This window comes from Salmonella sp. SAL00670 (assembly GCF_046552235.1).
Taxonomy (GTDB): domain Bacteria; phylum Pseudomonadota; class Gammaproteobacteria; order Enterobacterales; family Enterobacteriaceae; genus Salmonella; species Salmonella enterica.
In genome coordinates this window covers 382,826-720,657 of record NZ_JBGDUO010000002.1, presented here as the reverse complement: position 1 = coordinate 720,657, position 337,832 = coordinate 382,826, and the positions used below count along the sequence as shown (strand labels likewise).

Genomic DNA, 337,832 nt, shown 5'->3' with positions numbered 1-337,832 from the left:
CTGCTGAACCTGTGCAGTAAGAACAAAATCAACCCGCTGATTGGCTCCGCCGGCGTGTCGGCAGTGCCGATGGCGGCACGCGTATCGAACAAGGTGGGGCTGGAATCGGACCCGCAGAACTTCCTGCTGATGCACGCGATGGGCCCGAACGTGGCGGGGGTGATTGGCTCGGCCATTGCGGCGGGCGTGATGCTGAAGTACGTGCTGGCGATGTAATCCAATCTAATCGGGAGCAGTGATTCTGCTCCCGCAAAATGAGGACACAGTAATGAGTGAAATGGTTGCGTTTCGGCAAGGTACATCCATGCCATCCAGAGAAACCATCTTGCGTTATGTTGTTGAGACGGTGAATCAGATAACTGAGCTTGAGCCAGCGCTGCATTTACTGCCGTGGTCTGGCGTCAACTCAGCAATATATGAGCAACGTTTTGCACAGTGTTACGACGAGGGGCTTTGTGCCGCACAGACGTCGGCACCGAATGTTCCGCAGGGGATTCTGCCATCAACCGATTGGGCTCAGGGTATCGGGTTACTCTGTTTTGCCGCAGGGTATATGAGCGCAGGCGAGCGGCCATTAACACACAATCAGTTATGCGATTTCGTCAAACAGGCGGCTGTTGGTTTATCGCCGATTGAGGGGGAGGCGGCGAGCGGTTTCTCGACGGTACGTAGTATTGCATTACCCGTATTCAGGCGATTACAACGCGATGGTCACGCGTCTCGGATCCTGCTGTTACAAACGTTGCTGCATCTGGTTGCCTGGAAAAGCGCATCGCAGTATGCGCGTCAACAGGCGCAACGACTGCTCTGGATGGGCGGCATTCTGGGGGAAGGGGGCGAGTCTGGCTTATTGGCACTCGATAAGGCGCTGCGTGAAGAAGCCGTCGGGGAGAAAAGTCTCCCCGCTCTGCTGATCTTCACGAGTTTCCTGGCGCATTTTCCGGCAGGGCCAGTCTTTATTGACTAGCCGTCGAACGACGCAGGCAAAAGCCGCGTCGTTTTAGTTCGACGCCGGGTATTCCTGCACCGTCACCTGGAACGTGAGCTGCTTATCATCCCGCATTACCACGACCGGAATGACGGAGCCCGGGCGGATTTCCGCCACCTGATCCATCGTCTCCAGCGCGGACACAGCGGGTTTATTATTGACCGAAATAATCAAATCATTAACCTGAATACCGGCAAGCGCGGCGGGGCCGTTTGGCGTCACTTCATTAACGACAATGCCCTGAATCGGGTCCATGCCGCTACCCTGCTGCGCGTGCAGCGGCGCGATTTCTCGTCCGCCAATACCGATATAGCCGCGAATCACGCGACCGTCGCGGATAAGCTTATCCATAATTTTCGTGGCTAGCTGGAAGGGAATCGCAAAACCAAGGCCTTCCGGCGTTTCGCCATCGTTACTCTTATCAAAAGAGAGGGTGTTGATCCCCATCAGTTCGCCTAACGAGTTGACCAGCGCGCCGCCGGAATTACCGTGGTTAATCGAGGCGTCGGTCTGGAGAAAATTCTGTCGCCCCGTCGGGTTCAGGCCGATACGACCCGTTGCGCTGATGATTCCCTGGGTGATGGTCTGTCCCAGATTATATGGGTTGCCGATAGCCAGTACGACGTCGCCAATATGCGGTGTACGCTTTGTATTAATCGGGATGGTAGGCAGCCCGCCAGTGGCGTTGATCTTCAGCACCGCCAGGTCGGTAAGCGAATCGGAGCCAACCAGTAGCGCTTCAAAGACGCGGCCATCCTGTAGCGCGACGATAATCTGATCGGCATCGTTAATCACGTGCTTGTTGGTAATAATATAACCGCGTTGATCCATGATCACGCCGGAACCCAGCGTGCGGATCTCCAGTTGATTATGCGCGGTACTGTTCATACTGCGGTTATAGACGTTGACGACGGCAGGCGCGGCGCGGCGAACCGCAAAATTATAACTGGCTGGCGTCTCATCGGTACTGTCGAATTGCGGGACGGCGATAGGATTAATTTTGCGCAAAGAAGGCATCACGGCCAACAGAATAGCGCCGACAATTAAACCTATTGTGACCGAACGTAAGAGCTTCACAAACATGATGGAGGCGTCGTTAAAAAAGGGAACGGCAGCAGCATACCATGAGTTAACCGGACATCACATCGCAGGCTGATGCCCGGTTTAAGACAGGATTAGCGCAGCAATAGATAAATGTTCTCGTTGCCGCGTACTACCTGAAGAGCAATGATGGACGGTTTTGCCGCCATCACTTTGCGCATTTCGGCGATAGAACTGATGCGATCGCGATTAACGCCGATGATAACATCATCTTTTTGCAAACCGGCCTGCGCGGCAGGACTGCTTTTTTCGACGCTATCAACCTTAACGCCTTTCGTCCCGTCTTTCAGCTGGCCGTCGCTCAACGTCGCGCCTTGCAACGCCGGGGCGATCATTTCGGCGCTGGCGGAAGAAGAGGTATTGGAATCCAGCGTGACTTCCACCTCCAGCGGCTTACCATCGCGCAGCAGGCCCAGCTTCACTTTCGTACCCGGTTCGGTGGTGGCGATACGTGAACGCAGTTCGGCAAAGCTATTCAGCGGCTTACCGTTAAGACTGATAATCACGTCTCCGGATTTCACCCCGGCCTTCGCCGAACCTGAATTGGGTAAAACCTCGCTGACAAAAGCGCCACGCTGAACGTTCAGTTTGAATGCCTTAGCGATATCAGCGGTCATTTCAGTGCCTTTAATTCCCAGCAATCCGCGTTTGATTTCGCCGAACTGAATCAACTGCTGCGCCAGCGTCTGCGCCATATTGGAAGGAATAGCAAAGCCAATGCCGATGCTCCCGCCCCCTGGCGCGAGGATCGCGGTATTAATCCCGATCAGCTCGCCGTTCAGGTTAAGCAGCGCGCCGCCGGAGTTGCCGCGGTTAATAGAGGCATCGGTTTGAATAAAGTTCTCAAGCCCTTCCAGATTAAGCCCGCTGCGTCCCAGCGCTGAAATAATCCCGGAGGTGGCGGTTTGCCCAAGGCCAAACGGATTACCGACTGCCACGGCGAAATCGCCGACGCGGAGTTTGTCGGAATCGGCGATGGCAATTTGCGTTAACTTGCTGGGATTCTGAATTTGTAACAGAGCGATATCGCTCTGGTCGTCGCCGCCGATCAGCTTCGCGTCGAATTCGCGTCCGTCATTCAGTTGAATACTGATCTTCTGTGCCTGATTAATCACATGATTATTGGTTAATACATAGCCTTTCGCGGCATCAATAATCACCCCCGAACCGAGTCCTTCAAACGGCTGGGACGGCTGGTCTGGCAGATCCTCGCCAAAGAATTTTTTAAACTCCTCCGGCACTTTTTGGCTCTGGGCGGCGGTTCCCTCGACTTTTACGCTGACGACAGCAGGCAGCACTTTCTCCAGCATAGGGGCAAGGCTTGGCAGCGTCGCCTGGCCTGGCACCTGGCCTGGTATCGATGCAAGGGCTGGAAACGGCGCCGAAAGAGTTAACCCGACACTTAACGCTAATGCACTTAACAGCTGGGTGTGTTTTTTCATGGATGCTGCTCTCGTACCTTGAATGAACGGATAGACAATTCAAAACAGATTGATGTTATTGAATTTTCAGCCTGGTAACAATGATAATAGCTGGGACAGGAAAGATAGAGAGAGGGCGCAAGCGATGCGCCCGATAAATTTCTTAACGGCGTGCGATTAATCGCGCTTTGCGCCGCTACGTAACAGGCCAGACGCGCCTTCAGAATAATCACGTGGCATTTGTACTGGCGCCTGATCGTTGCTCGCCTCAGACTCCGCCAGACGGTTACGGAACGGATTCGACTCCGCAGACATTTCCGGCAGCAGGCTGCTGGAGCTTTTCGCCATATGCTGATACAGCTGGCGGTAATCATGCGCCATGGTATCCAGCAGTTCCGCGCTGCGGGCAAAGTGGCTAACCAGCTCTTCACGGTACTCTTCCAGCTCAGCTTTGTTTTTTTCCAGTTCGTACTGCAATGCCTGCTGTTGACGTAACTTACGATTACCAAAACGCATGGCCACGGCACCAATGATGATACCGACGACTAATCCAATTAGCGCATATTCCCAGGTCATGAACATCTCCCGTTGTCTTATGTTTCCGTAGGGTGTTGGCTCCAGGCTCCATGCCCGCGCCTGATTATGCCACTATAACCGCTAATTCCGTAGAAGTGGAATCCCGACAGCATATCGCGTAGTGTAGAACGGCCTTTTTTTCGTCAGCCGTGAACGACGGCACATCGATTTTCAAGGAATAACAATAACATTATGCAAAGCCTTTCCCCTACATCGCGTTATCTCCAGGCACTCAACGAAGGCACCCATCAGCCTGACGACGTACAGAAAGAGGCGGTCGACCGTCTGGAAACCCTTTATCAGGCGCTCACCGCGAAAAAATCGTCGGCTACGCCACCCGGCGGACTGATAGCGCGACTGGGGAAATTATTAGGCAAAAACGAACCGGACGCGCAAATACCGGTTCGCGGGCTGTATATGTGGGGGGGCGTGGGTCGCGGCAAAACCTGGCTCATGGATCTCTTCTACCACAGCCTGCCGGGTGAGCGAAAATTACGCCTGCATTTTCATCGGTTTATGCTGCGCGTGCATGAAGAACTTACCGCGCTACAGGGACAGATCGATCCGTTAGACATTATTGCCGATCGGTTTAAAACCGAGACGGACGTACTGTGTTTCGATGAGTTTTTCGTCACCGATATTACCGACGCCATGCTGCTGGGCGGTTTAATGAAAGCGCTGTTTGCACGCGGCATTACGCTGGTCGCGACCTCCAATATTCCGCCGGATGAACTCTACCGCAACGGTTTGCAACGCGCCCGCTTCCTGCCGGCTATCGATGCCATTAAACAGCACTGCGACATTATGAATGTGGACGCCGGCGTCGATTACCGGCTGCGGACGCTGACGCAGGCCCATTTATGGCTAACGCCGCTTAATGATGAAACCCGGCGGCAAATGGATAAACTGTGGCTGGCGTTAGCGGGGGCCGCGCGCGAGCACGCTCCGACGCTGGAAATCAATCATCGCTCTTTATCCACCCTGGGCGTTGAAAACCAAACGCTAGCGGTCTCTTTCGCTACGCTGTGCGTCGAGGCCCGCAGCCAGCATGATTACATTGCGCTCTCAAGGTTATTTCACACGGTTCTGCTGTTTGACGTGCCGGTCATGACGCCGCTGATGGAGAACGAAGCGCGCCGCTTTATTGCGCTGGTGGATGAGTTTTACGAGCGCCACGTTAAGCTGGTGGTCAGCGCCGCCGCACCGTTATATGAAATTTATCAGGGGGAACGGCTCAAGTTTGAATTTCAGCGCTGTCTGTCACGCCTGCAAGAGATGCAGAGTGCGGAGTACCTCAAGCGGGAGCATATGCCGTAAGCCGGACAAGCGCAGCGCCCCGGCATTATGCGGTATTATATCTGTGCAACCTCCCCGACCGAGGGTGAACCAGGCCTGAACAAAACCCGCGGCAAATCGCAAAAAGGGGTCGATCTTTGACCTGGACTTCTCTATAATCCTGCGACCCCACGTTACAAGAGAGTTTTTTCCCAAACTTTCTCTGTGCCGGCCAAACATATCCGAGGGGGTAGGTTTACCGGACTTTGTCGTGTGAACCTCAACTATTTAAAACGTTTGGGTGTTCACCAACGTGTAACTTATTTATTTGGGTAAGCTTTTAATGAAAACTTTTACAGCTAAACCAGAAACCGTAAAACGCGACTGGTATGTTGTTGACGCGACCGGTAAAACTCTGGGCCGTCTGGCTACTGAACTGGCTCGTCGCCTGCGCGGTAAGCACAAAGCGGAATACACTCCGCACGTAGATACTGGTGATTACATCATCGTTCTGAACGCTGACAAAGTTGCTGTAACCGGCAACAAGCGTACTGACAAAGTGTACTATCACCACACCGGCCACATCGGTGGTATCAAACAAGCGACCTTTGAAGAGATGATTGCCCGCCGTCCTGAGCGTGTGATTGAAATCGCGGTTAAAGGCATGCTGCCAAAAGGCCCGCTGGGTCGTGCTATGTTCCGTAAACTGAAAGTTTACGCGGGCAACGAGCACAACCACGCGGCACAGCAACCGCAAGTTCTTGACATCTAATCGGGATTATAGGCAATGGCTGAAAATCAATACTACGGCACTGGTCGCCGCAAAAGTTCCGCAGCTCGCGTTTTCATCAAACCGGGCAACGGTAAAATCGTTATCAACCAACGTTCTCTGGAACAGTACTTCGGTCGTGAAACTGCCCGCATGGTAGTTCGTCAGCCGCTGGAACTGGTCGACATGGTTGAGAAACTGGATCTGTACATCACTGTTAAAGGTGGTGGTATCTCTGGTCAGGCTGGTGCGATCCGTCACGGTATCACCCGCGCTCTGATGGAGTACGACGAGTCCCTGCGTGGCGAACTGCGTAAAGCTGGCTTCGTTACTCGTGACGCTCGTCAGGTTGAACGTAAGAAAGTCGGCCTGCGTAAAGCACGTCGTCGTCCGCAGTTCTCCAAACGTTAATGGGGTTCTGCTTCGGCAGACAACTGTTAGCGAAAAAACCCGCTTCGGCGGGTTTTTTTATGGCTAAAGTCCGAATCCAGTCTCTTTTCCTCCCTATCTTTAGCATTATTCTCATCTTATTCATCTTTCATGCACGCTCAGAGAAAAGGAAGTCGCAGTGGGATTTTTTAACGCATTGTTTACTAAGAAAGAGTCGTTAATGCTGTCGAATAAATGGGAATTCTTTATAACAACGGTGGATGACCATGTTACGGGGATACGTGTGGATATCGGCGCCATTCAGGATGAAAAATTTGATCGCCTTATCCATACCGGGTTCTTACGTGTTCATTACACCAACTGTTATGAAAATGGTTTACCGCAGCCCGATGAAACACAGCGTTTAAATCGTATAGAGGACTGGCTTGATGAAAAGGGGAAGACGTTTCCGATCTGGCTGGTGGGTGTGGTTACCCAACAAGGCTGGCGCGATTTTGTGTTCATGTCGGAAGAGGATCTTAACTGGGAAAAGACGCTGGATAAATTGCTCGCTGGTGGCCCGGAAATCTCTTTTAGTTATAGAGAGAGTCACAATGATAAAGGAAACTTTTACCGCCAGTTCTTGTATCCAACCCGATACGACTGGAACTGGATACACGATTCCCGTGTGTGCCGGGGATTACAGGAACAAGGTGATGATCTGACGCTTCCGCGCGCTATTGATTATTATGCGACATTGCCTACAGAGGTCGCAGCGCGCGACCTGGCGCAAGATATTGCTGCATTACCGTATGGCATAACGCTGGTCAGTATTCGAATGAATGACCCGCAACAGGGGTTTATGGCGTCTTTTATCAGCACCGATGCTCCGCAACAATGGCATATGACAGAAATCACTTGCCAGCTTACCGATCTGGCTGAAAAACATGGCGGCAGTTTTGATGGCTGGGGCGCACCGGTAGTACAGGCATAACAGGCGAAAGACAATATCTCAGGTGGGGCGAGCATTTCAGACCAGGAATATCTCTTTTTCCTCATTTCCAGAATCGACTCACCACAAAGGTCACAAAATCTGGTAAACTATCATCCAATTTTCTGCCCAAATAGCGGGGAATGTTCATTTTTTGTCTCGTTTCTGAGCAATGATGGCTTTTTTCGCCCTGGGTGACATAACATCTGGCTGGTCACATTGTGGCTGGTAGCAGTAAAAATTCTGAATATACCTGGAGGTTTTCATGGCTGTCGCTGCCAACAAACGTTCGGTAATGACGCTGTTTTCTGGTCCTACTGACATCTATAGCCATCAGGTCCGCATTGTGTTGGCTGAAAAGGGTGTTAGTTTTGAGATCGAACATGTGGAAAAGGACAATCCACCTCAGGATCTGATTGACCTCAACCCGAATCAAAGCGTTCCGACACTGGTGGATCGTGAGCTGACCCTGTGGGAATCTCGCATCATTATGGAATATCTGGATGAGCGTTTCCCTCATCCGCCGCTGATGCCGGTTTATCCGGTCGCGCGCGGTGAAAGCCGTCTGTACATGCACCGTATTGAAAAAGACTGGTATACGCTGATGAACGTCATCGTAAACGGGTCTGCTTCCGAGGCCGACTCTGCGCGTAAACAACTGCGTGAAGAGCTGCTGGCGATTGCGCCGGTATTTGGTCAGAAACCGTATTTCCTGAGCGACGAATTCAGCCTGGTTGATTGCTACCTGGCGCCTCTCTTGTGGCGTTTACCGCAGTTGGGTATTGAATTCAGCGGCGCAGGGGCGAAAGAGCTGAAAGGCTATATGACCCGCGTCTTTGAACGTGATTCTTTCCTGGCTTCTTTAACCGAAGCTGAACGTGAAATGCGCCTCGGTCGGGGTTAACCTGTATGGATTTGTCACAGTTGACGCCGCGTCGTCCTTATCTGTTGCGTGCTTTCTACGAGTGGTTGCTGGATAACCAGTTGACCCCGCATCTGGTGGTGGATGTGATGCTGCCTGGCGTGCATGTCCCTATGGAATATGCGCGCGATGGGCAAATCGTCCTCAATATTGCGCCGCGAGCGGTAGGTAATCTGGAGCTGTCTAATGATGAAGTGCGTTTTAATGCGCGCTTCGGCGGCGTTCCCCGTCAGGTTTCTGTGCCTTTGGCTGCGGTGCTGGCGATTTACGCCCGTGAAAATGGCGCAGGCACCATGTTTGAGCCTGAAGCCGCCTATGATGAAGACGTTGTCAGCTTAAATGATGATGACAATACCGCAGGCGCGGAAAGCGAGACCGTGATGTCCGTCATTGATGGTGATAAGCCCGACCACGATGACGACAGTAGTCCTGATGACGAGCCGCCTCCGCCGCGTGGCGGACGTCCGGCGCTGCGTGTAGTAAAATAATCAACAGGCCCTGAAGGGCCTGTTTTGTTTGGTCTCCTCTCGGGTTCACCCTGCTTTTAAAGCTGTGTTACGATAAGCTTGCTATTATTTGCCACCGACCACTCATGAATGGACGTTATGAACGCTTTTGATTCGCAAGCAGAAGATTCTCCGACATCCCTCGGGCGTAGTTTGCGCCGCCGCCCGCTGGCGCGTAAAAAACTGTCTGAAATGGTTGAGGAAGAGCTGGAGCAGATGATCCGCCGTCATGAGTTTGGCGAGGGAGAACAGCTACCGTCTGAACGTGAATTAATGGCCTTCTTCAATGTGGGACGTCCCTCCGTGCGTGAAGCGTTAGCTGCGCTGAAGCGTAAAGGTCTGGTGCAAATCAATAACGGCGAACGCGCCCGCGTCTCGCGCCCCTCTGCTGATACCATCATCAGTGAACTGTCGGGTATGGCGAAAGATTTTCTTACTCATCCTGGCGGCATCGCTCACTTTGAACAGCTACGGCTTTTCTTTGAATCCAGCCTGGTACGCTATGCGGCGGAACATGCCACCGACGAGCAGATCGCGTTGTTAGCGAAAGCGCTGGAAATTAATAGCCAGTCGCTGGATGACAACGCGCTGTTTATTCGTTCGGATGTCGAGTTTCACCGGGTGCTGGCTGAAATTCCCGGCAATCCGATCTTTATGGCTATTCATGTTGCTCTGCTGGACTGGCTAATCGCCGCTCGCCCAAGCGTTCCCGATCGTGAGCTGCATGAACATAATAACGTGAGTTATCAACAGCATATTGTGATTGTTGATGCCATTCGCCAGCGAGATCCCGATAAAGCGGATCGCGCTCTGCAAACCCACCTCAATAGCGTTTCCGCTACCTGGCACGCACTCGGTAAAAAAAGTCAAAAAATGCGGTAGCGATCGCACCTCCGATCCCGGTTTAGTGAAGCAGATCGCACTATAAGCGTTCTGTATTATTTGCTGCTTATTTGATCTGGTATAACAGGTATAAAGGTAGGTAGTTAATATATTCATCATCCGTAGAGGTAGGTATGGCAAAAGCATTGCAAGGCGTAATGGCGGCGTTGTTGACCCCATTTGATCATCAGCAGCAACTGGATAGCGAAAGCCTGCGCCGTCTGGTGCGTTTTAACATCGGGCAGGGTATCGACGGGCTGTACGTTGGCGGTTCCACCGGGGAAGCATTTGTACAGAGCCTTGCTGAAAGAGAGCAGGTACTGGAGATTGTCGCCGAAGAGGCGAAGGGAAAAATCACGTTGATCGCCCATGTCGGGACAGTAAGCACCGCAGAAAGCCAGCAGCTTGCCAGCGCCGCAAAGCGTTACGGTTTTGATGCGGTCTCTGCGGTGACGCCTTTTTATTACCCTTTCAGTTTTGAAGAGCACTGTGACCATTATCGGGCAATCATTGATTCCGCAGATGGATTGCCGATGGTGGTATACAACATTCCGGCGTTAAGCGGCGTAAAACTTACCCTCGATCAGATCAATACGCTGGTGACATTACCGGGCGTGAGCGCGCTGAAGCAAACCTCCGGCGATCTCTTCCAGATGGAGCAGATCCGCCGCGCGCATCCGGATCTGGTGCTGTACAACGGTTATGACGAAATCTTCGCTTCCGGTCTGCTGGCGGGCGCGGACGGCGGTATCGGCAGCACATACAACATTATGGGCTGGCGTTATCAGGGGATTGTTCAGGCATTGCGTGAGGGCGATGTGGCGAAAGCGCAGCGTCTGCAAACCGAGTGCAATAAGGTTATTGATTTACTGATTAAAACCGGCGTATTCCGCGGCCTGAAAACGGTCCTGCATTATATGGACGTGCTATCGGTGCCGCTGTGTCGTAAACCGTTTGCGCCTGTTGATGAAAAATACCTGCCGGCGCTCAAGGCGCTGGCTCAACAACTGATGGAAGAAAAGGCGTAACAGCATAATGCCGGGGGCGCTACGCTTGCCCGGCCTACAACAGTGTGAACAGTAGGCCGGATAAGGCGGAGCCGCCATTCGGCATAACGACAACAAAAATCGTCGGGAGAGTAAAATGAGTACTTCTACCCAAAACATCCCGTGGTATCGCCATCTCAACCGGGCGCAGTGGCGGGCATTTTCCGCTGCCTGGCTGGGATATCTGCTTGATGGTTTTGATTTTGTGTTGATTGCTCTTGTACTGACTGAGGTACAAAGCGAATTTGGGCTGACGACGGTACAGGCGGCAAGCCTGATTTCTGCGGCTTTTATCTCTCGCTGGTTCGGCGGGTTATTACTGGGCGCGATGGGCGATCGCTATGGGCGTCGTCTGGCGATGGTCAGCAGCATCATTCTGTTTTCGGTGGGAACCCTGGCATGCGGGTTTGCGCCCGGTTACACCACCATGTTCATCGCCCGACTGGTGATTGGTATGGGCATGGCGGGCGAATATGGTTCCAGCGCGACCTATGTGATTGAAAGCTGGCCAAAACATTTACGCAATAAAGCCAGCGGTTTTCTGATTTCCGGCTTCTCCGTCGGCGCGGTCGTTGCCGCGCAGGTGTACAGCCTGGTGGTGCCTGTCTGGGGCTGGCGCGCGCTGTTTTTCATTGGCATTTTGCCAATTATCTTCGCTCTCTGGCTGCGGAAAAACATTCCGGAAGCGGAAGACTGGAAAGAGAAACACGCGGGTAAAGCGCCGGTACGCACGATGGTCGACATTCTTTATCGGGGCGAGCATCGCATCATCAACATTTTAATGACTTTCGCCGCCGCCGCTGCGCTGTGGTTCTGTTTTGCCGGTAACCTACAAAATGCTGCGATTGTGGCGGGGCTGGGACTACTGTGCGCGGTTATCTTTATCAGCTTTATGGTGCAGAGCAGCGGTAAACGCTGGCCCACTGGCGTCATGCTGATGCTGGTGGTACTGTTTGCTTTCCTCTATTCCTGGCCGATTCAGGCGCTGTTACCCACTTATCTGAAAACCGAGCTGGCCTACGATCCGCATACGGTGGCGAATGTCCTGTTCTTTAGCGGATTTGGCGCGGCGGTTGGTTGCTGCGTAGGCGGTTTTCTTGGCGACTGGCTGGGAACGCGTAAAGCATATGTCTGTAGCCTGCTGGCCTCGCAAATCCTCATTATTCCGGTCTTTGCGATTGGCGGCACAAACGTCTGGGTTCTGGGTCTGCTACTGTTTTTCCAACAGATGTTGGGGCAGGGGATTGCCGGGATTCTACCGAAACTGATCGGCGGTTACTTCGATACCGATCAGCGCGCGGCGGGGCTGGGCTTTACTTATAACGTCGGCGCGCTCGGCGGCGCGCTGGCACCGATCCTGGGAGCGCTGATCGCTCAACGTCTGGATCTGGGCACTGCGCTGGCATCGCTCTCTTTCAGCCTGACGTTTGTCGTGATCCTGCTTATTGGGCTTGATATGCCGTCTCGCGTACAGCGTTGGCTACGTCCGGAAGCGTTACGTACCCACGATGCTATCGACGACAAACCGTTCAGCGGAGCCGTACCGCTTGGCAGTGGTAAAGGTGCCTTTGTAAAAACGAAAAGTTAATCCGCTTGCCCGGTTTTAAACCGGGCAATATTTGTAAGGGAGTAGTATGTCGTTACTTGAACAACTGGATAAAAATATTGCCGCTTCTGGCGGCCTGATTGTCTCCTGCCAGCCCGTTCCGGGCAGTCCGCTGGATAAGCCGGAGATTGTAGCGGCAATGGCGTTGGCGGCGGAACAGGCGGGCGCGGTTGCGGTGCGTATTGAAGGCATAGACAACCTGCGTATGACCCGCTCGCTCGTTTCGGTACCCATTATCGGCATTATCAAACGCGATCTGGATGAGTCTCCAGTGCGCATTACCCCTTTTCTCGACGATGTAGATGCGCTGGCACAGGCCGGAGCAGCTATTATCGCCGTTGATGGAACCGCTCGGCAACGGCCGGTAGCCGTTGAGGCGTTGTTGGCGCGCATTCATCACCACCATCTACTGGCGATGGCCGACTGCTCATCCGTGGACGATGGTCTCGCCTGTCAACGGTTGGGCGCGGACATTATCGGCACGACAATGTCCGGCTACACCACCCCCGATACGCCGGAGGAACCCGATCTGCCCTTAGTCAAAGCGTTGCATGACGCCGGATGCCGGGTAATAGCCGAAGGGCGCTATAACTCGCCAGCACTGGCAGCGGAGGCGATCCGCTATGGCGCATGGGCGGTGACGGTGGGGTCCGCCATTACCCGTCTGGAACATATCTGTGGATGGTATAACGACGCATTAAAAAAGGCGGCGTCATGACTACGTTAGCAATTGATATTGGCGGGACTAAACTTGCCGCCGCGCTCATCGACAAAAACTTGCGCATTAGCCAGCGTCGCGAGCTACCGACCCCCGCGAGCAAAACGCCGGATGCGTTACGTGAAGCATTAAAGGCGCTGGTTGAACCACTACGGGCAGAGGCGCGTCAGGTAGCGATAGCTTCTACCGGGATCATTCAGGAAGGGATGCTGCTGGCGCTAAACCCCCATAATCTGGGCGGCTTGCTACACTTTCCGTTAGTACAAACACTGGAAACGATCGCTGGCCTGCCGACGCTGGCGGTGAACGACGCGCAGGCGGCGGCCTGGGCGGAGTATCACGCGCTCCCTGATGATATCCGCGATATGGTATTTATCACCGTTTCAACCGGCGTTGGCGGCGGCGTTGTCTGCGACGGCAAGCTCCTTACCGGAAAAGGCGGTCTGGCCGGGCACCTGGGACACACCCTGGCGGACCCACACGGGCCCGTATGCGGCTGTGGACGCGTTGGCTGCGTAGAGGCCATCGCCTCTGGACGAGGGATGGCCGCGGCGGCGCGGGACGATCTGGCGGGATGCGACGCCAAAACCCTATTTATTCGCGCTGGCGAAGGTCATCAGCAGGCGCGACATCTGGTAAGCCAATCCGCGCAGGTAATAGCGCGAATGATCGCCGATGTGAAAGCGACTACCGACTGCCAGTGTGTGGTCATTGGCGGCAGCGTAGGGTTAGCTGAGGGATACCTGGAGCAGGTTCGCGCGTTTTTGATGCAAGAGCCTGCGCCTTATCACGTGGCGCTGAGCGCCGCTCGCTATCGGCATGACGCAGGATTATTAGGCGCTGCGTTGTTAGCTCAAGGAGACACATTATGATGATGGGGGAAGTACAGTCGTTGCCTTCTTGCGGGTTGCATCCGCGATTGTTGGATGCCTTGACTCTCGCGCTGGCGGCAAGGCCGCAGGAGAAAGCGCCGGGGCGCTATGAATTGCAGGGCGACAATGTCTTTATGAATGTAATGCAGTTAACGACGCAAATGCCGGCCGAGAAGAAAGCGGAATTGCATGAACAATACATTGATATTCAGCTACTACTAACCGGCGTCGAGCGTATTGCGTTTGGGATGTCCGGTGCCGCTCGCCAGTGCGAGGAGATGCACGTTGAAGAGGATTACCAGCTTTGTAGTCAAATTGTCGACGAGCAGACTATTACGCTGCAAGCGGGGATGTTTGCTGTGTTTATGCCGGGAGAACCGCATAAACCGGGATGTGCAGTGGGTGAGCCAGATGACATCAAAAAAGTGGTAGTGAAAGTACGCGCCAGTCTGCTGGCGGCCTGAATCTCTTGCCGGAGCAGTCTTCCGAACGCAGCCCCTTACGGGGCTGCGTGGTGAATGTGCCGGAGAGCGCGGGTATGACGGGTTAACGCTTAAACGTCACGGCTTCCGGCTGGGTCAGGTGCAGCGTCGTCTGGCTCGGCACCGTCTCGGCAATAACCCGCCCGTGGCGAATCGAGTAACGGGCAGGCGTCTGGCGACGTACCGCATCGAATCCATTCTCAGCGGGTAAGATAACCAGATTCGCGGCATTGCCGACGCTCAGACCGTAGTCCTGTAAATGCAGGGTTTTTGCGCTGTGGGTAGTGATCAGATTTAACCCGTCGTTGATTTGCCCATACCCCATCAACTGGCAAACGTGTAACCCCATATACAACACCTGCAGCATATTTGCTGTGCCTAATGGATACCACGGGTCGAAGACGTCATCATGGCCAAAGCAGACGTTGATCCCCGCTTCCAGCATCTCTTTCACTCGCGTGACGCCACGACGTTTCGGGTAAGTGTCAAACCGCCCTTGCAGATGAATATTCACCAGCGGGTTGGCGACGAAGTTAATCCCCGACATTTTCAACAGGCGGAACAGGCGTGACGCATACGCGCCGTTGTACGAGTGCATAGCCGTGGTGTGGCTGGCGGTCACGCGCGCCCCCATGCCATCACGATGCGCCAGCGCCGCGACCGTTTCGACAAAGCGAGACTGCTCGTCATCAATTTCGTCGCAGTGCACATCGATCAAGCGATCGTATTTCTGCGCCAGTGCAAAGATTTTGTGCAGCGATTCAACGCCATATTCCCGCGTGAACTCAAAGTGCGGAATGGCGCCAATAACGTCAGCGCCCAAACGCACGGCTTCCTCTAACAGCGCTTCACCGTTGGGATAAGACAGAATACCTTCTTGCGGAAAGGCGACGATTTGTAGGTCTACCCACGGCGCAACCTCTTGCTTCACTTCCAGCATGGCTTTCAGCGCGGTGAGCGTAGGATCTGAAACGTCAACGTGAGTACGAACGTACTGGATGCCGTTAGCCATCTGCCATTTCAGGGTCTGCATCGCGCGCGCTTTCACATCTTCATGCGTGAGCATTGCTTTACGTTCTGCCCAGCGCTCAATCCCTTCAAACAGTGTGCCGGACTGGTTCCAGCTCGGTTCACCCGCCGTTTGCGTGGTATCCAGGTGGATATGTGGCTCAACAAACGGTGGAATAGCCAGACCGCCTTCGGCATCAAGCACTTCGCCCTGCGGTAACGATGCGGCTTCCTGAGGCTCAATCCGGCTAAAGCGCCCGTTTTCAATCGTAATCTGCCATAATCCTTCGTGTCCCTGCAGACGCGTCTGACGAATAGTGATGTTATTGTTCTGCATGGCTGACCTCTGGTGATTTAGCAAGGCTGCGGTTGAAAAGTGGATTCAGCAGGATATAGCTGAAGACGCCGCCGAGTACGGCGTTGACGGGCACAATACCAGGAACATAATGTCCGGCGGCGATGCCCAGCGCGACGGAAAGAATAGCAATCCAGTTAACGGGAATAAAGCGCACGGTGTTGAAGTCGGCATAGCGGCGACGGTTCAACAGATAGTCGGCAATAATCACTCCGCCAATCGGTGGGATGGCAGATGACAGGAACGTCAGCCAGCCGACAAAATTATTGTAAAGCCACAGCGCGCACACGGTACCGATAATCCCGTTCACCACCGACAGCGTACGGCTGGAAAGACCGGTAATATTGGCGAAGCCCAGACCCGATGCGTACAGCGCGTTATCGTTGGTGGTCCAGATATTCAGGCCAAGCACCACAATCGCGGGCAGCAGCAGCCCCTGCGCTATCATCACGTCAGAGATATCCGCCTGACCGACGGCGGCAGCGCCTGCCGCGCCAAAGATAAACATCAGCGAGTTGCCGAGGAAAAAAGCGACCATCGCAATCAGTACGGCGCTTTTGGCATGACGCCCGAAGCGGACGAAGTCGGCGGTCAATGTACCGGCGCTGACAAACGAGCCCACCACCAGCGCCAGCGCGCTGGAAAAATCCAGCGGCGTCTGCGGCACTATCGTTTTTAAATGCTCCAGCCCACCCACGCCGCTGACCGCCAGCCAGACGGAGTAGCTGCCCAGAATAACGATCGCGGGTACGGCAACGATAGACAAAATGGTCAGCGCCGAGATGCCGAAAAAAATGGTCAGGGTCATCAGTAGACCCGAAACGGCAATCAGGATATTGGCATCAATGCCCGTCGCTTTACTGACCGGAATAGCGAACATCGCTACGCCAACGCCAAACCAGCCCACTTGAGTACCGCCTAGCAGTAGCGAGGGAAGCCATGAGCCTTTAACGCCAAAGGAGTAACGTGCAAGGAGGTGAGTGGAGAGTCCGGTTTTTGCGCCGATGTAACCAAGAAATGCAGTGTAGATACCGAGGAGGAGATTACCGAAGAGAACTGCGAGGAAGAAATCATTATAAGAAAGACCGGTGCCGAGTGTCCCTCCGGTCCACATACTGGCGGAAAAAAACGTTAAACCCAACATGACAAACGTCAGTGGAATCACGCCCTTCCGCGCCGCCAGAGGGACGGGGCCCTGGCTATAATTGTTGTCCTGCGACACAACGCCTCCATGAATTTTGCCCAAAAAATCCGCCGCATAATATACAGTTCTCAGAATAAAGCAAACGTTTTCGTGTGATATTTTTTTGATAATTATTCATGGAATTAATGATTCGTTAGTTTTTCTCCGTTGTCAGTGAACCACCGCGTGTGAGTTGAGTTTCCAGCATGGTTTGCGAACGAATAAGTTCGTCTGTGAGTAATTTTTCGTCGGGCAACTGCACTTTGTACTCGCTCGCCATGATGGTGTTTGGCAGGCCAGTCAGCGCGTAATGCGCTTCCCCCGCGCCTTTCCCTGCGCACAAAACCAGGCCGACTGGCGGGTTTTCTCCGGGCATTGTCCAGTGCTCTTTGGCATAGTTCAGGTACATATTCATCTGCCCGGCATCCGCATAACCGAATTTGCCTACCTTCAGGTCAACGAGCAACAGGCAGCGCAAGCGACGATGGAAGAACAGCAGATCGACGCGGAACCAGCTATCGTCTATGCGTAGTCGGCGTTGGCGGCCAACAAAAGCAAAATCGTCACCGAGCTCCAGCATAAAGTCCATCAGGTGGCTGAGCAGCGCGTCTTCGAGATCTGATTCGGAATACTCGTCCTTCAGGTTAAGAAATTCCAGAATGAACGGGTCGCGTATGGCTTGCTCCGGCAAAACGTTTGGCTCGGCGGGTGCAGGCTGCTGCAACATGGCGGATTTGTCGTGGGACAGTAGCGTTCGTTCGTAAAATTGAGTGGCGATTTGCCTGTCGAGCTGCCTAACTGACTAGCCGTTACGTAGCGTCTCTTTCTCGTAAAAAGTGCGGGCATCGGGATTTTTTACCGACAAGAGGCGGACATACGCCGACCAGGGGAGTGGGAATGTTTTGGCGAGCGGTATGAGATTTGAAGATTCCGCAGACAGTGTCTGCGGAATTTCAATATGTTGAAAACAAAGATAAAATGTACGAATTTGCCATAGGTTTCTGGTGGAAAAACCGCGCTTATAGCGCTGACTTAAATCTACCGATAATCGTTCGATAAGCTGGGTGCCATAGGCCGCTCGCGCTTCTCCTCCCTGTTCAAATTCGACAATGCGTCGGCCAATTTCCCAGTAGGTGGCAGTCATAATGGCATTGATGCTGCGCACGGTCTCGGTACGTGCCGTATCGACCAGACGAATAATACCGTCATGAATTTGCTGATATTCATCAGACTGTGGCGCTAAAGTTGGATTCGTCATGTCATCCCTTACGTGATAGTTTCATTGTGAAATTAGAACGCTATCAATACGCTTCAGGCGTAAACGAATCAATCCATGAACGGATTTTACATGGCATTACATCTCGATTTACGAGCGGGTTTCCAGAATCGGCAGGAGAGATATTGAGGAGAGGAATATCGGCTCCCCAGCCATCAGCCAAGGCAGTAAGCGGGGAGCCGGAAGGGTTACACTTCGAGGTAGTTCATAATCCCGTCAGCCGCCTTACGGCCTTCGGCAATCGCCGTCACCACCAGATCGGAACCGCGCACGATGTCGCCACCGGCGAAGATTTTCGGGTTGCTGGTCTGGAAAGCATTATCGCAGCGTTCCGGCGCGATAATTCGTCCCTGCGAGTCCAGTTCCACGCTGTGTTTCGCCAGCCATTCCATGCTGTGTGGACGAAAACCAAACGCCATCACCACCGCATCAGCCGGAACCACATGCTCGGAACCGGCGACGATCTCCGCCCGCCGACGGCCTTTGGCATCCGGTTCGCCCATTTCAGTGCGCACCATTTTTACGCCGCTCACTTTGCCGTTGGCATTGACTTCAATGCCCAGCGGTTGAACGTTAAACTGAAATTCGACACCTTCCTCGCGCGCGTTCTTCACTTCGCGTCTGGAACCCGGCATGTTCTCTTCATCACGACGATAAGCACAGGTTACGTGCGTTGCGCCCTGGCGTATGGAAGTGCGTACGCAGTCCATTGCGGTATCGCCGCCGCCCAGCACCACCACGCGTTTGCCTTCCATGCTGACATATGGTTCGTCGCTGGTTTCGCCAAACCCCATGATCTGCTTCGTATTGGCGATCAGGAACGGCAGAGCGTCGAAAACCCCGTCCGCATCTTCATTTTCCAGCCCGCCGCGCATCGAATGATAGGTGCCGACGCCAAGGAATACCGCATCGTAATCTTTCAGCAGATCTTCAAGCTGTACATCACGACCCACTTCGGTATTAAGTTTGAACTCAATACCCATGCCGGTGAAGATCTCACGGCGGCGGGTCATGACTTCTTTCTCCAGCTTGAAGGCCGGGATACCGAAGGTCAGCAGACCACCGATTTCCGGATGGCGATCAAAGACCACCGCCTTCACGCCGTTGCGGGTCAGCACGTCGGCGCACGCCAGCCCTGCCGGACCTGCGCCGATTATCGCTACCCGTTTGTCCGTCTGGCGTACGCCGGTCATATCCGGGCGCCAGCCCATCTCAAACGCTTTATCGTTGATATAGCGCTCAATGTTACCGATGGTCACTGCGCCGAACTCATCGTGCAGCGTACAGGAGCCTTCGCACAGGCGGTCCTGCGGGCAGACGCGGCCACACACTTCCGGCAGGGTGTTGGTCTGGTGCGATAGCTCAGCCGCCTCAAAAATACGCCCTTCGTTAGCCAGTTTCAGCCAGTTCGGGATGTAGTTATGTACCGGACATTTCCACTCGCAGTAGGGGTTACCGCAGGACAAACAGCGATCCGCCTGGGCTTTCGCCTGACCTTCAGAAAACGGTTCGTAGATTTCAACAAACTCGATCTTACGGATCTTCAGCGGTTTCTTCGGCGGATCAACGCGCTGCAGGTCGATAAATTGATAAACATTCTGGCTCATTTCAATTCCTTACTGCGCCTGCACGCGCAATTCTGCCGCACTACGACTACGGTGGCCCAACAGGGCTTTGACATCGCTGGACTTGGGCTTAACTAACGCGAATTGGGTTGAGAAGCTTGACCACCTGGACAGGATCTCTTCGCCGCGTTGCGAACCAGTATGCTGCACGTGCTCGGTGATCAGACCGCGCAGATGCTCTTCGTGGATAGCCAGCGAATCAACGTCCAGTACTTCTACCAGTTCCGGGTTCACGCGTTTACGGAATTCGCCATCTTCGTCCAGCACATAGGCGAAGCCGCCGGTCATCCCCGCGCCGAAGTTAACGCCGGTTTTACCCAGCACGCAGACGATGCCGCCGGTCATGTATTCACAGCCGTTGTCGCCGATGCCCTCTACTACGGTAATCGCCCCGGAGTTACGCACGCCGAAACGTTCGCCCGCGCGCCCCGCCGCGTACAGACGGCCACCGGTCGCTCCATACAGGCAGGTGTTGCCGATGATGCTGGCTTTATGACTGAGGAAGGCGGAACCTACCGGCGGTCTGATGGCGATCAAACCGCCTGCCATACCTTTACCGACATAGTCGTTGGCATCGCCAGTCAGATATAACTCTACGCCGCCCGCGTTCCACACGCCAAAGCTCTGGCCTGCGGTACCGCTGAAGTGTGCTTTAATCGGATCGGAAGCCAGCCCCTGATCGCCGTGGGTCTGTGCGATGTAGCCGGAAAGCGACGCGCCGACGGAACGATCGGTGTTGCGGATGTCGAACCAGAAGGTTTTGCTCTGGCGCGCATCGACAAACGGTTTCGCCTGCTGCAACAGTTGCGCATTCAGCACGCCGTTATCAAACGGCGGGTTATTTTCGGTGCAGTACAGCGCTTTACCCGGATGAGGTTCAGCGGTTTCCAGTAGACGAGACAGCGCCAGCTTCTGCTGTTTAGCGGTGAAGCCCTCCAGCTCTTTCAGCAGGTCGGTGCGGCCAATCAAATCCACCAGGCGGGTCACGCCAAGCGAAGCCATCAGCTCGCGCACTTCGCGGGCGATAAATTCAAAGTAGTTGGTTACTTTGAACGGCAGGCCGTGATAGTGGTTCTTACGCAGTTTTTCATCCTGCGTCGCCACGCCGGTTGCGCAGTTGTTCAGATGGCAAATGCGCAGGTATTTACAGCCCAGCGCCACCATCGGGCCGGTGCCGAAGCCGAAACTTTCCGCACCGAGAATTGCCGCTTTAATGATATCGACGCCGGTTTTCAGACCGCCGTCCACCTGCAGACGAATCTTGTGACGCAGACCGTTGGCGACCAGCGCCTGCTGGGTTTCAACAAGTCCGAGTTCCCACGGACAGCCCGCATATTTCACCGAAGAGAGCGGGCTGGCGCCGGTACCGCCGTCGTAGCCAGCGATGGTGATCAGATCCGCATAGGCTTTCGCCACGCCGGTCGCGATGGTGCCGACGCCCGGTTCGGACACCAGCTTCACGGAGATCATCGCCTTCGGGTTGACCTGTTTGAGGTCGAAAATGAGCTGCGCTAAGTCCTCGATAGAGTAGATATCGTGGTGCGGCGGCGGGGAGATCAGCGTCACGCCCGGCACTGAATAGCGCAGTTTAGCGATATACGGAGTGACTTTATCCCCCGGCAACTGACCGCCTTCGCCCGGTTTCGCGCCCTGAGCGACTTTAATCTGAATCACATCGGCATTCACGAGGTAGGCCGGCGTCACGCCAAAGCGACCAGAGGCCACCTGTTTGATTCGCGACACTTTATTGGTTCCGTAGCGCGCCGGGTCTTCGCCGCCTTCGCCGGAGTTGGAGTTGCCGCCGAGGCTGTTCATCGCTTCCGCCAGCGCTTCGTGCGCTTCCGGACTTAATGCGCCGATAGACATGGCTGCGGTATCAAAGCGTTTAAACAGCTCACTGGCGGGCTCAACCTCGTCGATAGTCACCGCCTCGCCGTCTGGATGTATCGCCAGCAGATCGCGCAGCGTTGCCGCCGGACGCTCATTGACCAGTTTGGCGTATTCCTGATAATCGCTGTACTCGCCGCTCTGTACCGCCTGTTGCAGGGTACGCACGACATCCGGGTTATAGGCGTGATATTCGCCGCCGTGGACGTACTTCAGCAGGCCGCCCGGGCTAATGGGTTTGCGCGCCAGCCAGGCGCGTTTGGAGAGATTCAGCAGATCCTGCTGGAAGTCATCAAAGCTCGCGCCGCCGATACGGCTGACCACGCCCTGGAAGCACAGGTTTACCACATCATCGTGCAGCCCGACCGCTTCAAACAGTTTGGAGCAGCGGTAAGAGGCAATGGTCGAAATGCCCATTTTGGACATAATCTTGTACAGCCCCTTGTTGATGCCGTTACGGTAGTTCTGCATCACGGTACGGTAGTTTTTAGCGATGGCCTGGGTATCAATCAGACGCCCCAGCGTTTCGTAGGCCAGGTACGGATAGATGGCCGTTGCGCCAAAGCCGAGCAGTACCGCAAAGTGATGCGGATCGCGGGCGCTTCCGGTTTCTACGATGATGTTGGCGTCGCAGCGCAGGCTTTGATCGACCAGACGAGTCTGCACCGCGCCCACCGCCATCGGCGCGGGGACCGGCAGGCGATTCTTACCGATATTGCGATCCGAGAGGACCAGCAGCACGGTGCCGTTGCGCACCATCTGTTCCGCTTTATCGCACAGCGCCTTAACCGTCGCGTTCAGTGTGGTTTCGGTCACGTCGAAGGTGATATCCAGACGGTCAGCGCGATAATGCTCCTCTTTCATGGTGGTGAGCTGTTTGAAATCGGAGTACAGCAGAATTGGCGATTTAAAACTCAGGCGATGGGCCTGACCTTCCGCTTCGCAGAAGACGTTCATTTCGCGACCGATGCTGGTGGCGAGCGACATGACGTGCGCTTCACGCAGCGGGTCGATAGGCGGGTTAGTGACCTGCGCGAACTGCTGGCGGAAGTAGTCGTAAATAATACGCGGCTGGCTGGAGAGCACGGCAAAGGGGGTATCGTCGCCCATTGAACCGACGGCTTCCTGGCCGTTTTCGCCCAAAACGCGGATAACCGAGTCCAGCTCTTCGGCGCTGTAGTTAAACTGTTTTTGATAGCTGGCGAGCAGGTCATCGTCCAGTTCGCGGCTACCGACTTCTTCATCAGGCAGCTCTTCAAACGGCACCAGGCGGCGGACGTTTTTCTCCATCCACTCTTTATATGGATGGCGGCTTTTCAGGTCGTCATCGGTTTCCGCGGAATGCAGAATACGTCCGCCGCGGGTGTCGATCACCATCAGCTCGCCTGGGCCGACGCGGCCTTTCTCGACCACTTCATCCGGCTGATAGTCCCAGATACCGACTTCGGAGGCGCAGGTGATCAGCTTATCTTTGGTAATGACATAGCGTGCCGGGCGCAGGCCGTTACGGTCAAGGTTACAGGCGGCGAAGCGCCCGTCGGACATCACGATGCCTGCCGGACCGTCCCACGGCTCCATATGCATGGAGTTAAAGTCAAAGAAGGCGCGCAGATCCTGGTCCATATCGGGGTTGTTCTGCCAGGCGGGCGGCACCAACAGGCGCATGGCGCGGATGATGTCCATCCCGCCTGCCAGCAGCAGTTCCAGCATGTTGTCCAGCGAGCTGGAATCCGAACCGGTTTCGTTAACAAACGGCGCAGCGGACTGTAAATCCGGGATCAGCGGCGTCTGGAATTTATAGGTACGGGCGCGCGCCCACTGGCGGTTGCCGGTGATGGTGTTAATCTCGCCGTTATGCGCCAGGTAGCGGAACGGCTGCGCCAGCGGCCAACGCGGCACGGTGTTAGTGGAAAAGCGCTGGTGGAACAGGCAGATGGCCGATTCCAGACGCAGATCCGCAAGATCCAGGTAGAAGCGCGGCAGATCCGCCGGCATACATAGACCTTTATAAATGTTGACCAGGTTCGACAGGCTGCATACGTAGAAATCTTTGTCGTCCTGCAGACGTTTTTCAATGCGTCGGCGGGCGATAAACAGACGGCGCTCCATATCACGCGGACGCCAGCCTGCCGGAGCGTTGACAAAAATCTGCTCAATACGCGGCAGAGAGGAGAGGGCGATTTCACCGAGCACGCCTTCATTGGTTGGCACATCGCGCCAGCCGACAATCGACAGGGTTTCCTGCTGTAATTCTTCTTCGACAATATGGCGTGACGCGGCGGCCAGTTCAGGATCTTTATTCAAAAAGATCATCCCGACGGCGTAGTTTTTGGCTAAGCGCCAGCCGCGCTCTTCGGCCACGATGCGAAAGAAACGGTCAGGTTTTTGTAACAGCAAGCCGCAACCGTCGCCGGTTTTACCGTCGGCAAGGATCGCGCCACGGTGCTGCATCCGGGCCAGCGCGTGTATGGCGGTACGCACTACCTTGTGGCTAGGTTCGCCTTCTATGTGGGCGATCAGGCCGAAACCACAGTTATCCTTCTCAAGGGATTTATCGTACAACATATCAGTGAACCTCCCCAGGCTCTACGGGACGCTCTCCCAACCGACGGCGCGCGGGCACAGCAAGAGCATGGCGACGGGGCTGGCGCATCATACGCTTACCTCGCATTCGCCCTCTTTGTGTCCTTTGCGCATTGGTAAATACGGTTAAGAGGGAATCTCAATTACTGCATAAATATGATGAGCAGACGGCTCATCCAGAAAGCTTCCAGCGGATCCCCAACTTATCGGGAATCCACACCCAGGTCAAATGGCAAACTGATTTATGCAAAAGTGTGCTGTAGCACAGATAACTTTTTGAATATATTGAAATTAAAAGGTTTTTTATAGAGGGGCTGCTAATACGGAGCGGCAGAAAGCCTGTGATCTGTCTCACTATAAGAGCCGCTCGCCAGACGTTATCTGACCTTTCTTTTTCAAAAATCTTGGCATTTTATGCTGTTTTAAGCGTGAGCAGTATTGAATGCTACTGTTTTTATCGATGACCCAGCAGACGCTGAAAAAAGAGGGGAATATCAGGAAAAATCATCAACGGGATTATGAATGAAATGTCGTTTATTTTGCTTGATTATGCAACGGATAAAAGCCTTCCGGGACGATTGATCCAAGTCATCGCCAAAGGAGACTAAAAATGGCAGGCTTTGGCCTCTTTTTAAGAGGCGGTCTATCAGATTATGCAGTTACAGAAATTAGTCAATATGTTTGGTGGGGATCTTTTACGTCGGTATGGGCAAAAGGTTCATAAGCTGACGCTTCATGGCGGTTTTAGCTGCCCTAATCGCGACGGCACCATCGGGCGTGGCGGTTGCACCTTCTGTAATGTCGCCTCTTTTGCCGATGAGGCGCAGCAGCATCATTCGATTGCCGAGCAGCTTGCGCATCAGGCGCATCTGGTGAACCGCGCTAAACGCTATCTGGCCTATTTCCAGGCCTACACCAGCACCTTTGCGGAAGTGCAGGTGCTGCGTTCCATGTATCAACAGGCGGTCAGCCAGGCCAGTATCGTCGGGTTATGCGTCGGTACGCGTCCGGATTGCGTCCCGCAGGCAGTAGTAGATTTACTGTGTGAATATAAAGATCAAGGCTACGAGGTGTGGCTGGAACTGGGATTGCAAACCGCGCACGATAAAACCCTGCACCGAATTAACCGCGGGCATGACTTCGCCTGCTATCAGCGTACCACCCGGATTGCCCGGGAGCGCGGGCTGAAAGTGTGTGCGCATCTGATTGTGGGGCTGCCGGGAGAAGGGCAGGCAGAATGCCTGCAAACCATGGAGCGTGTGGTGGAGACGGGCGTTGACGGTATTAAACTGCATCCGCTGCATATTGTGAAAGGCAGTACGATGGCCAAAGCCTGGGAAGCGGGGCGGCTGAACGGCATCGAACTGGACGACTACACGCTAACGGCAGGTGAGATGATTCGTCATACGCCGCCGGAGGTGATTTATCACCGAATTTCAGCCAGCGCTCGCCGTCCGACGCTGCTTGCCCCGCTGTGGTGCGAGAATCGCTGGACGGGGATGGTTGAGCTGGACAAATACCTGAATGAGCATGGCGTACAGGGCTCTGCGCTGGCCCGTCCCTGGATACCACCTGTAGCGTAGCGTGATGAGGGGCGCTACGCATATTTCGCACAATATTCAACGCGGTTCCCATAATTGGGTATTATGTGCGAAGTTGTGGTGAAGGAATCCTCTATGAAGCAAATTCGTATGCTGGCGCAATACTATGTCGACCTGATGATGAAATTGGGTCTGGTGCGCTTTTCCATGCTCCTGGCGTTGGCATTGGTGGTGCTGGCGATTGTCGTGCAGATGGCGGTGACCATGGTGCTGCATGGTCAGGTTGAAAGTATCGACGTTATTCGTTCCATCTTTTTTGGCCTGTTAATTACGCCCTGGGCGGTCTATTTCTTATCCGTTGTTGTTGAACAACTGGAAGAGTCAAGGCAGCGACTGTCGCGTCTGGTGCAAAAGCTGGAGGAGATGCGCGAGCGCGATCTCAAGCTTAACGTACAGTTGAAGGACAATATTGCCCAGCTTAATCAGGAAATTGCCGATCGCGAAAAAGCGGAAGCGGAGCTGCAAGAGACATTTGAACAGCTAAAAGTAGAAATTAAAGAGCGTGAAGAAGCGCAAATCCAGCTAGAACAGCAATCCTCTTTTCTGCGCTCCTTTCTGGACGCCTCGCCGGATTTGGTTTTTTATCGTAATGAGGATAAAGAATTTTCCGGCTGTAACCGCGCAATGGAATTGCTAACCGGCAAGAGCGAAAAACAGCTGGTGCATTTGAAGCCGGAAGATGTGTACTCTCCCGAAGCGGCGGAGAAAGTCATTGAAACCGATGAAAAAGTATTCCGCCATAACGTCTCCCTGACCTACGAACAGTGGCTGGATTACCCGGACGGACGAAAGGCCTGCTTTGAAATTCGTAAAGTGCCTTATTACGACCGTGTCGGTAAACGTCATGGCCTGATGGGATTTGGTCGTGATATTACCGAACGTAAGCGTTATCAGGACGCGCTGGAACGCGCCAGCCGCGACAAGACCACATTTATCTCTACCATCAGTCATGAGCTGCGCACCCCGCTTAACGGCATCGTCGGTTTAAGCCGCATCCTGCTGGATACCGATCTTACCGCCGAACAGGAAAAATACCTTAAGACAATCCATGTCTCCGCCGTGACGTTAGGCAATATTTTCAATGATATCATTGATATGGATAAGATGGAGCGGCGTAAGGTTCAGCTTGATAACCAACCGGTTGATTTCACCAGCTTTATGGCCGATCTGGAAAACCTTTCCGGTTTGCAGGCGCAGCAAAAAGGGCTACGTTTTGTGCTTGAGCCGACGCTGCCGCTGCCGCACAAAGTCATTACCGACGGAACGCGTCTGCGCCAGATTTTATGGAATTTGATCAGCAATGCGGTGAAGTTTACTCAGCAGGGCCAGGTGACGGTGCGGGCGCGCTATGATGAAGGCGACATGCTGCACTTTGAAGTGGAAGATTCCGGGATCGGCATTCCGCAGGATGAGCAGGATAAAATTTTCGCCATGTATTATCAGGTGAAAGACAGTAACGGCGGCAAACCGGCAACGGGTACCGGTATCGGGCTGGCGGTCTCCCGTCGGCTGGCGAAAAATATGGGCGGCGATATTACCGTTTCCAGTCTGCCGGGCAAAGGATCGACCTTTACGCTAACGGTTCATGCGCCAGCGGTGGCGGAAGAGGTGGAGGACGCCTTTGATGAAGATGACATGCCCCTGCCCGCGCTGCATGTTCTGCTGGTCGAAGATATTGAACTGAACGTGATCGTGGCGCGTTCGGTACTGGAAAAACTGGGTAACAGCGTGGATGTCGCGATGACCGGCAAGGCGGCGCTGGAGATGTTCGCGCCGGGCGAATATGACCTGGTCTTACTGGATATTCAGCTACCGGATATGACGGGGCTGGATATTGCCAGAGAACTGACCCGTCGCCACACGCGGGAAGATTTACCGCCGCTGGTAGCGCTTACGGCTAACGTTCTGAAAGATAAAAAAGAGTATCTGGACGCTGGTATGGACGATGTGCTGAGTAAGCCGCTGTCGGTGCCGGCCTTAACCGCGATGATTAAAAAATTCTGGGATGCCACCGATAAAGAGGAGAGTACCGTGACGCCTGAAGAGAGCGATAAAGCGCAAGCGCTGCTGGATATCCCGATGCTGGAACAATACATCGAGTTGGTTGGGCCTAAATTGATCACCGACGGTCTCGCGGTGTTTGAAAAAATGATGCCTGGCTATTTAAGCGTGCTGGAGTCCAATCTGACGGCGCGTGACAAAAAAGGCGTCGTTGAGGAAGGGCATAAGATTAAAGGCGCCGCCGGTTCGGTAGGGCTGCGTCATCTGCAACAGCTTGGCCAGCAAATCCAGTCGCCGGATCTTCCCGCCTGGGAAGATAACGTCGCGGAATGGATTGAAGAGATGAAGCAGGAGTGGCAGCACGATGTCGCGGTGCTGAAAGCTTGGGTGGCAAACGCGGAAAAAAAATGACCCCGGTTTGACCGGGGTGCGCGAATACTGCGCCAACACCAGGGAAATCGTGGCTGCGCCGTGCTTATTATGATGATGTCAAAGGCGCAGTCCTGTTTTCAGGCCGCACGCAGTTAAGATAGCAAATCCTAAATGATTTGTTACATGAATCATTTAAATGTGTGAAGCGTAGCATTTTAATCAAAATTATTAATGGGCTTGAGTCGGTTGCAGGAGGATGTTCACCATGAAAAAAATTGGCGTAGTGCTCAGCGGATGCGGCGTCTATGACGGCGCCGAAATTCATGAGGCCGTTCTGACGCTGTTGGCCATTGCCCGCAGCGGCGCGCAGGCTGTCTGCTTCGCGCCGGATAAACCACAAGCGGATGTTATTAATCACCTGACCGGCGAAGCGATGGCGGAAACGCGTAACGTCCTGATTGAGGCGGCGCGTATTACGCGGGGCGATATTCGTCCCCTGTCCCAGGCTCAGCCAGAGGAGCTGGATGCGCTCATTGTGCCTGGTGGTTTCGGCGCGGCGAAGAACCTGAGTAATTTCGCCAGCCAGGGGAGCGAATGCCGGGTGGATAGCGATGTCGTCGCGCTGGCGAAGGCCATGCACCAGTCCGGCAAGCCGCTGGGATTCATCTGTATCGCGCCCGCAATGTTGCCGAAAATCTTTGACTTCCCGCTACGTCTGACAATAGGGACGGATATTGATACCGCTGAAGTACTTGAAGAGATGGGCGCCGAACACGTACCTTGCCCGGTTGATGATATCGTTGTGGACGAGGATAACAAGGTCGTGACCAGCCCTGCCTATATGCTGGCGCAGGATATCGCCCAGGCGGCAAGCGGCATTGATAAATTAGTGTCGCGCGTGCTGGTTCTGGCGGAATGAGCAAACGACGCATCGCGCCGTTAACGTTTTTGCGCCGTCTACTTTTACGTATCCTTGCTGCGCTCGCCGTCTTTTGGGGCGGCGGCATTGCGCTGTTTAGCGTGGTTCCGGTGCCTTTTTCGGCGGTGATGGCGGAACGGCAGATTAGCGCCTGGCTCGGCGGAGAGTTCGGTTATGTGGCGCATTCTGACTGGGTCAGTATGGCGGATATCTCGCCGTGGATGGGGCTGGCGGTAATTGCGGCGGAAGACCAGAAGTTCCCTGAGCACTGGGGCTTTGATGTTCCGGCGATTGAAAAAGCGCTGGCGCATAATGAGCGGAATGAGAGCCGTATTCGCGGCGCCTCTACGCTTTCGCAGCAAACGGCGAAAAATCTCTTTTTATGGGATGGACGCAGTTGGGTGCGCAAAGGTCTGGAGGCCGGGCTAACGCTGGGCATTGAAACTGTCTGGAGCAAAAAGCGCATCCTCACGGTTTATCTGAATATCGCGGAGTTTGGCGATGGTATTTTCGGCGTGGAGGCTGCGGCACAACGGTATTTTCATAAACCTGCCAGTCGCTTGAGTCTGTCTGAAGCCGCGTTACTGGCGGCTGTGCTGCCTAACCCGATTCGCTATAAGGCGAATGCGCCTTCCGGCTATGTGCGTAGCCGGCAGGCGTGGATTATGCGCCAGATGCGCCAACTGGGTGGGGAATCTTTTATGACGCGCAACCAGCTTAATTAATTTTGTCGAATGGCGGCGCGAACGCCTTATCCGGCCTGCGATCTGTGTCGTCCGGGCCTGATAAGCACAGGCCATTAAGCTTCGTGAGAAGTAAGCGCCAGCCGTTTCTTGTCTTTTGGCTGCGCGTCCCTCTCCAGGGCAACGGCCAGCGCAGGCTGGGCGATAAACCGCTGCCACACTCTCTCCAGTTTGCGTTCACAGCACCATGTTGACCAGGTTGCCAGCGGGATAAAGGTACTTTCCCCCAGATTGTCGCAAACCACCGGAACCACTTCTGACTCGCTGATACGCTGGCACAGGATGTTTTGCGGCTTCAGCGACATCGTCACAATATGGTTATCCAGCAGGTAGCGTTTCAGTTTTTTCAGTAGCCGCCGCAGGACAGCGACATCCTCTTCATAACGACATTGCGCGGCGAACTCGGTCAGGGTAATAGAGGGCGCGCCGTTGAAATCGGTAATCATGTCGTAGACATAGCCAGTGCCGCAATCGGTTTCTACCGTGCCGTAATAACGGGGGATAGCGCTCCAGTCTGTCAGGTAGCGGGACAGATGCGCATAGTAGCTCAGTTCACGCCGAATCTCTTTATCACCGCCGTGGTCACGGTTGTAAATGACTTTTATGCAACGCCGGGCATTATCCGGATGCGTATAGCATTTACGATGTCGACCGGCGCCCAGCGGAGTCTGTTTCGATAAGAGGATCATGGCAAGTCCTGGAAAAATTTATTCACATAAATTTAGTATGGACAAAGAACTTAAACAAAACCTAAACGAAATTTTTTAAGGTTTTCTTAATGTTTTTATGCATAGGTAAAGCGCACGAAATGTACAAATCTTACGAAAGGGTGGGGCTGCGGGACAAGAGGCAGGCAGGCGTAACACGCCCGGTTTTGGGGTGACTGTCATCAAATACCGGGACGGCGTTGGGGGAAATAGGGTATAGAGGGGGAGGTTTAGTCTTCGTCAAAGCCGGAATTGAACAGCGCGATAACCGCCGCCAGCGCTTCAACTTCTTGCGGGCCGGTGGCTTCAATTTCAATCTGACGCCCTTTGGCGGAGTCGAGCATTAACAGCGCGATGACGCTGTTTGCTTCCGCTTCGGTGCCTTCGTCATTGCGTAATAGCACCTCGGCGTCAAAACCCTGCATCAGTTCGAAAAGCTTCATGGCAGGCCGGGCATGCATGCCCAGCTTATTGGTGACTTCAACAGTTTGCTTTACGGTCATGTTTTGCGTTTTTCCAGCGTGCGATGGCGAGACTGGACATTTTTACCGCGCGAGCGGAAGTAGTCTGCCAGCTGTTCTGCAATATACACCGAACGGTGTTTCCCGCCGGTACAACCGATAGCGACGGTAAGGTAGCTGCGGTTGTTGGTCTCCAGCATCGGTAACCATAGCTCAAGATAGCTGCGAGTCTGATAGATAAAATTGTGAACTTCTGTGTGTCGGTCAAGAAACGCGGCTACCGGCTTATCAAGCCCGGTCATGGGGCGCAGTTTTGGATCCCAGTGCGGGTTGGGCAGAAAGCGGACATCAAACACATAGTCCGCATCAATCGGGATACCATGTTTAAAGCCGAAGGACTCAAATACCATCGTCAGTTCGCGCTCGCGTTTGCCCAACAGCCGGGTACGCAGCATCTCCGCCAGCTCATGGACGGACATTTCTGAAGTGTCGACGATCAGATCCGCACGTGAGCGTAACGGCTCCAGCAAGTCACTCTCTTTATCGATCGCACTCTCTAAAGAAAGATTTTTGCTGGAAAGCGGATGCAAACGGCGCGTGTCGCTGTAGCGGCGAATCAAGGTATTGCGGTCGGCATCAAGAAACAGCAATTGCGGCGAGAAAGCGCCAGGCAGATTATTCATCGCCTGTTCAAAAATCTCAGGTGATTCAGGCATATTGCGCACATCAATGCTGACGGCGGCGGAAATCTGGCGATCGGCCAGCGTTCGCGCCAGATCGGGCAACAGCACGACGGGGAGGTTATCCACGCAGTAAAATCCCATATCTTCCAGCGCGCGCAGAGCGACAGATTTACCTGATCCGGAACGCCCGCTGACGATCATCAGTACCATGTACCGTTTCTCCTCACAACGACAGAAATAAATGCCATTGAGTTGTTATGCCTCATTCTGCTCACCTTCGGTGTCAGTAATGATTTGATACAGCTCTTCATCATTCAGCGCCGCGCGCAGGCGGCGGCAGATCGTTTTATCCGCCAGACGTTTCGCCACCAGCGACAGCGTGTGCAGATGCGTTTTAGTTTGATCGGCGGGCACCAGCAGGGCGAAGAGGAGATCGACCGGCTGGTTATCGATGGCGTCGAACGCGATCGGGGTTTCGAGCTGAACGAACACGCCGACGGCGCGTAAGGTATCTTCTTCCAGTTTCCCGTGCGGGATGGCGATACCATTACCAATACCGGTACTGCCCATTTTTTCGCGTGTCAGAATGGCTTCAAACACGACCTGAGGAGGTAAACTGAGCTGTTTTGCCGCCAGTTCGCTGATGATTTCCAGCGCGCGTTTCTTACTCTGACAATGAACGCCGCTACGCGTACACTCCTGGTTAAGTACACTGCTCAGTTGTAGAGTCGTATCGTTATTTATCATAATTTCACCTAAGAACCTGTCCTGTCAGGTTGATGGCCAGGTTCGGAGCGCTAACTGTACAAATGGCCCGTTGTGTCACACAACAGGCCGTCCTGCACTGGCTAACTGCCCGGACAATTAGTGTTGTTTCAGTTTATCTTTATGCCTGGTTAACTGCCTTGCCAGTTTATCAATCAAGCCGTCAATGGCGGCATACATATCCTGGCCTTCCGCGCTGGCGTGAATTTCGCCGCCGTTAACGTGTAGCGTCGCATCCGAGATATGCGTGACCTTCTCCACTTTCAACACCACGTATACCTGATTAATCCGCTCAAAATACTGTTCAAGTTTGGCGAATTTTGTCGTCACAAATTCACGCAGGGCTTCAGTAATTTCGACATTATGTCCGGTGATATTGAGCTGCATAGTGTCTTCCTTATCGGTTGGGTCAAACCAGCTGTTTGCGTTGGTTTGACGGCGGAATGGATAAAGACTCTCGGTACTTCGCAACAGTGCGGCGTGCCACCATGATACCTTGTTCTGACAGCAGAGAGGTTAACTTGCTGTCGCTCAGTGGTTTCGCGGGGTTTTCCGCCGCAATTAACTTCTTCACCAGCGCGCGAATCGCGGTGGAAGAGGCTTCGCCTCCGCCTTCGGTATTGACGTGGCTGGAAAAGAAATATTTGAGCTCAAAAATACCGCGCGGGCTGTGCAGATACTTCTGCGTGGTCACGCGGGATATGGTGGATTCGTGCATCTCGACGGCCTGGGCGATATCCGCCAGTACCATCGGTTTCATATATTCTTCGCCCTGTTCAAAAAAGGCTTGCTGTTGCTCGACGATGCAGCGACTGACGCGCAGCAGCGTGTCGTTACGGCTTTCAAGGCTTTTTATCAGCCATTTCGCATCCTGTAAATTACTGCGGATGAACTGGCTGTCGGCATCGTTGCGCGCGCTATTGCACATGGCGGCATAGTGCTGGTTAATCTGTAAACGGGGAATACTGTCGCTATTAAGCTCCACCGTCCAGCGACCGTTATGCTTGCGTACCAGCACATCCGGGATAACGTACTCCGGCTCGCCGGTCTGGATCGATTGACCGGGTCTGGGATCGAGCGACTGAATCAGGTTTACCGCCTCTTTCAGCACCTCTTCTTTTAGTCGGGTAACGCGCATCAACGTGCGGAAATCGTGGTTGGCCAGCAGATCAAGATGATCGCAGATAATGAGCCGCGCCTCTTCCAGCCACGGCGTGGATTTGTCGAATTGTGAAAGCTGGATCAGCAGACAGTCGCGAAGATCTTTTGCCGCGACGCCTACCGGATCAAAACGCTGAATGCGCTTCAGAACGGCTTCAACCTCATCGAGATCCACCTCTACATCGCCCATGCTTTCGCGAATTTCGTCCAGGGATACGGTGAGATAGCCGGTATCATCTACCGCGTCGACAATGGATGTCGCAATAGCGCGATCGGTGTCCGAGAAGGGCGTTAGCTCAACCTGCCACATCAGATAATCCTGCAACGACTGCGTCGTTTCGCCCTGATAGACGGGCAGCTCATCGTCGATATAATCGCCGCTGGGGCCGGACGGCGTCCCGGCGGTGTAAATTTCATCCCAACTGGCGTCAAGCGGCAGCTCTTCCGGCATCTCTTTTTGTTCGAGCGCGTCGGCGGTATCGAGAGGATCGTTATCCTGAGGTTGCTGGGTGTCGATTTCGTCATGAAGATCGGTTTGCTCAAGCAGCGGGTTATTTTCCAGCGCTTGCTGGAGTTCCTGCTGAAGTTCCAGCGTAGACAACTGCAACAGACGGATGGCCTGTTGTAGCTGAGGCGTCATTGCCAGTTGTTGGCTAAGCCTGAGTTGCAAACCTTGCTTCATATTCAGAGTCGTTTTCTCCCGCTAGAGCAGCATAGCCCTCTACCCTATCAGAGTCTGAAGTCTTCCCCAAGATATACACGCTTAACGTGTTCGTCTTGCAGGATTTCTGTCGGCGTACCGTGGGCAATAAGGTGGCCCTGGCTCACGATATAGGCGCGTTCACAGACTGCCAGCGTCTCACGGACGTTATGATCGGTGATCAGCACGCCGAGCCCGCTATCGCGCAGATGCTCGATAATGCGTTTGATGTCGATAACGGAAATCGGGTCAACGCCGGCAAAGGGTTCATCCAGCAGGATAAATTTGGGATTAGCGGCCAACGCGCGGGCTATTTCTACACGACGGCGTTCACCACCGGACAGCGCCTGTCCCATGCTGTCGCGCAGATGCTCGATATGAAACTCTTCCATCAGCTCGTTGGCGCGGTCTTCTCGCTGTTCTGCGGTCAAATCGTCACGAATTTGCAGTACCGCCATCAGGTTATCAAATACGCTGAGACGGCGGAAAATAGAGGCTTCCTGCGGCAAATAGCCGATACCGCGGCGCGCGCGCGCGTGCAGCGGCAGCAGACTGATATCTTCATCATCGATGATGATATTGCCTGCGTCACGCGGCACGATACCGACGACCATATAAAAGGTGGTGGTTTTACCCGCGCCGTTTGGACCGAGCAGCCCGACAATCTCCCCGGAGTTAACGGTCAGACTGACATCTTCCACTACGCGACGGCCTTTATAGGCCTTCGCCAGATTCTTTGCAGTTAATGTTGCCATAACGAATTAGTTACTCTTCTTTTGCGCCGGAGTCTGGCCTTTGTTTTTGTCTTGCAACTGCGACGGCACCAGAACGGTGGTGACGCGTTTGCCTTTCTCGCTGAAGGCCTGCATTTTCTGCTCTTTCACCAGGTAGGTGATTTTGTCGCCGGTAATGTTGCTGTCAAGCTGCTCCAGATAAGCGTTGCCGGTCAGCACCACAAAATCTTTCGCCAGCTCGTAGTGCATATGGGAAGCGTGGCCTTTCACCGGCTTACCGTTGTCCTGCATCTGGTAGAAGGTGGCCGGATTGCCGTAACCGTCGATCACCTCTTTCCCCTGTTCGCCGCCAGGGCGGGTAACCACGACTTTATCGGCGTTGATCTTAATCGTGCCCTGGGTCATCACCACGTTGCCCGTAAAGGTCACGACGTTGCCTTGCATATCCAGCGACTGTTGATCCGAGTCAATATGAATAGGCTGTTCGGTATCGCCCGTGACGGCGAAAGCCGGAATGCTGGCGGCCAGCAGCGAGCCGGCAAGCATAAGATTAAGGCTGAGTTTGTTTGTTTTGAATTTCATAAGAGGTTCTAACCTTTTCAATCAGCTCGGCGTTCTTGCTGCGTAAGTTACCGCGCATTTTCAGTCCGCTGGAGTTAAATGTTGTGCCGTATAACGTCACCAGATCGTTCGAGGTAACATCCTGCGTCACCAGATTAATCTGCGCGTTATCGGTGGTAATTCTGCGTAATTGAGCGTCAGGCACCAGGGCGTTGACTTCAACATGGCCATACAGATAGAGCATCCGATCGTTAGTCAATTTGGCTTTATCGGCCTTGATCGACCATGTCGGCACTTTATCCTTATCAAAGGTGGTTAATACCGGTTGCGTAAACCATGAGACCGCCTGATCGGAAAAATATTCAACGTGCTGCGCGATCAGACGATAGCTCAACGCGCCTTCCGGACTGTACACGACGGTATCCGTATGCTCGCTTTTATACGTGGGATCGTTGCTGTTGACCATCACGGCAGCAGGATCGTCTTTATCCGCCAGATTGATACCAATCAGTACCAGAATGGCCAGCGACAGTAGAATGATAACCCAACGTCTGGTTTTACTCATATCGATTGCCCTTTGGCCTCATCCAGCTTGCCCTGCGCCAGCAGCAGCAAATCGCACACCTCACGTACCGCGCCGCGCCCGCCGGCAATGTGCGTCACATAGTCAGCGCGGGGGATCAGCAGTGGATGCGCATCCGCAACGGCAACGCTTAACCCCACTTTTTCCATCACTGGCCAGTCAATCAGATCATCGCCGACATAGGCAACATTTTCCGGCGCAATGGCCAGTTTTTCCAGCAGATCGCTAAAGGCGATCAACTTATTCGACTGTCCCTGATAAAGATGGACAATCCCCAGCGTGGCGCAGCGATCTTCTACAAGTTTAGCCTTTCGTCCGGTAATAATGGCAACCTCGATATTGGAGGTCAAAGCACAGCGAATACCATAGCCGTCACGAACGTTGAAAGCCTTCAGCTCTTCGCCGTTATTGCCCATATAAATCAGGCCGTCAGACAATACGCCATCCACGTCCAGGATGAGCAGGCGGATATTCTCCGCTTTGGTCATGACATGGGGGCTGACGGGGCCATAACAGGTCGCAAGCGACGCACCTGCTTTACTCATCGTTAATTATCCTTGAGTTTCTACACGACGCCTGCACGCAGGAGATCATGCATATGTAACACACCGAGTAACTGGTCGCCATCAGCAACCAGTACGGAGGTGATATGGCGGGACTGCATTAAATTCAGCGCATCGACAGCGAGAATACCGGGACGCACGCGAATGCCCCCTGGCGTCATCACCTCGGCGATCCCCAACTGGCGCATATCGCCGCCCATATCGAATACGCGACGTAAATCGCCGTCGGTGAAGATACCGTCGATCTTCATGGATTCATCGCAAATGACGGTCATACCGAGATTTTTACGCGTAATTTCTAACAGCGCATCACGCAGGGTGGCATGTTTATTAACATGCGGGATCTCATCGCCAGTATGCATAATATCGCTTACGCGCAGCAGTAGCTTACGTCCCAGCGCGCCGCCAGGATGCGACAGAGCGAAATCCTCGGCGGTAAAGCCGCGCGCTTTTAACAACGCCACAGCGAGCGCGTCGCCCATCACCAGCGTTGCGGTGGTACTACTGGTAGGCGCCAGTCCTAACGGACACGCTTCTTTGGGCACTTTAACACACAGATGCACATCTGCCGCACGCGCCATGCTGCTTTCCGGTCGCCCGGTAATGCAAATTAACGGCACGTGCAGACGTTTAAGTACCGGTATTAGCGCCGCGATCTCGCTGGATTCGCCGGAGTTGGAGATAGCGATAACCACATCCTGCGGCGTAACCATCCCCAAATCGCCGTGCGCGGCTTCGCCCGGATGTACAAAAAAGGAAGAGGTGCCGGTACTGGCGAACGTGGCGGCCATTTTCCGTCCGATATGACCGGATTTTCCCATCCCCATGACCACCACTTTTCCGGTGCAGTTGAACATTTTTTCACAGGCCAGCGTGAAATGCTGGTTGATATATTGATCAAGCTCCGCCAGGCCTTCACGTTCAATTTCCAGGACCTCTTTGCCTGCCTGCTGAAAGTCAAACCCCGGTTGCAACGCTAAATGCGACATAATCCGTTTCCAGTTATCCAACAAGAAGTGGCGATAGCCAATAGAGCATCGCCAGCCATACGATAAACCCGCCGGTCAGCAGTATACCTGCGCCCCGACCAATCTGACGCGGATGCCGCCAGCAAAGTAAAGCGAAAACCACGCTAACCAGCAACATCACGCTATAATCACGCCCAAACGCCAGCGGATTGATCTCCCCCGGCGCGATCAGCGCAGGCAGTCCCAGCACGATAGCGAGATTAAAAATATTGGCGCCAATGAGATTACCAACGGCAATATCATTTTCGCCTTTTCGCACGCCGGCAATCGCCGTCGCCAGCTCTGGCAGACTGGTGCCGACGGCGATGACTGTCAGACCGAGCGTTAATTCACTCATGGCGAAATAGTTCGCCAGCACCGTAGCGTTATCGATTACCATGCGCGTCGCCATCGGCATGATGACCAGCGCAATGCCCAGCCATAAGAACGCGACGGGGAGCCCGCCTTCGCGCGGCAGCTCCGCCAGTTGTTCGCGGGTGAGGCTGTCATTCCCCTGGCGTTCGGCCAGACGCGCGATTTTAACAATGAATAACAGCCATAGCACAGCCAGAAGCAGGAGAAAGATACCATCACTGCGGCTTAACTGTCCGTCATGCAGTACGGAACCGGCTACCACGCTAACAAATAACATTAACGGCAATTCGCGACGTAGAACATCGGAATGCACGGTAAATGGACGAACCAGCGCCGCCAGCCCTAAGATCAGCAAAATATTGGTGATGTTAGAACCGAGCGCCGCGCCGACGGCCAAATCGAGCTGACCGTGTAGCGATGCGGCGGCCGACACAATAATTTCCGGCAGCGAGGTGCCGATACTCACAACCGTCATCCCGATGATCAGCGGGGGAATACCGAATGTACGGCATAAAATAGAGGCCGCAAACACCAGACGATCGGCGCCGTAGGCCACCAGAAGCAAACCAATTATGAGTAGCGCCATCGCTAAAAGCATCTAAAGTCCTTTCTTCAGGTATACTCGCCGGTCCCCTGGAAGGGATATCTGGAAGCCGTAACGAAGTCCTAATTTTGACTTTATGCGGCTAAAAAGTAAAACGAATGCCAGCTTTCGCTAACCCTGTCAGTTAATATTCTGTAATTATGTCGAACCCATGGTTAAATTCAGCGCCATGGTTACCTCAACAAGGCAATACGAAGGATGAATCAATGGGTCAGTCTGCGGCCAATTTAGTCGATATGCGCGACGTCAGCTTTTCCCGTGGCGAACGCTGCATTTTCGATAATATTTCCCTGACGGTGCCGCGCGGGAAGATCACGGCGATCATGGGGCCGTCGGGCATCGGTAAAACCACGCTGTTGCGCCTGATTGGCGGACAGATCCCGCCGGATAAGGGCGAGATCTTATTTGATGGCGAGAATGTGCCGGCCATGTCCCGTTCGCGGCTCTACACCGTCCGCAAACGTATGAGTATGCTGTTTCAGTCGGGAGCGCTGTTTACCGACATGAACGTGTTTGACAATGTGGCCTATCCGCTACGGGAGCACACCAATTTACCCGCGCCGCTGCTAAAAAGCGTCGTGATGATGAAACTGGAAGCTGTCGGGCTGCGCGGCGCGGCAAAACTGATGCCTTCCGAGCTCTCCGGTGGGATGGCGCGCCGCGCCGCGTTGGCGCGCGCCATCGCTCTGGAACCGGATCTCATCATGTTCGATGAGCCGTTTGTCGGCCAGGACCCGATTACCATGGGCGTTCTGGTGAAGCTGATTTCAGAATTGAACAGCGCGCTGGGCGTGACCTGCGTGGTGGTCTCGCATGATGTGCCAGAGGTGCTCAGTATTGCTGATCACGCCTGGATCATGGCGGACAAAAAAATCGTCGCTCACGGTAGCGCTCAGGCGTTGCAGGAGAATACGGACCCGCGCGTGCGTCAGTTCCTTGACGGCATTGCCGACGGGCCGGTTCCGTTCCGCTATCCGGCGGGCGACTATCACCTTGATTTACTCGAAACAGGGAGTTAAGCCACTCATGCTGTTAAATGCGCTGGCAGCACTCGGACACAGCGGGATCAAAACCGTCAGGACGTTCGGGCGCGCCGGGTTAATGTTATTCAATGCGATTATCGGTAAGCCGGAGTTTCGCAAACATGCGCCGCTGCTGGTGCGCCAGCTTTATAATGTGGGCGTCTTGTCAATGCTTATCATTATTGTCTCCGGCGTATTCATCGGTATGGTGCTGGGGCTGCAAGGCTATCTGGTTCTGACCACTTACAGCGCGGAGACCAGTCTTGGCATGTTAGTGGCGCTTTCGCTGCTGCGCGAGCTGGGGCCGGTGGTCGCGGCGTTGCTGTTTGCCGGGCGGGCCGGGTCGGCGTTGACGGCGGAAATCGGCCTGATGCGGGCGACGGAGCAGCTCTCCAGTATGGAGATGATGGCGGTCGATCCATTGCGCCGGGTGATTTCGCCGCGCTTTTGGGCGGGCGTGATTTCATTGCCGCTACTGACCATTATCTTTGTGGCGGTCGGTATCTGGGGCGGCTCGCTGGTCGGCGTAAGCTGGAAGGGAATCGACGCCGGGTTCTTCTGGTCCGCGATGCAGAATGCCGTCGACTGGCGTATGGACCTGGTGAACTGTCTGATAAAGAGCGTGGTGTTCGCCATTACGGTAACATGGATTGCGTTATTCAACGGTTATGACGCAATACCGACTTCTGCCGGGATTAGCCGGGCAACGACGCGTACCGTGGTTCACGCATCGTTGGCCGTTCTGGGGCTGGATTTTGTGCTGACCGCACTGATGTTTGGGAATTGAGTTCATGCAAACGAAAAAAAATGAAATTTGGGTAGGCGTTTTTTTGCTGGTAGCGTTGCTGGCGGCGCTGTTTGTTTGCCTGAAGGCGGCAAATGTGACCTCTATGCGCACGGAGCCGACCTATAAGGTTTATGCGACCTTCGATAACATCGGCGGTCTGAAAGTGCGTTCCCCGGTACGCATCGGCGGGGTGGTTGTCGGGCGGGTTGAAGATATCTCGCTTGATCCGAAAACATACCTGCCGCGCGTAACGCTCGACATCGAAGAGCGTTATAACCATATTCCCGATACCAGCTCGTTGAGTATTCGAACTTCCGGACTGCTGGGGGAGCAATATCTGGCATTAAACGTCGGTTTTGAAGATCCTGAGCTGGGAACGTCTATCCTCAAAGATGGGAGTACGATTCAGGACACCAAGTCTGCAATGGTGCTGGAAGATATGATTGGCCAGTTCCTTTATAACAGCAAAGGCGACGACAATAAGAATTCTGGCGATGCGCCAGCCGCAACGGAAGGTCATACTGAAGCCACAACGCCCGCGGGCGAAACGAAATAATCTCAGGAGAATTGAGGCATGTTTAAACGACTGATGATGGTGGCCCTGCTGGTCATTGCGCCATTAAGCGCAGCAACGGCAGCGGATCAGAGCAATCCTTATAAACTGATGAACGAGGCGGCGCAGAAAACTTTTGATCGCCTGAAAAACGAACAGCCGAAAATTCGTGCCAATCCGGATTACCTGCGAGACGTTGTTGATCAGGAACTTCTGCCGTACGTGCAGGTAAAATATGCCGGCGCGCTGGTGTTGGGCCGCTACTACAAAGAGGCGACCCCGGCGCAGCGTGAAGCCTATTTTGCAGCGTTTCGCGAATACCTGAAACAGGCATACGGTCAGGCGCTGGCGATGTACCACGGTCAGACTTACCAGATAGCGCCTGAGCAACCGCTGGGCGATGCGACCATTGTGCCTATCCGTGTAACGATTATCGATCCCAACGGTCGTCCGCCGGTACGCCTGGATTTCCAGTGGCGAAAAAACACCCAGACCGGCAACTGGCAGGCGTATGACATGATTGCGGAAGGCGTCAGCATGATCACCACCAAGCAAAATGAGTGGAGCGACCTGCTGCGTACTAAAGGCATCGACGGCCTGACCGCACAACTGAAATCTATCTCTCAACAGAAAATTACTTTGGACGAGAAACAGTAATGACGCCGCAACTCACCTGGACGCGTGAGGCGGACACTCTGGTGCTGGCGGGAGAGCTGGATCAGGACGTGTTGGCGCCGCTATGGGACGCGCGCGTAGAAGCGATGAATGGCGTTACCCGTATCGACCTGAGCCAGATCTCCAGGGTAGATACGGGGGGACTGGCGCTGCTGGCGCACCTTGTGAACCAGGCAAAAAAGCAGGGCAATGCCGTGTCGCTGTCTGGCGTTAACGACAAGGTTTACGCGCTGGCGCAATTATATAACTTGCCCGAAGACGTACTTCCCCGTATGTAATGAATGCCGGATGGTTTATCCGGCCTACACTTCGCATGATCCCCGTAGGCCGGATAAGTTGCGTTAGCAGCACCATCCGGCACTTTTACCGCGCTGATTTATCAGCGTAATCTTTTGCTTATTTAAGACGGCGCGACTTTGCTCTAAGATGTTGGGCTGTTTTCACTATTTGACGAATAAAGAACCCATGGAAAATCATGAAATTCAGAGTGTGCTGATGAATGCCCTCTCCCTCCAGGAAGTCCACGTCTCCGGCGATGGCAGTCACTTTCAGGTTATTGCCGTGGGCGAGATGTTTGACGGCATGAGCCGGGTCAAGAAACAGCAAACGGTCTATGGGCCGCTAATGGAGTACATTGCGGACAACCGTATCCATGCCGTATCGATCAAAGCATATACCCCGGCGGAATGGGCGCGCGATCGTAAACTTAACGGATTTTAAGCTACGGGTAACCTGCCGGTAGCGGAGATGAATGCTTAACTGAGAATACAATAATGGATAAATTTCGTGTACAGGGGCCAACGACGCTCCAGGGCGAAGTCACAATTTCCGGCGCCAAAAACGCCGCGCTGCCGATCCTGTTCGCCGCTCTGCTGGCAGAAGAACCGGTAGAGATCCAAAACGTTCCAAAACTGAAAGACGTGGATACGTCGATGAAGCTCCTGAGCCAATTAGGCGCGAAAGTGGAACGCAATGGATCGGTACACATTGACGCCAGCCAGGTGAACGTGTTCTGCGCGCCTTATGATCTGGTTAAGACCATGCGCGCCTCGATATGGGCGCTGGGGCCGCTGGTTGCCCGTTTTGGTCAGGGACAAGTCTCTCTGCCGGGGGGCTGTACTATCGGCGCGCGTCCGGTTGATCTGCATATTACCGGTCTGGAACAACTGGGTGCGACCATCAAGCTGGAAGAGGGCTACGTAAAGGCCTCCGTAGAAGGGCGTCTTAAAGGGGCGCATATCGTGATGGATAAGGTCAGCGTCGGCGCGACCGTCACCATTATGTGCGCCGCTACGCTGGCGGAAGGGACGACCATCATTGAAAACGCCGCGCGCGAGCCGGAAATTGTCGACACCGCTAACTTCCTGGTTACGCTGGGGGCGAAGATCGCCGGGCAGGGCACCGATCGTATTACGATCGAGGGTGTAGAGCGTCTGGGCGGCGGCGTTTATCGTGTGCTGCCGGATCGTATCGAAACGGGGACTTTCCTGGTGGCGGCAGCGATCTCTCGCGGCAAAATCCTCTGCCGTAACGCGCAACCGGACACTCTGGACGCGGTACTGGCGAAACTGCGCGATGCTGGCGCGGATATCGAAGTGGGCGAGGACTGGATTAGTCTGGACATGCACGGCAAACGACCGAAGGCGGTCAATGTCCGTACCGCGCCGCACCCGGCATTCCCGACCGATATGCAGGCGCAGTTCACGTTGCTGAACCTGGTGGCGGAAGGGACGGGCTTTATCACTGAAACCGTCTTTGAAAACCGCTTTATGCACGTGCCTGAACTCAGCCGCATGGGCGCGCGTGCGGAAATTGAAAGCAATACCGTCATATGCCATGGCGTAGAAACGCTCTCTGGCGCCCAGGTCATGGCGACAGATCTGCGGGCATCTGCGAGCCTGGTGCTGGCGGGCTGTATTGCGGAAGGCACGACGATTGTGGATCGCATTTATCACATCGATCGCGGTTATGAGCGCATCGAAGACAAACTGCGCGCGCTAGGCGCGAATATTGAACGCGTGAAAGGCGAATAACCTTCTGTACGCTGAACAACCCCCGCGAACGCGATGCGGGGGTTGTTTTACAGGCACTTACTCTACATTCTGTTTGTTTTTATTACGCGCTCTCATAAGCCGCGTTCTGTCGATAAACTCATGCGTGCGCGGATCGTGATAACGCGATGGCCAAATAACCCAGGGTTCCGTTCCCAATGCTTTCGCGATAATCAACTCTCCTTTCGGCCATGGGCGCGTTAATGCATTGGCCAGCGTGGATGAACTCAATCCATTCCGACGTGACTCAGCGGCCATTGAAGTCCCTTTTTTACGTAGTCCGGCAATGATATCGGCCGGATGCCAGTCAATAAGCTTGCTTTCCATACATCCATCACTCCTTAGATTAATCACTTACGGTTTTAACAACCCGACGACGTTCGATACTATAACGCTTCGTGAAGGAATGTTCTAAAAAGTTCATGTAAGTGGCGGCAATATTCAGAATATGCCAGGGGAAATCCTGGATGAGTATGTGAAAAACAGGCGATAGGGTATCTGGAGTTTATTAGAACTTAATGGGATATCCCGCGCAGTACGCGGGATAAGAGAACGGCATTAACGATCGCGCTGCACCGCGATGTGTGCGAGACCGATTAGCGCCTCACGCCATGGGGTATCCGGCAATATCTGCAACGCGGATATCGCTTTGTCGGCTTCTTCTTCCGCTCGCTGACGCGTCCATTCCAGCGAGCCGCAGGTGGTCATCGCTTCCAGAACCGGTTCCAGAAGATGACGGCCATTACCTTGTTCAATAGCGGTACGGATCATCGCTGACTGTTCTGGCGTACCGTGGCGCATGGCGTGAAGCAACGGTAAGGTAGGTTTGCCCTCATTGAGGTCATCACCCACATTTTTACCGAGATGCTCGCCGTCGGCACTGTAATCCAGCAGATCGTCAATGAGCTGGAAAGCCGTACCAAGGTAGCGACCATAGTCCTGCAACCCTTTCTCTTGCTCAGGCGTACAACCAGCGAGAATACCGGAGCACTGGGCGGCAGCTTCGAACAGACGGGCCGTTTTACTGTAAATCACCCGCATGTAATTTTCTTCGGTAATGTCCGGGTCATTCACGTTCATCAATTGCAGCACTTCGCCTTCTGCAATCACGTTGACCGCTTCCGACATCACTTCCAGCACTTTTAACGAGCCGAGGCTGGTCATCATCTGGAAGGCGCGGGTATAGATAAAGTCGCCGACCAACACGCTGGCGGCATTACCGAAAGCGGCATTTGCCGTCGCTTTGCCGCGACGCATATCGGATTCATCCACCACATCATCATGTAGCAGCGTCGCCGTGTGGATAAACTCGATCAGAGCGGCGATAGTCACGTGCGCGTTACCCTGATAACCCACCGCGCGCGCGGCAAGAACGGCAATCATCGGACGAATGCGTTTTCCGCCGCCGCTAATAATGTAATATCCTAGCTGATTAATCAGTTGAACGTCGGAATTAAGCTGTTCAAGGATTGTCGCATTGACACCCGCCATATCTTGCGCGGTTAACTCGTTGATTTTTTCTAAATTCATCGCAAAAGCCGGGCTTATCGCCCCGATTATCCCATGTCTGAATGAGGTAACGTAGGGTTTATGGTTAGAAATATACCCTGATTGTACTGAAAAAACGCCGCAGATAAACGTTACCGTATGCGTTGTGTTTTTTTTCTTCATGTATTGATGGTAGCACTTGTCAAAGCCGTGCAATTTGCGTAATATTCGCGCCCTATTGTGAATATTTATAGCGCGCTCTGAATCATTGAAAGGTGTGCGCGGAAGCGGAGTTTTTTATGTACGCGGTTTTCCAAAGTGGTGGTAAACAACACCGAGTAAGCGAAGGTCAGACCGTTCGCCTGGAAAAGCTGGACATCGCAACTGGCGAAACTATCGAGTTCGCTGAAGTTCTGATGATCGCAAACGGTGAAGAAGTCAAAATCGGCGTTCCTTTCGTTGATGGCGGCGTAATCAAAGCTGAAGTTGTTGCCCACGGTCGTGGCGAGAAAGTTAAAATCGTTAAGTTTCGTCGCCGTAAACACTACCGTAAGCAGCAGGGCCATCGTCAGTGGTTCACTGATGTGAAAATTACCGGCATCAGCGCTTAAGATTAGGGGAGCAGATTAAATGGCACATAAAAAGGCTGGCGGCTCGACTCGTAACGGTCGCGATTCTGAAGCTAAACGTCTGGGCGTAAAACGCTTTGGCGGTGAAGCAGTTCTGGCAGGCAGCATCATCGTTCGTCAACGTGGTACTAAATTCCACGCTGGCACCAACGTTGGTTGCGGTCGTGACCACACTCTGTTTGCTAAAGCAGACGGTAAAGTGAAATTCGAAGTTAAAGGCCCGAAAAACCGTAAATACATCAGCATCGTTGCTGAGTAAGTTTTTTGTGGTCCGGTAACGGATGAAAGCCCCGCACCTGTTGCGGGGCTTTTTACATTCGATGGCCGACTAAAATATACCCGTGTGGCTGTGCGAATGCCGTTAACGGGTCTTTGCAGGGAACACGGCATGAAGCAGCAGGCAGGCATTGGCATTCTTTTAGCGCTCACTACCGCGATGTGCTGGGGAGCGTTGCCAATAGCAATGAAGCAAGTGCTGGAGGTGATGGAGCCTTCAACCATTGTCTTCTACCGCTTCTTAATGGCCAGTATTGGCCTCGGGGCGATACTGGCAGTAAAAAGAAAGCTGCCGCCGCTGCGTATTTTTCGTAAGCCGCGTTGGTTGGTGTTATTGGCGATAGCGACCTGCGGACTGTTCGGTAATTTCATTTTGTTCAGTTCTTCCCTGCAATATTTAAGCCCAACCGCGTCGCAGGTTATCGGCCAGCTCTCGCCGGTTGGCATGATGGTCGCCAGCGTCTTTATTCTGAAAGAAAAGATGCGCGGTACGCAGGTGATTGGCGCGCTGATGTTATTGAGCGGGCTGGTGATGTTTTTTAACACCAGTCTGATCGAGATTTTTACCCGACTGACCGACTACACCTGGGGCGTTATTTTTGGCGTAGGCGCGGCGATGGTGTGGGTGAGCTATGGCGTGGCGCAAAAAGTATTATTGCGACGTCTGGCCTCGCAGCAGATCCTGTTTTTACTGTACACTTTATGTACGATAGCGCTCTTGCCGCTGGCAAAACCGATGGTGATAGCGCAACTGAGCGACTGGCAGCTCGCCTGTTTGATTTTCTGCGGGCTAAATACGCTGGTAGGATATGGCGCCCTGGCGGAAGCGATGGCGCGTTGGCAGGCGGCGCAGGTGAGCGCGATAATCACGCTTACACCGCTATTTACCCTGCTGTTTTCAGATCTTTTATCTATGGCCTGGCCCGATTTCTTCGCCAGACCGATGTTAAACCTTTTAGGTTATCTCGGTGCGTTTGTCGTGGTTGCGGGCGCGATGTATTCCGCCATTGGTCATCGTATTTGGGGCGGTTTACGCAAGCATGAAACGGTGGTTTCGCAACCCCGCTCAGGCGAATGATTTACGGAGAATAAAATGAAGTTTGTTGATGAAGCATCGATTCTGGTCGTTGCAGGCGATGGCGGTAATGGCTGTGTGAGCTTCCGCCGCGAAAAATATATCCCGAAAGGCGGCCCGGACGGCGGTGATGGCGGCGACGGCGGCGACGTCTGGATGGAAGCCGATGAAAACCTGAATACGCTGATCGATTACCGCTTTGAAAAATCGTTCCGCGCTGAACGTGGTCAGAATGGCGCGAGCCGCGACTGTACCGGTAAACGCGGTAAAGACGTGACCATCAAAGTGCCGGTCGGTACGCGCGTTATCGACCAGGGAACCGGTGAAACGATGGGCGACATGACCAAACACGGTCAGCGTCTGTTGGTCGCGAAGGGCGGCTGGCATGGGTTAGGCAATACCCGTTTTAAATCCTCGGTTAACCGTACGCCGCGCCAGAAAACCAATGGTACGCCGGGCGATAAGCGCGACCTGCTGCTGGAACTGATGCTGCTGGCGGATGTCGGGATGCTGGGGATGCCAAACGCCGGTAAATCAACGTTCATTCGCGCGGTATCGGCAGCAAAACCGAAAGTCGCGGACTATCCGTTTACCACGCTGGTGCCGAGCCTGGGCGTGGTACGTATGGACAGCGAAAAGAGTTTTGTGGTGGCCGACATTCCGGGGTTGATCGAAGGCGCGGCGGAAGGCGCGGGCCTGGGGATTCGCTTCCTGAAGCACCTCGAACGTTGCCGCGTACTGCTGCACCTCATTGATATCGATCCGATCGACGGTTCCGATCCGGTGGAAAACGCCCGTATCATTATTGGCGAACTGGAAAAATACAGCCAGGATCTGGCGGCTAAACCGCGCTGGTTAGTGTTCAACAAGATCGATCTGATGGATAAAACCGAAGCGGAAGAGAAAGCGAAAGCGATCGCCGAAGCGTTGGGCTGGGAAGGGAAATACTATCTGATTTCCGCCGCCAGCCAGCTAGGGGTGAAAGATCTCTGCTGGGATGTGATGACCTTTATCATCGAGAATCCGATCGCGCAGGCTGAAGAAGCAAAACAGCCGGAAAAAGTCGAGTTCATGTGGGACGATTATCATCGTCAGCAGTTGGCTGAAGTGGAAGAAGACGCAGACGATGACTGGGATGACGACTGGGATGAAGACGACGAAGAAGGCGTCGAGTTCATCTACAAACGTTAATCTCGTAGCCGGATGGCGCTTACGCTTATCCGGCCTATAAAAGCCAACGGGCCGCATTTGCGGCCCGTTTTATTATGTTCGTTGTAGGCCGGATAAGACGCGTTAGCGCCGCCATCCGGCAATAATGCACTCAGTTATTCTGATAAATATCCTTGTACAATCGACTCTCGAAGCGTACCAGCGGAATACGTCGATTACGCTGATCGGCAGGTGGAACCGCGTAGCCGGACAAATACTGTACAAATGCCATCCGTTGCCCGCTTGCGGTGGTAATAAAGCCCGCCAGATTATACACGCCCTGCAGTGACCCGGTTTTCGCTGAAACCTTACCGTCTACGCCCGCCTGATGCAGCCCGGCGCGGTATTGTAATGAACCATCATAGCCCGCCAGCGGCAGCATAGAGATAAAGTTCAGCTCGTTATCATGTTGGGCGATATATTGCAGCACCTGCATCATCGTGGCGGGAGCGATCAGATTATGGCGAGAAAGACCGGAACCGTCGGCAATAATGGTATTGCCGATATCAATTCCCGCCTGTTGGCGCAGAATCTGGCGAACGGCATCCGATCCCGCCCGCCAGGTGCCAGGCACGTTAAACCTGACATGACCAATCATCCGAAAAACAGTATCGGCGATCATGTTGTCTGACTTTTTCAGCATAATCTTAAGCAGATCGTGCAGTGGCGCCGACTGTTTACTGGCGACGATCGTTCCGGGCTCGTTAACCTGCGTCTGGCGCAGCAGCGTGCCGCGGTAAGTTATCCCGGCCTCTTTCAGTTCCTGCTTGAGGATCGCGCCCGCGTAGCTGGCGCCGTCCTGAATAGCAAAGGCCAGCGGCAGCGGGTCGGCGCGCTGTGGTAAACAGCCGGTAAGCGTATAACGGTTCAAATCGCCAGGCACAACATCCAGCTCGCAATACTGCGCGTCTGCCGAACCGCGCGGTAGAGTCCGTACCTGGCTGAACATCGTTACCGGATAATAAGAGGCCACGCGAATAAAGGCTAAATCGTTTGGTTTTTGCGCGCTATAAAGCGACACAGAAAAACAGTTGCGGTCAACAATGGCGGCGGCGGGAGGCGCGCTGAAACACTGCGTCAGGTCGTTCCACGGCCAGCCTGGCGCTTTATCGTGGCTGGCGAAAATCGACGTGTCGATAAGCACATTGCCGTCGATTTGCGTGACGCCTGACTTTTTCAGCGTCGCGACCATATTGCGAATATCCTGACGTCTTAGCGTTGGATCGCCACCGAAGCGCGCAATTACGTCACCTTTCAGGATGCCGTTATCGACGTTGCCTTTAGTCTCCAGCGTGGTCGTAAAACGGAAATCCGGGCCGAGTTGAATCAGCGCCGCCAGCGCGGTAATCACCTTTTGGGTACTGGCGGGAAGCGCCATCTGCTGACTATGATAATCAATAGCCGGCGCGGGCGCGCCAATCTTTTGCACCATCAGCGCGAGGTTGGCGCCGGCCGGAAGCTGTTTGATGTATTCGTCAATATTCGCGGCCTGAACGCTGAACGCTATACTGGTGGTCAATCCGATGATAAATCTGGAAAATCGCATAATCTCGCGCTAACACCCTGGAAACAAGCCGTCATACTACGGCGCAACGCCCTAAAAAGTAAACGATGACCCATAGGGAACTCCAGGGTAAAATGGTTATCAAAGAGGAAATTGTAGCTGACCTGGGACTGCGCGCCCGGGTTGGTGTTTTTTTGCTTCTGACCCTGGTATGGCATATGCCGGGGCTGGCTTAGCAGCCGGGGTAGAGTTCATTGCCCCCTACAGGAATGTTCAAGAGGTATAACAAATGCAAGCTATTCCGATGACCTTACGCGGAGCCGAAAAACTGCGCGAAGAGCTGGATTTTCTGAAATCTGTGCGCCGTCCTGAAATCATCGCCGCTATCGCCGAAGCGCGCGAACATGGCGATTTAAAAGAAAACGCGGAGTATCATGCTGCACGCGAACAGCAGGGTTTCTGCGAAGGGCGCATTAAAGATATCGAAGCAAAACTGTCGAATGCGCAGGTGATTGATGTCACTAAAATGCCGAACAATGGTCGCGTGATTTTCGGCGCTACCGTCACGGTGCTGAACCTGGACACCGACGAAGAGCAGACCTACCGCATTGTTGGCGATGATGAGGCGGATTTTAAGCAAAATCTCATTTCGGTAAACTCGCCAATCGCTCGCGGTCTGATCGGCAAAGAGCAGGATGACGTCGTGGTGATCAAAACGCCTGGCGGCGATGTGGAATACGAAGTGCTTAAAGTGGAATACCTTTAAGCAGTACTCAATACGCAAATTGTTGGTGTATTGTAAAGAAAGGAAAAAGGCCGCATAGCGGCCTTTTATCAACGGAGAGAGCGTGGCATTTTGCTCTCCTGCTCGTGGAAAACCCCTCGTTTTACACAGATTTTGTGTTCGACTTTAGGATATCCTTAACGCGGCAGCGAGATTTTACGCTCTTTAGTTGGGCGATACAGCACCAGCGTTTTACCGATGACCTGTACGTTACAGGCGCCGGTTTCGCGCACGATAGCGTCCACGATCAAGGTTTTTGTTTCGCGATCTTCCGAGGCGATTTTCACCTTGATAAGTTCATGGTGCTCTAACGCTTGTTCAATCTCGGCCAGTACCCCTTCGGTCAAACCATTATTGCCAAGCATAACAACAGGCTTGAGCGGATGTGCCAGACCTTTTAGGTGCTGTTTTTGTTTAGTACTCAGATTCATCGTATATTTTTGCTTACGTTGGGATTGAAAACGGGTCATTCTACCGCCATCTCCCTTATATCGCCAAATAGGCGTGTAGAAATTTACGCCATTGGCTACGATGAACTGCCCCGACGGGAAAGTTAAATGACAGGTAAAAAGCGTTCTGCCAGCTCAAGCCGCTGGCTTCAGGAACACTTTAGCGATAAATATGTTCAACAGGCGCAGAAAAAGGGGCTACGCTCCCGTGCCTGGTTTAAACTTGATGAAATACAGCAAAGTGACAAACTTTTTAAGCCGGGAATGACGGTAGTCGATCTCGGCGCTGCGCCAGGAGGCTGGTCACAGTATGTGGTCACGCAGATTGGCGGCAAAGGCCGCATCATCGCTTGTGATCTTTTACCTATGGATCCTATCGTTGGTGTGGACTTTCTTCAGGGCGATTTTCGTGATGAACTTGTCATGAAAGCGTTACTGGAACGCGTGGGTGACAGTAAAGTACAAGTTGTCATGTCGGATATGGCACCAAACATGAGCGGAACACCGGCGGTGGATATCCCCCGCGCCATGTATCTGGTGGAGCTGGCGTTAGAGATGTGCCGCGATGTGCTGGCGCCAGGCGGAAGTTTTGTAGTGAAGGTGTTCCAGGGCGAAGGTTTCGATGAGTATCTAAGGGAAATTCGCTCCCTGTTTACGAAGGTTAAAGTTCGTAAGCCGGACTCTTCGCGTGCGCGTTCGCGTGAAGTGTACATTGTAGCGACCGGGCGAAAGTGATAACCGGCAGATTTCAGACGTAAGGTTTGAAAGAAACTGGATATAGAGTATCCTGACGCTGTTTTTAACACAGTTGTAATAAGAGGTTAATCCCTTGAGTGACATGGCGAAAAACCTAATACTCTGGCTGGTCATTGCCGTTGTGCTGATGTCAGTATTCCAGAGCTTTGGGCCCAGCGAGTCTAATGGCCGTAAGGTGGATTACTCTACCTTCCTGCAAGAGGTCAATCAGGACCAGGTTCGCGAAGCGCGTATCAACGGACGTGAGATCAACGTTACCAAGAAAGATAGTAACCGTTACACGACTTACATTCCGATTAATGATCCGAAGCTGCTTGATAACCTGCTGACTAAAAACGTCAAGGTTGTTGGCGAACCACCTGAAGAGCCAAGCCTGCTGGCTTCTATCTTCATTTCCTGGTTCCCGATGCTGTTGCTGATCGGCGTCTGGATCTTCTTCATGCGTCAGATGCAGGGCGGCGGTGGCAAAGGCGCCATGTCGTTCGGTAAGAGCAAGGCGCGTATGCTGACGGAAGATCAGATCAAAACCACGTTTGCTGACGTCGCAGGTTGTGACGAAGCGAAAGAAGAAGTGGCGGAACTGGTCGAATACCTGCGTGAACCGAGCCGTTTCCAGAAGCTGGGCGGTAAAATTCCGAAAGGCGTCCTGATGGTCGGCCCGCCGGGTACCGGTAAAACCCTGCTGGCAAAAGCCATTGCGGGTGAAGCGAAGGTGCCATTCTTTACGATTTCCGGTTCTGACTTTGTGGAAATGTTCGTCGGTGTCGGCGCGTCTCGTGTGCGTGACATGTTCGAACAGGCCAAGAAAGCGGCGCCGTGCATTATCTTCATCGATGAAATCGACGCCGTAGGTCGCCAGCGTGGCGCAGGTCTGGGCGGTGGTCACGATGAACGTGAGCAGACGTTGAACCAGATGCTGGTTGAGATGGACGGCTTCGAAGGTAACGAAGGTATCATCGTTATCGCCGCAACTAACCGTCCGGACGTCCTTGACCCGGCGCTGCTGCGTCCAGGCCGTTTTGACCGTCAGGTGGTGGTAGGCCTGCCAGATGTTCGCGGTCGTGAGCAGATTCTGAAGGTGCATATGCGTCGCGTACCGTTAGCGACGGATATTGATGCGGCGATCATTGCACGCGGCACGCCGGGCTTCTCCGGTGCGGACCTGGCGAACCTGGTCAACGAAGCGGCGCTGTTTGCCGCACGCGGCAACAAACGCGTAGTGTCGATGGTTGAGTTCGAGAAAGCGAAAGACAAAATCATGATGGGCGCCGAACGTCGCTCCATGGTGATGACGGAAGCGCAGAAAGAGTCGACCGCGTACCACGAAGCGGGCCACGCGATTATCGGTCGCCTGGTGCCGGAACACGATCCGGTGCACAAAGTGACGATTATCCCGCGTGGTCGTGCGCTGGGCGTGACCTTCTTCCTGCCTGAAGGCGACGCGATCAGCGCCAGCCGTCAGAAGCTGGAAAGCCAAATCAGCACGCTGTACGGCGGCCGTCTGGCGGAAGAGATTATCTACGGCGTTGAGCATGTTTCCACCGGCGCGTCGAACGACATTAAAGTCGCGACTAACCTGGCGCGTAACATGGTCACCCAGTGGGGCTTCTCGGAGAAACTCGGTCCGTTGCTGTATGCGGAAGAAGAGGGCGAAGTGTTCCTCGGCCGTAGCGTCGCAAAAGCGAAACATATGTCTGATGAAACTGCGCGTATCATCGACCAGGAAGTGAAAGCGCTGATTGAACGTAACTACAATCGCGCTCGTCAGATCCTGACTGACAATATGGATATTCTGCACGCGATGAAAGATGCGCTGATGAAATATGAAACCATCGATGCGCCGCAGATTGATGACCTGATGGCGCGTCGTGAAGTGCGTCCGCCTGCGGGCTGGGAAGATCCAAACGGCACCAATAACTCTGACAGCAATGGTACGCCTCAGGCGCCGCGTCCGGTTGATGAACCACGCACGCCGAACCCGGGCAACACGATGTCAGAGCAGCTGGGCGACAAATAAGCGTTTGTTGTACAACATTATGTTTAGCGCTCACCGAAACCCTGGGGCTTGCCCCGGGGTTTTTCTTTTTTAACTCACCATAAATAAAACAGGGATTTTGACCATGAAACTCTTCGCTCAGGGCGCCACGCTCGATCTCACTCATCCGCATGTTATGGGTATCCTGAACGTAACGCCGGATTCGTTCTCCGACGGCGGTGCGCATAACACGCTGATTGAGGCGGTGAAACATGCGAATTTAATGGTGAATGCCGGGGCGACAATTATTGATGTGGGGGGGGAATCAACGCGACCAGGCGCGGCAGAAGTGAGCGTGGAAGAAGAGCTGGATCGCGTTATTCCGGTACTGGAAGCAATCGCGCAACGTTTTGAAGTGTGGATTTCTGTGGATACCTCTAAACCCGAGGTGATCCGTGAAGCGGCAAGGGCGGGCGCGCATATTATCAATGATGTCCGTTCGCTCTCCGAGCCCGGCGCGTTGGAAGCGGCAGCGGAAACCGGCTTGCCGGTCAGTCTTATGCACATGCAGGGCAACCCCAAAACCATGCAGGAGGCGCCGAAATATGACGATGTCTTTGCCGAGGTGAATCGCTACTTTATTGAGCAAATAGCACGTTGTGAGAAGGCCGGCATCGCAAAAGAGAAATTGTTGCTCGACCCAGGATTCGGTTTCGGTAAAAATCTCTCTCACAATTATACCTTACTGGCGCGACTGGGTGAGTTTCATCATTTTAACCTGCCGCTGCTGGTGGGCATGTCACGTAAAACGATGGTTGGTCAGTTACTTAACGTGGGACCATCAGACCGTCTGAACGGCAGCCTTGCGTGCGCGGTAATTGCCGCGATGCAGGGCGCGCAGATCATTCGCGTCCATGACGTCAAAGAAACCGTAGAGGCGATGCGGGTGGTGGAAGCCACTCTGTCTGCAAAGGGAAACAAACGCTATGAGTAATCGTAAATATTTCGGTACCGATGGGATTCGCGGACGTGTAGGCAATGCCCCCATTACACCTGATTTCGTGCTTAAACTGGGTTGGGCTGCCGGAAAAGTGCTGGCGCGTCATGGCTCGCGTAAAATCATTATCGGTAAAGATACGCGTATTTCCGGCTATATGCTGGAGTCCGCGCTGGAGGCGGGCCTTGCCGCTGCGGGACTGTCGGCCTCGTTTACCGGACCTATGCCAACGCCAGCCGTCGCCTATCTGACGCGGACTTTCCGCGCGGAGGCGGGTATCGTTATCTCGGCTTCGCATAACCCGTTCTATGATAACGGCATTAAATTCTTCTCTATCGACGGTACGAAACTGCCTGACGATGTGGAAGAAGCCATCGAAGCCGAAATGGAAAAAGAGATCACCTGCGTAGACTCCGCCGAGCTGGGGAAAGCGAGCCGCATCGTCGATGCCGCCGGACGCTATATTGAGTTCTGTAAAGGCACCTTCCCGAACGAACTGAGCCTCAATGGCCTGAAAGTGGTTGTGGATTGCGCCAACGGCGCTACCTACCATATCGCGCCGAATGTGCTGCGCGAGCTGGGCGCGACCGTTATCGCTATTGGCTGTGAGCCAAACGGCGTCAACATTAACGAAGAAGTGGGCGCGACCGACGTGCGCGCGTTGCAGGCGCGCGTGTTGGCGGAGAAGGCGGACCTCGGCATCGCGCTTGACGGCGACGGCGACCGGGTCATCATGGTTGACCATGAAGGCAATAAAGTCGATGGCGATCAGATTATGTATATCATCGCGCGCGAAGGGCTGCGCCAGGGGCAACTGCGCGGCGGCGCGGTGGGAACGCTGATGAGCAATATGGGGCTGGAGCTGGCGCTCAAGCAGCTTGGCATTCCGTTTGCCCGGGCGAAAGTGGGCGACCGCTACGTGCTGGAAAAATTGCAGGAAAAAGGCTGGCGCATCGGCGCGGAAAACTCTGGTCACGTTATTCTGTTGGATAAAACGACCACTGGCGACGGTATTGTAGCGGGGCTACAAGTTCTGGCGGCAATGGTGCGTAATCATATGAGTCTGCACGATCTGTGCAGCGGTATGAAAATGTTCCCGCAGATTCTGGTTAACGTGCGTTACACCGCCGGTAGCGGCGATCCGCTGGAAAATGAAGCGGTGAAAGCGGTAACGGCGGACGTAGAAGCCACACTCGGCAATCGTGGGCGGGTACTGCTACGTAAATCCGGTACCGAACCGCTGATTCGCGTGATGGTGGAAGGCGAGGATGAAGCGCAGGTTACGGCATTCGCCCATCGTATCGCGGATGCGGTAAAAGCCGTTTAAGCGTTTAAGTGACTAAAAAGGCGGCGGTTGCCGCCTTACGGCCCGCAAAAAACAACGCTTTTGCTGTTTTTTTCCGCAGTTGATACAATGCGCTTAAATTGCCCTTGCGAAGGTCATTCGCTTTGGTTAGTATTCACACCCGCTTCAGTGGGAAACAGTAAAAATCCCGCTTTATTGGTAGAAGCATTGGTACGCGGCAACTCCGCAAGGAACAGGTTGATTATGTACGAAGCTCTTTTAGTTGTTTTCCTTATTGTGGCAATTGGCCTTGTAGGTCTGATCATGCTGCAGCAAGGTAAAGGCGCTGATATGGGAGCCTCCTTCGGAGCAGGCGCTTCCGCTACGCTATTTGGTTCAAGTGGTTCTGGTAACTTCATGACCCGAATGACGGCGGTATTGGCGACGCTGTTCTTCATCATCAGTCTGGTGTTGGGTAATATCAATAGCAACAAAACCAATAAAGGAAGCGAGTGGGAGAATCTGAGCGCGCCGGCGAAGACCGAGCAGACTCAACCTGCTGCACCGGCCCAGCCGACCAGCGATATCCCGCGCTAATAGCAGTATCCGTGCCGAGGTGGTGGAATTGGTAGACACGCTACCTTGAGGTGGTAGTGCCCAATAGGGCTTACGGGTTCAAGTCCCGTCCTCGGTACCAATATTCCGAAAGAAAGACGCTGAAAAGCGTCTTTTTTTTCGTCTGTTGAAACTGCTCTCAGAGAGGAGGTTGAAGCACGCTTACACGCGTCCCTGGCATGGCCCCGTCAATACGTTGAGATAGCCCTACATACATACTCATGTATGTCCTCTCTGGTGATCTCCCTGCGTCAGGTTCACTCCACCGATTACGAGATCATCTTCGTTCATTGAAGCCAGTAGTTGCTCAGCTATAATCTGAAATGCTTGTATCTGTTATCCCCCTCCATATCTTTTGCTCAAGTAGTTTTATCTAATCTTCCTTTGCACTGAGCCGAATATCTAAGGAAGAGATTAATGAGTTTATTTTTCGATCGTGCTGGATTGATTGCTGAATTGCGCAAATCCAATTTGAGCTCTGCTATTCAGGAGAAAGTCGTGCAACAGGCACGTGCTGCTATTGCATTTAAACGTTGTCTGCGGGATATGGAAACAGTAAAGGTGGGGGCATCGCGGTTGGGCGGTCTACCCGACTGGCCATTAGGACAAAGCTGGCCTATACGAAAAAAATCGGTTAATGCCACATCTCGCGTACTAAAGCTGAAAGCTGAAAAAACGCGAAATGCCAGGTTTGTTCATGAAATGAAAATGAGTTATGAGCTGCTCAATGAAGGGCGTAAGCTGCTTGGGCAGCCAGCGGAAGATTTTGACGAGGAAAAGTATCGGTTAGTGCAGCAGCGGTTATTAACCGAAATTGACATCCGCATAGAGAATCAGTTGGTTGATTTTCCGCTTGCTTTCGTTGCCCAACTAAACTTGAGTGACCTGGCGTTACTCCCGGGGTTTGATCCACTGCTTCCCAGGCGGGGGTTATTGAGCTTCTTTGTCGATGTTACCTGGGAAGATCGGCAGCCCTTTGTTTTCTGGCACGATGTTGAGGTAGATACATTAAGCACGCTAGCTGTGCCAGATGACTTGCTGGCTTTTTACAATAAGATTGAATTTCGTGAACCATGGCAATTGTGTACACAGGTTGAGTGCCTGGAACCTCTTTCCGTTATCAGTGTTTCGTCAGTCTGCGAGGGGTTAAGCGTTACGCAGCAGAAAGCGTATGAATCATGGTATGACGCGTTAAGTGATTACGAACAGGACAACCCGTATCGAGTTGATGCCTGCTATTCCGGCGATCTTCTGGGAGGGTGGACAATTCCTCTCCAACGTAGTGTGGAAGATGAACTGAATCAAAATGATACAAGGTGGCGACAGCTTTTTAGCTGGGATGAAGAAATTCATTCTACAACAGCATTATTGGCTGTCGCTGGGCCGGATTTTGGCGGGGGCATTGACTATATAATGATGACTGAAAAAGACATGGCTGCACAATGCTTTGACAGGGTGCGAAATGTTGTCCAGTTAGATTAACCGGCAAATCAGCCATTTGCATCAACCTGGGGTGATATTCACAAAAAAGGCCGCTTTCGCGGCCTGTTGCATCAACGACGCGGGCTTATTTGCCTTTGTTTTCCAGATTCTCAACCTGCGGCAGACCGGTCGCGGAAGAGGCGGTTAACAGACCGGCTTTCGCGTAGCCGAACAGTTTCTCGCGGGTATCGGTAATGTCCAGATTACGCATCGTCAGCTGACCGATACGATCGTCCGGTGAGAACACGGACTCGCCTTTCTCCATGGTCAAACGTTCTGGCTTATAGGTCAGATTGTCGGACACGGTGTTCAGGATGGAGTAATCGTTGCCGCGACGCAACTCGAGTGTGACCTCACCGGTAATCTGGCTGGCGACCCAACGTTGCAGGCCGTCACGCAGCATCAGCGCCTGCGAGTCGAACCAGCGGCCCTGATACAGCAGTTTGCCCAACTGACGACCATGAGAGTGATATTGCTCAATGGTGTCTTCGTTGTGAATACCGGTCAACAGACGCTCGTAAGCGATGTGCAGCAGTGCCATTCCGGGGGCTTCATAAATACCGCGGCTTTTTGCTTCAATGATGCGGTTTTCAATTTGGTCGCTCATACCCAGGCCGTGACGGCCGCCGATGCGGTTCGCTTCCAGCATCATCTCAACATCATCGCTGAAGGTTTTACCGTTCAGGGCAACAGGGTGGCCCTGCTCGAAGCGGACGGTCACCTCTTCTGCCGGGATCTTCACGCTCTCGTCCCAGAACTTCACGCCCATAATCGGGTTGACGATCTTGACGCTGGAGTTAAGAAACTCCAGATCTTTCGCTTCATGCGTGGCGCCGAGCATGTTGGAGTCGGTGGAGTAGGCTTTTTCGACTGACATCTTATAGTCGAAACCGCAGGCAATCATAAATTCAGACATCTCATGGCGACCACCCAGCTCATCGATAAAGTCGGTATCCAGCCACGGTTTGTAAATCTGTAATTCAGCATTCGTCAGCAGGCCGTAACGATAGAAACGTTCAATATCGTTGCCTTTATAGGTACTGCCGTCGCCCCAGATATTCACGCCGTCTTCTTTCATCGCGGCGACCAGCATCGTGCCGGTCACGGCACGGCCCAGCGGCGTGGTATTGAAATAGGTCAGTCCGCCAGTCGTATTATGGAAAGCGCCGCACTGAATCGCTGCGATCCCTTCTGCAACCAACTGCTTGCGGCAATCAATCAGGCGAGCATTCTCTGCGCCATACTCCATTGCGCGACGAGGAATGGCGTCATAGTCATCCTCATCCGGTTGTCCCAGATTCGCAGTATAGGCATATGGGACAGCTCCTTTTTGTCGCATCCACAGCAGCGCGGCGCTGGTGTCCAGACCGCCGGAAAAAGCGATACCAATACGTTGACCTGCTGGAAGATGCTTAAGAATCGTCGTCATAGAATAGAACCCTGCTTGATTGACTGATAATGAGATCGGTTTCTGCTTTAGTGCATTTTTATGCAAAATAAATGAGTTTTCATTTAATCATCTTTTAGCAGAGACAGGAAGCGTTTAGTGAAGGTTTGCTGAAATAACGTTGTGAAATGCGTGTATAAGCCGGAGAGATGGGATGAGTATAACGAAGAGTGATATTCATTCATCTGCATATTGGGAATAGGGTTGACATAACTCATGCCAGGTCACTATACTGTGCGCAGATTTTACGTCCCGTCCTCGGTACCAAATCCCAGCAGTATTTGCAAATTTTGCCCAAAACGAGTAGAATTTGCCACGTTTCAGGCGCGGGGTGGAGCAGCCTGGTAGCTCGTCGGGCTCATAACCCGAAGGTCGTCGGTTCAAATCCGGCCCCCGCAACCACTTTCCCTTAGAGTTCTTTTTCAAATATACTGTGAAGATTATGTCCTTCGTAGCTGGATTTGAAAAAAATTCTTTCGGAAGGTACACCAGACCGCCGTTGCGGTTATAGGGTTCAGTTATCTAAAGCCCCGATTTATCGGGGTTTTTTGTTATCTGACTACAGAATAACTGGGCTTTAGGCCCTTTTTTTATGTCTTGGGGGTGGGCTTGTCCACATTAGAGCAAAAATTAACAGAGATGATTACAGCGCCAGTTGAAGCCTTAGGCTACGAGCTGGTCGGCATCGAATTTATTCGCGGTCGCACATCCACACTGCGCATCTATATTGATAGTGAAGATGGCATCAATGTTGATGATTGTGCTGATGTGAGCCACCAGGTAAGCGCGGTGCTGGACGTTGAAGATCCTATCTCCGTGGCTTACAACCTTGAAGTCTCGTCACCGGGTCTCGACCGTCCTATGTTCACTGCCGATCATTATGCGCGTTTCCAGGGTGAAGAAGTCGCGCTGGTTCTTCGCATGGCGGTACAGAACCGTCGCAAGTGGCAGGGCATTATCAAAGCGGTGGACGGTGAAATGATTACCGTCACAGTCGAAGGCAAAGATGAAGTGTTCGCGCTGAGTAATATCCAGAAGGCGAACCTGGTTCCCCACTTTTAACAGTCTGGATGAGGTGAAAAGCCCGCGATGAACAAAGAAATTTTGGCTGTTGTTGAAGCCGTCTCCAACGAAAAAGCGCTGCCACGCGAAAAAATTTTTGAAGCGCTGGAAAGTGCGCTGGCGACAGCAACAAAGAAAAAATATGAGCAGGAGATCGATGTTCGTGTAGAAATCGATCGTAAAAGCGGTGATTTTGATACTTTCCGCCGTTGGTTGATCGTTGAAGAAGTGACCATGCCGACGAAGGAAATTACGCTGGAAGCGGCGCGTTTTGAAGACGAAAGCCTGAATGTCGGCGACTATGTTGAAGATCAGATTGAATCTGTCACCTTTGACCGTATCACCACGCAGACTGCGAAACAGGTTATCGTACAGAAGGTCCGTGAAGCTGAACGCGCGATGGTTGTCGATCAGTTCCGCGACCAGGAAGGCGAAATCGTCACTGGCGTGGTGAAGAAAGTGAACCGCGACAATATCTCTCTGGAAATTAAATCCGAAGGGATGGCCGGTAACGCTGAAGCGGTGATTCTGCGTGAAGATATGCTGCCGCGCGAAAACTTCCGTCCTGGCGACCGCATCCGCGGTGTTCTGTACGCTGTACGTCCAGAAGCGCGTGGCGCGCAGCTGTTCGTCACCCGTTCCAAGCCGGAAATGCTGATCGAACTGTTCCGCATCGAAGTGCCGGAAATCGGCGAAGAAGTGATTGAAATTAAAGCGGCGGCTCGCGATCCGGGTTCTCGTGCGAAAATCGCAGTGAAAACCAACGATAAACGTATCGATCCGGTCGGCGCTTGCGTGGGGATGCGCGGCGCGCGCGTTCAGGCGGTCTCTACCGAACTGGGCGGTGAGCGTATCGATATCGTGCTGTGGGATGATAACCCGGCGCAGTTCGTCATTAATGCGATGGCGCCGGCAGATGTCGCGTCTATCGTGGTGGACGAAGATAAACATACCATGGATATCGCCGTTGAAGCCGGTAATCTGGCGCAGGCGATCGGACGTAATGGTCAGAACGTCCGCCTGGCTTCGCAATTGAGCGGCTGGGAACTCAACGTAATGACCGTTGATGACTTGCAGGCTAAACATCAGGCTGAAGCACATGCCGCTATCGAGATCTTTACTAAATATCTTGATATTGATGAAGAGTTCGCGACCGTTCTGGTAGAAGAAGGTTTCTCCACGCTCGAGGAACTGGCCTATGTGCCAATGAAAGAACTGCTGGAAATTGACGGCCTTGATGAGCCGACCGTTGAAGCACTGCGCGAGCGTGCTAAAAACGCACTGGCCACTCTGGCGCAGGACCAGGAAGCAAGCCTCGGTGATAACAAACCGGCTGACGATCTGCTGAATCTGGAAGGATTAGATCGCGATATGGCTTTCAAACTGGCGGCTCGTGGTGTTTGTACGCTGGAAGATCTCGCCGACCAGGGCATTGATGATCTGGCTGATATCGAAGGGTTGACCGACGAAAAAGCCGGTGAGCTGATTATGGCTGCCCGTAATATTTGCTGGTTCGGCGACGAAGCGTAATAAACTGTAGCAGGAAGGAACAGCATGACAGATGTAACCCTAAAAGCGCTGGCCGCAGAGAGACAGGTTTCCGTGGATCGCCTGGTACAGCAGTTTGCTGATGCAGGTATCCGGAAATCTGCTGACGACTCTGTGTCCGCACAAGAAAAACAGACTTTACTGGCGCACCTGAACCGCGAAGCGGTTTCTGGTCCCGATAAACTGACGCTGCAGCGTAAAACGCGCAGCACCCTGAATATTCCAGGTACCGGTGGAAAAAGTAAATCGGTACAAATCGAAGTCCGCAAGAAGCGCACCTTTGTGAAACGCGATCCGCAAGAGGCTGAACGCCTGGCCGCGGAAGAGCAGGCGCAGCGTGAAGCGGAAGAGCAAGCCCGTCGTGAGGCAGAAGAACAGGCCAAACGCGAGGCGCAACAAAAAGCTGAACGCGAGGCCGCAGAACAAGCTAAGCGTGAAGCCGCTGAAAAAGCGAAACGTGAAGCTGCGGAAAAAGACAAAGTGAGCAATCAACAGACTGACGATATGACCAAAACCGCCCAGGCCGAAAAAGCCCGCCGTGAGAATGAAGCTGCAGAGCTGAAGCGTAAAGCGGAAGAAGAAGCACGTCGCAAACTCGAAGAAGAAGCGCGTCGTGTAGCAGAAGAAGCTCGCCGCATGGCGGAAGAAAACAAATGGACCGCAACGCCTGAGCCAGTAGAAGACACCAGTGACTATCATGTCACCACTTCTCAGCACGCGCGCCAGGCCGAAGACGAAAACGATCGTGAAGTAGAAGGCGGTCGTGGTCGTGGCCGTAATGCAAAAGCGGCGCGTCCGGCGAAAAAAGGCAAACATGCCGAATCCAAAGCCGATCGCGAAGAAGCGCGTGCTGCGGTTCGCGGCGGTAAAGGTGGCAAGCGTAAAGGGTCTTCTTTACAGCAAGGCTTCCAGAAGCCCGCTCAGGCCGTTAACCGTGACGTGGTGATCGGTGAAACCATCACCGTTGGCGAACTGGCGAACAAGATGGCGGTTAAAGGCTCTCAGGTCATCAAAGCGATGATGAAGCTGGGCGCCATGGCCACCATCAACCAGGTCATCGACCAGGAAACCGCACAGCTGGTTGCCGAAGAGATGGGCCACAAAGTTATCCTGCGTCGTGAAAACGAACTGGAAGAAGCGGTAATGAGCGACCGTGATACCGGCGCTGCGGCTGAACCGCGCGCACCGGTTGTGACCATCATGGGTCACGTTGACCACGGTAAAACCTCTCTGCTGGACTACATTCGTTCCACGAAAGTGGCCTCTGGCGAAGCGGGCGGCATTACCCAGCACATCGGTGCTTACCACGTTGAAACTGACAACGGGATGATCACCTTCCTGGACACCCCGGGTCACGCCGCGTTTACTTCCATGCGTGCTCGCGGCGCCCAGGCAACGGATATCGTGGTTCTGGTGGTAGCGGCAGACGACGGCGTGATGCCGCAGACTATCGAAGCTATCCAGCACGCGAAAGCGGCAGGTGTGCCGGTCGTGGTTGCGGTGAACAAAATCGATAAGCCGGAAGCCGATCCGGATCGCGTTAAGAACGAACTGTCCCAGTACGGCATTCTGCCGGAAGAGTGGGGCGGCGAGAGCCAGTTCGTTCACGTGTCTGCGAAAGCGGGCACCGGTATCGACGAACTGCTGGACGCTATCCTGCTGCAGGCCGAAGTTCTGGAACTGAAAGCGGTACGCAAAGGTATGGCGAGCGGTGCGGTGATCGAATCCTTCCTGGATAAAGGTCGTGGTCCGGTGGCTACCGTGCTGGTTCGTGAAGGTACGCTGCATAAGGGCGATATCGTGCTGTGTGGCTTCGAATACGGCCGCGTGCGTGCGATGCGTAACGAACTGGGTCAGGAAGTGCTGGAAGCGGGTCCGTCCATTCCGGTGGAAATCCTCGGCCTGTCCGGCGTTCCGGCTGCCGGTGACGAAGTGACCGTCGTTCGTGACGAGAAGAAAGCGCGTGAAGTTGCTCTGTATCGTCAGGGTAAATTCCGTGAAGTTAAACTGGCTCGTCAGCAGAAATCTAAACTCGAGAACATGTTCGCCAACATGACCGAAGGCGAAGTTCACGAAGTGAACATCGTCCTGAAGGCCGACGTACAGGGTTCTGTGGAAGCGATCTCCGACTCTTTGCTGAAACTGTCTACCGACGAAGTGAAAGTGAAGATCATCGGTTCTGGCGTAGGTGGTATCACCGAAACCGACGCGACCCTGGCTGCGGCGTCCAACGCGATTCTGGTGGGCTTCAACGTTCGTGCTGATGCTTCTGCGCGTAAAGTGATCGAATCTGAAAGCCTGGATCTGCGTTACTACTCCGTCATCTATAACCTGATCGACGAAGTGAAAGCGGCTATGAGCGGTATGCTGTCTCCGGAACTGAAACAGCAGATCATCGGTCTGGCTGAAGTGCGCGATGTGTTCAAATCGCCGAAATTCGGCGCGATCGCGGGCTGTATGGTTACCGAAGGTACAATTAAACGCCATAACCCAATCCGCGTTCTGCGCGACAACGTGGTTATCTATGAAGGCGAGCTGGAATCCCTGCGCCGCTTCAAAGATGACGTTAACGAAGTCCGTAACGGCATGGAATGTGGTATCGGCGTGAAGAACTACAACGACGTTCGCGTTGGCGATATGATTGAAGTATTCGAAATTATCGAGATCCAACGTACCATCGCTTAATCTTCGTCGTCTTTTGGGCCGCAACGGCGTTGGCTGCGCTCGCTCACCCCGGTCACATAGTTATCTATGCTCCCGGGGATTTACGAGCTTGCCGCCTTGTTGCAATCCAAAATCCTTAGAAGATGATTAGGCGTAGGCCGGGTAAGCGAAGCGCCACCCGGCAAGAAATTTAAAAAGGGGCTTATGGCCCCTTTTTTGTCTTTATTCTGGAGAATTTATTATGGCGAAAGAATTTGGTCGCCCTCAGCGCGTAGCGCAAGAGATGCAAAAAGAGATCGCAATCATCCTGCAGCGCGAAATTAAAGACCCGCGCCTGGGCATGATGACTACCGTCTCCGGTGTCGAAATGTCCCGCGATCTGGCATACGCCAAAGTATTCGTGACGTTCCTCAACGATCAGGACGAAGCGGCTGTGAAAAACGGCATTAAGGCCCTGCAGGAAGCGTCTGGTTTCATCCGCAGCTTGCTGGGTAAAGCGATGCGTCTGCGCATCGTACCGGAACTGACCTTCTTCTACGACAACTCGCTGGTGGAAGGGATGCGTATGTCCAACCTGGTGACTAACGTGGTGAAACATGACGAAGAACGTCGTGTGAACCCGGACGACAGCAAGGAGGACTGATGAGTCGTCCTCGTCGTCGTGGCCGCGACATTCACGGCGTTCTGCTGCTGGATAAGCCGCAGGGTATGTCCAGCAATGACGTGCTGCAGAAAGTTAAGCGCATCTACAATGCCAACCGCGCCGGGCATACCGGCGCGCTGGACCCGCTGGCGACCGGCATGTTGCCGATTTGCCTCGGCGAAGCGACAAAATTTTCGCAGTACCTGCTGGATTCTGACAAACGCTATCGTGTTATTGCCCGTCTGGGGCAGCGCACGGATACCTCTGACGCCGATGGTCAAATCGTGCAGGAGCGTCCGGTGACTTTCAGCGCTGAGCAGCTTGCGAGCGCGCTGGAGACCTTTCGTGGGGATATCGAACAGATTCCCTCAATGTATTCGGCGCTGAAGTATCAGGGCAAGAAGCTGTACGAATATGCCCGCCAGGGTATCGAAGTGCCGCGCGAAGCCCGCCCGATTACCGTCTATGAGCTGCTGTTTATTCGCCATGAAGGTAACGAGCTGGAGCTGGAAGTTCACTGCTCCAAAGGCACCTATATTCGTACCATTATTGATGATTTAGGTGAGAAACTGGGCTGTGGCGCGCACGTAACCTACCTGCGTCGTCTGACGGTCAGCAAGTATCCGGTGGATCGTATGGTGACGCTGGAGCACTTGCGCGAGCTGGTAGCACAGGCGGAACAGCAGGGCGTTCCGGCGGCGCAGTTGCTCGATCCATTATTGATGCCAATGGACAGTCCAGCTTCGGACTATCCTGTTGTTAATCTGCCGTTAACATCTTCGGTATACTTCAAAAATGGCAACCCGGTTCGTACCACGGGCGCGCCGTTGAAGGGACTGGTTCGTGTGACGGAAGGTGAAGACGATAAATTTATCGGTATGGGCGAAATTGACGACGAAGGCCGTGTCGCGCCTCGTCGGCTGGTAGTAGAGTACCCAGCGTAATGTCGCTTCGTCTTGCGATAAGAGAGCGCTGCGAGTAGAATACCGCCGCTTAACGTCGCGTAAATTATTTAACAGTTTACGCGGCGTACACTGGGATCGCTGAATTAGAGATCGGCGTCCTCTCATTCTTAAATACTTTGGAGTTTTAAAATGTCTCTAAGTACTGAAGCTACAGCTAAAATCGTTTCTGAGTTCGGTCGTGACGCAAACGACACCGGTTCTACCGATGTTCAGGTTGCTCTGTTGACTGCACAGATTAACCACCTGCAGGGTCACTTTGCAGAGCATAAAAAAGATCACCACAGCCGTCGTGGTCTGCTGCGTATGGTTTCTCAGCGTCGTAAACTGCTCGACTACCTGAAACGTAAAGATGTTGCACGCTACACCGCGCTGATTGAGCGTCTGGGTCTGCGTCGCTAATTCTTTCGAGTTTCAGAAAGAGGGGGCCTTCATGGCCCCTTTTTTCCAGCAGATGGCAGCAATTCGCTGGAAACTAATGTATTGTTGCTATGAATGATCTTCCGTTGCAGAGGTTCGCGCGGCTAATGAGAGGCTTTACCCATATCAGGGTTAGGGTTGTCATTAGTCGCGAGGATGCGCAGAAGATCGGGTATTAACGACGGCGCGTATTATGCCGTCAAAAATTGGAAAGGATATTATTTTGCTTAATCCGATCGTTCGTAAATTCCAGTACGGTCAGCATACCGTTACGCTGGAAACTGGCATGATGGCGCGTCAGGCCACTGCCGCTGTTATGGTAAGCATGGATGACACCGCCGTATTCGTTACCGTTGTCGGCCAGAAAAAAGCCAAGCCAGGCCAGGACTTCTTCCCACTGACCGTTAACTATCAGGAGCGAACCTACGCTGCTGGTCGTATCCCGGGCAGCTTCTTCCGTCGTGAAGGCCGTCCAAGCGAAGGCGAAACCCTGATCGCGCGTCTGATTGACCGCCCGGTTCGTCCGCTGTTCCCGGAAGGATTCGTTAACGAAGTGCAGGTTATCGCGACCGTCGTTTCCGTTAACCCGCAGGTTAACCCGGATATCGTGGCGATGATCGGCGCATCCGCTGCGCTGTCGCTGTCCGGCATTCCGTTCAACGGCCCAATCGGCGCGGCGCGCGTAGGTTACATCAATGACCAGTACGTGCTGAACCCGACCCAGGACGAGCTGAAAGAAAGCAAGCTGGACCTGGTGGTTGCCGGTACCGAAGCGGCTGTGCTGATGGTGGAATCCGAAGCTGAACTGCTGAGCGAAGACACTATGCTGGGCGCGGTGGTATTCGGTCACGAGCAGCAGCAGGTTGTTATCCAGGCGATCAACGATCTGGTGAAAGAAGCCGGTAAACCGCGTTGGGACTGGCAGCCGGAAGCCGTCAACGACGCGTTGAACGCGCGTGTTGCTGCGCTGGCTGAATCTCGTCTGAGCGACGCGTACCGCATCACCGATAAACAAGAGCGCTATGCTCAGGTTGACGTAATCAAATCCGAAACCATCGAGCAGCTTATTGCAGAAGATGAAACTCTGGATGCTAACGAGCTGGGCGAAATCCTGCACGCTATCGAGAAAAACGTGGTGCGTAGCCGCGTACTGGCAGGCGAGCCGCGTATTGATGGCCGTGAAAAAGACATGATCCGTGGTCTGGACGTGCGCACTGGCGTACTGCCGCGTACTCACGGTTCCGCTCTGTTTACCCGTGGTGAAACGCAGGCGCTGGTTACCGCAACTCTGGGTACTGCCCGTGACGCGCAGGTGCTTGATGAACTGATGGGCGAGCGTACTGACAGCTTCCTGTTCCACTACAACTTCCCTCCGTACTCCGTAGGCGAAACCGGCATGGTCGGTTCTCCGAAGCGTCGTGAAATTGGTCACGGTCGTCTGGCGAAGCGCGGCGTGCTGGCAGTGATGCCGGACATGGATAAATTCCCGTACACCGTTCGCGTGGTGTCTGAAATCACCGAATCCAACGGTTCTTCCTCTATGGCTTCCGTGTGCGGCGCTTCTCTGGCGCTGATGGACGCTGGCGTGCCAATTAAAGCCGCCGTAGCAGGTATCGCTATGGGTCTGGTGAAAGAAGGCGACAACTACGTTGTACTGTCTGACATTCTGGGCGACGAAGATCACCTGGGCGATATGGACTTCAAAGTGGCGGGTTCCCGCGACGGTATCTCTGCGCTGCAGATGGATATCAAAATTGAAGGTATCACCAAAGAGATCATGCAGGTTGCGTTGAACCAGGCTAAAGGTGCGCGTCTGCACATCCTGGGCGTGATGGAACAGGCGATCAACGCGCCGCGCGGCGATATCTCTGAATTTGCGCCGCGTATCCATACCATCAAGATCAGCACGGACAAGATCAAAGACGTGATCGGTAAAGGCGGTTCTGTGATCCGCGCGCTGACTGAAGAGACCGGCACCACCATCGAAATCGAAGATGACGGTACTGTGAAGATCGCGGCGACCGACGGCGAGAAAGCGAAATATGCTATCCGTCGTATCGAAGAGATCACCGCAGAGATCGAAGTCGGCCGTATCTACAATGGTAAAGTGACCCGTATCGTTGACTTTGGCGCGTTTGTTGCCATCGGCGGCGGTAAAGAAGGTCTGGTTCACATCTCTCAAATCGCGGATAAGCGTGTAGAGAAAGTGACCGACTATCTGCAGATGGGTCAGGAAGTCCCGGTTAAGGTTCTGGAAGTTGACCGCCAGGGCCGTGTACGTCTGAGCATTAAAGAAGCAACCGAGCAGTCTCAACCTGCGGCTGCGCCGGAAGCTCCGGCGAGCGAACAGGCCGAGTAAGGTAGCCTTTTGCCCTCCGCAGTGCGGAGGGCTTTAGACCTGGCTGGACGCCTTGTTGAGCCACCGGGGAACAGGACGTTCATTCAATCGTTGTCTTCGGGAGTGGGAAATGAAGCCTTTTTTGCGCTGGTGTTTCGTTGCGACAGCACTTACGCTTGCAGGATGCAGTAATTCCGCCTGGCGTAAAAGTGAAGTCCTCGCAGTACCATTGCAACCGACTTTACAGCAGGAAGTGATTCTGGCGCGTATGGAACAGATTCTTGCCAGTCGGGCTTTAACCGATGACGAACGCGCACAGCTTTTATATGAGCGCGGAGTGTTGTATGATAGTCTTGGTTTGAGGGCATTAGCGCGAAATGATTTTTCACAAGCGCTGGCAATCAGACCGGATATGCCTGAAGTATTCAATTACTTAGGCATTTATTTAACGCAGGCAGGCAATTTTGATGCTGCCTATGAAGCGTTTGATTCTGTACTAGAGCTTGATCCAACTTACAACTACGCGCACTTAAACCGCGGTATCGCATTGTATTACGGCGGCCGTGATAAGTTAGCGCAAGATGATCTGCTGGCGTTTTATCAAGACGATCCCAATGATCCTTACCGCAGCCTGTGGCTGTATCTTGTTGAGCAGAAGCTTAATGAGAAGCAGGCGAAAGAAGCGTTAAAAGCACGCTTCGAAAAATCGGATAAAGAGCAATGGGGATGGAACATTGTCGAGTTCTACCTGGGCGACATTAGCGAAGCAACGCTGATGGAAAGGCTCAAGGCGGACGCAACGGATAACACCTCGCTCGCTGAGCATCTCAGTGAAACCAACTTCTATTTAGGTAAGTATTACCTAAGTCTGGGGGATTTGGACAGCGCCACGGCTCTGTTCAAACTGGCGGTGGCCAACAACGTTCATAACTTTGTTGAGCACCGATACGCATTGTTGGAATTATCGCTCCTGGGCCAGGACCAAGATGACCTGGCAGAATCGGACCAGCAATAGCTGACGAACATATCAGCCCGTAATCTTTTTGATTGCCATCACCTTCGCGGGTGAGGGCGTTGTTGTTCGTTAATACACCTACTTTGAGCCGGTTCACACTTTTCAATGAAAATTGCAGATCAATTTCATGATGAGTTATGTAGACTGGCCGCCATTAATTTTGAGGCACACGTACTACATGGCTGAATTCGAAACCACTTTTGCAGATCTGGGGCTGAAGGCTCCTATCCTTGAAGCCCTTACCGATCTGGGTTACGAAAAACCATCTCCAATCCAGGCAGAGTGCATTCCGCATCTGCTGGGCGGTCGCGACGTGCTGGGCATGGCCCAGACCGGTAGCGGCAAAACCGCAGCGTTCTCTTTACCGCTGCTCAACAATCTTGATCCTGAGCTGAAGGCACCTCAGATTCTGGTGCTGGCGCCAACCCGCGAACTGGCGGTACAGGTTGCCGAAGCCATGACGGATTTCTCTAAACACATGCGCGGCGTAAACGTGGTTGCCCTGTACGGCGGTCAGCGTTATGACGTGCAGTTACGCGCCCTGCGTCAGGGGCCGCAGATCGTTGTCGGTACGCCGGGACGTCTGCTTGATCACTTAAAACGCGGCACCCTCGACCTCTCTAAACTGAGTGGTCTGGTGCTGGATGAAGCCGACGAAATGCTGCGTATGGGCTTCATCGAAGACGTTGAAACTATTATGGCGCAGATCCCGGAAGGTCATCAGACCGCTCTGTTCTCCGCCACCATGCCGGAAGCGATTCGTCGCATTACCCGCCGCTTTATGAAAGAGCCGCAGGAAGTGCGCATTCAGTCCAGCGTGACTACCCGTCCTGACATCAGCCAGAGCTACTGGACTGTCTGGGGTATGCGTAAAAACGAAGCGCTGGTGCGTTTCCTGGAAGCGGAAGACTTTGATGCGGCGATTATCTTCGTACGTACCAAAAACGCGACCCTGGAAGTAGCAGAAGCGCTGGAACGTAGCGGCTACAACAGCGCCGCGTTGAATGGCGATATGAACCAGGCGCTGCGTGAGCAGACTCTGGAACGCCTGAAAGATGGTCGTCTGGACATCCTGATCGCCACCGATGTTGCGGCACGTGGTCTGGACGTTGAACGTATCAGCCTGGTGGTGAACTACGATATCCCGATGGACTCCGAGTCCTACGTTCACCGTATCGGTCGTACCGGTCGTGCGGGTCGCGCCGGTCGCGCGCTGCTGTTCGTTGAGAACCGCGAGCGTCGTCTGCTGCGCAACATCGAACGCACCATGAAGCTGACCATTCCGGAAGTGGAACTGCCGAACGCAGAACTGCTGGGTAAACGCCGTCTGGAAAAATTCGCCGCGAAAGTTCAGCAGCAACTGGAAAGCAGCGATCTGGATCAGTACCGTGCGCTGCTGGCGAAAATCCAGCCGTCTGCTGAAGGCGAAGAGCTGGATCTCGAAACGCTGGCCGCCGCACTGCTGAAAATGGCGCAGGGCGAGCGTCCGCTGATTCTGCCGCCGGATGCGCCGATGCGTCCCAAGCGTGAATTCCGTGACCGTGACGACCGTGGTCCGCGCGATCGTAACGACCGTGGCCCGCGTGGCGATCGTGAAGATCGTCCGCGTCGTGAACGTCGTGACGTTGGCGATATGCAGTTATACCGCATTGAAGTGGGCCGTGATGACGGCGTTGAAGTTCGTCATATCGTGGGCGCTATCGCTAACGAAGGCGACATCAGCAGCCGTTACATTGGTAACATTAAGCTGTTCGCGTCTCACTCCACCATCGAGCTGCCGAAAGGTATGCCGGGCGAAGTGTTGCAGCACTTCACGCGTACCCGCATTCTGAACAAGCCGATGAATATGCAGCTGTTGGGTGATGCTGTTCCGCACGCGGGCGGCGAACGTCGCGGCGGTGGTCGTAGCTTCAGTGGCGAGCGTCGTGAAGGCGGTCGTAATTTCAGCGGCGAACGTCGTGAAGGCGGTCGTGGTGATGGTCGTCGCTTCAGCGGCGAACGTCGTGAAAGCCGTGGTCCGCGTCGTGATGACTCTACCGGTCGCCGTCGTTTCGGCGGTGATGCGTAACTCTCGCTGACCTGCGCATTCACAGCGTAAAGTAAAATATACAGCCCCGATCGTCACAATCGGGGCTTTTTTTATTTCTTTTGTACTCGTGTACTGGTACAGTGCAGCGTATTGAGAGATAGTCACACTATAAATGACTGGAGAGAGAGCTGAATGGCAACACTTACCACCACCCAAACGTCACCTTCGCTGCTTGGCGGCGTGGTGATTATCGGCGGCACCATCATTGGCGCGGGGATGTTCTCCCTGCCGGTGGTCATGTCCGGGGCGTGGTTCTTCTGGTCGATGGCGGCGCTGGTCTTTACCTGGTTTTGTATGCTGCACTCCGGGCTGATGATTCTCGAAGCCAACCTTAACTACCGCATTGGTTCGAGTTTCGACACCATCACCAAAGACCTGTTGGGCAAAGGCTGGAACGTGGTAAACGGCATCTCTATTGCCTTTGTGCTCTATATCCTGACCTACGCCTACATTTCGGCGAGCGGCTCGATTCTGCACCATACCTTTGCTGAGATGTCGCTGAACGTGCCGGCACGAGCAGCAGGCTTTGTCTTCGCGCTGCTGGTGGCGTTTGTTGTCTGGTTGAGTACTAAAGCGGTGAGCCGCATGACGGCCATCGTACTGGGCGCGAAGGTGATTACCTTCTTCCTGACCTTCGGCAGCCTGTTGGGGCACGTTCAGCCTGCCACGTTGTTTAACGTGGCTGAAAGCCACGCGTCATATACGCCGTACCTGCTGATGACGCTGCCATTTTGTCTGGCCTCTTTTGGTTATCACGGTAACGTACCGAGCTTGATGAAATATTACGGCAAAGATCCGCGTACCATCGTCAAATGCCTGATTTATGGGACGTTACTGGCGCTGGCGCTCTATTCCGTCTGGCTGCTGGGGACGATGGGCAACATCCCGCGTCCGGAATTTATCGGCATTGCGCAGAAAGGCGGCAATATTGATGTGCTGGTACAGGCGTTGAGCGGCGTGCTGAACAGCCGCAGCCTGGATCTGCTGCTGGTGGTGTTCTCTAACTTTGCGGTCGCCAGTTCCTTCCTTGGCGTGACGCTGGGGCTGTTTGACTATCTGGCGGATCTGTTTGGTTTTGATGACTCGGCAATGGGGCGTTTTAAAACGGCGCTGCTGACTTTCCTGCCGCCGATGATTGGTGGCCTGCTGTACCCGAACGGTTTTCTGTACGCCATTGGCTATGCAGGTTTAGCTGCAACTATCTGGGCGGCCATTGTGCCTGCGCTGTTGGCGCGTAAATCTCGCGAACGTTTCGGCAGCCCAAAATTTCGCGTCTGGGGCGGTAAACCGATGATTGCCCTGATTCTGGTCTTCGGTGTCGGCAACGCGGTTATCCATATTCTGTCGAGCTTTAATTTGCTGCCGGTGTACCAGTAACGTTATTGTGCCGGATGGCGGTTGCACCTTATCCGGCCTACTTGATGCTGTAGGCCCGGTAAGCGAAGCGCCACCGGGCAAAACAATGCGCTACCCCAACAATTCCTGCTTCACATCCATCGCCAAATCAAACGAATGCAGGCGTGCCTGGTGGTCGAAAATCTGCCCGTTGACCATAATTTCATCCGCCTGGGTCTCCCGCAGGATGGATTCCAGCCCGTGGCGGACTTTCGCTTTATCACCGACCAGCGACATACTCAGCGCCTGCTGCACGCCATACTGCTCGGATGGCGACCAGAAGGTCTCCATATTCTCAATCGGCGGCGGCAGTTGGCCGGTTTCCCCACGGCGTAGCTTCACGAAAGCCTGCTGCATGGAGGTAAACAGGAATTCGGCGTCGCGGTTGCTGTCGGCGGCGATAATATTGATACACACCATCGCGTACGGTTTTTCCAGCCGCGCTGAAGGTTTGAACTGGGTACGGTACAGATGCAGCGCCTGGAACAACATATCCGGCGCGAAATGCGAAGCAAAGGCGAACGGCAGGCCAAGCTGGGCCGCCAACTGTGCGCTATACAAGCTGGAGCCCAGCAGCCAGACCGGGACCTGCTCGCCGTAGCCGGGCACCGGGCGCACATGCGGATTAGGGTCGCGAGCGTCGAACCAGTCCACCAGCTCTGCGACATCGCGTGGAAAGTTATCGATATCGCCGCTCATATGGCGACGTAGCGCGCGCATCGTCGGCTGATCGCTACCCGGCGCGCGTCCCAACCCTAAGTCGATACGCCCCGGGTAGAGCGTATTCAGCGTGCCGAACTGCTCGGCAATCACCAGCGGTGAATGGTTAGGCAGCATCACGCCGCCGGAGCCAAGATGTAATGTTGTGGTATTGGCCGCCAGATAACCAATCAATACCGAGGTCGCCGCGCTGGCGATACCGGTCATGTTGTGATGTTCCGCCAGCCAGTAGCGGTGATAACCGCGCTTTTCAGCCAGCCGTGCGAGATCCAGCGAGTGCGTGAAGGCTTCTTTTGCCGAAGCTCCTTCAGGGATCGGCGCCAGATCCAGCGCCGAGAACGGAATAGTTTTGTCAGTCATAACGGCTCACTTTGTTACCGGTTAATCTTTTAATACTGCATTAAAGATTAGCGAATGTTGTTAACAAAGTGAGCTTTATGAGACTGACGGCAAAAACAATGCCCGATAGCGCTGCGCTTATCGGGCCTACGGGATCGCTATTTGTAGGCCAGATAAGGTCTTTATGCCGCCATCCGGCTAGGCCTGTAGCTCCAGACCTGCCAGCCGCTTCCAGTAGCCGTTACAGTCGCTATGCGCGGCAAGCGGTAATGGCGCGCCGCCGTTTTCGTTAGCGCGAAAGGCATCAAGCATGGCAAATGTCTCCGTCCCCAACGGCGACAGCCGCACGATATCGACCAATCCCTGCATCGACGTCAGTTCGTTGCCAAGGTTATAGACATAGCCGCTCATGGTCTGAATACCGTTAAGCACAAACACCTGCTGATTCTCTTGCGAGAGCACGTCACGACCGTTTGGATACTTGATACAGCAGGTTTCGCACTCATCTTTCGGGCGGTCTTCCGAACGGGCGGTAAAGCAGCGAGCGGAGTAGGCCAGCGGCAGATGCCCGTAGCTCAACACTTCCACTTCAAACTGATTGCGGATGCCCAGTTCATCGCACTGATTAAGCAAATTCACCAGCCAGTCGCGGGAGAGCTCCACCGGCATACACCAGCGTACCATGCCTTCTTTCAGCAACCGGCGCAGCGTGACCGCGTTGTAGCAATTCAGCGCATGGCCGGCGACAAACGGCAGTTTGCGCTCGGCGCACAGATTCACCACGCCAAGATCGCTGGCTTCCAGCAGAAAATCGCCGTTGTCCACATAGCGTTTCAGCTCGCTTAATTCAGATGACGCCTGTACCAGCGCCAGGGTGGAGAGCACCACCTGCTTACCGCTGGCGGCGAGGGATTTCGCCATTTCCAGCCAGTCGCCGACTTTGGTCGCGCGACGCTTGCTGCACACCGCTTCGCCCAGATAAATGACATCAGCGCTGCTTTTTGCGGCCTGCTGATAAAAATCTTCCAGCGTCTCTTTCGGCCAGTAATAAAGCACCGGTCCTAAGGAATATTTCATAGCTCCTCTCACTGCCATTTACGGTGATATGCGCCAAGCGTGGTTTGGGTGCCTTCGGACATCGCGCCGAGCGTCTCCATCCAGTCGCGCTGTGGAACGAAGTTTTGCGGGGCGGCTTTGCAGCGATCGATCGCCTGGCGCCACACTTTCGCCACCTGGCTGACATAGGCCGGGCTGCGCTGGCGGCCTTCGATCTTCACCGAAGCGATGTTCGCCGCCATGAGCTCCGGCAGCAGTTCCAGCGTGTTCAGGCTGGTTGGCTCCTCCAGCGCGTGATAGCGCTCGCCGTCCACTAAATAGCGGCCTTTACACAGCGTTGGGTAGCCTGCGTTTTCGCCATCCTGGTAACGGTCAATCAGGACATCATTCAGGCGCGATTCCAGCCCCTGCGGCGTTTGCTGCCAACGGACAAAGCGGGCGGGAGAGCAGGCGCCGACGGTATTGGGCGACTCCCCCGTCAGGTAGGAAGAAAGATAGCAGCGACCTTCCGCCATAATGCACAGGCTGCCAAACGCGAATACCTCCAGCGGCACCGGCGTGACGCGGGCCAGTTGTTTTACCTGGTGAATCGACAGTACACGCGGCAGTACTACACGGTGGACATCAAAGTTGCGGTGATAAAAGCGAATCGCCTCTTCGTTGGTTGCCGAGGCCTGAACGGAAACATGGCGCTCAATATGCGGGTAACGCTCTGCGGCATATTCCAGCATAGCGAGGTCGGCAAGAATCAGCGCGTCGGCGCCAAGCTGCGCCGCCATATCCACGGCGCGCTGCCAGCGGGCATAGCCGTCCGGATGCGCAAAAGTATTAATGGCGATGTGTAATTTGCGGCGATGCTGGTGAACAAAACTCACCGCTTCCTGCAATTTTTTTTCGGTAAAGTTAAGGCCGGCAAAATGACGGGCATTGGTATCGTCTTTTAACCCGATATAAACGGCGTCAGCGCCGTTTTCGATGGCCGCCTTCAGCGCCGGGAGATTTCCGGCAGGGCAGAGCAGCTCCATAATTTATCCTGAGGGTTACGTCTGAGACGCAAAATTGTTAACGAACAGGGATTTTAGTTAACCTTGCTGCGACAATTTTTGATTTAAGGCAGTTAAAGGCGTATTGGTAACACCAATAATGGGGTAGAAAATCAGACCCAATTGTTGATTTACGCCGCCATGTGATTTATTGGATATGGCAAAATAACAGGACTATTGAAACAGGGAGTAAAGCTCGTGTTAGATAAACTGCGTTCACGCTTAGTCCATGCTGGCCCGTCTCTGATGAGTGTACCGGTTAAACTGACGCCCTTTGCGCTAAAGCGCCAGGTTCTGGAACAGGTTCTGAGCTGGCAGTTTCGTCAGGCGCTGGCCGATGGAGAGCTGGAATTCCTCGAAGGTCGTTGGTTAAGCATTCATGTTCGTGACATCGACTTAAAATGGTATACCACGGTTGAAAATGAAAAGCTGATCGTTAGCCAGCAGGCGGATGCTGACGTCAGTTTTAGCGCCGACGCCAGCGATCTGCTAATGATCGCCGCCCGTAAACAGGATCCGGATACGCTCTTTTTCCAGCGTCGACTGGTCATTGAAGGCGATACTGAGTTAGGGTTGTATGTGAAGAATCTGATGGACGCCATCGAACTGGAGCAGATGCCGAAAGCGTTACGCGTTATGCTGCTGCAACTGGCGGATTTTGTTGAGGCGGGAATGAAAAACTCGCCGGAAACCAAACAGACCTCGGTAGGTGAACCATGCTAATTCGAGTAGAAATTCCCATTGATGCGCCTGGTATTGATGCGCTGTTACGCCGTTCATTCGAAAGCGATGCGGAAGCGAAGCTGGTTCACGATTTGCGTGAAGATGGTTTTCTGACGCTCGGACTGGTGGCCACGGATGATGAAGGCCAGGTGGTGGGCTATGTCGCCTTTAGTCCGGTTGATGTGCAGGGCGAAGATTTACAGTGGGTCGGCATGGCGCCGCTGGCGGTCGATGAAAAGTATCGCGGGCAAGGGCTGGCGCGCCAGTTAGTGTATGAAGGGCTGGATTCGCTCAACGAGTTCGGCTACGCGGCCGTCGTGACGCTGGGCGATCCGGCGTTATATAGCCGCTTCGGTTTTGAACTGGCCGCGCATTACGATCTTCACTGCCGTTGGCCCGGTACGGAAAGCGCTTTCCAGGTACACCGTTTGGCTGAGGATGCGCTGGAGGGCGTGACGGGGCTGGTGGAGTATCACGACCACTTCAATCGTTTTTAAGCACCGGCGTTTGCAGGCTGGACAGCAGCGCCTCAAACGCTTCGCGTTCCGTCACAAGGCGCTCTTTCTGGCGCTTTGTGAGCTGTTTGATGCGATACTCTATGCGCAGGGCCAGCGAGCGATCGCCGACCTGCGCCGCAAACGCCAGCGTTAACTCGCCTTTTCCCCGTAATGCTTTTGCGCCTTTTCCCGTTTGATGCTGCCTGTAACGACGCGCCACATCGGTGGTTATTCCGGTGTAAAGCGCATTGTCTGCAGTACGAATCAGATACAGATACCAGGGTGTCATTGTCGCCATCAGCATGATAATTTTCAGGTTCCCAGTATAAGCGAGAATAAAGATGGACACACTTACCGCTATTGGCCGTTGGCTGGCGAAACAACACGTGGTGACCTGGTGTGTACACCATGAGGGAGAGCTGTGGTGCGCCAATGCGTTTTATTTGTTCGATGCGCAAAACGTCGCACTGTATCTGTTAACGGATGATAAAACCCGCCATGCGCAAATGTCCGGCGCGTGCGCGCCAGTTGCGGGAACGGTCAATGGGCAGCCGAAAACGGTGGCGCGCATTCGCGGCGTGCAGTTTAAAGGGGAAATTCGCCGTCTGGAGGGGCAGGAGAGCGACGCCGCGCGTAAAGCTTACCTTCGTCGCTTCCCGGTCGCCAGGGTGCTGCCAGCGCCGGTATGGGAAATCCGGCTGGATGAAATTAAATTCACCGACAACACGCTGGGGTTTGGTAAAAAACTGCACTGGTTACGCGACTCACGCGCCCAGCAGGCGTAGCGCCTCGCGGTTAAATGCCGGCAGGTCGTCAGGCGTGCGGCTGGTCACCAGCTGATCTTTATCGACGACGACTTCCTGATCGTAAAATTCCGCGCCCGCGTTCTTCACATCGATAATAATCGGTTTCACCGCCGTGAGTTTGCGGCCACGAATGACATCGGCGCTGATCAACAACTGTGGGCCGTGGCAAATGGCAAAAACCGGTTTACCGCTGTTAACGAAATCGCGGGTAAAATCCACGAAACGGCTGTCGCCGCGCAGGTAGTCCGGCGAATGACCTCCCGGCAATAGCAAGGCGTCGAACTCGTCGGGACGAACGTCATCAATAGCCTTATCAATGGTGACGCTGGCCTCGCCTTTTTTTCCTTTCACCGTTTTACCCGCCTCTTTTTCGATGGTGATGACCTCATGGCCGGCCTGACGGAATTCTGCTGCCGGCGAGGTAAATTCTGAATCTTCAAATTCATCGGTAATCAAAACGGCAATTTTCTTACTCATGCGTTTCCTCCGCAGTGGTGGCGTCGGGTAAGGCAAATTTTCCACAATGATGGATACTTACCTCGTAGACTATTAAGCCTGGTCGATAGGGCCGAGAGTGCAAGGTGGACAAATCTGTAAAGGAGCGAGGATGAGTCAGGTACTGATTACCGGCGCGACCGGACTGGTCGGCGGACATCTGCTGAGAATGTTAATCAACACGCCGCAGGTGAGCGCTATCGCCGCGCCGACGCGTCGCCCGCTGACGGATATTGTCGGCGTTTATAACCCTCACGATCCGCAGCTTACCGACGCGTTAGCTCAGGTGACCGACCCGGTGGATATTGTTTTTTGCTGCCTGGGCACGACCCGGCGTGAAGCGGGAAGTAAAGCGGCGTTTATTCATGCGGATTATACGCTGGTGGTTGATACCGCGCTGACCGGGCGTCGACTGGGCGCGCAGCACATGTTGGTGGTCAGCGCAATGGGAGCAAACGCGCACTCTCCGTTTTTCTACAATCGGGTGAAAGGAGAAATGGAGGAGGCGTTAATCGCGCAAAATTGGCCTCGTTTGACGATTGCCCGGCCTTCTATGCTGCTCGGCGACAGAACAACGCGGCGGGTGAATGAAACGCTTTTCGCTCCGCTATTTCGGCTGTTGCCAGGAAACTGGAAATCGATTGATGCGCGGGATGTGGCGCGGGCCATGCTGGCGGAAGCGCTGGCGCCAGCACAAGAAGGCGTGACGATTCTGACCTCATCGCAACTGCGGGAAAAAGCGGGGTAGCGAAGCCGGATGATTTACCGGATGGCGACGCGGTTTACACATTTTTATCGCCACCCGGCACACCGGTTACTTAATATACGTAAAGGCGGTAGTCACGCGTTTCACGCCGCTCACCCGGCTGGCGATGTCCGCTGCCGCTTTACCTTCACGTTCAGTCACCAGGCCCAGCAGGAACACTTCGCCATTTTCGGTGGTGACTTTCACGTTTGACGATTTTACCTGATCGCTGGTCAGTAGCTGTGAGCGAACTTTCGTGGTGATCCAGGTATCGTTAGAGGCGGTCCCCAGGCCGATAGGCTGACCCTGGCGAATCTCGTTATAGACCTCGGTGGTGCCTTCAACGCCCATCGCTATCTGTTTAGCGCGTGCGGAGAGTTCGCTGTTTGGCGACTGGCCCACTAACAAAACTTTGCCCTGATAAGCCGTGACATTGATGCGCGTCTCTTTTTTTATTTGCTCATCTTTCGACAGCGCGCTGCTGACACGCAGTTCCAGCGTTCCGTCATCCACCTGGGTGCCCACGCTACGCGGGTCGGTTGCGGCTTTGGTGCCGACGGCTGCCGTACCCACTACCGCGGCGGCGACGCAACCTTGCAATAGCAACGCAGAAATAAGGACTGCGAGCGGCGAAAATGCCTTCATGTGTACTCCTTAATAATCCTGGTGAGGAAAAAGCGTGTTATCGATCAAATCGCACAGGCAGTTTACCGTCAGCATATGCATTTCCTGAATGCGCGCGCTGTGGTGTGAAGGGATACGAATTTCGACATCCTGCGGCCCTAATAGTCCGGCCAGCTCACCCCCGTCATACCCGGTTAGCGCCACAATGGTCATGTCACGTGTGACGGCTGCTTCAACGGCTTTTACGATATCGCGACTATTACCACGCGTAGAGATCGCCAATAAAACATCGCCTGCATGTCCCAGCGCCCGGACTTGTTTTGCATAAACTTCATCGTGCAGGCGATCGTTAGCGATCGCAGTTAAGACCACATTATCGGTATTTAGTGCAATGGCGGGTAAACTGGGTCGCTCCGTTTCAAAGCGGTTAATCATGCTGGCAGCAAAATGCTGTGCGTTGGCCGCGGACGTCCCGTTTCCACAACAGAGGATTTTGTTGCCGTTAAGCAGGGAATGAACCAGCGTCATGGCGGCGCGGGAAATGGCATCCGGAAGCGCTTCCGCCGCAGCAATTTGAGTTTGAATGCTTTCTGTAAAGCAAACTTTGATTCTTTCGAGCACGCTAATCCTTAAAATCTTCAATTATGAGTGGTCGTTAAACGCATCCCGAAACCACTCAATCTCATTTCCGGTGAAGGCTAACACATCGAACCGACAATCCACAGTATCAAAACTCCCATTCTGGCGGGCGAGCCACAAGCGGGCAGTATGTAATAATTTGTGTTGCTTGCTGCGGGTCACACTAGCCGCCGCGCCGCCATAAAGCCCGGAGCGCCGATAGCGGACCTCAACAAAAACCGTCGTTTTTCCGTCGCGCATGATCAGATCGATTTCGCCGCCGCGCTCGCGCACGTTGGCGGCGATAAACCGCAGTCCTTTGCTTTCCAGCCAGCGACGCGCGGCAGCTTCCCACGCGTCGCCAGCCTGTTTACGCGTTAGCTGGCGGGAACAATCTCCCCTTGCTGGTATTTGAGCCATGATAACTTCCTGTTAATCACACAATCCGGGCTGGCGGTTAATGCGCCGGTATTACCATTGATCTCAAATCCCTGCACCTGACGCATCTGCGAAAAGTGGTTCGCCAGCGTCCAGGCATCCACGCCCATGGCGTACATCCGCGCCAGAGAATAGTCGTTATGTACAGCGCTCAGCGCCTGCTGCATCAACGGCATATTACCGCCTGCCAGCATAGGAATTTCACTGTATTGCAAACCCTCCATTTCCAGACGGAAGTCGGGGCCGGAGGTGCCTTGCGCGCTGCGAGAGCTGGCATACAGCGTCGCGCCGCTCTGGGTGCCGTTACGCATGGCGATCATCGGTTTGATAAAGCCAATCTCTTCCGGCGTAGCCAGAATATAGACCGCGTCTACGCGTCCGCCGCTGGTGATTTGCGCGTCGGTCGGCGGCGCAGGGATGGTCAGACCGCCAATGGTGACGCCAGGCTGCGCAGGCACGCTGGCGGCGACCGGGCTGCCCGTCAACGCGATACCCGCGCCGCCGTTCACGCCCATTTTCAGCTCGGCTACGGAGCCGAATTTTTGCTGTAACACGATGCCGCCGCCCAGTTTTTGCCACTCCTGGGTGAAGGCGTTCGCCACGCGATCGCCAAGCGCGCTGCGTGGGATCAACAGCAGCGGCGACTGCTTGCCCTGGTCATAAATATGATGCGCCGCGTCACGGGCTTCATCTTCCGGAGAGAGCGCGAAATAGCAGATATTAGGGAAGCTACGTACCGTTTCCGGCTGGTTGAGCGCCAGCACGTTGAGCGGCGTGTTGCTTTTCATCAGCGCTTCCACATTGTTTTTCAACAGCGGCCCGACCACGATACTGGCGCCGTCTTGCTGAACCTGAGCGAGCACCTGATCCAACGGCTGGGAAGAGGTATCATAGATTTTTAATTCAGCGGAGGGATCCGCCGGCGCGCTTGCTGTAGCAGGGGGAGTCTGTGGCGCGCTGACTGGCGTAGCGGACTGGGCTGGAGCGTCATCAGTCAGATCGCTCACCGAGGCCTGCGACGGACTGGCGACGCCGTTGGTCATTTGTGGTTGCGTCTCCTCCACGCCAGGTTCGACCGGCGCGTCAGGCGCGGCGGCAGGCTGCATCTCTACCGCCTGGGTGCCGAGGTTTTTCGCGGCTTCGAAACCTTGCTGGATGGTACGGCCAAACACGGCAGCCTGACCGTTCAGCGGCAGCAGCAGAGCGATTTTGCTGGTGGAAGCTGGTTTAAAACGTTGTACATTGACGAGCTGCGTCGGCAGCATTTTCGCCCCCGGATTTTGCGGGTAGCGTTTTTGCCAGTCGGCGATCCCGGCTTTCAGCATGTCTGGATCGTTGCGGTTGTCAAACCAGACGCGTTGCAGATCCAGCCAGCCCTGAAGCACATTTTCATCAGCGTTGATAACTAACGTCCTGGCCTGATCCGGCGTCATGGCGGAGAGCGCCTGCCAGGTGGCGTCGATATTTTTTTGTTTATCTTTCGCCGCCAGTAGCGGTTCCTGGGCGATTAACACCCGCAACAAGGTAAGCGACGGGCGTCCCTGGCTGGCAACGATCTGCGCCTGCCAGTAACGCGCTTGCTGATGTGGCGCAAAGTCGGCGGGTTTTAGTTTATCCAGCAAGGCCTGCGCGCCTGCGACATCTTTTTGCGCCAGTTTGATTTCTACCGCTAATAAAGATTGTTCGCGACGCTGGGCATCGTTCAGATTTTGCGGGAGTTGATTGAACAACTCGACGGCCTGCTGGCTTTTTCCTTCTTTCAGCAGTGCATGAATGGCGAGTAATTGCCAGTTGGTCTTGCTATCATCTGCGCTTTGCTGCATCTGATGCAGGTAAAAGGCGGAGTCAGCTTGCGCTGAACCCTGCATATAGGCTGCGCTTTGATCTGGCGCCTGGGTGCCGCACCCGGCGAAAAGTAGCGCAGCCAGGACGACAGGCAGCGCGCGCGCGGCGTTCAAACGAGAAAATGTTGAGGGTACCATACTGTATCCAGTGATATTTTTTTACGCAATGCTCAATATTAAATCGGCAATACGGACGACACAATGAAACAAAACGAATCGGCGGATAATTCTCAGGGCCAACTCTTTATTGTACCTACTCCTATCGGTAATCTGGCGGATATCACCCAGCGTGCGTTGGAGGTGTTACAGGCTGTAGATCTGATTGCCGCCGAGGATACTCGTCACACCGGTTTATTGCTGCAACATTTTGGGATTAATGCCCGATTGTTCGCGCTGCACGACCATAACGAACAACAAAAAGCGGAAACGCTGGTCGCGAAGCTAAAAGAAGGGCAGAACATTGCGCTGGTTTCCGACGCCGGTACGCCGCTGATTAACGATCCGGGCTACCACCTGGTGCGTACCTGCCGTGAAGCGGGGATTCGCGTGGTGCCGCTACCGGGGCCATGTGCGGCGATTACCGCCCTGAGCGCCGCTGGCCTGCCATCTGACCGTTTCTGCTATGAAGGCTTTTTACCGGCGAAATCCAAAGGCCGCCGTGATGCGCTAAGAGCCATTGAAACGGAACCGCGAACGCTGATTTTTTATGAGTCAACCCACCGCCTGTTAGATAGCCTGGAAGATATCGTCGCGGTATTGGGAGAATCCCGTTATGTGGTGCTGGCGCGTGAGCTGACCAAAACCTGGGAAACCATTCACGGCGCGCCGGTCGGCGAGCTGCTGGCGTGGGTTAAAGAAGATGAAAACCGTCGCAAAGGCGAAATGGTGCTGATTGTCGAAGGCCATAAAGCGCAAGAAGACGACCTGCCCGCCGACGCGCTGCGTACGCTGGCGCTGCTACAGGCAGAACTGCCGCTGAAAAAAGCGGCGGCGCTGGCAGCAGAAATTCACGGCGTGAAGAAAAATGCGCTGTATAAGTATGCGCTGGAGCAGCAGGAAGAATAAAAGCGAGCGCCCGGGAACCGCCTTTTATCGCCATCGCGTTAATACTCAATCAGGTGATTGATGTGGGTAAATTGATGGGGGCATTGGGCGGTGATAGCGGGCCGGACCTTTCCTTCGGGCTTACTCTCGCGATCAGCAACGCATAACCGACTCCTTTTTAGACGATCATTAATTCCACGCCTGTTTTCGCTAATGCCGCTTTATCCTGTTTGCTGATGGTGTCATCGGTTATCACACAGTCGATCTTGTCCATCGGCAATACCTGGTTAAAGCCGCGACGGTTAAATTTGGTCGCGTCCAGTACCGCGATAACTTTGTGTGCCGCCGCCGCCATGACGCCGCTAATGGAATAACCTTCGTTAAACGTGGTAATACCGTTTGTCGCATCAATACCATCCGCCCCGACAAACATGACATCGGCGCTGATGCCGTGTAGCGATCGTTCCGCAATCGTGCCGTGCATTGAGTGGGTTTTATGCCGTACCGTACCGCCGCAGACCACCAGCGTGAGATCTTTATTTTCTGATAGCGTAAAAGCGGCAGGCAAGCTGTTAGTGATCACCGTAATATTGCTTTTTCGCGCGAGCGCTTCCGCAATCAGTAATGTTGTGCTCCCGCTATCCAGAATGATGGTCATTCCTTCTTCAACCATTGCCGCAGCCGCCTGGGCAATCCGCTTTTTCGGATCGCTGGCGAGTTGATACCGATCTTCCAGAATGACTTCCTGATTGTCGCCTTCCGCCAGATGACTTCCCGGTTTTGCCGCGCCGCCATGAAAACGGGTGACAAGGCCTTTCTCTTCCAGCAGACGCAGGTCAGCACGGATAGTCACTTCAGAAATACCAAAGGTATTTGAAAGGTCCATCACCAGCACGCTGCCTTGCGTATTAATCAGGTCGACAATTTTATTTCTTCGCTCAAATGAGTTCATATTGATTTGCCTGATAATTAACTGTAACTAGTTTAAACGAAGGATTGCGAAAGGTGAACGCTAAATTTCGAAAGGAAATGTGAGCCAGCGCAGGTTGCTGGCTCGTACCATCAGGAAAGTTGAAGTAAAATTTTGCCCTGCATGGGCGCGCCATTAAGCGCTTTGACTGCTTCTGCAAAGCTTTCCGCATCGCCGCGATGGGCAATGAGAGGGGCCAGTTGAAGACGTTTTTCAGCCAACAGGCGCGCTGCGGTTTCCCATTCCTCTCCTGGCCATGGCGCGGAGTAGTTCATCCAACTGCCGAGGAGCGTGAGCTCTTTACGCAAAATTAACCCGAATGTACGCGTTGTCAGGGTGAGATCGTGATGTAACGTCCCCACCAGCGCCAGTTGCGCGCGCGGCCCGGCGATATCGATAGCCAGCGAGACGGTCTGGGGAGTTCCTGCCGTTTCGAGAACCAGTTGATCAAACTGAATGTCGGACAACGCGGTCTGGATGTCGTCGGCGGTCATTTCCCGGCTATTACAGGTATGCGTTGCGCCGAGCGCTTTCGCAAGTTCCAGTTTCTGCGGATTGATATCAATCGCCGTTACGCTTCGCGCGCCCAGTTCCCGCGCGCACTGTAAGGCCAACAGGCCAATTGTCCCGGCCCCGACGATAATTACGTTTTTCCCCTCGCAGCCCTGCGCCAGATGAAAGGCGTGTAAGCCCACGGTAATCGGTTCGATAAACGCGCCATCTTCAATTGGCATATCAGACGGCAAGCGGAAAAGATTGGCCCGTTTGACCACCACATATTCCGCATTACCGCCTTCGCTGCGCGATCCTACAAACTGATACTGTTTGCATAAAGAAAAGTAACCGCGTTCGCATTGCGGACAGTGAAAGCAGGGAAGAAGCGGGACACAAGCGACGGCATCGCCGGGCTGCATATCCGTTACGCCTGTGCCGTAGGATTCAACGTAGCCGCTGAATTCATGACCTAACGTAATAGGATAATAATGGGCGCCCTGCGCGAAAATACGCGGGATATCCGACCCGCAAAGCCCTGAGCTAACGACCTTGACCAACACATCGTCCTCGGCTTGCAGTTGTGGTAAGGGGCGTTCTTCAACGCGCACGTCTCCCTCAGCGTGAATAACCACTGATTTCATAACATTCTCCAGGAAGGTGAGGGGAGCGATTGCTCCCCTAAAATTAAGAGGCGATTTGACTTTGCTGTAGCGCCGTGGCTTTCTCAGCCGCGACAAACTGTCGGGCGCGACGCCAGGTCAGCAGTACACCGGCCAGATAGATAATGGCAATGACGGCGAAGCCGACGATATTCTGCCAGGTAAAAAGTTGAATCAGCAGCCAGGTGATGGGGGAACCGCCCTGATCCAGCGAGGCGACTTGTCCGCCAGCTTTTAGCGCTCCGGCATTGGCAGCCAGTTGGGTATGCAGGCCAATCGTCTGGGTGGCTATCCACAGGGTGATACCCATAATAATGACACCTGAAATCAGCGTGCGGAACAGGTTGCCCTGGTGTACCGCGACCGCCATCGCAATAAAGAAACCGATGGTGGCGAGGTCGCCGAACGGCAGCACCTGGTTCCCCGGTACTAAGACGGCAATCAGGATGGTCAGCGGAATGAATATCAGGCTCGCGGAGACAACAGAGGTATGACCGAGCAGTAGCGCTGGATCAAGGCCTATCAGGAACTCCTGCCCGCCAAATTTAGCCTGTAGACGTTTACGCGCATGTTTCGCGATAGGCGTTAGGCCATCCATAATAGGTTTAATGACGCGTGGCATAAGCAGCATCACCGCTGCGGTTTTGACCGCCAGTTGCAGAACGGCTTTGGCGTCGTAGCCTGCCAGTACACCAATCACCAGCCCCATCACGAAGCCGACAGTCACCGGCTCGCCAAACGGTCCGAAGCGTTTCTGGACATCATCTGCGCTAAAGTGAATACGATTGAGACCCGGAATTTTCTCGATAATGGTATCAACGAGCACCGCCACGGGGCCCAGGTACGCGGATGAGCCGTGTGGGATAGCAATCCCCTCGAGGCCAAAATAGTCGCGGGTATCTTTGGCAAACCAGTCCCCCAGTTTGTAGACAAAGGCGGCATGAACCACAACGCCCAGAATCCCCAGCCAGTATGAACCGGTCGCCAGATGCAGCATGGCGCCCGTGAAGGTCATGTGCCAGATATTCCAGATATCAACATTCACCACGCGGGTCATGCGGGTCACCAGCATCAGGACGTTAACCCCGATGGCGACAGGGATCGCGACCAGCGCGATTTGTGACGCCCAGGTCATGGGCGATGAACCCGGCCAGCCGACGTCAATAACGTGGAGATTGATTTGGAAATGTTCCGCCATGGCTTTCGCCGCGGGGCCGATAGAATCCAGCATCAGGCCGATGACCAGACCAATACCCACGAAGCCGATACCAATATGCAAACCCGATTTAAAACAATCCCCAAGCTTCATTCCCAGCAGTTTAGAGAACACGATGATCACCAGAGGCAACATCACCGTTGGGCCTAAGTCGAGGATATAACGCATTATTTCGCTAAACATACGTTACCCCATGAGAATGGACAGAATTTTTTGCTGTAATGCTTCAATACCCACGCCGGAAACAAAAGGCATACCGTGAACGACGGGAATATCGCCGAAGGCGCGATCGACCCTGGCAGTAGTACAGATAAGATCGGCGCCGTCCATATAGGTTTCGATTTCGGTGACCCGGCATTGCACTAAGTCGAGCTCAATATGGTTGGCATCACATAGCTCTTTAATTTCTTCCGCAGCCATCGTTGAGGTTGCAACCGCACCGCCACAGGCCACAATTACTTTACGTTTCATAGGGTATTCCTCATTATTATCAATTTATTATCAAACCTGGGCGCACTGCTCAGGCTCAAGGATGGTTTCCTGAAAGCGTATCGCCAGTTCGGCATCCGGCGCGCTTAACAGGGCATCGAGGGTGCTTGGGTTCTGTAGCTCACTAAACAGGCGGCGCAGAAGTTTTAGCTGTGCCGCCGGGTTTTCAACGATTAAGGCGATGATTAACGAAACGGCAATCTCTTCGTCATCATCCGCCTGTTGAAACATGACCGGCTTATCTGGACGAATCAGATAGATAGCGGGTGATTTCGCATGAACCGCCTCGCAATGAGGGATAGCGACGGCGTGACGCTCCAGCGCAATGCCGGTAGGAAAAGACGCTTCACGTTCCACCAGCGCCTGCGGATAACTATCATGTACCACGCCTTTCGCCAGCATCTCTTTGCCAATGTGCGCCAGCGCCTGTTGGCTCGAGTCGAATGTGATTCCGGTTCGGACAAATAGTTGGCTCATAAATTCTCCATTATTCAGGCGACATCCGGCGTGCAACCGAAGCGATAAGCGCGCAGAACATCCTGAATTTTGTCAATAATCAGGTTATGCGGCGTAGGGGTGAGCACGCCCTCAGACAGGCGTTCAAACTGTACGGGCATAAACTGGCTAATTAATCCCAGCGGCAATGTGACGTTGTTCAGATTGGCGATTAACTTCTCTACGCTTTGACGAATACGCGGGTGCGGCCAGTAATAGCGAATACGGTCAGACAAACTAAAGTGGATGTCGACCATCGCCTGGCTCCAGGTTGGACGGTAGTATTTTTTCCAGTAGCTCGGTTCGTTTAGCATAACTTCATCAATGACCTCCAGTACCCGACTACGTTGTTCCGGGGAGATCAGCTCGTTTTCCATTTGCGCAAGTGCGAAAATGGCTTCGCGCAGCGCGAAAGTGAGCGCCGGGCCGACCTTCAGAATGGCGTAATGATCGCGTACCAGCGCACGGTAGGCCTGTCGCGTCTGATAATCAGTCGAATGCGCTTCATAGACCATCGGCGTTTCTTTTATCCAGTCGGAAAGCGCCTGTGCCGCCTGCGGCTGATAATGAATAATCTGGGTATGATCAAATTCAACGCCCGGCTGCACCACAATGGCGATCACGCGTGACAGTGCTTCTTCCAGACCTGATTCACGAAACGCGATTTGGTGAGTTTCCAGCGTACGGGCAGCATCGACTTCGCGGGTGACATGAACGCTGCCGATGGTACTGGCTTCACCGCCAGGAACGGGCACTTCCGTGCCGATGACATAAGTCAGATGGCATTTTTGTTCTTCGTTTGCGGTCTCTTCTGCTGCTTTACAAAGCACGGCGGCACGGCGTGCAACGACCATCGGATCCAACGGTGTCGGGTCGTCAGCGCAGGACATCGACGCGTCCAGGTGAATTTTGCTAAAACCAGCGGCGACATACGCTTTTATTAACTCAACTGACTTTTCCATTGCCGCCGCTGCCGGTTCGTTCTGCCAGCAGTTAGGCCCTAAATGATCGCCGCCAAGAATCAACCGCTCACGTGGAAATCCCACTTCCTGAGCAATGCCATAAACAAAATCACGAAAATCAGCCGGTTTCATTCCGGTATAACCGCCAAACTGATTCACCTGGTTAGAGGTCGCTTCGATCAGAACTTTGTTCCCGCTATTCAGATCAAAACGTAATGCGGATTCAATCACCAGCGGGTGTGCTGAACATACGGAACAGATCCCTATCTGTTCCCCTGCTTTGTGACGAGAAATTATTTCTTTCACTTCTGGCTCCGATATCTTTTGTTTATCTTCATAATATTTTTGGTTTGAAGGCAAAGGATAATAATGGCTTTCGTGATCCAGCTATGAAAACGCCCTTTGCCGTGCTAAATCCGGGGGCTTTAGAGCTTCCCTTCACAACCGCAGTCGGCAATCACTTTACGTACAACCTCTTTCATGGCCGCTTTCGCCGGGATCATGTAATGGCGGGGATCGCTGGCCTCTGCGTGTTGCGTTAAATAGTTTTTAAGCGCGCCGGAAAAGGCGATTTTAAGCTCGGTCGCGACGTTAACTTTGCAGATGCCCAGCGAAATAGCGCGGGTAATATCGCGGGTCGGCAGGCCAGAGGCGCCGTGAAGGACTAAGGGGACATCAACCCGCTGACGAATTTCCGTCAGTCGTTCAAAATCAAGTTTTGGTTCAGCGGTGTAGAGGCCGTGAGCGGTGCCGATAGCAATGGCTAACGAGTCGATACCCGTTTTTTCTACAAATTCCCGGGCCTGTTCCGGATGGGTATAAAGCGCATCTTTACCGTCAACGATAAGATCGTCTTCCTGCCCGCCGAGACGCCCAAGTTCAGCTTCAACGCTGACATCGTAGCGATGACAGTAATCAACCACGCTTTTCACCAGCGCAATATTGTCGGCAAAGGGGAAATGCGACCCGTCGATCATGACCGAGCGTACCCCGGCGGCGACTTTCATTTTGATGTCGGCCAGTTTTTCATGATGATCGAGATGTACCGCGAGAGGATGGTTCCAGCTTTTCGCCAGTTCTGCGGCGATGGCCACGATATTACCGACGCCTGCGTAGCTAAAGGTGCCTGGCGTACCGGCGACAATCAGCGGAGAGCGCAATTCTGCGGCGGTTTCCACCACCACTTGCAATGTCTCCAGGTTGTGGATGTTAAACGCCGGCACAGCATAGCCTTCCTGCTGCGCCTTCTTTAGCATTGTTCTGCCTGAAATGATAAACATCCTTCCTCCGAAATCTTTCGTTTGTTTTCTTTGAAAGAATTTATAGGCTTTCGGAATGTTTTTTTGTGATTTTGATCTGATAAATGAAAGTTTCGAAATAAAATGGAAGTTATCGAAAGTCAGGAGTAAAAAAAGCATGTCGGGCAGACATACTTCAGGCTACAGACTAAGGGCGAAAAAATACCGGGTAGCGCTGGCGCTTACCCGGTCTACAGATTATGCGGTTATACCCTGGTCAGAGAATGGCATCGCCTGGATCAGGTCACTGGCGCCGGGTTAAATATCGCCAGTTGGTTATGTAGGCCCCACTGGTCCGAGAAAGTCTTTTTCCGGCCGCTGGCGACATCGAGAATAAAGTGAAATAGCTTCCAGCCCACATCTTCGATTGTCTCTTCACCCGTGGCGATGGTGCCTGCATTGATATCCATTAAGTCATACCAGCGGTTCGCCAGCTCGGTACGCGTCGCCATTTTAATGACCGGCACCGCCATCAGCCCGTACGGCGTGCCGCGTCCGGTGGTAAAGACCTGTACGGTAATGCCGGAAGCGACCTGCTGCGTGCCGCAGACGAAATCGCTGGCGGGCGTCGCGGCGTAAATCAGGCCGCGTTTGGTGGGGCGCTGGCCCGGCGACAATACTTCGACAATGGCGCTCTTACCCGATTTAGCGATAGAGCCCAGCGCTTTTTCCACGACGTTCGCCAGGCCGCCTTTTTTGTTGCCGGGGGACGGGTTAGCGCTGCGATCGGTTTTCCCCATATCAAGGTAGTTATCGTACCAGGCCATTTCATCCAGCAGGCGTTTACCCACGGCTTCGTTGATGGCGCGCGGCGTCAGAAGATGAATGGCATCGCGCACTTCGGTGACCTCCGAGAACATGACGGTCGCGCCGCAGCGTACCAGCAGATCGGAAGCATAACCCACCGCCGGGTTTGCCGTGACGCCAGAAAACGCATCGCTGCCGCCGCATTGCATCCCGACGACCAGCTCGGAGGCCGGGCAGGTTTCGCGCTGGCGCTGGTTCAGTTTCGTCAGATGGCGTTCGGCGACCCGCAAAATATCGTCGACCATTGATTTAAAGCCGACATGCTGCTCGTCCTGTAAACGCACAATACTGGCGCTTTCAACGGCGATGGCGGGAACATCCTCGGTGCCTTCCAGCAGCCGTTCCGGCTGCAGTTTTTCGCAACCGAGGCCAATCACCATCACTTCGCCGCCAAAATTGGGGTTGAGCGCGATATTATGAATCGTGCGAATCGGCACGACCGCCGCCGGCGCGTTGATTGCCACGCCGCAGCCGTACAGATGGTTTAGCCCTACAACGCCATCGACATTCGGGTATTTGGGCAGGAGATCGCGCTCAATCACTTTCACCACATAATCGACCACGCCCGCCACACAGTGCACGCTGGTGGTAATGCCAAGCAGATTTTTGGTGCCGACGCTGCCATCGGCGTTACGATAGCCCTCAAACGTGTAGCCTTCCAGCGGCGGCAGCGGTTCCGGTACTTTGGTCGCCAGCGGTAGCGTATTCAGCGGCGGCGCTTTTGGCAGTTCAACCAGCGACTCGTCGATCCAGCTTCCGCGCGGGATGTCGCGTACCGCATAACCGATGACTTCGCCATAACGGATGATTTCGCCGTGAGCGGGGATATCCGTCAGAGCAACTTTATGGCCTTGCGGAATATGTTCAGTCAGTTCCAGGCCATCCGGAAAACGTGTTCCGGCTTTAAGACCGTGGTCATTAACAATAATTGCGACATTATCGGTTTCATGTACTTTTATATAAAACGCCGATGGCGATTCCTGGCGAATTTCGATATTGGCCATTGTTCAACATTCTCCAGCCTGGATGATAGAAATAGGATTATCTATTTTGGTTATGGTTAAATCGTTAAATCTCAATATAAGAAATAAAGTTCATGCATAATGAAATAAGAATGACAGGAGTATAAATATAAGAATGTGATCCAGATCACCGCAAATTATGAAATTTTTTATGTAGGCCGGGTAAAGCGTAAATGTGTGCATTAGCGCCCAGTATCATGGGCGTATGCTCAAAAATAAGCGTTAAATAATCCCTTTTTAATGAGCGTTTGCACAATGATTATCCGCCATAGGCTGTTTATACTGAATGGCGAATTCAGTGTATCTGACGAGTTATTTGAAAATACCATGATAATAATAAAAGACGATAAAGGTATCAGAACGGTATATTGTGCTACAGGATGTGTACCACATTAGAAATAGAATGCGGAGACCCATTCTGATTTCAGATAAGCATTTTATTGTCGTTGCTATAAGTTATGGTGGCGGCATCACATGTAGAGAATTAAAGAAATAAGCGAAGGTATAAGCGATGAATAACGCTATTTTCCCGAATAAGTTTAAAGCGGCGCTGGCGGCGCAACAGGTGCAGATTGGCTGCTGGTCTGCACTGGCAAGCCCAATCACCACCGAAGTTCTTGGTCTGGCGGGATTTGACTGGCTGGTGCTGGATGGCGAACATGCGCCGAACGATGTGACCACCTTAATTCCTCAGTTAATGGCATTGAAAGGCAGCGCCAGCGCGCCTGTAGTACGTGTGCCAACCAATGAACCGGTCATTATCAAACGGATGCTGGATATTGGGTTTTATAACTTCCTGATCCCCTTTGTTGAAACGCAAGAGGAAGCGGCTCGCGCCGTCGCCTCGACGCGTTACCCGCCGGAAGGCATTCGCGGCGTCTCCGTTTCTCACCGCGCGAATATGTTCGGTACGGTGCCTGATTACTTTGCGCAGTCGAACAAAAACATCACCATTATTGTTCAAATCGAAAGCCAGTTGGGTGTCGACAATGTTGATGCCATCGCCGCAACGGAAGGCGTTGATGGCATTTTTGTCGGCCCAAGCGATTTGGCCGCCGCGCTGGGTCATCTCGGCAATGCTTCTCACCCTGACGTGCAGCAGACGATTCAACATATTTTCGCCCGCGCTAAAGCGCACGGTAAACCGTGCGGCATTCTGGCGCCGGTAGAGGCGGATGCCCGCCGTTATCTGGAATGGGGCGCGACCTTTGTCGCCGTTGGCAGCGATTTAGGCGCATTCCGCGCCAGCACGCAGAAGCTTGCCGACACCTTTAAAAAATAATCCTGGTATGGAAAGAGAGAACGCTATGACGATGAAAGTTGGCTTTATTGGCTTAGGCATCATGGGTAAGCCCATGAGCAAAAACTTACTGAAAGCAGGGTATTCGCTGGTGGTGTCCGATCGTAATCCTGAAGCGATTGCCGACGTCATTGCCGCAGGCGCGGAAACGGCCTCTACGGCGAAGGCGATCGCTGAACAGTGTGACGTCATCATCACGATGCTGCCTAACTCTCCGCATGTGAAAGAGGTTGCGCTGGGCGAGAACGGTATCATCGAAGGCGCGAAGCCGGGAACCGTATTGATTGATATGAGTTCTATCGCGCCGCTGGCAAGCCGTGAAATCAGCGATGCGCTGAAGGCGAAGGGCGTTGAGATGTTGGATGCGCCGGTCAGCGGCGGCGAGCCGAAGGCGATTGATGGCACGCTGTCGGTGATGGTGGGGGGCGATAAAGCCATTTTCGACAAGTACTACGACCTGATGAAAGCGATGGCGGGTTCCGTGGTGCATACCGGCGATATCGGCGCAGGCAACGTCACAAAACTGGCTAACCAGGTGATCGTGGCGTTGAATATCGCCGCCATGTCTGAAGCGCTGACGCTGGCGACTAAAGCGGGCGTCAACCCGGATCTGGTCTATCAGGCGATTCGCGGCGGTCTGGCTGGCAGCACGGTACTGGATGCGAAAGCGCCGATGGTCATGGACCGAAACTTTAAGCCAGGTTTCCGTATCGATCTGCACATTAAAGATCTGGCGAATGCGCTGGATACCTCCCACGGCGTTGGCGCGCAGCTCCCGCTGACCGCCGCCGTTATGGAAATGATGCAGGCGTTACGCGCGGATGGACACGGTAATGACGACCATAGCGCGCTGGCGTGCTACTACGAAAAACTGGCGAAAGTGGAAGTCACTCGCTAACGACGTTGTGCCCGGATGGCGTGTAGCGATCCGGGCCTGAATTTCAGGCTGGATAAGTGAAACGCCATCCGGCGTTGTGCAGTAACAGGCTACCACTATGAAAATCGTAATTGCCCCCGACTCCTATAAAGAAAGCCTTTCTGCCGCCGAGGTAGCGCAGGCGATAGAAAAAGGATTTCGGGAAATTTTCCCCGATGCGCAATATGTCTCTGTTCCGGTTGCCGATGGCGGCGAAGGAACGGTCGAAGCCATGATTGCCGCGACGCAGGGCGTTGAACGCGCCGCATGGGTGACCGGGCCGTTGGGTGAAAAAGTGAAAGCCTGCTGGGGAATGTCCGGGGATGGTAAAACCGCGTTTATTGAAATGGCGGCGGCCAGCGGACTGGCGCTGGTTCCACCAGAAAAACGCAACCCTTTGATTACTACCTCGCGGGGAACGGGGGAGCTGATATTGCAGGCGCTGGAAAGCGGCGCAAGCAATATCATTATCGGCATTGGCGGCAGCGCGACAAATGACGGCGGTGCGGGGATGATGCAGGCGTTAGGCGCAAAACTGCGCGATGCAAACGGCGCGGATATCGGTTACGGTGGCGGAAGCCTTCATTGTCTAAGCGGCATTGATATTTCAGAGCTCGATCCCCGTTTAAAACTCTGCGCGATTCGTGTCGCTTGCGATGTCTCTAATCCTCTGATCGGCGACAACGGCGCATCACGAATTTTTGGGCCGCAGAAAGGCGCGACCGAAGAGAACATTGTTGAGCTGGACAGAAATCTTGCTCACTATGCCGACATCATAAAAAAATCGCTGAATGTCGACGTAAAGGCGGCGCCCGGCGCAGGCGCGGCAGGCGGTATGGGGGCGGCGTTAATGGCTTTTCTCGGTGCGGAATTACGCAGCGGGATCGAAATTGTCACGGCGGCACTGAACCTGGAGGAGCATATCCACGACTGTACGCTGGTGGTGACGGGAGAAGGGCGGATTGATAGCCAAAGTATTCGCGGTAAAGTGCCGATTGGCGTCGCGAATGTGGCGAAAAAATATCATAAGCCAGTGATTGGCATTGCCGGCAGCCTGACGCACGATGTAGGGATAGTGCATCATTATGGCATCGACGCTGTCTTTAGCGTACTCACGCGCATCGTGACGCTGGAGGAGGCTTTTCGGGGCGCTTTTGACAATATTTATCGGGCATCCAGAAATGTTGCTGCCGCTCTGGCGATAGGAATGCGCAGCGCAGGGTGACAAAGTCGCGCGAACCCTCTATACTGCGCGCCGAAGCTGACCAGACAGTCGCCGCTTCGTCGTCGTCCTTTCGGGGAGACGGGCGGAGGGGAGGAAAGTCCGGGCTCCATAGGGCAGGGTGCCAGGTAACGCCTGGGGGGGAAACCCACGACCAGTGCAACAGAGAGCAAACCGCCGATGGCCCACGCAAGTGGGATCAGGTAAGGGTGAAAGGGTGCGGTAAGAGCGCACCGCGCGGCTGGTAACAGTCCGTGGCACGGTAAACTCCACCCGGAGCAAGGCCAAATAGGGGTTCATAAGGTACGGCCCGTACTGAACCCGGGTAGGCTGCTTGAGCCAGTGAGCGATTGCTGGCCTAGATGAATGACTGTCCACGACAGAACCCGGCTTATCGGTCAGTTTCACCTCTTCATAAAACCCGCTTCGGCGGGTTTTTGCTTTTACAGGGCGGCAGGATGAATGACTGTCCACGACGCTATATCCAAAAGAAAGCGGCTTATCGGTCAGTTTCACCTCTTCATAAAACCCGTCAGTGTAAGCTGGCGGGTTTTTGCTTATCAGGCCGGTGAGGGGTATAGAGGTTCCAGAAGACGCCAGCGTCACCATTCGGCAATTAATTGACAGCCGTGGTGACATAATATTATTCGTTTTTGTGATGAGAAACACAAAACGCTATGGATTGCGCTCTTTTTAGTTGAAGTGAAAAGCAATCGATTTCTTTCACAAAATTACATCCTGAAAAACAGCAAGAAAGCGGTGTAAATTATTTGTTGTAAATGAAAATTAAATGTATGAAATATTTTGGTTAAAATTTTATTAAATGTTTCTTTACAAACAAATAAGGTAAAAAAATGTGACGCGTAACGGTTTTTAAGCGCATTTACCTTCGGTTTATACTTAAATTTGAGAAATTACGTTTTAAATTTAATGCTGGAATTGTCGATAAAATGTCCCGTAATTGATTGAAATATCGTCTTCATAGGATGTCGAAAATAGGAGGTAAAATAGACTGGTTATCGCCATAATATATCGTTATCCCGACCCTGTTTTTTGATTGAAATCAGACTAAGTTGCTGTTTTATTTTTGTAACTCATTGAAGTAATAGGCTTTCTTTATTTAATAAAGACCATGTAAAAATTGCGGTAAGTTAATTTGTGAGTGGTCGCACATAACCTTTAAGATTTAATTTGCTACACTTCCTGCCGTTCACAATGTTATTTCAGAGCGGTAGATATGAATACTCTTGTTCTCCCTAAAACACAGCATTTGGTGGTCTTTCAGGAAGTCATTAGAAGTGGTTCTATCGGTTCTGCCGCAAAATCGTTAGGGTTAACCCAACCCGCCGTCAGTAAAATCATTAGCGATGTTGAGGCCTATTTTGGCGTTGAGCTAATTGTACGTAAAAATACCGGCGTTACGTTGACCGAAGCGGGACAGGTACTGCTTTCCTGGTCTGAATCTATCACCCGCGAAATGAAAAACATGATCAACGAGATGAACAGTATGACGTGCAATACCGTTGTCGACGTCTCGTTTGGCTTTCCTTCGCTGATTGGCTTTACCTTCATGTCCGATATGATTCATAAGTTCAAAGAGGTCTTTCCAAAAGCGCAGGTATCCATGTACGAAGCCCAGCTATCTTCATTCCTGCCGGCCCTGCGCGACGGGCGGCTGGACTTTGCTATCGGTACGCTCAGTAATGAAATGCAGCTACAGGATCTGCATGTCGAGCCGCTGTTTGAATCAGAGTTTGTCCTGGTAGCCAGCAAGTCCCGAACATGCACCGGCACCATCACACTGGAATCGTTAAAGGACGAACAGTGGGTGTTGCCGCAAACGAATATGGGCTACTACAGCGAATTACTCACCACTCTACAACGAAATGGCATCAGCATCGAAAACATTGTTAAAACAGATTCCGTTGTCACAATATATAATCTTGTTCTCAATGCTGATTTCTTAACTGTTATTCCCTGCGATATGACCACGCCTTTTGGCTCTAATCAATTTATCACGATACCCATAAAAGACACGTTACCCGTCGCACGTTATGCGGCGGTATGGTCTAAAAATTATCGTATCAAAAAAGCCGCTTCAGTATTAGTAGAATTGGCTAAACAATATTCATCATATAATGGATGCAGACGCAGGCAGTTAATAGAAATTGAATGATATGGAATAAACATATTTAGCGAAATTGACGTCACCTGTTTCTTTTGAACAGTGGGCAACGGTAACTTATTTTTAATACCCAGGTTAAGAGGTTATAATGCACATTACATACGATCTCCCGGTTGCAATTGAAGATATCCTCGAAGCGAAAAAAAGACTGGCGGGGAAGATATATAAAACGGGAATGCCTCGCTCTAACTATTTTAGTGAACGTTGCAAAGGCGAAATATTTCTCAAGTTTGAAAATATGCAGCGTACGGGTTCATTTAAAATTCGTGGCGCTTTTAACAAACTTAGCTCGTTAACGGAGGCGGAAAAACGTAAAGGCGTCGTGGCCTGTTCCGCAGGTAATCATGCACAGGGCGTTTCTCTTTCTTGCGCAATGCTGGGTATTGACGGCAAAGTCGTGATGCCGAAGGGCGCGCCAAAGTCAAAAGTGGCGGCCACCTGTGATTATTCGGCGGAAGTGGTGCTCCACGGTGACAACTTCAATGACACCATTGCTAAGGTGAGTGAAATTGTCGAAACCGAAGGCCGCATTTTTATTCCGCCTTACGACGATCCAAAAGTCATTGCCGGACAGGGCACTATTGGTCTGGAAATTATGGAAGATCTGTACGATGTCGATAATGTCATCGTGCCTATTGGCGGCGGCGGTTTAATTGCAGGTATTGCCATTGCGATTAAATCGATTAACCCGACCATTAAAGTTATCGGCGTACAGGCCGAAAATGTTCACGGTATGGCGGCGTCTTATTACACTGGCGAAATAACCACGCACCGAACGACCGGCACCCTGGCGGATGGTTGTGATGTCTCCCGCCCGGGTAATTTAACCTATGAAATCGTTCGTGAATTAGTCGATGACATTGTCCTGGTTAGCGAAGATGAAATTCGTAACAGCATGATCGCTTTAATTCAGCGCAATAAGGTTATTACTGAAGGCGCTGGCGCTCTGGCTTGCGCCGCACTATTAAGTGGGAAATTAGATAGCCATATTCAGAACAGAAAAACGGTCAGTATTATTTCTGGCGGCAATATCGATCTTTCTCGTGTATCACAAATTACGGGTTTAGTTGACGCTTAATCTTTTCGTGAGGATAGGATATGAGTACTACTGATAGCATTGTATCCAGCCAGGCAAAACAGTCGTCATGGCGTAAATCGGACACGACGTGGACGCTGGGTTTATTTGGTACCGCCATTGGCGCCGGGGTGCTGTTTTTCCCTATCCGCGCCGGGTTTGGCGGGCTTATCCCCATTCTGCTGATGCTGGTTTTAGCTTACCCCATTGCGTTCTATTGTCACCGGGCGCTGGCGCGTCTGTGTTTATCCGGATCTAATCCGTCCGGCAATATTACGGAAACGGTCGAAGAGCACTTTGGTAAAACGGGCGGGGTAGTTATCACGTTCCTTTACTTCTTTGCGATTTGCCCGCTGCTGTGGATTTATGGGGTCACCATTACTAACACGTTCATGACGTTTTGGGAAAATCAGCTGCAGATGCCAGCGTTGAATCGCGGTTTCGTGGCGCTGTTCTTGCTGCTGCTGATGGCCTTTGTGATCTGGTTTGGTAAAGATCTGATGGTTAAGGTGATGAGTTACCTGGTATGGCCGTTTATCGCCAGTCTGGTGCTAATCTCATTATCGCTGATTCCTTACTGGAACTCGGCGGTTATCGATCAGGTTGATCTCAGTAATATCGAGCTGACCGGGCACGATGGCATACTGGTTACGGTGTGGCTGGGCATCTCTATCATGGTGTTCTCCTTTAACTTTTCGCCCATCGTCTCTTCCTTCGTGGTGTCTAAGCGTGAAGAGTATGAGAAAGAGTTTGGCCGCGAATTTACCGAGCGTAAATGTTCACAGATCATCTCGCGCGCCAGTATGCTGATGGTCGCCGTGGTGATGTTCTTCGCCTTTAGCTGCCTGTTTACGCTCTCTCCGCAGAACATGGCGGATGCGAAAGCGCAGAACATTCCGGTACTTTCCTACCTGGCCAACCATTTCGCCTCTTTGTCGGGGACAAAATCCACTTTTGCAACGGTGCTGGAGTATGGCGCGTCTATCATCGCGCTGGTTGCTATTTTCAAATCTTTCTTCGGTCACTACCTGGGGACGCTGGAAGGGCTGAACGGCCTGGTGCTGAAATTCGGTTATAAAGGCGATAAAACCAAAGTCTCTATGGGTAAGCTTAACACCATCAGCATGATCTTCATTATGGGGTCTACCTGGGTCGTAGCTTACGCAAACCCGAACATTCTGGACCTGATTGAAGCGATGGGCGCGCCGATTATCGCCTCGCTGTTATGTCTGCTGCCGATGTACGCCATTCGTAAAGCGCCGTCGCTGGCGAAGTACCGTGGTCGTCTGGATAACGTGTTCGTCACCCTGATTGGTCTGCTGACCATCCTGAATATTGTCTACAAATTGTTCTAATCCTCACGTTTAGCCTGCGTTCCGCCCCAGGGCGCGGACGCAGGCTGACATCGACGGAGGCACTACATGAATGAATTTCCGGTCGTTCTGGTCATTAATTGCGGATCATCTTCTATCAAATTCTCTGTACTGGATGTCGCTACCTGTGATGTTTTAATGGCGGGAATAGCAGATGGAATGAATACTGAAAACGCCTTTTTATCTATTAATGGCGATAAGCCGATAAACCTCTCGCACTCTAATTATGAGGACGCGTTAAAAGCCATTGCCTTTGAGCTGGAAAAACGTGATTTAACGGATAGCGTGGCATTAATTGGTCACCGTATCGCGCACGGTGGAGAGCTATTTACGCAGTCCGTCATTATTACCGATGAGATTATCGATAATATTCGTCGGGTATCACCTTTAGCGCCGCTGCATAATTACGCTAATTTAAGCGGCATTGACGCGGCGCGGCACCTTTTCCCGGCCGTGCGTCAGGTGGCGGTATTTGATACCAGTTTCCACCAGACGCTGGCGCCGGAAGCCTATTTGTACGGATTGCCGTGGGAGTATTTTTCCAGCCTGGGTGTGCGTCGCTACGGCTTTCACGGTACGTCGCATCGCTATGTTTCGCGGCGCGCGTATGAACTGCTTGACCTCGATGAAAAAAACTCGGGTCTGATTATCGCGCATCTGGGCAATGGGGCGTCTATCTGCGCGGTACGCAATGGTCAGAGCGTGGATACCTCAATGGGGATGACGCCGCTTGAGGGGCTGATGATGGGGACTCGCAGCGGCGACGTTGATTTCGGCGCGATGGCGTGGATAGCCAAAGAAACCGGGCAGACGTTGAGCGATCTGGAGCGAGTGGTGAATAAAGAGTCCGGTTTGCTCGGCATCTCCGGTTTGTCATCCGACCTTAGAGTCCTGGAAAAAGCCTGGCACGAAGGACATGAGCGCGCCCGGTTAGCGATAAAAACGTTTGTCCACCGTATCGCCCGTCATATTGCCGGACACGCGGCATCGTTACATCGGTTGGATGGCATTATTTTTACCGGTGGTATTGGTGAAAATTCAGTATTAATTCGCCAGTTGGTCATTGACCATCTGGGCGTACTGGGGCTTACGTTAGACGTTGAAATGAATAAGCAGCCGAATTCTCACGGCGAGCGCATTATTTCCGCTAACCCTTCTCAGGTTATTTGCGCTGTTATTCCCACGAATGAAGAGAAAATGATTGCCCTTGATGCCATTCATTTAGGCAACGTGAAAGCACCAGTAGAATTTGCATAACTTAACGGCTGTTCTGTAGAGAGATTATTTTTCATGAAGGTAAATATCGATACCAGCGATATGCTGTATGCCGAAGCATGGCGTGATTTTAAAGGTACGGACTGGAAAGAAGAAATTAATGTCCGTGATTTTATTCAGCATAACTATACGCCCTATGAGGGGGATGAATCTTTTCTCGCCGACGCGACGCCAGCGACCACGGCGTTGTGGGAAAAGGTGATGGCGGGAATACGTATCGAGAATGCGACCCATGCGCCGGTGGATTTCGATACCAACATCGCGACGACGATTACCGCGCACGATGCGGGATATATTGAAAAAGAGCTGGAAAAAATCGTCGGTTTACAAACAGATAAGCCGCTTAAACGCGCTTTGCATCCGTTTGGCGGCGTTAACATGATCAAAAGTTCATTCCACGCCTATGGCCGCGAAATGGACGCCGATTTTGAATATACCTTTACCGACCTGCGGAAAACCCATAATCAGGGCGTATTCGATGTTTACTCGCCGGATATGCTGCGCTGCCGTAAATCCGGCGTATTAACCGGTTTGCCGGATGGTTATGGTCGCGGGCGCATTATTGGCGATTATCGTCGCGTCGCGCTGTATGGCATCCGTTATCTGGTGCGCGAACGCGAGCTGCAATTCGCCGATCTGCAGTCGAATCTGGAGCAGGGACAGAATCTTGAGGCGACGATTCGCCTGCGTGAGGAGTTGGCGGAGCATCGTCGCGCGCTGCTGCAAATGCAGGAGATGGCGGCGAAATACGGCTACGATATCTCCCGCCCGGCGCGGAACGCGCAGGAAGCGGTACAGTGGCTCTACTTCGCTTATCTGGCGGCGGTAAAATCGCAAAATGGCGGTGCAATGTCGCTGGGAAGAACCGCCTCGTTCCTTGATATCTACATTGAGCGCGATTTCAACGCGGGCCTTCTGACAGAGCAGCAGGCGCAGGAACTGATCGACCATTTCATCATGAAGATCCGCATGGTGCGTTTCCTGCGCACGCCGGAATTTGATTCGCTCTTTTCCGGCGATCCGATCTGGGCCACCGAAGTTATTGGCGGGATGGGACTCGATGGCCGCACGCTGGTGACGAAGAACTCCTTCCGTTATCTGCATACCCTGCACACGATGGGGCCAGCGCCGGAGCCGAACCTGACCATACTGTGGTCTGAAGCGTTGCCGGTGGCATTCAAAAAATATGCTGCGCAGGTCTCCATCGTGACCTCATCTTTGCAGTATGAAAACGACGATTTAATGCGTACCGACTTTAACAGCGACGATTACGCCATCGCTTGTTGCGTCAGCCCGATGGTCATCGGTAAGCAGATGCAGTTCTTCGGCGCGCGCGCCAACCTTGCCAAAACGTTGCTGTACGCTATCAATGGCGGCGTTGATGAGAAACTGAAAATCCAGGTCGGGCCGAAAACCGCGCCGTTAACGGATGAGGTGCTGGATTATGACGCGGTAATGGAGAGTCTCGACCATTTTATGGACTGGCTGGCGGTGCAGTACATTAGCGCGCTGAACATCATTCACTACATGCACGATAAGTACAGCTATGAAGCTTCGCTGATGGCGCTGCACGACCGTGATGTGTATCGGACGATGGCGTGCGGCATCGCCGGACTGTCGGTGGCGGCGGATTCCCTGTCCGCCATCAGGTACGCTCAGGTGAAGCCGATCCGCGACGAAAACGGCCTTGCCATCGACTTCGCTATTGAAGGCGAGTATCCGCAGTACGGCAACAACGATGAGCGCGTGGACAGCATCGCCTGCGACCTGGTGAAACGCTTTATGCAAAAAATTAGCGTGTTGCCGACGTATCGCAATGCGGTGCCGACGCAGTCCATTTTGACCATCACCTCGAACGTCGTGTACGGGCAGAAGACCGGCAATACGCCGGATGGACGCCGCGCCGGAACGCCGTTCGCGCCGGGGGCGAACCCGATGCACGGTCGTGACCGCAAAGGGGCGGTGGCCTCGCTGACGTCGGTGGCGAAACTGCCGTTTACCTACGCCAAAGACGGTATTTCGTACACCTTCTCGATTGTGCCTGCGGCGCTCGGGAAAGAAGATGCGGTGCGGAAAACCAATCTTGTCGGCCTGCTGGACGGCTATTTCCATCATGAAGCACAGGTAGAAGGCGGGCAGCATCTGAACGTCAATGTCATGAACCGTGAAATGTTGCTGGATGCGATTGAACATCCGGAAAACTACCCGAACCTGACGATCCGCGTTTCCGGCTATGCCGTGCGCTTCAATGCGCTGACTCGTGAGCAGCAACAGGACGTTATTTCGCGCACCTTTACTCAGGCGATGTAACGTGAACGGGGCGATCGTGTGGATCGCCCCGCGACGGATCTTCACTGAACGGTAATCTTAGGGGGAGATATGATTAGCGCATTTGATATTTTTAAGATTGGCATTGGACCTTCAAGCTCCCATACCGTAGGGCCAATGAATGCAGGAAAATGTTTTATCGATCGGCTGATCGACAGCGGCGACCTGCCGCGAACGACGCGCATCACGGTTGATCTTTACGGATCGCTATCGCTGACGGGCAAAGGCCACGCGACCGATACTGCCATCATTATGGGCCTGGCAGGCAATACGCCGCAGGATGTCAATATTGATAGCATTCCGGCGTTTATCCAGGAGGTTGCCCGCAGCAGCCGTTTATCGGTTGCGGGTGGCGCGCATGTGGTGGATTTTCCCGTCGCCGACAGTATTCTCTTTCACGCTGAAACCCTGGCGCGCCATGAAAACGGTATGCGTATTACCGCCTGGCACGGACAAACGCCGCTTTTACACAAAACGTATTACTCTATTGGCGGCGGCTTTATTGTCGAAGAGGAACGCTTTGGTCAGTCGCACGACGTAGAAAAATCGGTGCCGTATGATTTTCATTCCGCCAGCGAGCTGTTGACGCTGTGTGAAAGGCAGGGGCTCTCGGTTTCCGGCCTGATGATGCAAAATGAACTGGCGTTGCGGAGCAAAGAGCAGATTGACGCTGGCTTTGCCCGCATCTGGCAGGTGATGGCGACCGGAATTGAACGTGGCATGAATACTGAGGGCGTGCTGCCGGGGCCGCTGAACGTTCCACGCCGCGCGGTAGCGTTACGGCGTCTGCTGGTCTCCAGCGATAATCTCTCCCGCGATCCGATGAACGTCATCGACTGGATTAACATGTTCGCCCTGGCCGTGAGTGAAGAGAACGCGGCGGGTGGGCGAGTGGTCACCGCGCCGACCAACGGCGCGTGCGGCATTATTCCCGCGGTGCTGGCCTATTACGACAAATTCCGTCGTCCGGTCAATGCCAACTCTATCGCCCGTTATCTGTTGTCGGCGGGGGCAATTGGCATGCTGTACAAGATGAACGCCTCGATATCCGGCGCGGAAGTGGGGTGTCAGGGCGAGGTTGGCGTCGCGTGTTCGATGGCGGCGGCAGGGCTGACAGAACTGCTGGGCGGTAGCCCGGCGCAGGTCTGTATTGCGGCGGAAATTGCGATGGAGCATAACCTTGGCCTCACCTGTGACCCGGTGGCGGGTCAGGTACAAATCCCTTGTATTGAACGTAATGCGATTAACGCCGTTAAAGCGGTAAATGCGGCGCGAATGGCGCTACGCCGTACCTCTGAACCGCGGGTTTCGCTCGATAAAGTAATCGAAACCATGTACGAAACGGGTAAAGACATGAACGACAAATATCGCGAGACGTCGCGCGGCGGTCTGGCGATTAAAGTCGTTTGTGGATAGGCCCGACAGGCGCAGAGTGAGCTGGCTATGGGATAACGCAGAAGACAGAAGCTGAGAAAAGGGCGCACCAACATGCGCCCTTTTTTGTTGTGATATGCGTCAAATAGAGAAAATAACAACATTAAACCAATAGTAAATAGAAAAGAATTCTTAACCCACAAGAAATGCAGGTGTTTTATTGGTAAGTTTTTCTCTTATCGTGCGCGTATGATTTTCTTATTACAAGAAAGTACCTGCACCTCACGTTCTGCATATCGCCTTGCTGCGGCACGAAAAATAAAAAAAACCTCTACCTACACATTGAGCGAGAATTTTATGGAATCGGCAAGTAATACCAGCGTAATCCTCGACGCATCAGCCCCGGCGCGTCGGGCAGGGATGACAGAAAGCGAATGGCGTGAAGCCATCAAATTTGATAGTACCGACACCGGTTGGGTCATTATGAGTATCGGGATGGCGATCGGCGCAGGGATCGTTTTTCTTCCTGTCCAGGTTGGCCTGATGGGACTTTGGGTCTTTTTACTCTCTTCTATTATTGGCTATCCGGCCATGTACCTGTTCCAGCGGCTGTTTATTAATACGCTGGCGGAATCCCCGGAATGTAAAGACTACCCCAGCGTGATCAGCGGCTATCTGGGCAAAAACTGGGGTATTTTATTAGGCGCGCTGTACTTTGTAATGCTCGTCATCTGGATGTTCGTCTATTCTACGGCAATTACTAACGACAGCGCCTCTTATCTGCATACTTTCGGCGTAACGGAAGGATTACTTTCCGATAGTCCGTTTTATGGTCTGGTGCTGATCTGCATCCTGGTGGCGATTTCCTCACGCGGTGAAAAATTACTGTTCAAAATCTCCACCGGCATGGTGCTGACCAAGCTACTGGTAGTGGCGGCGCTGGGCGTCTCTATGGTGGGTATGTGGCATCTGTATAACATTGGCGCGCTGCCGCCGATGGCCCTGCTGATTAAAAACGCCATTATTACCCTGCCATTTACGCTGACCTCGATTTTATTTATCCAGACGTTAAGCCCAATGGTGATCTCTTACCGTTCACGCGAAAAATCTATTGAGGTCGCACGCCATAAAGCGCTGCGTGCCATGAATATTGCGTTTGGCATCCTGTTCGTTACCGTATTTTTCTATGCGGTTTCCTTCACCCTGGCGATGGGGCATGACGAAGCGGTGAAAGCCTACGAGCAGAATATTTCCGCCCTGGCGATCGCCGCGCAATTTATTAGCGGCGATGGCGCAGGCTGGGTCAAAGTGGTTAGCGTAATTCTGAACATCTTTGCCGTCATGACCGCCTTCTTTGGCGTTTATTTAGGATTCCGCGAAGCGACGCAAGGCATTGTGATGAATATCCTGCGCCGTAAAATGCCCGCCGAGAAGATTAAGGAAAATCTGGTACAGCGCGGCATTATGATTTTCGCTATTTTGCTGGCCTGGAGCGCCATTGTGCTCAACGCGCCGGTACTGAGCTTCACCTCTATTTGTAGCCCTATCTTCGGTATGGTGGGCTGTTTAATTCCGGCATGGTTGGTCTACAAGGTTCCCGCATTGCACAAATATAAAGGCGCTTCGTTGTACCTGATTATTATTACCGGTCTGCTGCTATGCGTTTCTCCGTTCCTGGCATTCTCTTGATATACCTGAGATTAAGGTTGTTGTTATGTTTGAATCTAAAATAAATCCATTGTGGCAAAGTTTTATCCTGGCCGTACAGGAAGAAGTAAAACCGGCGCTGGGGTGTACTGAGCCAATTTCACTGGCGCTGGCGGCAGCGGCGGCGGCGGCTGAACTTGACGGCACAGTTGAACGCATTGACGCGTGGGTTTCGCCTAATCTGATGAAAAATGGTATGGGCGTTACCGTTCCAGGAACGGGAATGGTAGGGCTACCGATCGCCGCGGCGCTTGGCGCGTTGGGCGGTGATGCGAAAGCCGGGTTGGAGGTGCTAAAAGACGCTTCCGCTAAAGCCGTTGCCGATGCAAAAGCGATGCTGGCCGCCGGACATGTTGCAGTGATGTTGCAGGAGCCATGTAACGATATCCTGTTTTCACGGGCGAAAGTGTATAGCGGCGATAGCTGGGCATGTGTCACGATCGTCGGCGATCATACAAACATTGTGCGGATAGAAACCGACAAGGGCGTGGTATTTACCCAGGCCGATAATGCGCAGGAAGAAGAAAAAACCTCGCCACTGGGAGTGCTGTCTCATACCTCGCTGGAAGAGATCCTGGCGTTTGTGAATGCGGTGCCCTTTGACGCTATCCGCTTTATTCTCGATGCGGCCAGGCTAAACGGCGCGTTGTCGCAGGAGGGACTGCGTGGTTCCTGGGGGCTGCATATTGGTTCGACGCTGGCCAAACAGTGCGATCGCGGTCTGCTGGCGAAAGATCTCTCCACGGCGATTTTGATCCGTACCAGCGCGGCGTCAGACGCCAGAATGGGCGGCGCCACGTTGCCCGCGATGAGCAACTCCGGCTCCGGCAACCAGGGGATTACCGCCACGGTGCCAGTCATGGTGGTTGCTGAACATGTCGGCGCCGATGACGAACGCCTGGCGCGCGCGCTAATGTTATCGCATTTGAGCGCTATCTATATTCACCATCAGCTTCCGCGTTTGTCGGCGCTGTGCGCGGCAACTACGGCGGCGATGGGCGCGGCAGCGGGTATGGCGTGGCTGATAGATGGTCGTTACGACACTATCGCAATGGCTATCAGCAGTATGATTGGTGATGTCAGCGGGATGATTTGCGATGGCGCGTCGAATAGCTGCGCGATGAAAGTCTCTACCAGCGCGTCGGCGGCGTGGAAAGCCGTACTGATGGCGTTGGATGATACGGCGGTGACCGGAAACGAAGGGATTGTGGCGCACAATGTCGAACAATCTATTGCGAATTTGTGTTCGCTGGCGTGTCGCTCAATGCAGCAGACCGACAAGCAGATCATCGAGATTATGGCCAGTAAAGCGCATTAATAATCACGCCCCGGCATGACGTCGGGGCAGCGTGTTGCCCGATGGCGCTGCGCTTATCGGGTCTACCTGTTATCAGCCGGAGCGGGCGCTTGCGCCGCCATCCGGCATGATTTCAGGCTGCGGCCTCTTCTTCTGCCAGCCGGGCTTCGGCGTCCGCCACGATGGCTTCCAGTTCGGTTAGCATCTCTTCATAGCCCAGCGGCACAGTGGCGCTCATCGCCTCCTGTACGGCAGGTTTTACCACGGGCTGACGTTTCTTCGCCGATTTTTTACTCATCTTGCGACTCCTTTTCTGGCTGGCTACACCGGTAAATCTACCAGTAATGCGCGCAGCGGCGTATCGGCAACCAGCGTAATGTTAGGTTCATCACGAATAAATGCGCCATCTCCGCAGGTTAACGCCTCGCGTTCTTCGTTGTGCGTCATCGCGTGGAACGTACCGTGAATCGACTGCAAATAGGCGCGCGGCCCGTGAAGCTGGAAATTAAGCGATTCGCCTTTCTCCAGCGTAATATGATGTACCCAGACCTGTTGGCGCAGTTGTAAGCTGTTTTGCTCACCGTCGGGAGAGGCAAGAAGCTGTTGTTGCGCCGCCAGGAGTGGGATTTTTTGTACCAGCGCGTTTTCCCGTTCAGGACAGGCGTCAAGCCACAGTTGCATTCGGGTTAACGACTTAACTTTGCTGAGATTATGTTCGCTGTAGCTAATGCCCGGCTGCGCGGCGAGCAGTAACGCTTCGCCCGCTTTAGCCTGTACATGGTTGCCGTCGCTGTCGCGGTATTCCGCTTCGCCGTCCAGAATCAGGTTTAAAATATCCACCTTTGGGTAAGTTCGAGGCTGAAAAGAGGCGCCCGGCGCCAGCACTTCCTGGTTCAGTACGCGCAACGACGCGTAGCCCAGCAGTGTAGGGTCGAAATAGTGTCCAAAGGAGAAGGTATAGCGGGCCTGTAGCCATCCGTAGTCTGCCTGTCCACATTGTTTGGCGGTTCGGGTCGTAATCATCGTTATTAACCTCTCTTTACTTCCTTTTATGTTAAGGGGCTGGACGCTGCATTGTTAGCCAGATATTCTGCCCGGTATGTTCAAATTTCCTGAATGAGAACGTTATGGCTAAAGAGAGAGCGCTGACGCTTGAAGCATTGCGTGTGATGGACGCCATTGACCGCCGGGGCAGTTTTGCCGCAGCGGCTGATGAGTTGGGGCGGGTGCCCTCCGCGCTGAGTTACACCATGCAGAAGCTGGAAGAAGAGTTGGACGTTGTACTGTTCGATCGCTCCGGCCATCGTACAAAATTCACCAATGTCGGACGTATGCTGCTGGAACGCGGGCGGGTATTGCTGGAAGCGGCAGACAAGTTAACGACGGATGCTGAAGCGTTGGCCCGCGGTTGGGAAACGCATCTGACGCTGGTCACTGAAGCTCTGGTACCGACGCCTGCTTTTTTTCCGCTGATCGACCGGCTGGCCGCTAAAGCCAATACGCAGCTTTCATTGATTACCGAAGTACTGGCTGGCGCATGGGAGCGGCTTGAGCAGGGGCGGGCGGATATCGTTATCGCCCCGGATATGCATTTTCGATCGTCGTCGGAAATTAACTCCCGTAAGTTGTATACGTTAATGAATGTGTATGTCGCCGCGCCTGACCACCCTATTCATCAGGAGCCGGAGCCGCTTTCGGAAGTGACGCGGGTTAAATACCGCGGCGTAGCGGTAGCGGATACCGCGCGCGAGCGGCCAGTATTAACGGTGCAACTGCTGGATAAGCAGCCACGTCTGACGGTAAGCACGATTGAAGATAAACGTCAGGCGCTGCTGGCCGGGCTTGGCGTCGCGACCATGCCATATTCGATGGTGGAACAGGATATTGCCGAAGGGCGGCTACGCGTGGTCAGCCCGGAATCGACCAGCGAAATCGATATTATTATGGCCTGGCGGCGCGACAGTATGGGGGAGGCAAAAGCCTGGTGCCTGCGGGAAATACCTAAGCTATTCGCCGGAAAATAAATAGCGCGCGGCGCTTTAAAAGCGGCGCCGCGCCGCCATCAGGAAAAACGTTTCGGATCGGGGCCGAAGCGGTTGTCGCCCGGCGTACCATTCTGGCAGTTGAACGCGATGATGATAAGCCAGCCGATAATGGGGATAAGTAGCAACAGTAGCCACCATGCGGAGCGGTCAGTGTCATGCAGACGACGGAACTGCACGGCCCACCACGGTAAAAAGATCAGAACGCCGTAAATGGTGGTCAGAACGCCTTCACCCCCGGCGCGTTGCCAGCCAAGCATGGCGTCCAGCAGGCCCAACACAAAGGTAAAGATGATATTGACCAGAATAAACATCCAGTACTCTTTGCGTCGCGCGCGGCCGCCAAATCCCAGATAATTTTTTAAAACCTTTAAATACCAATCCATTTTCGCCTCAATAATGGTTCAATCACTTGTTTTTAAAGTAATCAAACTAAGAATAGCCGCGAATGAAATGTTGGTAAATATTTGTGGTATTTATTAATAAGGCGTCCCGAAGGACGCCTGAAATTAGCCAAAGCGTACGTCGCGCCCGTGAGGTTCGAGCAGATCCTGCCACGGTCCGATGGAAATGATGCCTGTGGGGTTAATCGTTTTATGGCTACGGAAATAGTGGTGACGAATATGGTCAAGATTAACGGTTTCAGCAATGCCCGGTATTTGATAGATATCGCGCAGGAAACCGTACAGATTCAGGTAGTCGCTGATTCGGTATTTGTCGCATTTGAAATGAGTCACGTAAACCGGATCAAAGCGTACCAGGGTCGTCCATAAGCGGATATCCGCCTCGGTCAACTGGTCGCCCGTCAGATAGCGGTGCTGTCCGAGAATCTGTTCCAGGCGCGCCAGCGCAGTAAATACCTTGTCTACCGCTTCATCATACGCTTGCTGGCTGGTGGCGAAGCCTGCTTTATAAACGCCGTTATTAACGTTGTCATAAATCCAGCCGTTTAACTCGTCAATTTTGCTTTGCAGCGCGGGGGGATAGTAATCCCCGGCTTTAGCGCCCAGCCCATCGAAGGCGGAGTTAAACATACGAATGATTTCGGCGGACTCGTTGCTGACGATAGTATGATTTTTTTTATCCCATAAGACCGGTACGGTGACGCGGCCGCTGTAGTGTGGATCGGCGTGCAGATACAACTGGTAGAGAAATTCATGCTGATAGAGGGTATCGCCGGTGGCCGCCGGAAAAGTATCATCAAACGTCCAGCCGTTTTCCAGCATCAATGGATTCACGACGGAAACCGGAATAAACGGCTCCAGACCTTTCAGTTTACGGAAAATGAGCGTTCGATGCGCCCAGGGGCAGGCAAGGGAAACGTACAGATGGTAACGATCTTTTTCTGCGGCGAATCCGCCTTCGCCGGAAGGTCCGGGCGCGCCGTCAGCGGTAAGCCAGTTGCGGAAAGCCGACGCTGAACGCTGAAATTTCCCCCCGGAAGATTTGGTGTCATACCAGGTATCGTGCCAGACGCCATCGATCAGTTGTCCCATGTCTCTCTCCTTCAGATGACAAAAGCGAGGCGCTATTCCCTCGCTTTTTTAATTGAGTATAGATTGCTTACCACTTTTTATTCAGCAGACGGTCAAGGCTGAACGCGCCAGGCCCGGTTAACGCCAGTAATAAGAATCCGCCGGCAATGGTCAGGTTTTTCATAAACATCAGCGAGTTTACACCTTCTGCAAAATTGCTATGGAAGATCAATGCCGTCAGCAACGTAAAACCAGCGGTGAAAAGCGCAGTGGTGCGGGTGAGGAACCCCAGCAGAATCGCCAGACCGCCGCCGAACTCAAGCAGTATGGTGAGCGGCAGCAGGAATCCTGGTACGCCCATCGCTTCCATATACTGCTGTGTGCCCGCATAGCCGCTAATTTTTCCCCATCCTGCGGTAATAAACAGAACTGGCATTAAAATACGCGCTATCAGTACACCAACATCTTCTAATTTTTTCATTTTATTCTCCAGAGGGCCGATTCGGCGGCTGCTGCTATTTTCATGAGCAATGACGCGGTTTGGCGCATCATTGTTATCGCTGGAGAGAATCATAAACGTGGCGTGCAGGAATTGTTAGCAAGGAAAATTGCCAAATTTTTTCAAAAAATTTGAGTGATTGATAAAGAGACGATATGCATAAAAGTATCGCGCCACCAGGGGTAATCGGGCGATAACCTGATGGCGCGATGCTATAAAAGAAAAGATATTAACCGCGGAGCTGTTGTTGACGGAGGGTAGTTTTTACCAGGCGCCAGGCGCTCCAGATACCCAGGCCGCGTTTCGCCCAGCGTACCAACATATTAGGATGACGGATGGTCCAGATGGCCATTACGCTGCTACCGACCAGCGCCCAGGAGCGCAGGCTTAACACCGTATTCCAGCCGCGATCGTACGCGCCGGTGGTCTCCAGCCAGTCGCGACGGCTGGCGGACAGATCCAGCCGTTGCTGCTGGATCTGACTGAGAAGCAGCGCTTTACGTTTTTCGCGTTCGCCTTTGCTGCTCACGACTGATCGTCCTCCAGAATTTGCCGATCGTTAGCCAGTTCGTGCCGCGTATGGCGCAATAGCGTGGACTGACGCGCTTTGCGCAAAGTCCAGATGCCGCCGATTAGCGCAAGCACTAACAGCACAACTGTGGTAGCGATCATCGCGTTCAAACGGTACTGAGGATCGATAGCCCAGATGACCAGAACCATCAGGCTCATTAAGCCAAACGCCGCGAAGAGCATGGTAAGACCTACCATCAGCAAAAGCTGAAAGAGGTTCGCTTTCTCTTCTTCCAGTTCTACTACCGCCAGTCGCAGCCGGGTTTCCACCATCTCAACGATAATGGTGACAATCCGCTGCCCGATACCCAGTACGCTTTTGCCTGGTCCTTGTGCCTGTCGAGAGTCCGCCATAATTAACGACGCGTCAGCAGTACGCCCAACACCAGACCGACAGCGGCGCCAATGCCTACGCTTGTCCAGGGATTTTCGCGCACATAATCATCGGCGCGGGCGGCGGCGACGCGAGTCTGTTTGGCAATCACATCACCCGTTTCGCCCAGGCGGTAACGGCTCTCTTTCAGCGCGCGCTCGGCTTTGCTACGAATCTTACTCAACTCTTCTTTCGACTTTTCGCCCGAAGAGCTCAGCACTTCTTCAAGCGTATCGGTCAGGGATTTCAACTCAGCGCGCAGATGTTCCGTAGTGTTATCTTTCGACATAGTTTTCTCCAGGTGAGTGAGTATTTACATTCGGCGTTAATTTAGTAGTCTCTGGCCTCAAGTTTTTTTAGCTCATCCTGAGCCTCGGCCAGCTTACGTTCACGTTTGTCTATTTTATCCGCATCGCCTTTTGCTTTTGCCTCGGCTAAATCACGTTGGCGTTCGGCTACCTCTTCTTTTTGCTCAGCGACCTTTTTCTGATGCTCGGCGCGCAGCTTGCTGTCAGTACAATTGGCGCGTACTTCGCTGAGCGCCTTGTTCAGACCCTCAATACGGCGCTGATTGTTGTGCTTTTCAGCGTAGCTAATTTCCTTTTGTATATCCTGCTCTTTTTCCTGACAAAGCGAATTAGCGTAGCTACCGGCGCTAAGTGTAAAAAGCGTGATAGCCAAAGCGATGCGGTATTTCATTCCTGAACTTTCCCTTATGTTCGGACCCGTTGTCCGGGGCGGTGATCCCGATAATAACGCGGTGGGTTAAACACCGCTTTATTAATCATAGTCATTAAACAATGAAATCACCAAAGTGAGTGATATGATTCGGATTCCTGGAGATTAGCCAAAGCGGTGTGAGCTTTCCCGTAAGCGGGACAGCCACTGTACCGTTTCGTTGTCATCGTCCTGCTGAGCGACGACATAACCGTGTGGTAACGTTTGATCAAGCACTGTTTTTGCTGCGGCGCTTTGCGCAGGGGAATCGAAGGTAATGAGCAACATGTCATTTTTAGGCGTAATGCTTTTAAAATGAATGCCGTTCGCATCCAGATGATGCAGAACTGAGAAGCCGTCTGGCATACTGGCGCCCTGGTTAACCGCGCGAATGGCCAGCGTCGACTCTTGCTGACGCAGCGTTGACCACGTCATCATGAGTATGGTCAGCATCAGTAGAAAAGCGCTGATCCAAATGAGTTGTCGGGCAGTTATGCGTGGTTTAAGCATAAGTTATCCCCGGCTCCCATACTTCTTTTTCCACAGCATGACCAGTGAACCCGCCAGGCCAAAAAAGAGCAGCACCACGGGCAGCAGCATCAGGCATGACATTAACTGATCTTCATACTTCATAAAGACGGGCGTTTTGCCCAGCAGATAGCCCAGCGACGTCAGGATAAGCACCCACAACAAGCCGCTCATCCAGTTGAAGAACTGAAAGCGCGCGTTATTCAGGCCGGATATGCCGGCAATGGTGGGCAGCAGCGTTCTGACAAACGCGATAAAACGGCCTATCAATAATGCCGACAGGCCGTGCTTATGGAAAAGGTGATGGGCGCGTTGATGATAATGTGCGGGGAGATGAGAGAGCCAGTTTTGCACGGTGCGGGTATTCCCCAGCCAGCGGCCCTGAATATAGCTCACCCAGCAACCCAGGCTGGCCGCGACGGTAAGCAGCAAAATGGTTTGTGGAAAACCCATCGCGCCTTTGGCGATCAGCACGCCGACCAGGATCAACAGGCTGTCGCCAGGCAAAAAGGCGGCAGGGAGCAGCCCATTTTCCAGAAACAAAATCATAAATAACACAAAATATAACATGCCAATCATGGAAGGATTGGCCAGTGTTTCAAAGTCCTGAGCCCACAGGGCATTCAGCAATTGAGTCAGTAGTTCCATTCAGTATTCCTGGAGAATCGGTTAACGTCACGCCGGTGATCTGAGGTTTGCACTGCCGCAACAGAGTTGGAGTTTTTATCAGCGTTGCGGAAACGGCAAATTCGCGGCCTGAACTATTCCTTGTTAAGTTGTGAAGTAAGCAAGCACTAACACACAAAAATTCAAAATGCATCTAATTGTAACAAAGGTCAACGAAGTCCGTTATAGAAATTACGCGTCGTTGAGCTTTGATTTTGCTTATCGCAAGGGAGGGTGGCGAGAGGATTTACACAGGCTGACACTTTATACTTTACGCTGACCGAGCGCCGCGGCAGACGCCATCTACATATAACGTTACGCGAGGATGTTGCGTGTGGATATAAATTCGCTTTACGTCACAGCCTACGGATTGGGAGATTCAGATCTATCGTTACGCCGGATGGCATACGCCATCCGGCATCGATAATCACTTAGCTACGCAAGGCGTTATTCGCCAGACGTTCGTCCTCTGCCTGGCAGGCTGCCGCAGTGAACAGAACATCGGTAGATGAGTTCAGCGCCGTTTCACACGAATCCTGCAATACGCCGATAATAAAGCCGACCGCTACTACCTGCATCGCGATATCGTTCGGGATGCCAAACATGTTGCACGCCAGCGGGATCAGCAGCAATGAACCGCCTGCCACGCCGGAGGCGCCGCAAGCACACAGCGAGGCCACCACGCTCAGCAGCAGCGCTGTAGGCAGATCCACCGGGACGCCTAACGTATGGACTGCCGCCAACGTCAGAACCGTAATGGTAATTGCCGCGCCGGCCATATTGATAGTGGCGCCCAGCGGAATGGAAACGGAGTAAGTATCCCTGTCCAGATTCAGCTTTTCGCACAGCGCCATATTCACTGGAATATTGGCGGCAGAGCTGCGGGTAAAGAAGGCATAAACGCCGCTTTCACGCAGGCAGGCGAACACCAGCGGATAAGGGTTGCGACGAATTTTCCAGAATACCAACAGCGGGTTGACCACCAGCGCGACCAGCAGCATACAGCCAATCAAGACGACCAGCAGGTGCGCATAGCCCCACAGGGTGGAGAAGCCGGTGGTTGCAAGCGTTGATGAAACCAGACCAAAAATACCGACTGGCGCGAAACGGATCACCAGTTTCACCATAAAGGTCACGGCGTTAGACATATCGTTCACGAGGTTTTTGGTGGTTTCATTGCCATGACGCAGGGCAAATCCCAGACCGACGGCCCACACCAGAATCCCGATATAGTTAGCGTTCAGCAGCGCGTCGATGGGGTTCGACACCATGCTCATCAGCAGACCGCGCAAGACTTCTACAATGCCGGACGGCGGCACGATATCCTGGGCGCTACTGGACAGATGCAGCGTTGAAGGGAAGGCGAAGCTGAACACAACGGCCGCCAGCGCGGCTGAAAAGGTGCCTAGCAGGTAAAGAAAGAGAATAGGGCGAATATTGGTTTTTTGGCCGTGCTGATGGTTGGCGATCGAGGCCATTACCAGCATCAGCACCAGAACGGGGGCGACCGCTTTTAAGGCGCCGACGAACAGGGTGCCAAGCAAGCCAACCGCTTCTGCCGCAGGCTTAGAAATCCATGCCAGTAAAATCCCCAGTACCAGACCCACTAAAATTTGTTTAACCAGACTGCCTTGCGCTAAACGCTGCAGTAGCCCTGATGCTCGTTGCGTAGCCATTTCATGTTCCTTGTATTGTGTTGCTGGTCATCCCCTGCACGCTCTTACGGCGCATCTTTCAGGATGTAACAAAGTGTTTGCCTGGTTGAGTATAAGGAAAGTTGAAGGTTCGGGAAGCGAAATATCCTGGATTTTTTGCTGTGATCATGTTTTATAACTTTATATTAACAGTATTGTGACATGTTAAACAAAAACGCCCGACAGGTGTGCGCTGCCGGGCGTTTTTGACGGGGCAGGTTTACCCCGATAAAAGATTATTGCGCTCGTAGTTTCTTATCGCGCTGATGGTTAACCCAGGCGTTAATCACCAGCGTAATGGTCAGAATGCCAAACACTACGCCCAGCGAAATCGCGATAGGAATATGGTAGAAGTCGACGATCAGCATCTTAATGCCGATAAAGACCAGAATGACCGCCAGACCATATTTCAGCATCGAGAAGCGTTCCGCCACGCCGGACAGCAGGAAGTACATCGCGCGCAGTCCTAAGATGGCAAACAGGTTAGAGGTCAGTACGATGAACGGGTCGGTGGTGACCGCAAAGATCGCCGGAATACTGTCAACGGCGAAGATTACATCGCTGAGCTCAACCATAATCAGCACCAGCAGCAGCGGCGTGGCATACAACAGGCCGTTTTTACGTACGAAAAAGCGCTCGTTCTCGATCGTATCGGTCATACGCAGATGCCCGCGCAGCCAACGCACCATCGGTTTTTCGCCAATGCCGGATTCGTCTTCCTTCGCCAGCGCCATTTTTACGCCGGTAAACAGCAGGAAGGCGCCGAACACATACAGCAGCCATTCGAACTGAGTGATAAGCCAGGTACCGGCGAAAATCATGATAGTACGCAACACGATCGCGCCAAGAACCCCATACACCAGCACCCGGCGTTGCAGAGCCGGAGGGACGGAGAAATAGCTAAACAGCATCAGCCAGACAAAGACGTTATCTACGGCCAGCGACTTCTCAATCAGATAGCCGGTAAGGAACGCCAATGCCTGCGGGTCAGCAACTTCGCGCCCTTGCGTTTCAGCCAGATACCACCAGAAAGCGGTGTTAAACAGTAGCGAGAGCGTTACCCACAGGATTGACCATCCTGCCGCTTGTTTCATCGACATCGCATGTGCGCCACGGCGTCCCTGCAACAACAGGTCGATGGATAGCATTATCACCACAACAACCGCGAATCCACCCCATAATAATGGCGTACCAACAGTATTCATTATTTCTCCCTATGCAAAAAAAAAACGGCTAACGCCGAATGGCATTAGCCGTTGCTTTTATGCATAGACCTTGCCATTCGGCAAGGTCTCACTTACAACAATAAAGGAATACGCTGACGCATTCCTTTATGGCTGCCCGGTGACCGGATGTGGTTTTGCACACATCGTAATGACGATCGACCGGCAATGAAGTTACTCCCCTTTGCGCGTAACAAAGTATGACAGGCCACGCGTAGAGTCAATGGCCTGTAACATATGATTTACATAATTTTACGCAGTAAGGGGATGAGTCAGATCGTCCGCCGGGAAGATGACCCCGGTTTGACGGCGTATTTCTGTCAGCCATTTTGCCGTGGCGCGACTTAGCGACAACCCCGGATGTTCCACGGCATGGTTTTCAATAAGCTGGGCAAACGCCCCGGCTTCATACAGCATGGTATTAATATGCTGAGGCTGGGTCAGATCCTGCATCAGCGCGCCGCGCGGCGTAAAACACACTTTCTGGCATTCCGACAGCTTTTCAATGACCAGCGATCCCCTCTCGCCCTGAATTTCACTGGCCAGTACCGAGTCGCTGACTTTGGAATGCTGTAGCGTGACGCTAAAATCGCCGTAATCCATAACCACGACGCCGTGCGCATCTACTCCGCTTTCCAATAAATTCGCCGACGCCTGAACGCTGCGCGGCTCGCCCCATAGCGCGATCGCCGACGCCAGACAGTAATACCCGATATCCATAATCGAACCATTGGAGAAGGCCGGATTAAACGTATTCGGGTTTTCACCGTTCAGATAGCGCTGATAACGTGAAGAGTACTGGCAGTAATTTAGTAATGCTTTATGCATTCTGCCGATTTTCGGCAACGATTCCCGCAGCAGCAGGAAATTGGGCAGGCAGGCGGTTTTAAAGGCTTCAAACAGTACCCGCTGATTATCGCGCGCGCAGGCGATAGCGGCATCAACCTCCGCCAGGTTAGAAGCCAGCGGCTTTTCGCACATGACATGTTTTTTATGCTGCAAAAAGCGCTGCGTCTGGGAGAAATGCAGGGAATTCGGGCTGGCGATATAAACCGCCTCGATCGCGTCGCTTTGCGCCATCGCTTCCAGCGAGGTAAACAGATGCTCGACGGGATAATCATTTGCGAAAGACTGCGCCTGTTCAAGACTACGGGAGTAAACGGCGGCGAGCCTGAATTTGCCGGTTTCATGGGCGGCGTCGACAAACTGGCGCGTGATCCAGTTAGTCCCAATTACAGCGAAACGTATCATAAACGTCAGCGGACTCCAGAAAGGGATTTTTCGTCAATGTAGCACGCCTTTCCGCCCTTGCCAGTGCGCTGCGACGCACTCTGGCATTTTACTGGCGAGAAGGGCACCCGTGTGCGCTATCAGCCCCAATAGTGACGCCAGCGCCCAGATATTTAGGCTGACGGTGCAAAATTTTGGCATCCAGCACCGCGCTAACCCGCGCCAGCTTTTCCCGAAGTCGTGTGTAGGTTCCGTGCCTTTTATTCAGATCCGGCGCGTTAACGCCGATAGCGTCTATGCCATATTGTTGCGCCAGCCAGATCGCCCGTTGATTATGGAATGCTTGCGAGATAATCGTAATGCGGCTTTCGCCAAACACTTTCCGGGCGCGAACTACGGAGTCCAGCGTGGAGAATCCGGCATAATCACAAAAAATGGCCGTTTCCGGCACACCTTTCGCTATCAGCGCCTGCTGCATCGCCGAAGGTTCATCGTACTCTTTTTTGCCATTGTCGCCGCTGACTAACAGCCACTTCACTTTACCGGCGTGATACAACGCGGCGGCAGTATTAATCCGCCGGGTAAAATACCGATTGCCGGGTTTAGCGCCTAACACCAGCCCGACGTTGCGGGCGGGAACGGTCTGAATGTCATTCCATGTCAGATGCTGTGAGGCGTTGACGATAAGCCAGTTGGAATAGAAAAGCGCGACGCCTGCTGCGACAAGCAGAAAACACGCCACTGTTAACGCCCGGCGTGTAAAACAGAGGCGGCGGATAAAACGGGCACATTGTGAGAGCATGGTTGTTGCGCGGTTCCGTTGGCGGTGGATAAAAAATACCCTCTACAGATCGTCATCCTTGACGTGGCGGCAGGCAATGAGCGAAATGTGAACGCGCCGATTTTATGCCCACGCCGTTAAAAAGATACGGGGGAAGGGGCATTTTCAGAATTTATTGTGCCGACAGCGCCTGATGCGTCAGCCACAGTCGCGTATCAAACTCCATTTGATGGTACTGCGGTTCCATATGGCAGCAGAGCTGATAAAACGCTTTGTTATGATCTTTCTCTCTCAGGTGTGCCAGTTCGTGAACCACAATCATCCGTAAGAATGGCTCCGGGGCGTTGCGAAACACGGTGGCGACGCGGATCTCCGCCTTTGCCTTGAGCTTGCCGCCCTGAACGCGCGAGACAGCGGTATGCAGTCCCAGCGCATTTTTCAGCACATGGATCTTGCTGTCATACATCACTTTATTGATGGGCGGCGCATTGCGCAGAAACTGACTTTTCAGTTCCTGAGTATAGTGATATAGCGCTTTGTCAGTAGCGTAATCATGCGCGCCGGGATAACGTTTTTCCAGCACTGCTCCCAGGCGCTGCTCGGCGATTAAGGCGCGCACCTGGGCAAGGAGATGTTCCGGATACCCCTGAAGGTAAGTTAGTGAGGTCATCAAAGCTCCATGTTGCTGATAAAAAGTGTATACTCACGCACCCTTTTCAGGGATAACGCCGCAATTTTACCATTCAGGAGGCCTAATGAGCCACGTAGACGACGGTTTCCGTTCACTGACGCTGAAACGTTTTCCGCAAACGGATGATGTTAACCCGCTTCTGGCGTGGGAGGCGGCCGATGAGTATCTGCTGCAACAGTTGGATGAGACGGAAATTCGCGGCCCGGTGCTGATCCTGAATGATACGTTTGGCGCGCTAAGCTGTGCGCTGGCGGAGCATTCGCCATACAGTATTGGCGATTCGTATTTAAGCGAACTGGGTACGCGAGAGAATTTACGCCATAACGGCATCGCGGAGTCCAGCGTAACGTTTCTCGACAGTACCGCTGACTACCCGCAGGCGCCGGGCGTGGTATTGATTAAGGTACCGAAAACACTGGCATTGCTGGAACAGCAGTTACGCGCTTTGCGTAAGGTCGTTACGGCGCAAACGCGTATTATCGCCGGCGCGAAAGCGCGTGATATTCATACCTCTACGCTGGAACTGTTTGAAAAAGTGCTGGGCCCAACCACGACGACGCTGGCGTGGAAGAAAGCGCGCCTGATTAACTGTACCTTCAGTCATCCGCAACTGGCCGACGCGCCGCAAACGCTAAGCTGGAAACTGGAAGATACAGGCTGGACGATTCACAACCACGCGAATGTGTTTTCTCGTACCGGATTGGATATCGGCGCGCGCTTCTTTATGCAGCATTTGCCGGAAAACCTCGACGGGGAGATTGTCGATCTCGGCTGCGGCAATGGGGTGATTGGCCTGAGCTTACTGGCGAAAAATCCGCAGGCGAACGTAGTATTTGTCGATGAATCGCCGATGGCGGTAGATTCCAGCCGTTTGAATGTAGAAACGAACCTGCCGGAAGCATTCGAACGCTGCGAATTTATGATCAACAACGCGCTCTCCGGCGTGGAGCCGTTCCGTTTTAACGCGGTGTTCTGCAATCCGCCGTTCCACCAGAAACATGCGCTGACGGACAATATCGCCTGGGAGATGTTCCATCACGCCCGCCGCTGCCTGAAAATCAACGGCGAACTGTATATTGTGGCGAACCGCCATCTGGACTATTTCCACAAGCTGAAGAAGATTTTCGGTAATTGCGCGACGATAGCAACCAACAATAAATTTGTCATTTTGAAAGCGGTGAAGCAGGGACGCCGTCGATAAGGCGCTCAAGCGTCATACCGGCCTATAAAACCGGTATGACGGCGTAAGCCCGATAAGCGCAGCGCCATCAGGTAAAGTCGTTAAATCTCCAGCGCCAGTCGGGTGCCCTGGGCAATCGCCCGTCGGGCATCCAGCTCCATCGCGACATCGCATCCGCCGATAAGATGTACCGTTTTACCTGCGGCGCGTAACGGGTCCGCCAGCTCGCGGCGGGGTTCTTGTCCGGCGCAGATCACCACATGATCCACTTCCAGCAACTGCGGTTCGCCGCCGATCAAGAGATGTAATCCGTCGTCGTCGATCTTCTGGTAACTGACTGCCGGGATCATCTTCACGCCGCGCGCCAGTAACGTCGCGCGATGGATCCAGCCGGTGGTTTTACCTAACCCTTCGCCCGGCTTGCTGGCTTTGCGTTGCAGCATGACGATTTGCCGTGGACTACGTGCCAGGCGTGGGCCTTCCGGGCGCAGACCGCCTGCCTGTTGCAGGCTGGTATCAATTCCCCATTCCGTACAAAATTCAGCAATATTTTGGCTGGTGGATTCGCCGTGCTGGCTCAGATACATGGCCGTGTCAAAACCGATCCCGCCGCAGCCGATGATCGCCACTCGTTTACCAACCGGCGCTTTATCGCGCAATACCTCCAGGTAGGTCAATGCCTTTGGATGATCGATACCGTCTATCGGCGGGCGGCGCGGTACTATTCCACAGGCGAGGATCGCTTCGTCAAACGGCTGAAGATCCTCTGCGTTCACCCGTTGGCTCAGTTTCAGCGTAACGCCAGTAACATCGATCATTCGACGGTAGTAGCGCAGCGTTTCGTAAAACTCCTCTTTACCCGGGATCTGCCTGGCGATAGTAAACTGGCCGCCAATTTCACTCTGGGCGTCAAACAGCGTGACATGATGGCCGCGCGACGCGGCGTTAATCGCGAAAGCCAGCCCCGCAGGGCCTGCGCCGACAACGGCCAGATTCTTTTTGCGTATGGCCGGCGTTATCGGCATGTGGGTTTCGTGACAGGCGCGCGGGTTCACCAGACAGGAGGTCACTTTGCCAATGAAGATCCGATCCAGACAGGCCTGATTACAGCCGATACAGGTGTTGATCTCATCTGCGCGTCCGGATTGCGCTTTAGTCAGGAATTCGGCATCGGCAAGGAAGGGACGCGCCATCGACACCATATCGGCATCGCCGCGCGTCAGGATCGTCTCGGCGATCTGCGGATCGTTAATGCGATTGGTCGCGATCAGCGGAACCGACACATGACCTTTGAGTTTCCGCGTCACCCAGCTAAAGGCGCCACGCGGTACTGGCGTGGCGATGGTCGGGATTCGCGCCTCATGCCAGCCAATGCCGGTATTAATTAGGCTTGCGCCTGCGGCTTCAATGGCTTGCGCCAGTTGTACCGTTTCGTCGAACGTGCCGCCATTTTCCACCAGATCGAGCATCGACAGGCGATAGATAATAATAAAGTCGTTCCCTACCCGCTGGCGTACCGCGCGTACTACCTCAACCGCGAAGCGCATACGGCTGACATAGTCGCCGCCCCATTCGTCATCGCGATGGTTAGTTCGCCGGGTGAGAAATTCATTAATCAGATAGCCCTCTGATCCCATCACCTCTACGCCATCGTAGCCTGCTTCCCGCGCCAGTTGCGCGCAATGCGCGAAGTCGTCGATTAACTGCAAGATTTCATCATGCGTCAGTTCATGCGGCATAAAGCGGTTGATTGGCGCCTGAATTGCCGACGGCGCGACCAGGTGCGGCTGATAGCTGTAACGTCCGGTGTGCAGAATTTGCAGCGCGATTTTACCGCCTTCCGCATGTACGGCATCGGTCACCACGCGGTGAGGCGTTAACTGGCTGGCATCGTTCAGCATCGCGCCGCCGGTCATCACGACCCCGGAGGGAACGGGCGCAATACCGCCGGTGACGATTAACGCTACGCCGTGTCGCGCGCGCTCGGCATAAAATGCCGCCAGGCGCTCGGCGCCATCAGGATGTTCTTCCAGACCCGTGTGCATCGATCCCATCAGCACACGGTTTCTGAGAGTAGTAAAGCCCAGATCGAGCGGGGCGAACAGCGACGGGTAGCTCATAAGCGTATCCAGTATGTAAAATTATTGTTATGTGGTCGGATGAGTTACTACTGTAGCCGTCGCGAGGTAAAAGGGAAAAGGGGAATGTGGTGATTGTGATGGGATTCAAAAAAGAGGCCGCGACCCGGGGAAAACAGGCCGGATAAGCATAGCGCCATCCGGCATGTTTTTAAACCTCTTCAACGCTCACCTGCATCGCCGCCAGCGCATTACGCGCTGATTTCAATACCTGTTCGCACAGTTCAATGGTTAGCGTGAGCGGTGGCTCGATACGAATTGTTTTCGCATTATTCAGCGTACCAGCGACCAGCACGCGTTGACGGAACATCTCACTGGCAAAACGGTAGCCCGTTTCGTTATCGACAAATTCAATGGCCATCAACATACCTTTGCCGCGCGCCTCGTGTACCAGATTGGGATATTCACGCGCAAGTTGTCGAAAACCATCCAGGAGCGTATCGCCTTTTTGTTCCGCCTGGGCCGGGAGATTTTGCTCCAGCAGGACGTTAATGGTCGCCAGCGCGGCAGCACAAGCCAGCGGATTACCGCCAAAAGTGGTGGTATGCAGGAAGGGGTTGTCGAACAGAACCGAAAACACCTCTTCAGTCGCGATGGTGGCGCCAATCGGCATCACGCCGCCGCCCAGGGCTTTCGCCAGACACAGAATATCAGGCTGCACATTTTCGTGCTCACAGGCAAACATCTTGCCGGTACGCCCCATGCCGGTTTGTACTTCATCCAGAATCATCAGCGCGCCGAATTCGTCACAGAGCTTACGTACCTCTGTCAGGTATCCCTGCGGCGGCAGGATCACGCCGCCTTCACCCTGAATAGGCTCCAGAATCACGGCTGCTATCTCGTCGCCCGTTTTTTTGCCTTCGCTAAATGCCATGCTCATCGCGTCAATATTGCCAAACGGCACATGGCGGAAGCCCGGCAGTAAAGGCATAAAGGGTCTGCGGAAGGTGGATTTGGCCGTGGCGGAGAGCGCGCCCAATGATTTGCCGTGAAATGCGCCGCTGGTGGCGATAAAGGTAAACTTGCCGCGCGGCGACTGATACGCTTTTGCCAGTTTTAGCGCCGCTTCGACGGATTCGGTGCCGCTGTTACAGAAAAAGCTGTACTTGAGTTTCCCCGGTGTCAGCGCCGCCAGCGTTTTTGCCAGCATCGCCCGCAAGGGATCAAGTAACTCCTGGCTGTGGAGAGGTTGTTTTGCGAGTTGATTCTGGACGGCGGATACCACAACAGGATTACGGTGCCCCACGTTAAAGATGCCAAACCCCCCAAGACAGTCGATAAACTCCTGCCCCTGGGTGTCGACAAGCGTATTCAAACTGCCCGCTTGCCACTCTACGGCTCCGTAATCCCCGCCGGCGGTAACAGATTTCCGGTATTCCAGAAATCCTGGATTTACATGCTCTTTAAAGTAGTCAATGACCTCTCGGTTTAGTGCTTTCATTTCCTCATGGTTTAGCGTTCGCTTCTCGATGAGATTCAGTGCGTGCGCGCTACAGGCCAAAGCCGATGCGCTGGAAGGTAACCTGTTCAAAATGAGCTCCAGAGGGCCGTGTATCACATGATACTGAATTAAGTATTGCAGGGATTAGCGGGGGTCTAAGCCCATAGTGAAAATCGGGATAAACACCAGGAATAATCACATTTACACAACATTTAATGTCATGTGTTAACAATTGGATGCATTTTGAGCAGATCTTGTTTTACGGTTTACGGTGTGTTGCGTTAGCGGCAGCGTGAGAAAAAGGTGAGCCAGGGCAGATTTTAAAGAAAAAGGTTGTCCACGCTAAACAATTTCATAATGAAAATAAGGCGCAGGATGAGGTGAAAATCGTACAAATATTAAGGATTAATCGCAAATTGCGATCCAGAGCAATTTTAACAACTAAAGATAAATAGATTAGCGCCGAAATAACATCTGAGCGAAAAATTAACATCCAGATAACCTGCACAGGACGCTATCATGTCTTCTCATCCCTACGTCAGCCAGCTAAATACCCCGCTGGATGATGATACCACTCTGATGTCTACGACCGACCTGGAAAGCTATATCACTCACGCCAATGACACTTTTGTCCAGGTGAGCGGCTATCAGTTAAACGAGTTACTGGCGCAGCCACATAATCTGGTGCGTCATCCGGATATGCCGAAAGCTGCCTTCGCAGATATGTGGTACACCCTAAAACAGGGCGAACCGTGGAGCGGCATTGTGAAAAACCGGCGTAAAAACGGCGACCATTATTGGGTGCGGGCCAACGCGGTACCGATGATACGTGAAGGGCGTGTGACTGGATATATGTCGATCCGTACCCGCGCCACGGATGATGAGGTTGCCGCCGTCGAGCCTTTATATCAGGCGCTAAATGAAGGGCGGTGTAGTAAACGAATTCATAAAGGCCTGGTGGTTCGTCAGGGTTTGCTGGGCAAACTGCCCGCTATGCCTGTTCGCTGGCGAGTGCGTAGCATTATGGGGCTAATGGCCGTAATGCTGGCGTTGGCGTTGTTCGGTACGGATGCCTCATGGCAGGCGTTGCTGTTGGGCGCGTTGGCGATGCTGGCAGGTACGGCGCTATTGGAATGGCAAATTGTGCGTCCCATTGAAAATGTGGCGACGCAGGCGCTGAAAGTGGCGACCGGCGAACGCAACAGCGTACAACACCTTAATCGTAGCGATGAGTTGGGGCTGACGCTGAGGGCCGTGGGGCAGCTTGGCTTGATGTGCCGCTGGCTGATCAATGACGTATCAAGTCAGGTTTCCAGCGTCAGAAACGGCAGTGAAAGGCTGGCGAAGGGTAACAATGATCTGAACGAACACACCCGTCAGACCGTGGAGAATGTTCAGGAAACGGTAACGACCATGAACCAGATGGCGGAGTCCGTGAAGCTCAATTCCGAGACGGCTTCCGCTGCGGATAAGCTTTCCATGGCGGCCAGTAGCGCGGCGACTCAGGGAGGTGAGGCGATGGATACGGTGATTAAAACGATGGATGATATCGCTCACAGTACGCAACGTATCGGGACGATCACCACGCTAATTAACGATATCGCTTTTCAGACGAATATCCTGGCGCTGAATGCGGCGGTAGAAGCGGCGAGAGCGGGCGAGCAGGGGAAAGGGTTTGCCGTGGTTGCTGGCGAGGTACGCCATCTTGCCAGCCGCAGCGCTAATGCGGCGAACGATATTCGTAAATTAATTGACGCCAGCGCAACAAAGGTGCAGTCAGGCTCCGAGCAGGTTCACGCCGCAGGCCGTACCATGGATGACATTGTAGCTCAGGTGCAAAATGTCACCCTGCTTATCGCACGTATCAGTCAGTCGACGCAGGAACAGACAGATGGGCTTTCCAGCCTGACCCGCGCCGTGGACGAGTTGAACCGCATAACCCAGAAAAATGCGGCGCTGGTGGAAGAGAGCGCACAAGTCTCCGCAATGGTAAAACACCGTGCCAGCCGGCTGGAGGATGCGGTCACGGTACTGCATTAAGTTTATTTGTAGGTAGCAATGGTAATGACATCCGCCCGGTAGCAACAGGCTTACCGGGCGGATGCGCTCTGATAGAAGGCGGTGCCTGCCATCATAGAGAGTATCAGTGGCCTGTGATGTTAAAAATAATGTGATATTTATTCCTTCTCCCTTGTCTACCTATTAATAGGTATAAACTCAGTTAATAAATAAGAAATGGTTAACCTTTTAGCGTATTTCTTTCATTATTAGTGCCAATTTATGTCACTTTTGGTTCATCTTTCTGTGAACAATAAATATTACTTACTAATAATGTTCCGAAATAAAAAGCGATCAATATCATAAAGTTAGTAACATTATTGCCGATAAATCTTCCTGTATGAGGATATGCAATCCCAGGGAGAAAATATGTTTTTGCATAACATTAAAATACGTTCAAAATTATTTATGGCCTTTGGCTTATTCATTGTTCTCATGGTGGTGAGTTCCGCTCTGTCTTTGTTTAGCCTTGATCGGGCTAATACGGGTATGCAGAACATTATTACCAATGATTATCCCACCACGGTGAAAGCCAATCTGTTAATCGATAATTTTAATGATTTCATCATCGCGCAGCAGCTCATGTTACTGGATGAAGAGGGGCGCTGGAGCCAGAGTTCGCAGAAAGAGCTGGATGAAATAAGCCAGCGTATTACGGCGTTACTGGATGAGCTTTCCAGCAATCGTCACGATGCGGCTTCGCAGAAAATCATTACCGAGATCCGTGAAGCGCGCCAGCAATACCTGGAGTCCAGATTCCGTATTTTGCAAGATATTCAAAGCCATAATCGTCAGGCAGCCATTCAGGAGATGATGACCAGAACGGTGCAAGTGCAAAAGGTCTATAAGGACAAAGTTCAGGAACTTATCGCCGTTCAGGATGCGCAGATGCACAACGCGGGCGTGCAGGTCGAAGGAGATTTTAAAACTAACCGGACGCTGTTAATTACCCTGGCGCTGATAAGCATCGCTGCCGGATGCGTAATGGGATGGTATATCGTACGTTCCATTACCCGACCGCTTGATGACGCAGTACGCTTTGCCGAGGCGATTGCCGATGGCGATCTGACTCGCCATATCACCACCGACTATAAAGATGAAACAGGCGTACTACTGCAAGCATTAATGGCGATGAAAACGCGTCTGCTGGATATCGTACAGGAAGTGCAAAACGGTTCGGAGAGTATCTCCACGGCGGCGGCGCAAATTGTCGCCGGTAACCAGGATTTGGCGGCGCGTACGGAAGAACAGGCCAGCTCGGTTGAAGAAACGGCGGCGTCGATGGAACAGATTACCGCCACGGTTAAAAACACAGCCGATCATACCAGTGAAGCGACCAAACTCTCTGCCGGCGCCGCCAGCGTAGTGAAAAACAATGGGGAGATGATGAATCAAGTGACGCAGAAAATGCGCGTCATTAACGATACGGCAAATCGTATGTCGGATATCATTAATATCATTGATTCCATTGCCTTTCAGACCAATATTCTGGCGCTGAACGCGGCGGTTGAAGCGGCGCGTGCGGGCGAACATGGACGTGGTTTTGCCGTTGTCGCCGGAGAGGTTCGCCAGTTGGCGCAGAAGAGCGCCTCGTCAGCCAGTGAAATCCGTAATTTGATTGAAGATTCAACCAGTCAGACTCAGGAAGGGATGCACCTGGTGGAGAAAGCCAGCGCCCTGATTAATGGCATGGTGGATAACGTCGAAGAGATGGATGTGATATTACGCGAGATTGGGCAGGCCAGCCGTGAGCAAACTGACGGTATTTCGCAGATTAACAGCGCGATTGGCCTGATTGACGCCGCCACGCAACAAAACTCCTGCCTTGTGGAAGAGTCTGTTGCCGCCGCGGCGTCGCTGAACGAACAGGCGTTACATTTAAAAGAGCTGGTTAACGTGTTCCGCGTCCGCGAAGAGGACACGCAGCCCGCTTAATCCAGTTCGGCGATTTCCAGCGCCGCGCGATCAATCACGCCGATAATGCGTTTGATTTGCGCGTCGTTGATATCGCTGTGGTTTATCCGCAGATCCAGCACGGCCTTGAAGTTATCCAGCGCCCGCTTCATCTGCGGATTTTTACGTAACTCCATGCCCACACAACGGGCTTTTAGCCGCGCCTGAATATGCGTCAGGTGTTCGCGATTTTCATCAAGCCATTGCGCGCCGTTCGCGGTAATCGCGATTTTTTTCCGCCCGCCTTCTTCGTCGCTAATCGTGATAAATTGCTGATCCTGTAAAAAATCCAGCGTAGGGTAGATCACACCAGCGCTTGGCGTATAGCCGCCCCCCGTCAGGTTTTCTATCGCTTTAATCAGTTCATAGCCGTGGCTGGCGTCCCGGGTCAGGATATCAAGAATGACCAGCCGAAGTTCCCCGTGGCCAAAAAATCGCTGACGTCGACCACCGCCCTGTCCATGACGACCACAGCCGTGTCCGTGACGGTGTTCGCCGCCGCAACTGGCGTTCTCATGCTGATGCGCGCTATGGCAGCCTTCATGCTGATGTTCTCGATCTTTACAGCAGCCGTCGTGCTTATGATCCCGGTTTTTGCAACACCCTTCATGTTGATTTTGCATCATTGCCTCCTGCTTATTTAGATATATCTAATTTATATCTAAATGATGGGTTTTAGCAAGGGCAAAAACGTTTGTTGCTATAATCTATTAATTTATAACGTTTTATTCTAATGTTATAGTTAGCGACTCGTTGCCAGAACACTATCAAAAAACAGTTGCATTTTTACTGATTAACAATCATTATCATTTAAAATTTTAATTTAGATATATCGTATTACTTCACGAAGGCAAAAAATGACGACATCATCTGCACGCTATCCACAGCGTGTTCGTAATGAACTGCGTTTTCGCGAGCTGACCGTTCTGCGGGTAGAACGTATTAGCGCAGGATTTCAGCGGATCGTACTTGGCGGCGAGGCGCTGGACGGTTTCACCTCCCTGGGCTTTGACGATCACACGAAAGTTTTTTTCCCTGAGCCAGGCTGTCGCTTTACGCCTCCGACAGTCACTGAGGAAGGCATTATCTGGGGGGAGGGCGTTCGTCCGGTCTCCAGGGATTACACGCCGCTGTATGACGAGGCGCGTCGCGAGCTGGCGCTGGATTTCTTTATCCACGATGGCGGCGTAGCCAGCCGTTGGGTAATGGAAGCCCGTGAAGGCGATACACTGACGATCGGCGGGCCGCGCGGTTCGCTGGTGGTGCCGGAAGATTATGCCTGTCAGGTTTATGTCTGCGATGAGTCCGGTATGCCTGCGCTACGTCGTCGTCTGGAATCGCTTAGCCGTCTGCCTGCGCGCCCTGCGGTAACCGCGCTGGTGAGCATTCAGGATGCGGCATATCGCGATTATCTCGCCCATTTGACGGATATTACTGTGGAATATGTTGTTGGCGGCGATGAACAGGCAATGCAAACGCGCCTGTCGCAGCTGACAATACCAGAATCAGACTATTTCATCTGGATTACTGGCGAAGGCAAAACGGTAAAACGTTTAAGTCAGTGCTTTGAAAAGGGGTTTGATCCACACCTGGTACGTGCGGCAGCCTATTGGCATCGTAAATAGCGGTATGGGGTGAGCCCTGTCAGAAACAAAAAGGCCACTCTTTAGAGTGGCTTAATTATATGATTTTAAAGCTAAAATTTGGTGGCCCCTGCTGGACTTGAACCAGCGACCAAGCGATTATGAGTTCCTACCTGAACAACCGGAAATCAGTACTTTGCGTTATTTATCATTGACATAGGTTGACACTATTTGCCAATGATTACCCATTATTCGCCATTTCTACCGCCATTTCATCGCCATTCAAAAAGTCAGTGAATTTATAGGTGATATTTTGGGCAGTGGACTCATCGTTAAAGCAGTGTTTTTAGCGTTACATCCGTAATACTGATTTCAAATCCTCGACTACACCGCTATATCCAGGAAAGATAGTTGACTCACTGATCCTTATTTCACGTAAATACTTGTTTAATTTAATTGCTTCACTTTGAGGTAAAGTTATCTTAATCAAACAGTCCTCTAATTCCTTTTGCTCTGATTTTTTTGAATTATATATGTTGATTGCATTTTCCAACGCTACATCAAATGTTCTATAGTCAGTATAAAGGCTATCAAATTTAGAATCTGTACTTATAATCTTTGTGCTTTGATAGGATTCCAAAAAATCAGTTAATAAATCACTTGTATTTTTGTCATGTTTTGACTCGATATAAGTAAAAAGTCCTCGTTGCGAACGTGCATTTTCATTCCATTGATAATGAGGACTGAAAATTCTAACATCCGTTAAAGGAGATGTGAATACATTGTTTAATTGTTTATAGTTTAGCATCCAAAGAGATATTTTTTTCTCTTTGTTTGGTTTGTTGATGAGATTTGAAGCAAAGAATGATGCTATATATTGATTGTAGGACCAGTCAATCAACCTCGTCGGAAGACCATAGTGTTGTGCTAAAGCTGCAATCTCAATTGAATCTTTATTTAACCAAGTAGTATGGCCACATAGTTTTAATATTACACCAAGAGAAATATATTTTCCTGTTTCCATCCTCAAACTCATTAATTCTGAATTCGGTACAAATAAACCATTTTCATTAGCAGTTTTATAAAATTTCCTTAGGATTGTTAGTTCTATAGATGAATGATAAAACTGTAGATTAGTTAAACCAATCTTACTCAACACCTCTGAGTGTCTACCTTTAGCTAAATAGACTTTTGCAATCTTCAAAAGCTCTTGATTGTTTTTTTTTCGAAGGATATTTGGGTGTAAATTGAACGTCGATTCTGCATGACCGCGGAAAACATAATTTGATAGTTGATATGGACTACTCCAGGGAGTAATTTTATCTAAAAAATCTTTTGCTGTTGTACAATTTATTTCAGTAACTATGGACATAAATAATCCTTTATATGTTAATTTAATATCATGTTTTATGATGGGTTATTTAGAGGGTTATATCATACAGCATCTTCCAGATGGTCAGGTGCAAAATGTGCATATCGCATTGTCATTTTGATGTCGGTATGGCCTAGTACGCGCTGTAAAACCAAAATATTGCCACCATTCATCATAAAGTGACTTGCGAAGGTATGGCGCAAAACGTGGGTAAGTTGTCCTGCCGGTAGTTCGATGCCTGTTCTTTCCAGGGCAGATCGGAATGCGCCATAACAATCACTAAACAACTGGCCTTTTTTATCATTAGGCAGAGACTCATAGAGCTCTTTGCTGATTGGGACGGTGCGGTTTTTTCTGCCTTTCGTGTTGGTGTATGTGATTTTGTATTTCGCGAGCTGGCTTTTTCTCAGACTCTCGGCCTCAGACCACCGTGCGCCAGTGGCGAGACAGATTCTTACCACGGTTTCTAAATCAGGGTGGTCATGCCGTTTGCACTCTCCGAGAAGTAACGAAATCTGGTCGTGAGTTAGCCAGGCCATTTCCATTTCTTCTGTGCGGAATGGGCGCATATTTTTCAGTGGGTTTTCACCCTTCCATTCTCCGAGGCGGTTTAGCTCATTGAACACTGCCCGGTAGTAGGCCAGCTCAAGATTAAGCGTGCGAGGTGATACCTCTTTCACTCTGTTTGAACGGGCATACTCACCCTTTAACCGCTTTTCTCGGTAGCGGGAAAACATCTGCGCATCGAAATCGCGTGCAAGTGGTTCTCCCATACACTCAAAAGCATGGTGCATGGCTAACTGGCGTTTCAAGCCGTCTTTCAGCGTAATACCATGAGAGCTATACCATGAATCAACCAGCTCTTTCAACGTGCGCCTGTCTTCCCTTTCTTCCTGCCACGGGTTTTGAACGGTGTACTGTTCAAACGCCAGTGCCTCGCCTTTAGTAGCGAATTTCTTTCTGATACGTTTGCCTTTTGCACCGTTTGGGTAGATCTCACAAATCCAGCCGCCAGCCGGATTTTTACGGATAGTCATCAATTAACCTCGCTGTATACACCCACTACACGGCCAATCGTTTTTATCTCATCTATCCCGCACTCAAACGGTACTTTGCCGCCTGCAACGTGTAACTTTTTGCCGGGTAGGAGCGTCAATTCTCTGATGCTGGTAGCCCCCTCAATATCAACCAACCAAAGGCCATCAGAAAGTGAGGCATCTTGTTCTATGAAGTGCAGCTTTCCATCGGCGCGAACAGCAATACCTTTTGACATTTGCTTGCTAAAAAAACCGGCATCAATACTCAATGGTGAATTTTCTTCGAGTTTCCCATCACTCAGAGTGAAGGAGTCTATCGTTTTCGGATCCGTTGGAGACGGTTTGCCATCATATTGAGAGCCTTGCCCCGTAAGAAGCCATAGCAGGCTTGCTCCGGTTTCTAGTGCGCACTGTACGGCGAAATCATAAGAAACAGTGCCTCGCGTGTAGCGGTTTTGTAGGGAACTGGCGGCAATATTGAAGTGCCGGGCTAGCTGGATTTTTTGAGTAAAACCATATACTTGACAAATTCTATCCAGTAATTCGTCGTTATTCACATGAGTATCAAGTATCAAAATTTATTCCTTTGGGTATTTACTAATATTCAATCGAGTATTAGTATCGTTGCTAATTCGGGCAATCTGTGGCAGAAGTTGGCAAACAAAGGCCATTGATTGCAAACATTGTCAAAATGGGAATCATGCAACATGGCTTCTGAAATCGCAATCATCAAAATCCCGTCTCCCGTGGTCACGCTTCAGCAGTTCGCAGAACTTGAGGGTGTTTCTGAGCGGACCGCCTATCGCTGGACTACAGGAGATGCCCCGCGTGTACCAATTGAAAAACGTGTGATCCGCAAGGGCTGTAAGAAAGCCGGTGGCCCTATCCGAATTTATTACGCGCGTTGGAAAGAAGAGCAGTTGCGTAAAGCTCTGGGGCACGCTCGTTTTCAGCTCATCATTGAGAATCCATATTCACTTTAAGTGAATTTTAAGGATGCAGCATGTTTGATTTCCAAGTTTCCAAACATTCCCACTATGACGAAGCATGCAGGGCTTTCGCGCAGCGTCACAACATGGTGAAGCTGGCCGAGCGTGCAGGTATGAACGTTCAAACGTTACGTAACAAGCTCAACCCGGAACAGCCTCACCAGTTCACGCCGCCTGAATTGTGGCTGCTGACTGACCTGACCGAAGACTCAACTCTCGTTGATGGTTTTCTGGCGCAGATTCATTGCCTGCCATGCGTGCCGGTTAATGAGTTGGCTAAAGATAAATTGCAGTCTTACGTCATGCGCGCAATGCGTGAACTCGGTGAACTGGCGAGCGGTGCTGTATCTGATGAGCGTCTGACCACTGCCCGTAAGCACAACATGATTGAAAGCGTTAACTCCGGCATTCGCATGTTGTCATTGTCGGCTCTGGCGCTGCATGCACGTCTGCAGAGTAATCCAGCTATGTCGAGCGTGGTCGATACCATGAGCGGTATTGGCGCATCGTTTGGTCTGATTTGAGGTGCGTATGCTGAAAAGTGAACCGGCATTCGCGTCTCTGCTCGTTAAGCAAAGCCCCAGCATGCATTACGGCCACGGCTGGATCGCAGGTAAGGACGGCAAGCGTTGGCACCCGAGCCTCTCACAGGCTGATTTACTTGCAGGCCTCTCTACTCAAAAGCAGGGGGAATCATGGCTATTGAAGCTTTGCCGACAACTGCGCCGCTAAAGGCTGGCGAACGTTTGGCCGGTTTGAATCATGTGGCCGAACTTCGCGCCAGATTCTGGGGCGATAGCTGGAAAGAGGTGGTGCGTTTTGTCGACGATATGCGGGATAAACGGGATCCACAATCTGAAGAAAATAACCGCGCTTTGGCCGCTATTTTCTTTCTGGCAAAAATACCGGCAGCTCGTCACGAGCTCGAATTAAGTGAGCTGACTACTGATGAGAAAAAAGCGCTTATTACAGCGATGAATCATTTTCGCGCAGTAGTGAGCTTATTTCCCAAACGGCTAACCATGCCGAATTAACCCAAACAGAAATTTAATGGCGTAAACCCGCCGGGCTTCTTATTGCCCGAAATCAGGAGAGTCAATTATGCGTAGTACCGAAACCCGTAGTTTTAACACTGATAGCGATGCGCTGGCCGTATTGCTGACAGATGCAAAAAAAGAAGAACGTAAAGACCGCGCGCTCGCTGTTTCCATCCGCCTTGAGGCGCTGGCTATCCATATCACCAAAGAGGGTATGAGTGGCACCGAAGCTGCCGAACTGCTGCGCCGTGAAGCCACTCGCTTTGAAAACGAATCACAGGAACTGCACTAATGGCCGACGCAATGGATTTAGCACAACAGCGTGAGCAGGAAGACCGCGAGCGCTACATCAACAATGCGCGTAGCCGTATTGCTGCGCCTTCCTGTTTTCTCTGTGAGGAATGTGACGCACCAATCCCGGAAGCTCGCCGTATTGCGATTCCGGGCGTGGCCTCTTGCGTGACCTGCCAGCAAATCGCCGAACTTAAATTAAAACACTATCGGGGTGCGATATGACTACCAGACCACTAAGCCAGCTTAAGAAAGCGGCGTGTATTTGGGATAAAGCCCATCGAGGCATCGCGGCGTTTTGGCTGCGTCAGCATGCCACATCCAAACAGGGTGAATATCACCCGAAAGAATCGAAGCTACAAATTTTGAAAAAACTTCGGGAACAGCAAAAAGCTCAGTCGACATCGGTAAATGCTGGGGATTTCCAGAGCGATAAAACTCAACAGTCCGCCGAGTACAGCGAGCCGACACATGAATATCTGTCGATAGTTCTTCCCAGGTCTGCCAGTCATCCAGTTGAGATACTGGGGTATCCAAATAACGTCGATTTAAAATTTGTAAGGCGTGCCGAACATGTGTTGACCATTCTTCGCGTGGTTTCCAGCTATGTGGACAATTCCACTCAATTTTCCGACCTAGCTCATGCCGACCAGCTATTGAAAGAGGTAGCCGGTCTGCTATGTGGCATTGAGTCTCAGAAAGAAAAGCATCGCAAATGCCCAGCATGTCGGATGCGGAAATGATCTTCATTGGTTCTTTCGTAGCTTCGAAAGCTGTCACCTCTGTAATCAAATCAACATAGCGGCGTTGGGTGGGATCTTCTTCAGTGAATAAAGTCATAGACACTCCTGTCTCAGCAAAGGCTACGGGTGAGATTGATTATGCCTTTGTATGGAATTTTCCAAAACAGGCAATAGCCAGCCCATATCTTACCTATGACCAACAACATCGCCGCGACCGTATGCTCGCGGCTTTGCTGCATGCGAGAAAGGTGCTTTCTCTCCAGCCTGAATGCGTGCGTTTTGATGTTTATCGCACCGCTGCTGTGCTGGAGAAAAATCAGGGCAGTCAACGAGCCAATGCCTTTTTAATAAGTTTCTGCAAAAGGGCATTGCCACGTCTTGAATTGGTCGCAAAAAAATATGAGTGCGCGGGTATCAACAGCAATGTATCAGCCGCTGTTTTTGGCAGTCATTTTGATACTGAACTTATGCAATATCTGGCGTCACGCATGGTCAATATGGTTGCCAGATATAACCGACTCCCGGACATGTCACGCGCCGATATCGACCTTTTGGCCGCTGATATCGCGAATTTCATTCGCGCTGAACTGGCTGACATTGATGACGCCGGATTTAGCGAGCTTAAAACGCTGTACACCTGGTACATGCGCGCCGGTTTTATTTCTATGCAATTCAATGTTACCCCTCCGCATTGGGAGCGGGTGACAAAGAAATATGTCGGAGAAGATGAAATCGCCCCGGCCATCGCTCGCATGTTTAACGATGTGTGGTGGCGGGGTCGTCTGCGTCGCATTGCGGCTGCATGGCGCGAACATCTGCAAATCGCAGTCGGCAATGTCAGCAAAAAACGACACGCCTACGCGAGTAAAAACTGTGTGACCGACTGGCGCGAGCAGAAACGCCGCACGCGCGAGTTTCTTAAGGGGCTGGATCTCGAAGATGAAGACGGCAACCGTATCAGCCTGATTGAAAAATTTGACGGCTCGGTCGCTAACCCTGCGATACGCCGCTGCGAGCTGATGACCCGCATCCGTGGGTTTGAAAATATCTGCAATGAACTCGGATACGTCGGGGAGTTTTACACCCTGACCGCACCGTCTAAATATCATGCCACGACTAAAGCGGGATACCGTAACAGCAAATGGAACGGAGCCAGCCCGTCGGACACGCAGAGCTACCTAACCGGCCTTTGGGCGCGCATTCGTGCCAAGCTACATCGGGAAGAAATTCGCATTTTCGGCATACGTGTTGCCGAGCCTCATCACGACGGAACGCCGCATTGGCACATGCTTATGTTCATGTTGCCAGAAGACGTCGAGCGCGTGCGCCTCATCATCCGCGATTATGCATGGGAGGAAGACCACCACGAACTTAAAAGTGATAAGGCTAAAAAAGCCCGCTTTCATGCTGAGGCTATCGACCCGGAGAAAGGCAGTGCTACCGGCTATGTCGCGAAATACATTTCTAAAAACATCGACGGTTATGCTCTCGATGGTGAAACCGATGACGAAAGCGGTGAACTGCTGAAAGAGACAGCCCCCGCCGTATCAGCATGGGCGGCGCGCTGGCACATCCGTCAGTTTCAGTTTATCGGCGGTGCGCCTGTGACGGTCTATCGTGAATTGCGTCGTCTCGCTGATACCGAGACCGCGCACGGTCTGAGCGTTGAGTTTGCCGCCGTCCATGATGCCGCTGACGCCGGTGACTGGGCTGGTTACGTTAATGCGCAGGGTGGCCCGTTTGTCCGTCGCGATGATTTGCAGGTGCGCACGCTGTATGAACCGCGCCCCGAGTTTAACCAGTATGGTGAGGAAACCATCTGCATCCGTGGCGTGTACGATTCTGCTGTCGGTGCCGGCACCCCTATTTTAACCCGGCTCACGCAGTGGAAAATTGTGCCGAAGCGTGCCGTTGATTTGGCCGTTGACGTTAAGGGCGCTCCTGCGCCCTCTCGGAGTTCTGTCAATAACTGTACGGGAAGCGAAAGCGATCCACCGGAACTCGATTTATCTAAACCCCTAAGTCGACGTGAAAAACGAGAGCTGACAAACCGACTCAGGAAGCAAAAGCCAGCAATACGGCGAAAATTTATCCACGGAACGGATGAGCAAAACGCAGCTATAGCGAAAACTATCGACGAGATACATCTGACTACCGGCATCACAATCAGCCGGGGCGAAGCCCTGCACCTGATGGCCGGTGGTAAAAGTTGCTTTAACGGTAAATGGTTGAGAGGAACGGCCAAGGGAGAAATATTTACCTCAGCACCATCGTATCAGGCTAAGGCTAGGATAATCCTCAATCGTGTTGCGGCTTTAGCTGAACTCGCAACGAAAATATAACCGTTAATATTCATCCATATCATGTACATACAGTGTGTTTAACTGTGATTTTTTCTTCACACCTTTTGTTATTACGTGTTACTGTATGTATATACAGTATCTCGTAATGGAGGTTGTGTGGATAGAGAGCTAAACGAGCACGTTATGATTGAGCGGGTCGAAATGATTGCGCGTCTGACTGCTGAAGGTACTTGTAAGGAAAGAGATCGTGAAATTGCATTGAATCTAATCGCGGAGATAGCAAGAGGCAACCTAATGAAAAATAATAATTTTTCTGTTGTTTTTTCCGCGCCACCTGTTGATGCAACCTTTGCAAAGGAGGGCAAGGTGAAAGTAAATATCACGTTGGATAAAGACCAAAAAATCGGCCAGCCGGTAATTGATGCTTTTCAATGCGAATTGACCAGGCGAATACAGTCTGTTTTCCCCTCAACGCGCGTTACTGTTAAAAAGGGAGCCATGACCGGTGTCGAGCTGATGGGATTCGATAAAGATTCAGACCGCGAAGCGCTGGATAGCATCCTTCAGGAAGTGTGGGAAGATGAGAGCTGGCGTTAATCCCTGAAAAATGTGCAACCCTCGACCCCATGTTTGATAGCATGGGGTTGTTTTGTATGGGGATTACACACTAAGGAAAATCATGGATACCGTAATAGCATTTTTATCTCTGGCTCTCTTTATTGCTTTTATCGTGGGGTTAATCAAGCCGTCGATGGTTCGAATGCCGAACCGTAAGCGCTCCAGTGCGGTTTATCTCGGTGGCTGTCTGGCGCTGGGTGTTATTGGCTCAATCTTATGGCCGACTGAAAAAAGTCAGCCTGTGGCAAAAACTGACGTGCCGGAGGTTAAAGTGGAACCGACTACGCCAACGTTTGAGTACGCAGATAAGACTCTCAAAGAATATCGCAATGAGCCAAAAGAAACCCGGCACGATATCGTTAAAGGCTATGTTGGCTTCAAAGGTGTACCGGTAAGCTCTGCTGATGCTTTTTATGCCTGTATGAGTGAGTACACTTTTACGAAAGATGATGCGTTAAAGCTCGGTGATGTGTTGGGGTGGTGTTTCAACGACTTCGAGAAGGATCCACAATCCCTGAATAATAAAATCAATCTTGACGCATTTCAGGGTAATTTTAGCGGTTGGGATGGCTCTTATCGCCCGTTAGAGAAGCTGATAAAAGCCAGCATGAATGATGATTCCTCTTATAAGCATGTTTCAACGGTCTACCATCTGATTTTGAATAAAGACCCGCATGCCGTTGTAAAAACAACGTTTCGCGGCACTAATGCTTATGGTGGTGTAGTGAAGCAAACAATTGCAGCGCGTGTTAATGTGAAAACGGGCGAAATAGTTTCGATGCTAAACAATTGAAGTTAATGCCGCCGATACTGAAGTTTGATATTGTATCGGTGGCATTGAAAGATGATCTTAAAGCATATCTATTTTTTGTTTTACATGGTTTTTTTGATGTATTGTGTGTTGTTTTGTTTGTAATTAGAGTGCTTGATGATTTAAATTGCGCTTAGATGTTGTGTGAAAATGTTGTGATTTTCTATATCAAGGATTTGTTTTATGAAGTATTGTGGGATAGCTTTAATAATATGTCTTTGCTTGTTTATGTTCGCATTTGGTTTTGTGTTGGGTGGAGTTCAATGGGCATGGAGCGAGAGTGTAAATAATAACAAGGTCGCATTTTGGACAATGCTAGGAGGGTGGGTGTCAGGATTGGCTACTCTCGCGGCTGTGGGGGTTTCATTATTTACAAGTTATTATGCGATGATGTCAGGCAAAGAGAAAGTTGACGTTGTTTTTGCGCCTATATATACGACCTCTACAGCAAAAAAAGCAGATAAGCTTTCATCGCAAGATTTGGCTAATATAAAAGTGACAAATTTACACGGTGTGAAGTGTACTATTGTTAATGTTTATATGAAGTTTAGTGATGTTAAGGAACCATTAAAGATTAACAACCTAAAACAGGGCGGTAAGCCCATTCCTTATACGCTATGTAATATAAGCGATATGTGGGAGTTTGCATTTGGGATGGAGTCAAACCATAGATTGAGATTTCTATTGTCAGGGTTGAAATATGAAGGTCGACCATCCTTTAAAAAAGGGTATTTCATCATTGAGACAGCAATGAAACAATACAAGTTAAAGATGCGGAAAGACTTTCTCTCAATATTACAGAGTGAGTATCAAAGCATAGAGGAAGAATCTAAACGTAACTCAGTTAAATCAGGGTGGTCACGGTATAAAAAACAGAATTAATTACCTAATCAGTTATCGTGCATACACAATATGCATGGATTTGCATGCGCAAGCAGCGTTCACATTGGTTGTTTTAGTTCAGGACTGGTGCTGTTTCGACGTGTTCATGCAACTGCATTAAAACCGCCCTATGAAGCGGGCAGGCGTGGCGGGGAAAGCATTGCGCGCCAGCGGTGGTGCGTAATAATAAAAATTATCGTCTGAGCGCGTCGTGACGGCGCGTTCATAGTCGCTGTCGGTTCGTTGGTGGTCGGGGGTGGTTGTGCGTGTGTGGCGCGTCTGAGGCGTGATGGTGGCGGGGTATGAAAAAGCCACCAATACTGGCGGCTTGAGGGGGGATTATTCCGGGTTGTCGAGGGTGTACTCTTTGAACCTGATGACCTCCATGCCGAGCCAGTCGTTTACCTCCCTGAATCTGTCCTGTAAGGGCGATAACTCGTTACGCACAAAGACCTTTGCCACCTTCTCAACATCACCCATTGAGCCGATATTCTCAGGCTTGCCGCCCATGAGCTGGAACGGTACGCGGTGCGCATCCATGAGGTCAGCGGCGCTGGCTTTCTTGATGTTGAAAAAGTCATCCTTTGTGGCGACTTCGCTCAATGGCACGATTTTTATGCCGTCCGGTTTCCCGTTCGGTGAGTAGAAAAACAGGTTTTTAAAGTTGCCGAGCCCTTTAGAGTTACGCATTGCATCGCGCAGCGATTCGACGTCAGTCGCGCTTTGCGCCGGGTCAGTCACATACATGATGTAACCTGCGTGCGCGCCGTTCTGGTAATACTTGCGGCGGAACAGCGTTGCGGATTCATTCAGCCAGGCGGAATTAAGTGCGCTGAGATATTCAGGCAGGCCGTAAATCTCCTGATTAATATCAGGCTCCAGCAGGTGGAACACGGTATCGGGTGCGAATTCATGCGGCTGAGTGAAGTTTTCCACAAACCAGAAAACCGAATCATCGACCCCGCGTCGGGTGTATTTTGCCGGTGAAGTCAGCAGTTTGATTAACTGGCCGGTGACGCTGTGGCGCTGCTCAAGAAAGGCGTTACCGAATACCAGATAGTCGAGTGCAAAGCGGCTGAAATCCTGACGGGACAGCAGCGGGTGCGGAATGTAGGTGCTCGCGAGCACGTTGCGTTTAACGTAAATCGGTGAACTGTGATGCACTGCAGAGCGCAGGCTTTTTGCCAGCCCGGAGAAGCTGACCGGCGGCTCGTACCATTTGCCGTTACTGATGCACTCGACGTAATCCAGAATGTCGCGCTTATCGAGCACCGGCACCGGCTCACCGAAGGTGAACGCCTCCATTTTTTGCGGTGCGCTGGCTTTTAGTTGCTGTGGTGCGCGGGCTTTCTGCGCGGCGGCTTTACGGGATTTTTGCTTACCCATTAGTTGAACTCCAGAATAGATTTAGGCTGCATGCCGCTACCGGCAGAAAGCGGTTCGTTTAACAGGGCGTGCATGGTGGCCCATGCGATATCAGCGTGACTGGCCTCCTCGGTGCGACTGGCCTCATAGGTGGCGCTGCGCCCGCTGCTGGTCATGGTTTTGCGGATGGACATAAACGACTGTGTGACGTCGGTTGCTCCGGCGTCGTACTCCAGACAGCCCCGGCGAATCGTGTCTTTCGCCTTAAGCACCATTGCGGTTTTCATTTCTGGCGTGTAACGGATACCGCGTGCCGCCGGGTAGAATGAGCGCACCAACTGGAATACACCGAGACCGAGGCCTGTTGCGTCAATGCCGATGTATTCGACGTTGTATTTCTCAGTGAGCCTGCGGATGCCTTCTGCCTGTGCGGCAAAGTCCATGCCTTTCCACTGGTGACGCTCCAGCATGCGAAACTTGCCACCCGAAACCACCGGCGGCGCGAGTACGACACATCCGGCACTGTCGCCGGTGTGGGACGGGTCGTAGCCAATCCAGACCGGGCGCGAGCCGAATGGATGGTCGGCGAACGGGGCGAAGTCCTCCCATGTTTCCATCACGTCGACCATGCAGCGCTGCAGCTCCTCGAACGGGAATACCGATGCCTTATCGTCGACAAACTCGCACATAAACAGGTTCTTAAAGTCCTCATCACTGTTTTCGCGTCTGAGCTGGTCGAGGTCGAACAGGGTGCAGCCACCGGCAAGGGCGTCCTCAATAGTGACAATCTGCCGCCACTGTCCGTCAGCGCAAAGAAGCCCACCGGCGAGCGCGCTGTGACTGATGTCGATTTCGATGCGGTCAGCGGCACTGGCGCGCCCCTTGTTGAACAGCTCACCAGACCAGAAGGGGTAAGCGCCGTGAGCCAGCGTGGAAGGTGTCGAAAAGTAAGTTGAGCGCAGATGCTTTTGCGAGGCCATGCCCGATGCGACTTTGCGCAGCTTCTGAAAATTCGGGATCCAGAATATTTCATCGACATACAGGTCGCCGTTATGGCTCTGTGCGGTGTTGGAATTGGTGCCGAGAAAAATCAGCTTTGCGCCGTTGTTGCCGATGACAATCGGGTCGCCGGTCAGGTCGACGTCAACCAGTCGCGCAAACTGGATGATGTATTCCCGGAACACGTAAGCCTGAGTTTTACTGGCCGACAGAAAAATCTGGTTATGGCCGGTCTTGAGCGCGCGCAGCAGTGCCTCGCGGGAAAAGTAGAACGTCGCGCCAATCTGGCGGGATTTGAGAATATCGCGAATACGGTGCGCCAGTCCTGCCCGGTACCACTGCAACTGGTATTCGAAAGACTGGTCGAAGAAAATTTCTTCCAGCTTTGCGACAGCCTCATCGCTGAAAAAGTTCTTTTTCGGCCTCTTACGCTCCCCCTTGTTACGGTTGGCAACGTTGGGGTTAAGGTCGGCCTCGTTGCTGGTCTGGCTGTAGCGGTTAACGCGCGCCAGTCGCTCAATCTGCCGCCCGAGCAGGTCAATCTCTTTGAAGTCGCCGCCTGACTTTTGCGGCTTGGCGATGAGCTGAATCAGGCGCGCCTCAAGGCTGCTTTCGACACGGGAAATCGGTGCGATGCCGTCCCAGCCGTCGCGCTGTTTCCAGCTCTGCACGGTCGGGCGCTTGACCTGCAGCATTTCGGCAATCTGTGGCACGGAAAAGCCCTGCCAGTAAAGCAGCGATGCCTGTCGTCGCGGGTCATGCAATAAGGTTGTATCGGTGGAAATGGTCATTGATGCCTCGCCGTAGTGGATTCAGGGCAAGGCTACTTAATGGCCGTCAGTGATTCGCTAAGGTGCTGTTGTGTGGGAGGTTATCCAGTCGTCATTGGTGGTCTGGCGCGTCCTGAGACCGGAAACTGGCGTTGACCCGTAACCCCAACCTCAGGACTCCTGACAATGGCAAAAAAAGTATCAAAATTCTTTCGCATCGGCGTCGAGGGTGATACCTGCGACGGGCGCATTATCAGCGCCAGCGATATTCAGGAAATGGCCGAAACCTATGACCCGCGCGTCTACGGTTGCCGTATCAACCTTGAACACATTCGCGGCCTTTTGCCCGACGGCATGTTTAAACGTTATGGCGATGTGGTTGAGCTTAAAGCCGAAAAGATTGACGACGATTCTGCGCTGAATGGCAAATGGGCGTTGTTCGCCAGAATCACCCCGACCGATGACCTTATCGCGATGAATAAAGCCGCGCAGAAGGTCTATACCTCTATGGAAATTCAGCCGAATTTTGGTAACAGCGGCAAATGCTATCTTGTCGGCCTTGCGGTCACTGATGACCCTGCGAGCCTCGGTACTGAATACCTCGAATTCTGCCGCAAGGCGAAGCACAACCCGCTGCAGCGCTTTAAGGCCAGTCCTGAAAATGTCTTTTCAGTCGCCACGCTGGCCGAACTGGAATTTGAAGACGTTCCCGACACGGTGCTCAACAGCCTGGCCGACAAGGTGAAAGCCATTTTCAGCCGTAAACAGGTCAGCGACGATGCGCGCCTGCATGATGTGCATGAGGCGGTGACCACCGTCAGCGAACATGTGCAGACCAGCCTCACCGCGCAGGAAAAGCGTATTTCCGATATGGAAACCGCGCTTGCCACCTTTAAACAGGAACTGACCGGCAAGGTTGAAGAAACCAGCCAGGCATTTTCCGCCCTGAAAACCACCCTCGATAAAACCGAAAGTTTCAGCCAGCCACGACGCACGAAAGCCAGCGGCGGTGGTGGCGATGAGCTGCTGACCGACTGCTGATAAGTCGCAGACCAGAAACCGGGCGGTAACGCCGCCCGAAGTAGTGACTAACCGATTAATTCAAACAGGAAAGACTATGCGCCCGGAAACCCGTTTTAAGTTCAATGCCTATCTGACCCGCGTTGCTGAACTGAACAACATCAGTACTGATGACGTCAGCAAAAAATTTACCGTCGAACCGTCGGTCACACAGACGCTGATGAACACCGTGCAGGCGTCATCCGCGTTTCTGAAAACGATTAACATTCTGCCGGTCGCAGAAATGAAGGGTGAGAAAATCGGCGTTGGTGTGACCGGTACTATCGCCAGCACTACTGACACCTCGGGCGACAAAGAGCGACAGACTGCAGACTTCACCGCGCTTGAGTCCAGTAAGTACGAGTGCAATCAGATTAACTTTGACTTCCACCTGAAATATAAAACCCTCGACCTGTGGGCGCGTTTTCAGGACTTCCAGCGCCGCATCCGTGACGCCATTGTCAAGCGTCAGGCGCTCGATCTCATCATGGCCGGTTTTAACGGTACCACCCGCGCTGACACCTCGGACCGCACCAAAAATACGCTGCTGCAGGATGTGGCTGTAGGCTGGCTGCAAAAGTACCGCAATGAAGCCCCGGCGCGCGTGATGAGCAACATCACCGACGCGGACGGTAAAGCCGTTTCGGCAGTGATTCGCGTCGGTAAAAATGGTGACTATGAGAACATCGATGCACTGGTGATGGATGCCACCAACAACCTGATTGACGAGGTTTATCAGGATGACCCGAACCTCGTCGCCATTGTTGGTCGTAAGCTGCTGGCTGACAAATATTTCCCGCTGGTGAACAAGCCGCAGGAAAACAGCGAGGCGCTCGCGGCAGATATCATCATCAGCCAGAAGCGCATCGGCAACCTGCCTGCTGTGCGCGTGCCGTACTTCCCGGCGAATGCCGTACTGGTAACCACTCTGGAAAACCTCTCTATCTATTTTATGGATGAGAGTCACCGCCGAAGCATTGATGAGAACCCGAAAAAAGACCGCGTGGAAAACTACGAGTCGATGAACATCGACTATGTGGTCGAGGCGTATGCCGCCGGGTGCCTGCTGGAAAACATCACCCTGGGCGATTTCACCGCACCTGCAGCACCGGAAAGCGGAGCCTAAACCATGACGAGCCCCGCACAGCGTCACATGATGCGGGTCTCGGCCTCTCAAGCCGCGCAGCGGGAGCAAGCCCCGCTGCGCCATGCAACCGCCTATGAGCAGATGCTGGTTAAGCTGGCCGATGACCGCCGCACGTTAAAAAACATCCGTTCAAACGAACGTAAAGCCGAGAAAAAGCGCGAGCTGCTGCCGTTCTATGCGCCGTGGGTCGCCGGTGTGCTGGCTGATGGTCGTGGTGCGCAGGATGACATTGTCATGACCGTCATGCTGTGGCGTCTCGATGCCGGTGATATCGCTGGCGCTCTGGAAATTGCCCCCTACGCGCTGAAATACGGCCTCACCTCTGACCATCGCCGCACAACACCTTACATGCTGGTTGAGGAGGTGGCGCTTGCCACGCAGCGTCTGCGCGATGCCGGTGATTCTGTCGACCTTTCCTGGCTGCAGACCACTATCGACCTGACCGACGGCGCTGACGTTCCCGATATGGTGCGCGCCCGTCTGCATAAGGTGACAGGCCTGACCCTGCGTGATGCCGGTATGAATGCCGAGGCGCTGGCGCAGTTTCAGCGCGCGATGCAGCTCGACCGCAATGCCGGTGTACGCAAGGAGATTGAGCGGCTGGAACGCGCACTGAAGCCAAAAGCGGAGGCACCACCCCGTAAAACGACTAAACCGCGTACGCGCAAACCTGTCGCCAGACCGGCAGCAAAGCGCGGGCGTCCATCAAAGGCGGTAAAAACCGCCGGTTAACTGAACGCTCCCCGAGCCGGGCGGCACGCCGGTCAAAGCGGGTTTTGACCCTGACAGCGACCGGCGTCCACCGCCCAACCTGATGAGGTTGTCATGACGACAGTGATTCTGAACCAGCCCGACGAACCGCAGGACGTACCGGGCGTGGTGATTCCCGTACCGGAGACGGGCGATGCAGTAATTAAAAACACGTTCTTTTTCCCTGATGTGGATCCGAAGCGCGTGCGCGAGCTGATGCGGCTTGAGCAGACGGTTTCCGATGCGCGCCTGCGCCATGCCATCAGAACCGGCATGGCGGAAACCAATGCGGAGCTTTACGACTACCGGCTGCGCCAGACTGCCGCCGGGTTTAAGCATCTGGCCGACGTGCCTGCTGAGGAAATCGATGGCGAGAATGTGCGTATTTTCCACTATCTGAGCGCCGTAACGGCGATGGCAACCGCCACCCTGTATGAGCGCTATCGCGGTGTTGAAGCCACCGGCAAGGGTGACAAAAAAGCCGACAGCGTCGAAACCACCATTGATGACCTGTGGCGGGATATGCGCTGGTCGGTCGCGCGTCTGCAGGACAAACCGCGCTGCATCGTGGGCCAGCTCTGATGAAGGTCAGGTCGATGCAGGGCGACACCCTCGACGTGATTTGCGCCAGGTATTACGGGCGCACTGAGGGCGTTGTTGAAACGGTGCTGCAGGCTAATCCCGGCCTGTCTGAGCTGGGCGTCATTCTGCCGCATGGCACGGCAATTGACCTGCCCGATGTGCCGTCTTCACCCGTAACTGAAACTATCAATCTTTGGGAGTAAACCATGACAGAAGGGGAAAAAGGCGTCCTGTCACTGTTTGTGATTGGGGCACTGATTGTGGTCGGAAAAGTGCTGGCAGGTGGTGAGCCCATCACCCCGCGCCTGTTTGTCGGGCGCATGCTGCTCGGCGGTTTTGTCTCAATGGTCGCCGGTGTTGTTCTGGTGCAGTTTCCTGATATGTCACTGCCCGCCGTGTGCGGTATTGGATCCATGCTCGGTATTGCCGGTTATCAGGTGGTGGAAATCGCCATTCAGCGCCGCTTTAAGTCACAGAAGGGGAAAGGCGATGCCGGTCATTAATACTCACCAGAATATCGCCGCCTTTCTGGACATGCTGGCGTATTCCGAAGGAACGGCGAACCATCCGCTGACGAAAAACCGTGGCTACGATGTCATTGTTACCGGCCTTGATGGCAGGCCAGAGATTTTCACCGATTACAGCGACCACCCTTTCGCACATGGCCGACCCGCAAAAGTGTTTAATCGCCGTGGCGAGAAATCCACGGCATCGGGGCGTTACCAGCAGCTTTATATGTTCTGGCCGCACTATAAAAAACAGCTCGCATTGCCTGATTTCAGCCCACTGTCGCAGGACAAGCTCGCGATCCAGTTAATCCGGGAGCGCGGTGCTATTGACGATATCCGGGCGGGGCGTATTGAGCGTGCTGTTTCCCGTTGCCGGAATATCTGGGCGTCATTGCCGGGTGCCGGTTACGGCCAGCGCGAGCACAGTCTCGAAAAGCTGGTTACCGTCTGGCGCACGGCTGGCGGGGTGGTGGCATGAAAGTCCTGATAACGCTGCTTGTGCTGGCCGTGCTCGGTCTGATGTGGTTGCGCCATGAGAACGGCAATTTATCCCGCTCCTTTGAGACGGCAAACCGCGTTGCGAGCGAGCAAAAGGCGACGATTGGCATGCTGAAAAATCAGCTCAGTGTCGCCGGCCAGCTCGCCCGACGTAATGAATCCGCGCAGGAGGCACTGCGCGAACAGCTCGCAAAGGCAGGCGCAGAAGCAAACCGCCGCGAGCAGACGATAACGAGGTTACTTGATGAAAATGAAGCCTTTCGCCGCTGGTATAACGCTCCTCTGCCTGATGCTGTGCGCAGGCTGCACACCCGCGCCGCCTGCGCCAGCGCCGGTGATTGTGGTCAGCGGATGCCCGAGGGTGAGCCTTTGCCCGATGCCGGGAAGTGATCCAAAAACTAATGGTGACCTGAGCGCGGATATCCGCCGCCTTGAGGGCGCGCTGACCGCCTGCGCGCTGCAGGTCAAAACCGTCAAACACTGTCAGGATGAACTCGATGCAGAAGCACAAAAGCCTGCGCAAGGCGCTGATTAACGCCGTGCCGCAGCTCCGAAACAACCCCGATATGCTGCGCCTGTTCGCTGATAACGGGCATACGGATTCCCGACTGGAGAGCTCGCTGTCGTTTGAAAAGGTGTACGTGCTTAACGTGGTGGTGACTGACTTTACCGGCGACCTCGATTTGATATTTGTGCCGGTACAGGCATGGCTGCGTGAGCATCAGCCAGACATTATGACCACCGACGACGGGCGGGAGAAAGGATTCACATGGATGATTGATATCAATAACGACGATTCGCTCGATATCAGTATCAGCCTGAGACTCACCGAGCGCACGCTCGTCAAAGAGGTCGACGGCGCATTGCATGTCAGCTATGCCCCTGAGCCACCGCTGCCTGAGCCAGTGACGCGCCCGGTCGAGCTGTACGTTAACGGCGAGCTGGTGAGTAAGTGGGATGAGTGAGTTAACCGCGCTGCAGGAGCGTCTCGCCGGTCTGATTGCCAGCCTGTCACCGGCGGCGCGTCGGCAAATGGCGGCTGAGATTGCGAAAAAGCTGCGCGCCAGTCAGCAGCAGCGCATCAGGCGACAGCAGGCACCTGACGGTACCCCGTATGCCGCCCGAAAGCGCCAGCCGGTGCGAAGTAAGAAAGGCCGTATCAGGCGCGAAATGTTCGCCAGACTGCGCACTAACCGCTTTATGAAAGCCAAAGGCAGCGACAGTGCGGCGGTGGTGGAATTTACCGGCAGGGTACAGCGCATGGCGCGGGTGCATCAGTATGGCCTCAAAGACCGGCCAAACCGTCACAGCCGGGAGGTACAATATTCGGCGCGTCAGTTGCTCGGTTTCAGCCGTGATGATGAAAAGATAATTGAGTCTCTAATAATATTAGCCTTTGGTTCTGGTTAATAGCCATTAAGGCCCCTTTATAGTGAAACCAGTTTGACTTTTTTCTTAGGGTAATGCACTCTATGTCCCTCGATAGAGTGCGTCTGGTGTCAAGGAGAGCTTTTCGTTCTCCTTTAGTGGTTCGATTCCCTAGCCTCGATTTCCAATCGCTGAAAACTTTATAGTTGGTTTGACTTCGGTTAGTTTAAATTTTACTTCCTCGTCACAGTTTAAATAGTCAAGATCTTTCGCCTCAATAATTCTTTGAATGTTAACATTTCTTGCTGAAATAATATTCGCATTTCTCATTGTGGCGTTTTCATATTTTACATTTTTTAAGTCGCACAGTTTTAATACACAACTTTTCATTTCTGAAGATGAAAAGTCACCACCTTCAAGATAACAATCTTCAAACACTATACCATCTATTTTTGATTTTGTTGCTTTAATGTTTTTTATTCTGCATCGTAGAAACTTTACGTTTGAGATTTTAGAGTGACTAATATTTAAAGCCTGAATTGTACAATCGGTAAAGCTACAATCCCTTATATTTGATTTGCTCATGTCCAACCCTGATAGTTCAGAGTTTACGAAAGTCAGATATTTTATTGTTATCATATCTCCAAGATCAATTCTGGGGACGTCTATTTTATAAACCCCTTTATTATTAAGTTGCCGAATGATTTTAATTTTTTGTATTTTTAAGTCTATTGGCGAGTGTTTTGCCAGATTTCCTAAGTCTTCAAGAAGCTCATTAATGCTTTCTTTATTTTGTCGTTGGTATTCAAAGTAATATAAAATCACACCTAAAACTAAGAAGTCTAAAATGGATGAGTTTGCATTAATTAAAAAATTACCCCAAAAGGAATGATTATAATTATTTGTAAGATAAGTTATTGTTGCAGTAATGCTTGTATATATTAAAAATATCATGATCACATTTTTCATTTTCTGCATTGCTTGTTTGGTCTTGGAGGAAGGAATGCAGTAATGTAGCGCCGATTTAATAAATGATTTCATCTTTATTATTAATTCAGAGTTGATAGAAGGAGGTGAATTCTTGCGTGGTTATAAGAACATGTCAATTATAATTTTTAAGTCACATTGATGTGTAAGGAAAGAGACAAGCGCTAAGTTTTGCTCGCGATGTCTGTAAGCATCATCATTACGCTATGAATACATTAAATAGCATTCAAGAATTAGCGCGCGCAATTCGCAACCTCATCCGCTCAGGTGTGGTGACTGAGGTCGATACCGCGCAGGGGCTGTGCCGCGTACAAAGCGGCGGGATCCAGACTGCATGGCTGAACTGGCTGACCACCCGCGCCGGTCGTTCGCGGACATGGTGGGCTCCCTCGGTCGGTGAGCAGGTGCTGCTGCTGGCAATTGGTGGCGAGCTTGATACTGCTTTCGTGCTGCCGGGGATTTTCTCCGACGATAACCCTGCCCCGTCAGCCTCGGCGGATGCGTGGCATGTGGTGTTCCCCGACGGCGCTGTTATGGAGTATGAGCCGGAAACCGGTGCGCTGACGGTCAGCGGCATCAAGACTGCCGATGTGACGGCATCGGAGTCCATTACCGCCACCGTGCCGGTGGTACTGGTAAAAGCGGCAGAACGTATCACCCTCGACACCCCGGAGGTGGTATGCACCAACAAACTGACGACGGCGACGCTTGAGGTGCAGAAAGGCGGCACCATGCGGGGAAACATCGAACATACCGGTGGCACGTTGAAATCAAACGGCGTGCAGGTCGATAACCACGGTCACGGCGGCGTACAACGGGGCGGGAACTGGACGGAGGGCACAAAATGACAGCGCGTTATCTGGGGATGAACCGCAATACCGGCATAGGTATCAGTGACAGTGAGCATATCAGCCAGAGCATGCGCGACATTCTGCTGACGCCGGTCGGCTCGCGGGTAATGCGTCGTGAATATGGCTCGCTCCTGTCTGCGCTGATTGACATGCCGCAAAACCCGGCGCTCAGGCTGCAAATCATGGTTGCGTGCTATTCCGCGATCCAGAAATGGGAACCACGCATCAGGCTTATCTCCATCAGCTTTGAGCGCGGCGACACTGGCGAAATGTATGTCGATATTACCGGGATGCGTACCGATACCGGTGCGTCAGTTTCAACCACTGTTTCACTGAGTTAAATCACTATGGCAACCGTTGACCTGAGTCAGTTACCCGTTCCCGACGTGGTTGAGGAACTGGACTATGAAACAATCCTTGCGGAACGCATTGCGACGCTGATTTCGCTCTATCCCGAAGACCAACAGGAAGCCGTCGCCCGGACGCTCGCACTTGAGTCTGAGCCAATTGTTAAATTGCTGCAGGAAAACGCCTACCGCGAGGTTATCTGGCGTCAGCGTGTCAATGAAGCTGCACGCGCAGTGATGCTGGCTTATGCCATAGACAGTGACCTCGATAATATCGGGGGAAATTTCAGTGTTGAGCGTCTTGTCGTCACGCCTGCTGATGACACCACCATTCCACCCGCCCCGGCAGAAATGGAACTCGACGCCGATTATCGTCTGCGTATACAGCAGGCTTTTGAGGGGCTGAGCGTGGCGGGGCCTGTCGGGGCGTACCAGTATCATGGCCGTAGTGCTGACGGGCGTGTCGGCGATATTTCAGTTATCAGCCCGTCGCCAGCCTGTGTGACGATTTCCGTGTTGTCACGTGAAAACAACGGCGTCGCATCTGAGGAACTGCTTGCAATTGTGCGCAATGCCCTGAACGCAGAAGATGTCAGGCCGGTCGCTGACCGGGTGACGGTACAGTCAGCCGAAATTGTTAACTACCAGATTAACGCCACGCTTTATCTTTATCCCGGCCCGGAAAGTGAACCCATCAGGGTGGCGGCTGAGGCAAAGCTGAAAGCCTATATCAGCGCGCAGCACCGCCTCGGGCGCGATATCCGTAAATCAGCGATTTATGCCGCCCTGCATGTTGAGGGGGTTCAGCGGGTGGAGCTGGCGGCACCGGTCGCGGATATTGTTCTCGATAATACACAGGCGTCCTTTTGCACTGACTACAGCCTTGTAATCGGGGGATCTGATGAATGACTCACGATTATTGCCGGTGGGCTCATCGCTACTGGAAGTCGCCGCCGCAAGGGCATGTGCTGAGATTGAAAGGACGCCGGTCAACATCCGCGCGTTGTGGAATATTGACACCTGTCCGGAAAATTTGTTGCCGTGGCTGGCGTGGGCGTTTTCTGTCGACCGGTGGAATGAGAACTGGCCGGAGGGAACAAAACGTGCCGTTATCCGTGATGCATATTTCATTCACTGCCACAAGGGGACTATCGGCGCAATCCGTCGGGTAGTGGAGCCACTCGGCTATGTCATCAATGTAACGGAATGGTGGGAAAGCGGCGACACGCCAGGCACATTCCGGCTTGATATCGGGGTGCTTGAAAGTGGCATTACCGAAGAAATGTATTTCGAAATGGAACGACTGATTGCGGATGCAAAACCAGCCAGTCGTCATCTGACTGGCCTGAATATTGTCCAGGACATTCCCGGTTATTTGTATACCGGCGGCGTGTCCTGCGATGGCGATATTATTACGGTTTACCCGGGATAAGTGAGGAATAATGAGCACGAAATTTAAAACCGTTATCACCACTGCCGGAGCCGCTAAGCTTGCTGCGGCCACCATGCCGGGCGGTAAGAAAATAAATCTTAACGTTATGGCTGTTGGTGACGGCGGCGGAAAGCTGCCGGATCCTGATGCCGGTCAGACGCAGCTTGTTAATGAGGTCTGGCGTCACACTCTGAATAAAATCAGCCAGGACAACCGGTACAGTAATTACATTGTGGCCGAGCTGGTTATTCCGCCGGAGGTGGGCGGCTTCTGGATGCGTGAGCTTGGCCTTTACGACGATGAAGGGACGCTGATTGCTGTTGCCAATATGGCCGAAAGCTACAAGCCAGAACTGGCTGAGGGCTCAGGGCGTGCGCAGACATGCCGCATGGTCATCATTGTCAGCAGTGTCGAGTCTGTGGCGCTGTCCATTGACTCAACGATGGTGATGGCGACGCAGGATTATGTCGACGACAGGCTCGCCGAACATGAAAAATCCCGTCGTCATCCTGATGCCACTCTTAAAGAAAAAGGGTTTACTCAGCTCAGTAACGCGACTGACAGCGAGTCTGAAACGCTCGCAGCGACGCCGAAAGCTGTTAAGGCAGCATATGATCTTGCTGACGCGAAATATACGGCTCAGGACGCCACCACAACGCGTAAAGGGATTGTACAACTAAGTAGTGTAACCGACAGTAATGATGAAAATCAGGCTGCCACGCCAAAAGCGGTCAAAATTGCGATGGACAACGCCAACAAGCGCCTTGCCAAAGAACGCAACCTCGCTGACCTGACAAACATCCAGCAGGCCCGTCAGTCCCTCCAGCTTGGTAACAGCGCTACACTCAATGTCGGCACCACACCAGACACTGTAGCCGCAGGTGACGACGCCCGCATTATCACCACCAAAAAAGCCATTGACGACACCCAGATCGGTCTTGGTGCTCAGCCCGTTATGTGGGTAAGCTCCGCCGATGATTTGAGCAGCCTGCCGTCTGGCGCACGCCGGTTTGCCAGCAATAAAGCTCCGGCAACAATATTGCCGGTAAACGATTATGTTTTCCTGGAAGTGATTGCCAAACGCGATTGCGTAGACGGCTGCGCCGTTCTGATAACAGACTCAATTGGTAACACCTGGATTGGCGCGCGCTGGGACGCAACCAATGGTTCCGGTTTTACCTGGCGTCCCATGATGTCGTGTCCGCCCGGTGTTCCCCTTCCGTGGCCATCTGACACTATCCCTGCCGGTTATGCCCTGATGCAGGGGCAGGCATTTGATAAGAACGTTTATCCCTTACTGGCAATAGCATATCCATCCGGCACTATTCCGGACATGCGAGGCTGGACAATCAAAGGTAAGCCTGTCAGTGGACGTGCAGTGCTGTCGCAAGAACTGGACGGTAACAAATCGCACAGTCACAGCGCCAGGGCGCAGGATACCGACTTAGGGGCGAAAGCTACCTCATCCTTTGATTACGGCACGAAGAGTTCCGATACAACAGGCGGTCATAACCATTCGGCTGGCGGACTATATGGTGGTGACTCAATCGGTGGAAAAACTCGCGTTCAGCGTGACGGAAATAATCAGTTAACAAGCTGGAATGGCGATCACGCACATACCACATGGATTGGCCCGCACGAACACTCCGTATACATCGGTCCACACGGACACGTCGTTATAGTGGACGCAGATGGTAATGCGGAAACCACGGTTAGAAACATTGCATTTAACTACATAGTGAGGCTGGCATAATGACTTTTAAAATGAGCAGCAAAGCGCAGACAATTAAAATTTTCAATCTGCGTTCAGATACTAACGAATTTATTGGTGCGGGCGATGCGTATATCCCGCCGCACACTGGATTACCGGCTAATTGTACTGATGTCGCCCCTCCTGAAATTCCGACCAGCCATATTGCGATATTTGATGCTGAAACACAGACGTGGACTCTGCATGAAGACCACAGAGGTGAAACGGTTTATGACACAACAACCGGTAATCAGGTTTATATCTCCGAACCCGGGCCGTTGCCTGAAAATGTCACATCAGTTTCGCCAGAGAGTCAATACCAGAAATGGGATGGTAAGGCATGGGTGAAAGATGAAGTTGCGGAAGCTGCAGCACGACTTATTGAAGCGGAAGGGACAAAAAACAACCTTCTGCAAATGGCTTTGACGAAAATAGCGCCATTACAGGATGCAGTTGAGCTTGATATCGCTACGAGTGAAGAGAGAGCGCAGCTCAACGAGTGGAAAAAATACAGGGTACTGGTAAACAGGGTGGATACATCTGCGCCTGACTGGCCGGATATACCACGCTAAATATTCAGGTGGGTTTATTACCCGCCTTTTCTTTTTCCTGTCGTTGTGCCATCAACCTGACAGCCGGTACAAATAGCCCCCTCTTGTGTACTGACCTGAAAATATACTCACCCCTTAACCACGGAGTTAACCGGATGAGTGATTTTCACCACGGCACGCAGGTCATCGAAATTAATGACGGTACGCGTGTTATTTCCACAGTAGCGACTGCGGTCGTCGGCATGGTTTGTACAGCCAGCGATGCAGATGCCACGCTATTTCCCCTCAATGAACCGGTACTGATTACCAATGTGCAAAGCGCCATTGCGAAAGCCGGTAAAAAAGGCACGCTGGCTGCATCACTGCAGGCCATCGCAGACCAGTCAAAACCCGTCACTGTTGTTGTACGTGTTGAGGATGGAACCGGCGATGACGAGGAAGCTGCGCTCGCACAGACTGTTTCCAACATTATCGGAGGTACGGATGAGAACGGTAAATACACCGGTATCAAGGCTCTCCTGACCGCTCAGGCCGACACCGGCGTCAAGCCGCGTATTCTTGGGGTGCCGGGACTGGATACTAAAGAGGTCGCGGTCGCGCTTGCGTCGGCTGCCATTAAGTTACGTGCATTTGCTTACGTCAGCGCGTGGGGATGTAAGACTATTTCCGAAGCGATGGAATATCGTAAAAATTTCAGCCAGCGCGAGCTGATGGTTATCTGGCCTGATTTCCTCGCATGGGACACCGTCAAAAATACCACCGCAAAGGCTTACGCCACTGCGCGTGCACTCGGCCTGCGTGCTTACATCGACCAGACTGTCGGCTGGCACAAAACCCTGTCTAACGTTGGTGTACAGGGAGTTACCGGCATCAGCGCCTCAGTGTTCTGGGATTTGCAGGCATCCGGCACCGATGCTGACCTTCTCAACGAGGCCGGGGTTACAACGCTGGTACGCAAGGACGGTTTCCGTTTCTGGGGTAACCGCACCTGCTCAGATGACCCGCTTTTTCTGTTTGAGAACTACACCCGCACCGCGCAGGTACTGGCCGACACGATGGCTGAAGCGCACATGTGGGCGGTCGATAAGCCCATTACCGCCACGCTCATTCGTGACATTGTTGACGGCATCAATGCCAAATTCCGCGAGCTGAAAACAAACGGCTACATCGTGGACGGTGAATGCTGGTTCGACGAGGAATCGAACGACAAGGAGACCCTGAAAGCCGGGAAACTGTATATCGACTACGACTATACGCCGGTTCCGCCACTGGAGAGCCTGACCATGCGCCAGCGTATCACCGATAAATATCTGGTGAATCTGGCCGAATCGGTCAACAGCTAAGGAGCCTGAAACAACATGGCACTACCCCGTAAACTCAAATACCTGAATATGTTCAACGATGGCCTCAGCTACATGGGTGTTGTTGAATCCGTAACGTTGCCGAAGCTGACCCGCAAGCTCGAAAACTATCGCGGCGGCGGTATGAATGGCGCGGCAGCGATTGACCTCGGCCTCGACGACGATGCATTAACCGTCGAATGGTCTGTCGGCGGCCTGCCTGATGTGGCTCTGTGGGCGCAGTACGCCGCCCCGGGCGCTGATGCTGTGCCGCTGCGTTTTGCTGGTTCTTACCAGCGCGACGACACCGGCGAAATCGTGGCGGTCGAGGTGGTCATGCGTGGCCGTCATAAAGAAATCGACGGCGGCGAGAATAAGCAGGGTGAAAACACCTCGACCAAACTGTCGGCTGTCTGCACCTACTACCGCCTCACGATTGATGGCAGCGACGTCATCGAAATCGACACCGTCAACATGGTCGAGAAGGTGAACGGCGTCGACCGTCTGGAGCAGCACCGCCGCGCAATCGGGCTGTAATTCCCTGATCGGTCAGCACTGCTGGCCGGTTATTAACCCCATTCAGAACAGAGAAAAACATCATGGCAAAAGCACCACGTAAAACCGCTGAATTTATTGATACGGCTGGCAATGAAACTGACACCGTAAACCCGAACGTCGTGACCCTGGACAAACCGATTAAGCGCGCCGGTCAGACGATTGATAAAGTCACCCTGATTGAGCCGAACGCCGGTACCCTGCGCGGCGTCAGTCTGGCGGCGGTGGCGCAGTCCGAAGTCGACGCCCTGATTAAGGTACTGCCCCGCATGACCTACCCCGCGCTCACCGCGCAGGAGCTTACCGCGATGAACCTGCCCGATATGTTGTCGCTGGCCGCTAAGGTGATTGGTTTTTTGTCACCGGCTTCGGCGGAATAGACTTCCCGCCAGACCTGTCGACTGATGACCTGATGGCGGATATCGCAGTGATATTCCACTGGCCGCCATCAGAACTCTGTTCCCTGAGCCTGACCGAGCTCATCACATGGCGCGAAAAGGCGCTGCAGCGTAGCGGAAACCACAATGAGTAATAACCTGAGGCTTGAGGTATTGCTGAAAGCGGTCGACAAGGCGACCCGACCGCTTAAATCCATCCAGACCGCGAGTAAAACCCTGTCGGGTGATATTCGCAACACACAAAAGGGTCTGCGCGACCTGAATGGTCAGGCGTCGAAAATCGACGGCTTTCGTAAGGCAAGCGCGCAACTGGCCGTAACTGGTCAGGCGCTTGACAAGGCAAAGCGCGAAGCCGGTGAACTGGCTGTGCAGTTTAAAAACACCACCAGTCCGACCCGCGCGCAGGCGCAGGCGCTCGAAGCGGCAAAACGTGCCGCCTCTGAGCTGCAGACGAAATATAACAGCCTGAGAACATCGGTACAGCGCCAGCGCTCCGAGCTGATGCAGGCCGGTATCAATACCCGCACCCTGTCTGCCGATGAGCGTCGGCTCAAAACCTCCATCAGCGAAACGACGGTGCAGCTTAACCGACAGCGTGAGGCACTAGCGCGCATCAGTGCGCAGCAGGCGAAATTAAGCCGGGTGAAAGAACGATATAAATCAGGTAAAGAGCTTGCCGGTAACATGGCTGCTGCAGGTGCTGCCGGGGTCGGTATTGCGACGGCGGGAACGATGGCCGGGGTTAAATTACTGATGCCCGGTTATGACTTTGCGCAGAAAAATTCCGAGCTGCAGGCTGTGCTCGGGGTCGAAAAGCAGTCGCCAGAAATGCAGGCGCTGCGCAAACAGGCGCGCCAGCTCGGCGATAATACTGCAGCCTCTGCAGATGATGCAGCGAGCGCGCAAATCATCATTGCGAAAAGCGGCGGTGACGCTGCTGCCATTCAGGCAGCGACGCCAGTCACGCTGAATATGGCGCTGTCAAACCGGCGCTCAATGGAGGAAAACGCTGCGCTGCTGACCGGGATGAAATCAGCGTTTCAACTTTCAAACGACAAGATTGCTCACATTGGCGACGTTCTCTCGATGACGATGAACAAAACCGCCGCCGATTTTGACGGACTGAGCGACGCGCTGACCTATGCCGCGCCGGTGGCGAAAAATGCCGGGGTGAGCATCGAGCAAACCGCTGCAATGGTCGGTGCGTTGCACGACGCCAAAATCACCGGGTCAATGGCGGGCACGGGTAGCCGCGCCATTCTCAGCCGCCTGCAGGCTCCCACCGGAAAAGCGTTTGAGGCCATTAAGGAACTCGGCGTCAAAACGTCCGACAGCAAGGGGAACACGCGCCCGATATTCTCCATCCTGAAAGAAATGCAGCGCAGCTTTGAGAAAAACAACCTCGGGACAAGCCAGCGCGGCGAGTACATGAAAACCATTTTCGGCGAGGAGGCCAGCTCGGCGGCGGCGGTGCTAATGGAGGCAGCCTCAAGCGGCAAACTTGACCGGCTCACTGCCGCGTTTAAAGCCTCGGACGGTAAAACCGAGGAACTGGTTAAGGTTATGCAGGATAACCTCGGCGGCGACTTTAAAGAGTTCCAGTCGGCTTATGAGGCTGTCGGTACCGACCTTTTTGACCAGCAAGAGGGCTCACTGCGTAAACTCACGCAAACGGCCACGAAATATGTGTTAAAGCTCGACGGCTGGATCCAGAAGAATAAAGGACTGGCTCAGACCATCGGCATTATTGCCGGTGGCGCACTTGCTCTGATTGGTATCATCGGCGGCATTGGTCTCGTTGCGTGGCCGGTTGTCATGGGGATTAACGCCATTATCGCCGCTGCTGGCGTGTTGGGTACGGTCTTTACTGTTGCTGGTAGTGCCATTGTGACCGCACTCGGTGCGATTACCTGGCCGATTGTGGCCGTCGGTGCGGCGATTGTGGCCGGGGCGCTACTCATCCGCAAATATTGGGAGCCCATCAGCGCATTTTTCTCGGGGGTCATTGAGGGCATCATGAGTGCTTTTGCTCCGGTCGGGGAAATATTTGCGCCACTGGCACCCATTTTTGACGGACTCGGTGAGAAGCTGCGCGGAGTCTGGCAATGGTTTAAAGACCTGATTGCACCGGTGAAGGCCACACAGGAGACGCTCGATAGCTGCAAAAATGTCGGCGTTATATTTGGTCAGGCACTGGCTTCGGCCTTGATGGCTCCGCTCAATGTTTTTAACAAGCTGCGCAGCGGTGTCGACTGGCTTCTCGAAAAGCTCGGCATTATCAACAAAGAGTCAGGCAACATCGACCAGACCGCCGCCAGAACCAACGCCGCCATGCAGGGTAATTCCTACATCCCGGCAACCAGCACATATGGCGGCTATCAGGCTTATCAGCCCGTTACCGCACCGGCGGGGCGCTCTTACATTGACCAGAGCAAAAGCGAATACAACATCACCCTGCCGGGTGGTGTTGCGCCGGGGCATCAGCTTGACCGCCAGTTACGCGACACGCTCGAACAGATTGAACGCGATAAACGTGCGCGCCAGCGTGCCAGTATGACCCACGATTTCTGAGGAAGGATAAAACGATGATGCTTGCGCTGGGAATGTTTGTTTTTGAACTCCGTACTCTGCCTTATCAGTCAATGCAGCATTCGAAAGATTACCGCTGGGCGTCTAATGACCGGGTCGGTAAACCGCCTGCATATCAGTTTCTCGGCGAGGGGGAAACCTCAATACAGCTTGCCGGTACACTTTACCCTGCCATTACCGGCGGTCATATATCCCTGCTGGCTGTGGAACTGATGGCCGATGAGGGCAGGGCGTGGCCGCTGATTGAGGGGACTGGCAAAATCCTCGGGATGTATATCATCGATAAGGTGTCGACCACGCACGCCGAGTTTTTCAGCGATGGCGCGGCAAGAAAGATTGATTTCACGCTTTCGCTAAAACGGGTCGATGAATCACTGACGGCAATGTTTGGCGATCTGAATAAACAGGCGAGCGAGCTTCTCGGCTCTGCCGGTAATCTGACCGATAAGCTGCAGGGTGCGCTCGGAGGTCTGACCACATGATTACGGGCATGACCATTGACGCCGGTGCCAGTCTTGCACCGGCATTTATGCTAACGCTGAACAGCCAGGACATTACCAGCAATTTTAGTGACCGGCTGATTTCTCTCACCATGACCGACAACCGGGGGTTTGAGGCTGACCAGCTCGACATTGAGCTCGACGACACCGACGGCAAAGTCGAGTTACCCCTGCGCGGGGCGGTGCTGACGCTGTGGCTTGGCTGGCAGGGTTCGGCGCTACTGAATAAAGGCGATTTTACGGTCGATGAGATTGAGCACCGGGGCGCGCCTGATACCCTGACCATCCGGGCGCGTAGCGCAGACTTTCGCGGAACGCTCAATTCACGACGTGAAGAATCATGGCACGATACCACCCTCGGTGAGCTGGTCAGCACCATTGCAAAGCGTAACAAACTGACGGCCAGCGTCGCGGATTCGCTGAAACAAATCCCGGTACCGCATATCGACCAGTCGCAGGAATCCGACGCGGTATTTCTTACCCGGCTGGCTGACCGAAACGGAGCGACTGTATCGGTTAAAGCGGGAAAACTACTGTTTCTGAAAGCCGGTAGTGCGCTGACGGCCAGCGGTAAGCCCATTCCACAAATGACGCTGACCCGCAGTGACGGCGACCGTCATCAGTTTGCCATTGCCGACCGCGGAGCTTATACCGGTGTAACAGCTAAATGGTTGTACACCAAAGACCCGAAGCCGCAAAAACAGAAAGTGACGCTGAAACGCCAGCCAAAAGAGAAGCACCTTCGCGCACTGGAACACCCGAAAGCAAAGCCGGTTAGCAAAAAGACGAAGTCCAGAAAAGAGCCGGAGGCTCGCGAAGGTGAGTATATGGTCGGTGAGGCCGATAACGTGCTGGCACTGACGACGGTCTACGCTTCCAGAGCGCAGGCGATGCGCGCCGCTCAGGCTAAGTGGGATAAGCTGCAGCGAGGCGTTGCGGAGTTTTCAATTACGCTGGCGCTTGGTAGGGCTGATTTATTCCCTGAGACACCAGTGCGCGTGTCAGGCTTTAAGCGCGTCATAGACGAGCAATCTTGGTTAATCAGTAAGGTGACTCACAATATGAATAATAGTGGCTTCACGACGGGCTTAGAGCTTGAGGTTAAACTCTCTGATGTGGAGTACAGTGCGGAATCGGATGGTGAGTAAAATGTATTCACAAAAAGTGAATTAGTGATTATTATTGGTTCACGAATTGAGAATAAGAGGTGGGTTATGTTTCATTGTCCGAAGTGCCATCATGCCGCACATGCGCGAACAAGCCGCTATCTAACCGAAAATACGAAAGAGCGCTACCACCAGTGCCAGAATATCAACTGCAGTTGTACGTTTATGACAATGGAAACGATAGAACGCTTTATTGTTACTCCGGGATCCATCGACCCGGCACCGCCGCACCCGACTGTTGGTGGTCAGCGACCATTGTGGCTCTGATAAATTTTCGCTAAATGCCCGCCGCGTGCGGGTTTTTTATGCCCTCAGTAAAGTGGCGGTAAAAAATCCACCGCCATTTTATCGCCACTCGAAAATGAGGTAACAAAAAAGCCACTCTTTAGAGTGGCTTAATTATATGATTTTAAAGCTAAAATTTGGTGGCCCCTGCTGGACTTGAACCAGCGACCAAGCGATTATGAGTCGCCTGCTCTAACCACTGAGCTAAGGGGCCGTGGCGGTGGATTATAATGTAACTTTACGCTGTAATCCAGCCGTAACCGTGCGGGTGCTGTTTTTATAAACAATGTGTTTTCAACCCGTTATACTTAAAGAACGTTGTATTGCTCAGGAGTAATAATGGTTAAGGACATACTGGCGCCAGGGCTACGGGTGGTTTTTTGCGGCATCAATCCGGGACTCTCCTCGGCGAATACCGGCTTTCCGTTTGCGCATCCCGCGAATCGTTTTTGGAAAGTTATTCATTTGGCCGGTTTCACCGATCGACAGTTGAAACCGGAAGAGGCGGAAAAATTACTGGATTTTCGCTGCGGGGTAACGAAACTCGTCGACCGACCGACGGTACAAGCGACTGAGGTGAAGTTGCATGAATTACGTAGCGGCGGACGAAACCTGATTGAAAAAATAGAGGACTACCAGCCCGCGGCGCTGGCGGTGCTTGGTAAACAGGCTTTTGAACAGGGATTCAGCCAGCGCGGTATCGCCTGGGGTAAACAAAAGATCGCCATTGGCGCGACGATGGTGTGGGTGTTGCCGAATCCCAGTGGCTTAAACCGAATTAAAACGGAAAAACTGGTCGAGGCCTATCGCGAACTGGATCAAGCGCTCATTATGCGTGGGCTATAGCAATGGGGAATGAGGGCGCGAATACTCGCGCTGTGTAGAAATTCTGCAGGCCAAATAGGGCGCTTGCGCATGGCCTGATAAAAAAACGCCGCCTTGCGGCGGCGTTTATACGTGTGCGGCGAATTAATCGTCGAGGAAGCTGCGCAGCACTTCAGAACGGCTCGGGTGGCGCAGTTTACGCAGCGCCTTCGCTTCGATCTGACGGATACGTTCGCGGGTAACATCGAACTGTTTACCCACTTCTTCCAGCGTGTGGTCGGTGTTCATATCGATACCGAAACGCATACGCAGCACTTTCGCTTCACGAGCGGTCAGGCCAGCCAAAACGTCGTGAGTGGCGGCACGCAGGCTCTCGGTAGTGGCAGAGTCCAGCGGCAGCTCGAGGGTGGTATCCTCGATGAAATCACCCAGATGCGAATCTTCATCGTCGCCGATCGGCGTTTCCATGGAGATTGGCTCTTTGGCAATCTTCAGCACCTTACGAATTTTATCTTCCGGCATCAGCATCCGTTCAGCCAGCTCTTCCGGCGTTGGCTCGCGGCCCATCTCTTGCAGCATCTGGCGAGAAATACGGTTGAGCTTGTTGATGGTCTCAATCATATGCACCGGAATACGGATGGTGCGCGCCTGATCGGCGATAGAACGGGTGATCGCCTGACGGATCCACCAGGTTGCATAGGTGGAGAATTTGTAGCCGCGACGGTATTCGAACTTATCTACCGCTTTCATCAGACCGATGTTGCCTTCCTGAATCAGATCAAGGAATTGCAAGCCACGGTTGGTGTATTTCTTAGCGATAGAAATAACCAGACGCAAGTTCGCTTCAACCATCTCTTTCTTCGCACGGCGGGCTTTCGCTTCCCCGATGGACATGCGACGGTTGATGTCTTTCACCTGTTCGATGGTCAGACCGGTCTCTTCTTCAATCTGCCGCAGTTTTTGCAGGCAGCGTTGCACTTCTTCCGCGACATCGTGCAGTTTTTCCGACCACGGTTTGTTCATCGCGATAGCGGCATTGAACCAGGTTTCGCTGGTTTCATTACCGGTAAACAGCGTGATAAAGTTCTTCTTCGGCATTTTGCACTGCTCGACGCAGAGCTTCATGATCAGACGTTCCTGGGTACGCACGCGATCCATCATCACGCGCATACTGTTGACCAGATAGTCGAATTGCTTCGGTACCAGACGGAACTGTTTGAACACTTCAGACAGCTTCAGAATCTCTTCCTGCGCGGCAGCATGGCTGCGGCCTTTCGCTTTGATGGTGTCGCGCGTAACGACGTATTGCGCGCGCAGTTCAGCGAATTTTTCGCGTGCCAGTTCAGGGTCAATGCTGTTGTCGTCATCGGCGGCGTCATCGTCGCCGTCTTCTTCATCTTCGTCTTCGTCATCATCCAGGTCTTCCTGGGAGAGTTCAGAACCGACGTGAGTTGCGGTCGGCGCCATCTCTTCTTCCGCGTTCGGATCGACAAAGCCGGTGATAAGATCGGACAAACGAGCCTCTTCAGCCTCAACGCGATCGTACTGTTCCAGCAGATAGGTAATGGCTTCCGGGTATTCGGCAACGGAGCATTGAACCTGGTTGATCCCGTCTTCGATACGTTTAGCGATGTCGATTTCGCCTTCCCGGGTCAACAGTTCAACAGTGCCCATTTCACGCATATACATGCGTACCGGGTCAGTCGTACGACCGATTTCAGACTCAACACTGGACAGAACTTGTGCAGCAGCTTCTTCCGCATCTTCATCGGTGCTGGTGGTATTTTCAGCCAGCAGCAGATCATCGGCATCAGGCGCTTCTTCCATTACCTGAATACCCATGTCGTTGATCATTTGGATGATATCTTCAATTTGATCTGAATCGACGATATCTTCCGGCAGATGGTCATTGACCTCAGCATAGGTCAGATAGCCTTGCTCCTTACCACGGGTGACAAGAAGTTTCAGCTGTGACTGCGGGTTTTGCTCCATAAGACGGTATCCACACTTATTCGTTTGATTGGTGTCGACGGTATAGCTGTCGACATTTAAAGCGAGGGCATACTTATATTTTGGCCGCTGCCTCTCACTGCGGCTGTCGGGGGCTTCCCGATCGATATGCGGCATTTAAGCCGTTAAATTCATTTTCTGGCCAGCTCCTGGTTTAACGTCCAGAGCTCTCGGCGTTCTTCGCTGCTTAAACCATGAGTGCGATCGCGAGCGATCAGCTCTTCTTGTCGCAGTTGCAGCAGCGAATCAAACATATGGTTGAGTGAGTCGGTAAAGGTCTTTTCGGCAATCGCCTTATCTGCTATATCGTCCCACATCGATAATTTTTCAAGGGTCGCAGCATCATTTGTGCCACGGTAGAGTTCCAGAAGTTGTCCGGTAGTAAGACCTGGCTGAGCCAAACAAGTTTTGACCAATTCTTTAAATAAGCCAAGTCCAGGCAGCTTATTCTGATCCAGCGCGTCTAAGGGCGGCACTAACGGCGCGAGATCCGGATTTTGCACCAGTAATCCTATCAGTATACGCATGGTCGTGCGTTTTAGCTGCGGAGCCGGGCGGGAAACGCCGCTTTCCGCCTGTTTTGGCACTAAACGATCAAGCTGACTATCATCGAAAATGCCTAACTTCAGCCCCAACGTCTGGCGCAGCTGAATACGGTGCGCGTCGCCAGGCACCTGATTAATGAGCGGCAGCGCCAGCGCGGCTAACTGCGTGCTGCCATCCGGCGAGCTTAAATCCACCTGCGGCAGGAGGCTATTAAACAGAAACGTAGAGAGCGGCTGCGCCTGCTCCATCCGCGCTTCAAAAGCCGCCTTGCCTTCTTTACGCACCAGCGTATCCGGGTCTTCGCCGTCAGGTAAAAACATAAAGCGTACCTGCCGACCGTCGGTCATATAAGGCATTGCTGTTTCCAGCGCTCTCCAGGCGGCATCACGGCCAGCCCGGTCGCCGTCGTAACAGCAAATCACGTTGTTCGTCGCCCGGAATAACATATGCATATGGTCTGCCGTGGTTGAGGTACCCAGCGAAGCGACCGCATAGTTAATGTCGTATTGCGCTAGTGCGACGACATCCATATAACCTTCGACCACAAGCAAGCGTTGCGGTTCAGCACTATATTGCTGAGCCTCATAAAGACCATATAGCTGGCGGCCTTTATGGAAAATGTCCGTTTCCGGAGAGTTAAGGTATTTCGGCGTGTCGTTCCCCAGAACTCGGCCGCCAAAACCAATCACCCTGCCGCGTTTGTCCCGAATAGGGAACATGACCCGATTACGGAAACGATCGTAAGTGCTGCCCTGCTCGTTATTGACCAGCATCCCGGCATCCAGCAACAATGCCTTGTTATCGCTGTTATTACCGAAGCGCTTTAACGCGTTATCCCAACCTGGCGGCGCGAAGCCAATGGCGAAACGCTGAATAATTTCAGCGCTCAGACCGCGCTTTTGCAGATAGTCACGCGCAGGTTTTGCCGCAGGATGGGTAAGCGACTGCTGATAAAAGTCATTCAGACCATTCATCAACTGATAGAGGTTTTGCCGTTGATGGCGCTCTATCTGGCTAAGCCCGGTGCCTGCTTCATAGGGAATTTCCAGGTTATGCATGGCCGCTAATTCTTCGACGGTTTCGACAAATTCGAGCTTGTCGTAATTCATCAAAAAGTCGATCGCATTGCCATGCGCGCCGCATCCAAAGCAGTGATAAAACTGTTTTTCACCGTTTACGGTGAAAGAAGGGGTTTTCTCATTATGGAATGGACAACACGCGTGATAGTTCTTGCCCTGTTTCTTGAGTTTTACGCGCACGTCGATCAGATCGACGATATCGGTTCTCGCCAGCAGGTCATTAATAAATACGCGTGGGATTCGTCCAGCCATATGCCCCTTTTATACACGTCATTCTTCAGGCTGCCGTAGTGTTGGCTACGTTTGCTCACCCCTGTCGCTGACTTGCGTAAGCGCCGGGGACTTGCTCTCTTGCCGCCTGGACGCAGCATGAATGATTTTGTGTATATGCTAATGCATAAACGAAAACAAGCCGCGCATTCCTTTCGGAAGCACGGCCTTACAACTACAACTCGATCTGAATTGAGAGCAGCCCGCTCTCAAAAGATTAGTACAGACGAGTACGGCGTGCGTTTTCGCGAGCCAGTTTCTTCGCGTGACGTTTCACTGCAGAAGCTTTAGCGCGCTTACGTTCGGTCGTCGGTTTTTCATAGAACTCACGACGACGAACTTCCGCCAGAACACCTGCTTTTTCGCAGGAACGCTTGAAGCGACGCAGAGCTACGTCGAACGGCTCGTTTTCACGTACTTTAATTACCGGCATGTGCCTCTCACCTTTGATTAATTCGGTTTGCCGCTGGCATCAACGCCAGCTTATTTCAAAATGGTGCGGAATTTTACTGCAATTGCTGCTGCTTTGTAAAGCACCGCGGCCTTTTTTGAAAGGGACTTTTATAAGGGGAGGGAGTATACACGAAGTCGGGACTGAGGGTATACATCCACCCGCATTCGACCTACACTGCGCGGTATTAGAGCGAGGTAAAACAAGTCATGCGTGTACTGGGTATTGAAACATCCTGCGATGAAACCGGCATCGCTATTTACGACGACAAAAAGGGTCTGTTAGCCAACCAATTGTATAGTCAGGTGAAATTACATGCTGACTACGGCGGCGTAGTGCCTGAACTGGCTTCCCGCGATCATGTGCGTAAAACCGTGCCGCTGATTCAGGCGGCATTAAAAGAAGCCGGTCTGACGGCGAGCGATATCGACGCGGTGGCCTATACCGCAGGCCCGGGCCTGGTCGGCGCGCTGCTGGTCGGCGCAACCGTCGGGCGTTCACTGGCATTTGCCTGGAATGTGCCGGCCATTCCTGTACACCATATGGAAGGTCATCTGCTGGCGCCAATGCTGGAAGATAACCCTCCGGAGTTCCCGTTTGTGGCGCTGCTGGTCTCCGGCGGACATACGCAGCTCATTAGCGTGACCGGAATCGGTCAGTACGAACTGCTGGGAGAGTCGATTGACGATGCCGCCGGTGAAGCGTTTGATAAAACCGCCAAATTGTTGGGGCTGGATTATCCTGGCGGCCCGATGCTGTCGAAAATGGCGTCGCAGGGGACGGCGGGGCGTTTTGTCTTTCCGCGCCCGATGACCGATCGTCCGGGGCTGGATTTTAGTTTTTCCGGTCTGAAAACCTTTGCCGCTAACACCATTCGTAGTAATGGCGACGACGAACAAACTCGCGCTGATATTGCGCGCGCTTTTGAAGATGCGGTCGTGGATACGCTGATGATCAAGTGCAAGCGCGCGCTGGAAAGCACCGGTTTTAAGCGTCTGGTCATGGCGGGCGGCGTCAGCGCTAACCGCACGCTGCGCGCGAAGCTTGCCGAAATGATGCAAAAACGCCGCGGCGAAGTGTTCTATGCGCGCCCGGAGTTTTGTACTGACAACGGGGCGATGATCGCCTATGCCGGAATGGTGCGGTTTAAGGCGGGCGTTACGGCGGATCTTGGCGTAACGGTACGTCCGCGCTGGCCGCTGGCCGAGCTGCCAGCGGCGTAAAAGCGGAAAAAGGGGGCGACATCATGCCGCCCCAACGGGTTTACAGCAAAACGACGGGCATCCACAACAGCCCGGTGACGATCAGCAGCACCAGGAAGAGCAGGCCGAAAATCGCGCCTAACCACGCCAATGATGGAAGGGTGACGCGCGGCGGATTCGATATGTAAGCCCATTACCGAGCTATTGCCGGTCACCCCTTGTGGGCCGAGCCCCAGACGGTTGAGGCCCTCTTCCAGACGCAGCTCCAGCTCAATCTTTCTGGCGTTTCTTTTTCAGCTTCGTCCAGATTTTCGTCTCCTGACGACGCCACAGACGCTGGATGTTGTCATGATGGCGCAGCAAAATGAGACATGACAGCATCGATACCGGGAAGGTGAACTGCGGTTTAAACCACCAGACGTAAAACGGCGCAATCAAGGCGCTGACAATCGCCCCTAACGATGAATAACCGCTTAACAGGACCGTCAGCAGCCAGGTGCCAGCCATGACGCCGGTTAAATCCCAGCCGATGGGCGCAATGGCGCCAAATGCGGTTGCTACGCCTTTCCCACCTTTAAAGCCAAAAAAGACCGGCCAGATATGCCCCAGACAGGCGGCGATAGCGATAAGCCCCAGCCAGAAAGGGGTAACGCCTAACGCATACGCGCCCCAGACGGGCAACATGCCTTTAAGGATGTCAAAAATAAGTACCGCGACAGCCGCTCCCTTGCCACCGATTCGTAATACGTTCGTCGCGCCCGGGTTGCCGGAGCCGCTTTCTCGCGGATCGGGCAGCCCGGCGATGCGGCAAACCAGAATGGCACTGGAAATTGAGCCGCAGAGGTACGCGAAGAGGATCATTCCAGGCGCGATTGCACTCATAAGCTGTTCCGTATTGAAAGTGTCGTTTTATTTACTATTTCTGTGGATAATACGCACATTTCGCCGGAAGTGGTATCCGGGTTAGCCAAAAAGCAGGCAGGTCGTGATGGATATTGTATTTATAGAGCAACTTTCGGTAATCACCACTATCGGTGTTTACGACTGGGAACAGACTATCGAGCAAAAACTGGTGTTCGATATCGAAATGGCATGGGATAACCGCAAGTCGGCGAAAAGCGATGATGTCGCAGATTGTCTAAGTTATGCGGATATCGCCGACACGGTGATAAATCATGTCGAAGGCGGTCGTTTTGCTCTGGTCGAACGCGTGGCGGAAGAGGTGGCGGATCTGCTGCTTAGCCGATTCAATTCTCCGTGGGTTCGCATCAAACTGAGCAAGCCTGGCGCCGTCGCGCGCGCGGCGAACGTAGGGGTAATTATTGAGCGTGGCAATAATCTGAAATAAAAATAAATAATTTTATATTTTTTAAACCAAACGGTTATATATGGGGTCTTAACGCGAGATCCATTTTTGCAGTGTTTTTCATTTTAGGGGTTTATTGATGAGCGATATGCACTCGCTGCTGATAGCGGCAATTTTGGGTGTGGTCGAAGGATTGACGGAGTTTTTGCCGGTATCCAGCACGGGCCATATGATTATTGTGGGTCATCTGCTGGGGTTTGAAGGCGATACGGCCAAGACATTCGAAGTGGTGATTCAACTTGGATCTATTCTGGCGGTCGTGGTGATGTTCTGGCGGCGGTTGTTTGGTCTCATCGGTATTCACTTTGGCCGCCCGCTACAGCGTGAAGGTGAAAGTAAAGGTCGATTAACGTTGATTCACATCCTGCTGGGCATGATTCCGGCGGTGGTGCTGGGGTTAGTCTTTCATGACACGATCAAGTCGCTATTTAACCCGATTAACGTGATGTACGCGCTGGTGGTAGGCGGTCTGTTGCTGATTGCCGCCGAGTGCCTGAAGCCGAAAGAACCGCGCGCGCCGGGGCTGGATGATATGACGTATCGTCAGGCGTTTATGATTGGTTGTTTCCAGTGTCTGGCGCTGTGGCCGGGCTTCTCGCGTTCCGGAGCGACCATTTCCGGTGGGATGCTGATGGGCGTCAGCCGTTACGCCGCCTCTGAGTTCTCGTTCTTACTGGCTGTGCCGATGATGATGGGCGCAACGGTTCTGGATCTCTACAAAAGTTGGTCATTCCTGACCGCAGCGGATATTCCGATGTTCGCAGTGGGCTTTGTGACGGCGTTTGTGGTGGCGCTGATCGCTATCAAGACCTTCCTGCAACTGATTAAGCGTATCTCGTTTATTCCGTTTGCGATTTACCGCTTTGTGGTGGCGGCTGCCGTTTACGTTGTCTTCTTCTGATGATTGACCGTGCCGGATGGCGGAGTACCGCCTTGTCCGGCCTAACTGTTTTGTCGGTCTGATAAGTGCAGCGCCATCAGGCAATTTATCGTGCCGGATGGCGTTTAGCTGGCGGGGTTCGGGCAGCGCTTCTCTTTCCAGTTGGCGACCGCTGCAATTCGTCGCTTCGTCAGCTCCTCGCGAATCTCAATGCCCTTAAATCCGGCCTCCACCACCTCTTTCGTCGGTACCGCTTGGGCCACCTGCCAGGCTTCGCGCAGCCAGCGCCCCTGCGGGTAATCCGACGCTTCAAATCCGGTACGTCCACGGACATCGGCTTCGCTGGTCAGCGCAATCTGCTCGACGCGCTGCGGTTTACGCCATGCATCAATGGCGTCAAACAGCTTAACGATCGTTTTCGGCTGGAGTATCGGAAAGGTGTGGATCAGATCGTGGTACTCGGCGACCAGTTTAGCTAAATCACGTAGGTCATTGGGGACGCGCAAACGCTGGCATAGCTGTTCGACCAGTTTCACGCCCGCCGGGCCGTGGCCATGATGGCGCGGCCAGAGGTTTTTCGGCGTTAAGCCTTTGCCCAGATCATGACAAAGCGTGGCGAAACGAACATCAAGCTGCGGACTGAGCATGGCGGCCATCGACAGCGTCATCAACGTATGAACTCCGGTATCAATTTCCGGATGCCACTTTGCCGGCGCGGGTACGCCAAACAGCGCGTCGATTTCCGGAAACAGGACGCGCAGGGCGCCGCAGTCGCGCAATACCTGGAAGTAAACCTGCGGATTGCGGGTGGTAAGCGCATTTTCCGTCTCTTTCCATACCCGTTCCGGCGTCAGATGTTCCAGCTCGCCTGCCGCGGTCATTTCGCGCATTAGCGCCAGTGTTTCATCGGCGATACGGAAACTAAGATGAGCGTAACGGGCGGCAAAACGCGCCACGCGCAATACGCGCAAGGGATCTTCGCCAAACGCGGGAGAGACATGTCGCAGTAGACGCGCCTCCAGATCCCGGCGCCCGTGGTAAGGGTCGATAATCTGGCCGTCATCGTCGCGCGCCAGAGCATTAATGGTCAGATCGCGACGCTGGAGATCGGCTTCCAGGGTAACGTCCGGCGCGGCATAACAGGTGAAGCCCGTGTAGCCGGAACCGGATTTACGCTCAGTACGCGCCAGCGCGTATTCTTCGTGAGTTTGCGGATGGAGAAACACAGGAAAATCACGGCCTACCTGCTGGTAGCCCGCATCAAGCATCTCCTGCGGCGTGGCGCCGACAACGACCCAATCTTTATCTTTAACCGGTAGCCCTAACAACGCATCCCGAACCGCACCACCGACCAGATAAATCTTCACGCCACTTTCCTTTTAAAAACGATCATCCTCTAATGATAAGACAGTGCCGCAGAGAAGGCGATTTAGTTCATCCAGCGGTCTTTGCGTTTACGGCTTGGGATCATATGCGGCAGCACCAGCCCTAACAGCAAGCCAATACCCAATACGCCGCCGCCATACATAAACCACTGCATAATAATGGTGCGCTGTTTGTCATCCAGTTGCAGATTCGCGGCGCTAACTTTTTTCTGCGCGACAATCAGCTCGTTTTTCAGCTTCTGGTTCTCTTCTTTTAGCCCGTTGATGACGCTGTCGCTTTGCGCCACTTTCTGCTGCATATCGGCGGTGCGCTGATTCCACGTGGTATCAATATTGTTGAGTTTATCAGTCAACGTTTTGACCTGATTTTCCAGATCCGGCACGCGGGTACGCAGGCTTGGCGTGGTATTCAGTTCTTTTAACGGTATCCAGGCAGTACGACCAGAACTGTCTTTGATTTGACCATAGTTGGCATCGCTCTGTAAGAGCGTGACTTCCTCGCCGGCGTTGACGGTACCCACAAGGCGATAATTATCTCCCGGACCGCTGCGGACCCAGGTATTCAGTTCATCAGAAACGTAACGCGTCTCTTCAGCATGAGAGACGGCGGTGGCGCTAAGCGCAAGTAAAGTTAGTCCAATCAGGCGTAATTTTGGCATCAGGCTGTCGTTATTGTCAGAGAAAGTGGAACGATAGTAACGGCATCAGTGTCGCTACGCAAAGTAGTCGACATCAATCGGAATCATCTGTGTCGCCTTTGCCGCTACGTCAAACTTTTACGCCCGTCAAATTGCTCGTTGCATGGCAATTTGGCGCAAAATACTATCTACTGACAAAAATAATGCGGGTAAGTTCGCCAAGAATCTTCCCAGATGTGACATAACCCATAAGTACAAGGCCATGGCTCAGGAAATCGAATTAAAGTTTATCGTCAATCACGACGCCGTAGATGCGCTGCGAAATCATCTTCATACGCTCGGCGGCGAGCATCATGCGCCCAGCCAGTTGCTGAATATCTACTTCGAAACGCCTGATAACTGGCTACGCCGCCATGATATGGGGCTGCGTATTCGTGGTGAAAATGGGCGCTATGAAATGACCATGAAAATTGCCGGCCGGGTAACGGGCGGGCTGCACCAGCGACCCGAATACAATGTCGCGCTAAGCGAACCCGTGCTGGATCTGACGCAACTTCCGGCGGAGGTCTGGCCGGATGGCAACCTGCCCGCCGGCCTGGCATCAAGCGTACAGCCGCTGTTCAGTACCGATTTTTACCGGGAAAAATGGTGTCTGGACGTTGACGGCAGCAGGATTGAAATTGCGCTCGATCTCGGCGACGTAAAAGCGGGCGAGTTTGCCGAACCGATTTGTGAGCTGGAGCTTGAGTTGCTTCGCGGCGATACGCGCGCCGTGTTAAAACTGGCGAAGCAACTGCTGTCGCAAACCGGTTTGCGTCAGGGCAGTCTGAGTAAGGCGGCGCGAGGTTATCACCTGGCGCAGGGGAATGCGCCGCGAGAGAATACACCAACGGCAATTCTGCGGACTGCCGCGAAAGCCACGGTAGAGCAAGGGCTGGAGGCCTCGCTGGATCTGGCGTTGTCACAGTGGCAGTACCATGAAGAGCTCTGGCTGCGCGGCGACGAGTCGGCGAAAGAACACGTGCTGGATGCTATGGGGTTGGTGCGCCATGCCTTAATGCTCTTTGGTGGCATTGTTCCGCGTAAAGCGAGCGCTCACTTACGTGATCTACTTACCCAGGCGGAAGCGACGATGACATCCGCGGTGTCCGCCGTCACAGCCGTTTATAGTACGCAAACGGCGATGGCGAAACTGGCATTGACGGAATGGCTGGTGACGAAAGCCTGGCAGCCATTTCTGGACGCGAAGGCGCAGGCCAAAATGGCCGATTCTTTTAAGCGTTTCGCCGACATTCATCTTTCTCGTCATGCTGCTGAATTAAAAAAAGTTTTTGGACAACCGCTGGGTGATAAGTATCGCGACCAGTTGCCGCGTTTGACTCGCGATATCGACAGCGTTTTACTGCTGGCCGGGTATTATGATGCGATGGTCGCGCAGGCATGGCTGGAAAACTGGCAGGGATTGCGTCACGCCATTCTTACCGGACAACGTATTGAAATTGAACATTTCCGTAATGAGGCCATTAACCAGCAGCCGTTCTGGTTGCACAGCGGAAAACGATAATCAGAACCGTAGAAAGCGCCTGATGACGCTGCGCTTATCAGGCTTACGGTATGCGGACTTGTAGGCCGGATCAGGCGAAACGCCGCCATCCGGCATTATTTAAAGGATATCCCCTAAATGACGCCGCTCTCTTCACCCTTATCGCAGTACTGGCAGACCGTTGTTGAGCGCCTACCAGAAGGATTTACTGAGACATCGCTTAGCGCGCAGGCGAAGTCAGTACTTACATTTAGCGATTTTGCGCTGGATAGCGTGATAGCGCATCCGGAGTGGCTTGCCGAACTGGAATCCGCATCGCTGCAGGCTGATGAATGGCGACATTATGCTGGCTGGTTACAGGAGGCGTTGGCAGGTGTCTGTGACGACGCCTCGCTGATGCGTGAACTGAGGTTTTTTCGTCGTCGCATCATGGTACGCATCGCCTGGGCGCAGACGCTGTCGCTGGTGGACGATGAGACTATTTTACAACAGTTGAGCCATCTGGCGGAGACGCTCATTGTGGGGGCGCGCGACTGGCTGTATGCCGCCTGTTGCCGCGAATGGGGAACCCCCTGTAACCCGCAGGGCGTTCCGCAGCCGCTGTTGATTTTAGGCATGGGCAAGCTGGGCGGCGGCGAACTGAATTTTTCGTCTGATATCGATCTGATTTTCGCCTGGCCGGAACATGGCGAGACCCGGGGCGGGCGTCGTGAACTCGATAACGCCCAGTTTTTTACGCGTCTCGGGCAGCGGCTGATCAAAGCGCTGGATCAGCCCACAATGGATGGTTTTGTCTATCGGGTGGACATGCGCCTGCGACCGTTTGGCGACAGCGGCCCGCTGGTACTGAGTTTTGCCGCGCTGGAGGATTACTATCAGGAACAAGGACGCGACTGGGAACGCTACGCTATGGTGAAAGCGCGGCTAATGGGCGATAACGACGACGCCTGGTCTCGTGAATTACGCGCCATGCTGCGGCCTTTCGTTTTCCGCCGCTATATCGATTTCAGTGTCATCCAGTCGCTACGTAATATGAAAGGGATGATCGCCCGCGAAGTGCGACGCCGCGGTTTGAAAGACAACATTAAACTTGGCGCGGGCGGTATTCGGGAAATTGAGTTTATCGTGCAGGTATTCCAGCTCATCCGCGGCGGACGCGAGCCGTCGCTACAGTCGCGTTCGTTACTGCCGACGCTGGATGCTATCGCTGCGCTGCATTTGCTGCCTGAGAATGACGTGGCGCAACTGCGCATGGCCTATCTTTTTCTACGTCGTCTGGAGAATCTACTGCAAAGCATCAATGACGAACAGACGCAAACGTTGCCTGCCGACGATCTGAATCGGGCGCGGCTGGCCTGGGGAATGAAGGCGGAGAACTGGCCGCAGCTTGTTGGCGAACTGACGGATCATATGGCTAATGTACGCCGCGTATTCAACGAATTAATTGGCGATGATGAAGCCGATACCCCGCAGGAGGAAGAACGTTCAGAGCCGTGGCGTGAAGTATGGCAGGATGCGCTACAGGAGGATGATTCGACGCCAGTGCTGGCGCATTTAGCCGATGAGGATCGGCGACAGGTTCTGACCCTCATCGCTGACTTCCGTAAGGAACTGGATAAACGCCCTATCGGCCCGCGCGGGCGGCAAGTGCTGGACCAACTGATGCCGCACCTGCTTGCTGACGTCTGTTCCCGCGAAGACGCCGCTGTTACGCTATCGCGGATAACGCCGTTGCTGGCGGGGATTGTCACTCGCACCACCTATCTGGAGCTGCTGAGCGAATTTCCCGGCGCGCTGAAACACCTGATTATGCTATGCGCCGCTTCGCCAATGATAGCGAGCCAACTGGCGCGTTATCCGTTGTTGCTTGATGAACTGCTCGACCCCGGCACGCTTTATCAGCCGACGGCTACCGACGCTTACCGCGACGAATTACGCCAATATTTACTGCGCGTGCCGGAAGAAGACGAAGAGCAACAACTGGAGGCATTACGCCAGTTTAAACAGGCACAGCTTTTGCGGATTGCGGCGGCGGATATTGCCGGTACGCTGCCGGTGATGAAAGTGAGCGATCACCTCACATGGCTGGCGGAGGCGATGATTGATGCTGTGGTGCAGCAGGCGTGGACGCAAATGGTTGCGCGTTATGGTCAGCCAGCGCATCTGGACGAACGCCAGGGGCGGGGGTTTGCGGTTGTCGGTTATGGCAAGTTGGGCGGATGGGAGCTGGGCTACAGTTCCGATCTGGATCTCATCTTCCTGCATGACTGTCCGATGGACGTCATGACCAACGGCGAACGCGAAATCGACGGGCGGCAGTTTTATCTGCGCCTGGCGCAGCGCATTATGCATCTGTTCAGTACGCGCACCTCCTCCGGCATTTTGTATGAGGTGGATGCGCGTCTACGCCCCTCTGGCGCGGCGGGAATGCTGGTGACTTCAGCGGACGCGTTTGCCGATTATCAGCAGCATGAAGCCTGGACCTGGGAACATCAGGCGTTGGTACGCGCTCGCGTGGTATATGGCGACCCGCAGCTTACCTCACAGTTTGATACGGTGCGCCGCACTATCATGACGACGGCGCGCGACGGCAAGACATTGCAGACTGAAGTGCGTGAAATGCGCGAGAAAATGCGGGCGCATCTCGGCAATAAGCATCGTGATCGTTTTGATATTAAAGCTGATGAAGGCGGTATTACGGATATTGAGTTTATCGCGCAATATCTGGTACTGCGCTACGCTCATGAAAAACCTAAATTAACGCGCTGGTCTGATAACGTGCGCATCCTGGAGCTTCTGGCGCAAAACGGCATTATGGATGAACACGAGGCGCAGGCGCTGACGGTAGCCTACACCACACTGCGTGATGAACTGCACCACCTGGCGTTGCAGGAGCTTCCCGGTCATGTGGCGCAGACGTGTTTTAGCAAAGAGCGCGCGCTGGTGCAGGCAAGCTGGCGGAAGTGGCTGGTAGCCGTTTGAATTATGCTATTATCGCGCGCAAATTTTGAATCTCTCAGGAGACAGGAATGAAAGTAAATCTGCCAGCGTTTGAACGTGCAGGCGTCATGGTTGTGGGTGATGTAATGCTGGATCGCTATTGGTATGGCCCCACTTGCCGTATTTCACCGGAAGCGCCGGTGCCCGTGGTTAAGGTAAATACCGTTGAGGAACGTCCGGGCGGCGCGGCGAACGTGGCGATGAACATTGCGTCTCTGGGAGCGAACGCCCGTCTGGTCGGCCTGACGGGTATTGATGACGCCGCGCGCGCGCTGAGCAAAACGCTGGCGGAGGTCAATGTGAAGTGCGACTTCGTTTCTGTGCCGACGCATCCGACGATTACCAAACTGCGCGTGCTATCACGTAATCAGCAGCTCATTCGTCTTGATTTTGAAGAAGGCTTTGAGGGGGTGGACCCGCAGCCGTTGCATGAGCGTATCAACCAGGCGCTGGGATCGATCGGCGCGCTGGTATTGTCCGATTATGCCAAAGGCGCTCTGACCAGCGTGCAGACTATGATTTCCCTGGCGCGCCAGGCGGGCATGCCGGTGCTCATCGATCCGAAAGGAACGGATTTTGAACGTTACCGCGGCGCCACGCTGCTGACGCCAAACCTTTCTGAATTCGAGGCGGTTGCGGGGAAATGTAAAAGCGAAGACGAACTGGTTGAACGCGGCATGAAACTCATTGCCGATTACGACCTTTCCGCGCTGTTGGTCACGCGTTCCGAACAGGGAATGACGCTGCTGCAACCGAATAAAGCGCCGCTACATATGCCGACGCAGGCGCAGGAAGTTTATGATGTTACCGGTGCGGGCGATACGGTGATCGGCGTGCTGGCGGCGACGCTGGCGGCGGGAAATACCCTGGAAGAGGCGTGTTATTTCGCCAATGCGGCGGCGGGCGTAGTGGTAGGTAAACTCGGGACGTCAACGGTTTCCCCTATTGAGCTGGAAAACGCAGTGCGCGGACGCGCGGATACCGGCTTCGGCGTTATGACCGAAGAGGAGTTGAGGCAGGCCGTCGCCAGCGCGCGTAAGCGTGGCGAGAAAGTGGTCATGACCAACGGCGTTTTCGATATTCTGCACGCGGGCCATGTCTCTTATCTGGCGAACGCGCGCAAACTGGGCGACCGCCTGATTGTTGCGGTCAATAGTGACGCCTCGACTAAACGCCTGAAAGGCGAAAGCCGTCCGGTTAATCCGCTCGAACAGCGTATGATCGTGCTGGGCGCGCTGGAGTCAGTCGACTGGGTTGTCTCTTTTGAAGAGGATACGCCGCAACGACTGATTGCCGGTATTCTGCCGGATCTGCTGGTAAAAGGCGGCGACTATAAGCCGGAAGAGATCGCGGGCAGCGAAGAGGTCTGGGCCAACGGCGGCGAAGTCATGGTGCTGAACTTCGAAGATGGTTGTTCCACGACCAATATCATCAAAAAGATCCAGACCGAGAGCGAGAAGTAAAACCGCGTCATCAGGCGTTACAGACGCGGCGGGCGCTGATTTTGAAGGCGCGTCGGACATTTTGTTTCGACGCGTATCTCGCGGTTGACGCTGCTTTTTTTTCGACCTAAAGTAAAGGAATAAGGGTGAGAGGGGATCTCTCCCCCCTCTGATTGGCTGTTAGTAAGCTGCGAAACTTATCAGTAACAGAACAATCAGTATGATGACCTGGTGCATCATAACCCTTTCCTTATTAAAGCCCCTTCCTCGGGAGGGGCTTTCCCGTTTCAGCCCCTTGCTGACATCGCGATTGTTGGTGAGTGGCCTGTCTGGCGCAAGGGCTTTATCCCGCCGATTTTGCGTTACTGGATCGCCCACGCAAAATGGCCTGCTGGTCATAACGCTTTGTACAGACAAGGTGGAAAAAAGATAAAAAAATCCCCGGCCTTATGGCCAGGGACAGGAGATATAGCGGGGAGTTATTGCTCTTTTACCGTTGCTTCGCGATTAATCTCATCCGTTGCCGATGAAACCAACGGCGTGGTCAGCGCCTTTAGCGAGCCGCCAGCGATGCCAATCTCGTTTAACAGCGAATCGATCAGCGGTGCCTGGGTACGATAGGTGAGCGCGGCAGATAACGCTTGTTCCGCCAGGTTTCCCCCGTTAGCGCCGCCAGCGGCGACGTCGCCCGCCGTCGCGCCGCGATTGAGGCCATCGACCTGAATAATCTTAATGCCGTCGATGGATTTCATCGGTTCAACAGACTTCTCAATAACAGCAGGCAACGATTGTAAGAGCGCTAGTTTAAATTTGAGGCTGGTTTGTTCGTCAGATAGTACGTTGATAGCGTCATTCAGCGCCCGTTGCGCTTCGGCTTCCGCCAGACCTTTTTTACGCGTTGCTTCCGCCAGTTCGATGATGGCGGCGGCTTGCAATTCTGCCGCTTCTTTCTCTGCTTTTGCCCGAACGGTCAGTTCGACCGCTTTGGTTTCCGCATCCTGCGCCGCGGCGATCAGAGCGACCTGCTTGGCGCGATCCGCTTCGGCGGTCTGGCGGGTGGTTTCTACGTTTTGCTGGGCGCGAACCGCATCGGCCAGCGCGTCGTTGGCGCGCGCTTCTGCTTGTGATTGCTGCTCGGATTTGGCGGCAATGGCGATAGATTTCGTCTGGTTGGCGATTTCTGTCACCTGTTGCTGTTCGATCTCTTTAATACGTACTTCACGCTCGGCCTCAACTTTCCTGGACCGTACTGCTTGCTCACGTTCGATCTCCGTCTCCTGGATCTGCCGCTCAGCAAGAATGCGCGTCTGTTCTGCTTCACGATGGCGCTCGGCCTCAAAAGCGGCAATTTTAGCGTTTTGTTCGGCGGTGCGGGTTTTAACTTGTTGCTCCTGCTCCAGAGTCATAAAGGCTTCTTGTTGCTCGATTTCCAGCTTGCGCTCAAGCGCGTCGCGGTTCTTTTCGCGCACCGCCACTTCCACATCCTGTTCCACTTCATTACGTTCACGACGGCGGCGTTCGGTTTCCTGCGTCAGTTTCGTCAGACCTTCGGCATCAAAGGCGTTGTTTGGGTTGAAATGCTCTTTGGACGTTTGGTTAAAGTTGGTTAATGAGACGCTTTCCAGTTCCAGGCCGTTTTTCGACAAATCTTCCGCAACGGTGTTTTGTACGCCCTGAACGAAGTTTTCACGCGTATCCTGTAGCTCATGCATCGTCATCTGGGCCGCGGTAGCGCGTAAGGCGTCAACGAATTTATCCTCAACCAGCATACGCAGATCTTCCGGCGACAGCGTTCGCTGGCCAAGCGTTTGTGCGGCGGTGGCAATACCTTCAACAGAGGGTTTTACACGTACGAAGAAAGCGACGACCACGTCAACGCGCATACGATCTTTGGTGATCAGGCTGTCGACGGTAGCACGGCTGACTTCAAGTTTTAGGGTATTCATATTGATCGGAATAATTTCGTGAAAGATTGGCATCACAATAGCGCCGCCGCTCATCACCACTTTTTGCCCGCCAAGCCCGGTACGGACAAACGCCTGTTCCGCAGATGCGCGGCGATAAAGGCGAGCAAAAATGATCCCGATAATTAGTAAGACGATAACCGCCACGATGGCGGTAAACATCCATGATGGCAATATGCCAAAAACATCATCCATTATGTAAGTTCCTCTCAATTAAACATAGAAGGTACGCTCAGCCAAATAACGCGTTGCGGAAAGTCGGCAGACAATCAGCACCTTGTCTCCTTTTTTAAATTCTTTTCCCTTTTCGGGTTCCAGCAGTAAATAGTGAATCTGGCCGAACTTATCGGTAAATTTTCCTTCGCAAGGTGTTCCGGCGACGGCGGCGTGGCCGGTAATAATCGCCATGCCGCCGATAAATTCCTCTTCCCGGAGGGCGGAGCTTTCATCTCTGGGTAGCCAGGGCGCGAGGATTTTTCCGCTGTAATGCACGGCAAAGACCGACAGGACAATGCTTAACGGGACCAGCAGCAGATTGCTGAGCGGCGCCTGCCAGAGCATGATCCCGCCATGCTGGATGAGGATACCGAAGAGGCCGAAATAGCCGGCCAATAGACAGAGGACGACCAGGGCGGGAACGCGTCCAATATTCAGATAATGAAGCGCCTGGCCCGCAGGGCCGGATGACAGGGCGTCATAATGATCGAGATGGGCGTCGAGCGCGCCTGAAAGAAAGTGGCCAAAAATCAGAGAAATCATCTCCAGCACGCCGATAAAGAAAACGAACGCAATGGCAAACAGATAGGGGCTGTTATACTCCGCAAATAAGGTCATATTTTCTATCCTTGTCGCCGCCTTCAGAAGAGTGTTCGCGTGATAATTTTTATGCTTGTTATTTCACTGCGTTACAATATCATGTGACCCATATCTCCTTAAGTCCGAAAAGCGATTTATCCGTCGTTATCTTTGGTGAATATTGTGATTTTGCGCATTAAATTTGCGCACGTTATGTATAAAACCGCCGTACATATAGGGAAATACTGAAATCAGAAAAAGCATATAGCCTTAACAGAATTCAATAACTGGAGGGTATGCTGATGAACAACAATAACGTCTATTCACTAAATAATTTTGATTTTCTGGCGCGCAGTTTTGCCAGAATGCAGGCGGAGGGGCGTCCTGTTGATATCCAGGCGGTAACCGGCAATATGGACGAGGAGCACCGCGACTGGTTTTGCAAGCGTTACGCGCTTTACTGCCAGCAGGCGACTCAGGCGAAAAGGTTAGAATTAGAACACTAATGCCGGCTCCCTTATACAGGCGCAGGGCATTATTCAGATCTTATATGAGCGGGCCGTCAGGCCCGTTCACGTTTTTACTCTTGTGGATCGACTGGCGGAATGGCGGGCGCAGGTTTTACTTCTTCAGGCTTGTCGCGAGCTTCCAGTTCGCTGAGGCGTTGCTCCAGCAGCGCCAGTTTTTCCCGGGTGCGCAGCAAGACCTGAGTCTGGACATCAAACTCTTCGCGGCTCACCAGATCGAGACGCGTCAGCTGAGATTGCAGCGTTTGACGGATTTTTTTCTCGATATCTTCCCCGAACTCGCGAATACCTTTCGGCATTGACTCATGAACCTGGCGTGCGATTTGCTCAATTTTTTTCGGGTCAATCATTGTGGTTTCCCTGAACTGGTAAGTGTTAGCTCTTATTGTAGTGCGATATGTGGACGCCATAAACCAGAATTGTGTGACGTCATACGGAGTAAAGGCGTTGATGAAGGTAATCAATAGCGTTATAGTTAACCCGCTTATTCTCAGGGCGGGGCGAAATTCCCCACCGGCGGTAAATCAGCGATGTTTAACGCATTTCTCATCACGGCGCGCCGTGACGGAATGCGGAGAGCTGGTTGAAAGCCCGCGAGCGCTTTTTGCCATAGCGAAAAGGTCAGCAGATCCGGTGTAATTCCGGGGCCGACGGTTAAAGTCCGGATGGGAGAGGGTAACGATCCAGTCGGGCATGGACCCGCTCACGTTATTTTTTTGCCGCTTGTCGGCACTCCTAAGACTGCCCTGATTCTGGTAACCATAATGTTAATGAGGTTTTTTTACCATGAATCAGACGCTACTTTCCTCTTTTGGTACGCCTTTTGAACGTGTTGAACTTGCACTGGATGCGCTGCGTGAAGGACGCGGTGTGATGGTGCTTGATGATGAAGATCGTGAAAACGAAGGCGATATGATTTTCCCCGCAGAGACGATGACCGTAGAACAGATGGCGTTAACCATTCGTCACGGTAGCGGTATTGTTTGCCTGTGTATTACTGAAGATCGTCGTAAGCAGCTCGACTTGCCAATGATGGTGGAAAACAACACCAGCGCCTACGGTACCGGTTTTACCGTGACCATTGAAGCCGCAGAAGGCGTGACCACCGGCGTTTCCGCCGCTGACCGTGTCACTACGGTGCGCGCGGCAATTAAGGATGGCGCAAAACCGTCCGATCTTAACCGTCCGGGGCACGTTTTTCCACTGCGCGCCCAGGCGGGCGGCGTGCTGACGCGCGGCGGTCATACGGAGGCGACTATCGATCTGATGACGCTGGCCGGTTTTAAACCTGCAGGTGTACTGTGCGAGTTGACTAACGACGATGGGACGATGGCGCGCGCGCCGGAGTGTATCGCGTTTGCAGGCCAGCATAATATGGCGGTAGTCACGATTGAAGATCTGGTGGCTTACCGCCAGGCGCATGAGCGCAAAGCCAGCTGATCGAACGGATCATGCTTGAAAAAAGCCGATGAGATGTCATCGGCTTTTTTGTATTCCTTCGGTGCCATATTGTTCAGTTTCAAAGAACGACGAATAAGCTGAATGGTAAAATTATTGTGAGAAAAGCAGAGGCCTGAATGCAGACCTCTGCTTTGGTTTATCTATTCAGGTTATTTGCCTCTGGCCAGTTTCAATGCCCAGGCGCCGCTCATCACCAGCAGCAGAATCAGGCACAACCCAAAGGCCAACATACATGCCTGCGCCATGTTCATAAAGTGCCAGGGCGGAAGCAGATACCAGCCTTCGGACTGCTGGTAGAGATCGACAAACCACTGCTGTACGCTACTGAGCGTTACGCCATCAGGGACGATAGGCGCGTCATAACCGCAGTCTCCGGTAGGTTTAAACCACTCCGGTGCCCATTCCGCCAACGGTAAGTTGAAAGGAAAGGTAGGGTCAGTCGAACATCCTTGCACGCCAAAAAGTGAATCGGGGTCCGCATTATGTACCGCATGATGGATACCATTAAGCTTAATAGAAAACTTAATGCCCATAATGCTGCCATAAAACGCCGCGATGCAGCCAATCAGCTTCAGCACGATATTTTTGGGATTTATTGCCGCAATCACCCCGCCAATTACCATCACAAACATCGCGTAACGGATGTAAACACACTGCTCGCACGGTGCCATGTAGAGGTAGATTTGGAAGAACGAGTGCGCCAGGATAATTAATCCTCCCATCGCGATGGCCATTAACAGCCACAGAAAGCGCTGTTCCTGCCATCTCACCAGCGTATCTACTGGTCTTGCGCGTAGGTCTCGCCATAATCCCTTAATAAAATCCATAATCGTTTCCCTGCTTATTTTTTAGTGGCCAGTTCCCGAACGAGTTCAGCCATAGAATCGATGGATTTGATGTTTTTGGTATAGATAAGGTACTTGCCGTTGACGACGTAAGCCGGAACACCCTGAATTTTGGCAACGTCATAGGCGGCTTTCCATTTTTCCAGCGTCTCCTGAACGGCAGGATCTTTCAGCGCCGCTTCAAAATCAGCCTGGTTCATGCCTGCGGCGTCCAGCCCGGTTTTAATAAATGCCGCCGGATCTTTCCCATCTGACCAGCGCTCTTTCTTATCATGGTAAGCCGCATACCAGGCGAACTTTGCTTTTTTGAATTGTGATTTAGCATCAAATAACGAAATCCCGGCAGCTTTATCTTTGGCGATCAGGACTGCAAATACTTCGCTGGCCTGTTTGCCATATTCGCCTTTTGTTTCCAGGTGGAACGGAGTGAACGTAACGAGATCGGCTACTTTATCAGAAACCGGACCTGTTACGGCTTTGTCATATTTGTAGCAGAAAGGGCAGGCGTAGCTAAATACCTTAATCAGCGTTTTATCCGCATTAGGAATCGGTTTCTCCAGAACCATATAATCTGTGCCCTCGGTAAAAGCCGATGCCGCAAAAGGAGTGACCAATGCTGCGGTTAATACTACGCTTTTAAATAAAGAGGTAATCCATTTAGATGACATATTAATTCCTTCCCGTTATTTATTTAAACATTTGCGTTGGATGAACCAGTAATGCACGATAGTGAGTCTGGTTGGGTTTATCCGACAGCACATCAATTTCAACTTTCACTTCTTTCGTTTTATAGTCAATCTCATTCAGTTTGCCGACTGTGGGTTTACCAACGTCGAACAGGTTAATAGAACCGCCAAAGCCGAACATGGTGTCGCGGTCTTTTTGATATTCAACAACCGAGGTAATAGGACTATAGAAATCATATCCACGTTCTTTACCGTATTCCCAAACTTGTTGTACGGTACCTTTCTTCTCATCGATCTTATATTCGACAAAACGGGAATACTTCATGGTCGGTAGAGCCGGTTGCTCCAGGCCGCGACCATCGCCGTTATCAAAGACCGTTAACGTGCCTTTGCTGGAAAGCCATGCCGTATGTTGGGTATAGGTGAAATCGAAATCGGTGTCCTTACACTTGCCATTTTCGTCACAGGTCAACGGCTTACCATGATCGTCTACCGGTTTTAGCAATTTACTGGCTAGCTGCTTATTCCAGCCTTTAGACGGTGCCAGTATCCATTTCACCTGCTTATCGCGACCAATTTTTACAATACCCTGATGGCGGGAAGAAAGGATGATGGAGTCGTCTTTCGCGTCATAAGCGATAGAGTTGACGTGCGCCCAGTTACGACCGGCACCAACGCCAAGCGCATCGCCATACGGCGTATCCGGTTCGAGTTTCGCCTGCTGTCCGGCATGGGCCAGATCGACGTTCACGCATACTGCGCCCGCATCCAGCGCGCCGAGCAGCGCATCACGCATAGGGTCGAGGATTTTGGTTAAATCCCAAACGTCTACTACGCGGCCAGACTTATCAACCTCAATGATTTGGTCACGAATCGTATGAACATGTATGCCGTCTTCTTTGCGGTAATCGCGTTTGCCGACGCGCAGCAGTACGGTGCCGTTCACGGTTTCGATGGATTCATGAGACGCATCCAGGAACCCGCGCGGCAGTTTGTGATCGGCAAGAATTTGCCCCATCATGTCAAACTCGTACCAGTGTTGGCCCTGCACCGCGGTAAAGGTGCCGCGAGGCGTTTCACGAATACCCATCAGGTAGCCGCGTTTGTTGATATTCATATCGTGGCCGTCGTAGAAGGTATCTTGATCCAGCCACCAGCGATATTCACCCTGGGTGTCGACCACAAACGTATAAGGGGCGATATCGAAAGGCAAAGCCCCGCCCGCCGGGCCGGCATCAAGAATGCCCGCATTTTTATCTTTTTCGCCGTGCCAGTGAAATTCAGCGCCCTGCGGCGTAAAGGTATGGGTATTTACCAGATAAAGGCGATCTTCAAATCCTGGCGCGACTTTAATAACTTTCGTTTGCTGGAGATCTGAAATAGAACGGTTATCCATATAATGGTTGACGATGGCGGACGTCTGCACCACATAGTCATCCTTCATGGCTTTGCCGTTTTCTTTATATTCTACCGTGACGTTGTTGGCAAATTTCTGATAAAGGCCAAAAATAGGAATACCGTCATAGGTTTCTAAAGACTCTTTCCCAACGGTATAAGTAACAGGAACGCCTTTTTCCCCTTTGCCATGTACAGTAACTTTAACGTCTGAAATAATATGGCTATCTAATTCCACCAGCGCGGTGAGAGGGGCATTTCCGTAAGGATCGACAACGACTGCGCCTAATTTCCCTGCGGGCTGTGCCGGTTGAAAACCTGCGGCAAACGTACTGGCTGCGGTGAGTCCGCATGTCAGTGCGACGGCACCGGCAAGTATTGTTTTCCGGTATTGGTCAAACATGGATATATCTCCTTATATACAACTTCTAAATATAATACTTCTGAATATACTATGTTTTTATGAATAATAAATGAGGTAAATGATTGGTCTTTAAATATAAGTCATGATGCTGTTACTTATTTTAAAGTATATTCTGTATCAATATTTTTTAATTGCCTGAGTGAGTCGATAGTAGGAGTGTGATATTTTAAGAACAATATAAATTAGTACGAAGTGTGATCTTATCGACATTGTTTTCTGCTTAATACCTCTTTCATTATTGTGTTTCACCACTGATTTATATGATCAAAATCATTTATTTGTTCCACAAATATGCCAGTATATGAATACGTCAAAATAAGGGTATGTAAAATTTTAACGTTAAATGTTTAGTGATGTTAAATTTTAAGGGTAAAAAGGATGTTTATTGCCTGGTATTGGATAATATTAATCGTTCTGGTGGTAGTAGGGTATATTTGCCATATGAAGCGTTATTGCAGAGCGTTTCGGCAAGACAGAGATGCATTACTTGAAGCGCGAACGAAACGTTTTCGCCAGACGAGCGAAGGCGACAGCGTGATGAATGAGCAGAAATAGCGCATATCCTTGACGGGAAGCCGGATGTTGCCTGGCTAAAGGCCTGCATCCGGCGCGACGTTTCTCTTAACCGATACCTATCGTCTGCAAAATGACGAGACTGAGCCCCATGATGGACATACCGCAAAGCACGCCATAGCTGGGGTTATTGTTAGGATCGATCTCTTTTGCCAGCGGCATCAGTTCATCGACGGAGAGCGCCACCATAATACCGGCGACTGCCGCCATGATAGCCGCCATAACGATTGGCGAAACCAGACTGCCCAAAATCAGCCACGCCAGCACGCCGCCAAGAATTTCCGCCATGCCGGAGATACCGGCCCAAAAAATCGCGGTACGTTTTGAGCCCGTCGCGGCATAAACCGGACCGGCAACCGCCAGACCTTCAGGAATATTGTGCAACGCCACCGCCAGTGCGATGCCGAAACCCAGTTCAAGATTGCTGCTGGCAGTGACAAAGGTGGCGATCCCTTCCGGAAAGTTATGCAGGCTAATGCCGAGCGTCAATAAAATCGCAGTGCGTTTTATCGAGCCGGGAAGCGGCTGCTGCCTTTTTTGCATCAGATCCTGCGGATGAGCGTGAGGAAGCAGGCGGTCCAGCCCGAAGTAGCCCAACAGGCCGATAATAAACATTCCGTAGCCCAGTACAGGCGACATCCCCTCGGTATCAAGCGCGGCGGGCAGCATCTCCATCAGCGAGATGAGCAGCATGATCCCTGCGGCGAAGCCCAGCGAAAAAGCCAGCACGCGGTTAGACGGTTTTTGGCCGAGAACGCCAAGAAACGCGCCAATAAAGGTGGCAGCGCCCGCCAGTAAGGTCAGAATAAGTGGTACTGACATCCATTACTCCTTATCAATTTGCCGTCCGAACCTGACCTTCAAAATAACTGATGATCTTCATCATAGTTATCTGAGTTCTTCCTCTGTGAAGAAAGCGTATGGTGATGTTAACAAAATGTCTTTCCTGTAAGGATAACATCATGTCTTTAACGTGTATGCCAGCATTGTTTTTGGGGCATGGCAGCCCGATGAACGTGCTGGACGATAACGATTATACCCGCGCCTGGCGGCGATTGGGGGAAGCCCTGCCGCGACCACAGGCGATAGTGGTGGTGTCGGCGCACTGGTATACCCGTGGGACTGGCGTCACAGCGATGGAAAGGCCGCAAACTCTCCATGATTTTGGCGGTTTTCCGCAGGCGCTGTATGACACGCATTATCCGGCCCCTGGATCGCCTGCGCTGGCGCAGCGTCTGGTTGAACTGTTGGCTCCCGTTCCCGTCGCGCTCGATAAAGAAGCGTGGGGATTTGATCACGGCTCCTGGGGCGTATTGATCAAGATGTATCCGAATGCGGATATCCCGATGGTGCAGCTTAGTGTTGATAGTACCAAACCGGCGGCATGGCATTTTGAGGTGGGCCGTAAACTGGCGACGCTGCGTGACGAAGGCGTGATGCTGGTGGCCAGCGGGAATGTGGTTCATAACCTGCGGACTGTGCGTTGGCACGGTGACAATATACCGTATCCCTGGGCGGCGTCATTTAATGACTTTGTGAAAGCCAATCTGACGTGGCAGGGGCCGGTAGAACACCATCCGCTGGTGAATTATCTGCAACATGAAGGGGGGGCCTTATCGAACCCGACGCCGGAGCACTTTTTACCTTTGCTGTATGTACTTGGCGCCTGGGACGGCAAGGAACCTATCACCATCCCGGTCGACGGTATTGAGATGGGCAGTATAAGTATGTTGTCGGTGCAGGTGGGGTAGGCCGGATAAGGCGCTGAATGATTGCCCGATGGCGCTACGCGCATCGGGCTTACAGGAGAATCTATCCTTCGACAAAAATATGCGGATAGAAGCGGGAGAGATCCTGGGTGATCAGCGCCCGATCTTCACGGATACCAATTCCGGCGGGCTGATCGTTAATCAGCCAGCTACCAATCAGGGTGTAACTGTCGCCGAATTTTGGCAGCGGATAGAACTGTTGCACGATCATACCCTCTTCGCCATACGGGCCTTCCACGGATTCGATCGTTTTACCGTTCTCAATAATCGATACGTTCGCCCCTTCGCGGGAGAAGATCGGTTTCACGACATATTTATCCATTGGCGGATGTTCGTCTTCGGCGAAATACGCAGGCAACAGATTCGGATGGTCAGGGAACATCTCCCACAACAGCGGCAACAACGCTTTATTGGAGATAATGCTTTTCCAGGCCGGTTCCAGCCAGCGCACGCCGGCATCTTCCAGCTTGGTGGAAAACATCTCGCGCAGCATAAATTCCCACGGATAGAGCTTGAACAGGTTCGCAATGACCTGATCCTGCAGATCCGTAAATTGGCCTTTTTCCCCCAGACCAATATCGTCGATATAGAGAAATTCGGTGGCGATTTCCGCTTCGGCCGCGCAGTCCTGTAAATACTGAATGGTGCCGCGATCCTCAACCGTATCGCGACAGCAGGTGAGATGCAGCAACTGAAAACCGTACTGCTCGCGAAGTTCAGCAAAGCGTTCAATCAGTTTTTCCTGCAGGCTATTAAACTGATCGCTGCCTTCCGGCAGATTGCCCGCGTTGATCTGATCTTCCAGCCAAATCCACTGAAAAAACGCCGCTTCATACAGCGATGTTGGCGTGTCGGCATTATTTTCGAGCAGCTTAGGCTCGCCGATGCCGTCCCAGGCCAAATCGAGGCGGGAATAGAGCGACGGTTGTTGCGTTTGCCAGGACTGGCGAACAAAACCCCAGGTATGTTTTGGAATACGAAACTTCGTCATCAGCTCATCGCTGGCGATGACGCGTTCTACTACCTTGAGGCACATCTGGTGCAGCTCGGCGGTAACGTCTTCCAGTTTTTCCACCTGGGCGAGCGTTAACTTGTAATAAGCGTCTTCACACCAGTACGGTTCACCATACATAGTGTGAAAATTAAACCCGTATTCAGTCGCTTTATCGCGCCAGTCCGGGCGCTCGGTAATACTGACTCTTTCCATGCGTATCAGCCGCCCATCGAACGTGTTGAAGTACCGGCAGCGCTACGCTGCATGGTGCTCTGTTTGGCGACGGATTCGCCAAAACCGCCGCGGGTAACGGTTGTTGTGGTGGCAGGTTTCGGCGCCATCGCGGTTTTCGGTACGGTCATTGTCCGGCCCGGTTGCGCCGCGCCGTAGTTTTTACCTGCCGCATCGGTATATTTGCCGTATGCAGGGCTGGCCGGGTTTTTCGAGCTAAACAGCGGCTGTTGCGCAAAGCCTGCGCCGCCGCCCATCAGACGCCCCATCATGTAACCTGCCATAAGCGGCATCCAGAAACTGCCGCTGGATTGTTGGGCCTGCGCCTGATTTTCCGGTGCCATGCCAGCCTGTGCGGGCGCTTGCTGGCACTGACCTTCGCCAAACTCAGCGACGCAATCTTCGCGTGTAGCGTACTTAGGCGCAGTACGTTCGGCCTCTTTCAGCGCATTGTTATATGCGGTTGTACACTCCGCGCTTTTGCCCGGATTCGCCGCTGAACAGTCATCAGCGTTTTGATACAGCGATACGGTTTCATCGCTTTTTTCACAGCCAGCCAGCATAAAAACAGCCGTAACCGCCAGGGCGACCGGCGTTAAATGCCGCGCGCTCCAGCTTTTGCGAAATGATGCGTGATGGATGGATTTTGTCCGTTTCATATTTGTCTTCCAGGACCCAGTGGTAAATACAACATGCCTTCAGAATAGAGGATGACTGGTCGAAATTGAAGCGAGAAAAGGCGAGAATGCGGCGGAATAGCAGGATCTTTACGTTGCCTTACGTTCAGGCGCGGCTTTATGACAGGTAGCGCCGCGCTTACCAGACCTACAAGGGCACAGGTCTGATAAGCGCAGCGCCAGCGAATAACTTATCAATGCCGGAATGGATTGCCGTTATTGCTGTTGGCGCGAGCGGCGGTCGGCTGTACTGCCGGCGCGGCGCTATGGGCATTATAACCGTCTGCGGCAGCATCCTGATCTGGCGTTTCCGGCGCTACGCTTTCCGGCGACGTCGGGATAGGTTTACCCAACGTACTGTTAAGCGCGAGCAGATCCTGCTCGTTCAGCGTACCGAGCGCATATTTGATATTTAACTGATTAATCAAATAGGTATAACGCGCGTTGGCCAGTTGCTGCTTGGCATCATACAGAGTGGTGGTGGCATCCAGTACGTCAACAATGGTACGTGTACCGACCGAGTAACCGGCTTCCATTGCATCCAAAGAACTTTGCGCGGAAACGACTGCCTGTTTATACGCGTTGATGCTGCTGATGGAGGCGTTAATATTGTTAAAGGAAGAACGTACGGTCTGCACCACGCTACGGTGCGCGCTTTCCAGCTGTTCGCTTGCGCCGACGAAGTTATACTGCGCCTGTTTTACCTGCGAGTTAACCATCCCGCCTTGATACAGCGGCAGGGAGAAGTTCAGGCCGATTTTATTCTGCCCCATGTTGCTATCGTCGTACTGGGCGGAGTTGGTTTTAGAACCGCTATAAGAGGTATCAGAAATGCCGGTTGAGGCCGTTAAATTCAGCGTCGGCAGATGGCCATCCTGCGCCTGACGGATTTGCTCGCGCGCCAGATCCTGACTTAAACGCGCCTGCAACAGCGACAGGTTACGGTTTTCCGCTTCCTTCAGCAGCGCATTAACCGCTTTGGGTTTGTCGGTTTTAAAATGCTCGACGTTAAGCGACGCCAGCTCCGGGTAATAATTGCCGGTCACCTGGCGCAGCTCTTCTACCGCGTTATCCAGGTTGTTGCGGGCGGTCACTTCATTCGCCAGTACGGTATCATATTGCGCACGGGCGTTTTGCACGTCGGTAATGGCGACCAGACCCACGTTAAAACGTTGCGTCGTTTGGTCTAACTGACGATAGATAGCCTCTTTTTGCGCCTGGGTATAGGAAAGCACATCAATAGCGTTCAATACCTTAAAATACGCGTTCGCGGTATTGAGGATCAGCGTCTGCTGATCGGTCTGATAGGTGACATCCTGAATGCCTGCTGCTTTTTCTTGCAGGGTGAGCCCACGCCATTTCGACATATCAAATAGCGTCTGCGTTAATTGCAGGGAAGCGCTGGTTTCATTGGAGTTGATACCGTTCGCATCGCGATAACCGTTGCTGTAGGTGTAGTCGGCACCTAAACCCAGTTGCGGCAGTAAAGGACTACGCGCTTCGTTAATTTTTTCGAATGCAGCATCGCGATCGGCAGCGGATTTACGCAATTCCGGGTTGCTCAGGCGTGCTTGCTGATAAACTTGCATCAGGTTCTCTGCCTGGCTTAGTGTGCTGAACCCCGACAGGCTCAGGCCGATAAGGATGGGGAGCAATTTCTTCATTTGCATTCCTTGTTGTGAAGCAGTATTTAGCGCTGATCAATTTGTAAAAATAATTGCTGATTCTAGCAGAATCCGCCACTGCAAAAAGTTGGCGTTACGTGCCATACGAGCCTTAATTGGCACCAATTTACCACAAGGGTGATAAAACAGCAGTCAACCACCCTTGAAATTCATCATTTAATCATTATTGCTAGCAGGGCAGCACAATGCGTAAATCAGACAACTTGCCAGTTACTTTCACCAAAAGCGATGTAGAAATTATTGCACGGGAAACGCGCTATCGCGGTTTTTTTTCATTGGATGTGTATCGATTCCGCCATCGTTTATTCAACGGAGAAATGAGTGGCGAGGTAAAGCGCGAAATTTTTGAGCGCGGGCACGCCGCCGTCTTGCTACCCTTTGACCCTGAACGCGACGAGGTGGTGCTGGTCGAACAGATTCGTATTGCCGCGTATGACACAAGCGTTACGCCGTGGCTGCTGGAGATGGTCGCCGGCATGATAGAAGAAGGCGAAACCATTGAGGCGGTCGCCCGGCGGGAGGCGATGGAAGAAGCAGGGCTGACCGTGGGCCGTACCCGACCGGTCATCAGTTACCTGGCGAGTCCTGGAGGAACCAGCGAGCGCTCATCTATTCTGGTGGGTGAAGTGGACGCCACGACCGCGGCAGGTATTCATGGTCTGGCGGATGAAAACGAAGATATTCGGGTTCATGTGGTAAGCCGGGAGCAGGCATACCAGTGGGTAGAAGAGGGGAAAATCGACAACGCAGCCGCAGTCATCGCTTTGCAATGGCTTCAGTTGCATCATCAAGAGTTAAAAAACGAGTGGAAAAAATGAAGCGTTATACACCTGACTTCCCAGAAATGATGCGTTTGTGCGAAACCAATTTTTCGCAATTGCGCCGCCTGCTGCCGCGCAATGACGCCCCCGGTGAAACGGTGAGCTATCAGGTGGGCAACGTACAATATCGGTTAACGATTGTGGAATCGACCCGATACACTACGCTTGTAACGATCGAGCAAACGGCGCCAGCCATCACCTACTGGAGCCTGCCGTCGCTGACGGTGCGCCTCTACCATGATGCGATGGTGGCTGAAGTGTGTTCAAGCCAGCAGATCTTTCGCTTCAAAGCGCGGTATGATTATCCAAATAAAAAGTTGCATCAACGCGACGAAAAGCATCAAATTAATCAGTTTCTGGCCGACTGGCTACGATTCTGTTTAGCACATGGAGCGATGGCGATTCCGGTTTATTAGCGTCGTGAAACCTAAGGACACCATTTGGAAAGCCTGTTAACCCTACCTCTGGCTGGTGAGGCCCGAGTCAGGATTTTACAAATTACAGATACTCACCTGTTTGCCGAAAAGCATGAAACGCTGTTAGGCGTCAATACCTGGGAAAGTTACCAGGCCGTGCTGGAGGCTATTCGGGCGCAACAGTATGAATATGATCTGATCGTGGCGACCGGCGATCTGGCGCAGGATCAATCCGCTGCGGCTTATCAGCATTTTGCTGAGGGTATCGCAAGCTTTCGCGCGCCTTGCGTTTGGCTACCGGGCAATCATGATTTTCAGCCGGCAATGTACAGCGCGCTGCAAGAGGCGGGGATTTCCCCGGCTAAACGCGTGTTAATCGGTGAACAATGGCAGATTTTGTTGCTGGATAGCCAGGTGTTTGGCGTCCCGCATGGCGAACTGAGCGAGTTCCAACTGGAATGGCTTGAGCGTAAGCTCGCCGATGCGCCAGAGAGACAGACATTGCTCCTGTTGCACCACCATCCGTTGCCGGCAGGGTGCAGTTGGCTGGATCAGCACAGCTTGCGTAATGCTGGTGAGCTGGATAGCGTGCTGGCGAATTTCCCGCGTGTAAAGTATCTGCTATGCGGACATATTCACCAGGAGCTGGATCTCGACTGGAACGGACGGCGTCTGCTGGCGTCGCCGTCAACCTGCGTACAGTTCAAACCGCACTGCGCGAACTTTACGCTGGATACTATCGCGCCGGGCTGGCGTACGCTGGAGCTCCGGGCGAACGGCGTCCTGGAGACGGAAGTGCATCGCCTGCAGGATACCCGGTTCCGACCCGATACCGCTTCGGAAGGATACTGATGTCTACGCTTCTCTATTTGCACGGATTCAACAGTTCCCCTCGCTCGGCAAAAGCGTGCCAGCTAAAAAACTGGCTGGCGGAGCGTCATCCGCATGTTGAGATGATCGTCCCTCAACTACCGCCGTATCCTGCCGATGCGGCGGAGTTGCTGGAATCTCTCGTGCTTGAGCATGGCGGTGCGCCATTAGGGCTGGTAGGATCGTCGCTGGGTGGTTATTACGCCACCTGGCTGTCGCAATGTTTTATGCTGCCGGCTGTGGTGGTGAATCCCGCCGTGCGGCCCTTTGAATTACTGACCGACTATCTCGGTCAGAACGAGAACCCCTACACCGGGCAGCAATATGTGCTAGAGTCTCGCCATATTTATGATCTTAAAGTCATGCAGATTGACCCGCTGGAAGCGCCGGACCTGATCTGGCTACTGCAACAGACGGGCGATGAAGTGCTGGATTACCGCCAGGCGGTGGCATATTACGCCTCCTGCCGTCAGACAGTGACCGAGGGTGGTAATCACGCATTCACGGGCTTCGAAGATTATTTCAACCAGATTGTCGATTTTCTTGGACTGCACAGTTGCTGACAATCAATTCGAATTGCTAATTAAACCATGACGCAAACTTATAACGCTGATGCCATTGAGGTACTCACTGGGCTTGAGCCGGTACGCCGCCGCCCGGGGATGTACACCGATACGACCCGCCCCAACCATTTGGGTCAGGAAGTGATTGATAATAGTGTGGATGAAGCACTGGCAGGTCACGCCAAACGCGTGGATGTCATTTTACATGCCGATCAATCGCTGGAAGTGATTGACGACGGACGCGGGATGCCGGTGGATATCCATCCGGAAGAGGGGGTTCCGGCGGTAGAACTGATCCTCTGTCGGCTTCATGCCGGCGGTAAATTCTCCAATAAGAACTATCAGTTCTCTGGTGGTCTGCATGGGGTGGGGATTTCGGTAGTAAATGCCCTGTCAAAGCGCGTGGAAGTGACCGTGCGCCGCGACGGTCAGGTCTATAACATCGCGTTTGAAAACGGCGAAAAAGTGCAGGATTTGCAGGTTGTCGGCACCTGCGGTAAACGTAATACTGGCACCAGCGTTCATTTCTGGCCGGACGAAAGTTTCTTCGACAGCCCGCGTTTTTCTGTCTCTCGCTTAATGCACGTTCTGAAAGCAAAAGCGGTGCTGTGTCCCGGCGTGGAAATCACTTTTAAAGATGAAGTGAATAACAGCGAGCAGCGCTGGTGCTACCAGGATGGTCTGAACGACTATCTGGGCGAAGCGGTAAACGGCCTGCCGACGCTGCCGGAAAAGCCGTTTATCGGTAATTTTAACGGTGAAACGGAAGCGGTTGACTGGGCGCTATTGTGGCTGCCGGAAGGCGGCGAATTACTGACGGAAAGCTACGTCAACCTGATCCCGACCATGCAGGGGGGGACGCACGTCAACGGTCTGCGCCAGGGCCTGCTCGACGCGATGCGCGAATTTTGCGAATACCGCAATATTCTGCCGCGCGGCGTCAAACTGTCGGCGGAAGATATCTGGGATCGCTGCGCTTATGTGCTTTCCGTGAAAATGCAGGACCCGCAATTTGCCGGGCAGACCAAAGAGCGTCTGTCGTCGCGTCAATGTGCGGCATTTGTTTCCGGCGTGGTGAAAGATGCCTTCAGCCTGTGGCTGAACCAGAACGTGCAGGCGGCGGAACAACTGGCAGAGATGGCGATTGCCAGCGCGCAGCGGCGACTGCGCGCCGCAAAAAAAGTGGTGCGCAAAAAGCTCACCAGCGGTCCGGCGTTGCCGGGGAAACTGGCGGACTGTACCGCGCAGGATCTTAATCGGACCGAGCTGTTCCTTGTGGAAGGGGATTCGGCAGGCGGTTCCGCCAAGCAGGCGCGCGATCGCGAATATCAGGCGATCATGCCGCTCAAAGGTAAGATCCTTAACACCTGGGAAGTCTCTTCCGATGAAGTGCTGGCCTCGCAAGAGGTGCATGATATTTCCGTGGCGATCGGTATCGATCCGGACAGCGACGATCTGAGTCAGCTGCGCTACGGCAAGATCTGTATCCTGGCGGATGCGGACTCCGATGGTTTGCATATTGCTACTCTGCTTTGCGCGCTGTTTGTCAGACATTTCCGCGCGCTGGTGAAGAATGGTCATGTCTACGTCGCGCTACCGCCGCTATACCGTATCGATTTGGGTAAAGAGGTCTATTACGCGCTGACGGAAGAAGAGAAGGCGGGCGTACTGGAACAACTGAAGCGTAAGAAAGGCAAGCCGAACGTACAGCGTTTCAAAGGCCTGGGTGAAATGAACCCGATGCAGTTACGCGAAACCACGCTTGATCCGAATACTCGCCGCCTGGTGCAGCTCACCATTAGCGATGAAGACGATCAGCGTACTAATGCGATGATGGATATGCTGCTGGCGAAGAAACGTTCCGAAGATCGACGCAACTGGCTACAGGAAAAAGGCGATCTCGCGGATCTCGACGTGTAACGGTTGTTGCACGCTTTATCCGGTCTGCGCGGCGCAGGCCGGATAAGCGAATCCGACATGACGCCGCAGCCTGATGGCGACACTTGCGCATCGCATCAGGGCGACGTCAGACGAGGTTAATAACTTAAACGCCAGATCCCAGAATACGAATATTCATTTCCAGCACATCGTCTTTTACCGCGTCGCTGTAAGCTTTCATATGCGGGGTTTGCAGATGCGCCTCAAGGTGCGCAACGCTTTCCCACTGTTCAATCATCACGATCGAGTCAGGCGCCAGAGTTTGAAAACTCACGCCCGCGGCATGATCCACCATCGGCGCGTAACCGTGGCACCCCTCTTCTTTAAGAACGGTTGGAATAATTTTCGCAAACTGGTCGAGGACGGCCTGACGGTGATGTTGGCCCGGACGCGTGCGAATTTCGGCAATGACGGTAAGCATGGTTAACTCCTTCTAATTCCAGGATGACCAGTTAAGCAAAAATTTCGCTTAGATGCTTGCGATATTCTGCAGTATAGCGCGGAACATCCGGCATTTTAATCACGTCGTTGGCAATAAACGTTGGCAGCGCGTCCATGCCCAGGAACTGGTTGGCTTTATGGAATGGCAGATAGACGCCATCTACGCCTACGCCGTGGAAAAACTGATCTTTTTCGGTAAATGCTTCCATCGGCGCGTTCCACGTCAGTGACAGCATATATTTTTTCCCCTGCACCAGACCGCCGGAACCGTACTTTTTAGCGGCATCGGAACGCGTGCGGCCATCGCTGGCATAGAGCGTGCCGTGACCTTCGGTAAAGACATCATCCATATATTTTTTTACTGTCCATGGCGCGCCCATCCACCAGCCTGGCATCTGCCAAATCACCACGTCAGCCCAGACGAAATTCTGCACCTCTTCTTTAATGTCATAGTCGCTGTCGGCGCGGACGATCTTAACCTGATGACCCAGATCGCGCAGCAGCCCATCGGCAACTTCGGTCAGGGTGTCATTTAACTGGCCGTTGGAGTGCGCGAATTTTTTCGCCCCGTTGATAATCAGGATGTTACTCATTTTGTGTCCTCAAGAAATGCGTTTGCTGCTGATTCTACGCTGACGGGCGGTGCGGTGAAATTAGCAAAATGTGCAAAGTCTTTTGCGTTTTTGGCAAAAGTCTGTGTTACCAACTTACTACGGCCTCAAATCCACCTTCCGCGGCGTTGCCAAACGACACCGTCATGCCGTGCAGCGTAGCGATGCGGCGGACGATTGATAATCCCAGACCGCTGCCGGTTACACTTTGGCCTGGCGGGCGGTAAAAACGCTCGCCGATATGCGTCAGAATCTCTGGCGCTACGCCGGGGCCATTATCTCTGACGGTGAAGCTACGGGCATGTAAGGTAACGTCGACGACGCTGCCCTGCGGACTGTAGCGAATCGCATTATCCAGCAGGTTACGCACTAACAGGCTTAAGAGTAGCGGCTGGCCGGTACGTATGACGTCATGGGCGTTAAGCTGTAAACGCACGTCGATATTCGCCTGCTGCGCCGGATGATAAATATCCATTACCGCGGACTGCAGCAGCTCTTCCAGCGAAATCTCCGCTACATCCTGCAAATTATTGAGCGAGTCGAGACGCGATAACGTCAGTAGCTGATCGACCAGCCGCGTGGCGCGATCGATCCCCGCATGGAGCTGGGTCAGCGCTTTATCACGCGATAGCGGATCGTCGCCCGAGAGCTGCGCCACCTCGGTTTGTACTTTCAGCGCGGCCAGCGGGCTGCGCAATTCATGGGCGGCGTCGGAGGTAAATCGCCGTTCGCGCACCATCATGGAGTGGATGCGGCTAAAAAGCTGATTAAGCGCTTCGACCAGTGGGCGAACCTCGCTCGGTACGCCTTTGGCGTCGAGCGGCGTTTCCGATTCCGGCGACCGGAAGCGTAGCGCCTGCGCCAGTTTTTTCAATGGTCTGAGCTCGCGGTGAAGCAGGAGTAATAAAATTAGCAGCATGAAGGGAAGGGCGATCAGCCACGGCGTTAATTGCGCCGCCACGATCGCCAGCGCCATATCTTCGCGGTAATCCCACTCCTGACCGACGACGATACGATACTTACCGTCCGCCGAGTTCAACCACAAAAAACGCCAGAGGTCGTTGTCATCCTTCAGATAGCCATTGTCGAAACCTTCCCGGCGATAGCGATACGGAATATCCTGGCCGTTGTCGCCATCATGCAGCAACATTTTGCCGTCAGCGGAAAAGATGGCGAACGCCAGCGCATCGTCATCGATATGCCCATGTTTTAATTTCTTTGGCGTATGCGCCATGCGCTGCGGGGCGTTGATCTCGTTAAGATCGAGGGTGCTAAGCCGTCTGGCGAACAACATCAACTGTGTGTCAAACAGCTCGTCGACATTATCCGTCGTCTTTCTCCAGGCCACAAAACTGGAAATTGCCCAGGTGATGGAGACCAGAATCAGGAAAATAAGCGTCAGCCTGACGCGCAGGCTGAGACGTTGCGTCAATTTCATGCGTCACCCAGGGTGTAGCCGATGCCGTGTACGGTGCGAATAAATTCGCTGCCGAGCTTGCGGCGTAAATGATGAACATGGACTTCCACTGCATTGCTGGACACGTCGTCATCCCAGTTATACAGCTTCTCTTCAATAAGCTTGCGCGGCAGCACGCGACCTTTGTTGCGCAGTAAGAGTTCCAGCAACGCGAACTCTTTTGGTTTTAAGGCCAGCGGTTCGCCGGCAAGCGTCGCGACGAGATTGCCTGGATTGAGCGTCACCTGGCCGTGGCGCAATTCGCTACTGGCCTGACCGCTGGCGCGGCGTACCAGCGCCTCCAGACGGGCGGCGACCTCAATGAGCGCGAAAGGTTTACATAAATAGTCATCGGCGCCCAGACGTAGCCCCTCGACGCGCTCTGCTAACGCGTCGCGCGCCGTCAGGATCAGTACCGGTTCCTGTTTACCCTTTTCGCGCCATTCGCGCAAAATATCCCGTCCGTCCATGCCTGGCAGCGTCAAATCTAAAATAACCGCATCATAAGGCGCGCTGTAAAGCGCCTCTTTGCCCGGACGTCCCTCGGTAAACCAGTCGACGCTGAAACCCATTTTACTCAGGCCCGCTTTTATGCCATCGCCAATAAGTGTGTCATCTTCTACCAGTAAAATTCGCATCTGTTCTTCCTTGCGGTAACTCGCGTTGCCGTCAGTTAACCTTGTCGCCGCAGGCGATGTACAGAAAAAAAGATTCTTTTTTTGCCTTAAGAAGTTGTTAAGGATTACCTTATTAAATGGATCTGAAACGACATGAAAGGGAAAAGTAATCATGAAAAAATTAGCTGCAATCGTTGCCGTTATGGCACTGTGTTCTACCCCGGTTCTGGCGGCTCAGCAGGGCGGTTTCTCCGGCCCGTCGGCGACGCAAACGCAAGGCGGCGGATTTGTCGGCCCGAACGGCAGCAGCACGACGGTAGAGAGCGCTAAATCGCTGCGTGACGATGCGTGGGTAACGCTGCGCGGGAATATCGTCGAGCGCATTTCCGACGACCTGTATGTGTTTAAAGATGCGACCGGTACTATCAATGTGGATATTGACCACAAGCGTTGGAACGGCCTGACCGTAACCCCGCAGGATACCGTTGAAATTCAGGGCGAAGTGGATAAAGACTGGAACTCTGTCGAAATCGACGTAAAACAGATTCGTAAAGTGAATCCGTAATCCCACATTGCGCAAGATCGGTCAGGATTCACAGCCGCCCGGTGGGCAGAATAGGCCACAAGGAGGCAGTGATGAATGACCTGATCAGCGCGGCTTATTCCGAACGTCTGCGGCGCGTTTGCGACCACATTGAGCGTCATCTGGATGAGCCACTGTCGATTGAGGCGTTAAGCCGGATGGCGCACAGCTCGCCGTTTCATTTTCACCGGCAGTTTACCACCTGGAGCGGGCTTCCGCTCTATCGCTATATCCAGTGGTTGCGTTTGCGCCGCGCGTCATGGCGGCTGGCGTTTAACCCGCAGGATAAAGTTATCGATATCGCGCTGGATGCCGGGTTTCAGAATCCGGAGTCGTTCACACGTGCTTTCAAAACCGCGTTTGGTCAAAGCCCGCGCCGGTTTCGGCAATCGCCGGACTGGCTGGCCTGGCACCAACGCGTTCCTAAACTTGCGTTACAGGAGCAGCATGTCATGGACGTAAAAATCGTTGAATTTCCACCTACCCGCGTCGCGATGCTGACGCATCTGGGGCATCCGGATAAGGTCAACGCCAGCGCGGCGAAATTTATTGCATGGCGGCGCGAAACGGGGCAGTCGCCGATTGCCAGCAGTCAAACTTTTGGTATTGCCTGGCACGACCCGCAGACGACGCCGCCGGATCAATTCCGCTTTGATATCTGCGGCAGCGTCCACCAGCCGATAGCCGAAAATGACGTTGGCGTGGTGAATAGCGAGATTCCTGGCGGGCGCTGCGCGGTGGTACGCCATCAGGGATCGCTCGACAGCCTCCCGGAGAGCGTGTGGTATTTATTCCGCGAATGGCTACCCGCCAGCGGTGAGACGCCGCGCGATTTTCCGGTCTTCTTCCAGTACCTGAATTTCGTCCATGAGGTGGCGGAACATGAGCTGCTGACGGATATCTATCTGCCGCTTCGTTAACTTCCTCGCCACCTGTCTCACGGTTTGTGACTCAGACCGTGAGATAGGGTATTATCTGCGGCAATATTGCCGTCCGAACGGTCAGCATGCAGATTGAGGATCCCCTGTTAATGAGCGATATGGCAGAGCGCCTTGCGCTACATGAATTTACGGAAAACGCCTACTTAAACTACTCCATGTACGTGATCATGGATCGTGCGTTGCCGTTTATTGGCGACGGCCTGAAGCCGGTACAGCGCCGCATCGTCTATGCGATGTCAGAGCTGGGGCTGAACGCCACCGCTAAATTTAAAAAATCCGCCCGTACCGTTGGTGACGTACTGGGTAAGTATCACCCGCATGGCGACAGCGCCTGCTATGAAGCCATGGTGCTGATGGCGCAGCCGTTCTCTTACCGTTACCCGCTGGTCGATGGCCAGGGGAACTGGGGCGCGCCGGATGATCCGAAGTCATTCGCGGCGATGCGTTATACCGAATCCCGCCTGTCCAAATACGCCGAGCTGCTGTTAAGCGAACTCGGTCAGGGGACGGCGGACTGGGTGCCAAACTTCGACGGCACGATGCAGGAACCGAAAATGTTACCGGCGCGTCTGCCGAACATCCTGCTGAACGGCACCACCGGTATTGCGGTGGGGATGGCAACAGATATCCCGCCGCATAACCTGCGCGAAGTGGCGAAAGCGGCGATTACGCTGATTGAGCAGCCGAAAACGACGCTGGATCAGTTGCTGGATATCGTCCAGGGGCCGGATTACCCGACCGAAGCGGAGATCATTACCCCTCGTGCGGAAATTCGTAAAATTTACGAAAATGGGCGTGGCTCCGTGCGTATGCGCGCGGTATGGACCAAAGAAGACGGCGCCGTGGTGATCACCGCGTTGCCGCATCAGGTATCTGGCGCAAAAGTGCTGGAGCAGATTGCTGCGCAGATGCGCAATAAAAAACTGCCGATGGTGGACGACCTGCGCGATGAATCGGATCACGAAAACCCGACGCGTTTAGTGATTGTCCCGCGCTCCAACCGTGTGGATATGGAGCAGGTGATGAACCATCTGTTCGCCACCACCGATCTGGAAAAAAGCTACCGTATTAACCTGAACATGATCGGTCTGGATGGTCGTCCGGCGGTGAAAAACCTGCTGGAGATCCTCACCGAGTGGCTGGCGTTCCGCCGCGACACGGTGCGCCGTCGTCTGAACTATCGTCTGGAGAAAGTGCTTAAGCGCCTGCATATCCTCGAAGGTTTGCTGGTGGCGTTTCTCAACATCGATGAAGTGATCGAGATTATCCGTAACGAGGATGAGCCGAAACCCGCGCTGATGTCGCGTTTCGGCATCAGCGAAACCCAGGCGGAAGCGATTCTCGAACTGAAACTGCGTCATCTCGCCAAACTGGAAGAGATGAAAATTCGCGGCGAGCAGGACGAGCTGGAAAAAGAGCGTGACCAGTTGCAGGGCATTCTCGCGTCCGAACGCAAAATGAATACCTTGCTGAAAAAAGAGCTACAGGCAGATTCCGATGCCTATGGCGACGATCGCCGTTCTCCGCTGCGTGAGCGCGAAGAAGCTAAAGCGATGAGCGAACACGACATGCTGCCGTCCGAACCGGTGACTATCGTGCTGTCGCAGATGGGCTGGGTGCGCAGCGCCAAAGGTCATGATATTGATGCGCCGGGGCTTAACTATAAAGCGGGCGACAGCTTTAAAGCCGCGGTGAAAGGTAAGAGTAATCAACCGGTGGTGTTTATTGATACCACCGGGCGCAGCTATGCTATTGATCCCATTACGCTTCCGTCGGCGCGTGGGCAGGGCGAGCCGCTGACCGGCAAACTCACGCTGCCGCCGGGGGCGACCGTAGAGCATATGCTGATGGAAGGCGATGACCAGAAACTGCTGATGGCGTCGGATGCGGGCTACGGCTTCGTTTGTACGTTTAACGATCTGGTTGCCCGTAACCGTGCCGGTAAGGCGTTGATTACACTGCCGGAAAATGCGCACGTCATGCCGCCGCTGGTGATTGAAGACGAGCACGATATGCTGCTGGCGATTACCCAGGCCGGACGGATGTTGATGTTCCCGGTAGACTCTCTGCCGCAGCTGTCGAAAGGCAAAGGGAATAAGATCATTAATATCCCCTCTGCAGAAGCGGCGAAAGGCGATGATGGACTGGCGCACCTGTACGTGCTGCCGCCACAAAGCACTCTGACTATCCATGTCGGGAAGCGCAAAATCAAACTGCGCCCTGAAGAGTTACAGAAGGTGGTCGGCGAACGCGGACGCCGTGGCACATTAATGCGCGGCCTGCAGCGTATCGATCGCATTGAGATTGATTCACCGCATCGCGTAAGTCATGGCGACAGCGAAGAGTAAGACAGGGGCACCCGTAAGCCGGACAAGGCATCTAAGCCGCCATCCGGCGCTCTGCCGTTGCCGGATGACGACGCAGTAGCGTCTTATCCGGCCTACGGTTTCAGATCGGATTAACATTAAAATTTCCCGTAAAACCGTTGTTTATTCGTGCATTGCGATTAACAATACGTTTTTCCAGAGAGCCACACTTACCAAAATCCTAACCTGAATTTCAGGTGACGTAGAATGCCGGGCTCTTAGGCCTTCAGAGGTTGTTATGCTATATATTTTTCGTCTTATTGTTACCGTTATTTACTCCATTCTGGTCTGTGTTTTCGGTTCTATTTACTGCCTTTTCAGCCCACGTAACCCAAAACACGTGGCGACGTTTGGACATATGTTCGGCCGTCTGGCCCCGCTGTTTGGCCTGAAAGTGGAGTGCCGCAAACCCGCCGACGCGGAAAACTATGGCAATGCTATCTATATTGCTAACCACCAGAATAATTATGATATGGTCACGGCGGCGAATATTGTGCAGCCGCCAACGGTGACGGTGGGGAAAAAAAGCCTGCTTTGGATCCCGTTTTTTGGGCAACTGTACTGGCTGACCGGTAATCTGTTGATTGACCGTAATAACCGCGCCAAAGCGCATAGCACCATTGCGGCAGTGGTTAACCATTTTAAAAAGCGCCGTATTTCTATCTGGATGTTCCCTGAAGGTACGCGTAGCCGGGGACGCGGTCTGCTGCCGTTTAAAACCGGCGCGTTTCATGCGGCTATCGCGGCTGGTGTGCCGATCATTCCTGTCTGCGTTTCCAACACCTCTAACAAAGTCAATCTAAACCGCCTGAACAACGGACTGGTTATTGTGGAAATGCTGCCGCCAGTCGATGTCAGCGAATATGGTAAAGATCAGGTTCGCGAGCTGGCGGCCCACTGCCGTGCGTTAATGGAGCAAAAAATCGCGGAACTTGATAAAGAGGTTGCGGAACGTGAAGCGACCGGTAAGGTTTAAGCAGTCTTACTCTGTTATTGTAGAAATCATTTTTTCAGGCACAACTCTTTAGCCTGTTTTACATGGAGCTTATATGTCATTCAGTCGGCGTCAGTTTCTTCAGGCATCGGGAATCGCACTATGTGCAGGCGCGATTCCCCTCAGGGCGAATGCTGCCGGTCAGCAACAGCCGTTGCCTGTTCCGCCGTTGCTGGAGTCCCGTCGCGGGCAGCCGTTGTTTATGACGCTACAGCGAGCGCACTGGTCCTTTACGCAAGGCACGCGCGCGCCGGTCTGGGGAGTGAACGGTCGTTATCTGGGGCCGACAATCCGCGTCTGGAAAGGCGATGACGTTAAACTCATCTATAGCAACCGCCTGGCGGAAAATGTCTCCATGACGGTTGCTGGTTTACTGGTGCCGGGGCCGCTGATGGGTGGCCCGGCGCGTATGATGTCGCCGAACGCGGACTGGGCGCCGGTGCTGCCGATTCGTCAGAGCGCCGCCACGCTGTGGTATCACGCTAACACGCCTAACCGCACTGCGCAGCAGGTGTATAACGGCCTGGCCGGAATGTGGCTGGTCGAAGACGACATCAGTAAAACGCTGCCCATTCCGAACCATTACGGCGTGGATGATTTTCCCGTCATTATCCAGGATAAACGGCTGGATAACTTTGGGACGCCGGAGTACAGCGAACCGGGAAGCGGTGGTTTTGTCGGCGATACGCTGCTGGTGAACGGCGCGCAAAGCCCCTATGTCGAAGTGTCCCGCGGCTGGGTGCGGTTACGGTTGTTGAACGCCTCGAACTCGCGGCGCTATCAGCTTCAGATGAGCGATGGCCGGGCGCTGCATGTGATTTCAGGCGATCAGGGCTTTTTACCTGCGCCGGTTTCCGTCAAACAGTTGTCACTGGCGCCCGGCGAGCGACGTGAAATCCTGGTTGATATGACCAACGGCGACGAAGTCTCGATCACCTGCGGGGAAGCGGCCAGCATAGTCGATCGGATTCGCGGTTTCTTTGAGCCTTCCAGTATTCTGGTTTCGACCCTGGTGCTGACGTTACGGCCAACCGGATTGCTGCCGCTGGTGACCGATAATCTGCCGATGCGTCTGTTGCCGACGGAGATCATGAGCGGCGCGCCTGTCCGCAGTCGGGACATCAGTCTTGGCGACGATCCGGGGATTAACGGCCAACTGTGGGATGTGAATCGCATTGATATTACCGCCCAACAAGGCACCTGGGAGCGCTGGACGGTACGCGCCGATATGCCGCAGTCGTTCCATATTGAGGGCGTCTCTTTCCTGATTCGTAACGTCAACGGCGCTATGCCGTTCCCGGAAGATAGAGGCTGGAAAGATACCGTCTGGGTGGATGGGCAAGTCGAACTGCTGGTCTATTACGGTCAGCCGTCCTGGCCGCACTTCCCGTTCTATTTCAACAGCCAGACGCTGGAAATGGCTGACCGCGGCTCGATTGGGCAAATGCTGGTGAATCCTGCGTCGTAAAGCGTCCGAGTACGGGTCTGAATAGCGCAGACCCGTCAGGGTTTTCAGGAAGGAGCAAACAGCGTGGGAAGCAGCAGACTCAACTGCGGGAAGTAGCAAATCATCGCCATGACCACAAAGAGTGCCAGAAACATCGGTAATAGCGGTTTGACGACTTTATCAATACTGATTTTGCCGATACTGCAACCGACGAACAAAATAGTGCCTACCGGGGGCGTACACAGTCCGATGGTTAAATTGAAAACCATAATAATGCCAAAATGGACAGGGTCGATTCCCAGATGTTGAGCAATGGGAAGGAAAATAGGCGTAAAGATTAGAATAGCCGGGGTAATATCCATAAACGTCCCGACGAGTAACAAAATGAGATTGATAATCAGCAAGATGACCCATTTATTTTCGGACACGCTGGTAATCATTTCATTAATCAGTTCAGGAACATCGGCATTGGTCATCGCCCATGACATTCCCATTGAGCAGCCGACCAGTAAGAGAACAATAGAGCTGGTTACTACCGAATCCAGCAGAATATCGCGCAACTTACTCACATTAATTTCTCGATAAATGGCCGCCAGCGCCAGGCTATAGATTACCGCGATCGCAGAGGCCTCTGTTGGCGTAAATACGCCGCCGATAATGCCGCCGATAATAATAAATATCAGCAACAGGCTGGGCAATGAATCGCGGAATACCGACAGAAACTGCCGCAGGTTGATGCGTTCGGCAACCGGGTAATGGTGGCGATGGGCATACAGCGCCGCTACCGTCATTAAAGCCAGCGCGGTTAAGATGCCGGGCAGGTAGCCCGCCAAAAACAGGGCGGCGACAGAGGTGCCGCCGCTAGCCAGCGAATAGACAATTAGCACATTGCTGGGCGGGATCATCAGGCCAATCGGCGCCGAAGCGACGTTGATCGCCGTAGAGAACGCCGGAGAGTAGCCCTCTTTTTCCTGTAATGGCGACATGATGCCGCCCACCGCAGCCGCAGAAGCGACAGCCGAGCCGGATATCGCGCCAAACAGGGTGTTCGCCAGAATATTGCAGTGCGCCAGCGAACCGGGAAGGCGGCCAACTAACGCCTGAGCCAGATTCACCAGGCGCCGGGCGATTCCCCCGGTATTCATAATATTGCCGGCTAACACAAAAAAGGGGATCGCCAGCAGCGTAAAGCCATCGAGACCGACGGTCATTTTTTGCGAAATAACCGAGATTGCCGCATCCGGGGGAAGGGCTATCAGGATTGAGAATAAGGACGACAGCCCGATAGCGAATGTAATAGGAACGCCGACCGCCAGCATAATGGCAAAGCTGCCAAATAAAACAATTATTGGGTAAATATATTCAAAGTCCATATATCCCTCGTTAGCGAAGATGGCGCTGATGATAATTATCAATAACGTTCACAATGGTGTAGTACACCAGGATGACGCCGCTAATCGGCATGACCCAATAGACTTTATCCATAGGCCATTTTAATACCGGGGACATTTGGCTGACGTGCGCCGCTTTTTCAACAATAATATCACCGCCGTACACCATAAAAATCAGCGCGAACACGGTAATAATCACCTGAATGATACTGTCGAGCACGAGGGCGGGCGTTCGGGAGAGTTTTTGCGCTAACAAATCGATAGCTAAATGTTTTTTTAATCCGGCGGTATAGACGCCGCCTAACAGAATCATCCACATAAAAAGAATCTGGGTGAATTCGTCGAGCGTGCTGCTTGGCGCGTTGAATATAAAGCGCGCCGCCACCTGCCAGGATACGCAGGCAACCATGATCGCCAGAATAATACAGCAGCACCCGGCCAGTATTTTGTTCAGTGCATTGGTGAGTATTCGCATATTACATCCTGTAAAGGGCAGGAGAACCCTGCCCGGCAGATTTACATATTCTCGATGTATTCCAGATCCTTCGCTGATTGAGCGTCTTTTGCGCGGAACTCATCAAACAAGGGCTTAACACGCTGTTTGAACGCGGATTTATCAATATCAACAACGGTCGCATTCATGGCCTTCATGCTCTCATAAGCCTCTTTTTCCGCGGCGGGCCAGATGACGTCTTTCATTTGCTGCATGGATTCATCTGCGGCTTTATATAACGCTTTCCGCTCTTTATCGCTCAATTTGTTAAGTACTTTGGTACTGATGACCAGGACATCCGGCACCATCGTGTGCTCGTCGCGGGAATAGAATTTCGCCACCTCCGCATGACGCATATCGGCATAAACCACGGGGTTGTTTTCGCCGCCATCGACCACGCCTTGCTGGAGCGCGGTATAGAGTTCGCCTTGCGCCATCGGCGTCGGCACGCCGCCGAGCGCTTTCACCATCGCGATAGCGCTGGGGCTTTGCTGCACTCTGATTTTCATACCGGCTAAATCGTCGGGTTGAGTGATGGGCTTACTGGCGTAAAAACTGCGGGCGCCGCCGTCGTACCAGGTTAAGCCGACGAAGCCTTTGCTTTCGGAGGACGCGAGAATGCGTTTCCCTAAGTCGCTTTTCAGTACGTTGTAGTAGTGATCGCGGTCACGGAATAAAAACGGCAGGCTAAACACGCTATATTCCGGCGCAAAAGACTCCAGCGATGCCGCATTGACTTTCACCATTTGCAGAGCGCCGGAGTTCATCAATTCCAGCGATTCACGTTCGTTGCCCAGCGTGGCGTTGGGGTAAATACGAATATTTAATTCGCCGTCCGAATAGGCTTTCGCTTTATCGGCCAGATAGCTCATCGCTTTGTGAACGGCGTGGCTTTTATCCTGATTGTGGCTCAGTTTCAGCGTGGTTTTGGCGAGCGCTGGAAATGCCAGTAGCAAACAGCCGGCCAGTAATACCGCTGATGTTGTGAATGAACGTGTGTTTTTCATATCTGCTTCCTTATAGGTTGGGATTCCTGTGGTTATCGTTGATTAATTAATAACCTGCTGATACGTAAGGTGTTGCGTTGGGGAAAGGCGTGGTGATGGTGTTCTTTATCCCCTGAATTCTGTCAGCCAATTTAATTTAATCAATAGACCAAAGAAAGAGATCTGGTTCACAGAAGAAAGTCATGGTAAAAACAGTGTCGTGAGCAATTCAGCGAAGTTTTTTTATATATTGCTGATAATGTGATGTTTTTTTTACTTTTTGTTGTTATGGCGATACTGCGTTTTTAGACGTGGGTATAATTAATTGCATACCAATTTGAAGATATTCATAAGACCAATTTCAAACACCTCAGGCCAGGCCGTTGAAAGTTGTTTCTATTTCGCGCCAGCCCTGCATATAAGGCGATAATCTCCTTCATTTTCGCTATAGATACGGCTTATAATCCCCGACCTTTGATTATTTTTTTGCCAATCGTTTTGGAAGCAATATGAGCGCTATCTCCCTGATCCAACCGGATCGCGACCTTTTCTCCTGGCCGCAGTACTGGGCCGCCTGCTTTGGGCCGGCGCCGTTTTTGCCGATGTCACGTGACGAGATGGATCAACTTGGCTGGGATAGCTGCGACATTATTCTGGTAACCGGCGACGCCTACGTCGACCATCCGAGCTTCGGCATGGCGATTTGCGGTCGTATGCTGGAAGCGCAGGGCTTCCGCGTGGGGATCATCGCCCAGCCGGACTGGAACAGCAAAGACGACTTTATGCGTCTGGGAAAACCGAACCTGTTCTTCGGCGTCACCGCCGGCAACATGGACTCGATGATCAACCGTTACACCGCTGACCGTAAGCTGCGCCACGATGACGCCTACACCCCAGATAACGTCGCGGGCAAACGCCCGGACCGCGCCACGCTGGTCTATACCCAGCGTTGCAAAGAAGCGTGGAAAGATGTCCCGGTGATCCTCGGCGGCATTGAGGCCAGTCTGCGCCGTACCGCGCATTACGACTACTGGTCTGATACTGTGCGTCGTTCAGTGTTAGTCGATTCCAAAGCCGACATGCTGATGTTTGGCAACGGCGAGCGTCCGCTGGTGGAAGTGGCGCACCGTCTGGCAATGGGCGAAACCATCGATCAGATTCGTGACGTGCGTAACACTGCGATTATGGTTAAAGAAGCGCTGCCAGGCTGGAGCGGCGTCGACTCCACTCGTCTGGACACGCCGGGTAAAATCGATCCAATTCCCCATCCCTATGGCGAGGATCTGCCGTGCGCGGATAACAAGCCGGTCGCGCCGAAAAAGCAAGAAGCTAAGGCGATTACCGTGCAGCCGCCGCGTCCGAAGCCGTGGGAAAAAACCTATATCCTGTTGCCATCCTTTGAAAAGGTGAAAGGCGACAAGGTGCTGTACGCCCATGCGTCGCGTATTCTGCATCACGAAACTAACCCTGGCTGCGCGCGGGCGCTGATGCAAAAACACGGCGACCGCTATGTCTGGATCAACCCGCCCGCCATACCGCTCTCCACTGAAGAGATGGATAGCGTGTTTGCGCTGCCGTATCAGCGTGTGCCGCACCCGGCTTACGGCAATGCCCGTATTCCGGCCTATGAGATGATCCGCTTTTCGATCAATATCATGCGCGGCTGCTTTGGCGGCTGCTCTTTCTGCTCGATCACTGAACATGAAGGGCGCATCATTCAGAGCCGCTCGGAAGACTCTATTATCAACGAGATCGAAGCGATCCGCGACACGGTGCCGGGGTTTACCGGCGTGATCTCCGATCTGGGCGGTCCTACCGCGAACATGTATATGCTGCGCTGTAAGTCGCCGCGTGCGGAGCAGACCTGTCGTCGCCTGTCATGCGTCTATCCGGATATCTGTCCGCATATGGATACTGACCATACGCCGACGATCAATCTTTATCGCCGCGCCCGTGAGCTGAAAGGCATTAAGAAAATCTTAATTGCCTCCGGCGTGCGCTACGACATCGCTGTAGAAGATCCTCGCTACATTAAAGAGCTGGCAAGCCATCATGTGGGCGGCTATCTGAAGATTGCGCCGGAGCATACTGAAGAAGGTCCGCTGTCGAAAATGATGAAGCCGGGTATGGGCAGCTACGATCGCTTTAAAGAGTTATTTGACCTTTACTCTAAACAGGCCGGAAAAGAGCAGTATCTGATCCCATATTTTATCTCCGCGCATCCGGGCACGCGGGACGAGGATATGGTGAATCTGGCGCTGTGGCTCAAGCGCCACCGCTTCCGTCTGGATCAGGTGCAGAACTTCTACCCGTCGCCGTTGGCAAATTCGACCACCATGTATTACACCGGCAAAAACCCGCTGGGTAAAATTGGTTATAAGAGTGAAGATGTGGTGGTGCCGAAGGGAGACAGGCAGCGTCGCCTGCATAAGGCACTGCTGCGTTATCACGATCCGGCGAACTGGCCGCTGATTCGCCAGGCGCTGGAAGCGATGGGGAAAAAGCATTTGATTGGCGGTCGCCGTGAGTGTCTGGTACCTGCGCCGACCATTGAAGAGATGCGCGAAGCGCGTCGCCAGAACCGCAACACGCGCCCGGCGTTGACCAAGCATACGCCGGTGGAACATCAGCGGCAGGGGCTTGCTGCGAATAAGAAGCGCGGGAAAGGCGCAGGGCGTTAATTACCTTTGAATCTGTTGCTTCTGGAAGCTAATGTTTCTGGAAGTAACAGACATCTAAATATATTGTATCGGTCTTTAGTAATTGCTAAATTACGGGGAGCTTTATATTTTATTTCAATATTATTGATTGTATAAATTAATTATATATTACCTTAATGATTAAGGCATGATGCTTGCACACAGCCCCAGAGGAGGGGATATCATGGGTATGATTATTATTCCCTGTTTTATCGTAATTGCTATAATAGCTGTTGTTATATTCATAATGGCTATTAAAGCATGTAATATGGAAAAACGTGAAGACAGGCAAATGACTCTTGCAGGGATAATTTTAATGGGTGTTATTGCCGCTATTCCTGGATGGTTTTTGTACGAAATATTTAGCCACGCGCCGTAATATTTAACCTACCAGGGTTGATATATTAAAATAGATAAGAAGTATATAATCTAAGGTATAATGCCTGATGGCGCTGCGCTTATCAGGTCTATGAATAGCACAGTTTTGTAGGCCGGATAAGGTGCTTACACCGCCATCCGGCAAAAGTGCTCCGTATTTATGCCTCACGAATTCTGGCCGCCAGCGCGGCCAGTTTTTCATCATCAGCCCGTTTATGATCGTGTGACGACAGATATCCTTCATACTGTTCGAAAAATTTATTCTGCCGCGATTCAATCGGTTTCCAGTGGGTTAAATCGCCAGTACCGTGCATGGGGCTTAATTTACTGTGCACATGGTCTACGCCGAAACCTTCGAAGAACATTCCCGTACGACTGACATCCGGGAAAGCCTTATCCAGTTTCTTAGCCACTTTTTGGGTCGCCAGCATCAGGTCCGCTAACGCCTGCGGCGGTAGATCGAACGCGTAGCTGGGGTAATGTTTTTTCGGGATCACTACGGTAAACCCATCGGTATTCGGAAAAATCGACAAAAAAGCCAGGTGATGCTCATCTTCCCAAACTTTATGACAAGGTGCTTTACCTTCAACTATTTGACAGAAAATGCAGGTCATTCCATTTCTCCGTTAACCGAGGGGCTTATCGATGCGTTAAGCGTTTAATACAACCCTAACACTTTCCACCATGCGAGGCCGACTGTCAAAAAGACCGCCTGATTAAAGAGGCTGATAATAAATCCCGTTCGCCACCAGACGCCCGTCGGTACATAGCCGGCGCCAAAAAGAATGGGGCCGCGTGCGTGGGTATACTGCGTAAGAGAGCAGTACAGGCTGCTGGTAAACGCCAGCATGAGCGCCATCGGCGCCGCCGGAATATTCAGATGCAGACCGACGCCCAGAAACACCGCATACAGCGCGGCGATTTGCGCGTTGCCGCTGGCGAAAAAATAGTGGGTATAAAAATAGGCTGCGTTAAGCAGCAGCAGGATGATTATCCAACTGGTTCCATGCATCGTACTGCCGATGCTGTCGCCAATCAGGTTGCCAAACCAACTGGTGAATCCTAGTTTTTTCAACTGGTTAGCCATCATCAGCAGCGCGGCAAACCAAATCAACGTATCCCAGGCGCCTTTTTCGCTTTTAACGTCTTCCCAGGTGAGCACGCCGCTCAGTAATAAAATCGAGAGACCGACAAAAGAGGCCGTCGTGGCATCCACGCCGAGCGAGCTGCCAAAAATCCATAGCACCAGCAACACGCCGACGGTCGCCAGCATCAGCCACTCGCCGCGCGTCATACTGCCCATTTGCGCCAGCTCTTTGCGCGCCAAATCCGGCGCATCCGGCGTATGTTTAATTTCCGGACGCGTCAGCCAGTAGACCAGCAGCGGGACGATAAGAAAAGAGACCAGGCAAGGCAGGAGCGCGGCGATAAACCAGCTTCCCCAGCTCAACGTAACGCCGGCGTTCGCCGCCAGTTTTACCGCCAGCAGGTTACCCGTATAACCGGTCATAAACAGTGCGGCAGTGACGTCGTTAACATTGCCAATACAGGTGATCAGAAAGGTGCCGATTTTGCTGCGAGACTCATCTTCCGGATGTGAATCAAAGCTGCGCGCCAGCGAGTCGGCGATCGGGTAAATCACGCCGCCGCAGCGCGCGGTGTTACTGGGCATCGCGGGGGAGAGGATCAGATCGGCAAACGCCAGACCATAAGCCAGACCCAGCGTTCGTTTACCTAACAGACGGATCATTTGTAGGGCGATACGCCGACCCAGCCCGGTTTTGATAAACCCACGAGCAATCATAAAGGCGACGACGATAAGCCAGATCAGCGAACTGTTCAGCTCGCTCAAGGCCGTGGTAATCGCGCCGCTGGCCGTTTTGTCGCCGGCAGCATAGGCGAGCGCAAAGACGGTGATGCCGATAATACCGACTGCGCCAATAGGCAGCACTTTCGCCACGATAGAGGCGATCGTCGCGACAAAAATAATCGCGGAATGCCAGGCCGGCGCGCTTAACCCGGAAGGGGGCGTTAGCTGCCACAGTCCGGCGGCGATAACCAGAATAAGAATAAATGGGAGCCATTTGACGCCCTGAGATTTTTTTTCCGCCACAATTACACATCCATAAATATTTTATATGTATTAAGTAAATTCATAATAAATATTCATAAAATCAGAATAATTCTGCGCTTGTGTGTGGGGGAAATATACTGTTAAATGCGCGTAATTGTTTCTTAATGTTTCGGAATGCAAAAAAGCCCGACGACATCGTCGGGCATGGCGTGCGATAAATCCGGCTTAACCGCCGAACTGATCCGGATCGGGACCGAGGCGTTTTCCTTGATCCAGTTTTGCGATCTCGCCTAATTCATCTTTATCGAGACGGAAATCCCAGACAGCAAAGTTTTCCGCGATACGGGAAGGGGTGACGGATTTCGGAATGACGACCAGCCCGCAGTCCAGATGCCAGCGAATAACAATCTGGGCGGGCGTTTTGCCGTATTTATCCGCCAGTTCGCGAATCACTTTCTGATCGAATACGCCTTCGCCACCCTGCGCCAGCGGGCTCCAGGACTCGGTCTGGATTTTATGCGTCGCATTCCACGCATGTAGCTGGCGCTGTTGCATCAAGGGGTGAAGCTCGATCTGGTTGATCACAGGGGTAACGCCGGTTTCATCGATCAGACGCTGGAGGTGATGGATCTGAAAGTTACAGACCCCGATACTCTTTACCAGCCCCTCTTTTTGCAGCGCGATCATGCCCTTCCAGGCGTCGACATAGTGATCGATAGCCGGTACAGGCCAGTGCATCAGATAGAGATCGAGATAATCAAGCTGCAGTTTTTTCAGACTCTCCTGCAGGGCTTCGCGGGGACGTTTTTGATCGTCATTCCACAACTTGGTGGTGATAAACAGCTCTTCCCGCGCCACGCTCGCTGCTTTTAGCGCTTTGCCGACGCCTTCTTCATTCTGATATGCTGTGGCGGTATCAATCGATCGATAGCCCACCTCCAGCGCTTTATGAATCGCCGCGATCACCTCTTCATTGCTTGCTTTCCAGACTCCCAGCCCAAGTTGTGGCATTACGTTGCCATCCTGTAGCCTGATAATGGTTGGATTAGCCATGATGTGTTCCTCTTTTAATTGGCTCGCCGGAGTCGGGTCCGGCGAGACTAAGTGACTTAAGTCTGGACGAAATGGCCAAAAACGAAAGTCAGAGGCGAAAAAACCTTAGCGCGCCGCTTCATAAATCCGACGGCTGACATCCAGCGTAATATCCTGATTTTCACCTAAATTTGTGCATCCATGCGCCTCAAGTTTAGCCAGTAGCGCCGGAATAGTGCTGCCATCCAGACCGTAATCGGACAGACGGGTAGGCACGCCCATCTGTTCGAAGAAACGGCGGGTGGCGGCAATGGCGGCATCAATACGCTCGTCGTCGGAACCGTCGGTGATATTCCATACACGTTCAGCGTATTGCAGGAGTTTTGCACGTTTAACGTCTCGTTTTTCGTTCCATAGCGCAGGCAGAACGATAGCCAGCGTCTGGGCATGATCGAGACCGTGCATCGCGGTAAGCTCGTGGCCCAGCATATGCGTCGCCCAGTCCTGCGGAACCCCAGCGCCAATCAGGCCATTTAACGCCTGAGTAGCGGCCCACATCACGTTAGCGCGGACGTCATAGTTTTCAGGCTCTTGCAGCGCTTTGGGACCTTCTTCGATCAGTGTGAGTAAAATACCTTCGGCGAAACGATCCTGAATTTTGCCGTTAACCGGGTAAGTGACGTACTGCTCAACGGTATGGACGAAAGCATCCACGACGCCGTTCGCAACCTGGCGCGGCGGCAATGTATAGGTGTAGACCGGGTCCAGTACGGCAAACACCGGTTGCACGAACGAGGAGTGGAAGGCCTGTTTGTCGCCAGTGGTTTTACGGGAAATGACTGCGCCGGCGTTCGATTCTGAGCCGGTTGCCGGTAGGGTCAGCACAGACCCCATCGGGATTGCGCTACGAATCTCAGTACCGCCGGTTTCCAGAATGTGCCACGGATCGACGCCGTCCGTATACTGCGCCGCTGCGGCGATAAATTTGGTGCCGTCCAGTACGGAACCGCCGCCAACGGCCAGCAGGAAGGTAATATTTTCGTCGCGCACAAGCTGCACGGCCTTCATCAGCGTTTCATAGGACGGGTTCGGTTCAATACCGCCAAACTCCCGAACATCCAGTCCTTTTAACGCTTCCTGAACTTGCGCCAGTACGCCGGTCTTTTTCACGCTACCGCCGCCATAGGTAATCAGCACGCGGGCGTCCTGCGGGATTTGATCGCGAAGATCGACGATAGCGCCTTTACCAAACAGAATGCGGGTAGGGGTATGTAATTTGAAATTGTTCATTGCTCATTCCCTTATGTGGGTAAAAAGAGGGCAGGCGGCTGTCTGCCTGATGGTCATCATTGTGGTCTTGTGAGGGATGTCTCTCAATGCACATTTCTGCCAATGTTTTGCCTATTTCTCCAGAATGCTGGAGAAAATCGCTAAAAATGCGCACAATCCAGCGGAGTGGATTTGATGAAAAAATGGCGCGTTATGAATCGTGAAGCAATTTGCTTACAGTTGGCGGATAAAATTAATCATTTAAAAAATAATGATAAAATAATCAGCGAGCGGCTGGCGGGCATTCGTCTGTTGTATGGTGTTGAACCGGGACCGCGCACGCCGGTCATGTATCAGCCTGGCATCATATTTCTCTTTTCCGGCCATAAAATTGGCTATATTAACAAGCGCAAGTTTCGTTATGACGCTAATGAATATCTCTTACTGACCGTGCCGCTCCCTTTTGAATGCGAGACTTGGGCGACGCCGGAGGTACCGCTGGCCGGCATTCGGCTCGACATTGATGTACTGCAACTGCAAGAGTTGCTCATGGACATTGGCGAAGATGAGCGTTTCCAGTTGCCGATGGCGGCCAGTGGGATTAACTCCGCCACGCTGTCGGACGAGATTTTATGCGCGGTGGAAAGATTACTGGATGTGATGGAGCGCCCGCTGGATGCGCGGATTCTGGGAAAACAAATTATTCGCGAAATTCTTTATCATGTGCTGATGGGGCCGCGCGGCGGGGCGCTGCTTGCGCTGGTTAGTCGCCAGACGCACTTTAGCCTGATCAGTCGCGTACTTAAACAGATCGAAATGAAATACACCGAGAACCTGAATGTTGAGCAACTGGCGGCAGAAGCGAACATGAGCGTGTCGGCGTTTCACCATAATTTTAAGGCGGTCACCAGCACCTCGCCGTTGCAGTATTTAAAAAGCTACCGACTGCATAAAGCGCGGATGATGATGATTCACGATGGTATGAAGGCCAGCGCCGCGGCGATGCGGGTCGGCTATGAGAGCGCATCGCAGTTTAGCCGGGAGTTTAAACGTTATTTTGGCGTTACGCCGGGCGAAGATGCGGCAAGAATGCGGACAATGCAAGGGAGCTAAGTGGGGCATCCCGCCACGGGTCAACGAAGCGTAACCGGGCCATCCTGGCCGATTATGGATACGTCAGGCGTTACAGTATTTCTTTTTAATCACCACGACCAGCGTACCTAACAGCCCGGCAACCAGTAGCGCGACGGGAAGGATCATTAAAAATGTCATTACCTGGTCTTCATGGCGCTTAACAAACGGGATCATACTGAGCGCGTAGCCGAAGCTGGTCACGACAGTCACCCACAGCAGGCCGCTTAACCAGTTAAAAAACTGAAACCGGCGGTTGGACAGGCCGGAAATGCCCGCCATTGTTGGCAGCAGAGTGCGGACAAACGCCAGAAAGCGCCCGGCAAGCAATGCTAACAAACCGTGACGGTCAAACATGCAGGTGGCGCGCTGATGATATTTTGCCGGAAGCTGCGCCAGCCAGCCTTTGACGGTACGCGTATTACCGAGCCAGCGTCCCTGGATATAACTTAGCCAGCAGCCGAGACTGGCCGCGGCGGTGAGAATGCCAATCGTCGGCAAAAAATGCATCACATCCTGGGCGATCAACGCGCCTGCCAGTAGCAGCAGACTATCGCCAGGTAAGAATGACGCTGGCAGCAGACCGTTTTCTAAAAATAGCGTGGCGAACATGACCAAGTAGACGACGCTAACAACGTGTGGATTCGCCAGCGCGGCAAAATCATGTTGCCAGAGCGCAGCGATAATATCTTGAATGACAGCCATGAACTTTCCTGTGGAACAGCATTTATGCTTTTATTCGCCTATTGTACTCCTGAATCGTCCGGGATGCCTTGATCCCGGACGCAACAAACGCAGACTTTTCCACGGAAATTGTCTGCATATATGTCCATCCCCGGCAACTTTACACAATTCTGGCGAAGCCGGCGGCTAAATCAGCGATCAAATCATCAACACTCTCTAAACCAATATGCACCCGAACCAGCGTACCGGTAAAATCTACGCCGCCTGCGGGACGAATCGCGGCGATCTGTTCCGGCTGATTAGCAATAATCAGCGATTCGTAGCCTCCCCAGGAGTAGGCCATACTGAACAGCGAAAAGTTATCCAGATAGGCTGATAATTCTGCCTCGGTCAGCTTTTTATTGAGCACAAAGGAGAACAGGCCGCTGCTACCTGTAAAGTCTCGTTTCCAGAACGCATGACCTTTGCTACCCGGCAGGGCCGGATGATTAACGCGCGCGACCTGAGGATGGTTCGCCAGCCATGCGGCGATTTTGAGGCTGCTTTCTTGATGCTGGCGCAGTCGGACACCGAGTGTGCGCAGACCGCGGCTGGTCATATAAGCCGTGTCGGCGTCGAGCATTTGCCCCATCAGATAGGCGTTTTCCCGCAATTGTTCCCAGCAGCGCGCATTTGCAACGGCAGTCCCGACCATCGCATCAGAATGACCAATCAGATACTTAGTGCCCGCCTGGATAGAGATATCAATATCGAATTCCAGAGCTTTGAACAGAACGCCAGCCGCCCAGGTATTATCAATCATGATGACGGCTTCTGGCGCGACGCGTCTGACCGCACTAACAATGCTCGGAATATCATGTACTTCCATGGTAATAGAACCGGGGGATTCCAGAAATACGACTTTCGTGTTCGGCTGAATATGTTGCGTGATATCAGCGCCGATGAGCGGGTCGAACCAGCTTGTCGTCACGCCCAGTTTGCCGAGAATTTTGCTGCAGAAATCCTGGCTGGGTTCATAAGCTGTGTTGGTCATCAGGATGTGGTCGCCCTGCTCAACGAATGCCAGAATGGTGTTGGCGACCGCCGCCGCGCCGCACGGGAAGAGCGCGCATCCGGCGCCGCCTTCCAGTTCACACATGGCTTCCTGGAGCGAAAAGTGGGTCAGCGTTCCCCGGCGTCCGTAAAATAATTCGCCGTTGGCGAGATTGCGGGTAGCGTGTTTTTTGGCCTCGACGGTGTCAAACACCAGTGAAGAAGCGCGTTGAATCACACTATTCACTGAGCCAAGCGTGTATTTTTTGCTGCGTCCTGCGTTTACCAGTTTGGTATCCAACTGTTTATCCGTCATGTTGCGTTTCCTGATTTTAACCGTCTGGATGTCTAAACTAGCATGAATATAACCATCTGCACCCTGGCGACGTGTGATACAGATGAAAATTTTGCCAAAATAAAAACAGGTGGCTTTTTTAATGCGTAAGCGCAAAGAAAAAGCAGTAAAGGTGCGGCAGTATGTAAATAGTAATGAGAACGACTATCAATTCGACGTTGTTTTGATATTATTATGCTCAGATTTTGTGATTTGCGTCCTGGAGATACAGAGTGGGTAATAATTTGATGCAGACGGATCTTTCCGTCTGGGGCATGTATCAGCACGCCGATATTGTCGTGAAGTGCGTGATGATTGGTTTGATTCTGGCGTCAGTCGTCACCTGGGCTATCTTCTTCAGTAAAAGCGTTGAATTTTTCACTCAAAAGCGCCGCTTAAAGCGCGAACAACTGCAATTAGCCGATGCGCGCTCTTTAGATCAGGCTTCCGACATTGCGGCAGGTTTCAGCGCAAAAAGCCTCAGCGCACAGCTCATCAATGAAGCGCAGAATGAACTGGAACTCTCTCAGGGCAGCGAAGATAACGAAGGGATTAAAGAACGTACCGGCTTCCGTCTGGAACGTCGCGTCGCAGCGGTGGGCCGCTACATGGGACGAGGCAACGGTTATCTGGCGACGATCGGCGCCATTTCCCCCTTCGTCGGGTTGTTTGGCACCGTATGGGGCATTATGAATAGCTTCATCGGTATTGCGCAAACGCAGACCACCAACCTGGCGGTGGTTGCTCCTGGTATTGCGGAAGCGCTGCTGGCGACGGCGATTGGGCTGGTAGCCGCGATCCCGGCGGTCGTCATTTACAACATCTTCGCACGTCAGATAGGCAGTTACAAAGCGACGCTGGGCGACGTGGCGGCGCAGGTATTGCTGCTGCAAAGCCGCGATCTTGATCTGAATGCGAGCGCCAGTGCGCAGCCGGTACGCGCCGCGCAGAAATTACGGGTAGGGTAATGCGTCATGGCAATGCGTCTTAACGAGAACCTGGATGACAACGGCGAAATGCATGAAATCAACGTGACGCCGTTTATCGATGTCATGTTGGTTCTGCTGATTATCTTTATGGTGGCTGCGCCGCTGGCGACGGTGGACGTCAAGGTGAATCTGCCCGCTTCTACCAGTACGCCACAGCCGCGTCCGGAAAAACCGGTTTATCTGTCGGTGAAAGCGGATAACACCATGTTTATCGGTAACGATCCGGTGACGGATGATACGATGATTGCCGAGCTAACGGCCCTGACGGAAGGGAAAAAGGATACTACGATTTTCTTCCGTGCGGATAAAACCGTAGAGTATGAAACCCTGATGAAAGTGATGGATATGCTGCATCAGGCGGGCTATCTCAAGATTGGTTTGGTCGGCGAAGAGACCGCGAAAGCGAAATAAATATTCTGCTGATACTGTAGGCCGGGTAAGGCGAAGTCGCCACCCGGCTTTTTTTATTGCCTAAGATGGCGCCTTGCTTAACAGAATTGCGCCACCTTAATCGACTTCATGCGTTAGCCTAAATGTTCCCCGCCGCACACGCCGTGCACTTCTGCGGTAACGTAACTTGATTCCTGGCTTGCCAGATAGACATACACCGGCGCCAGCTCTGCCGGTTGACCGGCCCGCTTCATTGGCGTCTGCTGGCCAAACTGCGGAATTTTATCCTGTGTTTGGCCGCCGGAAATTTGCAGCGCTGTCCAGATAGGGCCAGGCGCGACAATATTCACGCGAATTCCTTTTTCCGCCACCTGTTTCGCCAGGCCGCGGCTGTAATTAAGGATTGCCGCCTTGGTTGCCGCATAATCCAGCAGGTGCGGACTGGGCTGATACGCCTGGATAGACGACGTTGTGATAATACTGGCGCCTTTTGGCAGCAGCGGAATCGCTTCCTGGGTTATCCAGAACAGGGCAAAAACGTTAACGGCGAAGGTTTGCTGAAATTGCTCGCTGGTCAGATCTTTTATCTCCGGGATTGCCGTCTGTTTACCGGCTACCAGCGCCAGAATGTCCAGCCCGCCCAGCGCTTCACGCGCCTTATGGACCAGCGAACGGGCGAAAGATTCGTCGCTAAGATCGCCTGGCAATAACACCGCTTTACGGCCGCACTCCTCAATCAGCGCTTTAACCTGCTGAGCGTCCTCTTCTTCCGCTGGCAGGTAGTTGATCGCGACATCTGCGCCTTCACGCGCGTAAGCGATAGCGGCAGCGCGCCCAATCCCGGAGTCGCCCCCTGTCACCAGCGCCTTACGATCTTTAAGGCGACCACTGCCGACATAACTTTTTTCACCACAGTCAGGAACAGGCGTCATTTTCGCCTGGACGCCGGGCGCCGGCTGTTTTTGCTTAGGATACTCGCCGGTGTAATACTGCGTGGTAGGGTCGTATAGATGAGACATTGAGCTTCTCCCTTCAGGTTGAACACCCTTTAAGCGTAGACACTTTTACTACCGTAAGAGGGAGAATCAGAACGATCCTTATGCTTCACCCGTATTCACAACAGAGTTAACTAGCCATGAAGGTTATTTTTCTTGCCGTGCGACGGTGGTGACGTTGCGCGTCCGGTAGTCGCCATCGGAAAGCTTACGCGTCAGACGTAGGGTTGCCGTCTCGCGAGCCAGCAGATGCTGCCAGTCACTTTCAAGACGAGACATAATTTTGTCTCGTAATTCAGGATGCTGCTCGATAATGGCATTGATGGTCGCGCCATAAATCTCCTCTTTGACCTGTAACGCATACATCTCCCGTCGGTTTTGCCACTTCAGGCGTACTAACGCCGCCGGTATGGATACCACCTCCTGAGTTACCTTTTCCAGGGTGGCATTTTTACTGGCGATTAGCGCTGCAAGATTTTGCTTTAAGATAAATTCATCACTTTTATGGTTGTCTAAAGCCAAATAAACGTTATTGTCTTCAACTTCTTTCATCTTTATGTTCCAGTGAATAAAATAGCGGCATATCGGTTTCGCGAGTGATTAAATTAAGCCAAATGGCATTGCCTTTTTCATTTATCATTGCGGTTTTATCCGCCAGTATTTTACTTAGCGTTTGGGCATCAATATCGCCTTCTGCCTGTAGTGCGTTTATCAGGCGGGCAAACGTTTCAATTTTAGCCACACAATACAGACGTTCTTTAATATGACGGTCGCGTTCTTCAAATAATACGTTTCTGTGTTGCCCGGCAGCGTTAGCGCTAATTAAAATATCGGGCTCGTAATCGCTGAGTTTTGTCTTTCCCTTAGGCAAATTTTTACTGTTTTCTGTGGCCTCAGGGGGCGGCGATGACAGGCGAAAATGAGAGGAAACCAGATGCTCAGGAAGCATGACTAAATATCCTTTACGATCAGTGGTATACTATTTTTAATAGTGTAGGTTTCGTTGACAATAACATGGCGTAATTTTAAAATCAAAAAAAATGGAGCCTGCTATGAACAGTATTTTTTATTCTGTTATTATATTGCTATTACTGACCGGCGCGATACTCTTCCTGATGTGGGAGGTTAATAAAAAACGTCCTGGTGGAAAAGTCATAAATTTAAATCAAACTGAACCCACGACAAAGGAAGAGGGCGAAGATCATTTCTCAGTATTAATGAATTCGATAACGCCGGTATGGTACTGGCGCGTTAACCATGAATATATCGATTTCCTTCATGCAACGATAAAACGAATGACAATGACTGAGTTGAATGAAACGCCTGGATTATTTGACGCACAGCGTCGTTGCAGCGACCTTAACTCTGCCGTTTATAAGTATTACGACAATATTAAGAAGCGTTGTCTGAACGGAGAAAAGGTGCCGTATTCGGATTTGGACGTCCTTAATTTACGCCAGTGTTTTCGCGAGTTCAGTCTTGAAGCCTACCCGGCATTGGTCGCGCTGGTATGGCCGGAATATCAGCGCCCGCAGGTTAACCCGGATGAGATTTAGAGCCTATCCCATTAGGGCTATTTTACTTGCCATTTTGGACCTGGGCAGTGCTCGCCAAAACGCGTTAGCGTTTTGAACGCCGCTAGCGGCGGCCCGAAGGGCGAGCGTAGCGAGTCAAACCTCACGTACTACGTGTACGCTCCGGTTTTTGCGCGCTGTCCGTGTCCAAACTGGCTGCGCCAATAACGCCTGGTGGGATAGGCTCTTAACTGGCATGTTGATCTGATGTTGCATGGTTGAGATATACTGTTGCTGGTTTTAGTTACCTGACAGGTCCCTATGGAACGCTTTCTTGAAAATGTAATGTATGCGTCTCGCTGGCTGCTCGCGCCGGTGTATTTTGGCCTCTCTTTGGCGCTGATCGCTTTAGCGCTAAAATTTTTCCAGGAAATTCTACACGTTCTGCCGAACGTTTTTGCCCTGGCGGAGGCCGATCTGATCCTGGTGCTGTTATCGCTGGTTGATATGACGCTGGTTGGCGGATTGCTGGTAATGGTCATGTTCTCCGGGTATGAGAATTTTGTCTCTCAGCTGGATATCTCTGCGGGCAAGGAGAAGCTGAACTGGCTGGGGAAAATGGATGCGACGTCGCTAAAAAATAAGGTGGCGGCATCGATAGTCGCTATCTCTTCCATTCACCTGTTACGCGTGTTTATGGACGCGAAAAACGTCCCGGATAACAAATTAATGTGGTATGTCATCATCCATCTGACCTTTGTCCTGTCGGCGTTTGTGATGGGCTATCTGGACAGATTGACGCGGCATAACCATTGAGCCGCCGTCAACGGCGGGGCAGTCGGGCAAAGGATGCTGAGCCCGGCTGTAAAACAGCGCTTCTTTAACGGTGGATAACCGTCTCCCTGCAGCCTTACGCAATATTTTTACTACATCTATTCATTTACTCAGTAATAACACTGAAAGATTTTCTCTGCGTTCACAGATATATAACATCTGCGGGTACGTAAACGGCGGTAACTGTAAAAAAATGGAGAATGCATTATATATTCTCCGCGCCTTGCCGATAACGAGAGTGCGTCATCGTCTGATGACTAATCTCTTATATTCAGCAAGGAAATTCATATGCGTTTGCTGCAAAACTTTACTATTCGTATGGTCATGCTGACGATACTGGGACTTTTTTGTCTACTCTGGTCGGGGGTGGGGTTATACAGCGTCCATGCTTTATCCGAAGTTTCGGAAGGAAATGATATTGACCGGCATCTTGTGCGGCAAATGACGGTGCTAAGCCAGGGTAACGATCAATATTTCCGCTTTGTTACCCGCCTTAGCCGCGCGATGGATGTAAAAATCGGCGGCGGCACGCCCGATTTTGCGCCCGCCCGGCAGTCGCTCGAGAATATGCGTCAGAAGCTGGAGGAGATGAAAGCGCTATCGCCAGGGCCGATGAACCCTGATATCTCAAGGGAGGTCTTGTCCAACTGGCAGGCCTTGCTGGAGAAAGGCGTCGTTCCTCAAATGCAACTGGCGCAGCAAGGATCGCTGACCGCCTGGAGCGAACATGCCAGTACGGTCACGCCCGCACTCAGTCGCGCGTTCGGCGCCAGCGCGGAACGGTTTAGTCATGAAGCTGGCACCATGCTGGATAACACACGTGTGATGGTCGATGGTAAAACCTATACCATCCGCATCCTGCTTATCACGGCGGTGATTCTGGGCATTGCTATCCTGATTTTTACCGATCGCTATCTGGTTGCAATGATGGTGAAACCGCTGGAGCGCATCCGTCAGCAGTTTCAGCGCATCGCGCAAGGCGATCTTAGCCAGCCGATTGAAGCGTTGGGGCGTAACTGCGTAGGCCGGTTGGTGCCGCTACTGCGCGCGATGCAGGACAGTTTACGCGAAGCCGTGAGTACGATCCGCGCCGGAAGCGACAATATCTGGCGCGGCGCGACGGAAATTTCTACCGGTAATAACGATCTCTCTTCCCGAACGGAAGAACAGGCCGCCGCGCTGGAAGAAACTGCCGCCAGCATGGAACAGCTTACCGCAACGGTGAAAATGAACGCCGAACACGCCCGCCAGGCGAGTCAGCTTGCGGATGCCGCCTCGCTAACGGCAGGAAAAGGCGGTGAACTGGTTTCCGATGTGGTAGAAACAATGAACGGTATTTCCGCCAGTTCGCAGCAGATCGCCGAAATTACTACCGTGATTAATAGTATTGCTTTCCAGACCAATATTCTGGCCTTGAACGCAGCGGTAGAAGCGGCCAGAGCGGGCGAGCAGGGACGCGGCTTCGCGGTGGTCGCCGGTGAGGTACGTAACCTGGCCAGCCGCAGCGCGGGGGCGGCGAAAGAAATTGAAGCCTTAATTGGCGAATCGGTACGTCGCGTAGCGCAGGGCGCGCAGTTGGTCCAGGAGACCGGCGCGACGATGGACGCCATCCTGCGCGGCGTCACGGAAGTGACGACGATTATGAAACAGATCGCGTCCGCCTCCGAAGAACAGAGTAAAGGTATTTCTCAGGTTGGCGTGGCGATCACGCAAATGGATAGCGTTACGCAACAAAACGCCGCGCTGGTTGAGCAGGTTTCCGCGGCGGCGGCGGCGCTGGAACGGCAGACGGAGGATTTGCAACGCTCCGTACAGCAGTTCCGGCTTTCCGCTAGTGAGCCGCAACAACGCGTAACGGCGAAAGCGGCGCCTGGCGTTCAGAGAATGGCGTCGGCTCCCGCACAGTCTACTGATGAATGGGTTTCCTTCTGATGTGAAGCAAAAAAGCGCGTAATGCGCTGGCCTTCATTTAATTAGTCGCTATATAATTTATTATATAGCGACTAAGGAGGTCAGATGAATAATCATTTTGGGAAAGGGTTAATGGCCGGGTTGCACGCGCCATATGCATATAGCGCGCATCATGCGGTGAATTTCTGTTCTGAGTATAAACGTGGCTTTGTATTGGGTTTTACACACCGTATGTTCGAAAAGACCGGCGATCGTCAACTTAGCGCGTGGGAGGCTGGAATTCTGACGCGTCGCTATGGTCTGGATAAAGAAATGGTGATGGATTTCTTTAAAGAGAATCATTCCGGGATGGCGGTTCGCTTCTTTATGGCCGGTTATCGACTCGAAGGTTGATCCAACAGGGGTATTATCTTGCTTTAATTAATTACACTATCGCCTCTTCCCTTCGTTTTACTGTTCCGTCGAAGTATTATGGCGCACATAACCATAAAAAAAGTGTGGTAAATGGCGTACCGATCGCAATAACTTCTTCGCGAACAGTGCAAAATAAAAGCCAGGTCTTCGTAACGGAATAACTATAAAATGACTGGAGATAATACTCTCATCACTTCTCACGGCATTAACCGTCGTGATTTCATGAAGCTTTGTGCAGCACTGGCCGCTACTATGGGGCTCAGTAGCAAAGCCGCCGCAGAAATGGCAGAATCGGTATCCAATCCACAGCGTCCGCCCGTTATCTGGATTGGCGCTCAGGAGTGTACCGGTTGTACCGAATCACTGCTTCGTGCTACACACCCAACCGTTGAAAACCTCGTTCTGGAGACCATCTCTCTGGAATACCACGAGGTGCTTTCCGCCGCATTCGGTCACCAGGTCGAAGAAAACAAACATAACGCTCTGGAGAAGTATAAAGGGCAATATGTTCTGGTGGTGGATGGTTCTATCCCACTAAAAGATAACGGTATCTACTGCATGGTTGCCGGCGAGCCGATCGTGGATCACATCCGCAAAGCCGCTGATGGCGCAGCCGCGATTATCGCTATCGGTTCCTGCTCGGCATGGGGCGGCGTTGCTGCGGCTGGCGTAAACCCAACCGGCGCTGTCAGTCTGCAGGAAGTCTTACCGGGCAAAACGGTTATCAATATTCCAGGTTGTCCGCCAAACCCGCATAACTTCCTGGCGACCGTCGCGCATATCATCACTTACGGCACGCCGCCGAAGCTGGATGCGAAAAATCGTCCAACCTTTGCCTATGGCCGTCTGATTCATGAGCATTGCGAACGTCGTCCACACTTCGACGCAGGCCGTTTTGCCAAAGAATTTGGCGACGAAGGCCACCGTCAGGGCTGGTGTCTCTACCATCTTGGCTGTAAAGGGCCGGAAACCTGGGGCAACTGTTCTACGTTACAGTTCTGTGACGTTGGCGGCGTCTGGCCAGTGGCGATCGGTCATCCTTGCTATGGCTGTAACGAAGAAGGTATCGGCTTCCATAAGGGCATTCACCAGCTTGCTCATGTCGAAAACCAAACTCCGCGTTCAGAGAAACCTGACGTCAATATGAAAGAAGGCGGCAATATCTCTGCGGGCGCTGTCGGTCTGCTTGGCGGCGTAGTCGGTCTGGTTGCCGGCGTCAGCGTGATGGCGGTACGTGAACTGGGGCGTCAGCAAAAGAAAGATAACGCTGACTCACGGGGAGAATAACCGTGAACAGACGTGACTTTATTAAAGCAGCCTCCGGTGGAGCATTGCTGTTGGGCGCCGCGCCGTCTGTCAGCCATGCGGCTGCAGAAAACCGTCCGCCGATTCCAGGTTCGCTGGGTATGCTGTATGACTCCACTCTGTGCGTGGGCTGTCAGGCCTGCGTCACAAAGTGTCAGGATATCAACTTCCCGGCGCGTAACCCGGAAGGGGAGCAGACCTGGTCGAACAACGACAAGCTGTCGCCGTATACCAATAACATTATTCAGGTATGGCGTAGCGGTACGGGCGTGAACAAAGATCAGGAAGAGAACGGCTATGCCTACATCAAGAAACAGTGTATGCACTGCGTCGATCCTAACTGCGTTTCCGTTTGCCCGGTGTCGGCGCTGAAAAAAGATCCGAAAACCGGCATCGTCCACTATGACAAAGATGTCTGCACCGGCTGCCGTTACTGTATGGTTGCCTGCCCGTACAACGTACCTAAGTACGACTACAACAACCCGTTTGGCGCGCTTCACAAGTGTGAGTTGTGTAACCAGAAAGGCGTTGAGCGTCTGGATAAAGGCGGTTTGCCTGGGTGTGTGGAAGTTTGTCCGGCAGGGGCCGTCATTTTCGGTACTCGTGAAGAGCTGATGGCGGAAGCGAAAAAACGTCTGGCCCTCAAACCAGGCAGTGAATATCACTATCCGCGCCAGACGTTGAAAACGGACGACACCTATCTGCATACGGTGCCTAAATACTACCCACACCTCTACGGTGAAAAAGAGGGCGGTGGTACTCAGGTGCTGGTGCTGACAGGCGTTCCTTATGAAGATCTGGATCTGCCGAAGCTGGATGACCTTTCAACCGGAGCGCGCTCCGAGCATGTTCAACACACGCTTTATAAAGGCATGATACTACCCCTGGCTGCGCTGGCGGGCTTAACCGTGCTGGTTCGTCGTAATAGCAAAAACGACCATCACGATGGAGGAGACGATCATGAGTCATGATCCAAAACCGCTGGGCGGAAAAATCATCAGTAAACCGGTCATTATTTTTGGACCGTTAATCGTCCTGTGTATGCTCCTTATCGTGAAGCGTCTGGTCTTCGGGTTGGGCTCCGTTTCCGACCTGAACGGCGGTTTCCCGTGGGGCGTCTGGATTGCCTTTGACCTGTTGATCGGCACCGGCTTTGCCTGCGGCGGTTGGGCGTTGGCATGGGCGGTGTATGTCTTTAACCGTGGGCAATACCATCCGTTGGTGCGCCCGGCGTTGCTGGCAAGCTTGTTTGGTTACTCGCTGGGCGGCCTGTCGATCACTATCGACGTCGGTCGTTACTGGAACCTGCCGTACTTCTACATTCCAGGTCACTTCAACGTGAACTCGGTACTGTTTGAGACGGCGGTCTGTATGACCATCTACATCGGCGTGATGGCGCTGGAGTTTGCGCCTGCCCTGTTTGAACGTCTGGGCTGGAAAGTGTCGCTCAAGCGTCTGAATAAGGTGATGTTCTTTATTATCGCGCTGGGCGCGCTGCTGCCGACGATGCACCAGTCCTCAATGGGGTCATTGATGATCTCGGCGGGCTATAAAGTGCATCCGCTATGGCAAAGCTATGAAATGCTGCCGCTGTTCTCGGTTCTGACCGCGTTTATCATGGGCTTCTCCATTGTCATATTTGAGGGTTCGCTGGTTCAGGCAGGCCTGAAAGGAAACGGTCCGGATGAGAAAAATTTGTTTGTTAAGCTGACGAATACCATCAGCGTGCTGCTGGCGATTTTCGTCGTCCTGCGCTTTGGCGAACTGATTTATCGCGACAAGCTGTCCTATGCGTTTGCCGGCGATTTTTACTCCGCTATGTTCTGGATTGAAGTCGTCCTGATGGTCTTCCCGTTAGTGGTGCTGCGTGTGGCGAAACTGCGTAATGACTCTCGTATGCTGTACCTGTCGGCGCTGAGCGCGCTGTTGGGCTGCGCGACGTGGCGTCTGACCTATTCGCTGGTGGCATTCAACCCGGGTGGCGGCTACCACTACTTCCCAACCTGGGAAGAATTGTTGATTTCTATTGGTTTTGTGGCCATTGAGATTTGTGCATACATCGTACTCATTCGTCTACTGCCGATACTTCCTCCTTTAAAACAAAACGATCATAATCGTCATGAGGCGAGCAAAGCATGAGCCAGAGAATTACTATTGATCCGGTAACCCGTATTGAGGGTCATTTACGCATTGACTGCGAAATTGAGAACGGCGTCGTATCCAAAGCATGGGCGTCCGGCACCATGTGGCGCGGTATGGAAGAGATCGTGAAGAACCGCGATCCGCGCGATGCGTGGATGATTGTGCAGCGTATTTGCGGCGTTTGTACGACAACTCACGCGATCTCCTCCGTTCGTGCGGCGGAAAGCGCGCTGAATATTGATGTTCCCGTCAACGCGCAGTATATCCGTAATATTATTCTGGCGGCGCATACCACCCATGACCACATTGTCCATTTCTACCAGCTCTCTGCGCTGGACTGGGTGGACATTACCTCTGCGCTGAAAGCCGATCCGGAAAAAGCCTCCGCGATGCTGGATGGTGTGTCGAGCTGGCACCTGAACAGCGCGCAAGAGTTCACGAAAGTTCAGAACAAGATCAAGGATCTTGTCGCCAGCGGTCAGTTAGGTATTTTCGCCAACGGCTACTGGGGGCACCCGGCAATGCAGTTACCGCCGGAGGTCAACCTGATTGCGGTCGCTCACTATCTGCAGGCGCTGGAATGTCAGCGTGACGCTAACCGCGTGGTGGCGTTGCTGGGCGGTAAATCGCCGCATATCCAGAACCTGGCGGTCGGTGGGGTGGCGAACCCGATCAATCTCGACAGCATCGGTACGTTGAACCTTGAACGCCTGATGTACATCAAATCGTTTATTGATAAGCTGAGCGATTTTGTCGAGCAGGTGTATAAAGTGGATACCGCAGTCATCGCGGCCTACTATCCGGAATGGCTGGAGCGTGGCAAAGGCGCGGTGAACTACCTGAGCGCGCCGGAATTCCCGACCGACGGTAAAAACGGCAGTTTCCTGTTCCCGGGCGGTTACATTACCAATGCCGATCTGTCGACATACCGTCCGATCACCTCTCACTCCGACGAGTTCCTGATTAAAGGTATTCAGGAGAGCGCGAAGCACGCCTGGTACAAAGATGAAGCGCCGCAGGCGCCGTGGGAAGGCACTACGATCCCGGCTTACGACGGTTGGTCGGATGACGGTAAATACTCATGGGTCAAGTCGCCGACATTCTACGGCAAAACCGTCGAAGTCGGGCCGCTGGCGAACATGCTGTGTAAACTGGCTGCAGGTCGTGAATCCACGCAGACCAAGCTCAATGAAATCATTGCGCTTTATCAGAAGCTGACCGGCAAAACGCTGGAAATGGCGCAACTTCACTCTACGCTGGGTCGTATCATCGGGCGTACCGTTCACTGTTGTGAACTGCAAAACATATTGCAGGATCAATACAACGCGCTGATTGTAAATATCGGCAAAGGCGATTACACCACGTTTGTGAAGCCGAACATTCCGGCGACGGGCGAGTTCAAAGGCGTGGGCTTCCTGGAGGCGCCGCGCGGTATGCTGTCTCACTGGATGGTGATTAAAGACGGTATTATCAGTAACTATCAGGCAGTGGTGCCATCGACCTGGAACTCAGGTCCGCGTAACTTCAACGATGACGTGGGGCCGTACGAACAGTCGCTGGTCGGTACGCCGATCGCCGATCCGGCGAAGCCGCTGGAAGTGGTACGTACCATCCACTCCTTCGACCCTTGCATGGCGTGCGCGGTACACGTGGTGGACGCCGATGGCAATGAAGTGGTCTCGGTGAAGGTTTTGTAATGCGGATATTAGTCTTAGGGGTCGGCAATATTTTGCTGACCGATGAAGCCATCGGGGTGCGTATTGTTGAAGCGTTAGAGCAACGATACACCCTGCCGGATTTCGTTGAGATTCTGGATGGCGGTACGGCGGGAATGGAACTTCTTGGCGATATGGCGAATCGTGATCATTTGATCATTGCCGACGCCATCGTGTCGAAAAAGAACGCGCCGGGAACCATTATGGTACTGCGCGACGATGAAGTTCCGGCGCTGTTCACCAACAAAATCTCCCCCCATCAGCTTGGACTGGCCGACGTATTGTCGGCCCTCCGCTTTACCGGCGAGTTTCCGAAGAAACTGACCCTGGTTGGCGTTATTCCACAGTCGCTGGAACCGCACATCGGCTTAACGCCAACCGTCGAGGCGATGATTGAGCCTGCGCTTGAGCAGGTTCTTGCTGCGCTGCGTGAATCCGGCGTCGAAGCAATTCCTAAGGAGACGGCGCATGTCTGAAACGTTTTCCGGATTCGACACGGCGCCCGTCGCCCGGGTTCAGGCGGCGTTTGAAGAGATAGCCCATCGTTCGATGCACGATCTTTCGTTTCTGCATCCGACTATGCCAGTGCATGTCTCTGATTTTACGTTATTTGAAGGACAATGGACGGGCACGGTAATTACGCCGTGGATGTTAAGCGCATTAATCTTCCCTGGCCCGGACCAGATCTGGCCCAGGCGTACCGTCGGTGAAAAACTCGGTCTGCAACTGCCTTATGGCACGATGACCTTTACCGTTGGCGAACTGGAAGGCGTTTCGCAATATCTTGCCTGCTCGTTGATGTCGCCGCTTTCCCGTAGCCTGTCGCCGGAAGAGGGCGTCCGGCTGGCGGATGACTGCGCGCGGATGCTGTTATCTCTGCCGGTAAGCAATCCTGATGCGCCGCAGACAAGCCGGCGTGCGTTGCTGTTTGGCCGTCGGAGCTGTGAGAATGCATGAGCTGTCTCTTTGCCAAAGCGCCGTTGAAATTATTCAGCAGCAGGCAGAACAGCACGGCGTGGCGCGCGTCACCGGCGTATGGCTGGAGATAGGCGCGCTTTCGTGCGTTGAAGAGCGCGCGGTTCGTTTCAGTTTTGATATCGCCTGCCAGGGGACTTTAGCGCAAGGGTGCGAATTGCACATCGACTACAGACCGGCCCAGGCCTGGTGCTGGGATTGCAGTCAGGTGGTGGAAATTCTCAGGCATGACGCGCAATGTCCGCGTTGTCATGGCGATCGCCTGCGGGTGGATACCGGCGATTCGTTGAAAGTAAAGAGTATTGAGGTCGAATAACCCGCATTTTATTTCAGGTGGTTAATTATGTGTATTGGCGTCCCCGGTCAGGTGCTGGCCGTCGGAGATGATATTCACCAGCTTGCGCAGGTGGAAGTGTGTGGCATCAAACGTGATGTCAATATTGCTCTGATTTGTGAAGGTAAGCCAGCCGATCTGGTAGGGCAATGGGTATTGGTACACGTTGGTTTTGCGATGAGCATCATTGACGAAGACGAAGCGAAAGCCACGTTAGATGCGCTGCGCCGCATGGAGTACGACATCACCAGCGCGTGATCCCTTAATCACCTCTATTATATCGCTCTATAATCGCTGTATAATTATTTATATATCGATTGTGGGGCGAAACCTATGAATAAATTTTTGCGCCAGCTCTCTCTGCTGGCGTTGCTTTTTTGCTGGCCGTTAATGTCACAGGCGGCGCGTACTTTTACCGATCAAATTGGCCGCCAGGTCACGGTTCCGGACACCGTCGACAGAGTGGTGGTGCTCCAGCATCAAACGCTCAATCTCCTTGTACAGATGAATGCCACTGACAAAATCGTTGGGGTCATGGCGAACTGGAAACAGCAATTAGGCGACGGCTATGCGCGTCTGGCGCCGGAACTGGCGCAAAAAGCCTCGCTGGGCGATCTAACGCACGTTGATCTTGAAAAACTGGTGGCGCTGCACCCGCAGGTGGTGTTTGTCACGAATTACGCTCCGCAGGAGATGATCGACAAGATCAGCCGTCTTGGCATTCCGGTGGTGGCGATTTCGCTGCGCCATGATATTGCTGGCGAGCAGGCTAAAATGAACCCGACCCTGGCCGATGAAGAGCAGGCTTATAATCGCGGGCTGCGTGAAGGAATAACGCTGATTGGCGATATCGTCAATAAACCGCAGGAGGCGAAAGCGCTGATTGAGGCGATGGATAAAGGTCGCAAGATGGTCAGCGACCGTTTGCAGTCGGTTCCTGAAAATGAGCGAGTTCGCGCCTATATGGCGAATCCGGAGTTGACCACCTACGGTTCCGGTAAATATACCGGTCTGATGATGGCCCATGCGGGGGCGCTGAATGTAGCGGCATCCTCGGTGAAAGGCTTTAAGCAGGTGACAATGGAGCAGGTGATCGCCTGGGATCCGCAGGTGATCTTTGTCCAGAATCGCTATCCAAAGGTCGTCAATGAGATCCTGCACAATCCCCAGTGGCAGGTCATTGACGCGGTGAAGCATCATCGGGTTTACCTGATGCCGGATTATGCCAAAGCCTGGGGATATCCGATGCCGGAGGCGGTGGGAATCGGCGAACTGTGGATGGCGAAAAAACTCTATCCGCAAAAATTCCACGATATTGACATGCAAAAGGCCGCTAACGACTGGTATCAACGTTTTTACCGTACTGACTATCAGGGCGTACAGTGATGCGAATACTGGCAGCGGGGAGCTTGCGCGTCGTCTGGCCGCAGCTAATGACGGCGTTTCAGGCGGATGCGGTATGTGATTTCGGTCCGGCGGGGCTGTTACGTGAACGCATCGAAGCGGGCGAAGCGTGCGACTTTTTTGCTTCGGCGAACCTGGCGCATCCGCAGGCGCTGCTGGAAAGCGGGCGGGCGCTGCGGGTCGCGCCTTTTACGACGAACCGTTTGTGTCTGAGCGTGCGGGCACAGGCGATGCGTGAAGGCGAGGACTGGCTGTCGCTATTAACCCGGCGGGATCTGCGGATCGGCACCTCAACAGCAGGTTGCGATCCTTCCGGCGATTATACGCAGCAGCTTTTTTCGCGGATGGGCAAGGAGGGCGAAGCGGTCCGAAAACGCGCGGTAGCGCTGGTTGGCGGCAGGCAGACTTTGCCGTTACCGGCGGGCCGGCTGGCTGCGGAATGGCTCATCAATCATGATTACACCGATATCTTTATCGGCTATGCCAGCTATGCTCCCAGGCTACGGCAGGTTAATTCGCTGCGAGTGGTTGATATCCCGGAACCTTATAATCCCGTGGCTGAATATGGCTTTGCCTGCCTGAGCGAGCAGGGAAAAACGCTTGCCGACTTTTTACTGTCAGCACGGGCGAGGTTGATTCTCATGCAACATGGGTTTAGTGAAGCGCCGAATATGACACACTCGCAGAACTGATAAGCGAAGCGTCAGCAGGGAATACCATGCCGGATGACGACATTACTACCTCATCCGGCATCATGGTTTAACTTTGACGTTTATCTTCGGTATTGTTTTCGAAGTCGCTGGCGTCATGGCGTTCGTGAAGCTGTTCGTTCAATGGGCCGTTGGTCCGGTTGACAATGCGCCCCCGCTTTACCGCCGGACGTTCGGCTACCTGCTTCGCCCAGCGTTGTACGTTTTGATAACTTCCGGCATCCAGAAACTCCGCTGCATCATAGACATTCCCCAGCACCACGTTGCCGAACCACGGCCAGATGGCCATATCGGCAATAGTGTACTCTTCTCCCGCGACATACGGGTGGTGAGCTAACTGCTTATCCAGCACGTCCAGCAGACGCTTGGCTTCCATGGTGAAGCGATTAATGGCGTACTCAATTTTTACCGGCGCATAATGATAGAAGTGACCGAAACCGCCGCCGAGGAACGGCGCCGCGCCCTGTAGCCAGAACAACCAGTTAAGGGTTTCTGTGCGCTTAGCCAGATCCTGCGGCAGGAAATGGCCAAACTTATCCGCCAGATAAACAAGAATTGCGCCCGACTCAAAAACCCGAATCGGCGGGTTGTGTGAGTTATCGCGCAGCGCCGGAATTTTTGAGTTCGGATTGATGTCAACAAAGCCGCTGGAGAACTGATCGCCCTCGCCGATGCGAATCAACCAGGCGTCATATTCGGCGCCGGTCACGCCCAGCGCCAGGAGTTCTTCCAGCATAATGGTCACTTTCTGGCCGTTAGGCGTCCCCAGCGAATAAAGCTGTAACGGATGTTTGCCGACGGGCAGCGTTTTGTCGTGCGTCGGGCCGGAAACCGGGCGATTAATGTTAGCGAACGCGCCGCTGCCGGATTTATCCCACGTCCAGACTTTTGCGGGTTGATAAGTATTATCTGCCATATTGACCTGCCTTCACAGTGGTGGTGTTGAAGCAGTGTAGCAGCTTGCTAACCGGACATTTAACCGATTGGGACATTCCGACGAGTGAAATTTTAACCTTCTGGCCTCAGTGTGCCTTATTGAGGTGTATGATTATGTCGACCTCTGTCCGGTTAGTGTCACAGAGCAGACAATCAGAGCGAAATCACGCCAGGCTGCTCAGGCGGTCTTGTTTTGAGGTAAGTGCATGAGCAAAGGAACCACCAGTCAGGATGCCCCCTTCGGGACATTATTGGGTTACGCCCCCGGCGGCGTAGCGATCTACTCTTCAGATTACAATTCCCTCGATCCGTGGGACGACGACGACGCAGCTTTTCGTAGCTACATCGACGATGAATACATGGGGCATAAATGGCAGTGCGTGGAATTTGCCCGCCGTTTTCTCTTTCTGAATTATGGCGTTGTTTTTACTGACGTCGGCATGGCCTGGGAAATCTTCTCGCTGCGTTTTCTGCGCGAGGTCGTGAATGATAATATTTTGCCTTTGCAGGCCTTCCCGAACGGTTCGCCGCGCGCGCCGGAGGCCGGGGCGCTGCTCATCTGGCAAAAGGGCGGCGAGTTTAACGAAACCGGGCACGTTGCGATTATCACCCAGCTCCTGGATAACAAAATTCGTATTGCTGAGCAAAACGTTATCCACACGCCATTGCCGCCAGGGCAGCAGTGGACTCGCGAACTGGAAATGGTTGTAGAAAACGGGTGTTACACCCTGCGCGACACCTTTGATGACACGACGATTTTAGGCTGGATGATCCAGACCGACGACACGCAATACAGTTTGTCACAGCCTGACATCGCGAATCAGTCGCTGGCGATTCGCGGCGCAAGACTGCCAGAGAAAGGTCAGTTTGACGGTCCGTGGCTGGATGAGCGCGATCCGTTACAAAAAGCCTATGTGCAGGCGAACGGACACGTTATCAATCAGGACCCGTACCAGTATTTTACCATCACCGAGAGCGCTGAACAGGAGCTTATCAAAGCGACCAATGAGTTGCATTTGATGTACCTGCACGCCACGGACAAAGTTTTAAAAGACGATAATCTGCTGGCGCTATTCGATATCCCCAAAATTCTTTGGCCGCGTCTGCGCCTCTCCTGGCAGCGCCGTCGTCACCATATGATCACCGGTCGTATGGATTTCTGCATGGATGAACGCGGGCTGAAAGTCTATGAATACAATGCCGATTCCGCATCATGCCATACCGAAGCGGGATTAATTCTCGAAAAATGGGCTGAGCAGGGCTATACCGGTAAAGGGCATAACCCGGCGGAGGGCTTAATTAACGAGCTGGCAGGCGCCTGGAAACACAGTAAAGCGCGTCCTTTCGTCCATATCATGCAGGATGATGATATCGAGGAGGACTATCACGCGCAGTTTATGCAGCAGGCGCTGCATCAGGCCGGTTTCGCGAGCAAAATTCTCCGCGGGCTGGGCGAGTTGCGCTGGGATGACGCCGGGCAGTTGATCGATGGCGACGGACGGCTGGTGAATTGTGTCTGGAAAACCTGGGCGTGGGAAACGGCGATGGAGCAGATACGCGAAGTCAGCGAGACGGAGTATGCCGCAGTGCCTATTCGTACCGGGCACCCGGAAAATGAAGTCCGGCTGATTGATGTATTACTGCGCCCGGAAGTGTTGGTGTTTGAACCGCTGTGGACGGTGATCCCGGGTAACAAAGCGATCCTGCCCATCCTGTGGTCGCTCTTCCCGCATCATCGCTATTTGCTCGACACGGATTTTACCGTTAACGATGAGCTGGTGCAGACCGGCTATGCGGTAAAACCGATTGCCGGACGTTGCGGTAGTAATATTGATTTGGTGAGCCATCAGGAAGAGCTCCTGGATAAAACCAGCGGCAAGTTCGCCACGCAGAAAAATATCTATCAGCAGTTGTGGTGCCTGCCGAAGGTCGCCGGGAAGTATATTCAGGTCTGTACGTTTACCGTGGGCGGTAACTACGGCGGTACGTGCCTGCGCGGCGATGATTCATTAGTCATTAAAAAAGAGAGCGATATTGAACCGTTAATCGTCATCAAAGCGTAACGGGGTCATTCTCGTCGGGATATCGGCGTGGGTGCCGATATCCCGCCTGTTGTGTTTACCAGCGAACGGCTGTCAGCCTGCCATTTACTGGTAACATATGAGAAATAATATCACAAATTATTCTTAACTTTTCTGACGCAGGCGGTGACGCTCGCCGCGTTGGCGCACTCGTTTCCTGATTTTCGTCTAATTGGTACTTTTTGCGGCTGGTTACGCCGCCCCCCTCCCTTTGGATTTAGGTCATGCCTGTTTGGTTGGTAAACGGACAGCATAATATATTGACGAGTTCAAATGACATTATTAGTCATATAAAAAGTTTACGTTAGGTTATTTTTCTATTGCAAAAGTTTGCGTTTAAACCCTGTCTGCAATCTTCGGGCTGAGATATAGATACACCTAAGTAAATGCAGTTAATTATTATTCAACTATTATTGTCAGCCTTGTAAATAATATTTCCGTATAAAGTGAAGCGACTTCCATTATGACTATTAATAGTATTGTTGAATAGTTTACTCTGTAATTATTTAAGTTTAGTGGACGTTTTGTCTTATTCTGGTGAACGTATGGTTATGGCAGATGACAGCCGATTTTTCATTATGTTAGCATGAGTTGATAATACTTTATCCAGGCATAGATCAGGATGTCCACATATAATAAGGAGAATGGTATATGTTTAAAAAAGTATTAGGCTTGCGCCACTGGAATAATAATGTTGTAAAAATACCGCCGCCAGCAGCAGAATCTGGCGCTAATGCATCTGACGTGGTGGTGGATACTCCTGAGCCTTATGAGCGGATACTGTGTCAAAAAATTCTGATGGGGATCTCGACGATCGATATCATTCGTAATGCCATCATTAAGTCCTGTGAGCAGCTCAACATTGAAAAAGAACGCATTAATGAACTTAACGAACAGAATGATAAAGCCAGAAGTTCATTAAAATCGCTCGTGGAATTTATCACCGAAATTGGCACGACTTCATCGGATATTGGCTGTCGTATGGGCGACTTAAATACCTCCTTAACGCAAATTAATGCGTGTATTAAAGAGATACAGAAGATCGCTAACCAGACCAATTTGATAGCGATTAACTCCGCGATCGAGGCCGCGCGCGTAGGGGATGCCGGGCGTGGCTTTAGCGTTATTTCGAAAGAAGTGAAAAACCTGTCCGAAGATGTTAAACACAGTTCGAAAAGCGTCAGTACGTTAACCTCTGTAATCAAAGATAATACGGCCAGAGTGAGTGAGGTGCTGGATAACCAACAGCCGGTTATTGATAATATTACGACTAACATAAATCAAATTGTGGAGTCTATTGGCATCGTCATCGATAAATCGCTGAGCATGAAATCGGTCATGCAGTACATCTCTACGGTGCAGTTTTTGAATATTGTCAAAGTTGACCATGTTATCTGGAAAATGGAAGTCTACAAATTACTCTTAAATAAAGACATAAACAGTAAAATAACGATGCACGATCAGTGTCGGCTGGGGAAATGGTACTACGGTTTTGAAGGGCAGCAGTTTAGCAATTACTACAGTTTCCGTAGTCTGGAAGCGCCGCATAAAGAGGTGCATACCGCTGGTCACTCTGCGCTGAACTATTTTGCCGCAGGCGATATGAATGCGATGTCGCAAGAACTCGACAGAATGGAGCGCTCCAGTAATGAGGTGGTTAACCAGCTGGAAATGCTGGCTGTCGATTTATTAAAAGAAACCACACTGTGAGGTCATGAGTTATTACCGTATAACCAACAGGAGCCATCATCAACAGGACTGATGTATCACACTTTCTGCACTGGAGTTATTCCGGACAGAGAAAAAAAGCATGACGCAGAAGATGGCTGTGTTTGTTTACCCGAATCACTTACCTTAGTAAGTGATTCGGGATTAATCAGCAACCTCTTTGCTTTTTATCGGCGGCCAGACTTTGGCTGGAAAAGTGCGTTACTGCTAAATTTCTCACTCTCTTACCGCCTTCCTGCCCCTCGAAATACCTGAAACCTGTGCTCACAGATTAATAGCGATTATTTAATCGTGAAATAACGCTGGGCATTATTGAAGCAGATATCCTGAACCATACGGCTTAGCATCGCTTCATCATCAGGAATCTCTCCGTCCTGCGCCCACTGTCCCAGCAGGTTACAGAGAATACGCCGGAAATATTCATGTCGCGTATAAGAAAGGAAACTGCGGGAGTCGGTCAGCATCCCGACAAACTGACTTAACAGTCCCATTTGCGACAGTTGCTCCAGTTGGCGCAGCATCCCGTCTTTCTGATCGTTAAACCACCAGCCGGAACCGAACTGCACTTTTCCGGCAATTCCCGGCCCCTGGAAGTTACCGATCATGGTCGCCAGGACTTCGTTATCACGTGGGTTCAGGCAATAGAGGATAGTCTTGGGCAGTTCATTGGTCACATCCATACTGTCGAGCAAACGGGAGAGCGCCCAGCTAATGTTATTATCGCCAATAGAGTCAAAGCCGGTATCCGGCCCGAGCAGGCGGAACATACGGGTATTATTGTTACGGATCGCGCCAATATGTAGCTGCATCACCCAGCCGCGCGCGGCGTACTGACGGCCCAGCCAGACCAGCACCGCCGTGGTAAACTGGGCGATCTCAAGTTCGCTCAACGTTTCGCCTGCCAGACGTTTGCCCAGAATGGCGTCAAGCTGCGCGTCGTCGGGCACCGGCGCAAATCGCAGCGTTTCAATGCCATGATCGGACGCGCGGCAGCCGCAGGCGGCGAAATGGTCGAGGCGGCGAGTGAGCGCCTGACGTAAATCGTCGAAACGGGTAATGCTGACATCTGCCGCCGCTTCCAGTTTCCCCAGGTAATCGACAAAGCCGTCCAGTTCGATTTTGAAAACTTTGTCGGGGCGCCAGCTTGGCGCGACTTCAATATCAATGCTGTCGTCGGCGGCTATCTGGCGGTGATATTCCAGAGAATCTATAGGGTCGTCGGTGGTTCCGACCATCCGCACATTCATCTGCTGCATAATACCGCGCGCGGAAAAGGCCGGCGTCGCCAGTTTCTCATTACACTGCGTCCAGATACTTTCCGCGTTATCCGGTCCGAACAGCGTACCTGTAATGCCAAATGGACGGCGTAGTTCAAGGTGCGTCCAGTGATACAGCGGATTGCCCAGCGTTTTTGGAACGGTATTGGCCCAGGCCATATATTTTTCATAATCGCTGGTCTCTTTGCCGGTGATCAGCGACTCATCCACGCCTGCGCTTCGTAGCGCTCGCCATTTATAGTGGTCGCCTTCCAGCCAGATCTGACCGAGGTTATCGAAACGGCGATCGTCGGCGATTTCCTGCGGACTTAAATGGCAGTGGAAGTCATAAATCGGCATGGGCGCGGCGTATTTATGGTACAGCGTGCGGGCAATGTCGTTTTTAAGTAGAAAATCTTCAGTCATAAACGTAGCCATGATTTATCTCCTTACTTAGCCAGCGCTTCTACCGTGGCTTTCGCGCCATTCTGCAATAGCTGTTGGTAAGCGTCGGTAACGGCTTGCACAAATTCGTGGTTCTTCGGCAGGTCGTTGCCAAAGATAGACTCGATGGCCAGTAGCCCGCGAACGCGTTCTTCCGGCGTCTGATATTGCTGATGAATCGCCTGATACTGCGCGAGCAGCGGATCGACGACATCAATGGTTTTACCTTGCTCATCGACACCGCCGACGTAACGCATCCATCCGGCGACGCCCAGCGTCAGGCGGCGATAGTCATCGCCCTGTTGCAAGTGCAGGCGCACCGGGTCCAACAAACGCTGCGGCAGTTTCTGACTGCCATCCATCGCGATCTGCCAAGTGCGGTGTTTCAACGAGGGGTTAGTGAAACGCGCGATCAACAAATTCGCATACCCTTCCAGATCGGTGCCTTCCGGCATTGACAACGTCGGCGCTTGTTCATCAAGCATCAGCGCCAGCGCCGCGCGCCGGTAAGCCGGGTTGGTCATGGTATCGGCGATAGTGTCATACCCGCCGAGATAACCCAGATAGGCGAGGAAAGAGTGACTGCCGTTAAGCATACGCAGCTTCATCATTTCAAACGGTACGACGTCTGCAACGAATTGCGCGCCGACGGTGTCCCAGTCCGGGCGACCATTCACAAAGTTATCTTCGATGACCCACTGGCGGAAGGGTTCGCAGGCGATAGCGCAAGGATCATAAACCCCTAACTGGTCGGCAACCAGCTGTAGCGTCTCTTCGGTCGCCGCCGGAACAATGCGGTCAACCATGGTGCAGGGGAAGGTCACATTGTCGGCAATCCATGCGGCGAGGGCGGCATCGCGAGCTTTCGCCAGGCCGAGGACGGCAGCCTTCGCGACGTGACCATTCTCGCGCACGTTATCACACGACAGCACGGTAAAAGCTTTCAGTCCTTGCTCCCGGCGCATGTTTAGCGCTTCGACAATATAGCCAATGGCGGATTTAGGCTGCTGTGGATGGGCAAGATCGTTTTGGATCAGCGGGTTATTGACATCAAGCTCGCCGCTGGCGGGGTCGGTGCAGTAGCCTTTTTCGGTCACGGTTAAGGAGACGATGGCGGTTTCCGGGCGCGCCATTGCCGCCAGAATCCCTGCATGGCCGTCGAATTCAGGGTGCAGCGCTTCTTTCATTGAACCGATAATTTTCAGTTCGGTGCTTTCTGCGCCGCGTTCTGCAACGGTGTACAGCAGATTTTGCGCTTTCAGGTTCGCGATCAGCCGCGCGTCGTTACCCGGCATCAGGTTCACTTCACAAATGCCCCAGTCGCTGTCGCTCTTTTCCAGTAGATGATGGGTAAAGAGCGCCTGGTGCGCGCGGTGAAACGCCCCGCAGCCCAGATGCACAATACGGGATACCAGACGTGATTTGTCCCAGTTTGGGCGGGCGACGGAAACCTGGGCGGTGGCGATATTCTGTTCCATTGCAAACTCCTGTCATTCGACGTCTTCGCCCGCGATCTCCGGGGCGAGGCATGTTGCTATTGCATTGAGTAGGGGAAATCGCATGACGCGTCGCGCCATGCGAAAGAAGGTTATTTGCTAAAGAAAGCGCGCTGGATAGCCAGTTCGACGCCGCGGACTTCCGCAAGCCCTTTCAGACGGCCAATGGCGGAATAACCCGGATTCGTTTTCTTCTTCAGATCGTCCAGCATCTGATGACCGTGGTCCGGGCGCATTGGGATCAGATCGTCGCTACCTTCGGCTTTACGACGGTGCTCTTCTTCCACAATCGCTTTAACGACTTCATACATATCCACATCGCCGTGCAAATGGGCGGCCTCGTGGAAGGTCTTCGGATTCTCTTCGCGCAGCGTAGAACGCAGATGCGTAAAGTAGATGCGCGGACCAAATTGCTTGATCATATCAACCAGATCGTTGTCGGCGCGCACGCCGTAAGATCCGGTACACATGGTGAAGCCGTTCGCCATGCTATTAACGGTTTCCACCATCCATTGCATGTCTTCAATGGTAGAGACAATGCGCGGCAGGCCGAGAATAGGGCGCGGCGGATCGTCAGGGTGAACGGCCATACGCACGCCAACCTCGTCGGCAACCGGAATAATGGCTTTCAGGAAATAGGCAAAATGTTCACGCAGTTTTGCTTTATCGATATCTTTATACGTCGCCAGGTGTTGACGGAACTGATCCAGCGTATAGCCTTCTTCCGCGCCAGGTAAACCGGCAATAATGTTGCGGGTCAGACGTGCTTTGTCTTCCTCGCTCATGGTGGCGAAACGTCGCTCTGCCTGAGCAATTTCTTCTGCCGTATAGTCGGCTTCTGCTCCCGGACGCTTCAGGATATGCAGTTCGAACGCGGCGAATTCAATCTGGTCAAAACGCAACGCTTTTGAACCATCCGGCAATACGTATTCCAGATCCGTACGTGTCCAGTCCAGCACCGGCATAAAGTTATAGCAAACCGTATAGATACCGCATTGCGCCAGGTTACGCAGCGTTTGCTGGTAGTTTTTGATCCATAAATCGTACTGACCGGTGTGGGTTTTGATATCTTCGTGGATAGGTACGCTCTCTACCACAGACCACTCCAGACCCGCCTCTTCAACGATAGCTTTACGTTTCTGGATCTCGTCTATCGACCAAATTTCTCCATTCGGGATATGGTGTAACGCCGTTACCACGCCGGTTGCGCCAGCCTGGCGTACATCTGACAGCGTTACCGGGTCGTTAGGTCCGTACCAGCGCCAGGTTTGTTTCATATCTCGTTTCCTCTTCTTGCGATAACGTCTTCGTGGTTGACCCATTGCCAGCCAACATCGAAACGTGCTTTGTAAACCCGTTCTGACCCCTAAATTCAACCAAAATTTTTCTCATGTCAACCTTATTGTCTAAATTGGCTAACCAAATCACAAATATCATCATTCACGGTCTGCCAATTTTATTTATTTGATCTGTGTCAATTTTTGCTGGGTGAAAAGCATTCACCATTCAACTTGAAATGAGTTGATGTATTTATTTCAAGAATATTAAGGGCGGGAGTTGCCGCCAGATTTTGACCGGTCCGGATGAGAAAATATTGATTGGTCAACCAATTTTTGTGATTTCAGTTTTCCCGCTACAGGTCAGACGGCGCGGAGCTAATGTTTTTTAACGAGGCTTTATCATGAAGATGACAAAATTAAGATGGTGGATTATCGGCCTGGTCTGCGTAGGGACCATCGTAAACTACCTGTCCCGTAGCTCGCTTAGCGTTGCGGCGCCAGCGATGATGAAAGAACTCCATTTTGATGAGCAACAATATTCCTGGGTGGTGAGCGCCTTCCAGCTTTGTTACACCATTGCGCAGCCGATCACCGGCTATTTGATGGATGTCATCGGACTGAAAATCGGCTTCTTTATCTTTGCCTTGTTATGGTCGCTGATCAACATGGCGCACGCGCTGGCCGGCGGCTGGATAAGTCTGGCATTTCTGCGTGGTCTGATGGGGCTAACCGAAGCGTCAGCGATTCCGGCCGGGATTAAAGCCAGCGCCGAATGGTTCCCGACGAAAGAACGCGGTATTGCGGGGGGACTGTTTAATATCGGTACTTCGATTGGCGCGATGCTGGCGCCGCCGCTGGTGGTCTGGGCGATGCTGACCTTTGCTGATAGCGGCATCGGTACTGAAATGGCGTTTGTGATTACCGGTGGGATAGGCGTGCTGTTCGCCATCACCTGGTTCCTGATTTATAACTCGCCAAATAAACACCCGTGGATCACCCACAAAGAGCTGCGTTATATCGAAGACGGCCAGGAAAGCTATCTCCAGGACGATAATAAAAAACCGGCCGTTAAAGAGATCGTTAAAAAGCGTAACTTCTGGGCGTTGGCGATTACCCGTTTTCTTGCTGACCCGGCATGGGGAACGCTGAGTTTCTGGATGCCGCTGTATCTGATTAACGTGATGCATCTGCCGTTAAAAGAGATCGCCATGTTTGCCTGGCTGCCGTTCCTGGCTGCGGACTTCGGCTGCGTTGCAGGCGGTTTCCTGGCGAAGTTCTTCATGGAAAAGATGCACATGACCACGATCAATGCGCGTCGTTGTAGCTTTACCATCGGCGCTGTTTTGATGATTTCGATCGGTTTTGTCAGCATTACGACTAACCCGTATGTCGCCATTGCATTGATGAGTATTGGCGGTTTTGCGCACCAGACGCTGTCTACCGTTGTGATTACCATGAGCGCTGACCTGTTCAAGAAAAATGAGGTCGCGACGGTTGCCGGTCTGGCAGGATCTGCGGCATGGATGGGACAGTTAAGCTTCAACCTGTTTATGGGGGCATTGGTCGCTATTATCGGTTATGGCCCGTTCTTCATTGCACTCAGTCTGTTCGATATTATCGGCGCCATCATCCTGTGGGTACTGATTAAAGATCCGGAAAAGCACCACCCGCCAATGACGGAACAGCCGCTGGCGTCTCACCGCTAAAGCTGTCTCGGTTTCACTGGCCTGATAAGCGAAGCGCTACCGGGTTCTAACGGCCACCTTCGGGTGGCCGTCTTCATTACCCTTATCGGTAAAAATACGCGTTGGTTTTATACCAGCGCGTTATCATTTAGTTTGCCTGATTATTTTCAGATGCTGAAAATAATATTGTGGTAAGGGTTATTGTTTTTCGCCTGGATTTTTATCGACTCTCTGTCTCGCTGCGATCATCGATAAAGTCCCCTTTATGTAAATAAAGGTTCAATGCTTCTACTCTTTTCTCCATATATTTTGCGCAGCTTCACAAAAAATAACCTGATGTCGTAATGTCCACTCCCTAATATTCTCCATGCGCTATACGTTAATTTAAGTTTAAATTTCATGCCGGGGATATCACGATGCCACGTAATTTTACTGTTTCAGCCTGTCAGTATATTGTTACTGAAATAAACACTTTTGAAGATTTCATAACAAAGGTAAGGATACTTCTTAATAAAAGTCAGGGAGCTGATGTCGTTATCTTCCCGGAGCTATTTACCATTGAGCTATTTACACTATTGAAAAAATGGCAAGAAAGACCCATTTCACACCTTACTTTAATTGATCAGTTCACGGATGCCTATAAGCAGCTTTTTCAACAGGAAGCGAAAGAAAGAGGACAGTTCATTATTGCTGGCTCTCATCTGGAGCAGACTGGAGCAGATCGCTATGAGAATGTTGCGCATATATGGGGACCCGATGGCGAACATTATGCTCACAGTAAGACGCATATCTTCCCGGCTGAACGGGGTTGGTATACTCAGGAAGGCGATAAAATGGCTGTTTTTCAACTGCCATTTGCAAAGGTGGGTTTTAATATTTGTTATGAAGCAGAAATACCGGAGTGTGCCGCGACGCTGGCGGAACAGGGTGTGGAGTTAATTTTAACGCCTTCCGCTACGTTTACTGAACAGGGATTTTGGCGAGTCAGGCATTGTTGCCACGCACGTTGTATTGAAAATCAAATTTATCTTGTTCACTGTTGCCTGGGAGGAAACCCGGGCGGGCCACTGCCAGGCTGCTGGGCCCGAAGTTCAATTTTAAGCCCCTGTGATGTCGTGTGGAAAAATCCACAAGGTATTATCGCAGAGGCGCACGTCAATCAAGAGGATGTCATTTCAGGAGAAATTAACCTCGATGTTCTATATGAAAATAGACTTGGGGGGGCAGCAACAACGTTCAAGGACAGACGCAGAAAAGCAGGCATATATAATATCTGGCCATCACACATTAAATAACAGAATGTGTCCCTTCTATGTATTAGCTGGAGGTCGTTATGGGATATTTAAAATTACCTGAGGGTAAAAGGATTGCGGTCAATCTTGGTGTTGATGTAGATGCTCAGTCTTTATGGCTGGGCGGATTTAATCGACCGTCGCCATCCTTTATGTCACGAGGAGAGTTTGGTGCACAAGTTGGCGTACCAAGGCTTCTGAAATTGTTTAAAGAAAATAATATCAAAACCACCTTTTTTATTCCCGGACACACTGTAGACACCTTCCCGGAAATCAGTAAAGCGATTTTTGATGCCGGGCATGAAATCGCTCACCATGGCTACTATCATGAAAATCCGACGCTGGTGAATCGTGATACAGAACGCCGACTTATGGATCTGGCGTTCGCCTGTTATAAAAGACATTTCGGCATACGCCCTGTGGGATACCGTTCTCCCTATTGGGATTATAGCGAGAATACGCTGGATCTTCTGGAGGAAGCCGGTTTTCTCTATGACAGTAGCCTGATGGCGAGAGATCTTGTGCCTTACCATCCTCAACGTTGGCAGGTGAATTGGGAGACGGGAAATATCGCAGGCCCGGCCAGCGCGATTCTGGAAATTCCTGTTAGCTGGTATCTGGATGATTTTCCCGCACTGGCGTATACCGGTAACCAGGAGGGGATGAGCGATACTGACGGTGTTCTGCGACGCTGGAAGGATATTTTTACCTATGCTTATCACCATCAGGAAAACGGTTTATATGCGATGGCTCTTCATCCGCAGATAATCGGTCATGGGCATCATATGATGATGTTGTCACGTTTGATTGAACATATTAAAGGGCATGATGGCGTATGGTTTGCAACCTGTGAAGAGATAGCCAGTGTCTGGGTGGATGACGAAGAGGATCGACAAAAAATGCTCCGTCCTGATGTTCGTGGCGTAGCGCCGGTTCCGGATGATTATGGCTGGCCAGGCAAATGATATCACCTCATGACAATGTTAATATCAGTCGGGTAACGGATTACCCGGGCAGAAGTTACCTGTTTGCCCGCTCGTTAATGCATATTGTCCATCAGAAAGGGAGACTATCCCGGGACGTATAAAATCTTTTTTATTTCGGTCAAAACGTTAATCAACGAGAATAGTTTGTTTTTTGATTTAAATCATTTTTTAGTGTTCACAGGAAAATAATCAAATAACATTTGTAATGTGAGTATTAAGAAAAATAAAATTTCCATAGTGATTAATTTTTATTTAACGCTTTGATTTTTAATGTTTTTGTATGTGTTAATTGATGTAAATCAATTTGGATTTTTTTATTAAATAAGTAAAAATTAAGTTGATATTTGCTTTTTGATGTGTTTTTTATATATAGCTGATTATTATTCTGAAATGTCAATTTTTGAATAACGACGCTGTGATACCGGCACCAGGGATACTTTGCGATAAAAGGGATTGAATATGGCAGAGAGCGTTCAGTATAACCTCAATTGTATTTGGCCACAGCGGGCCAAAACCCTCTATTGCTTTGCAACCAGCGGAATAACGTTCATCAGACGTGGGTAAACGTCGGCAAAATCCCTGCAAACCTGGCGCTTTTCACGCTGTGTTTTTTGGTCGTTGCGCTTTTAATAAGAGTCACAAGCGCTGGCCGCCGGTATTCGTCTGGCTGCTGAACTGCCACCTGATCAACAAGGAGATAAATCATGGATGCGATTTTTTTAAAGCTCGACAATATCAAAGGCGAAAGCCAGGTTGAAGGCTTTGAAGATCAGATAGAGATCATGTCTTATAGCCACAATGTGGCAATGCAGGTAAATAACGATGTTAGCCTCACTGAGCGGACTTCCGGGCGCGCGCATGTTGGTGAAATGTCGCTCACCAAATTTGTCGACCTCGCCACGCCTGTGCTCAATGAGTACTGCTGTAGCGGGAGGCTAATTAGAACCGCGGTGCTGACGTTGTGCCGCAATGACGACGGCAAAATGCGGTCGCTTATCGTTTATACCCTGACAAACGTGCTGATATCACAACTCAGTGTTAGCGGCGGTGCCGGCGGTAAGCCGGTGGAAACGATGTCGCTGAACTTCACGAAAATCGAATGGCAAATCACTGCCGAGAAATCAGACGGCGCTCAGCAGGAGTCCAGAACGTCAGTATGGGATCTGGCGATGGACCAGATAGGGAAATGATGATGACGCCAACCATTCCGGTCGCGCTATTCGACAGGCTCTTGGTTGAGGGGATAAGCCCACATGAATTGGTACGACGCAAGTTAATGTGTTTATTCAACTCTTGCGCCGTGCCAGGTGGCGAGACATTACCGCCGCTGCTCACTCGGGGTATGCCGGAATGGCACGAGGTGAATGTGGGTGACAAACGGGTTCTCAACTGGTTTTGCCGTGAGCTTCGCGCTGCTATTTTACGTTATGAACCGAGCATCAACATGCTGAAAGTCAGTGTAAAAGATGCCCATCATCAGACGCTGGCGTTGTCTTTGGAAGCGATGTTACAGGATGAGTCTGAACCGTTAAGGCTGGAGATAGCCTACTCTAACGGTAGATGGCGCTAGTAATGCAGGAAGGAACGCCGGGCCGGGCGTTTAACATTATCCCAAAAGCAAAAAAACGCAGCGAGCGAACCTGATAATCAGGCAGACAGTCCACCTTTCGGTATGGTTGATCTGCCTGCATCATTTTCAGGATGGTTAATAACGGACCATGACAGATTTAAGTTCGGTATAGTCATCAATAAACGCGCTGCCAAATTCACGACCAATGCCCGATCCTTTCATCCCTCCAAAGGGTACCGCGGGATCGAGGAAGGTATGCATATTGACCCACACCATGCCAGCATCAATATCTTCAGCGTAGCGTAATGCCTTAGATATATTTTCCGACCACACACTTGCAGCAAGGCCGAATGGCGAATCGTTGATATGCGAAAGCGCCTCTTTTTCATTCTGATAACCGATAAAGCTACAGACAGGGCCAAAGGTCTCCTCGTGCATCAGCGTACTGTTTTTACTACGCACTTTTACCGCTGTCGGCTGTAAAAAGTACCCTTCGCCGGGTAAAGTTTCACCGCCGTAAACAATGGTATCCCCTTCTTCCCGTGCACGTTGAATCAGACGCAGCACTTTTTCAAGCTGAACCTGATTCGCCAGCGGGCCCATCACCGTTTTTTCATCTAAAGGCGAGCCGGGCACGATCTCCGATAACCGTTGCCTGAGGAGCGTCATGACTGTATCCAGTTTTTCCTGGGGCAGATAAAAACGCTCTGCGGCAGCACAAATCTGTCCTTGATTCAGATAACCGGCTTCAAGAATACCGTTGACCATGGCTTGTGCCGAGAGATCATTGAGAAACAGCGCCGCATTTTTCCCTCCCAGTTCGAGGGTAACGCGTTTTCCTGACGATGTTGCCGAACGCCGGACTTTCTCACCTGTCGCGACTGACCCGGTGAAACTCACTTTGGCGCAATCTGGATGCGCGATCAGCTGTTGCGCTATCTCACCGCCAACACCGTTTACCACGTTAATTACGCCATCAGGGAAACCTGCCTCTTTAGCCAGTTCAGCGACTCGCAGCAGTGTCAGCGGGGTATATTCACTTGGTTTAATGACGATGGTGCAGCCACATACCAGCGCTGCGGCCAGCTTCCAGATAGCAATCATAATGGAGAAATTCCACGGCACAATACCGACGACCACTCCAATGGGTTGGCGTTGGGTAAACGCGGTGTATCTCTCTTCTCCCATTGATGGCAGGGAGACATTCAGCGTTTCACCGGTTATTTTTCCTGCCCAACCGGCAAAGTAACGCAGGAAGGCCACTGACTGATCGAGTTCAAGACCGCGCGACAGCATAATCGTTTTACCTGAACAGACGCTTTCCAGTTGAGCTAACTCTTCACGATGAGCGGCAAGAGTATCAGCCAGTTTCAGCAGTAATGCGCCGCGTTGTAACGTTGGCATTTTACGCCAGACATCAAACGCCCGTCTGGCGCTCTGCATGGCCTCTTCTGCCTGCGCAGGGGTTGCCGACACAACGTCGGCGATGATTTTGCCGGTGGCTGGGTTAGTGACCGAGAAGTTCGTGCCGTTTCCGGCCTGACGTTCACCTGCAATAAATTGTCCGTGTCGTTGGCGTAAAAAAGTCGTTACTTCGGCAAGTAATGTCACGTCGCTCATCAGAAGTGCCTGTAGGTCAGGAATGTACGTTTTTCCATCTCAACATACTTGCCTGGAACTGAATATCGTTCCAAAGAACGTCATTCTTCCGGACGATATTTTGTAAAACGTTACCGTGCTGTGATAGCTGTCTTAGTCAAGCGTGATGACAAGGTAACGCGATGAATACAAAAATCGATGCGTTGAATTACTACGGCGCGACGAAAAAATACCCGTTGCATTTTCCTGCTCTGCAAGAGGATATTGATGCCGATGTGGTGATCATTGGCGGTGGCTTTTCAGGCATCAATACCGCGCTGGAACTGGCGGAGCAGGGGATCACTAATGTTGTCGTTCTGGAAGCCCGCCATCTTGGGTATGGCGGCACCGGGCGAAATGGCGGTCAGGTGATGGCCGGTATAGGTCACGACATCGAAGCCGTTAAAAAATATGTAGGCGCAGCGGGAATGGAGACGCTGTTTAAAATCTCGAACCTCGGCGCAGGTATTATTCGGGAGCGAATTCGTAAATACCATATTGATGCTGATTTTGTCCCCGGATATGGTTATCTGGCCTACAACCAGCGGCAGTTAAAAACGCTGCAACAATGGGAAAAAGAATTCAAAGCTGCTACGCCGGAAGATGATATTGAACTCTATACCGGTAAAGACGTGCAGCAGGTTATTGGTTCCGACGTCTACTGCGGTGTTCTCAAGCATATGGGGGGAGGGCATGTCCACTCGCTGAATTTATTGCTGGGCTCCGCTCAGGCTGCGAATTCGCTGGGGGTGAAGATATTCGAATATTCACCTGTGGTTGAGGTCAGTTACGGTAAAACTGTGCGGGTACGTACTGCGATGGGCAGCGTAAAAGCGGCCAAATTGCTGTGGGCCTGTGATAGTTTTCTCAATAATCTGGAACCAGAAATTTATAAGAAAACGCTGGTTACTTATTCTTATCAGGTCTCTACAGAACCTCTCTCCAGCGAGCTTGTTGAGCGGATCAGTCCCTTGCGCGGGGCTTTTAGTGATATCCGCCCGGTGATAAATTACTACCGTCTCACAAAAGAAAACCGTCTGCTGTTTGGCAGCGCCACAAGGTTTCTTGAATATACCCCGCACGATTTTGCTGCCTGGAACCGCACTCTGTTGACGGAGGTCTTCCCTTATTTGAAAGACGTTAAAATCGATTTTGCCTGGGGCGGACCGATGGCCTGTAGCGCGAATCTGTTTCCGCAGATTGGCACGCTTCGTGAACACAATAATGTTTTTTATGTTCAGGGTTATTCCGGATTTGGCGTCACGCCTTCCCATATTGTATGCAAAATCCTGGCCGAAGGAATAAATGGCGGTTCCGAGCGGTATCGTCTGATGAGTAGCATTCCCCACGCGACAATTTATGGTCGCGACAGTCTACGTCTATTGCTGGTCAGTGCGGGAAAACTGATACATCAAACAGCCGGTTTCTGGAAAGGCCGGAATTAACCAGGAGAACATTAATGCACGCTTTTAAACTCAATCAACCTGTTCCTGAATTACAGCCAATCGGGAGTGTCAGCCTGTTGGGGGCGTTGCCAACAGAAGGCGATCCCCAGGTCGCCGTTGCGATGATTTACGGTAAACCTGAGGACGTATTTACCTGTGGACTGTTTTCATCGACCCGCGGCGGTTTCACTATGATTTATCCCTTTACCGAGCACGCAACCGTGCTGGAAGGGGAAGTGGAACTCACTGTTGCGGGTCAGGAACCGATACGTTTTTCACCAGGCGATAGTTGGTTTGTTGAACAGGGAACCGAAGTGGCATGGAAAGTTTTAACGCCCCGTTTTGTAAAACATTATCTGGCAAAAGTTGAAAGCCATAAGCAGGGTTGAATCCTTTAATTGTTCGTCAGTAGCGTTGGCATCACTGGGGAGAATAACGCGCTCCCCACTTGCTATTAGCGCATGCGGGGACGGCGTCACAACGTTATTTACCGTTATCCCTCTTCAGGACGATACCTGTTAGATACGGTGCCTGCCATAAATAAGCGTTATTCCGGAGCGGTAATTTATTGTTGTAATAATAGTGAAGAGGTTGACCATGTTTAAAAACAGACTTGCCAGCCATCTTGAACGTGGCGTTATTGGTTTCCCCACGACGCTTGCCAGCTCCGTTGGGCTGATTATGGCAAGCCCGGTGATCCTGACCGTGACCAGTGGTTTTGGCTCAGGGGGAGATACCTTTGCTCTTGCGGTATTACTGGCATTTATTATGATGCAAGCGCAGATTACCACCTTTGCCGAAGCGGCAACGCTCATTCCCACGACTGGCTCCGTCTACGACTATATCTCCTGCGGGATGGGGCGTTTTTTCGCTATCACCGGTGCGCTTTGCGCTTACCTGATCGTACACATTTTTGCCGGCACGGCAGAAACGATTCTCGCTGGCGTCATGGCGCTGGTGAACTTTGAGTCTGTTAGCGAACACGTGGCCATGCAGCACAATACCTGGATGGTTGGCGTCGGCATGGTAGTGGTTTTCGGGATACTGAATGCCATTGGTGTTGAAGTATTTGGCAAGGTGGAAGTGTTTCTTACATTCGGTATGTGGACTACCCTGACCATCTTCGGTTTATGCGGGATCCTGTTATCCCCGGTCACTCATCATTCCGGGTGGTTTGGCGCACCGCTTGATGTCAGTAATCTTTCTGGTCTGTTTGGTTATATAGGCATGGCGATGTTTATGTTCGTCGGTTGTGAACTGGTCACGCCAATGGCGCCGGAAATTAAAAAAGCGCATCGTACGATTCCCAGAGCGATGGCGCTTGGCCTTTTAGCGGTGGCAGGTTGTATGTTCCTCTATGGCGCTGCGATTAACCGGCAGGTAAATAATGTGGTGGTCGATGCGGCAAACCATATCTTTTTACTGGATACGCCGATGGCTATTCCCGCCTTTGCCAATCGTGTCATGGGACATGTCGGGCAATACTGGCTGGGCGTGGGGTTGTTGTTAGCGGGATGTGCGACGATTAATACGCTAATGGCGGCAGTACCGCGTATTATATACGGCATGGCGCTGGACGGCGCTTTGCCGCGGTTTCTGACCTGGTTGCACCCCCGCTTTAAAACACCGGTCATCGCCATCGCATTCGGTGTTGCGATTCCCTGTTTACATGCCTGGTATCTGAACGGTGATATCGACCACATTGTTCCGCTGATCCTCGCTGCGGTCTGCGCCTGGGGAGTAGCTTATCTGCTGGTAACGTTATCGGTCGTTATCTTACGTATTCGGCGCCCCGATTTACCACGCGCTTACCGGGCCCCCTGGTTTCCCTTACCTCAGATTATTTCGAGCGTGGGTATTATTATCGCCATTATTAATATCGCGCCTCCAGGAATGAACAGTCGGGATGTACTTATACCATTCGGTATTATGCTTGGATTGACTGCCGCCTATGCCTTATTCTGGACATTATGTGTGCAACGGGTTAATCCTTTCCTCCCGCTTCCGGTAGAAGAGGTCGTGGAACGGGCTATGGGCAATTATGAAAAGCGAAACAATGAAGAGATGACGCCAGATGTCCTCCGTCCCCTGGTTTAAGAACGCATTAATGAATATGGTGTTACGTGATTTGAGCGGCTGGCGTTGTGAAAAATTGACCGAACATAGCGCCGTGCTGCATCTGAATGCATTTACCCAGGTTATCTGCCATGTTCAGCAAAAACGGTTATTCATGGCCAGTATTCACAGTTGTGAATTCAGGGTGAAAGGCACAATCAATTATCCTTTGCAGGGCAAAATTCGCGCTCATCAGCCCGGATGGCTGAAACGTTATCCCGTCATTTTTACTGGCAGTAAAAGTACCGCCGGGCTGATTAACTATCTTAATCGTTTCCCCAATTTACAACAGGCTCTGAGTGAACTGGATTATCGTCGGTTCACGCTGGTTTTACATCATAAGGAATGGTATTGCAGCATTGAGCTATGGGCTGCGAGCGAAGTGGTTTGTAAAATGCCGCCGCTGCGCCGTTATCTGCGGCTTGAGCGGCACCAGCGTGTTCTTCTGCTTAGTGTGATAAATATGATCAATCAGGCCATGAATCAATGGCTGCAACAGGATACCGACGCCAGATAATATGACATTTTATTGCGGCATCAGCTCAGAGGGTGGTATTAATTCAGGCATATATGACATATGGGGAAAAGACCCGCAATTGACGCGGGTTAAAAAGAACGCTTTCACATATTCAGTGAATGTTGTACCGAGGACATTCTGGTTCGGGAAACCAGTTCCGTGCGATTTATCACTTCTGTTTTAGCAAAAATATTACGTAAATGCGTTTTCACTGTTGAGAGAGAAATATTCAACTGACGGGCAATCAATTTGTTGCTGGCCCCTTCGCAGACCATTCCCACAATTTCACGCTCTTTGGCGGTCAATATTGACGCCAGATCGTTGTCTTCCTGAAGAGAATCATGAATTGCCAGTCCCAGTAATGGTTGTACTGCCTGGGCTCGCAAACGCTCTTCGCTGGAAAAAGGTATATCGCGCATTAATGAAATGCCCGCGATAATACGATGGCCCCGACGAATAAAGATCTCAATCATGTCGCACACATGATTAGGTAGCATAAATTCATGATAATAATGGCGATGACGAGCACAGATGCCGGGCGTCATCGTCGCTACTGTAATAACCTGTTGGCCGAATCGGGAAGGCGATAGCGGGTCTAATGGTTGAAAATGCTCCAGATATTGTTGGTGTGTGCTATTAGAAATATTATGTAAAACATAGGCTTCCGGCTTTAAATAAGCATTAACACGATAAAAAACCGCCGACGACAGAGGAATGAGTTGCGCAATGCTCTGTAAGCAATGGAGAGTGATCCCGTCATTATGGCCAGTAGTTGATAAGGCTGACATGTTATCTCCTTCCATCCGGATGAGCGCGTCGGGGCGCAGTAAAATAGTGGTATGCTGAAACATACAATTTACATTCGGTTAACACAATCATTCACATGTTAATAATGTGACGTATGTTGCGGTATTTTTTATAACATCTTGAAAATAAATGATTTTAATTTAAATCCTGTCTGGTTTTCTAAAAAATAATTTAAAATTATTAATATGATTTTTTTCTGTCGCGGTTGACTCATCTCCTGAAAATGCCGTGAGTTCTCGTCCTTCAGGACGATATTCTTTTGAGACGACTGTTCTATGATTTTCTGTAATAGCGCAGGTTAACAGAGACTTAATTTCTGGCTCAGACAGGATTTGCTAAATAACGTTTCAATAGCGTCATGCGCTATGCAGAAAACCGGCGTATCAATAGATACAGCCTGCTCTCGGCATTCTGCCCGCAGCGCCAGACGAACGCTATTGCGAAATGTGAGTCATGTCTCCGCATCAGAAATGAGAATTACAGGACAGAATAATGTTGAATCTCAACACATTACGGCAACAACAAATCCCCGTAATGACGGAATATCGCGCGCAGATACCCTTTCATATATTGGCAAAACCCATAGGCCCTGCATGTAATCTGGCCTGCCGCTATTGTTATTACCCACAGGGCGAAACGCCCGTAGAAAAAATGAATGAATCAACGCTGGAGGTTTTTATTTGTCGCTATATTGCGGCGCAACCTGCCAGTGCGCGTGAAATTAATTTTGTCTGGCAAGGCGGTGAACCGCTTTTAGCCGGAATCGGTTTTTATAAAAAGGTAATAGCGCTTCAACAACGATATGCGCCTGACGGCGTGACGATCAGTAATAGTCTGCAAACGAATGCGACGTTGTTAAACGATGCCTGGTGCCGTCTGTTTCGCGACAATAATTTTACTATTGGCATCAGTCTTGAGGGCAGTGAAGACTTGCAAAATCATCATCGTCCGGGCAAACGCGGCGAGGCCAGCTATCCGGCGGTGTTGCGGGGAATCACATTGTTACAACACTATCGAGTCGATTTTAATGTACTGATTGTCGTGCATGATGACATGGCTCGCCATGCGGCAGCCATCTACGATCATGTTGTTAGCCTTGGCGCTCGTTATCTGCAATTTCAGCCACTGATGGACGAAGGCAACGCCCTACAGCAACGTTACCAATTGAGTGCGGATAACTGGGGACGTTTCATGATTGATATCTGGCGTCAATGGCGCAAACGCGGTGATATGGGACGGGTTTTTGTGATCAACATTGAACAGGCATGGGCACAATATTTTACGCATATCAGCGCCACCTGTGTCCATTCCGCCCGCTGCGGCACGAATCTGGTCATGGAGCCGGACGGCAAACTCTATGCCTGCGATCATCTGATTAATAGCCAGCATTACCTGGGACAGCTTTCTAATAATACGTTAGCGCCAGCCGTAGATTCCGCAACCCGGCTTCCCTTTGGTATTAAGAAAAGCCAGCGCCGGGAGTGTCAACGGTGTTCTGTGAAAATAGTCTGCCAGGGAGGCTGCCCCGCACATATCAACAGTGCCGGCTACAACCGACTTTGTAGCGGCTATTACTCTTTTTTCACGGAGATTCTGGCTCCGCTACGCGCCTGGCCCCGGAATCTGAATGGACTGAAGGCCTGGCGTGCTGACGTTATGGGCAGATTTTCGGGCTGATGGTCCCTCTTGCCGCATTTGCCTGCCGCTCTTGTACAACACCCGTAGTCTGAAATGGAGAATAAGCCGTGAAAAAAGAAGTAACACTTGCCACACTCAGCATTATCTTCTCCGGTACGGCACACAGTACGCAAAACGAACGTCCTGATATTATCGTGATTATCGCTGATGATATGGGATATTCTGATATCACTCCCTTCGGTGGGGAAATCCCAACGCCTAATTTGCAGGCGATGGCTGAGAACGGCGTGCGGATGAGTCAATATTACACGTCTCCCATGTCTGCTCCCGCCCGTGCGATGCTATTAACCGGGAACACCAGTCAGCAAGCGGGTATAGGCGGTATGTGGTGGTATGAAAATACCATAGGTAAGGAAGGCTATGAATTGCGCCTGACTGATCGGGTGACGACCATGGCTGAACGCTTTAAAGATGCTGGTTACAATACGCTGATGGCGGGTAAATGGCATCTTGGTTTTACGCCAGGCTCGACGCCAAAAGATCGGGGCTTTCGTCATTCTTTCGCCTTGATGGGGGGAGGCGCCAGTCACTTTGATGATGCCGTGCCGCTGGGAACCGTGGAGATATTTCATACCTATTATACCCGTGACAATCAGCGCATTTCACTGCCCTCCAGTTTTTACTCCAGCGAAGCCTATGCCAGCCAGATTAATCGCTGGATCAGCGAGACGCCACGGGAACAACCTATCTTCGCGTGGTTGGCCTTTACTGCGCCACATGATCCTCTGCAGGCGCCGGATGAATGGATTAGTCGTTTTAAAAGTCAGTATGAACAGGGCTATGCAGACGTCTATCGTCAGCGTATTGCTCGTTTGAAGAAACTGGGTTTCCTGCGTGATGACATACCTCTGCCAGGACTGGAACTTGATAAAGAATGGCAGGCGATGACCCCGGAACAGCAGAAATATACGGCGAAGGTGATGCAGGTTTACGCTGCTATGATCGCCAATATGGATGCACAGATTGGCACCGTTATTGAGACATTAAAAAAGACCGGGCGCGATAAAAACACGATTCTGGTCTTCTTAAGTGATAATGGGGTGAATCCGGCAGAGGGCTTTCACTATGAATCTGAACCAGATTTTTGGAAGCAATTCGATAATCGTTACGAAAATATTGGTCGTAAAAATTCATTTATCTCTTATGGTCCCCACTGGGCTGATGTCAGCAATGCGCCTTATGGTCGCTATCACAAAACGACCAGCGGTCAGGGGGGAATTAATACCAGTTTTATGATTTCCGGTCCTGGTATCATCCATCATGGCGCCATAGATAACGCCACGATGGCGGCGTATGATGTTGCGCCCACGCTCTATGAATTTGCAGGTATTGATGCCAGTAAATCATTATCTGAAAGACCGACACTGCCAATGATCGGCGTGAGTTTTAAACGCTATCTGACCGGTGAAAGTCTGCACGCGCCTCGCACACAATATGGTGTTGAACTCCATAATCAGGCGGCCTGGATAGATGGGGAATGGAAATTGCGTCGTCTTGTCACAGTATTCCCACAGGCGGGTAATGCGCCATGGGAATTATTCAACCTGCAACGTGACCCCCTGGAAACGCATAATCTCGCAGCAAATTATGCGGATAAAGTGAAAATACTGAGCAGCGCATATGAGGCATTTGCAAAACAGACAATGGTGCTTTATGCCAAAGGCAAGCTTATCGATTATGTGGGTATCGACAGTAAAACCGGGCGTTATCTGGCTGTCGATCCACAGACATTGCAGCCAGTTCCTGCTCCGTTAGCGATTCCTTTAGACACAAAATCGGACCAATAATTATTGGTTACGTTTCAAATGATTATTCAACGCTCACATAACCGCATTCAGCCAGTGACTTTCAGGATGAAGTTTCTCAGCGTTGGCGATGTATCGCCGCGCCGGTATGCCAGAGCCAGTTTTGCGACGGGCATCTGGTCTGCAACGGGGCGGTATACTACTCCCTTGACATTAACCTGTCTCATTGAATCTGGAACCATCGACACGCCCATCTCTGCCGACACAAGGTTAATGACTGACGAAATTTGCGGCACGAGTTGACCAATTTTCGGTTCAAAGCCCGCTTTACCGCAGGCCTCGATCACTGCGTCATAAAGCGACAGGCCGATTTCACGTGGGAAGAGTAAAAAAAACTCATCTTTGAGAATCGAGAGTGCAATCTGTTTACACGCCGCAGCAGGATGCGTTTCTGCCAGCACAATAACCATTGGCTCTTCAGACAGTAACCTGAGCTGGAACCGTTCATTGCCTGTAAAACCGGGTCTCAGAAAGGCAACATCCAGCGATCCTTCATTCAATTCATCAGCCAGTTGAGTTGTATTTCCTTCCTCAAGCTGCAAACGAACGTCAGGATAAGCCCGCTTGAAAGTACGGATTGCGCTGGGCACCACACTGTTAAATGCCGCAGAGGCAGTAAAACCCACCCTTAACACGCCCGACTCCCCCCTGGCGACACGCTGCGCCGCCAGCACGGCTCTTGTCGCGGTAGCAGGCATCCCTTTAACAACATCATAAAATGCTTTTCCAGCCTCGGTTAATTCCGCGCCATGAGGCACTCTCCGGAATAGCTGCGCTCCCAGCTCTCTTTCCAGATCCTTAATCTGTTGGCTTAGCGGCGGCTGACCTATGCCTAATTTTGTCGCAGCCCGCGTGAAATGCCGCTCTTCAGCGACGGCGAGAAAATAGCGAATATGGCGCAGTTCCATCCTCATCTCCAAAAGCAATTAAGAATGGCACCATCATATATTGGAAGAATGAAACCAGCGAGCGCATAGTGAGGTTAACAGGAGGTGCTATATGCCCGATATTTCTCATACACCGACACGTAGCTGGCTTTTTACCCCAGCAATTCGACCAGAACGTTTCATAAAAGCAGTTGAAAGTGCGGCGGACATTTCTATTATCGATCTTGAAGACTCCGTCACCCCGAATGACAAGGCGCAGGCCCGGAAAATTGCGATGCAGTTCCTTTCATCCCGACCAAACTCATCGCTGAAAATAGCATTAAGAATTAATGGAATGAATACTCATGCTGGCATTGAAGACCTGCATATGTTACTGGAATGCCGTTTTTTTCCTGATTACATTATTCTTCCAAAAACAGAGTCAGCCGCGCACCTGCAAATCGTGGATAGTCTTATCATGATGGCTGGTTCTGATACTCGCCTTATTGGCATTATTGAGTCAGTTGTTGGGCTTAATGCCGTAGAGTCTATTGCGGACGCCACCCCCAGACTCTGCGGGTTGATGTTTGGCGCCGCAGATATGGCGGCTGACATTGGCGCCACACCCGCCTGGGAGCCTCTTGCGCTGGCGCGGGCCAGAATAGTGGCTGCCTGCGCTATGAAAGGGCTTCTTGCAATAGATGCTCCCTTCTTTGATATAGGCGATTTTTCAGGTCTGAAAGAGGAAACGCTGCAGGCGCTCAGTTTTGGTTTTTCTGCAAAATCGGCTATTCACCCCGCTCAGATTAGTGTAATCAACGCCGCATTTACTCCTACAACGGCAGAAATTAATCATGCTCGTGCAGTACTGACAGAGAATGCCAAAGGCGTCGGGATCGTTAGCGGCATGATGATAGATGCAGCCGTTGCCCGTCAGGCCCGGAGATTACTCGCCCGGGCAGGGATCTTTTCCTGATTTTATTAACAGAGGAATTGATTATGAACACGTTATTACCCGCTTATAAAACCATTAGCGAGGGGCGCTACCGAGAAATTTCGGGTCTTTACTGGGAGGATTTTCATCCCGGTGATGTTTTTGAACATCGTCCCGGCCGGACGGTTCTGGACGCCGATAATGTGTGGTTTACCCTGCTCACTCTCAATGTGCAGCCGGTCCATTTCGATGCGGCTTACGCCAGCAAAACGGAATGGAAAAAGTTACTGGTTGATTCAACGTTCACTCTGGCGCTTTTAACCGGTATGAGCGTGCGTACTGTCAGCGCCAAGGTCGTGGCCAATCTTGGCTGGGATAAGGTACAAGCCGTCCATCCGGTTTTCGCAGGGGATACACTTTATGCTGAAAGCACTGTACTCAGCAAACGCCTGTCAAATAGTCGCCCGGGACAAGGCATCGTTACCGTTCGGACATGTGGTATTAACCAGAATGGTGTAGAGGTCATGCGCTTCGAACGAACAATGTTAGTTTATTGCTGTGGATGTTCGCCTGAAGAAGACGCCGCTTATTGAGAAATCGCCCTGAGGTTTAGAGTCATGATGAATGTTAATGCAGTGTATGCCGAAAAATGCGTGACGCCTGACGAGGCGGTTACTTTAATTACCTCCGGCAGTCACCTCTCTATGGGAATGTTTGCAGCAGAGCCTCCAGCTTTGCTGAATGCGCTGGCAAAGCGAGCGAAAAGGGGAGAAATCAACGATCTGCGGGTTTACTGTTATGAAACAGCCAGCATTGCCGGGAACACTATTTTCCGTTATGAGCTAAGTGACTATATTCATCTCTACAGTATGTTTATTACCGGTATTGAACGGGCTTTAATACGTCAGGGGATTGAGAGTTCCGGGCGAAAAATAGTTAACTATGTACCTTCAAATTTTCATCAGGCGACGCGATTACTAGCTGATGATATTGGTATTGATACCTTTATTCACACCGTGTCCCCTATGGATAAGTATGGCTATTTTAATTTTGGAACTGGAAACGATTATTCCACCCGGATTGCGAGGACAGCTAAAAAGCTTATTGTCGAAGTTAACAAATATATGCCGCGCGTTCATGGAGAAGGTGCTGCAATCCATATTTCAGAAATTGACGCCATTGTTGAAAACCATGTCCCTTTAATTGAACTACCAATACGTACTGCCGTAGCCGAAGATATTGCTATCAGTCAGATTATCGCTTCTCTTGTGCCAGATGGCGCTTGTCTCCAGATGGGGGTCGGCGCATTACCGGAGCTCATCTGTAATGCGCTCAAGGAACATAATGATCTGGGGGTCCATACAGAGGCGCTGAATCCGGGGTTGGTAAGTTTGATTCAACAAGGCGTCGTTACCAATCAGCGTAAAAATATCGACCGGGGAATGTCTGTATTTACTTTTGCTATGGGACAAAAGGATATGTATGACTATCTCAACGACAACCCCTCTTTTTTTAGTCGGCCTGTCGATTATGTTAACGATCCGGGGATCATTGCGCAAAATGAGAATGTTGTCTCCATTAACGCTACCTTACAAATCGATCTCACTGGTGCCTGTAACTCTGAATATTTGCTTGGACACCAGTACAGCGCTTCAGGAGGGCAATTGGATTTTGTCAGAGGCGCATATGCATCTAAAGGAGGTCGTTCCATTATTACGACCCGCTCAACGGCCGCGAATGATACGATTTCTCGTATTGTTCCCCGCCTTGAGGGGCCTGTAACAACCCCACGAACGGATACGCACTGGATAGTCACTGAATTTGGCTCCGTAAACCTGAAGGGGCTCTCTTCAACCGAGCGTGCGCTCAGCATCATTGAATTGGCACATCCCAATTTTCGGCAGCAACTTAGAGTAGATGCAAAAAAAATGCATCTGATTTAAAAGTAGGTTAATGCTATTTTTTAATGTAGCATCCCTAAAATATAAACATCATGAGTCTATTCAAATGATAATTGACAGAATTGATCACCTTGTATTAACGGTATCTGATATATCAACCACAATAAGATTCTACGAAGAGGTACTTGGTTTTTCTGCGGTAACATTTAAACAAAACAGAAAAGCGTTAATATTTGGAGCGCAAAAAATTAACCTCCATCAGCAAGAAATGGAGTTCGAACCAAAAGCGAGTAGACCAACGCCGGGATCTGCCGATTTATGTTTTATTACATCGACACCGATAAATGATGTTGTGTCTGAGATCTTACAGGCAGGCATTTCCATTGTTGAAGGCCCGGTTGAGAGAACTGGAGCCACAGGCGAGATAATGTCTATCTACATCAGGGACCCTGATGGAAACTTAATTGAAATTTCGCAGTATGTTTAATGTTAAAACTTACTATTACTGCCTTTATTATGATCACGCATCCGTTTATATTGGTCTAATGGAGATCATATGGCAATAATTTCTGGAAAGAGTCTATGTTCAAACTTATTGACTTGAAGACATCGAGGAATTCATAAGAAAGCATAAAAAAGGGAAAGTGGTGCCCGGACTCGGAATCGAACCAAGGACACGGGGATTTTCAATCCCCTGCTCTACCGACTGAGCTATCCGGGCAACGAGGCGCATTAAACCGTAATCGCCTCGCTTCGTCAATGAAATTTCTTCAAATCAACGTAGACTGCACAATCTATCACCACTTTGTTGTTATTGCACGCAGAATCAGGCAAAAAACATCGCCCATGCGGCGGAGATCGGCATCGCCAGCAACAGCGCCGGGAGCATATTCACTACCGGAAACATTTTGATTCCACATACACGCAAGCCGGTCGCCACCAGCAGCAGTCCGCCCACGGCGCTAAAGTCGCCCATCATTGCCGGCGTAGTCAGTGGAAGAATGAGGGTGGCGCAGGCGGCAAGCGTTAACTGGATAATCAACATCGGTGCGCAAATCGCCGAAACGGCGATGCCAAGCGAACAGGCGAAAATAATGGCAGTGAAAAAATCCAGAAAAGATTTAGCGATCAAAATGTTTGGATCGCCGGTCATCCCTTCATGCATCGCGCCGAAAATACCGGTGCCGCTGGCGCAAAAAAGTACAATGATAGCGACGTAACTTTGAATAAATGAGTCGTGTGTCGGCTTCTTACCCGATGCTATAAATAATTGTTGGATTTTCGCGACTGCGCCATTAATGCCTTTTTCCAGCAAACAAAACTCGCCGATAAGCGCGCCGACCAGCGTCGCCAGCACCATCACCGGAAGATTAGCGCACTTCATCACCAGCAGAATGCCAATTCCCAGAGAGCACAGACCAAAAATAGACGTCATTGAGACGCGAATCCGTTCTGGCAGACGCTGACTTAACAGCGCGCCAATAACGCCGCCGAATAAAATTGCGCCAGCGTTAATAAAAGGTCCAATTACCACAATGACTCCTGTTATTTGTCTTTCAAATTGCCTTATTATCACGCGATTAAGCTGTTAATAGCTTGATTATCTGTGACGTATAGAGCGCTGATTTTACCTTGCGCCGTCTGGTGAAAGGTGCCATGATTGCGCGAAATTTCTCCTGCCAGCATGGGGCTCGCCGGGATGAACATAGCGCCTTTATATTGTCTTCACTGTCGCCTGACTGCGCGAGGTTTGCCCCTTTCTTTCCTTTTTTTGTCATCCCCGCTATGCGGTGAGGGCAGCGCACGCTCACTGCAGGACAACAGTAAAATCAGAAACAGTCTGTTTTTACTGATGTCTGGCGGTCGGAGCTGGTATCCAGTTTGACCCGGCATCTCGTTGGGCAAGGCATCGGGCCTTGTCCGGGGTTACTCTACTCCCGAAACGGGTATTTGCGCTTATGAAATCAATGAATATTGCCGCCAGCGGTGAACTCATCCCCCGTCTCTCCACCCACCGAAACGTAGTGGCGCTGGACAGTACCGACTTTACCGATGTGGCCGCAGTCGTCATTACCACTGCCGACAGCCGTAGCGGTATTCTGGCGTTGCTTAAACGCACCGGTTTTCACCTGCCGGTGTTTATGCTTGCGGATGAACCCGTCAGCGCGCCTGTCGGCGTTACGGCGGTAATAGTCGGGAACGCGCAGGAATGGCTGGAGCTGGAAAACGCTGCCTGTCGCTACGAAGCGGAACTTCTGCCGCCCTTTTATGGCACCCTGACCCAGTATGTCGACATGGGGAATAGTACTTTTGCTTGCCCGGGGCACCAGCATGGCGAATTTTTTAGAAAACATCCCGCAGGCCGCCATTTTTATGACTTTTTTGGTGAAAACCTGTTTCGTGCGGATATGTGTAACGCCGATGTGAAACTTGGCGATCTGCTAATACATGAAGGTTCTGCCAAACACGCGCAGAAATTTGCGGCAAAAGTGTTTAATGCGGATAAAACCTACTTTGTGCTGAATGGGACTTCGGCGGCGAATAAAGTGGTCACCAACGCCCTGCTGACGCGCGGCGATCTGGTGCTGTTTGATCGTAATAATCACAAATCCAACCACCACGGCGCCCTGATTCAGGCCGGGGCGACGCCGGTCTATCTTGAAGCGGCGCGCAACCCGTTTGGTTTTATCGGTGGTATTGATGCGCACTGTTTTGATGAAACGTACCTGCGCGACCAGATTCGTGACGTGATGCCGGAAAGCGCCGATGCGTCGCGTCCGTTCCGCCTGGCGATCATTCAGCTGGGTACCTATGACGGCACTATTTACAACGCCCGTCAGGTGGTGGATAAAATCGGACATCTCTGCGATTACATTCTGTTTGACTCCGCGTGGGTAGGCTATGAGCAGTTTATCAATATGATGGCGGATACCTCGCCGTTGCGGCTGGAGCTTAATGAAAACGACCCAGGGATCTTTGTGACCCAATCGGTACATAAGCAACAGGCGGGGTTCTCACAAACCTCGCAGATCCACAAAAAAGATAACCATATTCGCGGCCAGGCGCGTTTTTGTCCGCACAAACGCCTGAACAACGCCTTCATGTTGCACGCCTCGACCAGCCCGTTCTACCCGCTGTTTGCGGCGCTGGATATCAATGCCAAAATCCACGAAGGGGAGAGCGGTCGCCGCCTGTGGGCGGAGTGCGTTGCGCTGGGCATTGACGCGCGTAAAGCCATTCTCGCCCGCTGCAAACTGCTTCAGCCCTTTATCCCACTGGTGGTTGACGGCAAGCCGTGGCAGGCATATCCGACGGAGACCATTGCCAGCAATCGTCGTTTCTTCAGTTTTGAACCCGGGGCGAAATGGCATGGCTTTGAGGGCTATGCGGATGACCAGTATTTTGTCGACCCCTGTAAACTGTTACTGACCACGCCAGGTATTGATGCCGATAGTGGGCGATACACCGAATTCGGCATCCCGGCGACCATTCTCGCCCACTATCTGCGTGAGAACGGTATTGTGCCTGAGAAGTGCGATCTCAACTCGATTCTGTTCTTGCTGACACCCGCCGAGAGCGAAGAGAAACTGGCGCGGCTGGTCGCGATGCTGGCGCAATTTGAACGGCACATTGAAGACGATACGCCGCTTGCGGATGTATTGCCGACGGTTTTTCAGAAATACCTGGTGCGCTACCGCGATTACACCCTGCGTGAGCTATGTCAGGAGATGCACAATCTGTACGTTAGCTTTGACGTTAAGGATCTGCAAAAAGCGATGTTTCGCAAAGAAAGCCTGCCGCATGTGGCGATGAACCCACAGGACGCCAACAGCGCCTTTATTCGCGGCGATGTAGAGCTGGTGCGTATCAGCGAGGCGGACGGGCGTATTGCTGCCGAGGGGGCATTGCCATACCCGCCGGGCGTACTGTGCGTGGTGCCGGGGGAGATTTGGGGCGGCGCGGCGCAGCGTTATTTTTTGGCGCTGGAAGAGGGCATCAATCTGTTGCCCGGTTTTTCGCCGGAATTGCAGGGAGTGTATAGCGAGACCGATGCCGATGGAATTCAACGCTTGTACGGATATGTTTTAAAGTAACGTTGCCTGCAGGCCGGATAAGGCATTTACGCCTTATCCGGCCTGCGAAACAGGGCAAGAATTAATGTGCAACGGGTTGCGAACCTGCCGGAACGCGAACGTGTTTGTATTTGAACAAGGCTACGAACGCGAAGGCCAGCACCAGCGAGTAGCCTGCGAAGATGAGCCACACGGTCTGCCAGTCGGTAATGCCGTTTTGAGTGTAATACTCCACCACTTTACCGCTCACAATGCCGCCCAGGATACAGCCGAAGCCATTGGTCATCATCAGGAACATCCCCTGCGCGCTGGCGCGGATTTCCGGGCGTACTTCTTTTTCGACAAACACCGAGCCAGAAATGTTGAAGAAGTCGAAGGCGCAGCCGTACACAATCATCGACAATACCAGCAGAACGGTACCGAACGGCGTCGGGTCGCCATAAGCGAACAGGCCGAAACGCAGCATCCACGCCACAATACTGATAAGCATAACGTTCTTAATACCATAACGGCTCAGGAAGAACGGAATGGTCAGGATGAATAACGTTTCAGAAATCTGCGAAATCGACATCATCACCGAGGCGTGCTGCACGATAAAGCTACTGGCGAATAGCGGATCTTTATCAAAGCTATGCAGGAAGGTGTTGCCAAACATGTTGGTGATCTGCAGTTCCGCGCCCAGCATCATGGAGAAGATGAAGAAAATCGCCATCCGCTTATTTTTAAACAGCGCAAAAGCGTCAAGGCCCAGCATTGATGTCCAGCTCTGGTTTTTCTGTTGGTTCGCCACCGGAATGTGCGGCAGGGTAAAGGTAAACAGTACCAGCAGAACGGAAAGCGTCGCGCCGATATAAAGCTGCATATGGCTCAGCTCGAAACCGGAGAAACTCACGCCCCACATCGCCAGAATAAAGCCAATGGTGCCCCAGATACGGATAGGCGGGAAGTCAGTCACAATATCCATGCCGGCAGACTGCAGGCGGTAATACGATATGGTATTGATCAAGCCCAACGTCGGCATATAGGCCAACGAGTTAAGTAGGATCACAAAGAACATCGCCCCAGGCGTAGTGACTTCCGCGGCCATGAATAGCGTGATGGCGCCGACGACATGACACAGGGCATAGACCCATTTCGCGCTCAGCCATTTGTCAGCCACAATGCCTAACAAGGTCGGCATAAAGACGGCGGCAATCCCCAGTGAACTATAAACTGCGCCAATAGATGCGCCGTCAAATTTTAAGGTGACGAACATATACGAGCCCAGGGTAGTGAGCCAGCTTCCCCACAGACAGAACTGCAGAAAAGAGAGTATTTTAAGCTGCAGCTTAAGATTCATGTTAATTTCCTCACACCTGAGAGCGGATGAATGTTTTAAAAGGCACATTTGCCGTTGTGATTTGGTGTGATTCTATCAATGAGAGGCGGGCTTTTTTTGTTACCTGTGACAAATATTTGCAAACAATTTCTGATTGCAAAGCAAAATGGTGACGGAGTTAACACTTTTGCCTTTCCCGCCTCTGTCATTTGTCGGCCAGAGGCGGGATGCGATGGTTTATCGGCGGCGATACGATCGCTGGGCGGAATTCACCTTATACAGATAGCGGCGCGACTCCGCAGATGGATGTCGGGTGGTTAATATCTGGTACACATCCCCCGGCGACATGCGGTTAATCATATTCGCGGCCTGAATCTTATCGTTCGAGAATACGCGTAATACGCTGCCTGCGCCGCCATTGTAGGCGGTAATGACCGCATAGCGCCGCGACGTCGGATTCTCGATACCGCTCAGATAGACATTATTCAACATCGCCAGATACGCTGTGCCGGTATCGATATTGCTGGCGGGGTCGAACAGGAAGTTACGGCTTGGCGTGCCGGACTTACCCTGAGAACGGAAAACATCTTTCCCGGCGCTGTGTTGCACCACCTGCATCAGGCCCAGCGCATCCGCGTGGCTGACCGCATACGGGTTAAACGAGGACTCCGTTTGCATAATCGCCAGAATCAGCGACTCGTCAACGCCGTATTTACGGGAGGCCTGGCGTACCATGCCAATGTATTTATGCGCGCGTTTATCAAGGTGGTTCGGCACCAGATTAATGGTGACGCTGTAAATAATACGCAGGCCGTTACTGCGGCTTTTGAGCCGCGTTTTCAGCAAGTAATCCGCGAATGTCGTGGCACGGCCTTCCCAGCGAATAGGCTGGCCGGTATTGTCGAGGACCTGACCATACAGGAAGGGTTCTTTAGAAATTTTTATGTCATCGACATCGGAGTAAAGATCGACGGAGGTTGGGTCGTCACCCATGAGCAACGTTTTAATAATGGCCCGGCGCAGATGTGCGGTAGGTTCCGTCCCGGCGATGGTTTCAACGGTAATGGTCCCATCATCAAAGTTGATGTGGCTACGGGTCTGGAACTGATCGGTATATTTGACGTAGTCTTTCGGCCCGGCGATCAGGACTTCCTTATATCCCCACAGATTTTCAATATTGTTGGCAAATTGCCCCATCAAAATATCAAAGCCGTTGGTATCCTTGACCCAGGCTTCATTATACGTCTCGCCTTTTTTGGTCGAACTGGAGCAGGAGATGAGCAACGGCGCAATAACAGCAAGCGCGAGTAATTTTTTCATCATTCCGGGAGTGCATGTTGTGTTGTCGTTATGCCATGTTGCCGGGCAGCGGCGCTAAGGGCTTATCCGGCATAACTCACAGGCCGAATAAGCGCAGCCTCATTCAGCAACGGGCCTATTTTTTATCTTCCGGCGTATAACCTTCGATATGAACGTCTTTGCCTTCGAACAGGAAGCTCACCATCTCCTGTTCCAGCAGTTTACGGTGCTCGGCGTTCATCATGTTGAGCTTTTTCTCGTTAATCAACATGGTCTGCTTATGCTGCCACTGCGCCCACGCGTCCTTAGAGATCTCGTTATAGATACGTTTTCCTAGTTCGCCAGGGTAGAGCTGAAAATCTTGCCCTTCAGCGTCGCGTTGCAGGTAAGTACAAAAAATCGTTCTGCTCATAAGTCATCCTCTTCATCGACCGGGGCGTTAAACTGGCGCTCCGGTACGTAACTGCTGTAACAAGCGCTCCACGGGGGCCGCCAGTCCGACTGACGGCGGTTGCGCTAAGTTATACCAGAGCGCGCTGCCTTCATCCATGCAGGCGTCCAGTGACGACACGGGAAGCCACATAGGCACAATATCCAGGTGGAAATGGCTAAATGTGTGGCGAAACGCGTTAAGCTGGGTCAAATTATCAGCGTTAACATGCCGTTGCGCCAGCCATTCACGTAATTCATCTTCGCTGGCGAACTGCGGGAAGCAGTAGAGTCCGCCCCATAAACCGCTGGGAGGGCGCTGCGCCAGGAAAATCTCCTGATTATGCTGTAACAATAAAAAGTAACCCGTCCGCTCCGGCAACGTCTGTTTCGGTTTCTTGCCCGGATAGCGTGACCAGCTTTCATGCGCAGCGGCGATACAACCGTTTTGCAGCGGACACAGGGTGCACTTTGGCTTTGAACGCGTACAAACCATCGCGCCCAGATCCATCATCGCCTGATTAAAACGCTCCACGCCGCGTGCGGGCGTCACTTGCTCGCTCAACGTCCACAGCGTATTCTCTACCTCTTTTTTTCCAGGCCAGCCGCTAACAGCATAACAGCGAGCCAGCACACGTTTAACGTTTCCATCAAGAATCGGATAATGTTTACCTAACGCGAGGGAGAGAATCGCGCCGGCGGTTGAGCGCCCGACGCCGGGTAGCGCGGCGATTTCGGCAAAAGTTTGCGGGAATTCTCCACCGTGAAGCGTCGCCACCTGTTGCGCCGCTTTATGCAAATTACGCGCGCGGGCGTAATAGCCGAGCCCGGTCCATAAATGGAGCACTTCATCCAGCGGCGCATTCGCTAAATCCGTCACTGTGGGAAAGCGCGCCATAAATCGCTCAAAGTAAGGAATCACCGTCGTCACCTGCGTTTGTTGCAACATGACTTCCGAGAGCCATACTTTGTAAGGCGTCTTGTTAATTTGCCAGGGCAGCGTTTTCCGCCCGTATTTGTCGTACCAGTCCAGAACCTGGGCTGAAAATTGAGACGCTTGCATGGAAACTCATTCATTATTGCCGGGGGCAAGATTGCAGCACAGAGGCCGCAGGGTGTAAACCGGAACTTTCCGCAGTGCGCTTCATGCTTGCATCCGGCAACTAACTTTGGATAATGCCCGTTTTCAGAACTCAAACACAGCAGACTACACTTTTATGAAAAACGACGTCATTTCACCGGAATTTGATGAAAACGGTCGCCCGCTGCGCCGTATTCGTAGTTTTGTTCGTCGCCAGGGGCGACTGACAAAGGGGCAAGAACACGCGCTGGAAAACTACTGGCCGGTGATGGGCGTCGAGTTCAGCGAAGCGCCGGTAGATTTCGCCACGTTGTTTGGTCGCGAAGCGCCGGTGACGCTGGAGATTGGTTTTGGCATGGGGGCGTCTCTCGTGGCGATGGCGAAAGCGCGCCCGGAGCAGAATTTCCTCGGCATTGAAGTGCATTCACCCGGTGTCGGCGCGTGTCTGGCGTCCGCTCATGAAGAGGGCGTTGAAAACCTGCGCGTCATGTGCCACGACGCGGTAGAAGTGTTGCATAAAATGATTCCTGACAATTCTTTATCGATGGTTCAGCTCTTTTTCCCTGACCCGTGGCATAAAGCGCGTCATAATAAACGCCGTATCGTTCAGGTGCCGTTTGCTGAACTGGTATTGAGCAAGCTGAAATTGGGCGGCGTTTTCCATATGGCGACCGACTGGGAAGCGTATGCGGAACACATGCTTGAAGTCATGTCTTCTATCGACGGGTACAAAAATCTGTCAGAGAGCAATGATTATGTACCGCGCCCGGAATCGCGCCCGGTAACGAAATTTGAACAACGTGGCCATCGTCTTGGTCATGGCGTATGGGACTTAATGTTCGAGAGGGTGAAATAATGGCAAAGAACCGTAGTCGTCGTCTGCGTAAAAAAATGCACATTGACGAATTCCAGGAATTAGGATTTTCGGTGGCATGGCGTTTTCCGGAAGGTACATCTGAAGAGCAGGTCGATAAGACTGTCGATGACTTTATTAATGACGTTATTGAGCCTAATAAACTGGCGTTTGACGGCAGCGGCTACCTGGCCTGGGAAGGGCTGATTTGTATGCAGGAAATCGGTAAATGTACCGAAGAACATCAGGCGATTGTGCGTAAGTGGCTGGAAGCGCGCAACCTTGAAGAAGTCCGAACCAGCGAACTTTTCGACGTTTGGTGGGACTAATAAGTACAGGGTCGGCAAATGCCGGCCCGCTTTGTCTTGAGGGAAAGTTATGATGCGCAAAACGCTGCTGGCGACAGTGCTAACGTTTACGGCGATGGCCGCTCATGCAGATTACAAATGCAGCGTCACGCCGCGTGACGATGTGATCCTGAGTCCACAAACGGTGCAGGTGAAAGGTGAAAACGGCAACCTGGTGATCACGCCGGACGGCAATGTGATGTACAACGGTAAGCAGTACACCCTTAGCGCCGCGCAGCGCGAGCAGGCGAAAGATTACCAGGCGGAACTGCGAAGCGCGCTGCCGTGGATTGATGAGGGCGCCCGATCGCGCGTCGAAAAAGGCCGCGTGGCGCTGGATAAAATCATCGCTAAAGAGGTGGGCGAAAGCAGCAACATGCGTAGCCGTCTGACGAAGCTTGATGCGCAATTAAAAGCGCAAATGAACCGCATTATCGAACATCGTACGGACGGCCTGACGTTCCACTATAAGGCTATCGACCAGGTGCGTGCCGACGGTCAGCAGTTGGTGAATCAGGCGATGGGCGGTATTTTGCAGGACAGCATTAACGAAATGGGCGCCAAAGCGGTGCTTAAAGGCGGCGGCAATCCTTTACAGGGCGTGATGGGCAGTCTAGGTGGTTTGCAAACCGCTATCCAGAACGAATGGAAAAACCAGGAGAAAGATTTCCAGCAGTTTGGCAAAGATGTCTGTAGCCGCGTAGTGACCTTAGAAGATAGCCGCAAAGCGCTGGTTGGCAGCCTGAAGTAATCTTTCCTTTTTAAACAATGGCGCAGATCGTATCTGCGCCTTTTTATTCTGTTTTTTCCTGCATTTTGTTATCCATCTCTAAAAAATACTCTCTGTCGGATATATATCGCTGGTTAATCGTATGGCGTCACATTATTCGTCTGCAATATAGAGATAATGCGACCAGTTGACATAACTGGAGATATAACATGGAGTTTTTCAGGAAAACGGCATTAGCTGCTCTGGTAATGGGTTTCAGCGGCGCAGCGTTCGCTTTACCGAATATCACCATCTTAGCGACCGGCGGAACGATCGCTGGCGGTGGTGATTCAGCAACAAAATCAAATTATACGGCAGGTAAAGTCGGCGTCGAGAATCTGGTGGATGCCGTTCCTCAATTGAAGGACATTGCGGTAGTGAAAGGCGAGCAGGTCGTTAACATTGGCTCGCAGGATATGAACGATGAAGTCTGGCTCACGCTGGCGAAAAAAATCAATACCGAGTGCGACAGCACCGACGGTTTCGTGATCACCCACGGTACTGATACGATGGAAGAGACCGCTTATTTCCTCGATCTGACCGTGAAATGCAATAAACCGGTGGTACTGGTCGGCGCGATGCGTCCCTCCACGTCAATGAGCGCAGATGGCCCGTTCAACCTCTATAATGCGGTAGTAACAGCGGCTGATAAACAGTCTGCCAACCGCGGCGTGCTGGTGGTAATGAATGATACCGTCATGGACGGACGCGACGTCACTAAGACCAATACGACTGACGTGGCGACGTTTAAAGCGGTTAACTACGGCCCGCTGGGTTATATCCACAACGGTAAAATTGACTACCAGCGTACGCCAGAGCGTAAACATACCACCTCCACCCCGTTCGACGTGTCGAAGCTGACCGCGTTGCCGAAAGTCGGTATCGTTTATAACTATGCGAATGCGTCCGATCTGCCGGCAAAAGCGCTGGTAGACGCGGGTTATGACGGGATCGTGAGCGCAGGTGTGGGTAACGGCAACCTGTATAAAACGATCTTTGATACCCTGGCGACCGCCGCGCACAACGGTACGGTAGTGGTGCGTTCTTCACGTGTGCCGACTGGCGCAACCACGCAGGATGCGGAAGTTGACGATGCAAAATACGGCTTTGTCGCTTCCGGCACGCTGAACCCGCAAAAAGCGCGTGTCTTACTGCAACTGGCGTTAACCCAGACTAAAGATCCAAAACAGATCCAGACGATGTTCAATCAGTATTAAAGATAATGCCCCGGTCGGAAGGCCGGGGCTATCTTTGGAAGACCTCTCGCACAACCAACACTATTATCTTGCTAATTATCATCCTGGTTATGATAATCGTGGGCGTCATGTCTCTGGACGGGAGGTCCACAAGTGGTTCGACAATGGATTGCTGGCGCAGCGCTGTTTGCCCTGATTTCAGGCTATAGTTGGGCAGAGGTTGCTCAACCCTCCGATAACATCTTAAAAGAACAGTTTAGTAAGCAGTACCACGGCATACTTAAACTGGATTCCATTACCTTAAAAAATCTTGATTCGACGGGCAATCAGGCCACCTGGTCTGCCGAAGGGGATATTTCTTCCCGTGAAGATATGTATACCGGCGTTGGTATGGCGGCGGATTATTATTTTGTTGAAAAAACCTGGACCAAAGATCGTCCCGTTAAATTTTCTGCCATGTTAACTAGTAAAGGGACGCCAGCCTCTGGCTGGACGGTGAACTATTACTCATTACAAATGGCAGCCAGCGATCAGGGCCGGGCTATTGACGACATTAAAACGAATGATAAATACCTGATCGTCAACAGTGATGACTTTAACTATCGGTTTGGCAACATTGAAGCCTCCTGGCGTGCGCAGAAAGCGTCGATCCCCGGTCTTGAAGAACAACTCTCTGCCCTGGATAAGAAAATAGCGGTAGCTAAAAAAGAAGCGGACGCGTATTGGGGAAAAGGCGCTGATGGGAAACCGTTGACCCGCGCCGAGGCGTTTAAAAAGACGTTAAAAGAGCGCGATGATTATGTAAAAGCCAACGATAGCAGCGTATATGCCGAGAAATACGAAAAAGAGGTCTATCAACCGGCATTAGACGCGTGCCGTAAGCAGAGTGAGCCGTGCAATGAAGCGGCTATTCAGCAGAAAAGAGATTTAGACATACACGAGCAACGGCGGCAGGTATTTTTGAAATCAGAAGAGCTGCGTCGAAAAGCGCAGAATGACTGGATAACGTTAGAGAAAGGACAATATCCGCTGAATATAGCGGTACAGAAACTTCAGATGCAACAGAGTGATATCCGTCTGAAAATTATGGATATTAATGACGGTTACGAGCGCTGGAAAAAAGATACGGACGATTTGCGTCGTAAAGGGGTTATTAAATAATGCGCTTGCCGGCGGCGCATTAACCGCCACAGGTCGGTAAGCGTCGCGCCATCAGGTATTTTACCCGCTGGCGCGACAGGCTTATTCCTTGTTATTCCGCGAGAAACAACTCAAGAAGAGAGTTTAAAAACAGTTTACCGTGCTGGGTAATCTGCCAGTATTGCTCGCATTCGGTCAGGTAGCCCTGGGCAATAGCCTCGTCGATTGGCTGACGAATAACCGCTTCCGTAAGCCCGGTGTAGTCGACAAATTCGGCGCGAGGCGCGCGCTCCAGCAACCGAAAACGGTTCATAAAGAACTCAAAGGGTTTGTCATCATCACTCACGTCACGCTGGCTTTCCTGGTAACGTCCCTGCATATAACCGCGTGGGTGACGGGTTTTGGTGGTGCGCAAGATCCTGCTGTCCGGGAAGGTGACTTTACCGTGGGCGCCGCAGCCAATACCCAGATAGTCGCCAAAGCGCCAGTAGTTCAGATTATGCTGGCACTGATAACCGGGTTTGGCATAGGCCGACGTTTCGTATTGCTGATAGCCCGCGGCGGTTAATAACTGGTGGCCCTGCTCAAAGATATCCCACAGAGCGTCATCGTCCGGTAAAACCGGCGGACGCGAACCGAACAGAGTGTTGGGTTCAATCGTCAATTGATACCATGAGAGATGCGGCGGATTAAGCGCAATCGCCTGTCGCAAATCATTCAGCGCCTCTTCCAGCGTTTGATCCGGCAATCCATGCATCAAGTCGAGGTTAAAGCTGCGTAGCCCAAGCCCATTTGCCAGTCTTGCTGCCCGCATCGCCTCTTGTGGACCGTGAATACGGCCAAGGCGTTTCAGCTTAGGCTCACTAAAGCTCTGCACGCCAATGGAGATCCGGTTTACGCCGGCGCGCTGATAGTCGATGAAGCGGTCGGCTTCGACCGTGCCGGGGTTCGCTTCCATGGTAATTTCCGCATCCGCCGCCAGATTCAGGCGCGCACGCACGCCGTCCAGCAGCGTTTGCATCGCCGGCCCGGAAAGCAGGCTTGGCGTACCGCCGCCAATAAAAATGGTCTTTACTTCACGCCCTTGCGCCCAGGCGACGTCGGCATCCAGATCGCTTAACAGATGCTGGACGTAGTCGTCATGCGGCACCTCGCCCTTCAACTCATGGGAATTGAAGTCGCAATATGGACATTTTTGTACACACCAGGGAATATGAATATAAAGACTGAGCGGCGGTAGTTTAGCCATTGCGTAACGCATCCAGCAGCAGCTTGAGCGCTTGTCCACGGTGGGAAATCGCGCTTTTTTCTTCACGGGTCAGTTCTGCGGCGGTTTTGCCTTCAGACGGTACGAAGAAAATGGGATCATAGCCAAATCCGCCATTTCCGGCCGCCTGGCGAGTAATGACGCCAGGCCAACTACCGTGACAGACTATCGGTGTGGGATCTTCGGCATGACGCAAATAAACCAGTACACAATGGAATCGCGCCTGGCGTTTGTCGTCCGGAACATCTCGTAGAGTATGCAGCAGTTTTTCCAGATTTTGCTGATCTGTCGCGTTTTCGCCAGAATAGCGCGCGGAATAGATACCCGGCGCGCCGCCTAAAACGTCAACGGCCAGACCGGAGTCATCGGCAATGGCGGGCAGACCGGTCATTTTGGCGGCATGGCGCGCTTTGAGAATCGCGTTTTCAATAAACGTCAGGCCGGTTTCTTCCGCGGAATCAACGCCCAGTTCCGTTTGCGCTACCACATCAAGCCCAAAATCGCTTAACAGCGACGCGAGCTCGCGCACTTTACCGGCGTTGCCGGTTGCGAGAACAACTTTTTGCATGGAATACCTACTCAGTTAACGCCGTAATTTCCGGCGGGATCTGTTGCGGGTGAATAATTTTTACTTGTTTGTGACGGCCCAGCTCGCCTTTTTCGATGACGATCTGACTTTTCGCCACGCGAAACTGTTTACCGAGAAACTTGATCAGATGGCTGTTTGCCTGACCGTCAACCGGCGGGGCGGTAATGGCGACTTTCACCTCGTCGCCATGTAAGCCCACAATACTGTCGCGGCTGGCTTTCGGCTGAATATAAAGCCGTAACACCAGACCGTCTTCGCAGCGAGTCACAGCACTCATAACGCCATCCACAGCCCCGGCAGCAACATGTTGCCTGTCGCTTGTAAGAATTCAGCGATCCCCATATTAACGACATACAGTAGCAGCACCAGAACCATCGGCGAGAAGTCGATGCCGCCCATCGCAGGCAGTATACGGCGAATCGGGCTGAGCAGCGGCTCGGCAAGCTGAATCAATACATATTCAATTGGGCTACGACCCTGGCTCACCCAGCTCATGATAGCCATGACCAGCAGCACCCAGAAGATCAGCAGGCCGATTGTTTTAAGTAAGATAAGCACCGCGGCAATCCAGATAATCGCCTGAAACGTAATTACCTTAAACAGCACTATCGCCTTAATAACGCTAAGAATAAACGCCACCAGCAGGGAAGCGCTGTCAATCGGCCCCATTGGTGGGATAATACGACGCAGCGGTCCGATGATGGGCTGCGTAATTTTCACCACGAACTGGGAGAAAGGGTTGTAAAAGTCACAGCGGGCCCACTGCATCCACACGCGCAATAATAGCACCATGGTATACAGCTCAATTACCGTTGAGAGCAGGAAGGTCAACGTATTCATGGCGTTCCTCAGTTTTCCTTAATTTTTTGTGTAATCACGAGCACCAAAGATAGCGGTGCCGATGCGCACCATTGTGCTACCTGCCGCAATCGCGGCTTCCATATCGTCGCTCATACCCAGAGATAAGGTATCAACGTCAGGGTAGCGCGCTTTCAGCCCGGCAAATGCTACAGCCATTTGACGTGCGACTTCAAACTGCCTTACATAATCTGACTCTGGCGCCGGGATCGCCATCAGTCCGCGAAGCCGCAGACGCGGCAGTGTAGCCACCGCAGCGGCCAGCTCATCCAGTTCCGCCAGCGGAATGCCTGATTTGCTGTTTTCATCGCTGATATTAATTTGGATCAGAACATTTAGCGCCGGCAGATTATCCGGACGCTGTTCGCTCAGCCGCGAGGCGATACGCAGGCGATCGATGGTATGACACCAGTCAAAATGCTCGGCCACCAGCCGACTTTTGTTGGACTGTAAAGGGCCTATAAAGTGCCAGTGCAGGCCTTCCACTTTCGCTTCCTGAAAGTGGCGGATTTTTTCCACCCCCTCTTGTACATAATTTTCACCAAATGCCCGTTGTCCGGCGGCAATGGCTTCTGCGATGTCGCTCGCAGGTTTGGTTTTACTCACTGCAAGCAACGTAACTTCTTCTGAAGAGCGGCCGCAACGCGTCGCCGCGGCGGAGATTTTGTCCCGGATGTATGCCAGGTTATGCGCGATATCGTTCATTTTCCGAGGATGTTTATATGAATATGGAAGAAATTGTGACGCTTAGTGTAAAGCATAACGTCTCGGATCTACACCTGTGTAACGCCTGGCCTGCGCGATGGCGCAAACAAGGACGCATGGAGAACGCGCCTTTTACCGCGCCTGATGTCGACAGGCTTCTGCTTGATTGGCTTAATGATGCGCAACAATATCAGTGGCGAACGCACGGCCAGCTTGATTTCGCCGTCTCGCTGTCTGGCACGCGGCGCCTGCGCGCCAGTGCGTTCACACATCAACAGGGAACGTCGCTGGCGCTACGGCTATTGCCCGAGCGTTGTCCTGATCTGGCGGAAATCCAGACGCCGCCGATAGTACCCGCACTGCTTGCCAGCGAGAACGGACTGATTCTGGTCACTGGCGCTACTGGCTGCGGGAAATCCACTACGCTGGCGGCGATGGTGGGACATCTTAATCAACATGCCGATAAACACATCCTGACGCTGGAAGATCCTATTGAGTACCGTTACACCAGCAAGCGTTGCCTGATACAGCAGCGGGAAATCGGCCAGCATTGCGCCACTTTTGCCGCCGGGCTGCGCGCGGCGTTACGTGAAGATCCCGATGTCATTTTACTGGGAGAGCTGCGTGACAGCGAGACCATTCGCCTGGCGCTGACGGCGGCGGAAACGGGGCATCTGGTACTGGCAACCCTGCATACTCGCGGTGCGGCGCAGGCGGTGGAAAGATTAGTGGATAGTTTTCCGGCGCAGGAAAAAGAACCGGTACGCAGCCAACTGGCGGGTAGTCTGCGCGCCGTACTATCACAAAAACTGGAGGTCGACAGACAGGATGGGCGCGTGGCGTTGTTTGAATTACTGATTAATACGCCAGCCACAGGGAATTTGATCCGTGAAGGCAAACTCCATCAGTTGGCCCACGTGATACAAACCGGGCAGCAGCAGGGGATGATGACATTCGCCCAGAGCGCGCAATGGCGTCAGGTGCAGGGACGGCTGTAGCGAAGATGGCGGCGTAGGGGGGGGAGGAAAGTGTTGACTGGCGCGGTGGATTGAACGGCATGCAGGCTTGTATCCTGGCGAACCGGCGTTAAAATCGCAGCTTTGTTAAAACCACAGCGAAGCCATTTAACGATGTCATCACAACCGAATCAAAGCCTGATAGATGGCATTCGCTGTCTGCAATATCTGGTTTCCAGCGACCGTGCTATCGGATGTCGCGAGCTTGCCCGGCTGATGGATATTAATACCACGCGCGTTAATCGCCTGTTAATGACGATGGCCTCTATTGGACTCACGATGCAGGATGAGCACCGACGCTATTTACCCGGGCCAGGCATTCATGCTTTGGCGGCGCAGGCGATTCGTGGTTCAGCGCTGTTCTCCCATGCGTTGCCTATCCTTGAACGCCATGCGCCCAAAGACATCGTGGTGGCATTAGGCGTGCTATGGGAAGACCAGATTATCTATATTTATCACTCTACGCCGGGTTCGCAGGGAAGTCAGGCGCTGGCGGGGTTTCGCATGTGCCCGGCCTGGCAGTCGGTAACAGGAGTGGCGTTACTGGCGGCAGAAAGCGATGAGGCGCTAATGCAGCGTTTTACTCCGGAGCAGTGGCGTAATCTGGCGCCGCATGTGGCGCAGCAGCGCCAGCGGGGATACGTGCTGTGGCATCACGCTGATGGTGAAGTTTCTATGGCGCAACCGCTAGACAAGCACGCCGCAGCGCTGGCCTTTGCGGGAATGTGGCGGATTGATGAGGCGGAGGCGGCTGCGCGTTTACAGGCGTTGAAGGCATTAAACCAGCTTATTGCCCAGTAAGCCTGGCAACCGTGACCGCGTTATCCGCCTGCTGACAAAAACGGCTTTAATACCCCTGTTCAAAATAGCTTTCGAGGATAATCACGGCGGAGGCCGAGTCCACTTTGCCTTTGTTCAGTGCGCGATACCCACCTCGTTCAAACAGACCGGAGCGTGCTTCAACGGTGCTGAGTCGTTCATCGTGCAGCGTGACAGTTACCCCGAAACGCCCATGAATACGGTTGGCGAATTTACGTGCGCGCGCCGTCAGCGGCTGTTCAGTGCCATCCATATTGAGCGGTAGCCCGACAATAATTTCGTCCGGCTGCCACTCTTTCAGCAAACGTTCAATGAGCGTCCAGTCGGGCGTGCCGTCCTGTGCTTTGATTGCCGGAAGCGGACGGGCGGTGCCGGTAATGCGTTGTCCTATTGCAACGCCGATGCTTTTTGTGCCGAAGTCAAAGGCCAGTAAGGTGCCGCTCATCAGGCGTGCCCCGCAACGCCAGGCATGGTCAGAATATCAATGCCAATAAGTTTTGCCGCTTCGCGCCAGCGCTCGGCAATGGGTGTTTTGAACAAAATATTGAGATCGGCGGGCGCGGTAAGCCAGGCGTTATCAAGCAACTCTTGTTCAAGCTGGCCTTTATCCCAGGAGGCGTAGCCCAGCGCGACCAGCACATCGGAAGGCTGTTGTTGGGTACCTAACGTTTCCAGCACATCGCGGGAGGTGGTAATCACGGTATTGTCTGAGATACGAATGCTGGAGGCGAAACGTGACGGCGGAGTATGGAGAATAAATCCGCGATCTTCCGCCAGCGGGCCGCCGAGCATCACGGCTTTATCAAGACGAATTGCCGAATCGCGCGGTTCCGGCGTAATTTTTAGTTTTTCCAGAATCCCTTCAATTTGCAGATTTTCCAAAGGCTTATTAATAATAATCCCCATAGCGCCGTCCTGGTTGTGCTCGCAAATATACACTACGGAACGGCGGAAAATCGGGTCCTGGAGCGCAGGCATGGCAATAAGAAAGTGATGCTGTAAATTCATTGTCAGAGGTTCTGTTTCCTGGTTCAAAAAAACGACAGCGTTCAGTATGTGGGGAAAGCGGACGGTTGTCACTCATATAAGCCGTCTTTTGCCAAAGGACGGCGGCCTTATCGGGCAATAGACTGCCGGATGGCGATGCTGACGCGCCGCCTTATCCGACCGGGGCGGCGTGATTGCTCAGGCCCGGTAAGCGCACGCCACCGGGCAATAAACGTTTACTTCGCCAGACGCGCTTCGATGGCGTCCATCAACATCCCGGTGATAGAGATCGGGTATTCCGCTTCGATTTCACGCACGCAGGTTGGGCTGGTCACGTTAATTTCCGTTAAGCGGTCGCCGATAATATCCAGACCGACGAAAATAAGCCCTTTGGCTTTAAGCGTTGGTCCAACGCGACGGGCGATTTCCCAGTCGCTTTCGCTCAACGGACGGGGTTCGCCGCGACCACCAGCCGCCAGGTTGCCGCGGGTTTCGCCGCCCTGCGGAATACGCGCCAGGCAGTAAGGCACCGGCTCGCCGTCGACGACCAGTACGCGCTTATCGCCATCTTTGATCGCGGGCAAATAGTTCTGCGCCATGCAGTAGCGGTTGCCCAGCTCGGTCAGCGTTTCGGCAATAACGCCTATGTTAGGATCGCCTTCCTTAACGCGGAAAATGGACGCGCCGCCCATACCGTCCAGCGGTTTCATAATGATATCGCCGTGTTTTTCCCAAAACGCTTTGAGCTGCGCTTTATTGCGCGTTACCAGCGTTTCCGGGGTCAGGTCGGCAAACCAGGCAGTATACAGTTTTTCATTACAGTCGCGCAGGCTTTGCGGTTTGTTGACGATCAGCGTCCCTTCTTCTTCAGCGCGTTCCAGAATATAGGTCGCATAAATAAACTCGGTATCAAACGGCGGATCTTTGCGCATCAAAATGACGTCCAGATCGGCGAGTTTAATCTCCTGCTCGCTGCCGAACTCGTACCATTTATCGTAATTTTGCTCCACGCTCAACGTTCGCGTGCGGGCGCGGGCTTCGCCGTTAATCAGATAAAGGTCGGCCATCTCCATATAATGAAGTTCATAACCACGACGTTGGGCTTCCAGCAGCATAGCGAAACTGGTGTCTTTCTTGATGTTGATGTGTGCGATGGGGTCCATCACGATGCCGAGCTTGATCATTATTTTCTCCGTTAACGCTTCATCCTAAGTCGCCAAAACGCACCTGTAGCGCGGTAATGGCGGTGAGCGCGGTTGTCTCAGTACGCAGAACGCGAGGTCCTAACAGAATATCAGTAAACTGATAGCGCGCGGTCATCGCGATTTCGTCCGCCGACAGCCCGCCTTCCGGGCCGATCAGCAGTCGGACGCGTTCAACCGGCAGCGGCAGAGTGTTGATGCTGGCATGGGCGCGCGGATGAAGATTGAGCTTCAGCCCGGAATCTTGCTCGGCGCACCAGGCTTCCAGCGCCATCGGCGGGCGAATTTCCGGCACCCGGTTACGCCCGCATTGTTCGCAGGCGGCGATGGCGATCTTTTGCCACTGCTGGCGCTTTTTGTTCAGACGTTCATTATCCAGTTTAACGCCGCAGCGCTCAGAGAACAGTGGCGTAATGAGGCTTACACCTAGTTCGATCGATTTCTGGATAGTAAATTCCATTTTTTCACCGCGCGACATCACCTGGCCCAGATGGATATGTAGCGGCGATTCACGATCGTCGATTTCGCCTTTCATCACTTGCACTTCAACGCTTTTCTTACTGGCGCTAATGATTTCAGCATCGAATACCTGATTACTGCCGTCAAACAGCTGTAACGCTTGTCCCGCTCCCATGCGCAGTACACGACCAATATGGTTGGCCGCATCTTCGCATAACGAAATCTGCGTACCGGACGTCAACAATTCAGGGTGATAAATGCGGGGAATACGCATAATAAAAAAATCCGCGTCATGGCCCCGGCGTTTGGCTATCCAGGGCATGGGTTAACAAGAATCCCGCTAGTGTAGGTTAGCTCTTTCGCGCCTGGCAAGCGCGTTGCACATAGGGATTATGATTACCCTGGACCTTCGCGATACGCGCATCGCGCTCGCACTCCCAGGCGGTAACGGGGTACTGCTTATCCCAGACGTTAAAAAGCTGCGTTTGTTGGCGGGAAAGTTTCAGTTGGTATTGGTCGCGCATATAAAAATAAGTGCGGGCGATTGCGCCACGGGCGCGGGCGGGCGGCTCGGCGAGCTTCGCTTTGAAATCTACTTTCATGGCGCACTGCCCGTACTGACCTTCGCCGCCGTTCCACTGGCTATACATAAAGTTGCCGCGATCGCCATTCACTTCGCCAATCGCGGGTTGCAGGTTATGCATATCGCTTTCCATTTTGCGGTAGACCGGGTCTTTAGCGCAGTTTTTTCGCCCGCCGTCCTGCCAGCACTGGCGCTGATGACCGAATTGCCAGGCGGGGACAACGTGCTCCCACTCAATGCGTCTGGCGCGATTCTCGTTTTTACGCACCTTATAGCCGCAGGACTCCAGGTCTACGACGCCTTTTTTACCCTGCCAGCGGATTTGGCACCCGCAGTAAAAGCTGCCGGGCGCGTCGGCATTGACTTTGACGCTCGCCGCTTTGGCCTGAGAAAAATTGTTAATGCCATCGGCCAGGGCCTGGCCTGAAAACGCTGCGGCCAGCAACGCAGCGGCAAAAGAAAAATTACGGTACATTGCACACTCCATAGCAAAACGAGCCCGCAACGTAACGAAAGTTGTGTCTGTATGCAATCAGTCCGCTCAGGAAAGTTCCCGGACGTTTCGGGAACTACCCGGCGACCAGTGGTTCACCGCAGTGAACGCAACGATAAACCGCTTCGCCGCGTACTACGCGGTTATGACGGCGGACGGTGAGTTGATGTTGCTGGCATTGGCAATGGTAGGGAAAGGTGTTGCGCCGTACGGATTGCAGCGCAAATTGATGAGTACGTCTGGCCGGAACGCCCAGCACGCTTTCCATCATCCACTTCCATTCCTTGCCATGCGGAGCCTTGCGTCCGAAGTGCTTCCACACCAACAGATGCGCCAGTTCATGCGGCACGACCTCTGCTATAAAGGTGTCGATGTTTTCCAGCAGTAACACCGGGTTGAGGCGGATTTCGTAGCTCTCCAGCCAGGCGGTGCCCGCCGAGGTGCCGCGTTGCGTATACACCAGTTTCGGCTCCGGATAATGTCTATCGAGCTTGAGGTTCGCCTGGGCGAGATTTTCCCGCAGACGGCGCATCACGGCCTGCTGGATAGCGATAGGGAGACGAGGGGTTTTCATAGCGGCAGAGAATAGTGCGACGGAAGAGGGACTGCAAGAAAAACGCTTCCTCCTGTGGCAGGAGGAAGCGTGGAGGGATTAGTCGTGGGCGCCGATTTCGCGCAGTTTACGACCTTTCATCAGGTTACGTTCAATGTGTTCCAGCGAAACGTGTTTGGTTTCCGGCACCAGCCACAGGGTCAGCAGGATAAACAGTACGTTCAGGCCCGCGTAGACCCAGAAGGTGTTGGCGTTACCCAGATTGTTCAGCATGGTCAGGAACGTTGCGCCGACGATCATATTGGCAATCCAGTTGGTCGCGGTGGAGCAGGTGATGCCGAAATCGCGGCCTTTCAGCGGCTGGATTTCGGAGCACAGTACCCAAATCAGCGGACCAGCGCTCATCGCAAATCCAATGATGAACATCAGCAGCATAGCGATAGCGAAGTATTGCGCAGACGGCGAATGGATGCCGATGTGCATCATCGTACCCAGAATCCCCATACCAATCGCCATGACCAGGAAGCCCAGCGTCAGGGTCGGCTTGCGGCCCCAGCGGTCAACCAGGCCGATAGCGATGAAGGTTGCCAGCACGTTAGTCAGACCAACAATAACGGTGCCCCACATCTGCTCCGTGGTATTCGTGTACCCCGCCAGTTCGAAGATTTTCGGCGCGTAATACATGATGACGTTCATCCCGGTAAATTGCTGCATGACCTGCAACAAAATGCCAAGAAACACGGCGCGGCGGAAGTTGCTGTTCTCTTTGAACAGCGCCCAACCGCTCTGTTTAACCTGCAAACTTTCGCGAATTTCATCGAGCTCACGTTTTGCTTCCGCACTGGTGTCACGCAGGCGCAACAGGACGCGTTCAGCATCATGGAAACGGCGTTTCGCCGCAAACCAGCGCGGGCTGTCCGGCAGGAAGAAGACGCCGATCAGCAGCAAAATGGCCGGGATGATGATCACGCCGAGCATCCAGCGCCATGCGCCGCTGTAGCTGAACGCGGTGTCAGACAGATAAGCGCCCAGAATCCCGATGGTGATCATGAGCTGGTACATTGAGATCATACTGCCGCGAATTTTTTCCGGCGCGATCTCTGACAGGTACAACGGTGCAGTGTAGGAAGCGACGCCGACGGCCAGACCCAGCAGCACGCGAGAAATAATCAGGACTTCAACGTTAGGCGCCGCAGCGGAGAACAGCGAACCGGCGACGAACAGGATAGCGCCGATCATCAGGCTTTTTTTACGACCCAGCTTAAAGGAGAGCCAGCCGCTGCCGACAGCGCCGACGGCCGCGCCAAACATCATGGAGCTGACCACCCATTCCTGAGTGTGTGCGGTAATCTGAAACTCGTCGGTAATGAAGGGTAAAGCACCGGCGATAACGCCGATATCCAGGCCAAAAAGTAATCCTGCCAGGGCTGCAAGAAAGCAGACAAAAAATGTCATGGCCTTGTTGGAACGCCCTTGTTTTTTATTGTCAGGCATTATGCCCTCCGGTTGGGTTAGCAATTTTATCGATGTTAAGAGTAGGTGAGTACGCCGTAAAAAGATGTGAGGCTAATCACAATGGTGTAATCGTTTACACTACTATTTATCTCGGCGATTATTTAATTATCTGAAAAATAATAGTTTTAATAATCTTATAACCATATCAATCGCCTGGTATTCAGACAAAGTTGAAAAATTATGTAATATTTTCATCGCAGAATTAGCATACCGATAGTGATGTAGTCAGTTCTTAATGAAAATGAATGTAACCGCTTTCATGATGACTGAAACTGAATGATAAAAAGTGTAGTCGAAGAAACGAAAGGGGAGAGTGGATTGTGCTGCGCATCACAAAAAGGTCAGTATAAATTCACGCTGGAATATCTGATAACGTTGCGTGTATCAGCAATGATAAAGGCCAGCAGAGCGCTGGCCTTGATAAGTACGGTATGGTTTCCCTGACTGAAAAACAGCGTCAGGCGCGGGCGATTATTTCAGACCGGCAGCATCGCGCAGCAGTTGCGCTTTGTCGGTTTTTTCCCATGGGAAGTTTTCGCGACCGAAGTGGCCGTAAGCCGCAGTTTCTTTGTAGATCGGGTGCAGCAGATCCAGCATCTGAATCAAGCCGTACGGGCGCAGGTCGAAGAATTCGCGCACCAGCAGAATCAACTGTTCAGCAGGCACTTTTTCAGTACCGAACGTTTCCACCATGATGGACGTCGGCTCCGCTACGCCGATAGCGTAGGAGACCTGGATTTCACAGCGATCCGCCAGACCTGCCGCCACGATGTTTTTCGCGACATAACGCGCAGCGTAAGCTGCAGAACGGTCAACTTTAGACGGATCTTTACCGGAGAAGGCGCCGCCGCCGTGACGCGCCATACCGCCGTAGGTATCAACGATGATCTTACGACCGGTCAGACCGCAATCGCCCATCGGGCCGCCGATAACAAAACGCCCGGTTGGGTTGATAAAAAACTTAGTGGACGTATTTAACCATTCAGACGGCAGAATGGGTTTGATGATCTCTTCCATCACCGCTTCTTGCAGCGATTTTTGGTCGATATCTTCTGCGTGCTGCGTAGAGAGAACCACGGCGTCGATACCGACGATTTTGCCGTCGTCATACTGGAAAGTGACCTGGCTTTTTGCATCCGGACGCAACCATGGCAGGGTGCCATTTTTACGCACTTCAGCCTGACGCTGTACCAGACGGTGCGCGTAGGTGATTGGCGCAGGCATCAGTACGTCGGTTTCATTTGTCGCGTAGCCAAACATCAGGCCCTGGTCGCCCGCGCCTTGTTCCAGCGGGTCTGCGCGGTCAACGCCCTGGTTGATATCCGGAGACTGTTTGCCAATTGCGCTCAGTACCGCGCAAGAGTTGGCGTCAAAGCCCATGTCGGAATGCACATAGCCAATTTCGCGCACCGTATTACGGGTAATCTCTTCGATATCGACCCAGGCGCTGGTGGTGATCTCACCGCCAACTAAAACCATGCCGGTTTTAACGTAGGTTTCACAGGCGACGCGTGCTTTCGGATCCTGTTGCAGGATAGCGTCCAACACGGCATCAGAGATTTGGTCTGCGATTTTGTCAGGATGCCCTTCTGATACGGACTCAGACGTAAAAAGGTGTTTTGCCATATTTAATTTCACCTAAGGAGAATTTAGTTAGCTCAAACTGTTGTGCGGAATAGTCATGACAGAAGATTCTACCATGAGTCTGAAGGTTACTGACACTGGCAGTCTGAGTGTTAATCAGTATGGATGGATTAACATCTGGACGGCTATTTTAGGTCACTTCTTCGCCCAATTTCCAGCTTTTTTTGAAGGCCGTCGCAATGTCGGTCAAAATCAGGCGGTAAACGTTTCTGATAATGCTGACATTATGCGCATTTATGCTTTGCTTTTTTTCTGCGTTCTGGGTATAAAACGCGACGCGCGGCTCATACAAAAGCACACGACGTTTTCTTCGTGTCGCCACTTCCAGCCGGGTTAAAACGTTGCTTTGGCTTGTGGGTTCGTCTTACGAGGCGGCCGTGGAGGTGATACGAGATAATGAACCGTTGTATTCTGCTGAATCTGTCGCATCGTTCTGGTGCGCGCATGTCCCCCGCAATCTGCATCTCTGCTTTGCATACCTGCCGATGTTATACCCATCTCGGCGCTTCTCAGGATTCCAGAGCCGGCAATGGCGCTGAAGACTGAACAAGGGCGCTCTTGTTAACGCAAGAGTTTTCTCGTGGTTTCGCCGAACCGTTATCTGTGAGTTCGGTTACGTGTTTACAATGATATGAAAAAGAAACCGGTCGCGCAGGCGGAGCATCAGCGCTATCTGCTGGAAAATCCGCTTGTCTATGGGTTGTTATCGCGTCTTCGGATTGCGATAGTAGTCAACTGTTTTACACTTGCTAATAAAAATTGAGGTTCGCTATGTCTGACGACATGTCTATGGGTTCGCCTTCGTCAGCAGGCGAACAGGGTGTACTACGCTCCATGCAGGAGGTTGCAATGAGCTCCCAGGAAGCCAGCAAGATGCTGCGCACTTACAATATTGCCTGGTGGGGCAATAACTACTACGACGTCAACGAGCTGGGCCATATTAGCGTATGCCCCGATCCCGACGTACCGGAAGCGCGTGTCGATCTTGCCAAACTGGTGAAAGCGCGCGAAGCGCAAGGTCAGCGTCTGCCGGCGCTGTTCTGCTTCCCGCAGATCCTGCAACACCGTTTGCGTTCAATTAACGCGGCGTTTAAGCGTGCGCGTGAATCTTACGGTTATAACGGCGACTACTTCCTCGTTTATCCGATTAAGGTCAATCAGCATCGCCGCGTGATCGAGTCCCTTATCCATTCCGGTGAACCGTTGGGGCTGGAAGCGGGGTCAAAAGCGGAATTGATGGCGGTGCTGGCGCATGCCGGCATGACCCGTAGCGTGATCGTCTGTAATGGTTATAAAGACCGTGAATACATTCGGCTGGCGTTGATTGGCGAGAAGATGGGCCATAAGGTTTATCTGGTCATCGAAAAGATGTCTGAAATCGCGATTGTGCTGGAAGAAGCTGAGCGCCTGAACGTGGTTCCTCGTCTGGGCGTGCGTGCGCGTCTGGCCTCTCAGGGGTCCGGTAAGTGGCAATCCTCCGGCGGCGAAAAATCAAAATTCGGCCTGGCGGCGACGCAGGTGCTGCAACTGGTGGAGACCCTGCGTGACGCCGGGCGTCTGGACAGTCTGCAACTGTTGCACTTCCACCTGGGATCGCAGATGGCGAACATTCGCGATATCGCGACCGGCGTGCGCGAGTCCGCGCGTTTCTATGTTGAGCTGCATAAGCTGGGCGTGAATATCCAGTGCTTCGACGTGGGCGGCGGTCTGGGCGTGGATTATGAAGGTACCCGCTCGCAGTCCGACTGTTCGGTGAACTATGGCCTGAACGAATATGCCAATAACATCATCTGGGCGATTGGCGATGCCTGCGAAGAGCATGGTTTACCGCATCCGACGGTGATTACCGAGTCTGGCCGCGCCGTCACTGCGCACCATACGGTACTGGTCTCTAACATTATCGGTGTGGAGCGTAACGAATACACGGATCCGACTGCCCCTGCTGAAGATGCGCCGCGCGCGCTGCAAAATCTGTGGGAAACCTGGCAGGAGATGCATAAACCTGGCACCCGCCGCTCGCTGCGTGAGTGGCTGCATGATAGCCAAATGGATCTGCACGATATTCATATCGGCTACTCTTCCGGCGCGTTTAGTTTGCAGGAGCGCGCCTGGGCGGAGCAACTTTATCTCAGCATGTGCCATGAAGTGCAGAAGCAACTGGACCCGCAAAACCGTGCGCATCGTCCGATTATCGACGAACTGCAAGAGCGGATGGCGGACAAAATGTACGTCAACTTCTCGCTGTTCCAGTCAATGCCGGACGCGTGGGGAATCGATCAGCTCTTCCCGGTACTGCCGCTGGAAGGGTTAGATCAGGTACCGGAACGTCGTGCCGTGCTGCTGGATATAACCTGTGATTCCGATGGCGCTATTGACCACTATATCGATGGCGACGGTATCGCCACGACGATGCCGATGCCGGAATACGATCCAGAGAATCCACCGATGCTCGGCTTCTTTATGGTCGGCGCCTATCAGGAGATCCTCGGTAACATGCACAACCTGTTTGGCGATACTGAAGCGGTTGACGTGTTTGTCTTCCCGGATGGTAGTGTCGAGGTTGAGTTGTCGGACGAAGGCGATACCGTTGCGGATATGCTGCAATATGTGCAACTGGATCCAAAAACGTTGTTAACGCATTTCCGCGACCAGGTAAAACAGACGGATCTGGACGATGCGTTGCAGCAGCAGTTCCTTGAGGAATTTGAAGCGGGACTGTACGGTTATACTTATCTTGAAGATGAGTAATTAAGAGTATTCCGCTTGTGGGTCGATTTAATTATTTAAATCGACCCTTTTATATTTTATAAATTCTTAATTATCAGCGGTGCCGCTTCTCTATGTAATTTTATGGGCCTACAATCACCCTAATAATTAAAAAGGGGTGTGAGTATGAGCAAATTTAAATTTAATGCCGTCATTGTTGGCTTGTTTTTGCTGTTAGGCGGCTGTTCCAGCGGAATGCAATCTAATAATGTCTCTTCATCCGACGTCGGCACCGCCTGGGGCGGCGACGTGCATTCATCGGTACAAAGCGTTTCGGTAGAACGTGCCGATCGAGAACCTGCCGAAATGGTGATAATAAATTACTCCACTCAATATCCGTCAGGTTACGATAAAGTTTATAGTATACGTATCAGCGATCTTGAATATGCTGTGCGCGACGCTAATTTTAATTCGATTCCAATTACTCGTCGCTACAACGCATCAATGGGACAATGGCAATATAGTATTCCTGCAAGATCAGGGATGAACTACCAGTTATATATTCGTAATTACAGTCATGATACCAATTACGAAATCGTCGCAACGGTTGATGGCCTGGACGTGTTGAACGGAAAAGCTGGCTCGCTGAATCATTATGGCTATATTGTTAACGCCGGCGATTCACTGGCGATTAAAGGGTTTCGCAAAGATAAACACACTGAGGCGGCATTCCAGTTCGCCGACGTAGCTGACGCTTATGCGGCCCACTCCGCGCAGGGCGACGTACGCAACATCGGCGTCATTGGCTTTGCCGCTTTTGCATTGCAGGGTAAAGCAACAAATACGCTACCGCCTTGTTCCTCGCAGGCTTTCCCGGCGGACAATAACGGGTATGCGCCGCCGCCCTGCCGCAAATAAACCTGGCGTCAGGGCGTCAAATACGCGCTATGCGAATCAGCGCCTTTCCTGCCGAGTCTGGTGGGGAAGGACTGTGTGACGCGCATAGCCGTAGGCTGCGGGAAAGAAACTACCGCTCTCTGGCAGGGAAATTGTTTACCATAAACATTAGGATTTGTTTACACTACCCTCAAGTGGAGCAATTGCTGTCTACATAGGTATGTGCATGGAACAAATTTTAACCAAGCGGCGCTATTTTGATATAGGGCTGCAAATAGAAGAACTACTCTATTCAGGGGTATTTAAAGCTGGCGAGCGACTTCCGGCGGAGAGAGAACTCAGCGAGCGTTTTCAAACCAGCCGCACGACGATTCGTGAGGCGATTATTATGCTTGAGCTGAAGGGAGTGGTAGAGGTTAAGCAAGGCGCAGGCACTTACTTTATTGATAGTCTGGAGAAAATCAATCAAAAAGCGCTCTTGCCTTACTCAGACATAGGCCCCTTTGAATTGCTACAGGCCCGGCAGGTTATCGAAAGTAACATCACCGGTTTTGCCGCTACGCAAATAAGATTTAATGAACTTAAGCAGCTTAAACGTATTATTGAGCAGCAGGAAAAGCAGATTGGCGGCGACAGCGACAAATTTGAAGAACTGGATCGCCAGTTCCACAATATCATCGCGGAATCCACGCAAAATCGTGTATTAATGAAACAATCTGCCGAGCTGTGGCGGGCTGTCAGGACCGAAAATCCGCGCTGGAAGCAGTTAAACTATAAGTATTTACATAAGAAAGAGTTAAGAATGAAATGGGTGGAAGATCACCGTAGTATCTTCCTTGCATTGCAAAAACGCGATGCTGAGCAGGCCAGACAGGCCTCGTGGACCCATCTTGAAAACAGTAAAAATGAGCTGGTAAAAATCTTCCAACAGGATGATTCGCTGGAAGATTTTGATGATTTTTTCTTCGCCACCTGACGGCTATTTTCAGGCGGATGACATTTTTGTCAGCGATTAACCGGGCCTGCCGCCAAAAACAAACCCGGAGAGAGGGAATCAGGCTTCGTAAACGCTCAGCTTATCCCAGTCAAACTCTACGCCAATGCCGTAGGTGTCCGGTGCCACGGCGCGATAATTGTCGACCACCAGCGGATGTTTGGTATATTGATCGATCGGGAAACTGTGAACCTCCAGTCAGCCAGTCTCGAATGCGGAAACCAGTCTGACGTGTAATTCCTGCATACCGAGCGAGCATACCAAACGACCGCCATTCGTCGACAGACGCGCCGCCTTCAACCAGCCATTTTCCACAGCGGCAGTTTTTCACGTTTGCCTTTCAAATCCCAAAGGGCGATATCCACCGCAGACATCGCAAACGATGCGATGCCTCCGCGACCCACATAGTGAATATGCTATTCCATAAAGTCATAGATATCATCAATCGCAGCGCCTCTTTCCCTGACAGTACCGGGGCAAGATCGTGATCGATCATCGCTTTAATTGCATACCCACCCTTTCCGCCGGTATAGGTATATCCGGTGCCAGTTGAACCGTCTTCCAGCGTAATCGTCGTGGTTACCAGTTCGAAATGGCTATTATGCCATGTTTCACGTCAACTAAGACCTCGGCCAGAGGGGCTTTGAAAGCTTTGTTTCAACGTGCCTAATCCGCGTCTTCATCAATTTTTTCCTGTTTTAAATCAATGGATTAATTTGCCAATTACGTCTAAAGGCGGCTCACTCCTCATCGCTTTAGCAGCGACCCGGATGATCAAAACCGTAACTGATGTTCTTAGGTTAATGTTGATGCTGATAATAAATTGAGTTCATTAATTCACTAGACAAATTATCAGGTTTGGTTTGCTGTATTTCGGGTAATTATTGAACCAATCATGTGTGGCATATACGCTTGCAGCGGGGTGTTATTCAATAAGATATTGTTTTTTATGGGGTTTAATGATTGCGGGTTGTATGGGGGGTATGCCAATTCGTGGCCGATTTTTCTAATCAAAATCACGCTTTTGTGAATCGTAAAATTTATCCTGAGAAGTGAATTTTATAAGTAATTGATAAATAAGTTATTTTTATTCATTGGCTATTAGTCAGCATACCGGGGGGAAGAATCTGGTGCCATGAGTGTGATCATATTCACTGATTTTGGTATGGTGTTTAAGCAGAATTGGTAAACAAAGCAGGAGTGGGAAAAATTCATGGACACCATAGCTCGCCAGTTAGACGCCGCAAGGCACCAATTCAAAACGACTTATTCACGTCAGGGAATGGAAGCCAACATCGTACATATTGGATTTGGCGCCTTTCACCGTGGTCATCAGGCTGTTTATAACGATCTCACGAATGAGATAACCGGCAACCGCTGGGGGATTTTTGAACTGAATCTGTTCGGCGATGCGGAGCTGGTGGATGCGCTAAATGCGCAAGAGGGGCTGTTTTCAGTGGTGGAAACGTCAGCCAGCGCCATCAATAGTCGCCTGGTTCGTACCGTCACCGGCGCGTTGCATACGCCGAAGTCAGGTATTCAGGCGGCGATCGAGAAGCTGACTGAGCCGCAGGTAAAAATTGTTTCGTTGACGATAACGGAAAAAGGTTACTGCACCGATCCGCGGTCCAGAACGCTCGATCTCAGCCATCCGCTCATCAAACACGATCTTGCCGATCCTGAACATCCCCGGTCAGCACTCGGACTAATCGTCGAAGCGCTACGGATACGCCGCCAGCAAGGGCTTCCCCCGTTTAGTGTACTGTCGTGCGATAACATTCCGGAAAACGGTCATTTGACCAAAACGGCGATCGTTACGTTTGCCGATAATCTCGATCCGCAGCTGGCGGCCTGGATAGCGAAGCATGTCACCTTTCCTGGCACCATGGTCGATCGCATCGTGCCGGCAATGACGCCAGAGCAATTTGACATGATTAAAGACCAGATCGGTTTTGCCGATCCCTGCGGCATCGTATGCGAGGATTTCCGTCAGTGGGTTATCGAAGATAATTTCGTTGCCGGTCGTCCTGACTGGGATAAAGCAGGGGCGATGTTCGTCTCGGACGTGCTTCCCTATGAAGAAATGAAACTTCGTATGCTGAATGGCAGCCATTCGTTTCTCGCCTATAACGGCAGCCTGGCCGGATATGAGTTTATCTATCAGTGCATGGAAGACGACGCTTTTAAAACCGCCGTACATCATTTAATGACGGAAGAGCAGGCAAAATCGCTGCGCCCGAATTTGGCGGTAGATGTACATCAATATGCGCAGTTGCTCATTGAGCGATTCAGCAACCCGAACATTAAACATAAGACCGGACAGATTGCGATGGACGGTTCTCAGAAGCTGCCTCAGCGGGCCGTCGATCCTTATCTGACGCTCCAGGCGCGCGGTGTTAAGGGCAGGGCGTTAGCGACGCTGATTGCGGGCTGGCTCCATTACGTCATTAATACGCTCTCTCAGGGGCAGAGCGTGGCCGACCCGCTCAATGATACCTTCAATGCGGCTATTAAAAATAAAAACACGCGATGGGAACAAGCGCTGTCTTTGCTGCAGATAAATAGCATCTTTGGAACGCTGGCCAGCGACAACGCAGACTTTTTAAACAACATTCAGCAGGCCTTTAACCATATTGAATTACATGGCGTCACGGCCACCATTCACCGTTTATCTTCAAAGGGTTAAGTATGAAAACGCTTATCTGTAATAATCCGGGAAATATCGAATACATTGAAAGAGATATTCCTCATTTAAAAGACGATGAAGTACTGTTAAAAATTAAAGCGGTTGGTATTTGCGGCACCGATATCCATGCGTTTGCCGGCCGCCAGCCCTTTTTTGCCTATCCGCGCGTGCTGGGGCATGAAATTTGCGGCGTGGCGGAAATGTTAGGTAAATCGTGCAGCACGGCGAAGGTCGGCCAACGCTATAGCGTTATTCCCTGTATTCCTTGCGGCGCTTGCGCAGCCTGCCGGGAAGGAAAAACCAACTGCTGTGAGAACGTCTCGCTGTATGGTGTTCACCAGGACGGCGGCTTTAGCGAATATTTGGCCGTTCGTGAACAAAATCTGGTTGAACTGTCGGATAACCTCACCGACAGCGCGGGCGCGCTGGTTGAGTGTTTCGCCATCAGCGCCCATGCAGTACGCCGCGCTGACGTGAAGCCGCAGCAAAACATTGTGGTGGTCGGCGCCGGGCCGATTGGGCTGGCCGCCGCCGCGATAGCAAAAGCCAAAGGCGCTCGCGTCGCGGTAGCTGATATTGACGCCGAACGCCGTCGTCTGGTCGCCGAAAAGGTAGGCGTTGCAACGCTCGATCCGTCGTCAGACGACTATATTGATGCGCTGAAAGCCTGTTTCTCCGGTGAATTAGCCGGCACTGTGCTTGATGCCACCGGCAATAAATCCTCCATGAGCCGCGCTGTCGATCTGATTCGTCACGGCGGAAAAATCGTCTTCATCGGGCTGTATATCGGCGAGCTCGCCATTGACGATCCGACCTTCCATAAAAAAGAGACCACGCTATTGAGCAGCCGTAACGCGACGCGGGAAGACTTCGAATGTGTCATTGAGCTAATGGCTCAGGGCGCTATTAGCGAAACAATGATGAAAAACCAGGAATTCGATTTCTATACGTTCGGCAACCAGTACCAGAAGAACGTGGTAGAAAACAAAAAATTGGTTAAAGGCGTTATCAAATTTTAATAGCGGGATAGTTATGTCAACAATATTAGTCAAAGAAAATGAATTGAAAGCGCTGGCGTTTAATAAACTCACCCAGGCGGGCCTTGACGCGCAAACGGCGCAGCAGGTAGCCGACGTTTTGGTTCATGCCGATATTACCGGCGTTCACTCCCACGGCGTTATTCGCGTAGAGCACTATTGTACCCGCCTGAACGCAGGCGGGCTCAATCCAAAAGCAACATTCAGCATTGAACAGATTTCGCCTTCTGTCGCTATTCTGGACTCTGATGATGGAATGGGACACTGCGCGCTGATAAAGGCGACAGACCACGCTATTAGTCTGGCAAGAGAGACGGGACTGGGCTTCGTCAGCGTCAAAAATACGTCCCACTGCGGCGCGCTCTCGTGGTTCATTGAGCAGGCGACAAGCCAGGGAATGGTGGCTATCGCCATGACGCAAACGGATACCTGCGTTGCGCCGTATGGCGGCGCGGAGCGCTTTCTGGGGACTAACCCAATCGCCTTCGGCTTCCCCGTTAAAGACAGCCATCCGATGATCGTCGATATGGCGACCAGCGCCATTGCGTTTGGTAAAATTCTGCACGCCAAAGAAACCGGGAAACCAATAGGTCATGGTCTGGCGCTGGATAAAGAGGGACATATCACTACCGATCCGCATAAAATTGAAAATCTGCTGCCCTTTGGCGGACACAAAGGTTCTGGTATTGCCCTGGCGATTGATGCGCTCACGGGCGTCCTGATGGGGGCAAACTTTAGCAACCATATTGTTCGGATGTATGGCGACTATGACAAGATGCGCAAGTTAGCGAGTCTGGTTATCGTTATTGATCCGCAGATGTTGGGCAATCCGCTGTTTTCCTCAATAATGAGCACAATGGTCAATGAGCTAAGGGCTGTAAAACCGATGCCCGGTGTTGATAAAGTGCTGGCGCCAAACGATCCGCAAATCGCCTATAAAGAAAAATGTTTAAAAGAAGGTATTCCTGTGGCTGAAGGTATTTACCAGTACCTGATTGGCTGATAATTATAATCACGACCATTATTTAGGATAACTATAGTATGCTATATGGAAATATAGAGCAGCTTACTTTATTACCTTACGTTAACCACATTATTAAAAAACTTATCATCGAAGCGGTGAAGATAGCTGAAGATCAGCCTGCTGGTAGATATGAACTTTCTTTCCCGGAGTCATTTCTTATGATAAGCGAAGGAGAAACACACTCTTCGTTAAACCGCAAAGCTGAACTTCATAAAAAATATATCGATGTTCAGATTTTACTAAGCGGTTATGAGGAGATTGGCTATTCCAACAAAATTGATACCAGGATAAAGGAGCTTGAGCATCTTCCTGATGACATCATCTTTCCTGAATGTGTCGCTAATGAGCAGTTCGTTACATTAAATCCTGGCGATTTCGCGCTTTTTTACCCCAACCAGATCCACCGTCCGCTTTGTACGCGTGGTAAACCTGCGCCGGTTAAAAAAGCGATTGTGAAAATTCCGGCCACGGCATTTAGCGAGTCAAGCTTGCCCTGTCAGACGAAGGAATAAAGAAAGCGCCAAATACAATTCAGGAAGAGACCTTCAAGTCATCCTGAATTACAGCCAGAATGAATAAGGTGGCACTTTTCTGACTTCAGAGCCTTTTCGCGTTGGGGCTAATCGCGGAAAGGCTTTTTACGTTCTGTAAAAAGAGGATGCGGGGTCTCCCCGGTAAATAAGTGAAAATGATACAAATCGATTTTGATGTTATTTTTGTTCAATCTGAATAATATGGTCTTTTACACGGAAAGTGATTGGCGAGGTGTTATGAATCATATTTTTAAATTAGCATTTATTTTTATTGTCAATATTATATTTTTAATAAATGCTTCAGCAACAACGATGGACAAAGATAAATTTGTGGAAGCGAATGGTATCAAAATTCATTACGTTGAAGAGGGCGAGGGGCCTCCGCTGCTGTTGATTCATGGTGGTGGTCTGACGGCGAAAAGTTGGCAGGGATTAGCGAAAGAGGCATCTCGATATTTTCGCGTCATCATGCCGGACAGTCGTGGACATGGATTAACCAATAACCCGCAAGGAACGTTTAGCTATGATCTGATGACGGAAGATATGGCGGCTTTTGTTAAAGCGCTGAAGCTGGAAAAACCGCTGGTGGTGGGTTACAGCGATGGCGGCATGGTCGTTCTGAAGTTAACCAGCCGATACCCGGATCTAGCGCGCGCTGCTATCGTCGGCGGCGCAACGCATCGCTTTGCTACGACCCATTACATGCAGGGGATGGAAATTTTTTATGGTAAAGGAATGCCTCAGGGGCAATTGACGGATCGCGATCTGGATAAAATGGCTTCGGATGCGCCCGGGATGGTTAAATTTTATCAGAACATGCATCATCCAGAGCAAAAAGACTACTGGCGCACGTTCCTCAAAGGTGTCTGGCCAATGTGGACAACGCCCACATCGCTGGCGGAAGAAGAGGTGAAAAAAATCCACATTCCTGTGCTATTACTGGACGGCGACCGGGATGAATTTTTCACCGTTGAAGAAGTTACCGAGCTGTACCGGCTGCTGCCTCAGGCGGAGATGACCCTCATTCCCGGTAGCGGTCACGCCATTTTCCAGACGCCAGGAAAAACACCGCTGTTTTACGCATTAGTGCTTGAGTTTTTACAGCGGCAAATCCCTAAGGCCTCTTAACTGACCGCGATGGACGTATGAGCCTACTGATTTGCGCTGGATATATATTTTTTTCGGGCGTTGTCTACTGTACCTGGCTAAACTGACTTCAATAATGCGGTCTGTCAGAGTAAACTTTGAGCCGTAAACAAATTCAAACCCTTCCTCGTCGGGCCTAACGACGCGGGAGGGTTTTTTTATATTGACTAAGAAGAGGTTTTTGCCATGAGCACCTTAGGTCATCAGTACGATAACTCACTGGTTTCTAATGCGTTTGGTTTTTTACGTCTGCCAATGAACTTCCAGCCGTATGACAGCGATGCCGACTGGGTGATCACTGGCGTACCGTTTGATATGGCAACGTCCGGTCGCGCTGGCGGCCGTCATGGCCCGGCGGCGATCCGTCAGGTGTCGACCAACCTCGCCTGGGAACATCACCGTTTCCCGTGGAATTTTGACATGCGCGAGCGCCTGAACGTCGTGGACTGCGGCGATTTGGTGTATGCGTTTGGCGATGCCCGTGAAATGAGCGAAAAATTACAGGCGCACGCTGAAAAACTGCTGTCTGCAGGCAAGCGTATGCTCTCTTTCGGCGGCGACCACTTCGTCACGCTGCCGCTGCTGCGCGCCCACGCGAAACATTTTGGCAAAATGGCGCTGGTACATTTTGACGCGCATACCGATACCTACGCTAACGGCTGCGAATTCGATCACGGCACGATGTTCTACACCGCGCCGAAAGAAGGCCTGATCGATCCGCATCATTCGGTACAGATCGGTATTCGCACTGAGTTTGACAAAGACAATGGCTTTACCGTGCTGGATGCCTGCCAGGTCAACGATCGCGGCGTGAATGATATTCTCGCTCAGGTGAAACAGATCGTCGGCGATATGCCGGTCTATCTGACCTTTGATATCGACTGTCTGGACCCGGCGTTTGCGCCTGGCACCGGTACGCCGGTGATCGGTGGTTTGACCTCCGATCGCGCCATTAAGCTGGTACGTGGTCTGAAAGATCTGAACATTGTCGGTATGGATGTAGTGGAAGTCGCGCCGGCTTACGATCAGTCGGAGATCACCGCTCTGGCGGCCGCGACGCTGGCATTAGAAATGCTCTATATCCAGGCGGCGAAGAAGGGCGAGTAAGTTGTTTTGCCGGATGGCGCTGCGCTTATCCGGCCTACGGCTGATTGATGCTTGTAGGCCGGATAAGCGCTCACGCCGCCATCCGGCACTGTTCGGGGGTTATTTGATTCCGTCCGCGCTCATACGATCGCGCACATGCTGTGCGCGTGCGGCGGACGCCGGGTGATCGTCGAACATCGAGCTTTGACGACCCGCTTCCAGTTTTGCCAGTTTCTCAAAGCTGGTGGCGAGTCCTGCCGGACTGATACCGCGTTTGCGCAACAGATCGTAAGAATAATCATCCGCTTCGGACTCCTGACGCTGAGAGAACTGCGAGTTCACCAGTTTTTCGCCAAGATCGCCAAGCTGTGATTGCGACAGGCTGCCGACTACGCCTCCTGCCGATGCCGCCGCAACACGAACGGCGTTAGTGCCCAGCGCGACCTGCATCCCTTTCTTTACATGACCCAGCGCGACATGGCCCATTTCGTGGCCGATCACGGCTTCAACTTCGTTGTCGGTCATCATATCCATCAGTCCGCTGTAGACGCGGATACAACCGTTCGCCATTGCAAACGCGTTGACGTCTTTCGTCTCGTAAACCTTATAGTTCACCGGCTGGCCGTTAATGTTATCCCCCAGCGCGGCGGCAATTTTTGCCAGTCGTTTAGCGTATTCGCTGCTCGCCGGCGCGATTTTCGCTTTGCTGTCGAGCTCTTGACAGGATTGATCGCTCAACGCTTTTACCTGCGCATCGCTTAACGTATAGGCCTGAAAAGCTTCAGCGCCCGAAGAAAGCAGTCCATTAGAGTCCATATTCTGGCAACCGGTCAGCACCGTCGCCATGCCCAAAGCAAGCAGTAAAGCGCGAATTTTCATTTTTCTCTTCCATACGAATTAATATTATTTTGAAATGCGCTCGTTGCAGATGAATTAGCGCCTGGGTTAAGTATAAAGAAAAGCGTGGCAGGCAAGTTAGCTAATTGCGCAACATGCGAGCACGATCCGGAGATTTCTGAAGCGGTAAAAGGATGTTCCATGTACATGACGCGCGGCTTGGGGTAAATTGTTGGCAAATTTTCCGGCGTAGCCCAAAACGCGCTGTCGTCAAGTCGTTACGGGCATGGCCTTTCAACATCCGATCTGGAGTCAAAATGTCCTCACGTAAAGAGCTTGCCAATGCTATTCGTGCGCTGAGCATGGACGCAGTACAGAAAGCCAAATCCGGTCACCCGGGTGCCCCGATGGGTATGGCTGACATTGCCGAAGTCCTGTGGCGTGATTTCCTGAACCACAACCCGACCAACCCGTCCTGGGCCGACCGCGACCGCTTCGTGCTGTCCAATGGCCACGGCTCAATGCTGATTTACAGCCTGCTGCACCTCACCGGCTATGACCTGCCGATGTCCGAACTGCAGAATTTCCGTCAGCTACATTCAAAAACCCCGGGTCACCCGGAAGTGGGCTACACCGCTGGCGTTGAAACCACTACTGGCCCGCTGGGGCAGGGTATTGCCAACGCCGTCGGGATGGCGATTGCCGAGAAAACTCTGGCGGCGCAGTTTAACCGTCCTGGCCACGACATCGTTGACCACTTCACCTACGTCTTTATGGGCGACGGCTGCATGATGGAAGGCATTTCTCACGAAGTGTGCTCTCTGGCTGGTACTCTGAAACTGGGCAAACTGATCGCGTTCTATGATGACAACGGTATCTCTATCGATGGTCACGTTGAAGGCTGGTTCACCGATGACACCGCGAAACGTTTTGAAGCCTACGGCTGGCACGTTATCCGTGGCATTGACGGTCACGATGCCGACGCCATTAAACGCGCCACGGAAGAAGCTCGCGCCGTGACTGACAAACCGTCCCTGCTGATGTGCAAAACCATCATCGGTTTTGGTTCGCCGAACAAACAGGGTACCCACGATTCCCACGGCGCGCCGCTGGGCGACGCGGAAATCGCGCTGACCCGCGAACAGTTGGGCTGGAAATACGCGCCGTTCGAAATCCCGTCTGAAATCTACGCCCAGTGGGATGCGAAAGAAGCCGGCCAGGCGAAAGAGTCTGCATGGAATGAGAAATTCGCGGCTTATGAGAAAGCCTTCCCGCAGGAAGCTGCTGAGTTCACTCGTCGTATGAAAGGCGACATGCCGGCTGACTTCGATGCGAAAGCGAATGAGTTCATCGCTAAACTGCAGGCGAATCCATCCAAAATCGCCAGCCGTAAAGCGTCCCAGAATGCCATCGAAGCCTTCGGTCCGCTGTTGCCGGAATTCCTCGGCGGCTCCGCTGACCTGGCACCGTCTAACCTGACCCTGTGGTCCGGTTCTAAGGCTATCAACGAAGATGCGGCGGGTAACTATATTCACTACGGTGTGCGCGAATTCGGTATGACCGCTATCGCCAACGGTATCGCCCTGCACGGCGGTTTCCTGCCGTACACCTCCACCTTCCTGATGTTCGTCGAATATGCCCGTAACGCAGTGCGTATGGCAGCGTTGATGAAACAGCGTCAGGTGATGGTGTACACCCACGACTCCATCGGTCTGGGCGAAGATGGCCCGACGCACCAGCCGGTCGAGCAGGTGGCAAGCCTGCGCGTAACGCCGAACATGTCCACATGGCGTCCGTGCGACCAGGTAGAATCCGCGGTGGCGTGGAAATATGGCGTAGAGCGTCAGGATGGCCCAACCGCGCTGATTCTATCCCGTCAGAACCTGGCGCAGCAGGAACGTACTGAAGAGCAACTGGCGAATATCGCCCGCGGTGGTTACGTACTGAAAGATTGTGCGGGCCAGCCGCAGATTATCTTCATTGCGACCGGTTCTGAGGTTGAGCTGGCGGTTGCCGCCTACGAAAAACTGACTGCCGAAGGCGTGAAGGCGCGCGTGGTTTCCATGCCGTCCACCGACGCGTTCGACAAGCAGGATGCGGCTTACCGTGAATCCGTGCTGCCGAAAGCGGTATCTGCGCGTGTGGCGATTGAAGCGGGTATCGCTGACTACTGGTTCAAATACGTCGGCCTGAACGGCGCTATTGTCGGCATGACCACCTTCGGTGAATCCGCCCCGGCAGAGCTGCTGTTTGAAGAGTTTGGCTTCACGGTGGACAACGTGATCGCCAAAGCGAAAGCGCTGCTGTAATCCTTAATACGGCATAAAACGGGTCGCTTCGGCGACCCGTTTTTATTCCCCCTTTGACAACCTGCCGTTTTCCAGCCGTACCACCCGTGAAAAATGACGCCGGGTAAACGCAGCGTCATTGCTAATCGCCACGACGCTGGTTCCCCGTGCCCGGCATGTCGCCAGCCAGTGTTCAAATACGGTTAGCCAGTGGGCGTCAAAATCCCGGCTGGGTTCATCCAGCAATAACACCGGCGGCGCCATCGCCTCCAGACTGGCGACCGCCACCATCCGGCGCTGCGCGGCGTGCAGATCAAGCGGGTGTGCCTCGGCGACGTCCGTTAGCTGGCATAACCGCAGCGCGGCCTGCGTGCGCCGTGAAATTTCCTCCGCCGACAAGCGTTGTAGTTTCAGCCCAAAAGCGACCTCTTGTGCGACATTGCTGTGGAAAATCTGGTTTTCCGCTTCCTGAAAGAGTACGCCGATAGCGGCGGCGCGTTGACGATTTTTAAGCTGCGCAATCGGCTCTCCATTAAGCGTTACCGAGCCGGAAGCGGGGGAAAGCAGGCCGGCCATAATCCGTAACAGCGTTGATTTTCCCGCGCCGTTATCGCCGGTCAACGCCAGCCATTCGCCGTCATGAAGTTCAAGCGAGATGGCGTGCAGACAGTCGGCTGCGGCATCCGGCCAGCGATAAGCGACCTGATTTAACGTCAACATAATGGGGTTAGCGCTACGTCGCGCAATTGCCATACCCGCTGGCATCGCGTCAGAAAAGGAAAGTGATTACGTTCAAAAAGCACAATGAGAGAATGACGTTCCAGCGCCCACTGTTGTAACCGTTCCAACAGTGTCCCGGTGGCCGCTGAGGTCAGTCGACTGAAGGCTTCATCAAGAACTAATAGTCTGGGCTGCATGGCAAGCGCGCTGGCAATTACTACCCGCTGCGTTTCGCCGCCGGAGAGCGTGCCGGGATGGCGATGGCGTAACGACTGGCAGTTTGTCAGAGTCAGCGCCTCGTCAATGCGCCGTAGAATTTCTGCTTCATGGAGGCCGAGATTCTCCGGGCCAAACGCCACCTCTTCCTCTACGCTAAAGGTACAGCCGGAAAGCTGTAAATAAGGCGATTGCTGCACCAACTGGATGGTGGGCGACTGTTCTACCAGCGGGAGCCGCCCGATAGGGACGCCAAGCAGTAAGCCTGTGCCGTCAATATCACCGGGGAGATAATCCGGATACCAGCCAGCCATCAGTTGCGCCAGCGTACTTTTTCCACTGCCGTTATCGCCGACTATCGCCACTATTCCGGGTGTTGAATAGTGGAAATCAAAACATGCCGGCGGGCGTGTCGCATCGGACGGAAGATAACGAAACTGCTCTAACGTAACCATATCCATACTCCCGCTTCCGCCAGTATTAGCAGTACCATGCCATACCGCGCAACCCGTTGTAACACTCTATCTTTCGGTGCCCACAGCGTGGTTCGGGCTCGATGCAGCCGAAACCCCCGCATATCCAACGCCGCGCCGCGTATTGTCAGATCGTTAAGCGCATTTTGCGTAAGCGGCACGATCAGCGCAGGCATCGCCCGTAGCCGCTGATACCAGCCTTCATCCAGCGGTACGCCGCGCGCGCGCTGGGCTTCATGAACGATCGTCAGTTGTCGTTTGAGCTGTTCGACGACCAGCAGTGGGCCAGCGAACAGGTAAGCGATGCCGGGCGGCAGACGTGAAGCGAACAGGGCGCGAATAAACCGCTGAACCGGCACATACTGCATCCATAGCTGCGACGTCGACACGATCGCCAGCAGACGTAGCCATAGCGTAACGGCATATATCCAGCGCTGCGGATCGCGAGGCTGCCCGCTTATCCATTCCGTTAGCCAACCGCCATGTACCAGCCATAGCCCAAACCCTAAAGACAGCATCAGCCAGGCGACATACTTCGCCCGCCGCCGCGTTGATTTCAGCGCCAGCAGACAGAGGAAGGCCGCCGCGCTATAAACTGGGAGCACGGTCTGCACAGGGAGTAGCAGCGTGGTGCAGGCCGCCAGCGCCCATAAGGTTAACGAGGTAAACGGATGCATTTAGCGTACGGCTGACATCGCAGGAAAATGCCGTGTCGTACGTAACGGTAGCTGACGCAGCAGCACCCAAACGATGATCGCCGTCAGAATTTTATCGACCAGATTAGCGCCTATGACAGTAATCGCGACAGACTCCACCAGGTTTTGGCCCATTGAATGCATCCAGGCGACGAATAAATCAGCGCCGCTGCCGGTAACGCCGCCAAAAAGCGCGGTACGAAGCGGTACGGCGACCAGCGTCACCGCCAACGTAATGACGACCCCGCTGACGATCACTTTGGGCAGGGTACGAAACCAGCCTGCGCGCGCCAGCCACCCGGCGACCAGACCGATAACCATCGCTACCGGGGCAAACGCGGCAGCGATAGGGTCGGTAAGCAGCCCCCACAGCAAGTTGGTCAGAAGCCCAGTCAACATGCCGATGAACGGCCCTAACAGTACCGCGCTAATTAAGGTGCCGATCGAGTCGAGAAAAATAGGCAGCTTCAACATGCTAATAAGCTGTCCGCCAATCATATTGATGGCAATAGCGATGACAATCAGCACCAGAGACTGGCTGGAAAACGGGCGACGCGCCATAAAGTACCTCTTAAAGAGTCGTCAATTAACGGGAAGAAATATGCAGTTCGTCATAACCGGAAATGGCGCACGGTTGACGGCTGAACGTCAGCGCTGGCAGCTCGCCGATAACCAGTTCCAGCGTGGTACGCACGGTACACCCTGGCATCATATGGCCGCCGAGCATGACCCCGTAGGGATCCGATACCGCGAGATGCAGATGCTCGCCGGTCAATTCAAGCGTGCCGTTTAGCGAGATAACTTCAAACGTGCCGGTGAGCGATGTGGTCGCCTCTTGCCCGGCATAACGCAGCGCAACGTCGGTCAGACTGCCGGTACACCCTGCAATCCAGGCGGCATGTAATTGGTTCTGTTGCACAAAGGCGTGTAATTGGGAAAACACTTCCTGGCCGGGAAGCAGACGAAGCGCGTAAAAGCGCGCTGTAGAGGCATTGTGGTGAGATACAGTCATCGTTACAGGACTCCGAGACTCGGACGTGGCGCTGATAATATAGACGCTGGCGACAGCGCTTTCTGATATAAATCAGTATTTGTGACGCGACGATGAAAAGATCTGACGGATGAACTGGTGATTCTTAAATATGGAATAAATTGCAGCGTAAGCGGCCATGAAATGTGATGCAGGTCAGATAACTGTCTTCTTCGACTGGACAAACATTCCTTTTATTCCCCGTTTCGCTTATTCTAGCTGAAGCGTTTCAGTTAATTAAATGTTCGACAATTAACCAATCAGTCGCAGTTTGCGACAGGTGAGGTTTTACTCGACGATGAGCTGCATTACTCTGTCAGCCTCATCTGAATCGGGATAGCCTTGCAGGAGACCTATGACCGTACGCATAGCGATTAATGGCTTTGGTCGCATCGGGCGTAACGTGGTTCGTGCTTTGTATGAATCCGGACGTCGGGCGGAAATTACCGTGGTGGCCATCAACGAGCTGGCGGATGCCGCAGGCATGGCGCATTTGTTGAAATACGATACCAGCCACGGGCGTTTTGCATGGGAGGTTCGCCACGAGCGCGAGCAGCTTTTTGTCGGCGACGATGTCATTCGTATTCTGCATGAAAGAACGCTGGCGGATCTGCCGTGGCGCGAACTGGGCGTGGATGTCGTGTTGGATTGTACGGGCGTATATGGCAACCGGGAGCATGGCGAGGCGCATATTGCCGCTGGCGCGAAGAAAGTGCTCTTTTCTCATCCGGGCAGCAACGATCTTGACGCCACCGTCGTTTTTGGCGTGAACCAGAACCAACTGCGTGCGGAACATCGTATTGTCTCAAACGCGTCCTGTACCACGAATTGCATAATTCCCGTCATTAAATTGTTGGATGATGCTTACGGCATCGAGTCTGGTACCGTCACGACGATCCACTCCGCGATGAACGATCAGCAGGTGATCGACGCGTATCACTCCGATCTACGGCGCACGCGCGCGGCCAGCCAGTCGATTATCCCGGTAGATACAAAACTGGCGGCAGGCATTACGCGTATATTCCCGCAGTTTAACGATCGTTTTGAGGCGATTGCCGTGCGCGTTCCAACCATTAATGTGACGGCGATCGATTTAAGCGTGACGGTGAAAAAACCAGTAAAAGCCAGTGAAGTCAACCAGTTGCTGCAAAAAGCAGCACAAGGTGCATTTCATGGTATAGTTGACTATACGGAATCACCGTTGGTCTCGATAGATTTTAACCACGACCCGCACAGCGCCATTGTTGATGGCACGCAAACCCGGGTTAGTGGTGCCCACCTGATCAAGACGCTGGTCTGGTGCGATAATGAATGGGGCTTTGCTAACAGGATGCTCGACACCACGTTAGCGATGGCCGCAGTTGGTTTCAGGCTCGACGCGTCAGCGTCGACAAAACTTTAAGCATCATTGAGAGGATTCACCATGTCTGTAATTAAGATGACCGATCTGGATCTGGCCGGGAAACGCGTTTTTATCCGTGCGGATCTGAACGTACCTGTTAAAGAAGGGAAAGTGACCAGCGACGCGCGTATCCGCGCCTCTCTGCCGACCATTGAACTGGCTCTGAAACAGGGCGCGAAAGTGATGGTAACTTCCCACCTGGGTCGTCCTACCGAAGGCGAGTACAACGAAGAATTCTCTCTGCTGCCGGTTGTTAACTACCTGAAAGACAAACTGTCTAACCCGGTTCGCCTGGTCAAAGATTACCTGGACGGCGTTGACGTGGCCGAAGGTGAGCTGGTGGTTCTGGAAAACGTTCGCTTTAACAAAGGCGAAAAGAAAGACGACGAAGCGCTGTCTAAAAAATATGCCGCCCTGTGTGACGTATTCGTGATGGACGCCTTTGGTACCGCGCACCGCGCGCAGGCTTCTACCCACGGTATCGGCAAATTTGCTGATGTCGCGTGCGCAGGCCCGCTGCTGGCCGCTGAACTGGATGCTCTGGGTAAAGCGCTGAAAGAACCGGCTCGTCCGATGGTGGCTATCGTTGGTGGTTCTAAAGTATCTACCAAACTGACCGTTCTGGATTCCCTGTCTAAAATCGCTGACCAGCTGATTGTCGGCGGCGGTATCGCCAACACCTTCGTTGCCGCTCAGGGCCACAGTGTCGGTAAATCCCTGTACGAAGCTGACCTGGTTGACGAAGCAAAACGTCTGCTGACCACTTGCGATATCCCGGTTCCGACCGATGTTCGCGTTGCCACCGAGTTCTCCGAAACCGCACCGGCGACTCTGAAATCCGTTAACGACGTGAAAGAAGACGAGCAGATCCTGGATATCGGCGATGCTTCCGCTCAGCAGCTGGCTGAAATCCTCAAGAATGCCAAAACCATTCTGTGGAACGGCCCGGTTGGCGTGTTTGAGTTCCCGAACTTCCGTAAAGGGACTGAAATCGTGGCGAATGCCATCGCTGATAGCGAAGCGTTTTCCATCGCTGGCGGCGGCGACACTCTGGCGGCAATCGACCTGTTCGGCATTGCTGACAAAATTTCCTACATTTCTACTGGCGGCGGCGCATTCCTCGAATTCGTGGAAGGTAAAGTTCTGCCAGCCGTAGCGATGCTCGAAGAGCGCGCTAAGAAGTAATCGTTACGGGCAGGGATTCCTGCCCGTTGATTTATCGCCGATCTGACATTCAGGGCGGCCCGTGTTTTTTCCCAAAGCCCGACGATACAGGACAACGAAACATGTCTAAAATTTTTGATTTCGTAAAACCAGGCGTGATCACTGGTGATGACGTACAGAAAGTGTTCCAGGTAGCAAAAGAAAACAATTTTGCTCTGCCGGCAGTTAACTGCGTGGGCACTGATTCCATCAACGCTGTTCTGGAAACCGCTGCAAAAGTTAAAGCACCGGTCATCGTTCAGTTCTCCAACGGCGGCGCGTCCTTCATCGCGGGTAAAGGCGTGAAAACTGACGTACCTCAGGGCGCGGCAATCCTGGGCGCTATCTCTGGCGCGCATCACGTTCACCAGATGGCTGAACACTACGGCGTGCCGGTTATCCTGCACACTGACCACTGCGCGAAGAAACTGCTGCCGTGGATCGACGGTCTGCTGGACGCGGGTGAAAAACACTTTGCGGCTACCGGTAAACCGCTGTTCTCTTCTCACATGATTGACCTGTCTGAAGAGTCTCTGCACGAAAACATCGAAATCTGCTCCAAATACCTGGCGCGCATGTCCAAAATTGGCATGACTCTGGAAATCGAACTGGGTTGCACCGGTGGCGAAGAAGACGGCGTGGACAACAGCCACATGGACGCTTCTGCCCTGTACACCCAGCCGGAAGATGTTGATTACGCGTACACTGAGCTGAGCAAAATCAGCCCGCGTTTCACCATTGCCGCTTCCTTCGGTAACGTACACGGCGTTTACAAGCCGGGTAACGTGGTTCTGACCCCGACCATTCTGCGTGATTCTCAGGACTATGTTTCTAAGAAACACAACCTGCCGCACAACAGCCTGAACTTCGTTTTCCACGGCGGTTCCGGTTCTACTGCTCAGGAAATCAAAGACTCCGTAAGCTACGGCGTAGTGAAAATGAACATCGATACCGATACCCAATGGGCAACCTGGGAAGGTGTTCTGAACTACTACAAAGAAAACGAAGCGTATCTGCAAGGTCAACTGGGCAACCCGAAAGGCGAAGATCAGCCGAACAAGAAATACTATGACCCGCGCGTATGGCTGCGTGCTGGCCAGACTTCGATGATCGCTCGTCTGGAAAAAGCATTTAAAGAACTGAACGCGATTGACGTTCTGTAATATAGTCTGCTGATTGAAATGGCTTCCCTCGGGAAGCCATTTTTTTATCGTTATTTCCGGAGAGCGGCGTTAGTTAGCGCTTTCATCCGGCCAATACACAATGTACCTGCCTTTTTGGGGATGATGCCGAAAAATGGCATATTCCTCTGTTTTTGTTTACCTTTAAAAAGTTCTTTTCGTGAGAATGATCTCATTTGCTTGTTTTGCTATGACCAAGGAATATTGAATGGAAGATTTGAATGTTGTCGACAGCATAAATGGTGCGGGCACCTGGCTGGTACGCAACCAGGCGTTATTGCTCAGCTATGCTGTGAATATTGTTGCGGCTATCGCTATTATCATCATCGGCTTGATTGTAGCGCGCGTGATCTCCAATACGGTAAATCGTCTGATGCGTGCGCGTCATATTGATGCGACAGTGGCCGACTTTCTTTCTGCACTGGTGCGCTATGGGGTTATCGCTTTTACGCTGATTGCGGCTCTGGGTCGCGTGGGGGTTCAAACCGCCTCGGTTATTGCCGTACTGGGCGCCGCTGGTTTAGCCGTTGGCCTGGCATTACAGGGATCGCTTTCTAACCTTGCGGCTGGGGTATTGCTGGTTATGTTCCGTCCGTTCCGCGCCGGTGAGTATGTCGATTTGGGCGGCGTTGCCGGTACGGTACTTAACGTGCAAATCTTTTCCACGACAATGCGCGCGGTAGACGGCAAAATTATTGTGATTCCGAATGGCAAAATTATCGCGGGAAATATCATCAACTATTCTCGTGAGCCGGTTCGCCGTAACGAATTCATTATTGGGGTGGCCTACGATTCGGATATCGATCAGGTGAAACAGTTGCTCACGACGATTATCGAGTCCGACGATCGTATTTTAAAAGATCGCGAAATGACGGTGCGTTTGAATGAGCTGGGCGCCTCATCGATTAATTTTGTGGTGCGTGTCTGGAGTAAAAGCAGCGACCTGCAAAATGTCTACTGGGACGTGCTGGAACGTATTAAACGTGAATTCGACGCCGCTGGTATTAGCTTCCCGTACCCGCAGATGGACGTCAATTTTAAACGCGTGAAAGATAACGCCGCGGAGTAATTTTCCTCCCGTGCTGCCTGCCGGTGCTGCGTTTATCCGCCTCCAGTATTCTCTGGTTATTGAGCGGATAAGCGTAGCCGCCATCCGTTATTCAGTCTCTTCATTAGCTTTTCTTATTAGTGATTAAAATTATCAATTTCCGCTAATAATATTCCCGCGCTATAGTCTGCCTTTAAGAAAAACAGCTCAGGGTAGTTAACGTGATATCTTATTATTTTCAAGGGTTTGCCCTTGGCGCCGCCATGATCCTTCCGCTTGGCCCGCAAAATGCGTTTGTGATGAATCAGGGAATTCGTCGCCAGTACCACCTCATGATAGCGCTGCTTTGCGCGTTAAGTGATTTAGTCCTGATTAGCGCCGGTATTTTTGGCGGTAGCGCGTTGCTGATGCAGTCGCCGTGGCTGCTGGCGCTGGTCACATGGGGCGGGGTTGCGTTCTTGTTATGGTACGGTTTTGGCGCGCTGAAAACGGCAATGAGCAGTAATCTGGAGCTGGCAAGCGCCGAGGTTATGAAGCAGGGGCGCTGGAAAATTATTGCTACGATGCTGGCGGTAACGTGGCTGAATCCGCACGTTTATCTGGATACGTTTGTCGTGTTGGGCAGTCTCGGCGGACAACTGGCTATGGAGCCAAAGCGCTGGTTCGCCCTCGGCACGATTAGCGCGTCGTTCTTATGGTTTTTTGGGTTAGCGCTACTGGCGGCCTGGCTTGCGCCTCGACTGCGTACGGCGAAAGCTCAACGCATTATCAACATTCTGGTTGGGGTGGTGATGTGGCTTATCGCCTTCCAACTGGCGCGGGAAGGCGTCGCGCATATGCACGCGCTTTTCAACTAAGCGTTGTCTGATGGACAACAGGCCGATATCCGCTAAGCTTGCCTGCATGCGCCCTGTATATCAGGGCAATGACTGCAATATGGAGGAGAGACTGTGAAGTTCAAAGTGATGGCCCTGGCGGCATTAGTGGGTTTAAGTGCAATGTCGGCGCAGGCAAGCGAATTGCCGGAAGGCCCGCACATCGTGACTTCCGGTACGGCAAGCGTCGATGCTGTGCCTGATATCGCCACCTTAGCGATTGAAGTGAACGTCGCGGCGAAGGATGCGGCGACGGCGAAGAAGCAGGCCGATGAGCGCGTGGCGCAATATCTTTCCTTCCTTGAGCAAAATCAGATTGCGAAAAAAGACATTAGCGCGGCGAATCTGCGCACGCAGCCGGATTATGATTACCAAAACGGTAAAAGCATTCTGAAAGGGTATCGCGCGGTGCGAACCGTTGAGGTGACGCTGCGTCAGTTAGATAAACTCAATTCGCTGCTGGACGGCGCGCTGAAGGCGGGTCTGAACGAGATTCGTTCGGTATCGCTGGGCGTGGCGCAACCGGACGCCTATAAAGACAAGGCCCGCAAAGCCGCCATTGATGACGCGATTCATCAGGCGCAAGCGCTGGCAGTCGGTTTTAACAGCAAATTGGGGCCGGTTTACAGCGTTCGCTACCATGTCTCTAATTATCAGCCGAGTCCTGTGGTGCGAATGATGAAAGCCGCAGATGCTGCGCCGGTATCTGCGCAGGAAACTTACGAGCAGCCGACCATTCAGTTCGACGATCAGGTCGATGTGGTATTCCAGCTTGAACCTGGAGCAGGGCAGACGTCGACAACGGCCGCCAGCACGCAGTAATCTCGCCCGGCCTGGGCGCTTCCAGGCCGCGTTTTCTCCCGGTGTTCTCGTTTTTTGCTCCGTATTACGCAATGAAATGAAGATTTGCTGATACGGTGAGCGTTTTAAATCGTCTTGCCGCCAGCAAAAAATAGCCAATGGCGCGTCGTTTTTTGCCGCCTGAACGCAATGATTTTGTGATGAATTTCAAAGAAGCGACGGGGGAATAATGGGGCATGCAGGCCGGATAAGACGTTCACGCCGCCATCCGGCATTCATAGAGAGGCTAATCCTGACGCAGCACCTTGTGCCCGTACTCCAGCAGCGCGTCGGTCACTTTGCGCATCATCCGGCTTTCCGGGGCAAAGCGGTGCCAGTAAAGCATCCGGCGTTGTAGCAAACCAGGCGTTAAGTTGATCAACTCGCCGCTTTCCAGCTCTTTCTCAATCTGCAGGTGAGGGATCATGCAGCAGGTCGTGCCCTGACGCGCAAGCTGTACAAACGCTTCGGATGAATTAACGATATGGCACGGCACGCTGCCGGGCGGTAGATCGAAATTCTGTTGCAAAAAGGCCTGATGCATATCATCCAGATGGTCGAACGCGACGGCGGGCGCTTTTAGCAGCGACGACCGGGTAACGCCATTGGGGAAATAGCGCTCGGCAAACGGCTTTGACGCGACAAACAGATAGTCGAGCGCGCCCAGTTTGTCCACCAGGCAACTGGGTAGCGCCTGATGCTGAATACTCACCGCGCCCACCACCTCGCCGCGCCGCAGACGTTCTTGCGTGCGCGTTTCATCTTCCACCTGTAAATTGAGACGGATAGGGGAGTCCGCCAGTACCGGCGCCAGCGCCGGAAGCAGCCAGGTCGCCAGACTGTCGGCGTTAACCGCCAGCGACAGCAGCAGCGGCGTAGAGCCGGTTTGTTCATCGCCCAGCCACTCTTCTTCCAGCAGTTCAACCTGACGCAGCAGAGCCAGTAATTTTTGCCCTTGCTCCGTAGGGCGAGGAGGAACGGTACGCACCAATAAAGGTTGTCCGAACATATTCTCAAGCTGTTTTATGCGCTGTGAGACGGCGGATTGCGTGATGCACAGCTTCTGGGCGGCGCGCTCGAATCCTCGTTCACGTATAACGGCATCCAGCGCCTGTAGTGTTCTGTAGTCCGGACGTTTCATTGTTGTGTCATGCTCCTGTTATTTTTTTCCGCACTATGACATAAATTTGCCGTCGGTACAGATGAAATCCGTAGCCTGTGTACGGACACGGAGATTTTTCCCGACAATGTTCTATAATGCGGCTGTATTTTCACACCACAGGCGAAACGATCTATGACGCAGGATGAACTGAAAAAAGCGGTAGGATGGGCGGCACTTCAGTATGTACAGCCCGGCACCATTGTGGGCGTTGGTACAGGCTCAACGGCCGCACACTTTATTGATGCGCTGGGCACAATGAAAGGCCAGATTGAAGGCGCGGTCTCCAGCTCGGACGCCTCGACTGAAAAACTCAAAGGCCTCGGTATTCACGTGTTTGATCTCAACGAAGTGGATAGCCTGGGTATCTATGTCGACGGCGCGGACGAAATCAACGGTCATATGCAGATGATCAAAGGCGGCGGCGCGGCATTAACCCGTGAGAAAATTATTGCTTCCGTGGCGGAGAAATTTATCTGTATTGCGGATGCCTCTAAACAGGTGGATATTCTTGGCAAATTCCCGTTGCCGGTCGAAGTGATTCCGATGGCGCGCAGCGCGGTCGCTCGTCAACTGGTGAAGCTGGGCGGGCGTCCGGAGTACCGTCAGAACGTGGTCACGGATAACGGCAACGTGATTCTGGATGTTTATGGTATGGAAATCCTTGATCCCATCGCGCTGGAAAACGCCATTAACGCGATTCCGGGCGTCGTGACCGTAGGGTTGTTCGCCAACCGTGGCGCCGATGTCGCACTGATCGGCACGCCGGACGGGGTGAAAACCATCGTAAAATGATCCCGCCAGGCGTATTTCCTGCCGCGTAAAAAATTCGGTCAGGGCAAATTTGGTGACATGTATCACGTTTAATCGTTTGCCCTGCCGATCCCTCCAAAGAAAAAGTTATTCCCGGTATTTTCATCTGCTATTTCCCGCTGTATGCGATTCCTTCACGACGCTGGCGCAAACGTTCATATTGCCGTGATAATTTTTTTTGATATGTTGAAGGACGGATGCAAATCCACACACAACATCAGATGGCAAAAAAAGACAGGATCGGGGAAATGGCAAAGGTATCGCTGGAGAAAGATAAAATTAAATTTCTGCTGGTTGAAGGGGTGCATCAAAAGGCGCTGGAAAGCCTTCGTGCGGCAGGTTACACCAACATTGAATATCACAAGGGCGCGCTGGACGCTGAACAGTTGAAAGCGTCCATCCGCGATGCCCACTTCATCGGTCTGCGATCCCGTACTCATCTGACAGAAGAAGTGATTAACGCCGCAGAGAAGCTGGTGGCGATTGGCTGTTTTTGCATCGGCACCAACCAGGTGGATTTAAATGCGGCGGCAAAACGCGGTATTCCGGTCTTTAACGCGCCATTCTCGAATACCCGTTCCGTGGCGGAGCTGGTGATTGGCGAGCTATTGCTGCTGCTGCGCGGCGTGCCGGAAGCGAACGCCAAAGCGCACCGCGGCGTATGGAATAAACTGGCGGCGGGAGCGTTCGAAGCGCGCGGTAAAAAGCTTGGCATTATCGGTTACGGCCATATCGGAACGCAGTTGGGCATTCTGGCGGAATCGCTGGGGATGCATGTCTATTTCTATGATATTGAAAATAAACTGCCGCTCGGTAATGCAACTCAGATGCAGCACTTGTCTGAATTGTTGAATATGAGCGATGTGGTCAGTCTGCACGTACCTGAAAACGCCTCCACCAAAAACATGATGGGCGCAAAAGAGATTGCCCTGATGAAGCCGGGTTCGCTGCTGATTAACGCCGCGCGCGGTACGGTGGTGGATATCCCAGCTTTGTGCGACGCGCTGGCGACGAAACATCTGGCGGGGGCGGCTATCGACGTCTTCCCGACGGAACCGGCCACTAATAGCGATCCGTTTACCTCTCCGCTGTGCGAATTCGATAACGTGATCCTGACGCCGCATATCGGCGGCTCGACGCAGGAGGCGCAAGAAAACATCGGTCTGGAAGTCGCAGGAAAACTGATTAAGTACTCGGATAACGGCTCGACGCTGTCCGCCGTGAACTTCCCGGAAGTGTCGCTGCCGCTGCACGGCGGTCGTCGCCTGATGCACATCCACGAAAACCGCCCGGGCGTATTGACCGCGCTTAACCAGATCTTTGCCGAGCAGGGCGTTAACATTGCCGCACAGTATCTGCAAACCTCCGCCCGAATGGGGTATGTGGTAATTGATATAGAAGCCGATGGCGATGTGGCGGAGAAAGCGCTGCTGGCGATGAAGGCGATTCCGGGCACCATTCGCGCCCGTCTGCTGTACTAATTTCCGCTAAATGGGCAGGAGATGACCTGCCCATCCTTTCTCTGGTTTCCCTGCCTCAACATCTCTTCGTGTAACGCATACATTCTGTTTTCGAGCCTTGCCGCAATTGGTAATTAAAGGCAGCGTTGCGTGTTGTACAGCAATAAAAGGAATTTACGATAAGGGCTCAGCATAGCGCTGAAACGGGAAAGCCCCTACCGAGGCAGGGGCTCTAAAAAGGAAAGGGACGATGATGAGATACGTCATCATGCTGCTGATCCTGTTAATCATCGCTTGCCCAGCATATTAACAGTGAGTACGCAGGAGGGAGGTTCGCCTCCCTCACCCTTCACCGAGAAATTTAGGTCAAAAAAGCGACGCTGTCAATCGACAAAACACGGCTACCACTCCCAAATTTTGGACGGCGTCACCACCGCAGGCAGCGGGATATCCCACTCTTCAACTGGCAGTTTTTCTACTAACTGGCAATCATGCGCGTAGCCCACGGGTAGGATCTTATGCTGCTGCCAGTTTTGCAACGTACGGTCATAAAATCCGCCGCCCATCCCCAGGCGCTGCCCGTCTTCGTCAAACGCGACTAACGGCGTTACCAGCACATCCAGCTTTGGCAGCGGCAATACGTCGCGGACATCAAGCCGTGGCTCCTGGATCTTTAAGCGGTTGGTCACCAGCGCACTCTGCGGATGATAGTGCAGGAACAGGAGGTTGCCAGGGCTAAAGGGATGAAGAACCGGAAGGTAGACGCGCTTGCCCGCTTGCCATAGCTGTTCTATCAGCGGCTGGGTGTCGAGTTCGCCATCAAAGGAGAGAAACACGGCGACAGTGTGCGCCATCACGACGGGAGGAAAGCTGAGCATTCGGGCGGCGGCCTGTTGACCAAAGCGGCGTTGCTGCTCTGGCGTCAGCGCACGGCGACGTTGCCGAATCATTCGGCGGATTTCTTGTCGTGATAAAGAGAGTTCGGGAAGTTGCGTCATGGCTGTCGCCAGTCAGAAGGGGAATCTCCGAGATGCCGCCGCAGGCTGTAACCCTTGAACCCTTGGTTCAAGGTGAATGTGTCGTCACAGTTTTAAGGCTTCTCGGACGGACCGAGCATGCTCACCAACCGCGGAGCGCCACATTCTTGTGGTATGAAATATCGGCTCAGGGGACTGGCCCGCTTGCAAACATCTCAGAGAAATTCTGTTTTCACAATCACTTTACCATAGTAAAGCGAAAAGTGTTATTCAAAGTTTTGGCCCGTTTTTTCGGTTATGCGACCTTGATCAAGCAACGCCTGTTCGATGGTCTGTTGTAGCATCCGAATACGTTGTTCCATGCTCGCCGCGTAATCGCGGGTCTTCGCTTTTTCCTGAGTTAACTCATAGCTGATATTCAATGCGGCAATGAAAACCAACTGCTCAGTATTTGTGACTCTAGTGCGAACTTTCAGATCTTGCAACCGCTGATTCAGATCGTCCGCAGCCTGATTCAACGCATCCCTTTGGTCAGGCGGGCAATTCACTCGCAGTGAACGGCCAAATATTTGGATATCGACGGGTTGTGCAGACATGCCACCTTCCTGCTGATTGACTGCGCTGCCTTCGTCTCCAGACCCAGGGTCCGCGAAGGGGCGACACTATAGCTACCCTGGTGTGAAGATACAAGCCCTTTTCTGGTTCACCAGGGTCCAAAGTGGTAGCATATCATGAATATCCTCCCTTTGATGACGAATGCTTATGTCTATACAGAACGAAATGCCTGGTTACAACGAAATGAACCGGTTTTTGAATCAACAAGGGGCCGGTCTGACCCCGGCTGAAATGCATGGTTTAATCAGCGGGATGATTTGCGGCGGCAACAACGACAGCTCATGGCAGCCGCTGTTGCACGATCTGACGAACGAAGGTCTGGCCTTCGGGCATGAGCTTGCTCAGGCGCTGCGCAAAATGCACGCGGCGACCAGCGACGCGCTGGAAGACGACGGCTTTCTTTTTCAGCTTTATCTGCCTGAAGGCGACGATGTCAGCGTATTCGATCGCGCAGATGCCTTAGCCGGGTGGGTTAACCACTTTTTGCTTGGCCTCGGCGTAACGCAGCCTAAACTTGATAAAGTCACCGGCGAAACGGGTGAAGCGATTGACGACCTGCGTAATATTGCGCAGCTTGGTTATGATGAGAGCGAAGATCAGGAAGAGCTGGAGATGTCGCTCGAAGAGATCATCGAATATGTCCGTGTTGCGGCGCTGTTATGTCATGACACTTTCACGCGCCAACAGCCGACCGCGCCGGAAGTGCGTAAACCGACGCTACACTAAGAAAAAACGAAATGGAGGCCATGTCATGACTCAGCAGGAATACCAACGCCGTCGCCAGGCATTACTGGCGCAAATGCAGCCCGGCAGCGCCGCGCTGATCTTTGCCGCGCCGGAGGCGACGCGCAGCGCAGACAGTGAATATCCGTATCGCCAGAGTAGCGACTTCTGGTATTTCACCGGTTTTAACGAACCGGAAGCCGTGCTGGTACTGATTAAGAGTGATGACACCCACAACCACAGCGTTTTGTTCAACCGCGTTCGCGACCTGACGGCGGAAATCTGGTTTGGTCGCCGTTTAGGACAGGATGCCGCGCCGGAAAAACTGGGCGTTGACCGGGCGCTGGCGTTTAGCGAAATCAACCAGCAACTCTTTCAGTTGCTTAATGGTCTGGATGTGGTGTACCACGCGCAGGGCGAATATGCGTATGCCGACGAGATTGTTCTGGCTGCGCTGGAGAAGCTGCGTAAAGGCTCCCGCCAGAATCTGACCGCGCCGGCCACCATGACTGACTGGCGACCGATCGTCCATGAGATGCGCCTGTTCAAATCGCCGGAAGAGATTGCTGTCCTGCGCCGCGCCGGGGAAATTAGCGCGCTGGCGCATATCCGCGCGATGGAAAAATGCCGTCCGGGGATGTTTGAGTATCAGCTGGAAGGAGAAATTCACCACGAATTTAATCGCCACGGCGCGCGCTATCCCTCCTATAACACCATTGTCGGCAGCGGCGAAAATGGCTGTATCCTGCATTACACTGAAAACGAAAGTGAAATGCGCGACGGCGATTTAGTGCTTATCGACGCAGGTTGTGAATATAAAGGTTACGCGGGCGACATCACGCGTACTTTCCCGGTGAACGGGAAATTTACGCCAGCCCAGCGTGAAATTTATGACATCGTTCTGGAATCGCTGGAGACCAGCCTGCGACTGTTCCGTCCTGGTACCTCTATTCAGGAGGTGACCGGCGAAGTCGTGCGCATCATGATAACCGGGCTGGTGAAGCTGGGGATTTTGCAAGGAGAGGTTGATCAACTGATTGCCGAAAATGCGCATCGTCCTTTCTTTATGCATGGCTTGAGCCACTGGCTGGGGCTGGATGTTCATGATGTCGGCGTTTATGGGCCGGATCGCTCCCGCATCCTGGAGCCGGGCATGGTGCTGACCGTAGAGCCAGGTCTCTATATCGCGCCGGATGCCGACGTGCCGGAAGCGTATCGCGGCATTGGCGTTCGAATTGAAGATGACATTGTCATTACCGAAACCGGTAATGAAAACCTGACCGCTGGCGTTGTGAAGAAGGCGGATGACATTGAGGCATTAATGGCGGCGGCGCGGCAGCAATGAGCGTCATTATCGTTGGCGGCGGCATGGCAGGCGCGACGCTGGCGCTGGCCATCTCTCAGTTCAGTCATGGGACGTTGCCTGTACACCTGATTGAAGCGAAAGAGCCTGAAGCCGACGGTCATCCCGGCTTTGACGCCAGAGCGATTGCGCTGGCGGCGGGCACTTGCCAGCAACTGGCGCGAATTGGCGTCTGGCAGGCGATTTCCGATTGCGCAACGGCAATCAACACCGTACACGTCAGCGATCGCGGCCATGCCGGATTTGTGACTCTCGACGCGCAGGACTACAGTCTGGCAGCGTTGGGGCACGTTGCGGAGCTGCATGATATCGGGCTGCGTCTGTTTGCGCTCTTGCGTAAAGCGCCAGGCGTTACGCTGCACTGCCCGGAGCGCGTAGCCAGCGTGTCGCGTACCCAACAGCAGGTTAACGTCACTCTGGAAAACGGCAATGTGATAGCTGGCAGCGTGCTGGTGGCGGCTAACGGTACCCACTCCGCGCTCGCGTCAGCCTGCGGCGTTGACTGGCATCAGGAGCCTTACGAACAGTTAGCGGTGATAGCGAATGTCGCGACCGCTATCCCGCATCAGGGACGCGCCTTTGAACGTTTTACTCCCAATGGCCCGTTGGCGATGTTGCCGATGTCGCATGGCCGATGTTCGCTGGTTTGGTGTCACCCGCTCGACCAGCGCGATGAGGTGCTGAGCTGGTCCGACGCGCAGTTCTGCCATGCATTGCAGGCCGCGTTCGGCTGGCGGCTGGGGCGAATTACTCAGGCCGGTAAGCGCAGCGCGTATCCGCTTGCCCTGACTACGGCGGCGAAAGTGTTTACTCACCGGACTGTCGTGGTCGGCAATGCGGCGCAGACGTTGCATCCTATCGCCGGACAAGGGTTTAATCTCGGTCTGCGTGATGTCATGAGCCTGGCGGAAACGCTGGTCGCGGCACAGGACGCGGGCGAGGATATTGGCGCCTGGCACGTGTTATCGCGCTATCAGCAGCGTCGTCAGGTTGACCGGGATACGACGATTGGCGTAACGAACGGTCTGGTCCATCTGTTTGCAAATCGTTGGGCGCCGCTGGTTATTGGGCGCAATATCGGTTTAATGGCGATGGAATTATTACCGCCTGCACGCGATGCGCTGGCACAGCGGACCTTAGGTTGGGTTGCGCGTTAAGCCGATCTGTAGGCCGGATAAGGCATTTACGCCGCCATCCGGCATCGTGTTCGTAAAAATGCCGGATGGCGGCTTCGCCTTATCCGGCCTACGGTTTGATTGTTCCGGTTTCCAGGAGTAAATAGTGCAAAGTGTTGATGTAGCAATAGTTGGCGGAGGCATGGTGGGACTGGCTGTCGCCTGCGGCTTGCAGGGGAGCGGTTTGCGCGTGGCGGTGCTGGATCACGTTGTTCCCCAGCCGTTGGCGAACGATGCCCCGCCTCAGCTTCGGGTGTCGGCGATTAATGCCGCCAGCGAAAAACTGCTTACCCGTCTTGGCGTATGGTCAAACATTGTGGCGCGACGGGCAAGTTGCTACCACGGTATGGAAGTCTGGGATAAAGACAGCTTTGGCCGTATTACGTTTGATGACGCAAGCATGGGATATAGCCATCTGGGGCATATTGTTGAAAACAGTGTCATTCACTACGCATTGTGGCAAAAAGCGCAGCAAGCGGCGGATATCATCTTAATGGCGCCAGCGGAGTTACAGCAGGTTGCCTGGGGAGAGAACGACGCCTTCCTGACTTTAAAAGACGGCGCGATGTTAACCGCGCGTCTGGTGATTGCCGCGGATGGCGCCAACTCCTGGCTGCGTAACAAAGCGGATATTCCCTTAACTTTCTGGGACTACCGTCACCATGCGCTGGTAGCGACTATCCGCACCGAAGAGCCGCACGGCGCGGTTGCTCGCCAGGTGTTTCATGGTGAAGGTATTCTGGCGTTTTTGCCGTTAAGCGATCCGCATCTGTGTTCCATTGTCTGGTCGCTTTCTCCGCAGGATGCGGAGCGTATGCAACAGAGCGGCGACGTGGCGTTTAACCAGGCGTTGACTATCGCCTTCGATAATCGGCTGGGCTTATGCCGCCTGGAAAGCGAACGGCAGGTTTTTCCGCTGACGGGCCGCTATGCTCGCCAGTTTGCCGCGCATCGTCTGGCGTTAGTCGGCGATGCCGCGCACACCATCCATCCGCTGGCAGGGCAAGGCGTCAACCTCGGCTTTATGGACGCGGCCGAACTGGTGGACGATCTGCGCCGGCTTCAGCGTCAGGGCAAAGACATTGGTCAACATCTTTATCTCCGTCGTTATGAGCGTAGCCGTAAACATAGCGCGGCGATGATGCTTGCCGGGATGCAAGGTTTTCGTGACCTGTTTGCCGGCGAAAACCCGGCAAAAAAATTGCTGCGCGACATCGGGCTGAAACTGGCGGATACGCTCCCCGGCGTCAAACCCCAACTGCTTCGCCAGGCAATGGGGCTAAACGACCTTCCGCAATGGCTTCGTTAAGTGTCTGACTGCACGCCAGCAAGAGTTTGAAACCCGTCACACTTTGCTTTCCCGGCTATCGCGCCGGGGGGCTTTCCTCGTTTGAAATAATCTAATTTCACCGCTTATTTCGCATTATATTTTCTAATGCCGCTATTTTTGGCGAACGCGATTTTCGACATTTTTTCCGCATTTAATATTAATTTATGTTGTAGTAAATCGTATCAGCTTCCTTTTTATGACGGTTATTTAGCGTAATAGTGGTTTTTTGTGCTGATTGGGTTTTAGCGTTTTTTAGTCATAAGCTAATGTGATGGTAAATTCAGCCTTATGGTTTAGCGCCTGGTTCGGTGGTAAGTTCAGGAGCAAGAGAACGTTTGCGTCGGCGCAGGAAAAAGGGCGTCGATGCCAGGTTTCGTGGCGAAGATTTCCCATGAAAATGGTTGTTAGCCCCCGCTAATTCAACGAGGAAAAGATGGCCCAACAGACGCCTTTGTACGAACAACACACGCTATGCGGCGCCCGCATGGTCGATTTTCATGGCTGGATGATGCCCCTGCATTACGGCTCTCAGCTTGATGAACACCACGCTGTGCGCACCGATGCCGGGATGTTTGATGTATCGCATATGACCATTGTCGATCTTCATGGCAGCCGCACACGAGAGTTTCTACGTTATCTGCTGGCCAACGACGTCGCGAAGCTAACGAAGACGGGTAAAGCCCTCTACTCCGGTATGCTTAACGCATCGGGCGGCGTGATTGATGACCTTATCGTCTACTACTTCACTGAAGATTTCTTCCGTCTCGTTGTTAACTCCGCCACCCGCGAAAAAGACCTCTCCTGGATTACCCAACACGCTGAACCTTATGCCATCGACATTACCGTTCGTGACGACCTGTCGCTGATTGCGGTACAGGGGCCGAATGCGCAGGAAAAAGCGGCGACTCTGTTTACTGACCAACAGCGCCATGCAGTAGAAGGTATGAAGCCGTTCTTCGGCGTTCAGGCGGGCGATCTGTTTATCGCCACCACCGGTTATACCGGCGAAGCGGGCTATGAAATCGCCATGCCGAATGAAAAAGCGGCGGATTTCTGGCGTGCGCTGGTGGAGGCGGGCGTGAAGCCGTGCGGTCTTGGCGCGCGCGACACGCTGCGTCTGGAAGCTGGCATGAACCTGTACGGTCAGGAGATGGATGAAGGTATCTCTCCGCTGGCGGCTAATATGGGATGGACTATCGCCTGGGAACCTGCTGACCGCGACTTTATTGGCCGTGAGGCGCTGGAGATGCAGCGTGAAAAAGGCCATGAGCAGCTTGTCGGTCTGGTGATGACCGAGAAAGGCGTATTGCGTAATGAACTGCCGGTGCGTTTTACCGATGCGCAGGGCAATCAGCAAGAAGGCATTATCACCAGCGGGACGTTTTCCCCAACGTTGGGCTACAGCATTGCGCTGGCGCGTGTTCCGGCGGGCATCGGCGAGACGGCGATTGTACAAATTCGTAACCGTGAAATGCCGGTAAAAGTGACTAAACCTGTTTTTGTGCGTAACGGCAAAGCCGTCGCGTGATTCATCCTTTTTTGGAGATTAATTGATGAGCAACGTACCCGCAGAACTGAAATACAGCAAAGAACACGAATGGCTGCGTAAAGAAGCGGATGGCACTTACACTGTTGGCATTACTGAACACGCTCAGGAGCTGTTGGGCGATATGGTTTTTGTTGATCTGCCGGAACTCGGCGCGACCGTAAGCGCGGGCGACGACTGCGCCGTGGCGGAGTCCGTAAAAGCGGCGTCCGACATTTATGCGCCGGTAAGCGGCGAGATCGTGGCGGTAAACGATGCGCTGAGCGACTCCCCGGAGCTGGTGAACAGCGAACCGTATGCCGGTGGCTGGATCTTTAAAATCAAAGCCAGCGATGAAAGCGAACTTGAATCGCTGCTGGATGCCACCGCGTATGAGGCATTGTTAGAAGACGAATAATGTTGTGCCGGATGGCGCTAATGCTTATCCGGCCTACTCACTGCAACGCGAATGATTTTGCGTATTCGTTTTCGCACGCGTAGGCCCGGTAAGCGTCAGCGCCACCGGGCAATTGAGTTAGAGACAATCACGATTCACTGCACGTTTCAGGAACCATCGCCCATGACACAGACGTTAAGCCAGCTTGAAAACCGCGGCGCTTTCATTGAACGCCACATCGGACCGGACGCCGTACAGCAACAAGAGATGCTGAATGCGGTTGGCGCCGAGTCGTTAAACGCGCTGACAGGTCAGATTGTGCCGAAAGACATTCAGCTCGCGACTCCGCCGCAGGTTGGAGAGGCGGCAACCGAATATGCCGCACTGGCGGAATTAAAAGCCATCGCCGGGCGTAACAAGCGCTTCACGTCGTACATTGGCATGGGCTACACCGCCGTGCAGCTACCGCCGGTTATCCTGCGCAACATGCTGGAAAATCCAGGCTGGTACACCGCTTATACCCCGTATCAACCGGAAGTCTCTCAGGGGCGTCTGGAAGCGCTGCTCAACTTCCAACAGGTGACGCTGGACCTGACGGGGCTGGACATGGCTTCCGCCTCGCTGCTGGATGAAGCGACCGCCGCCGCTGAAGCGATGGCGATGGCAAAGCGCGTCAGCAAACTGAAAAATGCCAACCGGTTCTTTGTCGCCTCTGATGTCCATCCGCAAACTCTGGACGTCGTGCGTACTCGCGCCGAAACCTTTGGCTTTGACGTCATTGTGGATGACGCGGCGAAAGCACTGGAGCACCAGGATGTGTTTGGCGTGCTGTTGCAGCAGGTTGGCTCCACGGGCGAAATTCACGATTACAGCGCGCTGATTAGCGAACTCAAAGCCCGTAAAGTGATTGTCAGCGTCGCCGCCGACTTTATGGCGCTGGTGCTGCTTACCGCGCCGGGTAAACAGGGCGCGGACATTGTTTTCGGCTCTGCGCAACGCTTCGGCGTACCGATGGGGTACGGTGGCCCGCATGCGGCGTTCTTTGCCGCCAAAGACGAATTTAAACGCTCCATGCCAGGCCGTATTATCGGCGTCTCAAAAGATGCGGCGGGCAATACCGCACTGCGCATGGCGATGCAGACTCGCGAGCAGCATATCCGTCGTGAGAAAGCGAACTCCAACATTTGTACCTCGCAGGTACTGCTGGCTAACATCGCCAGTCTGTATGCCGTTTATCATGGTCCGGTCGGTCTGAAGCGCATTGCGAATCGTATCCACCGCCTGACCGATATTCTGGCGGCAGGTCTGCAACAGAAAGGCTTAAAGCTGCGTCATGCGCACTACTTCGACACCCTGTGTGTGGAAGTGGCTGATAAAGCTGCGGTACTGGCGCGTGCGGAAGCGGCAGAGATCAATCTGCGCAGCGATATTCATAACGCGGTGGGTATTACGCTCGATGAAACCACCACCCGTGAGAATGTGGCGCAGTTGTTCAATGTTTTGCTGGGCGGCAGCCACGGTCTGAACATTGAAACACTGGATAAAGACGTGGCGCTTGATAGCCGTTCCATTCAGCAAAGTATGCTGCGTGACGATGCGATTCTGACGCATCCGGTATTTAACCGTTACCACAGCGAAACCGAGATGATGCGCTATATGCACTCGCTGGAGCGTAAAGATCTGGCGCTGAACCAGGCGATGATCCCGCTGGGTTCCTGCACCATGAAGCTGAACGCCGCCGCCGAGATGATTCCTATCACCTGGCCGGAATTCGCTGAACTGCACCCGTTCTGCCCGCCGGAACAGGCCGAAGGATATCATCAGATGATTAGCCAGCTTTCTGACTGGCTGGTGAAACTCACCGGGTACGACGCCGTCTGTATGCAGCCTAACTCCGGCGCACAGGGGGAATACGCGGGGCTGCTGGCGATTCGTCACTATCACGAAAGCCGCAACGAAGGGCATCGCGATATCTGCCTGATCCCGGCCTCTGCTCACGGCACTAACCCTGCTTCTGCACATATGGCAGGAATGCAGGTGGTGGTGGTCGCCTGTGATAAGAACGGCAACATCGACCTGGACGATCTGCGGGCAAAAGCAGAACAACATGCTGCGAACCTCTCTTGCATCATGGTGACTTATCCTTCCACCCACGGCGTCTATGAAGAAACGATCCGTGAAGTGTGTGAAGTTGTGCACCAGTTCGGCGGTCAGGTTTACCTTGACGGCGCGAACATGAACGCCCAGGTCGGCATTACCTCACCGGGCTTTATTGGCGCGGACGTTTCGCATCTTAACCTGCATAAAACTTTCTGCATTCCGCACGGCGGCGGTGGCCCAGGCATGGGACCGATCGGCGTGAAAGCGCATCTGGCACCGTTCGTACCGGGCCATAGCGTGGTGCAAATCGAAGGCATGTTAACCCGTCAGGGCGCGGTTTCTGCGGCGCCGTTCGGTAGTGCCTCTATCCTGCCAATCAGCTGGATGTACATCCGCATGATGGGCGCAGAAGGCCTGAAGCAGGCAAGTCAGGTCGCGATTCTTAACGCTAACTACATTGCCAGCCGTCTGAAAGATGCCTATCCGGTACTGTATACTGGTCGCGATGGCCGTGTGGCGCACGAATGTATTCTTGATATTCGCCCATTGAAAGAAGAAACCGGCATCAGCGAGCTGGATATTGCCAAGCGTCTGATCGACTACGGTTTCCATGCGCCAACCATGTCGTTCCCGGTGGCGGGCACGCTGATGGTAGAGCCGACGGAATCTGAAGGTAAGGCTGAGCTGGATCGCTTTATCGATGCGATGCTGGCTATTCGCGCAGAGATTGACCAGGTGAAAGCGGGTGTCTGGCCGCTGGAAGATAACCCGCTGGTGAACGCGCCGCACATTCAGAGCGAACTGGTCGCCGAGTGGGCGCATCCGTACAGCCGTGAAGTTGCCGTATTCCCGGCAGGCGTGGCAGACAAATACTGGCCGACGGTGAAACGTCTGGATGATGTTTATGGCGACCGTAACCTGTTCTGCTCCTGCGTACCGATTAGCGACTACCAGTAATTTACTGATTCGACTGTTTTCTAAAGGCGCTTCGGCGCCTTTTCAGCTTGTTAATAAAGTGCGCTTTGTTTATGTCGGATGCAGTGTGAGTGCCTTATTCAGGCTACAAAGTGTTACTAATTCAATATATTACACTAAATCGTTGGCTCCTGTCAGGCAACCTAGCGTTTGTATCAGTGTATTAGCCAGAATTAAATTACCGCTTTTTTAGAGCCTAATGATTCATTGTGCATCATTTTTACCTTGCTGTTATTTAATCAAAACAACACAGTATATTTACATGTAGTTACAAATAGTTTCTCTCCGGAATCGTTATTTACCTCTCAATATAGTTACAAAAATTTCCGTATATTAAATTCATCAAGTTATTAATTTAAATTATAAATTAAAAATAAACATAAATAACGTAAATATTTATTAACTTAGCGCTTTGTTTTTTATACCTGGAGGGAATAATGAAACGATTTATATTTCTGCCATTAATGACATATTTTCTATTAATGAATGCAATGGCAGCTAACGGAGAAAATAATCCCAGTAATCTATTAGGTGCACCAGTTAATACCGCTATTTCTGGTGGTTCAGTATTGCCGGAAGGAAAGTTATTAACCGCCGTGAATAGCTCATTTCGCGATAAAGATCATCAAATCGAGGGGCACGGAAGTCCGGATGTTTACTCCCAGATATGGTTATTGAAGATTCGTTACGGTTTGACCGACAGACTGGAATTATCAACTGTGGGTTCCTATATCAATAACAAACGAGACAATCTGTCTCCTGAGCACATAGAGGGAATGGGCGACCAATCGGTGGGGGTCAATTATGCTTTAATGAGCCAGCGAAGAGGTGATCCGTTTTGGGTTACGGTAGGTGGGGCAGTATTACTACCCACCGGGCAAGATGGAGATAATCATTTGCCTGGGAATAGCGCCTGGGGAGGAAGAGTAACACTCACTTTAACAAAATTATTTACTCCTAACATTAAAGGGGATATGGGTTTTGTATATCAGGGACCATTTGAGCGCGGTAACCAGGACGTGAAACGAGGTAACGAATTCCAGTGGAATACCCAGGTGCGGTATATGTTTAGCGATTTACCGCTGGATCTTGGTCTGGAAAGTGCCTACAGCAATAATGCCTCTGGAACGAAAAAACTGTCTAATGGCAGTGTAATTAATAACCATTCTGGAACTACCGAATGGGTTGTTGGTCCGTCATTTAATATCGCCGTCGATTCACTGAAATTATGGTTTGGTGCCGGAGCCTTCTTCCCGGTAATGCAGGAAGCGAAGTCGCCAACCAAAATGGAAGATGTACGCTGGGAATTTAAAATAGGTAAGACCTGGTAAGACTCGTTCCAAGTGTTACCCGCCGACTGGCGGGTAACATGCAGGAGTTAAAGCTTCTCGCCGTTGCTGGCAATCACCTCTTTGTACCAGTTGAAGCTCTTCTTACGCGAACGCGACATATCGCCCGTACCGTCATCGTGCTTGTTCACGTAGATGAAGCCGTAGCGCTTGCTGTACTGACCGGTGGTGAACGACACGCAGTCGATGCAGCCCCACGGCGTGTAGCCCATCAGGTCGACACCATCGTAAGTCACCGCTTTTTTCATCTCTTCAATATGGGCGCGCAGGTAGTCAATTCGGTAGTCGTCGTTGATGCTGCCATCTTCTTCTACTTTGTCGTAAGCACCAAAACCGTTTTCGACAATAAACAGCGGCTTTTGATAGCGTTCGTACAGTTCACACAATGAATAACGCAGGCCCACCGGGTCAATCTGCCAGCCCCAGTCAGATGCTTTAACATAGGGGTTCGGTACGCTGCCTTCAAAACCGGAAATCGCATCGCCGCTACCGCCTTCGGCTTTGACCGCGTTGGTCATGTAATAACTGAAACCAAGATAATCGCAGGTGCCTTCGCGCAGCACTTCAAGATCGCCATCTTCCATTTTGATGTTAAATCCGCGGCGCTCCCACTCGTTCAACACATAGGACGGGTAATAGCCGCGCAACTGCACATCAGTAAAGACATAGCGTTCACGCATCGACTCCTGAGCAAACATCACATCTTCTGGTTTACAGGAGAAAGGATACAGCGCGACCATCGCCAGCATACAACCCACTTTCATCTGTGGATTAATACGACGTGCCGCTTTTACCGCCAGCGCGCTGGCGACAAACTGATGATGTAAGACCTGATACATGGTTTCTTCTGGATTCTCATGCTCGGTATACACTACGCCGGAACAGCAGTAGCCAAACAGCGGCGCGCGCCAGTTTCGCTGATTGTTGATTTCATTGAAGGTCATCCAGTATTTGACCTTATGTTTGTAGCGTTCAAACACGACTTCAGCAAAACGGACAAAGAAATCAACGACCTTACGATTGGTCCAGCCGCCGTAGTGCTGTACCAGATGTAATGGCATTTCAAAGTGAGAAAGGGTAATGACCGGTTCGATGTTGTATTTGAGTAACTCATCAAACATGTCGTCGTAGAATTTCAGACCGGCCTCGTTTGGCTGGGATTCGTCGCCATTCGGGAAGATACGCGTCCAGGCAATAGAGGTACGGAAGCATTTGAACCCCATTTCGGCGAAAAGACGGATGTCTTCTTTGTAATGTCCGTAAAAATCCACCGCCTCGTGGTTCGGATAGTATTTGCCAGCAACGACATTCTGGGTGATTTCGCGTGGCACGCCGTGTGCGCCGCCGGTTAGCACGTCGCAGATGCTGGGGCCTTTACCGTCTTTATTCCAGCCGCCTTCAACCTGGTGTGCAGCAACCGCGCCGCCCCATAAAAAATCTTTTGGCAAGGTGAGTTTTCTCATTGTTGCATAATCTCAATTTATTTAGTCTGTTATCATTCTGCACCAAATGGCATGTAAAGCGTACGCAAAACTCCAGGATGCTCGCGTGTCGGGACAAGAACACATTCAGATCGTAACATCCACTTCAAGGGGCCATATTCAGGGGGATAACCACATGCAGCCAAACGACATTACTTTCTTTCAACGTTTCCAGAATGACATTCTGGCAGGGCGTAAAACCATCACTATTCGTGATGTCTCCGAGTCCCACTTTAAAGCAGGCGATGTGCTACGCGTGGGGCGGTTCGAAGATGATGGCTATTTTTGCACAATCGAAGTGACAGGAACGTCAACTGTGACGCTGGATACGTTGAACGAAAAACATGCGCAACAGGAAAATATGTCACTTGATGAGCTGAAACGGGTCATTGCTGAAATCTATCCCAACCAGACGCAATTTTATGTGATTGATTTTAAATGCCTTTGATAAATATGAACGCGTGTTAGTTGAGTTTTTGTAGTTAATTTATTGAATAATAAACAAAATTTAATTTTGCGAATTTATTTTAGCTAACATGTGTTCACTGGAACCATTCTCAGTTACGCTAGAGGCGCAGTTCATCGTTATGAACGTTTCTCCGGAGTAAGTTATGGTGCAAAAACCATTAATGACGCAGGGATATTCGCTGGCTGAGGAAATCGCCAACAGTATTAGCCACGGCATTGGATTGGTATTTGGTATTGTCGGCCTGGTGCTGTTGTTGGTTCAGGCGGTAGAGGCGAATGCGGGTATGACAGCTATCGCCAGCTACAGTTTATATGGCGGGAGCATGATCCTGCTTTTTCTTGCCTCAACGCTTTATCATGCCATTCCTCATCAGCGGGCAAAAATCTGGTTAAAGAAATTTGATCACTGCGCTATCTATCTGCTCATTGCCGGAACCTATACGCCATTTCTGCTGGTAGGTCTGGATTCGCCGCTGGCGCGCGGACTAATGATTGTGATCTGGAGCCTGGCGCTATTCGGTATCCTCTTCAAGTTGACGATTGCGCACCGATTTAAAGTGCTTTCACTGGTTACGTATCTGGCAATGGGCTGGCTGTCGCTGATAGTGGTTTATCAGTTGGCGATTAAGCTGGCGATAGGCGGCGTGACGCTGCTGGCGGTAGGTGGCGTCGTTTACTCGCTGGGCGTAATTTTCTATGTTTGCAAACGCATACCTTATAACCACGCCATCTGGCATGGCTTTGTGCTGGGCGGCAGCGTGTGCCACTTCCTGGCTATCTATTTGTATGTGGGACAGGCGTAATTCCCGGATGCCCGTGCCGGATGGCGGCGCTGTCGCACCTTATCCGGCCTACGAGAGCAGCACGTGCGAGCCTGATGGCGTTGCGCTATCAGGCTATCCGGATTTTAACGTGATATCACTCTTCCAGCGAGTAAGGCAGCGGGACGATATGCAGGGTGTTGGCATCGTCGCGAACACGGAAGACGCTTTCGGCTTCTAAATCGTTATTCATGACGGCCTGAACCAGTAACTGACCATCGTCCAACTGCGTCGCCGCCAGAATAGCGCCGGTACGACGCCAGTTCTCGCCCATCTGTAGCTCCAGATCTTCTCCTGCTTCCGGTACCCGGCTGGCTTTGCCCGCCAGCAACCAAAGCGCGCGTTTATTGGCGCCGCGGAATTTTGCCCGTGCGACCATCTCCTGTCCGGTGTAGCAGCCTTTCTTGAAGCTGATGCCGCCCAGCGCCTGTAGGTTAGTCGCCTGGGGGATAAACTGACCGCTGTTCGCCGCGTCAATCACCGGAATGCCTGCTTCAATATCCAACGCCAGCCACTGTTGGCTGTTATTCAGTTCGGCTTCGCCATGCAACTTCTCCGTTAACATGTTGGCCGTCGCGACATCGGTGACAAGCAGGAATCGTTCCGCAGGATGTTCAAACCATAGCAGCGTGGAGGCGCCGTCTCTGACCACCTGATTTTCGCTATTGGGCAGTTCGCTAAAGACATTAGCCAGCGCCGCGCGGGCCTGAAAACCGGCCACGCCAAGCAATACGCGTTCGTCATCTGGCGCGATGACCACTTTGGAAAATACGGCGTACTTTTTCAGCTCCGTTAATTGTGCTTCACGCACGCTACGGCGTTCAATCCAGGCGAAACCGTCGCGCTCACGGAACAGGCGCAGAGTGCTCCACATCTTACCTTTAGCATCGCAGTGGGCGGCGAGAAGGTGTTGCTGTTCAGTCATCTGGCTTACGTCAGCGGTGACCTGGCCCTGAATATACTTTTCACTGTCTACGCCGGTAATGGTCGACAGCGCCCAGTCGTCAAGCGCGATCAGCGTCAGCGGCAGGCGGGCTGACGATGAAGGATGACGCGGTGGAAAGGAGATAAAAGCCATAAATAATGTCCTGGTTAGCTGCAACAATAATGGTTAATGGTAAAAGAGCCATCGGTCATTGCAAGTGCTTTAAATAGCCCATTGAGAGCGGATTGATCGTTTTGCGAGGCGGTATCCAAAATGGATGAACATATTGATTCCCAGCCTTTTATTTCGCGATCGCGTTCCAGATTACTGAGATTCCCGTAAAACAACGCCAAAAACACGTTACAATAGCCCGGTACTTCATTTTCGCGAGGCAGGAAGAACATGGATATTCACAATAAAGCACGTATTCACTGGGCATGTCGTCGCGGTATGCGCGAACTTGATATTTCCATCATGCCGTTTTTTGAACATGAGTACGATAGTTTAAGTGATGAAGAAAAGCGTATTTTTGTCCGTTTGTTGCAGAGTGATGACCCGGATTTATTTAACTGGTTAATGAATCACGGTAAACCGGCTGACGCTGAACTGGAACAGATGGTCCGACTCATTCAGACACGGAATCGGGAACGTGGTCCTGTGGCAATCTGATTTACGCGTCTCATGGCGCGCTCAGTGGATCTCATTGCTCATTCATGGGCTGGTTTCTGCGGTGATTTTATTGATGCCCTGGCCGCTGAGTTATACCCCGTTATGGATGATACTACTGTCGCTGGTCGTGTTTGACTGTGTACGTAGCCAGCGCAGGATTAATACCTGCCAGGGAGAGATCAAGCTACTCATGGACGGGCGCTTACGCTGGCAGGGGCAGGACTGGACGCTCTTGCGTCCGCCCTGGTTACTGAAGAGCGGGATGGTGTTGCGTTTACGCGCAGAGTCTGGACGTCATCAGCATTTATGGCTGGCGGCGGATAGCATGGAAGAAGCGGAATGGCGTGAGTTGCGTCGGATACTGTTACAGCAGCCGATATCAGGCCAACACTGACGGAACGGCGTAAACGCGGTTCCGTCGAGAGGGAAGTACAGCGAGTAAGGTTTCAGGCGTAGTGTTCGGCCATTTCGCCGAGAATTTGTTCACACCAGGTCTGTATACGCTCATCGCTGAGATCGTACTGGTTCGTTTCATCCAGCGCCAGGCCGACAAACAGTTTCCCATCCGCAATGACCGGTTTATTGCTGGTAAATTCGTAGCCCTCTGTGGGCCAGTAGCCGACAAATTTAACGCCTTTGAGGGCAAGTTTGTCATGCAACATACCCAGCGCATCCAGGAACCACTCACCGTAGCCGA

At 52.6% G+C, this 337,832-nt stretch carries 339 protein-coding genes, 4 tRNA genes, 2 other RNA genes, 5 pseudogenes and 1 riboswitch (1 of these 351 cut by a window edge); of the genes and pseudogenes, 206 read left to right on the top strand and 144 right to left on the bottom strand.

From position 1 onward, the window contains the following. On the top strand, positions 1–216 hold a 216-nt coding region (locus tag ACLJRS_RS10985; RefSeq protein WP_020979010.1), incomplete at its 5' end, for a sodium ion-translocating decarboxylase subunit beta. A gap of 19 nt (positions 217–235) precedes the next feature. Continuing rightward, positions 236–967 (top strand): triphosphoribosyl-dephospho-CoA synthase, encoded by a 732-nt coding sequence (locus ACLJRS_RS10980; protein WP_000602035.1) that lies wholly within the window; start codon positions 236–238, stop codon positions 965–967. 33 nt (positions 968–1,000) lie between these two features. On the opposite strand, the gene degS is transcribed toward ACLJRS_RS10980, so the two are convergent. The 3 genes from degS to zapG form a co-directional block, all read right to left on the bottom strand. Then, positions 1,001–2,071: an outer membrane-stress sensor serine endopeptidase DegS gene (degS, locus tag ACLJRS_RS10975; protein ID WP_000497732.1), complete on the bottom strand. Its 1,071-nt coding sequence runs from the start codon at positions 2,069–2,071 to the stop codon at positions 1,001–1,003. A 92-nt stretch (positions 2,072–2,163) separates the two neighbouring features. Then, positions 2,164–3,531, bottom strand: coding sequence for a serine endoprotease DegQ (degQ, locus tag ACLJRS_RS10970; RefSeq protein ID WP_000716690.1), 1,368 nt, complete (start codon positions 3,529–3,531; stop codon positions 2,164–2,166). A 156-nt stretch (positions 3,532–3,687) separates the two neighbouring features. After that, complete coding sequence (zapG, locus tag ACLJRS_RS10965) at positions 3,688–4,086, bottom strand: Z-ring associated protein ZapG (protein ID WP_001519074.1); 399 nt, start codon at positions 4,084–4,086, stop codon at positions 3,688–3,690. Between the two features lie 192 nt (positions 4,087–4,278). Between zapG and zapE the strand changes: the two genes are divergently transcribed. From zapE to nanQ, 12 genes are all read left to right on the top strand, one after another. Next, positions 4,279–5,403 (top strand): cell division protein ZapE, encoded by a 1,125-nt coding sequence (gene zapE / locus ACLJRS_RS10960; RefSeq protein ID WP_001191222.1) that lies wholly within the window; start codon positions 4,279–4,281, stop codon positions 5,401–5,403. 301 nt (positions 5,404–5,704) lie between these two features. Further along, on the top strand, positions 5,705–6,133 hold the full coding sequence (rplM, locus tag ACLJRS_RS10955; protein ID WP_000847559.1) for a 50S ribosomal protein L13: 429 nt from the start codon (positions 5,705–5,707) through the stop codon (positions 6,131–6,133). Positions 6,134–6,148: 15 nt separating this feature from the next. After that, on the top strand, positions 6,149–6,541 hold the full coding sequence (rpsI, locus tag ACLJRS_RS10950) for a 30S ribosomal protein S9 (protein ID WP_000829815.1): 393 nt from the start codon (positions 6,149–6,151) through the stop codon (positions 6,539–6,541). Positions 6,542–6,740: 199 nt separating this feature from the next. Beyond that, positions 6,741–7,493: a DUF695 domain-containing protein gene (locus ACLJRS_RS10945; protein WP_000950539.1), complete on the top strand. Its 753-nt coding sequence runs from the start codon at positions 6,741–6,743 to the stop codon at positions 7,491–7,493. A gap of 262 nt (positions 7,494–7,755) precedes the next feature. Beyond that, complete coding sequence (gene sspA, locus ACLJRS_RS10940) at positions 7,756–8,394, top strand: stringent starvation protein SspA (protein WP_000257298.1); 639 nt, start codon at positions 7,756–7,758, stop codon at positions 8,392–8,394. Between the two features lie 5 nt (positions 8,395–8,399). Beyond that, on the top strand, positions 8,400–8,900 hold the full coding sequence (sspB, locus tag ACLJRS_RS10935) for a ClpXP protease specificity-enhancing factor (RefSeq protein ID WP_000366112.1): 501 nt from the start codon (positions 8,400–8,402) through the stop codon (positions 8,898–8,900). Positions 8,901–9,008: 108 nt separating this feature from the next. Further along, positions 9,009–9,800, top strand: coding sequence for a transcriptional regulator NanR (nanR, locus tag ACLJRS_RS10930; RefSeq protein ID WP_000382922.1), 792 nt, complete (start codon positions 9,009–9,011; stop codon positions 9,798–9,800). Between the two features lie 134 nt (positions 9,801–9,934). Continuing rightward, positions 9,935–10,828: an N-acetylneuraminate lyase gene (gene nanA / locus ACLJRS_RS10925; protein ID WP_001029665.1), complete on the top strand. Its 894-nt coding sequence runs from the start codon at positions 9,935–9,937 to the stop codon at positions 10,826–10,828. Between the two features lie 115 nt (positions 10,829–10,943). Beyond that, positions 10,944–12,434, top strand: a complete 1,491-nt coding sequence (gene nanT, locus ACLJRS_RS10920) for a sialic acid transporter NanT (RefSeq protein ID WP_000108071.1) — start codon at positions 10,944–10,946, stop codon at positions 12,432–12,434. A 46-nt stretch (positions 12,435–12,480) separates the two neighbouring features. Continuing rightward, positions 12,481–13,170, top strand: coding sequence for an N-acetylmannosamine-6-phosphate 2-epimerase (locus ACLJRS_RS10915; RefSeq protein WP_000054441.1), 690 nt, complete (start codon positions 12,481–12,483; stop codon positions 13,168–13,170). Then, positions 13,167–14,042: an N-acetylmannosamine kinase gene (nanK, locus tag ACLJRS_RS10910; RefSeq protein ID WP_000208970.1), complete on the top strand. Its 876-nt coding sequence runs from the start codon at positions 13,167–13,169 to the stop codon at positions 14,040–14,042. Before ACLJRS_RS10915 ends, nanK begins: the two co-directional genes overlap by 4 nt. Beyond that, positions 14,039–14,506 carry an N-acetylneuraminate anomerase gene (nanQ, locus tag ACLJRS_RS10905; RefSeq protein ID WP_000979905.1) on the top strand — a complete coding sequence of 156 codons (468 nt, stop codon included), beginning with the start codon at positions 14,039–14,041 and terminating at the stop codon, positions 14,504–14,506. Before nanK ends, nanQ begins: the two co-directional genes overlap by 4 nt. An 82-nt stretch (positions 14,507–14,588) precedes the next feature. Here nanQ and ACLJRS_RS10900 read toward each other — a convergent pair whose 3' ends face one another. From ACLJRS_RS10900 to gltB, 5 genes and pseudogenes are all read right to left on the bottom strand, one after another. After that, complete coding sequence (locus ACLJRS_RS10900) at positions 14,589–15,869, bottom strand: cytosine deaminase (protein WP_001180681.1); 1,281 nt, start codon at positions 15,867–15,869, stop codon at positions 14,589–14,591. Next, positions 15,856–17,109 carry a cytosine permease gene (gene codB, locus ACLJRS_RS10895; RefSeq protein ID WP_000076266.1) on the bottom strand — a complete coding sequence of 418 codons (1,254 nt, stop codon included), beginning with the start codon at positions 17,107–17,109 and terminating at the stop codon, positions 15,856–15,858. Before codB ends, ACLJRS_RS10900 begins: the two co-directional genes overlap by 14 nt. Positions 17,110–17,224: 115 nt before the next feature. Beyond that, positions 17,225–18,328: pseudogene (locus tag ACLJRS_RS10890) on the bottom strand (PDDEXK nuclease domain-containing protein). Between the two features lie 206 nt (positions 18,329–18,534). Continuing rightward, a complete protein-coding gene (gltD, locus tag ACLJRS_RS10885) occupies positions 18,535–19,953 on the bottom strand; it encodes a glutamate synthase subunit GltD (RefSeq protein ID WP_000081634.1) in 1,419 nt (472 codons plus the stop codon). 9 nt (positions 19,954–19,962) lie between these two features. Beyond that, entirely contained in the window at positions 19,963–24,423 is a 4,461-nt protein-coding gene (gene gltB, locus ACLJRS_RS10880) for a glutamate synthase large subunit (RefSeq protein ID WP_000965021.1), read from the bottom strand. A 671-nt stretch (positions 24,424–25,094) separates the two neighbouring features. Here gltB and ACLJRS_RS10875 point away from each other — a divergent pair. The 4 genes from ACLJRS_RS10875 (at position 25,095) to mtgA (ending at position 30,059) form a co-directional block, all read left to right on the top strand. Then, positions 25,095–26,024 carry a TIGR01212 family radical SAM protein gene (locus ACLJRS_RS10875; protein WP_001176879.1) on the top strand — a complete coding sequence of 310 codons (930 nt, stop codon included), beginning with the start codon at positions 25,095–25,097 and terminating at the stop codon, positions 26,022–26,024. A 93-nt stretch (positions 26,025–26,117) separates the two neighbouring features. Beyond that, positions 26,118–28,454 (top strand): aerobic respiration two-component sensor histidine kinase ArcB, encoded by a 2,337-nt coding sequence (gene arcB / locus ACLJRS_RS10870; protein WP_000809820.1) that lies wholly within the window; start codon positions 26,118–26,120, stop codon positions 28,452–28,454. A 226-nt stretch (positions 28,455–28,680) separates the two neighbouring features. After that, positions 28,681–29,334: an isoprenoid biosynthesis glyoxalase ElbB gene (elbB, locus tag ACLJRS_RS10865; protein WP_410957804.1), complete on the top strand. Its 654-nt coding sequence runs from the start codon at positions 28,681–28,683 to the stop codon at positions 29,332–29,334. Then, positions 29,331–30,059: a monofunctional biosynthetic peptidoglycan transglycosylase gene (gene mtgA, locus ACLJRS_RS10860; RefSeq protein WP_000044652.1), complete on the top strand. Its 729-nt coding sequence runs from the start codon at positions 29,331–29,333 to the stop codon at positions 30,057–30,059. The genes elbB and mtgA overlap by 4 nt, the downstream gene beginning before the upstream one ends. Positions 30,060–30,133: 74 nt before the next feature. On the opposite strand, the gene yrbL is transcribed toward mtgA, so the two are convergent. The 12 genes from yrbL to ACLJRS_RS10800 form a co-directional block, all read right to left on the bottom strand. Beyond that, a complete protein-coding gene (gene yrbL, locus ACLJRS_RS10855; RefSeq protein ID WP_000602196.1) occupies positions 30,134–30,766 on the bottom strand; it encodes a PhoP regulatory network protein YrbL in 633 nt (210 codons plus the stop codon). Between the two features lie 248 nt (positions 30,767–31,014). Continuing rightward, positions 31,015–31,287 carry a PTS phosphocarrier protein NPr gene (gene npr / locus ACLJRS_RS10850; RefSeq protein ID WP_000216797.1) on the bottom strand — a complete coding sequence of 91 codons (273 nt, stop codon included), beginning with the start codon at positions 31,285–31,287 and terminating at the stop codon, positions 31,015–31,017. After that, positions 31,284–32,138 (bottom strand): RNase adapter RapZ, encoded by an 855-nt coding sequence (rapZ, locus tag ACLJRS_RS10845; protein ID WP_000243749.1) that lies wholly within the window; start codon positions 32,136–32,138, stop codon positions 31,284–31,286. Before rapZ ends, npr begins: the two co-directional genes overlap by 4 nt. 45 nt (positions 32,139–32,183) lie before the next feature. Beyond that, entirely contained in the window at positions 32,184–32,675 is a 492-nt protein-coding gene (ptsN, locus tag ACLJRS_RS10840) for a PTS IIA-like nitrogen regulatory protein PtsN (RefSeq protein WP_000609332.1), read from the bottom strand. A 117-nt stretch (positions 32,676–32,792) separates the two neighbouring features. Beyond that, positions 32,793–33,080, bottom strand: coding sequence for a ribosome hibernation promoting factor (gene hpf, locus ACLJRS_RS10835; protein ID WP_001176589.1), 288 nt, complete (start codon positions 33,078–33,080; stop codon positions 32,793–32,795). Between the two features lie 22 nt (positions 33,081–33,102). Next, on the bottom strand, positions 33,103–34,536 hold the full coding sequence (rpoN, locus tag ACLJRS_RS10830; RefSeq protein WP_000809020.1) for an RNA polymerase factor sigma-54: 1,434 nt from the start codon (positions 34,534–34,536) through the stop codon (positions 33,103–33,105). Positions 34,537–34,583: 47 nt separating this feature from the next. Next, positions 34,584–35,309, bottom strand: a complete 726-nt coding sequence (gene lptB, locus ACLJRS_RS10825; RefSeq protein WP_000224104.1) for an LPS export ABC transporter ATP-binding protein — start codon at positions 35,307–35,309, stop codon at positions 34,584–34,586. A gap of 6 nt (positions 35,310–35,315) precedes the next feature. Beyond that, positions 35,316–35,870 (bottom strand): lipopolysaccharide ABC transporter substrate-binding protein LptA, encoded by a 555-nt coding sequence (gene lptA, locus ACLJRS_RS10820; RefSeq protein ID WP_000669770.1) that lies wholly within the window; start codon positions 35,868–35,870, stop codon positions 35,316–35,318. Further along, complete coding sequence (gene lptC, locus ACLJRS_RS10815) at positions 35,839–36,414, bottom strand: LPS export ABC transporter periplasmic protein LptC (protein WP_000047845.1); 576 nt, start codon at positions 36,412–36,414, stop codon at positions 35,839–35,841. Before lptC ends, lptA begins: the two co-directional genes overlap by 32 nt. Beyond that, positions 36,411–36,977: a 3-deoxy-manno-octulosonate-8-phosphatase KdsC gene (gene kdsC, locus ACLJRS_RS10810; protein ID WP_000030021.1), complete on the bottom strand. Its 567-nt coding sequence runs from the start codon at positions 36,975–36,977 to the stop codon at positions 36,411–36,413. The genes lptC and kdsC overlap by 4 nt, the downstream gene beginning before the upstream one ends. Before the next feature lie 20 nt (positions 36,978–36,997). Next, the gene (kdsD, locus tag ACLJRS_RS10805; RefSeq protein ID WP_000018617.1) at positions 36,998–37,984 is read right to left on the bottom strand and encodes an arabinose-5-phosphate isomerase KdsD; all 987 of its coding nucleotides are present in this window, start codon (positions 37,982–37,984) and stop codon (positions 36,998–37,000) included. A 13-nt stretch (positions 37,985–37,997) separates the two neighbouring features. Next, a complete protein-coding gene (locus ACLJRS_RS10800; protein ID WP_000922736.1) occupies positions 37,998–38,975 on the bottom strand; it encodes a calcium/sodium antiporter in 978 nt (325 codons plus the stop codon). Positions 38,976–39,187: 212 nt separating this feature from the next. Between ACLJRS_RS10800 and mlaF the strand changes: the two genes are divergently transcribed. The 7 genes from mlaF to murA all read left to right on the top strand — a co-directional run bounded on the left by mlaF (position 39,188) and on the right by murA (position 44,051). Then, complete coding sequence (mlaF, locus tag ACLJRS_RS10795) at positions 39,188–40,000, top strand: phospholipid ABC transporter ATP-binding protein MlaF (protein WP_000531566.1); 813 nt, start codon at positions 39,188–39,190, stop codon at positions 39,998–40,000. A gap of 7 nt (positions 40,001–40,007) precedes the next feature. Beyond that, complete coding sequence (mlaE, locus tag ACLJRS_RS10790; RefSeq protein ID WP_000925786.1) at positions 40,008–40,790, top strand: lipid asymmetry maintenance ABC transporter permease subunit MlaE; 783 nt, start codon at positions 40,008–40,010, stop codon at positions 40,788–40,790. A gap of 4 nt (positions 40,791–40,794) precedes the next feature. After that, positions 40,795–41,346 carry an outer membrane lipid asymmetry maintenance protein MlaD gene (gene mlaD / locus ACLJRS_RS10785; RefSeq protein WP_001193591.1) on the top strand — a complete coding sequence of 184 codons (552 nt, stop codon included), beginning with the start codon at positions 40,795–40,797 and terminating at the stop codon, positions 41,344–41,346. Positions 41,347–41,364: 18 nt separating this feature from the next. Continuing rightward, the gene (mlaC, locus tag ACLJRS_RS10780) at positions 41,365–42,000 is read left to right on the top strand and encodes a phospholipid-binding protein MlaC (protein ID WP_000476475.1); all 636 of its coding nucleotides are present in this window, start codon (positions 41,365–41,367) and stop codon (positions 41,998–42,000) included. Continuing rightward, complete coding sequence (gene mlaB / locus ACLJRS_RS10775) at positions 42,000–42,296, top strand: lipid asymmetry maintenance protein MlaB (protein WP_000188843.1); 297 nt, start codon at positions 42,000–42,002, stop codon at positions 42,294–42,296. Before mlaC ends, mlaB begins: the two co-directional genes overlap by 1 nt. Before the next feature lie 187 nt (positions 42,297–42,483). Then, positions 42,484–42,738, top strand: coding sequence for a BolA family iron metabolism protein IbaG (gene ibaG, locus ACLJRS_RS10770; protein ID WP_001518349.1), 255 nt, complete (start codon positions 42,484–42,486; stop codon positions 42,736–42,738). Between the two features lie 53 nt (positions 42,739–42,791). Further along, positions 42,792–44,051 carry a UDP-N-acetylglucosamine 1-carboxyvinyltransferase gene (murA, locus tag ACLJRS_RS10765; RefSeq protein ID WP_000357288.1) on the top strand — a complete coding sequence of 420 codons (1,260 nt, stop codon included), beginning with the start codon at positions 42,792–42,794 and terminating at the stop codon, positions 44,049–44,051. 57 nt (positions 44,052–44,108) lie between these two features. Here murA and sfsB read toward each other — a convergent pair whose 3' ends face one another. Continuing rightward, positions 44,109–44,396 (bottom strand): DNA-binding transcriptional regulator SfsB, encoded by a 288-nt coding sequence (gene sfsB, locus ACLJRS_RS10760; RefSeq protein WP_000444168.1) that lies wholly within the window; start codon positions 44,394–44,396, stop codon positions 44,109–44,111. 231 nt (positions 44,397–44,627) lie between these two features. Then, positions 44,628–45,599 (bottom strand): octaprenyl diphosphate synthase, encoded by a 972-nt coding sequence (ispB, locus tag ACLJRS_RS10755; protein ID WP_001047354.1) that lies wholly within the window; start codon positions 45,597–45,599, stop codon positions 44,628–44,630. Between the two features lie 257 nt (positions 45,600–45,856). On the opposite strand from ispB, the gene rplU reads away from it, so the two are divergent. From rplU to cgtA, 4 genes are all read left to right on the top strand, one after another. Then, positions 45,857–46,168: a 50S ribosomal protein L21 gene (rplU, locus tag ACLJRS_RS10750; RefSeq protein WP_000271396.1), complete on the top strand. Its 312-nt coding sequence runs from the start codon at positions 45,857–45,859 to the stop codon at positions 46,166–46,168. A 19-nt stretch (positions 46,169–46,187) separates the two neighbouring features. Next, positions 46,188–46,445: a 50S ribosomal protein L27 gene (gene rpmA, locus ACLJRS_RS10745; RefSeq protein ID WP_000940593.1), complete on the top strand. Its 258-nt coding sequence runs from the start codon at positions 46,188–46,190 to the stop codon at positions 46,443–46,445. A gap of 129 nt (positions 46,446–46,574) precedes the next feature. Further along, complete coding sequence (locus tag ACLJRS_RS10740) at positions 46,575–47,540, top strand: DMT family transporter (RefSeq protein WP_000813052.1); 966 nt, start codon at positions 46,575–46,577, stop codon at positions 47,538–47,540. A gap of 15 nt (positions 47,541–47,555) precedes the next feature. Further along, complete coding sequence (gene cgtA / locus ACLJRS_RS10735; RefSeq protein ID WP_000673556.1) at positions 47,556–48,728, top strand: Obg family GTPase CgtA; 1,173 nt, start codon at positions 47,556–47,558, stop codon at positions 48,726–48,728. Positions 48,729–48,858: 130 nt separating this feature from the next. Here cgtA and dacB read toward each other — a convergent pair whose 3' ends face one another. After that, positions 48,859–50,292 carry a serine-type D-Ala-D-Ala carboxypeptidase gene (gene dacB, locus ACLJRS_RS10730; RefSeq protein ID WP_001212686.1) on the bottom strand — a complete coding sequence of 478 codons (1,434 nt, stop codon included), beginning with the start codon at positions 50,290–50,292 and terminating at the stop codon, positions 48,859–48,861. A gap of 247 nt (positions 50,293–50,539) precedes the next feature. Here dacB and greA point away from each other — a divergent pair, with 247 nt between their 5' ends. Continuing rightward, positions 50,540–51,016: a transcription elongation factor GreA gene (gene greA / locus ACLJRS_RS10725; RefSeq protein ID WP_001148008.1), complete on the top strand. Its 477-nt coding sequence runs from the start codon at positions 50,540–50,542 to the stop codon at positions 51,014–51,016. A 155-nt stretch (positions 51,017–51,171) separates the two neighbouring features. Here the strand turns inward: greA and yhbY are convergent, their stop codons facing one another. Next, on the bottom strand, positions 51,172–51,465 hold the full coding sequence (gene yhbY, locus ACLJRS_RS10720) for a ribosome assembly RNA-binding protein YhbY (RefSeq protein WP_001592995.1): 294 nt from the start codon (positions 51,463–51,465) through the stop codon (positions 51,172–51,174). A 126-nt stretch (positions 51,466–51,591) separates the two neighbouring features. On the opposite strand from yhbY, the gene rlmE reads away from it, so the two are divergent. From rlmE to ACLJRS_RS10685, 7 genes are all read left to right on the top strand, one after another. Continuing rightward, on the top strand, positions 51,592–52,218 hold the full coding sequence (gene rlmE, locus ACLJRS_RS10715; protein ID WP_000145974.1) for a 23S rRNA (uridine(2552)-2'-O)-methyltransferase RlmE: 627 nt from the start codon (positions 51,592–51,594) through the stop codon (positions 52,216–52,218). Between the two features lie 103 nt (positions 52,219–52,321). After that, positions 52,322–54,256: an ATP-dependent zinc metalloprotease FtsH gene (gene ftsH / locus ACLJRS_RS10710; protein WP_001107481.1), complete on the top strand. Its 1,935-nt coding sequence runs from the start codon at positions 52,322–52,324 to the stop codon at positions 54,254–54,256. A 103-nt stretch (positions 54,257–54,359) separates the two neighbouring features. Beyond that, on the top strand, positions 54,360–55,208 hold the full coding sequence (gene folP, locus ACLJRS_RS10705) for a dihydropteroate synthase (protein ID WP_000764711.1): 849 nt from the start codon (positions 54,360–54,362) through the stop codon (positions 55,206–55,208). Continuing rightward, on the top strand, positions 55,201–56,538 hold the full coding sequence (glmM, locus tag ACLJRS_RS10700; protein WP_000071169.1) for a phosphoglucosamine mutase: 1,338 nt from the start codon (positions 55,201–55,203) through the stop codon (positions 56,536–56,538). Before folP ends, glmM begins: the two co-directional genes overlap by 8 nt. Before the next feature lie 222 nt (positions 56,539–56,760). Then, the gene (gene secG / locus ACLJRS_RS10695) at positions 56,761–57,093 is read left to right on the top strand and encodes a preprotein translocase subunit SecG (protein ID WP_000272680.1); all 333 of its coding nucleotides are present in this window, start codon (positions 56,761–56,763) and stop codon (positions 57,091–57,093) included. Between the two features lie 13 nt (positions 57,094–57,106). After that, a tRNA-Leu gene (locus ACLJRS_RS10690) sits at positions 57,107–57,193 on the top strand. A gap of 335 nt (positions 57,194–57,528) precedes the next feature. Next, a complete protein-coding gene (locus ACLJRS_RS10685) occupies positions 57,529–58,593 on the top strand; it encodes a DUF1963 domain-containing protein (protein ID WP_000051499.1) in 1,065 nt (354 codons plus the stop codon). 85 nt (positions 58,594–58,678) lie between these two features. On the opposite strand, the gene argG is transcribed toward ACLJRS_RS10685, so the two are convergent. Further along, positions 58,679–60,022: an argininosuccinate synthase gene (gene argG, locus ACLJRS_RS10680; protein ID WP_000207649.1), complete on the bottom strand. Its 1,344-nt coding sequence runs from the start codon at positions 60,020–60,022 to the stop codon at positions 58,679–58,681. A 343-nt stretch (positions 60,023–60,365) separates the two neighbouring features. Here argG and ACLJRS_RS10675 point away from each other — a divergent pair. The 12 genes from ACLJRS_RS10675 (at position 60,366) to mtr (ending at position 74,158) form a co-directional block, all read left to right on the top strand. Next, positions 60,366–60,442, top strand: a tRNA-Met gene (locus ACLJRS_RS10675). Between the two features lie 207 nt (positions 60,443–60,649). Continuing rightward, a complete protein-coding gene (gene rimP / locus ACLJRS_RS10670; protein WP_000105461.1) occupies positions 60,650–61,102 on the top strand; it encodes a ribosome maturation factor RimP in 453 nt (150 codons plus the stop codon). Between the two features lie 27 nt (positions 61,103–61,129). Further along, positions 61,130–62,632, top strand: a complete 1,503-nt coding sequence (gene nusA / locus ACLJRS_RS10665; RefSeq protein WP_001031038.1) for a transcription termination factor NusA — start codon at positions 61,130–61,132, stop codon at positions 62,630–62,632. A 24-nt stretch (positions 62,633–62,656) separates the two neighbouring features. Next, on the top strand, positions 62,657–65,335 hold the full coding sequence (infB, locus tag ACLJRS_RS10660) for a translation initiation factor IF-2 (protein ID WP_000133064.1): 2,679 nt from the start codon (positions 62,657–62,659) through the stop codon (positions 65,333–65,335). A gap of 220 nt (positions 65,336–65,555) precedes the next feature. Further along, a complete protein-coding gene (gene rbfA / locus ACLJRS_RS10655) occupies positions 65,556–65,957 on the top strand; it encodes a 30S ribosome-binding factor RbfA (protein ID WP_001040200.1) in 402 nt (133 codons plus the stop codon). Next, positions 65,957–66,901 (top strand): tRNA pseudouridine(55) synthase TruB, encoded by a 945-nt coding sequence (truB, locus tag ACLJRS_RS10650; protein WP_000089678.1) that lies wholly within the window; start codon positions 65,957–65,959, stop codon positions 66,899–66,901. The genes rbfA and truB overlap by 1 nt, the downstream gene beginning before the upstream one ends. 150 nt (positions 66,902–67,051) lie before the next feature. After that, entirely contained in the window at positions 67,052–67,321 is a 270-nt protein-coding gene (gene rpsO / locus ACLJRS_RS10645; RefSeq protein WP_000059465.1) for a 30S ribosomal protein S15, read from the top strand. Between the two features lie 241 nt (positions 67,322–67,562). Then, the gene (pnp, locus tag ACLJRS_RS10640) at positions 67,563–69,698 is read left to right on the top strand and encodes a polyribonucleotide nucleotidyltransferase (protein WP_001670767.1); all 2,136 of its coding nucleotides are present in this window, start codon (positions 67,563–67,565) and stop codon (positions 69,696–69,698) included. 109 nt (positions 69,699–69,807) lie between these two features. Continuing rightward, positions 69,808–70,692, top strand: coding sequence for a lipoprotein NlpI (gene nlpI, locus ACLJRS_RS10635; RefSeq protein WP_000802069.1), 885 nt, complete (start codon positions 69,808–69,810; stop codon positions 70,690–70,692). A 105-nt stretch (positions 70,693–70,797) separates the two neighbouring features. Continuing rightward, complete coding sequence (gene yrbN / locus ACLJRS_RS10630; RefSeq protein ID WP_010723222.1) at positions 70,798–70,878, top strand: protein YrbN; 81 nt, start codon at positions 70,798–70,800, stop codon at positions 70,876–70,878. Continuing rightward, positions 70,871–72,760 carry an ATP-dependent RNA helicase DeaD gene (gene deaD / locus ACLJRS_RS10625; protein ID WP_000807244.1) on the top strand — a complete coding sequence of 630 codons (1,890 nt, stop codon included), beginning with the start codon at positions 70,871–70,873 and terminating at the stop codon, positions 72,758–72,760. Before yrbN ends, deaD begins: the two co-directional genes overlap by 8 nt. Before the next feature lie 153 nt (positions 72,761–72,913). Further along, complete coding sequence (gene mtr / locus ACLJRS_RS10620) at positions 72,914–74,158, top strand: tryptophan permease (RefSeq protein ID WP_000224393.1); 1,245 nt, start codon at positions 72,914–72,916, stop codon at positions 74,156–74,158. Between the two features lie 90 nt (positions 74,159–74,248). On the opposite strand, the gene ACLJRS_RS10615 is transcribed toward mtr, so the two are convergent. The 3 genes from ACLJRS_RS10615 to ACLJRS_RS10605 form a co-directional block, all read right to left on the bottom strand. Next, a complete protein-coding gene (locus ACLJRS_RS10615) occupies positions 74,249–75,256 on the bottom strand; it encodes a luciferase-like monooxygenase (protein ID WP_000130411.1) in 1,008 nt (335 codons plus the stop codon). A 177-nt stretch (positions 75,257–75,433) separates the two neighbouring features. Next, entirely contained in the window at positions 75,434–76,330 is an 897-nt protein-coding gene (locus ACLJRS_RS10610; protein WP_014343907.1) for a U32 family peptidase, read from the bottom strand. Continuing rightward, on the bottom strand, positions 76,321–77,316 hold the full coding sequence (locus ACLJRS_RS10605) for a peptidase U32 family protein (RefSeq protein WP_000421309.1): 996 nt from the start codon (positions 77,314–77,316) through the stop codon (positions 76,321–76,323). The genes ACLJRS_RS10610 and ACLJRS_RS10605 overlap by 10 nt, the downstream gene beginning before the upstream one ends. A 216-nt stretch (positions 77,317–77,532) precedes the next feature. Between ACLJRS_RS10605 and ACLJRS_RS10600 the strand changes: the two genes are divergently transcribed. Continuing rightward, the gene (locus tag ACLJRS_RS10600; RefSeq protein WP_000884721.1) at positions 77,533–78,057 is read left to right on the top strand and encodes an SCP2 domain-containing protein; all 525 of its coding nucleotides are present in this window, start codon (positions 77,533–77,535) and stop codon (positions 78,055–78,057) included. Continuing rightward, positions 78,051–78,554, top strand: a complete 504-nt coding sequence (locus ACLJRS_RS10595; RefSeq protein WP_000908562.1) for a GNAT family N-acetyltransferase — start codon at positions 78,051–78,053, stop codon at positions 78,552–78,554. The genes ACLJRS_RS10600 and ACLJRS_RS10595 overlap by 7 nt, the downstream gene beginning before the upstream one ends. Here ACLJRS_RS10595 and ACLJRS_RS10590 read toward each other — a convergent pair. After that, complete coding sequence (locus ACLJRS_RS10590) at positions 78,541–78,858, bottom strand: GIY-YIG nuclease family protein (protein WP_000928379.1); 318 nt, start codon at positions 78,856–78,858, stop codon at positions 78,541–78,543. The two genes, ACLJRS_RS10595 and ACLJRS_RS10590, sit on opposite strands and share 14 nt — an antisense overlap. Before the next feature lie 37 nt (positions 78,859–78,895). On the opposite strand from ACLJRS_RS10590, the gene ACLJRS_RS10585 reads away from it, so the two are divergent. Next, positions 78,896–79,339, top strand: coding sequence for a YhbP family protein (locus ACLJRS_RS10585; protein ID WP_000380404.1), 444 nt, complete (start codon positions 78,896–78,898; stop codon positions 79,337–79,339). Here the strand turns inward: ACLJRS_RS10585 and yhbO are convergent. Beyond that, positions 79,319–79,837, bottom strand: a complete 519-nt coding sequence (gene yhbO / locus ACLJRS_RS10580; protein ID WP_000037599.1) for a protein/nucleic acid deglycase — start codon at positions 79,835–79,837, stop codon at positions 79,319–79,321. The genes ACLJRS_RS10585 and yhbO overlap by 21 nt on opposite strands. A 130-nt stretch (positions 79,838–79,967) precedes the next feature. On the opposite strand from yhbO, the gene ACLJRS_RS10575 reads away from it, so the two are divergent. After that, positions 79,968–80,603, top strand: a complete 636-nt coding sequence (locus tag ACLJRS_RS10575) for an NAD(P)H-binding protein (RefSeq protein ID WP_001517952.1) — start codon at positions 79,968–79,970, stop codon at positions 80,601–80,603. Between the two features lie 66 nt (positions 80,604–80,669). Here ACLJRS_RS10575 and dolP read toward each other — a convergent pair whose 3' ends face one another. From dolP to ACLJRS_RS10555, 4 genes are read right to left on the bottom strand one after another with little or no spacing between them, the layout of a single operon-like run. After that, entirely contained in the window at positions 80,670–81,245 is a 576-nt protein-coding gene (dolP, locus tag ACLJRS_RS10570; RefSeq protein WP_000643280.1) for a division/outer membrane stress-associated lipid-binding lipoprotein, read from the bottom strand. Between the two features lie 9 nt (positions 81,246–81,254). Next, on the bottom strand, positions 81,255–81,845 hold the full coding sequence (diaA, locus tag ACLJRS_RS10565; RefSeq protein WP_000893482.1) for a DnaA initiator-associating protein DiaA: 591 nt from the start codon (positions 81,843–81,845) through the stop codon (positions 81,255–81,257). A gap of 21 nt (positions 81,846–81,866) precedes the next feature. Further along, complete coding sequence (locus tag ACLJRS_RS10560) at positions 81,867–82,262, bottom strand: YraN family protein (protein WP_000057285.1); 396 nt, start codon at positions 82,260–82,262, stop codon at positions 81,867–81,869. Continuing rightward, the gene (locus tag ACLJRS_RS10555) at positions 82,220–84,262 is read right to left on the bottom strand and encodes a penicillin-binding protein activator (protein ID WP_000249238.1); all 2,043 of its coding nucleotides are present in this window, start codon (positions 84,260–84,262) and stop codon (positions 82,220–82,222) included. The genes ACLJRS_RS10560 and ACLJRS_RS10555 overlap by 43 nt, the downstream gene beginning before the upstream one ends. A 63-nt stretch (positions 84,263–84,325) precedes the next feature. Between ACLJRS_RS10555 and rsmI the strand changes: the two genes are divergently transcribed. Continuing rightward, positions 84,326–85,189: a 16S rRNA (cytidine(1402)-2'-O)-methyltransferase gene (gene rsmI, locus ACLJRS_RS10550; RefSeq protein WP_000812297.1), complete on the top strand. Its 864-nt coding sequence runs from the start codon at positions 84,326–84,328 to the stop codon at positions 85,187–85,189. A 157-nt stretch (positions 85,190–85,346) separates the two neighbouring features. Here rsmI and ACLJRS_RS10545 read toward each other — a convergent pair whose 3' ends face one another. From ACLJRS_RS10545 to garD, 8 genes are all read right to left on the bottom strand, one after another. Next, positions 85,347–86,120, bottom strand: a complete 774-nt coding sequence (locus tag ACLJRS_RS10545) for a DeoR/GlpR family DNA-binding transcription regulator (protein WP_001083899.1) — start codon at positions 86,118–86,120, stop codon at positions 85,347–85,349. Between the two features lie 110 nt (positions 86,121–86,230). Beyond that, on the bottom strand, positions 86,231–87,274 hold the full coding sequence (gene gatD / locus ACLJRS_RS10540; RefSeq protein ID WP_000844173.1) for a galactitol-1-phosphate 5-dehydrogenase: 1,044 nt from the start codon (positions 87,272–87,274) through the stop codon (positions 86,231–86,233). Positions 87,275–87,317: 43 nt separating this feature from the next. Next, positions 87,318–88,691, bottom strand: coding sequence for a galactitol-specific PTS transporter subunit IIC (locus ACLJRS_RS10535; protein ID WP_000490601.1), 1,374 nt, complete (start codon positions 88,689–88,691; stop codon positions 87,318–87,320). A 3-nt stretch (positions 88,692–88,694) separates the two neighbouring features. Next, entirely contained in the window at positions 88,695–88,979 is a 285-nt protein-coding gene (gene gatB / locus ACLJRS_RS10530) for a PTS galactitol transporter subunit IIB (protein WP_000824293.1), read from the bottom strand. Between the two features lie 30 nt (positions 88,980–89,009). Next, positions 89,010–89,474, bottom strand: a complete 465-nt coding sequence (gene gatA, locus ACLJRS_RS10525) for a PTS galactitol transporter subunit IIA (protein WP_000080444.1) — start codon at positions 89,472–89,474, stop codon at positions 89,010–89,012. Between the two features lie 14 nt (positions 89,475–89,488). Next, positions 89,489–90,760, bottom strand: coding sequence for a tagatose-bisphosphate aldolase subunit GatZ (gene gatZ, locus ACLJRS_RS10520; RefSeq protein ID WP_001673719.1), 1,272 nt, complete (start codon positions 90,758–90,760; stop codon positions 89,489–89,491). Between the two features lie 119 nt (positions 90,761–90,879). Then, a complete protein-coding gene (locus ACLJRS_RS10515) occupies positions 90,880–91,734 on the bottom strand; it encodes a tagatose bisphosphate family class II aldolase (protein ID WP_000469979.1) in 855 nt (284 codons plus the stop codon). Between the two features lie 257 nt (positions 91,735–91,991). After that, entirely contained in the window at positions 91,992–93,563 is a 1,572-nt protein-coding gene (gene garD, locus ACLJRS_RS10510) for a galactarate dehydratase (protein WP_001273722.1), read from the bottom strand. 529 nt (positions 93,564–94,092) lie between these two features. Between garD and garL the strand changes: the two genes are divergently transcribed. The 12 genes from garL to ACLJRS_RS10450 all read left to right on the top strand — a co-directional run bounded on the left by garL (position 94,093) and on the right by ACLJRS_RS10450 (position 109,654). Further along, entirely contained in the window at positions 94,093–94,863 is a 771-nt protein-coding gene (gene garL / locus ACLJRS_RS10505) for a 2-dehydro-3-deoxyglucarate aldolase (RefSeq protein WP_001057715.1), read from the top strand. A gap of 25 nt (positions 94,864–94,888) precedes the next feature. Further along, on the top strand, positions 94,889–95,779 hold the full coding sequence (garR, locus tag ACLJRS_RS10500; RefSeq protein ID WP_000178106.1) for a 2-hydroxy-3-oxopropionate reductase: 891 nt from the start codon (positions 94,889–94,891) through the stop codon (positions 95,777–95,779). Positions 95,780–95,876: 97 nt separating this feature from the next. Further along, positions 95,877–97,022 carry a glycerate 2-kinase gene (garK, locus tag ACLJRS_RS10495; RefSeq protein ID WP_000706460.1) on the top strand — a complete coding sequence of 382 codons (1,146 nt, stop codon included), beginning with the start codon at positions 95,877–95,879 and terminating at the stop codon, positions 97,020–97,022. A 32-nt stretch (positions 97,023–97,054) separates the two neighbouring features. Then, positions 97,055–97,429, top strand: an RNA gene (gene rnpB / locus ACLJRS_RS10490) — RNase P RNA component class A. Positions 97,430–98,256: 827 nt separating this feature from the next. Then, the gene (tdcA, locus tag ACLJRS_RS10485) at positions 98,257–99,195 is read left to right on the top strand and encodes a transcriptional regulator TdcA (RefSeq protein WP_001094907.1); all 939 of its coding nucleotides are present in this window, start codon (positions 98,257–98,259) and stop codon (positions 99,193–99,195) included. A gap of 97 nt (positions 99,196–99,292) precedes the next feature. Next, positions 99,293–100,282: a bifunctional threonine ammonia-lyase/L-serine ammonia-lyase TdcB gene (tdcB, locus tag ACLJRS_RS10480; RefSeq protein WP_000548370.1), complete on the top strand. Its 990-nt coding sequence runs from the start codon at positions 99,293–99,295 to the stop codon at positions 100,280–100,282. 20 nt (positions 100,283–100,302) lie between these two features. After that, positions 100,303–101,634: a threonine/serine transporter TdcC gene (gene tdcC, locus ACLJRS_RS10475; protein ID WP_000108134.1), complete on the top strand. Its 1,332-nt coding sequence runs from the start codon at positions 100,303–100,305 to the stop codon at positions 101,632–101,634. A 66-nt stretch (positions 101,635–101,700) separates the two neighbouring features. Beyond that, positions 101,701–102,909, top strand: a complete 1,209-nt coding sequence (gene tdcD / locus ACLJRS_RS10470) for a propionate kinase (RefSeq protein ID WP_001001860.1) — start codon at positions 101,701–101,703, stop codon at positions 102,907–102,909. 33 nt (positions 102,910–102,942) lie between these two features. Next, complete coding sequence (pflB, locus tag ACLJRS_RS10465) at positions 102,943–105,237, top strand: formate C-acetyltransferase (protein ID WP_000867323.1); 2,295 nt, start codon at positions 102,943–102,945, stop codon at positions 105,235–105,237. 69 nt (positions 105,238–105,306) lie between these two features. After that, positions 105,307–106,671 (top strand): L-serine ammonia-lyase, encoded by a 1,365-nt coding sequence (tdcG, locus tag ACLJRS_RS10460; protein WP_000622071.1) that lies wholly within the window; start codon positions 105,307–105,309, stop codon positions 106,669–106,671. A 315-nt stretch (positions 106,672–106,986) separates the two neighbouring features. Further along, positions 106,987–108,318, top strand: coding sequence for an amino acid permease (locus ACLJRS_RS10455; RefSeq protein WP_000443187.1), 1,332 nt, complete (start codon positions 106,987–106,989; stop codon positions 108,316–108,318). A 25-nt stretch (positions 108,319–108,343) separates the two neighbouring features. Next, entirely contained in the window at positions 108,344–109,654 is a 1,311-nt protein-coding gene (locus ACLJRS_RS10450; protein WP_000463070.1) for a serine dehydratase subunit alpha family protein, read from the top strand. A 112-nt stretch (positions 109,655–109,766) separates the two neighbouring features. On the opposite strand, the gene ACLJRS_RS10445 is transcribed toward ACLJRS_RS10450, so the two are convergent. Both ACLJRS_RS10445 and ACLJRS_RS10440 read right to left on the bottom strand, forming a co-directional pair. Beyond that, positions 109,767–109,931 (bottom strand): hypothetical protein, encoded by a 165-nt coding sequence (locus ACLJRS_RS10445; protein WP_000039326.1) that lies wholly within the window; start codon positions 109,929–109,931, stop codon positions 109,767–109,769. A gap of 23 nt (positions 109,932–109,954) precedes the next feature. Next, positions 109,955–110,656, bottom strand: a complete 702-nt coding sequence (locus ACLJRS_RS10440; RefSeq protein ID WP_000633555.1) for a pirin family protein — start codon at positions 110,654–110,656, stop codon at positions 109,955–109,957. 104 nt (positions 110,657–110,760) lie between these two features. Here ACLJRS_RS10440 and yhaJ point away from each other — a divergent pair, with 104 nt between their 5' ends. After that, on the top strand, positions 110,761–111,657 hold the full coding sequence (yhaJ, locus tag ACLJRS_RS10435) for a DNA-binding transcriptional regulator YhaJ (protein WP_001041026.1): 897 nt from the start codon (positions 110,761–110,763) through the stop codon (positions 111,655–111,657). A 38-nt stretch (positions 111,658–111,695) separates the two neighbouring features. On the opposite strand, the gene ACLJRS_RS10430 is transcribed toward yhaJ, so the two are convergent. The 14 genes from ACLJRS_RS10430 to ACLJRS_RS10365 form a co-directional block, all read right to left on the bottom strand. Next, the gene (locus tag ACLJRS_RS10430; RefSeq protein WP_000384139.1) at positions 111,696–112,061 is read right to left on the bottom strand and encodes a DUF805 domain-containing protein; all 366 of its coding nucleotides are present in this window, start codon (positions 112,059–112,061) and stop codon (positions 111,696–111,698) included. A 123-nt stretch (positions 112,062–112,184) separates the two neighbouring features. Next, positions 112,185–113,171: a glutathione S-transferase family protein gene (locus tag ACLJRS_RS10425; RefSeq protein WP_000531159.1), complete on the bottom strand. Its 987-nt coding sequence runs from the start codon at positions 113,169–113,171 to the stop codon at positions 112,185–112,187. Positions 113,172–113,238: 67 nt separating this feature from the next. Continuing rightward, on the bottom strand, positions 113,239–113,631 hold the full coding sequence (locus ACLJRS_RS10420; protein ID WP_001592732.1) for a DoxX family protein: 393 nt from the start codon (positions 113,629–113,631) through the stop codon (positions 113,239–113,241). A 247-nt stretch (positions 113,632–113,878) separates the two neighbouring features. After that, positions 113,879–114,178, bottom strand: coding sequence for a YqjK-like family protein (locus tag ACLJRS_RS10415; RefSeq protein WP_000095496.1), 300 nt, complete (start codon positions 114,176–114,178; stop codon positions 113,879–113,881). Beyond that, positions 114,175–114,573 (bottom strand): phage holin family protein, encoded by a 399-nt coding sequence (locus ACLJRS_RS10410; RefSeq protein WP_000785626.1) that lies wholly within the window; start codon positions 114,571–114,573, stop codon positions 114,175–114,177. The genes ACLJRS_RS10415 and ACLJRS_RS10410 overlap by 4 nt, the downstream gene beginning before the upstream one ends. Before the next feature lie 2 nt (positions 114,574–114,575). After that, on the bottom strand, positions 114,576–114,881 hold the full coding sequence (locus ACLJRS_RS10405) for a YqjD family protein (RefSeq protein ID WP_000031220.1): 306 nt from the start codon (positions 114,879–114,881) through the stop codon (positions 114,576–114,578). Positions 114,882–114,922: 41 nt separating this feature from the next. Next, entirely contained in the window at positions 114,923–115,291 is a 369-nt protein-coding gene (locus tag ACLJRS_RS10400; RefSeq protein WP_000877300.1) for a DUF1090 domain-containing protein, read from the bottom strand. Between the two features lie 144 nt (positions 115,292–115,435). Further along, the gene (gene mzrA / locus ACLJRS_RS10395; protein ID WP_000917516.1) at positions 115,436–115,819 is read right to left on the bottom strand and encodes an EnvZ/OmpR regulon moderator MzrA; all 384 of its coding nucleotides are present in this window, start codon (positions 115,817–115,819) and stop codon (positions 115,436–115,438) included. A gap of 3 nt (positions 115,820–115,822) precedes the next feature. Next, on the bottom strand, positions 115,823–116,485 hold the full coding sequence (yqjA, locus tag ACLJRS_RS10390; protein WP_000422141.1) for a DedA family general envelope maintenance protein YqjA: 663 nt from the start codon (positions 116,483–116,485) through the stop codon (positions 115,823–115,825). Positions 116,486–116,934: 449 nt separating this feature from the next. Further along, positions 116,935–118,179 (bottom strand): serine/threonine transporter SstT, encoded by a 1,245-nt coding sequence (sstT, locus tag ACLJRS_RS10385; RefSeq protein WP_000235363.1) that lies wholly within the window; start codon positions 118,177–118,179, stop codon positions 116,935–116,937. Positions 118,180–118,433: 254 nt separating this feature from the next. Further along, a complete protein-coding gene (locus ACLJRS_RS10380; protein ID WP_001098840.1) occupies positions 118,434–119,402 on the bottom strand; it encodes a TerC family protein in 969 nt (322 codons plus the stop codon). Positions 119,403–119,672: 270 nt separating this feature from the next. Continuing rightward, entirely contained in the window at positions 119,673–120,671 is a 999-nt protein-coding gene (locus tag ACLJRS_RS10375; RefSeq protein ID WP_000617688.1) for a Gfo/Idh/MocA family protein, read from the bottom strand. An 88-nt stretch (positions 120,672–120,759) separates the two neighbouring features. Beyond that, positions 120,760–121,452 (bottom strand): vancomycin high temperature exclusion protein, encoded by a 693-nt coding sequence (locus ACLJRS_RS10370; RefSeq protein ID WP_410957803.1) that lies wholly within the window; start codon positions 121,450–121,452, stop codon positions 120,760–120,762. A 151-nt stretch (positions 121,453–121,603) separates the two neighbouring features. After that, on the bottom strand, positions 121,604–122,101 hold the full coding sequence (locus ACLJRS_RS10365) for a M48 family metallopeptidase (protein ID WP_410957802.1): 498 nt from the start codon (positions 122,099–122,101) through the stop codon (positions 121,604–121,606). 85 nt (positions 122,102–122,186) lie between these two features. Between ACLJRS_RS10365 and rlmG the strand changes: the two genes are divergently transcribed. Continuing rightward, the gene (gene rlmG / locus ACLJRS_RS10360; protein ID WP_000019989.1) at positions 122,187–123,323 is read left to right on the top strand and encodes a 23S rRNA (guanine(1835)-N(2))-methyltransferase RlmG; all 1,137 of its coding nucleotides are present in this window, start codon (positions 122,187–122,189) and stop codon (positions 123,321–123,323) included. Positions 123,324–123,403: 80 nt separating this feature from the next. Here rlmG and ACLJRS_RS10355 read toward each other — a convergent pair whose 3' ends face one another. Together ACLJRS_RS10355 and ygjG are read right to left on the bottom strand one after the other, a co-directional pair. Next, positions 123,404–125,422, bottom strand: a complete 2,019-nt coding sequence (locus tag ACLJRS_RS10355; protein WP_000121515.1) for an FAD-dependent oxidoreductase — start codon at positions 125,420–125,422, stop codon at positions 123,404–123,406. Between the two features lie 169 nt (positions 125,423–125,591). Beyond that, positions 125,592–126,971: a putrescine aminotransferase gene (ygjG, locus tag ACLJRS_RS10350; protein ID WP_001536702.1), complete on the bottom strand. Its 1,380-nt coding sequence runs from the start codon at positions 126,969–126,971 to the stop codon at positions 125,592–125,594. Between the two features lie 429 nt (positions 126,972–127,400). Between ygjG and ACLJRS_RS10345 the strand changes: the two genes are divergently transcribed. Together ACLJRS_RS10345 and ACLJRS_RS10340 are read left to right on the top strand one after the other, a co-directional pair. Further along, on the top strand, positions 127,401–128,921 hold the full coding sequence (locus tag ACLJRS_RS10345) for a PAS domain-containing methyl-accepting chemotaxis protein (RefSeq protein WP_000094651.1): 1,521 nt from the start codon (positions 127,401–127,403) through the stop codon (positions 128,919–128,921). A 387-nt stretch (positions 128,922–129,308) separates the two neighbouring features. Further along, on the top strand, positions 129,309–130,874 hold the full coding sequence (locus ACLJRS_RS10340; protein WP_000478471.1) for a methyl-accepting chemotaxis protein: 1,566 nt from the start codon (positions 129,309–129,311) through the stop codon (positions 130,872–130,874). Here the strand turns inward: ACLJRS_RS10340 and ACLJRS_RS10335 are convergent. Next, positions 130,871–131,518: a PadR family transcriptional regulator gene (locus ACLJRS_RS10335; protein WP_000983434.1), complete on the bottom strand. Its 648-nt coding sequence runs from the start codon at positions 131,516–131,518 to the stop codon at positions 130,871–130,873. The genes ACLJRS_RS10340 and ACLJRS_RS10335 overlap by 4 nt on opposite strands. 231 nt (positions 131,519–131,749) lie before the next feature. Between ACLJRS_RS10335 and ACLJRS_RS10330 the strand changes: the two genes are divergently transcribed. After that, the gene (locus ACLJRS_RS10330) at positions 131,750–132,517 is read left to right on the top strand and encodes a siderophore-interacting protein (RefSeq protein ID WP_000213689.1); all 768 of its coding nucleotides are present in this window, start codon (positions 131,750–131,752) and stop codon (positions 132,515–132,517) included. Between the two features lie 310 nt (positions 132,518–132,827). Here ACLJRS_RS10330 and ACLJRS_RS10325 read toward each other — a convergent pair whose 3' ends face one another. The 3 genes from ACLJRS_RS10325 to ACLJRS_RS10315 form a co-directional block, all read right to left on the bottom strand. Then, positions 132,828–133,847, bottom strand: coding sequence for an FRG domain-containing protein (locus tag ACLJRS_RS10325; RefSeq protein WP_023244911.1), 1,020 nt, complete (start codon positions 133,845–133,847; stop codon positions 132,828–132,830). 62 nt (positions 133,848–133,909) lie between these two features. After that, on the bottom strand, positions 133,910–134,884 hold the full coding sequence (locus ACLJRS_RS10320) for a tyrosine-type recombinase/integrase (protein ID WP_410957801.1): 975 nt from the start codon (positions 134,882–134,884) through the stop codon (positions 133,910–133,912). Next, the gene (locus ACLJRS_RS10315) at positions 134,884–135,459 is read right to left on the bottom strand and encodes a phage repressor protein CI (RefSeq protein WP_023244909.1); all 576 of its coding nucleotides are present in this window, start codon (positions 135,457–135,459) and stop codon (positions 134,884–134,886) included. The genes ACLJRS_RS10320 and ACLJRS_RS10315 overlap by 1 nt, the downstream gene beginning before the upstream one ends. Positions 135,460–135,591: 132 nt before the next feature. Between ACLJRS_RS10315 and ACLJRS_RS10310 the strand changes: the two genes are divergently transcribed. The 6 genes from ACLJRS_RS10310 (at position 135,592) to ACLJRS_RS10285 (ending at position 137,426) form a co-directional block, all read left to right on the top strand. Further along, the gene (locus tag ACLJRS_RS10310) at positions 135,592–135,867 is read left to right on the top strand and encodes a hypothetical protein (RefSeq protein ID WP_023244908.1); all 276 of its coding nucleotides are present in this window, start codon (positions 135,592–135,594) and stop codon (positions 135,865–135,867) included. 20 nt (positions 135,868–135,887) lie between these two features. Beyond that, positions 135,888–136,397, top strand: a complete 510-nt coding sequence (locus ACLJRS_RS10305) for a phage regulatory CII family protein (protein WP_023244907.1) — start codon at positions 135,888–135,890, stop codon at positions 136,395–136,397. Positions 136,398–136,404: 7 nt separating this feature from the next. Beyond that, complete coding sequence (locus ACLJRS_RS10300; protein ID WP_023244906.1) at positions 136,405–136,605, top strand: phage filamentation protein Fil family protein; 201 nt, start codon at positions 136,405–136,407, stop codon at positions 136,603–136,605. Beyond that, positions 136,569–136,907, top strand: coding sequence for a DUF5347 domain-containing protein (locus ACLJRS_RS10295; protein ID WP_079985078.1), 339 nt, complete (start codon positions 136,569–136,571; stop codon positions 136,905–136,907). The genes ACLJRS_RS10300 and ACLJRS_RS10295 overlap by 37 nt, the downstream gene beginning before the upstream one ends. Positions 136,908–136,974: 67 nt before the next feature. Continuing rightward, positions 136,975–137,202 (top strand): DUF2732 domain-containing protein, encoded by a 228-nt coding sequence (locus tag ACLJRS_RS10290; protein WP_079985077.1) that lies wholly within the window; start codon positions 136,975–136,977, stop codon positions 137,200–137,202. After that, positions 137,202–137,426, top strand: a complete 225-nt coding sequence (locus ACLJRS_RS10285; protein ID WP_079985076.1) for a TraR/DksA family transcriptional regulator — start codon at positions 137,202–137,204, stop codon at positions 137,424–137,426. The genes ACLJRS_RS10290 and ACLJRS_RS10285 overlap by 1 nt, the downstream gene beginning before the upstream one ends. A gap of 21 nt (positions 137,427–137,447) precedes the next feature. Here ACLJRS_RS10285 and ACLJRS_RS10280 read toward each other — a convergent pair whose 3' ends face one another. Then, on the bottom strand, positions 137,448–138,041 hold the full coding sequence (locus ACLJRS_RS10280; protein WP_170911642.1) for a hypothetical protein: 594 nt from the start codon (positions 138,039–138,041) through the stop codon (positions 137,448–137,450). A 121-nt stretch (positions 138,042–138,162) separates the two neighbouring features. Between ACLJRS_RS10280 and ACLJRS_RS10275 the strand changes: the two genes are divergently transcribed. From ACLJRS_RS10275 to ACLJRS_RS10260, 4 genes are all read left to right on the top strand, one after another. Continuing rightward, on the top strand, positions 138,163–140,286 hold the full coding sequence (locus tag ACLJRS_RS10275) for a replication endonuclease (protein ID WP_410957806.1): 2,124 nt from the start codon (positions 138,163–138,165) through the stop codon (positions 140,284–140,286). 117 nt (positions 140,287–140,403) lie between these two features. Further along, positions 140,404–140,844 (top strand): DinI family protein, encoded by a 441-nt coding sequence (locus ACLJRS_RS10270; RefSeq protein ID WP_000373435.1) that lies wholly within the window; start codon positions 140,404–140,406, stop codon positions 140,842–140,844. Positions 140,845–140,926: 82 nt separating this feature from the next. Then, a complete protein-coding gene (locus tag ACLJRS_RS10265; RefSeq protein ID WP_410957800.1) occupies positions 140,927–141,658 on the top strand; it encodes a hypothetical protein in 732 nt (243 codons plus the stop codon). A gap of 201 nt (positions 141,659–141,859) precedes the next feature. Beyond that, positions 141,860–142,558, top strand: a complete 699-nt coding sequence (locus tag ACLJRS_RS10260; protein WP_410957799.1) for a hypothetical protein — start codon at positions 141,860–141,862, stop codon at positions 142,556–142,558. A gap of 339 nt (positions 142,559–142,897) precedes the next feature. On the opposite strand, the gene ACLJRS_RS10255 is transcribed toward ACLJRS_RS10260, so the two are convergent. Further along, a complete protein-coding gene (locus ACLJRS_RS10255; protein WP_000517958.1) occupies positions 142,898–143,944 on the bottom strand; it encodes a phage portal protein in 1,047 nt (348 codons plus the stop codon). Further along, entirely contained in the window at positions 143,944–145,713 is a 1,770-nt protein-coding gene (locus ACLJRS_RS10250; RefSeq protein ID WP_410957798.1) for a terminase ATPase subunit family protein, read from the bottom strand. The genes ACLJRS_RS10255 and ACLJRS_RS10250 overlap by 1 nt, the downstream gene beginning before the upstream one ends. 165 nt (positions 145,714–145,878) lie before the next feature. Between ACLJRS_RS10250 and ACLJRS_RS10245 the strand changes: the two genes are divergently transcribed. The 11 genes from ACLJRS_RS10245 to ACLJRS_RS10195 all read left to right on the top strand — a co-directional run bounded on the left by ACLJRS_RS10245 (position 145,879) and on the right by ACLJRS_RS10195 (position 151,647). Further along, a complete protein-coding gene (locus ACLJRS_RS10245; RefSeq protein ID WP_015973895.1) occupies positions 145,879–146,733 on the top strand; it encodes a GPO family capsid scaffolding protein in 855 nt (284 codons plus the stop codon). Positions 146,734–146,809: 76 nt separating this feature from the next. Next, a complete protein-coding gene (locus ACLJRS_RS10240; protein WP_183057032.1) occupies positions 146,810–147,877 on the top strand; it encodes a phage major capsid protein, P2 family in 1,068 nt (355 codons plus the stop codon). Between the two features lie 3 nt (positions 147,878–147,880). Then, positions 147,881–148,630 carry a terminase endonuclease subunit gene (locus ACLJRS_RS10235; RefSeq protein ID WP_111772052.1) on the top strand — a complete coding sequence of 250 codons (750 nt, stop codon included), beginning with the start codon at positions 147,881–147,883 and terminating at the stop codon, positions 148,628–148,630. Between the two features lie 93 nt (positions 148,631–148,723). Beyond that, positions 148,724–149,230 (top strand): head completion/stabilization protein, encoded by a 507-nt coding sequence (locus ACLJRS_RS10230; protein WP_000214255.1) that lies wholly within the window; start codon positions 148,724–148,726, stop codon positions 149,228–149,230. Continuing rightward, the gene (locus tag ACLJRS_RS10225; RefSeq protein ID WP_000868400.1) at positions 149,230–149,433 is read left to right on the top strand and encodes a tail protein X; all 204 of its coding nucleotides are present in this window, start codon (positions 149,230–149,232) and stop codon (positions 149,431–149,433) included. The genes ACLJRS_RS10230 and ACLJRS_RS10225 overlap by 1 nt, the downstream gene beginning before the upstream one ends. Before the next feature lie 3 nt (positions 149,434–149,436). Continuing rightward, positions 149,437–149,733, top strand: coding sequence for a phage holin family protein (locus ACLJRS_RS10220; RefSeq protein WP_024157130.1), 297 nt, complete (start codon positions 149,437–149,439; stop codon positions 149,731–149,733). Next, positions 149,720–150,217 carry a glycoside hydrolase family 104 protein gene (locus tag ACLJRS_RS10215; protein WP_001144116.1) on the top strand — a complete coding sequence of 166 codons (498 nt, stop codon included), beginning with the start codon at positions 149,720–149,722 and terminating at the stop codon, positions 150,215–150,217. Before ACLJRS_RS10220 ends, ACLJRS_RS10215 begins: the two co-directional genes overlap by 14 nt. After that, positions 150,214–150,627: an Rz-like lysis system protein LysB gene (gene lysB / locus ACLJRS_RS10210; RefSeq protein WP_410957797.1), complete on the top strand. Its 414-nt coding sequence runs from the start codon at positions 150,214–150,216 to the stop codon at positions 150,625–150,627. Before ACLJRS_RS10215 ends, lysB begins: the two co-directional genes overlap by 4 nt. Beyond that, positions 150,527–150,772, top strand: coding sequence for an Rz1-like lysis system protein LysC (gene lysC, locus ACLJRS_RS10205; RefSeq protein ID WP_229025472.1), 246 nt, complete (start codon positions 150,527–150,529; stop codon positions 150,770–150,772). Before lysB ends, lysC begins: the two co-directional genes overlap by 101 nt. After that, entirely contained in the window at positions 150,735–151,202 is a 468-nt protein-coding gene (locus tag ACLJRS_RS10200) for a phage tail protein (RefSeq protein ID WP_001169074.1), read from the top strand. Before lysC ends, ACLJRS_RS10200 begins: the two co-directional genes overlap by 38 nt. Next, on the top strand, positions 151,195–151,647 hold the full coding sequence (locus ACLJRS_RS10195) for a phage virion morphogenesis protein (protein ID WP_111772050.1): 453 nt from the start codon (positions 151,195–151,197) through the stop codon (positions 151,645–151,647). The genes ACLJRS_RS10200 and ACLJRS_RS10195 overlap by 8 nt, the downstream gene beginning before the upstream one ends. Positions 151,648–151,776: 129 nt before the next feature. Here ACLJRS_RS10195 and ACLJRS_RS10190 read toward each other — a convergent pair whose 3' ends face one another. Next, a complete protein-coding gene (locus tag ACLJRS_RS10190; RefSeq protein ID WP_052680835.1) occupies positions 151,777–152,574 on the bottom strand; it encodes a pentapeptide repeat-containing protein in 798 nt (265 codons plus the stop codon). Between the two features lie 224 nt (positions 152,575–152,798). Here ACLJRS_RS10190 and ACLJRS_RS10185 point away from each other — a divergent pair, with 224 nt between their 5' ends. The 15 genes and pseudogenes from ACLJRS_RS10185 to ACLJRS_RS10115 all read left to right on the top strand — a co-directional run bounded on the left by ACLJRS_RS10185 (position 152,799) and on the right by ACLJRS_RS10115 (position 164,338). After that, entirely contained in the window at positions 152,799–153,440 is a 642-nt protein-coding gene (locus ACLJRS_RS10185) for a phage baseplate assembly protein V (RefSeq protein WP_111772049.1), read from the top strand. Further along, positions 153,437–153,784, top strand: a complete 348-nt coding sequence (locus tag ACLJRS_RS10180) for a GPW/gp25 family protein (RefSeq protein WP_000127148.1) — start codon at positions 153,437–153,439, stop codon at positions 153,782–153,784. The genes ACLJRS_RS10185 and ACLJRS_RS10180 overlap by 4 nt, the downstream gene beginning before the upstream one ends. A gap of 6 nt (positions 153,785–153,790) precedes the next feature. Further along, positions 153,791–154,699, top strand: coding sequence for a baseplate assembly protein (locus tag ACLJRS_RS10175; protein ID WP_410957796.1), 909 nt, complete (start codon positions 153,791–153,793; stop codon positions 154,697–154,699). Continuing rightward, a complete protein-coding gene (locus ACLJRS_RS10170; RefSeq protein ID WP_410957795.1) occupies positions 154,692–155,222 on the top strand; it encodes a phage tail protein I in 531 nt (176 codons plus the stop codon). Before ACLJRS_RS10175 ends, ACLJRS_RS10170 begins: the two co-directional genes overlap by 8 nt. Positions 155,223–155,232: 10 nt before the next feature. Beyond that, positions 155,233–155,625, top strand: a pseudogene (locus ACLJRS_RS10165) (phage tail protein); the annotation flags it as partial. Between the two features lie 108 nt (positions 155,626–155,733). After that, positions 155,734–156,975: pseudogene (locus ACLJRS_RS10160) on the top strand (phage tail protein); the annotation flags it as partial. Beyond that, positions 156,975–157,544 (top strand): tail fiber assembly protein, encoded by a 570-nt coding sequence (locus ACLJRS_RS10155; protein ID WP_023171841.1) that lies wholly within the window; start codon positions 156,975–156,977, stop codon positions 157,542–157,544. The pseudogene ACLJRS_RS10160 and the gene ACLJRS_RS10155, both read left to right, overlap by 1 nt. A gap of 134 nt (positions 157,545–157,678) precedes the next feature. Then, a complete protein-coding gene (locus ACLJRS_RS10150; protein ID WP_410957794.1) occupies positions 157,679–158,866 on the top strand; it encodes a phage tail sheath protein in 1,188 nt (395 codons plus the stop codon). Positions 158,867–158,881: 15 nt separating this feature from the next. Further along, entirely contained in the window at positions 158,882–159,400 is a 519-nt protein-coding gene (locus tag ACLJRS_RS10145) for a phage major tail tube protein (RefSeq protein ID WP_410957793.1), read from the top strand. A gap of 62 nt (positions 159,401–159,462) precedes the next feature. Continuing rightward, the gene (locus tag ACLJRS_RS10140) at positions 159,463–159,798 is read left to right on the top strand and encodes a phage tail assembly protein (RefSeq protein ID WP_001029727.1); all 336 of its coding nucleotides are present in this window, start codon (positions 159,463–159,465) and stop codon (positions 159,796–159,798) included. A gap of 14 nt (positions 159,799–159,812) precedes the next feature. Beyond that, a complete protein-coding gene (locus ACLJRS_RS10135; protein ID WP_010835837.1) occupies positions 159,813–159,950 on the top strand; it encodes a GpE family phage tail protein in 138 nt (45 codons plus the stop codon). After that, positions 159,943–162,387, top strand: a complete 2,445-nt coding sequence (locus ACLJRS_RS10130; RefSeq protein WP_410957792.1) for a phage tail tape measure protein — start codon at positions 159,943–159,945, stop codon at positions 162,385–162,387. The genes ACLJRS_RS10135 and ACLJRS_RS10130 overlap by 8 nt, the downstream gene beginning before the upstream one ends. 14 nt (positions 162,388–162,401) lie before the next feature. Then, positions 162,402–162,887 carry a phage tail protein gene (locus ACLJRS_RS10125; RefSeq protein ID WP_000978862.1) on the top strand — a complete coding sequence of 162 codons (486 nt, stop codon included), beginning with the start codon at positions 162,402–162,404 and terminating at the stop codon, positions 162,885–162,887. Beyond that, positions 162,884–164,053, top strand: coding sequence for a phage late control D family protein (locus ACLJRS_RS10120; protein ID WP_410957791.1), 1,170 nt, complete (start codon positions 162,884–162,886; stop codon positions 164,051–164,053). The genes ACLJRS_RS10125 and ACLJRS_RS10120 overlap by 4 nt, the downstream gene beginning before the upstream one ends. Positions 164,054–164,119: 66 nt before the next feature. Beyond that, a complete protein-coding gene (locus ACLJRS_RS10115) occupies positions 164,120–164,338 on the top strand; it encodes a DNA-binding transcriptional regulator (protein WP_000468307.1) in 219 nt (72 codons plus the stop codon). Positions 164,339–164,494: 156 nt separating this feature from the next. On the opposite strand, the gene ACLJRS_RS10110 is transcribed toward ACLJRS_RS10115, so the two are convergent. After that, a tRNA-Ile gene (locus ACLJRS_RS10110) sits at positions 164,495–164,570 on the bottom strand. Positions 164,571–164,695: 125 nt separating this feature from the next. Between ACLJRS_RS10110 and mug the strand changes: the two genes are divergently transcribed. After that, a complete protein-coding gene (gene mug, locus ACLJRS_RS10105) occupies positions 164,696–165,202 on the top strand; it encodes a G/U mismatch-specific DNA glycosylase (RefSeq protein ID WP_000237776.1) in 507 nt (168 codons plus the stop codon). A 123-nt stretch (positions 165,203–165,325) separates the two neighbouring features. Here mug and rpoD read toward each other — a convergent pair whose 3' ends face one another. The 3 genes from rpoD to rpsU all read right to left on the bottom strand — a co-directional run bounded on the left by rpoD (position 165,326) and on the right by rpsU (position 169,519). Continuing rightward, entirely contained in the window at positions 165,326–167,308 is a 1,983-nt protein-coding gene (gene rpoD / locus ACLJRS_RS10100) for an RNA polymerase sigma factor RpoD (RefSeq protein WP_001120159.1), read from the bottom strand. Between the two features lie 14 nt (positions 167,309–167,322). Continuing rightward, positions 167,323–169,068, bottom strand: coding sequence for a DNA primase (gene dnaG, locus ACLJRS_RS10095; protein ID WP_000918865.1), 1,746 nt, complete (start codon positions 169,066–169,068; stop codon positions 167,323–167,325). A gap of 235 nt (positions 169,069–169,303) precedes the next feature. Further along, complete coding sequence (gene rpsU, locus ACLJRS_RS10090; protein ID WP_001144069.1) at positions 169,304–169,519, bottom strand: 30S ribosomal protein S21; 216 nt, start codon at positions 169,517–169,519, stop codon at positions 169,304–169,306. A gap of 227 nt (positions 169,520–169,746) precedes the next feature. On the opposite strand from rpsU, the gene tsaD reads away from it, so the two are divergent. Beyond that, positions 169,747–170,760, top strand: a complete 1,014-nt coding sequence (gene tsaD, locus ACLJRS_RS10085; RefSeq protein ID WP_001264391.1) for a tRNA (adenosine(37)-N6)-threonylcarbamoyltransferase complex transferase subunit TsaD — start codon at positions 169,747–169,749, stop codon at positions 170,758–170,760. Positions 170,761–170,783: 23 nt separating this feature from the next. Further along, on the top strand, positions 170,784–170,927 hold the full coding sequence (locus ACLJRS_RS10080) for a hypothetical protein (RefSeq protein ID WP_157782687.1): 144 nt from the start codon (positions 170,784–170,786) through the stop codon (positions 170,925–170,927). On the opposite strand, the pseudogene ACLJRS_RS10075 reads toward ACLJRS_RS10080, so the two are convergent. Together ACLJRS_RS10075 and plsY are read right to left on the bottom strand one after the other, a co-directional pair. Next, positions 170,883–171,026 (bottom strand): annotated as a pseudogene (locus tag ACLJRS_RS10075) (fumarate hydratase); the annotation flags it as partial. The gene ACLJRS_RS10080 and the pseudogene ACLJRS_RS10075 sit on opposite strands and share 45 nt — an antisense overlap. After that, a complete protein-coding gene (gene plsY, locus ACLJRS_RS10070) occupies positions 171,010–171,621 on the bottom strand; it encodes a glycerol-3-phosphate 1-O-acyltransferase PlsY (protein WP_001272784.1) in 612 nt (203 codons plus the stop codon). The gene plsY and the pseudogene ACLJRS_RS10075, both read right to left, overlap by 17 nt. A 106-nt stretch (positions 171,622–171,727) precedes the next feature. Between plsY and folB the strand changes: the two genes are divergently transcribed. Continuing rightward, a complete protein-coding gene (folB, locus tag ACLJRS_RS10065) occupies positions 171,728–172,087 on the top strand; it encodes a bifunctional dihydroneopterin aldolase/7,8-dihydroneopterin epimerase (protein ID WP_000355776.1) in 360 nt (119 codons plus the stop codon). A 97-nt stretch (positions 172,088–172,184) separates the two neighbouring features. Beyond that, complete coding sequence (bacA, locus tag ACLJRS_RS10060; protein WP_001281933.1) at positions 172,185–173,006, top strand: undecaprenyl-diphosphate phosphatase; 822 nt, start codon at positions 172,185–172,187, stop codon at positions 173,004–173,006. Positions 173,007–173,110: 104 nt separating this feature from the next. Here bacA and ACLJRS_RS10055 read toward each other — a convergent pair whose 3' ends face one another. Together ACLJRS_RS10055 and ACLJRS_RS10050 are read right to left on the bottom strand one after the other, a co-directional pair. Next, a complete protein-coding gene (locus tag ACLJRS_RS10055; RefSeq protein WP_000708447.1) occupies positions 173,111–174,352 on the bottom strand; it encodes a multifunctional CCA addition/repair protein in 1,242 nt (413 codons plus the stop codon). A gap of 62 nt (positions 174,353–174,414) precedes the next feature. Then, positions 174,415–175,029, bottom strand: a complete 615-nt coding sequence (locus tag ACLJRS_RS10050; protein ID WP_001125344.1) for a TIGR04211 family SH3 domain-containing protein — start codon at positions 175,027–175,029, stop codon at positions 174,415–174,417. 241 nt (positions 175,030–175,270) lie between these two features. Here ACLJRS_RS10050 and ACLJRS_RS10045 point away from each other — a divergent pair, with 241 nt between their 5' ends. From ACLJRS_RS10045 to hldE, 3 genes are all read left to right on the top strand, one after another. Next, a complete protein-coding gene (locus ACLJRS_RS10045; RefSeq protein WP_000046224.1) occupies positions 175,271–176,572 on the top strand; it encodes an inorganic triphosphatase in 1,302 nt (433 codons plus the stop codon). 117 nt (positions 176,573–176,689) lie between these two features. Continuing rightward, entirely contained in the window at positions 176,690–179,533 is a 2,844-nt protein-coding gene (gene glnE / locus ACLJRS_RS10040) for a bifunctional [glutamate--ammonia ligase]-adenylyl-L-tyrosine phosphorylase/[glutamate--ammonia-ligase] adenylyltransferase (RefSeq protein ID WP_410957790.1), read from the top strand. 47 nt (positions 179,534–179,580) lie between these two features. Continuing rightward, on the top strand, positions 179,581–181,014 hold the full coding sequence (gene hldE, locus ACLJRS_RS10035; RefSeq protein WP_000867678.1) for a bifunctional D-glycero-beta-D-manno-heptose-7-phosphate kinase/D-glycero-beta-D-manno-heptose 1-phosphate adenylyltransferase HldE: 1,434 nt from the start codon (positions 179,581–179,583) through the stop codon (positions 181,012–181,014). 159 nt (positions 181,015–181,173) lie between these two features. Here the strand turns inward: hldE and ACLJRS_RS10030 are convergent, their stop codons facing one another. The 3 genes from ACLJRS_RS10030 to ACLJRS_RS10020 all read right to left on the bottom strand — a co-directional run bounded on the left by ACLJRS_RS10030 (position 181,174) and on the right by ACLJRS_RS10020 (position 183,791). Further along, complete coding sequence (locus ACLJRS_RS10030) at positions 181,174–181,233, bottom strand: type I toxin-antitoxin system Ibs family toxin (RefSeq protein WP_001804776.1); 60 nt, start codon at positions 181,231–181,233, stop codon at positions 181,174–181,176. A 239-nt stretch (positions 181,234–181,472) separates the two neighbouring features. After that, the gene (locus ACLJRS_RS10025) at positions 181,473–183,152 is read right to left on the bottom strand and encodes a flotillin family protein (RefSeq protein WP_000342879.1); all 1,680 of its coding nucleotides are present in this window, start codon (positions 183,150–183,152) and stop codon (positions 181,473–181,475) included. Between the two features lie 18 nt (positions 183,153–183,170). After that, positions 183,171–183,791 carry an OB-fold-containig protein gene (locus tag ACLJRS_RS10020; RefSeq protein ID WP_000171739.1) on the bottom strand — a complete coding sequence of 207 codons (621 nt, stop codon included), beginning with the start codon at positions 183,789–183,791 and terminating at the stop codon, positions 183,171–183,173. Between the two features lie 257 nt (positions 183,792–184,048). Between ACLJRS_RS10020 and glgS the strand changes: the two genes are divergently transcribed. Beyond that, on the top strand, positions 184,049–184,258 hold the full coding sequence (gene glgS, locus ACLJRS_RS10015) for a cell surface composition regulator GlgS (protein ID WP_000928927.1): 210 nt from the start codon (positions 184,049–184,051) through the stop codon (positions 184,256–184,258). Between the two features lie 74 nt (positions 184,259–184,332). Here glgS and ubiK read toward each other — a convergent pair whose 3' ends face one another. Beyond that, positions 184,333–184,629 carry a ubiquinone biosynthesis accessory factor UbiK gene (gene ubiK, locus ACLJRS_RS10010; RefSeq protein ID WP_000566824.1) on the bottom strand — a complete coding sequence of 99 codons (297 nt, stop codon included), beginning with the start codon at positions 184,627–184,629 and terminating at the stop codon, positions 184,333–184,335. A 132-nt stretch (positions 184,630–184,761) separates the two neighbouring features. Then, a riboswitch (FMN riboswitch) is annotated at positions 184,762–184,960 on the top strand. A 105-nt stretch (positions 184,961–185,065) separates the two neighbouring features. Here ubiK and ribB point away from each other — a divergent pair. After that, positions 185,066–185,719, top strand: coding sequence for a 3,4-dihydroxy-2-butanone-4-phosphate synthase (ribB, locus tag ACLJRS_RS10005; protein WP_001076978.1), 654 nt, complete (start codon positions 185,066–185,068; stop codon positions 185,717–185,719). Positions 185,720–185,889: 170 nt separating this feature from the next. Here the strand turns inward: ribB and dsbI are convergent, their stop codons facing one another. The 3 genes from dsbI to ACLJRS_RS09990 are packed head-to-tail and all read right to left on the bottom strand — an operon-like array spanning position 185,890 to position 189,069. Continuing rightward, the gene (dsbI, locus tag ACLJRS_RS10000) at positions 185,890–186,567 is read right to left on the bottom strand and encodes a protein-disulfide oxidoreductase DsbI (RefSeq protein ID WP_000345576.1); all 678 of its coding nucleotides are present in this window, start codon (positions 186,565–186,567) and stop codon (positions 185,890–185,892) included. 14 nt (positions 186,568–186,581) lie between these two features. After that, a complete protein-coding gene (locus tag ACLJRS_RS09995; RefSeq protein WP_000096229.1) occupies positions 186,582–187,253 on the bottom strand; it encodes a thiol:disulfide interchange protein DsbA/DsbL in 672 nt (223 codons plus the stop codon). A gap of 19 nt (positions 187,254–187,272) precedes the next feature. Then, positions 187,273–189,069, bottom strand: coding sequence for an aryl-sulfate sulfotransferase (locus tag ACLJRS_RS09990; RefSeq protein WP_000460259.1), 1,797 nt, complete (start codon positions 189,067–189,069; stop codon positions 187,273–187,275). A 399-nt stretch (positions 189,070–189,468) separates the two neighbouring features. On the opposite strand from ACLJRS_RS09990, the gene ACLJRS_RS09985 reads away from it, so the two are divergent. Then, positions 189,469–189,645 (top strand): hypothetical protein, encoded by a 177-nt coding sequence (locus tag ACLJRS_RS09985; RefSeq protein WP_000469259.1) that lies wholly within the window; start codon positions 189,469–189,471, stop codon positions 189,643–189,645. Positions 189,646–189,711: 66 nt separating this feature from the next. On the opposite strand, the gene zupT is transcribed toward ACLJRS_RS09985, so the two are convergent. Beyond that, positions 189,712–190,485 carry a zinc transporter ZupT gene (gene zupT, locus ACLJRS_RS09980; protein WP_000115871.1) on the bottom strand — a complete coding sequence of 258 codons (774 nt, stop codon included), beginning with the start codon at positions 190,483–190,485 and terminating at the stop codon, positions 189,712–189,714. 140 nt (positions 190,486–190,625) lie between these two features. Here zupT and ygiD point away from each other — a divergent pair, with 140 nt between their 5' ends. Further along, positions 190,626–191,414, top strand: a complete 789-nt coding sequence (gene ygiD / locus ACLJRS_RS09975; RefSeq protein ID WP_001674726.1) for a 4,5-DOPA dioxygenase extradiol — start codon at positions 190,626–190,628, stop codon at positions 191,412–191,414. 61 nt (positions 191,415–191,475) lie between these two features. Here ygiD and ACLJRS_RS09970 read toward each other — a convergent pair whose 3' ends face one another. The 3 genes from ACLJRS_RS09970 to tolC form a co-directional block, all read right to left on the bottom strand. Next, positions 191,476–192,639, bottom strand: coding sequence for a glutathionylspermidine synthase family protein (locus tag ACLJRS_RS09970; RefSeq protein ID WP_000442833.1), 1,164 nt, complete (start codon positions 192,637–192,639; stop codon positions 191,476–191,478). A 5-nt stretch (positions 192,640–192,644) separates the two neighbouring features. Further along, positions 192,645–193,316 carry a DUF1190 family protein gene (locus ACLJRS_RS09965; RefSeq protein ID WP_000831528.1) on the bottom strand — a complete coding sequence of 224 codons (672 nt, stop codon included), beginning with the start codon at positions 193,314–193,316 and terminating at the stop codon, positions 192,645–192,647. Between the two features lie 212 nt (positions 193,317–193,528). Further along, complete coding sequence (tolC, locus tag ACLJRS_RS09960) at positions 193,529–195,004, bottom strand: outer membrane channel protein TolC (RefSeq protein ID WP_015899378.1); 1,476 nt, start codon at positions 195,002–195,004, stop codon at positions 193,529–193,531. A 200-nt stretch (positions 195,005–195,204) separates the two neighbouring features. Between tolC and nudF the strand changes: the two genes are divergently transcribed. Genes nudF through parE form a run of 5 tightly spaced genes read left to right on the top strand, consistent with a single transcriptional unit; the run spans position 195,205 to position 199,609 of the window. After that, on the top strand, positions 195,205–195,837 hold the full coding sequence (nudF, locus tag ACLJRS_RS09955; RefSeq protein WP_001231950.1) for an ADP-ribose diphosphatase: 633 nt from the start codon (positions 195,205–195,207) through the stop codon (positions 195,835–195,837). Next, positions 195,834–196,256, top strand: a complete 423-nt coding sequence (locus ACLJRS_RS09950) for a DUF1249 family protein (RefSeq protein WP_000833404.1) — start codon at positions 195,834–195,836, stop codon at positions 196,254–196,256. Before nudF ends, ACLJRS_RS09950 begins: the two co-directional genes overlap by 4 nt. 24 nt (positions 196,257–196,280) lie before the next feature. After that, positions 196,281–197,108 (top strand): 3',5'-cyclic-AMP phosphodiesterase, encoded by an 828-nt coding sequence (cpdA, locus tag ACLJRS_RS09945; RefSeq protein WP_000444735.1) that lies wholly within the window; start codon positions 196,281–196,283, stop codon positions 197,106–197,108. Next, a complete protein-coding gene (gene yqiA, locus ACLJRS_RS09940; RefSeq protein WP_000105725.1) occupies positions 197,108–197,689 on the top strand; it encodes an esterase YqiA in 582 nt (193 codons plus the stop codon). The genes cpdA and yqiA overlap by 1 nt, the downstream gene beginning before the upstream one ends. Before the next feature lie 27 nt (positions 197,690–197,716). After that, positions 197,717–199,609, top strand: a complete 1,893-nt coding sequence (gene parE, locus ACLJRS_RS09935) for a DNA topoisomerase IV subunit B (RefSeq protein ID WP_000195318.1) — start codon at positions 197,717–197,719, stop codon at positions 199,607–199,609. A 124-nt stretch (positions 199,610–199,733) separates the two neighbouring features. Here parE and ACLJRS_RS09930 read toward each other — a convergent pair whose 3' ends face one another. From ACLJRS_RS09930 to qseB, 4 genes are all read right to left on the bottom strand, one after another. Continuing rightward, complete coding sequence (locus tag ACLJRS_RS09930; RefSeq protein WP_000958588.1) at positions 199,734–200,048, bottom strand: putative quinol monooxygenase; 315 nt, start codon at positions 200,046–200,048, stop codon at positions 199,734–199,736. Positions 200,049–200,079: 31 nt separating this feature from the next. Next, on the bottom strand, positions 200,080–200,661 hold the full coding sequence (locus ACLJRS_RS09925; RefSeq protein ID WP_000065416.1) for an NAD(P)H-dependent oxidoreductase: 582 nt from the start codon (positions 200,659–200,661) through the stop codon (positions 200,080–200,082). A 106-nt stretch (positions 200,662–200,767) separates the two neighbouring features. Next, positions 200,768–202,117: a quorum sensing histidine kinase QseC gene (qseC, locus tag ACLJRS_RS09920; protein WP_000779328.1), complete on the bottom strand. Its 1,350-nt coding sequence runs from the start codon at positions 202,115–202,117 to the stop codon at positions 200,768–200,770. After that, positions 202,114–202,773, bottom strand: a complete 660-nt coding sequence (qseB, locus tag ACLJRS_RS09915) for a quorum sensing response regulator transcription factor QseB (protein WP_001221574.1) — start codon at positions 202,771–202,773, stop codon at positions 202,114–202,116. Before qseB ends, qseC begins: the two co-directional genes overlap by 4 nt. A 151-nt stretch (positions 202,774–202,924) precedes the next feature. Between qseB and ACLJRS_RS09910 the strand changes: the two genes are divergently transcribed. The 5 genes from ACLJRS_RS09910 to ftsP all read left to right on the top strand — a co-directional run bounded on the left by ACLJRS_RS09910 (position 202,925) and on the right by ftsP (position 209,104). Further along, positions 202,925–203,317: a YgiW/YdeI family stress tolerance OB fold protein gene (locus tag ACLJRS_RS09910; protein ID WP_000731552.1), complete on the top strand. Its 393-nt coding sequence runs from the start codon at positions 202,925–202,927 to the stop codon at positions 203,315–203,317. Between the two features lie 71 nt (positions 203,318–203,388). Beyond that, positions 203,389–204,255: a GyrI-like domain-containing protein gene (locus ACLJRS_RS09905; protein WP_000998793.1), complete on the top strand. Its 867-nt coding sequence runs from the start codon at positions 203,389–203,391 to the stop codon at positions 204,253–204,255. Positions 204,256–204,365: 110 nt separating this feature from the next. Then, entirely contained in the window at positions 204,366–206,624 is a 2,259-nt protein-coding gene (gene parC / locus ACLJRS_RS09900) for a DNA topoisomerase IV subunit A (protein ID WP_001281910.1), read from the top strand. A 256-nt stretch (positions 206,625–206,880) separates the two neighbouring features. Then, positions 206,881–207,618 carry a 1-acylglycerol-3-phosphate O-acyltransferase gene (gene plsC / locus ACLJRS_RS09895; RefSeq protein ID WP_000965730.1) on the top strand — a complete coding sequence of 246 codons (738 nt, stop codon included), beginning with the start codon at positions 206,881–206,883 and terminating at the stop codon, positions 207,616–207,618. Positions 207,619–207,691: 73 nt separating this feature from the next. Continuing rightward, on the top strand, positions 207,692–209,104 hold the full coding sequence (gene ftsP / locus ACLJRS_RS09890; protein WP_000010658.1) for a cell division protein FtsP: 1,413 nt from the start codon (positions 207,692–207,694) through the stop codon (positions 209,102–209,104). A gap of 44 nt (positions 209,105–209,148) precedes the next feature. On the opposite strand, the gene ACLJRS_RS09885 is transcribed toward ftsP, so the two are convergent. From ACLJRS_RS09885 to ACLJRS_RS09875, 3 genes are read right to left on the bottom strand one after another with little or no spacing between them, the layout of a single operon-like run. Next, positions 209,149–210,456 carry a TRAP transporter large permease gene (locus ACLJRS_RS09885; RefSeq protein ID WP_000345261.1) on the bottom strand — a complete coding sequence of 436 codons (1,308 nt, stop codon included), beginning with the start codon at positions 210,454–210,456 and terminating at the stop codon, positions 209,149–209,151. A gap of 10 nt (positions 210,457–210,466) precedes the next feature. After that, positions 210,467–210,949 (bottom strand): TRAP transporter small permease, encoded by a 483-nt coding sequence (locus tag ACLJRS_RS09880; RefSeq protein ID WP_001221825.1) that lies wholly within the window; start codon positions 210,947–210,949, stop codon positions 210,467–210,469. A gap of 41 nt (positions 210,950–210,990) precedes the next feature. Beyond that, positions 210,991–211,974 carry a TRAP transporter substrate-binding protein gene (locus tag ACLJRS_RS09875; protein ID WP_000799370.1) on the bottom strand — a complete coding sequence of 328 codons (984 nt, stop codon included), beginning with the start codon at positions 211,972–211,974 and terminating at the stop codon, positions 210,991–210,993. A 488-nt stretch (positions 211,975–212,462) separates the two neighbouring features. On the opposite strand from ACLJRS_RS09875, the gene ACLJRS_RS09870 reads away from it, so the two are divergent. Together ACLJRS_RS09870 and ACLJRS_RS09865 are read left to right on the top strand one after the other, a co-directional pair. Continuing rightward, a complete protein-coding gene (locus ACLJRS_RS09870; RefSeq protein ID WP_001274458.1) occupies positions 212,463–214,634 on the top strand; it encodes a YgiQ family radical SAM protein in 2,172 nt (723 codons plus the stop codon). A 202-nt stretch (positions 214,635–214,836) separates the two neighbouring features. Beyond that, positions 214,837–215,031 carry a hypothetical protein gene (locus ACLJRS_RS09865; protein ID WP_000525382.1) on the top strand — a complete coding sequence of 65 codons (195 nt, stop codon included), beginning with the start codon at positions 214,837–214,839 and terminating at the stop codon, positions 215,029–215,031. A 157-nt stretch (positions 215,032–215,188) separates the two neighbouring features. Here ACLJRS_RS09865 and ACLJRS_RS09860 read toward each other — a convergent pair whose 3' ends face one another. The 4 genes and pseudogenes from ACLJRS_RS09860 to yqhD form a co-directional block, all read right to left on the bottom strand. Next, on the bottom strand, positions 215,189–215,644 hold the full coding sequence (locus tag ACLJRS_RS09860) for an HIT family protein (RefSeq protein WP_000128244.1): 456 nt from the start codon (positions 215,642–215,644) through the stop codon (positions 215,189–215,191). 44 nt (positions 215,645–215,688) lie between these two features. After that, positions 215,689–217,174: pseudogene (locus tag ACLJRS_RS09855) on the bottom strand (DASS family sodium-coupled anion symporter). Positions 217,175–217,329: 155 nt separating this feature from the next. After that, entirely contained in the window at positions 217,330–218,157 is an 828-nt protein-coding gene (gene dkgA / locus ACLJRS_RS09850; protein ID WP_000013100.1) for a 2,5-didehydrogluconate reductase DkgA, read from the bottom strand. 105 nt (positions 218,158–218,262) lie between these two features. Further along, entirely contained in the window at positions 218,263–219,426 is a 1,164-nt protein-coding gene (gene yqhD / locus ACLJRS_RS09845) for an alcohol dehydrogenase (RefSeq protein WP_001058725.1), read from the bottom strand. A 192-nt stretch (positions 219,427–219,618) separates the two neighbouring features. Between yqhD and ACLJRS_RS09840 the strand changes: the two genes are divergently transcribed. Next, on the top strand, positions 219,619–220,518 hold the full coding sequence (locus tag ACLJRS_RS09840; RefSeq protein WP_001078198.1) for an AraC family transcriptional regulator: 900 nt from the start codon (positions 219,619–219,621) through the stop codon (positions 220,516–220,518). A gap of 63 nt (positions 220,519–220,581) precedes the next feature. On the opposite strand, the gene yghB is transcribed toward ACLJRS_RS09840, so the two are convergent. After that, positions 220,582–221,241 (bottom strand): DedA family general envelope maintenance protein YghB, encoded by a 660-nt coding sequence (gene yghB / locus ACLJRS_RS09835; protein WP_000268445.1) that lies wholly within the window; start codon positions 221,239–221,241, stop codon positions 220,582–220,584. Positions 221,242–221,380: 139 nt separating this feature from the next. Further along, positions 221,381–222,568, bottom strand: a complete 1,188-nt coding sequence (gene metC / locus ACLJRS_RS09830) for a cystathionine beta-lyase (RefSeq protein ID WP_000130262.1) — start codon at positions 222,566–222,568, stop codon at positions 221,381–221,383. Between the two features lie 251 nt (positions 222,569–222,819). Here metC and exbB point away from each other — a divergent pair, with 251 nt between their 5' ends. Both exbB and exbD read left to right on the top strand, forming a co-directional pair. Then, positions 222,820–223,554: a tol-pal system-associated acyl-CoA thioesterase gene (exbB, locus tag ACLJRS_RS09825; RefSeq protein WP_000527859.1), complete on the top strand. Its 735-nt coding sequence runs from the start codon at positions 222,820–222,822 to the stop codon at positions 223,552–223,554. 6 nt (positions 223,555–223,560) lie between these two features. After that, on the top strand, positions 223,561–223,986 hold the full coding sequence (exbD, locus tag ACLJRS_RS09820; RefSeq protein WP_001251476.1) for a TonB system transport protein ExbD: 426 nt from the start codon (positions 223,561–223,563) through the stop codon (positions 223,984–223,986). A 113-nt stretch (positions 223,987–224,099) separates the two neighbouring features. Here exbD and ACLJRS_RS09815 read toward each other — a convergent pair whose 3' ends face one another. The 3 genes from ACLJRS_RS09815 to ACLJRS_RS09805 form a co-directional block, all read right to left on the bottom strand. Continuing rightward, complete coding sequence (locus ACLJRS_RS09815) at positions 224,100–224,984, bottom strand: SDR family oxidoreductase (RefSeq protein WP_000019032.1); 885 nt, start codon at positions 224,982–224,984, stop codon at positions 224,100–224,102. A 123-nt stretch (positions 224,985–225,107) separates the two neighbouring features. Beyond that, entirely contained in the window at positions 225,108–225,512 is a 405-nt protein-coding gene (locus tag ACLJRS_RS09810; protein WP_000665657.1) for a hypothetical protein, read from the bottom strand. Then, positions 225,499–225,909: a hypothetical protein gene (locus tag ACLJRS_RS09805; protein WP_000936445.1), complete on the bottom strand. Its 411-nt coding sequence runs from the start codon at positions 225,907–225,909 to the stop codon at positions 225,499–225,501. The genes ACLJRS_RS09810 and ACLJRS_RS09805 overlap by 14 nt, the downstream gene beginning before the upstream one ends. Positions 225,910–226,012: 103 nt before the next feature. Here ACLJRS_RS09805 and ACLJRS_RS09800 point away from each other — a divergent pair, with 103 nt between their 5' ends. The 14 genes from ACLJRS_RS09800 to ACLJRS_RS09735 all read left to right on the top strand — a co-directional run bounded on the left by ACLJRS_RS09800 (position 226,013) and on the right by ACLJRS_RS09735 (position 238,200). Beyond that, positions 226,013–226,516 carry an ESA_00282 family adhesion-associated protein gene (locus ACLJRS_RS09800; RefSeq protein ID WP_001673723.1) on the top strand — a complete coding sequence of 168 codons (504 nt, stop codon included), beginning with the start codon at positions 226,013–226,015 and terminating at the stop codon, positions 226,514–226,516. 279 nt (positions 226,517–226,795) lie between these two features. Further along, complete coding sequence (locus ACLJRS_RS09795) at positions 226,796–227,290, top strand: TIGR00645 family protein (protein WP_000439335.1); 495 nt, start codon at positions 226,796–226,798, stop codon at positions 227,288–227,290. A 306-nt stretch (positions 227,291–227,596) separates the two neighbouring features. Further along, positions 227,597–229,240, top strand: coding sequence for a methyl-accepting chemotaxis protein (locus ACLJRS_RS09790; RefSeq protein WP_001238437.1), 1,644 nt, complete (start codon positions 227,597–227,599; stop codon positions 229,238–229,240). An 84-nt stretch (positions 229,241–229,324) separates the two neighbouring features. Further along, positions 229,325–229,612 (top strand): DUF2623 family protein, encoded by a 288-nt coding sequence (locus ACLJRS_RS09785; protein WP_001059119.1) that lies wholly within the window; start codon positions 229,325–229,327, stop codon positions 229,610–229,612. A gap of 189 nt (positions 229,613–229,801) precedes the next feature. After that, entirely contained in the window at positions 229,802–230,920 is a 1,119-nt protein-coding gene (hybO, locus tag ACLJRS_RS09780) for a hydrogenase 2 small subunit (RefSeq protein ID WP_000145429.1), read from the top strand. A gap of 2 nt (positions 230,921–230,922) precedes the next feature. Beyond that, positions 230,923–231,909, top strand: coding sequence for a hydrogenase 2 operon protein HybA (gene hybA, locus ACLJRS_RS09775; protein WP_001081721.1), 987 nt, complete (start codon positions 230,923–230,925; stop codon positions 231,907–231,909). After that, positions 231,899–233,077, top strand: coding sequence for a Ni/Fe-hydrogenase cytochrome b subunit (hybB, locus tag ACLJRS_RS09770; protein WP_000017678.1), 1,179 nt, complete (start codon positions 231,899–231,901; stop codon positions 233,075–233,077). The genes hybA and hybB overlap by 11 nt, the downstream gene beginning before the upstream one ends. After that, positions 233,074–234,777: a hydrogenase 2 large subunit gene (hybC, locus tag ACLJRS_RS09765; protein ID WP_000083044.1), complete on the top strand. Its 1,704-nt coding sequence runs from the start codon at positions 233,074–233,076 to the stop codon at positions 234,775–234,777. The genes hybB and hybC overlap by 4 nt, the downstream gene beginning before the upstream one ends. Further along, the gene (locus ACLJRS_RS09760; protein WP_001221960.1) at positions 234,777–235,271 is read left to right on the top strand and encodes a HyaD/HybD family hydrogenase maturation endopeptidase; all 495 of its coding nucleotides are present in this window, start codon (positions 234,777–234,779) and stop codon (positions 235,269–235,271) included. Before hybC ends, ACLJRS_RS09760 begins: the two co-directional genes overlap by 1 nt. Continuing rightward, positions 235,264–235,752: a hydrogenase-2 assembly chaperone gene (gene hybE, locus ACLJRS_RS09755; protein WP_000004953.1), complete on the top strand. Its 489-nt coding sequence runs from the start codon at positions 235,264–235,266 to the stop codon at positions 235,750–235,752. Before ACLJRS_RS09760 ends, hybE begins: the two co-directional genes overlap by 8 nt. Further along, entirely contained in the window at positions 235,745–236,086 is a 342-nt protein-coding gene (hypA, locus tag ACLJRS_RS09750; protein ID WP_000544946.1) for a hydrogenase maturation nickel metallochaperone HypA, read from the top strand. The genes hybE and hypA overlap by 8 nt, the downstream gene beginning before the upstream one ends. A 27-nt stretch (positions 236,087–236,113) precedes the next feature. Beyond that, on the top strand, positions 236,114–236,362 hold the full coding sequence (gene hybG / locus ACLJRS_RS09745; RefSeq protein ID WP_000334889.1) for a hydrogenase maturation factor HybG: 249 nt from the start codon (positions 236,114–236,116) through the stop codon (positions 236,360–236,362). Positions 236,363–236,437: 75 nt separating this feature from the next. Beyond that, positions 236,438–237,490, top strand: a complete 1,053-nt coding sequence (locus tag ACLJRS_RS09740; RefSeq protein ID WP_001032005.1) for an ABC transporter substrate-binding protein — start codon at positions 236,438–236,440, stop codon at positions 237,488–237,490. Beyond that, positions 237,490–238,200, top strand: a complete 711-nt coding sequence (locus ACLJRS_RS09735) for a molybdate ABC transporter substrate-binding protein (RefSeq protein ID WP_001626693.1) — start codon at positions 237,490–237,492, stop codon at positions 238,198–238,200. The genes ACLJRS_RS09740 and ACLJRS_RS09735 overlap by 1 nt, the downstream gene beginning before the upstream one ends. A gap of 67 nt (positions 238,201–238,267) precedes the next feature. On the opposite strand, the gene yghU is transcribed toward ACLJRS_RS09735, so the two are convergent. Further along, positions 238,268–239,134, bottom strand: coding sequence for a glutathione-dependent disulfide-bond oxidoreductase (gene yghU, locus ACLJRS_RS09730; protein ID WP_000774862.1), 867 nt, complete (start codon positions 239,132–239,134; stop codon positions 238,268–238,270). A gap of 226 nt (positions 239,135–239,360) precedes the next feature. On the opposite strand from yghU, the gene gss reads away from it, so the two are divergent. Together gss and ACLJRS_RS09720 are read left to right on the top strand one after the other, a co-directional pair. Beyond that, a complete protein-coding gene (gene gss, locus ACLJRS_RS09725; RefSeq protein WP_000033685.1) occupies positions 239,361–241,217 on the top strand; it encodes a bifunctional glutathionylspermidine amidase/synthase in 1,857 nt (618 codons plus the stop codon). A gap of 669 nt (positions 241,218–241,886) precedes the next feature. After that, positions 241,887–242,945 carry a methyl-accepting chemotaxis protein gene (locus ACLJRS_RS09720; protein WP_000475246.1) on the top strand — a complete coding sequence of 353 codons (1,059 nt, stop codon included), beginning with the start codon at positions 241,887–241,889 and terminating at the stop codon, positions 242,943–242,945. Between the two features lie 299 nt (positions 242,946–243,244). Here ACLJRS_RS09720 and uxaC read toward each other — a convergent pair whose 3' ends face one another. From uxaC to uxuA, 3 genes are all read right to left on the bottom strand, one after another. Beyond that, positions 243,245–244,657: a glucuronate isomerase gene (gene uxaC, locus ACLJRS_RS09715; RefSeq protein ID WP_410957789.1), complete on the bottom strand. Its 1,413-nt coding sequence runs from the start codon at positions 244,655–244,657 to the stop codon at positions 243,245–243,247. A gap of 11 nt (positions 244,658–244,668) precedes the next feature. Further along, a complete protein-coding gene (locus ACLJRS_RS09710) occupies positions 244,669–246,141 on the bottom strand; it encodes a fructuronate reductase (RefSeq protein ID WP_000437132.1) in 1,473 nt (490 codons plus the stop codon). Positions 246,142–246,251: 110 nt separating this feature from the next. Next, positions 246,252–247,436, bottom strand: a complete 1,185-nt coding sequence (gene uxuA, locus ACLJRS_RS09705; protein ID WP_000815479.1) for a mannonate dehydratase — start codon at positions 247,434–247,436, stop codon at positions 246,252–246,254. Between the two features lie 404 nt (positions 247,437–247,840). Between uxuA and ACLJRS_RS09700 the strand changes: the two genes are divergently transcribed. The 5 genes from ACLJRS_RS09700 to iraD all read left to right on the top strand — a co-directional run bounded on the left by ACLJRS_RS09700 (position 247,841) and on the right by iraD (position 252,972). Next, positions 247,841–249,145 carry an MFS transporter gene (locus ACLJRS_RS09700; protein ID WP_000784371.1) on the top strand — a complete coding sequence of 435 codons (1,305 nt, stop codon included), beginning with the start codon at positions 247,841–247,843 and terminating at the stop codon, positions 249,143–249,145. A gap of 395 nt (positions 249,146–249,540) precedes the next feature. Further along, positions 249,541–250,419, top strand: a complete 879-nt coding sequence (locus tag ACLJRS_RS09695) for a carbon-nitrogen hydrolase family protein (RefSeq protein ID WP_001137806.1) — start codon at positions 249,541–249,543, stop codon at positions 250,417–250,419. A 38-nt stretch (positions 250,420–250,457) separates the two neighbouring features. Beyond that, entirely contained in the window at positions 250,458–251,381 is a 924-nt protein-coding gene (locus tag ACLJRS_RS09690) for a polysaccharide deacetylase family protein (RefSeq protein WP_000540891.1), read from the top strand. Positions 251,382–252,106: 725 nt separating this feature from the next. Further along, positions 252,107–252,592 carry an Hcp family type VI secretion system effector gene (locus ACLJRS_RS09685; protein WP_000338753.1) on the top strand — a complete coding sequence of 162 codons (486 nt, stop codon included), beginning with the start codon at positions 252,107–252,109 and terminating at the stop codon, positions 252,590–252,592. Then, positions 252,592–252,972 (top strand): anti-adapter protein IraD, encoded by a 381-nt coding sequence (iraD, locus tag ACLJRS_RS09680; protein WP_000988938.1) that lies wholly within the window; start codon positions 252,592–252,594, stop codon positions 252,970–252,972. The genes ACLJRS_RS09685 and iraD overlap by 1 nt, the downstream gene beginning before the upstream one ends. A gap of 135 nt (positions 252,973–253,107) precedes the next feature. Here the strand turns inward: iraD and ACLJRS_RS09675 are convergent, their stop codons facing one another. After that, positions 253,108–254,592, bottom strand: a complete 1,485-nt coding sequence (locus ACLJRS_RS09675; RefSeq protein ID WP_001286392.1) for an NAD-dependent phenylacetaldehyde dehydrogenase — start codon at positions 254,590–254,592, stop codon at positions 253,108–253,110. A gap of 161 nt (positions 254,593–254,753) precedes the next feature. Between ACLJRS_RS09675 and ACLJRS_RS09670 the strand changes: the two genes are divergently transcribed. The 4 genes from ACLJRS_RS09670 (at position 254,754) to ACLJRS_RS09655 (ending at position 258,687) form a co-directional block, all read left to right on the top strand. Beyond that, a complete protein-coding gene (locus ACLJRS_RS09670) occupies positions 254,754–256,055 on the top strand; it encodes an NAD(P)/FAD-dependent oxidoreductase (RefSeq protein ID WP_001092825.1) in 1,302 nt (433 codons plus the stop codon). Positions 256,056–256,069: 14 nt separating this feature from the next. Beyond that, complete coding sequence (locus ACLJRS_RS09665) at positions 256,070–256,444, top strand: cupin domain-containing protein (RefSeq protein WP_000542979.1); 375 nt, start codon at positions 256,070–256,072, stop codon at positions 256,442–256,444. A gap of 208 nt (positions 256,445–256,652) precedes the next feature. Continuing rightward, positions 256,653–258,152: an APC family permease gene (locus ACLJRS_RS09660; protein WP_000475953.1), complete on the top strand. Its 1,500-nt coding sequence runs from the start codon at positions 256,653–256,655 to the stop codon at positions 258,150–258,152. Then, on the top strand, positions 258,130–258,687 hold the full coding sequence (locus tag ACLJRS_RS09655) for a DUF3156 family protein (protein WP_000100096.1): 558 nt from the start codon (positions 258,130–258,132) through the stop codon (positions 258,685–258,687). Before ACLJRS_RS09660 ends, ACLJRS_RS09655 begins: the two co-directional genes overlap by 23 nt. A 104-nt stretch (positions 258,688–258,791) precedes the next feature. Here the strand turns inward: ACLJRS_RS09655 and ACLJRS_RS09650 are convergent, their stop codons facing one another. Continuing rightward, the gene (locus tag ACLJRS_RS09650; RefSeq protein ID WP_001275354.1) at positions 258,792–259,475 is read right to left on the bottom strand and encodes a helix-turn-helix transcriptional regulator; all 684 of its coding nucleotides are present in this window, start codon (positions 259,473–259,475) and stop codon (positions 258,792–258,794) included. Between the two features lie 511 nt (positions 259,476–259,986). On the opposite strand from ACLJRS_RS09650, the gene ACLJRS_RS09645 reads away from it, so the two are divergent. Further along, the gene (locus ACLJRS_RS09645) at positions 259,987–261,171 is read left to right on the top strand and encodes an anaerobic sulfatase maturase (RefSeq protein WP_000933437.1); all 1,185 of its coding nucleotides are present in this window, start codon (positions 259,987–259,989) and stop codon (positions 261,169–261,171) included. Between the two features lie 68 nt (positions 261,172–261,239). Then, positions 261,240–262,979: an arylsulfatase gene (locus ACLJRS_RS09640; RefSeq protein WP_000712459.1), complete on the top strand. Its 1,740-nt coding sequence runs from the start codon at positions 261,240–261,242 to the stop codon at positions 262,977–262,979. A gap of 47 nt (positions 262,980–263,026) precedes the next feature. On the opposite strand, the gene ripR is transcribed toward ACLJRS_RS09640, so the two are convergent. After that, positions 263,027–263,905 (bottom strand): itaconate degradation transcriptional regulator RipR, encoded by an 879-nt coding sequence (ripR, locus tag ACLJRS_RS09635; protein WP_000423173.1) that lies wholly within the window; start codon positions 263,903–263,905, stop codon positions 263,027–263,029. Positions 263,906–263,996: 91 nt separating this feature from the next. On the opposite strand from ripR, the gene ripC reads away from it, so the two are divergent. The 4 genes from ripC (at position 263,997) to ACLJRS_RS09615 (ending at position 267,185) form a co-directional block, all read left to right on the top strand. Continuing rightward, positions 263,997–264,839, top strand: coding sequence for an itaconate degradation C-C-lyase RipC (gene ripC, locus ACLJRS_RS09630; protein ID WP_001112897.1), 843 nt, complete (start codon positions 263,997–263,999; stop codon positions 264,837–264,839). Between the two features lie 23 nt (positions 264,840–264,862). Further along, positions 264,863–265,390, top strand: coding sequence for a (R)-specific enoyl-CoA hydratase RipB/Ich (gene ripB / locus ACLJRS_RS09625; RefSeq protein ID WP_001094307.1), 528 nt, complete (start codon positions 264,863–264,865; stop codon positions 265,388–265,390). A 24-nt stretch (positions 265,391–265,414) separates the two neighbouring features. Continuing rightward, positions 265,415–266,740, top strand: coding sequence for an itaconate CoA-transferase RipA/Ict (ripA, locus tag ACLJRS_RS09620; RefSeq protein WP_000982337.1), 1,326 nt, complete (start codon positions 265,415–265,417; stop codon positions 266,738–266,740). Positions 266,741–266,804: 64 nt separating this feature from the next. After that, the gene (locus tag ACLJRS_RS09615; protein ID WP_000582675.1) at positions 266,805–267,185 is read left to right on the top strand and encodes a VOC family protein; all 381 of its coding nucleotides are present in this window, start codon (positions 266,805–266,807) and stop codon (positions 267,183–267,185) included. A gap of 158 nt (positions 267,186–267,343) precedes the next feature. Here the strand turns inward: ACLJRS_RS09615 and ACLJRS_RS09610 are convergent. Together ACLJRS_RS09610 and ACLJRS_RS09605 are read right to left on the bottom strand one after the other, a co-directional pair. Then, positions 267,344–267,419: transfer RNA gene (locus tag ACLJRS_RS09610), tRNA-Phe, on the bottom strand. A 105-nt stretch (positions 267,420–267,524) separates the two neighbouring features. After that, the gene (locus ACLJRS_RS09605; protein ID WP_000234462.1) at positions 267,525–268,232 is read right to left on the bottom strand and encodes a DUF554 domain-containing protein; all 708 of its coding nucleotides are present in this window, start codon (positions 268,230–268,232) and stop codon (positions 267,525–267,527) included. 424 nt (positions 268,233–268,656) lie between these two features. On the opposite strand from ACLJRS_RS09605, the gene ACLJRS_RS09600 reads away from it, so the two are divergent. Then, complete coding sequence (locus ACLJRS_RS09600; RefSeq protein WP_000839736.1) at positions 268,657–270,792, top strand: ornithine decarboxylase; 2,136 nt, start codon at positions 268,657–268,659, stop codon at positions 270,790–270,792. A 61-nt stretch (positions 270,793–270,853) separates the two neighbouring features. Here the strand turns inward: ACLJRS_RS09600 and ACLJRS_RS09595 are convergent, their stop codons facing one another. The 4 genes from ACLJRS_RS09595 to mutY form a co-directional block, all read right to left on the bottom strand. After that, positions 270,854–272,110 (bottom strand): nucleoside permease, encoded by a 1,257-nt coding sequence (locus ACLJRS_RS09595; protein WP_001049803.1) that lies wholly within the window; start codon positions 272,108–272,110, stop codon positions 270,854–270,856. A gap of 216 nt (positions 272,111–272,326) precedes the next feature. Continuing rightward, the gene (gene mltC / locus ACLJRS_RS09590) at positions 272,327–273,412 is read right to left on the bottom strand and encodes a membrane-bound lytic murein transglycosylase MltC (RefSeq protein WP_000976289.1); all 1,086 of its coding nucleotides are present in this window, start codon (positions 273,410–273,412) and stop codon (positions 272,327–272,329) included. 112 nt (positions 273,413–273,524) lie between these two features. Continuing rightward, positions 273,525–273,800 carry an oxidative damage protection protein gene (locus ACLJRS_RS09585; protein ID WP_000091706.1) on the bottom strand — a complete coding sequence of 92 codons (276 nt, stop codon included), beginning with the start codon at positions 273,798–273,800 and terminating at the stop codon, positions 273,525–273,527. A gap of 27 nt (positions 273,801–273,827) precedes the next feature. Further along, positions 273,828–274,880, bottom strand: a complete 1,053-nt coding sequence (gene mutY, locus ACLJRS_RS09580) for an A/G-specific adenine glycosylase (protein ID WP_001148959.1) — start codon at positions 274,878–274,880, stop codon at positions 273,828–273,830. 154 nt (positions 274,881–275,034) lie between these two features. On the opposite strand from mutY, the gene trmB reads away from it, so the two are divergent. The 5 genes from trmB to ACLJRS_RS09555 all read left to right on the top strand — a co-directional run bounded on the left by trmB (position 275,035) and on the right by ACLJRS_RS09555 (position 279,224). Then, positions 275,035–275,754 (top strand): tRNA (guanosine(46)-N7)-methyltransferase TrmB, encoded by a 720-nt coding sequence (trmB, locus tag ACLJRS_RS09575; protein WP_000786890.1) that lies wholly within the window; start codon positions 275,035–275,037, stop codon positions 275,752–275,754. Next, the gene (locus tag ACLJRS_RS09570; RefSeq protein ID WP_001107574.1) at positions 275,754–276,080 is read left to right on the top strand and encodes a YggL family protein; all 327 of its coding nucleotides are present in this window, start codon (positions 275,754–275,756) and stop codon (positions 276,078–276,080) included. The genes trmB and ACLJRS_RS09570 overlap by 1 nt, the downstream gene beginning before the upstream one ends. A gap of 49 nt (positions 276,081–276,129) precedes the next feature. Continuing rightward, positions 276,130–276,849, top strand: a complete 720-nt coding sequence (locus ACLJRS_RS09565; protein WP_000984838.1) for a DUF2884 domain-containing protein — start codon at positions 276,130–276,132, stop codon at positions 276,847–276,849. A 188-nt stretch (positions 276,850–277,037) separates the two neighbouring features. Next, positions 277,038–278,084, top strand: a complete 1,047-nt coding sequence (gene ansB / locus ACLJRS_RS09560; RefSeq protein ID WP_000394186.1) for an L-asparaginase 2 — start codon at positions 277,038–277,040, stop codon at positions 278,082–278,084. Positions 278,085–278,216: 132 nt separating this feature from the next. Further along, positions 278,217–279,224 (top strand): DUF1202 domain-containing protein, encoded by a 1,008-nt coding sequence (locus ACLJRS_RS09555; protein WP_000252195.1) that lies wholly within the window; start codon positions 278,217–278,219, stop codon positions 279,222–279,224. Positions 279,225–279,315: 91 nt separating this feature from the next. On the opposite strand, the gene hemW is transcribed toward ACLJRS_RS09555, so the two are convergent. From hemW to ACLJRS_RS09530, 5 genes are read right to left on the bottom strand one after another with little or no spacing between them, the layout of a single operon-like run. Then, a complete protein-coding gene (gene hemW / locus ACLJRS_RS09550; protein WP_001096538.1) occupies positions 279,316–280,452 on the bottom strand; it encodes a radical SAM family heme chaperone HemW in 1,137 nt (378 codons plus the stop codon). After that, positions 280,445–281,038, bottom strand: a complete 594-nt coding sequence (locus ACLJRS_RS09545) for an XTP/dITP diphosphatase (protein WP_001174769.1) — start codon at positions 281,036–281,038, stop codon at positions 280,445–280,447. Before ACLJRS_RS09545 ends, hemW begins: the two co-directional genes overlap by 8 nt. Positions 281,039–281,045: 7 nt before the next feature. Beyond that, complete coding sequence (yggU, locus tag ACLJRS_RS09540) at positions 281,046–281,336, bottom strand: DUF167 family protein YggU (RefSeq protein ID WP_001277204.1); 291 nt, start codon at positions 281,334–281,336, stop codon at positions 281,046–281,048. Further along, complete coding sequence (locus tag ACLJRS_RS09535; protein ID WP_001094846.1) at positions 281,333–281,899, bottom strand: YggT family protein; 567 nt, start codon at positions 281,897–281,899, stop codon at positions 281,333–281,335. Before ACLJRS_RS09535 ends, yggU begins: the two co-directional genes overlap by 4 nt. Positions 281,900–281,917: 18 nt before the next feature. Beyond that, positions 281,918–282,622, bottom strand: coding sequence for a YggS family pyridoxal phosphate-dependent enzyme (locus tag ACLJRS_RS09530; RefSeq protein WP_000997812.1), 705 nt, complete (start codon positions 282,620–282,622; stop codon positions 281,918–281,920). A gap of 17 nt (positions 282,623–282,639) precedes the next feature. Here ACLJRS_RS09530 and ACLJRS_RS09525 point away from each other — a divergent pair, with 17 nt between their 5' ends. Then, positions 282,640–283,620, top strand: coding sequence for a type IV pilus twitching motility protein PilT (locus ACLJRS_RS09525; protein WP_001055643.1), 981 nt, complete (start codon positions 282,640–282,642; stop codon positions 283,618–283,620). Positions 283,621–283,752: 132 nt separating this feature from the next. Continuing rightward, positions 283,753–284,439, top strand: a complete 687-nt coding sequence (locus tag ACLJRS_RS09520) for an IclR family transcriptional regulator (protein WP_000098324.1) — start codon at positions 283,753–283,755, stop codon at positions 284,437–284,439. A gap of 46 nt (positions 284,440–284,485) precedes the next feature. Here the strand turns inward: ACLJRS_RS09520 and ruvX are convergent, their stop codons facing one another. The 8 genes from ruvX to metK all read right to left on the bottom strand — a co-directional run bounded on the left by ruvX (position 284,486) and on the right by metK (position 291,875). Further along, entirely contained in the window at positions 284,486–284,902 is a 417-nt protein-coding gene (gene ruvX / locus ACLJRS_RS09515; RefSeq protein ID WP_000017096.1) for a Holliday junction resolvase RuvX, read from the bottom strand. Continuing rightward, positions 284,902–285,465, bottom strand: coding sequence for a YqgE/AlgH family protein (locus ACLJRS_RS09510; RefSeq protein WP_001053167.1), 564 nt, complete (start codon positions 285,463–285,465; stop codon positions 284,902–284,904). The genes ruvX and ACLJRS_RS09510 overlap by 1 nt, the downstream gene beginning before the upstream one ends. A 215-nt stretch (positions 285,466–285,680) precedes the next feature. Beyond that, positions 285,681–286,628: a glutathione synthase gene (gene gshB, locus ACLJRS_RS09505; RefSeq protein WP_000593248.1), complete on the bottom strand. Its 948-nt coding sequence runs from the start codon at positions 286,626–286,628 to the stop codon at positions 285,681–285,683. A 19-nt stretch (positions 286,629–286,647) separates the two neighbouring features. Further along, the gene (rsmE, locus tag ACLJRS_RS09500; RefSeq protein WP_001675718.1) at positions 286,648–287,379 is read right to left on the bottom strand and encodes a 16S rRNA (uracil(1498)-N(3))-methyltransferase; all 732 of its coding nucleotides are present in this window, start codon (positions 287,377–287,379) and stop codon (positions 286,648–286,650) included. 76 nt (positions 287,380–287,455) lie between these two features. After that, entirely contained in the window at positions 287,456–288,163 is a 708-nt protein-coding gene (gene endA / locus ACLJRS_RS09495; RefSeq protein ID WP_000286124.1) for a deoxyribonuclease I, read from the bottom strand. 94 nt (positions 288,164–288,257) lie between these two features. Continuing rightward, the gene (locus tag ACLJRS_RS09490) at positions 288,258–288,755 is read right to left on the bottom strand and encodes a SprT family zinc-dependent metalloprotease (protein ID WP_000856775.1); all 498 of its coding nucleotides are present in this window, start codon (positions 288,753–288,755) and stop codon (positions 288,258–288,260) included. A gap of 78 nt (positions 288,756–288,833) precedes the next feature. Beyond that, the gene (gene galP / locus ACLJRS_RS09485; protein ID WP_001113171.1) at positions 288,834–290,228 is read right to left on the bottom strand and encodes a galactose/proton symporter; all 1,395 of its coding nucleotides are present in this window, start codon (positions 290,226–290,228) and stop codon (positions 288,834–288,836) included. Between the two features lie 492 nt (positions 290,229–290,720). Then, the gene (gene metK, locus ACLJRS_RS09480) at positions 290,721–291,875 is read right to left on the bottom strand and encodes a methionine adenosyltransferase (RefSeq protein WP_001062140.1); all 1,155 of its coding nucleotides are present in this window, start codon (positions 291,873–291,875) and stop codon (positions 290,721–290,723) included. Between the two features lie 55 nt (positions 291,876–291,930). Between metK and ACLJRS_RS09475 the strand changes: the two genes are divergently transcribed. From ACLJRS_RS09475 to ACLJRS_RS09450, 6 genes are all read left to right on the top strand, one after another. Then, complete coding sequence (locus tag ACLJRS_RS09475; protein ID WP_001543499.1) at positions 291,931–292,230, top strand: hypothetical protein; 300 nt, start codon at positions 291,931–291,933, stop codon at positions 292,228–292,230. A 59-nt stretch (positions 292,231–292,289) separates the two neighbouring features. Continuing rightward, positions 292,290–292,439, top strand: a complete 150-nt coding sequence (locus ACLJRS_RS09470; protein WP_001751809.1) for a hypothetical protein — start codon at positions 292,290–292,292, stop codon at positions 292,437–292,439. Between the two features lie 85 nt (positions 292,440–292,524). Next, positions 292,525–292,656: an acid stress response protein YqgB gene (gene yqgB / locus ACLJRS_RS09465; protein WP_000729109.1), complete on the top strand. Its 132-nt coding sequence runs from the start codon at positions 292,525–292,527 to the stop codon at positions 292,654–292,656. Between the two features lie 8 nt (positions 292,657–292,664). Next, on the top strand, positions 292,665–294,641 hold the full coding sequence (gene speA / locus ACLJRS_RS09460) for a biosynthetic arginine decarboxylase (RefSeq protein ID WP_001278580.1): 1,977 nt from the start codon (positions 292,665–292,667) through the stop codon (positions 294,639–294,641). A 144-nt stretch (positions 294,642–294,785) separates the two neighbouring features. Continuing rightward, positions 294,786–295,517 carry a hypothetical protein gene (locus ACLJRS_RS09455; RefSeq protein ID WP_000032800.1) on the top strand — a complete coding sequence of 244 codons (732 nt, stop codon included), beginning with the start codon at positions 294,786–294,788 and terminating at the stop codon, positions 295,515–295,517. A gap of 154 nt (positions 295,518–295,671) precedes the next feature. Further along, complete coding sequence (locus tag ACLJRS_RS09450) at positions 295,672–296,472, top strand: FadR/GntR family transcriptional regulator (RefSeq protein WP_001576357.1); 801 nt, start codon at positions 295,672–295,674, stop codon at positions 296,470–296,472. A gap of 314 nt (positions 296,473–296,786) precedes the next feature. On the opposite strand, the gene ACLJRS_RS09445 is transcribed toward ACLJRS_RS09450, so the two are convergent. Then, on the bottom strand, positions 296,787–296,864 hold the full coding sequence (locus ACLJRS_RS09445) for a hypothetical protein (RefSeq protein ID WP_023228383.1): 78 nt from the start codon (positions 296,862–296,864) through the stop codon (positions 296,787–296,789). Between the two features lie 839 nt (positions 296,865–297,703). On the opposite strand from ACLJRS_RS09445, the gene ACLJRS_RS09440 reads away from it, so the two are divergent. The 6 genes from ACLJRS_RS09440 to speB all read left to right on the top strand — a co-directional run bounded on the left by ACLJRS_RS09440 (position 297,704) and on the right by speB (position 304,023). Further along, positions 297,704–299,176, top strand: coding sequence for a mannitol dehydrogenase family protein (locus tag ACLJRS_RS09440; protein WP_000379522.1), 1,473 nt, complete (start codon positions 297,704–297,706; stop codon positions 299,174–299,176). 2 nt (positions 299,177–299,178) lie between these two features. Beyond that, the gene (locus tag ACLJRS_RS09435; RefSeq protein WP_000853912.1) at positions 299,179–300,195 is read left to right on the top strand and encodes a zinc-binding alcohol dehydrogenase family protein; all 1,017 of its coding nucleotides are present in this window, start codon (positions 299,179–299,181) and stop codon (positions 300,193–300,195) included. A gap of 13 nt (positions 300,196–300,208) precedes the next feature. Then, a complete protein-coding gene (locus tag ACLJRS_RS09430) occupies positions 300,209–301,216 on the top strand; it encodes an Ldh family oxidoreductase (protein ID WP_000104231.1) in 1,008 nt (335 codons plus the stop codon). 38 nt (positions 301,217–301,254) lie between these two features. Continuing rightward, positions 301,255–301,749 (top strand): YhcH/YjgK/YiaL family protein, encoded by a 495-nt coding sequence (locus tag ACLJRS_RS09425; RefSeq protein WP_000965537.1) that lies wholly within the window; start codon positions 301,255–301,257, stop codon positions 301,747–301,749. A 192-nt stretch (positions 301,750–301,941) separates the two neighbouring features. Beyond that, positions 301,942–302,898 (top strand): alpha/beta fold hydrolase, encoded by a 957-nt coding sequence (locus ACLJRS_RS09420; protein WP_077906463.1) that lies wholly within the window; start codon positions 301,942–301,944, stop codon positions 302,896–302,898. A 204-nt stretch (positions 302,899–303,102) separates the two neighbouring features. After that, positions 303,103–304,023 (top strand): agmatinase, encoded by a 921-nt coding sequence (gene speB / locus ACLJRS_RS09415; protein WP_000105552.1) that lies wholly within the window; start codon positions 303,103–303,105, stop codon positions 304,021–304,023. 99 nt (positions 304,024–304,122) lie between these two features. On the opposite strand, the gene ACLJRS_RS09410 is transcribed toward speB, so the two are convergent. Next, complete coding sequence (locus ACLJRS_RS09410) at positions 304,123–304,881, bottom strand: M48 family metallopeptidase (RefSeq protein ID WP_000701824.1); 759 nt, start codon at positions 304,879–304,881, stop codon at positions 304,123–304,125. 275 nt (positions 304,882–305,156) lie between these two features. Between ACLJRS_RS09410 and tkt the strand changes: the two genes are divergently transcribed. Then, positions 305,157–307,148, top strand: a complete 1,992-nt coding sequence (tkt, locus tag ACLJRS_RS09405; protein ID WP_000098651.1) for a transketolase — start codon at positions 305,157–305,159, stop codon at positions 307,146–307,148. Between the two features lie 42 nt (positions 307,149–307,190). On the opposite strand, the gene ACLJRS_RS09400 is transcribed toward tkt, so the two are convergent. The 5 genes from ACLJRS_RS09400 to ACLJRS_RS09380 are packed head-to-tail and all read right to left on the bottom strand — an operon-like array spanning position 307,191 to position 310,243. Next, on the bottom strand, positions 307,191–307,847 hold the full coding sequence (locus tag ACLJRS_RS09400; RefSeq protein ID WP_410957805.1) for an ABC transporter ATP-binding protein: 657 nt from the start codon (positions 307,845–307,847) through the stop codon (positions 307,191–307,193). Further along, a complete protein-coding gene (locus ACLJRS_RS09395) occupies positions 307,841–308,518 on the bottom strand; it encodes an ATP-binding cassette domain-containing protein (RefSeq protein WP_410957788.1) in 678 nt (225 codons plus the stop codon). The genes ACLJRS_RS09400 and ACLJRS_RS09395 overlap by 7 nt, the downstream gene beginning before the upstream one ends. After that, positions 308,506–309,213 carry an energy-coupling factor transporter transmembrane component T gene (locus ACLJRS_RS09390; protein ID WP_410957787.1) on the bottom strand — a complete coding sequence of 236 codons (708 nt, stop codon included), beginning with the start codon at positions 309,211–309,213 and terminating at the stop codon, positions 308,506–308,508. The genes ACLJRS_RS09395 and ACLJRS_RS09390 overlap by 13 nt, the downstream gene beginning before the upstream one ends. Further along, the gene (locus ACLJRS_RS09385; RefSeq protein WP_000124001.1) at positions 309,214–309,792 is read right to left on the bottom strand and encodes an ECF transporter S component; all 579 of its coding nucleotides are present in this window, start codon (positions 309,790–309,792) and stop codon (positions 309,214–309,216) included. A gap of 25 nt (positions 309,793–309,817) precedes the next feature. Further along, on the bottom strand, positions 309,818–310,243 hold the full coding sequence (locus ACLJRS_RS09380) for a PPC domain-containing DNA-binding protein (RefSeq protein WP_000218567.1): 426 nt from the start codon (positions 310,241–310,243) through the stop codon (positions 309,818–309,820). A 373-nt stretch (positions 310,244–310,616) separates the two neighbouring features. On the opposite strand from ACLJRS_RS09380, the gene epd reads away from it, so the two are divergent. The 6 genes from epd (at position 310,617) to ACLJRS_RS09350 (ending at position 316,792) form a co-directional block, all read left to right on the top strand. Then, positions 310,617–311,663 carry an erythrose-4-phosphate dehydrogenase gene (gene epd / locus ACLJRS_RS09375; RefSeq protein WP_000218338.1) on the top strand — a complete coding sequence of 349 codons (1,047 nt, stop codon included), beginning with the start codon at positions 310,617–310,619 and terminating at the stop codon, positions 311,661–311,663. Positions 311,664–311,684: 21 nt separating this feature from the next. Further along, positions 311,685–312,848, top strand: coding sequence for a phosphoglycerate kinase (pgk, locus tag ACLJRS_RS09370; RefSeq protein ID WP_000111274.1), 1,164 nt, complete (start codon positions 311,685–311,687; stop codon positions 312,846–312,848). A 101-nt stretch (positions 312,849–312,949) separates the two neighbouring features. Continuing rightward, on the top strand, positions 312,950–314,029 hold the full coding sequence (gene fbaA, locus ACLJRS_RS09365; RefSeq protein WP_000034386.1) for a class II fructose-bisphosphate aldolase: 1,080 nt from the start codon (positions 312,950–312,952) through the stop codon (positions 314,027–314,029). Between the two features lie 226 nt (positions 314,030–314,255). Then, a complete protein-coding gene (locus ACLJRS_RS09360) occupies positions 314,256–315,116 on the top strand; it encodes a small-conductance mechanosensitive channel MscS (protein ID WP_000389833.1) in 861 nt (286 codons plus the stop codon). Positions 315,117–315,316: 200 nt separating this feature from the next. After that, on the top strand, positions 315,317–315,952 hold the full coding sequence (gene argO / locus ACLJRS_RS09355; protein WP_000626863.1) for an arginine exporter ArgO: 636 nt from the start codon (positions 315,317–315,319) through the stop codon (positions 315,950–315,952). A gap of 93 nt (positions 315,953–316,045) precedes the next feature. After that, on the top strand, positions 316,046–316,792 hold the full coding sequence (locus tag ACLJRS_RS09350) for an oxidative stress defense protein (RefSeq protein ID WP_000669857.1): 747 nt from the start codon (positions 316,046–316,048) through the stop codon (positions 316,790–316,792). 104 nt (positions 316,793–316,896) lie between these two features. Here the strand turns inward: ACLJRS_RS09350 and ACLJRS_RS09345 are convergent, their stop codons facing one another. Both ACLJRS_RS09345 and argP read right to left on the bottom strand, forming a co-directional pair. Further along, positions 316,897–317,046, bottom strand: coding sequence for a hypothetical protein (locus ACLJRS_RS09345; RefSeq protein ID WP_001112714.1), 150 nt, complete (start codon positions 317,044–317,046; stop codon positions 316,897–316,899). Between the two features lie 11 nt (positions 317,047–317,057). Then, the gene (argP, locus tag ACLJRS_RS09340; RefSeq protein WP_000828345.1) at positions 317,058–317,951 is read right to left on the bottom strand and encodes a DNA-binding transcriptional regulator ArgP; all 894 of its coding nucleotides are present in this window, start codon (positions 317,949–317,951) and stop codon (positions 317,058–317,060) included. A 153-nt stretch (positions 317,952–318,104) separates the two neighbouring features. Here argP and rpiA point away from each other — a divergent pair, with 153 nt between their 5' ends. Continuing rightward, positions 318,105–318,764 carry a ribose-5-phosphate isomerase RpiA gene (gene rpiA / locus ACLJRS_RS09335; RefSeq protein WP_000189741.1) on the top strand — a complete coding sequence of 220 codons (660 nt, stop codon included), beginning with the start codon at positions 318,105–318,107 and terminating at the stop codon, positions 318,762–318,764. A gap of 266 nt (positions 318,765–319,030) precedes the next feature. Continuing rightward, entirely contained in the window at positions 319,031–320,263 is a 1,233-nt protein-coding gene (gene serA, locus ACLJRS_RS09330) for a phosphoglycerate dehydrogenase (RefSeq protein ID WP_001151619.1), read from the top strand. A gap of 380 nt (positions 320,264–320,643) precedes the next feature. On the opposite strand, the gene ACLJRS_RS09325 is transcribed toward serA, so the two are convergent. From ACLJRS_RS09325 to zapA, 3 genes are all read right to left on the bottom strand, one after another. Next, positions 320,644–321,240 carry a 5-formyltetrahydrofolate cyclo-ligase gene (locus ACLJRS_RS09325; RefSeq protein WP_001531806.1) on the bottom strand — a complete coding sequence of 199 codons (597 nt, stop codon included), beginning with the start codon at positions 321,238–321,240 and terminating at the stop codon, positions 320,644–320,646. A gap of 20 nt (positions 321,241–321,260) precedes the next feature. After that, a non-coding RNA gene (ssrS, locus tag ACLJRS_RS09320) (6S RNA) lies at positions 321,261–321,444 on the bottom strand. Between the two features lie 41 nt (positions 321,445–321,485). Continuing rightward, entirely contained in the window at positions 321,486–321,815 is a 330-nt protein-coding gene (zapA, locus tag ACLJRS_RS09315) for a cell division protein ZapA (RefSeq protein WP_001276011.1), read from the bottom strand. Between the two features lie 166 nt (positions 321,816–321,981). On the opposite strand from zapA, the gene ACLJRS_RS09310 reads away from it, so the two are divergent. The 8 genes from ACLJRS_RS09310 to ACLJRS_RS09275 all read left to right on the top strand — a co-directional run bounded on the left by ACLJRS_RS09310 (position 321,982) and on the right by ACLJRS_RS09275 (position 332,753). Continuing rightward, positions 321,982–322,560, top strand: a complete 579-nt coding sequence (locus ACLJRS_RS09310) for a YecA family protein (RefSeq protein ID WP_000027236.1) — start codon at positions 321,982–321,984, stop codon at positions 322,558–322,560. A gap of 25 nt (positions 322,561–322,585) precedes the next feature. Next, on the top strand, positions 322,586–323,902 hold the full coding sequence (pepP, locus tag ACLJRS_RS09305; RefSeq protein WP_000193681.1) for a Xaa-Pro aminopeptidase: 1,317 nt from the start codon (positions 322,586–322,588) through the stop codon (positions 323,900–323,902). After that, entirely contained in the window at positions 323,899–325,077 is a 1,179-nt protein-coding gene (gene ubiH, locus ACLJRS_RS09300; RefSeq protein WP_000111154.1) for a 2-octaprenyl-6-methoxyphenyl hydroxylase, read from the top strand. The genes pepP and ubiH overlap by 4 nt, the downstream gene beginning before the upstream one ends. A gap of 124 nt (positions 325,078–325,201) precedes the next feature. Continuing rightward, positions 325,202–326,404 carry an FAD-dependent 2-octaprenylphenol hydroxylase gene (gene ubiI / locus ACLJRS_RS09295; RefSeq protein WP_001192138.1) on the top strand — a complete coding sequence of 401 codons (1,203 nt, stop codon included), beginning with the start codon at positions 325,202–325,204 and terminating at the stop codon, positions 326,402–326,404. A gap of 454 nt (positions 326,405–326,858) precedes the next feature. Next, on the top strand, positions 326,859–327,953 hold the full coding sequence (gcvT, locus tag ACLJRS_RS09290; protein ID WP_000068738.1) for a glycine cleavage system aminomethyltransferase GcvT: 1,095 nt from the start codon (positions 326,859–326,861) through the stop codon (positions 327,951–327,953). Positions 327,954–327,978: 25 nt separating this feature from the next. After that, entirely contained in the window at positions 327,979–328,368 is a 390-nt protein-coding gene (gcvH, locus tag ACLJRS_RS09285; RefSeq protein WP_001673711.1) for a glycine cleavage system protein GcvH, read from the top strand. A gap of 162 nt (positions 328,369–328,530) precedes the next feature. Continuing rightward, complete coding sequence (gene gcvP, locus ACLJRS_RS09280; protein ID WP_000194986.1) at positions 328,531–331,404, top strand: aminomethyl-transferring glycine dehydrogenase; 2,874 nt, start codon at positions 328,531–328,533, stop codon at positions 331,402–331,404. Between the two features lie 455 nt (positions 331,405–331,859). Further along, a complete protein-coding gene (locus ACLJRS_RS09275; RefSeq protein WP_000819375.1) occupies positions 331,860–332,753 on the top strand; it encodes a transporter in 894 nt (297 codons plus the stop codon). 47 nt (positions 332,754–332,800) lie between these two features. On the opposite strand, the gene bglA is transcribed toward ACLJRS_RS09275, so the two are convergent. Next, positions 332,801–334,234 (bottom strand): 6-phospho-beta-glucosidase BglA, encoded by a 1,434-nt coding sequence (gene bglA, locus ACLJRS_RS09270; RefSeq protein WP_001230141.1) that lies wholly within the window; start codon positions 334,232–334,234, stop codon positions 332,801–332,803. A gap of 154 nt (positions 334,235–334,388) precedes the next feature. Between bglA and yqfB the strand changes: the two genes are divergently transcribed. Next, positions 334,389–334,700, top strand: a complete 312-nt coding sequence (yqfB, locus tag ACLJRS_RS09265) for a N(4)-acetylcytidine aminohydrolase (RefSeq protein WP_001182979.1) — start codon at positions 334,389–334,391, stop codon at positions 334,698–334,700. 163 nt (positions 334,701–334,863) lie between these two features. Further along, positions 334,864–335,523 carry a PAQR family membrane homeostasis protein TrhA gene (trhA, locus tag ACLJRS_RS09260; protein WP_000250289.1) on the top strand — a complete coding sequence of 220 codons (660 nt, stop codon included), beginning with the start codon at positions 334,864–334,866 and terminating at the stop codon, positions 335,521–335,523. A 115-nt stretch (positions 335,524–335,638) separates the two neighbouring features. On the opposite strand, the gene ygfZ is transcribed toward trhA, so the two are convergent. Continuing rightward, on the bottom strand, positions 335,639–336,619 hold the full coding sequence (ygfZ, locus tag ACLJRS_RS09255) for a tRNA-modifying protein YgfZ (RefSeq protein ID WP_000874176.1): 981 nt from the start codon (positions 336,617–336,619) through the stop codon (positions 335,639–335,641). A 249-nt stretch (positions 336,620–336,868) separates the two neighbouring features. Here ygfZ and sdhE point away from each other — a divergent pair, with 249 nt between their 5' ends. Both sdhE and ACLJRS_RS09245 read left to right on the top strand, forming a co-directional pair. After that, the gene (sdhE, locus tag ACLJRS_RS09250; RefSeq protein WP_000351186.1) at positions 336,869–337,135 is read left to right on the top strand and encodes an FAD assembly factor SdhE; all 267 of its coding nucleotides are present in this window, start codon (positions 336,869–336,871) and stop codon (positions 337,133–337,135) included. After that, positions 337,116–337,529 carry a protein YgfX gene (locus ACLJRS_RS09245; protein ID WP_000244761.1) on the top strand — a complete coding sequence of 138 codons (414 nt, stop codon included), beginning with the start codon at positions 337,116–337,118 and terminating at the stop codon, positions 337,527–337,529. Before sdhE ends, ACLJRS_RS09245 begins: the two co-directional genes overlap by 20 nt. Before the next feature lie 52 nt (positions 337,530–337,581). Here ACLJRS_RS09245 and fldB read toward each other — a convergent pair whose 3' ends face one another. After that, a protein-coding gene (gene fldB, locus ACLJRS_RS09240) for a flavodoxin FldB (protein WP_410957786.1) crosses the window boundary here: on the bottom strand, positions 337,582–337,832 show its 3' portion. 271 nt of this gene lie beyond the right edge of the window; only the last 251 of its 522 coding nucleotides appear in the window; the start codon falls outside the window, past its right edge; the stop codon is at positions 337,582–337,584.

Excerpts from the sequence above, each read along its gene's own strand:
- yghU (WP_000774862.1), bottom strand. The coding sequence starts at position 239,134 with ATGGCAGATAATACTTATCAACCCGCAAAAGTCTGGACGTGGGATAAA.
- ACLJRS_RS10120 (WP_410957791.1), top strand. The coding sequence starts at position 162,884 with ATGATTACGGGCATGACCATTGACGCCGGTGCCAGTCTTGCACCGGCA.
- degQ (WP_000716690.1), bottom strand. The coding sequence starts at position 3,531 with ATGAAAAAACACACCCAGCTGTTAAGTGCATTAGCGTTAAGTGTCGGG.
- rbfA (WP_001040200.1), top strand. The coding sequence starts at position 65,556 with ATGGCGAAAGAATTTGGTCGCCCTCAGCGCGTAGCGCAAGAGATGCAA.
- ACLJRS_RS09325 (WP_001531806.1), bottom strand. The coding sequence starts at position 321,240 with ATGACGCAACTTCCCGAACTCTCTTTATCACGACAAGAAATCCGCCGA.
- ACLJRS_RS10320 (WP_410957801.1), bottom strand. The coding sequence starts at position 134,884 with ATGACTATCCGTAAAAATCCGGCTGGCGGCTGGATTTGTGAGATCTAC.
- rpmA (WP_000940593.1), top strand. The coding sequence starts at position 46,188 with ATGGCACATAAAAAGGCTGGCGGCTCGACTCGTAACGGTCGCGATTCT.
- ACLJRS_RS10355 (WP_000121515.1), bottom strand. The coding sequence starts at position 125,422 with ATGAGCTACCCGTCGCTGTTCGCCCCGCTCGATCTGGGCTTTACTACT.
- speA (WP_001278580.1), top strand. The coding sequence starts at position 292,665 with ATGTCTGACGACATGTCTATGGGTTCGCCTTCGTCAGCAGGCGAACAG.
- qseC (WP_000779328.1), bottom strand. The coding sequence starts at position 202,117 with ATGAAATTGACGCAACGTCTCAGCCTGCGCGTCAGGCTGACGCTTATT.
- bglA (WP_001230141.1), bottom strand. The coding sequence starts at position 334,234 with ATGAGAAAACTCACCTTGCCAAAAGATTTTTTATGGGGCGGCGCGGTT.
- ygfZ (WP_000874176.1), bottom strand. The coding sequence starts at position 336,619 with ATGGCTTTTATCTCCTTTCCACCGCGTCATCCTTCATCGTCAGCCCGC.
- gatB (WP_000824293.1), bottom strand. The coding sequence starts at position 88,979 with ATGAAACGTAAAGTAATTGTGGCCTGTGGCGGTGCGGTTGCAACCTCA.
- ACLJRS_RS10275 (WP_410957806.1), top strand. The coding sequence starts at position 138,163 with ATGCTCGCGGCTTTGCTGCATGCGAGAAAGGTGCTTTCTCTCCAGCCT.
- ACLJRS_RS09790 (WP_001238437.1), top strand. The coding sequence starts at position 227,597 with ATGCGTTTGCTGCAAAACTTTACTATTCGTATGGTCATGCTGACGATA.
- argP (WP_000828345.1), bottom strand. The coding sequence starts at position 317,951 with ATGAAACGTCCGGACTACAGAACACTACAGGCGCTGGATGCCGTTATA.
- mtr (WP_000224393.1), top strand. The coding sequence starts at position 72,914 with ATGGCAACACTTACCACCACCCAAACGTCACCTTCGCTGCTTGGCGGC.
- yrbN (WP_010723222.1), top strand. The coding sequence starts at position 70,798 with ATGAAAATTGCAGATCAATTTCATGATGAGTTATGTAGACTGGCCGCC.
- infB (WP_000133064.1), top strand. The coding sequence starts at position 62,657 with ATGACAGATGTAACCCTAAAAGCGCTGGCCGCAGAGAGACAGGTTTCC.
- yggU (WP_001277204.1), bottom strand. The coding sequence starts at position 281,336 with ATGAGTGCTGTGACTCGCTGCGAAGACGGTCTGGTGTTACGGCTTTAT.
- ACLJRS_RS09990 (WP_000460259.1), bottom strand. The coding sequence starts at position 189,069 with ATGTTTGACCAATACCGGAAAACAATACTTGCCGGTGCCGTCGCACTG.
- ACLJRS_RS10305 (WP_023244907.1), top strand. The coding sequence starts at position 135,888 with ATGTTTGATTTCCAAGTTTCCAAACATTCCCACTATGACGAAGCATGC.
- rplU (WP_000271396.1), top strand. The coding sequence starts at position 45,857 with ATGTACGCGGTTTTCCAAAGTGGTGGTAAACAACACCGAGTAAGCGAA.
- ACLJRS_RS10590 (WP_000928379.1), bottom strand. The coding sequence starts at position 78,858 with ATGCTGATGGCGACAATGACACCCTGGTATCTGTATCTGATTCGTACT.
- nlpI (WP_000802069.1), top strand. The coding sequence starts at position 69,808 with ATGAAGCCTTTTTTGCGCTGGTGTTTCGTTGCGACAGCACTTACGCTT.
- ACLJRS_RS10365 (WP_410957802.1), bottom strand. The coding sequence starts at position 122,101 with ATGACCTCACTAACTTACCTTCAGGGGTATCCGGAACATCTCCTTGCC.
- ACLJRS_RS09690 (WP_000540891.1), top strand. The coding sequence starts at position 250,458 with ATGGGATATTTAAAATTACCTGAGGGTAAAAGGATTGCGGTCAATCTT.
- rsmI (WP_000812297.1), top strand. The coding sequence starts at position 84,326 with ATGAAACAAAACGAATCGGCGGATAATTCTCAGGGCCAACTCTTTATT.
- ACLJRS_RS10425 (WP_000531159.1), bottom strand. The coding sequence starts at position 113,171 with ATGGGACAACTGATCGATGGCGTCTGGCACGATACCTGGTATGACACC.
- gcvT (WP_000068738.1), top strand. The coding sequence starts at position 326,859 with ATGGCCCAACAGACGCCTTTGTACGAACAACACACGCTATGCGGCGCC.
- hypA (WP_000544946.1), top strand. The coding sequence starts at position 235,745 with ATGCATGAGCTGTCTCTTTGCCAAAGCGCCGTTGAAATTATTCAGCAG.
- ACLJRS_RS10150 (WP_410957794.1), top strand. The coding sequence starts at position 157,679 with ATGAGTGATTTTCACCACGGCACGCAGGTCATCGAAATTAATGACGGT.
- ACLJRS_RS10375 (WP_000617688.1), bottom strand. The coding sequence starts at position 120,671 with ATGATACGTTTCGCTGTAATTGGGACTAACTGGATCACGCGCCAGTTT.
- yqjA (WP_000422141.1), bottom strand. The coding sequence starts at position 116,485 with ATGGAACTACTGACTCAATTGCTGAATGCCCTGTGGGCTCAGGACTTT.
- ACLJRS_RS09425 (WP_000965537.1), top strand. The coding sequence starts at position 301,255 with ATGCTATATGGAAATATAGAGCAGCTTACTTTATTACCTTACGTTAAC.
- rplM (WP_000847559.1), top strand. The coding sequence starts at position 5,705 with ATGAAAACTTTTACAGCTAAACCAGAAACCGTAAAACGCGACTGGTAT.
- ACLJRS_RS09735 (WP_001626693.1), top strand. The coding sequence starts at position 237,490 with ATGCGAATACTGGCAGCGGGGAGCTTGCGCGTCGTCTGGCCGCAGCTA.
- ACLJRS_RS09785 (WP_001059119.1), top strand. The coding sequence starts at position 229,325 with ATGAATAATCATTTTGGGAAAGGGTTAATGGCCGGGTTGCACGCGCCA.
- dkgA (WP_000013100.1), bottom strand. The coding sequence starts at position 218,157 with ATGGCTAATCCAACCATTATCAGGCTACAGGATGGCAACGTAATGCCA.
- ACLJRS_RS10185 (WP_111772049.1), top strand. The coding sequence starts at position 152,799 with ATGAATACATTAAATAGCATTCAAGAATTAGCGCGCGCAATTCGCAAC.
- ACLJRS_RS09470 (WP_001751809.1), top strand. The coding sequence starts at position 292,290 with ATGAACCGTTGTATTCTGCTGAATCTGTCGCATCGTTCTGGTGCGCGC.
- glgS (WP_000928927.1), top strand. The coding sequence starts at position 184,049 with ATGCTGATGAACAACAATAACGTCTATTCACTAAATAATTTTGATTTT.
- metK (WP_001062140.1), bottom strand. The coding sequence starts at position 291,875 with ATGGCAAAACACCTTTTTACGTCTGAGTCCGTATCAGAAGGGCATCCT.
- folP (WP_000764711.1), top strand. The coding sequence starts at position 54,360 with ATGAAACTCTTCGCTCAGGGCGCCACGCTCGATCTCACTCATCCGCAT.
- ACLJRS_RS09595 (WP_001049803.1), bottom strand. The coding sequence starts at position 272,110 with ATGAATCTTAAGCTGCAGCTTAAAATACTCTCTTTTCTGCAGTTCTGT.
- ACLJRS_RS09410 (WP_000701824.1), bottom strand. The coding sequence starts at position 304,881 with ATGAAAATTCGCGCTTTACTGCTTGCTTTGGGCATGGCGACGGTGCTG.
- nudF (WP_001231950.1), top strand. The coding sequence starts at position 195,205 with ATGCGTAAATCAGACAACTTGCCAGTTACTTTCACCAAAAGCGATGTA.
- rlmE (WP_000145974.1), top strand. The coding sequence starts at position 51,592 with ATGACAGGTAAAAAGCGTTCTGCCAGCTCAAGCCGCTGGCTTCAGGAA.
- hpf (WP_001176589.1), bottom strand. The coding sequence starts at position 33,080 with ATGCAGCTCAATATCACCGGACATAATGTCGAAATTACTGAAGCCCTG.
- tdcA (WP_001094907.1), top strand. The coding sequence starts at position 98,257 with ATGAATACTCTTGTTCTCCCTAAAACACAGCATTTGGTGGTCTTTCAG.
- ACLJRS_RS09390 (WP_410957787.1), bottom strand. The coding sequence starts at position 309,213 with ATGCATCCGTTTACCTCGTTAACCTTATGGGCGCTGGCGGCCTGCACC.
- ACLJRS_RS10325 (WP_023244911.1), bottom strand. The coding sequence starts at position 133,847 with ATGTCCATAGTTACTGAAATAAATTGTACAACAGCAAAAGATTTTTTA.
- ACLJRS_RS10740 (WP_000813052.1), top strand. The coding sequence starts at position 46,575 with ATGAAGCAGCAGGCAGGCATTGGCATTCTTTTAGCGCTCACTACCGCG.
- speB (WP_000105552.1), top strand. The coding sequence starts at position 303,103 with ATGAGCACCTTAGGTCATCAGTACGATAACTCACTGGTTTCTAATGCG.
- pgk (WP_000111274.1), top strand. The coding sequence starts at position 311,685 with ATGTCTGTAATTAAGATGACCGATCTGGATCTGGCCGGGAAACGCGTT.
- npr (WP_000216797.1), bottom strand. The coding sequence starts at position 31,287 with ATGACCGTAAAGCAAACTGTTGAAGTCACCAATAAGCTGGGCATGCAT.
- ACLJRS_RS10215 (WP_001144116.1), top strand. The coding sequence starts at position 149,720 with ATGCCGGTCATTAATACTCACCAGAATATCGCCGCCTTTCTGGACATG.
- ibaG (WP_001518349.1), top strand. The coding sequence starts at position 42,484 with ATGGAAAATCATGAAATTCAGAGTGTGCTGATGAATGCCCTCTCCCTC.
- ACLJRS_RS10400 (WP_000877300.1), bottom strand. The coding sequence starts at position 115,291 with ATGAAATACCGCATCGCTTTGGCTATCACGCTTTTTACACTTAGCGCC.
- ACLJRS_RS09995 (WP_000096229.1), bottom strand. The coding sequence starts at position 187,253 with ATGTCATCTAAATGGATTACCTCTTTATTTAAAAGCGTAGTATTAACC.
- kdsC (WP_000030021.1), bottom strand. The coding sequence starts at position 36,977 with ATGAGTAAAGCAGGTGCGTCGCTTGCGACCTGTTATGGCCCCGTCAGC.
- ACLJRS_RS09665 (WP_000542979.1), top strand. The coding sequence starts at position 256,070 with ATGCACGCTTTTAAACTCAATCAACCTGTTCCTGAATTACAGCCAATC.
- dnaG (WP_000918865.1), bottom strand. The coding sequence starts at position 169,068 with ATGGCTGGACGAATCCCACGCGTATTTATTAATGACCTGCTGGCGAGA.
- ACLJRS_RS10595 (WP_000908562.1), top strand. The coding sequence starts at position 78,051 with ATGCTAATTCGAGTAGAAATTCCCATTGATGCGCCTGGTATTGATGCG.
- ACLJRS_RS09870 (WP_001274458.1), top strand. The coding sequence starts at position 212,463 with ATGAGCGCTATCTCCCTGATCCAACCGGATCGCGACCTTTTCTCCTGG.
- ACLJRS_RS10340 (WP_000478471.1), top strand. The coding sequence starts at position 129,309 with ATGTTTTTGCATAACATTAAAATACGTTCAAAATTATTTATGGCCTTT.
- ACLJRS_RS09385 (WP_000124001.1), bottom strand. The coding sequence starts at position 309,792 with ATGGCGCGTCGCCCGTTTTCCAGCCAGTCTCTGGTGCTGATTGTCATC.
- ACLJRS_RS09910 (WP_000731552.1), top strand. The coding sequence starts at position 202,925 with ATGAAAAAATTAGCTGCAATCGTTGCCGTTATGGCACTGTGTTCTACC.
- garR (WP_000178106.1), top strand. The coding sequence starts at position 94,889 with ATGACGATGAAAGTTGGCTTTATTGGCTTAGGCATCATGGGTAAGCCC.
- rpsU (WP_001144069.1), bottom strand. The coding sequence starts at position 169,519 with ATGCCGGTAATTAAAGTACGTGAAAACGAGCCGTTCGACGTAGCTCTG.
- ACLJRS_RS09310 (WP_000027236.1), top strand. The coding sequence starts at position 321,982 with ATGTCTATACAGAACGAAATGCCTGGTTACAACGAAATGAACCGGTTT.
- rpsI (WP_000829815.1), top strand. The coding sequence starts at position 6,149 with ATGGCTGAAAATCAATACTACGGCACTGGTCGCCGCAAAAGTTCCGCA.
- ACLJRS_RS09700 (WP_000784371.1), top strand. The coding sequence starts at position 247,841 with ATGAAGATGACAAAATTAAGATGGTGGATTATCGGCCTGGTCTGCGTA.
- yhbO (WP_000037599.1), bottom strand. The coding sequence starts at position 79,837 with ATGAGTAAGAAAATTGCCGTTTTGATTACCGATGAATTTGAAGATTCA.
- ACLJRS_RS10130 (WP_410957792.1), top strand. The coding sequence starts at position 159,943 with ATGAGTAATAACCTGAGGCTTGAGGTATTGCTGAAAGCGGTCGACAAG.
- iraD (WP_000988938.1), top strand. The coding sequence starts at position 252,592 with ATGATGACGCCAACCATTCCGGTCGCGCTATTCGACAGGCTCTTGGTT.
- ACLJRS_RS10290 (WP_079985077.1), top strand. The coding sequence starts at position 136,975 with ATGCGTAGTACCGAAACCCGTAGTTTTAACACTGATAGCGATGCGCTG.
- sspB (WP_000366112.1), top strand. The coding sequence starts at position 8,400 with ATGGATTTGTCACAGTTGACGCCGCGTCGTCCTTATCTGTTGCGTGCT.
- ripA (WP_000982337.1), top strand. The coding sequence starts at position 265,415 with ATGATGAATGTTAATGCAGTGTATGCCGAAAAATGCGTGACGCCTGAC.
- ACLJRS_RS09275 (WP_000819375.1), top strand. The coding sequence starts at position 331,860 with ATGAAACGATTTATATTTCTGCCATTAATGACATATTTTCTATTAATG.
- nanQ (WP_000979905.1), top strand. The coding sequence starts at position 14,039 with ATGATGATGGGGGAAGTACAGTCGTTGCCTTCTTGCGGGTTGCATCCG.
- nanA (WP_001029665.1), top strand. The coding sequence starts at position 9,935 with ATGGCAAAAGCATTGCAAGGCGTAATGGCGGCGTTGTTGACCCCATTT.
- ACLJRS_RS09865 (WP_000525382.1), top strand. The coding sequence starts at position 214,837 with ATGGGTATGATTATTATTCCCTGTTTTATCGTAATTGCTATAATAGCT.
- lysC (WP_229025472.1), top strand. The coding sequence starts at position 150,527 with ATGCTGTGCGCAGGCTGCACACCCGCGCCGCCTGCGCCAGCGCCGGTG.
- fbaA (WP_000034386.1), top strand. The coding sequence starts at position 312,950 with ATGTCTAAAATTTTTGATTTCGTAAAACCAGGCGTGATCACTGGTGAT.
- ACLJRS_RS09760 (WP_001221960.1), top strand. The coding sequence starts at position 234,777 with ATGCGGATATTAGTCTTAGGGGTCGGCAATATTTTGCTGACCGATGAA.
- gatD (WP_000844173.1), bottom strand. The coding sequence starts at position 87,274 with ATGAAATCAGTGGTTATTCACGCTGAGGGAGACGTGCGCGTTGAAGAA.
- mlaC (WP_000476475.1), top strand. The coding sequence starts at position 41,365 with ATGTTTAAACGACTGATGATGGTGGCCCTGCTGGTCATTGCGCCATTA.
- zapE (WP_001191222.1), top strand. The coding sequence starts at position 4,279 with ATGCAAAGCCTTTCCCCTACATCGCGTTATCTCCAGGCACTCAACGAA.
- ACLJRS_RS10615 (WP_000130411.1), bottom strand. The coding sequence starts at position 75,256 with ATGACTGACAAAACTATTCCGTTCTCGGCGCTGGATCTGGCGCCGATC.
- tdcB (WP_000548370.1), top strand. The coding sequence starts at position 99,293 with ATGCACATTACATACGATCTCCCGGTTGCAATTGAAGATATCCTCGAA.
- rpiA (WP_000189741.1), top strand. The coding sequence starts at position 318,105 with ATGACGCAGGATGAACTGAAAAAAGCGGTAGGATGGGCGGCACTTCAG.
- yqgB (WP_000729109.1), top strand. The coding sequence starts at position 292,525 with ATGAAAAAGAAACCGGTCGCGCAGGCGGAGCATCAGCGCTATCTGCTG.
- ubiK (WP_000566824.1), bottom strand. The coding sequence starts at position 184,629 with ATGATTGACCCGAAAAAAATTGAGCAAATCGCACGCCAGGTTCATGAG.
- glmM (WP_000071169.1), top strand. The coding sequence starts at position 55,201 with ATGAGTAATCGTAAATATTTCGGTACCGATGGGATTCGCGGACGTGTA.
- ACLJRS_RS10555 (WP_000249238.1), bottom strand. The coding sequence starts at position 84,262 with ATGGTACCCTCAACATTTTCTCGTTTGAACGCCGCGCGCGCGCTGCCT.
- ACLJRS_RS10410 (WP_000785626.1), bottom strand. The coding sequence starts at position 114,573 with ATGGCGGACTCTCGACAGGCACAAGGACCAGGCAAAAGCGTACTGGGT.
- endA (WP_000286124.1), bottom strand. The coding sequence starts at position 288,163 with ATGTACCGTAATTTTTCTTTTGCCGCTGCGTTGCTGGCCGCAGCGTTT.
- mltC (WP_000976289.1), bottom strand. The coding sequence starts at position 273,412 with ATGATGAAAAAATTACTCGCGCTTGCTGTTATTGCGCCGTTGCTCATC.
- nanK (WP_000208970.1), top strand. The coding sequence starts at position 13,167 with ATGACTACGTTAGCAATTGATATTGGCGGGACTAAACTTGCCGCCGCG.
- greA (WP_001148008.1), top strand. The coding sequence starts at position 50,540 with ATGCAAGCTATTCCGATGACCTTACGCGGAGCCGAAAAACTGCGCGAA.
- mlaF (WP_000531566.1), top strand. The coding sequence starts at position 39,188 with ATGGGTCAGTCTGCGGCCAATTTAGTCGATATGCGCGACGTCAGCTTT.
- ACLJRS_RS09685 (WP_000338753.1), top strand. The coding sequence starts at position 252,107 with ATGGATGCGATTTTTTTAAAGCTCGACAATATCAAAGGCGAAAGCCAG.
- ACLJRS_RS10875 (WP_001176879.1), top strand. The coding sequence starts at position 25,095 with ATGCAGTTACAGAAATTAGTCAATATGTTTGGTGGGGATCTTTTACGT.
- ACLJRS_RS10515 (WP_000469979.1), bottom strand. The coding sequence starts at position 91,734 with ATGTTTATCATTTCAGGCAGAACAATGCTAAAGAAGGCGCAGCAGGAA.
- ACLJRS_RS09660 (WP_000475953.1), top strand. The coding sequence starts at position 256,653 with ATGTTTAAAAACAGACTTGCCAGCCATCTTGAACGTGGCGTTATTGGT.
- trhA (WP_000250289.1), top strand. The coding sequence starts at position 334,864 with ATGGTGCAAAAACCATTAATGACGCAGGGATATTCGCTGGCTGAGGAA.
- ACLJRS_RS10225 (WP_000868400.1), top strand. The coding sequence starts at position 149,230 with ATGAAGGTCAGGTCGATGCAGGGCGACACCCTCGACGTGATTTGCGCC.
- mlaB (WP_000188843.1), top strand. The coding sequence starts at position 42,000 with ATGACGCCGCAACTCACCTGGACGCGTGAGGCGGACACTCTGGTGCTG.
- ACLJRS_RS09455 (WP_000032800.1), top strand. The coding sequence starts at position 294,786 with ATGAGCAAATTTAAATTTAATGCCGTCATTGTTGGCTTGTTTTTGCTG.
- garD (WP_001273722.1), bottom strand. The coding sequence starts at position 93,563 with ATGGCCAATATCGAAATTCGCCAGGAATCGCCATCGGCGTTTTATATA.
- tsaD (WP_001264391.1), top strand. The coding sequence starts at position 169,747 with ATGCGTGTACTGGGTATTGAAACATCCTGCGATGAAACCGGCATCGCT.
- ACLJRS_RS10285 (WP_079985076.1), top strand. The coding sequence starts at position 137,202 with ATGGCCGACGCAATGGATTTAGCACAACAGCGTGAGCAGGAAGACCGC.
- zapA (WP_001276011.1), bottom strand. The coding sequence starts at position 321,815 with ATGTCTGCACAACCCGTCGATATCCAAATATTTGGCCGTTCACTGCGA.
- gshB (WP_000593248.1), bottom strand. The coding sequence starts at position 286,628 with ATGATCAAGCTCGGCATCGTGATGGACCCCATCGCACACATCAACATC.
- ACLJRS_RS09815 (WP_000019032.1), bottom strand. The coding sequence starts at position 224,984 with ATGTCTCATCTATACGACCCTACCACGCAGTATTACACCGGCGAGTAT.
- ACLJRS_RS10230 (WP_000214255.1), top strand. The coding sequence starts at position 148,724 with ATGACGACAGTGATTCTGAACCAGCCCGACGAACCGCAGGACGTACCG.
- ACLJRS_RS10155 (WP_023171841.1), top strand. The coding sequence starts at position 156,975 with ATGACTTTTAAAATGAGCAGCAAAGCGCAGACAATTAAAATTTTCAAT.
- ACLJRS_RS10345 (WP_000094651.1), top strand. The coding sequence starts at position 127,401 with ATGTCTTCTCATCCCTACGTCAGCCAGCTAAATACCCCGCTGGATGAT.
- ACLJRS_RS09520 (WP_000098324.1), top strand. The coding sequence starts at position 283,753 with ATGTCATCACAACCGAATCAAAGCCTGATAGATGGCATTCGCTGTCTG.
- ribB (WP_001076978.1), top strand. The coding sequence starts at position 185,066 with ATGAATCAGACGCTACTTTCCTCTTTTGGTACGCCTTTTGAACGTGTT.
- rpoN (WP_000809020.1), bottom strand. The coding sequence starts at position 34,536 with ATGAAGCAAGGTTTGCAACTCAGGCTTAGCCAACAACTGGCAATGACG.
- ACLJRS_RS10685 (WP_000051499.1), top strand. The coding sequence starts at position 57,529 with ATGAGTTTATTTTTCGATCGTGCTGGATTGATTGCTGAATTGCGCAAA.
- mutY (WP_001148959.1), bottom strand. The coding sequence starts at position 274,880 with ATGCAAGCGTCTCAATTTTCAGCCCAGGTTCTGGACTGGTACGACAAA.
- dolP (WP_000643280.1), bottom strand. The coding sequence starts at position 81,245 with ATGAAGGCATTTTCGCCGCTCGCAGTCCTTATTTCTGCGTTGCTATTG.
- truB (WP_000089678.1), top strand. The coding sequence starts at position 65,957 with ATGAGTCGTCCTCGTCGTCGTGGCCGCGACATTCACGGCGTTCTGCTG.
- deaD (WP_000807244.1), top strand. The coding sequence starts at position 70,871 with ATGGCTGAATTCGAAACCACTTTTGCAGATCTGGGGCTGAAGGCTCCT.
- lptC (WP_000047845.1), bottom strand. The coding sequence starts at position 36,414 with ATGAGTAAAACCAGACGTTGGGTTATCATTCTACTGTCGCTGGCCATT.
- hybE (WP_000004953.1), top strand. The coding sequence starts at position 235,264 with ATGTCTGAAACGTTTTCCGGATTCGACACGGCGCCCGTCGCCCGGGTT.
- ACLJRS_RS10080 (WP_157782687.1), top strand. The coding sequence starts at position 170,784 with ATGCCGCCCCAACGGGTTTACAGCAAAACGACGGGCATCCACAACAGC.
- ACLJRS_RS10250 (WP_410957798.1), bottom strand. The coding sequence starts at position 145,713 with ATGACCATTTCCACCGATACAACCTTATTGCATGACCCGCGACGACAG.
- plsC (WP_000965730.1), top strand. The coding sequence starts at position 206,881 with ATGCTATATATTTTTCGTCTTATTGTTACCGTTATTTACTCCATTCTG.
- uxuA (WP_000815479.1), bottom strand. The coding sequence starts at position 247,436 with ATGAAACAAACCTGGCGCTGGTACGGACCTAACGACCCGGTAACGCTG.
- exbD (WP_001251476.1), top strand. The coding sequence starts at position 223,561 with ATGGCAATGCGTCTTAACGAGAACCTGGATGACAACGGCGAAATGCAT.
- ACLJRS_RS10180 (WP_000127148.1), top strand. The coding sequence starts at position 153,437 with ATGACAGCGCGTTATCTGGGGATGAACCGCAATACCGGCATAGGTATC.
- secG (WP_000272680.1), top strand. The coding sequence starts at position 56,761 with ATGTACGAAGCTCTTTTAGTTGTTTTCCTTATTGTGGCAATTGGCCTT.
- ACLJRS_RS10575 (WP_001517952.1), top strand. The coding sequence starts at position 79,968 with ATGAGTCAGGTACTGATTACCGGCGCGACCGGACTGGTCGGCGGACAT.
- ftsH (WP_001107481.1), top strand. The coding sequence starts at position 52,322 with ATGGCGAAAAACCTAATACTCTGGCTGGTCATTGCCGTTGTGCTGATG.
- hldE (WP_000867678.1), top strand. The coding sequence starts at position 179,581 with ATGAAAGTAAATCTGCCAGCGTTTGAACGTGCAGGCGTCATGGTTGTG.
- kdsD (WP_000018617.1), bottom strand. The coding sequence starts at position 37,984 with ATGTCGCATTTAGCGTTGCAACCGGGGTTTGACTTTCAGCAGGCAGGC.
- tdcC (WP_000108134.1), top strand. The coding sequence starts at position 100,303 with ATGAGTACTACTGATAGCATTGTATCCAGCCAGGCAAAACAGTCGTCA.
- ACLJRS_RS09905 (WP_000998793.1), top strand. The coding sequence starts at position 203,389 with ATGAATGACCTGATCAGCGCGGCTTATTCCGAACGTCTGCGGCGCGTT.
- ACLJRS_RS09880 (WP_001221825.1), bottom strand. The coding sequence starts at position 210,949 with ATGCGAATACTCACCAATGCACTGAACAAAATACTGGCCGGGTGCTGC.
- ACLJRS_RS09675 (WP_001286392.1), bottom strand. The coding sequence starts at position 254,592 with ATGAGCGACGTGACATTACTTGCCGAAGTAACGACTTTTTTACGCCAA.
- rpoD (WP_001120159.1), bottom strand. The coding sequence starts at position 167,308 with ATGCCGCATATCGATCGGGAAGCCCCCGACAGCCGCAGTGAGAGGCAG.
- rapZ (WP_000243749.1), bottom strand. The coding sequence starts at position 32,138 with ATGGTACTGATGATCGTCAGCGGGCGTTCCGGATCAGGTAAATCTGTC.
- lptA (WP_000669770.1), bottom strand. The coding sequence starts at position 35,870 with ATGAAATTCAAAACAAACAAACTCAGCCTTAATCTTATGCTTGCCGGC.
- qseB (WP_001221574.1), bottom strand. The coding sequence starts at position 202,773 with ATGCGAATTTTACTGGTAGAAGATGACACACTTATTGGCGATGGCATA.
- hybC (WP_000083044.1), top strand. The coding sequence starts at position 233,074 with ATGAGCCAGAGAATTACTATTGATCCGGTAACCCGTATTGAGGGTCAT.
- glnE (WP_410957790.1), top strand. The coding sequence starts at position 176,690 with ATGACGCCGCTCTCTTCACCCTTATCGCAGTACTGGCAGACCGTTGTT.
- ACLJRS_RS09885 (WP_000345261.1), bottom strand. The coding sequence starts at position 210,456 with ATGGACTTTGAATATATTTACCCAATAATTGTTTTATTTGGCAGCTTT.
- rlmG (WP_000019989.1), top strand. The coding sequence starts at position 122,187 with ATGAGCCACGTAGACGACGGTTTCCGTTCACTGACGCTGAAACGTTTT.
- garK (WP_000706460.1), top strand. The coding sequence starts at position 95,877 with ATGAAAATCGTAATTGCCCCCGACTCCTATAAAGAAAGCCTTTCTGCC.
- ACLJRS_RS09965 (WP_000831528.1), bottom strand. The coding sequence starts at position 193,316 with ATGAAACGGACAAAATCCATCCATCACGCATCATTTCGCAAAAGCTGG.
- ACLJRS_RS09615 (WP_000582675.1), top strand. The coding sequence starts at position 266,805 with ATGATAATTGACAGAATTGATCACCTTGTATTAACGGTATCTGATATA.
- arcB (WP_000809820.1), top strand. The coding sequence starts at position 26,118 with ATGAAGCAAATTCGTATGCTGGCGCAATACTATGTCGACCTGATGATG.
- ACLJRS_RS09380 (WP_000218567.1), bottom strand. The coding sequence starts at position 310,243 with ATGACTGTATCTCACCACAATGCCTCTACAGCGCGCTTTTACGCGCTT.
- tdcD (WP_001001860.1), top strand. The coding sequence starts at position 101,701 with ATGAATGAATTTCCGGTCGTTCTGGTCATTAATTGCGGATCATCTTCT.
- hemW (WP_001096538.1), bottom strand. The coding sequence starts at position 280,452 with ATGGCTAAACTACCGCCGCTCAGTCTTTATATTCATATTCCCTGGTGT.
- ACLJRS_RS10445 (WP_000039326.1), bottom strand. The coding sequence starts at position 109,931 with ATGAGTAAAAAATCGGCGAAGAAACGTCAGCCCGTGGTAAAACCTGCC.
- mug (WP_000237776.1), top strand. The coding sequence starts at position 164,696 with ATGGTTAAGGACATACTGGCGCCAGGGCTACGGGTGGTTTTTTGCGGC.
- ACLJRS_RS10280 (WP_170911642.1), bottom strand. The coding sequence starts at position 138,041 with ATGACTTTATTCACTGAAGAAGATCCCACCCAACGCCGCTATGTTGAT.
- ACLJRS_RS09985 (WP_000469259.1), top strand. The coding sequence starts at position 189,469 with ATGTTTATTGCCTGGTATTGGATAATATTAATCGTTCTGGTGGTAGTA.
- ACLJRS_RS10115 (WP_000468307.1), top strand. The coding sequence starts at position 164,120 with ATGTTTCATTGTCCGAAGTGCCATCATGCCGCACATGCGCGAACAAGC.
- parE (WP_000195318.1), top strand. The coding sequence starts at position 197,717 with ATGACGCAAACTTATAACGCTGATGCCATTGAGGTACTCACTGGGCTT.
- ACLJRS_RS09950 (WP_000833404.1), top strand. The coding sequence starts at position 195,834 with ATGAAGCGTTATACACCTGACTTCCCAGAAATGATGCGTTTGTGCGAA.
- ACLJRS_RS09510 (WP_001053167.1), bottom strand. The coding sequence starts at position 285,465 with ATGAATTTACAGCATCACTTTCTTATTGCCATGCCTGCGCTCCAGGAC.
- epd (WP_000218338.1), top strand. The coding sequence starts at position 310,617 with ATGACCGTACGCATAGCGATTAATGGCTTTGGTCGCATCGGGCGTAAC.
- ACLJRS_RS10430 (WP_000384139.1), bottom strand. The coding sequence starts at position 112,061 with ATGGATTGGTATTTAAAGGTTTTAAAAAATTATCTGGGATTTGGCGGC.
- ACLJRS_RS09395 (WP_410957788.1), bottom strand. The coding sequence starts at position 308,518 with ATGGTTACGTTAGAGCAGTTTCGTTATCTTCCGTCCGATGCGACACGC.
- elbB (WP_410957804.1), top strand. The coding sequence starts at position 28,681 with ATGAAAAAAATTGGCGTAGTGCTCAGCGGATGCGGCGTCTATGACGGC.
- ACLJRS_RS09435 (WP_000853912.1), top strand. The coding sequence starts at position 299,179 with ATGAAAACGCTTATCTGTAATAATCCGGGAAATATCGAATACATTGAA.
- argG (WP_000207649.1), bottom strand. The coding sequence starts at position 60,022 with ATGACGACGATTCTTAAGCATCTTCCAGCAGGTCAACGTATTGGTATC.
- ACLJRS_RS10295 (WP_079985078.1), top strand. The coding sequence starts at position 136,569 with ATGGCTATTGAAGCTTTGCCGACAACTGCGCCGCTAAAGGCTGGCGAA.
- ACLJRS_RS09930 (WP_000958588.1), bottom strand. The coding sequence starts at position 200,048 with ATGCTTACCGTCATTGCCGAAATTCGCACGCGTCCGGGCCAACATCAC.
- ACLJRS_RS09585 (WP_000091706.1), bottom strand. The coding sequence starts at position 273,800 with ATGAGCAGAACGATTTTTTGTACTTACCTGCAACGCGACGCTGAAGGG.
- ACLJRS_RS09645 (WP_000933437.1), top strand. The coding sequence starts at position 259,987 with ATGTTGAATCTCAACACATTACGGCAACAACAAATCCCCGTAATGACG.
- nanR (WP_000382922.1), top strand. The coding sequence starts at position 9,009 with ATGGACGTTATGAACGCTTTTGATTCGCAAGCAGAAGATTCTCCGACA.
- ACLJRS_RS09710 (WP_000437132.1), bottom strand. The coding sequence starts at position 246,141 with ATGGAACAGAATATCGCCACCGCCCAGGTTTCCGTCGCCCGCCCAAAC.
- cgtA (WP_000673556.1), top strand. The coding sequence starts at position 47,556 with ATGAAGTTTGTTGATGAAGCATCGATTCTGGTCGTTGCAGGCGATGGC.
- ACLJRS_RS10335 (WP_000983434.1), bottom strand. The coding sequence starts at position 131,518 with ATGATGCAAAATCAACATGAAGGGTGTTGCAAAAACCGGGATCATAAG.
- ACLJRS_RS10190 (WP_052680835.1), bottom strand. The coding sequence starts at position 152,574 with ATGAAAAATGTGATCATGATATTTTTAATATATACAAGCATTACTGCA.
- gss (WP_000033685.1), top strand. The coding sequence starts at position 239,361 with ATGAGCAAAGGAACCACCAGTCAGGATGCCCCCTTCGGGACATTATTG.
- ACLJRS_RS10915 (WP_000054441.1), top strand. The coding sequence starts at position 12,481 with ATGTCGTTACTTGAACAACTGGATAAAAATATTGCCGCTTCTGGCGGC.
- ACLJRS_RS10050 (WP_001125344.1), bottom strand. The coding sequence starts at position 175,029 with ATGCCAAAATTACGCCTGATTGGACTAACTTTACTTGCGCTTAGCGCC.
- ACLJRS_RS09525 (WP_001055643.1), top strand. The coding sequence starts at position 282,640 with ATGAATATGGAAGAAATTGTGACGCTTAGTGTAAAGCATAACGTCTCG.
- ACLJRS_RS09570 (WP_001107574.1), top strand. The coding sequence starts at position 275,754 with ATGGCAAAGAACCGTAGTCGTCGTCTGCGTAAAAAAATGCACATTGAC.
- pepP (WP_000193681.1), top strand. The coding sequence starts at position 322,586 with ATGACTCAGCAGGAATACCAACGCCGTCGCCAGGCATTACTGGCGCAA.
- ACLJRS_RS10125 (WP_000978862.1), top strand. The coding sequence starts at position 162,402 with ATGATGCTTGCGCTGGGAATGTTTGTTTTTGAACTCCGTACTCTGCCT.
- ACLJRS_RS10800 (WP_000922736.1), bottom strand. The coding sequence starts at position 38,975 with ATGCTTTTAGCGATGGCGCTACTCATAATTGGTTTGCTTCTGGTGGCC.
- gltD (WP_000081634.1), bottom strand. The coding sequence starts at position 19,953 with ATGAGCCAGAATGTTTATCAATTTATCGACCTGCAGCGCGTTGATCCG.
- ACLJRS_RS09490 (WP_000856775.1), bottom strand. The coding sequence starts at position 288,755 with ATGAAAACCCCTCGTCTCCCTATCGCTATCCAGCAGGCCGTGATGCGC.
- ACLJRS_RS09805 (WP_000936445.1), bottom strand. The coding sequence starts at position 225,909 with ATGCTTCCTGAGCATCTGGTTTCCTCTCATTTTCGCCTGTCATCGCCG.
- ACLJRS_RS10020 (WP_000171739.1), bottom strand. The coding sequence starts at position 183,791 with ATGACCTTATTTGCGGAGTATAACAGCCCCTATCTGTTTGCCATTGCG.
- sdhE (WP_000351186.1), top strand. The coding sequence starts at position 336,869 with ATGGATATTCACAATAAAGCACGTATTCACTGGGCATGTCGTCGCGGT.
- ACLJRS_RS10175 (WP_410957796.1), top strand. The coding sequence starts at position 153,791 with ATGGCAACCGTTGACCTGAGTCAGTTACCCGTTCCCGACGTGGTTGAG.
- ACLJRS_RS10260 (WP_410957799.1), top strand. The coding sequence starts at position 141,860 with ATGAAGTATTGTGGGATAGCTTTAATAATATGTCTTTGCTTGTTTATG.
- zapG (WP_001519074.1), bottom strand. The coding sequence starts at position 4,086 with ATGACCTGGGAATATGCGCTAATTGGATTAGTCGTCGGTATCATCATT.
- ACLJRS_RS10535 (WP_000490601.1), bottom strand. The coding sequence starts at position 88,691 with ATGTTTAGCGAAATAATGCGTTATATCCTCGACTTAGGCCCAACGGTG.
- ACLJRS_RS10255 (WP_000517958.1), bottom strand. The coding sequence starts at position 143,944 with ATGGGTAAGCAAAAATCCCGTAAAGCCGCCGCGCAGAAAGCCCGCGCA.
- pflB (WP_000867323.1), top strand. The coding sequence starts at position 102,943 with ATGAAGGTAAATATCGATACCAGCGATATGCTGTATGCCGAAGCATGG.
- ACLJRS_RS09740 (WP_001032005.1), top strand. The coding sequence starts at position 236,438 with ATGAATAAATTTTTGCGCCAGCTCTCTCTGCTGGCGTTGCTTTTTTGC.
- trmB (WP_000786890.1), top strand. The coding sequence starts at position 275,035 with ATGAAAAACGACGTCATTTCACCGGAATTTGATGAAAACGGTCGCCCG.
- gltB (WP_000965021.1), bottom strand. The coding sequence starts at position 24,423 with ATGTTGTACGATAAATCCCTTGAGAAGGATAACTGTGGTTTCGGCCTG.
- folB (WP_000355776.1), top strand. The coding sequence starts at position 171,728 with ATGGATATTGTATTTATAGAGCAACTTTCGGTAATCACCACTATCGGT.
- ACLJRS_RS10380 (WP_001098840.1), bottom strand. The coding sequence starts at position 119,402 with ATGAATACTGTTGGTACGCCATTATTATGGGGTGGATTCGCGGTTGTT.
- mlaE (WP_000925786.1), top strand. The coding sequence starts at position 40,008 with ATGCTGTTAAATGCGCTGGCAGCACTCGGACACAGCGGGATCAAAACC.
- mtgA (WP_000044652.1), top strand. The coding sequence starts at position 29,331 with ATGAGCAAACGACGCATCGCGCCGTTAACGTTTTTGCGCCGTCTACTT.
- yqfB (WP_001182979.1), top strand. The coding sequence starts at position 334,389 with ATGCAGCCAAACGACATTACTTTCTTTCAACGTTTCCAGAATGACATT.
- ACLJRS_RS09720 (WP_000475246.1), top strand. The coding sequence starts at position 241,887 with ATGTTTAAAAAAGTATTAGGCTTGCGCCACTGGAATAATAATGTTGTA.
- ACLJRS_RS10220 (WP_024157130.1), top strand. The coding sequence starts at position 149,437 with ATGACAGAAGGGGAAAAAGGCGTCCTGTCACTGTTTGTGATTGGGGCA.
- ripB (WP_001094307.1), top strand. The coding sequence starts at position 264,863 with ATGAACACGTTATTACCCGCTTATAAAACCATTAGCGAGGGGCGCTAC.
- ACLJRS_RS09430 (WP_000104231.1), top strand. The coding sequence starts at position 300,209 with ATGTCAACAATATTAGTCAAAGAAAATGAATTGAAAGCGCTGGCGTTT.
- ACLJRS_RS09925 (WP_000065416.1), bottom strand. The coding sequence starts at position 200,661 with ATGAGTAACATCCTGATTATCAACGGGGCGAAAAAATTCGCGCACTCC.
- yhbY (WP_001592995.1), bottom strand. The coding sequence starts at position 51,465 with ATGAATCTGAGTACTAAACAAAAACAGCACCTAAAAGGTCTGGCACAT.
- bacA (WP_001281933.1), top strand. The coding sequence starts at position 172,185 with ATGAGCGATATGCACTCGCTGCTGATAGCGGCAATTTTGGGTGTGGTC.
- galP (WP_001113171.1), bottom strand. The coding sequence starts at position 290,228 with ATGCCTGACAATAAAAAACAAGGGCGTTCCAACAAGGCCATGACATTT.
- ACLJRS_RS09655 (WP_000100096.1), top strand. The coding sequence starts at position 258,130 with ATGTCCTCCGTCCCCTGGTTTAAGAACGCATTAATGAATATGGTGTTA.
- hybG (WP_000334889.1), top strand. The coding sequence starts at position 236,114 with ATGTGTATTGGCGTCCCCGGTCAGGTGCTGGCCGTCGGAGATGATATT.
- plsY (WP_001272784.1), bottom strand. The coding sequence starts at position 171,621 with ATGAGTGCAATCGCGCCTGGAATGATCCTCTTCGCGTACCTCTGCGGC.
- ACLJRS_RS09600 (WP_000839736.1), top strand. The coding sequence starts at position 268,657 with ATGAAATCAATGAATATTGCCGCCAGCGGTGAACTCATCCCCCGTCTC.
- ACLJRS_RS10900 (WP_001180681.1), bottom strand. The coding sequence starts at position 15,869 with ATGCAGAACAATAACATCACTATTCGTCAGACGCGTCTGCAGGGACAC.
- ACLJRS_RS10170 (WP_410957795.1), top strand. The coding sequence starts at position 154,692 with ATGAATGACTCACGATTATTGCCGGTGGGCTCATCGCTACTGGAAGTC.
- degS (WP_000497732.1), bottom strand. The coding sequence starts at position 2,071 with ATGTTTGTGAAGCTCTTACGTTCGGTCACAATAGGTTTAATTGTCGGC.
- murA (WP_000357288.1), top strand. The coding sequence starts at position 42,792 with ATGGATAAATTTCGTGTACAGGGGCCAACGACGCTCCAGGGCGAAGTC.
- gatA (WP_000080444.1), bottom strand. The coding sequence starts at position 89,474 with ATGAGCCAACTATTTGTCCGAACCGGAATCACATTCGACTCGAGCCAA.
- ACLJRS_RS10310 (WP_023244908.1), top strand. The coding sequence starts at position 135,592 with ATGGCTTCTGAAATCGCAATCATCAAAATCCCGTCTCCCGTGGTCACG.
- hybO (WP_000145429.1), top strand. The coding sequence starts at position 229,802 with ATGACTGGAGATAATACTCTCATCACTTCTCACGGCATTAACCGTCGT.
- ACLJRS_RS10560 (WP_000057285.1), bottom strand. The coding sequence starts at position 82,262 with ATGGCTCAAATACCAGCAAGGGGAGATTGTTCCCGCCAGCTAACGCGT.
- yqhD (WP_001058725.1), bottom strand. The coding sequence starts at position 219,426 with ATGAACAATTTCAAATTACATACCCCTACCCGCATTCTGTTTGGTAAA.
- ACLJRS_RS09670 (WP_001092825.1), top strand. The coding sequence starts at position 254,754 with ATGAATACAAAAATCGATGCGTTGAATTACTACGGCGCGACGAAAAAA.
- ACLJRS_RS10025 (WP_000342879.1), bottom strand. The coding sequence starts at position 183,152 with ATGGATGATGTTTTTGGCATATTGCCATCATGGATGTTTACCGCCATC.
- ACLJRS_RS10405 (WP_000031220.1), bottom strand. The coding sequence starts at position 114,881 with ATGTCGAAAGATAACACTACGGAACATCTGCGCGCTGAGTTGAAATCC.
- ACLJRS_RS09400 (WP_410957805.1), bottom strand. The coding sequence starts at position 307,847 with ATGTTGACGTTAAATCAGGTCGCTTATCGCTGGCCGGATGCCGCAGCC.
- ACLJRS_RS09800 (WP_001673723.1), top strand. The coding sequence starts at position 226,013 with ATGAACAGTATTTTTTATTCTGTTATTATATTGCTATTACTGACCGGC.
- ACLJRS_RS10195 (WP_111772050.1), top strand. The coding sequence starts at position 151,195 with ATGAGTGAGTTAACCGCGCTGCAGGAGCGTCTCGCCGGTCTGATTGCC.
- ripC (WP_001112897.1), top strand. The coding sequence starts at position 263,997 with ATGCCCGATATTTCTCATACACCGACACGTAGCTGGCTTTTTACCCCA.
- ACLJRS_RS09810 (WP_000665657.1), bottom strand. The coding sequence starts at position 225,512 with ATGAAAGAAGTTGAAGACAATAACGTTTATTTGGCTTTAGACAACCAT.
- ygiD (WP_001674726.1), top strand. The coding sequence starts at position 190,626 with ATGTCTTTAACGTGTATGCCAGCATTGTTTTTGGGGCATGGCAGCCCG.
- ACLJRS_RS10235 (WP_111772052.1), top strand. The coding sequence starts at position 147,881 with ATGACGAGCCCCGCACAGCGTCACATGATGCGGGTCTCGGCCTCTCAA.
- ACLJRS_RS09345 (WP_001112714.1), bottom strand. The coding sequence starts at position 317,046 with ATGCCGGATGGCGGCGTGAACGTCTTATCCGGCCTGCATGCCCCATTA.
- ACLJRS_RS10265 (WP_410957800.1), top strand. The coding sequence starts at position 140,927 with ATGGATACCGTAATAGCATTTTTATCTCTGGCTCTCTTTATTGCTTTT.
- ACLJRS_RS10370 (WP_410957803.1), bottom strand. The coding sequence starts at position 121,452 with ATGCTCTCACAATGTGCCCGTTTTATCCGCCGCCTCTGTTTTACACGC.
- ACLJRS_RS09695 (WP_001137806.1), top strand. The coding sequence starts at position 249,541 with ATGCCACGTAATTTTACTGTTTCAGCCTGTCAGTATATTGTTACTGAA.
- yqiA (WP_000105725.1), top strand. The coding sequence starts at position 197,108 with ATGTCTACGCTTCTCTATTTGCACGGATTCAACAGTTCCCCTCGCTCG.
- garL (WP_001057715.1), top strand. The coding sequence starts at position 94,093 with ATGAATAACGCTATTTTCCCGAATAAGTTTAAAGCGGCGCTGGCGGCG.
- ACLJRS_RS09445 (WP_023228383.1), bottom strand. The coding sequence starts at position 296,864 with ATGTCTGCGGTGGATATCGCCCTTTGGGATTTGAAAGGCAAACGTGAA.
- ripR (WP_000423173.1), bottom strand. The coding sequence starts at position 263,905 with ATGGAACTGCGCCATATTCGCTATTTTCTCGCCGTCGCTGAAGAGCGG.
- ACLJRS_RS09545 (WP_001174769.1), bottom strand. The coding sequence starts at position 281,038 with ATGCAAAAAGTTGTTCTCGCAACCGGCAACGCCGGTAAAGTGCGCGAG.
- sstT (WP_000235363.1), bottom strand. The coding sequence starts at position 118,179 with ATGGCTACGCAACGAGCATCAGGGCTACTGCAGCGTTTAGCGCAAGGC.
- zupT (WP_000115871.1), bottom strand. The coding sequence starts at position 190,485 with ATGTCAGTACCACTTATTCTGACCTTACTGGCGGGCGCTGCCACCTTT.
- ACLJRS_RS09565 (WP_000984838.1), top strand. The coding sequence starts at position 276,130 with ATGATGCGCAAAACGCTGCTGGCGACAGTGCTAACGTTTACGGCGATG.
- ACLJRS_RS10330 (WP_000213689.1), top strand. The coding sequence starts at position 131,750 with ATGACGACATCATCTGCACGCTATCCACAGCGTGTTCGTAATGAACTG.
- ACLJRS_RS09535 (WP_001094846.1), bottom strand. The coding sequence starts at position 281,899 with ATGAATACGTTGACCTTCCTGCTCTCAACGGTAATTGAGCTGTATACC.
- sspA (WP_000257298.1), top strand. The coding sequence starts at position 7,756 with ATGGCTGTCGCTGCCAACAAACGTTCGGTAATGACGCTGTTTTCTGGT.
- ansB (WP_000394186.1), top strand. The coding sequence starts at position 277,038 with ATGGAGTTTTTCAGGAAAACGGCATTAGCTGCTCTGGTAATGGGTTTC.
- ACLJRS_RS09840 (WP_001078198.1), top strand. The coding sequence starts at position 219,619 with ATGAATCGTGAAGCAATTTGCTTACAGTTGGCGGATAAAATTAATCAT.
- ruvX (WP_000017096.1), bottom strand. The coding sequence starts at position 284,902 with ATGAGCGGCACCTTACTGGCCTTTGACTTCGGCACAAAAAGCATCGGC.
- ispB (WP_001047354.1), bottom strand. The coding sequence starts at position 45,599 with ATGAATTTAGAAAAAATCAACGAGTTAACCGCGCAAGATATGGCGGGT.
- gcvP (WP_000194986.1), top strand. The coding sequence starts at position 328,531 with ATGACACAGACGTTAAGCCAGCTTGAAAACCGCGGCGCTTTCATTGAA.
- gcvH (WP_001673711.1), top strand. The coding sequence starts at position 327,979 with ATGAGCAACGTACCCGCAGAACTGAAATACAGCAAAGAACACGAATGG.
- ACLJRS_RS09970 (WP_000442833.1), bottom strand. The coding sequence starts at position 192,639 with ATGGAAAGAGTCAGTATTACCGAGCGCCCGGACTGGCGCGATAAAGCG.
- ACLJRS_RS10585 (WP_000380404.1), top strand. The coding sequence starts at position 78,896 with ATGGACACACTTACCGCTATTGGCCGTTGGCTGGCGAAACAACACGTG.
- dsbI (WP_000345576.1), bottom strand. The coding sequence starts at position 186,567 with ATGGATTTTATTAAGGGATTATGGCGAGACCTACGCGCAAGACCAGTA.
- tolC (WP_015899378.1), bottom strand. The coding sequence starts at position 195,004 with ATGCAAATGAAGAAATTGCTCCCCATCCTTATCGGCCTGAGCCTGTCG.
- tkt (WP_000098651.1), top strand. The coding sequence starts at position 305,157 with ATGTCCTCACGTAAAGAGCTTGCCAATGCTATTCGTGCGCTGAGCATG.
- serA (WP_001151619.1), top strand. The coding sequence starts at position 319,031 with ATGGCAAAGGTATCGCTGGAGAAAGATAAAATTAAATTTCTGCTGGTT.
- ftsP (WP_000010658.1), top strand. The coding sequence starts at position 207,692 with ATGTCATTCAGTCGGCGTCAGTTTCTTCAGGCATCGGGAATCGCACTA.
- parC (WP_001281910.1), top strand. The coding sequence starts at position 204,366 with ATGAGCGATATGGCAGAGCGCCTTGCGCTACATGAATTTACGGAAAAC.
- ACLJRS_RS10610 (WP_014343907.1), bottom strand. The coding sequence starts at position 76,330 with ATGGCAGTGAGAGGAGCTATGAAATATTCCTTAGGACCGGTGCTTTAT.
- nusA (WP_001031038.1), top strand. The coding sequence starts at position 61,130 with ATGAACAAAGAAATTTTGGCTGTTGTTGAAGCCGTCTCCAACGAAAAA.
- ACLJRS_RS09530 (WP_000997812.1), bottom strand. The coding sequence starts at position 282,622 with ATGAACGATATCGCGCATAACCTGGCATACATCCGGGACAAAATCTCC.
- mzrA (WP_000917516.1), bottom strand. The coding sequence starts at position 115,819 with ATGCTTAAACCACGCATAACTGCCCGACAACTCATTTGGATCAGCGCT.
- tdcG (WP_000622071.1), top strand. The coding sequence starts at position 105,307 with ATGATTAGCGCATTTGATATTTTTAAGATTGGCATTGGACCTTCAAGC.
- ACLJRS_RS10300 (WP_023244906.1), top strand. The coding sequence starts at position 136,405 with ATGCTGAAAAGTGAACCGGCATTCGCGTCTCTGCTCGTTAAGCAAAGC.
- ACLJRS_RS09650 (WP_001275354.1), bottom strand. The coding sequence starts at position 259,475 with ATGTCAGCCTTATCAACTACTGGCCATAATGACGGGATCACTCTCCAT.
- ACLJRS_RS10545 (WP_001083899.1), bottom strand. The coding sequence starts at position 86,120 with ATGAACTCATTTGAGCGAAGAAATAAAATTGTCGACCTGATTAATACG.
- ubiH (WP_000111154.1), top strand. The coding sequence starts at position 323,899 with ATGAGCGTCATTATCGTTGGCGGCGGCATGGCAGGCGCGACGCTGGCG.
- ACLJRS_RS10140 (WP_001029727.1), top strand. The coding sequence starts at position 159,463 with ATGGCAAAAGCACCACGTAAAACCGCTGAATTTATTGATACGGCTGGC.
- lptB (WP_000224104.1), bottom strand. The coding sequence starts at position 35,309 with ATGGCAACATTAACTGCAAAGAATCTGGCGAAGGCCTATAAAGGCCGT.
- ptsN (WP_000609332.1), bottom strand. The coding sequence starts at position 32,675 with ATGATAAATAACGATACGACTCTACAACTGAGCAGTGTACTTAACCAG.
- hybB (WP_000017678.1), top strand. The coding sequence starts at position 231,899 with ATGAGTCATGATCCAAAACCGCTGGGCGGAAAAATCATCAGTAAACCG.
- ACLJRS_RS09795 (WP_000439335.1), top strand. The coding sequence starts at position 226,796 with ATGGAACGCTTTCTTGAAAATGTAATGTATGCGTCTCGCTGGCTGCTC.
- ACLJRS_RS10200 (WP_001169074.1), top strand. The coding sequence starts at position 150,735 with ATGCAGAAGCACAAAAGCCTGCGCAAGGCGCTGATTAACGCCGTGCCG.
- rsmE (WP_001675718.1), bottom strand. The coding sequence starts at position 287,379 with ATGCGTATTCCCCGCATTTATCACCCTGAATTGTTGACGTCCGGTACG.
- ACLJRS_RS10240 (WP_183057032.1), top strand. The coding sequence starts at position 146,810 with ATGCGCCCGGAAACCCGTTTTAAGTTCAATGCCTATCTGACCCGCGTT.
- ACLJRS_RS10605 (WP_000421309.1), bottom strand. The coding sequence starts at position 77,316 with ATGGAGCTGCTCTGCCCTGCCGGAAATCTCCCGGCGCTGAAGGCGGCC.
- ACLJRS_RS10245 (WP_015973895.1), top strand. The coding sequence starts at position 145,879 with ATGGCAAAAAAAGTATCAAAATTCTTTCGCATCGGCGTCGAGGGTGAT.
- rpsO (WP_000059465.1), top strand. The coding sequence starts at position 67,052 with ATGTCTCTAAGTACTGAAGCTACAGCTAAAATCGTTTCTGAGTTCGGT.
- ACLJRS_RS09475 (WP_001543499.1), top strand. The coding sequence starts at position 291,931 with ATGACAGAAGATTCTACCATGAGTCTGAAGGTTACTGACACTGGCAGT.
- uxaC (WP_410957789.1), bottom strand. The coding sequence starts at position 244,657 with ATGGCTACGTTTATGACTGAAGATTTTCTACTTAAAAACGACATTGCC.
- yghB (WP_000268445.1), bottom strand. The coding sequence starts at position 221,241 with ATGGCTGTCATTCAAGATATTATCGCTGCGCTCTGGCAACATGATTTT.
- ACLJRS_RS09360 (WP_000389833.1), top strand. The coding sequence starts at position 314,256 with ATGGAAGATTTGAATGTTGTCGACAGCATAAATGGTGCGGGCACCTGG.
- ACLJRS_RS10455 (WP_000443187.1), top strand. The coding sequence starts at position 106,987 with ATGGAATCGGCAAGTAATACCAGCGTAATCCTCGACGCATCAGCCCCG.
- ACLJRS_RS09860 (WP_000128244.1), bottom strand. The coding sequence starts at position 215,644 with ATGACCTGCATTTTCTGTCAAATAGTTGAAGGTAAAGCACCTTGTCAT.
- dacB (WP_001212686.1), bottom strand. The coding sequence starts at position 50,292 with ATGCGATTTTCCAGATTTATCATCGGATTGACCACCAGTATAGCGTTC.
- ACLJRS_RS09440 (WP_000379522.1), top strand. The coding sequence starts at position 297,704 with ATGGACACCATAGCTCGCCAGTTAGACGCCGCAAGGCACCAATTCAAA.
- ACLJRS_RS10945 (WP_000950539.1), top strand. The coding sequence starts at position 6,741 with ATGCTGTCGAATAAATGGGAATTCTTTATAACAACGGTGGATGACCAT.
- ACLJRS_RS09875 (WP_000799370.1), bottom strand. The coding sequence starts at position 211,974 with ATGAAAAACACACGTTCATTCACAACATCAGCGGTATTACTGGCCGGC.
- sfsB (WP_000444168.1), bottom strand. The coding sequence starts at position 44,396 with ATGGAAAGCAAGCTTATTGACTGGCATCCGGCCGATATCATTGCCGGA.
- ACLJRS_RS10045 (WP_000046224.1), top strand. The coding sequence starts at position 175,271 with ATGGCTCAGGAAATCGAATTAAAGTTTATCGTCAATCACGACGCCGTA.
- ACLJRS_RS10440 (WP_000633555.1), bottom strand. The coding sequence starts at position 110,656 with ATGATTACGACCCGAACCGCCAAACAATGTGGACAGGCAGACTACGGA.
- mlaD (WP_001193591.1), top strand. The coding sequence starts at position 40,795 with ATGCAAACGAAAAAAAATGAAATTTGGGTAGGCGTTTTTTTGCTGGTA.
- nanT (WP_000108071.1), top strand. The coding sequence starts at position 10,944 with ATGAGTACTTCTACCCAAAACATCCCGTGGTATCGCCATCTCAACCGG.
- ACLJRS_RS10450 (WP_000463070.1), top strand. The coding sequence starts at position 108,344 with ATGTTTGAATCTAAAATAAATCCATTGTGGCAAAGTTTTATCCTGGCC.
- yrbL (WP_000602196.1), bottom strand. The coding sequence starts at position 30,766 with ATGATCCTCTTATCGAAACAGACTCCGCTGGGCGCCGGTCGACATCGT.
- metC (WP_000130262.1), bottom strand. The coding sequence starts at position 222,568 with ATGACGGATAAACAGTTGGATACCAAACTGGTAAACGCAGGACGCAGC.
- ACLJRS_RS10420 (WP_001592732.1), bottom strand. The coding sequence starts at position 113,631 with ATGAAAAAATTAGAAGATGTTGGTGTACTGATAGCGCGTATTTTAATG.
- yhaJ (WP_001041026.1), top strand. The coding sequence starts at position 110,761 with ATGGCTAAAGAGAGAGCGCTGACGCTTGAAGCATTGCGTGTGATGGAC.
- lysB (WP_410957797.1), top strand. The coding sequence starts at position 150,214 with ATGAAAGTCCTGATAACGCTGCTTGTGCTGGCCGTGCTCGGTCTGATG.
- ACLJRS_RS10145 (WP_410957793.1), top strand. The coding sequence starts at position 158,882 with ATGGCACTACCCCGTAAACTCAAATACCTGAATATGTTCAACGATGGC.